The sequence below is a fragment of the Pseudomonas putida genome, assembly GCF_016406145.1.
Taxonomy (GTDB): Bacteria; Pseudomonadota; Gammaproteobacteria; order Pseudomonadales; family Pseudomonadaceae; genus Aquipseudomonas; species Aquipseudomonas putida_E.
In genome coordinates this window covers 3,886,499-4,347,871 of sequence record NZ_CP066306.1, presented here as the reverse complement: position 1 = coordinate 4,347,871, position 461,373 = coordinate 3,886,499, and the positions used below count along the sequence as shown (strand labels likewise).

The following is a 461,373-nucleotide window of genomic DNA, read 5'->3' as shown; positions in this document are numbered from 1 at the left end:
ATTTGTGCAACGGACAGAAACCAGGTCGCAACCCAGGCACGCTCAATGGTTTGGCAGGGCTGGCAGTATGTTTCGCAAGTAGACTACAAGGAATGGGCAAAATCTGAGTCAAAAATGTAGAAGCGCTGCCACTTCCCCCTTCCAGTCCCGTTTTTTGCCTTGTATTGCCAATGTAACCTTGCGTTACAATGCGGCGGCAAAACGCCACTCTCGTCCAGGCCCCTCGCCGTAATGAATACGCGCTGGACGATGACCCTTTTCTGACATGGATCGGTTGGATGCTCCCCGTCGTACCGGCTTCGCTCAACGCCCTCGGCTTGCAGGGTGAAACGCTGTTCAACGCCCGGCCGTTGAACCCGCCCAGTGCTGCCATTCTCTTGAACATCCCCAAACAGCCACGACCTCGGCGGCCAGCTTGCCTGCGTGCGCTTGTCGTTCTTTTACAAACAAACCAGGTCTCTGCCCCTCGCAGAGTGACCCACCGGAAATGGAGTGCTCCACTTGCGTAAGAAATTCGTCGCGTCCCTGTTGGCGGTCGCCATCGCTACGACAACAGCCTGTGCACAGCTCGGGATCAGCAAAGAGCAAGCGGGCACCGTCATCGGTGGCCTGGCCGGTGTAGCCATCGGTTCGACCATGGGCAGCGGCAACGGCAAGATTGCTGCGGCACTGATCGCTGGCGGTATTGGTGCCTATGTCGGTAATCGCATCGGCCACATGCTCGATGAGAAGGACCAGCAGGCGCTGGCGCTACGCACCCAGGAAGTGCTGAGCCAGTCGGCCACCGCCAGCGCTCAGCCGGTGACCTGGAAGTCCGATCACTCCGGTGCCACTGCGCAGATCACCCCAGGCAAGGAATACACCCAGACCAAGAAGGTCGAGGTGAAACGTGCGCCGAAGATCCAGGCGGTGCCCTCGATGAAGCTGATCAACGAACCCTACGTCACCATCAGCGACAACCTGAATGTGCGCGCCGCACCCAACACGACTGGCGAAAAAGTCGGCAGCCTGAAGAGCCACACCGAATTCACCGCAGTGGGTTCGACCGGTGACTGGATCCTGGTTGGACGCAAGGGTGTGACAGTCGGTTACGTACACAAGAACTACGTCGAGCCCAAGGCTCAAGCCATTGCCAAGCGCGCGGCCCCAGCCGTCAACCTGGACGATCTGGACGTCGCCGCGAACAAGGAAACCCAAGGCTTCGACCTTGATTCCATCCAGTCGCTCCCGACCGAGACGGTTGCCGCCGAGGCCGCTTGCCGCCCGGTCACCGTCAGCCTGAAGTCGCAAAGCGGCCAGACCGAGCAGGAGCAGAACACCTTCTGCAAACAAGCCAACGGCACCTGGGAACTGATCTGAGGAACTCCATGAAAAAGCACGCGCTCGCGCTGGCAGTGTTCGGCGCTTGTGGTCTGGTACCGCAGGCGTTCGCTCACGAGCTGGCCTTCTCGAAGAAAGAAAACATCAAGGTCGAAGTGCCTGGGGACGCCACCACCTGGTGCAAGCCCGAAGTTGAGTTGACCATCACGCGCCCGGCCTGGGATAACCAGGATTTGCTGTCGGGCCTGCTGACCAAGCTGCCGTTCGTGTTCGCCAAGGACTGCTCGACGGCCAAGGTGAGCTGGAAGGCAGTTGATGCCAAGGGTACCCTCTACGCCAGCGGTTCGGGCAATGCCTCGAACCTTGGCCTGGTAACCCTGGCCCCCGCGCCTGTCGCACCGGCACCGGCTGCACCTGCTGTGGCTCCAGTACCCGTTGCGGCGCCAGTGCCGGCCGAGGCCCCAGTGGCCGCTGCTACGCCGCCAGCACAAGCCCCTGAACCTGCACCTGCTGCCGTAGAAGCAACACCCGCGAAAGTAGAAGTCCCGCCGGCCCCTGCGCCAGCGCCAGCCCCGGCCGTTGCCGCAGAGCCCACGCCAGCTACCACCGCCCAAGCCCCCGTAGAAGCGCCTGCCGCGCCGGCTAGCCCTGTACCCAGCGGAGCCGTAGCCGCTGCCCCCACATCCGACTACGGCCGTGCCGTTGTCCTGCAGAACCAGAAACTGATGCAGGTCACGGACGGCACCGGCTGTAAATGGGTGCTCAGCACCTCGACCATCGGCGACGGCGATACCCTTTCGTTCGGCACCACCCCGGCCATGCCGTGCCCTGTGTCCGGTTTCGGCGAGGGCAGCTTCGAGAAAATCACCTGGAAGGCCGTCGGTACTTACCGTGGCGATAACTGGAACCGTGTCTACGTTCACCCGAGCGCGCTGATTTTCACGAAGAACCTTGAGGCTGCGGTAAAGGACAAGGCAGTTGCCTACCTCACCCCGCAAGCCGACCAGGCGGCGTTACTGGTCGGTGAAATACCGAGCCGGAAGATGAAGGTGTACCTGACGTTCACGCGTTCCAGTTATGGCGTGCTCAGGCCGTTCGGCAGCGACCCGTACTATCTGGCGGTAACGCCTGACGAGTCGTTCGCGCTGGACGCGGCGCAGTACAAGGAAGCCGCACTTGAGATCTTCAATCTCATCAAGACCACCTCGCCGACCACTACCGATGTGAACACCCTGTTCATCGTCAAAGACCTGTCGGCGATTTCGAACAACATCTGGGGCAATGATGCGCTGAAGATCACCCGCAACCGCATCGGCATCAACCGCCAAGGCCTGTTCTTCGATGTGCGCGAAGGTGCGAACTGGGCGGTTCAGCGTGAGCAGCAGCGTGTGCGTGAAGCACGTCAGCGCCAGCAGGAACTGGCCCGTGTCCACAGCCGTGTGCTGGAGCGTTACCAGCAGCTGCAAGAAGGCATGAGCGAGTTCAAGGGCCGAGAAACCGAAGCCCTCGCGCAGATGGCCGGTATCAAGGTGCGCTTCGGCTCGCCACTGGCGCTGCAGGACCCGTCGTCGTCGGCCAGCGTCATGCCAATGATGGTGCATGTCACCGGTAAGAAAGGTGACTTCTACACCATCGACTTCCCTAGCAAGGGCCGCCTCGTGGCGGAAGAGGAATACAGCGAAGGCTGGTACGTCACCCAGGTCGCCAACGCCACCCCGTACTTCCCGTTGGAAGATGGCCGGGCAGTCGCCACCTACCGTGCCTACAGCGTCGGCGAGCCAGAGGCCTGCAAGCAGGACCACTGTGCCGACCGCGTGTCGTTCGGTGCCGTGCTGGCCAAGGAATTCCCCAATGCGGACATCGACTTCAGCTGGACCCCAGAGGTCTCCCAAAAGTACGTGAACGACTGGAAGAACGCTTCCGCTCAGGTCCAGTGAGGCAAACACCATGATCAAACAGATGAACAAGAAGCAGCTGCTGATTGGCGGTGTTGCCGCTGCGGTGCTGGTGCTCGGCGGCGGCTTTGCGATGGTTTCGAGCTCCGGCAAGAAGGCCGCGCTGAGCTATTACGATGAGTTCAAGGAGCGCTACTTCCTTGAGGACGTGCTGTCCGAAGGCGAGGTCTCATACTCGGCCTTCTCCGGCAACTTGACCGTAGCCGACCCCGAGATCCGCATCGCCGTCGCGCAGACCAACGGGGCGATGAGTTTCCTGCGCAGCATCATGGGGTCATTCGACCCCAGGGCTGCAGGGGCCAGCGAAACGGGCCTGGCCAGCTGGGCCAAGTACCAGCTCAATGCCGTTTCCGGTCGCAATGTCGCGGGTGTCTACCTGAAGGCCGATGCCCTGAAAGTTGCCCGTGATGGCGACAGCAAGGCAGGTGAGATTCACATCCAGTTGCTCGGCCTGCAGATGGGTAACCCGTTCATCTCCCACAAGGACGCCGAGGTGGTGCTGGTCTCTGACGTGAACGACGAGATCCAGCCCCGCGCCGAGTTGTCGGCCAACGGTCGCGCCACCCAGTCGGACTTCTCCTGGGGCACCAACCTGGTCGTACGCCAGCCGGTGACCGGCGCGTTCCTGGTCAACAGCACCGGCACCTATGGCACTCAGGTCGACCTGGATTTCATCCTCAAGCGCTCCAGCGATGGTGAAGGCTCGATGAAATTCGTGGTGACCCACCGTAATGACGGCTCGAAGGTCGGCGAGATCGTACGCAAGGCCGATTTCGCCTCGTTGCCGGAGCTTGATGATGTGGAAGGCGGGCTGAAGAATGCGCTGAGCGGCTTCATTCTCGGTGCCTATCAGCCATACGCCGGCCAGGCGGCGCTGACAGAAGCCGTCAGCAGCTTTGCACGCGCGGCCAAGGTCGAGAATTACTCAGTCAGCTACAGTGGTTTCAAACCGCTGAAAGAGGCCTACGGTAGCTACCAGGAAACTGCGCCTAAAGCCAAGTTCGATGCCTTCTGCAAAGAGGTCGGGCTGTCACAGTGGTCGAGCGACTTTGGGGCGAAGGGCAAAAACCACAACGACTCGGAATGTGCCATCAGCCGCAAGCTGGTTGAGGAAGGCAGTTTCGAAGAAGCGTACACATTCAAGGAAGGCAAGAGCCTGTTTGCTGCGCTTTTCGTGAGCAGGGCGTACGAACTGGAAAGCGATTGAAACGGTGACGGCGCCCTGCAATGGGGCGCCAATAGGTGAAACAGGAAGGGTGGCTCAGGCCACCCTTTCTGTTGCATCTTTAATCAGCCTGCGCTGAACAGCAACTTCGCCTCGTCAAAACACTGTTCGGCAATCGCCGAGCGCGGCTCGCTGCGGCGCAGCAGCAGGCCGACGGGGCTGTGGATGCTGGCGTCGGTGATCGGGATGATGCGCATGTGCTCGCTCAGGTCTTCCAACCCGCAATCGAGCGGCATGATTGCGCAGCACACGCCGGTGTTGATGGCTTGAACCAACTGGAAGCTTGAGTCGCTTTCCAGCACGGCATTGGGTTCCAGGCTGCGGCTGCGAAAGCTCAGGTCGAGCGACTGACGGTAGTGCATCCCCTTGCTCAGCAAGCCCAGAGGGATTTCACCCAGTTCCTCCCAACGCAGGGTGTCGGCTTCGAACTGGAAGTGCCGGGTATCGTGCAGCAGGCCCATGGTGGTGGTGCCCAGTTCGATCACCTCGAAGAAGTTGGCGTTGACCTGGTCCAGATAGCAGATCCCCAGGTCGAGCTGGTTGCGGCTCAGGCCATCCATGATCTGCTCGGTGCTGTGCGAGCTGAGCTGAAACTGCAGCTCGGGGTATTTTTCGCGCAGCGGCAGCAGCAGCTGCATGGGGTTGAAACTGGCCAGCGGTACTGTGCCCAAGCGCAGGCTACCAACCACTTGGCCGCGGCAGCTGGCCGCCTCGGCCTGCAGGCCATCATGGGCGGCCAGCAGGGTGCGGGCCCAGGCCAGGATGCGCTCGCCGGCTTCGGTGAAGCCCTCGAAGCGCTGGCCGCGCTTGACCAGCACCAGGTCCAGTTCGTCTTCCAGGTTGCGCAGGCGCATGGACAAGGTCGGCTGGGTGATATGGCACAGCGCCGCGGCCTGGCCGAAGTGGCGGGTCTGGTCGAGGGCGATGAGGAACTTGAGCTGCTTGATGTCCATGGGAGTGCCTGGGGTCTGGTTGTGCTGACCTTAACCAAGTCAGCGATAGATGTCATTGATCAGGCGGTACGGCATATCGATTGGACGTGCTCTGCTCATGTCTCTAGCGTAACGACCATGCCATACAAGGAGCTTCACTGTGCGCGTTCAATCCGACGCGGTCTTCGTACCGCTCAATATCGCCGTATTGACGGTCAGCGACACCCGCACCTACGACAACGACACTTCGGGTGAACTGCTCGCCAGCCGCCCGGTGCAGATCGGCCATCGCCTGGTGGCGCGTGCGCTGCTCAAGGACGACCTGTACAAGATCCGCGCCCAGGTGGCCACCTGGATTGCCGATGACCAGGTACAGGTGGTGCTGATCACCGGCGGCACCGGTTTCACCGGCCGGGACAGCACACCGGAAGCGGTGGAGTGCCTGTTCGATCGGCGTATCGACGGTTTTGGCGAGCTGTTCCGGGCGTTGTCCATTCTTGATGTCGGTACCTCGACCGTGCAGAGCCGGGCGTTGGCCGGCATGGCCAATGGCACTCTGGTGTGCTGCCTGCCAGGTTCTACCGGTGCCTGCCGCACGGCGTGGGAAGGCATCCTGGTGGAGCAGCTGGATGCGCGGCACCAGCCTTGTAATTTTGTGAAGCACCTTAAGCCCATCGCGCCCTGCGAAACTCGCGGTTGATCAGTTCCGGCCCTATCGCCGGCAAGCCGGCTCCCACGGGTTGATCGCAGTCTTTGATTACTGTGGTGCACCCGTGGGAGCCGGCTTGCCGGCGATAGGGCCAGTCAGCTCAACACATGCTCCACCGGCTGCAACGCCGGTGGCAGCGGCTCCACGCCCAAGGCCCCCAGCACATCCCGCTCGACCGTGCGCACCATGGCATCGGTCGGCAGGTCGTTCTCGTCTCGTCCGAACGGGTCTTCCAGTTCATTGCCGATCGCATCCAGCCCAAAGAAGGTGTACCCCACAATGGTGGTAAACAGCGGTGCCAGCCAGCCCAGCGGCTCGGCCAGCGCGAACGGCAGCAACAGGCAAAAGATGTAGATGGTCCGGTGCAGTAGCAGGGTATAGGGGAAGGGCAGCGGTGTGCCCTTGATCCGCTCGCAGGTGGCCTGCACCTCTGACAGCCCGACCAGGCGTTGTTCCAACAGGCTGTAGCGCCAGTCGCTGATCTGCTGCTGCTCGGCCAGGCGTGAGCAGCGGGCGCCAACTTCCTGCAAGATACCGTCGCAGACATTGTGCGGGCGGATCGCAGCGGGGTTGGCCAGCCACGGCCGGGCGGCGGCGACATCATCCTCGTTGCGCAACCGGGCATTGAGCGCATGGGCAAAGCCGCACAGGCTGCGCAGCACCTCGGCGCGCAGCTCTTCATCGGTGATCACCACGCTCTCACGTACGAACGAGCGGGTCTCGATGATCATCTTCCCCCAGGCCTTGCGCCCCTCCCACCAACGGTCGTAACAGGCATTGTTGCGAAAACTCATGAAGATCGACAGCGACAGGCCAAGCAGCGTGAAGGGGGTAGCGCTGACGGGGTAGAAAAACGCCGGGAAGTGGCGTTCGACCAGCACGATCAGGGCGGCGAGCAAGGTCACCATCAGGCAGCGCAGGGCAATGCGTTTGACAATCGAACCCTTTAGGGTGAACAGCACACGCAACACATCGGGGCGAGAGTGAACGATCATGGAAGTCCAGAGACGGCCGGTCAGCCGCCGGTCATGTTCATGAAGCGCAGGATCTGCACATCGCCACCGACCTCGAAATGATGGCGGTAGGGCTTGAGGTGTAGCGAATCGCGGATGGCCTTTTCCAGCCGCTCGGCATCACCCGGGTGGGCACGCAGCACCTGTTTGAGGTCCATCGAATGCTCATTGCCCAGGCACAGCAACAGCCGGCCTTCGACGGTCAGCCGCACACGGTTGCAGGTGGCGCAGAAGTTGTGGCTGTGCGGGGAGATGAAGCCGACACGGGTGCTCGACGCTTCCGCCAGGCGCCAGTAACGCGCCGGGCCCTGGGACGATTCGGTCGATTCGATGAGGGTGAACTGCTCGGCCAGACGCGCGCGCACTTCGTCGCTGGAGCAGAACGACTCGCCGCGCTCATGCTCGCTGATCACGCCCAGCGGCATTTCTTCGATGAAGGTGATGTCCAGTTCGCGGTCGATGGCAAAGCGCACCAGGTCGACCAGCTCATCGTCGTTGCGCCCCTTGAGCACCACGCAGTTGAGTTTGATGCGCTGAAAACCAGCGCGGCGGGCCGCGTCGATGCCGGCGATCACCTGGGCCAGGTCGCCGGTGCGGGTCAGTTGCTTGAACCGTTCTGCATCAAGGCTGTCGAGGCTGATGTTCAGGCGTGACAGGCCGGCGTCGAACAGCGGCTGAGCCAGGCGGGGGAGCTGCGAGCCGTTGCTGGTCATGCACAGTTCTCGCAGGCCGGGCAGGGCGGCAATGCGCCCGCAGAGGTCGACGATGCCTTGGCGGACCAGCGGCTCGCCGCCAGTGAGGCGAATCTTGCGAGTGCCTAAGGCGACGAAGCGTTCGGCCACCTGGAACAGTTCCTCAAGGCTGAGGATCTGCTGGCGCGGCAGAAACTGCATGTCTTCAGCCATGCAGTAGACGCAACGGAAGTCGCAGCGGTCCGTGACCGACATCCGCAGGTAGTCGATTTTCCGGTTGAAGCCGTCGATCAGGGCCCGGCTGTTCTGTTCCACGTTCGCGCTCGGCAGGGGAGGAGTACTGGTTCCACGCTATAACCTGCGGTGTTCGCCGTCAAATTGCTTTGCCCGACTGCTTGATCAATCTCATCTATCACGGCTGCAGGGCCAGTACTCCAATGCCTTGATCGGATTGTCGCGTCTGCGTGATTACCCGCGAAGGGAACGGTGCCAACACCAACCCGTCATCGAAACGGCCTATCACCCCGTAAGACATTTCGATTGGACGGCCCCCTGTCTGCCTCCATAGGCTGAAAAACAAGCACCGGACGACACGATCCGCTGCACTTTTCGATGCCCGCGTGAGGATTGACCGCATGAGCCAGGACGAACATATCAGGGACTACAAGGGGCCGGCCGCCGGCTGGGGCGCGCTCAAGAGCGTGACCAAGAGCTGGCTGGGCAGTGACAACGCCTTCAAGAACCTGCGGGCCATGCTCAAGACCAACCAGAACGGCGGTTTCGACTGCCCCGGCTGCGCCTGGGGCGAGTCGCCGGAAAGCGACATGGTCAAGTTCTGCGAGAACGGCGCCAAGGCGGTCAACTGGGAGGCCACCGGCCGTTCGGTCGACCCCGCGTTTTTTGCCCGGTACAGCGTCAGCGCGCTGGCCGAGCAGACCGACTACTGGCTCGAATACCAGGGCCGTCTGACCCACCCGATGCGCTACGATGCGGGTACCGACCATTACGTCGAAACCTCCTGGGAAGAGGCCTTTACCCTGATCGCCCGGCACTTGCAGGCGCTCGATTCGCCCGATGAGGCTGAGTTCTACACCTCCGGCCGGGCGAGCAACGAAGCGGCATTCCTCTACCAGCTGTTCGTCCGCGCCTATGGCACCAACAATTTCCCTGACTGCTCGAACATGTGCCACGAGGCCAGTGGCGTGGGCATGTCGGCAACCCTCGGCGTAGGCAAGGGCACCGTGGTGTTCCACGACCTGGAACTGGCCGACGCGATCTTCGTCATCGGCCAGAACCCCGGCACCAATCACCCGCGCATGCTCGAGCCGCTGCGTGAAGCGGTCAAGCGCGGCGCCCAGGTGGTGTGCTTCAACCCGCTCAAAGAGCGTGGTCTGGAGCGCTTCCAGCACCCGCAGCACCCGTTCGAAATGCTCAGCAACGGCTCCGAGCCGACCAACACCGCCTACTTCCGCCCAGCCCTGGGCGGCGACATGGCGGCCATGCGCGGCATTGCCAAGTACCTGCTGCAGTGGGAGCGCGAAGCCCAGGCCAAGGGTGAACCAGCGGTATTCGACCATGACTTCATCGCCGCGCACACCAGCGGTATGGACGCCTACCTGGCGGCAGTGGATGCCACCTCGTGGGACCATATCGTCGAGCAGTCCGGCCTGACCCTGGCCGAGATCGAGCTGGCCGCGCGCATGTACCGCAAGGCCGAGCGGGTGATCATGTGCTGGGCGATGGGCGTCACCCAGCACCGTCACTCGGTGCCGACCGTGCAGGAGATCGTCAACCTGCAACTGTTGCGCGGCAACGTCGGCAAGCCCGGGGCGGGCCTGTCGCCGGTGCGTGGCCACAGCAATGTGCAAGGCGACCGCACCATGGGTATCGACGAGAAACCCAGGGCGGCGTTGCTCGATGCTTTGGAAAAACGCTTCCAGTTCCGCGTACCTCGCGCCCATGGGCACAACGCGGTGCTGGCGATCCAGGCCATGGAGCAACAGCGTGCCAAGGTGTTCATCGCGCTGGGTGGCAACTTCGCCCAGGCGACGCCGGACACTCCCCGTACCCACGCGGCCCTGCGCAACTGCGCGCTGACGGTGCAGATCTCCACCAAGCTCAACCGTTCGCACCTGGTCACTGGCCGCGATGCGCTGATCCTGCCCTGCCTGGGGCGCACCGAGATCGACCTGCAGGCCGGCGGGCCGCAGGGCGTGACCGTGGAGGACACCTTCAGCATGGTGCATATCTCCCATGGCCAACTGCGCCCGCGTTCACCCCACATGCGGTCCGAACCCTGGATCATTGCCGGCATGGCCAAGGCCACGCTTGGCAACAAGCCCATCGATTGGGAATACGCCGTTGCCGACTATGGCCGTATTCGCAGCATGATTGCCGATGTCATTCCCGGCTTTGCCAACTTCAACGAACGCCTGCTGCAGCCAGGCGGTTTCCACTTGGGCAACAGTGCTGGCGAGCGCAGCTGGCGCACGGCGACCGGCAAGGCGCGCTTCAGTGCCACCCCGTTGCCAGAGCATCTGGTCAATGCCCAGGTGCTCGCCCGTGGCGACAAGCCTGACCTGATCCTGCAGACGATGCGCTCGCATGATCAGTACAACACCACGCTGTATGGGTTAGATGATCGTTATCGGGGCGTGTTTGGCCTGCGAGAAGTGGTGTTCGTCAGCGAAGCGGATATCCGCCGCCTGGGCTTCGAGCCGGGTGAGCACGTAGACCTGGTGTCACTGTGGGAGGACGGTGTGGAGCGCCGAGTATCGGGCTTCCGTCTGGTGCCCTACGACATTCCCGATGGGCAGGCAGCTGCCTACTACCCGGAAACAAACCCGCTGGTGCCGTTGGAAAGTTACGGCGAGGGCACCTATACGCCGACGTCCAAATTCGTGGCGATTCGGCTTGAGAAGGCCAAGGCGGGGAACCGGATCGAAGCGGTGGCGGCGCAGTGATGCGGCGCTAAGGCTGGCAGCGATCAGGGCCTGTGTACCGGGAAAGCCGTGGTGTATTTCATCTGTTCCATGGCAAAGCTGGACGTGATGTTGGAGAGCCCATCGGTGCTGGTAATCAGCTTTTTGTAGAACCGGTCGTAGGCGGCGATATCCCCCACCACCACCCGCAGCATGTAATCCCAGTCCCCAGACATGCGATAGAACTCCATCACCTCCTCGAAGCCTTTCACCGTCTCGGCAAACTGCTCCAGCCAGGCGCTGTCATGGCGCTGGGTCTTGAGCTGGACGAACACCGTCAGGCCCAGGCCCAGGCGTTCGGGGTCGAGCAGGGCGACGCGGCCGAGGATGTAGCCATCCTCTTCCAGGCGTTTGACCCGCTTCCAGCAGGGGGTGGTGGACAGGTTGACGGCTTCGGCCAGGTCCTTGAGCGAGAGCGAGGCGTCGCGCTGAAGCAGGGTGAGGATGTGCTGGTCGAAGCTGTCCATGAGGATCCGCTGGCGGTCAGGAAAATATTCCCCAGATTACCCCAACGATAGAAAAAATTCCCGCAACCGCAGGCGTTGTGGCGGCAGGTGATTGTGCGATAGTTGCGCACTTACATCTGCCAATGGGCCCGACCATGTCCGACAAGCCGCGCAATTTCGCCACCCGTACCATCCACGCCGGTGAGCAGTTCAGTGTCGCCGACAACGCGATCTTCCCGCCTATCTACACCGCCAGTTCGTATATCAAGCGCAGCCTCGATGACAACCCCGAGTACGCCTACAGCCGCGTGGGCAACCCGACCCGGCATGCCTATGAAAGCTGTGTCGCGGCGCTTGAAGAGGGTGTTGGCGCGGTGGCCTGTGCCTCCGGTGTAAACGCCACCGCCACGGTGCTGGAGCTGCTCCCCAAGGACGCTCATGTGGTGGTGATGAACGGTGTCTACGGCGGCACCTTCCGCATTCTTGAAGACTACCGCGCACGCACCTCGGGCCTTACCACCACCTATGTCGACCTCAACGATATCGCGGCCGTAGCGGCGGCGATCAAACCCGAAACCCAGCTGATCTGGATCGAGTCGCCGACCAACCCGTTGCTGCACCTGGTCGACATCAAGGCGGTCTGCGACCTGGCACGGGCGCGTGGCATTCTCACCTGCATCGACAACACCTTCTGCTCGCCGTGGAACCAGCGGCCGATCACCCTCGGTGTGGACCTGGTGATGCATTCGGCCAGCAAATACATTGGCGGCCACTCCGACCTGACCGGCGGCGTGGTGGTGGCTGCCAATGACGCCTTGCTGGGGCGCCTGCGCAAGATCAGCATGGCCGTCGGGGCAATCCAGGGTCCGTTCGACTGTTACCTGGCTTTGCGTGGCCTGAAGACCCTCGACGTGCGCATGGAGCGTCAGTGTGCCAATGCCCTGCAGGTGGCACGCTTTCTGGAAAGCCATCCGCAGATCGAGCAGGTGTATTACCCGGGCCTGGAGAGCCACCCGCAGCACGCGCTGTGCAAACGCCAGATGCGCGCTGGCGGGGCGGTGGTGGCAATGAAGGTCAAGAACGGTGACCGGGCGGCGCTCAATCGCCTGGTGGAGGCATTGCAGATCTTTGTTCTGGCCGACTCGCTGGGCGGCGTGGAGAGCATGATCAACCACTCCTGGAGCATGTCGCACAACTCACTGAGCCCCGAGCAGAAGGGGGTGATGGGGATCAGTGAGAGCCTGTTGCGGCTGTCGATCGGGATCGAGGATTACCGGGATCTGATCGAAGACCTGGACGGGGCTTTGAACGCATCAGCTGCTGTGTAACGGCTGTTGGGCCTGTCGCCGGCAAGCGGGCTTGCCGGCGACAGGCCGATTGATTCAGCAAAAAGCCATCAGGATTTCGGCGGATGAATGATTCGCTCGATCTTGTCCTTGATCAGCAGGCGCTCCTTGCGCAGGCGGTTGACGGTATCGTCGTTGGTCCCATTGCCTTCGGCGGCCACCACCTCCTTGTCTTTGGCGTTGTATTCCTTGTGCAGGGCATGCAGCGTCTGGTCCTTGTCTATCAGTGCCTGGAATGCATCGGCGGTAACGTGCAAGTCAGCGAGCAGATCATGCGGAACTGGCATTTCTTCACCTCTGTCAGGGTTGTCAGTAAGGTCCTGACCTTTGAGGATAGCCGCCTTTGCGCGGGTAGGGGACTGGGGTAGGCTGTCGCTTCCCCCAACGCCTGGAACCTGTGCCATGCCTCACCTGAACCTGGAATACAGCGACAACTTGCGCGAGCTGAATGTCGAGGTACTGCTGCTGCGCCTGAACCACGCCCTGGTCGGCAGCGGCCAGTTTGCCGATGAGGCGGACATCAAAAGCCGCGCCCAGGCGTTCACCCATTACCGGGTGGGCACCGCGCCGGCCGAGCGGGCGTTTGCCCATGTGCGCCTGGCTATCCTCAGCGGGCGCCCGGCGGAGGTAAAGAAGCAATTGTCCGCCAGCTTGCTGGAGGTACTGCGTGAGGCCATACCGGAGCAGGCTGGCGTAGACCTGCAATTGTGCGTGGAAGTGCTGGATATCGACCGCGAGCCTTACGCCAAGCATCGCTTGCCAGGCTGACCGGTATCGCAAGCTTCCCGGCAGCCGGCGCAGATGTTCGTCAGGTTTCACCCGCAGGGCCCGCGCCGTATATACTGCGCGCCAATGTTTGTGGGAGAGCCTCGTGGCCATCGAAATACACTGGATCCGTGACGACCAGACCCTGGCCGAACTCTGCCAGAGGTGGCGCACATTGCCCTTTGTGGCGCTCGACACCGAATTCATGCGGGTCGACACCTTCTACCCGAAAGCCGGCCTGATCCAGATCGGTGACGGCGAGCGGGCTTATCTCATCGACCCGTTGCTGATCGTCGACTGGCAGCCGCTGGGCGAACTGCTAGAGGATGCCGGCGTGGTCAAGGTGCTGCATGCCTGCAGCGAAGACCTCGAAGTGCTGCTGCGCCTGACCGGCAAGCTGCCCCAGCCGCTGTTCGACACGCAGTTGGCCGCGGGCTACCTGAACCTGGGCTTCTCCATGGGCTATTCGCGCCTGGTCCAGGAAGTGCTGGGCCTTGAGCTACCCAAGGGTGAAACCCGCTCGGACTGGCTGCAGCGTCCGCTGTCGGACACCCAGGTCAGCTACGCCGCCGAAGATGCCGTGCACCTGGCCGAACTGTTTGCGGCCCTGCGCCCCCGGCTGTCCGACGACAAGTACGCGTGGGTGCTGGAAGACGGTGCCGAACTGGTGGCGGCGTTGCGCCGTGAGGTCGAGCCCGAGACCCTGTACCGCGATGTCAAGCTGGCCTGGAAGCTGGGCCGCCAGCAACTGGCGGTGCTCCGCGAGCTGTGCGCCTGGCGCGAGCGTGAAGCACGCAGCCGCGATGTGCCGCGCAACCGCATCCTCAAGGAACACTCGCTGTGGCCAATGGCCAAGAACCAGCCGGACAACCTGTCGGCCCTGGCCAAGATCGATGAAATGCACCCACGCACCATCCGCCAGGATGGCCCCTTCCTGATCGAGCTGATCAAGCGTGCTGCCAGCCTGCCGCCTGAGCAATGGCCGGCCACGTTGCCAGAACCACTGCCGATCGAAGCGGCCGGCATCCTCAAGCGCCTGCGCGCCATCGGCCAGGCCGAAGGCGAGCGCTTGGGCATTGCCCCGGAGCTGATGCTGCGCAAAAAGGCCCTGGAAGCCCTGCTCAAGAGCGGCTACCCCAATGGCCCCTATCAACTGCCCGATTCGCTGCGCGGCTGGCGCCGTGAGCGGATGGGCCAGGCCCTGCTGGACGACCTGGCGGGCGCCGGAGAAACCCGATGAAACGTATCTGCTCGATCTACAAGAGCCCCCGCAAGAACGAAATGTACCTCTATGTACTCAAGGCCGAGGGCCTGGAGCGCGTGCCCGAGGCGCTGCTGCCGTTCTTCGGCACGCCCGTGCATGCCTTCGACCTGGTGCTGAGCCCCGAGCGCAAGCTGGCCCGCGAGGACATCGTCAAGGTACTGGACAACCTCGAAAACCAGGGTTACCACCTGCAGATGCCGCCGGCCGAGGACGAGTACATCGAGCATTTGCCGGAAGAACTTCTGCGCCGAAACGACCCGGTCTGACCCGGCCACGATCCCTTCACATTCTCAGGTGGCCCGTATGCCGGGCCGCCTTCGTTGTCTGCCAAGGTTGTCACTTTGATGCGCGTTCTGATCGCTGAGCAGGATCATGCCAATTACGCCCGCCTGCTGGCTGAAGCGGCCCCGGACCTGGAGGTTCTGACCAGCGGCGATTCCGCCGAACTGGCCTTGCAGGCACCACAGTGCCCGGTCTGGCTGGGCCAGCCAGACCTGCTGGCAAGTCTGCTGCGCCAGGGCCACAAACCGGCCTGGATGCAATCGACCTGGGCCGGCATCACGCCCTTGCTGGCCGATGGCCTGCCGCGTGATTACCGCCTGACCCGTGCGGTCGGCATCTTTGGCCAGGTGATGGCCGAGTACATGCTCACCTATATGCTGGGGCACGAGCGCGAAGTGCTGTCTCGGCTGGTGAGCCAGGTGGAGCGCCGTTGGGACGACCGCCCGGGGCGCACGCTTGAAGGGCGCAAGGTGCTGATCGTGGGTACCGGCGATATCGGCCAACGCGTGGCCGAGTTCCTCTTGCCGTTTGGCGTGACCCTGTATGGCATCGCCAGCACGCCCCGCGAGCAGGCGCCGTTCGTCGAGGTCGCCGGGTTGGCTGATTTGCCAAGGATGGTCGGGCAGGCCGATTACGTGCTCAACCTGTTGCCGGATACACCGGCAACCCATGACCTTTATGACGCCGCGCTGTTCAAGTGCTTCCAGCCCAGTGCACTGTTCATCAATGCCGGGCGTGGGGTGGCGGTGGTCGATGCTGACCTGGTCGAGGCGCTGAAGCAGGGGGATCTGGCGGGCGCGGTGATCGATGTGTGCCGGCAGGAGCCGTTACCGCAGCGTCACCCGTTCTGGACGGCGTGGGGATTGTTGCTGACCGGGCACAGCTCGGCACCGACTTCGCCGGCGGCGATGGTACGGCTGTTTGTTGAGAACGTGCGGCAATACCAGGCAGGGCAAGGGTTGCGTGGCGAAGTGGATTTCGCGCGGGGCTATTGAGCTGCAGCCGGTCGGTACTGACAAGCGGTCTGGCATTGCCGAAGGCCAGGCTCTAGACTGGCGCCGCCATGGCGCCCAGCTACAACATTCAAGCTGCAAGCCACCAGAAAAAAGCCATACGCGCCGCAATTGCCTGGAGCTTCCAGCATGAAGCCTGGCGCAGGTCCAATGCAGGAAACCCGTGTGATGATCGCTGAAAGCGCGCCGTTCTGGCGGCGCAAGACCCTCGAACAACTCGACCCGCAAGAGTGGGAATCGCTGTGTGACGGCTGTGGCCTGTGCTGCCTGCAAAAGCTCGAGGACGAGGACGACAACAGCGTCTATTACACCCGTATTGCCTGCAAGCTGCTGGACATGAACACCTGCCAGTGCAGCGACTACCCCAACCGTTTCGCCCAGGTGCCTGATTGCATCCAGCTCACCCCTGGCAAGGCTGACCAGTTCAAGTGGCTGCCGAGCACCTGCGGGTATCGTCTGGTCAGCGAGGGCAAGGACCTGCCGGCTTGGCACCACTTGGTCTGCGGCGACCGCAGCCAGGTGCATGAACAGCGCATTTCCCAGTCGGGGCGTATGCTCAGGGAGCAGGATGTGGACGAAGACGACTGGGAAGACCACCTGATTTTTCGCGCCAGCTGAGCGGCATCCTCCGTCGCCTCTGGGAAACAAGGAGTTTCTGTATGCGTTGCCAGCTGTTGCTCCTGCTGGGCCTTGTGGCCAGCTCGCCTGTCTGGGCGAAGAAGGTCGACCTCGACTACCAGGTGCGGCTGTTGCCTGCCAATGGCCAGGCCGAAGTCCGCCTGACCCTGGCAGACGGCAATGCGGTGCGTAGCCTCGACTTTGACCTGGGCAAGCAGGGCGCTTATAGCGGTTTCCAGGCTGACGGCCAGTGGCAGGTGCAGGGGGAGCGCGGCGTGTGGCACCCGGCGGCGGGCAAGACCAGCCTCAGCTACCGGGTCAAGCTGGACGAGAAAGTACGCAGCGGCGCCTATTCCTCGCGCATTACCCCTCACTGGGCTTTGTTCCTGGGTGACCAGCTGGTGCCACCGGCACGCCTTGACCAGCAAGACGGCACCGAATTGGTGGCGCGCTTGTCGGTCGACCTGCCTGAGGGCTGGAAAAGCATCGAAACCTCCTGGCCGCGCATCGGCAAGGACAAGTTCCGTATCGACAATGTATCGCGCCTGTTCGATCGCCCGACTGGCTGGATGCTGGCCGGCGACCTTGGCAGCCGACGTGCGCGTCTGGGCGAGACCGAGGTGACGGTGGCGGCCCCGGTGGGGCAGGGCATGCGCCGCATGGACAATCTCACCCTGCTGACCTTCGTCTGGCCACACCTGCAGGCGGTATTCCCACGCAACCCGGCAAAGCTGCTGTTGGTGGGGGCACGTGATGGCATGTGGCGCGGAGCAATGGCAGCGCGGGGCTCGATGTACCTGCACAGCGCCCGGCCCATGGTCAGCGAGAGCGGTAACAGCCCTTTGCTGCGTGAACTGGTGCAGCTGTTTGCGCAGGTTCAAGTGAGTGCTGACAGCGACTGGCTTGGCCAGAGCCTCACCGATTATTACGCCAATGAGTTGCTGCGCCGGGCAGGGGGTGTGAGCGATGACCGCTACCAGGTGTGGCAGGCGCGTTTGCAGAAGCAGGGTGCCAAGGTCACCCAGCTGCGCGGCGAGCGGGCAAGCCCGGCCCAGGTTGCCCGTGGTGTTTTGCTGCTGCAGGCGCTGGACAAGGAGATCCGCATCCACACCCAGGCCAAGCGCTCGCTGGATGATGTGACCCAGGCGCTGATGCGCGTGCCGACGGTGAGCACCGAGGAGTTCGTGCAGATCAGTGAGAATGTGCTGGGGCGACGATCCGAGGTCTTGCAGAGCAAGGCGTTGCGTTAGCTTGCAGGCTGGCCCTGCTGGCGACAGGGCCATTAAAAACAACTGATCAACTACCCGTGAGCGGGTCTTTCCCCGTTACCGTCACCCCACGCGTCGCCGCCTCGGCACTGCGTTTGAGCGCCTCCAGCTCCGTCGCACTGCGTTCGATATCCGAGCGCAAACGGTGATATTCCTGTCGATGCTTCTGCCACCAGGCCTTGGTCGAGCAATGGCCACTGACCCCGCGCGCTACCGCAAGGCCACCGACAACCATCTGCAGCAGCCCGACCAGCCCGCCGTGGCGCATACCCTTGGTGAACATCAGCGCACCACCGGCCAGTGAACCGACCCGCTCCAGGCCCTGTACGTTGTGGTCCTGTGACGCCGTAGTGGAATGAATATCGAGCATGGCAAGCCCTCCATCTGAAGTGTAAGCAGCTGACCAGATGCTTGCTGCACACGTTCAGTCGGTTTGCCAAGTGGTCGCAATTGCCAATGTCGGGAGGGCGTTGCGCGTTGCCCGGCTACTTGAACTTGGGCCCCGAGCGGGTATTGAGCCCCTTGGCCAAACGGTCGTACAACACCACATTCACCGTCGCGGCGAGGTTCATGCAGCCTTCGGTAGGGATGTAGATGGTTTCTTCACACCACGCGCGCACGTTTGCATCTAGGCTGCCGTCTTCCGGCCCGAAGATGTAGATGGCGCGATCAGGGTGTGTGTATTCAGGCAGGGGCCGTGCACCTTCCACCAGTTCCACTGCAACAGGTGTGCAACCCAGCGGGATGATGCGCTGCAGGTCGTCGATGCCGATCAGCGGAATATCGTAGTGCACCCGCTTGGTGTCAGTGACGAAGTCGCGGGCGCGCTCGTAGCGCTTGCCGGTGTAGAACACCGAGTTGACGCCGTAGCAACCCGCTGCGCGCATCACCGAACCTACGTTCTCTGCAGATTTTGGGTTGAACAGGCCGATGCAACTGTACCGTTTGTTTGCCACGTGCCGGGGCCCTTCGCAAAAAAAGCGCGATTATACGGGCTCGCCGGCAGCAGCGGGGGCTGTATCGACAGTCAGTCCTTCTTCAGCAAGCCAGCCAGCCCGGCGAACGGGTTGTGCGTGGCCTTGGCAATGCTCGGGGTGCTGGTGGAGCCTTCGCTGAAGTACTGCTGGTCGGTATAGCGCGAGTGCTCGTTGTCGTGGCAGTACAGGCACAGCAGCTCCCAGTTGGAGCCGTCCTGGGGGTTGTTGTCGTGGTTGTGGTCACGGTGATGCACGGTCAGCTCGCTCAGGCGCTTGCCGGCGAACTCACGGGCGCAACGGCCGCACACGTGCGGGTACATTCTCAGGGCTTTGTCGCGGTAGCCCATCTCTTTGTCGCGCTTGGCGTCGGCGAGGATGCGGTCGAGGCGGGCGGTGGCGGCGGACGTGGATGCCGAACTCATGGTGTTTCCTTTGTTCTGATCAGGCAGGTAACGGTTATGCCAACGAGTCTAGCGCGCTTGCAGGGCAAGCGGACAGGCGAAAACGTGTATTAAGGCGTAGCCTGTAGGAATGTTCAGACAGGAGGTTGCTGATGTTTCATGCGATCCTCGCCGCGCTGCTGTTAGCCGGCCTGCCCTTGGCGCATGCCGCCGGCACGCCGCCGCGTATCACTACACCGGTGCCCGGGGCACCTGGCACGGCAACGCCCACGCCGTACCCTCAGATTACCCCGAGCACTGCACCCAAGGCCTACGACAGCCAGCCCGGCGCGCCGCTGCTGCCGCCCATGCCGGTGCCCGGGCCGCCGAAGGATCAGCCATTGCCTGGATTGCGTACGGAACCGGTCAAGCAGCCGGCGAATGATGACTAAAGCGCCAGGCGCTGGCCGTCCTGCATTCGCAGGCGTTTCGACAAGGCTACGGCCAGTGCGCGGATGATCCGCGCGGCGATGCGTGGGGCTTCGTTGAGCATCTTTTCCAACGAATCCTTGCCCAAGGTCAGCAGTAGGCAGTCGCTGGCGGCCATGCAGCTGGCCGAGCGGCGCTCGCCGTCGAGCACGGCCATTTCGCCGAAGGCGCGGCCGCTGCGCAGCGTGGCGATTTCTACCTGGGCGCCGTGGGCGTCGGTCTTGCGCACTGAAACCACACCCTGGTGCAGGATGCACATGAAGGTGCCGGCGTCGCCTTCGTTGAAGATGGTTTCGCCTTCGACCAGGGTGGCGAGGCTGAAGTAGCCTGCGGCGGTATGGAAGTCACCGGGCTGCAAGGTATCGAACAGGTCGCAGTCCATGAGCATGTCGCGGATTTCGGCGCTGAGATGGGTCTGGTCGGGCATGTGTCGTTCTTCTTGGCGGGTGTTGTCCGAAAGTTTTTGGGCGGCCCCGATCGTCGGCTTGCCGGCAATCAGGGCTATTGGCCCTGCCAACCTATGACAACGAAAAGCGCGTTTTACACCACGCCCAGCTCATTGAAGACGAACGCATATTCAAGTGCCACGTCTCGCAACCCCTGGTAGCGGCCACTCATACCGCCGTGCCCGGCCCCCATCTCGGTCTTGAGCAGTAGCAGGTTGCTGTCGGTCTTGCGCGTACGCAGTCGCGCCACCCACTTGGCGGCCTCCCAGTACTGCACGCGGCTGTCGTTGTAGCCAGCGACCACCAGCATGGCCGGGTAGGCCTGGGCGCTGACGTTTTCGTAGGGGGCGTAGGCCTTGATCCGCTCATACACCTGCGGCTCTTGCGGGTTGCCCCATTCGTCGTACTCGGTGACGGTCAATGGCAGCTCGGGGTCGAGCATGGTGTTGAGCACATCGACGAACGGCACTTCGGCGATGGCGCAGCGGAACAGATCCGGGCGCAGGTTGAGCACTGCGCCCATCAGCAGGCCACCGGCGCTGCCGCCACTGATGGCCAAGCGGTCGGAGGCTGTCACGCCTTGAGCGATCAGGTGCTCGGCGCAGGCGATGAAGTCGCTGAAGCTGTTGTGCTTGTGCTCCTGCTTGCCGGCGCGGTACCAGGCTTCCCCCAGCTCGCCGCCACCGCGCACATGGGCGATGGCAAAGGCCACACCGCGTTGCAGCAGGCTCAGGCGGGCGTGCGAGAACCACGGGTCGAGGCTCTCGCCGTAGGCACCGTAACCGTACAGGTAGAGGGGGACCGTCTTGCCCTGGTCTTGTTTGCGGCGCACCAGGCTGATCGGTACCTGGGTGCCGTCGGGGGCGGTGGCCCACAGGCGTTCGCTGACGTAGTCGTCGGCATCGAACTCGCCCAGCACCGGAGTTTGCTTGAGCACTGTCTGCGCGCCCGTAGCCAGGTCCAGCTGACGCACCTGGGCCGGGCGGTTGAGTGCCTCGTAGCGCAGGCGGATGCGCGTGCTGGCGAACTCCAGGCTGTCCTGCACGTACAGGCTATAGGCCGCGTCAGGCAACTCGACGCGGTAGGCCGGCGTGCCGTGCGGGCGCACTTCGATGATCGGCAGGCCACCTTCACGCAGGCTCAAGGTGAGGGCGCTGGCGTTGAGGCTAAGGCCTTCGAGCATGATGTCGTCGCGGTGCGGCACCAGCACCTGCCATTGCTCGCGGGTGGGCACCTGGTCTGCCGCTGCCTGGTACAGGGCGAAATTGATGCCGTCCTGGTTGCTGCGGATGAACCAGCGCCACTGACCATCGAGCTGGCCGTGGTCGGGGAAATACTCGTGGCCCTCGGCGCGCGGTGCCAGGCAGGTGAATGCCTCTTTTGGCGTTTCAGCGTCCAGCACCCAGGCTTCGCTGGTGGTCTTGCTGTTGAGCAGCAGGACCAGCTGGCGCTCGGAGCTGGCGCGGTAGCAATGCAGGAAAAAACGCCCGTCCGGCTCTTCGAAAACGGCCTGCGCGCCGGTTTCGCCCAACGTGTGACGGCGCAGCCGCCACGGGCGGTGGGTATCGTCCAGTTCGGCAAAGAACAGCGTCTGGCTGTCGTTGGCCCAGGTCAGGCTGCCGTCGCAGTCGTCGAAGGGCAGGGCGGTCAGGTTGCCGCTGGCCAGGTCCTTGACGTACAGGGTGTAGACCTCGTCGCCGCTGGTGTCGAGGCTGTAGGCCAGCAGGCGGTGATCGGGGCTGACGCTGAAGCCGCCAAGGGCCAGAAAGCCGCCGTTCGCCAGGGCGTTGGGGTCGAGCAGCAGCTGTTCCTGGCTTTCGTCCACCGTGTTGGCGTCATCCGCAGGCCGTGGGCAGCGATAGTGGCGCGGGTACTCATCGCCTGCCGTGGTGCGTGTGTAATACAGGTACGGGCCCCAGGGGGAGGGCAGCGACAGGTCGGTTTCCAGGATACGGCCCTTGATCTCTTCGAACAGCTGTTCACGCAGGGGCGCCTGGTCGGCCAGGCAGGCTTGCTGATAGGCGTTTTCGGCCTGGAGGTACTCGAGCACCTCAGGGGTGTCGCGCAGTTGCAACCAGGCGTAAGGGTCGGTGGCCTGGTCTTGGCGGGCGATGGGGGGCTGGAGCGCGTTGGGCATCGGGGATCTCTTGGCTGGGGGGCGCCTGCGCCCGGAAAAGTGTTTATCATAGGCAACTCTTTGCCTGGCTTGCACGATCACCATGACCGAGAACGACTATACCCTCGCCTGGGGCCTTTACGCTGTTGCTGCCCTGGGTTGTCTCTGGGTGGGCTTCAAACTCACTGGCTGGATGTGGCGCTGGCTGCGTGAGCCGCTGCGGGTGATCCTCGCGGTCCTGTTGTTGACGCCGACCGTCGTCGACCCGGGCAAGGATGCCATGGCCCCGGCCATCGCCATCACTGCACTGGACGTTGCCTTCAAGGTGGGCAACAACGCCTGGCGCGCGGTATCGGACTTTGCCATGTACGGCCTGATCGCCTTTGGCCTGTACTTGGCCTTCGTGCTGCTGCGCTGGCCGCTGGAAAAGCGTGCCCGCGAGCGTCGCGAGCAGCAGGAGGCCGCCGCCAAACGCCTGGCTGCCGAGGACGACCAAGTGGGCGTCGGGGCGCCGCTGGCCGCCGAACGCGGTGACCGTTACCGCAATGACCCGCCGCCTGCCGCACCTTCTGGTGGCCGGGTCGAGCCACGTCTGTAAGCGGAGGCATCACCATGTGCGAACTGCTGGGCATGAGCGCCAACGTCCCCACCGACATCGTCTTCAGCTTCACCGGCCTGATGCAGCGCGGCGGCCGTACCGGCCCGCACCGTGACGGCTGGGGCATCGGTTTCTACGAAGGCCGCGGCCTGCGGCTGTTTCAGGACCCGGCAGCGAGCAGCGAGTCGGAAGTCGCCAACCTGGTGCAGCGTTATCCGATCAAGAGCGAAGTGGTCATTGGCCACATCCGCCAGGCCAATGTCGGCCAGGTGTGCCTGTCCAATACGCACCCGTTCGTGCGCGAAATGTGGGGCCGTAACTGGTGCTTCGCCCACAACGGCCAGCTGGGTGCGTTCAAGGGTGAGGCGACCTTTTACCGGCCGGTGGGCGACACCGACAGCGAAGCAGCCTTTTGCGACTTGCTCAACCGTATTCGCGCGGCTTTCCCTGAGCCGGTCGCAGTGGAACAGCTGCTGCCGGTGCTGGTCGAAGCCTGTGCCGAGTATCGCGGCAAGGGCGTGTTCAACTGCCTGCTCAGCAATGGTGACTGGCTGTTCTGCTTCTGTTCGACCAAGCTGGTACACATTACCCGTCGCGCCCCCTTTGGCGCGGCGCGTTTGAAGGATGTCGACCTGATCGTCGACTTTCACACCCAAACCACCCCCAATGACGTGGTCACGGTGATTGCCACCGAGGCCTTGACCGAGAACGAGACCTGGCGGCGCTACGAACCCGGCCAATGGGGCCTGTGGCGGCACGGAGAGTGCGTTTCGCAAGGCCAGAGCTAAGGACGCTGCATGTTCAGAAGTTACCTGCGGTTGCTGCTGTTCACCTTCGGCCTGCTGGCCGGTATCCAGGTGCCTGGGCTGGTCAAGGACTACAGCCAGCGGGTCGAGGCGCACCTGTTCGAATCGCGCCAGGCACTCGATGGCTTCAAACAGACCGCCGAACGCTTCTTCAAGGGCGATTTGCAGGCGCTGGTGCGGCATTACCGCAGCAGTGACGATGTGGTGTTCAACAGCGATGCCAACAGCATAGAAAGCCTGCTGATCCGCAACCAGCTGCTCGAGAACGAGTGGCAGGCGCTGCAAGGCTCGTGGGTCAGCCGCACCTGGCACGTGCTGGTGCAGCCCGATCCGCAAATGCGTGAAGAGACGCTTAAGGGGTACAGCTATCAGATTCTGCTGGTGCCGGAGGCGATTGGCTGGGGCGTCGGTGCGGGGTTTGTGCTGGCGTTTGTCGTCGAAAGCCTGTTGCTGGGAATTGCCTGGGTCATTCTCGGTGGGCGGCGCAAGGCGGTGAAAGAGAGCTGGCGTTGATCAATGGCACTTCCAGAGTTACCGGATCAATTGCCTTTTTTGAGTGGAATCTGCAGCTAGCTATGGTACGAGCTGTCACTCTTTGCTCTATGGCGTCGTAGTAAAAGCAGCTGGTGAGCTTGCCCTGGGTGCGGTACACCTCGCGGTGCAGGTCGTCGCGCTCCATGTCGCTGATGACTTGGCCGTCCAGGTTCAACTGGTGCAGGTGACCTCTACAGTAGTACAGGTGGTTGACCTTGCGCCCATCACGCTTTAGGCCGCAGCCGCGGCGGCCTGACAACCAAAATCCACATGCTCTGCGACGCCTACGGGACACCGTTGCGCTTCCTTCTCTCTGGCGGTCAAGCCAGTGATATTAGCTACGCCCAGCCTCTGTTGGACTCAAAAAAAGCTCGGCAACATTTTTTTGTTGTACATGAATTTTAATTTGTTTTTTGAGGCCGCCACGCCGTCAAATTTAGCCGCCACTAATTTGAGTGTTTTTAGCAGCTCTGATTCAAAAAGAAAGCGATTATCATTACTCATGCGCTACCTATACTTTAGAATATTGAACACTGCATCATGAACAGCATCTTTACCTCCAAGCAGCTACCGCGCGCGCTTTTCGTATCAATTTTTAGCTTGGTAGTGGTTCCACCTGATGGCTTAATAAACCCACCTAACCCGTCGCGCAAAATTAAGATTTTAGATGTGCTATCAATATTCAACGTCATCCTCATCGACTAGAGATTTAATGAATTCACCAAAAGAATCCGACATGATTCTCTGGGCATTAATGTGATTAAGGTGCATGTCAATATCTGGCTGAAAGGTATCAACTGCAAAATAGATAATTCTGCCCGTCCCTGCTTCCATGCAGATGAAATTACCAGCCTCATCGCTCGCGAAAGGGACTAGCTGACAAGGAAGGACGTTTTTCTCCTGCATTAATTTATAACACCCGCCAATATATTTTGTTTCATTGACATTCGTTGCTCCGATGTTTGATATACTTTTAAAGTCATCCACTCTGATTGGCTCAAAGTTGTCATCAGAAATCCAAAATTCTCGCACGGGTAGGCCCCCGTTATAAGTGAGATACAGTAATTTAAAGTCCAGTGGAAGTTTGCAGAAGACTTGCGCCTCCAGCCCTTCAATGTCTGCTTCCGAAATCGGCAAGCCTGGGTTCAATAGCTTAAAGTCTTTCATTTTTACTGCTCAGCAAGTTGAAGATACTTTTTTTGTGGCGAACTTTAAGCCAGCCCTGATCTTGTGATATGGCCACTGCTTCGGGTGTTCCATATGCGCCTGAAGACAAGCCAAAGTGCTTCTCAAATTGAGCTGCAGACCCTGTGTGCGGTAGGGACGCTTCATGCGCTGAGTTTGCGATCAACTGCATAGTTCCCTTGCCTGTTGCAGGATCAAAGTCATCCAAATGGTGCCACGTATATTTACCAATCGACTTGACCTGCGCCCTTGTTAAACCAGCCTCTTTGAAAGCCTCAGTAAAGTCTCTACCTCTCGATCCTTGCAGTTGGATTGAAACGATATTCTTTTGGTTTCCTGATGTGGGGAAGAGATCAGGTGACCCTTCAAAATTGACGCTTTTGAAAGCTAGTCCCCACGGATCGACCCACATAACGGGGCTGGGTGCATACTGATAAAAGTTCATTCCGTCACCTAGACCTATGGGGTCTTGTGTAACAAAACGCCCCACTTCTGGGTCGTAGTACCTTAAGGTGTTGTAATGCAGCCCCGTCTCACTCTCAAAGTATTGCCCCTGGAATCTTAGGTTCTGCTCGATATCATGAACCTTAAGCTCCTCGATTGCACCCCATGAGCGATAGGTCGCCTGCCAAACTATCTCGCCCTCGCTATTGCTCAACTCCAAGGGCGTTCCAATCTGATCGGTATGGAAGTAGTAGACCGTGTGGGCCTCACCCTCTCCACCTGATCAACCCGCGCCAACGGCGCATAGCTCCCCGGTTTATACAGGTACAAAATGCTCTGCCCCGGCGTCTCCTCACGCAGCATCCTCAACCCTTGCCAAAGGAAATGCTTCTGCTCCGTCGCGCCTTGGATTTCAGCGGTTTTGGCCACTCGTCGGCCCAGGCTGTCATAGCGATAAGCGCCCGTACTTTCCAGCTTGCCGTCGACCACTGTCTCAGCACGCACCAGCCGGTTCTCGCAGTCATAGCTAAAGCTCTGCAGCTTGCTGTGCCCTGAGCTTTTCTCGATCAGGTTGCCCCATGGGTCGTAGCGGTACTCTTGGTTTTGCCAGCGCTTGATGCGGTTGTCCTTGACCTTCTCAAACTGCCGCGCGTTGAAGTCCAGCCGGTTTGCCGCCGGGTCATAGCGGAATTCTTCGCTGCCCACCAATGATCCGGTATCGCGGCTGTGCAACTGGCCGTTGGCTTCGTACTCGTACTTGATCTCTCCGCGCAGCTTGTCCAGCGTGCGTACCAATTCGCCCGCCGGGTCGTACTGGTAGCGACGGTGAATCGGGTTGTAGGCGTGCTCCACCAACAGTGAGGTGTTGATACCGGGGTTATGAACCTGCGAGAGCTTGTCAGCGGGCAATGTCGAAGCAAACTGCCACGCCTTGCGCCCCATGGCGTCGTAACCGAAACAACTGGTGAGCTTGCCCTGGGTGCGGTACACCTCGCGGTGCAGGTCGTCGCGCTCCATGTCGGTGGGTCGTACTCGTAGCCCAACATGCCGTTGGACGTGATCTCCCGCGTCAGCCGGCCGAGCATGCCGCAGGCATATTCCAGCGCTTCCACGGTGACCCCAAGCTGCTTGCCGGCACCCGTCGGGTAGCGATGAATGTGCAGCCTGGAGGGCCAAAGCCGGCTTAGCGCGAGTTAGATTCCCGCGCTTAGCGCCAAGTTGATGGGAAGAGTTCATACGCCGCAAAAATCGTTGCGGAGCGTTCCAGGTCCTCAAGCCTCAGTTCTTAAAGATGATAAGCAACGTTACAGCTCTTCAATGCTTGAGGAGCTAGTCGACCACCACCAAACTCTTTCATCTGTGCGCAGACTGGCTCACCACTTATCATTTAGGTTGAGCAGAATATTTCAACTCTGAAAAAGACAAAGCCTCTCCACATTCCTCTTAGAGGCGCTAAAGCGGCCAGCAGCACTATCACTACCTAAAGCAGCTGTATGAGGCAGCAATTCAGTCAATATACATTACCGTGCGATTGCGGCATACATCCTGCTTAGTTGCGCGGCATATTTTTTTGCTCCAGGAATTCTGACAGCCTTAAGATAGCTTTCAAGCCCGGTAGGGTTGAAGCTCAAAAAGTGCAGCTCAATCAGATAAATATTTAGAAAGTTCGGGTAGAATGGATGCACCTTTATAACTACATCATCCTCATCCTCTGGATTTCTACCCTCTTGCTCATCCGCACTGCCCCCTAGAGCCTGAAGTTTTGCACTTACATATTTCCGAGTCATCTCAGTGTCGGACGCAATAACATCCAAATCCGCAGGTTCTAAATTTGCGGCATTGAATTTATTGGCGTCGTGTTGGAGGATTACATCAGGAATTGCTCCTGTATTTATTGGCAGGCGTAAAGTTTTAGACACGCCCGCCAGCAAATTTACGTAGACATCAGCATCCACCCAATTACGAACGTTATCGGCACTTACCATACATCAAGCCCTCTTATGATCCGGATCAAATCACTTCCAGCATGCCTGAACGGGTCCACTACTTCGTGTTTCCATGGTGTCAGCGCATCCAGATTTTGAGGTGAGGCGTTTAAATGCCTCGTGTGCTGAACCGGACTTTTAAAGATCAAAAAGCTTTAGATCGAAGATCAGGCTAACACACCATATTTTGCAATATTCATACGCTCCAGAAATCCTGGAATGCATATTAGCGTCGCATCAATACCTACCCGACACTCGCACAAATCATCTAGCTTTTAAGACGCATAAGGTCAGTTATCAGTCTCGCATACTGCTTCGCCTTGGGCACTCTAGATACTTTCAAGTAATCCAGTAATTGCTCTTGCCCTTTGTTAGCAAGCATGTATTCAATAAGATTGGTCAATAGGAAGCCTTGAGAGTAGTTGCCGGCCGACAGAGTTTTGGCTTTCTCGTCACTTGGCGGCTCCGCCCCTCCAGGATATTCCTCGTCCTCCTCCCCCGAAAGCGCAGAAAGCTTATCAATGGAGTACTGGGCAATCTCTAAGCAACTGGCGCTGAGAAAGCTTAAAATCTCTTGCGCCCCTAGATTTGCCCTGGCCATTTTCGAAGAATCTAACTTCGCAAAAACTTCAGTGTAGCCAGACTCAACTTTAATATTGCGGGCCTGAACCAGCTCTTCAAGAGTTTTCTGATACTCAACCGAGCACACAACCTGCTCAGCGGCGCTTTTGTCTATGGTCACCATACATCTACTCCTTTGATAACTCTAATCAAGTCTGCGCCGACGTGTCTAAACTGATCTACGGTCTCATGCTCCCATGGCGTAAGCGCCAATATATTCGGTGACTCATGAACGCCATCACCACCTACCCTCTGAGGAATGGCATTGTGATGAAGCTCTAGACTATATTCCTTGATGGAGATCTTATCAGTCTTGCGAGAAATCACTTCAACCGTTATCCGGGGAGCCTTACCTTCCGCCATTCGAGCAAGGTTGGCAGGGGAGTATGTTTGTGTTGGTGCTTTTGCTTCTGCTTTCCAATAATTTTTTCGCGCAGTGCTCCAGCACTCCCAGCCCCTGGGATCAGTCCAGCCAGTTGGATTTGGAGCATAGCGGTAGAGGTTGAAACCTCCATCCAATCCTATTGGATCCTGAGAAATGAAACGGCCCAATTCAGGAGCATAGAATCGGAACGTATTGTAGTGTAGTCCCGTCTCTGAATCAGAGTACTGCCCTTGAAACCGCAAATGCTGTTCGACGTCATTGACGGCCAAATGCTCGATCGCACCCCATGAGCGATAGGTCGCCTGCCAAACGATCTCACCCTCGCTATTGCTCAACTCCAAGGGCGTTCCAATCTGATCGGTATGGAAGTAGTAGACCTTGTGGGCCTCACCCTCCACCTGATCAACCCGCGCCAACGGCGCATAGCTCCCCGGCTCGTAGAGATACAAAATGCTCTGCCCCGGCGTCTCCTCACGCAGCATCCTCAACCCTTGCCAGAGGAAATGCTTCTGCTCCGTCGCGCCTTGGATTTCAGCGGTTTTGGCCACTCGTCGGCCCAGGCTGTCATAGCGATAAGCGCCCGTACTTTCCAGCTTGCCGTCGACCACTGTCTCAGCACGCACCAGCCGGTTCTCGCAGTCATAGCTAAAGCTCTGCAGCTTGCTGTGCCCCGAGCTTTTCTCTATCAGGTTGCCCCATGGGTCGTAGCGGTACTCTTGGTTTTGCCAGCGCTTGATGCGGTTGTCCTTGACCTTCTCAAACTGCCGCGCGTTGAAGTCCAGCCGGTTTGCTGCCGGGTCATAGCGGAATTCTTCACTGCCTACCAACGACCCGGTATCGCGGCTGTGCAACTGGCCGTTGGCTTCGTACTCGTACTTGGTCTCACCGCGCAGCTTGTCCAGCGTGCGTACCAGTTCCCCCGCCGGATCGTACTGGTAGCGACGGTGAATCGGGTTGTAGGCGTGCTCCACCAACAGTGAGGTGTTGATACCGGGGTTATGAACCTGCGAGAGCTTGTCAGCGGGCAATGTCGAAGCAAACTGCCACGCCTTGCGCCCCATGGCGTCGTAACCGAAACAACTGGTGAGCTTGCCCTGGGTGCGGTACACCTCGCGGTGCAGGTCGTCGCGCTCCATGTCGCTGATGACTTGGCCGTCCAGGTTCAACTGGTGCAGGTGACCGCTACCGTAGTACAGGTGGTTGACCTTGCGCCCATCCGGCAGGGTCAGCGTGGTCAGGTTGCTGAGAGGGTCGTATTCATAACCCAGCGCACCTTGCGGTGTGAGTTCCTGGGTCAGGCGCCCCAGCAGGTCGTAGGTGTACTCCAGCTTTTCCTCGGCGATGCCGAGTTGCTTGCCGATACCGGTCGGACGGCGCTGAATGCTCACTAACCGGTCGACCTCGTCGTATGCATAATCCTGACGGGCATCACGGTTGAGTTTGGCCATCAGCCGGCCAATCGCATCGCGCTCGAACAGCGTATTGCGCTCCGGGCGCTCGCCATTCTCACCGTATCCAATCTCATCGAGCCGGATCAGATGGCCGCCTGCGTCATAGCTGAAGCGTCGGGTCAGGTTGTCGACCCGCACTTCTTCAATCAAGCGGTCCGAGGCATCGTAGGCAAAGCGATAGGCTGAGCTGTTCTCGTTGACCAGCGCCGTCAGGCGCAGAGCCTTGTCGTACTCATAGCGGATCCATTCGCCTTTGGCATCCTGACGGCTGCTCGGCAAGCCACGCGAGGTGCGCTGCAGGCGCGTGGTCTGGCCTTTACCGTCGGTGTGCGTCAGCACTTGGCCAAGGGTGTTGTAGGTGAAGGATTCTGCCGTGCCGTCCGGGTGATTGATGCGCAGCACTTCGCCATCAGGTTTGCGCTCCAGCGTGGTGGTGTTGTTCAGCGCGTCGGTGACGGCAATCAGGTGCTGGCGTTCGTCGTAGCGGTAATAGGTGCTCTTGCCCGAACAGTCCTCGAAGCGCTCGACCTGGGCGTAAGCGTTCCACCATAGATACCTGGACTTGAAGTTGGCATCGATGATCGTGTGCGGCAGACCGTCGTCGCTGTTGAGGTACTCGGTCTTGTTGCCAAGCGGGTCGATATCGGCGAGCAGGTTGCCTTTGTCGTCGTAGCGGGCTTTCCACACGCTGCCATTCGGGAAGCGGGTTTCAGTCACCAGTGGTGTGGCGCGGTAGTGCTTGTAGCTGATCTTGCGGCCAAGTGGGTCGGTTTCCTCGACCAGCCTGCCGAAGTCGTCGTACTTGAGCGCGAGGCGATTGCCATCCGGCAAGGCTAACCCGATGATGTTGCCGTATGTATCGAAGTCGATCGCGTAACGTTCGCCACCGAAATCCCGGCTGGCGATGACGCGGTTGTCTTCGTTGTAGTGAATCTCCAGCTCACGGCCAAGCACATCGGTTGCCCAACTGGTGCGTTGAGCGAAGTCGTAGCGCAAATGGAAGTGTTCGCCGTCGGTGGTCGAATGTTTGACCACCCGGGGTTGGCCATCGATGACTTGCCAGAGGTACTCGCTGATCAGGCCAAGGGCATTGGTGTGGTGGCACATCAGGCCGTCGGTGTAGGCAAACGTGCGGGTGGTATCGCCGTTGCGGTTGGTCACCTGGGCGAGCTGCCCCTTGTCGTCGTAGCGATAACGCACCAAGGTCTCGACGGCTGCGTCGGCAATGATGCGCTTGACCGAGGCCAGTCGGCCAAAGGGGGCCTCATAGTGCAGGTGCAGCCGTATGCCGCCTGGTGCGCTGATGTCGGTGAGGCAGCCGTCGGCGTTGTGGGTGAAGTGCAGGTAGTGGCCCAACGCGTTTTCCAGGCGCTGCAGGGGCACTTCCTGGTTGTCGTTGGGTACTTCGCCGAAGTAGAAAAACAGGTTGTCGAGCGTCTGCAGGATGTAATGGCCACCCAGGGTGCGCACCAGCGTCAACTGCTCGTGTGGGTTGTAGATGCGCTCGCCCGGCTCGACATCGGCGAAAGGAACACTGCGCCCTTGGTTGTCCTTGAGGTACACGAAGCACCCATTGCGGCGCAGGCTCTGCTCCCAGGGCAAGGTCCAGCCGCGCCCGAGCACGCTGCCGGTATCGAGGTCGCTGGCGTAGAAACGTGACCACTCGATGGGCATGAGGCCGGGGATGACGAAATCGGTTTCGTCGGCCAGTACCTTGCGCCCGCGGGTGAGGTCAACCGGGTTGCCGACAAAACCAGCGATGGCCCTTTCCACGGCAGGGCCAATCAGGTAGCGGCCTGCCAGGTAGCTGCCGGCGATGGTCAACCCAACCTGCAAGGCGCAGGGGCCTGCGGCCTTGAGGCCTGCTTGCAGGCCCATGGTCGCGACGTTGAACACTGAGCGGCCCATGGAGGCCACGACCATCAGCACATCGACGGTGACGCGCAGCTCGTCCGGCACTTCTTCACTGACCTTGAGGTAGCGCTGCGTGCCGCCGCCGATGAACACGTTGTTCGACCCGGCTGCGATGCTGGCGCCACAGGTCAGCTTGTCACCCTTGCGCGCCGCCGCGACGCCATTGATGAACACGTTGCTGGACCCCTCGGCAACCTGGACGGGGGCTGGGTGCTGCTCGCACACGGCGGTACTTTCGGTGACATGCGCAGCGTTGCGGCCGTTGATGAAAACGTTCGGGGAACAACCGGGCTGCTCGATCTGCCCTGTGGGTGAGCCAAAGGTCGAACCGAAATCCTCGCCCAGGCCGGGCAGGGCGCTGGCGCCCAGGCCAACGACCATGAGCAGCAGAAAACCACCCAGCCCGCCCGTACAGACCATGAACGATGCGGCTGCAACCAGCGCCAGTCCTGCAACCGCGCCGGCAAGGAACCCTGTGAGGGCTGAGGTGTGCTCGATGTCGTCGCCCCAGCGTGCTGCTTCGAACATGGCAACTACCCCCGGGCAACGGCTGGCGCGCTGGTGATGTTGGCCAGCATGGCATCGAAGGTGATCAACCAGTTGGCCAAGGGCTCTTGATCGGGGTCGACGACGGTGGTGAGCGTGAGCGCCTGCGCTTCCTGGCCAACACGTTCAGGCACCAGAATCATCACCGCTCGACAGTGGCGGGCCTCAGGGCCATTGGTGAAGCGGTAGTCGAGATTGATCGCGTCGTGCCCCGCCAAGGTGCAGGGGTGCTTGCGGATAAGGGTGAGTTCCGTATGGCGCTGACGCGCCTCTGCCAGATGCTGTTCAAGCAGATGGTCGAGTGTTTGCCCTTGTGCAACGCTTTGGCGTTTCGCAGCCAGGGTGACCTGGTGCGGCCCGAGTTGCAGCGTGGTTATGGACTCGTGGAGGTTCAGGCCTTGCGGCATGACCAGGCGCAACCCGGCAGCGTGCAGTTCGTTGTGATCGGCTACCAGCGGCAAAGGTTGGGCGAGCTCTGCAAGTGTTGCCGCTTGCAAGGCCGCTTCAGCGGCGGCCTGTCGTTCCGCTTCTTCCTTGGCGAGTGCTTGAGCGGCTTCGCGCCTTTGTGAGAGGCGGTCGTAGATGTTCCCTTTAATCATGGCCTACCGCCCTTGTTCGACGGTGCCGACACGGCCATGCGCAGTCTTGCAATACTCATATCAGACTTATCTCCCTGACAGTATGGCCAGCCCGTCAATGCGGTGCTCCGTGCTCTGGCCTTGAAACGGGGGAAAGTAAATACCTGGGGAGACTGGGCTGTCAACGCACGGGCACCCAGCAAAATCGCCGCTTTCATGGAAGTTGCGTGAGGTCGGATTGCCGCATTTGCTACGGTTCAAGCGATGTTGTGCCCATCACGATAGGGGAGGGGGGAGGGCGAAATTCAGAAGGGTCTGTAGGATGAATCACCGCACGTGATGCTGTTCAAACCAACACAATCCGCTGCCCACCCACATCGCGCGCATAGCGCTTCAGTACCTGCCGGCACACCCCGACTACCTCATCCACCAGCGTCACCCCGGTCTGCCAGGCCACCACCAGTTCCAGGCTCGGCGGCGGCTGCAAGCCTTCGAGCAGCACCAGTTCGCCCCGGCTCAGTTCGGCGTCCACCAGCGCGGGCGGCAGCGCACCAATGCCGAAGCCGTCGCGCAACAGCCGTGTGATCGCCGCCACCGAGTTCACGCAGTTGAGCCGCGGGGTTTCGGCCCCTGCGGCTTGCAACAGGCTTAGCACTTCCTGGTGCGGCCGTGAGTTCTTCGAGAACGTGACGATCCGCTCACGCCCAAGCTCGGCCAGCGAGGCGTAGTCGCGGTGTTGGGCTGAGCCGGCCGCCACCACCCAGCCCATCGGGTAGCGCGCCAGGTCCAGGCTGCGGATCGACTGTTCGCGCAGCAGGTCGGTTTGCAGGATCACGTCGAGAAAGCCTTTTTGCAGCTGTTCGCGCAAGTTCAATGCAGTATCAGCCACCAGCTCGATTTCCACCTGCGGGTAGCGTTCGCTCAGCTCGGCCACCAGCGCGCTCATCCAGGTGTGGATCACGGTGTCCATCACGCCAAGCCGGATGCGCCCGACCTTGGCCCGGTCGCTGTCCAGCGACTGTTTCATGGCCTTGGCGGTGTCGAGCATGCGCTCGGCATACTCCAGCACCTTGCTGCCCTCCGGGGTCAGGCTGACGCCGCGTGAATCGCGCAGCAGCAGCTTGACGCCCAGGTCGGCTTCCAGTGCCGCAATGCGGCTGGAGACCGACGCCTGGGTGGTGAAAAGTTTCTCGGCGGTGAGGCGGAAGCTCTTGAGCCGGGCGACCCAGACGAAAGTTTCGAGGAAGCGTAGGTTCATGATCAGTTTTTCTTGTTCCAGACCGGCGGTTTTTCTCGTTGGACTCGGGCGCTGCGGGCTCTGAACATGACGCACAGGCCGCGACGCCAGACGTCGCCCATAAAACAATACCAACAAGCCGAGGCAAGCATGAACCCAAGCGGCGTGCAGCAACAGGTGCAATCCCCACCTTCGACCGGGCCGTTCGCCTGGTACCGCGACATCGACTCCCAGCAACGGCGTACGTTCTGGAGCTGCAAGATCGGCTATGGCCTGGACGGCATGGACACGCAGATGCTCAGCTTTGTCATCCCCACGCTGATCATGCTGTGGGGCATCACCACGACCGAAGCCGGGCTGATCCACACCAGCACCCTGATTGCCTCGGCCATCGGCGGCTGGGTCGCCGGCATCCTCTCCGACCGCATTGGTCGCGTGCGCACCTTGCAACTGACGGTGCTGTGGTTCGCCTTTTTCACCTTCCTCTGCGGCTTCGCCCAGAACTACGAACAGTTGCTGCTCGCCCGGACCCTTATGGGCTTTGGCTTTGGCGGCGAATGGACCGCCGGCGCGGTGCTGATCGGTGAGGTGATCCGCGCCCAGGACCGTGGCAAGGCGGTGGGCATGGTGCAGTCCGGCTGGGCCATCGGCTGGGGCCTGACGGCGATCCTTTATGCGCTGCTGTTCTCCTGGCTACCGGCGGAGCAGGCGTGGCGCGCGCTGTTCCTGCTGGGGCTGGTACCGGCCATTTTCGTGATTTTCGTCCGGCGCCTGGTCAAAGACCCTGAGGTGTATCGCCAGGCCAAGGCAGTGGAGAGCGCCGAGGCGCCCTCGCAGTTCTACGAGATCTTCGCCCCCGGCATGCTCTGGACCACAATACGTGCGTCGCTGCTGACCACCGGTGCGCTGGGGGGCTACTACGCCATCACCTCGTGGCTGCCGACCTTCCTCAAGAACGAGCGCGGCTTGAGCGTGCTGGGTACCGGTGGCTACCTGGCCATGGTGATCGTCGGCTCCTACATCGGCTACGTCGTCAGCGCTTACCTGTCTGACATTCTGGGGCGCAAGAAGAACTTCATCCTGTTCGCTGTGGGCTCGTTCATCATCGTGCTGCTGTACACCCAGATGCCGGTCAGCGATGGCGTGATGCTGTGGCTGGGGTTCCCGCTGGGCTTTTTCGCCTCGGGCATCTTCAGCGGTATGGGGGCCTTCCTCACCGAGCTGTTCCCCACTCGCATCCGTGGCTCGGGGCAGGGGTTCTGCTACAACATCGGCAAGGTCATCGCCGCGATGTTCCCCTTGCTGATCGGCCTGCTTGGTCAGAAGGTGCCGCTGGGGCTGGGCATTGGCGGGTTCGCCGCGGTGTCGTACGGTGTGGTGATTCTGGCAGCCTTGAGCCTGCCGGAAACCCGCGGCAAACACCTCCAGGCGCGTTAAGGTAGGCACATGAACATCGACACGGGAGCACGCCAGGTGAAACGCCTACTACTCAATTGTGACATGGGTGAAAGCTTCGGCAGCTGGCGCATGGGCCTGGACGCCGAGGTAATGCCCTACATCGACTGCGCCAACATCGCCTGCGGCTACCATGCCGGCGACCCTGGCACCATGCGCCGTACCGTGGCCCTGGCCCTGCAGCATGGCGTGACCATCGGCGCCCACCCGGCGTACCCGGACCTGGTCGGCTTCGGCCGACGCTCCATGGCCTGCAGTACCGAGGAAATTCGCGATCTGCTGCACTATCAGATCGGTGCTCTTGACGGCATCTGCAAGGTCCAGGGTGGCCGAGTGGCCTACATCAAGCCTCACGGCGCGCTGTACAACGACATGATGGCCGACCCGCTCAAGCTGCGTGCCGTGCTCGAAGCCGTGGCGGCGTATGACGCCGGCTTGCCCTTGATGCTCATGGCCACTGCCGACGACAGCGCAGCACAAGCCTTGGGTGACGAGGTTGGCGTGCCGCTGTGGTTTGAAGCGTTCGCCGACCGCGCATATACCGCCAGCGGCCATTTGCTGTCGCGGCGCCTACCGGGTGCGGTTCATCACGATTCGGCCCTGGTGGTCGAGCAGGCCTTGCGCCTGGCCCGTGGTGAAACGCTGGTGGCCGACAATGGCAGCGCCTTGCGCCTGCACGCCAGTACCCTGTGCGTGCACGGTGACAATGACAGCTCGGTGGCGGCGGTGCGGCAGATCCGCCAGGCCCTCGATGCGCTGGGGCCGGCATGAAGCTGCGTATCGAAGTGGTTGCGATCGACAGCCTGATGGTGCGCCTGTTCGACCGGATCGACGAGGCCAACATGCCGTGGCTGCTCGCCGCGAGCCACCGTTTGAGTGCCGCCTTCGGTGAGCACCTGGTGGACCTGGTGCCGTCCTACACCACGCTGATGGTGCAGTTCGATATGCCGCCAGAGCAGGCGAGGGCGTTGATCGACCAGGCGCTGGAGGGGCTGCAGCCAGACGCGGGCACCAGCGGTCGCCGGCACGAGATTGCTGTGTGGTACGACGCCAGTGTCGGCCCTGAGCTGCCGCTGCTGGCCGCACGCAGCGGCTTGAGCGAGCAAGAGGTGATCCGCCTGCACAGCGAGCGCGAGTACCCGGTGTTCGCCCTTGGCTTCGCTCCGGGGTTCGGTTTCATGGGGCTGGTGGACGAACGCCTGGCATCCCCGCGGCTGAGCACTCCGCGCAAGCGCGTGGCGCCCGGCAGTGTCGGCATTGCCGAGCGCCAGACAGCGGCCTATCCCGCCGTGTCACCTGGCGGCTGGAACCTCATAGGGCGTACCCCGGTTCGCCTGTTCGACCGCGAGCGTGAAGGCTACAGCCTGCTGCAGCCGGGCGATCGGGTGCGCTTCGTGGCGGTGTCCCATGCCGAGTTCCTGGCATTGGGTGGTGACGACAGCCCGTTGGAGGCACAGGCATGACGCAACTGAAGATCGAAGCCAGCACCGCCTTGTGCCAGTTGCAGGATGCCGGGCGCTTTGGTGTGCGGCACCTGGGGGTGACCCAGGGCGGTGCGCTGGATTGGGTGGCGATGAATTGGGCCAACTGGCTGCTGGGCAACCCGTTGGGCGCGCCGGTGGTCGAGGTGGCGCTGGGCGGCTTCACGGTAGTGGCTGAGCAGGATTGCGTACTCGCCCTGGCCGGTGCCGACCTGGATGCTCGTGTCGATGACCAGCCGCTGGCCCCCTGGCGCAGCTTTGCCTTGGCCAAGGGCCAGCGGCTGACCTTGAAGCAACCGAAGCAGGGCGTACGTGCTTATCTTGCGGCGCCGGGCGGGTTTCAAGGTGAAGCCGTGCTGGGGAGCTGCGCTACTGTTGTGCGTGAAGAGCTGGGCGGTATCGATGGGCGAGGGGCCGCGCTGGGCAAAGGGCAATTGTTGGCGTTTGCCGGCACGCAGCCGGCCCTGCGCGAAGTGCCAGAGGTGCTGCGGCCCTGTTATCGGCAAAAGCCCGTGCTCGATCTGGTCATGGGCGCGCAGATCGGTGATTTCAGCGGTATGAGCCTGTTCGAGGCGTTCAACCGTGACTGGACGCTGGACAGCCGTGGCGACCGCATGGGCATTCGTTTGCTCGGGCCGCAGCTTGTTTATCAGGGCGCGCCGATGATTTCGGAGGGTATTGCGTTAGGGGCGGTACAGGTGCCCCCGGACGGGCAGCCGATCGTGCTGCTCAATGACCGGCAGACCATCGGTGGCTATCCGCGGCTGGGGGCGTTGACGCCGTTGGCGTTGGCGCAGCTGGCCCAGTGCATGCCGGGGGCGGCGGTGCGGTTCAGGGCGGTGGTGCAGGAAGAGGCTTGGCGGGAGCAGCAGGCTTGCCTTAACGGTTGGCGGTGACGCTACCGGCCCTATCGCCGGCAAGCCGGCTCCCGCAGGTACCCCACAAGGCTCAAATGCTGAGGTGTATCTGAGGGGCTTGCCGGCGATAGGGCCGGAACAGGCCAAACTACTTGGACAGATACCGCATCCCATCCTCCAACCCTTGCAAGGTCAGCGGATACATCTTGTCCTCGATCAGGTCACGCACCAGGTGTGTCGATGCCGTGTAATCCCAGGCCTGTTTCGGATACGGATTGATCCAGATGATCTTCTTGAATTTCTCCATGAAGCGCTGCATCCACACATACCCGGCCTCTTCGTTCCAGTGCTCCACACTGCCACCGGGCTGGGTGATCTCGTAGGGCGCCATGGCCGCGTCACCGACAAACACCACCTTGTAGTCATCGCCGTATTTGTGCAGCAGGTCGAATGTGGAGAAGCGCTCCGAAGTACGCCGCAGGTTGTTCTTCCACACCGATTCATAAACGAAGTTGTGGAAGTAGTAGTACTCCAGGTGCTTGAACTCGGTCTTGCAGGCCGAGAACAGCTCTTCGCAGACTTTGACATGGGCATCCATCGAGCCGCCGATGTCGAACAGCAACAGCAGCTTGACCGTGTTGCGCCGTTCGGGGCGCATCTGGATGTTCAGCAGCCCGGCGTCACGTGCGGTATGGTCAATGGTGCCGTCGATGTCCAGCTCTTCGGCGGCGCCTTCGCGGGCGAACTTGCGCAGCCGGCGTAGTGCCAGCTTGATGTTGCGCGTGCCCAGCTCGACCTGATCGTCGAGGTTCTTGTACTCGCGCTGGTCCCAGACCTTTACCGCCTTGCCCTGACGTTTGCCGGCGTCGCCCACGCGGATGCCTTCAGGGTTGAAACCGCCAGAGCCGAATGGGCTGGTACCGCCGGTGCCGATCCACTTGTTGCCACCGGCGTGGCGTTCTTTTTGCTCTTCCAGGCGTTTCTTGAACTCCTCGATCAGTTTGTCCAGGCCGCCCAGTGACTGGATCTGTGCACGTTCCTCATCCGTCAGCGAGCGCTCGAACTCCTTGCGCAGCCAGTCTTCGGGGATCAGCGCTTCGAGGTGCCGGTCGAGGTTTTCCAGGCCTTTGAAGTAGGCCGAGAAAGCCCGGTCGAACTTGTCGAAATGGCGCTCGTCCTTCACCAGGATGGCCCGTGCCAGGTAGTAGAACTCGTCCATGTCGGCGAACACCACGCGCTGTTGCAAGGCGTTGAGCAGGTCGAGCAGTTCGCGAACCGATACCGGCACCTTGGCCGCACGCATTTCGTTGAACAGGTTGAGCAGCATGGCCGGCTCCTGTCAGCGGTTGCCGCGCCGGCTCATGAAGGCCAGGCGTTCGAGCAGTTGAACGTCCTGCTCATTCTTCACCAGGGCGCCGGCCAGCGGCGGAATCGCCTTGGTCGGGTCGCGTTCGCGCAATACCGCTTCGCCGATGTTGTCGGCCATCAACAGCTTGAGCCAGTCGACCAGCTCGCTGGTGGAGGGCTTTTTCTTCAGGCCCGGCACCTTGCGCACGTCGAAGAACACGTCAAGCGCTTCGCTGACCAGCGATTGCTTGATGTTGGGGTAGTGCACATCGACGATCTGCTGCAGGGTGTCGCGGTCCGGGAAGGCGATGTAGTGGAAGAAGCAACGGCGCAGGAACGCGTCGGGCAGTTCTTTTTCATTGTTCGAGGTGATGATGATGATCGGGCGTTGCTTGGCCTTGATGGTCTCGTCGATTTCGTAGACGTAGAACTCCATCTTGTCGAGTTCCTGCAACAGGTCGTTGGGGAACTCGATGTCGGCCTTGTCGATCTCGTCGATCAGCAGGATTACCCGCTCCTCGGCCTCGAAGGCTTCCCAGAGCTTGCCCTTTTTCAGGTAGTTGCGCACATCGTGGACTTTTTCAGTGCCCAGCTGGGAGTCGCGCAGGCGGCTCACCGCATCGTACTCGTAGAGGCCCTGGTGGGCCTTGGTGGTGGATTTGATGTGCCAGGTGATCAGGCGGGCGCCGAAGGAGGCGGCCAGCTGTTCGGCAAGCATGGTCTTGCCGGTGCCTGGCTCACCCTTGACCAGCAGTGGGCGTTCGAGGGTGATGGCCGCGTTGACCGCCAGTTTCAGGTCGTCTGTGGCTACGTAGTCGCGGGTGCCTTCGAACTTCATCGGGAGTGTCCTCTGCGGGGGCCAGTACAGGTACGGCATGTCGTCATTTGTTGTCAGCGACTATACCCCGGCCCCAGGCGGCTGCAAACGCAGACCGGGTATTCAGTCCCTGAATGGCTCGTCACGCCTATTCAGTCGGAATCAGGCGCAGGCTGCTCATAGCGTGCATTGAACGCCTGGACAAACCCGTTGCGCAAAATTTGCAAAAACGCCTCGAAGGCGCTGATGTTCTGTTGGTGCACGCTGCCGCTGAGTTCCACGCGGGTGGCGAACTGGTTTTTCGGCTGGTTCTTCAGCACCGTTTCGCTGGCCCCGACCAGCGCTTCCCACACCGAGCGGAAAAAGCCCTTGTTCTTGTCCTCGATGTCCTGCTGCCAATTGAACACGTCAACGTCGCGCAGCAACGGCTTGATGTAGCCATTGAGCCGGCCGTTTTCCGCCTGGGCCTCGATCACCACATCGCCGTGCCCGGCATTGAAGTCGAACTTGCCATAGGCACTGGCGAAGTCGTTCAGCCTGCGCAGCTCCATGCCGGTTGCGCGCAGCCGGAATTCGAAATCATCGAAGTCGCTGAACGGGTCGAAGGTCGCGCGGCTCTCCACCCTGGCGTCGCCCAACAGCAGGGCCTTGGCTTCAAAACTGGCGTCGCGCCGGCCTTTTTCGTCACGTACGTTGGTCAGGTTGCGGATATTGGCGTCGAGCCGGGTGGCCTTGAGGTCGACCGGCGGCTTGGAGTTGAAGTTGTGAAAGGTCAGCGTGCCGTCATTGATGCGCACATCGTTGAGAGTGATAGGCAGCAGTTTTTCCAGTTGCTGGCGCCAATCTGTGCCTTGACCGGTCTGCGAGGCCTGTTTGTTGCCGCCATCGACGAAGTTGAGCACCGGGCGCACAAAGGTGACTTCGGCCACCACGGCATGGTCATACCACAGCGCGTGCCAGCTCACCGACAGGTCGATCAGTGGCGCATCGAGCAGCGGCACCGGGACTTTGCCGCTGGTCTTTACGATCTTCAGCCCGTTGATCTGGTAGGCCCCGCGCCACCAGGCCAGTTCCACGTCCGTGACCTGGCCACGGTACTCACCCATATCCGCCAGCTTGTCATTGAGGTAGTCGCGCACCAGGTAAGGCAGCGCCAGGTGCAGGGCCACCAACAGCACGACCAGGCTGGCCAGGCCGACCAGTGGCCAGCGATAACGGGCTTTCATCGCAGTGATCTCCAAGGCGGGTTGTGCGGTTGACCGCACGCCGCCCGCGCGAGTTCGAACGGGCTTTACGGGCCAACGGGGCAGGCTTACCCTTTAAGTCTTTCCCCGCCACTTCATGCCAAGGACCCTGCCATGAGCCGTATCTACGCAGACAACGCCCATTCCATCGGCAATACGCCGCTGGTGCAGATCAACCGCATCGCCCCGCGCGGTGTGACCATCCTGGCCAAGATCGAAGGGCGCAACCCTGGGTACTCGGTCAAGTGCCGCATCGGCGCGAGCATGGTCTGGGACGCCGAGGGCAGCGGCAAGCTCAAACCTGGCATGACCATCGTCGAGCCGACCTCGGGCAACACCGGCATTGGCCTGGCCTTCGTCGCCGCTGCCCGTGGCTACAAACTGGTCCTGACCATGCCGGCCTCGATGAGCCTGGAGCGTCGCAAGGTGCTGAAGGCCCTGGGCGCCGAGCTGGTATTGACCGAGCCGGCCAAGGGCATGAAAGGCGCGATCGAGAAGGCCAACGAGATCGTTGCCTCGGACCCGGCGCAGTACTTCCTGCCAGGCCAGTTCGACAATCCGGCCAACCCGGCCATTCATGAAAAGACCACCGGCCCGGAAATCTGGAACGACACCGACGGTGCGGTCGACGTGCTGGTGGCCGGTGTCGGCACCGGTGGCACCATTACCGGCGTGTCGCGCTATATCAAGCACACCCAGGGCAAGTCGATCCTCTCGGTGGCGGTCGAGCCTGTGGCCTCGCCGCTGATCAGCCAGACCCTGGCCGGTGAGGAGCTCAAGCCCAGCCCGCACAAGATCCAGGGCATCGGCGCCGGCTTTGTGCCGAAGAACCTTGACCTGTCGATTGTCGACCAGGTCGAGACCGTGACCGATGAAGAGGCCAAGGCGATGGCCATCCGCCTGATGCAGGAAGAGGGCATTCTTTGCGGCATTTCCTGCGGCGCGGCGATGGCGGCTGCGGTGCGGCTGGCGGAAAAGCCGGAGATGCAGGGCAAGACCATCGTCGTTATCCTGCCCGACTCCGGCGAGCGCTACCTGTCGAGCATGCTGTTCGCCGACATGTTCAGCGAGCAGGAGAATCAGCAGTAAGGGCAAGCTTCAAGCTTGCAGCTGCCCCTGCGCTCGGGTTTATTGCAAAATCTTCATGAGTGAGTTCCCGCCCTGGTTGTTTTTACCGGGGCGTGATGGGTTTATGATGGCAGGATGATTTTTCTGGGGGCAGGCAGCGCTGGCCTGCTCCCTTTCCAAGGAGTGTTGCATGACCTTTTCCTTTGTCGCCAAGGCAGGTGTCCTGCTGGTTTTTTTCGGCAGCGTGCTGTTCGTCCACTTGCGCGGCAAGGCGCGTCTGCCAGTACTGCGCCAGTTCGTCAACCATTCGGCGCTGTTCGCACCCTACAACAGCCTGATGTACTTTTTCTCCGGTGTTCCGTCCAAGCCGTACCTGGACCGCCAGCGCTTCCCTGAACTGGACGTGCTCAAGGACAACTGGCAGGTGATCCGCGAAGAGGCCATGCGCCTGTTCGACGAGGGTTACATCCGCGCCGCCGAAAAAGACAACGACGCAGGCTTCGGGTCGTTCTTCAAGAAGGGCTGGAAGCGTTTCTACCTGAAGTGGTACGACAAACCGCTGCCGTCGGCCGAGGCGCTGTGCCCGAAGACCGTCGAGCTGGTCAGCGCCATCCCCAACGTCAAAGGCGCGATGTTCGCCCTGCTGCCCGGCGGCAGCCATCTCAACCCGCACCGCGACCCCTTCGCCGGCTCGCTGCGCTATCACTTGGGGTTGTCTACGCCGAACTCCGACGACTGCCGCATCTACGTGGACGGCCAGGCCTACGCCTGGCGTGATGGCGAGGACGTGATGTTCGACGAGACCTACGTGCACTGGGTCAAGAACGAAACCGACGTCACCCGTGTGATCCTGTTCTGCGACATCGAACGCCCGCTCAGCAACCCGCTGATGGCCCGCATCAACCGCAAGGTAAGCGCCTTCCTGGGCCGCGCCACTGCACCGCAGAACACCGATGACGAGCGCGTGGGCGGGATCAACCAGGCGTATGCCTGGAGCAAGCGCTTCAGCAACAGGGTCAGCACCCGCGTGAAGCAGTTCAAGCGTGCCAACCCCAAGGCCTACCGCATCCTGCGGCCGGTGCTGGCGGTGGCTGTGGCGTACCTGCTGTATCGCTGGTTGTTCTGAAGTTTCGGTGCCTGCAGGGCCCTATCGCCGGCGACAGGGCCCAACAGGCATCACAGAAGCCAGCTATTGTCCTGGCCCTGATTCACCGCTATATTTCAGGGCAGTCACCTCCCCGAAGACCTGCTCATGCCTGCCATCCTGTCCACCGCAAGCTTTGCCATCGCGCCAGTCGCGGGCGGGGCCGTGCGTGGCAGCCAGCAGCCGGCCATGATCAGTCATTACCCACCACCTGTCAGTGGCGTTGTAGGCGGCGTAGCTCCGCCTCGCTGCGTGGTTGTGCCGGGCTGACCGGCCTTTAGCCGCATCCCGTCACACGCGCAACCTACTGAATACGGTCGGCGGCTTCCGTAACTGAAGTTCACGCCCACCGTTCGGCTTATCTGCCCGAATACAGGTGCATGCATGTCTGTCATTTCCAAAGCATCCGTGGCCTCGGCGGCCACTACCAGCCTGTTCGTCCTGCTGTGGAGCAGTGGCGCCATCGTCTCCAAACTTGGCCTGGCCCATGCCAGCCCGTTTGCTTTCCTGCTGCTGCGCTCAGCGCTGGCACTCGCCGGGTTGCTGCTGATCGGCCCGTTGCTGGGCCTGCGCTGGCCGCGCACACGTGGGACGATGTTGCGAGCCCTTGGCACCGGCTGCGTGTTGCTCGGTGCCTACCAGATCTTCTACCTGCTGGCGCTCAATACCCACGTGACCCCCGGCGTGATGGCCACGGTGATGGGAGTACAACCGATCCTCACTGTGGTGCTGATGGAGCGCCAGCGCTCCTGGCGCCGGCTCTTCGGTCTGGGCCTGGGGCTCGGCGGGCTGGTGATGGTGGTCTATCAGGGTATCAACCTCGGCGGAGTGTCGCTGGCCGGGATGCTGTTTGCCTTGCTGGCGCTGGGCAGCATGACCTTTGGCTCGATCCTGCAAAAACGCATCACCGACAACCCCATGGGCACGCTGGGCCTGCAGTATCTGGCGGGGTTTGCCATGTGTGCTGTGTTCGCGCCGCTGCAGCCGCTGCACGTTGCATGGAGCGGCAGTTTCATTGGTGCGCTGCTGTGGATGGGGCTGGTGGTTTCGCTGCTGGCGACCATGCTGCTGTACCGCCTGATCGCCAAAGGTAATCTGGTCAACGTCACCAGCCTGTTCTACCTGGTGCCGGCGGTGACTGCGGTGATGGACTTCCTGATATTTGGTAATCGCCTGGCACCGCTCAGCCTGCTGGGAATGGGGCTGATTGTGGTCGGTTTGCTGTTCGTGTTCAGCAAGCCTGCCAGGCGCATGGCCCAAGCATAGACCGTCAGCGAAACTCTTCGGGGATGGCGTGGCGCAGCACGCCTTCCTCGAAGTCCAGGGTGCCGGCTTCGCGCTGCGTCAGCAGGTAGTAGAGCAGGGTGTCGAGTGAGCGCGAAGGCGGGACTTCGACGGCCAGCATCCTGACCGCTTTTTCGACTTCGTTGGGGCAGCCGAAATCTTCGAGTGCCGCACGAACCTGTTCCAGATCACCGCCTGCCTTCACAAGAACGCGAAATACCGAAGCGCCGCCACTGTGCAGCAAGCCTTCGAACCAGGATTGCTCGCCCTCTTCGCTGATGCTGATGGTGTCGCCGGGTGCGATGCCGTAGGCATAGAAGGGGAGGCTGTCGACCTGGTAGCCAGCCGCGGTACGTTTTGCCCAGAGGCCTTCGACCGATGCGGGTGGGTAGCCTTGGGCATCCTGCTCCAGGCGCCAGAGCACGATCTTGTAGGCTGCGGTTTGCTCGGGGGGCATGGGGCGTTACGTGTCGTGAGGGCTGCTTATCGTAATGCCCTTTGGCGTTGTTGTCTGTACTGGCCCTATCGCCGGCAAGCCGGCTCCTACAGAGTGCTGTATCAGGCCTGAGCGCGGCGCGCGGGCTTGAGTACGAGCCACAGCGCGGCAGCGATCAGCAGGCCGCCATAGAGATGGCCCATCGACAGCGATTCGTCCAGCAGCCACGCGCCCCACAGCACACCGAAGACCGGAATCAAGAAGGTCACGGTACTGGCCTTGACCGGGCCAATCTCGGCCAGCAGGCGGAAGTACAGGATATAGGCGAAGGCCGTGCACACAAGGCCCAGGCCCAGCAGCGACAGCCACACCTGCCAGCCGCCCCAGCTGGCAGGCGGCTGGGTCAGCGCACTCCAGGCGAACAGTGGCGTCATCATCAGCGTGGCGCCGAGCATGCTGCCCAGCGCCGAGAGGCGGCTGTCCAGGCCGCTGATCCAGCGCCGCGCCAGAAAGCCTGCGAAGCCATAGCAGGTGGTTGCCGCCAGGCAGGCCAGGGCGCCTTGCAGCAGTGCCATGTCCAGCGCCACCGGGCCCGCGCCACTGAGAATGCCGACACCGAACAGTCCAAGGAAGATGCCGCACAACTTGGGCAGGGTCATGGTCTCGCGGAAGAACAGTGCGCCGATCAGCACCCCCATCAGCGGCGTGGTGGCGTTGAAGATCGCCGAATAGCCCGCTGGCAGTACCTGAGCTGCCACCGAATAGAAGGTGGCGGGGATCCCTGAGTTGATCATGCCCAGGACCAGGCAAGCGCCGAGTTTGCCCTCGAAATTCCAGCGTACGCGCGCTGCGGCGAGTATGGCGATCAGGCCGAGGCAGGCGATGGACACGCGAAAGAAGGCGGTGGGCACGGTGCCCAGCTCGGGGGCGATGATGCGCATGAACAGAAAGCTCGCCCCCCAGACGGCGGCAAGGGTCAGCAGGCGGGTCAGGGCGATGGGGCTCACGGTGGTCTCCGGGTACAGGGCAGGGCGCGAGTGTACGCGATGGCGCACGGGCGGTTCTTGTCCTTTCTTGCGGTGTAAGCCGGTAGAAGCTCCGCAAAGTTGCCCAGGCGACTAAGCTGTCTATCTCACCCCGCACCGAGGTGTCCTGCATGACCCAGCACTGGCCGGCCGGCGAAATCGCCCGGATGATCCTCGATGGCTTCGACGACTACCGCGAACACTTTCGCCGCATCACCCTGGGCGCCCGAGAGCGCTTCGAGCAGGCGCGCTGGCAGGACATCCAGCGCGCAGCGGCGGCGCGGATCAACCTCTATGAGCAGAAGGTCGGTGAGGTCAACGGCTGGTTGCGGGACGGGTTCGATGAGGAGGTGCTGCTGGAGGTCGAACAGTGGCCGTTGGTGAAAAGTGCCTATATACGCCTGATCGACCCGCGGCTGGACGATGAACTGGCGGAGACCTGGTACAATTCTTTGTTCTGCAGCCTGTTCAGCCATGATCAGATCAGCGATGGCTGCATGTTCATCCACACCACCCGGCCGTCGATACGCAGCCACGAGCGCGCTGCTCAGACCCGCACCTATATGCCCGATGGCAGCCTCAAGGGCCTGGTGCGGGCTATCTTCCGCGACTATGCGTTCGACTACGGTGACCTTGAGAGCGACCTGTCACGCCTTGAAGAGCAACTGCGTGACTGCCTGCCGGACTGGGTGTGCAAGGACCCGGCCCTGGCCGTGGAGCTGTTCGTGCCGGTGCTGTACCGCAACAAGGGCGCTTACCTGGTGGGCCGGCTGTACAACAGCGATGAGCAGTGGCCCCTGGTGATCCCGCTGCTGCACCGCGAGGGCCATGGCATCGAGGCGGATGCGCTGATCACCGATGAGGCCGAGGTCTCGATCATCTTCTCCTTCACCCGTTCGTATTTCATGGTCGACGTGCCGGTGCCGGCCGAGTTCGTCAATTTCCTCAAGCGCATACTGCCGGGCAAGCACATTGCCGAGCTGTACACCTCGATCGGGTTCTACAAGCACGGCAAGTCGGAGTTCTATCGTGCGCTGATCAACCACTTGGCCAGTACCGACGACCGTTTCATCATGGCACCCGGTGTGCGCGGCATGGTCATGAGTGTGTTCACCCTGCCGGGCTTCAATACCGTATTCAAGATCATCAAGGACCGCTTTTCGCCGTCCAAGACGGTCGACCGTGCCACGGTGATCGACAAGTACCGCCTGGTGAAGAGTGTCGACCGGGTTGGGCGAATGGCCGATACCCAGGAGTTCGCCGACTTTCGTTTCCCCCGGGGCAAGTTCGAGCCTGAGTGCCTGGCCGAGCTGCTGGAGGTGGCGCCGTCCACCGTGGCTGTGGAAGGCGATACGGTGCTGGTCCGCCATTGCTGGACCGAACGGCGCATGATCCCGCTCAATCTGTACCTGGAGCAGGCCAGCGAAGGCCAGGTACTCGAAGCGCTGGAGGATTATGGCCTGGCCATCAAGCAGCTGGCCGCAGCGAACATCTTTCCAGGCGACATGCTGCTGAAGAACTTCGGGGTTACCCGCCATGGTCGTGTGGTGTTCTACGACTATGACGAGATCAGCTACCTGACCGAGGTGAATTTTCGCCATATCCCACCGCCGCGCTACCCGGAGGACGAGATGTCGGGGGAGCCGTGGTATTCGATTGGGCCGCACGATGTATTCCCGGAGGAGTTCCCGCCGTTTCTGTTTGCCGATATGGGCCAGCGGCGTTTATTCAGCAGGCTGCATGGGGAGCTGTATGACGCGGATTACTGGAAGGGGCTGCAGGCATCTATCCGCGAAGGCAAGGTGATCGATGTGTTCCCGTATCGGCGCAAAGGGCGCTGAGGCGGGTTATCGGGCGGATACCGATTGACCTGCCTATCCCTTAAGACACTTGAGCTCACTGAAGTCGGTACGCACCTTGGCCAGGCGTTGCTGAAGATACTGCCGCTGGGCCGGGCTGTTCTGTTGCAGCAGGTCGATCAACAGGCTGCGTGTCTGCTGCTCGCTGTTCTCAAAGGCAGCGCGGTATTGCGCAGTCCACAGGCTTTCCTTGCGCTGCAGCAATTGCGCCAGGCGCGGTTCGAAGCTTGCGTCGCTGCGCTGGTTCATGGCCAGCATCAGCTGTTGTTGCCAGTGCGCACGGTTGGCGATCCACTGGCGGTTCTGGTCGCCCAGCGCCTGTGCCCAGGTTTGCACGCGCTGGCGTTGTGCTGCGGTGAGTTCCCCGAACCAGGGTGTCAGGCGTTTTTCCATACGCTCGGCGCGTCGGGCGACCTGTTTGGATAGGGGGGTATCGACGTATTTCTCTTGCCGTTCACTGATGTCTTCACGAAAAGCTTCGCCCATCTGCGCGACCTGGGCATCGCTCATGCCGCGCAGCAGCTCGGCGGCCGACGGGGTGATGGCTTCTGCAACGCGACCGATCGCCTGGCGGGCTTCGTTCATGCGCTGTTGCAGCGCCTGGTCGGTCACTTGCCCCTCGGCGACCATGCTGCGTACCCGGTCGAGCCAGTCGAGGTACCCAGGCAGTTCGGTCGTGCAATGCCAGGCCAGGTGCTGCTTGAGCCGTTCGTCGAGCAATGACCTCTGGTCACGGTTCATGGCCAGGTAGTCGTCCAGCGACCACGGGACCAGCCGGTCGAGGTTGCGGTAGGCCAGGTCTATACGGCTGCAGGCCACCAGTGCCAGCGCAAATGCCGTGGCGATGATCAGGGCTTTGGACAGGCGTAGAAACATGTGCTGATCCCTTGCAGATGGCTGGCCACACGGTAGACGCGAGTACTCCACGACGGTTCCGCCGAATCAGCGGTCGGGCGGCGCGCTGGCTTCAGGTGTAGAATAGCCGTCTTGTCTTGAGGAACATCGGAAATGGCTCTGCTTGGGCGTTACAACAGTTTGCAAATCGTGAAACACGTGGACTTCGGCCTCTACCTGGACGGCGGCCCCGACGGCGAGATCCTGCTGCCCGGGCGCTACATCCCGAAGAACGCCGAAACCGAGGTCGATGACTGGCTCAACGTGTTCCTCTACCTGGACAGCGAAGACCAGCTGATCGCCACCACCGAGAAGCCCAAGGTGCAGGTTGGCGAATTCGCCAGCCTCAAGGTCAAGGACATCAACGGTGCGGGCATCTTCCTCGACTGGGGTCTGTCCAAGGACCTGCTGATGCCGTACTCGGAAGAGGCGCGGCCGCTGAAGATCGGCGACTACTGCGTGGTGCATGTCTACCTCGACAAGCGCACCCGGCGCATCACCGCCACTTCACGCCTGGACCGCTATCTGGACCGCACCCCGGCCGATTACCAGGTCGGTCAGCCGGTCGAACTGCTGGTGGCGGGCGAGACGCCGATGGGCTTCAAGGCCATCATCAACAACCGCCATTGGGGCCTGATCCACAAGAATGAAATCTTCAAGTTCATGCGTTCGGGTATGCACGAGAAGGGTTTCATCAAGGAAGTGCGCCATGACGGCAAGATCGCGTTGAGCCTGCAACCGGTTGGCCAGGCGCTTGCGGACGGCTTGCATGAGCAGATCATGCAGCGCCTGGAGGCCGAAGGGGGCGTGTTGCCGGTGTGCGACAAGAGCGACCCAGAGGTGATCAGCCGCATGTTCAACGTCAGCAAGGGCAACTTCAAGAAGGCCATCGGTGCGTTGTTCAAACAGGGCCGGATCGTCATCCATGACGATCGCATCGAGCGGGCCTGAGGTCAGGCCTGCACGAATGTGCTGAAGTCGAGCTGCTCGCCGCCCGGGCGGGTGTCGCGCAGCAGCGAGTCACGGTCGGCGCTCAGCGCCAGGCTGATGGTCGAGCGGCGCTTGCCAGCATTGCGCACCTCCATCTGCTCCTGATGCGCCTTGAGGAAGTTGGTCGGGACCTTCAGGTGCTGCAGTTCGTCGCTTTCAGGGGTGTGCAGCAGCAGGTTGACCCAGTCGGGTTGGCCCTTGCGCAGCAGCGCCACCGGTACTTCGAACCACCACAGGTTGCGTTTGGGGTCGAGGATGGCGAACAGCGTGTTGGCACTGGTGAGCACCGGCTTGGCCAATGCTTCGTTGCGCCGGGCGATGGCGGCGGGTTTGTCGAGTTTCATGCAGGTTCCTGCGGTGTGACGCTATAAAGGGCTGCATTGTGAGGGGTGGCGGGTAGCGGAGCAAGGTTTGATGGCCTCATCGTCGGCGTGCCGGCGATGAGGCCAGCTACCCTAGCGGCGAAGCGGCTGGCTCAACTCGGAGGTCGCGCCGTCGGCCGTAGTCACAGTGGCGGTAAAGCTGCGCACCCCATCTGCATTCTCCAGCACCTGGGCAAACTGCGCCTGCCCCTTGGCATCGCTGTTCACCAGTACTTCCCCCAGGTACTGCTCAGCCTCAGTGCCTTGTGCCTGGGCATTGCCAAACACCTCGACCCGCAGCAGGCTCGATGCCGGCCCCTGCACTTCGCCGCGCAGCACATTGTCGTTCAGGGCCAACAGCCGTGGTGCCTGCTGGTTGTGGTTGGGCAGCGGCTGGCAGGGTTTGGGCTGGCCCTTGGCATCGCAGATCACTGCCTGGTCCTTTTTCGGCAGGTCTGCACCGACCCCGCGTGAACCTACGTACAGTGCATGGGCCTGGGCTGGCACGCCAAAAACGATGGCGCCCGTGCGCTGATCCGGTACGCAAGAGCCGCCAGCTTCGCAGCGGCGGATATCCAGGCTGTTGCCCCAGATCCGGTTACCGGTCAGGCGCGTGGTGGTGACCTCCGGCTCCGGGCGCAGCGCCACGCCGATGCGGTTGCCGTGGATCAGGTTGCCGTCGAGGATATTGCCTGGGCCGGTGACGCTGACGCCGATCGAGTTGCCGCTGAAGGTATTGGCCCCCAGATAGTTGCGCTTGCCCCAGTTGATCTGCAGGCCGTCGGAGTAGTTCTCGAAGCGGTTGCGTACCACGCTGTTGTCGTTGCCCAGCAGAATCTCGATGCCCTGGGACGGCTCCGGGTTGGCTGCAGTCGAACGGAACAGGTTGTCGGCCACCAGGTTGAACGCCGCGCCGCGAGTCAGCTCCAGGCCATCGCCATTGTCGATCAGCTGGTTGCGCAGCACCTTGTTGTTGATCGTGGTGGTGGCCGTGGGGTTACCGGCACCGTCATCGCCGGTCAGCATGATACCGGCACCGCCCTTGTTGGCGACGATGCGGTTGTCTTCGATAACGTTGTGGCTGGCGCGGTTGACCAGGATGCCGATGCAGAAGTTGCGCACTTCCAGGCCACTGAGGTGTACGCCCTGGGTGTCGCGCAGCACCAGCCCGGGGTTGGTCGTGGTGCGCACGTTGGTGCCGAACTGGCCGGGCAGGGCGCCGGGGCAGGTGCGTACTCCCTGGTCATTTATGTAGCCGGCGCCGTCGATGGCGACGTATTGGCCGTCGCGTGCCCAAGGCAGGCCGGTGATCTGCACCGGGCCTTTGATTTCAGGCAGGGCGCGGGTCGGCCGGATGACAAACGGGGCTTTGCCGACCGCGTCGATTTCGATGCGGTAGTGGCCGGGGTTCTGGTTGCTGGTTTCGATCGCCCAGCGCAGGGTCCCTGGCTGGCCGTCGTCGGTGTAGCGGTCGACCCGCAGAATTTCGGTGGCCGGTGCGCCAGCAAGCGCGGGCAGGGGCAGCAGCGGTAGCAAGGCTGCCAGCAGGGGCATCAAACGCATGGGTGCAGGGTTCCGTAAGCTGTTGTTTTTATAAGCATGCAGCCTCTATAGGGCTGCCGTTTGCCCGCGATTCTAGGGCAGCAGGGCGGCGTTGCGCAGACGTAGGTAGCCGATTCAGTGCGGTATTCGCCCGCATATTTACCGCTCGGCTTGAGATTGCAAAAATGTTTGAAACTCCTGAACTGGCCGCTGGGTCCACCTTTTGTCGACACGGATCACGTGTCTCCATTTGCAGGAGATTTGCCATGAGCGGCACTAAAGACAAAGTCAAAGGTATGGCCAACGAAGCAGTGGGCAACATCAAGCAAGGTGTTGGCAAAGTCACCGACAATGACAAGCTGCGCGCAGAAGGCAAGGCCCAGGAAATCAAGGGCGAAGGGCAGCAAATCAAGGGCGACGTCAAGGATGCTGTGAAAAAGCCTTGATCACGTTATGACTGCAGCCCCGTCGCCAGCAGACGGTGATGGGGCTGTTGATCAAGACTGCGAATTTTCTTCAAGTCCAGCAGGGAGCAGCACACCAGTCGCGTGGTCTATTAGACTTCCCTGATGTACTGATCAAGCGGCGAAAGGAGACGCTATGATTTTTCCCGACCTGGGTGGCTTGCCCCTTCACCGCATTCTGGTGCGCACCGTCAAGGAATTCCTTGACGACGAGATGTCCACCTACGCCTCTGCGCTTGCTTACCAGATGCTGTTTTCGTTGTTCCCGTTCCTGCTGTTCCTGATCGCACTGATCGGTTTTCTGCACCTGCCGGATTTCTTCTCGTGGCTGCGCATGCAATCGGAACTGGTATTGCCGCCCCAGGCGCTGGAACAGGTCAACCCCGTCATCGATCAGTTGCAGCAGTCCAAAGGTGGCCTGCTGTCGGTGGGTATCGTCATCGCGCTGTGGACTGCCTCTGCAGGCGTACGGCTGATGATGAGTGCCATGAATGCCGCCTATGACGTGCCCGAAGGGCGCCCGGTGTGGAAGCGCATCCCGTTGTCGATTATCTATACCGTCGGCATTGCCGGTATGTTGCTGGCGGCGGCAGCGTTGATGGTGCTGGGGCCTCAGGTGATGGAGTGGATCGCCGCGCAGATCGGCATGCAAGAAGTGATCGTCACGGTGTGGACGATCTTGCGTTGGCCGGCGATCATCATCCTGATGATGGTGGCGGTGGCGGTGATCTACTACGTGATGCCCGACGTGAAACAGAAGTTTCGCTTCATCACCCCAGGTTCAGTGCTGGCGGTGGTGGTCTGGATCATCGCTTCGCTGGCCTTCGCTTACTATGTGAAGACTTTCGCCGACTACAACGCCATGTATGGCAGTATCGGTGCGATCATCGTGTTGTTGTTGTATTTCTACATTTCTGCTGCCGTATTGTTGCTGGGCGCGGAGATGAACGCTGTGATCGAACATATGTCCGCTGAGGGCAAAGACCCTGGCGAAAAGGATTTCGAGGGCGATAAACCCAAGGAAACCCTGACCGTGCTCGGCCATGAACATCCGGTCGAGCCCCAGCCTACCGAGCCGAACCCGCGATGATCCGTGACATTCTGAAGATGGGCGACGAGCGTTTGCTGCGCGTCGCTGCACCCGTGCCAGAACACCTGATCGGCAGCGCCGAACTGCAGCAGTTGATCGACGACATGTTCGAGACCATGCGCCATGTCGGCGGTGTGGGGCTGGCCGCACCTCAGGTCGGCATCGACCTGCAACTGGTCATTTTCGGTTTTGAGCGCAGCGAGCGTTACCCGGATGCCGAGGCGGTGCCACAGACCATTCTCCTCAACCCGGTGATCACTCCGCTGTCCACCGAGATCGAGGAGGGGTGGGAAGGCTGCTTGTCTGTGCCTGGCCTGCGCGGGGTGGTGCCTCGCTACAAGCACATCAGCTATGAGGGCATCGACCCGCAGGGCAACCCGGTCAACCGGGTTGCCGACGGGTTTCATGCGCGCGTGGTACAGCATGAATGCGACCACCTGATCGGGCGGCTGTATCCTTCGCGGATTCAGGATTTCGCCAAGTTCGGTTACACCGAGGTACTGTTCCCTGGGCTGGACGCCAGCGACGACTGACCATGCACCATCGCCATCAGCCGTTTGCTGCGTTGGTAGCGTGCCAGGCGTGACCCCAGCGTTTCAGGCAACATGTTCGCCGGGGAGAAACCCAGACGTTGGTAAAAGGCTTCGAGGTCCGGGTGGCAGAACAGCCACGTTGGGCCACGACCTTCGGCCAGTGCTGCATTGACCAGGCGCGCGGCCACACCCTGGTTTCGCCACTCTGGGGCTACCAGCAGCCCGGTGAGCCACCGGCCACCGGCAACAGCGCTCAAGCTCAAACCAGCAACGATTACGCCGCTGCGCGCCACCCACAACTCACCGTCGCCGGCCGCACGCATGCGCGATCCCTGCTGTCGATAGAAGTGGTCTAGCAGCCGCCGTTCAAGGTCGGTTAATGGGGTGCAGAGGAGTGGAGTCATGGTATTCCGGTGGCAAACAGCTCTAGCCCAATGATTTCGGGCCATCAACCCGTTTCGCTTTGTCGCAGATTGTTGCAAAAGCTGCAAGGGTGAATGTCCGAGTTCGGGGTTCAACTATTCCAGGCCGGGAGTAGAATTTCACATATCCCCCCTGGCAGTACGACAAAGCGGGATCGGTACTTCGTGTCATCTTCGCAGTTGATGACAACTTCTCCGCGCCATTGACGGCATATGAAGTCAATCGATCAGCTTGATTGATTTAAAGGCCAAACATCCATGAAACCATTACTGATTCTTGCATTGGTCGGTATGTCCTCGTTCGCCCTTGCCGATGAGGCCAAACCCGTCTCCACCGAGCCTGTGGCCCAGCAGTACGACTATTCCATGAACCTTGACATCAAGCGGGTGATCAACCTGTCGACCATCCCCAATGTCTGTGAAGTGGTGCCTGCGACCATGACCTATGAAGACCATCAGGGCCAGGTGCACACCATTCAGTACCGCGCCATGGGCGAAGGTTGCCAGCAGGGTTGATGGTTCTGCGTTAGCGGCCTTTTCGCACCGGGCAGTAGCGAAGAGGCTGCTTACCTCACCCTCTGTTCATTGACCGGACAGGACCTGCCGTACTACCTCCAGCCCTCGTTTCAGTTCAGCCCGGCTGCCTGCCGCCGACAGGCTGATGCGTACGGCTTGCACCTCGCTTGCGCCAATGGCGAAGACACTCGCCGGGACGACTTCCACACCTTGCTCACGACACTGCTTTACCACCGCCTCAGCCCCCTGCGGCGTGCCCAGCCACGCGTGGGGTGAAGGCTGACCTGCGTTGTGTAGCCCATCACCCAGCAGCCTGCGTGCCAGGCGCCAGCGCTCGGCAAGTTCTGCTTTCTGCCAAGCCAGCCGCCGGGCGGCGGTACCGTCATCGATCCATTGGCAAGCGACATGCAAGCCCAATGGCGACACCGGCCAGTGGCTTGCCTGGGCATGCGGGTCGACCTGTGACAGCAACTTCGGGCTGGCCACGATCCACCCCAACCTCAAGCCTGCAGCCACGGTCTTGGACAGGCTGCTGATGTAGATCCCTTGATCGCCCAATAGCGGGTAGAGCGGCGGCCGGTCGCTGAGTGCGCCATACACATCATCCTCGATCACCAACAGCCCCAGGCGTTTGACTACCCCAGCGATTGCCTCGCGGCGAGCATCATCCATGCAGGCGCCCGTGGGGTTGTGCAGGGTGGGTGTGGTCACCAGCACGCGGGCACCGCTGGCGCGCGCTACCCGGTCCAGGTCATCGGGCCGCAGGCCTTGGTTGTCCAGTGCGACGCCATGCACGGGCAGACGCAGTTGCCGGCAGGCGGCCTTGATACCCGGAGCGGTCAGGGCTTCAAGCATGACGGGCTCACCCGCCTGGCAGAATGACTGCAGCACCAGTGCCAGCGCCTGCTGGGCTCCGCCGCACAGCAACAGCTGGTCGGCCGACAGGGCCAGGCCGCGATTGCCCAGCCAGTGGGCGCCGCGGATGCGCCCCAGCAGCAACTGTTCGGGGCCCAGGTAATGGTCGAGCAAGCCGTGGTTCTGACCTTCCAGCAGCCTGCGCAAGCTGTCGTGCAGATCATGATTGTGCGGATCGGCAACCGGTACATTGGTCGACAGGTCGATCAGCCGCGTTTGCCCTTCGCAGTGTTTCAGACGAAACAAGGTCGCTTCCTTGCTCCCCGCCAGCACATAGGTACCGCGGCCCACCTCACCCGCAACCAGGTGGCGAGCGGCGGCTTCACGGTAGGCCTGTTGGGTGGTGCTGGGGTTCAGGCCCAGTTTCCAGGCCAGGCGCCGTTGCGGCGGCAGGCGGTCACCGACCTTGAGTACGCCGCTCTCGATGGCGTTGCCTATAGCGTCGACCAGTGCCAGATACCGGGGTTGATCATCGTCGACGAGCTGCGGGATCCACACGAAATTGCTACCCATGCAATATAAGGTTGTACCCATACAATGCCCCGCGCTTAGGATCGGATCAACCACCTACCGAAAAGGGATGATCGCCATGTTCGACCTTGCCGCCCTGCGCGAAGCCGCCGATTTCGTTCACCAACATGTACCTGCCACGCCCCAGCACGCCTGGCCGTTGCTGGCTGAGCGGCTGGGTTGCGAGGTGTGGGTGAAGCACGAAAATCACGCACCCACCGGGGCCTTCAAGGTCCGGGGCGGTCTGGTCTATGTGCGCTCGCTGCTGGCGGGCGGCGATCCACCCCGCGGGCTGGTCACCGCAACCCGTGGCAACCACGGGCAAAGCATGGCCCTGGCGGCACGGCAGGCAGGCATTGCGTTGGTCATCGTAGTCCCTGAGGGCAACTCCACAGAGAAGAACGCCGCCATGCGCGCACTGGGTGCCGAGTTGGTCGAGTACGGTGTGGATTTCGATGTGGCCCGTGAGGAAGCCGCGCGGCTGGCTGAGGTGTTGGGGTATGCCATGGTGCCTTCGTTCCACCCGGAGTTGGTACGGGGCGTGGCCACTTATGGCCTGGAGCTGTTCGAGGCTGTGCGTGACCTTGACTGCGTTTACGTGCCGATCGGCATGGGTTCAGGTATTTGCGGGCTGATCCAGGCGCGTAACCTGCTGGGTTTGAGAACCCAGATCGTCGGTGTGGTGTCCAGCGCCGCCGATGCCTATGCCCAGAGCTTCGAGCAGGGCCATATCGTCACCACTGCCACTGCCGAAACCTTCGCCGATGGCATGGCTTGCCGGGTACCCCATCCGCAAGCCTTTGCCCTGGTGCGCGAGCACGCTGCGCGGATCGTGCGGGTCACCGACAGTGAAGTCGCCGAAGCCATGCGGGTTTACCACGAGGCCACGCACAACACTGCCGAAGGTGCAGGCGCCGCAGCGCTGGCGGCGTTGATGCAAGAGCGCGAACAGCAGGCCGGCAAGCGCGTGGCTGTGGTGTTGAGCGGAGCGAACGTGGACCGGGCGCGGTATGCGCGGATTCTGGGGGGTAATGAAAGATCCTGAATGAATATCTTGGAATAAGTGCTATCTTATTTTGATAGCATTTTCCCATGAATACTCGATACCGAAAAATTCTCGACGCTATCCTGAGGACGCCAGCAACGTCGTCACTAGCCTTTTCCGAGATTGAAACGCTGGTGCTGCACCTCGGGGGGCAGGTACTGGAGCGGCAAGGCTCCCGGGTCAAACTGGTGCTTGGCGGCCAGTGCTGGAGGTGCCATCGTCCCCATCCAGGCAAGGAGGCCAGGCGGTATCAGATTGAAGAGGCCCGCGAATTCTTGCTGCGGGCAGGAGTGAAATGATGAGTTGCATGCGCTACAAGGGCTATGCCGCCCGTATTGAATATGATGAGCGTGATGATATTTTCGTCGGCCGCGTGCTGGGGATCCGCGACATCATCAGTTTCCACGCAAGTTCTGTCCCGGAACTGCATGAGGCCTTCCGTCATGCGTTGGAGGACTACCTGGCCGATTGCGCGGAACAGGGCATCACTCCCGAAAAGCCGGCATCGGGGAAGGTCATGCTGCGTATCCGGCCCGAAATCCATGCCGCTGCCAGCGTTGCTGCCCGTGCGGCAGGCAAAAGCCTGAACCAGTGGGCCGATGAGGTGTTTGAACAGGCGGCGCTGGCCTGATCGAATACTTGTTCTTCCAATCCCGCAATCACTCATGGCAGGCTCTACGGCGCTCATTTACCCGCCATCGAGTATTCAATGCCTTTCTCCAACGGTTTCCTCCTCAGCCTGTCCCTGTGTCTTGATATCGGTGTGGCTAATATCGCCATGATCACCCTGGCCATGCAGCGCGGTTTCCTGCAAGGCTTCTGGCTCGGCCTGGGCACGTGTGTCGGTGACCTGGTGTACGCAATTGCAGCGCTGGCCGGCATGACCGTGTTGCTGCAGTTCGAGAGCGTGCGCTGGGCCTTGTGGCTGGGTGGTTCGGCGCTGCTGGTGTGGTTCGCGCTGAAGATGCTGCTGGCGGCCTGGCGTGGCGGGCATATGGAAGCGCGCAGCGAGGTGGTGGCGGAATCGGCCTGGCGCGAATTCATGCGCGGTATCTTCCTGGCCATGTCGTCGCCCACCGCCATTCTATGGTTCGCCGCCGTCGGTGGCGTGCTGATTTCCCGCTCCGGTGGCGGTAGCCTGCTGGAGGCCGGTTTGTTTCTCAGCGGCTTTTTCGCCGCAGGGCTGGTCTGGTGCCTGAGCCTTTGCGGCATCGCCAGCCATGGTGGGCGTTTGCTCGGTGACCGTTTGCTGACGTGGTCATACCTGCTCTCGGCAGCGATTTTCTGTTATTTCGCGGTGTACGTGATCGTTTCGGGCTATCGCGAATTCATACTGGCCAGCCCGGGCGCGTAGGCAGCTACAGGGTGCCGCCGCACCTATCAGTCTTTTTCCTCCCTGTTGTCGATTTCCCGCTCTCTCGTTCGACCAGTGTTGAAGGCGCCGAGTACCGGCGCCACCAGCACTTCGGAGAGCCCCTCATGATACTCAGGCCGAAAGCGAAATCCGTGAACTGATCGAACGCTGGATGCAAGCGGTGCGTGATCGTGACATCCCAGGTATCACCGCCCCCTATGCCGACGACATCGTCGCCTTCGATGCGATCAAGGAACTGCAGTTCAAGGGCAAGGCCGTGTACCAGGCACATTGGGAAATGTGCATGGGCTTTTGCACCGGCCCGATGACTTTCGAGTTGGCCGAACTCACGGTGTACGCCGATGGCGAGCTGGGCCTGGCCCATTGGCTCAACCGCTGCGGTCCGTCGGATGACGAAAGCCAGTGCGGTTTCATGCGTGTCACCGTTGGCTATCGCAAGACCGCTGGCCTGTGGCGGGTCATCCATGAACACTGGTCTGCGCCTTTCGACGTGGAAACCCAGAAAGCGCTGTTTGATCTCAAACCCTGATCAGCTATCGCCAAACGCACTTTGCCAATGCCGTGGAGATCACCATGAAATACCTGTGCCTGGTCTATTGTGACGAGGGGCTGCTGCACAGCCTGCCCGACAGCCCCGAAGACGCCGAATGCATGGCTTACGCCGAGTCGCTGCAGCGCTGTGGGCGCATGCTCGCGGCCGAGGCGCTGAAACCGGTGCAGACCGCCACCACGGTACGCATGCGCGGTGGCCGCATGAGCCTGACCGATGGCCCGTTCGCCGAGACCAAAGAGCAGCTTGCGGGTTTTTACCTGGTCGATGCCCGCGATCTCAACGAGGCATTGAACATTGCCAAAGGCATCCCGGCCGCACGGGTCGGCAGCGTTGAGGTAAGGCCCGTGCGCGAACTGCAACCCTGACCGCAATGGAGAACAACAAGAATGAGCCTTGCCCAACCTGCGCAAGCGCAACACGAGTTGGCCATCAGCCGCCTGATCGACGCCCCGCCCGCCAAGGTGTTCCGTGCCTGGACCGAACCCCATTGGCTGATGCAGTGGTGGGGGCCGCATGGCATGACCACGCCGGAATGTGAAATGCAGCTCTGGGTCGGCGGCCTGTTTCGCACCTTGATGCGCGCCCCCGACGGTACCGACTACCCCACCCAGGGTGTGTTCCTGGAGATCGCCGCGCCACGTCGGCTGGTGTTCACCGATGCGTTCGGGCCAGGCTGGGTGCCGTCTGCCAAGGCCTTCATGACCGCAGTGGTGACCTTTGACGAGGAACACGGCAAGACCCGTTATACCGCACGCGCCTGGCACTGGAGCGCTGCCGACTGCACGGCCCATGAAGAAATGGGTTTTCACCAGGGGTGGGGAGAAAGCCTGGACCGCCTGGTGGAGGTGGTGACCCAGCGGATGCCGGACTGATGGCAACGCTGGTGCAGGTACGCGCCGAGATCGAGGGGGTTTACCGCCGGGACTCGCGGCGTATCCTGGCGACGCTAATCCGCCTGCTGGGGGATTTCGACCTGGCAGAGGAGGCCATGCATGATGCCTTCTTCATTGCCGTCGAGCGCTGGCAGCGCGACGGTATCCCCCAAAATCCACGTGCATGGCTGGTGTCGACCGGCCGTTTCAAGGCCATTGACGCGGTGCGGCGCCGTGCGCGTTTCGACCGTTCGCAGGCTGACCTGATCATGCTCATCGAGGGCCAGGGGCAAGACCCCAGTGATGAGGAGTTGCTCGCCGACGATCGCCTGCGGCTGATCTTCACGTGCTGCCACCCGGCTCTGGCTGCCGATGCGCAGGTGCCTTTGACGTTGCGCGAAGTCTGTGACCTGACCACTGAGCAGATCGCCCGTGCCTTCCTGCAGAGCCCGGCGGCCATTGCCCAACGCATTGTGCGCGCCAAGGCCAAGATCCGCGACGCACGCATTCCTTATCAGGTGCCGGAGCTGCACGAATTGCCTGAGCGCCTGGAAAGCGTGTTGCGGGTGATTTACCTGGTGTTCAACGAGGGCTATTCGGCGTCTTCTGGTGAGGCTTTGGTACAGCAGGCGTTGAGTGACGAAGCGATTCGCCTCGGTCGCTTGCTGGTGCAGTTGTTACCGGACCCGGAGGCGGTCGGTTTGCTGGCGCTGATGTTGCTGCAGGCGTCACGCCAGCACGCGCGTAGCGATGCCCAAGGCAATCTGGTGCTGCTCGAGCAGCAGGATCGCAGCCTGTGGGACGGTGCGCAAATCAGCGAAGGTTGTGAATTGGTGCAGCTGGCGTTGCGCAGCCGCGCGTTCGGTGCCTATACGGTGCAGGCGGCGATTGCAGCGGTGCATGCGGAGGCGGCGAGCGCCAGTGAAACGGACTGGGCGCAGATTGTCGGCCTTTACGATGTGCTGCAGCGGCATTGGCCATCCGCAGTGGTTGCACTCAACCGAGCGGTGGCATTGGCCAAGCGGGATGGCCCGCAGGTCGGGTTGGCGCAGGTTGAAACAATTCTGGCGACTGGCGAGTTGCGCGACTATCACCTGGCGCATGCGGCAAGGGCGGAGCTGCATTACCAGTTGGGTCAGATAGAAGAGGCCCGTGCGGCCTGGCGCCAGGCGCTGGAGTTGACGCGTCAGGCGCCGGAACGGCGGCATATCGAGGGAAAGCTGCAGGCGTTGGAATGACCCGGCAGCACCGGCCCTGTCGCCGGTACTGCCTGAACCCATCAGCTTGCGACAAAATTGGGCGGCGATACCAGCTCTACCGTCTGCTGCTTGCGCGGCGCCAGGATCTCTGCCTCGCCCTCTACAACCAGCTCATCGTTCTGGTTGTACACGTTGGTGGCGATGCGCACTTTGAACTTGGGCAGCTTCTCGAGGATTTCCAGGCGCACGGTCAGGGTGTCGCCGATTTTCACCGGCTTCTGGAAGCTCATCTTCTGGCCCAGGTAGATGGTGCCGGGGCCGGGCAGGGTGCAGGCTACTGCCGCGCTGATCAGCGCGCCGCTGAACATGCCATGGGCAATGCGCTCACGGAACATGCTCTTGGCGGCGAATTCGGCATCCAGGTGCACCGGGTTGTGGTCACCGGACATCGCGGCGAACAGCTGGATGTCGCGTTCTTCCACAGACTTTTCGTAACTGGCCTTCTGGCCGACTTCTAGAGCTTCGTAAGGCGTGTTGGTGACCTGGGTCATTGGCGCTTCCTTGATGGGCGGACAAGGCCGTTATCATTCACTGCGGGCAGGGCGGCCAAGGGCCAGCGCCTGCTCCAGCCACGCGAGTATATCGGCGGTGACCTCGTCCCGATTGAGTTCATTGAGCACTTCGTGCCGCGCCTGGGGGTAGACGCGCAGTTGTACATGTCGATTGCCGGTCGCGCGCAGGGCGTCGGCCAGATGGGTGAGACGCTTGCCGGCACTCACCGGATCACATTCACCGCCAATCACCAGTAGCGGCAGGTTCGGATCGATCTGCGCGAGGTTCTTCGCCTGGCTGATCTGCGCCAGGCCGAGCAGCAAGTCTAACCACAACTGGTTGCTGCAGCGAAAACCGCACAGCGGGTCGCTGACGTATTTATCCACCTCTTCAGGGTTGCGGCTGAGCCAGTCGAAGGCGGTACGGGTGGGTTTGAACGATTTGTTGAACGAGCCGAACGACAGCCATTCGATCAGCGCACTCTTGCCCAGGGGCCCTTGGCGCCAGGCCTCCAGCCGGGCGATCAGGCGCGCCATGCGATACAGCGCCGGCGGCTGGAAATTGGAGCCACTGAGGATCGCCCCGTGCACGCTGCCACTGTGATGCATCAGGTAAGCCTGGGCGATATAGCTGCCCATGCTGTGGCCGAACAGGAACAGCGGTGTGCAGGGGAACTGCTGGCCGATGTGCTGCGTGAGCAGGGCCAGGTCGTTGACCACGGCATTCCAGCCATATTGCCGGGCGAACAGGCCGAGGCCGCCCAGCTCAGCTGTACGGCCGTGGCCGCGCAGGTCCGGAGCCAGCAGCGCATAGCCGGCAGCGCTCAGCGTTTGGCCCAGGTGCTGGTAGCGCCCGGCATGTTCGGCCATGCCATGCGCCAGCAGCACTACGGCCTTGACCGGCGTGGCCGGCAGCCATTGGTGCACGTACAGGCTGCAATGCTCGCTGGCCGGCAGCCAGAAGGCGTCGTAAGGCATGGCGGATCCTTTGCGCTGGGTACGAGCACAGTGTATGCGCAAGTGGCCGGATTGCAGGAAGGGCACAAATAAGATTCACAATGTTAATGGCGGCACTTGGCATATATGCCACCTCAGGCTTACCTGCTAACGTCGGTTGAACGCCTTTTTGCCATCAGGCAAAGGGATTACAGGCTAAGAGCGGGTTCAGGCAGAGGAACAATAATAAATGCAAGCCGACTTCTGGAATGACAAGCGCCCGGCGGGCGTGCCTTCCACCATCGATATCCATGCGTACACCTCGGTCGTCGAGGTTTTCGAGCGCTCCTGCAAGCGCTTCGCCGACCGCCCGGCGTTCAGCAACCTGGGCAAGACCCTGACCTATGGCGAACTCGACCGCCTTTCGGCGGCCTTTGCTGCCTGGCTGCAGCAGCATACCAACCTGGTGCCGGGTGACCGCATCGCCGTACAGATGCCCAACGTGCTGCAGTATCCCATTGCGGTGTTCGGCGCCCTGCGCGCCGGGCTGATCGTGGTCAACACCAACCCGCTTTACACCGAGCGTGAAATGCGCCACCAGTTCAAAGATGCCGGTGCCCGCGCCCTGGTGTACCTGAACATGTTCGGCAAGCGGGTCCAGGAGGTGCTGCCCGATACCGGCATCGAATACCTGATCGAGGCGAAGATGGGCGACCTGTTGCCCATGGCCAAGGGCTGGTTGATCAACACCGTGGTCGACAAGGTAAAGAAAATGGTCCCGGCCTATCATCTGCCGCAGGCCATCTCGTTCAAGCAGGCACTGCGCGAGGGCGCGGCGCTGAGCCACAAGCCGGTAACGCTGAGCCTCGACGACATCGCCGTGCTGCAGTACACCGGCGGCACCACGGGCCTGGCCAAGGGCGCCATGCTCACCCACGGCAACCTGGTGGCCAACATGCTGCAGGTGCTGGCGTGCTTTTCGCAGCATGGCCCGGACGGGCAGAAGCTGATCAAGGAAGGCCAGGAGGTGATGATCGCGCCGCTGCCGCTCTACCACATCTATGCCTTTACCGCGAACTGCATGTGCATGATGGTCACCGGCAACCATAATGTGTTGATCACCAACCCGCGCGATATCCCTGGCTTCATCAAGGAACTGGGCAAATGGCGGTTCACCGCACTGTTGGGGTTGAACACCCTGTTCGTGGCGCTGATGGATCACCCGGGCTTCAGGCAGCTGGATTTCTCGGCGCTCAAGGTGACCAACTCTGGCGGTACGGCACTGGTCAAGGCCACCGCCGAACGTTGGGAGAGCCTGACCGGCTGCCGCATTGTCGAGGGCTACGGCCTGACAGAGACTTCGCCAGTGGCCAGCACCAACCCTTATGGCGAGCTGGCACGCCTGGGTACCGTGGGCATACCGGTTGCAGACACCGCGTTCAAGGTGATCGATGATGAGGGCAATGAACTGCCGCTCGGTGAGCGGGGCGAGTTGTGCATAAAGGGCCCGCAGGTGATGAAGGGGTACTGGCAGCAACCCGAGGCTACGGCGCAGACCCTGGATGCCGATGGCTGGCTGAAAACCGGCGACATTGCAGTGATCGACCCGGACGGCTTCACGCGTATCGTCGACCGCAAGAAGGACATGATCATCGTCTCGGGCTTCAACGTGTACCCCAACGAAATCGAAGACGTGATCATGGGTCACCCGAAGGTGGCCAACTGCGCCGCCATCGGCGTGCCGGACGAGCGTTCGGGCGAGGCCGTCAAACTGTTCGTGGTGGCCCGTGAGGGCGGGCTCAGCGTCGATGAACTCAAGGCCTACTGCAAGGCCAACCTCACAGGTTACAAAGTGCCCAAGCACATCGTGCTGCGCGAGTCGTTGCCGATGACACCGGTGGGCAAGATCCTGCGTCGCGAACTGCGCGACATCGCGTAAGGGAGGGCGAGCTTCAAGCTTCAAGTTTCAAGCTGCAAGAGGGGGCGTGCGCCGCTCTAGCTTGCAGCTTGCCGCTTGAAACTTGGCGATCTAAGTCAAATACTCTAAAAATGACTTGTATTGTTCATTGAGTCATTTTTGTGACTATAAGGCCTGATTTGGCCTCTAGGCGACCCTTGGCAAAGCTGTTACTCTCGGCCCGCTTTCAGATGATTCGGTTTGCAACGAACCGCCATCTCATATCAATAATAAACGCATCGACGCGTAAATCGAACTTCGCTGTTGCTGAAGGAGTGGGCTTGCATGATCGACCATTTTTGGAAGGATAAATACCCAGCCGGGATTACGGCGGAAATCAATCCTGACGAATTTCCCAATATCCAGGCGGTACTCAAGCAATCCTGCCAGCGCTTTGCCGACAAACCGGCCTTTAGCAACCTGGGCAAGACCATCACCTACGGCGAGTTGTATGCCCTGTCGGGCGCTTTTGCGGCCTGGCTGCAGCAGCACACCGACCTCAAACCGGGTGATCGCATTGCCGTCCAGCTGCCGAATGTCCTGCAGTACCCGGTAGCGGTGTTCGGCGCCATGCGCGCCGGGCTGATCGTAGTCAACACCAACCCGCTGTACACCGCGCGTGAGATGGAACACCAGTTCAACGACTCCGGTGCCAAGGCCTTGGTATGCCTGGCCAACATGGCTCACTTGGCCGAGAAGGTTGTACCCAAGACCCAGGTCAGGCACGTCATCGTCACTGAAGTGGCGGACCTGTTGCCACCGCTCAAGCGCCTGCTGATCAACAGCGTGATCAAGTACGTGAAGAAGATGGTGCCGGCCTACAACCTGCCGAAGGCCGTGCGCTTCAACGATACCCTGGCGCTGGGCAAGGGCCAGCCGGTGGCCGAGGCCAACCCGCAAGCCAATGATGTGGCCGTGCTGCAGTACACCGGCGGCACCACAGGTGTGGCCAAGGGCGCAATGCTGACGCACCGCAACCTGGTGGCCAACATGCTGCAGTGCCGGGCGCTGATGGGTTCGAACCTGCAAGAAGGTTGCGAGATCCTCATCACGCCGCTGCCGCTGTACCACATCTATGCCTTTACCTTCCATTGCATGGCGATGATGCTGATCGGCAACCATAACGTGCTGATCAGCAACCCGCGTGACTTGCCGGCAATGGTCAAGGAGCTGGGCAAGTGGAAATTCAGCGGCTTCGTCGGCCTCAACACCCTGTTCGTTGCCCTGTGCAACAACGAGGCGTTCCGTGCGCTGGACTTCTCGGCATTGAAGATCACCTTGTCCGGTGGCATGGCGCTGCAACTGAGCGTGGCCGAGCGCTGGAAAGCCGTCACCGGTTGCGCCATCTGCGAAGGCTATGGCATGACCGAGACCAGCCCGGTAGCGGCGGTCAATCCGTCCGAAGCCAATCAGGTCGGCACCATCGGTATCCCGGTGCCCTCGACCCTGTGCAAGGTCATCGATGACAGTGGCAGCGAACTGCCATTGGGCGAGGTGGGCGAGCTGTGCGTCAAGGGGCCGCAGGTGATGAAAGGCTACTGGCAGCGTGAAGATGCCACCGCCGAGATCCTCGACAGTGACGGCTGGCTGAAGACCGGGGACATTGCCCTGATCCAGCCGGATGGCTACATGCGCATCGTTGACCGCAAGAAGGACATGATCCTGGTCTCGGGCTTCAATGTGTATCCCAACGAGCTGGAGGACGTACTGGCTGCCCTGCCGGGTGTGCTGCAGTGCGCTGCGATCGGGGTGCCGGACGAAAAGTCGGGCGAACTGATCAAGGTGTTCATTGTGGTCAAGCCGGGCATGACCGTCACCAAGGAGCAGGTGATGGAGCACATGCGTGCCAACGTCACCGGCTACAAGGTGCCGCGTTACATCGAGTTCCGCGATGCGCTGCCAACGACCAACGTGGGCAAGATCCTGCGCCGCGAGTTGCGTGATGAAGAGCTGAAAAAGCAGGGTTTGAAGAAGATCGCCTGATCGCTCACCATTGCCTGGCTATATTTGCAGCATGCTGAAAATCTGGGGCCGCTTTGCGGCCCTTTCGCGACACGAGGCCGCTCCTACAGGGGGAGCGCAATCAGCGCAGTTTTTCCAGCATCTGGTAGTACCACATCCCCGCCGCCAACAGCGGATTACCCAGCAGGTCCCCCATCGGCACCTTGATGTGCTTGCACCCGGCAAAGGTATCGAACTTCTCCAGTGTCCCGGTCAGCGCCTCGGCCATGATTTCGCCCATGATGTGGCTGGTGGCGATGCCGTGCCCCGAATAGCCCTGGCAGTACCAGACGTTGTCCGAAAGCTTGCCCAGCTGCGGTATGCGGTTGACCACGATACCCATCGCGCAGCTCCACTGGAACTCGATCGGCACCCCTTTGAGGGCCGGGAAGGTGCGCTCGATGCACGGGCGCAGTTCACCTGCGATATCACGTGAATCCTTGCCCGAATAGTTGGCGCCGCCGCCGAACAGCAGGCGTTTGTCGGCAGTGAGGCGGTAGTAGTCGAGGACGAAACGGCAGTCGTACACCGCCAGGTCCTGGGGGTTGATCTGTTCGGCCAGTTCACCCAGCGGCGCGGTGGTGACGATGCCACCCATGGCGGGGAAGATCTTGCCCTTGAGCTGACGCTTTTCCAGTTTGTGGTAAACGTCGCCGGCCAGCATCACCTGGCGTGCTTCGATTCGGCCTTGGGCAGTGACCACTGCAGGGCGCGGGCCGTGCACGATGTCCAGCACTTCGGAATTCTCGAAGATCAGCGCGCCCAGTGCATGGGCTGCACGCGCCTCGCCCAGGCACAGATTGAGCGGGTGCAGGTGCAGGTTGCGCAGGTTTTTCAGCGCACCCAGGTACAACGGGCTTTGCAGGTGCTCGGCAACCGCGTTGCGGTCGAGCATGTGCACCTGGTCACCCATGCCGCGGCGCTGCGCTTCGGCTTCGAAGGCGCGCAGCTCGTTGAGGTGTGACGGTTTCATCGCTGCATGCAGGTGGCCGCGCTTGAGGTCACAATCGATGCCATAGCGCTCGACCCGCTGCTCAATGATCTGGTGCCCGCGCCAGCGCAGGTGCCAGATAAAGTCATCCACTTCGCTGCCCAGGCGGTCGCGCATCTGCGTGCGCATGGCTTCGTCGCCCGAGAGGCTGCCGGTAACCTGGCCGCCGTTACGGCCGCTGGCGCCCCAGCCGATGCGGTTGGTTTCCACCACCGCCACCTTCAGGCCGCGCTCGGCCAGCTCCACGGCGGTGGCTACGCCGGTGAAACCGCCGCCGATAATGGCTACGTCGACCTGCACGGTGCCCTTGAGCTGCGGGTACTGCGTGTGGTCGTTGAGGGAGGCACTGTAGTAGGACGGCGCGCGCTGGGCCGGGCCGTTGTTCACTGCTGCGTTCATGGGTGTTCCTTATTTTGAATAGGGTGAGGCTCAGGCCTGGTGCAGGTACCAGCGCCAGTCCTGTTCGCTGACTTCGGCCATGAACTGGCGATACTCGGCGCGCTTGACCTTCAGGTACACCCCGAGAAAGTCCGCACCGAGTGCTTCGCGTGCCCACGCCGAACGCTCCAGTGCGTCGAGGGCAGTCAGCCAGTCGGTGGGCAGGTGCTCGGTGGCCTGGGCATAGCCGTTGCCTTCGACCGGAGTACCCGGGTCGAGTTGCTCGCGGATGCCGCGGTGGCTGGCAGCGAGAATCGCCGCAGCGGCCAGGTACGGGTTGGCGTCGGCGCCACAGATGCGGTGTTCGACATGGCGGCTGTTGGCCGGCCCGCCGGGCACGCGCAAGCTGACTGTGCGGTTGTCGACACCCCAGGTTGGCGCCAGCGGTGCATAGCTGTTGGCCTGGAAACGACGGAACGAGTTGGCGTTGGGGCAGAACAGCAGCAGCGAGTCGCGCAGGTGGCGCAGCATGCCGGCAACCGCTTGGCGTAGCAGCGGGGTGCCGGCCTTGTCTTCGCTGGCGAACAGGTTGTTGCCGGCGCTGTCGGCCAGGCTCAGGTGCATGTGCATGCCGGTGCCGGCCAGTTGCGCAAAGGGTTTGGCCATGAAGCACGCCTGCATGCCGTGGGCGTGCGCCACGCCTTTGACCAAGCGCTTGTAGCGCACGGCCTGGTCCATCGCTTCCAGGGCATCGCCATGCTCCAGGGTGATTTCCACCTGGCCGGGGGCGTACTCCGAAATCGCCGTGCGGGCCGGGATGCCCTGGGCTTTGCAGGCCGCGTAAAGGTCGGCGAGAAACGGCTCTATCTGCTCCAGCTCACGCAGGCCATACACCTGGGTGCTGCGCGGGCGGCCGCCGTCGTTGTCCAGAGCCGGTTGAGGACGGCCCTGGGCGTCACGCTGCTGGTCGAGCAGGAAGAACTCCAGCTCGCATGCCATTACCGGGTGGTAGCCATCGGCCTTGAGCGCGTCGATGGTGCGCAACAGCACATGGCGCGGGTCGGCGACACTGGCCGGCAGGCCTTCGCTGGGGTGCATGCTGACTTGCACGGCGGCGGTCGGCACGCGGCGCCACGGCAGGCGCACCAGGCTGCCCTCCATGGGGTAGGCGCGGCAGTCGATGTCGCCGACGTCCCAGACCAGCCCGGAGTTTTCCACGTCATCGCCGTTGAGGGTCAGGCCCAGGATGGTACTGGGCAGCGGGCGGCCGCTCTGGTAAACCGCCAGCAGCTCGTCGCGGTGCAGCAGCTTGCCGCGCGGCACGCCGTTGGCGTCGAGGATGAACAGTTCGAACAGCTCGATATCGGGGTTTTCGGCAAGGAAACGTCGGGCGTGTTCAACAGGTGCAAAGTGCATGAGGGATTCGCTCGTGTGCATACAGGACCGCAGCTTGGCGGCGGTCCGGCTGAGTCAATCGGCCGAAAGGTGGCCGGGCTTTGTCAGATGCGCGAGTGAAGTGTCCGGTGGGCGGGCGTGGCGGCAATGCCAGAGGGCCCAGAAGGCCAGGATCACATGGACCAGCGGATTTTCACCGGCGCAGATGCGGGCCTTCGGTAGCGAAGGGCGCGACAGCGGCGGGGCGATGGGCTGGAAGGGGATCATGCGTTGGATACTCACATGCAGCGTCAGGTTGATTAAAGCAGTGAATGGCAACCTTCACTCTGGTATCGGCTAAACATTCGCGGGGGGCGGTACAGACAGCAAAAAGCCGGCAAATCTGCGACAATCGCGCATCCTTTGAATGCCGATCATGCAAAAGCAGGCTCACCTGCATCACTAAAAAGCCCCATGACTGACCACGCCATCGACAAACTGCTGCAAAACCTCGACCACGCCATGATCGCCGACCGCCATCGCCTGCGCCGGCAACTGCATGAGCTGCGCAAGCGCCCCGACGAGGCCAAGCTCGCGCAGTGGGTGGAAAAGGTCCAGGCGTCTTGCGCCCAGGTGACCGCGCGCCAGCACAGTGTGCCGCGCATCCGCTACGACGACAGCTTGCCGATTGCCGCCAAGCGTGACGAGATCAAAAAGGCATTGGCCGAAAACCAGGTCCTGGTGATTGCCGGTGAGACCGGTTCGGGCAAGACCACCCAGCTACCCAAGATCTGCCTGGAGCTGGGCCGCGGCAGCCACGGCCTGATCGCCCACACCCAGCCACGGCGGATTGCGGCGCGCAGCGTTGCTGCCCGTGTGGCTGAAGAGCTTGGTACACCGCTGGGCGCCCTGGTCGGTTACCAGGTACGGTTCGAGGACCAGAGCGACGCCAACACCTTGGTCAAGCTGATGACCGACGGCATCTTGCTGGCCGAAACCCAACATGACCGCTTCCTCGAGCGCTACGACACGATCATCGTCGACGAGGCGCACGAGCGCAGCCTGAACATCGATTTCCTGCTCGGCTACCTCAAGACCCTGCTGCATCGCCGCCCGGACCTGAAGCTGATCATCACTTCGGCAACCATCGACCTGGAGCGCTTCTCCAAGCATTTCGATGGTGCGCCGATCATCGAGGTGTCCGGCCGTACCTATCCGGTGGACACTTGGTATCGCCCGCTGACCAGTGAACAGGACGAAGAAGGCAACCAGGTCGAGGACGACCTCACCGTCGACCAGGCGATCCTCGCCACCCTCGATGAGATCGCCCACCACGAGCGCAGCGAGGGCAAGGGCCCCGGCGACGTGCTGGTGTTCCTGCCGGGCGAGCGCGAGATTCGCGATGCCGCCGAGATCCTGCGTAAGGCCCAGTTGCGTCATACCGAGATCCTGCCGCTGTATGCGCGCCTGTCTCCGGCCGAGCAGCAGCGTATCTTCCAGTCGCACACTGGCCGCCGTGTGGTGCTGGCCACCAACGTGGCGGAAACCTCGCTGACCGTGCCAGGCATCCGCTATGTAATCGACACCGGTACCGCCCGCATCAGCCGCTACAGCTACCGGGCCAAGGTCCAGCGCTTGCCGATCGAAGCGGTATCCCAGGCCAGCGCCAACCAGCGTAAGGGCCGTTGCGGCCGTGTCGAGCCTGGCATTTGCATACGCCTTTACAGCGAAGAAGACTTCAACGGCCGGCCAGCCTTCACCGACCCCGAGATCCTGCGCACCAACCTGGCGGCGGTGATCCTGCAGATGCTGCACCTGCGGCTGGGCGCCATTGATGCCTTCCCGTTCATCGAGCCGCCGGATGGCAAGGCCATCAGCGACGGCTTCAACCTGCTGCAGGAGCTGTCGGCGGTCAACCGCGAGAACCAGCTGACGCCCCTGGGCCGTCAGCTGGCGCGCTTGCCGATCGACCCCCGGCTGGGCCGGATGCTGCTCGAAGGCGCCCGTCAGGGCAGCCTGCAGGAAGTGCTGATCGTCACCAGTGCATTGTCGGTGCAGGACCCGCGCGAGCGCCCGCCGGAGCGTCAGCAGGCGGCTGACCAGGCGCATGCGCAGTGGAAAGATGTGGATTCCGATTTTGCCGCACTGGTCAACCTGTGGCGTGGCTTCGAGGAGCAGCGCCAGGCGCTGACGGCCAACCCGCTACGCAACTGGTGCCGCAAGAATTTTCTCAACTATTTGCGCCTTCGCGAATGGCGCGACGCCCATCGTCAGTTGGCGCTGATCTGCCGTGACCTGCAACTGACGGTGAACAAAGATCCGTCCGACTACCAGAAGATGCACAAAGCCATCCTCAGCGGGCTGCTCAGCCAGATCGGCCACAAGACCGAAGACGGCGACTACCAGGGCGCGCGTCAGCGGCGTTTCTGGGTGCATCCGTCTTCAGGCATTGGCCGCAAGCGCCCGCAGTGGGTCATGGCCGCCGAGCTGGTGGAGACCACCAAGTTGTATGCGCGCATGGTGGCCAAGATCGAGCCCGACTGGATCGAGCCGCTGGCGACTCACCTGGTCAAGAAGAACCACTTCGAACCGCACTGGGAGAAGAAGCGCGGGCAGGTGGTGGCCTACGAGCAAATCACCCTGTACGGGCTGATCCTGGTCGGCCGCCGCCCAGTGCATTACGGTCCGATCGACCCGGTTACCTCGCGTGAGCTGTTCATACGCGAAGGGCTGGTTGGGGGCGAAATCCAGTCGCGAGCCAAGTGCCTGGCCGCCAACAAGCGCCTGCTTGAAGAGCTCGACGAGCTGGAAGCCAAGGCGCGTCGGCGCGACATTCTTGCCGATGAAGAAACCCTTTACGCCTTCTACGAAGCGCGCCTGCCAGCGGAGATCCACCAGACCGCGACCTTCGACAGCTGGTATCGCATGGGCAGCCAGAAGGATGCGAGCCTGCTTATCATGCGTGAGGAAGACGTGTTGGCCCGTGAGGCCAGCGAAGTCACTGCGGCGCAATACCCGGACAGCCTGCAGGTCGGCGAGCTGCGCCTGCCGCTGAGCTACCACTTCGAACCAGGCCACCCACGCGACGGCGTGACTGTAAGGGTGCCCGCGCCGCTGTTGCCAAGCCTGCCGGGCGAGCGCCTGGAGTGGCTGGTGCCGGGCTTGCTCGAAGCCAAGTGCGTGGCGCTGGTGCGCAACCTGCCCAAGGCCCTGCGCAAGAACTTCGTGCCGGTACCGGATTTCGTCAAGGCATCGCTGGCACGCATGACGTTCGGCCAGGGGGCCTTGCCTCAGGCCTTGGGGCAGGAGCTGTTGCGCATGACCGGTGCCCGTGTGTCCGATGAGGCCTGGGCAGAGTCGGTAGGCCTGGTCGAAGGGCATCTGCGCATGAATATCGAGGTGGTCGATGGCCAGGGCAAGTTCCTCGGCGAGGGCCGCGACCTGGCCGAGTTGACCGCACGCTTTGCTGCCGCCAGCCAGGCAGCGCTGGCGGTGCCGCGCGACGACAAGGGCGCGCAGCCGGTGCAGGCCAAGGCCTTCAGTGAAGTGAAGCAGACCGCCCAGCAGAAGATCGCCGGGCTGTCGATGACGGTGTACCCGGCATTGGTGGAAGAGAGCGGCAGCGTGCGCGAGGGGCGTTTCTCGACCCAGGCCGAAGCCGAGTTTCAGCATCGCCGTGCCTTGCAGCGCCTGTTGCTGCAACAGTTGGCAGAGCCTGCCAAGTTCCTGCGCGGCAAGCTCCCCGGGTTGACCGAACTGGGCTTGCTGTACCGCGAACTGGGCCGCGTCGAGGCGCTGGTGGAGGATATCCTGCTGGCCAGCCTCGACAGTTGCATCCTCGAAGGGGAGGCCACGCTACCGCGCGATGGCGCAGCATTGGCCGGGCTTGCCGAGCGCAAGCGCGGCAGCTGGGCCGAGCATGCCGAGCGCCTGGCCCGCCAGACGCTGGAAGTGCTCAAGCTGTGGCACAGCCTGCAGAAGCGTTTCAAAGGCAAGATCGACCTGAGCCAGGCGGTGGCGCTGAACGACATCAAGCAGCAGTTGGCCAACCTGGTGTATCCGGGCTTCGTGCGCGAGACGCCTTCGGCCTGGTTCAAGGAGCTGCCGCGCTACCTCAGGGCGGTGGAGTTGCGCCTGGAGAAGCTTGGCACCCAGGTGCAGAGGGACCGGGTGTGGAGTGGCGAGCTGACCAACCTCTGGGCCCAGTACAAGGCCCGTGCCGACAAGCACGCCCAAGAGGGCAAGCGCGACGAGCAGCTGACCTTGTACCGCTGGTTGCTGGAAGAATATCGGGTGTCGCTGTTTGCCCAGCAATTGGGCACGAAAGTACCGATTTCTGACAAGCGTCTGAGCAAACAGTGGTCTCAGGTGGAAGCCTAAACCCCGCAAGTTGTGGCAATATTGAGGCAATTTGGGGCCGCATTGCGGCCCCTTGCGGGTTCAACCTGCGCCATGAACTTGGTACTAAAGTGCTATTACTCCAGCCAGCGCCCTGTGGCGATGGCCTTTGACCAGAGGAACGATCGTGCATAACGTCGTGATCAGCGGCACCGGCCTGTATACCCCGGCCCAGAGCATTTCCAACGAAGAACTGGTGGAATCCTTCAACACCTGGTCGCAGCAGTTCAACCGCGACAACGCTGCCGCCATCGAGCGCGGCGAGGTCGAAGCTGCGCCGCTCTCCGACGCCGCCTTCATCGAGAAGGCCTCGGGCATCAAGAGCCGCTTCGTCATGGACAAGGCCGGCATTCTCGACCCGCAGCGCATGAAGCCGCGCCTGCCGGAGCGTTCCAATGACGAGCAGTCGATCCTTTGCGAGATGGGCGTGGCCGCTGCCCGTCAGGCGCTTGAGCGCGCCGGCCGCACACCTGCCGATGTCGACGGTGTGATCGTCGCCTGCTCCAACCTGCAGCGCCCGTACCCGGCCATCGCCATCGAAGTGCAGCAGGCGCTGGGCATCCAGGGCTTCGCCTTCGACATGAACGTGGCTTGCTCCTCGGCCACTTTCGGTATCCAGACCGCAGCCAACAGCGTGCAACTGGGCCAGGCCCGTGCGTTGCTGGTGGTCAGCCCGGAGATTTGCACCGGGCATCTGAACTTCCGTGACCGCGACAGCCATTTCATTTTTGGTGACGCCGCCACTGCCGTGCTGGTCGAGCGTGCCGACCAGGCCACCTCGGCACACCAGTTCGATATCCTCGGTACCAAGTTGCAGACCTCGTTCTCCAACAATATCCGCAACAATTTCGGCTTCCTCAACCGTGCTGCGGAAGAGGGCGTCGGTACGCGGGACAAGTTGTTCGTGCAGGAAGGCCGCAAGGTATTCAAGGAAGTCTGCCCGATGGTCGCCGAGCTGATCGGCAAGCACCTGGGCGAGAACGATCTGCAGCCCTCCGACGTCAAGCGCTTCTGGCTGCACCAGGCCAACCTGAGCATGAACCACCTGATCGTCAAGAAGCTGCTGGGGCGTGAAGTGGCTGAGGAAGATGCACCGGTCATTCTCGACCGTTATGCCAACACCAGCTCGGCAGGGTCGGTGATTGCCTTCCACCTCTACCAGGATGACCTGGCCAAGGGTTCGCTGGGCGTGTTGAGCTCGTTTGGTGCGGGTTATTCGATTGGTAGTGTGATCCTGCGTAAACGCTGACAGTTGGCACAGGCCCTGCGCCGGCTTGCCGGCGGTGGGGCCTGTGCGTTTCTCGCAGGCAAAAAAAGGCAGGAAATGCCGGATGGGGTCGGCATTTCCCGCCTTGAGTGAAGCTAAGGCGTTGCAGCTTAGAACTTGGCTTCCAGGTCCACCTGCAGCGTGTCGACATCGGCATCGCTGTTCGGCAACTGCGACAGGTCGGTCTTGGCCATCAGGTAAGCGGCGCCCAGCGAGAAGTTCTTGTCGATTTCATAACCGACCTTGAACTTGTGGCCGCGCGAGCCGGTGTAACCGTTGCCGAAGTCGGAGTCGGTGAACAGGCTGACCACGGCGTTGCGCTGAACATCGCGGTAGTTGTAATCCAGGCTCCAGGCGCCGACTTTGGTCTTCAGGCCAGCCAGCCAGGCCTGGTCTTCGCCATCGGTGCTTTCGGTGTTCTTCACGTACTGGCCATACGCCGACAACGGGATGGCGAGGCCGGTGAAGTCCAGCTGGCCGAAGCCTTCCACCAGGTTGAACTCGTTGGTGGTATTGCCGAACGACTGCAGGATGGTCGCTTCCTTGTCGTTGTCGTAGCCATAGATGCTCGCGCCGACAGTGAGCTTGAGCACATCGGCCGGGGCGAACTTGGCGCCCAACTGGCCGTGGTAGACCTGGGCGTCGTGCTTGTACTGCACGCCGTCGCCGTCCACGTTGTCCTTGAGCGTGTACTGGCCCGCGCTGGCGAAGACTTCGGCGCCGCCGAGGTCTGTCTTGTAGGTGGCGGCAACGCCTTCCGGGTTGATGTCGCCGTCCCAGATGATGTCACCCATGCTCACCCAAGGCTGTGCCATCTTGCCGCCGATCAGGTGCAGGTTCGGTACTGCGGTCGGGTGCCAGTCGAGGTAGGCCTGGTCGACCCACAGCGATTTTTTGTCGAAGTAGTTATCGAAACTCTGGTTGGTCGAACGGCGGTCTGCGCTGCTGCCGGTGGCGATGCGGATGCCTGCGTCGACTTGCGGGTTGATCTCGCTGTAGAAACCGACGCGGGCGCGAACGCGCTGGCGGTCCTGGTTGCCGCTGCTGCTGTTCGGGTCGTCGACGTTGACGTCCTCGTAGCGCAGACGTATGTCGCCTTTGACCTGGGTCTTGGCGGCCCATGCCACTTTCTGTTCGAAGGAGCTCATGCGTTCTGACTGAGCTTTCTGGTCGGCCTTTTCCTTGGTTTCTTTTGCCAGGTCACCTTGCAGTTCGTTGTACTGCGCCTGGTTGATCGAGCCATTGGCGCGGAGCATTTCGAGCAGCTTGGCGTCGACAGCCGCACTGGCCGGAGTACTCAGAGCCAGCATCATGCCGGTGAGGCTCACTCCGGTAAGTGTAGAAACAAGACGCATAAGGTTCTCCCTACTGAAAAATATTGGGGAGGCTCAGCGTCCACCCCCATGTTGGCATGTCTTCGGAAAGGGCCTGAATAGACAGGTTCTAGGGTTCCGGAAAACAGGCGCAAGTATTGCGGGGGCGAATGACAGAATAATGTCTATTTGGTGGCACTGCCGTTAAGTAATTGAGAATGAAAGGATCGGGCCGGCATTCGGCATTTGAGTGAGAGGCCGGTATTCCCTGATACTGATGCCCTCACTCCGCGAGTCGACATCGTGACCAGCCTCTACAGCCTTGCCCATCTGCGTGACCTGCCTGCCGCGACCTGGGACGCCCTGGTGCCTGCCGGCCAACCGTTCCTGCGCCATGCGTTCCTCAGCGCCATGGAGGACAGCGGCAGTGTCGTGCCAGCCACCGGATGGGCGGCGGAACACCTGGTGCTGGAGCGTGACGGGCAAGTGCGTGCGCTGTTGCCGGCGTACCGTAAGTGGCACTCGTACGGCGAGTACGTGTTCGATCATGGCTGGGCCGACGCCTGCGAGCGCGCCGGTATTGCCTATTACCCCAAGCTGCTCGGCGCCGTGCCGTTCAGCCCGGTCAGCGGGCCGCGCCTGCTCAGCCTTGACCCGGCCGATGGCCTGCTCATGCTCCAGGCATTGCCTGAGTATCTGGGCAAAGGCGGGCTATCCGGGGCTCACATCAACTTCACCGACCCAGGCCTGGATGCACAGATGGCCGGCCTGCCGGGCTGGATGGAGCGCCTGGGATGTCAGTTCCACTGGCGCAACCGTGGCTACCGCGACTTTCAGGACTTTCTCGACAGCTTGAGTTCGCGCAAGCGCAAACAGATGCGCAAGGAACGTGAGCAGGTTGCAGGGCAGGGCATCGACTTCCGTTGGTACCGTGGCGAGGAACTGGAGGAGGCCCAATGGGATTTCGTCTACCTCTGCTACGCCAATACCTACGCAGTGCGCAGGCGTACGCCCTATCTGACCCGCGAATTCTTTAGCCTGCTGGCGCAGCGCATGCCCGAGGCCCTAAGGGTCGTGATGGCGCGTCAAGGCGGTCGCGACGTCGCCATGGCCCTGAGCCTGGTGGGTGGCGACAGCCTGTTTGGGAGGTACTGGGGCTGCCTGGATGAGTTCGACCGGCTGCACTTCGAAACCTGCTTCTACCAAGGCATGGACTTTGCGATTGCCGAAGGCTTGCAGCGCTTCGATGCTGGGGCGCAGGGCGAGCACAAGCTGATTCGTGGCTTCGAGCCGGTGCTTACACGCTCCTGGCATTATCTGCTTCACCCAGGGCTGCGCCGGGCGGTGGACGATTTCCTGCAGCAGGAGCGCGCAGGGGTTATGGGCTATGCCGAAGAGGCGCGGGGGATGTTGCCTTATCGCCGGGATTGAGACCGGACAGGCCTCAATCCACCCCGACGAACCCGCCCGTCTGGTGATGCCACAGCCTGGCATACAAGCCTTGTTGCGCCAGCAGTTCACTGTGGCTGCCACTTTCGACGATATGCCCCTTGTCCAGCACCACCAGGCGGTCCATCCGCGCAATGGTGGAGAGGCGGTGGGCGATGGCGATCACCGTCTTGCCTTGCATCAGGGTTTCCAGGCTTTCCTGGATCGCCGCTTCGACCTCGGAGTCCAATGCTGACGTGGCCTCGTCCATGATCAGGATGGGCGCGTTCTTGAGCAGCACCCTGGCTATCGCGATGCGCTGGCGCTGACCACCGGAGAGCTTGACCCCACGCTCGCCCACGTGCGCGTCGAAGCCCGTGCGGCCCTGGGCATCCGACAACTGTGGAATGAATTCGTCGGCACGGGCCCGGCGCACCGCCTCGTGCAGCGCTTGCTCGCTGGCATCAGGGCGCCCGTACAACAGGTTGTCGCGGATCGAGCGATGCAGCAGTGAGGTGTCCTGGGTGATCATACCGATCTGCGCCCGCAGGCTGGCCTGGCTCACCTCGGCGATGTCCTGCCCGTCGATCAGGATACGCCCGCCCTGCACGTCGTAAAGGCGCAGCAGCAGGTTGACCAGGGTCGACTTGCCAGCGCCGGAGGGGCCGATCAGGCCGATCTTTTCGCCCGGGCGGATGTCCAGGTTCAGCCCGTCGATGACGTTGCGGGCCTTGCCGTAGTGGAAGTCGACGTTATCGAAACGCACCGCGCCACGGGTCACTTTCAGCGGCGCTGCTTTGGGCTTGTCGGTGACGGTGACAGGCTGGGCGATGGTCTGCAGGCCGTCCTGCACCATGCCGATGTTCTCGAAGATGCCGTTGACCACCCACATGATCCAGCCCGACATGTTGACGATACGGATCACCAGCCCGGTGGCCAGGGCGATGGCGCCGACGGTAATCAGCGACTGGCTCCACAGCCACAGGGCCAGGCCGGTGGTGGCGACCACCAGCAAACCGTTGAGGCTGGTGATGACCACGTCCATGCTGGTGATCACTCGCGACGCCAGCTGGGTCTTTTCGGTCTGCTCGCGGATCGCTTCGCGGGCGTACTGTTGCTCGTAATCGGTATGGGCGAACAGCTTGAGGGTGGCGATGTTGGTGTAGCCGTCGACGATGCGCCCCATCAGCTTGGAGCGGGCATCGGAGGAGATCACCGAGCGCTCCTTGACCCGCGGCACGAAGTAGAACAGCGCGGCGACATAGCTGGCAATCCAGACCAGTAATGGCAGCATCAGGCGCCAGTCAGCCTCGGCGAACAGCACCAGCGAGGTGATCGCATAGATCAGTACATGCCACAACGCATCCACCGCCTGTACTGCCGAGTCGCGCAGGGAGTTGCCAGTCTGCATGATGCGCTGGGCGATACGCCCGGCAAAGTCGCTCTGGAAGAAGTTAAGGCTCTGCTTGAGCACATACGTGTGGTTTTGCCAGCGGATCAGGCTGGTCATGCCCGGGTTGATGGTCTGGTGCACCAGCAGGTCATGCAGGCCAAAGAAGACCGGCCGTAGCAGCAGGATCACCACCAGCATCCAGATCAGCTCACCGCTGTGCTCGCTGAAGAAGTTGGCATTGGGCGTGCCCTGGGCCAGGTCGATGATGCGGCTCAGGTAGCTGAACATCGCCACCTCGATCAGCGAGGCAACCAGCCCGACCACCAGCAGGGCGAGAAAACTCGGCCACACCTGGCGAAGGTAGTAAAGGTAGAAGGGCCACACCTGGGTGGGCGGCGACTCGCTGGGCGCGTCGCGGAAAATGTCGATCAGTTGCTCGAAACGGCGGTACAGCATGGGTGACAACACTCCTGTTCAACCCGACCCTCAGGCGGTTTCACGTCCTTGTGAAGCCTGCAGTCAGTCGATGCGTTTGGCGGACTTGATGAACACCGGATCGGCCGGCACATCGCGCATGCCTTTCTTGACGGTAGTGGGCGAGTTGACGATCTGGTCGACCACCTCCATGCCCTTGGTCACTTTGCCGAACACCGCATAACCACGGTCACGGCCCGGGTTCAGGAAGTCGTTGTCGGCCACGTTGATGAAGAACTGGCTGGTGGCCGAGTTCGGGTCGGAGGTGCGTGCCATCGACAGGGTGCCACGGGTGTTCTGCAGACCGTTGCCGGCTTCGTTGCGGATCGGATCACGCGTCGGCTTTTGCACCATCTGCTCGGTGAACCCGCCGCCCTGGACCATGAAGCCCGGGATCACACGGTGAAAAATGGTGTTGTTGTAGAAACCGCTGTCGACGTATTCGAGGAAATTCTTGGTACTGACCGGCGCCTTCTCGGCATCGAGCTCGATTTCGACCTGGCCGAAGCTGGTGTCGAGCACTACGTGAGGGGCCTTGTCGGAGGCCATGACGGTGGTGGCAAAGGCGACCGAGCAGGCGGTGAGCAGAAGTTTTTTCAGCATGGGCTCAAAGATCCTTGAGAGGTGGAAGCGGCTGCGAGGAACTGCAGCAAAGTCTGGTTGAAGACTTCGGGTTGATCGAGAGGTGTAGCGTGCCGGGAATCATCGATGACTACCAGCCTTGCCTGCGGCATCAGGGCAACGTAGCGCTCTTTGAGTTGTACCGGGGTGTAATCGTGGTCGGCAGCGACCACCAGCGTGGGACAGTGTATCTGGCCGATACGTTCCTGCACGCCCCAGTCCACGATGGCGTCAAAACTCTTGAGGTAGGCGCGTTTGTCGTTGCGCGCCCAGCGTTGCGCCATCTTCTGGCGCAAGTCGGCTTGCTCCGGTTTGGGGAACAGGCGCTGGGCCAGGCCCTTGCCGACAGTCTCGACACTCAGGATGCGTGCCAGGCCCCAGCGCTTGGCCCACCAGACCCAGTCGTTGCGCGTGCGGCGCTTGACCTCGGGGGCGCTGTTGACGATGCATAGGCTGCGCAGCCACTGCGGATGGTCGACGGCGAATTGAAACCCGACCATGCCGCCCATCGACAGCCCCACGAAGTGCACCGGGCCGGTCTGCAGGTGTTCGAGCAGGGCCAGCAGGTCTTCGCTGAATGTGGCGATCTGGTAGCCATCATTGGGCTTGTCGGAGCGGCCGTGGCCCCGGATGTCCATGAGGATCACCCGGTAATGGCGGCTGAGCGCGGGTACCTGCAGCTCCCAGTCCTGGCTGCTGGAGCCCAGGCCGTGCAGCAGTACCAGGGGTTCACCCTGGCCGTATTCCTGATAATGCAGCGAGCATCCTTCATGTTCGAAATAGGCCATGGGCGCGGTTCTCTCAGGCTTGCGGGGGGGCTGCGAAGGGCACGTCCAGTGGCGCGGTGTCGAAATTGCGCAGCAGGTCGATGAGAATCTGCGTGGCCGGGCCCAAGGTCTTCTCTTTGCTCGAATAAAGGTAGAACAGTGGATGACGGCTGCCACCCTGGTCCAGTGGCAGCGGCTTGAGCACGCCTTCGCGCAGTTCACGATCGATCATGTGCCGCGGCAGCCAAGCAAAGCCCAGCCCGCTGCTGACGAAGGTAGTGGCGGTCCCCAGGCTGCCGACTGTCCAGCGCTGTTCAGCGCCGAGCCAGCCGACATCGCGGGGTTGGGCGCGGCCGGAGTCGCGGATTACCACTTGCAACTGGCTTTCCAGGTCCTGGAAAGTGATCTCCCGGCCCAGGCGGTGCAGGCTGTGCTCGGGGTGGGCGACGGCCACGAACTCCACGGCACTGAGTTCGGTGCCCAGATAGCCGCCAATGCTGTAGCTGCTGATGGCAAGGTCGGCGATACCTTCATGCATCACCTCCTCGACGCCGGACAGCACTTCCTCGCGCAGGCGCACCCGGCAACCGCGGCTCTGCGGCATGAACGCGGCCAGGGCACGTACCAGGCGCGCACTGGGGTAGGCGGCATCGACCACGACACGTACCTCGGCTTCCCAGCCTTGCTCCATGTGGTGAGCCAGGTCTTCAAGCTGGCTGGCCTGCTTGACCAGGTGCCGGGAGCGGCGCAGCAGCACGTTGCCCGCCTCGGTCAGCACGGCTTTGCGGCCATCGATGCGTAGCAGTGGCACGCCGAGCTGCTCTTGCATGCGCGCCACCGTGTAACTGACCGATGACTGCGAGCGGTGCAGAGCTTCGGCTGCCTGGGCAAACCCGCCGTGATCGACCACTGCCTGCAAGGTTCGCCACTGATCCAGGGTTACGCGCGGCGCTTTCATCTTTGGCTCCTGTTGACCTAAGCTGCGCTCTTTCAAGGAGAGCGCCCCATGAAGAAATGTTGTGCGGCAATACTGATGTGCCTGCCCCTCGGGGCCATGGCTTACCCCATCGACGTGGAGAAGGAACTGGCCGGGGTCAAGCTGGACTACACCGCCTACGACACCGCGTACGACATCGGAGCCATCACCCTGAACAACTATGGGCAAGTGCCGGCGGCCTGCAAGGTGACGTTCCGCAACGGCCCGGAGGCGCCACGGGTACGCCGGGTGAATGTGCCGGCGGGCAAAAGTGTGGATGTCACGGCCAAGTTCAACCGGCAGATCATCAAGCTACGCATCGCAGTGAACTGCAAAGCGGAATAAAACTGATTAATCGATAGATTGCACCCACTTTTTACGCTTTTTTATCGATAGGTCAAGCCTTAATCTCACCTCCATCGAATCGCAACCCATTTTGCCGATGGAGGCACCCATGTCCCGCGTACTGATCATCGAAAGCAGCGCCCGCCAGCAGGATTCCGTTTCCCGTCAACTGACCCGTGACTTCATCGAACACTGGCAAGCAGCGCACCCTGCCGACGAGATTACCGTGCGCGATCTGGCGGTGACCCCGGTGCCGCACCTGGACGGCAACCTGCTCGGTGGCTGGATGAAGCCTGAAGAGCAGCGCAATGCCGCTGAACTGGACGCCTTGGCCCGTTCCAACGAGCTGACAGATGAGCTGCTGGCGGCCGACGTGCTGGTGATGGCTGCACCAATGTACAACTTCACCATCCCCAGCACGCTCAAGGCCTGGCTTGACCACGTATTGCGTGCCGGCATCACCTTCAAGTACACCCCGACCGGCCCGCAAGGCCTGCTGACCGGCAAGCGCGCCATTGTCCTGACAGCCCGCGGCGGCATCCACGCCGGCGCCACCAGCGACCATCAGGAGCCGTACCTGCGCCAGGTGATGGCATTCATCGGTATTCACGATGTGAACTTCATCCATGCCGAAGGCCTGAACATGAGCGGTGACTTCCACGAGAAAGGCATCAACCAGGCCAAGGCCAAGCTGGCTGCGGTGGCCTGAGCGTCAACGAATTCCCAACCCTGACACCTTGTTTGCTCCTTTGGGTGTACCTGCCCGGCCTCGATGGCCGGGCTTTTTTGTGTGTGAATCACTCCCGCCCATGAAATGCGCAGCCCCCACATAGCGCATGGTTGAACACATCGGTCGCAACCCGCTAAGGTCGCGGCCTTGATTTACGAGAGGCAACCATGGGCTACCTGATAATCGTCGCGCTGATCCAGGCGTTTTCCTTCAGCCTGATCGGCGAGTACCTGGCCGGGCACGTCGACAGCTACTTTGCCGTGCTCGCACGCGTGGTGCTGGCGGGCCTGGTTTTCTTGCCGCTGACCCGCTGGCGCCAGGTCGAGCCGCGCTTCATGCGCTCGATGCTGCTGATCGGTGCGCTGCAGTACGGCATCACCTATGTCTGCCTGTACCTGAGTTTCCGCGTGCTGACCGTGCCGGAGGTGCTGCTGTTCACGATCCTTACGCCACTGCACGTGACCCTGATCGAGGATGCGCTGAACCGCCGTTTCAATCCTTGGGCCTTGCTCGCCGCCCTGGTGGCGGTTGCAGGTGCGGCGGTGATCCGCTTCGACAGCATCAGTGGCGACTTCTTCATCGGCTTCCTGCTGCTGCAGCTAGCCAACTTCACCTACGCTGCCGGCCAGGTGCTATACCGCCATCTGGTTGCCCGCCACCCCAGCGACCTGCCGCATTACAAGCGTTTCGGCTACTTCTACCTAGGGGCGTTGATCGTCGTGCTGCCGGCCTTCCTGCTGTTTGGCAACACCCAGCATTTGCCGAGCACCGACGTGCAATGGCTGGTGCTGCTGTTCCTCGGGCTGTGCCCGACGGCACTGGGCTTGTACTGGTGGAACAAGGGGGCCTGCATGGTGTCCGGCGCTACGCTGGCGGTGATGAACAACCTGCACGTGCCGGTGGGGCTGCTGCTCAACCTGCTGATCTGGAACCAGCACGAGCCATTGGGGCGCTTGCTCATCGGTGGCGCGATCATCCTGGGCTCCGTATGGCTGAGCCGCCTGGGCAGCCGCACGGAGGCACCGCTGGTGCGCAGGGCCTGACATGCACACCATCCTGGTCATCGTCGCGCCGATCTTTGCGTTGATCCTGGTCGGTTATCTTTGCCGCCGGACCAACAAGCTTGGCGACAAGGCAGCGGCCGAGATCAACAAGATGGTGGTCTGGCTGTGCCTGCCGGCCCTGCTGTTCAAGGTCACAGCCACCGCAACCTGGAGCGAGGTATGGCATCCAGGGTTCATCGTGGCCTTTGGCGCAGGGGCGCTGGCGATGTTCGTGGCCACGCTGGCCTGGCGGCTGTTCAGCGGCCACGGGCTGGTCGCGGCCAGTATCGACGGGCTCAGCGCGGGGTATGCCAACACCGGCTATATCGGCATCCCGTTGTGTTTGCTGCTGTTCGGTCAGGCCGGACTGCAGCCTGCGTTGATTTCTTCGTTGATCGTGGTCTGCCTGGTGTTCGCGATATCGCTGACGCTGATCGAAATTGGCCTACAGGAAGAGAAGCGGATCGGCCGCGCCATGTGGGTGGTGTGCAAGGCGCTGGCGAAGAACCCCTTGGTGATTTCGCCCGTGGCTGGGGCCGCTTGGGCAATGTCCGGGTTGGGGTTGGCGGAGCCGGTGATGCATTTTCTCGACATGCTGGCCTTGGCCACCACGCCGTGTGCATTGATTTCGCTGGGGGCGTTTCTGGCAGAGAAACGCAGCGGCGCTCAGGCCAGCCCATGGCCACTGGTTGCGATGAAGCTGGTAGGGCAGCCAGCGCTGACTTGGGTGTTGGCGTTCAAGGTATTCAGCCTGCCGAACATGTGGGCTGCGTCAGCGGTACTGCTGGCGGCGCTGCCGACGGGGACCGGGCCATTCATGCTGGCGGAGTATTACAACCGGGAAGCGGGGCTGATATCGCGGACGATACTGTTGTCGACAGTGGCTTCCTTAGTCACCTTGACCGGGTTGTTGTACCTGCTGGGTTATGCGGGGTGATTTGGGGCTGCTGCGCAGCCCTTTCGCGACACAAGGCCGCTCCTACGGACGAGCTCAATCATCGCGGACGATACTGTTGTCGACGGTGGCTTCCTTAGTCACCTTGACCGGGTTGTTGTACCTGCTGGGTTATGCGGGGTGATTTGGGGCTGCTGCGCAGCCCTTTCGCGACACAAGGCCGCTCCTACAGACGAGCTCAATCCCCGGTAGGAGCGGCCTTGTGTCGCGAAAGGGCCGCAAAGCGGCCCCCACAATCTCAAGCCTCGCTCATTTCTTCCAGGCGACGTGGCACAGGCTCTACCGAAACGCGCCCCGCCAGCCCCACGCGCATGTCATTGCCACTCGGCTGCTGATACAAGCTCAGCCCAAACTCCGGCAACACCGCCAGCAAGTAATCGAAGATATCGCCCTGGATCCGTTCGTACTCGGCCCACACGGTCGTGGTGGTGAAGCAGTAGATCTCCAGCGGCACCCCCTCGGCGCCGGTCTGCATCTGCCGGACCATGCAGGTCATGCCTTGGTGCACGTTGGGGTGGTTCCTCAGGTAAGCCAGGGCAAAGGCGCGGAAGGTGCCGATGTTGGTCAGCTGGCGGCGGTTGGCCGACAGCTCGGCCACCGGCCCCAGAGCTTCGTTCCATTCATGGAGCTCCTGGCGCTTGCCGGCCAGGTAGTCAGCGAGCAGGCGCACCCCGCTCAGGCGCTGTTCTTCTTCTCGGGTCAGAAAACGCACGCCCGCCGCATCGATGAACAGGCTGCGTTTGATCCGCCGGCCGCCCGATTGCTGCATGCCGCGGTAGTTGCGGAACGACTCGCTCATCAGCCGCCAGGTGGGGATCGAGACAATGGTCTTGTCGAAGTTCTGCACCTTAACCGTGTGCAGGGTGATATCGACCACATCGCCATCGGCGCCGACCTGGGGCATTTCGATCCAGTCGCCGACGTGCAGCATGTCGTTACTGGTGAGCTGCACGCTGGCGACGAACGACAACAGGGTGTCCTTGTACACCAACAGCAATACTGCCGACATCGCACCCAGGCCTGACAGCAGCAACAGGGGTGAACGGTCGATCAGGGTGGCGACGATGACGATGGAGGCGAAAATCCACAGCATCATCTTCGCCAGTTGCACATAGCCCTTGATCGAGCGGGTGCGGGCATGTTCGGTGCGGGCGTAGATGTCGAGCAGGCCATCGAGCAGGCACGACAGCGCCAGGGTCATGAACAGCAGGGTAAAGGCCAGCGCCATATTGCCAAGGAAGTGCTGGGCGGTATCGGACAGCTCCGGTACCAGTTTCAGCCCGAACTGGATGACCAGCGACGGTGTGGTCTGCGCCAGGCGGTGAAACACCTTGTTGTGGCGCAGGTCGTCGAGCCATTTGAGCGCAGGCTGGCGGGCCAGCAAGCGTGTGCCGTGCAGGATCAGAAAGCGCGCCAGGCGGCCGATTACCAGGGAAACCAGCAGCAGCACGGCCAGGCCGATGGCGGCGTGGAGCATGGGGTGTTGGTCAAGGGTGCCCCACAGGTCGAGGCTGTCGCGCCAGATTTTTTGCATATCCATGAGCTTGAGTACGGTCTTTGCTTGCGAAACGAAGCGCCATTAGAGCGCGGATGGCGACAAAGTTGCCAAAAGAAATTCGGCTCCGGCTGCAGAAAACGTTACCCTATGCAACTGAATTTCCCGCACTTGCCTGAGGTTACCTCCGTGTTCTCCCAATTCGCCCTGCATGAACGCCTGCTTAAAGCCGTGGCCGAGCTTAAATTTGTCGAGCCAACCCCGGTGCAGGCCGCGGCCATCCCCTTGGCCCTGCAAGGGCGTGATCTGCGTGTGACCGCGCAGACCGGCAGCGGCAAGACCGCGGCCTTCGTCCTGCCGCTGCTCAACCGCCTGGTCGACCTGAAAGGCGCGCGCGTCGAGATCCGCGCGCTGATCCTGCTGCCGACCCGCGAGCTGGCCCAGCAGACCCTCAAGCAAGTGCAGCTGTTCTCGCAGTTCACCTACATCAAGGCGGGCCTGGTCACCGGCGGTGAGGACTTCAAGGAACAGGCCGCCATGCTGCGCAAGGTGCCGGACGTGCTGATCGGCACCCCGGGCCGCCTGCTCGAGCAGCTCAATGCCGGCAACCTCGACCTGTCCCACGTGCAGGTGATGATCCTCGACGAAGCCGACCGCATGCTCGACATGGGCTTCGCCGAAGACATGGAGCGCCTGTGCAAGGAGTGTGAGAACCGCGAGCAAACCCTGCTGTTCTCGGCCACCACCGGCGGCGCGGCCCTGCGCGACATCATCGGCAAAGTGCTGAAAGACCCTGAGCACCTGATGCTCAACAGTGTTTCGCAGCTGGCGGAAGGCACCCGCCAGCAGGTCATCACCGCTGACCACGACCAGCACAAAGAGGCGATCGTGCAGTGGCTGCTGGCCAACGAAAAATTCGACAAGGCGATCATCTTCACCAACACCCGCGTGCTTGCCGACCGTATCTACGGTCACCTGGTCGCCAAAGACGTAAAAGCGTTCGTGTTGCACGGTGAGAAGGACCAGAAGGACCGCAAACTGGCCATCGAGCGGTTCAAGCAAGGCAGCTCCAAGGTACTGGTAGCCACCGACGTGGCGGCCCGTGGCCTGGACATCGACGGCCTCGACCTGGTGATCAACTTCGACATGCCGCGCAGCGGCGACGAGTATGTACACCGCATTGGCCGTACCGGCCGTGCCGGCGGCGAAGGCCTGGCGATTTCGTTGATCACCCACAATGACTGGAACCTGATGTCCAGCATCGAACGCTACCTCAAGCAGCAGTTCGAGCGCCGTGTGATCAAGGAAGTGAAGGGCACCTACAACGGGCCGAAGAAGGTCAAGGCGTCGGGCAAGGCTGCCGGCACCAAGAAGAAAAAGACCGAGAAGAAAACTGGCGACAAGAAGGCCGTGAAGCGCAAGCCTACCGCCAAGCCGAAGGCCAATGCACCGCTGACCAGCTCCGATGGCCTGGCACCGCTGAAAAAGCGCAAGCCTGCTGCTGAGTAATCAGTCAATGCTGGCCCTATCGCCGGCAAGCCGGCTCCCACAGGTACTCCATCAGCCTCAAGGGCGATGCAATCACTGTGGGAGCTGGCTTGCCGGCGATTGGGTCTTGATGTAATAGATCAATCCGCCTTCTTCTCCGCCTCCTTCAGCTCCTTGATCCGCTTGTCGATCAGCTGACACTTGTCGGGCAAGTCCTTGCTCGCCGTCCCCAGCTCCATCCCCTGGAGCTCATCGTTAATGTCCTTGGCTTTCTGCGGGTTCTGTTCGGTCAGCTGGCTCACCAGCCCGGCAAGTTCTTCACGTTTCTGGGTGGCCTCTTCCGGCGTGCAGGCCCAGGCGGGCAGGGCGCAGAACAGGGCGGTCGCACAGGCGATGCGCAGCAGCGGTTTCATCCTTTATACCTCCGGCGGTGGGGATGCCCGGTGGAGGCGCCTGCATGCCGGTAAGTTCCGCCTCCACGACCGGCGGAAGCCCCTGTGCACCGCTGGCCTGCACAGCATCGGCCCGATCTTCATCCCGGTGGCGGGCATCATGGCCGCCATCCCATACATCTCCAGCTTCATCAGCCAGTTCATTGGCCCGCTGTTCCTGGCCATGGGCGCCGATGCCGGCATCGCCGGACCGATCTTCATCGCCTCGGACCTGGGCGGTTACCAGCTGGCCCAGGCGCTGTCGCACAGCCCTGAAGGCTGGATTCTCGGCCTGATCACCGGTTTTCAGTGCGGTCCGACGGTGATCTTCGTCATCCCGGTGGGCCTGGCCATGCTCAACAAGGCCGACCACAAGTACATGGCGCTGGGCATCATGGCCGGTTTGCTGAGCATTCCGATCAGCATCGTACTGATTGCCATGGGCATGCAGGCCATGGGCCTTGGCGTGCGCCCGGACATCGCCACCGCAGGCGCGGCGACCCAGGCGCTGCACTTCACCCTGCCGACCTTGCTGCGCAACTTGTCGCCGCTGATCCTTTTCTGCGTGGCGCTGGCGGCGGCCCTGCGGTACTTCCCCAACCTGATGGTGAGCCTGTTCCTCAAGCTGGGGCAATTGATGTACGCGGCGGCGACGCTGGTACTGGTGGCGTCGATCGTCGAGTACTTCACCGGTGCATTCACTGCGCTGTTCGGCGGCTGGGGCTTTGCGCCGATCATCGCTGACAAGGACGACCAGTTCCGGGCGCTGGAAATTGCCGGTTACGTCGGCATCATGCTGTGCGGTGCGTTCCCGATGGTCTACCTGATCAAGCGCTTCCTGTCGCGGCCGATCGAAACGGTGGCCTCCAGGTTTGGCCTGTCGCCGGTGGGCGCTGCCGGCGTGCTCGCTGCTTCGGCGAACATCCTGGCAATGTTCCGCCTGGTGGGCGACATGCCGCCGAAAGACAAGGTGCTGGTGATCGCCTTCGCCGTGTGCGCAGCCTTCACCTTTGGTGACCACCTGGCCTATTCGGCCAACTTCCAGCCCACGCTCATTGGCCCGCTGATCATCGGCAAACTTGCCGGCGGCCTGCTGGGCATGCTCCTGGCCTACTGGCTGGCAGTGCCTAAAGCTGAGGAACTGGGCCGCCAGGAGCAACAGGCGGGGCTGTTGCCGGTCAGCGCACCGTTGCACTGACGGGGCCAGGCATCGTTCAATGCCGTCCGGCGCGTGCCGCAGGGCGGCATGCGTGCCCCTCTTTCCACCCGCACAGGCCGCAGCCATGAACAGCGACCACGCCAACCGCCTGGCCACGGTGATTCGCAGCATCGGCAGCGACGCACTGGGCCCGGCCATCGACACTGCGCTCAAGGGCGTGGTCGATTACGACATGAGCTGCGCTTACCTGTTTCGCTTCAACCAGCCGGCGCTGTTGGTGCACGATGGCTACAACCAGCGGGTGACCGAGCGTACGCTCAAGGCGTATCTGCGCGGGGGCTATTTGCTCGACCCGTTCTACGTCGCTTGCACCAACAATCACCCCACGGGGCTGTGGCGCATGAGCGAGCTGGCGCCGGACAGCTTCTTCGCCTCGGGCTTTTCCATCTCGCCCGACATCCACCCCTGTGTCTCGTCGCACCACGGCAGCTTGATCGAAGAAATCGGCTTCATCGTCCCTGTGCGCCCACGCACGGCGCTGGTGTTTTCCTTGATGCGCGGCTTGCACAAGGGGGCGTTCGAAACCGATGAAACCCAACGCCTCGCTGCGCTGACGCCGCTGATCGATGCCATTTTCAGCCAGCACCTGCACCTTGCTCATGCCGAAGACTTGGCCGACCCGCAGGACTCGGACAGCCAGTTGGAAGACGCCTTCGTCGATATCCTCCAGGGCCAGTTGACCGAAACCCAGCGGCATGTGGCCAAGCTGATTTTGCAGGGGCACAGCAGCCAGTCGATCTCGCGGGCGCTGGGGATTTCGGCAGGGACGGTCAAGGTGCACCGGCACAACATCTGGCAGCGGTTGGGGATTGCCGGGAATGCGGAGTTGTTTCGGTTGTTTATTGGCTATCTCACCAAGCAGCAATGATCTGAAGGCTATGGCCTGTAATGGATCTGTGCGGCTTTTCTATCTCGGCTGTAATCCCTTTCCGAAACTGGCGTTTAACCTCCTGGCCCCATTGATGCGCGAGTGACCTCGTCCTAGTCTCGCGATGAAAGAGGAGGTATCGTATGTACATCTGTAAATACAGGGCGCCCCATGATATTTGAGTGGGACGCAACGAAAAATCAAACCAATATCCGAAAGCACGGCATCGATTTCGCTGATGTTCCCGACATGTCCAACCATCCCATGTTGACCCGACGGGACGACAGCGCACAATACGCTGAGGAGCGCTGGGTAAGCTTGGGATGGCTCAATGCCTTGCTTGGGGTAGTCGTGTACACGGAGAGGCAGGGTGAGGTAATCCGCATCATTTCCGCACGTAAAGCCACCAGATGGGAGGCCAAGCACTATGACCAAAGCATCGAAAACTGATTGGAGCCGCCTGGCTCAAATGGACGATAAAGATATTGATACCTCGGATATCCCCGAGTTGGACCAGGCTTTCTTCCAGCAGGCTGAACTGCGTGTCCCGGCGAAGCAGGCAGTAACCATTCGCCTGGACGCTGATGTCCTCACCTGGTTCAAGGATCAGGGGGCGGGTTATCAGACGCGGATTAATCAGTTGCTGCGCCAGTACATGCAAGCCCAGCAGCGCCAGCGCTGAGATCTTTTGGAACGCACCAGACCCGCGACCGGTCCCAAGCTGTGTACCCCATGCGTCCACAGCAAGAGGCCATAGCCATGAGCATTACCTACGACTGGGACCTGATCGAGCGCTTGCTGCACGAAGTGCAGAACGGCGCCGGTCACAGCTTCACACCACGCCCCTATGCCGAGCAGCACGCTGCGGCTCTGGCCGCCGAGGGCCAGCCGGTGGGGGATGTGGACCATCTGAAAACCCGTGCCTGCGAGTACGAGAAGCTGCTATTCGAGCGCGGCTTCGTCGAGAGCCGGCCGCCAGAGGATGGCGGCAATGGAGAGAACTTCGTGCTCACCGAGCGCGGGTCGCGGCTGTTGAGCCTGATCGACAGCAGCATCCCGGGCTTCGAGCACCCGCGCCAGGTACTGGATGACCAGGAAGATGCGCTGGACGAAACCACCTTCGAGCACGTGTCTGCAAAAGCGCAGATCGCTTGAGGTCGTTTTGAGGCTGGCAAGGTCGGCCAAGGAAACCCGATAATCGGTGTTCTTTGAAAACTGCCGAGCCTTGCCCATGCCATCGATCACTCAGGAGGGCCGCCTATGAGCGCGGCCCGCAAGAGCCCCGACGCCTTTGCCTTTCAGGTCATGCTGGGGCTGTGCCTGATCTGGGGTTGCCAACAGGTACTGATCAAGTCTGCGGCGGTTGATATTGCACCGGTGATGCAGGCAGCACTGCGTAACGGCCTTGCGGCCGTGCTGGTCGGCTTGATGATCTGCTGGCGCGGTGGCTGGGGGCAGGTGGGGAGCACCTGGCGTGGCGGGTTGCTTGCCGGCGGTTTGTTTGGCCTGGAGTTCCTGTTCATCGCCGAGGGGCTGAAGCTGACATCGGCGGCGCACATGTCTGTGTTCCTCTATACCGCGCCGGTGTTCACGGCACTTGGGCTACATTTCATGCTGCCCAGCGAGCGGCTGCGCCTGCTGCAGTGGCTGGGCATTCTGTTGGCGTTCGGCGGAATTGCTACTGCGTTTGCCGGGGGCGTGTCGTTCGAAGAGATGGACGGGCGCATGCTGCTTGGCGATGCCTTCGGTGTGCTGGCCGGTTTGGCTTGGGGTGCGACCACCGTGGTGGTACGGGGTTCGCGCTTGTCCGAGGCACCTGCGACGTTGACCCTGTTCTACCAACTGGCAGTAGGTTTTGTCGGGTTAGTGCTGATCGCCCTGCTCAGCGGGCAGATCGACAAGGTCTCGTGGACGCCCTTGGCGGTCGGCAGCGTGCTGTTCCAGGGCATTGTGGTGTCGTTTGTCAGCTACCTGACGTGGTTCTGGTTGCTGCGTAAGTACTTGGCCTCGAATTTGGCGGTGTTTTCCTTCATTACCCCATTATTTGGGGTGACGTTTGGCGTGCTCTTGCTGGATGAACCGCTGAGTGTGAATTTTGTGCTTGGGGCCGTAATGGTTTTGCTCGGCGTGGTGCTGGTCAGTGCCGAGCCTTGGGTGAAGCAGCAATTGCGAAGGGTTGTGGGATAGGGGTTGCTGTTAATGGCCCTTCGCCGGCAAGCCGGCTCCCACAGGTACCCCACTAAACCTGAGGGCAGCGGGGCATCCGTGGGAGCCGGCTTGCCGGCGATAGGGCCGGTATTGATCAACCTTGATCCATCACGCAACCCGCCCTGCAATTTGGCAGTTCTGGTTGTTGCGTGTGCCGTTAAGAACCAATACCCCCGCCAGCCCCAACCCAGCCGCCGCCATTACCAGTGCCGGCTGCAGGCTCCCGCTGTAATGGTTGCTCAACGCCGCCAGCAACGGCCCGCTCAATTGCCCCAGCGCAAAGCACGCAGTCAGCAGCCCGGCATTGCGTTGCGTCGCATGCGGTGCCAGCTCCCGCGAGCGTTGCATCACCAACTGCATGCATGCCAGGAACGGCGTACCGCAGAGCACTACGCCCAAGGCGAGGCCAAGGCCACCACCCATCAGGCAGGCCAGTACGCCAAGGCCTTGCAGCCACAAGGTCGCGGTCAGCCAGGCCGAAGTGCGGCCGGCGCGTCGCACACTCACCAGCACCACGCCTAACGCCGCCGCCACACCAAACGCTGGCCAGAACAGGTCGGCCATCCAGTTGTCCTGGAACTGTTGGTTGGCCATTTGCGACAGGAACGTGGCCGGCAGGATGTAACCCACGCCATACAAGGCATACACCAGGCCAAGGCGGCCAATGCCAACGCTGCGCGTCGCCCCTTGCTGCGCCGTGCTCGGTACCACGGCGGGTGCCTGAGCGCGAGGCAGCCAAGGGCACACCGCCAGTAGCATGACCAGCGCGGCAACGGCATACAGCAGCCACAACGCTGCCGAGCTCAGCCCCAGCAAGTGAGCGACCAGCGCCAGCAGGCCGGTGACGGCGATGCCCAGGCCGGGCCCGGCGAACACCAGGGCGCCCAGGCGCGGACGGCTGTTGGCGTTGGCCAGTTGCTGGCTGAGGCTGGTGATCATCACCAGCACCCAGGCACTGGCAACACCCGTGCCGAAGCGCAGCAGCAGGTGGCTCCAGAACCCGTCCGCAGCCCAGGACGCCAGGGTCAGCACTACACAGAGCCACAGGCCGCCATGCAGGCGCAGCCTGACCTGGGCTGGCGTGCGGGCGAACATGGCGTCTGCCGCGCCAATGAAATAGCCCAGGTAGTTGGCCGCCGCGACCAGGCCTGCGGCGGTCAGGTCGAACTGGCCTTCGGCGATCAGTTGCGGCAGTTGCGGGGTGAGAGCGAAGCGGCCGATGCCCATGGCCATCATCAGGGCTACGGCGCTGGCCAGCAGTTGTACGAACGGCGACATGAGGACACTCCTGCGCGGATGTAAATGATGGATGGCAGGTTAGGGCGCTTTTGTTTTCAATAAAATTGAATAATGATGATCAAGTTGTTCTGTTTTGGAGAATGTCATGGAGTTCAGCCAGCTGCGCATCTTCCAGGCGGTCGCAGAGGAAGGTTCCATCACGCGCGCCGCCGAGCGCCTGCACCGGGTGCCGTCGAACCTGTCCACACGCTTGCGCCAGCTTGAAGAGCAACTGGGCGTAGAGCTTTTCTTGCGTGAACGCCAGCGCCTGCAGTTGTCCCCCGCTGGCAAGGTGCTGCTGGATTACGCCAACCGCCTGGCGGCGCTGCGTGACGAAGCCATGGCGGCGGTACAGGGTGGGCAGCCGGCCGGCGACTTCGTCCTGGGCACCATGTACAGCACGGCGGCCATTCACCTGCCAGCGCTGTTGGCGCGCTACCATCAGGCCTATCCGGCCGTTAACTTGCAGGTGCAGGCTGCCCCCAGTGGCGAGTTGCTCGAGGGGTTGCTCAGCCACCGCCTGGACGCCGCACTGGTGGACGGGCCTCCGAGCCTGGCGGGGCTCGATGGCGTGCCCTTTTGCGAAGAAGAACTGGTACTGATCACCAGCCCTGAACACCCAACAGTGCACAGCGCCAGGGATGTCGCGGGCAAGGCGGTGTTCACCTTCCGCCAGGGCTGCTCCTACCGGATGCGCCTGGAGGCCTGGTATGCCCATGCACATACGCCCACGGGGCGGGTAATGGAGATCGAGTCTTACCAGAGCATGCTGGCTTGTGTGATAGCCGGTGCGGGCGTCGCTTTGATGGCGCAATCTATGCTCGACAGCCTGCCGGGGCGTGACCGCGTTCAGGTCCATCGCCTGCAGGCGCCGTTCGATCAGGCGGTGACCTGGCTGATGTGGCGGCAGGGGATGCGAGGGGCGAATTTGCAGGCGTGGGTCGATTTGCAACAAAGCGAAACGATTAGCCAGCCGTCGGAATCCACCGTTTCCGCTTGATCCGCGTCAAACTTGCCCCTATCTGTAAGTATAAGGGCATGCGTAATACAGGACATCGGACTATGATCTGTATGAAACATCGCAGGATTGATTGACCGAGAGGCTGACCCGTCAAGGGGGCACTATGAAAAACCAAATGTTCAACTGGCTCCACGACTTGGCTGTCGCCCTGGGGCTGATACCACCACCCTTGCAGCCGGTGCCGATCCCGACTGATGAAGAGCAGCGCAGGCGCCAGGCGCGTCGTCGCTGAAACCGACAAGGCCGCGATATCAGTGATGATGGCGCGGCTTTTTTGTTGATCTTTTTCGGGGCATGCCTTGAATCTGCGGGCGCCCTTGAGATTGAGCGCTGCCCGCGCGGCACTCGAGCTCAAGGGCGCTGCTTAAAGCCTGTGGCACTTCAAGCAAGCGTAACCGCACCCACCGGTTTGCGCGACAGCAGGCTGACCAGCACGAAGCTCACCAGGCCAACCGCCAGGCTGTAGTAGATCGGCGTATTGGCGTCCAGCCCATCCTTGAACATGAACAACAGTGCCGTGGCAAAGCCTAGCGACATGCTGGCGATGGCCCCTGCAGTGGTCGCACGTTTCCAGAAGATTGCCCCGATCAGCGGGATCAGCATTCCGCCGACCAGCAGGTTGTAGGCCAGCGTCAGTGCGCTGATCACATCGTTCACCGCCAGGGCGATGCCCAGCACCACCAAACCGGTGAGCAGGGTGAACAGGCGGCTGACACCCAGGCTCGACTGCTTGCCGCCACGCAGTTTTGGCAACAGGTCTTCGGTAATGGTGGTCGAGGCAGCCAGCAGGCCGGCACTGGCGGTCGACATCATCGCTGCCAGGGCAGCGGCCATCAGCAGGCCACGGATACCATCAGGCAACTGGCTCTTGATCATCTCGGCGAACGCGTTGTTCGGGTTGGCCAAGTCCGGCATCAGCACATGCGCGGCCATGCCGATCAGGGCGCAGGCCAGGCCATATAGCACGCAGTACAGGCCTGCAGTCGTACCGGCACGTTGGCAGACCTTCTCGTCACGGGCGGTGAACACCCGCTGCCAGATGTCCTGACCGATCAGGATGCCGAAGAAGTAGATCAGGAAGTAGGTGATGATGGTGTCCCAGCCGATGGTGGTCCAGGCGAAGCTGGCCGCCGGCAGCTTGGCTACCAGGGTGTCCCAGCCACCGGCGTTGTACAGGCACACCGGCAGCAGGATGAACATCAGGCCCACGGTCTTGATCACGAACTGGACGATGTCGGTCAGGGTCAAAGACCACATGCCGCCGATGGTCGAATAGACCACCACCACGCCGCCGCCGAGCAGCAGCGACATCCAGAACGGCAAGTCCAGCAACACCTGCAGGACAGTCGCCATGGCCAGGGTCGAGGTGACGCCGATCATCAGCGCATACGCCAGCATGATTGCCGCACTGGCCTGGCGCGCCATGGGGTTGTAGCGACGCTCCAGCACCTGGGTCACGGTGAAGATCTTCAGGCGCAGCAGCGGTTTGGCGAGGAACAGGTTGAGGGCGATGATGCCCAGGCCCAGGGCTGCGCACAGCCAGAAGCCGGAGATGCCATGCACATAGCCAAGGCGTACGGTGCCTACGGTGGAGGCGCCGCCGAGCACGGTGGTGGCCATGGTACCCATGTACAAGGTCGGGCCCAGGTTGCGCCCTGCCACCAGGTAGTCTTCGTGGGTTTTTGCGCGCCGCATGCCATACCAGCCCAGCCCGAGCATACCGGCGGTATAGATCATTACAACAATGATGTCCAAGGCCATTGGGGGTCTCCCGATTATCTTTATTATGGCGAGATCGACCGCTCAGGCGGGTTCACGGCGCCTGGCGGTCTTGTCTTGTGTTGGCGGGCCTCTGTGGCCCTCCCTCATGGCTCCTGCCGGGGTGCAGCAAGTTTCAGCGGCGCACGACGCCCGGCAGCACGCAGAGCATTTCGAACAGCAGGTTGGCACCGAGCAGCGAGGTGTTGCCGGTGGTGTCGTAAGGCGGGGAGACTTCGACAAGGTCACAGCCGATCAGGTCCAGGCCGTGGCAGCCGCGAATGATCTCCATCGCCTGGATGGTGGTCAAGCCGCCGATTTCCGGGGTGCCGGTGCCCGGGGCCCAAGCCGGGTCGATACCGTCGATGTCGAACGACAGGTACACCGGGCCGCCGCCGACTTTTTCGCGCACTTCGGCCATCAGCGGTTCCAGCGATTTGTGCCAGCACTCTTCGGCCTGCACCACACGAAAGCCCTGGCGGCGGCTCCAGTTGAAGTCGTCGGCGGTGTAGCCCTGGGCGCGCAGGCCGATCTGGACCACGCGGTCGCAATCGAGCAGGCCCTCTTCTACCGCGCGGCGGAAGGTGGTGCCGTGGGCGATTTTTTCGCCGAACATGTGATCGTTGACGTCGGCGTGGGCGTCGATGTGCACCAGGCCGATCTTGCCGTGTTTCTTGTGCAGGGCGCGCAGGATCGGCAGGGTGATGGTGTGGTCGCCACCCAGCGTCATCGGGATGACATTGTGCTCGACGATCTCGTCGTAGGCTTCTTCGATGATGCGCACGGCGTCGAGCAGGTTGAAGGTATTGATCGCCACGTCACCGATGTCGGCCACCGACAGCGAGTCGAACGGGGCGGCACCGGTGGCCATGTTGTACGGGCGGATCATCACCGATTCGGCGCGGATCTGCCGTGGGCCGAAGCGGGTGCCGGAGCGCAGTGAGGTGCCGATGTCCAGCGGCACGCCGATGAACGCGGCGTCCAGACCTTCGGCGCTTTGCAGGTGGGGGAGACGGAGCATGGTGGCGATGCCGCCGAAACGCGGCATTTCGTTGCCGCCCAGTGGTTGATGGAGAACTTTGTCCACGGTGGGCCTCATCAGTCGGTCGATTGTTTTGTTTGTTCGAACCTGTGCCGCCGCGCGCCTTGAAATGTGGTTATGCCGGCGGGCAGGGACATTTCGGCCAAGTCTGCTCAAGGTAGTGCGTGGGAAAAATCGCTACCGGCAAATACTTACTTCAGGAATTTCTGAACTAAATGCCACCGCAGCGGTTAGACTGCGCGCAAATGACACCGCGGAACCGTTGCACCATGGCCTCGACCTTGCCCGACCTGAAACTGCTGCGCATCTTTGTCAGCGTGGTGCGCCACCAAGGCTTCGCCAATGCCCAGCGCGATCTCAACCTGTCGACCTCGGCCATCAGTACCTACATGAGCCAGCTCGAAGGTGCCCTGGGCATCGTGCTGTGCCACCGCGGGCGTGGCGGTTTCAGCCTGACCAGCAAGGGCGAGCTGTTCCATCAGGAGACCTTGCGCCTGCTGGCAGAGCTCGATGGCTTCGAGCAATACGCCGCAGCGCTCAAGGGTGAGCTGCGCGGTACGCTCAACCTCGGGGTGATTGACTCGACCGTGGGCGACCGCGCGCTGCCTTTGGCTGAAGCGATCGGAGCCTACAGCCAGGAGCACCCCGCAGTGCACCTGCACCTTTCGGTATCCAGCCCCTATGAGCTGCAGCTTGGCGTGCAGGACAACCGCCTGGACCTGGCTATCGGGGCGTTCTCCTCGCGCATGAGTGGCCTGGTTTACCAGCCGCTGTACCGCGAGCAGCATTGGTTGTACTGCAGCAGTCGCCACCCTTTGTTCGCCGAGCGGCGTATCCCCGAACCGGTGGTGACCCAGCAGCGCATGGTCGGGCGCGGTTACTGGAGCCAGGCGGAGTTGGCCCGGCATGGCTTCAAACACAGCGCGGCGACCGTCGAAAGCATGGAGGCGCAGCTCATTCTGATCCTGTCAGGTGCCTATATCGGCTACCTGCCCGAGCACTATGCCCAGGCCTGGGTCGACAAGGGCGACCTGCGCGTATTGTCTCCGGCCACTTTCGGCTATCAGGCGCCATTTTCGCTGATCATCCGCCGCGGGCGCAGCCGTGAACCCTTGATTCAGACCTTCCGCGACCTGCTCAAAAGCCAGCTCAATGTTGGCTGATGAACAGGAGGTTTTGGTCATTCCGTCGGGATGAATAAATTTCCTACAAACCTGACTACTACGCTGATGGCGTTCTGCTAAACCTCTACTTGCTTTGATGATTTTCCCCTTCATCTACACAAGCAAGGACCGCCCAGATGCGCATGAATTTGCCCGTCACTGAGCATGAAAGAACGTTTTCCAGCGACCAGCGGCTGATCTCTACCACCGACCTGAACAGCCGCATCACCTACTGCAACGACGCGTTCGTGGCCATCAGCGGGTTCACCTACGACGAGCTGGTGGGCCAGACCCACAACCTGGTGCGTCACCCCGACATGCCACCGGCGGTTTTCGGGCATATGTGGGACACCATCAAACAAGGCAAACCCTGGATGGGCGTGGTGAAGAATCGCGCCAAGAACGGTGACTTCTACTGGGTGAGTGCTTATGTCACCGCCATTTATGAAAACGGCCGCATCAGCGGCTACGAGTCGGTGCGTTCGGTGCCCAGCCGTGAGCAGATCCGCCGCGCAGAACGGCTGTATGCGCGTCTGCGCGCCGGTCGCCCGGCTGTACCCTGGGCCGCGCGGCTGGGGCGTGGCGTTGGCGATGGCTGGCCGCTGATCGGCGCAGGCCTGTTGTCGGCCGCCGGCTACCTCTGGTTACCGCCCTATGCAGCGCTGGGCGTGCTGATGGCCAGTATGCTGTTGGCCTGGTACCTGATTGAACAACGGCATAACCAGGCGATCCGCCGCACACTGGCCGAACATCCCAAGGCCTTCACCAGCCCGCTGGTAGCGCTGACGTACAGTGACAATCCGGGCCTGCACGGTCAGCTCGACCTGGCGATCATCAGCGAGGAAGCAAGGCTGCAAACTGCCCTGACACGCCTGGTGGACGCCGGCGTCGGCGTGAAGTCGCGGGCAGCCCAGTCAGCCGACCTGTCCGATGCCCAGGCGCAGATGCTCGATCGCCAGCGCAGTGAGACCGATCAGTCGGCCACCGCCATTGCGCAGATGGCGGCGACCATTCAGGAAGTGACGCATAACGTGCAAAGCACCGCGCATGCTGCGGGCGATGCCGATCAGTTGGCGCAGCAGGGCAGCGAACTGGCCCAGCAGAGCCTCAAGGCGATGGGCAGCATGAGTGAGGCGGTCAGCGACATCGGCCAGGCGGTCAATGCCTTGGCTCAGCAGACCCAGTCGATCGGCAGTGTGGTCGACACCATCACCTCGATTGCCGAACAGACCAATTTGCTGGCGCTCAATGCCGCGATCGAGGCGGCGCGGGCGGGTGAGCAGGGCAGGGGCTTTGCTGTGGTGGCCGATGAGGTGCGCTCGCTGGCGCAGCGCACGCGCACCTCGACCGAGGAGATCCACCAGATCATTGCCTCCCTGCGCGTTGGCGCCGAGCGGGCGGTAAGCACGGCCAGCCGCGGTGAGCAGATCTCGCGGGACAGCGTGCACAGTGTCGAGGCGGTGCAGTCGGCGCTGGCCGGGATTGCCCAGGCGGTCAGCCGCATCACCGGCATGAGCCAGCAGATGGCGACGGCGTCGGAGCAGCAGAGCCACGTGGCCGAAGACATCAACCAGCAGATCGTGCGCATCGCCCAGCTGTGTGACCAGACGGCAGGGCAGGCCAAGCAGGGGGCTGAAATCAGCCAGGACCTGGAGCGGATGGCCGAGTATCTGCACAGCCTGGCGGAGCGCTTCAACCGCTGATTTACCGCCTCTCCCACAAGGATGTGGGGCTTTTCCTCAGGGCTGTGGCACACTGCGCCCGGTAAGGAGAAGCCGATGTCCAGACCCCGCTGCGAGCGCTGCCTGCGCCCGCTCGATCACTGCCTTTGCCCACTGATCCCCTCGCTCGACAGCCGCACCCGCGTGGTCCTGCTGCAGCACCCCAGTGAAACCTCGCACGCCCTGAATACCGCACGCCTGGCTGCCCTTGGCCTGGTCAATGCCGAGTTGCGCGTCGGCGAGGTGTTTGAAGACCTGGGTGATTTGCTGGATGCACCTGAGTATCGGCCGGTGCTGTTGTTCCCAGGTGAGCAGGCCCAAGTGCTTGCAGCCTACGGCGATACAGACGACAGGTCACTGATGCTGATAGTCCCCGATGGCACCTGGCGCAAGGCTCGCAAGCTTTTGTACCTCAATCCGCTGCTCGAAGCGTTGCCCAGGGTGACGCTGGCGCAGGTGGCGCCCTCGCGCTACCGTGTACGCAAGGCGCCGGAGCCGGGAGCGGTGTCGACCATAGAGGCCGTGGTGCAGGCATTGAATGTGCTGGAGCAGCCGGCCTGTTTCGATGAGTTGCTGCGCCCGTTCGAAGTGTTGATCGAGGGGCAGATCAGGGCTATGGGGCCTGAGACGTTCCAAAGAAATCACGGTGAAGGCTGACACCTGCACTGTCAGTGCCGTTCTCTCCACACGATTGCAGGCGCTTCGTGTGCGCCCGCAGCCTCGTGCCATGGCGGCTGTGCGTGGGAGGCCTTCGGGTCTGCCGGGTTCCAAGTTCCCGGTTCGCCAACCTGCGTACAGCTGCCACCCTCGCGAATAACCCCGCGAACGGGCCCTGGCAAACCGTTCACCGCTCCCGCAACGCCTCGGTCCGTGCCTTGAGCACCGGCTTGAGCAGATAATCCAGCACACTCTTCTGCCCGGTGATGATATCTACCGTGGCGACCATCCCGGGGATGATCAGCAGCGGTTTGTTATCGCCTCCCAGGTGGTTCTTCTCGGTGCGCACCTGAATCAGGTAAAACGCATTGCCCTTGTCATCGGTCACGGTATCGGCACTGATCAACTCAAGCTTGGCCTTCATGCCGCCATAAATGGTGTAGTCATACGCGCTGAACTTCACCATCGCCGGCTGCCCCGGGTGCAGGAATGCCACGTCCTGTGGCCGCACCTTGGCCTCGATCAGCAGGTTGTCCTCGATCGGCACGATCTCCACCAGGTCGCTGCCCGGCTGCACCACGCCGCCAATTGTGTTGACTTTGAGCATCTTGACGATGCCATGCACCGGCGAAACCACGGTAGTGCGGTTGACCCGGTCGTCGATGGCGATGCTGGTGGCGGTGATCTTCGACAGCTCCGTGCGTTTGTCGTTGAGCTCCTTGGCGGCCTCGGAGCGGAAGCTGGCATCCGATTCCTGGATCTTGCTCCTGATCTCGGCCACGGCTGCCTCGGCGCGGGGGATGGCCAGGCTGGTGGCGTTGAGCTGGCCGCGAGCTTCCACGGTACGTTGCTTGAGGCGCAGGATTTCTACCGGTGAAATGGCACCCTTGCTCACCAGCGGCGCGGACATGTTTAGTTCCTGCTGCAGCAGGCCTACCGCCGAGCGGTACTGTTCGACCTTGGAACGGAACTCGGCCAGCTCTTGGGTTTTCTGTCGCAACTGCTCGTTGAGGGTCTGCTTTTCACTGGCCAGGCGGCGCTGGCGCGAGTCGTACAGCGACAGTTCGTCCTCGGCTACCTGGGGCGCCTTGGCGCGGACCTCCTCGGACAGCACAAAGGGCCGTCCTTCGGCTTCGGCGGACAGCCGCTCGACCTGTGCGGTCAGGGCATAGCGGTCGGCCTCGCTTTCACCTTTGTTGGACTTGAACCGCGTGTCGTCCAGGCGCAGCAGGGTGGCGCCTTTGTCCACCATCTGGCCTTCGCGCACGAAAATCTCGGTGACGATGCCGCCCTCCAGGTTCTGCACCACCTGCACCTTGCTCGAAGGGATCGCCTTGCCTTCGCCGACAGTCACCTCGTCGAGCACCGCCAGGCTTGCCCAGATCACTGCCGCCAGCAGTAGCGCCGCTGCCAGCCACACGGTCAGGCGTGACAGGCGCGGGGAGTCTTGCAGGGTGGCGCTGGCCAGTTCTGGCATGTAGTCGTGTTCGGTGCGCTTGTCAGCGCTGCTGTGGGTACTGCGCACGCTGTGGCCGATGGGCATGGAAACCTCCTAGAGAGCTGCGCCAATACGGCCCTTGCGCAGGGCATCGATAACCGCATCCTTTGGCCCGTCGGCGACGATCTTGCCGTTGTCCAGCACCAGCAGCCGGTCCACCAGGCTCAGCATCGAGGTGCGGTGGGTGACCAGCAGCAGGGTCTTGCCGGGCACCCAGTTCAGCAGTCGCTGGCGCAGTTGCTCTTCGCTGCTGTTGTCCATGTGGCTGGTAGGTTCGTCGAGGATCAGGATGGGCGGCTCCAGCAACAGCGCGCGGGCCAGCAGCACGGCCTGGCGCTGCCCGCCGGAAAGCAATTGGCCGCGTTCGCCCACCGGGCGGTCGAAACCCTGCGGGTGCTGGCGGGCCAGCTCGCTGACGCCGGTCAGTTCGGCCACTTCGAGCATGCGTGCATCGCTTACGTGGCGGGCACCGAGGGTCAGGTTGTCACGCAGGCTGCCGGCCAGCAGCGGCAGGTCATGGGCGACGTAGCCAAGCTGGCTGCGCAGGTCGGCGATGTCCAGTTGGCGCAGGTCGAGGTTGTCCAGCAATACCTGGCCTTCTTCCGGGTGATGAAAGCCCATCAGCAGGCGGCCCAGGGTGCTTTTGCCCGAGCCGCTGCGGCCGATGATGCCAATCCGCTCACCCGGCTTTATGGCCACGTTCACATCCTGCAGTGCCGGGCTGGTCTGTTCCGGGTAGCGGAAGCTGACATGGCTGAGGGTCAGGCCGCCCTTGAGGGTAGTGTGCTCCAGGGCTTGCTGTTCGGCCTGGCGTTCTTGCGGCAGGGCCATCAGGGCATCGGTGCTGCGCATCGTCAGTTGCGCTTGCTGATAGCGGGTGATCAGCCCTGCAATCTGGCCGAGCGGTGCCAAAACCCGGCTACCGAGCATGTAACTGGCTACCAGAGCGCCGACACTGAGGTTGCCAGCGATGATGCTGTATACCCCGGCGACGATGGTGGCCATGCCGCAGAATTGCTGGATGAACAGCGTGCCGTTGCTGGCCAGCGACGACAGGTTGCGGGCGTGGGCGTCGAGGCGGGCCATGGCGCCATTGGTGTGTTCCCACTGGTACTGGCGCTCGCTCTCGGCACCGCAGGCCTTGAGGGTTTCCAGGCCACCGAGGGTTTCGATCAGCAATGCCTGGCGTACCGCACCGAGGCTGAGGCTTTTTTGCACGGTGTCGCGCAGGCGTGCCTGGATGAACAGGGCAAAGCCCACCGCCAGCGGGAAGGCGATCAGCGGGATCAGTACCAGCCAGCCGCCCAGCAGGCCGATCACCAGTAGCATGAGGGCGACGAAGGGCAGGTCGATGATGCTGGTCAGGGTAACTGCGGTAAGGAATTCGCGCAGGCCCTGGAAGTCGTGGATGCTCTGGGCGAAGCCGCCGATGCTGGCAGGTTTGGCTTTCATGGCCATGCCGGTGATGCGTTCGAACAGAGCGGCGGAGAGGATCAGGTCGGTCTTCTTGCCTGCCTGGTCCAGCAGGTGGGCGCGGACCATGCGCAGCACCAGCTCGAAGGCGGTGCCTATGAACAGGCCGGCGACCAGTACCCACAAGGTTGAAAGTGCCTGGTTGGGTACCACGCGATCATAGGTCTGCATCACGAACAGCGGCACCATCAGGCCCAGCAGGTTGATCAGCAGGCTGGCCAGCAAAGCATCGCCGTACAGCCAGCGGGAATGGCGCAAGGTATCGCGGAACCAGGCCTCGACCCGCGGCAGCAGCGGCGAGCGGACTTCCTCCAGGGTATGACGGGGTCGTGCGAACAGGGCGTGACCTGCGTAGGCCTGTTCCAGCGCCTCGCGCGCTACCCATTGTTCGCCGCCCTCAGCCTCGCAGGGCAGGATCAGCGCCTGGCCATCTTCGCTCCAGCGCTGCAGCACCGCGCTGCGGCCGTCTTTGAGCAACAGCAGCACCGGCAGGTTGAGCGGCGAAATGGTCGCCAGCTCACGCTGCAGCACACGCCCTTGCAAGCCGGCACGCGCGGCAGCGCGTGGCAGCAAATCCGCCCCCAGGCGTTGTTGAAACAGTGGCAGCCCACTGCTCAGGCTGGCGCGGCTGGCCGGCCGACCGTGCAGGCGGCACAGAATCAGCAGGCCATCGAGCAGGGGGTCATCGACATCGGGGCGCGGTTGTGCGCTTTGCATACTGGTCACGATGAACTACTCCCGCCACGGTGTAAGGGGGTGAGGCGCGGTGCTGCGTGCCAGTTGGGTGCGACTGGCTCAACGCATGTCGGGCAACCTGGCCTCGGTGCGTACGTCGTTGTTGGCGATGGCCTCTGGCGGCAGTGAAATACGCTGTTTGCTCAGCAGCTCACCCATGGTCGCCAGCACGCGATACATCGAATACTCCTCGGTGTAACGCACCTCGGTGTAACGGCGGTTGGCGTTGTACAGCTCATTCTCGCTGTCCAGCACATCGAGCAGGGTGCGTTGGCCCAGGCCGAACTGGTCCTGATAGGCGGCGCGCACACGTTGCGTCGTTTCTGCGTACTCACGGGCGGTAGGGGTCTGTTTACGGGCGTTGTTCATCGCGTTCCAGGCCAGGCTGAGGTTTTCGGTCAGCTCGCGCAGCGCGTTGTTGCGGATGTCCAGTGCCTGGTTGATCTTGTGCGCGTCGGACTGCAGGCGGGCTTTGTCGCTGCCGCCGCGGAACAGGTTGTAGCTGAGTTCGACGCCGGCCTGCCAGTCGTTGTTGCTGTGGCCTTTTTCGCCACCGAGGTTGTTGTTGGCGCCGGTGGCCAGCACCGCGTCCAGGCGTGGGTAGAAGGGCGACTTGGCCACTTCGTACTGCTGCTCGGCGGCATTGACGTCGGCCTGTGCAGATTTCAGGTAGGGATTGTTCTGGCGCATGCCTTCGCGCGCCTCGTCCAGAGTGCCCGGCATTTCCACCTTGACCGATTGCGGGCCTTCCAGCTCATCCGGCAGGCGGCCGACCACGCTGTAGAAGTTGGCCTCGGCATCGGCCAGGTCGACCTCGGCGGTGTCCAGATTGTTTTCCGCCAGAGCCCGGCGTGCGCGGGATTGGTCAAGGTCGGCGGTGCTGCCTACGCCCCGCTCGCTACGCAGGCCTATCTGATCGCTGACGCGCAGGTGCGCCTGCAGGTTGTTCTTTGCCAGGGTCACCAACTCTCGGCGTTTCAGCACTTCCAGGTACACCTCGATGGCTCGCAGGGCGACATCTTGGGCGACGGCCTGAGTGTAGTAGGCGCGGGAGGTGGCCACCGCCTCGGTACGGCCCACTTCGTTGGCTGTGTTGAAACCATCGAAGATCATTTGCCGAAGACGCAGTTCGGACTGGGTGTAGTTCAGGGTTTCCTTGTTGTGGTTGCGGGTACCGTCAGCGTTCAGGCCGCGGGTGTTGAGGTTGTCCGAGCGCTGTCTGCCGTACCCGGCTACCAGGTCGACGGTTGGATAGTACCCACCACGGGCAAATTTCACGTCCTCGTCGGCTGACAACCTGCTGTTACGGTTGGAGCTTATTTCCGGGTGGTAGTCCACAGCGCTCTGGACAGCCTCGGTGAGCGACATCGCCTGAACGTTGGCGCACGCCATGGCCAACAGAATTGCACTGGTGATGGGGTTGAACACGCGCATGGGGTACTTCTCCCTGATCTCAAAATGGCCCTGCTATTCGCCAAAAAAATGACGATTTTTATAGTTCAAACCGTTTCATGTTTGTAACAACAGAGCTAAGAACATTTAGCGCGCGAGCTAAGAAGATTTTTTCATAAGCCCTATGCGAAAAAAAACTTATGCGGTCTATCGAAACCAAGACATTGTTTCAATCAAGTGATTTCGGAAGCCGCTGTAGCCTGCGAGTTTCCTGCATCGCACTGAGTTCCAGATTTTTTATAGCTAAGGACGTGGGGTAGGTAGGTAAAAGCGGAATTTGGCGACAAAAATTTGGCATCAGATGGTGGCAAATTTACATTATGACTATCGCCAAATCAGTGACCTTCGAGCACGATTCTCATGGTTGAGACATTCGGACGCGAAGCCGTTGACCTCCATCTGCCATGTTGTTGGCTGTGTAGCCAATCGGTTAGGGAGGCGTGCGCTCATGGCTAAGTTAGTCGGTGTGGTCAGTAAGGTGATGGGGCAAGTATTCGCCGTTGGCAGCGATGGCAGCCGGCGTCCTCTGATCGAGGGCGACCGCCTATATGCGGGCGAGCAGTTGCAAACGGGGCTCGCAGGCGCCGTGGCTGTACGCTTGGATAATGGCGCCGAGCTGACACTCGGCCGCGACAGCAGCCTGGCGATGACCCAAGAGCTCCTGGCTAACCAGGCAGCCCCTGTACAGACTCAGGACGTTGCGCCGAGCGAGGCGCAATTGAGCGATGTCGAGCGTATTCAGCGGGCGATTGCCGCCGGCGACGACCCTAGTGTCAACACCGAAGCCCCTGCCGCGGGAAATGGCGGCAACGGCGCGCCAGGCGCACTGGGCGGTGGCCACAGTTTTGTGTTGCTTACCGAAGTGGCGGATCGGGTTGATCCGGTGGTTGGTTTTCCCACTGCCGGTTTCAATGGCATTCCTGAATTGGCGAACCGCTATGTGGGTGGCCTGGACGGCAGTGGGCGCGACTCCTTGGGGGCTGGCAACGGTGGCGATGGTGGCCTGCCGCCCAATCCACCCATCCCGCCGGTCGACGAAGACCGTCCGGTAGAGCTCTCCGGGTTGAATGTGAGCCCCGCCGAGCTGATTTTGGATGAGGCCAATCTGCCCCTGGGGTCGGCCAGCAACCCCGCAACTCTGACTCAGCAAGGCAGCTTTACCGTGCTGGCACCTGACGGGGTGTACAACCTCAGTGTGGGTGGCATCAACGTGGTGACGGCTGGTGTGGTGACCGGTGTTGGTCAATCGATCACCACGGGCCTGGGCAACACCCTGACCATTACCGGGTATAACCCTGCAACGGGCGTGGTGAGCTACAGCTACACCCTGACCGGTGCCGAGCAGCACGTCGAGGGCGCGGGCAACAACTCACAGAGCGAACACTTGCCGGTACTGGTCAGCGACAGCGACGGCGATGTTGCCCAAGGGTCGCTGGACGTGGTCCTGCGTGACGATGTACCCCAAGCCGTGGATGACAGCAATGCGGTTGCCGCTACCGAACAGCAAACCGAACTGACCGGGAATGTACTGGGCAATGACGTACAGGGCGCCGACCGTGTGCCCGGTGGCCCGGTAATCGCCGGGACCTTCACCGGTACTTACGGCACCTTGGTGCTGGCCGCAGACGGTTCCTATACCTACACGCTGAACACCAGCGACCCGGACTTCATGAGCCTGGGCGGCGGTGGCCAGGGCGTGGAGAGTTTCACCTACACGATCAAGGACGCCGACGGCGACACCAGCAGCGCGACACTGACGCTGAACGTGACCAACCTCAACGACCCGGTGACGCTGGATGGGCTCGGCGTGCAGGGCGGCGAGCTGACGGTATCTGAAAGCAACCTGCAGGACGGCAGCGCACCCGATGCCGGCGCCCTGACCCAGCAGGGCACCTTCAAGATCACCGCACCAGACGGTTTGCAGAGCCTGAGCGTGGGTGGCATCAGTGTGGTCAGTGGTGGTGTGGCGGCAGGCTTCCCGCAGTCGATCGTCACACCTGAAGGCAACACCCTGACCGTGACCGGGTATGACCCGGCGACGGGTGTGGTGAGCTACAGCTACACCTTGGTGGACAACGAAAACCACCCCGGCGGGGAGGGCAGCATCAGCGAAGTGTTCCAGGTGATCGCCAAGGATGTCGATGGCAGTACTGCGACCGGCAGCCTGGATGTGACCATCCGTGACGATGTGCCCCAAGCCGTGGATGACAGCAATGCGGTTGCCGCTACCGAACAGCAAACCGAACTGACCGGGAATGTACTGGGCAATGACGTGCAGGGCGCCGACCGTGTGCCCGGTGGCCCGGTAATCGCCGGGACCTTCACCGGTACTTACGGCACCTTGGTGCTGGCCGCAGACGGTTCCTATACCTACACGCTGAACACCAGCGACCCGGACTTCATGAGCCTGGGCGGCGGTGGCCAGGGCGTGGAGAGTTTCACCTACACGATCAAGGACGCCGACGGCGACACCAGCAGCGCGACACTGACGCTGAACGTGACCAACCTCAACGACCCGGTGACGCTGGATGGGCTCGGCGTGCAGGGCGGCGAGCTGACGGTATCTGAAAGCAACCTGCAGGACGGCAGCGCACCCGATGCCGGCGCCCTGACCCAACAGGGCACCTTCAAGATCACCGCGCCAGACGGTCTGCAGAGCCTGAGCGTGGGTGGCATCAGTGTGGTCAGTGGTGGTGTGGCGGCGGGCTTCCCGCAGTCGATCGTCACACCTGAAGGCAACACCCTGACCGTGACCGGGTATGACCCGGCGACGGGTGTGGTGAGCTACAGCTACACCTTGGTGGACAACGAAAACCACCCCGGCGGGGAGGGCAGCATCAGCGAAGTGTTCCAGGTGATCGCCAAGGATGTCGATGGCAGTACTGCGACCGGCAGCCTGGATGTGAACATCCGTGACGATGTGCCCCAAGCCGTGGATGACAGCAATGCGGTTGCCGCCACCGAACAGCAAACCGAACTGACCGGGAATGTACTGGGCAATGACGTGCAGGGCGCCGACCGTGTGCCCGGTGGCCCGGTAATCGCCGGGACCTTCACCGGTACTTACGGCACCTTGGTGCTGGCCGCAGACGGTTCCTACACCTACACCCTGAACACCAGCGACCCGGACTTCATGAGCCTGGGCGGCGGTGGCCAGGGCGTGGAGAGTTTCACCTACACGATCAAGGACGCCGACGGCGACACCAGCAGCGCGACACTGACGCTGAACGTGACCAACCTCAACGACCCGGTGACGCTGGATGGGCTCGGCGTGCAGGGCGGCGAGCTGACGGTATCTGAAAGCAACCTGCAGGACGGCAGCGCACCCGATGCCGGCGCCCTGACCCAACAGGGCACCTTCAAGATCACCGCACCAGACGGTTTGCAGAGCCTGAGCGTGGGTGGCATCAGTGTGGTCAGTGGTGGTGTGGCGGCAGGCTTCCCGCAATCGATCGTCACGCCTGAAGGCAATACCCTGACCGTGACCGGGTATGACCCGGCGACGGGTGTGGTGAGCTACAGCTACACCTTGGTGGACAATGAAAACCACCCCGGCGGGGAGGGCAGCATCAGCGAAGTGTTCCAGGTGATCGCCAAGGATGTCGATGGCAGTACTGCGACTGGCAGCCTGGACGTGAATATCGTCGACGATCTACCTCAGGCTGATGACGATCAGGCTACCGTGGCTAAAGGCGGTGTGGTGTATGGCAACGTGATGTACAACGACGTGGTTGGCGCTGACATCCGTGGCGACGGCCAATATGTGGTCGGTGTGCGCGCCGGTAGCGATACCTCCACGTCGGCTATCGGCCAGCTCAACACCCAGGTCAATGGCCAGTACGGCTACCTGACCATCGATGCCCAGGGCAACGCCGAGTACCACTCCAACCCCAATGTCACCTCACCACGGGATGCCGTCGATACCTTCGTCTATACCATTCGCGACGCCGATGGCGACGAAAGCACCACTACCATCACCATCAACGTGCACAATTCGTTGATGGCTTGCGAAGATCGTGACATCACTGTTCACGAGAAAGCACTGGACCTGCAAAAGGACGGTAACGACCTGGCCGCCGGCAATGTCACCGGGAGCGACCCGGGTTCGAGCCAGGAAACCACATCCGGCACATTGGTCGGTTCAGCCAGCGGCGGGGTAGGTGCGCTCACCTACGCACTGGTCGGAAATGCCGTAGGCCAATACGGCCAGATTCAGCTCAATGCTGATGGCTCCTACACCTATACGCTGACCTCGCCAGCGAACTCCCCGACCCATGCCAACGACGGCGCCAACACCGTAACCGAAACCTTCACCTACCAGGTCCAGGACTCACTGGGTAATTCGACCACCAGCACCATCGTCATAACCATCGTCGACGACGTGCCTACAGCCAACAGCGATTTCGTCAGCGTGGCCAAGGGCGATGTGGTGTACGGCAATGTGATGTACAACGACGTGGTGGGCGCTGACATCCGCAGCGACGGCCAGTATGTGGTCGGCGTGCGTGCCGGTAGCGATACCTCCACGTCGGCTATCGGCCAGCTCAACACCCAGGTCAACGGCCAGTACGGCTACCTGACCATCGATGCCCAAGGCAACGCCGAGTACCACTCCAACCCCAACGTCACCTCGCCGCGGGATGCCGTCGATACCTTCGTCTATACCATTCGCGACGCCGATGGCGACGAAAGCACCACGACCATAACCATCAATGTGCATAGTTCGTTGATGACCTGCGCGGACCACGACGTCACGGTCTACGAGAAAGCTCTGGACCTGCACAAGGACGGTGGCGACCTGGCCGCCGGCACTGTGACTGGCAGTGACCCAGCATCGCACCAGGAAACGGCCTCTGGCACCCTGGCCGGCTCGACCAGTGGCGGGGTCGGCGCACTGACCTACACCTTGGTCGGCAATGCTGTCGGCCAGTACGGTCAGATCCTGCTGAACGCTGATGGCTCCTACACCTACACCCTGACCTCGCCAGCGAACTCGCCGACCCATGCCAACGACGGCGCCAATACCGTGACTGAAACCTTCACCTACCAGGTGCAGGATTCTCAGGGTAATTCGACCACCAGCACGATCGTCATCAGCATCGTCGACGATGTACCGACGGCTAACGCCGATTTCGTCAGTGTCGCCAAAGGTGATGTGGTCAGCGGCAATGTCATGTACAACGATGTGGTCGGTGCCGACACCCTGAGCGATGGCAAGTACGTGGTAGGCGTGCGCGCTGGCAACGATACCTCAAGCTCTGCGCTCGGCCAGCTCGACAGTCAGGTGCATGGCCAGTACGGCTATCTGATCATCGATGCCCAAGGCAATGCCGAGTACCACTCCAATCCCGATGCCGTAGCGCCGCGGGATGCGCTGGATACTTTCGTCTACACCGTTCGTGATGCCGACGGCGACGAGAGCACCACGACCATCACCATCAATGTGCACAACCCTTCACTGCAGCCATGTGGTGACGGGGGCGTCAAGGTCTACGAAAACGCGCTGGACCTGCATCGGGATGGCCACGACCTGGCTGCTGGAACTGTCACCGGCAGCCACCCCGAGTCGACCCGCGAGACCGCTTCCGGCAGCCTGGTCGGCCAGGTCGCAGGAGGCGTGGGGGCGTTGACCTACACCTTGGTCGGTGATGCCGTTGGCCAATACGGCCAGTTGCTCCTCAATGCTGATGGTTCATATACCTACACCCTTACCTCGCCGGCGAACTCGCCGAACCATGCCAACGACGGCGCCAATACCGTCACCGAATCCTTCACCTACCGGGTGCAGGACACGGTGGGCAACTGGACCACCAGCAGCGTCAGCATCACCATCGTCGATGACGTCCCGCAAGCCCATTGCGATTTCGTCAGCGTGGGCAAGGGCGACATCGTGCGCGGCAACGTGATGTATAACGATGTGGTGGGTGCCGATACCTCGAGTGACGGCGCCTATGTGATTGGCGTGCGCGCGGGGCATGACACCTCCACCTCTGCCAGCGGCCAGCTCGACAGCCATGTGTATGGGCAGTACGGCTACCTGACCCTCGATGCCAAGGGCAACGCCGAGTATCACTCCAACCCCAATGCCGTAGCGCCGCGGGATGCGCTCGACACCTTTGTTTACACCATTCGCGATGCCGACGGCGACGAAAGTACCGCTACCGTGACCATCAACGTACATGACCAGTCGCTTCAACCCTGTGGCGACGGTGGGGTCACGGTTTACGAAAAAGCGCTTGACCTGACCAAGGATGGCCACGACCTGGCGGCAGGGAGTGTCAACGGCAGTGAGTCTTGCTCGACTGCCGAAACGGCTGTCGGCAGCCTGGTCGGACAGGTCGGTGGCGGCGTCGGTGCTTTGACCTACAGCCTGATAGGCAATGGCATAGGCGAGTACGGTCAGATCCACCTGAACGCAGACGGCTCCTACACCTACACCCTGACTTCGCCAGCGAATTCGCCGACCCATGCCAACGATGGTGCCAATACCGTCGGTGAGTCGTTTACTTACAGGGTCGAGGATACGCAAGGTAACTGGACCACCAGCAGTGTCACCATCACTATCGTGGATGACGTGCCGCAGGCCCATTGCGATTTTGTAAGTGTCAGCAAAGGTGAGGAGGTGCGTGGCAATGTCCTGTCCAACGATGTGATCGGCGCTGACGTGCCGGGCGATTGCGGCTACGTGGTGGGCGTACGCGCTGGCGATGACACCTGCACCTCGGCTATAGGTCAGCTCGGCAGCCAGGTGGTTGGCCAGTATGGTTTCCTCATACTGGACGCCAGGGGGAATGCGGTTTACCACTCCGACCCGAGCGTCGTGGCACCGCGGGATGCTACCGACACCTTCGTCTACACCATTCGTGATGCTGATGGTGACGAAAGCACCGCGACCATCACGATCAACGTGCACGACAATTCGATAGCCGAATGTGGCGCCGGGTACGGTAGGGGGCAGGAGCAACGGGTTGTCGATCGCAGCGCGTTCACCCTCGATACCAGCAGCATGACCGCGGCGCTGGTGGTGCTCGGCTACCTGGGCGCGTCCGGCATGGTCAACGCCCAAGGCAATGCCGAAGAAGTGATCAATGTCACCCTGCGCAAAGGTGAAGCCCTGCAGCTGAATCACACGCCCGATGGCGGCGACCTGGCAATGCAGTGGAAGGATGCCGGTGGCAGCTACCAGGCCATCGCCTCAGGCGACAGCTTCACTGCCAGCCATGACGGGGTGTACAGCATTCACCTCAGCGACCCGTTGGGTGCAGGCAAAGGCAGCGAGAGCTACACACTTAACATGGTCCTCGACTACGCCAATGCGCAGGACGCGGCCCCGCTCACGGGCGCTGGCAGTGAGCACTTCACTGCTGGAGTCATCGACATTGCGTCGCTTGAAGCGCATGCCGCCGCTGCCCAGGGGGCGAGCGCTACGGCTGACTATGCTCAAGCCGAGGGCGCGGTCACCGTCGACCTCAGCCTTGAAGGGCCGCAGGACACAGGAGGTGCGGGCGTTGAAACCTTGAGTGGCATTTACAACCTGATCGGCTCGGACTTTGGCGACACCTTGATCGGCAACAGTGCCGACAACGTGCTCAACGGCGGTGCAGGCAATGATGTGCTCACAGGGGGAGGCGGCAATGACATTTTGACCGGTGGCAATGGCAGCGACACGTTCGTATGGCAGAAGAACGACAGCGGCCATGACACGCTCAACGATTTCACCCCAGGCAGCGACAAGCTCGACCTGTCGCAGCTGTTGCAGGGTGAACACGCCACGGCGGCGTCCCTGGATGACTACCTGCACTTCAAGGTCAGTGGCGCCGGGGCGACTGTGGTATCGACCATCGAAGTGAGCAGCGTGGCGGGGGCGGCGCCGACGCAGACGATCGACCTGGCCGGCGTTGACCTCGCGCAGCACTACGGTGTGACGGCAGGGGCGGGCGGGGTGATATCGGCGGGGCCGGATACGGCGACCATCATCAACGGGATGATCGATGATCATTCGTTGAAGGTGGACACGGTGTGAGCTGCGCGGCCTGCAAGTTTGCTTGAAGCTTGTGGCGCTATCTCCGGATTGCCGGCGATAGCGCCAGAGCCGGCTGCGCTGTTCAGCCTGGCCGGTGCAATGTCTTCTGCTTGAGGATGTACAGGCTCACAAGCACCGCACTGGTCAGCATGAATGCCCGTGCCCAGAACAGGGGCACCAGGTAGCAGGACAGGCCGATGCTCGCCCACATCAGGCCGATGGCGTATACCTTGCCCTTCAAGGGGATACCTTCACCGCTCAGGTAGTCGCGGATCCACGGCCCCAGTGTGGGGTGGTTGACCAGCCAGTGATGAAAGCGTGGCGAGCTGCGGGCGAAGCAGGCCGCCGCCAGCAGCAGAAAAGGGGTGGTGGGCAACACCGGCAGGAAGATCCCCAGCACCCCCAGCGCGACGCTGAGCCAGCCTATGGCCAGCAGCAGGTAGCGCACAGCCGACTCAGTGGTGGCGTGGCTTGAGCAGCGCAGGCTTCTCGTCAGGCGCGTGCAGCAGCAGGAACAACGCGCTCAGCGCCTCTGGGATCTGCACGATCATGTCGTCCTGCAGGTTGGCATTGCTGGCGATGTCGGCGAATTCCGGTTGTTCGTCGAACAGGCCCGAACCGACCATGATCGGCAGCAGCATCTCGCTGACTTCTTCTTCGGCGTTCTCGAACCAGGCCTCTTCACGCAGGAAAACGCCTTCCATGAAGCCGATGCACCAGCCGCGCAGGTCGGAATCGTCCGGCTCGTCGGTCAGGTCCAGGTCGCACGGCAGGTCGAATTCTTCATCGCTGGCCAGTTGACGGGCGATGTGGCCCTTCAGTGCCACCAGGGTAGCTTCGATCTCGGTGCGCTGGGCATCGCTGGCGTAATGGGGCTCTTCGGCGAACAGCGCGTCGATCCATTCACGCTCGGGGACGTCTTCCGAGCAGATCGACAGCGCGGTCAGGTAGCCGTGGGCGGCGACGTAGTCCAGCGCTTCTTCGTGCAGCTCGTCGGCGTCGAGGAAGGCTTGCAGGCGGGTCAGTTGCTCGGCGAAGGACATTACAGGGCTACCTTGGGGAATAAACGATAGTGAATTCTAGCACCTTGCGGCGATGGCGGGGCAAAGGGAACGTCTGTCACCGGGCATCCTGCACAGGCTGGCACTGGGGTATACTTCGCGGTTTTTCACCCAGGAGCGGGTTTCCCCGGCCTCTGGCAAAAGCCGCTTACGCATTTGGCGTGTGCGGAGCGGGTTTTTCGTCCAGCCTGTGTCCAGGATGGTACGGCGATTTGTGGAGTTGCACATGCTCGAACAGGCTCAGCGCGTTCTCAAGGATATCTTCGGTTACGACAGTTTCCGTGGGCGCCAGGCAGCAATCATCGAATGCGTGGCCAATGGCGGCGATGCCCTGGTGCTGATGCCCACCGGTGGCGGCAAGTCGCTGTGTTTTCAGGTACCGGGGCTGTTGCGCCCGGGCCTGACCGTGGTGGTGTCGCCGCTGATCGCGCTGATGGACGATCAGGTCGCTACTCTCGATGAACTCGGGGTCGCGGCTGCGGCCCTGAACTCTACCCTCAGTGCGGAACAACAGCGTGATCTCGCCGGGCGCCTGCGCCGCGGTGAAGTGAAGATGCTTTACCTGGCGCCTGAGCGCCTGGTGCAGCCGCGGATGCTGGATTTCCTTCGCGGTCTGGACGTTTCCCTGTTCGCCATCGACGAGGCCCACTGCGTTTCGCAATGGGGCCACGATTTCCGCCCGGAGTACTTGCAACTGGGCCAGTTGGCCGAGCTGTTCCCGCATGTGCCGCGCATCGCCCTGACCGCCACCGCCGACATGCGTACCCGCGAGGAAATCGTCCAGCGCCTGCACCTGCAGGGCGCCGAACGCTTCCTGTCGAGCTTCGATCGGCCAAATATCTTCTACCGCATCGTGCCCAAGGAGTCGCCGCGCAAGCAGTTGATGGCCTTCCTCGGCGAGCGCCGCGGCAACGCCGGTATCGTCTACTGCCTGTCACGCAAGAAGGTCGATGAGACCGCTGCCTACCTGTGCGACCAAGGCTTCCCGGCGTTGCCGTACCACGCCGGCCTGGCTGCTGAAACCCGTTCGGCCAACCAGCACCGCTTCCTCAACGAGGAAGGGCTGATCATGGTCGCCACCATCGCCTTCGGCATGGGCATCGACAAGCCCAACGTACGCTTCGTCGCCCACCTCGACCTGCCCAAGTCGCTCGAGGCCTATTACCAGGAGACGGGGCGTGCCGGCCGCGATGGCCTGCCGTCCGATGCCTGGATGGCCTACGGCCTGCAGGACATGGTGATGCTCAAACAGATGCTGCAGAACTCCGATGGGGACGAGCGCCACAAGCGCGTTGAGCAACACAAGCTCGACGCCATGCTTGCACTGTGCGAGGAAACCCGTTGTCGCCGCCAGGCGTTGCTGGCCTATTTCGATGAAGTACTCGAACAGCCCTGCGGGCATTGCGACAACTGCGTCGACCAGATCCAGACCTGGGATGCCACCGAGCCTGCGCGCCAGGCCCTGTCGGCGGTGTTCCGTACCGGCCAGCGTTACGGTGTCGGCCACCTGATCGATGTGCTGCTGGGCAAGGATACCGAGAAGGTGCGCAATTTCGGTCACGAGAAACTCTCGGTGTTTGGTGTTGGCAAGGCGATGGCCGAGGTTGAATGGCGTTCGCTGTTCCGCCAGTTGGTGGCGCGCGGCCTGGTCGACATCGATCTGGAAGGCTACGGTGGCCTGCGCCTGTCCGACAGCTGCAGGCCGCTGCTGCGCGGCGAAGTGACCTTACAGTTGCGTCGCGACCTCAAGCCGCAGACAGTGGCTAAAACGGCCTCCGGCGGCGGCAGCCCGGCCAGCCAGCTGGTGCGCGCCGAAGAGCGCGAACTGTGGGAAGCGCTGCGCACGTTGCGTCGCAAACTGGCCGAAGAGCACAGCGTGCCGCCTTATGTCATCTTCCCGGACTCCACGCTGCTGGAGATGCTGCGCAGCCAGCCGGCCAGCCTCAGCGACATGGCTCAGGTCAGCGGCGTGGGGGCGCGCAAGCTGGAGCGCTACGGCCAGGCCTTCCTCGAAGTGCTCAATGACGCCGGTGGCACCACCGAGGCGCCCAAGGTGGTACTCGATCTGCGCCACGAACTGGTCAGCCTGGCCCGTGCCGGCATGACCCCGGCGCAAATCGCCGGCCAGCTCAATTGCAGCGAAAAGAACGTCTACAGCCTGCTGGCCGAGGCTATTGGTCGCCAGGAACTGAGCCTGGACCAGGCACTGGACCTGCCTGAAGACTTGATGATGGAAGTGCAGGATGCCTTCCTTGATGGCGAAGGCGAGCTGCCACCTGTCTCGGCCATTGCTCCGCTGTTCGGCGCGCGCATACCCGAGGGTGTGCTGTACTGCGTGCGCGCTGCGCTGGCTGCGGAATTTGAGCTTTGACGATGGAAGACATTTCGGACATCCGCTGATCAATGTCATCCTTTTTGACGATTTTCAGGCGTTTGCGGGTAGGGCAGTCTTGCCTGATGGCCCGGGGCATGGTTAGCTGACTAATAATTAGTTCTAGTCAATGAGTTGTTTATGCCCCTGACCGACAACCAACACCGTTTCGGCATGCAGCTGGCCCAGATGTCCCGTGGCTGGCGTGCCGAACTGGATCGCCGCCTGGCCGGGCTCAACCTGTCCCAGGCGCGCTGGCTGGTGTTGCTGCACCTGGCTCGTTTTGAAGAAGCGCCGACCCAGCGCGAGCTGGCGCAAAGTGTAGGCGTTGAAGGCCCGACCTTGGCGCGTCTGCTAGACAGCCTGGAAAGCCAGGGCCTGGTTCGACGCCAGGCGGTGCTTGAGGACCGGCGGGCGAAGAAAATCCAGTTGTGTCCTCCGGCCAAGCCGCTGATCGAGCAGATCGAAACTATCGCCAATGCCTTGCGCCTGGAATTGTTCACCGGAGTTGATGAGGCTGACCTGGATGTGTGCATGCGGGTGCATGCGAAAATTTTGGCCAACCTGGAAAAATCCTGAGGCCCGGTTCGGGCTTAAAGCTCAGAATGTATTCCCCAGGTTCAAGTAGATTGCCTGCTCATCCGCACTGTTGGCTCCATAGCTGAGGCTCAACGGCCCGAGTGGCGTGTCTAGGCCCAGGAAGATACTGGCGGCATTGATGTAGCCACTGTCGAACTCGTTGTCGTTGTTCCACGCCCGTCCGCGCTCCAGTGACCCGCCTATGTAAAGCGGGAAGTCCAGCGGCAGATAGGAACGCGGCGTGAGGCGGCGGTAATAGACCATGCGCAGCAGGCTCACGTTCTGCCCTGATACCGAGTCCTGGCGGAACCCGGACAGTTGGCGCGCCCCGCCAAGCACAAAGCTCGACGTCACGACTTCGGTGTCGTCGAGCGTGCGTCCATACCCACCACCGAGCACCAGCGTGTTCGGCCCGCTGCTCAAAGCCTTGTCCAGATTGAACATCCACTGGCGATAGTCCGCGTCCGAGTCCAGCGATTTGTCGTATTTGCGCAGGGTCAGGCCTATATTCTCGCCACTGTGCGGGAAGTACACATTGTCGAGCGTGTCGAACGAGTATTTCAGCTCGTAGAAACCTTCGTTGAAACTGACCTTGGGCAGGTCCTGTTCACCAATGCGCACCTCGGCCTCGCCCCAGGCCTTGCCCGCACCCAGGCGCACTTCGCCATAGGTGCCGATCTGGCGGCCGACGTTGAGGCCGAAGCCATAGCGCTCGAGACGGTATTCGGCTACCGGATCGCTATCCAGGGTGGCTTCGATGTTCTGTGAGCCGAAGTCCAGATAAGGTGCGATGAAATAGCGTGAACCCACGTCAAGCGGCTGGTAGAACTCGCTGTAGAGCTCCTGCTTGTCACCGATCTGCGCGCGCGTCAGCCACTCGGCGCCCAACTGGTTGATACCATTGACCCGATAGCTGGCGCCCAGGTTGAAGGCGCTGTCCCCGCGCAGGTCGTCCGACAGGTTCAGGCCCAGGCGCAGGTAATCGGTGCCGCCGCGCTTGCCACGGGCGTTGATCACTAAAGTGTTGTCGTTGCCTTTATGGACCACGCGGTATTGCACACGGTCGAAGTAGTCCAGGCCATACAGGGTGCCCATGTCGGTTTGCAGGCGGTCGAGTTCCAGCGGCTCGCCGATCGGCTGGCGGATGTAATAGCGGATCACGTCATCGCTGACCTTGGAATCGTTCTCCACCTTGATGGCGGTGATCATCGGGGTGCGCTGGCGCGGTGAGCGTGCCATGGCCAGTTCGGCATCGCCTTCAGGCTGGCGCAGGGCAGCCAGGCGAGGGTCGAGCAGGCGGGTTGCACGGTAGCCGGCCTCGATCATGTCGCGCGCGCGGCCAAAGTCGGTGACGCCGAACGCGGCCAGCTGTGGCTGGATGAGGATGTCATCCCTATGCAAACTGGCCAGTTGTTCTTCGGAGTTGCGCCGGGTCATCAGGGTGATCGACTGGTTGAGTACATCCACCACCGTGGCCAGTTGCTTGCGGTCACGCAGCGGGGTGCCGATATCGACGACGATGGCCAGATCAACGCCCATGTCCCGGGCCACATCCACGGGTATGTTGTCGACCATGCCGCCATCCACCAGCAGGCGCCCATCAAGCTCGACCGGGGCGAAGACCGCCGGGATCGACATGCTGGCGCGGATCACTTGGGGTAGGTGGCCGCGGCGGAATACCACCTTCTCGCCGCTGGCGATGTCGGTTGCCACGGCGCGGAACGGTATCGGCAACTTGTCGAAATCGCGGGTATCGGCTGTGTGGGCCAGCTTGCTTTCCAGCAGCAGTGCGAGGTTCTGGCCCTGAATCACCCCCAGTGGCAGGCCGAGGCTGCCGTCGTCTCGAAAACTCAGCTTCTGCTTGACCAGAAAGTCACGGTCATCCTGCTTGCGCCGGAAAGGCACGTCCTTGCGCGGTGGAGCATCTGACAACGCCTGCTGCCAGTCGAGCGTGGTGGCGAGCTTTTCCAGCTCATCGATGCTGTAGCCGGATGCATACAGGCCGCCAACCACTGCGCCCATGCTGGTGCCGGCGATGGCGTCGATGCGCACGCCCTGTTCCTCCAGGGCCTTGAGTACGCCGATGTGGGCCAGGCCACGGGCGGCGCCCCCGGAGAGTACCAGGCCGACCTTGGGGCGTGCCGCCTCGGCGAGCACGGTGAATGAGCTGAGCGTCAGTAAAAGGCAGAACAGCAGGCGGCGCATCTTGAGTCTCAAACAGGGGGCTAAAGACCGCTAGTATAAGCGGCCCCCACCTGGAGAAAGCGCACCATGGCCGACAACAAGCCGGAAATCGTCATCACATATTGCACGCAGTGCCAATGGCTGCTGCGCGCCGCCTGGCTGGCCCAGGAACTGCTCAGTACCTTCGCCGACGACCTGGCCCGGGTGGCACTGGAGCCCGCTACCGGCGGCACCTTCCGCATCACCTGCAATGGCGTGCAGATCTGGGAGCGCAAGGCTGACGGTGGTTTCCCCGAGGCCAAGGTGCTCAAGCAGCGTGTGCGTGACCAGATCGACCCGCAGCGCGACCTTGGGCACACCGATCGCTGATCAGGTGCCCTCGACCACGGTACGTGGTCTGGGCGGCTGCTCGGCGCCGAGGCGGCTGGAAAGCACGATGGCGAAGATGATCAGTGCGCCGCCCAGCAGCATGCGCAGGGTTGGTGTTTCGGCGAATACCACCCAGGCAACAGCGATGCCGTAGACCGGTTCCATGGCGAAAACTACTGCGGCAGTGCGCGCCTTGATCACTGCCAGGCTGGCGACGAAAAGGCTGTGGGCGACGCCCGTGCAGAAAACCCCTAGCAGGGCGATCCACAGCCAATCCATGGGCTTCACCGCGCCCAGACCATGCACAGCAAACGGCAGCAGGCACAGGCCGACCACGAGGTTTTGCCACAGCGCTGCCTGAACGGCGGGCAAACGCCCCGAGCCTGCCCGGTTGGTCAGCGACAACAGCGAGAACAGCAGGCCGGAAAGCAGGGCCCACAGCAGTCCGCCCGTGGCTTCGCTTGCTAGGTCGAATGAGAGCGTCACCAGAACCAGGCCGATGCTCACCAGCAATACCAGCAGTGCTTCGTTGCGGCGGATGCGTTCGCGGAACAGCAGCCCCTCGAGTATCACGGTAAATGCCGGGAAACTGGCGAAGCCGAGGGTGGCGATAGCCACGCCACCGACTTTGACGGCGATGAAGAAGCTGACCCAGTGGCCGGCCAGCAGCACACCGCCCAGCAAGAGGCGCTGTACGTCCTGGCTGCGCAGGCGCTGCCAGCCTGGGCCGGAGAGGCTGGCGAACAGCGCCAGGGCGAACACGGCAAAGGCGGCACGGCCGAAGACGATGATGGCCGGGCTGGCGCTGGCGGCCAGTTTGCCAAACACGCCGGTCAGGCCGAAGAACAGTGCGCCGATGTGCAGGGCGCCCAGGGCTGTACGCTGGTTCATGGTGGTCCTTTGAAATCCGTCTGGTCAGGCCCGGCCTTTTTGTGCGTTTACCCGAAGGGGCCGGGACAGGCACAGTGTAAAGCTACCCACAGACGCGGTCTGTCGCCACCCTAGCGTTCTTTGTCGCCAGATTCTCGTCGCAATGCACTCGGCATGCGCCCGAACATGCGCAACATCGCCGCTGAAAACGCACTTTGCGAGCTGTATCCCACCTGCGCGGCGATCTCGCCCATTGGCAGCAATGTCTGGGTAACCAGCTTGCGCGCTTTGAGCAGGCGCCGCTGGCGAATGTAATCCATAGGTGTCATGCCGCACTCGGCAGTAAATCGTGCATGCAACCGCGCAGTGGACAACCCGGCGATTCTCGCCAGGTCGGCCACTTGCAGCGGGTAGGCTGCGTGCTGATCGATGTGACCGTCGAAGGCAGCATAAGGCAGGCGATGGGTGGGTGTGATGTTGGCTGTCGGCGCCGGGTTGAGGCAGGCCAGCAGCAACGCTGCCCCTTGGCGGGCGATCAGCGGATCGTCCATCGGGCTTGCCGCGAGCCAGTCCACCAGATGCTGCTGGTGAGCGTCCAGGCCCATCGCGGCGGAGCGGTCCAGCAGACGGCGGCTGGCGTTGGCATGCTTGCCGAGTTGCTCGTCCAGCCAATGATCGCTCGGTAAATCGAGCACCAGGCAGTGGCTACCGGCATCGCTGCCACAGGTGTGATGGGCACCGGCCGGCACCACGATCAGGCTTTGACGGTCGATCTTTGCCCCATGCCCTTGCACCTCGAAGTCCAGCCGGCCGCGCAGGCCGAATACCAGCTGTGGGTGGTCGTGGCTGTGGGCGATCACGTCGTCGCGGTAGTGGCGAAGGGAAAGGATCGGGCCGGCGGTCATGGTGAGTCCTCGCAGGGCAGAGCGCCATTGTGCCGTATTCCTGGCTGGCCAGCACCGATCACATCGCTGCCACCAGCCTGTCATGTGCGGATGCCAGTCTCCAGCAAACAGCGCCGGAGCCCGCCCATGATCCATGCCGAACTCTCTCGCCCGTCACGCAAGCAGCGCGTACGCACCCTGTGGATATCTGACGTGCATCTGGGCACCCGCGACTGTCAGGCCGAACACCTGTCGCGCTTTCTCAAAGGCTACCAGGCCGACCGTATCTATCTGGTCGGCGACATCATCGATGGCTGGAAGCTGCGCGGCGGTATCTACTGGCCGCAGGCCCACACCAACGTGATCCGCCGTTTGTTGACCATGAGCAAACGTGGCACCGAGGTGATCTACGTGACGGGCAACCATGATGAGTTCCTGCGGCGCTACTCCAGGCTGATTCTGGGCAACATCCAGTTAGTGGACGAGGCCGAGCATCTCACCGCTGATGGTCGTCGGCTGTTAGTGATCCATGGTGACCAGTTCGATGTGATTACCCGTTATCACCGCTGGCTGGCTTTTCTCGGTGACCGTGCCTACGAATTCACGCTGGTCCTCAACCGCTGGCTCAACCACTGGCGGGCCCGCTACGGTTATGGTTATTGGTCGCTTTCGGCCTACCTCAAACACAAGGTCAAAGGCGCGGTGAACTTCATCAGCGATTTCGAGGATGCCATTGCCCATGAGTGCACCCGTCGCGGCTTTCACGGGGTGGTGTGCGGGCATATCCACCATGCCGAAATCCGCAAGGTCGGGGATGTGGATTACCTCAACTGTGGCGATTGGGTGGAATCCTGCAGTGCGCTGATCGAGCATTGGGATGGCAGTATCGAGCTGTACCGGCTGGCCGACGCACAGCTACGGCAGGCAGAGGGCGTTGCGGGGTTGCGCGAACCTGCGTGATAGGCACCCGAGAAACTATAGGCTGATCCTGCCCAGCAGAATGTCGCGGAACATGGCGAAATCGCCAATCAGGCTGTACAGCGGATGCTTGAAGGTTGCCGGGCGGTTTTTTTCGAAAAAGAAGTGCCCGACCCAGGCAAACCCATATCCGAACAGCGGCACAGCCAGTAGCAGCAGCCATTTGCCGCTGCCGATCGTGTACGCCAGCAGGGCGATCACCAGGCTGGTACCGACAAAGTGCAGGCGCCGGCAGGTGGGGTTGCTGTGCTCCCCCAGGTAATAAGGGTAGAACTCGGCAAAACTGCGAAACTGCGCTGTGCTGTTCATGAGCAGTGCTCCAAGATTGACACTTTTTGACAGGATACACGGCGTGGAGCCTGAATCGAGTCTAGAGTCATTGGCGGAGCCTACCAGTGACAATAGGCGCCAAATGAGTATCCTTGAGGTTAACCGCATGAAGCGGTCAGGATAAGAAGCCTGTCATGAGTGAGAGAACCACGTCAGCCAGCTGGGCATCAGGGATTGTGAAGGCGCTCGAGCTGGAAGGGCTCGACTGTCCGGCCATGTTCGAGCAACTCGGCCTGGATTTCGCTGCCCTCGACGACCCCGATGCGCGGTTCCCTCAGGATTCCATGACCCGCCTTTGGCAACTGGCTGTAGAACTGTCGGGCAATGAAGCGATCGGCCTGAACATGGCGCGGGTGGTCAGGCCGGCTTCGTTCCATGTGGTGGGCTACGCCTTGATGTCCAGCCGCACCCTGGCCGAAGGTTTCGAGCGCCTGGTGCGCTACCAGCGCATCATCGCTGAAAGCTCCGACCTGAGCTTCCGCCTGGGGCCTGAGGGGTATTCGCTGATACTCACCGTACACGGTGATCACCTGCCACCGACACGGCACAGTGCAGAGGCTTCGCTGGCCTGTGCGCTGGCGCTGTGCAAGTGGCTAAGCGGGCGGCCCATCCAGCCGCGGCGGGTGCTGATCCAGGGGCCTCAACCCAAGAACGTCGAGCCCTACAAGGTGGCTTTCCATTCCCCGCTGGTGTTCGGTGCGCCGCACGACGCGCTGGTGTTCGAGCGCGCCGACATGGAAGCTGCGCTACCGACCGCCAATGAGGCCATGGCCATTCTGCACGACCGGTTTGCCGGGGAATATCTGGCACGCTTTTCTGAAAGCCGGGTGACCCACCGGGTGCGCCAGGTGCTTTGCCGCATTCTGCCTCAGGGCGAACCCAAGCGGGAAACCCTGGCCCAGGCGCTGCACCTGTCCCAGCGCACCCTGCAGCGCCGCCTGCAGGAAGAGGGCACCAGCTTTCAGGCTTTGCTGGACGACACCCGTCGTGAGCTGGCAGAGCAGTACCTCGCCCAGCCCGGCATGACCTTGCTGGAAACCGCCTACCTGTTGGGGTTCGCTGACCCGAGCAACTTCTACCGGGCCTTCCGCCGCTGGTTCGACGTCACCCCCAGCGAGTATCGCGCCCGTCTGGGTGCGGACCCCGAGGTGGTCAGTGACGCCAGAACGCCGGCATGCACAGCACCAGCACCGTGATGATCTCCAGGCGGCCGAGCAGCATGCCGCCAGCAAGAATCCACTTGGCCGCGTCCGGCAGCATGGCGTAGTTGCCTGCCGGGCCTATCACTTCACCCAGGCCCGGGCCAACGCCCGAAACGGTTGCGGCGGCGCCGGTCAGAGCGGTCATCCAGTCCACGCCCAGTAGCGACAGTAGCAACGCCATGACGCAGATGGTGATCGCGAAGAAGAACGAGAAGGTCAGGATCGAACGTACGATCTCTTCGTCCAGGCGATGGCCGTTGTATTTCTGTTTGATCACGGCGCGTGGGTGAATCAACTGGTTGAGGCTGGCCTTGAGCAGGATGTAGGCCACCTGGAAGCGGAAGATCTTGATACCGCCGGCGGTCGAACCAGAGCAGCCACCGACGAAGCCCAGGTAGAAGAACAGCATTAGCGAAAAATTGCCCCACAGGCTGTAGTCGCCCAGCGCGAAACCGGTGGTGGTGATCACCGAGGTCACGTTGAACGCCACGTGGCGCAAGGCATCGAGCCAGTGCAGGTTGGTAGTGGCCCAGTACCAGGTGCCCAATACCAGCCAGGTGACCACCAGCAAGCCAAGCAGCCCCTGGACCTGCTGGTCGCGAATCAGCGCCTTGCGGTTGCCGCGCAGGGTGGCTACGTACAAGGCGAATGGCAGGCTGCCAAGAATCATTACAACCACCGCGACCCAGTGCACGGCAGGGATGTCCCATTTGGCGAGGGACTGGTCGGAGGTCGAGAACCCCCCGGTGGAAATGGCTGACATGGCGTGGTTGATGGCGTCGAACGGCTTCATGCCGGCCCACCAGAAGGCCAGGGCGCCCAGCACCGAGAAGCAGACGTACACCCCGACGATCGACTTGGCGACCATGTGCGAGCGCGGCATGACCTTCTCCGAGCGGTCGGACGACTCGGTCTGGAACAGGCGCATGCCACCGATGCGCAGCAGCGGCAGGATCGCCACCGCCATGGCGATGAAGCCGATACCGCCGAGCCAGTGCAGCATCGAGCGCCACATCAGTATGCCCGGCGACATGGTGTCCAGCCCGCTGAGCACGGTGGCACCGGTGGCAGTGATGCCGGACATGCTTTCGAAGAAGGCGTCGGTGTAGCTGATGTGCTGGGTGAGCAGAAAGGGGAGGGCGGCGAACACGCCTACCACCAGCCAGCTGCTGACGGTCAGCAGGTACATGTCGCGCGGGCGCAGGTGCACATGCTCCGGGCGGCCCTGGACGATCAGAAGCAAGCCTGCGACGAAGGTGATCAGGCTTGACCAGAGGAACGATGGCATGTCGCCGGTACGTTCGAAGATCACCAGCGTCGCCATGGGTACGACCATGCTGACCGCCAGGGTGATCAGGAAGATGCCGATGATGAAACCAATGATCCTTAAGGTCGGCAACGCCATGTGATCTGCTCTGACTCTGAACGGAAGGGCGCCATTCTACCTATGGGTCTGGCAGCTGCAAGCTGCAAGCTACAAGCTAGAAAAAATGGCAGTGTGCACCGGGCGGCTTCTGCTTGCAGCTTGCAGCTTGGCGCTTGCAGCTTGAGAATGGCCGCACATTCAACTGCCAGGAGGGTAGCCGATGGAGGCTCTCGACGCATTGCTCAACCGTGTATCCGTGCCACGCCTGACTGAACCTGCGCCAAATGCCGCTCAGCGCGAGGCGCTGTTCCAGGCTGCGCTGCGCGCGCCTGATCACGGCCAGCTGCGGCCATGGCGCTTTCTGACCATCGAAGGCCAGGGCCGCGAGAAGCTCGGGGAACTGTTTGCCGAAGCGGTGCAGAACAAGGGCGATGCCACTCAGGCTGCGCTGGACAAGGCCCGCGCCATGCCGTTGCGTGCGCCGCTACTGATCGTGGTGATCGCCAAGCTGCAGGACCACTTCAAGGTGCCGATGTCGGAGCAGCGCCTGGCAGCAGGCTGTGCGGCGCATGGCATCCTGATAGCCGCACATGCCCAAGGTATCGGCGCAGTGTGGCGTACCGGCGACATGGCTTTCGATGCCCATGTGCACAAGGGCTTGGGGCTGGGCGAGAACGAGGAGTTGATCGGCTACCTGTATGTCGGCACGCCGATGGCCGAGCCGCGTACTGCGCCGGTCCTGCAAACCGCCGAGTTCGTCAGCGCCTGGGGCGAATGACGCCAGGGGCCGCTGTACGCCCCAATCGCCGGCAAGCCGGCTCCCACAAGTGTCGAAAAATGCTGAAACCTGTGGTGATTCTGTAGGAGCCGGCTTGCCGGCGATTGGGCTGCAGCGCAGCCCCCTCGAATTCAACTGCCAATCTCCACTGCCAGCGGCAAATCCAGCCGGGCGACAAATCCACCCTGTGGGTGGTTCTCCAGTACCAGACTCCCGCCATGGCGCTCTGCCGCCTTGCGCGCAATCGCCAGCCCCAGGCCATGCCCCGGTGCTTCCTGCCCGGGGGCACGGAAGAACGGCTCACCCAGCTGCGCCAGGTGCTCCGGCGACACCCCCGGCCCATGGTCACGCACGCTCACGACGATGCGCCCCTGCTCACGCCCGGCGCGTACCTCGATTGGCTGCCCCTGCGGATTGAAACGCAAGGCATTGCGCAGTAGGTTGTCAACGGCACGCTCGATCAGCGTCGGCCAGCCTTGCAAGGTCAAGCCCGGTTGCGCCTCCAGCCGAACGTCCTGCTCCGGTGCGCTTAGCTGTGCGTCCTTGCGCACGCTGCCCAGCAGGGCGTTGAGGTCGACCGTTTCGGCGTGAGACTGTTCGGCATCGACCCGGGCCAGCGTCAGAATTTCGCTGATCAGGTCTTCCAGCCGATCACATTCGCGGGTCAGACGCGGCCACAAGGCTTGGCGCTGCTCGGCTTCTGCCCGTTCGGCGAGCGCCAGGGCAATGCGCAGGCGCGCCAGCGGTGAGCGCAGTTCGTGGGAAACGTCGCGCAGCAACTGGCGCTGGCTGCCGATCAGGCTCTGCAAGCGGGCACCCATCTTGTTGAAGTCCTTGGCCAGCACGCCGAACTCATCGCGCCGTGCAGCCAGGCGCGCCAGGCTGTTTTGCTGGTAGCTGGCTTGGCCAAGATCGTGTACCGCACTGCGCAGGCGGCTCAGCGGGCGGGTGATGGACAGGGTCACCAGCAGGCTGAACAGGGTCAGTACCACCAAGGCTATGCCTAGGGCACTCAATGGCCAGAGCAGACTTTCGCGGTGCCAGGCGTCCAGTTCCGGGTGCGGAATACGGTAGATAAGCAGGTAGGTCTCACCGCTTTCAGGGCTGGTGTACTCCTCGGTCAGGCGACGCCACGGTAGGCGCCGCTCGTCATTGTGCTGGCGCGCCTCGAAGGCTGCGGCGCGGCGCGGGAAGGTGCCAGGTACCACGGCTTCGCCACTGTCGTCGAGCACCTGTACGTCGATCTTGAAACGCTGCTTGCGACGTTCGAGGAAATGCTGGGCCGACTCCAGGCCTTCGTGTTCATAGTGCTTGACCCAACGGCTGGCGAGCGTGCTGAGACCGGGGTGGCGGCTGAGTATCCAGGCATCCTGGTTGAGCATATGGCCCAGCAGGATCGACAGGCCTGCGACCAGGGTGATAGCCAGCCAGAAACTGGCCAGGATGCGCCAGAACAGAGAACGCAAGAGCACCTCCTAAACGGGAAAAGCCCGGCCCGCTTGTGGGCGGGCCGGGCATTGGTGGGACAGCTTACTGGGCCTTGCCGGCTTTTTCAGCTTTCCAGGCCTGGAATTCCTTCCATTCAGCCTTGCGTGCTTCACGCGCTTTTTGCAGTTCGTCGAACTTCTTCTGCTGCTCTGGCTTGAGCAGGGCGCGGACCTGGCTGTCGGTCTTGTCGTGGCTGGCCTTGAGTTCGTCCTTCATGGCCTTCTGGTCCGCTGCCGGCAGTTTGGCCAGGTAGCGTTCGGTAATGTCGCGGCGGTTTTTCATCTGCTCGCCCATCAGCTTGCCAATCTGCTGGCGCTGGTCGCGGCTCAGGTCTAACTGGGCGAAAGGCGCGTCACCGCGATGATGCGGGCCGTCGTGACGCGGGCCGCCTTCTGGCATGGCCATGGCCACGGTCGGCAGGGCAGCGGCGAACATCAGGGCGATCAAGGTCTTGCGCATGGTGTCTCTCCTGTCATGGGCCGGTGGTTACCGGATGAGCTCAGTCTAGGGAGATCAAGGTCAAGCGCAGTCAGCGAACGGTAAAGGCTGGGTAAAGAAAGCGCTGCGAGCTGCGAGCTGCGAGCTTCAAGCAAGAGCGCGCTTGGCTTTTTCTTGCCGCTGCTCCTGCCTACAGACTGTAGTAGTAGCCGCGGCTACGCAGTGCGACGATGCGCGGGCGGCCGTCGGCGTGCGGGCCGATCTTCTTGCGCAGGTTGCTGACGTGCATGTCCAGGCTGCGATCGTAAAGGGTCAGCTTGCGGCCCAGGCCGATCTGCGCAAGCTCCTGCTTGTCCAGCGGCTCGCCTGGCTGGCGCAGCAGAGCTTCGAGGATACGGCTTTCAGACAAGGTAAGGGTCATCTCGCGGCCATCGATGCTGACCACGCCGCGCACGGGGCTGAAGGCCAGGTCGCCGATCTCGACCTGTGTAGTGGTAGCTGTGGGGTGGCTGCGGCGCAGCACCGCGCGCAAGCGGGCGGTAAGCTCACGCGGGTCGCAGGGCTTGGCCAGGTAATCATCAGCGCCCAGTTCCAGGCCGAGAATGCGGTCCAGGGGCTCGCCGCGGGCCGATAACATCAGCACCGGCAGTTCTGCGTGGTCGCTGCGCAATTGTTTGAGCAGCTCAAGGCCGCTACCGTCAGGCAGCATCACGTCCAGTACCACAGCTGCCGGGGCATGCTCGGCCAGCGCCCGGCGCGCGCTTTGGCCATCATGGCAGGCACGGACGGCAAAACCTTCCTGGGTCAGCCAGCTGCCGAGCAGCTCGCAGAGTTCCTGGTCATCATCAATCAGTAACAGCTCGCTCATGACTCACTCAATTCAAATCGACGGCGTCTGACGCGCTCGCCAGTGGCAAAGATACCGCAGACGCCGACAATTTATCGATCAGGGCAAGACTTGCTTGAAAGGTTTTACGATGACCTGGTCGTAAACACCCGCTGCAATGTACGGGTCGGCATCGGCCCAGGCCTGGGCAGCGCTGAGGGAATCGAACTCAGCGACGATCAGGCTGCCGCTGAAACCGGCTTCGCCCGGGTCGTTGCTGTCGATGGCCGGGTGTGGGCCGGCCAGTACCACGCGGCCTTCGCTTTGCAGCTGCTTCAGGCGCTCGATATGCGCCGGGCGCGCGGCCAGGCGCTTTTCCAGGGAATTTTCGACGTCGCTGGCAATGATGGCGTAAAGCATGTCAATCCTTGGGTTTGGAGGTAGAAGGGTCGTCGTGCAGATGGCGCGACAGGTACACGCCCTGCGCCACCAGGAATATCACGGTCATGCCCAGGCTGCCGAAGACTTTGAAGTCGACCCAGAATTCCTGGAAGGTGAAGGCCACAAACAGGTTGGCCGCGCCACAGAACAGGAAAAATGCGATCCAGGCCAGGTTCAGTCGGGTCCAGATGGCATCGGGCAAGGTCAGGGCGTGGCCCATGATGCGCTTGATCAGCACCCGGTCCCCGATGAAGTGGCTGCCGGCAAAGCCCAGGGCGAACAGCCAGTTGACCACCGGTGCCTTCCACTTGAGGAAGGTTTCGCTATGGAAGGTGAGGGTCAGGCCGCCGAATACCAGGCAGGCGACCAGCGTCAGCCATTGGCCTTTCTCCAGCTTGCGCTGGCGCAGGAACAGCGCGCCATATACCACCAGCGAACTGATGATCAGCATTGCCGTGGCGCTGTAGATGCCGCCGAATTCGAAGCTGTGCCCGGCAACTTCCATGGGGCGAGGGTCGAGTTTGTAGACGATGAAGAACAGTAGCAGCGGGATGAAATCGATGAATTGTTTCACAATGGCAGCCAGAATCGGGATGTGGCGGCATAATAACAAACATCGAATCCAGCGGTAGCGCTCCTCTATGAATGTTGATCTGCACTGTCACAGCACGGCCTCCGACGGCGCCCTGGCGCCCGCGGTCCTGGTCGCCCGGGCCCAAGAGCACGGGGTGCAGACGTTGGCACTGACCGACCATGACACCCTTGAAGGCCTGCCCGAGGCCCGCCAGGCCTGCGTCGAACGAGGTATGCGCTGGGTCAGCGGGGTGGAACTTTCGTGCACGTGGGGGGGCGCGACCATCCATGTACTGGGGTATGACTTCCCGCTTGAAGCCCCGCCGCTGCTCGAAGCGATCGAATCCCTGCACCGTGGACGCTGGCTGCGCGCCGAGGAAATCGACAAACGGCTAGCGGCCAAGGGCATGCGAGGTACCCTTGAGGGTGCCCGCGCCGTGCAGCAGGAGTTGGGCGACAGCGGTAACGCGCCGGCACGGCCGCATTTTGCCGAGCACCTGGTGCGTGCAGGCCACGTCAAAGACCGTGGTGAAGCGTTTCGCAAGTGGTTGGGGGCCGGCAAGCTGGGTGACGTCAAGCTGCATTGGCCGACGCTTGAGGAAACCGTTGCAACATTGCGCCAGTCCAATGCCTGGGTGAGCCTGGCCCATCCGATGCACTACGATCTGACCCGCAGCAAGCGCAGGCGCCTGATTGCCGACTATATTCAGGCAGGTGGGCAGGCGCTTGAAGTGGTCAATGGGATGATGCCTGCCGAGCAGGTGGGCACGATGTCCATCCTCACTCGTGAGTTCGGCCTGCTGGCAAGCGCTGGCAGCGATTTCCACGGCCCCGGCACCTGGGGCGAGATCGGTGCCTACCGGCCATTGCCTGAGGATCTGCCACCTCTGTGGCGCCGATTCAGCCATGAACAACCTATGGCGATATGAACAGGAAGACTTCGTGAGCCAATTTTTCCAGATTCATCCGGAGAACCCCCAGCCGCGGCTGATTCGCCAGGCGGTGGAAATCATCCGCAAGGGCGGTGTGGTCGTCTATCCGACCGACTCGGCCTACGCACTGGGATGCCAGATCGGTGACAAGGCAGCGATCGAACGGGTTCGGCGTCTGCGCGGGTTGGACAAGACCCACAATTTCACCCTGATGTGCTGCGACATGTCGCAGCTGGGCCTTTACGCCAAGGTTGACACCGGCACCTTCCGTTTGCTCAAGGCCCACGTACCCGGCCCCTACACGTTCATCCTCAATGGCACCCGTGAGGTGCCGCGGCTGTTGCTGCACGAGAAGCGTCGCACCATAGGCCTGCGGGTTCCGGATCATGGCATCACCCTGGCCCTGCTGGCAGAGCTGGGTGAGCCGCTGATGAGCGTGAGCCTGATCCTGCCCGGTGATAGCGAGCCCATGACCGACCCCTATGAAATCCGCGAGCGCCTGGAACATCACGTGGACCTGGTCATTGACGGCGGTTTCGGCGACCTCAAGGCCTCGACCATCATCGACCTGTCCGGCGACGAGCCCGAAGTGATCCGCGAAGGCTGCGGCGACCCCTCGCCATTTCTGGTCAACGCGTGAGTCAGATGGAGATGCCCGAGGCTGCGGCCATCGAAGCCGAACTGCCTCAACAATTGCAGTTGGCCCTGGTTTACGGCGAAGCCCTGACCGAGATGCCGGTGGACCTGTACATTCCGCCGGACGCGCTGGAGGTCATCCTCGAGGCCTTCGAAGGCCCACTCGACCTGCTGCTTTACCTGATCCGCAAGCAGAACATCGACATTCTCGACATCCCCGTGGCGGAGATCACCCGCCAGTACATGGGGTACGTCGAGTTGATGAAAAGCGTGCGCCTGGAGTTGGCCGCCGAATACCTGGTGATGGCTGCCATGCTTGCCGAGATCAAGTCGCGCATGTTGCTGCCACGCTCCGCGGAGGTCGAGGAGGAGGAAGGCGACCCGCGTGCCGAACTGATCCGGCGCTTGCAGGAGTACGAGCGTTTCAAGGCTGCGGCCGAAGGCATCGATGAACTGCCGCGGGTTGGCCGTGACGTCGTGGTGCCGCGCCTTGAGGCGCCCCAGGCCAAGGTGCGCAAGCTGTTGCCCCAGGTCAGCCTGGAAGAGTTGCTGGTTTCCATGGCCGAGGTGATGCGCCGCAACGACCTGTTCGAAAGCCACCAGATCACCCGTGAGACGCTGTCTACCCGCGAGCGCATGAGCGAAGTGCTGGCGCGCCTCAAGGGCGGTGGCTTTATGCCTTTCGTCGAGCTGTTTACGGCTGAGGAAGGCAAGCTGGGGGTGGTGGTCACCTTCATGGCAATTCTTGAGTTGGTGAAGGAATCGCTGATCGAACTGGTGCAGAATGAGCCTTTCGCCGCGATCCATGTCCGGGTGCGTGCCGAGTCTGTCGAAGAACCTGATGAATCTGAATGAACCCCGCGACCTGGCGTCGCTGATCGAGGCGTTTCTGCTCGCCTCAGGCAAGCCGCAATCTCTTGAACGGCTGTACGAGCTGTTCGAGGAGGCCGAGCGCCCTGAGCCGAAGGTATTCAAGAAAGCCTTGGACGTGCTCGGCAAATCCTGCAGTGGTCGGGCCTTCGAACTCAAGGAAGTGGCCAGCGGCTATCGCCTGCAGATTCGCGACAATTTCGCGCCGTGGGTGGGCCGCCTGTGGGAAGAACGCCCGCAGCGCTATTCCCGTGCGCTGCTCGAAACCATGGCCTTGATCGCCTACCGCCAGCCCATCACCCGCGGCGAGATCGAGGACGTGCGGGGTGTTGCGGTCAACAGCAACATCATCAAGACCCTGATGGAGCGTGAATGGATCCGGGTGGTTGGCCACCGCGAGGTCCCTGGGCGGCCGGCGATGTTCGCCACCACCAAGGCGTTTCTCGATCATTTCAACCTCAAGAGCCTGGACGAGTTGCCGGCCTTGGCCGAGCTGCGCGAAATGGAGCCGGAGCCGTTGCTGGACCCAGATGATGCACCGGTGCCGGCGCATTTGCAGGCGTTGGCCGATGCCAGCCTGGCCGATGAGGAGGCGCTTGCCGAACCTAAGGAGGAGACGAGCTTTCGTAGCCTGCTGGTGGAGCTGGATGCGATGGAGGAGGGGCTCAAGACCGATTTCGATGATTTGCCAGAGGAAGAGGCGGCAGAGCCTGAGGTCTTGGTTGAGGACCACGGCAAGCTGCAGCCATGAGTCTTGTGCTCCGAGATTGCAGGCGCTGCGCGGTCTGGTGGGGCTTGCCGGCGATGAGGCCGGTCCTTTCAATACAAAACCACTGGGCAGAAAACCACTGCACCCTCTGAAAACCCTCTAAGCTCCAGTGCGTTCCCTTTTAGAACCGCGTATGATGCGCGACCTTTTGGCGCGTTCGTCGCCAGAATCTCTGTTTTCATTCCTACACCGGGAGGTGCCCAGATGAGTGAGCAAGACCTGCAAAATACCGAAATCACCCCGCCAGCCGGCGAAAAACTGCAGAAAGTGCTGGCGCGCATCGGCGTGGGCTCGCGCCGTGACGTCGAAGCCTGGATCAGCCAGGGCCGCATCAAGGTCAATGGCGTCGAGGCCACCCTCGGCCAGCGCGTCGACCTTCACGATGCCATCGCTGTCGACGGCAAGCTGATCAAGCGCGAAGAGGCCGCCGAGGCCACGCGCCGAGTGATCATGTATAACAAGCCCGATGGCGAGATCTGCACCCGTGACGACCCGGAAGGTCGCCCGACCGTGTTCGACCGCCTGCCGCGGCCGAAAGAAGGCCGCTGGATCAACATTGGCCGACTGGACATCAATACCACCGGTCTGCTGCTGTTCACCACCGACGGTGAACTGGCCAACCGCCTGATGCACCCGTCCTACGAGATGGACCGCGAATACGCGGTGCGTGTCCGTGGCGAAGTCGACGACGAGATGATCGAACGCCTGAAGGCGGGCGTGATGCTTGAAGACGGCCCGGCCAAGTTCACCGACATCCAGAAGGCCCCAGGTGGTGAAGGTTTCAACCACTGGTACCACTGCGTGGTGATGGAAGGTCGTAACCGTGAGGTGCGCCGCCTGTGGGAATCCCAGGGTATGGTGGTCAGCCGCCTCAAGCGCGTGCGTTTTGGCCCGGTGTTCCTCAACTCCGATCTGCCGATGGGTCGCTGGCGTGAAATGACCCAGGGTGAAATCGACATCCTGGCCGCTGAAGTGGGCCTGCAGCCGGTGGCGCTGCCTGCCATGAACCTCAAGGCCAAAGACAAGATGGAGCGCCTGCAGCGCAAGTCGACCCGGCCCATGGGGCGTAGCGAGCGCGTGCGCAGCCTGCGCCCGGCGCAGGAAGCCGCAGCTGCCGAGCGTCCGGCTCGCCAGCCGCGTGAAGAAGCGCCACGCAAAGGCAGCCGCGGCAGTGCGGTGGCTGAGCGTCCAAGCGAGATGCGCAAGCGCCCGGCCAAGACCGACGGTGACAAGCCGGCAGGGCGTGGTCGCGGCAAGCCGCGTGGCTGATCGGCTCAGGCCGTGATCAAAGAGCCAGCCTTCGGGCTGGCTTTTTTTCGTCTGCAGGTTTGTGCAGCCCGCACCGCGCGCCAAGATATTGAAGAAAAAGAATTTTTCGGACGACTGGCAAGTTTTCAAACCGCCATGTAAAGAAAACTGTACGAATTACCCCGGTTTCTCTTGCTGGGCACCTTCTCTGTAAACAGATCTTGCCGCTCCTGCGGTTCAACAGCCCCGCCTGTGCCGGTAGCCCTATTGCCCCAAACCCCCGTCCCACGCTGATATAGCGACCATTGCCGTGTGCAAAAGCCCGTCCAGAGAGCCGGGCATACAGAACAACAAATGGAGGCGCCATGTACGCCGATCACTCCGCCTTTCAGGGCTTCCTACCACAGGATCGCTGCGTTTTTTCCGAGGAAACGACGCAACGCGTTGACGCCTGCGCGCTTGCAGGGGTATACAGTGCGCCGCGTTTTACCTGTGACCCTCTTGCGTACCGCGCACTCTTGCTCACACCCGGCTGATCCGCTCCGGCGGCGGCTGTGTTCAAGAAACCAAGGTAACCACCTTGCCCATTCCGCTGCGCCACGAGCGCGGTGGGTCCGATTCCGTCACAGATAAAAACAATGCAGGTGACTTCGTTCATGAGTGAACACAACATGCATTCAGGCGAGCTCAAGCGGGGCCTGAAGAACCGCCACATCCAGTTGATCGCCCTTGGCGGCGCGATTGGTACCGGCCTGTTCCTTGGCTCGGCAGGCGTGATGAAATCCGCCGGCCCGTCGATGATCCTGGGCTACGCCATCTGCGGCTTCATCGCCTTCATGATCATGCGCCAGCTTGGTGAGATGATCGTCGAAGAGCCGGTGGCCGGTTCGTTCAGCCACTTTGCCCATAAGTACTGGGGCGGTTTTGCCGGTTTCATGTCGGGCTGGAACTGCTGGGTGCTGTACATCCTGGTGGGCATGTCGGAGCTGACGGCGGTCGGCAAGTACATTCACTACTGGTGGCCGGAGATCCCGACGTGGGTTACGGCAGCGGGCTTCTTCCTGCTGATCAACGTCATCAACCTCATGAACGTGAAGGTGTTCGGCGAAGCCGAGTTCTGGTTCGCCATCATCAAGGTCGCGGCCATCGTCGGCATGATCGGCCTGGGCGCCTACCTACTGACCAGCGGCAGCGGCGGCCCCGAGGCTTCGGTGACCAACCTGTGGGCTCATGGGGGCTTCTTCCCGCATGGTGTCAGCGGCCTGGTCATGGCGCTGGCGTTCATCATGTTCTCCTTCGGGGGCCTGGAAATGCTCGGCTTCACTGCAGCCGAAGCAGATAAGCCGAAAACCGTGATCCCCAAGGCCATCAACCAGGTCATCTACCGCATCCTGATCTTCTACATCGGTGCGCTGGTCGTGCTGTTGTCGCTGACCCCGTGGGACAGCCTGGTGGCCAGCATCGATGCTTCTGGCGGCAGCTACGGTAGCAGCCCGTTCGTTCAGGTGTTCTCGCTGTTGGGCAGCGACGTGGCCGCCCACCTGTTGAACTTCGTGGTCCTGACGGCGGCACTGTCGGTGTACAACAGTGGTACCTACTGCAATGCCCGCATGCTGCTTGGCATGGCCGAGCAAGGTGATGCCCCCGCAGCCCTGGCCAAAGTCGACAAGCGCGGCGTGCCGGTGCGTTCGATCCTGGTGTCGGCAGCCGTTACCCTGATTGCCGTGCTGCTCAACTACTTCATGCCGCATAATGCGCTGGAGCTGCTGATGTCGCTGGTAGTAGCGACCCTGGTGATCAACTGGGCAATGATCAGTTACTCGCACCTGAAATTCCGCCAGCACCTGGACCGCACCGGCCAGAAGCCGCTGTTCAAGGCCCTGTGGTACCCCTACGGCAACTACATCTGCCTGGCATTCGTGGTACTGATCCTGGGCATCATGCTGCAGATCCCGGGCATCCAGGTTTCGGTGTATGCCATTCCGGTCTGGGTGCTGATGATGTTCGTCTTCTATATCATCAAGTCCAAGCGTCGTGAGCTGGGCAATGGCGCAGCAGCCGGCACCGTTACCAAGTAAGCGCAGCGAGCGGTGAACGAAACCCGATGTCAGGTGGCTGGCATCGGGTTTTTTATGCGCCACCTCGCCGGCGACTGGGCCTGTAAAAGCAGGAAATTACTCAGATCTGCTCGAGCAACCATCCACGAAACGCCCGCAGCGAGGGCAACGCTTCGTTCCTTGGCGGATAGATCAAGTAATAGCTGCGCTGGCTGGCGAACGCCGTACCAGGGCTGAACAGTTCGCCCTTGGCCAGCTCCTCGTCCACCAGTATCCGCGGTACCAAGCCGATGCCGATGCCTGCCCGTACCGCCTGGATCAGGTGTGACGTCAGCTCGAAACTCGGCCCCAGGCGCATCGCCCGGTGCGGCAGGCCATGGTGTGAAAACCACTCGCCCCAGGCATGCGGATTGTTGGCAACGTTGAGCAGTACCTCAGCGCTGATACGTGCCGGGTCCCAACCCTGGGCGTCGACGTTGGCTTGCGGTGGGAGGATCACCACCAGTTCCTCGGCATGCAGCCGATGGCAGATCAGTCCGGGCAGGTCATGGCTAGCCACGCCGATAGCGGCATCGATCTCGCTGGTGTCGAAGTTGATCGCTTCGATCCGCGAGTGTATATGCACCAGCATGCCCGGGTGGGCGCTGTAGAAGGCATGCAGGCGCGGCAGCAGCCACTTGGAGCCGAAAGTGGGCAAGGTCGCCAGGCGCAGCGTACCGACCCCTGATTGGTAAGCCAGGGCCTGCAAGGTGGCACTGCGAATGCGGCCCAAGGCTTCGCTGAGCTCGCGCTGGTACAGCCGACCAACGTCGGTAAGTTGTACCTGGCGGCCTTCGCGGCGGAACAGGGTCAGCCCGAGTTGCTGTTCCAGCGCCTGCACCTGGCGGCTGACCGCGCTCTGGGTCAGGGACAGTTCGGCAGCTGCGCGGGTGTAGCTTTCATGCCGGGCGGCAGCCTCGAAAGCCAGCAGCAATGACATGGAGGGTGTCAGGTGGCGGTAATTCATTCATAAAAGTCATTGATAGCGGCAGGATTATCCGTTTGCCCCTGGGGCGAAACTACAGGAACATTGGCCTATTCGTCATCCTTGCATGGCTCAATCCATGCCAAGGCGACAGGATTCCCGTGAATTAGCTCATATCAAGAGGCCATCCTTCGATGATCGCCCAGCTGCCGACCACTGCGCCGACCGCCGCTTACCCAGAATTCCTCGAAGCCCTGCGCAACAGCGGCTTCCGTGGCCAGATCAGCGCCGATTACGGTACCCGTACCGTGCTTGCTACCGACAACTCCATCTACCAGCGCCTGCCCCAGGCGGCGGTGTTCCCGTTGGACGCCGACGATGTGGTGCGGGTTGCCGCGCTGATGGGCGAAGAACGCTTCCAGCAGGTCAAACTGACACCGCGCGGTGGCGGCACCGGCACCAATGGCCAATCGCTGACCGACGGTATCGTGGTCGACCTCTCGCGGCACATGAACACCATCCTCGAAATCAATGTCCAGGAGCGTTGGGTGCGGGTGCAGGCTGGCGTGGTCAAGGACCAGCTCAATGCCGCGCTCAAGCCGCACGGGCTGTTCTTTGCGCCTGAACTGTCCACCTCCAACCGCGCTACCGTTGGCGGTATGATCAACACCGACGCCAGCGGCCAAGGCAGTTGCACCTACGGCAAGACCCGCGATCATGTGTTGGAACTGCACAGCGTGCTGCTCGGTGGAGAGCGCCTGCACAGCCTGCCGATCGACGACGCTGCGCTGGAGCAGGCTTGTGCTGCGCCCGGGCGGGTGGGTGAGGTGTATCGGACTGCCCGCGAAATTCAGGAAACCCAGGCCGAGCTGATCGAAACCACCTTCCCCAAGCTCAACCGCTGCCTGACCGGCTACGACCTGGCGCACCTGCGCGACGAACAGGGCCGCTTCAACCTCAACAGTGTGCTGTGTGGCGCCGAGGGTTCGTTGGGTTATGTGGTCGAAGCCAAGCTCAACGTGCTGCCGATTCCTAAGTATGCGGTGCTGGTCAACGTCCGCTACACCAGCTTCATGGACGCGCTGCGCGATGCCAATGCGCTGATGGCGCACAAGCCGCTGTCGATCGAGACGGTAGACTCCAAGGTGCTGATGCTGGCGATGAAAGACATCGTCTGGCACAGCGTTGCCGAGTACTTCCCGGCCGACCCGGAGCGCCCCACCCTGGGTATCAACCTGGTGGAGTTCTGTGGCGATGAGCCGGCCGAGGTCAATGCTCGGGTTGAAGCCTTCATCGATCACCTGCAGCGCGACACCAGTGTCGAGCGCCTGGGCCATACCCTGGCCGAAGGGGCCGAGGCCGTGACTCGGGTCTACACCATGCGCAAGCGTTCGGTGGGGCTGTTGGGCAACGTCGAGGGCGAGGTGCGCCCACAACCTTTCGTTGAAGATACCGCAGTGCCGCCGGAGCAACTGGCCGACTACATTGCCGATTTCCGCGCGCTGCTCGACGGCTATGGCCTGGCCTACGGCATGTTTGGCCACGTCGACGCCGGCGTGCTGCATGTACGCCCGGCACTGGACATGAAAGACCCTGCCCAGGCAGCACTGGTCAAGCCGATTTCCGACGCCGTGGCGGCGTTGACCAAACGCTACGGCGGGCTGCTGTGGGGCGAGCATGGCAAGGGGCTGCGTTCGGAATATGTGCCGGAGTACTTCGGTGAGCTGTATCCGGCGTTGCAGCGACTCAAAGGTGCCTTCGACCCGCGCAACCAGCTCAACCCTGGCAAGATCTGCACCCCGCCGGACAGCGCCGAAGGGTTGACCAGGGTCGATGGCGTGACCTTGCGTGGCGACCTCGACCGTACCATTGACGAGCGTGTATGGCAGGACTTCGGCAGTGCCGTGCATTGCAATGGCAATGGCGCCTGCTACAACTACGACCCCAATGACGCCATGTGCCCCTCGTGGAAGGCTACCCGTGAGCGCCAGCATTCGCCCAAGGGGCGCGCCTCGTTGATGCGCGAATGGCTGCGCCTGCAGGGTGAGGCGAACATCGATGTGCTGGCTGCGGCGCGCAACAAGGTGTCCTGGCTCAAGGGGCTGCCAGCACGGCTGCGCAACAACCGTGCACGCAACCAGGGCCAGGAAGACTTTTCCCATGAGGTCTACGACGCCATGGCCGGCTGCCTGGCGTGCAAGTCATGTGCAGGGCAGTGCCCGATCAAGGTCAACGTGCCGGACTTCCGCTCGCGTTTCCTCGAGCTGTACCACGGCCGTTACCAGCGCCCGATGCGTGATTACCTGATCGGCTCGCTGGAGTTCACCATGCCCTACCTGGCCCATGCACCAGGGCTGTATAACGCGGTGATGGGGTCGAAGTGGGTCAGCAGGTTGCTGGCGGACAAGGTCGGCATGGTCGACAGCCCGCTGATCAGCCGCTTCAACTTCCAGTCCACCCTCACGCGTTGCCGGGTTGGCGTGGCCAGTGTGCCGGCGCTGCGCGAACTGACCCCGGCCCAGCGCGAGCGCAGCATCGTGCTGGTGCAGGATGCCTTCACCCGTTACTTCGAGACACCGCTGCTGGCCGCGTTCATCGAGCTGGCCAATCGCCTTGGCCACCGCGTGTTCCTGGCGCCTTACAGTGCCAATGGCAAGCCGCTGCACGTGCAGGGCTTTTTGGGGGCTTTTGCCAAGGCGGCAATCCGTAATGCCAACCAGCTCAAGGCCCTGGCCGACTGTGGTGTACCGCTGGTGGGCCTGGACCCTGCCATGACCCTGGTCTACCGCCAGGAGTACCAGAAGGTGCCGGGCCTGGAGGGCTGCCCGAAGGTGTTGCTGCCCCAGGAATGGCTGATGGATGTGCTGCCCGAACAGGCGCACGCCGCGCCCGGAAACTTCCGCCTGATGGCGCACTGCACCGAGAAGACCAACGTGCCGGCCAGTACCCGCCAATGGGAGCAGGTGTTCGCGCGCCTGGGCCTGAAGCTGGTGACCGAGGCCACGGGGTGTTGCGGCATGTCCGGTACCTACGGGCATGAGGCACGTAACCAGGAGACGTCGCGGACCATTTTCGAACAGTCCTGGGCAACCAAGCTGGAAAAGGAGGGTGAGGCCCTGGCTACCGGCTATTCGTGCCGTAGCCAGGTCAAGCGCATGACCGAGCGGCAGATGCGTCATCCGCTGGAAGTGGTGTTGCAGTACGCCCGCTGAAACAAGGCCGCTCCAAAGGTACGCTCAATTACCCGTAGGAGCGGCCTCGTGTCGCGAAAGGGGTGCGTAGCACCCCCCATGCGCTCAAATATGCCTGAAACGCCGCGCCTGACGGTACAGATACAGGCTCAACACCAGCCCGCAGCACGCCGCCGCCGCCGCAAACAGAAACATCGAAGCAAACCCGAACCCCGACGCCACCGCGCCCACCAGTGGCCCGGTAATGCCCAGTGACAGGTCGATGAACAGCGAGTATGCCCCCACCGCCGCCCCGCGGTTGGCTGCCGAAACCTGATTCACCGCTTCTACGCCCAGCGCCGGGAACACCAGCGAGAAGCCGAAGCCACTGAGCGCCGCTCCGGCCAAGGCGAGCTCTGCGCTGGGTGCCAGCCACAGCATCAGCAGGCCCAGTGTCTCGACCGACAAGCACACGATCGCCACCCTGAACCCGCCAATCCTGTTGATGAGATTGCCGAACAGCAGCCGCGCACAGATGAAGCTGGCACCGAACAGGCTCAGGGTCAGTGCTGCATTCGCCCAGCCACGGCTGGCGTAGTACAGGGTGATGAAGGTGGCGATGGTGCCAAAGCCGATCGAGCCCAAAGCCAGCCCCGAACCATGCGGGAACACTTTGCCCAGCACCCGCAGAAACGGCATACGCACGCCGCTGACAATCGGCGCAGCGCGTTTTGGCCATGCCAGCAGCAGGCCTACCGCGCATAGCCCGATAATGCTCACCCCCATGCTCCACAGCCCCAGGTGCTTGACCATAAGCACACCCAGTGGCGCACCGATGGCCAGCGCACCGTAGCTGGCGATCCCGTTCCAGGAAATGACTTTGGCGGTGTTTTCGGCGCCGACCCGGCCAATCCCCCAGCCTATCGAACCCGAGCCCACCAGGCTTTCTGCGCTGCCCAGCACCAGGCGTCCGACCAGCAGGCAGGCCAGGCTCAGCCAGGGCAGGTGGGTAAGGAATGCACAGGCGAGCATGAAAACACCACTCAGGCCGCAACCGGCGAGGCCATACATGACGGCCTTCTTGCTGCCCAGGTTGTCGATGATGCGGCTGGCTGTGGGGCGGCTGAGCAGCGTGGCGAGGTATTGCACACTGATCACCAGGCCGGCGACGACGGTGCTGAAGCCCAGATCGTTGTGCACGTAGCCAGGCAGCACGGCGAGGGGGATGCCGATGTTCAGGTAGCCGATAAAGGTGAACAGGACGATGGAGACGACTTGCAGGGTGACCGCAAGGGGGCGCGGTGAGTCGGGCATGGGGGCCTACGTGGCAGAAGTTCTGGACGGTGTGAAAACGTGATGACAGCGGTAGTCCGAAAGTCAGCCGTTTTCACACAGTCGGGGGGATGCGCGGTTATTCCTGGTCAGCGCTGGATTGATCGTCGCCATCCTCGACGGCAGGCGCCGGTTCGGAGTGAGCGGCAACGGTTTGCTCTTCGGGGTTCAGGCTTGGGAAGGGAAGATTCGGGATTTCGTGCATCTCGTCGTTCCTCGCAAGTGTGAGTGAAAAGGCTGCGCCAGGCGCGTTTGGAGCTTCGCAAAGCTGAGGCAGGATACACAAGTCTGGATGACAGTTTGTAATTTTTCCCGGTCGCTTGTCGGTTTTGCGGGCGGATACCGGACATTTTTCCGACAAGGCAAGGCCGCGGCGCGCACTACAAATGGCGCGCGCAGCGGCCTTGTCTAGCGTGTTACTTGCGCCCTTCAGCGGTCTCGGCAACCTTGTCAGTACGCGCGCACATGATGAAGTCGTTCCGGTGCAGGCCCTTGATGGAGTGGCTCCACCAGGTCACGGTGACCTTGCCCCATTCGGTCAGCAGGCCTGGGTGATGACCTTCGGCTTCAGCGATTTCGCCTACTGCGTTGGTAAATGCCAGGGCGTGCTTGAAGTTCTTGAACAGGAACACACGCTCCAGCTCCATATGACCGTCACGTACTTCGATGTTCCAGTCCGGAATCTCGCGGATGAGTTCGGCCAGTTCCTCGTCGGTGACTTTCGGCGCATCGGCGCGGCAGGCTTCGCAGTGGGCTTGGTTCAAGGCATTCATGAGGTGTTTTCCGATTCGAGTTGTTGTCGGCAAGGTCGCTCAGGCGGCGACCTTGGGTGGAAACTTCGGTGCATGCAGCCCCAGCTGCATGGCTTGCTGGACCATGCCCATGATGTCTTCGTGGGCCAGGTCGAACAGGCGCTTGAGGTTCGGTAGCACGAAATACAGGGGCTGCAGGATGTCGATACGGTAGGGGGTGCGCATGGCCTCGATCGGGTCGAAGGCTTGGTGCTCCGGCTCACCGGACAGACTGTAGACGGTTTCTTTTGGCGAAGAGAGGATGCCGCCGCCATAGATCTTGCAGCCTTGCGCGGTCTCCATCAGGCCGAACTCAATGGTCATCCAGTACAGCCGCGCCAGGTACACGCGCTGCTCCTTGGTCGCGGCCAGGCCCAACTTGCCGTAGGTGTGGGTGAATTCGGCGAACCAGGGGTTGGTCAACAGCGGGCAGTGGCCGAAGATCTCGTGAAAGATGTCGGGTTCCTGAAGGTAGTCCAGCTCTTGCGGGGTACGGATGAACGTGGCGACCGGGAAGCGTTTGCTGGCCAGCAGCTCGAAGAAGGTCTGGAAGGGGATCAGCGCCGGCACACGGGCAACCTGCCAGCCGGTGGTGGCGCCCAGCACTTTGTTGATCTCGCCCAGTTGCGGGATGCGGTCATGGGGCAGCTTGAGCTGATCGATGCCATCCAGGTACTCCTGGCATGCCCGGCCTTCGATGACCTTCAGCTGGCGGGTGATTAGCGTGTTCCACACCGCATGCTCTTGCTGCGGGTAGTCGATGAAGCCTTGCGCATCGGGCTCGCGTGCCACGTATTGCGTCTGTTTCATGTGGCTCTCCTGGTGAGGGCTTTTATTGTTATGTCCACGACATACCTAAGAAATATCCCTTCATCGGCCCGATTGCACGCGGTGTCAGAACCCCTGAACTGCAGTTTTCAGGTGTTTTTCGTAACGATAATTTTACAAACATAGCGGCATCGCGGAAAATTCGGTGTATCGAGCTGGCCTTTGCTGTGTTTTTGTCAGCTTTTCTTTACGATTTTTGTGCGGCCGGTTTAAAAACTTCGCCGCTTCGAGAGCTTTCATGCGTATCAAAGTGCATTGCCAGAACCGCATCGGCATCCTTCGGGACATCCTCAACCTGTTGGTGGAGTACGGAATCAACGTACTCCGTGGTGAAGTCGGCGGTGACCATGGCAATGCCATCTACCTGCATTGCCCGAACCTCATCAACCTGCAGTTCCAGGCTCTACGTCCGAAATTCGAGTCGATTGCCGGGGTCTTCGGGGTCAAGCGTGTCGGCTTGATGCCCAGCGAGCGACGGCACATGGAGCTCAACGCGCTGCTGGGGGCGCTGGATTTCCCGGTGCTGTCGGTCGACATGGGCGGCAGCATCGTCGCCGCCAACCGCACCGCCGCGCAGTTGCTGGGCGTGAGGGTCGACGAGGTGCCGGGCATCCCGTTGGCGCGCTATGTAGAGGACTTTGACCTGCCGGAACTGGTGCGGGCCAACAAATCTCGAATCAATGGCCTACGGGTCAAGGTCAAGGGTGATATTTTCCTGGCCGACATCGCACCTTTGCAGTCCGAGCATGACGACAGCGAGGCATTGGCTGGCGCGGTGTTGACCTTGCACCGTGCCGACCGCATCGGTGAGCGGATTTACAACGTACGCAAACAGGAGCTGCGCGGCTTCGACAGCATCTTCCAGAGCTCGCGGGTGATGGCGGCTGTGGTGCGTGAGGCGCGGCGCATGGCGCCGCTGGACGCGCCGCTGCTGATCGAAGGTGAGACAGGTACAGGCAAAGAGCTGTTGGCGCGTGCCTGCCACCTGGCCAGCCCGCGGGGGCAGGCGCCTTTGATGGCCCTCAATTGTGCCGGCCTGCCAGAGTCCATGGCGGAAACCGAGCTGTTCGGTTATGGCCCCGGCGCGTTCGAGGGGGCCCGCGCCGAAGGCAAACTGGGCCTTCTGGAGTTGACCGCTGGCGGAACACTGTTCCTCGATGGGGTGGGGGAGATGAGCCCGCGTCTGCAGGTGAAGTTGCTTCGCTTTCTGCAGGACGGCTGCTTCCGTCGCGTTGGCAGTGATGAAGAAGTTTACCTGGATGTACGGGTGATCTGCGCAACCCAGGTGGACCTTTCCGAATTGTGCGCTCGGGGCGAATTCCGCCAGGACCTGTACCATCGCCTCAATGTGTTGTCGTTGCACATACCGCCGTTGCGCGAGTGCATGGACGGCCTGGAAGGGTTGGTGCAGCACTTTCTCGATCAGGCCAGCCGGCAGATTGGTTGTGCCCTGCCGCGCCTGGCGCCTGCGGCGATGGACAAACTGGCGCACTACCATTGGCCGGGCAATGTCCGGCAACTGGAAAACGTATTGTTCCAGGCGGTATCGCTGTGCGAAGGCGGAATAGTGAAAGGCGAACATATCCGCTTGCCGGATTACGGCGTGCGGCAGCCCTTGGGTGAGTTTACCCTTGAAGGTGATCTTTCGCAGATTATCGGGCGCTTCGAAAAGGCTGTACTGGAAAGTCTGATCGGGGAGTATCCAAGTAGCCGGGCGCTGGGCAAGCGGCTGGGTGTTTCACATACAACCATTGCTAACAAGTTGCGGGATTATTCGCTGGGCAAATCGAATGAATGACTGAGTGGCGAGTGGATCAAACTCAAAACTGTTCATTGTGTAACTGTTGACGAATGGGCCCCGCAGGGCCCAAATCATTCATCAGCCGTTGGAGCAGCCGTTACCCATCACGCGGTATTCGAGAATGTGCTTCTGGCCCTTGGAATCCTCGTAAGTCATGCGGGCAGGCACGACTTCGCACACGTTTGGCACTTCGCTCATGGAGATGACACGGGCGATATCCAGGTGCTGCGAATAGCTGTACTGTTCAACCGGAATCTGCTCGGCATCCTTTGCTTCATCGGCCATCGCCGCGCTGCAAAGACTACCAAGTACCAATACCAGTAACGCTTTCATTTTCTATTTACCTGTCTAAGGTCGTGAGGGGGCACGCGGTGCTTGTGGCGCCGCGAATATAGCCAAGTTTTCAACTGTCGGATTAGATCGCGATTAACGAGTTGCCTTCGTGGGGGCTGTGACTGTTACCAGTTGTTAATCGCTTTGCCGTTGCTGGCGAGGTGAATCTTATGCCTCGGTAATTAAGGGAAACAGTGGGTGTTTTGATAAAGTTTTTTCGTCTTTTGACAGAAACTGTAACAATCCCCCCGGCAAAATCTTTCGCTTTCCCCTCTCGCCGGGCCGCCAGCTGCGGCCTAGAGCCTTTCCGGCCGCCCACAAGGTGCGCAGCACGTTGCGTTACTACCATCGTCGTATGGCTTTTGCCGCTCTGGTACAGTTACAAACGGTTCCATACAAAAACAACTATTACACCGAGGTAACACAGATGAGTGCGGCTCCACTGTATCCCGTTCGTCCCGAGGTTGCGGCCACTACCCTGACCGACGAGGCCACCTACAAGGCCATGTACCAGCAATCGGTGATCAACCCGGACGGCTTCTGGCGTGAGCAGGCCCAGCGCATTGACTGGATCAAGCCTTTCACCAAGGTCAAGCAGACTTCCTTCGACGATCATCATGTCGATATCAAGTGGTTTGCCGACGGCACTCTGAACGTCTCCTCCAACTGCCTGGACCGCCACCTCGAAGAGCGCGGCGACCAACTGGCAATCATCTGGGAAGGTGACGACCCTTCCGAACACCGCAACATCACCTACCGCGAACTGCACGAGCAGGTCTGCAAATTCGCCAACGCCCTGCGCGGGCAGGACGTGCACCGTGGGGATGTAGTGACTATCTACATGCCGATGATCCCTGAGGCCGTGGTGGCGATGCTGGCCTGTGCCCGCATCGGTGCGATTCACTCGGTGGTGTTTGGCGGCTTCTCGCCTGAAGCGCTGGCCGGGCGCATCATCGATTGCAAGTCCAAGGTGGTGATCACCGCCGACGAAGGTTTGCGCGGTGGTCGTCGTACTCCGCTCAAGGCCAACGTCGACCTGGCGCTGACCAACCCTGAAACCAGCAGCGTGCAGAAAATCATCGTATGCAAGCGCACCGGTGGTGACATTGCCTGGCACCAGCACCGAGACATCTGGTACGAAGACCTGATGAAGGTAGCTTCCAGCCATTGTGCGCCAAAGGAAATGGGTGCCGAGGAAGCGTTGTTCATTCTTTATACCTCCGGCTCCACCGGCAAGCCTAAGGGCGTGCTGCACACCACGGGGGGTTACCTGGTGTACGCCGCGCTGACCCACGAGCGCGTGTTCGACTACCGCCCCGGCGAGGTCTACTGGTGCACCGCTGACGTCGGTTGGGTCACCGGCCACAGCTACATTGTCTACGGGCCGCTGGCCAACGGTGCGACCACGCTGCTTTTCGAGGGCGTACCGAACTATCCGGACATTACCCGGGTATCGAAGATCGTCGACAAGCACAAGGTCAACATCCTCTACACCGCACCCACCGCGATTCGCGCCATGATGGCCGAAGGGCAGGCGGCCGTTGAGGGTGCCGACGGCTCGAGCCTGCGCCTGCTGGGTTCGGTCGGTGAGCCGATCAACCCTGAGGCCTGGAACTGGTACTACAAGACCGTTGGCAAGGAGCGTTGCCCGATCGTCGACACCTGGTGGCAGACCGAGACCGGCGGCATCCTGATCAGCCCGCTGCCGGGCGCCACGGGCCTCAAGCCGGGTTCTGCGACCCGTCCGTTCTTTGGTGTGGTGCCGGCGCTGGTGGACAACCTGGGCAACCTGATCGATGGTGCCGCCGAGGGCAACCTGGTGATCCTCGATTCCTGGCCGGGCCAGTCGCGGTCGCTGTACGGCGATCATGACCGCTTCGTCGATACCTACTTCAAGACTTTCCGCGGCATGTACTTCACCGGTGACGGTGCGCGCCGTGACGAGGATGGCTACTACTGGATCACGGGCCGGGTGGATGACGTGCTCAACGTTTCCGGCCACCGTATGGGTACCGCAGAGATCGAAAGCGCCATGGTCGCCCATGCCAAAGTGGCTGAAGCTGCGGTGGTGGGCGTGCCACACGATATCAAAGGGCAGGGCATCTATGTGTACGTGACCCTTAATGCCGGCGTGGAGCCCAGCGAGCAGCTACGCCTGGAGCTGAAGAACTGGGTGCGCAAGGAGATCGGCCCGATTGCCTCGCCAGATGTGATCCAGTGGGCGCCAGGGCTGCCGAAGACGCGCTCGGGCAAAATCATGCGACGTATCCTTCGCAAGATCGCCACGGCGGAATACGGCTCGCTAGGTGATATCTCCACCCTGGCCGACCCGGGCGTGGTGCAGCACTTGATTGATACCCACAAGGCAATGAACCTGGCGTCGGCCTGATGAAATGAGCGGGACTGCGGGGCAGTCCTGCTTCAAACGAAAACCCCGCACGGGCAACCGGCGGGGTTTTTGCTTTACTGTTACCCGACATTCATCGGTAACTCTTCTGTCACCGATTACGCACAGCTGCGGGGCGAGCGGGAACACTCATGACCCGTTTCGGTGCGTTTAAGGCGCCATTTTTTGCCGTGCAGCACGCTACACTTGCCGTCGTACAAGGCTTTGCCAATAATAGGCCCAGTAATTGCTAGTTCTAAAGGTTATTTTCCTTGCGCTCTTGCATATCTTGCAAAGGCTGTCAACCTCGCCCGCTGCCGTTTCAAGCGCTTCTGTAAGTAGTTGTCGCTTTGAAGAAATATCGACTACCGGGCTGTCGTTAAAATGCCACTCACTCGCTCGTGGTCTGCGACCTTGGTCGAACCCTGCGCGGCTCGCGTTGTACCCATTCGCATATCGGGCAGTTGTTACTCCTGCCTTGTAATGCCCCGTACCGATGGAGTTACCTGATGAAGAAGCTCGCACTGCTTGGCGCCCTGGCGCTTTCCGTGTTTTCCCTGGTGTCGCAGGCTGATGAAAAACCGTTGAAAATCGGTATCGAAGCGGCCTACCCACCCTTCGCCTTCAAGCAGCCCGACGGCAGCATCGCCGGTTTCGACTACGACATCGGCAACGCCCTGTGTGAAGAGATGAAAGCCAAGTGCACCTGGGTCGAGCAGGAGTTCGACGGCCTGATCCCGGCGCTGAAAGTGCGCAAGATCGACGCCATCCTGTCGTCCATGTCGATCACCGATGACCGCAAGAAATCGGTCGACTTCACCAAGCGCTACTACCTGACCCCTGCGCGCCTGGTGATGAAGGACGGCGCTACCGTCAGCGACAGCCTGGATGAACTCAAGGGCAAGAAGATCGGCGTGCAGCGCGGCTCGATCCACGACCGCTTCGCCAAGGAAGTGCTGGGCGCCAAAGGTGCCACCGTGGTTCCTTACGGCACCCAGAACGAAATCTACCTTGACGTGGCCGCTGGCCGCCTCGACGGCACCGTGGCTGATGCCACCCTGCTGGAAGACGGTTTCCTGAAAACCGACGCCGGCAAGGGCTTTGCCTTCGTTGGCCCTTCGTTCACCGACGCGAAATACTTCGGTGACGGTATCGGCATCGCCGTGCGCAAAGGTGATGATGCCAACCGCGAGCGTATCAACAAGGCCATCGACGCGATCCGTGCCAACGGCAAGTACAAGCAGATCCAGGACAAGTACTTCAACTTTGACATCTACGGTCCAGACTCGAACTAAGACGTCGAGTTTCACCTGTGCAATGGTGCAAACAGCAGAGGCTCTGAGGTTTGCACCATTTTTCATTCTTTAGGTCGAGGACCTCATCATGTTGAAAGGCTACGGGGCAGTCATCCTCGACGGGGCGTGGCTGACGCTGCAGCTCGCCCTGTCGTCGATGGCCCTGGCCATTGTGCTCGGCCTGATTGGCGTGGCGCTGCGCTTGTCGCCGGTGCGCTGGCTGGCCTGGTTGGGCGATATGTATTCCACGGTGATCCGGGGTATTCCGGACCTGGTGCTGATCCTGCTGATCTTCTACGGCGGGCAGGACATCATCAACCGTTTGGGGCCGCTGGTGGGCTATGACGACTACATCGACCTGAACCCGCTGGTCGCAGGCATCGGTACCCTGGGCTTCATCTTTGGCGCCTACCTGTCAGAAACCTTCCGCGGTGCGTTCCTGGGTATTCCCAAGGGCCAAGCCGAAGCTGGCGCGGCCTATGGCATGAGCAACCGGCAGGTATTCTTCCGTATTCAGGTACCGCAGATGATCCGCCTGGCGATCCCGGGCTTCACCAACAACTGGTTGGTACTGACCAAGGCGACGGCCCTGATTTCGGTGGTCGGCCTGCAGGACATGATGTTCAAGGCCAAGCAGGCGGCAGACGCCACCCGCGAACCCTTCACCTTCTTCCTGGCGGTGGCGGCGTTGTACCTGGTGCTGACCAGTGTCTCGCTGCTGGCACTGAAGTATCTCGAGAAGCGCTACTCGGTGGGCGTCAAGGTGGCTGAGCTATGATTTTCGATTACAACGTCATCTGGGAGGCCATGCCGCTGTACCTCGGCGGCCTGCTCACCACCCTCAAGCTGCTGGCGATATCGCTATTCTTCGGCCTGCTGGTGGCTGTTCCGCTGGGCTTGATGCGGGTGTCCAAGCAGCCGGTGGTCAACCTCACGGCCTGGCTGTACACCTACGTGATCCGCGGCACGCCGATGCTGGTGCAGCTGTTCCTGATCTACTACGGCCTGGCTCAGTTCGAGGCGGTGCGCGAAAGCATCTTCTGGCCATTGCTATCCAGCGCCACGTTTTGTGCGTGCCTGGCATTTGCCGTCAACACCAGTGCCTACACCGCTGAAATCATCGCCGGCAGCCTCAAGGCCACCCCGCACGGCGAGATCGAGGCGGCCAAGGCCATGGGTATGTCCCGCATGAAGATGTACCGTCGCATCCTGCTGCCGTCGGCCCTGCGCCGGGCGTTGCCGCAGTACAGCAACGAAGTGATCATGATGCTGCAGACCACCAGCCTGGCGTCGATCGTGACCCTGATCGACATCACCGGTGCCGCGCGTACGGTCAATGCCCAGTACTACCTGCCTTTCGAGGCCTACATCACGGCGGGCGTGTTCTATCTGTGCCTGACCTTCATCCTGGTGCGCCTGTTCAAGATGGCCGAACGCCGCTGGCTCGGCTACCTGGCGCCGCGCAAGCACTGAACGCTCTGTGAGAACCGACAGCATGTACAAACTAGAAGTCCAAGACCTGCACAAGCGCTACGGCAGCCATGAAGTGCTCAAGGGTGTGTCCCTGGCGGCCAAGGCAGGCGATGTGATCAGCATTATCGGCTCCAGCGGTTCGGGCAAGTCGACCTTCCTGCGCTGCATCAACCTGCTTGAGCAGCCGCACGCCGGCAAGATCCTGCTCAACAACGAAGAGCTGAAGCTGGTCGCCGGCAAGGACGGCGCGCTCAAGGCTGCCGACCCGCGCCAGCTGCAGCGCATGCGCTCACGGCTGTCGATGGTGTTCCAGCATTTCAACCTGTGGTCGCACATGACCGCGCTGGAAAACGTCATCGAGGCGCCGGTGCACGTGCTTGGCGTAAACAAGAAAGAAGCCCTGGAAAAAGCCGAACACTATCTGGCCAAGGTGGGCGTCGCCCATCGCAAGGATGCTTTCCCGGGGCATATGTCCGGCGGTGAGCAGCAGCGTGTGGCGATTGCCCGAGCGCTGGCGATGGAGCCTGAAGTGATGCTGTTCGACGAGCCGACTTCGGCGCTCGACCCCGAACTGGTCGGCGATGTGCTAAAGGTCATGCAGGCCCTGGCCCAGGAAGGCCGGACCATGGTGGTGGTGACCCATGAGATGGGCTTTGCCCGCGAAGTGTCCAACCAGTTGGTGTTCCTGCACAAAGGCCTGGTCGAAGAGACCGGCTGCCCGCGCGAAGTGCTGGCCAACCCGCAATCGGAGCGGCTCAAGCAGTTTCTCTCTGGCAGCCTGAAGTAAAGGCTGCACCTTCGCACCAGAATAGGGCATGCTGCGCAGCAGTGCGCAGTCTGCCTTGGCGCCACAGACTCGAACGACTTCAGGTTTCGGACCTTACCCTATGACCACCCAGCGAATCGGTTTTCTCATCTGGCCAAGCACCAAGCCCTTGACGTTGGCGCTGGCGGAGGAAGTATTGCTGGTGGCCCAGCGGGTACATCCTGATGTGGTTTACGAGCTGGCCTTTATGCAGGCCGAACCTGCGCAGGATGGCGCCTGGCGCCTGCCGGGCGAGCCCTGGAACGGGCGCCTGGAGGGTTGTCACAAGCTGTTCCTGCTCGCTGACGAGCTGCCCCAGGCGCTGGGGTCGGCGCTGTCCTCGGCCCTCAAGCAATTGGCCCGTAGCGGCTGCATTATTGGCGGGCTGTCTGCGGGTGTGTATCCGTTGGCCATGCTCGGCCTGCTCGATGGTTACCGCGCTGCGGTGCATTGGCGCTGGCAAGACGATTTTGCCGAGCGCTTTCCCAAGGTCATCGCCACCAGCCATCTGTTCGATTGGGACCGTGATCGCCTGACCGCTTGCGGCGGTATGGCGGTGACCGACTTGCTGCTGGCGGTGCTGGCGCGTGATCACGGGGCTGAGCTGGCTGGTGCGGTTTCCGAGGAGCTGGTGGTCGAGCGCATTCGTGAGGGGGGGGAGCGCCAGCGCATTCCGCTGCAGAACCGCCTCGGCTCCAGCCATCCGAAGCTGACCCAGGCGGTGCTGTTGATGGAAGCCAACATCGAAGAGCCGCTGACCACTGACGAAATCGCTCAGCATGTATGCGTGTCGCGCAGGCAACTGGAGCGTATCTTCAAGCAGTACCTCAATCGGGTGCCCAGCCAGTATTACCTGGAGTTGCGGCTGAACAAGGCGCGGCAGATGCTGATGCAGACCAGCAAATCGATCATCCAGATCGGCCTTTCCTGTGGCTTCTCCTCCGGCCCGCATTTCTCCAGTGCTTACCGCAATTTCTTTGGCGCCACGCCACGGGAAGACCGCAACCAGCGGCGTAACAGCAGCCCCTTCGAATTGAGTTCGGCGCCTGCCGAAAAGGGCTGAAAGCTTCCTTGCGCAGTGCGCTTCCATCGCCGGCAAGCCGGCTCCCACACTGATCGGGTTGCCGCCGGTACAGCCGGCGTATCTTCTTATGTGAACATCCGTTCACCCAGTCTCGCTCTGCCGTTACACTGCGCGATTGCGACAGTGTTTGTCGCATTGCCGAAAGCCTGGGTAAAACTGGGTTTTGCGCTGTAACAAGTTGTCGCTTGGCCGCAAGGACAGGCGCAGATCAGTCCTTACAATCCCCCCATCGCTCGCCACTTCCAGGCCAGCGTTCCTCTTCAGGAGACTCAGATGTCCGTTGAGCAAGCCCCGGTGCAACGTGCCGATTTCGACCAGGTCATGGTCCCCAACTATTCTCCGGCGGCCTTCATTCCTGTGCGAGGCGAGGGTTCCCGCGTCTGGGACCAGTCGGGTCGCGAACTCATCGACTTTGCCGGTGGCATTGCGGTAAACGCCCTGGGCCACTGCCACCCGGCACTGGTCAAGGCCCTGACCGAGCAGGCCAACACCCTCTGGCACGTTTCCAACGTCTTCACCAACGAGCCAGCACTGCGCCTGGCACACAAACTGGTCGATGCCACCTTTGCCGACCGGGCTTTTTTCTGCAACTCCGGCGCTGAGTCCAACGAGGCCGCTTTCAAGCTGGCCCGTCGTGTCGCCCATGACCGCTTCGGTCCCGACAAGCACGAAATCATCTCCGCCGTGAACAGCTTCCACGGTCGCACGCTGTTCACCGTCAGTGTCGGCGGCCAGCCGAAGTACTCTGACGGTTTCGGCCCGAAGATTACCGGTATCAGTCATGTGCCCTACAACGACCTGGAAGCGCTGAAGGCACAGATTTCCGACAAGACCTGCGCCGTGGTGATCGAGCCGATCCAGGGCGAGAGCGGTGTGGTCCCGGCCGACAAGGCGTACCTGGAAGGCGCCCGCAAGCTGTGTGACGAGCACAACGCCCTGCTGATCTTCGATGAAGTGCAGACGGGTGTGGGTCGTACCGGCTCGCTGTACGCCTATCAGCACTACGGCGTGACGCCAGACATCCTGACCAGCGCCAAGAGCCTGGGCGGTGGTTTCCCGATCGGTGCCATGCTCACCACCAGTGAGCTTGCCAAGCATCTGGCGGTCGGCACCCACGGCACTACCTATGGCGGTAACCCGTTGGGCTGCGCCGTTGCCTGCGCGGTGCTGGACGTGATCAACACCCCAGAAACCCTGGCCGGTATCAAAGCCAAGCACGAGCGCTTCAAGGTGCGCCTTGAGAAGATCGGCCAGCAGGCCGGCCTGTTCTCTCAGGTGCGTGGTGTCGGCCTGTTGATCGGCTGCGTGCTGACCGAAGCCTGGCAGGGCAAGGCCAAGGACATCCTCAATGCCGCCGAGAAGGAAGGCGTGATGGTGCTGCAGGCCGGCCCGGACGTGGTGCGCTTCGCGCCGAGCCTGGTGATCGAAGATGCCGATATCGATGAAGGCCTGGACCGCTTCGAGCGGGCTGTGGCCAAACTGACCCAGGCCTGATTCGCCGGGGGTCCCTTCGCCGGCCCCGAGCGGGCCGGCGATAGCAGAATTCCAGTGCGGGCGCGTGCTTGCAGTCTCAACACGCGCCCGCCGTTTTTCCGTGCCGCGAAAGCGGCCAGTTTTTCCAAAGGAGTGACACCATGCTGGTGATGCGCCCCGCGCAAATGGGTGATCTGAACGAAGTGCAGCGCATGGCTGCAGACAGCCCCGTTGGTGTCACTTCGCTGCCGGACGACGCTGCCCGTCTGGGCGACAAGATCGCCGCCTCGGAAACGTCGTTCGCTGCCGAAGTCAGTTTCAATGGCGAAGAAAGCTACTTCTTCGTGCTTGAGGACAGTGTCACCGGCAAGCTCGCCGGTTGCTCGGCAATCGTCGCCTCGGCAGGCTACTCCGAGCCGTTCTACAGTTTTCGTAACGAAACCTTCGTGCACGCCTCCCGCGAACTGAAGATCCACAACAAGATCCACGTCCTGTCACTGTGCCATGACCTCACCGGCAACAGCCTGCTGACCAGCTTCTATGTCCTGCCTGAACTGGTGAACAGTGGCTGGGCCGAGCTGAATTCGCGTGGCCGCTTGCTGTTCATGGCCTCGCACCCGGAGCGCTTTGCCGACTCGGTGGTCACCGAAATCGTCGGTTACAGCGACGAGCAAGGCGAGTCGCCGTTCTGGGATGCCATCGGGCGCAACTTCTTCGACCTCAACTATGCCCACGCCGAGCGCTTGTGCGGCCTGAAGAGCCGTACCTTCCTCGCCGAACTGATGCCGCACTACCCGATCTATGTACCCCTGCTGCCGGACGCTGCGCAGGAAGCCATGGGCCAGGTGCACCCGCGCGCGCAGATCACTTTCGACATCCTCATGCGTGAGGGCTTCGAGACCGAGCACTACATCGACATCTTCGATGGCGGCCCGACCTTGCATGCGCGTGCCTCGGGCATCCGCTCGATCGCCCAGAGCAGGGTGGTGCCGGTCAAGCTCGAGGAACTGCCGGCCAAGGGCGGGCGCCCGTACCTGGTGTGCAACGGCCAACTGCAGGATTACCGCGCGGTGCTGGTCGAACTGGACTGGGTGCCGGGCAAGCCTGTCAGCCTCAGTGCAGAGGCTGCCGAGGCGCTGGGTGTGGGCGAGGGCGCCAGCGTGCGCCTGGTCGCGGTCTGAGGTCTGGGAACAGAGAGTTTTGCGGTAGCTACAGTTGCCGCACAAGGAGATAGCATGATCGTTCGTCCTGTACGCAGCAGCGATTTACCTGCGCTGATCGAATTGGCACGCAGCACCGGTACCACCGGGCTGACCACCTTGCCGGCCAACGAGGAGCGCCTCGGGCATCGTGTCGGCTGGGCCGAGAAGAGCTTCCGTGGTGAAGCCGAGCGCGGTGACACCGACTACCTGTTCGTGCTGGAGAACGACGAAGGCCTGGTGGTCGGCATCAGTGCCATCGCCGGGGCCGTCGGCCTGCGCGAGCCCTGGTACAACTACCGGGTCGGCCTGACCGTCAGCGCCTCGCAGGAGCTGAACATCTATCGCGAAATCCCCACCCTGTTCCTGGCCAACGACCTGACCGGCAACTCCGAACTGTGTTCACTGTTCCTGCGTAGCGACCACCGCTCCGGGCTCAATGGCCGCTTGCTGTCGCGGGCGCGCATGCTGTTCATCGCCGAGTTCCCGGAACTGTTCGGCAACAAGATCATCGCCGAAATGCGTGGCATGTCTGACGAGCAGGGCCGTTCGCCGTTCTGGGAGAGCCTTGGGCGGCACTTTTTCAAGATGGAGTTCAGCCAGGCCGACTATCTCACTGGCGTGGGCAACAAGTCGTTCATTGCCGAGCTGATGCCCAAGTTCCCGTTGTACACCTGCTTCCTGTCGGAGGCTGCGCGCAGCGTCATCGGCCGTGTGCACACCGACACCGAGCCTGCGCTGGCCATGCTCAAGCAGGAAGGCTTCAGCTACCAGGGGTATGTCGACATCTTCGACGCTGGCCCGGCCATCGAGTGCGAAACCTCGAAGATTCGTGCCGTACGCGAGAGCCAGACCCTGGTGCTGGCCGTCGGTACGCCTGGCGATGACGCAACCCCTTACATCATCCACAACCGCAAGCGCGATGACTGCCGTATCACTGCCGCGCCCGCACGTCTGGCTGCGGGCACCCTGGTGGTCGACCCGCAAACCGCCAAGCGCCTGCGTATGGGCGCTGGCGACAATGTGCGCGCCGTGCCGCTGTCGGCAAGCCGGGAGGCCCAGTAAATGACCACGCATTACATCGCCGGCAGCTGGCAGGCCGGCCAGGGTGAAGCCCTGCAGTCGCTCAACCCGGTCACGCAAGCCGTTGTCTGGCAAGGGCAGGGCGCCGATGCCAGCCAGGTCGACGCTGCCGTGCTGGCCGCGCGTCAGGCTTTTCCGGCCTGGGCGCAACTGAGCCTGGAGGCGCGCATCGACGTGCTGGAAAAGTTTGCCGAACAGCTCAAGCAGCATTCCGAGGCACTGGCCTACTGCATTGGCGAGGAAACCGGCAAACCGCTGTGGGAATCGGCTACCGAAGTCACCAGCATGGTCAACAAGGTCGCGATCTCGATACAGAGCTACCGCGAGCGTACGGGCGAGAAAAGCGGCCCGCTAGCCGATGCTACCGCCGTACTGCGGCACAAGCCCCACGGGGTGGTGGCGGTGTTCGGCCCCTACAATTTCCCCGGCCACTTGCCCAATGGTCACATTGTCCCGGCGCTGCTGGCCGGTAACTGTGTGGTGTTCAAGCCCAGCGAACTGACCCCCAAGGTCGCCGAGCTGACAGTCAATTGCTGGATCGCCGCGGGCCTGCCGGCCGGTGTGCTCAACCTGGTGCAGGGCGCACGTGAAACGGGCGTGGCGCTGGCTGCCAACCCAGGTATCGATGGCTTGTTCTTCACTGGCTCAAGCCGTACCGGCAACCTGCTTCATCAGCAGTTTGCCGGCCGTCCGGACAAGATCCTCGCCCTGGAAATGGGCGGCAACAACCCGTTGGTGGTGGATGGGGTCAAGGACCTCGACGCGGCGGTATACACGATCATCCAGTCGGCGTTCATCTCCGCTGGGCAGCGCTGCACCTGTGCTCGCCGTCTGCTGGTGCCGCAGGGCGCATGGGGCGATGCGCTGGTCATACGGTTGGTCGAGGTGTGCAAAAGCATCACGGTCGGCGCTTTTGATCAGCAGCCGGCACCCTTCATGGGTTCGGTGATTTCGCTGCAGGCTGCGCGGGCGCTGGTCGCGGCGCAGTCTGAGCTGCTCGCCAAGGGCGCTACCCAGTTGCTGGAGATGACCCAGCCCCAGGCCGATGCCGCACTGCTGACCCCGGGCATCATCGATGTCACCGCCGTGGCGGACCGGCCCGACGAAGAGTTTTTCGGCCCGCTGCTGCAGGTGATTCGTTACGCCGACTTCGATGCTGCCATCGACGAGGCCAACAACACTCAGTACGGTCTGGCCGCCGGCCTGTTGTCCGACTCCCGTGCCCGCTACCAGTACTTCTGGCTGCGCAGCCGCGCCGGCATCGTCAACTGGAACAAGCAACTGACCGGTGCCGCCAGCAGCGCGCCGTTCGGGGGGATAGGCGCCAGTGGCAATCATCGCGCCAGCGCCTATTACGCCGCCGACTACTGCGCTTACCCCGTGGCTTCGCTGGAGACTGCCAGCCTTGCCCTGCCGGCGACCCTGACGCCGGGCGTCACCCTATAACAACAGGTCACGGAGCCTAGCCGATGAAATCCTATGAAGTGAATTTTGATGGCCTGGTGGGGCCTACCCACAATTACGGCGGCCTGTCCTACGGTAACGTTGCCTCGCAGAGCAACAGCCAGCAGGCCTCGAACCCGCGTGAAGCGGCGCGCCAAGGCCTGGCAAAGATGAAAGCGCTGGCCGACATGGGCTTCAAGCAGGGTGTGCTGGCGCCGCAGGAGCGCCCCGACGTAGCGGCTTTACGCCGCCTGGGCTTCAGCGGCAGCGATGCCGAAGTCATCCAGCGCGCGGCCAAAGAGGCCATGCCGTTGTTGGTCGCCAGCTGTTCGGCATCGAGCATGTGGGTGGCCAACGCGGCCACCGTCAGCCCTAGCGCCGACACCGCTGATGGCCGCGTGCATTTCACTGCGGCCAACCTCAACTGCAAGTACCACCGTAGCATCGAGCATCCGACCACCAGCCGTGTGCTGGCTGCCATGTTCAGCAATGAGCAGCACTTTGCCCATCACCCGGCGCTGCCTGCCGTGGCGCAGTTCGGCGACGAGGGCGCGGCCAACCATACGCGCTTCTGTCGCAGCTACGGCGAGGCGGGCGTTGAGTTTTTCGTCTACGGTCGCAGCGCGTTCGACAGCCGCTATCCCGCGCCGCAGAAGTATCCGGCGCGCCAGACCCTGGAAGCTTCACAGGCCGTAGCACGGCTTCATGGTCTGAGCGATGACGGTGTGGTCTACGCTCAACAGAATCCGTCAGTGATCGATCAGGGTGTATTCCACAACGATGTGATTTCGGTGGGCAATGGCGAGGTGCTGTTCTACCACGAAGATGCTTTCCTCGAGACTGACGCGGTGCTTGGCCAGCTGCAGGCTAAACTGGCCAGCAAGGGTGGCAACTTCCAGGCCATCCGTGTGCCACGGGCAGCGGTGGCGGTAGAGGATGCGGTGCGTTCCTACCTGTTCAACAGCCAGCTGCTCAGCCGCGACGACGGCTCGATGCTGCTGGTAGTGCCGGAAGAGTGCCGCAACAATGAGCGCGTCTGGGCTTACCTGCAGCAACTGACCAGCCAGGGTGGCGCGGTAAAGGAGGTCAAGGTATTTGACCTCAAGCAAAGCATGCAGAACGGCGGCGGCCCGGCGTGCCTGCGCTTGCGCGTGGCTTTGAAGGAATCGGAACTGGCGGCGGTCAATCCAGGCGTTATCATGACCGCCCCGCTGTACGACACACTGTTGCAGTGGGTCGACAAGCACTACCGCGACCGCCTGGGCGAAGCGGACCTTGCCGACCCGCAGTTGCTGGTTGAATGCCGTACGGCGCTGGATGAGTTGACCCAGATTCTGAAGTTGGGCTCGGTCTATCCGTTCCAACGCCAACCTTGAAGAGAGATTTTGTAATGACCGACGCCCTGCGCCTGATCCTTGAAGATGTAGACGGCACCCAGCTGGAAACCTCCTGCACCCGCTTCGCCGTTGTCTGGCAGGGCAAGGAAGTGTGGATTCAGCAAGACGGCCGTGGCCAATTGCTGATCGGTGTCGACGTCGATGAGAACGACACCGAGTACGCCAACCTGCTGCTGCGCCCGATGGCTACCAACCTGGTCAGCCTGCAGCTGGAGATGGAGCCGGCAGAAGCCGGTGAAGACGATGATCACGTCCATGGCCCTGACTGCGGCCACGACCACTAAGGAAGCGCCTATGCTCGCCCTTGGCAAATTGCTTGAGCTGACCCTGACCGATCACGAGCCGGCCGAGAAGACCCAAGTTACACCCAAGGGCGTGCGTTTACGCTGGCTGGGGGAGGGCGCACTTGAGGTGCGTCCGCCCGAAGGCGACGATTGCGGGTTGGACCTGCTGCTGTCGGCCGGTATCCATGGCAATGAAACAGCGCCGATCGAATTGCTCGAACGGCTGCTGCATGGCGTGGCCAATGGCAAGATCAAGCCGCGTTCGCGTGTGATGTTCCTGTTCGGCAACCCTGCGGCCATCCGCAAAGGCGAGCGCTTCATCGAGCAGGACATCAACCGCCTGTTCAATGGTCGTCATGAGCTTTCCAGTGGTTTCGAGGCATTGCGTGCCGCGGAACTTGAGCAGTTCGCCCGGGTGTTCTTCAGCAAGCCCGAGCGTGCTCGCCTTCATTACGACCTGCATACCGCTATTCGTGGCTCCAAGATCGAGCAGTTTGCCCTATACCCCTATAAAGAAGGGCGCAAGCATTCTCGTCGCGAGCTGGCTCGCCTGGCTGCTGCCGGCATGGAGGCGGTGCTGCTGCAGAGCAAGTCATCGATCACCTTCAGTGCCTTCACCTATGAGCAGCTAGATGCCGAGGCATTCACCCTGGAGCTGGGCAAGGCACGGCCGTTCGGGCAGAACGAGCAGGTCAACCTCGACAAGCTGGAGGAGCGCCTGATCCAGATCATCGAAGGCAACGAACCTGAGGCCGGAGACTCACTCGATGGTCTTAAACTGTTTAGTGTGGCTCGCGAGATCATAAAGCACAGTGAGGGCTTCCGCCTGCACCTGCCGGTGGATATCGAGAACTTCTCCGAGCTGAGCAAAGGTTATCTGCTGGCTGAGGACCTGGCCGAAATGCGCTGGGTGGTGGAGGAGGAGGGGGCGCGGATCATCTTTCCCAATCCCAAGGTCAAGAACGGGCTGCGCGCCGGCATTCTCATCGTCCCGGACTCGGGGCAGCGCCTGGACTGAGTTTGCGCATTCCCTTGCAGAAGCGGCTTTGTGTCGCGCAAGGGCGCTTCTACAAAGGCCAGTCGTCGCTGAATGCTGCCCATGAAAACCATTTAATTCACCGTCTGTTCCATTTTCCCTTCCCTTGAGCGGTAATAGGCTTGCCAGCGGCAAAAGCCTGCATTTAGCATCCGGTCATGTCATTTTCGTTTGCATGAGCCTGAAAAGCCGTCCAATCGACGCTTTGCATCGCATAAACACACTGCACCGAGATTGCAGGACCGATATAATGCGGCCCTTTGCCGTCGTTTCGTCGACGCGTTTGCCCCCAGGGGCCGCCGTTTCCGTGGAAGAACCTATGAAAAGCGCAGAAATCCGTGAAGCCTTCCTTCGCTTCTTCGAAGAGCAGGGCCATACCCGAGTCGCCTCCAGTTCGCTGATCCCGAACAACGACCCGACCCTGCTGTTCACCAACGCAGGCATGAACCAGTTCAAGGACTGCTTCCTCGGTGCCGAGAAGCGCGCCTACACCCGTGCGGTCAGCAGCCAGAAGTGCGTGCGCGCCGGCGGCAAGCATAACGACCTGGAAAACGTCGGTTACACCGCGCGTCACCACACCTTCTTCGAGATGCTGGGCAACTTCAGCTTCGGCGACTATTTCAAGCGCGATGCGATCACTTTCGCCTGGACCTTCCTGACTTCCGACAAGTGGCTGAACCTGCCCAAGGAAAAGCTCTGGGTCACCGTCTACGCCAGCGACGACGAAGCCTACGACATCTGGACCAAGGAAGTCGGCGTGCCGGCCGAGCGCATGGTGCGCATCGGTGACAACAAAGGCGCCCCTTACGCCTCCGACAACTTCTGGACCATGGGCGACACCGGCCCGTGTGGCCCTTGCACCGAGATCTTCTACGACCACGGTGCCGATATCTGGGGCGGCCCACCCGGTTCCCCTGAAGAAGACGGCGACCGCTACATCGAGATCTGGAACAACGTCTTCATGCAGTTCAACCGCACTGCCGATGGCGTGCTGCACCCGCTGCCAGCGCCGTCGGTGGATACCGGCATGGGCCTGGAGCGCATCAGTGCGGTCATGCAGCACGTGCACTCGAACTACGAGATCGACCTGTTCCAGAACCTGCTGAGCGCTGCGGCCAAGGCCATCGGCTGCAGCAACGACGGTCAGGCTTCGCTGAAAGTCGTGGCCGACCACATCCGCTCTTGCGGCTTCCTGATCGCAGACGGCGTGCTGCCCTCCAACGAAGGCCGTGGCTACGTGCTGCGCCGCATCATTCGTCGTGCCTGCCGTCACGGTAACAAGCTGGGCGCCAAGGGCAGCTTCTTCTACCAGATCGTCGCCGCCTTGGCTGCCGAGATGGGCGAGGCGTTCCCGGAGCTCAAGAGCCAGCAAGCGCACATCGAGCGCGTGCTCAAGGCCGAAGAAGAACAGTTCGCCAAGACCCTCGAGCAGGGCCTGCGCATCCTCGAGCAGGATCTGGCCCAGCTCAAGGGCGACGTAGTGCCGGGTGACGTGGTGTTCAAGCTGTACGACACCTACGGCTTCCCGATGGACCTGACCGCCGACATCGCCCGCGAGCGCGAGCTGACCATCGATGAAGCGGGCTTCGAGCGTGAAATGGATGCCCAGCGTGAGCGCGCCCGTTCCGCCAGTGCCTTCGGCATGGATTACAACAGCCTGGTCAAGGTCGACACCGCTACCGACTTCGTCGGCTACAACGCCACCGAAGGTCAGGGCAAGGTCATTGCCCTGTACAAGGACGGCCAGTCGGTCGACCAGTTGGGCGAGGGCGAGCAGGGCGTCGTGGTGCTGGACCGCACCCCGTTCTATGCCGAGTCCGGTGGCCAGGTTGGTGACACCGGCTACCTGCAGTCGGGCGCCGTACGCTTTGACGTGCAGGACACCACCAAGACCGGCGGCGCTTTCCTGCACCATGGCGTGGTCGCCAGCGGCGCGCTGGTGATCGGTTCTCCGGTCGAAGCCAAGGTCGATGCCGACGTGCAGCACGCCACCTCGCTGAACCACTCGGCCACGCACCTGCTGCACGAAGCGCTGCGTCAGGTACTGGGCGAGCACGTGCAGCAGAAGGGCTCGCTGGTCGACAGCCAGCGTCTGCGTTTCGACTTCAGCCACTTCGAGGCGGTGACGCCTGCGCAGATCAAGGCACTGGAAGACATCGTCAACCGCGAAGTGCGCAAGAACACCCCGGTGGAAACTGAAATCACCGATATCGAAACCGCCAAGCGCAAAGGCGCGATGGCCCTGTTTGGCGAGAAATACGGCGATACCGTGCGCGTGCTGAGCATGGGTGGCGATTTCTCCGTCGAGCTGTGCGGCGGGATCCACGCCAAGCGCACCGGCGATATCAGCCTGTTCAAGATCATCAGCGAAGGTGGCGTGGCCTCTGGCGTGCGCCGTATCGAAGCGGTTACCGGCGCTGCCGCGCTGGCTTACCTGAACGCTGCCGAAGAGCAGGTCAAGGAAGCCGCGCAGCTGATCAAGGGCAACCGTGACAACCTGATCGACAAGCTGTCGGCTGTGCTCGAGCGCAACCGTCAGCTGGAGAAGCAGCTGGAACAGCTGCAGGCCAAGGCCGCCAGCGCCGCAGGGGACGATCTCTCCAGTGCGGCTGTTGAGGTCAAGGGTGCCAAGGTCCTCGCCGCCCGCCTGGATGGGCAGGATGGCAAGGCCCTGCTGGCCCTGGTTGATCAGCTGAAGAACAAGCTCGGCCACGCAGTGATCCTGCTGGGCAGCGAGCATGAGGGCAAGGTCGTGCTGGTGGCCGGCGTGACCAAAGACCTCTCCAGCCAACTCAAGGCTGGTGACCTGATGAAACAAGCCGCTGCGGCAGTGGGCGGCAAGGGCGGTGGCCGTCCGGACATGGCTCAAGGCGGTGGCGTCGACGTCGCTGCACTGGACCAGGCCCTGGCGCTGGCCGTGCCGTTCGCAGAGCAGGGACTTTGAGATGGAGGGGCCGGTGGTCTAGTCATCGGCCCCTCCATGTTGGATGGTTTTTTTGAGGCCCTGTATGGGCTGAGGCACCATTGAAATGGCGTTGATCGTACAGAAATTTGGCGGCACCTCTGTCGGTTCCATCGAGCGGATCGAGCAGGTTGCCGACAAGGTCAAGAAACACCGTGAAGCGGGCGACGACCTGGTTGTTGTGCTGTCGGCCATGAGTGGCGAAACCAATCGCCTGATCGACCTGGCCAAGCAGATCACCGATCAGCCGGTTCCGCGTGAGCTGGACGTGATCGTGTCCACCGGCGAGCAGGTCACCATTGCCCTGCTGGCCATGGCCTTGATCAAGCGTGGCGTGCCGGCGGTGTCCTACACCGGCAACCAGGTGCGCATCCTCACCGACAGCGCGCACAACAAAGCACGCATCCTGCAGATCGACGACCAGAAGATTCGCGCCGACCTCAAGGAAGGGCGTGTGGTGGTTGTAGCCGGTTTCCAGGGGGTCGACGAGCACGGCAGCATCACTACCCTGGGCCGCGGCGGCTCCGATACCACTGGCGTGGCCCTGGCGGCCGCGCTCAAGGCTGACGAGTGCCAGATCTACACCGATGTCGATGGCGTCTACACCACTGACCCGCGCGTCGTGCCGCAGGCGCGCCGCCTGGAGAAGATCACCTTCGAAGAGATGCTGGAAATGGCCAGCCTCGGGTCCAAGGTGCTGCAGATCCGCTCGGTGGAATTCGCCGGCAAGTACAACGTTCCGCTGCGCGTGCTGCACAGCTTCAAGGAGGGTCCAGGTACCCTCATTACCATTGATGAAGAGGAATCCATGGAACAGCCGATCATTTCCGGTATCGCCTTCAACCGTGATGAAGCCAAGCTGACCATTCGCGGCGTACCGGACACTCCGGGCGTCGCTTTCAAGATCCTCGGCCCGATCAGCGCCTCGAACATCGAAGTGGACATGATCGTGCAGAACGTCTCGCACGATAACACCACCGACTTCACCTTTACCGTGCACCGCAACGAGTACGAGAAGGCCCACAACGTGCTGGAAAACACCGCACGTGAAATCGGTGCCCGCGAAGTGATCGGCGATACCAAGATTGCCAAGGTATCGATCGTCGGTGTTGGCATGCGTTCCCACGCAGGTGTTGCCAGCCGCATGTTCGAAGCCCTGGCCAAGGAGAGCATCAACATCCAGATGATCTCCACTTCCGAGATCAAGGTGTCGGTAGTCATCGAAGAGAAGTACCTGGAGCTGGCCGTGCGCGCGCTGCATACCGCGTTCGAGCTTGACGCTCCGGCCCGACAGGGCGAGTAAGGCGTTGCCTTGAGGGGCGCGGCTTGCCGCGCCCTTCGCGTTTCTGCTCGTCACGCAGGCCCTGTCCTGCCAGCGTGACGCGCTACGGGGCCCTGTGTCGTCGTCCACGACCAGGCCCGGTTGTTCCCAGACTGTTATCCCTGAATGTCTTGCGTAAGGAGAAAGCTATGTTGATTCTGACTCGTCGGTGCGCCGAGAGCCTGATCATTGGAGATGGCGAGATCACCGTGACGGTGCTCGGCGTCAAAGGAAACCAGGTGCGCATCGGCGTCAGCGCCCCCAAGGAAGTGGCCGTTCACCGCGAGGAAATCTACCTGCGGATCAAGAAAGAGAAGGATGAGGAGCCAAGCCTTTAATTTTTTTGAAGTTTTTTTCAAAAAAAGGGTTGCAAACGAGGAAGAGCCTGTTTAATATTCGCCTCGTGTTGCGGTGAGGTGGCCGAGTGGCCGAAGGCGCTCCCCTGCTAAGGGAGTATACCTCATAAGGGTATCGGGGGTTCGAATCCCCCCTTCACCGCCATTATTCGCTTAGGGCGCTGTAATCGGTAAGAACGCTAAGTCGTTGAAGTTAAACGAAAAAGTTCTTGCAAAAATGTTTCAGCGACCTATAATGCGCTGCAAGACACGGACTCATAGCTCAGCTGGATAGAGTACTCGGCTACGAACCGAGCGGTCGGAGGTTCGAATCCTCCTGAGTCCGCCACTTTTGAAGTGGCTTTGCTTACAAAGCTGCTTCAAGCAACCAGTGGTAATCTGGTCTAAAAATACCAATACGGACTCATAGCTCAGCTGGATAGAGTACTCGGCTACGAACCGAGCGGTCGGAGGTTCGAATCCTCCTGAGTCCGCCACTTTTGAAGTGGTTCTGCTTGCAAAGCGACTTCAGTAAGCCAGTGGTAATCTGGCCTAAAACTACCAACTACGGACTCATAGCTCAGCTGGATAGAGTACTCGGCTACGAACCGAGCGGTCGGAGGTTCGAATCCTCCTGAGTCCGCCACATATCAAGAAGCCCGCTCAATTGAGCGGGCTTTTTGTTTTCTGCCGTTCACTGATTTATCAGTGATGCCCGCTAGACTGAAAATAACCCGCCCGACACTTCTTTGCGCGCCGCATGTGTTTTTTCTTTGGCTCGTGCCGTCGCACACATGGCTTCGAGCGTTGTCATAGCTTTATCGCGCAAACGATTGTTCTGGCCAAAAATTTAAGCGATCTGACAGCTTAGGCAGTGTATGATTGCGCCCGTCAGCCCCGCCGGGGCTTGTGGAATACCACCATGGACTTACCCAGTAGTTACTTCTTAACAAGATTCTTACAGCCTGATCTGACCGATTGAATCCCCCGGCGTGCTCCGCTGCTGGGAGTGGAGTTCGCCTATGACTGAAGTAGAAGTAAAGAAAGCGCAAGAGAGCCTGCAGGATCGCCTGGCCCAGGTGGTCGAACTGTTGCAGCGCCAACGCGTGGTTGAGGACCTGACCCACCGTCAGGAAGGTCATCACCACGACCTGGTGGAAAACCTCGTCCACCGTCAAAACCTCGTCGAGTTGCAGCGCAAGCTCGACGACCTGCACCCTGCAGATATCGCCTATATCCTCGAAGCATTGCCCCTGGAAGACCGCCTGACGGTCTGGCAGCTGGTGCGCTCGGATCGTGACGGCGACATCTTGCTTGAAGTTTCCGACTCGGTTCGTCAATCGCTGATCGCCGACATGGACGATCACGAGATTCTCGCTGCGGCCAAGGAAATGGACGCCGATGAGCTGGCGGACCTGGCGGCGGAGCTGCCGCGTGATGTCGTTCACGAGCTGATGGAAAGCCTCGATGCCCAGCAGCGCGAGCGTGTGCGCTCGGCGTTGAGCTACGACGAGGAGCAGGTCGGTGCGCTGATGGACTTCGAGATGGTGACCATCCGTGAAGATGTCAGCCTGGAAGTGGTTCTGCGTTACCTGCGCCGCCTTAAAGAGCTGCCCAACCACACGGACAAACTGTTCGTAGTCGACTACGACGGCATCCTCAAGGGTGTGTTGCCGATCAAGCGTCTGTTGGTCAACGATCCGGACAAGAAGGTCGCGGAGGTCATGGCGATTGATCCGGTTTCCTTCCACCCTGACGAAGATGCCTACGATGCGGCGCAGGCTTTCGAGCGTTATGACCTGGTTTCGGCACCGGTGGTGGACAAGAGCGACCGCCTGATCGGCCGTTTGACCATCGATGAGATGGTCGACCTGATTCGTGAAGAGAGCGAGAGTGAAGTTCTCAACATGGCTGGTCTGCGTGAGGAGGAAGACATCTTCGCCTCAGTCTGGCGTTCATTGCGAAACCGTTGGGCCTGGCTGGCGATCAACCTGATAACCGCGTTTCTGGCCTCGCGTGTGATCGGCCTGTTCGAGGGTTCGATCGAGAAGCTCGTGGCACTGGCGGCGCTGATGCCGATCGTAGCGGGTATTGGCGGCAATTCAGGCAACCAGACCATTACCATGATCGTTCGCGCCATGGCGTTGGACCAAGTGTCGCCGGGTAATACCAGCCGTCTTATGCGCAAGGAGCTGGCGGTGTCGCTGCTCAATGGCCTGATCTGGGGTGGAGTGATCGGTGCTGTGGCGTTCTGGCTGTATGACAGCTGGTCGTTGGGGTTGGTGATGACTGCGGCCATGACCTTGAACCTGCTGCTGGCCGCGCTCATGGGGGTGTTGATCCCGATGACTCTGACGCGCCTGGGGCGCGACCCTGCCATGGGGTCCAGTGTGATGATCACTGCCGTTACCGACAGTGGTGGGTTCTTCATCTTCCTGGGGCTGGCTACGCTGTTCCTGCTTTGATATTGGGAAGTGCACGCCAGAGCGACCAAGGCCTGTGCGCAACCCAACAAAAAAGCCAGCTTACGCTGGCTTTTTTTTGTTCTCGCTACGCGCCTCAGGAGGCGTCGGCTGCCATTTCCACATCGTGAGCGATGAGGGCGACCAGCGCGTTCTGCTGTCGGTGGGACAGCTGGCGGAAGCGTTGCAACAACTCGCGCTCATGCAGCGACAGCTCGGGGCTGTCCAGGCGCATGCTCAGCTCGTCGCCCAGCGCACCTTCCTGGATAAGGCTCTGCTCCAGGCGTGCGATGATCTCGGAGTTCATGCTGCGGTGATGGTTGCGCGCTACCTCGGCAATGCGCTCACGCATTCCGTCTGGCAGGCGGACGACGAACTTGTCAGCGGTGCGGCTCGAATAAATAGCCTGTTTCATTGGGCGCATATAAATTAACCGGTTTTTGGTTCAGGGGAAGCGGTTCACAAATTGGCCGCACGGGATGCTGGTACGACCGTGGCGACGACAAAATGTTCAACCGCCTGGAAAATTTGGTGCTCATCTTGCCTCAAGGTCGCCGTTTCCTTGGCGTCAATTCTGTGACAAATAGTGATCCCGGTAAAGGCTTTTTGCCAGTACCAATTATCAGAAATGAGTACTGGTTGGAAAAGTTTTGCATTTCCAGGCTCGCCTTACCGTCAGCCCTTTGCCGTCAAAAACCCGTAAAACGCGGCAAAGGGTAGAGAAAACCCTTAAAATGCGCAGGTTTCCTTCCATAGAGCATAGTGGCTATGCAACATGACGCAAGCTCCCAAGGTAAAGCCTCAGGTGTCCTGATATATCTGATAGGACCCTCTGGTTCAGGAAAAGATTCCCTGATCGAGGCCGCTCGCGCGCAACTGGCTGGCGCAGGTGTGGAAATTGCCCGGCGAGTCATCACACGTTCTGCAGAGGCCACAGGTGAGGCGGCGCAAAGCGTCACGCCAGAGCGCTTCGAAGCGATGCGTGCGGCAGGCGAATTTGCCATGCATTGGCAAGCCAACGGTCTGGAGTATGGGATACCCAAGCAAGTGGACGTTTGGCTCGCGCAAGGGCGATCAGTGCTGGTCAATGGTTCCCGAGGCTATCTGGACGAGGCGCGTAGGCGCTATCCCGGTCTGCTTGCAGTGCGCCTGGAGGTTAAGCCGGAGGTGCTGCGCGCGCGCCTGCTTGCCAGAGGCAGGGAGGCACCGCAAGAGATCGATCAGCGCCTGGCGCGCAGTGCCAGGCTCCAGGCATGTCCCGATCCCAGCGTGCATGTGTTAGACAACTCCGGCTCCCTGGCCACGGCGGTCTGCACATTGATCGACCTGCTGCGTCAGCAGGGGGTGTCCGTTTGACAAGCATCGGAAAAACCCTACGTGCAAAAAGCCCGATAGATGCATGACAAACGGCTGCCCTCTGGTTAACATGCTCGCCGTCCAGCTGCGCAGCATTCGCTGCCGGTTCTTGTGTCTCAGTAGCTCAATTGGATAGAGCATCCCCCTCCTAAGGGGAAGGTTGGCAGTTCGAACCTGCCCTGGGACGCCATATTTTCTCTCGCTCCATTCGCCTACTTGCAGTTACCCGCCTTGCGGTAACCTGCACTCTGCGCTTCTGCTTCACTGCCAAATGCCACCTGATTTTTCTGAGCGACCTGGCTATACCCTGGGCAACCGCTGGCCAGGTGGTACACGTGACTGTTGCGGTTGCCAATGATCGCACCGCCAGTTGACGCACTCGCCAGGGTCGGCTTGCCGATATCCCTGGCAGCCGTTTTCGGGGTTGCCGAAGCTACCACGTCCATAGCCCCGGCAGGCTTGTAGCCCAGCGTCCATTTCCGCTCGCCGGTGACGAAGGGGTTCGAATGCCCCATGATCGCGGCGATTCGCTGATTGCGCTGCTTTTCCCACGCCGACACCGGGTGCTGCTTATCCCAGGCCATGAGCACCTGCTGCTGCTGTCGCGACATGCTCAATTTGTACCGGTCGAACATGTAGAACGTGGTACGCGCAACCAGGCCTTTCACTTCGTCACGCGGCTCGGCGGTTTTCTGCTGGAAGTCGACCTTGGTGGTGCACTGTCCATACTGGCGCGCAACGCCTGAAACCATGCCGTAGTTGAAATTGCTGCGGTCACCGTTCACTTCACCCACGGACGGATAGAGGTTGAACAGGTCTGCCTCCATGGCGCGGAAGGTCGGGTCTTCATTGACACAATGCTCGCGACCACCGTTCTGCCAGCATTTACGTTGGTGGCCAAAAGTCCAGGCCGGCACTATGTGCTCCCATTCGGTACGTTCGGCGCGGGTCTGTACTTTGCGGGTTTCGTAGCCGCAGGATTTGGCGTCGACCCGGCCACCGGACTTGCCGACCCAGGTCCATTTGCAGCCACAGTACAGTTCGCCCATTGGGCTGTTTGCCTGGTCGAGGAAGATTTTCTGCTTGGCGACAATCTTGGCTTCGGTAAACGTTGCGGGGGGATTGGCGAAGGCGGCAGGGATGACAGAGAGGGCGAGGGTAACGACGTACAGCAGTTTCTTCATGAGAAAGCATCATCGGATTTCGGGGGGCAGAATTATACGGCGTGCTGACGTCAATTGAGGAAATGTCCTATCACGTCGCCGTAGTGTGCCTATTGCGCGACGCTGATTGGGGTTTCTCGATTTGGGTCTACGCCTGTTGCATAATGTCCCGAAACCAACGGTCATGATTTGAAGAGCGCGGCCGATAACGGGGTTGCTGCACTACGCCCTTGTTGACCCTTCGAAGCGAATACCATGCTCCCCATCTATTTGAACCTAGGTTGCGCCGATCACCCTCGCCAAGGCTTTATCAATATCGATGTGGAGCCCACAGGGGCCGATCTGCAATGGACGCCGGGCCAGGCTTTGCCGTGGGAACAAGGCACGGTGCCAGGAATCTACAGTGCTCATCTTCTGGAGCGACTCGGGCGTAACCAAGGTATTCGCTTGCTGCACGAGTGCCGTCGAGTCCTGCAGCCTGGCGGGGTGATCCGTCTCGTCTGCTCCGACCTGAAGGCGTTGGTGGAAGACTATCTGAATAACCGCACACGCCCTGAGGCGCCAGGCATCGGTCGCGCCGAATGGCTGAACAGGGCCTTGCGCCAGCATGCCTGGACTTTCGACGCCGAGGAGCTGACGCGGATCTGCAAGATGGTCGGCCTGGAACCGGTAGCTATCACCGCAGAAGGCAACAGCAGCGATCCGCACCTGAGTGGGCTGGACGCCACGGTGCCGGGCCAGTTAGTGCTGGAATTTCGCAAGCCGCAGCGCCAATTGGCGGCCGATGCCCAGCCGCTGGTCAGCATCGTCATGCCGACCTACAAGACCGAACACCTCTACGACGCCTTGGGCAGCGCGCTGAACCAGACCTATCGCAACCTGGAAATCCTGGTGTGCGACGACTGCCCGACTGATGAGATCGAAAGGATCTGCGCCGACCTGAGTCAGGACGACCCGCGCGTTCGTTATGTGCGCAACCCAGATGCCGGAAAGGACATTGGCCGTCTAAACCATGTCCTTTGCCTGAAAGAGGCTCGCGGCGAATTCATCAAGTTTCTCAACGACGACGACCTGCTGGAACTCGAATGCGTGGAGCGGATGCTCGACAGCTTCCGCAGTTATCCAGACGTTACGCTTGTAACCTCCAAGCGCCAGCGCATCGACCAGTACGGCGAGCCGCTGGCCGATATCGCCGCAACCCAAGCCCCCGTGGCAGACGATGCGATGATCGAAGGCCTGTCGCTGGGCACCGCACTCATGCAGTCGCAGATCAATTTCGTTGGCGAGCCGAGCACGGTCATGTTCCGCCGGGCCGATATGCTGGAAATCACTCCGGACTTCATGTCGGTAGACGAACAACCCATCGCCTGGGCCTCCGACGTGGCGATTTTTCTCAACCTCGCACTGCGCGGCAACACCGTTTATCTGGTCCAGCCACTGAGTAGCTTCCGTATTCACGGCGAGCAATGCCAGGTGCTCTACGGCGCCGCCGCACAAGGTGAATCCCGACGCTGCTGGGCAATCATGCGCGACTTCTGGGCGCGGCATGAATTCGACAAGGCGCTCTGACATTGCGCAGTATGCCCACGCCTGAACAACACAAGGCCGGCCACCGCCGCCGGCCGCAGGAACACCGCTCATGAATGGTCGGCCCCCCGTTTTCGTGACCCAGCCCGCATTGCCCGAGCTGGAGGCTTTCATGCCATACCTGCGGGAAATTTGGGACAGCCGCATGCTGACCAATGGCGCAGCCATGCACCAGCGACTGGAAGCGGCGCTGTGCGCTTACCTGGGCGTGGAACACATTTCGCTATTCTGCAACGGTACCCAGGCGCTGATCACAGCGTTGCAGGCGGCCGGGCTCAGCGGTGAGGTGATCACCACGCCGTACTCCTTTGTTGCCACTGCTCATTCGCTGCTATGGAACAACCTGACGCCGGTGTTCGTCGATATCGACCCGCACACCCTGAACCTTGACCCGGCACGCATCGAAGCGGCCATTACCGACAAGACCACAGCCATACTGCCTGTACACTGCTATGGGCATCCCTGTGATGTCGAGGCGATAAGCGCGATTGCCGAGCGCCATGGCCTGCAGGTGATCTATGACGCGGCACATGCTTTCGGTGTTGAGGATGCAAACGGCAGCCTGTTACGCCACGGCGACCTCGTGACCCTGAGCTTCCACGCTACCAAGGTGTTCAGCACCTTCGAGGGCGGCGCTGTCATCTGTCGCGACGAGGCGACCAAGCGGCGCATCGACCAGTTGAAGAACTTTGGTCTGTCTCCCGACGGAAGCACCGTAGAACTGACCGGCACCAACGGCAAGCTCAGCGAAATTCACGCAGCCTTTGGCCTGTTGCAACTGGAGGGCGTGGATGAAGCGCTGGGGAAGCGGCGGCTGATCGACCAGCGTTATCGCGAAGGGCTTGCGGGGATTGCGGGTATTCGCTGTATCGAGGGGAGGGGCGAGGCAGTCGCCAATCATGCGTACTTTCCGATACTGGTAGGGCCTGAGTTTGCTCTTGGCCGTGATGTACTTTTCTCGCACCTCGCCGCCCACAACATTCATGGGCGGCGTTATTTCCAGCCCCTGATCAGTGGCCTGCCGATGTACCGCGGGTATCCATCGTCCAGCGCCGACAACCTGCCGGTAGCGCATCAGGTGGTGGAGCAGGTGATCTGCCTACCGATCTATCCTGACCTCGATTTCGGTACCGTGGACTTCATTATCGGGTTGATCGCCGGGGCCGGTGCATGACCAGGGTGGCGATCATGCAGCCGTACCTGTTTCCCTACATTGGCTACTGGCAGCTATTGAAGGCTGCAGATTGCTTCGTGGTCTACGATGACGTGAACTTCATCACGCGAGGATGGATCAATCGCAATCGCATCCTGATCAACGGCGCGCCAGGGCTGATCACGCTGCCGTTGTTGCAGGCCTCGCAAAACCGCAAGATCAACGAAATAGAAATTGCACCTGCTGCCCAGTGGCAACGACGCATGCTGCGCAGCGTGGAAATGGCCTATCGCAAGGCACCCTGTTTCGATCAGGTGTTTCCAGTGGTCGAGCGTATTCTGGCGCACGAAGACAACAACCTCGCGGGTTTTCTGAGTCATCAAATTCAGGTGTTGGCCAACTTCATGGGCCAAACGACGCGGCTCGTTACCAGCAGCCAGGTCTACGGCAACGCTCAACTTACGGCGCAGGCGCGGATTCTGGATATCTGCCGCCACGAAGGTGCGACCTGCTATATCAATGCCCAGGGCGGGCGTGCGCTCTATGAGCCGGACAGGTTCGCCGACGTCAATATCGATCTGCGTTTCATCGGTATGCGGGTACTTGCCTATCGCCAACGCTGCGAGGGTTTCACACCGTACCTGTCGATCATCGATGCCCTGATGGAGGTCGGCGCCGAGGGCATCGGGCCGCACTTGGCGGCCTACGATTACCTCTGAGGTTCAAGCCTGGCAGACTACATAGATACTCGCAGTGAGGTCCGGGTATTTCATGCCCATCTTGTAACAGCCTTCGAAGAACGCCTGGTCGATGATGCCGGCACGCAAGGCTGCATCGAACTGAAAGTTGGCCATCGGCTTGAACAGGATGCCGCCGCGCTGGGTCACTTGGAAGCCGGCCTGTAACGCCTCGTGCTCAAGTGTGTCGAGGCTGTAGGTGCAGCGGTGGCCGTGCTTGCGCTCGCCATCGGTAACAGCCGCATTGAAGTCGATCAGCCCCATGCCCACCGCGATCTGCCGTGACGCCGCATTGGCATTAGGCACTACGATGAACAGCCGGCCGCCCGGCGCCAGCCACTCGCGTATCCTCTTGAGCACCGGCTGCGGCTCGGTGAGATGTTCAAGCGTATGGATCAGGAAAATGTTGTCGAAGCGACGCTCCAGGGTAGTGTCTTCGAACCGACCCAGGATGAAGGTTGCGCGCGCATCGGCAACGTTCTTGCGGGCGACTTCGATCAGGTCGGTGGCCCCTTCAAGCACGGTCACGTCATCGAAGACCTGCAGCAACTTTTTGGTGAACTCGCCGTGATAGCATCCCATTTCCAGCGCATTTCCAGGGCGAAACTGCCCGTTGAGCGCCTTGAGCATGTAGTCGCGGTGGATGTAGTCGAAATCGTAGGCGTACAGGCGGTTTTCCGTGTCCTGGTACTCGGTGTTCAGGTCGCGTGACATGGTTAACCCTGGTTGGAGTGATACATGCGCCTGGCGGGTGGCTGATACCACTCGTCCAGCGTTGCGGGTACCCGCGCGTTATAGCCGATGACCTGGCGCATCATCGGGTCGAGGTTTGGCCCCAGGTCATAACCCAGGGCTCGCGGGTAGTCGAATTGCTGCTTGATGAACGGCTTGGAAAACATCGGCGTGACCGAGCGGCGCACTTGGTCGGTAACGTTGCTGCCGCCGGCATGCCAGACATTGGAATTGAACATCAGGATGCTGCCGGCCGGTGCGATAGCCTGTTCGGCGTGGGCCATGAAATAGTCGTCGGTCGGCTTGGCTTCGGCCTTGTGCGAACCGGAGAGCATCCAGGTCGCGCCATTGGCGGCGGTGAAGTCGTCGAGCATCACCAGCGTGTTCAGCAGCAACGGCATATCACCTGAAAAAGAACGTATATCCCGGTGAACGCGCTGGGCGTAAGACTGGCTGTCGCGGGTGTTGATTGCCCCGCCATACGAGTTGAGGATGAACTGCCCGCCGAAATAGCGCTCGATGAAGGCATAGATAGGGTAGGCCTTCAGGCAGTCGAGAAAACTGTCAAACTGGCCGATCAGGTGGTGCACGGTGTTACTGGTGTCCTGATCGATGCCGTTCTTGATCTGGTAGTCGCGGCAGATTGCATAGGCCTTGTGGATGTCTTCACGCATCTGCTCGACGATAGCGATCGGGATGGCGCTCTCGAAAATCACCCAGCCTTGCTCCGCCATGCGCCGGTCGAATACCTCGCTGGAAATCATGGGCGCTTCACCTGATCGTGACAATGCATTTGGAGGGGTACAGCTCGCACTTCTCCAGTGTGTATTCGGAAGGGGTGAAGACTTCTTTGAAGGCCAGCGCTTCGCCTGGTGCTTGAGCCCATGTCAGCTCGTCCATCAATAGCATGCTGCCGGAAACCAGGTGTGGCTTGATCGCCTTGAGCGCTGCCAGTGTTGGCTCGTACAGACCCATGTCGAAGTAGGCGAAGGCGACGATGGCCGAGCCGTTGTTCTTGAAGAATTCGGGCGCGGTCTGACAGACGTCCCCCGCAACCAGTTGATGTACCCCGCGCTTGTGTCCCAGCACGTTGTTGCCTTCGTGCACCTGCAACAGTTCGTTCAGGTAATCCTTGTAACTGGCTTTGGTGGAGTAGGAGTTCTCAACCCACACACCGCTTTCCTTGCAGTCTTTTTCACCCGGTGCGCAGTAACCTTCAAAGGTGTCGAAGCCGACGATCTGTCGCTGTTTGTTGAACGGTTCGTACATCGCCCTCAGATTCTCCAGCAGCACCAGGTTGTGGCCGTACCAGGTGCCAAACTCGCAGATCATCCCCGGGATATGCTTGAAGCGTTTGTACAGGTCGCTCAAGACGATGAACTTCACCAATACTGAGCTGCGGGTATACAGGCCGATATTGAAAAGCACGTCGTCGTCCGAGAGCGGGCTGTTCAGGTACATGTCGCGCAACTTGTCACGAAAGGCGTACTGCAAATCCGATGCAGTGGATTCGAGTTTGTAGACTTCGTTTTGAAGCTGTTCGTTATTCATCATCACTCCACTGGGCCAGGCCGAAGCCGCTGGTCCCGAAACGGTTGCCGTTGTACAGCATGTAGGTGCGCTCGCCGCTCTGGAAGATGAACGGGTAGCAGGTCATCAGCGAGTCCCAGCCTTCGGCTGACGGTGCGATACCCGCATCATCATGGCGGGTCCAGGTTCTGCCGTCGGGCGACTCTGCGTAGCGGATACGGTACGAGCCGGCGCCGTTGCGGTAGTCCTGCGATGCGCGGGAGCAGTACCACATCTTGAAAATCCCGTTTTCCTTGATGACGCAGGGGCGGGAAAAGGCTTCGGTCTCAAAGCGCGATTCAAGGCATTGCGGCGCGAAGCGGGTGAACTCGAATCCGTCTTTGGATTCGGCGTACTTGATCACGTACAACGGCTCGTATTTGCCGTCCACCTCCAGCCAGCGTGTACCGGACACATACCACATCTTCCACAGGCCTTGGTCGAACAGCACGGTGGGCGTCACGGCCAGGTAGGGCTCGGTTGCAGTGCGATCCATGATCGGGCCTTCGAACAGTTTTTCGAAGTGCAGCCCGTCGTCGTCAGAAACCGCGACGCCCATGGCATTGTGGTAGGGCACGGTCAGGCGCTGGTTCCACCCGCTGTAGTACAGGTAGGTACGGCCATCTTTTTTCAGAGCGTAGCTGGGCATCACGCCTTCATCATCGAAGGTGCCAGGAGCGCCGAAACCCAGGCAAGGTTCGCGGTGGCGGGCAACGACGGTGCGCGGGTCCTGCTTGTCCAGGTCTACCGCGTAGCACAGGCTTTTGCCTGCGCTGTTGCGGGTGGAGATGAATACCCGAATCACATCGTCCAGCACCAGCGCGGTGGGCACTTGGGCGTGGGAGCCGACCCAGTCTTTATCGGGGTCGAAGGTTCTACCGAGTTTTTTCCAGGCCATGCTCTACCTAAAAATCCAGTTCCTGACTGCTCTTTACCGCGCGCGCGGGTGCGCCGATGTAGAGCTGCCAGGGTTGAGTGTCTTTTGAAATCAGTGCACCCATGGCGACGCAGGTACCTGCGCCGATGGTGCAATTGTTGGTGATGGTCGCGTTGACGCCGAACCAGGCGTAGGGCTCGACCAGGCAATGCCCGGAGAGGACCACATGGGAAGTAAAGAACACATGGTCGCGGATCTCGCCATGGTGGCCGATGTGGTTGCCGCTCCACATCACCACATTGTTGCCGATGGTGGTGAAAGGTTGCAGTGTGTTGTCTTCGAGAATGAAGCAGTTTTCACCGATGACGTTGTCGTTCACCGTGGCCTTGGGGCTGACATAGCTAATGAAGTCGTAGCCCTTTTCCTTGCCCTGAATGTACACCGACTCACGTAGGCGGTTCATCTTGCGGCCGGTCATGGGTGCAAACAGCTTGTAGTGGGTGCTTGGGAAATAGTCCTGCAGGGTTTCGAAAGGCACCACCGGCAGCCCTTCGAACATTCTCGATTCTGGCAGGTAGCGTTCGTGCACGGTAAAGCCGACCACGTCCACTGCAGGGTCTTTTTTCAGGTAGTAGTGCGCCAGTTGGGCGGTGTCCAGCACTCCGAAAATGACAACTTTTGGCATCAGGGTATCCAGGGTGTTCGAGGATGAGTCAGGTCAACCGGAGCTGAGCGTACGCTGTGTATACTGCTGGCCACGATAGCACCTCCGCTTGCGTAACAAAAAAGGGCACCGGGCCGATGGGAAAGATTCTTGATCGAAATCAAATCCGCTTATATCGCGAGCAGGGTTATCTGGTTGCCGAGGGCATTTTCGACCCCCTTCATCTCGACGAAACCCTTGCCCACTTCAATCTGGCATTCGCCCAGCAGTTGGATCGCCTGGCCCTGCCTGTCGCCGGCGGCCCTACCCTTGAAGCCCTGCACCTGAACATGGCCGCACTGCTGGAGGCGAGCGTTCCTCTCTATCTGGCGACGCTGCGCATGTGCTCCAAGCTGTACGGCATCTACCGGCTGATGACCGCCGAGCGCCTGCGCGACGCGGCTGCCGACCTGGGCGTTTTAACCCCGTTGTTCCAGACCACGCCTGTGTTGCATCTGATGTCGAAAAAATTGGTTATCCCGGGAGGTTATCAGGGGTTCGACGTGCACCAGGACTGGACTTCAGTCCAGGGCAGCCTGGATACCATCACCACCTGGATCCCGTTCATGGACATCGACCCGCAGTTGTTCACCATGGAGGTGATGCCCGGCAGTCATTTGCTGGGCCTGCTTAGCGGCGACCAGGAACAGCATGTGTTGAGGGTCGACGAAAAGCACTTCAAGGAAGATGACTTCGTTCCTGTCTGTGTCGGCAAGGGTGGCGTTTGCTTGATGTCTAACTTCACCATTCATCGGTCTTCCCGTGAAGGGGATGAACGTTTGCGGATTTCCGTCAGTGGGCGTTATGAAAATGCCAGTGAGCCCACGTTCATCGAGCGTGAGTATCCGTTCACCCAACAAAAGACCATGCAGCGCGGGTTGATTACCGAGCACTTTCCGAGCTTGGAGCAGGTACGCGGTGTGTATGCCAGCGAAGGCAACCAATAGTCGACATTTGGGCTGCATCGGCAGCATGCGCGCTTAAAGTTTCCTGCCGGCATGCCGATCACTGAAGCACTGGATACAGGCAATGCACCTGTATCGCCATGGTTGGAGTTCCCGCCCTCAGCGGCTGGATGCGTCGCCTTGCGTCCGCTTCAATCCATGCACCGCTGCCAGTCGACGCAGATCGTGGTGGGCATTGGTCTCAATGAGGTCTTGAAGGGGCAAGTATGAATTTTTATGTCAATCAGGTGAAGAACAAGCCGGACTACCGGGGCTCGCTGTTCAGGGGGGACATCTTCCTGGAAACCGGCCTTGGCAATGCACATGAGCTGTGTGCATTGGCTCGGCAGAGCATCACCGCCGCCTTTGATGGCGAAACCGACCACCAGTCGCTGCACAAAATGATGCCGGTGGAGACCTTCGTAGAGCGCGTCACGGCGCTCAAGCGACAGTTTACCAATGGCCCGCAGGCCAAGGCGTTGATCCGCGATTTCATTCGCGAGATCGGGGCCGACCCCAAGGACTATATCTTCGACGTGCCTCGTGTGCGTGTAGTGCCTAACTACGAATACCTGCACGCAGGTGTGAGTTACGCATACAAGCCCCACCGCGATACCTGGTACGGCAGTGTGGAAAGCCAGGTGAATACCTGGATGCCGGTGTACAGCATCGAGCCCGAACAGACCATGATGATCAACCCGGCCTATTTCGAGCGGCCGGTGCGCAACAGCTCCGCCGATTGGAGCCTCAATGACTGGATCCATGTGCAACGGCACAAGGCTTCGCAGAACATCACCGAAGAAACCCGGGTGCACCCGGTGCCGCTGGAAGACATCGATACCAGCGCCGAACTGCGTGTGGCTGCCAACAGTGGCGAAATGCTGATTTTCTCTGGTGCCCATCTGCACGGCACCGTAGCCAACTTCACCGACAAGGTACGGTTCAGCGTGGACTTCCGCCTGATCCACCCGCAAGACCTGCTGCATAAGCGCGGTGCACCGAACGTCGACAACGGTTGTTCGGATGCGCAGGCCGGCTTCAAAGACTTTTTCAATGCCAGCGACTTTTCGCAATTCCAGGGAGTTAACCCATGACCAAGCGTCGTCTGACTGCTGCCGAGGTCGAGTACAACGAAAAGCGCGCCAGCGTGCTGAGCCGTGTCGATGCCCAATATGTGGCTGATGCGCCGTTCGTGTTTGCCAACCGTATCGCCGTGACCGCTGCGCTTTCGCGCATCGAGCTGTTCAAGATGGTGCAGGACATTCCGGGCGCTATCGTCGAGTGCGGCGTATACAAAGGCAACTCGTTGATGCTGTACATGCAGCTATCGATGATTCTGGAACCCTATGCAATCAACCGTTCGATCATCGGTTTCGATACCTTCGGCGGCTTTGCCAGCATCGATGCCGAGCAGGATCCAGCCGATATCAACGAAAGCATGTTCTCCGACACCGACGAGACCCTGATTCAAGACATGATCGAGGCCAACGACCTGATTCGCCCGGTCAATCGGATCCCGCGCTGCGAGATCGTCAAGGGTGACATTCTGGAAACCGTGCCTGCCTTTGTGAAGACCCGTCCTGACTTGGTAGTGGCTATGCTGATCCTCGATACGGACCTGTACTCGTCCACCAAGGTTGCGCTGGAGACTTTCCTGCCTTACATGCCTAAAGGCGCGATCGTGGTGCTGGACGAAGTCGCCTACCGCAACTTCCCTGGCGAGACTGCCGCGCTGCGTGACGTGCTGGATCTGAACAAGATCGAACTCAAGCGCCTGCCGTTCGATTCGTCGGTGGGCTACTTCCGCGTTTGACCTGATCATCGGCATGTCTGCAGGCCAATACAGCATCGCCGAATGAAAAAAAGCCCGCAGCGCCAAGGGCGTCGCGGGCAAAATCGGCCGCAGCCGCTTCAGTGTCAGATATGCAATGCGTGGCCCAGCGCGCGCAATGCCGCTTCCTGCACCGCTTCGCCCAGGGTCGGGTGAGCGTGGATAGTGCCCGCGATATCCTCCAGTCGCGCGCCCATCTCCAGTGACTGGGCAAACGCTGTGGACAGCTCTGAAACCGCCACGCCCACTGCCTGCCAACCCAGGATCACGTGATTGTCACGCCGCGCCACCACGCGCACGAAGCCGGTTTTCGACTCCAGGCTCATGGCGCGGCCATTGGCGGCGAAGGGGAACTGCGCGACGATGCAGTCCAGCCCTTGCTGGCTGGCCTGTTCCGGGGTCTTGCCGACCACAACGACTTCCGGGTCTGTAAAACACACTGCTGCAATTGCGCAGGGTTCGAACCGTCGTGCCTTGCCGGCAATGATTTCCGCGACCATTTCACCTTGCGCCATTGCGCGGTGTGCCAGCATCGGTTCGCCGGCCACGTCACCGATGGCCCAGACGTTGCGCATGCTGGTCTGACAGCGTTCGTCGATGGCGATGGCCGCACCGTTCATTTTCAGTTCGAGGCTTTCCAGGTTGAAGCCCTGCGTGCGCGGGCGGCGGCCAACGGCCACCAGCACCCGGTCGGCCTCCAGGCGCAGCTGTGCACCTTGAGCATCGCGGGCCAGCAAGCAACCGCTGTCGTAACCTTCGACGCTGTGCCCAAGGTGCACAGCGATGCCCAGCTTCTTCAGCGATTCGGCCACCGGCGCGGTCAGCTCGCTGTCGTAGGTCGGCAAGATGCGCTCACGCGCCTCCACCACGCTGACCTGCGCGCCCAGTTTGCGGTAGGCGATACCCAGTTCCAGGCCGATATAGCCGCCGCCAACCACCACCAGATGCTGGGGCAACGTTTGGGGGGCCAGGGCTTCGGTCGAAGAGATGATCGGCCCGCCCAGCGGCAGCATGGGCAGTTCGACGCTGTTCGAGCCGGTGGCCAGCAGCAGGTGTTCGCACTGTATGCGCTGGCCGTCGACGTCGACGTGCTTGCCATCGAGGATCTTCGCCCAGCCATGGATGACCTTGACCCCGTGTTTTTTCAGGAGTGCAGCGACGCCAGTGGTCAGTCGGTCAACGATGCCGTCCTTCCAGGCCACGCTGCGGCCGATGTCCAGGCGTGGCGTGGAGACGCTGATGCCAAGTTCGGACGGCTCGGTGTAGCGGGATGTCTGATGGAACTGCTCGGCCACATGGATCAGTGCCTTGGACGGGATGCAGCCGATGTTCAGGCAGGTGCCGCCCAGCGCCTGGCCTTCCACCAGCACGGTGGGGATGCCCAGTTGCCCGGCGCGGATGGCGGCCACGTAGCCGCCAGGGCCGCCGCCGATGATCAGCAGGGTGGTGTCGATAGTCTGTTGCATGCTCACTCCACGAACAGGCAGGCGGGTTGTTCAAGCAGGCCACGTACAGCCTGTATGAACAGCGCGGCATCCATGCCATCGACCACACGGTGGTCGAACGAGCTGGACAGGTTCATCATCTTGCGAATAACGATCTGGCCATCGATCACCATCGGCCGCTCGACGATACGGTTGACCCCGACGATCGCCACTTCCGGCGTGTTGACCACCGGCGTGCTGACGATGCCACCCAGGGCGCCGAGGCTGGTCAGGGTGATGGTGGAGCCGGACAGTTCCTCGCGGCTGGCCTTGTTGTTACGTGCGGCGCTCGCCAGTCGGGAAATCTCGCTGGCATTGCCCCACAGGCTGCCCGCTTCGGCGTGGCGCAGCACCGGTACCATCAGCCCGTTGTCGCCCTGTGTGGCGATCCCCACATGTACCGCGCCATGGCGGGTGATGACCTGGGCTTCGTCGTCGTAGGTCGCGTTGATCTGCGGGAAGTCGCGCAGTGCCACGACCAGGGCGCGGACCAGGAATGGCAGCAGGGTCAGTTTGCCGCGGCTATCGCCGTGCTTGCTGTTGAGCTGCTGGCGCAGGGCTTCGAGTGCAGTAACATCGATTTCCTCGACATAACTGAAGTGCGCCACACGGCGCTTGGCATCCTGCATGCGCTGGGCGATCTTGCGGCGCAGGCCGATCACTTGCACCTGTTCGCTGTCGGTGCGTTTCGCGTAGCCGCCCGGCGCCTGGCTCGCAGGGCTCTGCGGCTTGCTGATGAATGCATCCAGGTCTTCGTGCAGGATGCGCCCGGCCGGGCCGCTGCCATGCACGTAACGCAGTTCGATGCCGGCATCCAGGGCGCGCTTGCGCACGGCAGGCGAGGCCAGAGGTTTTTCGTCGGCCTGGCGCGCCACGATCGGCGCGGCGGTGTGCGCCGAGACAGCCGGGCTGGCTACCGGTTGCGGTTCGACACGCGGTTCTGCCTTGGCGGCTGCCGGGGCTTCTACCGGCTTGGCCTGCGGCACATCGACATGGTTGCCGCTGCCTTCCACTTCGATGCGGATCAGCTCGCTGCCGACCGCCATCACTTCACCCGGCTGGCCGCCCAGGGCCAGCACCTTGCCGCTGACCGGCGAAGGGATTTCCACGGTGGCCTTGTCAGTCATGACATCGGCCACCACCTGGTCTTCGGCGATCACATCGCCGACCTTGACGAACCATTCGACCAGCTCGACTTGCGCGATGCCTTCGCCAATGTCCGGCATCTTGATGACGTGCGTGCCCATTCAGACCTCCATGACCCGTTTCAATGCCGCGCCTACCCGCGAAGGGCCTGGGAAATACGCCCATTCCTGTGCGTGAGGGTAGGGCGTGTCCCAACCGGTGACGCGCTCGATGGGCGCTTCGAGGTGATGGAAGCAATGCTCCTGCACCAGCGCTACCAGTTCGGCGCCGAAGCCGCAGGTACGGGTGGCTTCATGCACCACCACGCAGCGGCCGGTCTTCTTCACCGACGCGACGATGGTGTCCAGGTCCAGCGGCCAGAGGCTGCGCAGGTCAATCACTTCGGCATCCACGCCGGTTTCCTCGGCGGCCACCTGGGCCACGTAGACCGTGGTGCCGTAGGTCAATACGGTGACGTCGTTGCCCGGGCGGGTGATGGCCGCTTTGTCCAGCGGCACGGTGTAGTAACCGTCCGGCACGGCACTTTGCGGGTGCTTGGACCACGGGGTCACCGGGCGGTCGTGGTGGCCGTCGAACGGGCCGTTGTACAGGCGCTTGGGCTCCAGGAAGATCACCGGGTCATCGCATTCGATCGAGGCGATCAGCAGGCCTTTGGCATCGTATGGGTTGGAGGGCATGACCGTGCGCAGGCCGCACACCTGAGTGAACATCGCTTCGGGGCTCTGGCTGTGGGTCTGGCCACCGTAGATGCCGCCACCGCAGGGCATGCGCAGGGTCAGTGGCGAGATGAATTCGCCGGCCGAGCGATAGCGCAGGCGCGCCATTTCCGAGACGATCTGGTCGGAGGCGGGGTAGAAGTAATCGGCGAACTGGATTTCCACCACCGGTCGCAGGCCATAGGCACCCATGCCCACGGCGGTGCCGACGATACCGCTCTCGGAGATCGGCGCGTCGAACACGCGCGACTTGCCGTACTTGGTCTGCAGGCCCTCGGTGCAGCGGAACACGCCGCCGAAGTAACCCACGTCCTGGCCGTAGATCACCACGTTGTCGTCGCGCTCAAGCATGACATCCATGGCCGAGCGCAGGGCCTGGATCATGGTCATGGTAGTGGTGGCCATGGCGGTTTCCGGTTTGATGCTGTTGTTGTGGTCGTTCATCTCAAACCCCCAGTTCCTGGCGCTGACGGCGCAGGTGATCGGGCATTTCCTTGTACACGTCCTCGAACATCGAGGCTGCACTCGGGATGTGGCCGTTGGCCAGGGTGCCGTATTGTTCGGCTTCCTTTTGCGCGGCGATGACGGCCGCTTCGAACTCGGCGGTGACGGCCTGGTGTTCTTCCTCGGACCAGTGGCCGATCTTGATCAGGTGCTGCTTCAGGCGGGCGATCGGGTCGCCCAGCGGGAAGTGGCTCCAGTCGTCGGCAGGGCGGTACTTGGACGGGTCGTCGGAGGTTGAGTGCGGGCCGGCGCGGTAGGTGACCCACTCGATCAGGCACGGGCCCAAGCCGCGGCGGGCGCGTTCGGCGGCCCAGCGCGAGGCGGCATATACAGCGACGAAATCGTTGCCGTCCACCCGCAGGGAGGCGATACCGCAACCCACGCCACGGCCGGCGAAGGTGGTCGATTCACCGCCGGCGATGGCCTGGAAGGTGGAGATCGCCCATTGGTTGTTGACCACGTTGAGGATCACCGGGGCGCGGTATACGTGGGCGAAGGTCAGCGCGGTGTGGAAGTCCGACTCGGCCGTGGCGCCATCGCCGATCCAGGCCGAGGCGATCTTGGTATCGCCCTTGATCGCCGAGGCCATGGCCCAGCCGACCGCCTGCACGAACTGCGTCGCCAGGTTGCCGCTGATGGTGAAGAAGCCGGCTTCGCGCACCGAATACATGATCGGCAGCTGGCGGCCTTTGAGCGGGTCGCGTTCGTTGGACAACAGCTGGCAGATCATTTCCACCAGAGACACGTCGCGGGCCATCAGGATGCTTTGCTGGCGGTAGGTGGGGAAGCACATGTCGGTGCGGTTCAGCGCCAGCGCCTGGGCGCTGCCGATGGCTTCTTCGCCCAGGCTCTGCATGTAGAAGGACATCTTCTTCTGGCGCTGGGCGACCACCATGCGGCTGTCGAAGATCCGCGTCTTGAGCATGGCGCGCATGCCTTGACGCAGTAGCTGCGGATCGATGTCTTCGGCCCATGGGCCAAGCGCATCGCCGTGCTCGTCGAGCACGCGGACCAGGCTGTTGGACAGGTCGGCAGTGTCGGCAGCATCGACATCGATGGGCGGTTTACGGACTTGACCCGCGTCGTTCAGGCGCAGGTAGGAAAAATCGGTCTGGCAGCCTGGCCGGCCGGTAGGCTCGGGCACATGCAAACGCAGGGGGGCGTACTCGTTCATGCTTTTTACGCTCGCTCGGATGTTGTTTTTGTGAGCTCTGAAGCGGCCGCCGCTGATCACCGGCTTGTGACTGGCAGGTCAGCGTCAATTACATAGTAGTGACACGCCGGGAGAATTTTTCTCTCAAGTTGATTGCCTTTAGCGAGCGGCGCAGATAAACATTCCGCATAAACACAAAAAACCGGTGATTTTGTCTCATGCGCAAACTCGATCGTACCGATATCGGCATTCTCAACAGCCTTCAGGACAACGCCCGCATCACCAACGCAGAACTTGCGCGGTCGGTGAACCTGTCGCCCACGCCCTGTTTCAACCGGGTCAAGGCCATGGAAGAGCTGGGTGTGATCCGCCAGCAGGTGACCTTGCTGTCGCCAGAGGTGCTGGGGCTGGATGTCAATGTGTTCATCCATGTCAGCCTGGAGAAGCAGGTAGAGCAAGCGCTGCACCGCTTCGAGGAAGAAATCGCCGAGCGGCCGGAGGTGATGGAGTGCTACCTGATGACTGGCGACCCCGACTATTTGTTACGGGTGCTGTTGCCGAGCATCCAGGCGCTGGAGCGGTTTCTCGATTACCTGACACGACTGCCGGGGGTGGCGAACATACGGTCGAGCTTTGCCTTGAAGCAGGTGCGGTATAAAACGGCGCTGCCATTGCCGTCCAATGGCATGACCCTGCGCGAGTGAGGGGGCAAGATCTGCGTCGTTGCGGATGCAGGTGCTTGATATTTTAAACACCCCCAGCCTATGTTGTTGCCAGCCCATAACAACAAGGACAAGCGTCATGACCACCGCAGCCCCGCGCTCGCTCGCCGAGCACCTCCAGGGCATCGACCAGATCGAATGTGTCACTCCCGACCTTAACGGTGTCCCTCGTGGCAAGGTCATGACTGCCGAAGGCTTCCTCGAAGGCAGGCGCCTGCAAATGGCACGTGGCGTCTTGTTGCAATGCATCATGGGGGGCTACCCGCCAGCGAAGTACTACGGCAGCGACGATGGTGATCTGGCCCTGGTGGCGGAGCCTGCGCAGATCCACCGCTTGCCCTGGAGCGAAGAGGGCCTGGCGCTGGCGATCTGCGATGCCAATGAGCTCGATGGCCGGCCGTCAGGGCTGTCCACCCGCGGGCTGCTCAAAGCGGTGATCGCCCGCTACGCCGCTTTGGGCCTGGCGCCGGTCGTTGCGACCGAGCTGGAGTTCTTCGTCTTTGCGCCCAACAGTGACCCTGTACAGCCATTTTCTCCGCCGTTGGGCAAGGACGGCCGTCGCGAGCTCGGCCACTCGGCATTCAGTGTCAGTTCCAACAACGGCCTGCGGCCGTTCTTTCAGGAGGTTTATCAGTGCATGGCGGCGCTGGGCCTGCCGCGCGACACCTTCATGCATGAAATGGGCGTCAGCCAGTTCGAAATCAACCTGCTGCACGGCGACCCCTTGCTGCTGGCCGACCAGACCTTCCTGTTCAAGCACCTGCTCAAGGAAGTCGCGCTCAAGCATGGCCTGACAGTGGTGTGCATGGCCAAGCCCCTGGCGCATACGCCGGGCAGCTCGATGCATATTCATCAGAGCCTGGTGGAGATCGCCACGGGGCGAAACGTGTTCAGCGATGACCAGGGGCGGCCGAGCCAGACCTTCCATCATTTCATAGGCGGCCTGCAGGCGTGCATGGCCGATTTCACTGCGCTGTTCGCGCCCAATGTCAACTCGTACCAGCGGCTGTGCCATCCCTATGCGTCGCCGAACAATGCCTGTTGGTCGGAGGACAACCGCGCTGCGGGGCTGCGTATTCCGGCCAGCGCCCCCGTAGCGCGGCGCGTCGAGAACCGCCTGCCGGGCGCTGATGCGAACCCCTACCTGGCCATTGCCGCCAGCCTGGCAGCCGGCCTGCACGGCATCGAGCAGCGCCTGGAGCCTGCACCGGCCATCCAGGGTGAGTTCGAGGTGCCTGAGCACCTGAGCCTGCCATGCACCCTGCATGCGGCGCTGGAGCGCCTGAAGGGCAGCGCCTTGGCCCGGGAACTGTTCGGGGCTGAGTTCATCGAAGGTTACGCTGCCACCAAGGCGCTCGAGTTGACTGATTTCTACAACGAGATCACGCCGTGGGAGCGGCGAGTGTTGGCGGCACAAGCCTGAGCGCGACACGAACGCTACTGCACGCGCCCCTGTTCTGCTATTTCGCAGGCAGGGGACTGCGCAGCGGCTGATTTGCTTTTATGCTTGCCAGCAAGCCAACGCCACCTGACCAGGGAGCCCGACGGGACGTATGCGAAACATCTGGAAGCCGTTTCAGTCGTTGTATTTCGCTGCCTTGATGATGCTTATCGGCTCGGGTCTGCTCAGTACTTACCTGGCACTGCGCCTGGCGGCCGATCATGTCGACAGCTTATGGGTCGGTGCCTTGATGGCGGCCAACTATTTCGGCCTGGCTGTTGGCGGCAAGGTTGGCCACCGACTGATCGGCCGGGTAGGGCACATCCGGGCCTATACCACCTGCGCCGGAATCGTCTGCGCGGCAGTGCTGGGCCATGGCATGACCAACTGGCTACCGGCCTGGGTCGGGCTGCGGATGCTCGTTGGCCTGGGCATGATGTGCCAGTACATGGTCATCGAAAGCTGGCTCAACGAGCAGGCCGACGCCAAGCACCGCGGCGCGGTGTTCGGCGGCTACATGATTGCCTCCTACCTGGGGCTGGTGCTCGGTCAGCTGATTCTGGTGGTGCACCCCGAACTTGGCCCTGAACTGCTGATGCTGGTCGCGATGTGCTTCGCCCTGTGCCTGGTACCGGTGGCGATGACCCGGCGCATTCACCCGGCGCCGCTACGCCCGGCACCGATGGAGCCGAAATTCTTCATCAAGCGCGTGCCGCAGTCGCTGAGCACTGTGCTCGGTTCTGGGTTGATCGTCGGCTCCTTCTACGGTCTGGCGCCGCTATATGCGTCCAGCCAGGGGCTTTCCACCGAGCAGATCGGCTTGTTCATGGGTAGCTGCATCTTTGCCGGGCTGCTGGTGCAGTGGCCGTTGGGCTGGTTGTCCGACCGTTATGACCGGGCCGTGCTGATCCGCAGCGTGGCTGTGGGCCTGGCGCTGGCGGCGGCGCCGCTGGCGATCCTGCCCAATGTGCCACTGGAGTTGCTGTTCGGCATCGGCTTTCTGATTTCGCTGCTGCAGTTCTGCCTTTATCCCCTGGCTGTCGCATTTTCCAATGACCACGTGGAAAGCGAGCGGCGTGTCTCCTTGACCGCCATGCTGCTGGTCACCTACGGCGTGGGTGCGTGCATCGGGCCGCTGGCGGCGGGGGTGCTGATGAAGGTGCTGGGCGCGCAGATGCTGTATGCCTTCTTCGTGTTCTTCGCGCTGGTGCTGGTGTGGCGGATTCGTCCGAAGGCGGTCACCGGGCTGCACCAGGTACAGGATGCACCGTTGGGGCACGTGGCTATGCCGGCGGCGGGTTCGCCATTGTCGGCCGCGCTCGACCCGCGTGTGGATGAACAGACCGTGCAGGAGGTAATGCAGGCGCCGGTGGCGGCTGAGGATACCGAGGCTGAAGAGAGGGCCGAGCCGGCTGATCCGGGCGAGGTCAGCAAGCCGGTTTGAGGCGGGGCCGGGGTAGGCAAAAACAAATTAGCTTTATTAGGGCCGCTGCGCAGCCCATCGCCGGCAAGCCGGCTCCTACAGGTACAGCGCAGACTTCAAGAGCTGCGCAGACCCTGTGGGAGCAACTGTCTTGCTCAACCTCTAAAAGCTGGCGCGATCCCTGTGGGAGCCGGCTTGCCGGCGATGGGCCGCAACAAGCGGCCCTGAATCGCGTGAAAGACTGGCATTAGTCTTGAGGTGGCGTTTGCGCGTTCGGCAGACGATCAATAATCGTCTTTATCGAACCGCCGCGCTTCGCGCTGCAGCTGGTACACGAAGCTCTCTATCTTGCGCTGCGCCTGGCCATTGAGGTTATGGAAACGCACGCCGGCAAAGGTGGTGTTGATCCGCTCTTCGTAATGCAGATGGCGCAGCTCGACCATGGTGTCCACCAGCCCCAGCGGGTTGCTGGCCTTGAAGCGCTCGTAAACCTGGCCCAGTTGCAGGCGCTCCTCGACATTGCCTTCAAAGCGTAGTTTGCAGCCCGTGGCGGAGATGTCCAGCAGCTTGCCGCGCAAAGCACCATTGCCCTTGAGGTGGGTGCCGTCGAGAATCACATCGACCAGCTGCGACAGCTTCAGCGCGGCGCGGAATGCATTGCGGCGCTGGTGGTAGGTCATTTCGTCCGGCAGGGCACCGCGATAGGATCGATGGCCATCGACCTCGGTGATCCTCAGTTCGTGGTTGCATTCCCACGCAATGCGTACGCCGTCGTGGAAACCTTCGACGCGGAATGGCTCGCCGTTCTCGATGAATTTCTCGCCATCGCGCGGGATCATCTCGTCCAGCGCCAAGGTATTGCTGTCACGGTCCACATGAACCACGTAGCTCTGAAAGCGCTGGCTGCGCTCATGGAAGGTAATGATCAAAGGATCATGGCTCTCCATCAATTGGCGCAGGTTGGCCGCAATCTCCAAAGGAGTGTTCAGCACCTTTGGCGGCTGCGGAGCATCGGTCTCATTGAACACGGGTTATCAATCTCCAGGCAAAAACGACACACGCAAGTAACGGCATTTTGCCAGTATGTTCCGTGCCTTGATAGAACTAATCACACTTGGCTGAGCGCCCGGGGCTTGGCCAATGGCGAGGTGGCGCCACGGCTGTCGTAGAGCGACGGAGAATCGCCGCCCATGAGGATTCTGATCTGGTTGGCCGTGACGTGCTGTTGTACCTGAACGATCCTGCCATTGGTCTCGTTGACCTTCTGACAGGTTTCCATCAACTCGGTCAGCACGTTGAGTTGTTGCATGATCACTTCACCGTTTGGCGACTGTGCAGCGACGGCCTGCACCCCGGCGCGGTCGGCGCTGAGGCCGAGGCTGGTGAGCAGGTTATGGCGGCGGATGCCTTGCTGCTCGAGCAGAACGATCAGCGACTGCTTGCGGGCCAGGATGCCCTCCAGCGGCGCCATATCGCGCCCGTGCAGGGCGACTGCCTCCTGCTGAAGCAGGTCGAGCAGTTCCTGGGTAGGGGCGATGTCGTCTTCGATCAGTTGCAGCAATGTGATGTCGTGCATGGCTAACTCTTGGCTTTTTTAGCGTCCGTGAAGTCAGCGCGCCGAACGGTCAGCGCTGGGCTTCGAAATCGAGCAGTTTGCTTGCGACCCGGCCGGCATCGACCTGGTAGCTGCCATCTGCGATCGCCTGTTTCAACTGTGCCACGCGGGCATTGTCGACAACGGGCTGGTCGCGCAGCTTGTCGCTGACCTTTTGCAACTGCTGGGCCTCTTGGCTGAGGTGTACCGCTTCTCCGCTGGCGCTTGCGCTTTTCGGCGCGTTGGTTTCGCCGGACTTGTCGGCGTTGCCGGGCGCGGCATTGCCGCGAACGCCGCCCGTGATGGACGGAGAGTTATTCAAACGACTGAAGTCGATGACCATGATCAGAAACCCCTGGGTATTTGGACGCTTGCCATGTTTTCGGCCATCCCGAAAGAAACTTTAGGCACAAATGCTTAGCCGCCTGTCGGCAAGCCCGCGAACCCGTTCTGACACAGTTTAGGAAAAGCGGTTGTACACCGCCAGCCCAATCTACATGGCGACCTCCACTTGGCCGGGGGCCGTGACACGGGCCTTCACTACCCGCTGCGAATTCAGGTTGCGCACCCGGATCTGTTCGCCCTGGCCACCCTTGCTTAGGGCCTCGCCGGGCATGCGTACGGCGAGGCTGCCGCTGCGGGCGATGATCACCACATGATCACCCTTGCGTATCACTTCGGCCTGCTCCAGGTGCTGCGGGGTCAGGACCTGGTCGATCACTGTGGGGCGCAGCATCTTCATGCCAACCGCCTGGTCGAGATCGGTGAGAAAGCCTTGGGTGAGGGTGCCAACGTCACGTTCGCGCAGGGCCACGTCACCTTCGGCAACGATATTCTGGCGCTTCAGCGGGCGGGTAACCACCACCACATCGCGGAACAGCCGCACTGTTGCCGGTACGAAGACGGTCCACGGCGCGGCGCCGTTGCAGCGTACACGTACCGTTACACGCCCCAGTGGCTGCGCCGGGCTTTCCAGCGAGGCGTCCAGTTGCTGGCTGCACAGGGGCATGCGCAGCCGTGGGTCGAGCGAGTTGACCTGTATCTCATAGCGGCCTGCCGTCTGGGTCGTGGCCAGGTAATCCTCTACGGTGAATTCAAGAAACCCTTGGGTGACACCGATAAGCTGTTCAGGCAAGGTAACCGCGTCCGCCAGCGTGCGAGCGCCGGGTGCCAGCAGGCACAGCGCAGCCAGCGAGCCGCTCAGCAGGTGCGTCAGTCGTCGGAAAATTGTCGTTTTCGTGTACATGACGCTCAAAAAAGCAAAGCCCGTGCCGACTCGCTGTAAGAGTGGCTACGAAATGGCAGAAAGAAAAAGGAGTCAGGCATGGCGGGGGTTATGGATTCAGTCAACCAGCGCACACAGCTGGTTGGGCAGAATCGCCTGGAATTGCTGCTGTTCCGCCTCAACGGCGCGCAGCTTTACGGCATCAACGTATTCAAGGTCCGCGAGGTGCTGCAATGCCCTGAGCTGACCGTGCTGCCCAAGTCCCATCCTGTGGTACGTGGTGTAGCCAACATTCGTGGGGCGACCATTCCGATTCTCGACCTGTCGATGGCCACCGGCTTGCCCGGGCTGAAGGAAGAGACTCGCAACAGCTTCGTGATCATCACCGAGTACAACACCAAGACCCAAGGTTTTCTGGTGCATTCGGTCGAGCGCATCGTCAACATGAACTGGGAAGAGATCCACCCGCCACCCAAGGGCACCGGCCGCGATCACTACCTGACTGCGGTCACCCGGGTGGACAACCGCATGGTTGAAATCATCGACGTGGAAAAGGTGCTGGCCGAGGTGGCGCCGTCGTCCGAGTCGGTGTCAGCCGGTGTGGTCGATGCCGATACGCAGGACAAGGCTGTACTGCTGCGTGTGCTGACCGTCGATGATTCGTCGGTGGCGCGCAAGCAGGTCAGCCGCTGCCTGCAGACGGTCGGTGTCGAGGTGGTGGCGCTCAATGATGGGCGCCAGGCCCTGGACTACCTGCGCAAGCTGGTGGACGAGGGCAAGCGGCCGGAAGAAGAGTTCCTGATGATGATTTCGGACATCGAGATGCCAGAGATGGACGGCTATACGCTGACGGCCGAGATCCGCAGTGACCCGCGCATGCAAAAACTGCATATCTGTCTGCATACTTCGTTGTCTGGGGTGTTCAACCAGGCGATGGTCAAGAAGGTCGGTGCCGATGACTTCCTGGCCAAGTTCAAGCCGGACGACCTGGCCCAGCGCGTGGTCGACCGGATCAAGGCAACGCATTGAAGTAGCCGGGAGGCGACTCCCGGTATCTGTGATTGAAAAGAGGCCGCAGTAGTGTCTACGGGTAATTTGGATTTCGAACAGTTCCGGGTATTCCTGGAGAAAGCCTGTGGCATCCTGCTGGGTGAGAACAAGCAGTACTTGGTCTCCAGCCGTCTGAACAAGCTGATGGAGCAGCAGGGCATCAAGAGCCTGGGTGAGCTGGTGCAGCGCATCCAGGCTCAGCCGCGTGGCGGCTTGCGCGAGCAGGTGGTGGATGCGATGACCACCAACGAAACCTTGTGGTTTCGCGATACCTACCCATTCGAAGTGCTGAAGAACAAGGTCATTCCCGAGTTCATCAAGAACAACCCCGGCCAGCGCCTGCGCATGTGGTCGGCGGCCTGCTCGTCGGGCCAGGAGCCGTACTCCATTTCGATGGCCATCGATGAGTTCGAGCGCAGCAACCTGGGCCAGTTGAAGATGGGTGCGCAGATCGTTGCCACCGACCTGTCCGGTTCGATGCTGAACAACTGCAAGACCGGCGAGTACGACAGCCTGGCGATCGCCCGTGGCCTGTCCCAGGAGCGCTTGCAGCGTTACTTCGACACCAAGGGGCCGGGGCGCTGGGCGGTGAAACCGGCCATTCGCAGCCGGGTCGAGTTCCGCTCGTTCAACCTGCTCGATAGCTATGCCGCGCTGGGCAAGTTCGACATCGTGTTTTGCCGGAATGTGTTGATCTATTTCTCGGCACAGGTGAAGAAAGACATCTTGCTGCGTATTCACAGCACACTGAAGCCGGGTGGGTATCTTTTCCTCGGTGCCTCCGAGGCGCTCAATGGTTTGCCGGACCATTACCAGATGGTGCAGTGCAGCCCGGGGATCATTTACCAGGCCAAGTGATGGGTTGCGGGCTGTTTTGGGAAGCCTGACATCGAGCGCCGCCAGCGCGGCGTTCGATCTCAAAAAACGCACTCTAAAAGCAGGCCTTTTGCACCCCGTCGCCACTCACGCCGCTTGACGTCAATTTTTTGTTTTGCCGCTTTTGCCGCCCGGCAATTGCCGCTTTCCCTTCTCCAGGCGGAAGCCTTTTGCCGCTTTTCTGGCATCGCGCCATCAGCCATCCCTGCTCCAGCCCAATGTTTCCGGCCTTTCAAAACATTGGCACAGCCCTTGCTATAGCTTGGCCAACGATATTCCGGTCAACCTTCGAAGGTTTCCCCGACATGAGCATCAGTTTCGACAAGGCGCTTGGCATCCATGAAAAGGCACTGGGCTTCCGCGCCCAGCGCGCCGAAGTGCTGGCCAACAACATCGCCAACGCTGACACGCCCAATTACAAGGCGCGTGACATGGACTTCTCTTCGGTGCTCGCCGCCGAAAGCCAGAAGCAGCAGAGCGGTGGTCGCTTTGCCATGGACCGTACCAACAGCCGCCACATCGAGGCCGAAGGCCTGGCAATGGCCGACGACACACTGCAGTACCGCACGCCGACGCAGCCGTCGATCGACCAGAACACCGTGGACGCCCAGATCGAGCAATCGAACTACACGGAAAACGCCATTGGCTTCCAGGCCAGCTTTACCCTGCTCAACAGTAAATTCAAAGGGCTGGTATCGGCCCTGCGCGGAGAATGACCATGTCCCTGTCCAGTGTTTTCAACATTGCCGGTAGCGGCATGAGTGCGCAGAACACCCGCCTCAACACCGTTGCTTCCAACATCGCCAACGCCGAGACCGTTTCGTCGAGCATCGACCAGACCTACCGCGCGCGGCACCCGGTGTTTGCCACCACCTTCCAGAATGCGCAGGCCGGCGGCAGCCAGTCGCTGTTCGAAGATCAGGGCGAGGCAGGGCAGGGTGTGCAGGTCAAGGGCATCATCGAAGACCAGAGCAACCTCGAAGCACGCTACGAGCCCAACCATCCGGCGGCGAACAAGGACGGTTACGTCTACTACCCGAACGTCAATGTGGTCGAGGAGATGGCTGACATGATCTCCGCCAGCCGGGCGTTCCAGACCAACGCCGAGCTGATGAACACCGCCAAGAACATGATGCAGAAAGTGCTGACCTTGGGTCAGTGATAAGGAATCCAGACCATGGCAGTCGATAGCACCAGCGGTGTGAACCTCAATGATGTCCTGACTGCGTCGGGCGTCGGTGGCACCGCCAAGAAAGCCACCGATACCGCGTCCAAGACCGGTACCGACGCGCTTGGCAAGGACGCGTTCCTGCAGTTGCTGGTTACCCAGATGCAGCACCAGAACCCGCTGGATCCGCAGGAAAATGGCGAGTTCGTGGCCCAGTTGGCGCAGTTCAGCAGCCTTGAAGGCATCACCTCCCTGAACGAATCGGTCAGCAGTATCACCAATGCCATGGCCTCGTCCCAGGCGCTGCAGGCCTCGTCACTGGTCGGCCGTTCGGTGGTAGTGCAGAACGACAAGGCGGTGGTCGATACCACCCAGAGCTTCAATGCGCAGTTCGTTGTGCCGCAGGCAATCAGTGAAGCGAAGATCACCATCAAGGACAAGGACGGCAACACCGTCAAGACCATCGAGTTGGGTGAGCAGGCAGCCGGTTATGCCGACTTCATCTGGGACGGCACCAACGACAGTGGCGAGAAGGTCGACCCGGGCACCTACAGCTTCACCGCCAGCACCACTGTGGATGGCCAGGCGGTGCAGATGAGCACGCTGCTGCCGGCGAAGGTGACCAGCGTCAGCTTCAATGCCACCGGCGAAATGGTGCTCAACCTTGCAGGCGTCGGCAAGGTCTCCCTCTCTGACGTACAAACCATCGGTATCTAAGGCCCGCTAGCGCGGCACAGGAGCGAATTCATGTCTTTCAATATCGGCCTTAGCGGTCTGTACGCAGCCAACAAACAGCTGGACGTTACCGGCAACAACATCGCCAACGTCAACACCACTGGCTTCAAATCCTCGCGTGCCGAGTTCGCCGACGTCTATGCCGGCGCCAATCGCCTGGGTGTGGGCAAGAACCAGGTCGGCAACGGCGTGCGTCTGGCGGCGATCTCGCAGCAGTTCTCCCAGGGTGACGTCAATAACACGGGTAACGTGCTGGACATGGGTATCCAGGGTCAGGGCTTTTTCGTCCTGTCCGACAACGGCTCGCGCGTCTACACTCGTGCCGGTGCTTTCCAGGCCGACAAGAACAACTTCGTGGTCACCTCTGATGGCCTGCGCCTGCAAGGCTACGCTGCCGATGCCAATGGCAAGATCCAGAAGGGTGTGCTGTCTGACCTGCAGATCGACACCTCGGCACTGCAGCCTAAGGCCACTTCGCTGATTGACCAAGGCATCAATCTGAATTCTTCGGCCACCGACATTCCGCTGGAAATCGATGATGGCACCGGTGCCATGGTGCCTAATCTGCCGTTCGACCCTACTGACGAGACGACCTACACCAAATCGTTCCCGACCAAGGTCTACGACAGCCAGGGTAACGAACACACCATGGAGCAGTTCTACCGCAAGACCGGTACGAACGAATGGACCATGTACACGTTGGTCGACGGTCGTAACCCGTTCGATCCTGCTTCCACCACGCCGCTGACCGGCACCATCAGTTTCAGCAGCGATGGGTCTGTCAGCGGCATGACTGCCGATAACACAGGGCACCCGGCGGGTGCATCGTTCACCGTGACCAACAACACCTTCACCATGACTGGTTGGGTGCCGGCAGTGGAAGATGCTGCGGGCAACTGGGCGTCCAATGGCGCTGCCGGCAACGCCGACGGCATGAAGCTGTCGATGAACAGCACCACGTCCTACAACACCGAGACCGCGCGCATGTCGCAGTCCCAGGATGGCTACGCCACCGGTATCCTGTCGAGCCTGAGCATCGACTCCACCGGTGTGCTGTTCGCCAGCTTCAGCAACCAGCAGTCGCGCGCCATTGGCCAGGTGGCGCTGGCCAGCTTCGCCAACGAGCAGGGCTTGCAGCAGATCGGCGGGACCCGCTGGACCGAAACCTTCTCTTCTGGCCTTCCCGGCATCGATGAGCCCAAGACCGGTACCCTGGGTAGCGTCGAGTCCAATGCGCTGGAGGCTTCGAACGTCAACCTGACCCAGGAGTTGGTCGAGCTGATCAAGGCGCAGAGCAATTACCAGGCGAACGCCAAGACCATCTCCACCGAAAGCACCATCATGCAGACCATCATTCAGATGACCTGATGGTCGCGGGTTAATGGTGTGAAGACGAACCCCTTTGTCGTGAAGGGGTTTGTCGTTTTTGCGGGAGTGTTTCATGAAAAGGTTGCTCGTCGCGTTGCTCGCTGCCTTCTGCCTGTATCAGGCGCAGGCCGGTACTGCGCCCTGGTGGCGCTGGGAAAGCCAGGTGGATGGGCGTCTGGTGTGCTCGCAATGGTCGCCGGGGGATGGCTGGAAGCGTTTTGCCGGGCCCTACAACAATGGCGGTTGCCGCGATCGGTGATTGCCTGCACCGGCCTCATCGCCGGCAAGCCGGCTCCCACAGGAATTGCGTTAACTTCTAGAAATTGGGTAAGACATTTGCCCCCACAATATCCGCAGCGCTGCAGAACCCTGTGGGAGCCGGCTTGCCGGCGATGAGGCCGGGGCAGACACCTGCTTTGCCGCTACCGGCAACCCGGCGCCGGATAACCGGCGTTCTCATGGTTGGCAGCTCCCCCAAAAGCCCGTATTTACGGGCTTTTCCATCATTTCAAAAAGTTGGTTCGGAACTTGCTTTAGTGCCTGCACAGCAACGGCGAGCGGCAAGCTATCGCCAGTGCAGCGGAGGATGACTGTGGACAAGATGCTTTACGTGGCCATGACCGGCGCCAGCCAGAACGCGCTGGCGCAGAAGGCCCATGCCAACAACCTGGCGAACATTTCCACCAATGGTTTCCAGCGTGACCTGGAGCAGGCGCGCTCGATGCCGGTGTTTGGTGACAGCTTTCCGTCGCGGGCGTTTGCCATGACCGAACGTCCTGCCACCGACTTCAGTGAAGGGCCCATGGTCGAGACCGGGCGTGACCTGGACGTGGCAGTGGCGGGGCAGGGCTTCATTGCCGTGCAGGCCCCCGATGGCAGCGAAGCCTACGTGCGTACCGGTAGCCTGAACATCGATGCCCTCGGCGTGCTGCGCGCCGGCAATGGCATGCCGGTGATCGGCAACGGCGGGCCGATCGCCATTCCGCCAGAGCAGAAGGTCGAAGTCGGCGCTGACGGCACCATCAGCATCCGCTCCATGGGTGAAGACCCGCGGGTGATGGCTGAAGTCGACCGCATCAAGCTGGTCAACCCGGACACCAAAGGCCTGACCAAGGGCCTGGACGGGCTGATCCACACCACCAGCGGCCAGCCGGCTGCTGCCGACGTCAACGTCAAGGTCGTGTCGGGCTTCCTGGAGGGCAGTAACGTCAATGCCGTCGAAGAAATGACGTCGGTGCTGGCGCTGTCTCGCCAATTCGAACTGCACGTGAAGATGATGAACGCGGCCAAGGAAGGCGACGAAGCCATGGCGCGTGTTTTGCAACTCGGCTAACCACACTTGAACGGGTGCCGTAAAACAGGCGCACGAGGAGAATACTGATGCTTCCGGCTCTTTGGGTCGCTAAAACCGGCCTGTCCGCCCAGGACACCAACCTGACGGTCATTTCCAACAACCTGGCCAACGTTTCGACCACGGGCTTCAAGCGTGACCGCGCCGAATTCCAGGACCTGCTGTACCAGATCAAACGCCAGCCAGGCGCGCAGTCCACCCAGGACAGCGAACTGCCGTCGGGCCTGCAGGTCGGTACCGGTGTACGCATCGTCGGCACCCAGAAAAACTTCCAGACCGGCAGCCTGCAGACCACCGAAAACCCGCTGGACATGGCGGTCAACGGCCGTGGTTTCTTCCAGGTGCTGCAGCCGGACGGTACGGTTTCGTACACCCGTGACGGTACCTTCCACCTGAACTCCGACGGCCAGATCGTCACCGCCAATGGTTTCGCGCTGGAGCCTGCGGTGGTCGTGCCGAACGACGCCCAGACCTTCACCGTCGGCCAGGACGGCACCGTGTCGATCACCACTGCTGGCAACCCGGCAGCGCAGGTGATCGGCAATATCCAGACCGCCGACTTCATCAACCCGGCCGGCCTGCAGGCAATCGGCGACAACCTGTTCCTGGAAACCGCTGCAAGTGGTGCCCCACAGGTCGGTACCCCAGGCCTGAACGGCTTCGGCACCACCCTGCAGCAGACCCTGGAAAACTCCAACGTCAGCACCGTGGAAGAGCTGGTGAACATGATCACCACTCAGCGCGCCTACGAGATGAACTCCAAGGTCATCTCCACCGCCGACCAGATGCTGTCGTTCGTCACCCAGCAGCTGTAAGCCCAAGTCCCTGTTACACCGTGAGGTAAGCGTCATGAATCGTCTGTTGTCCCTGTTCGCCCTGGGGGGGGCGGTGTTGCTGGCTGGTTGCGTCGCACCGACGGCCAAGCCCAACGACCCGTACTACGCGCCGGTTTTGCCGCGCACCCCTTTGCCGGCAGCGGCCAACAACGGTTCGATCTACCAGGCCGGCTTCGAGCAGAACCTGTACAGCGACCGCAAGGCGTTCCGCGTCGGTGACATCATCACCATCACGCTCAACGAACGCACCTCGGCCAGCAAGAATGCCGGTTCGCAGATCCAGAAGGACAGCAGCGCCAATATCGGCCTGACCTCGCTGTTCGGTGCCACGCCGAGCACCAACAACCCGTTCGGCAGCGGCGATCTGTCGCTGGAAGCGGGCTACAGCGGTGAGCGTGCCACCAAGGGCGACAGCAAGGCCACCCAAGGCAATACGCTGACGGGTTCTATCACCGTCACCGTCGCTGAAGTGCTGCCCAACGGCATCATCGCGGTGCGCGGCGAGAAGTGGATGACCCTGAACACCGGCGAAGAGCTGGTGCGCATTGCCGGCCTGATTCGCGCCGACGACATCGCCACCGACAACACAGTGCCGTCCACCCGTGTGGCCGACGCGCGCATCACCTATTCGGGTACCGGTTCCTTCGCCGACGCCAGCCAGCCTGGTTGGCTGGACCGTTTCTTCCTCAGCCCGCTTTGGCCCTTCTGAGTACGGATGAACATGTTCAACGTCAGGCAACTGATTGCCGCAACCTTGCTTCTGTCCTGTGCGTTCGGCGCCCATGCCGAGCGCCTGAAGGACATCGCCAGTATCTCGGGCGTGCGTTCCAACCAGTTGATCGGTTACGGCCTGGTGGTGGGGCTTAACGGCACGGGTGACCAGACCACCCAGACGCCATTTACCCTGCAGACGTTCAACAACATGCTGTCGCAGTTCGGCATCAAAGTGCCCGCCGGCTCCGGCAACGTGCAGCTGAAAAACGTCGCTGCGGTGTCGGTGCATGCCGACCTGCCGCCATTCGCCAAGCCGGGCCAGGTGGTGGACATTACCGTGTCCTCGATCGGCAACTCCAAGAGCCTGCGCGGCGGCAGCCTGCTGATGACCCCGCTCAAGGGTATCGACGGCAACGTTTATGCGGTCGCCCAGGGCAACCTGGTGGTCGGCGGCTTCGATGCCGAAGGCCGCGATGGCTCGAAGATCACCGTCAACGTTCCGTCGGCAGGTCGTATCCCTGGCGGCGCTTCGGTGGAGCGTGCAGTACCGAGCGGTTTCAACCAGGGCAATACCCTGACGCTGAACCTCAACCGGCCTGACTTCACTACCGCCAAACGTATCGTCGACAAGGTCAACGAACTGCTCGGCCCAGGCGTCGCCCAGGCCGTGGATGGCGGTTCGGTGCGCGTCAGTGCGCCGATGGACCCGACCCAGCGTGTGGACTACCTGTCGATCCTTGAAAACCTGGAGATCGACCCGGGCCAGGCCGTTGCCAAGGTCATCATCAATTCGCGTACCGGCACCATCGTGATCGGCCAGAACGTCAAGGTTTCGCCGGCGGCGGTGACCCACGGCAGCCTCACCGTGACCATCACCGAAGACCCGATCGTCAGCCAGCCGGGGCCGTTCTCCAATGGCGAGACGGCTGTGGTGCCTCGCTCGCGGGTCAACGCGCAACAGGAAGCAAAGCCGATGTTCAAGTTCGGCCCGGGCACCACGCTGGATGAAATCGTCCGTGCGGTGAACCAGGTCGGCGCAGCGCCCAGCGACCTGATGGCCATCCTCGAAGCCCTGAAACAGGCCGGCGCCTTGCAGGCCGACCTGATCGTGATCTGAGGACGCCACGCATGAACTCGAAAAGTCTGGTTTCCAGCGCGGCCGACAGCGGCGCCTACACCGACCTCAATCGCCTGAGCTCGCTCAAGCACGGTGATCGCGACAGCGACGCCAACGTGCGCAAGGTGGCCCAGGAGTTCGAGTCGCTGTTCATCAGCGAAATGCTCAAGGCCTCGCGCAAGGCCAGTGATGTACTGGCCGATGACAACCCGATGAACAGCGCGACGGTCAAGCAGTACCGCGACATGTACGACCAGCAGCTGGCTGTGAGCATGTCTCGCGAGGGCGGCGGTATCGGCCTGCAGGACGTGCTGGTGCGCCAGCTGTCGAAGAACAAGAGCGCGCCGGTCAACACCAGCCCGTTCCCGCGTATCGAGGGCAGTGCGCCGGCGCTGTGGGGCAACAAGGTGGCCGACCCGGTACATGCCGCGCAGTCTGCTGCCAGCCGCAACGACGTTGCCGCGCTCAATTCACGGCGCCTGGCGTTGCCGGGCAAGCTGACCGACCGCTTGCTGGCCGGTATCGTGCCCTCGGCGGTCAACCCGGCGGCAGCCACCAATACCGCCGCCGTGCCGGCCCGCGATGGGCAGCAGGTGGCGCAAAGCTTCGCCGTGCCCGAACGCGGCCTGCGCATCACCGGCCGTGCCGTGGCGCAGCCTCCTTTGGCGCCGAAGAAAGCGTTCGCCGACAGCGACGCATTCGTCGCCACCATGCTGCCGATGGCCGAACAAGCCGCCAAGCGTATCGGTGTCGACCCGCGTTACCTGGTGGCCCAGGCCGCCCTGGAAACCGGCTGGGGCAAGTCGGTCATGCGCAACAGCGATGGCAGCAGCAGCCACAACCTGTTCGGCATCAAGGCCACGGGCAATTGGGAAGGCGATTCGGCGCGGGCGATCACCAGCGAGTTCCGTGACGGCCAGTTCGTCAAGGAGACCGCAGCGTTCCGCTCCTACGATTCCTATCAGGACAGCTTCCACGACCTGGTGAGCCTGCTGCAGAACAATTCCCGCTATCAAGAAGCGGTGAAGGCGGCCGATAAGCCAGAACAGTTCGTGCAAGAGTTGCAAAAGGCCGGGTACGCCACCGACCCGAATTACGCCAGCAAGATCTCGCAGATCGCAAGACAGATGAAGTCGTACGAGAGCTATGCATCGCTCGGTACCACAACACCACTTTAAGGGTATGGAAACATGGCGAGTTTGATCAACATTGGCATGTCGGGATTGTCGGCCTCCCAGTCGGGTCTGCATACCACAGGCAACAACATCGCCAACGCCGATGTCGCCGGGTACTCCCGTCAGCAGAACATCCAGCGTGCCAAAGGCTCGCTCCAGGAAGGCCAGTTGTTCATGGGCACCGGTACGACGCTGGCGGATGTGCGCCGGGTGTACAACGCCTTCCTGGATGCACAGTTGCAGACCGCCACCTCGCTCAACAGTGACAGCACCGCCTACCTGAATCAGGTCACGCCGCTCAACAACTTGTTGTCTGACAGCAACACCGGTATCACTGGCGCGCTGACCAACTTCTTTTCCGCCTTGCAGAGCGCCGCCAACAAGCCGACCGAAGATGCTTCCCGCCAGCTGTTGTTAAGCAATGCCGATGCGTTGGCCAATCGTTTCAACAGCCTGTCTGCCCAGTTCAAGGAGCAGAACACCAACATCAATGGCAACCTGAGCTCGATGACCGCCCGGATCAACGAGCTGACCTCCAGTATCGCGCAGTACAACGAGCAGATTTCCAAGGTTTCTGCGATCAACGGCCAGCCCAACGACCTGCTCGATCAGCGCAACGAGGCCGTGCGGCAGCTCAATGAGTTGGTGGGCGTGCAAACCGTTGAGCGTGACGGCAATATCGACGTCTACCTGAAGAACGGCCAGTCGCTGGTACTGGGCAAGACCACCAACAAGATGAGCGCTGAACCAAGCGCCACCGACCCTACGCAGTTTGCGATCAAGCTCGATCGTGGCAGCACCACCATGGATATCACCAACAGCATCACCGGCGGTGAAATGGGTGGGCTGCTGCGCTACCGCAGTGAAACCCTGGCGCCGGCCATGAACGAGCTGGGTCGTATCGCGCTGGTGGTGTCGCAGCAGATCAACTCGCAGCTCGGCCAAGGTATCGACAAGAACGGTGAATTCGGCGCTGCTCTGTTTGGCGACATCAACAGCGACAAAGCCATGTCTGCGCGCAGTACTGCCAAGATTGGCAATGCTGGCGACGCCGCCCTGAATGTGGTCATTCGAGATACCGGCAAGCTGAGCACCAGTGACTATCAGGTGACGTTCGTTGGCCCGACCGCGGACAAGTTCCAGGTCAAGAAGCTGCCGGACGGCACGGACATGGGCACCTATAGCACCAACGACGACCCGGCACCGGTGATCGACGGTTTCAGCATCGATCTCAAGAGCGGTACCGCTGCAGTGGGGGACAGCTTCAAGATCACCCCGACCCGCAATGCCTCGGCAGAAATCGACGTGGTGCTCACCGACGCCAAACGGCTGGCCTTGGCCGCACCGCTGACCGCCACGTCCGGCAGCGGCAATTCCGGTACCGGGGTCATCACCCAGCCGGTCCTGACCTCGGTGCTGGACATCGCCGACCCTGCCCAGCGTCTGGAGCTGCAAACCGGGATAAAGTATTCCACCCCGGTGCGCCTGGTGTTCGGTGACGAAACCACCTCACCGCAAACCTACGAAGCCTTCGATGCCAGGGGCAACAGCATTGGCACCGGCACCTTCATTCCGGGGCAAAGCAATACTCTGAAGCTCGATGTGCCAATGATCGATGCCTCGGGCAACCCGATCAATGACGCCAGTGGCGTCCAGAAGTCATTCAGCTTCGAGATGGATGTAGCCGGCTCGCCCAAGAATGGCGACAGCTTTACCGTATCGTTGACCGGCGCAGGCTCCTCGGACAACCGCAATGCACTGTCCCTGCAGGAGCTGCAGACCAAACAGACGATGGACATCGGTTCGACCAAGGGCATCAGCATCACCGATGCCTACGGCAAACTGGTGGAAAGTGTGGGTGCCCAGGCCAAGCAGGGCCAGATGGATACCCAGGCAACCGGCGTCATTCTGACTCAGGCTGCCGGCGCCCGCGACTCGTTGTCCGGCGTGCAGCTCGATGAGGAAGCCAGCAACCTGATCAAGTACCAGCAGTACTACACGGCCTCGTCGCAGATCATCAAGACGGCGCAGGACATCTTCAACACCCTGATCGCTGCGCTTTAAGGAGTATTGATCCATGCGTATTTCCACGGCCCAGTTCTACCAGACCAGCGCGGCGAACTACCAGCGCAACTATTCCAACCTGATCAAGACCAACGAAGAGGCCAGTTCCTTCGTCAGGGTCAACACCGCTGCCGATGATCCGGTGGGGGCTGCACGTCTGCTGCAGCTGGGTAATCAGGCAGACATGCTGGCCCAGTACAAGACCAACGCGACAAACATCACCAACTCGCTGAACCAGACCGAGACCACGCTCAATTCGATCAACACGATCCTGACGCGGGTCAACGAGCTGGCAATCGAGTCGGGTAACGCCGGCTACACCGACACCGAACGCAAGGCCAAGGCAGCCGAGCTGGGGCAGTTGGAAGACCAGCTGTTGAGCCTCATGAACAGCCGTGATGAGAATGGCCAGTACCTGTTTGCCGGCTCCAGTACCGACACCGCGCCGTTCGTGCGCAACGCCGATGGTACCTACTCTTATCAGGGTGACCAGACCCAGCTGGAGCTGCAGGTCGGTGACATGCTCAAGATGGCCGGCAACAGCTCTGGCTATAGCGTGTTCGAGCAAGCCCTCAACACCAGTCGCACCGAAACCAGCCTGAGCTCCCCCGCGGTGGATGACGGCCGCGTGAAGCTGTCCAATGGGCAAGTGTCCGGCAGCGTCACGTACAACGATCGCTTCCGTAGTGGTCAGCCGTACACAGTCACCATGCTCAGCAGTACCGAGTTCAGCATCACCGACAGCTTGGGCAACGATGTGACCGCCGAGGCCACCCAGGGTGGTAAATTCGATCCCGATACCGTAGGCGGATCGATGATCAGCTTCCGTGGTGTGGACATGCGGCTGAACATCAACCTTCAGGACGGCGACGTTCCGGATGCAGCGGTGGCAGGTCATACCTTCACCCTGCAAAGCAAGCCCGATACCATCACTGCGACCCGTAGCCCGGGCAACCCGTCGAGTGCTCAGGTATCTTCGATCAGCATCACTGATCCGGCCCAGTACAAAGCCATGTTTCCCAATGGCGGTGCGGTCATCAAGTTCACCAGTGCCACGGACTTCGAACTCTATGCCCAGCCGCTGACCGCTGACAGCCGCCCGGTGGCCAGTGGTGCCATGACTGGCAACGTCGCCTCGGCTGCCGGTGTGGACTTCACCTTCACCAGCACGCCCGCGCAGCAGTCCGGTGACCAGTACGTGGTGAACGTCGACAACCACCAGACCCAGAACGTTCTGGACACCGTCGCCCAGTTGCGTACGGCGTTGAGCAAGCCGATCGACGGCGACAACGCCGCCTACCAGCAACTGCGTGCGGACCTGGATTCGGCCATCGCCAACATCCAGAGCGGTCAGGACGCGCTCAACACGGCAGTCACCGATATCGGTGCCCGTGGCAAGGCGCTGGAAATCCAGCAAAACACCAACGAGAGTCTGAGCATTGCCAACAGCACCACGCAGTCGTCGATCCGTGACTCGGACCCTGCCACAGTGCTTGTCCGCCTTACCCAGCAGCAGACCTTGCTCCAGGCTTCGCAGGCGGCTTTCGCACGCGTCAGCCAGCTGAGCCTGTTCAACGCCATCGGTTAAGTGCGCCTGTCGCCTTCACCGCTTACCCCTCGGGTACGCGGTGAAGGCGCATTGATTTCCCCGTAGTATCGACTGTTCTGAATTCCCTGCGGGCAGTCATCGGTCGAGAGATTTCCTCGTGAACCCAGCCCCTCTAGTCAGCCTCGTCATTCCCGCCTGCAACCCCCGTTACTTCCGTTCTGCTCTGGTCAGCGCCCTGGCTCAGGATTACGCAAACCTCGAAGTCATCGTCTGCGACGACAGCCCAGGTACGCAGATCGAGGCGGTGGTCGATGAGCTACGCAGTCTTGCACGTCATCCGCTGACTTACTTGCGTAACCCGCAACCGCTGGGGTTTGTCGGGAATCTGCAACACGGGCTAGAGCAGAGCCAGGGCGACTACATCAAGTTCCTCTGTGACGATGACCGCCTGATGGCCGATTGCGTGTCCAGCCAGGTGCGTCTGTTCCAGGCCCATGACGATGTAAGCCTGGTCGCGGCCAGGCGTCACTTGGTCGATGCTGAAGATCACATTCTGCCGCAGCGCCTGGAAACCAGCCCGGTCACCTTTGGCGACACACTGTTCAACGGTGACGACCTGCTGGATTTCTTCGAGACCCGCCAGCTCAACTTCATCGGCGGGCTGAGCAGCGTGCTGGTGCGTACCCGCGATCTGCGTGAATTGCTGCCTGCGCTGGCGCCGGGCTTTGTGGCAATGCTCGATTTCGTGTTGTTCGTGTGCCTGCTGCGTCGCGGGCATTTGGGCGTGACCGCCGGGGTGCACTGTGTCGAGCGGGTTCATCCCGACCAAATGCGTCGCCAGAGTGATGTGAAGGCTGCCGCTACCAGTGAATCACAACACCTGCGCGACATGTTCGCCGCTCGTACTGCAGCACGTGAGCCTTTCTCCGGTTGGGTGCGGGTGCAAATCCTCCAGGGCGACGAGGGCGATACCCCGCGTATCTGGGAGAACCTGTTCCTGATCCATACCCTGCGCTGCCTGCAGGCGATTCAGGAATCCCATGTCGGCAGCGACAGCGACAGTTTCTCCGAACTGTACGGGAAGTGGCTGGCTTGCAGGCAGGACCCGTTGGTACTCGCGCGGCTGATGCGTCTTAGCGAGCACTGGCCAATGCGTCCGCGTATCGTACCTGTGGTTATCGACAGCGAGGGCGATGCACAAGCTCTGCAAGTCACCCTGGACAGCATCGAGCGCCAGGCTTATGGCGCAGAGATGACGCTGGTACTGTCACGCTCACCGCTGCCAGGCGGTCCGCATGTGCGGCGGGTCAGCCAGCCTTTGCAGGCTGACTGGGCCGAACAACTGAACACGGCGCTTGGCCAGTTGGGCGGGGTGGACTGGATCTACCTGCTGCGTGCTGGCGACCGGCTCAATGCCTTCAGCCTGATGCTCCTGGCCGAGCGGGTCGTGTCGCGCCCGCAGATCGCCTGCTGCTATGGCGATGAGGGGGGAGTGCGGGATGAGGCGTCCGTGGAGCCGGTGTTCAAGCCCGACTTCAACCTCGATTTGATGCGCGGATACCCCTATACCGGTCGCATGCTGGCGTTCTCGCTTGACGCCTTGCGGGCATTGGGCGGTTTCGCGCCCGGATATCGCGAGCTGGCGCCCCATGAACTGCTCTGGCGGCTTGTGGAAAGCCGCGGCCCCCATGCCATCGAACACATTCCGGAAGTGCTGGCCGAGAGCGCGTTCAGCTACGCTGCCTGGCTGTCTTCGGAGGCAGTGGTAGCGGAAAATCCGAAACTGCTGGATGCCCACCTCAAGCGCTTGGGCGTGACCTACCGGCTGCAGAACAGCGGCGGGGCAATCAACCAGGTCCGCTACCTGCACGCCACCCAGCCACTGGTAAGCCTGGTGATCAGTGCCCAGGATCAGTTGCCGGCCCTCGAGCGCTGCCTGGAAAGCGTGCTTGAGAAGACTGCCTACGGTCACTACGAAGTGCTGATTGTCGACAATGCCAGTCAAGGTGGTGAGACCCACGCCTGGCTCACCGCCCTGCAACAGCTGGGCGAAGACAAGTTGCGGGTCCTGACGCTGGGCGAGCAGGCCAGCTTCGCCGCTGTGCAGAACCTTGCCGCGCAACACGCCCGGGGTGAATACCTGTTGATGTTGAGCCCGTTCGCTGTGGTCACCGAGCCAGACTGGCTCGACGCAATGCTCAGCCATGGCCAGCGCCCTGAAGTCGGAGCGGTCGGTGCCAAGCTCTGCAACGCTCATGGCCTGATCGTGCATGCGGGTGGCGTGCTGGGCCTGCGTGGCGCCGTGGGGTCACCGTTCGTGGGCGAGCCCATGGAGGCGGGCGGTTACATGCAGCGCTTGCAAGTGGCGCAGAATTATTCTGCTGTTGGCGCTGACTGCCTGTTGGTGCGCAAAGAGCTGTTCCTGTCGTTAGGCGGGCTCAATGAAAGCGTGTTCAGCCTGGCCTTTAGCGATATCGACCTGGGTCTGCGCCTGGGCGAAGCCGGGTACCTCGTGGTGTGGGCGCCGGATGCCCGGCTGGTACTGGACCCGCCAGCGCCGGCGGCGATCGATGCGCAGGCTGAAGCCGAGCGCCAGGCCCAGCTGGCGCAGCAGCATGATGCCTTCTTCAAGGCCTGGATGCCGGTGGTGGCGCGTGACCCCGCTTACAATATCAACCTGTCCCTGAACGGCTCCAGCTTCTGCCTGGATCCGGGCCTCAAGGCCGCCTGGACGCCCTTCGTCAGCCGTCCACTGCCCCATGTGCTGGCGTTGCCAATGAACAAGACTGCGGTCGGGCATTACCGGGTGATCCAGCCGCTGGTCGAGCTGGAGAAAGCTGGCTGGGTGACCCAGCAGCAGTACTTCGAGATACCGAGCAACGTCGAACTGGAACGCAGCTCGCCGGATGTGGCAATTCTGCAGGGGCGTTATACCGAAGGGTTCGTCAAGGAGATCGAGCGACTCAAGACCTTCTCCAAGGGCTTTTGCATCTACGAGCTGGACGACTACGTGATTGATGTGCCGAAGAAGAACGGGCACCTCAAGCACACGCCAAAAGATCTGGAAAAATCTCTGCGCCGAGGTATCGAACGCTGTGATCGGCTGGTGGTCTCGACCCAGGCGCTGGCGGATGCGCTGCATGACACCCATAGCGATATCCGGGTAATGCCGAACATGCTGGCCGAGCAGCTCTGGAGCGGTTTGCGTAGCCAGCGCCGCAGCGCGCGCAAGCCGCGGGTTGGTTGGGGTGGTGGCACCAGCCATACCGGCGACCTGGAAGTGATTGCCGAGGTGGTCAGGACCTTGGCGAACGAAGTTGAATGGGTGTTCTTCGGTATGTGTCCGCCGGCATTGCGGCCGTACATCAGCGAGTTCCATCCGCCGGTGCCCCTGGAGCTGTACCCGGCCAAGCTCGCCAGCCTGAATCTGGACCTGGCCTTGGCGCCGCTGGAGTACCACATCTTCAATGACTGCAAGAGCAACTTGCGCTTGCTGGAATATGGCGCGTGCGGGTACCCGGTGATCGTCACCGACACCCGTGCTTATGAAGGCTACTTGCCGTGCACGCGGATCAAGACCAACAGCACGGCCGAGTGGCTGGAGGCGATCCGCATGCACTTGGCGGACCCCGACGAAAGTTTCCGCCAGGGCGACCGTCTGAAGCAGGAAGTGCTGCGTGACTATGTGCTGCGCGAAGAGCACGTTCAGCATTGGTACAGCGGCTGGATGCCGGGCTGACCGCGGGGTGTATAAACGACACCAGTAAAGCGCCTTCTGGCGCGTTTCCTGCAAGCCCCCCGTCATATCGCCATAAATCGTGCAGCCACATGATTTATGGCCGGTGACGAACAAGAGGGGACCACATGAAGGCGGTAATTCTGGCGGGTGGACTGGGCACGCGTATCAGCGAAGAGTCTCACCTCAAGCCCAAACCCATGATCGAAATCGGTGGGAAGCCAATTCTCTGGCACATCATGAAGCAGTACTCGGCTCACGGCATCCACGATTTCGTGATCTGCCTGGGCTACAAGGGCTACGCGATCAAGGATTTCTTCGCCAACTACTTCCTGCACACCTCGGACGTCACCTTCGACATGCGCGAAAACCGCATGGACGTGCACCAGAACTATAGCGAGCCATGGCGCGTGACCTTGGTCGACACCGGTGAAGACACCATGACCGGTGGCCGCCTTCGCCGCGCCGCTCGCTACCTTGAGGGCGAAGATGCCTTCTGTTTCACATACGGCGATGGTGTTTCGGACCTGAACATCGGCGCCCTGGTGGATTTCCACCTGGCCCACGGCAAACTCGCCACCGTCACAGCGGTACAGCCTCCTGGCCGCTACGGCGCGCTGGCACGCGACGGCGACAGCGTCACTGGATTTGTCGAAAAGCCCCGTGGTGACGGTGGCTGGATCAACGGTGGCTTCTTCGTGCTTTCGCCCAAGGTACTCGACTACATCGCCGACGATCAGACCTCCTGGGAGTCGGAGCCGCTTGCCTGCCTGGCTGCTGAGTCGCAGTTGAACGCCTTTCAGCATGATGGCTTCTGGCATCCAATGGACACGCTGCGTGACAAGAACCATCTGGAACACCTCTGGCAAAGCGGGGAGGCCCCATGGAAGCAGTGGGCCTGAGTCCAGCGTTCTGGCAGGGCAAGCGTGTTCTGCTCACCGGTCACACGGGTTTCAAAGGCAGTTGGCTGGCGCTCTGGTTACGTGAGCTCGGGGCTCAGGTCACTGGCTTCGCGCTGGACCCTGGCACCGAACCAAGCCTGTTCGAGCTTGCCCAGGTCGGCAGCGATATTACCGACGTGCGCGGCGACCTGCGCGACCTCGGCGCGCTGCTAGAAGCTGTGGCCCAGGCCCAGCCGGAAATCGTCCTGCACCTGGCGGCTCAGCCACTGGTGCGCGAGGCCTACCGTGACCCGCTAGGCACCTATTCCAGCAACGTCATGGGCACCCTTAATCTGCTTGAAGCGGTACGCCAGGTTGGCGGGGTGCGTGCGTGCGTCCTGGTAACCACCGATAAGGTCTATGCCAACCAGGAATGGCCCTGGCCATACCGCGAGAACGAGGCCCTGGGCGGGCATGACCCGTACAGCAGCAGCAAGGCCTGCTGCGAGCTGCTGGCGCAGTCCTATGCCGCGTCATTCTTCCCGGCCGCCGAACACGCAGAACATGGCGTGGCACTGGCCACCGCGCGCGCCGGCAATGTACTGGGCGGCGGAGACTTTGCCGCAGAGCGGCTTGTCCCCGATGTGCTCAAGGCTTGGTCGGCCGGGGCGCCGGTCACCCTGCGCTACCCGCAGGCCGTGCGCCCCTGGCAGCACGCCCTGGAACCGCTGGCCGGCTACCTGCAACTGGCCGAGCGCCTGTACACCCAGGGGCCGGCCTGCGCCGGCGCGTGGAACTTCGGCCCGAGCGAAGGCGACATGTGCAGCGTCGGTGAGGTGGTCGACCGCCTGGCCCGGCAATGGCCGCAGGCACCAGGGTTACGTGTCGAGCCAAGCGAGTTGCACGAAGCAGGGTTGCTACGCCTGGACAGCTCTCGTGCCCGCCAGGTGCTGGGCTGGCGCACGCGCTGGTCGTTGCACGAATGCCTGCAGCACACGCTCGACTGGCACCTGGCGTGGCAGCGTGGCGATAACATGCGCGCCGTCACGCTGCACCAGCTGAACCTGTACACGGAGTTGCCGTGACTGATCTGCTGCTGCAAGCCTTGCCACTGGGTGGCCTGTTCAGTGTCCAGCACAAGCGTCATGGCGATGCCCGCGGGCAGTTCGCGCGGCTGTTCTGCGAATCCAGCCTGGGCGCCCTGGGTGCGCCGTTCCATGTGCGCCAGATCAATCACTCGCACACTCAGGGCTCAGGCAGCGTGCGCGGCCTGCACTATCAGACCGGCGACACCCCGGAGGCCAAGCTGATCACCTGCCTGCGCGGTGAGGTGTGGGACGTGGCAGTGGACCTTCGCGAAGGCTCGCCAACCTTCCTGCACTGGCACGCCGAGCACTTGCGAGCCGGCGATGGCCGCAGCCTGTTGATACCGGCCGGCTTTGCCCATGGTTTCCAGGTGCTGAGCGAGGATGCCGAGCTGCTTTACCTGCACAGTGCCGACTATGCGCCGGGCCGCGAAGGCGGGCTGTCGGTACTCGATCCGAAGTTGGCCATCCGTTGGCCGCTCGCTGTCAAGAATCTGTCGGCCCGGGATGCCGCTCATCCCTTGCTGGACCTGTCGTTTACCGGAGTGCGTCCATGAACTGCCGTGGCTGTGGTACCTGCCTGAGCCTGCCCCTGATCGACCTTGGCACTGCGCCGCCGTCCAACGCTTACCTGCGCGCTGACCAGCTGGCCGCAGCCGAGGCCTGGGTGCCGCTTAAAGTGGCGGTGTGTGAGCAGTGCTGGCTGGTGCAGACCGAGGATTACACCCGGGCCGAGACGCTGTTCGATGCCGACTATGCGTACTTCAGCTCCTATTCCAGTTCGTGGCTGGCCCATGCCCGCGACTATGTCGGGCAGATGGTCGAGCGTTTCGGCCTGAACGGCGAGAGCCGGGTGGTTGAAATCGCCGCCAACGACGGGTATCTGTTGCAGTATGTGGCAGAGCGCGGCATTCCCTGCCTAGGTGTCGAACCCACCCGAAGCACTGCACAGGCGGCCCGGGAGAAAGGGCTGCAGATTCGTGAAGTGTTCTTCGGCGAACAGGCCGCCCATGACCTGGCGAGTGAAGGTTGGTCGGCTGACCTGATGGCCGCCAACAACGTGCTCGCCCACGTGCCGGACATCAACGATTTTCTGCGCGGTTTCTCGACCCTGCTCAAAGCCGATGGTGTGGCCACTTTCGAGTTTCCGCACCTGCTGCGCCTGATGGCCGAGCAGCAGTTCGATACCCTTTACCATGAGCACTACTCCTACCTGTCGCTGACGGCGGTCAACACGCTTTGTGCCCGCAACGGCCTGGTGATCTTCGATGTCAGCGAACTGCCGACCCATGGCGGTTCGTTGCGGGTTTTCGTGCAGCGCGCCGATGGCCCGCGCACGCGCCAGGCCAGTGTCGACGATCTGCTTGGCATCGAGGCGCGGGTCGGTGTCAGCACGGCGGCGTTCTACAGTACCCTTGCACCGGCGGCGCAGCGGATCAAGCACCAGCTGCTGCGCTTCCTGTTGCAGGCCAAGGCCGAAGGCAAGCGAGTGGTCGGCTATGGTGCTGCAGCAAAGGGCAACACCCTGTTCAACTACGCAGGCGTGAAGCCCGACCTGCTGGCCTGGGTGGCCGACGCCAACCCGCACAAGCAGGGCAAGTTCCTGCCGGGCAGCCGAATTCCCGTGGTAGCCCCCGAGCGCCTGGCCATCGAGCGGCCGGATTATGTACTGGTGCTGCCGTGGAACCTGCTCAAGGAAGTCAGCGAACAGCAGGCGCAGATCCGCGAATGGGGCGGTCGGTTCGTCATCGCCGTGCCTGAGCTGACCGTCCTGTGATCGCGATGAAGGTGCTTGTCACCGGTGCCACAGGCTTTGTGGGCCGGCATCTGGTCGCCGCCTTACTGGCGCGCGGGTACCGGGTGCGTGCGCTGGCACGTCGGCTGGAGCCGGCTCAAGCCATGCCGTGGTTCGGCCAGGTCGATTTCGTCGCCGCCGATCTGCATGACCCGCAGCTGGACGTCAATCAGTTGTGCGACGGCATCGATGCGCTGGTGCACCTGGCCTGGCCAGGCCTGCCGAATTATCAAGGGCTGTTCCACCTGGAGCGCAACTTGATGGCTGACTATGCCTTCATCAAGCGTGCCGTCGCAGCTGGTGTCGGCCAGGTGCAGGTGGCCGGCACCTGTTTCGAATACGGCCTGCGCAATGGCGCGCTGGACGAAGCGCTGGACTGCCAGCCGGCCAACCCTTACGGGCTGGCCAAGCACAGCTTGCGCCTGTTCCTCGAAAGCCTGGCCCGCCAGCAACCGTTCAACCTGCAGTGGGTGCGCTTGTTCTACCTGTTTGGCGAGGGGCAAAACCCAGGCAGTCTGCTGGCAGCCTTGGACCGCGCAATCGACCAGGGGCAGCCGCATTTCGACATGTCCGGTGGCGAGCAACTGCGCGACTACCTTGCCATCGAAAGCGCCAGTACATATCTGGCCGACCTGCTCGGTCAGCGCGATTTCAGCGGCGTGGTCAATTGCTGCAGCGGCCAGCCGATATCGGTACGCAAGCTGGTGGAAGCCCGCATCGCCGAGCGCAACGCCACCCTTGCGCTGAACCTTGGTCATTACCCTTATCCGGCCCACGAACCCATGGCGTTCTGGGGCGATGCCCGCAAATTGCAGGCTCTGCTGGGAGCACGCCATGAAACATGAGTTGTATCGCGCCACCGGCCTGCCGGTGCTGCAGAACCGCACATTCGCCGATGCCCAGTCGGCCCGTACCTCAGCCTGCGCCGACATGCGTCTGGTGCAGGACAGCCGCACCGGGTTGGTCTACAACGACGCTTTCGATGCCGACAAGCTCAGCTACGACAGCGACTATCAGAACGAGCAGGCGCATTCGGCGCGCTTCCAGCGCCACCTGGACGATGTCGAAGGTGTCATCGCCCGCCACTTCAAGGGCCAGCGCCTGATCGAAGTGGGCTGTGGCAAAGGCTGGTTCCTCGAACTGCTGCGCGAGCGCGGTTATGCCGTCACCGGCATCGACCCGGCCTACGAGGGCGACAACCCGGACGTGGTCAAGGCGCCCTTCACCCGTGAGTTGAACCGCCAGGCCGAAGCTATCGTGTTGCGCCATGTCCTCGAGCACATTCAGGACCCGGTCACGTTCCTTGGCGCCATCGCCGATGCCAACGGCGGGGCAGGGCAGATCTACATCGAAGTGCCGTGCCTGGACTGGATCATCGAGCACAAAGCGTGGTTCGACCTGTTCTACGAGCATGTCAATTACTTCCGCCTGGCCGACCTGCGCCGCCTGTTCGGCAAGGTCGCCGAGGCCGGCCACCTGTTCGATGGCCAGTACCTGTACATCGTTGCCGACCTTGCCAGCCTGCGCACCACGCTCGAGCCCGTGCCGCCGCTGTCGTTGCCGGCCGATTTCAGTGCCAGCCTGCAGCATGCCGCACGTCTGGTGCGCCGCGATGCCGGACGTGGTTCGGCGATCTGGGGTGCCTCCTCCAAGGGCGTGATCTATTCGCTGTTCCTGCAGCGTGCCGGGGCTCCGGTGGACCAGGTTATCGACATCAATCCTGCCAAGCAGGGTCGCTACCTGCCGCTCAGTGGCGCGCGCGTGTCATCGCCGCAGGAGGCGATGCAAAGCCTGCCTGATGGCGCCCACCTGTTTGTGATGAATTCCAATTACCTCGAGGAAATCCGCCGCATGACCGATGGCCGTTTTGTCTATCACGCCGTCGACAATGCCGATTTCACCGACCAGCCAACCGAGTAAAGAACCATGACCGACACGCCGATCAAAGCCTTCGAAGCCGAGTGCAACGCGCAGATCGCCTCCCAGGGCGAAGACAAGGAGCTGCAGCAACTGTCTCGCGACTTCTTCAACAAGTCCGCCGAGCACAAGTACAGCTACCATTTTTCGTGGATGGGCCGGCCGATCATCCAGTTGCCCCAGGACATGATGGCGATGCAGGAGATCGTCTGGCAGGTCAAGCCTGACCTGATCATCGAGTGCGGCATCGCTCACGGCGGTTCAATCCTCTACTACGCCTCCCTGCTGGAGCTGCAGGGGCATGGCGAAGTGCTTGGCATCGACATCGACATCCGCCCGCACAACCGCCAGGCCATCGAGGCGCACCCGATGAGCAAACGCGTGCGCATGATCGAAGGCTCGAGCATCGATGCCGACATCGCCGGGCAGGTCAGGGCGCTCGCCGAGGGCAAGAAGGTCATCCTGGTACTCGACTCCAACCACACGCATGAACACGTGCTCAAGGAGCTGGAGCTTTATGCTCCGCTGGTAGCCGTGGGCAGTTACTGCGTGGTGATGGACACCGTGGTCGAGGACATGCCGGCAGACTTCTTCCCCGATCGCCCGTGGGGGCCTGGCGACAACCCTAAGACCGCAGTTTGGGAATACCTCAAGGGTAACGACAGCTTCGAAATCGACTATCAGCTGCAGAACAAGCTGCTGGTCACCGTGGCACCGGACGGCTACCTGCGCCGGGTTCGCTGAGACATTCAACAGAGTTCGATTTCTTCGGCGGCAACGCCAATGGTGGGTAAGACTATGCAAGGCAATTTCTCGGCAGACCAGGCAGCCACACTGCGCGAGCGGTTCACGCTGGTGTTGATGACGCACAACCGTCCTGCGTTCCTGCAGCGTACGCTGCAGTACTACAGCGGCTATCGGTGCTCGATTCTCGTGCTGGATTCCTCGAGCGAATCGGCCGAGGTGATGGCCGCGCAGTATCCCGGCGTCGAGTACCTGCACCTGCCACAGTTTTCCTACCAGGGCTTCCAGGCCAAGCTGGCCTATGGCGTGGGCCGGGTGAACACGCCGTTCATGGCCTTCGCCGCTGATGACGATTTCCTGCTGTACGACGGGCTGAACCAGTCGCTGGACTTCCTCGAGGCCAACCCCGATTACGGCCTGTGCCATGGCTACTGTCTGAACTACCTGGCCGAAGCCACCCAGGTGAAGTACTACCGGCGTAACAAGAAGGTCCGTGAGGACTACAACGCTCCGCGCGCTGAACAGCGCCTGCTGGACTACATGGGCGAGTTCATCCCGCCTTTCTTCGCTGTCACCCGCACTGCATTGCTGCGCCAGTGGTTTGAGCTGCTGCCCGAGGGCACGAGCTTCGAGTGGCAGGAAATCGGCCACGCGTACTTCCTGCTGACCAACGCCAAAGCGCGGATCCTGCCAATCCCCTACGCGGTACGCGAAACCAACTACGGTGTGTCCGAGCATCAGACCGAGGTCATTCATGTGCTGGCCTTCACCGACGCTAAGTCGGTGGCCGAGCGCGAACAGTTCGCCGACTTCCTTGCCGGCCTGCCGACCGCCATCGAGGACCTGGACCATGAGGCGCGGCGCCAGCTGGCCTTGGACAGCTTTGCAGTCACTGCTGAGGGGCTGTTCAAAGGCCGGGCGATGACCCTGGAGCTGATCTGGGAGTCAAGCTGGACCGACCCGCTGAACCCGCCGGTGCGTACCTTCCAGCCGTCCCAGTACGTGGAAATGCCGTTCTACAACCAGGCATTCTTCGATCAGCTTACGGCACTGGAGTTTCTGATCCATGCCATGCCGGCCGGGCGCCTGCAGCTACAGCAACTGGAGCCGCTGCTACTGCGCCAGGAACAGCTGCTGCTGGCACAGCCCAGCGACACCTCGGGCACCGTCCGTACCCGCTTGTGGGAGGCACTGCAGTGCAACGCGTTCAACCGTGAGGTGGTGCGGCACCTGGCCGGACACCTGCGTGACAGTGATGAGGTCGAGGAGAGCGAGGCGCTGTTCGCTTGGCTGGCACGGCTTGAAGGCGTGTTGAAGCAAAGTGGTCGCGAACTGCTTGGGAGCATGCATTCGGGTCGCCTGCTGGACTGGCTGGAGGCGCGCAAGCCGGACACCGCCGCGCTAGCGACCATCAACGAGCACCTGGCGCTGCATCAGGGTGGTCCGCAGTTCGGCATCCTGCTGTTGGACCTGGACAACAACATGGCCAAACTCCAGGACACGTTCGACAGCCTGCTGGGCGGCCTGAGCAAGGCGTTCCGGATCATGGTCTTCACCACAGGCGAGCCGCCTGTGGCCACTTCGCTGCAGAACACTCTGCATTTCATCAAGGTCAGCCGCGAAGACTACGTCGAGCGGATCAACCAGATCGCCCGTCAGACGGCCTGCGAATGGCTGTTGCTGGCTGAGGCGGGTGACCGTTTCACTGCCACCGGTCTTTTGCGCGCCAGCCTCGAGCTGCTGAACGCTCCCGATTGCCGCGCGGTCGCGGTAGACGAGATCCAGCAACAGGCCGATGGTGCCTGGCGTGAGCTGTTGCGCCCGGGGGTAAACCTGGACCTGCTGCAGGCCAATCCCGCGCTGATGGCACGCCATTGGCTGCTGCGTCGGGAGGTGCTGGTGGAGGCGGGTGGCTTCGACAAAGACTTTGCCGAGGCACTGGAGTTCGACCTGCTGCTGCGCCTGATCGAGCAGGGCGGCCTCAACGGACTGGCCCATCTCGACGAGCCGATGCTGATCACCCCGGCACCGCAGGCCAAAGATAGCGAGCATGCCCGCCAGGCCTTGATGCGACACTTGGCCGGCCGTGGCTACAAGGCCCAGGTCAGCACGCCGCTGCCTGGCACCTTGCGTATCGACTACAGGCATGTCGAGCGGCCGCTGGTGAGCATCCTGCTGCGCAGCCAGGACAATCTGGACGAACTGCAGCGCTGCCTGAAGAGCATCCTGCAGCGCACTCGCTATGCGCGCTACGAGGTACTGATCGCCGACAACGCCAGTCAGTCGCCGCAGTTGCTCGAATGGCTGGCGCAGCAGCAGGTTGGCAAGGTGCGCGTGCTGCAAAGTAGCGAACGCCTGAGCGCGGCGGCGCTGTGCAACGCTGCCAGCGCCGAGGCCAAGGGGCAATACCTGATATTGCTGGCGGCGGACGCCGAAGTGGTCAACGCCAACTGGATCGAGGCGTTGCTCAACCAGGCGCAGCGGCCGGAAGTCGGCGTGGTCGGCGGCAAGCTGCTCGCTACTGACGGCAAGCTTGCCCAGGCTGGCTTGTTGCTGGACGCCGAAGGCGCAGTTGCGCCAGCTTTTGCCGGTGAGGCCGCAAATGCCGTGGGTTACCTGAATCGGCTGGCGGTCGAGCAGAACTGCCCAGCTGTCTCGGCGAGCTGCCTGATGGTCCGTAGCGAAGTCTTCCGTGCTCTGGAGGGGCTGGACGAAACCACGTTCGCCCATGCCCATGGTGATGTCGACCTGTGCCTTAAAGCAGCCGCAGCCGGCCTGCTGACAGTCTGGACGCCACAGGTGCAGGTGATTCACCCCGGCGTGGTCGCCAAGGACGAGGCGGCGCTGGCGGCATTGCGCGCCAAATGGTCGGCGCAGTGGCAAGGTGCAGTCCAAGGCCAGGTGCTTGAACCCGGCAAGGCGGCGCTGGACTGGGCCGGGCTGGTCGCCTGACGCGACGGGCCGCGGCACTGGCCTGCATCTTGCTTCGAGCTGGCTCATAGGGGGCGCGAGTCAGAAATCTGTACGCTGTGCGCCCTGCCTGACAGTGCAACCGGGCGCCATCGTCAGCTGACGGCGCCACCCTAGGAACCAGGTATGTTCGACGACAAGTCCATTTTCATCTCCGGGGGGACCGGGTCGTTCGGGCGCCGCTTCATCGAGCGGTTGCTTGAGCGCTACCGCCCGCGGCGCGTCGTGGTGTTCTCCCGCGACGAGTTGAAACAGTATGAGATGCAGCAGCGTTTCAACGCGCCGTGCATGCGCTACTTCCTGGGCGATGTCCGTGATGCCGAGCGCGTGCGCCAGGCCATGCGCGGTATCGACTATGTGGTTCATGCCGCCGCGCTCAAGCATGTGCCCGCTGCCGAGTACAACCCCACCGAATGCATCCGCACCAACGTCAATGGTGCCGAGAACATCATCGCCGCCGCGATCGAGAATGGCGTGCAGAAGGTCGTCGCACTGTCCACCGACAAGGCGGCCAGCCCGATCAACCTGTATGGTGCGACCAAGCTGCTGTCCGACAAGCTGTTCGTGGCCGCCAACAATTTCGCCGGCCAACAGGACACCCGCTTTGCTGTAGTGCGCTATGGCAATGTGGCGGGCTCCCGGGGCTCGGTGGTGCCATTCTTCAAGCGCCTGATCGAGGAGGGCGCCCGCGAGCTACCCGTCACTGACCCACGCATGACGCGCTTCTGGATCACCCTCGACCATGGCGTACAGTTCGTGCTCGACAGCTTTGCCCGCATGCACGGGGGGGAGGTGTTCGTGCCCAAGATCCCGTCAATTCGCATCGTCGACCTGGCGCGCGGCATGGCCGGGCACTTGCCGCAGAACGTGGTCGGCATCCGCCCGGGGGAAAAGCTGCACGAACTGATGATCCCGCTGGACGATGCGCGGATGACCCTTGAGTTTGGTGATCATTTCACCATCGTTCCGTCGATCCGCTTCAACCATACGGATGTGGATTTTGCGGTCGATTGCGTGGGTGAAACCGGGCGCTGGGTTGCAGAGGATTTCGAGTACCGTTCCGATACCAATCCCGCCTTCCTCACCGTGGACCAGTTGGCAGACCTGCACGCAGGGTTGCCGGCATGATCCCCTATGGTCGGCAGAGCATCGATCAGGCGGATATCGCCGCGGTCGTCGAGGTGCTGCAGTCCGACTGGCTGACTCAGGGGCCACTGATCGAGCACTTCGAGCAGGCTATGGCCCAGCGTTGTGGCGCAACGCACGCGGTAGCTGTGTGCAACGCCACTGCGGGGCTTCACCTTGCCTGCCTCGCCGCCGGCCTGGGGAGCGGGGACTGGCTATGGACCAGCCCCATCAGTTTTGTCGCATCAGCCAACTGTGGGCGCTACTGCGGCGCCGCTGTCGATTTCGTCGACATCGACCCGCATACCTGGACTATCGACGCTCAAGCACTTGCGCTGAAACTCGAGCAGGCCGCCCGGGAGGGGCGCCTGCCCAAGGTAGTAGTCGCCGTGGCCTTTGCCGGGCAAAGCGCTGACATGCGTTCGATCGCGGCGCTGGCCCGGCAGTATGGCTTTACCCTTATCGAAGATGCTGCCCACGCAGTCGGCGCACGTTATGCGGGCAAGCCGGTCGGCTGTGGTGAGTATGCCGACATGACGGTGTTCAGCTTTCACCCGGTAAAGATCATCACCACGGCCGAGGGCGGCATGGTGCTTACCGCACGTGCGGATCTGGCCGTGCGTTTGCGCAGGCTGCGCAGTCACGGGATCAGCCGTGACCCGGGTCAAATGACCGAAGAAAGCCATGGTGCCTGGTACTACCAGCAACTTGAACTGGGCTTCAACTATCGCATCACCGACCTGCAAGCTGCCCTGGGGCTTTCTCAACTGACACGGCTGGATGCGTTCCTTGCCCGTCGCCGTGAGTTGGCGGCTCGCTACCAGCGCTTGCTGGCGAACCTGCCCGTGAGCGTCCAGGCACCTCAGCAGGACACTGAATCCGCCTGGCATCTGTTCGTGGTGCGCCTTGAGGGCGATCGTATCCTGGGTTCACACCGGGAGATTTTCGATGGTATGCGTGCTGCGGGAGTTGGGGTCAACCTTCATTACATTCCCATTCATCTGCAACCCTATTACCGCGACCAGGGCTTCAAGCCTGGCGATTTTCCGCAGGCTGAAAGTTACTATGCGCAAGCCCTGAGCCTGCCAATGTTTCCAGAGCTGACTGACGCTCAGCAAGATCACGTGATCGACAGCCTACGTAAGTTGCTGCAGTCGTCGGTGGGCTGCGTCCATGCCTGAGCGAATGGAAACCAGTGTCGCGATCATCCCGGCCCGGGGAGGCAGCAAGCGTATTCTGCGCAAGAACCTCAAGATGTTTGCCGGGCTGCCGATCATTGCCCACTCGATCCGCGTGGCACTTGCCAGTGGCTTGTTCGAACAGGTAGTGGTCAGCACCGACGACCCTGAAATAGAGGCGGTGGCACGGGAATACGGTGCACAGGTACCGTTCCGTCGGCCGGCGCACCTGGCTGACGATCATGCCACCACCCAAGCTGTGGTCAGCCACGCCCTGCAGGCACTGGCCAGCCAGGGCCAGGCCCTGACCCATGCCTGTTGCATCTACGCCACTGCGCCTTTCGTGCAGCAGCGTTACTTGCAGCAGGGGTTGGCGTTGTTGCGGCAACACCCTGAGCGCTCTTTCGCCTTTTCGGTGAGCAGCTTCGGTTTCCCGGTCCAGCGGGCGCTGTCGCTCGACGAGCAAGGTGCGCTGGTGCCTCTGTATCCTCAGTATCGTGAGACCCGGTCTCAGGACCTGGCGCCCGCCTATCAGGATGCCGGCCAGTTTTACTGGGGGCGGGTGCAGGCCTGGTTGCAGAACGAGGCCCTTCATTCCGAGCGGAGCTTGCCAGTAATCATCCCCCGGCATCTGGTTCAGGACATCGACACAGAGGAAGACTGGTTGCGCGCGCAATACTTGTACGCAGCGCTCAAGGCTGGCGGGGAGCTGGCGTCATGAAGGTGCTGGTACGTGCTGATGCCTCTTCATCCATTGGCGTCGGCCACACCGCTCGCTGCCTGACGCTTGGCAAAGCCCTCCGAGAACTCGGTGCGCAGGTAAGCTTTGCCTGTTGCCTGCTTGACGGTCATCGCCGGGCCGCCATCGAGCAGGAGGGCTTCGAGGTTTTTGCATGGCCGCAGCGCCAGGAAAAAACCGGCATCGAACCCTGGGCTGCGGATGTCGCGGCGCTGCGTGATGTGCTGCCGGCACAGGCTCGATTCGACTGGCTGGTCGTCGATCATTATGCCTTGGACGCCCGCTGGGAGCAGGCGGCCCGGTCATTCGCCCGGCGCATCGCGGTCATCGATGACCTGGCTGATCGTGATCATGCCGCCGACCTGCTGCTGGATCAGAATTTCAGCGCCTGCGAGGCGCTTTACGCGCCGCGACTGGCAACGCAGTGCCGGCGTTTGCTGGGGCCACGCTATGCGCTGGTGGGGCCGGCGTTTCAGGGGGCGGCGATTTCTCCGACCCTGCAGGCACGGCGGGTGCTGGTGAGTTTCGGTGGCTTCGATGTGGCTGGCATGCTGCCCAAGACCTTGCAGGCGCTGTCCGGGCTGGAAGGGTTGCAGGTCACCTGTATCGCCGGGCTCGGGCATCGCCAGGGTGAGCGGCTGGCCCAGTTGTGCGGCGCGCGGGCGGGTTGGGAGCTGCATGACTATGTCGACGATCTGCCAATGCGGATGGCTGCGGCAGACTTGTTCATCGGCGCCGGCGGCGGTACTACCTGGGAGCGCGCCGCGCTGGGCTTGCCGAGCCTGTGCGTGAGCGTGGCAGACAACCAGCGGGCCAATGCCCTGGCCATGGCTCGGGCGGGCATGCACCTTTACCTGGGTGAAGCCGGGCAGGTCCAGGTGCCTGCGCTGCGCCAGGCGATTGCCTTGTTGCTGAGCAATCAGGCCCTGCGCCAGAGCTTCGCCGAGCGCAGTCGGGCACTGGTCGATGGTCTGGGGGCGCAGCGGGTGGCGGTAGCCTTGCTGGGGGAGGGACTTGCGCTACGTCCGGCGCGTAGTGAAGACGCGCGGCTGTTGTTCGACGGGCGCAACGCGCCCGAGGTGCGGCGCCGCTCGCAGCAGGCGCGGGAGCTCGACTGGGCGGGCCACCAGGCTTGGCTCGCTGCTACGCTGGTTGATCGGCAGCGTTTGCTGCTGATCGCCGAGACAGGCGACGGGCCGGTGGGCTGTGTGCGCTACGACCGCTTGCCCGGGCAGCGGGCGAAGGTGTCGTTGTACCTCTTCGCGGGGCGTTGCGGGCTGGGTTGGGGCAGAGCGTTGCTCGCCCGTGGCGAGGCCTGCGTGCGTGAGTTCTGGCCGGACCTGCGGGCGATCGAGGCCCAGGTGCTGCCTGACAACCAGGCGTCATTGCAATTATTCGCGGGTGCCGGCTTCGCTCAGTCGCCGTGCTCGTTCGAGCGGGTATTCCAGGAGTAGCCCATGAACAGATTCAACATCGGGCACCGCTGTGTCGGCCCGGACCAGCCACCGCTGGTGATCGCGGAGATGAGTGGCAATCACAACCAGTCGCTGGCACGCGCGCTGGAGATCGTCGAAGCGGCTGCCGCCGCCGGCGCCCATGCGCTGAAGCTGCAGACTTACACTGCCGACACCATGACCTTGGACCTGGCGCATGGCGAGTTTTTCATCGCCGACCCGAACAGCCTCTGGTCTGGCTCATCGCTGTATGCACTGTACGAAAAGGCCCATACTCCCTGGGAGTGGCACCCAGCGATCTTCGAGCGCGCTCGTGAGCTGGGCATGCTGGTCTTCTCCACGCCGTTCGACGAAACGTCGGTGGATTTCCTCGAAAGCCTGGATGTGCCGGCCTACAAGATCGCCAGCTTCGAGAACACCGATCTGCCGCTGATACGCAAAGTGGCGGCCACTGGTAAGCCTATGATCATTTCCACCGGCATGGCCAGCCTCGCGGAGCTGGAACGTACCGTGCGGGTGGCGCGCGAAGGTGGGTGTCGCGACCTGGTGCTGCTCAAGTGCACCAGTACCTACCCGGCCAGCCCGCAGAACAGCAACGTACTGACTATCCCGCACATGCGCGAGCTCTTCGGCTGCCAGGTCGGGCTGTCGGATCACTCCATGGGGGTTGGGGTTGCGGTGGCGGCCGTAGCCCTGGGGGCCACGGTGGTGGAAAAGCACTTCACGCTTGACCGTGCCGATGGCGGCGTGGATGCAGCATTTTCCCTGGAGCCTCAGGAAATGGCCGCGCTGGTGCTGGAAACCGAGCGTGCCTGGCAGTCGTTGGGGCGGGTGCACTATGGCGCGACCCAGGCCGAGGAGGCCTCGCGGCGTTTTCGTCGGTCTCTGTATGTAGTGCGCGACATGGCTGCTGGCGAGGTCTTCGACCGTAGCAATGTGCGCGCCATCCGCCCAGGCTTGGGGTTGGCGCCAGGTCATCTCGATGCGGTGCTTGGCCGCAAGGCCAGGCAACCACTCAAGCGCGGTACGGCACTGGATTGGCAGTTGCTCGACTGAAGGCTGGCTCCAGACGAGGCTAGGTTTGCCCTGCATGGCACACTCGAAAGCGCTATGACGACGTGACGCGCCCAGGCAAAATATGCGATTGTCTTGAAATATTCGTGACCTATCGGTCAGAGCGGGCATCTCTTTCTGTAACCGTTAATGGGGCAGGTGTGCAATTGCCGCCTGCCATCCTGCCTGTCGCCACTCCACCTGGGCGGCAGATCCCGTTCTTCAGGCGCCGCTCGAGTCATCCGGGCGGTGGTATTGAGCTGTTATTTATTGGGAAGCCATGATGATCGGCATTAAAAGCATCGCGAGCTATGTGCCCGCTTCCGGCCTGGACAACTATGTACAAGGCGCGAAATTCGGCAAGGACGAAGAGTTCATGTTCGGCAAGATCGGCGCAAGCTTCCTGCCGCGCAAGGACGATGAGCAGGAGACTTCCGATCTGTGTGTCGAAGCGGTCAACAACCTGTTCGCCGCTAACCCGCAACTCAAGCGCGAGTCGATCGATGCGCTAATCGTCGTCACCCAGAACGGTGACGAGGAAGGCTTGCCTCACACCGCTGCCATCGTCCAGCACAAGCTCGGTCTGCCGACCCATGTCGCGGCCTTCGACATTTCCCTGGGCTGCTCCGGTTACGTCTATGGCATTTACGCGCTCAAAGGCTTCATGGAAGCCGCAGGCCTGAAGAATGGCCTGCTGGTAACGGCTGACCCGTACTCCAAGATCGTCAACACAGAAGACCGCAATACCACCATGTTGTTCGGCGACGCGGCCACTGCCACCTGGATGGGTGAGGGCGCTACCTGGCAGCTGGGCAAGGCGAAGTTCGGTACCGACGGTGCTGGTGCGCCGCACCTGAAGGTGACTGATGGCGAGTTCTTCATGAACGGTCGTCAGGTCTTCAATTTCGCTCTGATCAAGGTGCCGGCGCATCTGCATGAGCTGCTGCGCGAGTCAGGGCTGGAGAACAAGGATATCGACGCCTTCTGCATCCATCAGGGCAGTGCGGCGATCGTCGATGCCGTGGCACGGCGCTTCGAGGAAGACCCGGAAAAGTCCCAGGCCGACAAGTTCATCAAGGACATGCTGGAGACCGGTAATACCGTGTCATCGAGCGTTCCGCTGCTGTTGCAGAAGCACATGTTCGACAGTGCCTGGAAGCGCGTGGCCATTAGCGGCTTCGGTGTCGGCCTGTCGTGGGGCTCGGCGGTTCTCTACAAGGCTGAATAAGCGCTGCCAGTCGGGTACTCTTCGGTGTTTCGCAGGCAAGGGAAGCTCAACCCATGAGCGAGTGTTTCCAGCGTAATGCTGAAGTGCTGCAGGCCCGCTGGCCGGCGCTGTACGAGCGCCTGCAGGGCGAAGCTTGTGGCGCGCTCGAGGTCGAGCTGGTGGAGGGGCTTGGCTCTACCCTGAGCGTGTGTGGCATCCAGCTCACAAGTCGTCACGATCGTCTTGCCGAGGCTCGCCTGCAGGCCGCGAGTCTGCCTGAAGACAGTTCCACTCTTCATCTCTATGGCAGTGGGCTGGGTGACTTGCAGCGCGTGCTGCTGGAGCGGCCTGGGCTCGTTCGGCTGCAGGTGTACCTGCTCAATGGCGCACTGTTCCAGCTGGTGCTGCAACTGCTGGATCAGTCCGACTGGCTTGCCGACCCGCGCGTCGAACTGTCCTATGCCGGCGACAGCGCGGAAATCGCCTTGCCGTTCTTCGCCTTGCCTTCCGAGCGGGTGCTGGCCGACGACTTCAATGCCAAGGTGCGCGACCGTCTGATCAGTGAGGCCCACCTGGCAGACAACAATCGCGCTTTCGATGTCGCCGACCCGCGCTTGCAGAAGCTGCTCGAAGACAGTTTGCCGTTGCTGCGTCACGACCCTGATGTGGCCACGCTGTTCGGTAGCCAGGCCGGGCGTGACTGCTACGTGATTGCCACCGGGCCAACCTTGGCCGGGCACTTGCCTGCGTTGGCAAGGGTGCGCGCTCAGGCCGAGCGGCCACTGTTCATCTGCGTCGACACCGCTTATATCCCCCTGCTGCGCGCTGGAATCCAGCCCGACATCGTGGTCAGTGTCGACCATAAGATCCGCCTCCATCACTTGCCGCCGGAAGACTCGGCTGCGACCACCCTGGTCTACATGCCGATGCTGGACGTCGAGCTGCTCGGTAACTGGCGTGGGCCACGCTACACAGCCTATTCCGGCAGTGCGCTGTATGCACAGGTGCGCCAAGCAATACCGCGCGCCGAGTTGTTCGTTGGGGGAAGCGTGATTCACCCTGCTACGGACCTGGCGGTGAAGATGGGGGCCGCGCGCATTACGTTTTTCGGCGCTGATTTCGCCTTCCCGGGTGGCCGCACTCACACAGGCTGGGACGATGGCGTGCTCGGCCCTACGATTGCGGCGGCGCAGCACTGGGTGCTGGATGGCCATGGCCAGCGAGCACGTACCCAGCTTAACTTCCGCAGTTACCTGATCGAGCTTGAGCGTTTCATTGCACGCCATCCCCAGGTGCGGTTCCACAACACCAGTCGGGCCGGCGCACACATCGCCGGCACCACCTTCGATCCGGAGTTCTGTTCATGAGTGCTGCCGATCAAGAGCGTGCGGCCCGCGAATGCGCCGCGCTTTTGCGCCTCGGACGGGATGTGGAGGCGGGTCTGCGCATGCTCGAGCTGTTCGATGCGGTAGTGCCGCGCGTCGATCCTCGCGCGGGTGCGGTGGTCATGCAGGCCATGCTCGACGCGCAGCAACGCCAGGACTGGCTGGCGCTGGCCGACTACCTCGAATATGAACTGCTGCATTTGATCGAGCAGGCGGCTTCGCGCTGAAGTGTGACCTGCATCACGCTTCCTGGTCGGCCGAAGTGTCGCGGGGCAGGGCTGCACAGCCCGGTTTGCAAGGGGGTGGCGTGGTGATGGCATTTTTTTTTGGAAAAGCCCTAAAGCAACTTGCAAACCCGACGATAACCATTACGAAGGTTCTCTAGGCCACACCCGGCGGACGCCAGGGCCGGAAGCCGCAGTATCCATCCAACGAGGAATTCGTCATGGCTTTAACCGTAAACACCAACACCACTTCGCTGGGCGTGCAGAAGAACCTGAACAAAGCTTCCGACGCGCTGAGCACTTCGATGACTCGCCTGTCTTCCGGCCTGCGTATCAACAGCGCTAAAGACGATGCTGCTGGTCAGCAGATCGCCAACAAGCTGCAGACCATGGTTACCGGTACCACCGTTGCCATCAAGAACGCCAACGACGGTAACTCGATCACCCAGACCGCTGAAGGCGCGCTGTCGGAAATCACCAACATCCTGCAGCGTATGCGTGAACTGGCTCTGCAGGCACGTAACGACTCCAACGGCACCACTGAACGCGCTGCTCTGAACAAAGAATTCGCGGCCAAGTCCGACGAGATCACTCGTATCGCGACCTCCACCACCTTCGGTACCAGCAAGCAACTGCTGAACGGCACCGCTGGCACCATGGAGTTCCAGGTTGGCGCGATGACTGGTACCAGCCAGATCCTGAGCGTTTCGATGACTTCCTCGTTCGCTGCTTCGACCCTGGCTGTCGGCACCGGCACCCTGGCGATCTCGGGTACTTCGGACTCCGCCGTTCACACCTCCGTCGACGCCGCCATTACCGCGATCGACGCTGCTCTGCAGACCGTTGACACCAAGAAATCGGACCTGGGTGCTATCCAGAACCGCTTCCAGTCGACCATCAACAACCTGCAAAGCATGAACGAAAACTCGGCCGCCGCCATGGGCCGTGTTCAGGACACCGACTTCGCCGCAGAAACCGCTCAGCTGACCAAGCAGCAGACCCTGCAGCAAGCTTCGACCTCTGTTCTGGCTCAGGCTAACCAGCTGCCATCCGCCGTACTGAAACTGCTTCAGTAATAGCGCGATGAAGTTCAGCGAGGGAGTGCTCATGCGCTCTCTCGCTTTTTACTTTTTAAAGGTGATGTGCGATGGACATAAGCGTCAAGTCAAGCCCGTCGTATCCTGTGTCGTCGCTGGTTGGCAGCGTCGAGCACAATACTGCGGCTGACAAGGTTTCAGGTCAGCTGCGCAAGACATCGCAGGAAGACGCTCCCAAGAGCGAGGCCGAGTTACAATCGGCCGTCAAGGAAATACAAGATTTCGTCCAGTCGTTGCAGCGCAACCTGGAATTTTCGGTGGATGATTCCACCGGCAGGTGGGTCGTCAAGGTCGTTGCCCGCGACAGCGGTGAGGTGATCCGTCAGATCCCGTCGGAAACAGCGCTTGAGCTGGCCCGAAGCCTGCAAGATGTCAACAGTCTGCTCTTCGATGAGAAAGTCTGACAGCTGGCCGGTCATTTGAATTGTTGCACCGGCGCTGATGAGGCAACTCTGCGTTTGGGCGTTAACCAGAAAGGAGGATGTAATGGCAAGTCCAATTCTACCGAGTTTGGGGCTGGGTTCCGGTCTCGATACCTCGGCCATTGTGAAGGCCCTGGTTGATGCCGAAAAGACTCCCAAGCAGAGCCAGCTCGACCGCCGCACGTCGGCGAATACCGCATCGATTTCGGCGGTGGGTAGCCTCAAAAGTGCGTTGACCGCCTACAAGACGGCGCTGGAAAAGCTTAACGACAGTGCCAACCCTGCGTTTCTCGGGTCGACGGCAGCCTCCTCCAACGACAAGTACGTCAAGGCCACTGCAGGCAGTTCGGCAGTCAACGGCAGCTATTCGATTCAGGTTACCCAACTGGCCACGGCGTCGCGCGTGGCCAGTCAGCGCTTCACCGACAGCAGCTCGGTCGTTTCCGCCAGTGGTGGCACGCTGACCATCACCCAGAATAGTGTCGACTTCGATGTGACCATACCGGCCAACGCTACGCTGCAGCAGGCGCGTGATGCCATCAACGCCCAGGCGAGCGGCAAGGGCTTCACCGCCAACATCGTCAACGATGGTACCGGTTCGCGGTTGGTGTTGAGCTCTGAAACCATGGGCGAAGGTTCGGATATCTCTACTTCGGGGATCGCTGACCTGACCATCGACCCGGCAGCGCAGATGACCGATGCCGGTGGTGCTGGCCGTATCGGCGATCTCGCAAAGGATGCTGAGTTCGATATCGATGGCATGAAGCTCACCAGCAAATCGAACAAGGTCGATAACGCGATCAGTGGCATGACGTTCGAGCTGCTGTCCAAGACCGAAACGCTCAGCCCGGTGAGCGTCACCGTGACTGCTAATACTGACGGCCTGAAAAAGTCGGTGCAGTCATTCGTCGATGCCTATAACGCGTTGGTGAATACGATAAACAGTGTGAGCGTGTCGACCAAGGCTGCAGACGGCAGTTGGAACACTCCGGCTCTGTCGGGTGACCCGGCAGTGCGCAGCATGCTGACGGCCATGCGTAATGAGCTGGTGGTCTCCGGTACCGGTGGTTCGGGGCAATTGACGGTACTTTCGCAGTTGGGGATCAATACCGCTCAGAGTAGCGGCCTGCTGGAGTTCGACAGCACCAAGTTCACCAAGGCGATCAATGATCAGAAGCTCGGTGGCGAGGTGCAGAACCTGTTCAATGGTGACGGCGGCCTGCTCGATCGCATGGTCAAGACCATGGAGCCGTTCTCTGCGTCCGGTGGTGTGCTGGATGAGCGCAACAAGTCGCTTGAGGTTGCCAAGAAAAGCCTGAGCATGGAGCAGAGCTCTCTGGATGCCCGCATCAAGGACCTGGAGGCGTCGCTGACCAAGAAGTACAACACCATGGACACCCTGGTTGGGCAGCTCAATGCTCAGCGCGACAGCGTCGTTTCCATTTTTGAAGCAATGGCGGCACAACAGAAGAACTCCTGATCGGCCTGAGGCTTCATGGCAGGGCGCAGGCGTCACACTCTGTGGTGCCGCGCTCGTGCTACGATGTACGCACGGAAAACAAACGCCAAAAGCCCGACGAAGCGTGACGCTCGGTCGGGCTTTTTTGTATTCTCCCTAAAGTTTTTTGACGCCGCGCCGATAGCCCGGTCATACAGCAACCCCGTGGTGACGAGGTACCCCATGAATCCAATGTTAGCCCTTCGGCAGTACCAGAAGATTGGCGCCCAGGCGCAGACCTCCGAAGCGAGCCCGCATCGCTTGGTACAGATGCTTATGGAAGGTGGCCTGGACCGTATTGCCCAGGCCAGTGGCGCGATGCAGCGCAAGGACATCGCCGGCAAGGGCATCGCGATCGGCAAGGCTATTGGCATCATTGGCGGGCTGCGCGAAGGTCTGGATCGTGACAACATGACCGACGAGCTCAATCGTCTCGACGGCCTCTACCTGTACATGACTCGTCGTCTGAGTGAGGCCAATATCCAAAATGATCCGGCGATCCTGGATGAGGTCAGGGACTTGCTGAACACTGTCAAGGAAGGCTGGGACGCGATCGCTCCGCAGCCGATGGTTCCCTGAGCCGGGAGGTTTCATGAGCAAGGTGATCGAGGGTATCGAGCGGACTCGCAGCGAGTTGCTTGCCGCATTGGCCAGCCGTGACTGGGATGCGGTAGGTGAGCTTGACCTTAAGTGTCGTCTTTGTGTCGAGGACGTTCTGACTGAGGCGCTCAGCAATGAAGACGCGGTACGCTCGAGCCTTGAGGGCCTGCTAGCGGTCTACGGGCAGTTAATTGATGTTGCAAGTGGTGAACGTCAATCTATAGTCGATGAGATGACGCAAATCCGTCAGGCGAAAAGTGCCGCCAAGGTATACCATCTGTTCAGTTGACCACAGATGTCCTAAAAGCCATGCGCCATTAATTTGACTGCATACTTTTTTTTGACTTTACTAGTGGCTGTTTTCGAATTTCAGACGTCCGAACACTGACCATTCAGTCAGAATGATGTCGAGCACGCCTTCGGGCGCCGATATGACTAGGGAAGTTGCTATTGCATGTGGCGTGAAACCAAGATTCTCCTGATCGATGACGACAGCGCCCGCCGCCGCGATCTGGCAGTGGTTCTGAACTTCCTCGGCGAAGAAAACCTGCCCTGCTCCAGCCAGGATTGGCAGCAGGTGGTGGGGGCATTGTCTTCCAGCCGTGAAGTGCTCTGCGTGCTCATCGGAACCGTGGATGCTCCAGGCAATGTGCTTGGGTTGCTTAAGACAGTGGCCGGGTGGGATGAGTTCCTTCCGGTATTGCTGATCGGCGAAATTTCTTCTGCGGATTTCCCCGAAGAGCTCCGCCGTCGCGTGCTGGCCAACCTTGAGATGCCGCCCAGCTATAGCCAGCTGCTCGACTCCCTGCACCGTGCCCAGGTCTATCGCGAGATGTACGACCAGGCCCGTGAGCGTGGCCGTCAGCGCGAGCCCAACCTGTTCCGCAGCCTGGTGGGCACCAGCCGCGCCATCCAGCATGTTCGGCAGATGATGCAGCAGGTCGCCGATACCGACGCCAGCGTGCTCATTCTTGGTGAGTCCGGTACTGGCAAGGAGGTGGTCGCGCGCAACCTGCATTACCACTCCAAACGCCGCGAAGCGCCGTTCGTGCCGGTCAATTGCGGGGCGATCCCGGCCGAATTGCTGGAAAGCGAACTGTTCGGCCACGAGAAGGGTGCGTTCACGGGCGCCATCACCAGCCGTGCCGGGCGTTTCGAGCTGGCCAATGGCGGTACGCTGTTCCTTGACGAGATCGGCGACATGCCGCTGCCGATGCAGGTCAAGCTGTTGCGTGTGCTGCAGGAGCGTACCTTCGAGCGGGTGGGCAGCAACAAGACCCAGAGCATCGATGTGCGCATCATCGCCGCAACCCACAAGAACCTCGAGACCATGATCGAGGGTGGGACCTTCCGCGAAGACCTGTACTACCGCCTCAACGTGTTCCCGATCGAGATGGCGCCGTTGCGTGAGCGTGTGGAAGACATTCCGCTGCTGATGAACGAGCTGATTTCGCGCATGGAGCATGAGAAGCGCGGCTCGATACGCTTCAATTCTGCATCGATCATGTCGCTGTGCCGGCATGGCTGGCCGGGCAACGTCCGCGAGCTGGCCAACCTGGTCGAGCGCATGGCGATCATGCACCCGTACGGCGTGATTGGCGTGTCGGAGCTGCCGAAGAAATTCCGCTACATCGACGATGAAGACGAGCAGTTGGTCGACAGCCTGCGCAGCGACCTCGAAGAGCGCGTGGCGATCAACGGCCACGCGCCGAGCTTCGCCAACCATGCCATGCTGCCGCCTGAGGGCCTGGACCTGAAGGATTACCTGGGCAGCCTGGAGCAGGGGTTGATCCAGCAAGCGCTGGACGATGCCAACGGTATCGTGGCGCGGGCGGCTGAACGTTTGCGCATTCGGCGTACCACCTTGGTGGAGAAGATGCGCAAGTACGGCATGAGCCGCCAGGGCGGTGAGGAGCAGGCTGAAGATTGACTTCGCCTGTACCGCCACAATCGCCGGCAAGCCGGCTCCCACATGGATTGCGCCAACTTTTAGAAGTTGAGCAAGACAGTTGCTCCCACAGGTGCCCCGCAGCCTTTGAATGCTGCGGGGGGTCCCTGTGGCAGCCGGCTTGCCGGCGATAGGGCACGGCCAGGTAGCACAAACCCCTAGTCCCGGCACGGCTATTGCTACACCGCTGGCATCACACCGTTTTTATGACGGTCAGCCACGCGAGAGAGCACGATGCCCCAGGCCGCCCATGTTTCCCGAGTCCCTGATCCGCAGGGGCCTACCCCCGTCGAACAGGAGAGTCGACAGGGGCTTGAGCAGGCGTTTGCCCTGTTCGACCAGGTCTCCACCCAGCTCAACCAGTCCTACAGCATGCTCGAGGCCCGCGTCAGCGAGCTCAAAGGCGAGTTGGCGGTGGTCGGCGCCCAGCGCATGGCCGAGCTGAACGAGAAAGAGCGCCTGGCCAATCGCTTGCAGAACCTGCTGGCCCTGCTGCCCGGCGGGGTGATCGTCATCGATGACCAAGGCCTGGTGCGCGAAGCCAACCCGGCGGCCTGTGAGCTGTTGGGTGAGCCCTTGCTCGGCCAGTTGTGGCGCCAGGTGATCGCCCGCAGCTTCGCTCCGCGCAAGGATGACGGGCATGAGGTGTCATTGCGCGATGGCCGTCGTTTGTCCATTGCCACCCGTTCGCTGGATGCTGAGCCAGGCCAACTGGTGCTGCTCAATGACCTGACCGAAACCCGTCGTCTGCAAGACCAGTTGGCACGCCATGAGCGCCTGTCGTCGCTGGGGCGCATGGTCGCTTCGCTGGCCCATCAGATACGCACGCCGCTGTCGGCGGCCATGCTCTACGCCAGCCACCTGGCGGAAGACGAGCGTGAGCTTGCGCCGGAGACCCGCCGGCGTTTCGCCGGCAGCCTCAAGGAACGTCTGCACGAATTGGAGCACCAGGTGCGCGATATGCTGGTGTTCGCCCGCGGCGAGCTGCCACTGGGTGACCGGTTGAGCCCAAAGGGCCTGTTCCAGGCCTTGCAGCAAGCTGCCCAGCCCCATGTCCAGGGCCATGCCGTGCGTTGGCAATGCGACAGCCACCTGGGTGAGTTGCTGTGCAATCGCGACACCCTGGTCGGTGCCATGCTCAACCTGATAGAGAACGCCCTGCAGGCAAGCGTTGGCGCTGCGCGGCTCAAGGTGCACCTGTATCGGCGCGCACATACCCTGCACCTGTGCGTCAGTGATGCCGGCAGCGGCATCGAGGCCGACCTGTTGGGGCGCCTGGGTGAGCCGTTCCTGACCACCAAAGCTACCGGCACCGGGCTCGGCTTGGCTGTGGTCATGGCCGTGGTGCGGGCGCACCACGGCAAGTTGCAGTTGCGCTCCAGGGTAGGGCGTGGCACCTGCGTCAGGGTGGAGTTGCCGTTGATCGGCGAGCAGCCTGCGGAGGTCGCATGATGCTCATCAAGGTGCTGCTGGTCGAGGATGACCGTGCGTTGCGCCAAGCGCTTGGCGATACCCTTGAGATCGGCGGTTTTGCCTATCGTGCTGTCGGCAGCGCGGAAGAAGCGCTGGAGGCGGTGCAACGCGACGCCTATAGCCTGGTAATCAGTGACGTGAACATGCCGGGGATGGATGGGCATCAGTTGCTGGCGCACTTGCGCCGCCAGCACCCGCAACTGCCGGTGCTGCTGATGACCGCTCACGCTGCGGTGGAGCGCGCTGTCGAGGCGATGCGCCAGGGTGCTGTGGATTACCTGGTCAAACCCTTCGAGCCCAAGGCGCTGCTGAGCCTGGTCGAGCGCCATGCCGCCGGGCGCCTGAGTGCGGCTGAGGACGACGGGCCGGTGGCCTGCGAACCTGCCAGCCGCCAATTGCTGGAGCTTGCTGCACGTGTGGCCCGCAGCGATTCGACCGTACTCATCTCCGGTGAGTCGGGCACCGGCAAGGAAGTGCTTGCGCGGTACATCCACCAGCAGTCGCCGCGTGCAGCACAGCCATTTGTTGCGATCAACTGCGCGGCCATACCGGACAACATGCTCGAGGCGACTTTGTTCGGTCACGAGAAAGGAGCCTTCACCGGCGCCATTGCGGCGCAGGCCGGCAAATTCGAGCAGGCCGAGGGTGGCACCTTGCTGCTCGACGAGATTTCCGAAATGCCTCTGGGCCTGCAGGCCAAGCTGTTGCGTGTCTTGCAGGAGCGTGAGGTGGAGCGGGTAGGGGGGCGCAAGCCGATTGCCCTGGACATTCGTGTGCTGGCAACCAGCAATCGCGACATGGCAGGTGAAGTGGCGGCCGGGCGGTTCCGCGAAGACCTGTTCTATCGCCTGTCGGTGTTCCCGTTGGCCTGGCAGCCGCTGCGTGAGCGTGCCGGTGACATCCTGCCGCTGGCCGAACGCTTGCTGGCGCGGCATGTGGCGAAGATGAAGCATGCGCCCGTGCGTCTGTCGGCTGCGGCGCAGGCCTGCCTGCAGGCTCATGGCTGGCCAGGCAATGTGCGCGAACTGGACAACGCCTTGCAGCGGGCGCTGATCCTGCAGCAGGGCGGGGTGATCGAGGCGGCGGATTTTTGTCTGGCCGGCGCCATTCCCTTGTCGGCGGTTGCACCGGTCACAGCGTTGCCTGTGGCGGTCGAGCCGGCAGGGGAGGTCGGTGGCCTGGGCGATGACATGCGCCGCCATGAGTTCCAGATGATCATCGACACCTTGCGCGCCGAGCGCGGTCGCCGCAAGGAGGCTGCCGAGCGGCTTGGCATCAGCCCGCGCACCCTGCGCTACAAGCTCGCGCAAATGCGCGATGCCGGGCTCGACGTGGAAGCCAGCCTTTACGGGTGAGCTGCAAGCTGCAAGCAAGAGCACCGCAGCCTGGCTTGAAGCTTGAAGCTCCGCCGATTTCCAAGGCTGGCACTGTTGTTGCTTAGAGAGGCTATCCGCCGCATGAGTGTCAAAAAAATGCGGCCGCCGGAGAGAGAAGTTCATGAGCCAAGGTGTTGAATTCAATCGTCTGATGCTGGACATGCGTGCCATGCAGGCCGATGCCATGTCGCTGCCAAAAGCCACTGCCGCCCCCGAATTGGCAGAAGGCCAGAGCAGCTTCGCCGATATGCTTGGCCAGGCCATCGGCAAAGTGCACCAGACCCAGCAGGCGTCGACCCAGCTCGCCAATGCTTTCGAGATCGGCAAGAGCGGCGTCGACCTGACTGACGTGATGATCGCCTCGCAGAAAGCCAGCGTTTCCATGCAGGCGCTGACCCAGGTACGCAACAAGCTGGTCCAGGCGTACCAGGACATCATGCAGATGCCGGTTTGAGGACGGAAGTAAGTCATGGCTGAAGCAGTCGTCGATAACGCCCCCGCCAAAAGTGGCCCGCCAGCGTCCAAACCGCCGCTGTTCGGCATGGCGTTTCTGGAAAACATTTCGCAGATGCCCATGCTGCGTCAGGTCGGCCTGCTGGTCGGGTTGGCGGCGAGCGTGGCGATCGGCTTCGCCGTGGTGCTGTGGTCGCAGCAGCCGGACTACCGCCCGCTGTATGGCAGCCTGGCGGGTATGGACACCAAGCAGGTCATGGATACCCTGGCCGCTGCAGACATTCCCTACAATGTCGAGCCCAATTCCGGTGCTCTGCTGGTCAAGGCCGACGACCTCTCCCGTGCGCGCCTGAAACTGGCAGCTGCCGGCGTTGCGCCAAGCGACGGCAACGTCGGCTTCGAACTGCTCGACAAGGAGCAGGGCCTGGGTACCAGCCAGTTCATGGAAGCCACCCGTTACCGCCGCAGCCTGGAAGGCGAGTTGGCGCGTACGGTCTCCAGCCTGAACAACGTCAAAGCAGCGCGCGTGCACCTGGCGATCCCGAAAAGCTCGGTGTTCGTGCGCGATGAGCGCAAGCCAAGCGCCTCGGTCCTGGTCGAACTGTACCCGGGCCGTTCGCTGGAAGCCGGCCAGGTGATGGCGATCGTCAACCTGGTCGCCACCAGTGTGCCCGAGCTGGACAAGTCGCAGGTCACCGTGGTCGACCAGAAAGGCAACCTGCTCTCCGACCAGTTGCAGGACACGGCGTTGACCATGGCTGGCAAGCAGTTCGACTACAGCCGCCGCATGGAAGGCATGCTCACCCAGCGTGTGCATAACATCCTGCAACCGGTACTGGGCAACGATCGCTACAAGGCCGAGGTGTCGGCGGACCTTGACTTCAGTGCAGTGGAATCCACTTCCGAGCAATTCAACCCGGACCAGCCGGCGCTGCGCAGCGAGCAGTCGGTCAACGAGCAGCGCGCCAGCAGTTCGGGGCCGCAAGGTGTGCCTGGCGCGCTGAGCAACCAGCCGCCCGCAGGTGCAGCAGCGCCTGAAAACGCCACCGCCGCAGCCCCTGCTGCCGGTGCCATCCAGCCTGGCCAGCCGCTGGTGGATGCCAACGGCCAGCAGATCATGGACCCGGCCACCGGCCAGCCAATGCTCGCGCCATACCCTGCCGACAAGCGTCTGCAGACCACCAAGAACTTCGAGCTGGACCGCTCGATCAGCCACACCCGCCAGCAGCAGGGTCGCCTGACTCGTCTGTCGGTGGCGGTAGTGGTCGATGACCAGGTCAAGGTCGACGCTGCCGGCGAGACCACCCGTGCGCCGTGGGGCGCCGAAGACCTGGCGCGCTTCACCCGCCTGGTACAGGACGCCGTTGGCTTCGATGCCAGCCGTGGCGACAGCGTGACGGTGATCAACGTGCCGTTCGCCGCCGATCGCGGCGAAGAAATCGCCGACATCGCGTTCTATCAGCAGCCGTGGTTCTGGGACATCGTCAAGCAGGTGTTGGGCGTGGTGTTCATCCTGGTACTGGTGTTCGGCGTGCTGCGCCCGGTACTCAACAACATCACTGGCGGCGGCAAGCAGGCTGCTGCAACGGACAGCGACATGGAGCTGGGCGGCATGATCGGTCTGGATGGCGAACTGGCCAACGACCGCGTCAGCCTGGGTGGCCCGACAAGCATTCTGTTGCCAAGCCCGAGCGAGGGTTACGAGGCACAGCTCAACGCAATCAAAGGCCTGGTGGCCGAAGACCCGGGCCGTGTCGCCCAGGTCGTGAAAGAGTGGATCAACGCCGATGAGTGATAACCGAGCCGTTACCGCCAAGCTGAGCCGCACCGACAAGGCGGCAATCCTTTTGCTCTCGCTGGGTGAGACCGATGCCGCCCAGGTACTGCGGCACATGGGCCCCAAAGAAGTGCAGCGGGTCGGTGTGGCCATGGCTCAGATGGGCAACGTGCACCGCGAGCAGGTCCAGCAGGTGATGAGCGAGTTCGTCGAGATCGTCGGCGACCAGACCAGCCTGGGTGTAGGTTCCGACGGTTATATCCGCAAGATGCTCAACCAGGCCCTGGGCGAGGACAAGGCCAACGGCCTGATCGACCGCATCCTGCTGGGTGGCAACACCAGTGGCCTGGACAGCCTCAAGTGGATGGAGCCACGGGCGGTGGCGGATGTGATCCGTTTCGAGCACCCGCAGATCCAGGCCATCGTGGTCGCCTACCTCGACCCCGATCAGGCTGGCGAAGTGCTGAGCAACTTCGACCACAAGGTGCGCCTGGACATCATCCTGCGCGTGTCGTCGCTCAACACCGTTCAGCCTGCGGCGCTCAAGGAACTGAACCAGATTCTCGAGAAGCAGTTCTCGGGTAACTCCAATGCCGCACGCACTACCCTGGGTGGCATCAAGCGCGCCGCCGACATCATGAACTTCCTCGACAGCTCCGTGGAAGGTGCACTGATGGACTCGATCCGCGAGGTCGACAACGACCTGTCGGAGCAGATCGAAGACCTGATGTTCGTCTTCAACAACCTGGCCGATGTCGACGACCGCGGCATCCAGGCGCTGTTGCGCGAAGTATCGTCGGATGTACTGGTGGTGTCGCTCAAAGGTGCTGACGAGCGGGTCAAGGACAAGATTTTCAAAAACATGTCCAAGCGTGCTTCGGAACTGCTGCGCGACGACCTCGAGGCCAAGGGCCCGGTGCGCGTCAGCGACGTGGAAACGGCGCAGAAGGAAATCCTCACCATTGCCCGACGCATGGCCGAGGCCGGCGAGATCGTACTCGGCGGCAAGGGTGCCGAGGAAATGATTTAAGCGGCACGCCACAAGCTGCAAGCTACAAGGGAAAGCCAGACGCTGCACGGCCTGCTTCTTCTTGCAGCTAGCAGCTTGTAGCTTGCAGCTCATCCCGCTTTCAACACCAGGCATGCCAATGTCCAGCAAAGAAACTCACCCCAGCGACCTGATTCGTGCACGTGACCTGGAAGGCGTCGATGTATGGGCACTGCCCAGCTTCGACCCTGAGCCGGAACCGGAGCCGGAACCGGAACCCGAAATCATCGAGGAAGAGGTCGAGGAAGTGCCGCTGGAGGAAGTCCAGCCCCTGACCCTTGAAGAGCTCGAAGCGATCCGGCAGGAGGCCTACAACGAAGGTTTCGCCACCGGCGAGCGCGAGGGTTTTCACAGCACCCAGTTGAAGGTGCGACAGGAGGCTGAGGAGGCGCTCAATGCCCGGCTGGCTGACCTGGAACAACTGATGGCACACCTGCTCGAGCCTATTGCCGAGCAGGACACACAGATCGAGAAGACCCTCGTTCACCTGGTGGCGCACATGGCGCGCCAGGTGATCGGTCGCGAACTGCGCAGCGACTCCAGTCAGATCACCCAAGTACTGCGTGAAGCGTTGAAGCTGCTGCCCATGGGTGCGGACAATATCCGCATTCACCTCAATCCCCAGGATTTCGAGCTGGCCAAGGCCCTGCGCGAACGCCATGAGGAGAGTTGGAAGCTGCTTGAGGATGACGCCCTGTTGCCAGGGGGTTGCCGCATCGAAACCGCGCACAGCCGCATCGACGCAACCATGGAAACCCGTATCGAAAAGGCCGTGGCCCAGCTGTTCGACCAGTTGCACGACCAGTCCCTGCACCCGGCGGCGCCGGATGTATCGATCGAGCTGGGCGCCAACGATGCGCCTTGACCGCACCAGCTTCGGCAAGCGCCTGGGTGGTTACGCCGAGGCGATCAAGTTGCCCGTGCAGCCGGTGGTCGAAGGCCGTCTGCTGCGCATGGTCGGCCTTACTCTTGAGGCCGAGGGGTTGCGCGCCCCAGTGGGCGCGCGCTGCCTGGTGATCAATGACGACTCGTACCATCCGGTGCAGGTCGAGGCCGAAGTCATGGGCTTTGCGGGCAGCAAGATCTTCCTCATGCCGGTCGGCAGCATCGCCGGCATCGCGCCCGGGGCGCGGGTGGTGCCGCTGGACGACAGCGGCCGTTTGCCCATGGGCATGAGTATGCTTGGCCGTGTGCTCGATGGCGCCGGTCGCGCCCTGGACGGCAAGGGTGGTATGAAGGCCGAGGATTGGGTGCCGATGGACGGCCCGATCATCAACCCGCTCAACCGCGACCCGATCAGCCAGCCACTGGACGTGGGTATTCGCAGCATCAACGGCCTGCTCACCGTCGGCCGTGGCCAGCGCCTGGGCCTGTTCGCCGGTACCGGTGTCGGTAAATCGGTGTTGCTCGGCATGATGACTCGCTTCACCGAAGCCGAAATCATCGTGGTCGGCCTGATTGGCGAGCGTGGCCGCGAGGTGAAGGAGTTCATCGAGCATATTCTGGGTGAGGAGGGGCTCAAGAGATCGGTGGTGGTCGCGTCCCCGGCCGACGACGCGCCGTTGATGCGCTTGCGCGCGGCCATGTATTGCACGCGCATTGCCGAGTACTTCCGCGACAAAGGCAAGAACGTCCTGCTGCTGATGGATTCGCTGACCCGTTTTGCCCAGGCCCAGCGTGAAATTGCCTTGGCAATCGGCGAGCCGCCCGCTACCCGTGGTTATCCGCCATCAGTGTTCGCCAAGCTCCCCAAGCTGGTGGAGCGCGCCGGTAACGGTGAGCCGGGTGGTGGCTCGATCACGGCCTTCTATACCGTATTGTCCGAAGGTGACGACCAGCAGGATCCGATTGCCGACTCGGCGCGGGGCGTGCTCGATGGCCACTTCGTCTTGTCCCGGCGGCTGGCCGAGGAAGGCCATTACCCCGCTATCGACATCGAAGCCTCGATCAGCCGGGTAATGCCCCAGGTGGTCGATGCCAATCACCTGCGCCAGGCGCAAAAATTCAAGCAGCTGTGGTCACGCCTGTCGCAAAGCCGCGACCTGATCAGTGTTGGCGCCTATGTGGCAGGCGGCGATCCGGAAACCGACCTGGCCATTGCCCTGCAGCCAAAACTGGTGGACTTCCTGCGCCAAGGGCTGGACGAAAATGTCGGTATGGACCAGAGCCGACAGCAGTTGGGGGCGATCTTCACGCCTCCGGCGAACGGTTGATAGGCCATGAGTACGCCTAGCCGTGCCGCGCGCCTGGCACCAGTGGTGCAGATGGCCGAGGAGGCCGAACGCAAGGCAGCCCAGCGGCTGGGGCACTTTCAGCAGTTGGTGGCTCAGGCCCAGGCCAAGCTGGCCGAACTCGAGTCGTTTCGTGAGGGCTATCAGGCGCAATGGATCGACCGCGGTGGCCAGGGCGTCAATGGCAGCTGGCTGGTCAACTACCAGCGCTTTCTGGGGCAGCTTGAAACGGCCATGACCCAGCAGCGCCAAAGCCTGACATGGCACCAGAACAACCTGAAGAACGCCAGGGGCACCTGGCAGCAAGCCTATGCCCGGGTAGAGGGCCTGCGCAAACTGGTGCAGCGCTACCTGGAAGAGGCGCGGCGCGCCGAGGACAAGCGCGAGCAGCGTTTGCTGGATGAATTGTCACAGCGGTTGCCAAGGCAAGGCCACATCTAGCTTGCAGCTTGCAGCTCTGCCCCCCGCCTGCTAAACATTGAACTGTTGCATTCGCCATCATCGAAGGAATCGCTAGCATGGCAGTCGAGACTGATTTTTCGCAGGACGAGAAAAAGCTGACGATCAAGATCAAAGGCCGCTTCGATTTCGGTAAGCATCAGGAGTTTCGCGATGCCTACGAGCGCCAGCCCAAGCGCCCGGATTCGGTGGTGGTCGACCTCAAAGACACAACGTACCTGGACAGTTCGGCCCTCGGCATGTTGCTGCTGCTGCGCGATCACGCCGGTGGCGATGAATCGGATGTGCGCGTGGTACATGCCAGTTCAGATGTGCGCAAGATCCTTGCCATCTCCAATTTCGACAAACTGTTCGCTATCAGTTGAGCGTCATGACGCCGGCCGAACAGCCGTTGACCGTGCTGGTGGCCGAAGACGGGGCCACGGATAGGCTGTTGCTGGCCCAAATCGTCCGGCGCCAGGGGCATCACGTGTATACCGCCGAAAACGGCCAGCAGGCCGTCGAACTCTTCGCCGAAAAGCGCCCGCAACTGGTCCTGCTCGATGCCCTGATGCCGGTCATGGACGGCTTCGAAGCTGCGCGGCAGATCAAGGCACTGGCCGGCGAGGCCCTGGTACCGATCATCTTTCTTACCTCGCTCAACGAGGAAGAGGCCTTGGTGCGCTGCCTGGAGGCCGGTGGTGACGACTTCATGGCCAAGCCCTACAGTGCGGTGATCCTTGGTGCCAAGATCCGCGCCATGGACCGCCTGCGCAGGTTGCAGGCCACGGTGCTGGAGCAGCGTGACCTGATCACCCGGCATCACCATCACCTGCTCAACGAGCAGCGGGTGGCCAAGGCAGTGTTCGACAAGGTTGCCCATTCTGGCTGCATCACGGCGCCGAACATTCGGTACCTGCAGTCGCCTTACGCGTTATTCAACGGCGACTTGCTGCTGGCCGCGTTCACTCCATCCGGCGACATGCATGTACTGCTGGGTGACTTTACCGGGCATGGGCTACCCGCCGCAGTCGGTGCCATGCCCCTGGCAGAAGTGTTTTATGGCATGACTGCCAAGGGCTACGGCCTGGCGCAGATGCTGCGCGAGATGAACGCCAAGCTCAAGCGCATCCTGCCGGTAGACATGTTCTGTTGCGCGCAGCTCCTCAGCCTGAGCGTGCAGCGCGGCTCGGTGGAGGTCTGGAACGGTGGCATGCCGGATGGTTACCGGCTGTCGGCCGGCGGCGAGGTGCTTTCCATGCTGCGTTCGCGCCACCTTCCGCTGGGCATCCTGGCGCCGGAGCGCTTCGATGACAGTACCGAGGTGTTGCCGCTGGCGCCTGGGGAGCGGCTGCTACTGCTGTCCGATGGCGTTGTGGATACAGCCGACGAAGCGCAGACGCTGTTCGGCGTCGATCGCTTGCGCGCGGTGCTGGCGGCCAATCGTGAACCGGCGCGGCTTTTCGACGAGGTGATGGAGGCGCTGGAGCGCTTCGGCGGGCGTCCCAGAGATGACATCAGCCTGTGCGATATCCGCATGTTCACTGCGCAGGAGCGGGTGCCGGCCCCAACCATCTATTCTGATAGTGGGCGCTCCAGCCCGCTGGACTGGTCGCTGGGTTTCGAGTTGCGCGGTGAGAGCCTCAAGCGTTTCAACCCGGTGCCGTACCTTGTGCAGTTGCTGCAGGAAATTCACGGTTTGCGGCCCCGCACCGGCGCCCTGCACAGCGTGCTAAGCGAGCTGTATTCCAATGCGCTGGAGCACGGTGTGCTGGGCTTGGATTCACGGCTCAAGCGCGATGTGCATGGGTTTGCCGACTACTATCAGGAACGCACCCGCAGGCTCGGTGCGTTGACCGACGGCAGCGTGCGCATTGATCTGAAGGTGGAACCGATGGCCGCAGGCGGTCGTCTGATGATCGAAGTCCGTGACAGTGGTGCGGGGTTCGATGTGCAGCGGGTGCTGGCGCGTCCCTCCCGTGAGCACGGATTGAGTGGTCGAGGGTTGCACCTGGTACGGCGCCTTGGTAGTAGTGCCGGGTGGCGGGACGGTGGCCGTTGCGCATGGGTGCAGTTCGATTGGTGAGCTGTTTGGCGCTTGAGGCATAATTCTGCTTGATCAAGGAGTGAGCAAGTGACTGACATGCATATTGATCACAAGGTGCTCAGTGAGCTGCAGGAGGTCATGGAAGATGGCTACCTGCAACTGCTGGAAACCTTTCTGGAAGATTCCGGGCGGCGTCTTGATGAACTTCACGGCGCCAGGAGCGCTGATGAGCTTGGCGTGGCCGCGCATAGTTTCAAGGGCAGCAGCAGTAACATGGGTGCGGTCGGGCTGGCGCAGCTTTGCCATCAGCTGGAGGAACGGGTCAAACAGCGCTCGTTGTATGGCATAGAAGAACTGATCAACCGCATCGACCAGGAGTACCTGGAGGTGCAGCGTTTCTATCAGGGTGAGCGCAAGCGCGTTTCCGCAGGCTGATAGGCCAGTTGGCTCGACTTTTGCCTGTATGTGCCTGAACGATACCTTTGTTTCTGGCGCGGAGACCCTTCAATGCCTGTCGCACCTAATCCTTTGTTGCAAACCAGTACGCTCAGCAAGCCGTCGCGTGCGGGTTCCTCGCAGGCGGACAAGCCGCTGCAGGCGTCGGGCGGGCAGGGCGGCGGCTTCGATCAGGTCATGGCCAGGCAGGGCAATGACAAAGCGCCGGTACGCGATGACAAGGTTGCCCAGGCCAAGCCTCAAGACAAACCCGAAATCGCCCAAGGCGGCAAGAACGAGGCGGCCGACAAAACGGCGGTTGCCGATGACGGCAATAAATTGCCAGCTGACGATCAGACGCAAGCCAGTGCCGATAGCGCGCCAGGCAGTGACTCGACCTCGCTGGACGCCAGCCTGGTGGCGGGCCAGGTGACCGATGCGCAGCCGGGGGCGCAGTTGCTGCAAGCCCAGGCTGAAGCTGTGGCGCCGGTGCTTCAGGCAGCGGTTCAGTTACCGCAAGCCCCGATAACCGAAGAGCTGCCCGAGGATCCGGCAGCGCAGGCCTTCGACCCAGATGCCGACCCATTGGCTAACTTGCCGACCCTGCGCCTGGCTCTGGAGCAAACTGCCCAGGCCAAGGGCACGACCTCGGCCCACGCCGCCGATCCCTACCAGGCCGGCGCCGAGGATGGTCAGCCAGCCGTCAATCCCTTGGCGACCTTGATGGACAAGGTCGAGGCCGAGGCAGGGCAATCGGAGAGTGGGGACAAGGCCTTTGGTGCGTTGCTCGAAGATGGCCTCAAAGACACCAAGAGCGCCTCCAGCGACACCCGAATCGACGATTTCGCCAACCGCTTGGCGAGCCTGACCCAGGCTGCCACGGCCAAGACGGCCAATGCCGTGCCGGTGACCGGCAACCCGCTGCATCAGCCGTTGCCTATGAACCAGAACGCCTGGGCCGAAGGTTTGGTCAACCGCGTCATGTACCTGTCCAGCCAGAACCTGAAGTCGGCGGACATCCAGTTGGAGCCGGCCGAGCTTGGCCGCCTGGATATCCGCGTCAACGTGGCGGCCGACCAGGCCACCCAGGTGACCTTCATCAGCGGCCATGCGGGCGTGCGTGATGCGCTGGACAGCCAGGTGCATCGCCTGCGTGAATTGTTTGCCCAGCAGGGGCTGGCGCAGCCGGACGTCAACGTGGCTGACCAGTCGCGCGGGCAGCAACAGCAAGCGCAGCAGGACGGTTCACAGCTGTCCGGCGTTGCTGCACGGCGGGCGCAGAATGGCGGTGGTACCGAGCAAGGTGAGCTTGCTGATGCCTCACGGCCGGTCGAGCAGCAGGTGGTCGTTGGCGACAGTGCGGTCGATTTCTACGCGTGAGTTCGTGTTCTCTGTCATGGCCCCATCGCAGGTGATAGGGCCGGTACAGGCAAAAATTCCCAATCTGGCATAACACTTGCTCAAGCCACGTCATCCTCATTTGAAACCCCGATGGACGACGGATTATTGGCATGGCGAAGAGCGACGCAGTGAAAGACCCCGCCACTAAAGGCAAACTCAAGCTGATCCTGCTGTTGGTGCTGGCCCTTCTGCTGGCGGTCGGCCTGTCGGTCGGCGCGACCTGGTTCTTCATGCACAAGAGCGAGTCGGCACCCGCGGCCGATCCGGCAGCGGCCAACGTCAAACCGGCGGCAATCTACGAGCCCCTGGCGCCGGCCTTCGTGGTCAACTTCAACCAGAACGGCCGCCAGCGCTACATGCAGGTGAGTATCACCCTGCAGGGCCGCAACCAGGCCGACCTTGATGCCCTCAAGGTGCATATGCCGGTGATCCGCAACAACCTGGTGATGATGTTCTCCGGGCAGGGCTTCGACACCTTGGCGGCCAGTTCCGTGGGCCAGGAGATGCTGCGCCAGAAGGCCACCGCAGTGGTTCAGGAAGTGGCGCAAAAGGAAGTCGGCAAGCCGGTGGTAGACCAGCTGCTGTTCACCAATTTCGTATTGCAGTAGGAGTCCGCAATGGCCGTACAGGACCTGCTGTCCCAGGATGAGATCGACGCCCTGTTGCACGGCGTCGATGATGGGCTGGTACAGACCGAGAGCGCTGCCGAGCCCGGCAGCATCAAAAGTTACGACCTGACCAGCCAGGATCGGATCGTGCGGGGGCGCATGCCGACCCTCGAAATGATCAATGAACGTTTCGCCCGTTACACCCGTATCAGCATGTTCAACCTCCTGCGTCGCTCCGCCGACGTTGCGGTTGGGGGTGTGCAGGTGATGAAGTTCGGTGAGTACGTGCATTCGCTGTACGTGCCGACCAGCCTCAACCTGGTCAAGATCAAGCCGCTGCGCGGCACTTCGTTATTCATTCTGGACGCCAAGCTGGTGTTCAAGCTGGTGGACAACTTCTTCGGTGGTGACGGTCGTCACGCCAAGATCGAAGGCCGCGAGTTCACCCCCACTGAGCTGCGGGTGGTGCGCATGGTGCTGGACCAGTGCTTCATCGACCTCAAGGAAGCCTGGCAGGCGATCATGCCGGTCAACTTCGAGTACATGAACTCCGAAGTCAACCCGGCCATGGCCAACATCGTCGGGCCGAGCGAAGCGGTGGTGGTGTCGACCTTCCATATCGAACTGGACGGCGGCGGCGGCGACCTGCACGTGACCATGCCCTACTCGATGATCGAGCCGGTGCGCGAAATGCTCGATGCCGGTTTCCAGTCCGACCTGGACGACCAGGACGAGCGCTGGGTGAAGGCCCTGCGCGAAGACGTGCTGGACGTTTCCGTACCGCTCAGTGCCACGGTTGCCCGCCGCCAACTCAAATTGCGCGATGTGCTGCACATGCAACCGGGTGACGTGATCCCGGTCGAGCTGCCGGAGCACCTTGTGCTGCGTGCCAATGGCGTACCGTCGTTCAAGGCGCGCCTGGGTTCGCACAAGGGCAACCTGGCGCTGCAGATCATCGACCCGATCGAACGCCGCTGACGGCGTGCCGGTCGCTCACTACGAATTGAATGCCTGTCGAGGACATCATGGCTAACGAAAACGAGATCACCTCCCCGGAAGACCAGGCCCTGGCCGATGAATGGGCGGCGGCGCTGGAAGAAACCGGTGATGCCGGCCAGGCTGACATCGATGCGCTGCTCGGTGGCGACGGCGGTAGCGCCGGTGCCGGCCGGTTGCCGATGGAAGAGTTCGCAAGCTCGCCACGGCCGAAAGAAAACGTCAGCCTGGAAGGCCCGAACCTGGACGTGATCCTGGACATCCCGGTGAACATCTCCATGGAAGTGGGCAGCACCGAGATCAACATCCGCAACCTGCTGCAGCTCAACCAGGGCTCGGTGATCGAGCTCGACCGCCTGGCCGGTGAGCCGCTGGATGTGCTGGTCAACGGCACTTTGATCGCCCACGGCGAAGTGGTTGTGGTCAACGAGAAGTTCGGCATCCGCCTGACTGACGTGATCAGCCCCAGCGAACGTATCAAGAAGCTGCGCTGAGTGAAGGGCACGATACGGGCCGTCACGGCCCTTGCCGCGCTGTTTGCCAGCGAAGTGGTGATCGCCGCTGCCGCACCGGCCGTGGTGGCCACGCCGCCAGCCGCGGCGCCCGGCAGCCTGGGTGGGCAGCTGGCGCAAATGGTGCTGGGCTTGCTGCTGGTGGTGGGCCTGATCTTCTTCCTGGCTTGGTTGCTGCGCCGTATGCAGGGCGCGGCACCCAAGGGTGGCCAGGTGATCGAAGTGATCGGCAGCCGTGCCATCGGCCCGCGTGACCGGCTGTTGCTGGTGCAGGTCGGCAAAGAGCAGATCCTCATCGGCCATACCCCAGGCAGCATCGAGGCCTTGCATGTGCTGGCCGAGCCCGTGGAAGTGCCTGCCAGCGCCCGCCAGGCGACGCCGGAGTTTGCCCAGCGCCTTATGGAGCTGATGGGCAAGGATCATAAGGACAAGAAGTGATGAGCGGCGCGCTACGTACCCTGTCGGGCCTGTTGTTGATGCTGGCGCTGCTGTTGGCCGCGCCGCTGGCCTTGGCCGCCGACCCGCTGTCGATCCCGGCCATTACCTTGTCCAACGGCCCGGACGGGCAGCAGGAATACTCGGTCAGCCTGCAGATCCTGTTGATCATGACGGCGCTGAGTTTCATACCTGCGTTCGTCATCCTGATGACCAGCTTCACCCGAATCATCATCGTGTTCTCGATCCTGCGCCAGGCCCTGGGCTTGCAGCAGACACCGTCGAACCAGGTGCTGACCGGCATGGCGCTGTTCCTGACGATGTTCATCATGGCCCCGGTGTTCGACCGGGTGAACCAGGATGCACTGCAGCCGTACCTTAAGGAGCAGATGACCGCCCAGCAGGCGATCGACAAGGCCCAGGGGCCGCTCAAGGACTTCATGCTGGCGCAGACCCGGCAGAGCGACCTTGACCTGTTCATGCGCCTGTCCAAGCGCACCGATATCGCCGGGCCTGATCAGGTACCTTTGACCATCCTGGTGCCAGCGTTCGTCACCTCGGAGCTCAAGACGGCGTTCCAGATCGGTTTCATGATCTTCATTCCGTTCCTGATCATCGATATGGTGGTCGCCAGCGTGCTGATGGCCATGGGTATGATGATGCTGTCGCCGTTGATCATCTCGCTGCCGTTCAAGATCATGCTGTTCGTTCTGGTCGATGGCTGGGCGCTGATCATGGGCACCCTGGCCGGCAGTTTCGGCGGCGTCTGACGCCGTCAAGGAGAGCCTTGCATGACCCCTGAAGTTGCCGTCGACCTGTTCCGCGACGCCCTGTGGCTGACCACGCTGATGGTAGCCATCCTGGTGGTGCCGAGCCTGCTGGTCGGCCTGGTGGTGGCGATGTTCCAGGCCGCTACGCAGATCAACGAACAGACCCTGAGCTTCCTGCCGCGCCTGCTGGTGATGCTGGTGACACTGATCGTCGCCGGGCCGTGGCTTACGCAGAAGTTCATGGAATACATCACGGGCCTGTACACCAGCATCCCGCAGCTGATCGGTTGAGGCGGCCATGCTGGAGCTGACCGACGCACAGATCGGCACCTGGGTCGCCACCTTCATCCTGCCGCTGTTCCGGGTGACGGCGGTGCTGATGACCATGCCTATCTTCGGTACCCGCATGCTGCCGGCGCGCATTCGCCTGTACGCGGCAGTGGCCATTACCGTGGTGATCGTGCCGGCGTTACCGCCGTTGCCTGAATTCGACCCACTGAGTTTGCGTGGCTTGTTGTTGTGCGGTGAGCAGATCATCGTCGGAGCGTTGTTCGGTTTTTCGCTGCAGTTGCTGTTCCAGGCGTTCGTCATTGCCGGGCAGATCATCGCGATACAGATGGGTATGGCTTTCGCATCGATGGTCGACCCGGCCAACGGCGTCAACGTGGCGGTGGTCAGCCAGTTCATGACCATGCTGGTGAGCGTGCTGTTCCTGGTGATGAACGGCCATCTGGTCGTGTTTGAAGTGCTGACCGAAAGCTTTACCACCTTGCCGGTAGGCAACGCACTTGTGGTCAACCACTTTTGGGAGATGGCTGGGCGCCTTAGCTGGGTATTTGGTGCCGGCCTGCTACTTATCCTGCCGGCAATCGCCGCGCTACTGGTGGTGAACATTGCGTTTGGCGTGATGACCCGCGCCGCGCCGCAGTTGAACATCTTCTCTATCGGTTTCCCGCTGACACTGGTGCTGGGTATGGGCATCTTCTGGGTGGGCCTGGCCGATGTACTTTCCCACTACCAGGCATTGGCCAGCGAAGCGCTGCAATGGCTGCGTGAACTGGCGAGGGCGCGCTGAGCATGGCTGAGAGCGAGAGTGGTCAGGACAAGACAGAAGACCCCACCGACAAACGCAAGCGCGACGCGCGCGAAAAAGGTGAGATCGCCCGGTCCAAGGAGCTGAACACGGTGGCGGTGACCCTGGCGGGTGCCGGCGGTTTGCTGGCGTTTGGCGGGCACCTGGCCGAGACGCTGCTGGAAATGATGCGCCTCAACTTCAGCCTGACCCGTGAAGTGATCGTCGACGAGGGTGCCATGGGCGCCTTCTTGCTGGCCTCGGGCAAGATGGCGATCTGGGCAGTGCAGCCGGTGCTGATCTTGCTGTTCGTGGTGGCGTTCATTGCGCCGATTGCGCTGGGCGGTTTTCTGTTCTCCGGCAGCCTGCTGCAGCCAAAATTCAGCCGCATGAACCCGCTGGCGGGGATCAAGCGCATGTTCTCTATGAATGCCCTGACCGAGCTGCTCAAGGCCGTTGCCAAGTTCATCGTCATCCTGGTGGTGGCGTTGGTGGTGCTGGCCAACGACCGCCAGGCGTTGCTGGCGATCGCCAACGAGCCGCTGGACCAGGCGATCATCCATAGCGTCCAGGTGGTAGGGTGGAGTGCATTGTGGATGTCGGCGGGGCTGTTGCTGATTGCCGCAGCAGACGTGCCGTTCCAGCTTTGGCAGACGCACAAGAAGCTGAAGATGACCAAGCAGGAGGTCAAGGACGAGTACAAGGACAGCGAAGGCAAGCCTGAGGTCAAGCAACGGATTCGCCAGTTGCAGCGCGAGGTGTCGCAGCGGCGCATGATGGCTGCCGTACCCGATGCGGATGTGATCATCACCAACCCGACCCACTATGCCGTGGCGCTGCAGTATGACCCCGAGAAGGGTGGGGTGGCACCGCTGCTGCTGGCCAAGGGTACGGATTTCATTGCTTTGAAAATTCGCGAGATCGGGGTCGAGCACAAGGTGCAGATTCTCGAGTCGCCTGCGCTGGCGCGTGCGATCTACTACTCCACCGAAATCGAGCAGGAGATTCCCGCAGGGTTGTACCTCGCGGTGGCGCAGGTGCTGGCGTATGTGTTCCAGATCCGTCAGTACCGGTCCGGCAAGGGCAAGCGGCCGGAGCCGTTGAAGGAAGATTTGCCGATACCGCCGGATTTGCGGCGTGATAGCTGATGGCGGGGACTGTACGCCGTTGAGTTTTGAGGTTGTCGAGATCGAACGCCGCCTGCGCGGCGCTTAATCTCAACCACATGATTAATAGATTCCCACCTGAAAAGATCACCAACAACACCGCGGAGCCGACGGGACGAAGTTTTCTTGGCCTCAGGTCAGCAGTATTGGCTAGGTTCCAAGTTATTTAAGAGAAGTACCAATTTATCAAATTCGATGCCATGCTGCTGGCATGCCTTAGGAAAAAGACTGTGGCTTGTCAGTCCGGGGAGCGTGTTGAGTTCAATAAGGTATGGCTCGGTGTTGTGGATGATGAAGTCTGCCCGAAAGTAATCAAGCTCAAGTGCCTCGGCGATAGCAAAGCAATAGTTGTTGAGTTGTTGGTGGGTAGTCCTGTCCAAGGTGGTGAGGGTGGCAGTCGTCTTGCTGGATATGAATTTTGCTTCATAAGAGAAGAATTCACTTTCGAATGCAAGTGAATAGATAGGTAGCGTGGCTTTGTTGAAATAGCACACAGATAGCTCCGGCCCACTTATGAATTCTTCTACTAAAACTCCGGTGTGGAATTGTGCTGCTGCGTTGATCGCATCCTGGAGGTCTGTTTCGAGATCGCGGACCAGCGATACGCCGAAGCTACATCCCTCACGGTTCGGTTTGACAATGCAGGGTGTCCCTAGTTGCTCATTGATTTTCTCAACACAGAGGTCGTCACCCCTCCTCGAATAGAGATAGTTTGCGACATTGATTCCTAGACCCATTGCAATATGTTTTGTTAGAAGCTTGTTCATGCAAATTGCGCTGGTTTGTGGGGAGGGCCCATTATATGGGATGCCTTGCCCTTCTAAATATGCTTGTGCCATCCCGTTTTCGCCGAAGCCGCCATGAAGCGCCAAGAAGACTCTAGTAAATTTGGCAAGGTCTAAACGAAGCAATTCTCTATAGTCCGATATGGTGAAGATCTCATGGCGGATTTGAGAAATTTCTAACGATTGTGAGACAGCTTGGGAAGTTTGAAGAGAAACCTCCCGCTCCGAGGAGTCTCCGCCCGTTATAATTGCGATATACTCATTCATTTTATTTGTTCCTATTGTTTAGCTGGGTAAGCTGCAGCACTGTTTGTGAAAGCGACTCTGCGCCTTTTCGAACGGTTTTGATGTCCATGTCGCTGGTAAAGGAAAAGCGGATCGCGCTATTGGCTCTTATTGCGTCGTGCCCAATGCCAGTGATGACGTAAGAGGGGGCAAGATTGTTAGAGTTGCAGGCGGAGCCGGAAGAGATGCAGACGTTTCTCAAGCAGCTGATCAAGGTTTCTGAGCGGATCGCGGGAAGGGAAATATTCAAGATGTGAGGTGTTGATACGTTGTCTGGAGAGTTAATTACGTAAGAGATCTGATGCTTGTTTAGTGTTTCAAGGATTGCATCTCTCAGTTGTTTCGCTGCAGCCCATGAGGCAGGGTAATCCTTGCTCTTTAATCGGCGTGCCGCAGCACCGAATCCGGCGATCAGTTGAGTGGGAAGTGTTCCACTGCGGAGTGAAGATTGACCGCCGCCAAATGTTAGAGGGCGCAAACGAGACATACAAGATGAAGAAACATAGAGCGCACCTATGCCCTTGGGGCCTTCAATTTTATGGGCTGAAATCGAAGCGCAATCCACGCCAAGTTGTTTCACGTTTATAGGAAGTTTGCCGAGAGCTTGAGCGGCATCGATATGGAACAATGCATTTGATTTTTCTAATGCCTTTTTTATTTCTACAAGGTTTTGAAATGTACCTATTTCAGAGTTTACGTAGGATATGGAAAGTAGTGATGTATTGGTATCCAGCAGACTGTGTAGGTGGGGTAAATTGACACGGCCGTTTGAATCGACTTTCATTCGTCGTATTTCTACGTTGCGCTTTTCCAATTCTTCGGCGGCTAAAAGGCTGGATTTATGGTCAATGGGGCAGATGATTATATTGCTGTTTGAGTCGGGTGGGGCGCTCCCAAGAATCGCGATGTTATTGCTTTCTGTGGCGCCTGATGTGAAAATTATTTCAGCTGATGTGCAGCCTATTAGCTCAGAAATATGTGAAGCGCTTTCAAGGATGGCGCTCCGTGCAAGTCTGCCTAAAATGTGTGTGGAGGAGGGATTTCCGTAGTTAGATTTATTGAATTTGATCATTTCTTTTATGACATCATCGGCGCACGGAGTAGTGGCTGCTGCATCTAAATAGATTAATGAGTTCGATGGCATGACTGGTCTCTCAAGTTCTATAGGTGGCGATATGGATGCCTTTGCTATATATATAATCGGTCGTAAGCTCCCCACTACCTCCCAGATCTGCCACCAATACGCTTAACGGTTCGAAGTCGTAAAGTGAAAGGGCGATTTCGACGCCTTTTCTTATGGGGGCGTGGCATTCATTTGGGGCGAGAAGAATCAAAAGTCGAGCGCCTGCTCTGTAGGCTTCGGAAATCATCTCAGTTATTTCACCTGCGCAGCCAGTCATCCCGCAACTGACCAGCGGTAAAGAGGTACCAGAAGCGTCAGTGAATGAGATTTCGGACATGTCTGGTTGCTCTGGAATATATCGTTTCGCGAGTTTTCCTTGCTTTACCAGTCGTGAGGCCTCATTTTGAAAACGGTTCTTCAACCAGGTCTCAGGGAAGCAAAGTGCGTGTCTGCGGCTGCATGTAATATTTTGGGTGGTGACGATTGAGGAAGAGTTAAGATGCGCAAGGTAGCTTCTTGGAAGTTCCTTGAAGCTATTGTAAAATTCGGTCCTGTAGTCGCAAGCCGAATCGCCGCTTGGGACGTATTGCCAGTCGTTAATTAAAAGGAGCAGTTTCGCGTTTTTGTTGTTGCTCACTATATGGTGTTCTGCGAGCTCTATTGCTAATTTCCAAGAGTAGGTGGGAAATATGCCCACCCGTTGTTTGACTTGTGATTTCAATATGGGGTCTTGTATGTCTTCGAAAACGCCGGGCGCTAGTCGATCACTCTGCTTGTCATAAAATAGCATGAAGTGGCCGGCCATAATGTGAACGGAATCTGAGGGGGAGGCATTCATGAAGCTGAAAATGTTGTTTTTAAGCTCATCTTCGCTGAATGCGAAGTTTTCATGTGTTGTTATTTTGTGCATGACTTATCCTTGCAGGCGATGCTGCGGTTGGAATGACTAGTGGGTGAATGCGTTAGAAAGGTCGCGAATTAACTCATCTGGATCTTCAAGGCCGAGGTATATCCTTGCGCATTCACTGTTAATACCTAGTCGTTTTGCTGATGGCATGTTTTGAGTATCAATAATATTAATGATGCTTATTGCACCGCCCCATCCGTAGCCTATCTTTATTACGTTTAGGCGGTTTAGGCGAGATATCAGTTCGTCACGAGAGCATGAAAACTCAGCGGTGAGTAGGCTGTTGAATCCAGTGATCATGGAGTTTTGTAGGTGGAGCTCAGTGTTCTGGAGAATGGGATGTATCACTTGTTTTAAAAGGGGCATTGGCTGGAGGCTTCGAAGCACCTTGCGAGTTGTGCTCATTTGGAACGATAGGCGAGCGCCCAGTGTGCTAATTGATCGAATTGCTGCTGAGCAGGCTTGTGAGCTCACATGGTTGCCCATTAGTGCGGATGTGATTTTCAAGTTTAAATACAAATCTTTTCGCTTAGTTGTTAGTGCTCCGAGAGATATGCCCTCTATCGCCCCGTGGTATTTGCTCATTGATATCAAGCTGATATCCGCGCCGAGTGATAAGGGATGGTGAAATACTGATGCTGCCCATGTGTTGTCGGCGACAATTAACGCTGGATGATCGTGTCGTGATTTGACAATTGCTCGAATATCCATGACCTCATACATGAATGCGCCGGGGTTTTCAAAAATGATTAATTTTGTCTTTAGGGTTAATTTGTTCTTTAGAGTGGCGGCGTCGTTGGGTGTGAAGTATTCAATTTTTACGCCTATCTTTTCAAAGTAAGTCAGCAGCCACTGTGTGGAGTAAACGGTGGTGTCTCCAGCAAGTACGTGATCACCTGGTTTTACAAATGTTGATAGCAGTAGGTTGAAGGCGGATTGCCCGGAGGGTGTTAAGACTGCGAATTTGCCCTTTTCAATGTTGGCCACCCGCTGAGAGAGTTGGCGGGTCGTTGGAGTATCAACGCCGCCATAGTACAGGCCATTGAAAAGATCGTTGTCTGTATCTGCCAGGCTTTCCTCATTGATAGGTGGCAGCTGATCAAAGCTGTCAACTAAATAGCTGGTGCACTCCATAGCTGGCGTTTGTGTTGATTGGATTTCTCCTACAGGGAATAGGCCAACCTGTGCCAGTTTGCTAAGCGTCATCTCAGACATCGATTGCCTCGAACTCATTGAGGAGATGGATTATTTCTTTAACTTCGCTAGTCTGAGGTGGAGAGACATTGGGTAAAGGGTACTCGTGGGAGGCTTCACCGAATCTGTGGAAATATTCAAGCAGTTCACCTTCGGGAGTGCCCCAGCGTAAGTAATTTTCATTTTCGCTTTCGCGGCAACTCCGCAGGGGGTGCTGGACTGCCCAGTTTGCGCTTAGGGCAACAGGCTGTCCGGTCTCCCGCTTAAGCGCTATGAGACCATTCAGTAAACTTCGGCGGCTGGTATGCGCTTCACCCAAGCCAAACAGTAATGCGCACCCGCAATCGATGTGGTTTGCTGCCATAAAGTCCAGAGCTTGTATGAATCGGTCTTTCCACGTTCGTTTTTTGCCGTCAACGTCTTTGCTCATACCTCCAATTTCTTGTGGTTCAAGCGTTTCGAGCCCGATGAAGACATACCTCAGACCACATTTGGCTAGCCGTTGAATTAAGTCCTTTTTTCTAAGAATCTGATCAATCGTGAATTGGCCACCAAAAATGATTTCTAGCGGGTCTTTCTCAAGCAATTGACATAATTGAGTAATTGCGACTGGGCTGCCGCTAAGGAGTATCGAATCTTCGACGAATGCACTTGCTCCCTTGTTGGGATGATCTTGCTTTACTGCGCTAATTGTCTCTTTGAGTTGGTTGTACAGTCGTCGTGGGGCGCCTTGAATTTCTTGAATGTTTCCAACAATGCTCCGGCGTTCACTGCAGAAAGTGCAGTCATAGATGCACCCAGGACCAGTATCGCTAAAAATATGTGAGGTCATGCGTCCTTGGAAAACATCAAACGAAGCGGTAACCCCAAACGTACCGACTACCGAGGGCAGTTCGTCGTGCTGCAGGGGGTTGCCATCACTTACAAGTGTTTTATCGATACGCGGGAAGTCAGCGATCCATCGCCCTTCGGTTTTCGTATCCAGATTTTCTGCAATGAACGTCGTAGGGTTATGATTGGAGCGACTAAAAAGCTCTCCGATCTCTGCAATCAACTTTTCCGCTTCGCCGGAAATTATGACGTCGAAAAGTGGGGGGATCTCAAGCTCTCTAATAAGGCGCCCCGGCGAGGCTCGATGGTGTTTGACAACGGAAGGTGATCTTCTTCTTTCGTCAGAAAGGTAGATCGTTTCATTTATATGTCGCCCACCCAGTATGATGAGTGCTCTATCGCCGAGCATCTTTCTTGCGAGTTTTGCACATTTCACTGCACCAGGCATGCAGAGCGTCATGGCACCAATGAACAGAATATTGGGAAGAGATACTTGTATTAAGTTTTCGAGACGATGCATGTCATCCAGTGAGTACATGAGCAAAAAGTGTTCTCTCAGCTTTTTGTCAGGTCGCCCCCAATTGCTGTTTGCCCAAGCGCCTTTCCTTTCTTGCGCAAGGCTTGCCGCGCAGCGGCATGCGTTAAATAGGCTGACAGGGTCGGTGCTGTTCAAGGCCCTGCCTGATTTGTAGCCGCTGATGCATTCTGGTGCTGAGATCGCGATCGCTCTGATCTGGAGATCCGGCGCGGCGTTTAGGGACTCGCAAGAACGCTCGCCCAGGCTCCCCCCGTTGGTGATTTCTAAAGCCATGGTCTTCCTTTCCTGGATATCGGCAATAGCCGTTGTTATATTTGTTGGATATTGGATACAGTAGCCAAAATTTCCAGGCCGAGGTCTATCGAAATGAAACAAAATGTGATCGCATTGGTTTTTGGGGGGAGGAGCTCAGAGCACTCAGTGGCGCTCCGCTCCGCTTCTATGATTCACGCGGCGCTAATGGCCCTCGGTCACCGTGTGCACTGTGTGGGGATAGATCGTGAGGGGAGCTGGAGATATCAGGGGGAGCCGTGCCAGTTTCCAGGCGAGGTTGATCGGTCGGCGCCTTTGATTTCAATACGTCCAGGTCATCCCTCGCTCTCGTACACAACTCAAGGGAGCGACACGGTGGAGATTGCGATCGATCTGCTCTTTCCGGCACTGCATGGTCGGTGGGGGGAGGATGGGACGATTCAAGGATTGGCAGCGATGTGCGGTTTGCCTTGTGTGGGCTCCGGGGTGCTGGGTTCAGCAATGTCCATGGATAAGGATGTTACGAAGAGAATGCTCCAGTCTTCTGGGCTAGTTGTGGGGCCATGGAGGGCCATGAATTTCATGCGCCCCTGGGAAGAACTGGTCGAGTGCCTGGGTAGCAGCACGCTCTTCGTGAAGCCCGCTAATTCGGGGTCATCGATTGGTGTATCTAAGGTATCCAATGCCTTGGAGTATGCTGAGGCATTTGCTATTGCAGCATGTCAAGACGCAAAGGTGCTTGTGGAGGCTGAAATCTGTGGAAGAGAGATAGAGTGTGGTGTGCTCGAACTTGAGGAAGGCTTGATCGCCTCGGTGGTGGGTGAAATACTTAAAAAGGAAGGGCAGGCATATTACGATTATCAGGCGAAATATGATTCTAAAAGCGGAGCAGATATTCGTGTGCCAAGCTTATTGGCACCGGACATTGTCGAACGCATTCAGGATTTATCCGTTCAAGCATTCAGATGCCTTGAACTGAAGGGATACGCCAGGGTGGATTTTTTCTTGACAGAGGATGGTGCAATTATTCTCAATGAGGTCAATACGTTACCCGGATTTACAGGTTCCAGTATGTACCCGAAAATGTTTGAGTGCTCCGGCTATCCCCCTGAGAAGCTAGTAGGAGCGCTGGTGGAATATGCGCTCTCGTCAGCATCGAAGGACCGTTTTAAGGCGCGTCCTGTCGACGCCGTGTCTCCAGAAACGTAACGATTGAATCTCGTCCCTCGGCAAGGTGCTCGGCCAAATATTGCTTGGCGGCTTCGCGATCACCCTGAGCGCACGCTTTCACAATTCGTTTGTGATCCTGTTGCGATTTCTTGTGGTAGTCGAGATTTGTCAACAAAAAACGAAGATGGCGATCCACCGAGTCATGAAGGGACTTAATCAATGCAAGTAGCCTGGGGCGTTTGGCTTTTGAATAAAGAAGGTGATGAAACCTTTCATTTAGTTCGCTAAGCTGGTGCGGATCTGTTGCCTGCTCCATTGTAGACACGAGGTCATGCATCTGCGCCAGATCATTCGCTACAATATTGGAAAAACCAAAATCCAGGGCTGTGCATTCTGCCATGATCCGCATGTCATAGATCTCGACAATATCTTCAATCGTCATGATCGCTACAGATGCGCCTTTATGGACTTCATAGGTAACAAGCCCTTCGGCCTCCAATTGCCTTATGGCGTCCCTTACCGGCATTCGACTCAAACCGAATTTTGAGGCGAGCTCTTCTTGGCGCAAAGCCGTGCCTTCGGCTATTGCGCCAGAAAGTATGCCTTCCCGTAGCGACTCGACTACATAATCCATCGCGGTTTTATGGCGATGTTTGTCAGGAACGATAAAGCTATCGAGAGAGTTTGCCACCATGTTCTCCGGGTCAAGCGATGCAGTCAAAAACGCTGGCGAAGGTATCACAGACTCACTAGGGCTACCAATCGAGTCATTGACTGATGTTCAGTGCCTTATAGCTGTCATTTGCCCCTGCATGCGCATAGGAACCACGCGCTTTGGCATGTTCAAATCAGTGTGAGTTTTTGCAGCGGATCAGCCTCTCTGTGGTTTTCCGAGAGGTGAAGCTTTGGGTCACTGCCATTGAAGCGAGTGGGTAGGAGGTCTTGTTTCTCTTGTTGATTGCCCGCTGATGAGCCACCAGTCAACGCGATGGGGCCCGCCCGGTTCACGTTTCACGTGGGATCGGTCAAAGTTGGAAAGCTTCTTGCAAAGCCACGCCCAAGCGCCCCTTGGGCGTCAAAGTTTTGCTTGAAGAGGGCTCTCGGTGGATCGCAGTCAGTTAATCAACAACGCACGCCACAACCTGGCCGGCCTGGGCCGGGGCAACCTGGGTGTGCCGCTGTTGCTGCTGGTGATGTTGGCAATGATGATGTTGCCGATACCGCCGTTCCTGCTCGACGTGTTCTTCACCTTCAACATCGCGTTGTCGATCGTGGTCCTGCTGGTCTGCGTGTATGCCTTGCGGCCACTTGATTTTGCCGCCTTCCCCACCATTTTGCTGGTCGCGACGCTGCTGCGACTGGCGTTGAACGTCGCCTCCACGCGCGTGGTCATGCTCCATGGCCAGGAGGGTCATGGCGCTGCCGGTAAGGTGATCCAGGCCTTCGGTGAGGTGGTGATCGGCGGCAACTATGTGGTCGGTGCTGTGGTGTTTGCCATCCTCATGATCATCAACTTCGTGGTGGTGACCAAGGGTGCCGGGCGTATCTCTGAAGTGAGCGCGCGTTTCACCCTCGACGCCATGCCCGGCAAGCAGATGGCCATCGACGCCGACCTCAACGCCGGCCTCATTGACCAGGCCCAAGCCAAGGCGCGGCGCTCCGAGGTTGCCCAGGAGGCCGAGTTCTACGGTTCGATGGACGGTGCCAGCAAATTCGTGCGTGGTGACGCCATCGCCGGTTTGCTGATCCTGTTCATCAACCTCATCGGCGGCATGCTCATCGGCATGCTGCAGCACAACATGTCGTTCAGCGATGCCGGCAAGGTCTACGCCCTGCTGACCATTGGTGACGGTTTGGTGGCGCAATTGCCATCACTGTTGCTGTCCACCGCTGCCGCGATCATGGTGACCCGTGCCTCCGGTTCCGAGGACATGGGCAAGCTGATCAACCGGCAGATGTTCGATTCGCCCAAAGCGCTGGCGGTGTCGGCAGGCTTGATGATTGTCATGGGCCTGGTGCCGGGCATGCCGCACTTCGCTTTCATCAGCCTTGGCCTGTTGGCCGGCGGTGGTGCCTATCTGGTGTGGAAGAAGCAGCAGAAGGCCAAGGTCGCAGCGCAACAAGAGGTGCAGCGCCAGCAGGACCTGTTGCCGTCGCCGCAGCGGGCGATGGAAACCAAGGAGCTTGGCTGGGATGACGTGACGCCGATCGACATGATCGGCCTTGAGGTCGGCTACCGCCTGATCCCGCTGGTCGATCGCAACCAGGGTGGGCAACTGCTGGCCCGGATCAAGGGGGTGCGTAAAAAGCTCTCCCAGGACCTGGGCTTCCTCATGCCCACCGTGCACATCCGCGACAACCTCGACCTGCAGCCCAGCGCCTACCGCCTGACGCTGATGGGCGTGATTCTGGCCGAGGCCGAGATCTACCCGGACCGCGAGCTTGCCATCAACCCCGGCCAGGTGTTTGGCACCCTCAACGGCATCGCCGCCCGTGACCCGGCCTTCGGGCTGGAAGCGGTCTGGATCGATATTGGCCAGCGTGCCCAAGCGCAGTCGCTGGGCTACACCGTGGTCGATGCCAGTACCGTGGTTGCCACGCACCTCAACCAGATCCTGCAGAAGCATTGCCATGAACTGATCGGCCACGAGGAAGTGCAGCAACTGCTGCAGGTGCTGGCCAAGGCTTCGCCTAAACTTGCAGAAGAACTGGTGCCGGGTGTCATTTCCTTGTCGGGGCTGCTCAAGGTACTGCAGGCATTGCTCGCCGAGCAGGTGCCGGTGCGTGACATCCGTAGCATTGCCGAGGCCATCGCCAATAATGCTGGCAAGAGTCAAGATACCGCCGCGCTGGTGGCGGCAGTGCGCGTCGGATTGTGTCGCGCCATCGTGCAAAGCATTGTCGGCGTTGAGTCCGAGCTACCTGTGATCACCCTTGAGCCAAGGTTGGAACAGATTTTGCTCAATAGTCTGCAAAGGGCCGGGCAAGGTCAGGAAGATGGTGTTCTTCTGGAGCCGAGCATGGCCGAAAAGCTGCAGCGTTCGTTGATCGAAGCGGCCCAGCGTCAGGAGATGCAAGGCCAGCCGGCCATCCTTCTGGTTGCCGGCCCGATCCGTGCCATGCTGTCGCGCTTCGGCCGCCTGGCTGTACCGAATTTGCATGTTCTGGCGTATCAGGAAATACCGGATAACAAGCAAGTCACCATCGTTGCCACCGTGGGCCCCAACGGCTGAGGTAGTGGGTTATGCAAGTTAAGCGTTTTTTCGCCGCCGATATGCGCCAGGCCATGAAGCTGGTCCGTGATGAGCTGGGCTCCGACGCCGCCATCATTGGTAACCGGCGCATCGCTGGTGGTGTCGAACTGACGGCCGCGCTGGACTACAAACTGTCCGCGTTGGCCCCGCGCGTGCCCAATGCCGAGCTCGAGCAAGAGCTGCGCAAGACCCAGACGCGCATCGCCACTGCCCAGGCTGAGCTGGACAACCGCAGTGATGCCACTGAAGGCAGCCGCCAATTGTTCGCCGGGCAGTCGCTGACCGCTTCGCAGCCGTTGATCGAACCGCATGTGGATGTACCTGCCCCTGCAGCACCTGCTGCACCGGCACCGGTCGACCCGCGCCTGTTCGATGCCATGCGCTCTGAGCTGTCGGGCCTGCGCGAGCTGCTTGAAGTGCAGCTCGGCTCGCTGGCCTGGAGCCAGCTGCAAGGCAGCAAGCCGGCGCAGGCCAACCTCTGGCGCCGGCTGCAGCGCATTGGCCTGTCCGGGCCGATCGCCCGCGAGTTGCTTGACCTCACCGCCGAAATCGAGGAGCCGCGTCAGGCTTGGCGCATGCTGCTGGCCCACTTGGCACGCATGATCGAAGTGCCTGAGATCGAGCCGATCGAAGAAGGTGGTGTGATCGCCATGGTCGGCCCCGCCGGCATGGGCAAGACCACCACCCTGGCCAAGCTGGCGGCGCGCTATGTGCTCAAGTACGGCCCGCAGAACCTGGCCCTGGTCAGCATGGACAGTTTCCGCATTGGTGCCCAGGAGCAGCTCAAGACCCTGGGGCGCATTCTCAACGTGCCGGTGACTTATGTAGACCCCGGCCAGTCGCTGGCCCAGGCCTTGGAGCCGCTGCTGCGCAAGCGCGTGGTGCTGATCGATACCGCCGGCCTGCAGGCCAGCGACCCGGCCTTGCGCATGCAGCTGGAAAGCCTCGCCAGCCGCGGCATCGCCTCGAAGAATTACCTGGTGCTGGCCACCACCAGCCAGAAGCAGGTGCTGACGGCCGCCTATCACAGCTACAAACGCTGTGGGCTGGCCGGCTGCATTCTGACCAAACTCGATGAAACGGCGAGCCTCGGCGATGTGCTGAGCCTGGCCATCAGTCATGAACTGCCCGTTGCCTATCTTACCGATGGCCCGCGCATTCCTGACGACCTGCACTTGCCGCGGGCGCACCAGCTGGTTACCCGCGCGGTCAATGTGCAGTTGCAGGACGAGCCCAGCGAAGAGGCCATGGCCGACATGTTCGCTGATCTCTATCACAACCCAAGGAGAGCGGGTTGATGATCAAGCGTATGCAAAATACCTACACCAAGGGGGCCGCAGTGATGCCCCGCGTGTGGCTTGGGTCCAAGCGAGACAAGGTGAACAACGAACATGGGTAGCATGCATCCCGTACAGGTGATCGCCGTAACCGGTGGCAAAGGTGGCGTCGGCAAGACTAACGTTTCAGTGAACCTGTCCCTGGCGCTGGCCGAGCTCGGCCGCCGGGTCATGCTGCTGGACGCCGACCTGGGCCTTGCCAACGTCGACGTATTGCTGGGCCTGACCCCCAAACACACCCTGGCCGATGTCATTGAAGGGCGCTGTGAGCTGCGCGATGTGCTGTTGCAGGGGCCGGGCGGGGTGCGCATCGTGCCGGCGGCCTCTGGCACCCAGAGCATGGTGCACCTCGCCCCGGCCCAGCATGCCGGGCTGATCCAGGCCTTCAGCGAGATCGGCGACAACCTCGACGTGTTGGTGATCGACACCGCTGCGGGGATTGGTGACTCAGTAGTCAGCTTCGTCCGTGCAGCCCAGGAAGTGCTGCTGGTGGTGTGCGATGAACCCACCTCGATCACCGATGCCTACGCGCTGATCAAGCTGCTCAATCGCGACTATGGGATGAACCGTTTCCGCGTGCTGGCCAACATGGCGCAGAGCCCGCAGGAAGGGCGCAACCTGTTCGCCAAGTTGACCAAGGTCACCGACCGCTTCCTCGACGTTGCCCTGCAATACGTCGGCGCCGTGCCCTACGACGAGTGTGTGCGCAAGGCGGTGCAGAAGCAGCGGGCAGTCTACGAAGCCTTCCCTCGTTCCAAGTGTGCGCTGGCCTTCAAGGCTATTGCGCAGAAGGTCGACAGCTGGCCGTTGCCGGCCAACCCGCGCGGGCATCTGGAGTTCTTCGTCGAGCGCTTGGTGCAGCCCACCAGCGCAGGGCCGGTCCTATGAGTGCGAGCGGGTTCAAGATGTACAGCAAGGCGTCCAAGGACGCCCAGTACGATCTGGTTGAACGCTACGCGCCGCTGGTCAAGCGCATTGCCTACCACCTGCTGGCGCGCCTGCCTGCCAACGTGCAGGTGGAAGACCTGATCCAGGCCGGCATGATCGGCTTGCTTGAGGTGGCCAATAAATACGACGCCAGCAAGGGTGCCAGCTTTGAAACCTACGCCGGCATCCGCATCCGCGGCGCCATGCTCGACGAGGTGCGCAAAGGTGACTGGGCACCGCGTTCGGTGCACCGCAACACGCGCATGGTCAGCGATGCGATGCGCGCTGTGGAAGCAAGAACCGGCCGCGACGCTAAAGATCATGAAGTTGCGGCCGAACTCAAGTTGAGTCTCGATGATTACTACGGGATTTTGAACGATACCCTGGGTAGCCGCCTGTTCAGCTTTGACGACCTGTTACAGGACGGCGAGCACGAAGGGTTGCACGAGGAGGGCGCCAGTGGCCAGGTCGAGCCTTCACGCGACCTGGAAGACGAGCGCTTCCAGGCTGCCCTGACCGATGCCATTGCCAACCTGCCGGAGCGCGAGCGGCTGGTGCTGGCGCTGTACTACGACGAAGAGCTGAACCTCAAGGAAATCGGTGAGGTACTGGGGGTCAGCGAATCGCGTGTCAGCCAGCTGCACAGCCAGTGCGCCGCGCGTTTGCGCAGCCGTCTTGGGGAATGGCGGGCGCGTTGAGCCCGGGGTCGTTGCAGTCGTTTTCACGTTGTACCGAATTGATTGAATGCGCGCTCGGGGCCGAGCGCGTTTGAGACTGCTTGGAGGTCTAATTGAACAAAGACATGAAAATCCTCATCGTTGACGACTTTTCGACGATGCGGCGGATCATCAAGAACCTGTTGCGTGATCTGGGCTTCACCAATACCGAAGAAGCCGACGACGGCACCACGGCATTGCCGATGCTCGAAAGCGGCCATTACGACTTCCTGGTGACCGACTGGAACATGCCCGGCATGTCCGGCATCGACCTGCTGCGCAAGGTACGTGCCCACGACCGCCTGAAGGCCATGCCGGTACTGATGGTGACGGCCGAAGCCAAGCGCGACCAGATCATCGAAGCGGCTCAGGCCGGCGTGAATGGGTATGTGGTCAAGCCGTTCACCGCCCAGGTGCTCAAAGAAAAGATCGAGAAGATCTTCGAACGCGTCAACGGCTGAACAAAGTCAGGGGGCGCCATGGAATCAACACAAACGTCTTTGGGGGAGTTTGAGTCAACCCTGAAGAAGCATGCCCAGGAACTGGTCGAAAGCCTGGAACGGGGGCGGTTCGGCGAGGCGGTGCAGCTGATTCATCAGCTCAACCAGACCCGCGACCGCGGCTTGTATCAGGAAGTCGGCAAGCTCACCCGCGAGCTGCACAGTGCGATCGTCAGCTTCCAGATCGACCCGCGCATGCCGCAGGCCGAGGAAGTCTCGCAGATCACCGACGCCACCGAACGTTTGTCCTATGTGGTCAAGCTTACCGAAGGCGCCGCCAACCGCACCATGGACCTGGTGGAAGAGAGCACGCCCGTGCTCAACGACCTGGCCGCTGAGGCGCAGAATCTGAGTGTCGACTGGCAGCGCTTCATGCGCCGCGAAGTCGCTGCGCCGGAATTCCGCGATCTGGTCAAGCGTGTCGACAGTTTCCTGACGCACAGCGCTGAAGGTAACCGCAAGGTAGCTGGCCACCTCAATGACATTCTGCTGGCTCAGGACTATCAGGACCTGACCGGCCAAGTGATCAAGCGGGTGACCGCGCTGGTGACCGAAGTCGAAAGCAATCTGCTCAAACTCGTGCTGATGGCCAGTCAGGTCGACCGTTTTGCCGGTATCGAACATGACCACCAACAGCTGCGCGCTGAAAAAGATGAAGAAAAATATCCGGCTCGGGGTGAAGGTCCGCAGATTCATGCCGATAAGCGTGAAGACGTTGTGTCCGGTCAGGACGATGTCAAATGATGATCTGCTGTCCAGCCTGGGTTTTTAAGGAGCACGTTTAATGAGCTTCGGCGCCGATGAAGAAATCCTTCAGGATTTCCTGGTAGAAGCCGGCGAAATTCTTGAGCAACTGTCCGAGCAACTGGTCGAGCTGGAAAGCCGGCCCGATGATGCCGACCTGCTCAATGCGATCTTTCGCGGTTTCCACACTGTAAAAGGGGGCGCCGGCTTCCTCCAGCTCAATGAGCTGGTGGAGTGCTGCCATATCGCCGAGAACGTGTTCGACATCCTGCGCAAAGGTGAGCGCCGGGTCGACGCGGAACTGATGGACGTGGTGCTCGAAGCGCTGGATACGGTCAACAGCATGTTCGGCCAGGTGCGCGAGCGCAGTGAAGTGACCCCGGCTACGCCCGAATTGCTGGCGGCCTTGGCCCGCCTGGCCGAGCCGGGTAGCGCCGAAGCTGCTGCGCCGGTGGCCGAGGCTGCGCCTGCGCAGGCCGAGCCTGCCGCTGAGGCAGACATCACCGACACCGAATTCGAGCAGTTGCTCGATTCGCTCGATGCGGTCAAAGCCCAAGCAGCGGCTGCCGAACAGCAGCTGCAGGGCGAAACGTTGGCCGGCTCCGGTGACGAGATCACCGACGACGAATTCGAGTCGTTGCTTGACCAGTTGCACGGCAAGGGCCAGTTCTCGGCCGAAGTCGTTGCCACAGAGCCCGTGGCCGCTGCAGCCAGCGCGCCAGCCAGCGACGAAATCACCGACGAAGAGTTCGAGTCGCTGCTGGATCAGCTGCACGGCAAGGGCACGTTCCAGGCGGACGCGCTGCCTGCTGCCGTTGCTCCGGTGGCCAGCGAAGTACCAGCTGCAGGTAGCGGCGACGAAATCAGCGAGCACGAGTTCGAGGCATTGCTCGATCAGTTGCATGGCAAAGGCAAGTTCACCGGCGATGCCGTGACCGCTGAAGCGCCCGCCGCCGTTGCCACCCCTGTCGCAGCCAAGCCGCAAACCCAGCCTGTGGCCAAGCCGGCACCGGCACCTGCTGCTGCGGCCAAGCCTGCCGCGCCGGCCCGCGCGCCCGCTCCTGCTGCCGAAAAACACGCAGTAAGCGAAGCGGAAACCACCGTGCGCGTCGATACTGCGCGCCTGGACGAGATCATGAATATGGTCGGCGAGCTGGTACTGGTGCGTAACCGCCTGGTGCGCCTGGGCCTGAACAGCGGTGACGAGGCCATGTCCAAGGCCGTGTCGAACCTCGATGTGGTCACTGCCGACTTGCAGACTGCGGTGATGAAGACCCGCATGCAGCCGATCAAGAAGGTCTTCGGCCGCTTCCCGCGCCTGGTCCGTGACCTGGCCCGCCAGTTGAAGAAAGAGATCAACCTGGAACTGGTCGGTGAAGAGACCGACCTGGACAAGAACCTGGTCGAGGCATTGGCCGACCCGCTGGTGCACTTGGTGCGCAATGCGGTTGACCACGGTGTCGAAATGCCTGAAGAGCGTGAAGCCTCGGGCAAGGCGCGTACCGGCCGCGTGGTGCTGTCGGCCGAGCAGGAAGGCGACCACATCCTGCTGTCTATTTCCGACGACGGCAAAGGCATGGACCCTAACATTCTGCGCGCCAAGGCCGTGGAAAAGGGCTTGATGGACAAGGATGCCGCCGACCGTCTGAGCGAGTCGGACTGCTACAACCTGATCTTCGCTCCGGGCTTCTCGACCAAGACGGAAATCTCCGATGTGTCCGGCCGTGGTGTCGGTATGGATGTGGTCAAGACCAAGATTTCCCAGCTCAACGGCTCGATCAACATCTTCTCGGCCAAAGGCCAGGGTTCGAAGATCGTCATCAAGGTGCCGCTGACCCTGGCGATCATGCCGACCCTGATGGTGATGCTGGGCAACCAGGCGTTCGCCTTCCCGCTGGTCAACGTCAACGAGATTTTCCACCTGGACCTGTCGCGCACCAACGTGGTCGACGGCCAGGAGGTGGTGATCGTACGCGACAAGGCGCTGCCGCTGTTCTACCTCAAGCGCTGGCTGGTCCAGGGCCAGGTGCATGAGGAGCAGCGCGAGGGCCATGTGGTGATTCTGTCTGTGGGCACCCAGCGCATCGGCTTTGTGGTCGACCAACTGGTGGGCCAGGAAGAGGTAGTGATCAAGCCGCTGGGCAAGATGCTGCAGGGCACCCCGGGCATGTCCGGCGCCACCATCACCGGCGACGGTCGCATTGCGCTGATCCTCGACGTACCGAGCATGCTCAAGCGTTACGCGGCGCGGCGTATTTGATTTCGGTGGCGCGCCCTTGCGGGCCGCGCCACCTAATGGAGTGTTTATGGCAGTCAAGGTCCTGGTGGTGGATGATTCGGGTTTCTTCCGCCGCCGCGTCTCGGAAATCCTCTCGGCGGACCCGACGATCCAGGTCGTCGGTACCGCGACCAACGGCAGGGAAGCGATCGACCAGGCGCTGGCGCTCAAGCCCGATGTCATCACCATGGACTACGAAATGCCCATGATGGATGGCATCACCGCAGTGCGGCACATCATGCAGCGCTGCCCGACGCCGGTGTTGATGTTCTCCTCGCTGACCCATGAAGGCGCCCGGGTGACCCTCGACGCGCTGGATGCCGGTGCGGTGGATTACCTGCCGAAGAACTTCGAAGACATCTCGCGCAACCCGGAGAAGGTCAAGCAGATGCTGTGCGAGAAGGTTCACACCCTTTCGCGCAGCAACCGCCGTTTCGGTGGTTACGCAAACACCGCTGCGGCGGCTGCACCGGCACCTGCCAGCGTTGCGCACGCCCCCGCCAGCAGCCTGGCCAGCCCGGCGCAGCCGCGTAGCGTGGCGCCGGCCCGTACGGCACCGGCCCCAGCCCATTCGCCAGCGCCCAAACGCAAGCCCTACAAACTGGTGGCCATCGGTACTTCGACCGGCGGCCCGGTTGCCCTGCAGCGGGTGCTGACGCAACTGCCTGCCGCGTTCCCGGCACCTATCGTGCTCATCCAGCACATGCCGGCGGCATTTACCAAGGCCTTTGCCGAGCGCCTGGACAAACTGTGCAAGATCAGCGTCAAGGAAGCCGAGGACGGGGACTTGCTGCGCCCAGGCCTCGCCCTGTTGGCCCCCGGTGGCAAGCAGATGATGATCGATGGCCGGGGCACGGTGAAGATCCTGCCCGGTGACGAGCGCCTGAACTACAAGCCCTGCGTGGACATTACCTTCGGTTCGGCAGCCAAGTCTTACGGTGACAAGGTGCTGTCGGTGGTGCTTACCGGCATGGGTGCCGACGGCCGTGAGGGCGCGCGCCTGCTCAAGCAGGGCGGCAGCACCGTGTGGGCCCAGGATGAAGCCAGTTGCGTGATCTACGGCATGCCCATGGCCATCGTCAAAGCCAACCTGGCCGATGCGGTGTACAGCCTGGATGAGATCGGCAAGCACCTGGTCGAGGCGTGTGTCTGATGGATGTCCTTAGCCTGATCGGTCTGATCCTGGCCTTTGTCGCCATCGTCGGTGGCAACTTCCTCGAAGGGGGCCATGTCGGGGCGCTGCTCAATGGACCGGCAGCCCTGATCGTACTGGGCGGTACCCTGGCGGCGGCGCTTTTGCAGTCACCGTTGTCATCGTTCAAGCGTGCCTTGCAGATCTTGCGCTGGATCATCTTTCCGCCAAGGGTTGACCTGGCTGGCGGTATCGACCGGGTGGTGAACTGGAGCCTGACCGCACGCAAGGAAGGCCTGCTGGGCCTGGAAGGTGTGGCCGATGGCGAGCCCGACCCGTATGCCCGCAAGGGCTTGCAGCTGCTGGTTGACGGTGCCGAGCCCGAGGCCATCCGCAGCATCCTCGAAGTCGATTTTCTCACCCAGGAAGGCCGCGACATCCAGGCTGCCAAGGTGTTCGAAAGCATGGGCGGCTATGCGCCCACCATCGGCATCATCGGTGCGGTGATGGGCCTGATCCATGTGATGGGCAACCTGGCCGACCCGTCCCAGTTGGGCAACGGCATCGCTGTGGCGTTCGTTGCCACCATCTATGGCGTGGCCAGTGCCAACCTGATCCTGCTGCCGGTTGCGAGCAAGCTCAAGGCCATCGTCATGCGCCAGTCGCGCTACCGCGAAATGCTGCTCGAAGGCCTGTTGTCGATTGCCGAGGGTGAGAACCCGCGTTCGATCGAGTTGAAACTGCAAGGCTTCATGGAGTAACCCATGCGTCGCCGTCGCCATACCGAAGAACACGAAAATCATGAGCGCTGGCTGGTGTCGTACGCCGACTTCATTACCTTGCTGTTCGCTTTTTTCGTGGTCATGTACTCGATTTCCTCGATCAACGAGGGCAAGTACAAGGTCATTTCGCAAGCGCTGCTCGGGGTGTTCAACGACCCTGAGCGGAGCATGAAGCCAATCCCCATCGGCGATGAGCAACCGCTCAGCGTCAAGCCGGCCGAGCCGTTGATCAAGGACAGCGAGCAGACCGACGCAGGCCTTGCGCAGAACAGCGTCGACCCACTCAAAACCATCAGTGACGACGTACGCGATGCCTTCGGTGACCTGATCAAGTCCGACCAGATGACCATCCGCGGAAACGAGCTGTGGGTGGAAATCGAGCTGAATTCCTCGCTCCTGTTCGGCAGTGGCGATGCCATGCCCAGCGACAAGGCCTTCGACATCATCGAGAAGGTGGCGAACATTCTCAAGCCGTTCGCCAACCCGGTGCACGTCGAAGGCTTTACCGACAACCTGCCGATCCGTACCGCGCAATACCCGACCAACTGGGAGCTGTCTTCGGCGCGGGCGGCGAGCATCGTCCGCCTGCTGGCGATGGAGGGCGTCAACCCGGCGCGCATGGCCTCGGTGGGGTATGGCGAATATCAGCCTGTGGCAGGCAATGACACTGCTGAGGGCCGGGCGCGAAATCGCCGTGTGGTGCTGGTGATCTCCCGCAATCTTGAAGTACGCCGCAGCCTGACCGGCTCCGGCAGTGCCAAAGCCACACCGGACGCTGCCTTGCGCCGCGCTGGCACACAAAGTGCACCGGCAACCCCAGCAGCGATGGCGGGGCAGTGACTCGTCAATTCTCTGTCACCGTAAACCCTTTGCGGTCCGGAAAACCGGATAGCACAGGGGTCAGCGGCCTCCATGAATCAAGAGTTGTCCTATGAGAGTCTGGGCAGTAGCCAATCAGAAAGGCGGGGTCGGCAAGACCACCACCACTATCGCCCTGGCCGGTTTGCTGGCCGAGGCGGGCAAGCGCGTGGTCGTCGTCGACCTCGACCCGCATGGTTCGATGACCAGCTATTTCGGGCACAACCCCGATGCGTTGGAGCACAGCTGTTACGACCTGTTCCTGCACAAGGGCCAGGTGCCGGATGGCTTGCCCGGGCAACTGCTGCTGCCCACCAGCGACCAGCGTATCTCGCTGCTGCCGTCGAGTACCGCATTGGCGGTGCTGGAGCGTCAGTCGCCGGGGCAGAGTGGCCTGGGCCTGGTGATCGCCAAGAGTCTGGCGCAGCTGTGGCAGGACTTCGACTTCGCCCTGATCGACAGCCCGCCGCTGCTTGGGGTGCTGATGGTCAACGCGCTGGCCGCCAGCCAGCAACTGGTGATTCCGGTGCAGACCGAGTTCCTCGCGGTCAAGGGCCTGGAACGCATGATCGGCACGCTGGCCATGATCAACCGTTCGCGCAAGCAGGCCTTGCCGTACCAGATCGTGCCGACCCTGTTCGACCGTCGTACCCAGGCCTCGCTGGGTACGCTGAAAGTATTGCGTGATGCCTATGAACATCAGGTATGGCAGGGCTACATTCCGGTCGATACGCGCCTGCGCGATGCCAGCCGCAACGGCGTCACGCCGTCACAGTTCGATGGCAAGAGCCGCGGCGTGATCGCTTACCGGGCACTGCTCAAGCACCTGCTTACCTATAAGAATGCAGTACAGGTGGCTTCATGACGGTGAAGACCGGTACCCGGCCGCAACTGGCCCTGCAATCCTATCTGGATGGCCTGCTGCAGGAAGCCACCGAGGCTGAGGGTATTCTCGACCTGCCGCCTGCGAGTGACGAATTTGCCGCCGCCGTGCGCGAAGAACAGGCCCGAGATGCGCAGCCGCAGGTCCAAAGCCCTGCAGTCAGCGTCCCGGTAAGGCCTTTTGCCGAGCCGCAGGCGAAGGTGCTTGCGACCGTCTTGCCGGTCGAAGCGCCGGTGGTGACGGTGGTCGAGACGAAGGTGGTGGCCGAAGCCGCCATTCCTGTGCTGACCCAGGTTCAGTCGCCCGAGCCCGTCGCGCCGCTGGTTGAAGTCAACCTGCCCGCGCCGAGTGCGCCCGTGCCTCCGGCCACGGTCGATGGTCGCCCGGCCTGGGCGGCTGAGCCTTTCGAGTGCCTGCTGTTCGACGTCGCCGGGCTGACGCTGGCCGTGCCGCTGGTGTGCCTGGGCTCGATCTACAGCCTGGAGGGCCAGGAACTGACGCCGTTGTTCGGCCAGCCGGACTGGTTCCTTGGCATCCTTACCTGTCAGGCGGGCAACCTGAAGGTGCTGGACACTGCGCGCTGGGTCATGCCAGACCGCTACCGGGACGATTTCCGCCAGGGCCTGCACTACGTCATTTCCGTTCAGGGCTACGAATGGGGGCTGGCGGTGCATCAGGTCAGCCGTTCGCTGCGCCTGGACCCGTCCGAGATCAAATGGCGCAGCCAACGTGGCCAGCGACCGTGGCTGGCCGGCACGGTGATCGAACACATGTGTGCGCTGCTGGACGTCGCCGAACTGGCCGAGCTGATCGCCAGTGGCGCGGTCAAGCAGCTGCATGCCAAACACAAATAACTGCGAACACACCGCCATCGGCGGATTTTGAGGGCTAGGGGAATGAAAAAGTCGTCTGCACAAGGTTCGGAAGATCCGATTCTGCAATGGGTAACCTTCCGTCTGGACAACGAGTCCTACGGCATCAACGTCATGCAGGTGCAGGAAGTCCTGCGTTACACCGAAATCGCCCCGGTACCGGGTGCGCCTAGCTACGTGCTGGGTATCATCAACCTGCGCGGCAACGTTGTGACGGTGATCGATACCCGCCAGCGCTTCGGCCTGATGCCTACCGAGGTGACCGACAACACCCGTATCGTCATCATCGAGGCTGACAAGCAAGTGGTCGGCATCCTGGTCGATAGCGTGGCCGAGGTGGTCTACCTGCGTCAGTCGGAGATCGAGACTGCGCCGAACGTAGGTAACGAAGAGTCGGCCAAGTTCATCCAGGGTGTATGCAACAAGAATGGAGAACTGTTGATTCTGGTCGAGCTGGACAAGATGATGACCGAGGAAGAGTGGTCCGAGCTGGAGAACATCTGAGTTGATTTTCGAGGTTGCTGTCATCTTCCTGGCGCTGTTGTGGGCGCTGAGCCTGTGGTTCTTCCTCAACTACAGCAAGCGCCAGCGCGAGCTCGCCGCCCAGCAGGCTCTGGGCGATGCCGTGCGTGACCAGCGCATCAAGGACCTGGCCAAGCGCCTGGATGACTACCAGAACGGTACCGTGCGCATGGGGGAAGCCATCCATGAACTGCGCGCGGTGGTGGCTACCTTGCCCGACCGGCTGGAGCGGCTGGAGCAACGCGACCCGAGCAATGTCACCTTCAGCCAGGCAGCCAAACTGGTCGGGATGGGGGCGAGTGTGTCGGAGTTGACCGAAACCTGCGGATTGACGCAGGCCGAGGCCGAACTGATGAGCAAGTTGCATCGCAACGGGTGAGTTGAACAGGCGACCTGGGGCTGATTTCAGTCAGTTACGCAATTTGGGGCTGAAGGTGCCCCTCATGGCGGGTTCAGCGCCCGTGAGATCTAGCGCAGTTCGCGATGCACCGTGAGGGCGGCGCTCGATCTCACGGGCGATGTCAAACAGGTGCCCCTACGCTGGGCCTGACCCAAGAGCTGTATCCTCCTATCTTGGCTATTCGGTTAAGCGGGAGCATCTGCTTTTGCACGGCTTGAAGGTCGGAAAGATCCACGAAACGCCATGAATTGGTGCGGGGGAACGCGTACAGATTGACGATCTGGCGTATCACGCCGAGCTCAGGCAAGTGTCGATCGACCATATCGGTGAGCAGCCCGGGCCCAGTGAGGCGGCAAAGCGTCTGGGCGTAACGCGAGAACGCTTGCGGATCGGTTTCCTTGGAGGGTTTGCTGTCGTAAAAGCCCGGCTCTTCCAGAAAGCGCGCCTGCATTTCTTCACGGATCGCCCTCAGCGTCGGATTGCCTGGGTGGCTGCCTATCAGGCTGCTGTTGTACAGATTGTTCATGCCCATTTCTTCATTGGATACGGGGGGATGAAGCAGCAGGCCGTTTTTGCGGGTGGCGAGTTCTACGTCATCCAGCCGCTCTCCAGGTAGTCCTATGGGGACGCCGTCGATCACTGCGGGGTGCTCACCAGGTGCCAACAGGGTGTCGTCGATGTCCATGTACAGGCCACCTTCCTCTTCAAGCAGTGCAAAGCGCAATACATCGGCAGCCGAGGCATAGTTGCTGGCGACCCCGCCGTTGCCGTCGATCGCTGCCTGGTACTGGGCGTAGTTGCCGCTTTCCCTGAAACTGGCGTAGAACGGCTGGTCCTCAAGTGGCAGTACTTCCACTGCCGGGGCATGCTCTGCCAAGAGGCGCAGGTTCTCCTGGAAGACTGCGGGCTCGGCGTTGGTCAGGTAAAGACGCAGCGCATACTCAGAGCCCTGCAGGTTTCGGGTATTGCTGGCGATATTGTCGATCAACTCCTGCGGGATGACGTTGTTGCCAACCCACAGGTTCATGATCTGTTTCGGGATTGGCCTCAGGTCTTCGGTGTTCACTGCCGGCAGATCGATTGGCAGCGTCAGGTCCACGCCCAGCGCACGCAGGGTCGCCATGCGCATGTCATCCGTGACCTGGCGCGTTTGCACATCCACCTCGACCACGTTGCGCGAGCCCGATGTTGCGATGTAGTACCTTGGCTCGACCTCATTGAAATCGCTCATCAGGCAAAAGGCATCAGCCTCCATGTCGTAGAGCATGTCCGAGTGGTAGCCGCCGATCATCGCCGAAAGCAAGTCAGGCGAACCGTCGTAGCGGGGAGTCCTGACAATTGCGCCGGCAGTGGCGGTATCGGCGCCAGGCAGCGGCGCGATAGAGTCGGGGCTGTGGAAGTAATCAGCCACCTCTGCTATCGGCAGTTGAGGAGGCGTGACGGGGCTCAAAGGATAGCCCAGTTGCTCGTTGACCCTGCTGGGCATCACAAAGCCACTTTTCTTGAAGCTGAACAGTTCGGGGGCCTTGGCCACACCGGCAGTGATCAGCGGCGCAGCGTTGAGCAGCCCGAAGACCGACTCGCTAACGCCTTCGGCTTTCTCCTGTGCGTTCTTGCCCTGTATGGCCTGGTCCAGGCCCAGACCAAACTGGGCGATGCCGCCGAGGGCGAACAGCGGGGCGAGCTCTGGTACCACCAGGGCCAGGGGCGCCAATACGTTGATTGCCGAGTTCAGGTAGCCGCGCCACTTGGCCTTGGTCACTTCACTGTCGCTGGTGATGATGAAATGCGCATCCTGGTAGCTGCGCTGTTTCTGGCGTTTGGCCAGGGTCAGGAACACGTCGCCTTCGATCAGGGGGCTGTAGTCCTTCGCCTTGTAATTGATGTAGTCCCGCGGCGGCCAGATACCCTCTGCCGTAAATCCTGGGCGGTTGCTGTCCAGGTGATAGGGCTGCGGGTAGCTGCCCAGGCCGCACAGGGCCGTGTGAAGGCCGCTGTAGCTAAGGCCGTCTTCGCGATCGGCCAATGCGAAGTGGCTTTGCAGCGCGTCGCGTGTGTCGGGCGCACGGCACTGTTCGGCGAACCAGTCCATCAGTGCCTGTTTGTCGCTGAACTCATGCAGGGGTGAGGCGTTACCTGGAATGTAGAGTAAAACCAGGCCGCTGACGGCGTCGCGCAGGCACAGCAGGTCAGTGGCTGTATAACCGTACACATTCAGTAACCTGGCTCGTATCCTCGGTTTGCCGCTGCTCGTGCCGTCACCGGGCATCGCTGCAGGCGTGGCTTCCAGGCCGCTCGCCTGCCAGGCCAGCCGCCTGCCGGCGTCACTGAGGCTGCCTTCGGTTACCTGCTTGTTACAGGCAGCAATGAAGTTGATTTTTGCCCCGATACGGTATTTTTCCAGGTTGGCGTCCCAGTAGGTGTCGAGCATGGACTTGTAGTGCCCGTGGAAGTCCAGGCTCCAGATAAAGGACTGGAAGTCTTCGGCCGCCAACGGTACATGGGTGTTGGTGTTGTACTGCGTCGTGTCGCTTTGCCTGAAAAGCCCGTTGTAGACGCTGTACGGTGCGTGATAGTCAAGCAGCCCTTGCCCACGCAGACTGTCGGTGAGGGTCAGACCGTCTGGCAATTCACCGGCCCAAGGTTCGCCGATCGCCGCCCCCAGCCAGTTGTTGGCCGATTCTCCCTGCCAGTTCGAGAGCACCGCTTGGGTCAGGGTCATCTTCTGTGCGATTACCGCAACCCAGCCGTGCTCGGGGTTGAACTGGCAATGCAGGGTGACAGCATCGACGCGGTCCGGGTCCAGGTCCATGGAGCGTTCGCTGGCCCACTGGCGTATGGCATCGGCTGCCGCTCGGTCCGGGCGCGGAAAGTCGGCGAGGCTGTCGCGCACAAACTGCACGCCCTTGGCATTTACGTATTGGTTGGTCATGGAGGTCACTTTTTGCGGTGGGTAAGGAGGGCAAGGGTGACCTGCGCACAGGGGGCGGGGGGGCTAATTATTTAGCGTGTGGATTCGCGGCCGCCTCAGACGAAACTCAGGTGCACGGCGAGCTTGGCCGGCCACTGCTTCAGCAATGCCCGGCACTGTTGCTCGGGGTGGGGAAAGTCCATCAAGGTCTGGCGCACGCTGGTCAGGCTCTGGTACGCAATGGGGGCATCGGGTAACCCCTCGATCGACGAAAGGGCAAAGAGGGCGCACGCGACAAGCTGCGTCAGGTAACGTTACCGCCCGATGGCAGGCGCGCCTGCGTGGGAGTGATATCACGAGACTGCGCCGGCTCGTCAGCGAAGCCTGCAGGAACGCGGCCGCGCAATTGCCAGGCGAAGGCAATGATCTCGGCGATGGTCAGGTACAGCGCTTCGGGAATCTGTTCGCCCAGCTCCAGGCGGGCCAGCAGGCGCACCAGCTCGGCGTTCTCGTAGATCGGCACTTCATGTTCACGGGCCAGCGCCAGGATGGCCTCGGCCAGTTCATCGTCGCCTTTGGCACTCAGGGTGGGGGCTTGCTGGCCATCGTAGCTCAGGGCGATGGCCTGGCGCGGTTGCTTGCTGCTCATGCGGTTTCGTCCACCCAGCGTTGTTCCACACGTGTGCGCGGCCCTTGAGGCGGGATGCCGGGATGGCATTCGAGGTCGCCAACGTCCAACCCACGGGCCAGAAGGCGTTCACGCAGCGCGCCGAGCTGGCTGTCGATCAGCCGGGCGGTTTGTTCACGTTCAGCCCACAGCTGGCCGGACAGCCGGCCCTGGCTCAGTTGCGCCTGGACCTGCAGAGGGCCGAGCGGTGCCAGGTCGAAGGCCAGGTCGATGCGCCACAGCGCCTGCAGCGGGTCCTGATGTTCCCGCTCCCGGTCGGCTTGTTGCTGCGCGGTTTCCTCGCGCTGCAGCTTGACCTGAAGCGGGATGAAATCCAGGCCATGGCGCACGGGTATTTCGGTTTGCCAGGTAGTCTGCAGGTTGCCGTTTTCCAGACTGCCGGATTGTTGCAGGCTACTCAGGGCGTGGCTTTGCAGGCGCGAGATGGCAGCGGCGGCGAGGCGCAGCAGCTGTTGCAGGTCGCCTTCATGCTCCATGGCCTGCAGCAACCGGGAGGGCAGCGGAAACCCGCCTGGCTGTTGCTTCGGGCTGGCCCGCTCAAGCATGCCCAGGGCGCCGCGCGCCATGGTTGGCAAAGCCTGGGCCAGGGTGGTGGAGACGACGGCAGGACTTGCCGGTGCATACGCCGAGGCCTGAGCCACCAGCCTGATCAGATGGGCCTTCAGGTCGGTTGCCACGTGTGTGCTCTGGCCGCCAAGCAGTTTCGCTTCAAGGAATGCCCCGCTGTTGCTCAAGGCCTGGGCAAACGATTTGCCATCGCCCAGTTGGCGAGCGTCCGGCAGGCTGGCCAGCAGGCGCTCGGCGCTGGTGCGCAGTTCGCCGTTGCCGCTCGTGTCGCTGGCTATTCGCTGCAAAGCGTTGAGCAGGCCGGGCAAGGAGGCCTGGCGACCCTGTTGGGTGAGCAGCTGCTGGGCGATGTTCAATTGCTCCTGACGGCCGCTGAGCGGCACGAAGCGCAGCGACTGGTCGCCTTGCACCAGCGCGCTGAGCAGGCTGCCGACCGGCAACGGGCGCGGGCTGTCGATGGTCAGGACGGCGCCTGCCTGTGCGCTGTTGAGCAAGCTCACCAGCGCGCGGAAGCTGGTGGCGGCGCCAGGGCCAAGGGCGAGTGCCTGGTTGGTCAGGACCTTGCCTTGCAGGAGGGTGCCGACTGGCACCTTGCTGGTATCCAGTTGAGTGAGGAGGGTGACGTTGCTGGCGCTGGCCTGTTGCACCATTACCGCGAGTCGGTTGCTCTCTGGCTGGCTGACGGTGATCTGGCTGCCTTGGGGGATGGGTTGGCTGGTGGTGACCTGCAGCTGGTTCTGGTTGCCGTTGGCCTGGATCAGCTTGAGCACCATCTGAAACTCGCCACCTGACTGGCGCAGCGTCAGTACCTCGGCCTGGGCGGTCTCGCCAGGCTTGAGCAGCCCGGGTTGCGCCTGGGTCAGGTTCAGCAGCTCACCGGTCAGCGCCGCCTTGATCGCCTGCGGGTTGACGACGTTTTGTGCGCCGAGACTATTGATTTCAGTCATGATTGTATACAACCTGTCGAGCCCGCCCTCTTGGCAGCGGGGCAGCGCATGTAATAATGCCGGCCGTCCGCCACTGCCAGTATAACGGCAGCCAGGGGGGCGACTTGAGCCGTAAACTGGATAAGGCGAAACCGTGACCCTTCACCTCCAAGCCGTGGGCCTGGCCTGCGAGCGCGACTGGCGCCTGCTGTTCGAGCACCTGGATTTCGAGCTGCGGCCAGGCGACATGCTGCAGATCAGCGGCCCCAACGGCAGCGGAAAGACCAGCCTGCTGCGCCTGATGGCCGGGCTGATGCAGCCGACTGCCGGGCAGATCCTGCTGGGCGGCAAGCCGTTGGCCGAACAACGCCATGCGCTGGCTAGCATCCTGCTGTGGATCGGCCATGCTGCCGGCATCAAGGACTTGCTCAGCGCTGAAGAAAACCTGGCCTGGCTGTGTGCCTTGCACCAGCCTGCCACAGCCGAAGCGATCAGGACTGCTCTGGAAGCGGTCGGCTTGCGCGGTTTCGAAGATGTTCCCTGCCATACCCTGTCTGCCGGGCAGCAGCGCCGTGTAGCGCTTGCCCGGCTGTACTTGCACAGCCCGCCGTTGTGGATCCTCGATGAACCCTTCACCGCGCTGGACAAGCAAGGGGTCGCGCAGTTGGAGGCCCATCTGGCACGCCATTGCGAGCGCGGCGGCACGGTGGTGCTGACCACCCACCACACGCTTGACCAAAAGCCCTCCGGCTATCGCGAACTGAACCTGGGGCAATGGGCGGCATGAGCGTATTCATTCTGTTGTTGCGCCGTGAAGCGCGCTTGTTGTTCCGCCGCCCGGCGGAACTGGCCAACCCTTTGGTGTTCTTCGCTATCGTGGTGGCACTGTTCCCGCTGGCGGTTGGGCCGGAAAGTCAATTGTTGCAAACCTTGTCGCCCGGTTTGGTCTGGGTGGCGGCCCTGCTGGCAGTGCTGCTGTCGCTCGATGGCCTGTTTCGCAGCGATTTCGAAGACGGCTCGCTGGAGCAGTGGGTGTTGTCACCGCACCCTCTGCCAGTGCTGGTGCTGGCCAAGGTGCTGGCGCACTGGATCTTTTCCGGGCTGGCGCTGGTATTGTTGGCGCCACTGCTGGCACTGATGCTGGGGCTGCCCAGCCATTGTCTGCCGGTGCTACTGGGCTCGCTGTTGCTGGGTACGCCGGTACTGAGCCTGCTGGGTGCAGTAGGTGCTGCGCTGACGGTTGGCCTCAAGCGCGGCGGGTTGCTGCTGGCATTGCTGATTCTGCCGTTGTATATCCCTGTATTGATCCTGGGCAGTGGTGCGTTGCAGGCGGCGTTGCAGAATATGCCGGCGACCGGCCATCTGCTCTGGCTGGCCAGCCTTACTGCCCTGGCGGTGACACTGGCACCCTTTGCGATAGCGGCCGGCCTGAAGATCAGCGTCGGTGAATAACGAGTCCCGGGCTCTCAAGCCCGGCTAATACCCTGGATGTACCCTGATGAAAATTAGCTGGACGTGGTTCCACAAGCTTGGCTCCCCAAAATGGTTCTATGCCATCAGCGGCCGCATGCTGCCGTGGCTGACCGTATCGGCCATCCTGCTGCTGGTGACGGGGGTGATCTGGGGCCTGGCCTTTGCCCCCCAGGACTACCAGCAGGGCAACAGTTTCCGCATCATCTATATCCACGTGCCGGCGGCGATGCTCGCACAGTCGTGTTACGTGTTGCTGGCGGTGGCCGGTGTGGTGGGGCTCGTATGGAAGATGAAGCTGGCGGATGTCGCCCTGCAGTGCGCAGCGCCAATAGGCGCCTGGATGACAGCCGTGGCGCTGGTTACCGGGGCCATCTGGGGCAAGCCGACCTGGGGCAGCTGGTGGGTCTGGGATGCGCGGCTCACGTCGATGCTGATTCTGCTGTTCCTGTACTTCGGCATCATCGCCCTGGGCCAGGCAATCAGTAACCGTGACAGCGCAGCCAAGGCCTGCGCGGTACTGGCCATCGTCGGGGTGATCAATATCCCGATCATCAAGTATTCGGTGGAATGGTGGAACACGTTGCATCAGGGCGCCACCTTCACTCTGACCGAAAAACCGGCCATGCCCGCCGAGATGTGGCTGCCGCTGCTGTGCACGGTGCTGGGCTTCTACTGCTTCTTCGGCGCCGTGCTGTTGCTGCGCATGCGCCTTGAAGTACTCAAGCGCGAAGCGCGCGCCAGTTGGGTCAGGGAAGAAGTATTGAACAGCTTGGGCCGGAGGGCCGCGTGATGAGCTTTTCTTCATTCGGCGATTTCCTCGCCATGGGCCACCATGGCCTGTATGTCTGGTCGGCCTACGCCATCTGCATGGTAGTGCTGGCGGTCAATGTCGCCGCGCCATTGCTGGCCCGCCGTCGCTATCTGCAAGAAGAGGCGCGCCGTCTGCGCCGGGAGAACAACCAGTGAATCCGCAGCGCAAGAAACGCCTGTTCCTGATACTCGGCCTGCTGGCCGGGGTGGCGGTTGCCGTTGGCTTTGCCCTGAGCGCCTTGCAACAGAACATCAACCTGTTCTACACACCGACGCAGATCGCCAATGGCGAGGCACCACTGGACACCCGGATCCGCGCCGGCGGCATGGTCGAGAAGGGCTCGCTGCAGCGCTCGGGCGACTCCCTTGATGTACGTTTCGTGGTCACCGACTTCAACAAGTCGGTGCCAATCACCTACCGCGGCATCCTCCCCGATCTGTTCCGCGAAGGGCAGGGCATAGTCGCGCTGGGCAAGCTCAATGCCGAGGGTGTGGTGGTCGCCGATGAAGTGCTGGCCAAACACGATGAGAAATACATGCCGCCAGAAGTCACCAAGGCCCTGAAGGAAAGCGGCCAAGCCGCCAGCGGCGCGGAGGCCAAACCATGAATGCGGCGTTGGTGATCCCTGAACTTGGCCAATTGGCTATGATCCTGGCGATCTGTTTCGCCGTTGTGCAGGCGACCCTGCCGTTGCTCGGCGCCTGGCGCGGCGACAGTCTGTGGATGAGCCTGGCACGCCCGGCGGCCTGGGGCCAATTTGCCTTCCTGGCCTTTGCCTTCGCTTGCCTGACCCACGCCTTCATGACCGACAACTTCTCGGTTGCGTACGTGGCCAGCAACTCCAACAGCGCCTTGCCCTGGTACTACAAGTTCAGTGCCGTGTGGGGCGCGCATGAAGGCTCGTTGCTGCTGTGGGCGCTGATTCTCGGTGGCTGGACCTTCGCCGTGTCGGTCTTCTCGCGCCAGTTGCCGCAAGTGATGCTGGCGCGGGTGCTGGCGGTGATGGGCATGATCAGTGTGGGCTTCCTGAGCTTTTTGATCATCACCTCCAACCCGTTCCAACGTTTGCTGCCGCAAGTGCCGACCGATGGCCGTGACCTCAACCCGCTGCTGCAGGACTTTGGCCTGATCGTTCACCCGCCGATGCTATACATGGGCTATGTGGGCTTTTCGGTGGCCTTCGCCTTCGCCATCGCTGCGCTGCTGGGCGGGCGCCTGGATGCAGCGTGGGCGCGCTGGTCGCGGCCCTGGACCATCATTGCCTGGGCGTTCCTCGGCGTGGGCATCACCTTGGGCTCCTGGTGGGCCTATTACGAACTGGGCTGGGGCGGCTGGTGGTTCTGGGACCCGGTGGAAAACGCCTCTTTCATGCCCTGGCTGGTAGGCACGGCACTGATCCACTCGCTGGCGGTGACGGAAAAACGTGGCGTGTTCAAGAGCTGGACTGTGCTGCTGGCGATTGCCGCGTTCTCGCTTAGCCTGCTGGGGACGTTCCTTGTGCGCTCCGGCGTGCTGACCTCGGTGCATGCGTTCGCCTCCGACCCGTCACGTGGCGTGTTCATCCTGATCTTCCTGCTGTTCGTGGTCGGTGGTTCGCTGACCCTGTTCGCCCTGCGTGCCCCGGTGGTCAAAAGCCAGGTGGGCTTTTCCCTGTGGTCGCGCGAAACGCTGCTGCTGGCCAACAACCTGGTGCTGGTGGTGGCGGCTTCGATGATCCTGCTCGGCACCCTCTACCCGTTGGTACTCGATGCCCTGACCGGGGCCAAGCTGTCGGTAGGCCCGCCATATTTCGATGCCTTGTTCCTGCCGCTGATGGCACTGCTGATGGTGGTGCTCGGCATCGGTGTGGTGGTGCGCTGGAAGGACACTCCTGGCAAGTGGCTGGCGAGCATGATGACGCCGGTACTGATCGCGAGCGCAGTGCTGGCGCCAGTGGCCGGTTTCATCGTCGACGACTTCGACTGGCCGACCCTGACCGCCTTTGCACTGGCTGCCTGGGTGGTGCTCAGCGGGTTGCGCGACATTTTTGACAAAACCCGCCACAAGGGCTTGGCCAAAGGCGTGCGTGGCCTGACGCGCAGCTACTGGGGCATGCAGCTGGCGCACTTGGGGCTTGCGGTGTGCGCCCTTGGCGTGGTGCTGTCGAGCAACAACAGTGCCGAGCGTGACCTGCGCCTGGCCCCGGGTGAAAGCGTGGAGCTGGGTGGTTATCAGTTCCTGTTCCAAGGCGCCAAGCACTTCGAAGGGCCGAACTTCATTTCCGACAAGGGCACCGTCGTCGTCAGCCGCGATGGCCGTGAAGTGACCACGTTGCACCCCGAGAAGCGGCTCTATACGGTGCAGCAGTCGATGATGACCGAGGCCGGCATCGATGCCGGTTTCACCCGCGACCTGTACGTTGCCTTGGGCGAGCCGCTGGACAACGGCGCCTGGGCCGTGCGCGTGCACATCAAGCCTTACGTCCGCTGGATCTGGCTGGGCGGTCTTTTGACCGGCCTGGGCGGTTTGCTGGCGGCCCTCGACCGACGCTACCGCGTCAAGGTCAAGACCCGGGTGCGTGATGTCCTGGGCGTGTCTGGAGCAGCTGCATGAAGCGTTGGATCATGGTGGTGCCACTGGCGGTATTCCTGCTGTTGGCCGTTTTCCTCTACAAGGGCCTGTTCCTCAAGCCCGACGAGCTGCCCTCGGCAATGATCGGTAAGCCGTTCCCGGCGTTTTCCCTGGCCTCGACCCAAGGCGATCGCACCCTGACCCAGGCCGACCTGCAAGGCCGCCCGGCGTTGGTCAACGTATGGGCCACCTGGTGCCCGTCGTGCAAGGTCGAGCACCCTTACCTCAACCAGCTTGCCGGGCAGGGCGTGGTGATCTACGGCATCAACTACAAGGACGACAATGCTGCCGCCTTGAAGTGGCTGGCCGAGTTCCACAACCCGTACCAGCTGGATATTCGTGACGAGCAGGGTAGCCTGGGCCTGGACCTGGGCGTTTACGGCGCGCCGGAAACCTTCCTGATCGACGCCAAGGGCATCATCCGCTACAAGCATGTGGGCGTCGTCGATGCCACCGTGTGGCGCGAGCAACTGGCACCGCTGTATCAGGGCCTGGTCGACGAGGCCAAGCCATGAGGCGCTGGCTTGCGGCCGTAGTACTGGGTTTGTGTGTGGCCGGCATGGCCAGGGCGGCCATCGATACCTACCAGTTCCGCGACGACGCCGAGCGTGAGCGTTATCAGCAACTGACCAAGGAACTGCGCTGCCCCAAGTGCCAGAACCAGGACATCGCCGACTCCAACGCACCGATTGCCGCCGACTTGCGGCGCGAGATTTTCCGCATGCTTGGCGAAGGCAAGAGCAATCAGCAGATCGTCGACTTCATGGTCGACCGCTATGGCGACTTTGTGCGCTACAAGCCAGCCCTCACTGGGCGTACCTGGCTGCTCTGGTTCGGCCCGGGCATTCTGCTGGTCGGTGGCTTTGCGGTGCTGGTGGTGATTGTCCGCCGGCGCCGTGTGCCGGCTAGCCTGGGCTCGCACGAGCTGTCCGTCGAAGAACGCGAACGTCTCGCCAAACTGCTGGAAAAAGAACAGAACCATGACTGAATTCTGGCTTGGTGCGGGCCTGCTGCTGCTCGCCGCCCTCAGCTTTCTGCTGATCCCGACCCTGCGTGGCCGTCGCCAGCAGCAGGAAGAAGACCGTACTGCGCTGAACGTGGCGCTGTATCAGGAACGTGTCGCCGAACTGGCTGCCCAACAGGCCGCCGGTGTGCTGGATGACGCGCAACTGGCCAACGGCCGCGATGAGGCCGCCCGTGAACTGCTGGCGGACACCGAAGGCGCCGAAGCGCCTCGCCAGGGGCACCTGGGCAAGGTGCTGCCACTGCTGGCCGCAGTACTGGTGCCGGTGATGGCGCTTGGTCTGTATCTGCACTTTGGTGCTGCGGACAAAGTGGAGCTGACTCAGGAGTTCGCTGCCGCGCCCAAGTCGATGGAAGAGATGACAACGCGCCTGGAGCGCGCCGTCCAGGCCCAGCCGGACTCTGCCGAAGGCCTGTATTTCCTTGGCCGCGCCTACATGGCCGAACAGCGTCCGGCAGATGCCGCCAAGGCCTACGAGCGCGCCGTGGCCCTGGCCGGTCGCCAGCCGGAACTGTTGGGCCAGTGGGCCCAGGCCCTGTATTTCGCTGCCAACAAGCAGTGGAACGCACAGGTGCAGGCGCTGACCGACGAGGCGCTCAAGGCCGACCCGAATGAAGTGACCAGCCTTGGCCTGCGCGGCATTGCGGCCTTCGAAGGCGAGCGCTACCAGGAAGCCATCGACTACTGGAATCGCCTGCTGGCGCAACTGCCTGAAGGCGACACCTCGCGCGCGGCCTTGCAAGGCGGCATCGACCGTGCTGCAGAGCGCCTGGGCGGCAGCACCGGCAAGCCTGCGACCCCGGTGACAGCACGCCTGAAGGTGCGGGTCGAGCTGGCCCCGGCGCTCAAGGACAAGGTCAAGCCCGACGACACTGTGTTCATCTTCGCCCGTGCTACCAACGGCCCGCCCATGCCGCTGGCGGCCAAACGGGTGACCGTGGCCCAATTGCCGCTGGAGGTAGAATTGTCTGACGCCGATGCGATGATGCCGCAGATGAAACTGTCCGACTTTGCCGAAGTCCAACTGGTTGCAAGGGTATCGCGCGCTGGCCAGCCCACCCATGGTGAGTGGATCGGCCAAGGCGCACCGCTGCCCAGCAAGACCCAGGCCACCCAGCTCCTGACCATCGACAGCCCCGATCCGTAAGAGAACCCTGCCATGCGAAACGCCGTCCGCCTGACCCTGATCACCCTGGCCCTGGGTTTGTCTGCGTGTACGGTGCGCGAACCTTACGAACAGCCGGCCCCACCGATCGAAACGGTGCCGCCGCACAAGGGGCCGGTGGTCAAGCCACTGCCTGGCGGCCAGCCGTCCACGCAGCCGAGCAAACCGGCGGCGGCCCCCAAACCGATGCCGCGCACGTCCGCAAGCTTTGCACCACCACCAGGGGGCGCCAGCCATTGGGACCCGAAACTGGGTGTTTATGTGTTGGAGAAGAAGCCCAATACGTTCTATCGGCAGCGCACCTACTACCGCTATGACAATGGCTGGAGCTGGTCTCTGAGCCCGGATGGCCCGTGGCAGGAGACCGACAGCAGTGGTGTACCCGGCGGGCTGGGTCGGGCTTTCGCTCAGTAATTGTTTTGTCTTTTCTGGCCCTGTGGTCGGCAAGCCGGCAACAGGGCCGGTTGAGCCAACCGATACAGTACAGTTGACCCGCGATTTACAGATTGACTGTACCGCCCGCCGACTCCGCATAATGCCCCTTCGAATTTGAGCCGGAGGGGTGCATGAGCAAGACAGTCCTGGTGTTGGTGGAAACCGTCGATGATTACCTGCACCTGCTCGAACAGGCCGGCTACCGGCTGATCCGCGCACCTTCCGCGCCACTGCGTGCCGATGCCATCCAGCGCCATGGCACTGAAATCGATGCGGTGCTTACCCGCGGCCCGCTGGGCCTGACCGCTGCTGAAATCCAAGCGTTGCCCAGCTTGCAGATCATCTGCGTGATCGGCGCCGGTTACGAACACGTCGACCTGGCCGCCGCCGCTGCCCGTGGCATTACCGTCACCAATGGCGCGGGTGCCAATGCCGCCGCCGTGGCCGACCACACCTTGGCGATGCTGCTGGCGCTGCTGCGCGACATTCCCCGCGCCGATGCCGGTATCCGCCGAGGCGAGTGGAACCGGGTCATCAGCCCCTCGGTAAGTGGCAAGCGCCTCGGCATCCTCGGCCTGGGTGCGGTTGGGCTGGCTATCGCCAGGCGTGCCAGCCTCGGCTTCGACATGAACATCAGCTACCACAGCCGCACACCGCGCCAGGACGTGCCTTACACCTGGTACGACAGCCCGTTGCACCTGGCCGATGCCGTCGACATTCTGGTTGTGGCGACCCCGGGTGGCGCCAGTACGCACCATCTGGTCGATGCTCAGGTGCTCGAGGCTTTGGGCCCCGAGGGCTACCTGGTGAACATCGCCCGTGCCAGCGTGGTGGATACCAAGGCCCTGGTCGGCGCGCTGCAGCGCGGGCAACTTGCAGGTGCAGCACTTGATGTGTTCGATGACGAACCGGCCGTGCCCGATGCGCTGAAGGCCCTCGGCAATACGGTGCTCACCCCGCATGTAGCCGGTCAATCCCCTGAAGCGGCGCGCGACACGGTGGCCTTGGTCCTGCGCAATCTACAGGCCTTCTTTGCCGGCGAACCGGTACTCACACCAGTCCATCCGTAACGTTCGTTTTCGATTCCGCCCGGCGCTGCCCGGGCCACAAGGAGTGTTCGTATGCAACTCGAGATCTTTCAGGTCGATGCCTTTTCCGCCGAACCGTTCGGTGGCAACCCGGCAGCAGTTATTGCGCTTGAAAGTTGGCTGCCTGATGACGTGCTGCAACGTATCGCCGAAGAGAACAACCTCTCCGAAACCGCCTATTTCGTGCGCAATGGCGAAACCTTCGACCTGCGCTGGTTCACCCCGGCGGTTGAGGTCGACCTGTGCGGCCATGCCACCTTGGCGTCGGCCTATGTGCTGTTCGAGCAGTTAGGCGAGCAGGTAGAAGTACTGCGCTTCAACACCCGCAGCGGTGAATTGCGGGTTAGCCGAGGCGCTGACGGCTTGCTGGCCATGGACTTCCCGGCCAAGCAGCCAGTGGCCGTCGAGGCGCCCGCAGGTTTGCTGAAGGCGCTGGGGTTGAGCTGGGCGAGTGCGGTGTATCAGTCCGACGACTATGTAGTGATGATCGATGACGCGTCGCTTTTGGACCCGCTGCAGCCTGACTTCGTCGCCTTGTCGGCCTTCGATGTGCGTGGTATCGCCGTGACCGCTCCCGGGCGCGGATACGATTTCGTCACACGCTGGTTCGGCCCGCGAGTCGGTGTCAACGAAGACCCGGTCACAGGTTCTGCGCACACATCGCTTGCGCCGTTGTGGGCGCAGCGGTTGGGCAAGAGCATCCTGACCTGCGAGCAGGGCGGCGCGCGCAAGGGCCAGCTGCACTGTGAGGTGCCAGGCAATGGCCGAGTGATCATCAGCGGGCGGGCGGCGTTGTACCTGCGCGGTACTGCCTACATCTAGAAGTTTGTGTAGTCCACTGTAGGAGCGGCCTTGTGCCGCGATCAGGCCGCAACGCGGTCTCTCGAGTTACGCAATCATCATTAAACCAGGGGGCTGCTTTGCAGCCCATCGCGACACAAGGCCGCTCCTACCTGGCATCTATAATTGCTGGCCCAATCCTCGCAAATGGAGCACCCCATGGTCATGGAGAAACAAGGCGCTTGCCTGTGCGGCGCCACGAAGCTCACGGTCACCCTCGATAACACCCATGTCAGTGCCTGCCATTGCAGCATGTGCCGCAAGTGGACCGGTGGGCCGTTGCTGGTCGTGCACTGCAGCCAGCCGCCGGTCATCGAAGGGCGTTCGCCCGGCGTCTACGATTCATCCGACTGGGCCCAGCGCGGCTTTTGCGGGCGCTGCGGCACTCACCTGTATTACCGGCTCAAGGCCAACGATTTCTACGCAGTGCCAGTCGGCCTGCTGGACGGCGATGAGGCTTGGGATTTCGACCTGCAGATCTTCGTCGAGCAGAAACCTGCCTGGTACTGCTTTGCCAACCAGACTACCGAGCTGACGGGCCAGCAAGCGTTCGAGCAATTGGGTTAAGGGCACCTGCTTGCCAAACCCGTGCATTCCTGAGAAAAGAGCGGCCTTGAATTTCAGCGTTGGAGCATGGCCATGAGCAGCGAACTGCAAATCACCGACCTCGTCGAAGGCGACGGCAAGGCGGCCGTCAAAGGCGCCCTGATCACCACCCAGTACACCGGCTGGCTGGCCGATGGCAGCGAGTTCGACTCGTCCTGGTCGCGTGGCAAACCGTTCCAGTGCGTGATCGGCACGGGCCGCGTGATCAAGGGCTGGGACCAGGGCCTGATGGGCATGCGCGTGGGGGGCAAACGCAAGCTGCAAGTGCCTGCGCACCTGGGTTATGGAGAGCGCAGCGTAGGCGCGATCCCGCCAAATTCGGATCTGACGTTCGAGATCGAATTACTCGAAGTGTTGACGCGGGATGATTGAGGGCGGGGGACTGGTATCTAAGGGCAGGCATTAAACAATTCGGCAACACCTTTGCTTTAACATCAGCCCTGCCCAGGGAGGAACCAAACGCGTTGAGGGCACTCTGAACCCTACTCGTTGGCCAAGGATGGCATTCACTACAGGGTTGCCCTGCGGCTTGGGCCCCCGGGCAATGTGGCGAGTTGACCTGAAACTGCCTGCCACAAGAGTCATGCCTACATGAAGTTGCCACCGTTTCTTCGCCGTCGTCGCCTCCTGCTGCTGAGCCTCGCACTCGTCGCTGCGGCGGTGCCCTTGGCACTGGAAGTGGTCGAAAGCCGCGCGCAACCGGTCGACGGCACCCAGACCCTGGTGTTCCTGCGCCATGCCGAAAAACCCGGCGAAGGCTTGGGGCAGTTGAACTGTCAAGGCCTCAACCGTGCACTGGACCTGGCCACACTGCTGCCCGAGCGCTTCGGCAACGCCGATTTCGTCTTCGCAGCCAACCCGACACGAGAGGTCGAGGAAGGCAGCAGTGATCAGAGTTACAGCTACATCCGGCCACTGATGACCATCACCCCGAGTGCCATACGTCTGGGCCTGCCGGTGAATATCGATTACGGTGCGAACGACACCGATGAGCTCGCCGATGAATTGCTCAGCGGCAAGTACCGCAACGCCACCGTCTACACTGCCTGGTCCCATGGTTACCTGCCGGAGCTGATCAATACTGTCGCCGGCAAGGCGCTGGGTGAGGACCGGGTGATCACCGAAGACTGGCAGGGCGATGACTTCGACACCCTGTATGTTCTGACCTTGACCTGGCGCGACGGCAAGGCCAGCCTGCTCAGCCGCAACGTACGCCAGGGCCTGGATGGCGGTGCGCATAGCTGCCCGACCTGATCCGCTGTTACTGTCTTGGCAAGGAAGCTGAACCAGGGGTAATGCATGAAGCGGGACGTGACGGTCATTGGCGGTGGGGTGATCGGCCTGGCGACAGCCTATGCGCTGGTCCGTGAGGGCCTTTCGGTAGACCTCGTCGAGGCGCGTGACAGCCTGGCCTCTGCCACCAGTTTTGCCAACGGCGGGCAGCTGTCTTACCGCTACGTGGCGCCCTTGGCTGATGCCGGCGTGCCTTGGCAGGCGCTGGGCTGGATGCTGCAGGGCGATTCGCCGTTGCGTTTGCGGCTGCGCCTGGACCTGGCACAGTGGCGCTGGTTGATGGCGTTCATGCTGGCTTGCCGCAGCAACGTCAACCGCCGCAACGGTGCACAGCTGCTGGAGCTGGCCCTGCACAGTCAGGCCACCCTGGCGCGCTGGCGCGAGGACGATGGGCTGGCTGATTTTGCCTGGCGGCGCAACGGCAAAGTGGTTGCTTTTCGCAGTGAGTGGGCCTTCGCCCATGGGCGGGGCCACCTGCTCGACCCGGTCAATCAACAGGTACTCGATGGGGGCGAGCTGAGGGCGCTTGAGCCGGCATTGGCCGAGGCAGCGTTCATTGGCGGGGTACTGACGCCCGATGAGGAGGTTGCCGACTGCCACCGTTTCTGTGAACGCCTGGCCGAGCGCTTGCGTGCCTCCGGGCAGTGCCGTTTTCTGCTGGGCAGGACAGTGACGCGGTTGCACATGCATCAGGATCAGGTCGTGGCGCTGCAAGTGGGGGACGAGCAGGTCGATGTACAGCGCCTGGTGCTGTGCGCCGGTCATCGCAGTGCGGCGTTGGCGCTGCCGGGTTTGAAACTGCCGGTCTATCCGCTCAAAGGCTACAGCCTGACGGCGCCAATCGGCTCGACGCATCGTGCGCCTGAGGTCAGCATTACCGATTACGAGCGCAAGATCGTTTATGCGCGCCTTGACCGGCAACTGCGGGTGGCGGCGATGGTGGATATCGTCGGCTACGACGAATCGGTGGATGCGCGCCGGCTCCAAAGCATGCACCGGCTGGCGCTCGATACGTTGCCCAATGCGGCGGATTATACGCAGGCGGTGGAGTGGGCGGGTATGCGGCCGGCGACGCCTACAGGGGTGCCGATCATTGGCGGTACTGCTTACCGGAACCTATGGCTGAACCTGGGGCATGGGGCCTTGGGGTTCACCCTGGCCTGTGGCAGTGCGCAGCGCTTGGCCCGGATGATTGGGTGACTGGGCTGGCCCTATCGCCGGCAAGCCGGCTCCTACACAGTGGACTGCCCCAAGAAACTGGATTGGTGTCCAACTTCCTGGGGCAGTCCACAGGTGCAGCACCACCGAACCCTGTGGGAGCCGGCTTGCCGGCGATAGGGCCGGTGAAGACACCTGAGGCTTTACCGCCCGAACCGCATCGGCCAGCCCACCACTTTCTTCGCCCGCGGGGTGGCATAGGTGCGCACCTTGGACGTGCTCAGCCCCATCCGCACCAACGACTCGGCAATGGTCACCGCCGCGCTCACGCCATCGACCACCGGTACCCCGGTGCGCTGGCGAATCTGCTCGTCCAGCCCTGCCATGCCGCCACAGCCCAGGCAGATCACCTCGGCCTTGTCATCGCGCACCGCCCGTTCGGCCTGTTCGACGATGGCCTGGACTGCGCGCTGCGGGTCTGCCTCCAGTTCCAGCACCGCCAGGCCACTGGCGCGCACCGAGGCGCAGCGGTCGTACAGCCCGGAGAGCTTCAGGCGGTCTTCGATCAGTGGCACGGTACGGTCCAGGGTGGTAACCACTGAGTAGGCGTGGCCCAGGTACATCGCAGTGCTGGCGGCGGCGTCGGTGATGTCCACCACCGGTACGTTCAGCAGTTCCTGCAGACCTTCGCGGCCATGTTCGCCGTAACCTGCCTGGATCACGGCATCGTACGGGCCCTCGTAGGCCAGCACGCGGTCCATCACGGCGATGGCGGCCAGGTAGCTCTCGAAATTGCCCTCCACCGACTCGGCACCGAACCATGGAGTGAGGCCGATGATCTGCGTGCCGGGCGAGGCCACGCTGCGGGCCTGCTCGGCGATGGCCTCGGTGATGGCTTCGGTGGTGTTGACGTTGGCGATCAGAATACGCATGAACACTGCTCCTTGATCAGTGGCTGCTATGGTCGACGGCGATGCATTCGCCGCTGACATCAGCGTATTGGCGGTTGCGCGGGGCGATCAGCAGGTACAGCGCGGCGGCGATACCGGCACCGATCAGCCAGGAAAACGGCGCGATGGCATGGAAGTTGGGCACCAGCGCCAGGACGATGGCCAGCAGCGCGGCCGGCAGGAACGCGGCGACCGCACGCAGGTTGATGCCCTTGCTGTAGTGGTAGGCCCCGGCCGGGTGTTCGCTGTACAGCTCCGGCACGTTGATGCAGCCTTTGCGCAGCAGCCAGTAGTCGGCCATGATCACCCCGTACAGTGGGCCCAGCAGGGCGCCCAGGCCGGACAGGAAGTAGACGATCACCAGCGGGCTGTTGTAGAGGTTCCATGGCAGGATCAACACGGCCAGGGTGGCGCTGATCAACCCCGCGCGGCGAAAGTTCAGGTGCCGCGGCGCCAGGTTGCTCAGCACGAAGGCCGGGGCGACGAAGTTGGCCATGATGTTCACCGCCACGGTGACGATCAGGAAGGCCAGGCAACCGAGGACCAGGAAGGCAGTGTTGGGGATGCTGGCAACGATCTGGGTCGGGCTGTCGATTATCTGGCCGTTGATCTGGAACTGTGCGCCGCACAGCACCACGGTGATCATTGCGAAGACCAGGATGTTCACCGGCAGGCCCCAGAAGTTGCCTACGCGGATGGTCTTGCGGCACGGCGAGGAGCGGGCGAAGTCGCAGAAGTTGAGCACCAGTGTGCCGTAGATCGCCAACCACAGCGCGCCGCCGGCGAAGATGTTGCGCCACATCTCGTAACCGGTCAGCGGCTCGGCCACCGACCAGGCGATGCGCGCATCGGCCTTGAAGTACATGAACACCGCCAGGCTGGCCACGGTCAGCAAGATCACCGGGCCGGCGAATGCCTCGTAGCGGCGCACCATCTCCATGCCGTACGCCAGGATCACCAACTGCACCAGCCAGATCGCCACGAAGCACACCCAGCCCAGGCTCGACAGGCCGAGGATGCTGTCTTGGTCATGGCTGGCGAGTTGCGGCCACACGGCGGTGAGCAGCACCCTCAGCACCACAGACGCCAGATAGGTCTGGATGCCGAACCAGGCGATGGCAATCACTGCACGGATCAGCGCAGGGATCTGCGCGCCATGGATGCCGAAGGCGATGCGGCTGATCACCGGGAACGGCACGCCGGTCTTCTGCCCCATGTAGCCGGACAGGTTCATGAAGAAGTACACCAGCGCGGCGCCGATCGCCAATGACAAGAGTATCTGCCAGCCGCCCAGGCCCAGGGCGAACAAGCCCATGGCGAAGGAGTAGTTGGCAATGTTGTGCACATCGTTGGTCCACAGCGCGAAGATGCTGTAGCGCCCCCAGCGGCGGCCCTCTATGCGCGTCGGGGCAAGGTCGCGGTTATGCAGGCGCGGGCTCAGTTCAAGTTGTGGCGCATGGCCGGCCAGCGAGGAAGAGGGGTTGGTGCTGGCGACGGATAGTTCAGGGGCAAGGTCGAGGCTGGTACTCATTCCGGCAGGCTCCTGATGCACATGGACTGCGATGAGCGGGCATGCGCACGGGCTCGCCATCTCGTCAGTGCAGCGTTGGCATCACTGGGTTCTGGGCGCGGCGGCCGGGTAGGGGCGGCGTCGCGGGTTCTTGTGTATTTATGTTTTGTTTAACTTGTATACAAAACACGAACACACAAAAGCGAGTTCCATGCCAGGCGAAAACCGTACATGAAGTTGCCACTGTTTTGAAACTACCTATGTGACAGCTAACTAGATGAATTGAAGGAAATATAAGTTGACCAATTGAACAGATTTAATTTTTTATTCAGATAATTAGTTGATCATTTGGTCAGATTTAGTTGTGAAAAGCATGTAACGTATTGGGGCATTGCTAGCACTTATGCACACAAAAATGGCACCTAAGGTGACATTCGTGTGTACAGAGGCGGGTCAGGTTTTCCAGCCGCCTTAGTCCATAGGCGGCAAGCGCCGCTTTACCGGGCTCTTCTTGATGATCGCCGTGTTGGTGTCAGCTAGCACATTGATACGGTCAAGCAGGGCGTCGAGCTGCTCCATCGACCGCACATGCAGTCGAGCAATAAAGCAATCCTCGCCCGTTACCTTGTCGCACTCGGTGAACTCTGGAATCGCGACAATCTGCCGTTCTACCTCCTGCAACTGCCCCGGTAGCGGACGAATGCGCACGATGGCTTGCAATTGGTAACCAAAGCTGCGCGCATCTACATCCACGGTGTAACCCCGCAGCACGCCGCGCTCTTCCAGACGGCGCAGGCGCTCGCTGACGCTGGGGGCGGAAAGCCCAGTGATCTGCGCCAGCGCTTTCAGTGAGCGGCGGGAATCCTCCATCAGGGCGTTGATCAGGAGCTGGTCGATGGCATCGGTCATATGCGCCTCATAAGGGTAATCAGGGTTTTTGCCTTGATAGTAAAGGCTGATTTGCCATATTGCCTTAGTTATCAGCTGGATGGTCAACCATCAGCCTCTGCATACTGTCGTCATCGTCAAGGGAGGTGTTAGATGGACAGTTCGTTGCGCCGTGGCTCGCTGGAAATGGTCGCTGCCATGCTGATTTCCGGAACCATCGGCTGGTTCGTGCTGGTGTCCGGGCAGTCGGTGCTGGACGTGGTGTTCTGGCGTTGCGTGTTCGGTACTGGCACGTTGTTGGTGATCTGCGCGGCGTTCGGGTTCCTCAAGCCCGGTGTGATCACCCGCACGGCCTTCCTCTTGGCAATTGCCAGCGGCGTGGCCATCGTCGGCAACTGGGTGTTGCTGTTCGCTTCCTATTCGCGGGCGTCGATTGCCATCGGCACAGCGGTGTACAACGTCCAGCCGTTCCTGCTGGTGGGGCTAGCGGCAGTGTTTCTGGGCGAGAAGATCACTGTGGCCAAGGTCACCTGGCTGAGCGTGGCGTTCCTTGGCATGCTGGCCATCGTCAGCGCCCATGGCACAGGGCAGGGCAGCGGTGAAGAGTACCTGATGGGCATTGCGCTGGCGCTGGGGGCGGCGTTTCTGTATGCCACTGCCGCGTTGATCATCAAGCGCCTGAACGGCACGCCGCCGCACCTCATTGCCTTGATCCAGGTAGCGACCGGCGTAATGCTGCTGGCGCCGTGGGTCAAGCTGGGTGGGTTGCCTGGCGAGCCTTCGGCGTTGGCCAGCCTGGTGACCTTGGGCATGGTGCACACGGGGCTGATGTACGTGCTGCTGTACAGCGCCATCCAGCGCCTGCCCACGGCATTGACCGGTGCCCTTTCATTCATCTACCCGATTGCCGCGATCCTGGTCGACTGGGTGGCCTTCGGGCACCGCCTGGCGCCGCTGCAATGGCTCGGTGTCGCGCTGATCTTGCTGGCGGCGGCGGGCATGCAGCAAGGGTGGTGGTTCCGTTCGGCGCCGATCATTGCCAAAGGCTAGTGAGGACGCTGTATGACCTATCGTCGGCAAGCCGGTTGCCACAGATGAAGTGCAGCCTTCAGGAACGGCGCGGTAGTGGGCGCCGGCTTGCCGGCGATAGGGCGCGCAGCGGCCTCGCGGGGTAGAATGCTCTCTTTTATCTGCTTGCGACCCGCCATGACTTCGCCGATCCACACCCTCGAACAGCATCTGCTCACCGCCCTCGACCCCGCCCCGCAGGAAACTCGCCGCCTGTTCCATGGCCGCGGCCGTTGCTGGCCGGGGCTGGAGCAGGTCACCGTCGACTGGCTGCAGGGCGTGCTGTCGGTAGCGTTGTTCCGTGAGCCACCCGAAGGCCAGCTGGCAGAACTAGAGGCCATGCTGCGTCACTTCGCCGAGCGTCCACAGTGGGCCGGCCAAGCGATCCTCATCCAGCATCGTTATCTGCCGGACAGCCCGGGGCAGTGGCTGTGGGGCGAGCCGTGCCAGCAGCGCGAAGTGATCGAAGATGGCCTGACCTACCTGCTGGACCTTGGCGTGCGGCAGAACAACGGCCTGTTTCTCGACATGCGCTACGGCCGACGCTGGGTGCGTGAGCAGGCGGCGGGCAAGCGCGTGCTGAACCTGTTCGCCTACACCTGCGGCTTTTCGGTCGCGGCCATCGCCGGCGGCGCTGAGCAGGTGGTCAACCTGGACATGGCCAAGTCGGCGCTTTCACGTGGCCGAGACAACCACCGGCTCAATGGCCACGACGCGTCGCGAGTGGCGTACCTGGGGCATGAGCTGTTCAAGTCGTGGGGCAAGGTGCGCAAGTACGGACCCTACGATTTGATCATCATCGACCCGCCCACCTTCCAGAAAGGCAGTTTCGTGCTGACCCAGGATTACGCGAAGATCTTGCGGCGCTTGCCAGAGTTGCTGACCGAGGGTGGGACTGTGCTGGCGTGCGTGAATGATCCGGCGATCGGGCCGGAGTTTCTGATCGAGGGCATGGCTGAGCAGGCCCCGGCGTTGGCTTTTTTCGAGCGCTTGGACAACCCGCCGGAGTTTCCGGATGCCGATCCGGCGGGGGGGTTGAAGGCCTTGGTATTTCGCGGTAAGTCACCGGCCTGATGCTCTGGGACAGATTCACTGAGCGTCATGATGGCGCCCAGTGAGGGCAGAGCTCAATTACTGGCCGGTATAGATCTGGTCAAACACCCCACCATCGTTGAAGTGGGTCTTCTGCACGGTGCGCCAGTCACCGAAGGTTTTCTCCACCGACAGGAAGTCGACCTTCGGGAAGCGGTCGGTGTACTTGGCCAGTACGGTTGCATCACGTGGACGCAGGTAGTTCTGTGCCGCGATTTCCTGGGCTGCCGGCGACCATAGGTACTTGAGGTACTCCTCGGCCACGGCCTGGGTGCCCTTCTTCGCTACCACTTTGTCGACCACACTCACCGGTGGTTCGGCCTCGGCCGACACGCTCGGGTAGACCACTTCGAACTGGTCGCGGCCGAATTCGCGGGCGATCATTTCGGCTTCGTTCTCGAAGGTCACCAGCACATCGCCGATCTGGTTGGTCATGAAAGTCGTAGTCGCGGCACGGCCACCAGTATCGAGTACCGGTGCCTGCTTGAACAGCTTGCCGACGAAGTCCTTGGCCTTGTTTTCGTCACCACCTTGCTTGAGCACATAGCCCCAGGCCGACAGGTAGGTGTAGCGGCCGTTACCCGAGGTCTTCGGGTTGGGCACGATTACCTGCACGCCGTCCTTGAGCAGGTCGGGCCAGTCTTTCAGTGCCTTGGGGTTGCCCTTGCGCACGATGAACACAGTGGCTGAGGTGAACGGGGCGCTGTTGTTGGGCAGGCGTGTAACCCAATTGTCCGGCACCAGCTTGCCGATATCGGCCAGCGCATTGATGTCGGTGGCCATGTTCATGGTGATGACGTCGGCCGGCAGGCCGTCGATCACTGCACGCGCCTGCTTGCTCGAGCCACCGAAGGACATCTGCACATGGACCTTCTCGTTGTGCTCGGCTTCCCAGTGCTTCTGGAAGGCCGGGTTGTAGTCTTTGTAGAAGTCACGCATCACGTCGTAGGACACATTCAACAGGGTCGGGGCGGCGTGGGCCAAGTTGCCCAGCGCCAGGCCAGCAGCCAGCAGCGAGGCGGTGAATAGCTTTTTCACGAAGCATTCCTTGTTATGGTTCAGAGGGTTGGCAGTGTGCCAGTGACTATAGCCGTTCGCTTCGCGGCGATTAAAGACCGAATGGCTCTTTGCTTATGCGCGCGCCCAGGCGGGTGTTAGGTATCTAACCACTTTCAGCCATGGGCCATACCTAAGCTCGCGCCTCCCGAAGGAGGAGCGAGCCATGACTTACCAAACCGACCAGCAGCCCGATGGAATTGCCCTGGAACAGGCCTTCCAGGATCAATTGATTGCCGCACGCCTGCCACAGTGGCTGCGAGCAGCCCGCGCCGAACATTTGCCGGGCCTGAGTGAAGCGTTGCGCCAGAGCCTGGCCTTGCGTCAGCAACTCAGTGCAGTGCTTGCACGCCTGGAAGGTATCGACAGCTTCGCGAAAAGCCGTCTGGAGCAGGCCTTGGAAGGGCCCGATGGCGAGCCTTTCAACGTGCATCTCTGGTCCTTCATTGCCGGCCACCGTGAACCGGTGATCAACGCACAGCCTGTGGGCGTGCACCTTACCGAACTGGTGTATGACGACATGCCACTGCTGGAAGCCGCGCTGCGCAATTTCACTAAAGATCAAGCCGAGGAGGGCGGCCAGCCGCGGGGTAACCGGCTGACCAGTGCGCGTAAAGGCGCTGCCAAACCACCGTCGGCCGTGGCGTTTGCCAGGCTGTGTCGCAGCCTTGACCTGGGCGGTCAATATCAGGCTCACCTCAACAGCGTGCTGCTGGCGCCGACGGCCCAGGGCGCAAGCGTCGCGATGCTGTTGGGTGACGCCCAACGCCAGAAAATGCTGGTGGAGGCCTACAAGGCCAGGCATAGGGGTGTACTCGACGACGACGAACTGCAGATGATTGTGGGGTTATGCCGCGACGGCACGCCGCCGCGCCTGCAAGGCGATCCGGTGATGGCCAGGCAACTGAGCCTGGTGGGCTGTACCCTGGAGCAGATAGTGCTGCTGGACGTCATCGATGAGGGTTGGGTTCGCAACACCACCCGGCGTTTGCTGGCGTACGTGCCGGATGATCCCCATGGGCCGTGGTGTGTGTCCAGCAGCCTGCGGCATCTGGCCAATGACCTGGGGCGGCGGCTACGTACGCGTGACTATCAGCGGTTCTTCAGCCGCTTCGTGCGGCGTCGGGACAGCCAGGCATTTTTCTCTGTGATCATCCCGGCTTACGCTGATCTGGCGGATTGGGCCAACTACGACCTCGATGAGCACATGCAGGCCCTGCGCCTGCCATTGTTCGAAACCCTGGGCACGGCGCGTATCGCGCAGATCAAGGATGACGCGGCGATGATCGCCGCCCCAGTCGCCAGCATCGACCGGGCCGTGCAGCAGGCGCACGACCAACGCCTGGCCGCAGAGGGCTGGGCGCTGCTGAACCTGGCTGGCCTGTTCATTCCGGTGATCGGCACAGGTTTGCTGGCATTCACTGCATGGGGCTTGCTCAAGGAGGTGTTCCATGGCGTCGAGGCCTGGCATGAAGGCGACACCAGCGCGGCGCTCAATCACTTGACCCATGTCGCTACCGACCTTGCCGTGATGGGCGCCACTGCTGTCGGTGTGGGGGTGGCACTGCGTACCTGGCGGCGGTCGCAGAGGGTGGACAGCTTGCTGCCTGAGCAACTGGAAGACGGTAGTACCCGGCTGTGCCGTCCGGCATTGGCCGATTACCGCAGCGTGCCACCCCTGCAGGCGCAAGTGGATGAAGAGGGCGTGCATCGGCTCGATGGCCGCGCCTGGGTCGAGATGGATGGCCACTGCTACCCCGTGGTGCAGCATGGCGCACAGGGTGAGTGGCAACTACGCCCGCGTGACGGGTATGGCCCGCAGCTGCGCCACAACGGTGCGGGGGCGTGGCGCCTGTGGTTCGAGCAGCCGGCGCAGTGGGACGACCGCTATGGTTTGTTTCGCCGGCTTGGTGGACGCCTGCATGAGTTGGATGATGAACGGATCGAGCAGATTCTGATGATCCACGACCTGCACGCCGATCACCTGCGCGCCCTGCATGTCGAGGGCCAGGCCCCCGACGCTGTGCTGCTCGACAGCGCCGAACGCTTTTTGCTGGACCGGCGTATCAGCGTACTGATCGAGCGTCTGCGCGCCGGGCAGCCGTTGGGCGACGCTGCACTCTTGCAGCTAGCACGCGCATTGCCTGGTGGCCAGGGGCTGGGCGATCAGGCGTTGGCCGAGCTGGCCGCCGCTCGCCGTCGGTTGCTCTTCCAGCAGGCCTACGCCGCTACCCAGCCTCCATCGAGTGCAGAAACCGCAGTACTGCGTCGAGTCTTTCCAAGCCTGCACGAATCTGCGGCACGCGCTTTGTGGCGCACTGCTCACTTGGCAGACCGCGAGCGACTGGTCGACAGCGGGCGCGTGGCGTTGAGGCTTGCTGAGGCGGCGCGAGTGCATGTCCGGCGGATTCGTCAGGTCAGGGTGTTCGAAGCGTTCTACCTGGAGGTGGAGCAGCAGCTGGACCTTGCCCGGGTGGCGCTTGCCATGCTCAGGCACTTGCCAGCGGGTGGTGGCGTGCGCTGGGCCTTGTTCGATGGCGATGCCGGTGCCCCCTTGCTGGTCACCGGGGAAGGCGGCCCTGAATGTGCGATCCGCCATGAAGATGGCCAGTTTCGCCGCCTGGATGGCGCAGGCCAGCCGCTGGGCCAGGCTGGCGAGCTGTTCGAGGTCATGGCCTCTGCCTATGACGACCACCTGCGCGATACGTTGGGGGTCGGCGAGCCATTCGCCCACAACTTGCGCGTACTGCTCAGCCGCCAGGCCGTAGCGCATCGCGCCGAGGTCACTCAGCTGTTGGGTGAACAACCCTCGCGCGGCTGGTTTCGCCTGCCGCAGCGCCAGCTCGATGGTCGTCTGGGCTACCCGTTGAGCGGGCGGCGTGGAAGGCCTCCACAAGGGTTGTTTGCCTCAGTCCGCAATTTGTATCCAGGCTTCTCCGACGAGCAGATACTGGCCTGGATTGAAGGCCTGCGCACCTCAGGCAGCGATGTCCATGGGGAAATCACCCGCCTGGGCAACGAGCTTGCGGCGTTGCGCGAACGGCTGCAGCAGTGGGAGCGTCAGGCAACATCAAGGGGCCTGCGAGAAGAGCGCCGTTATTTCCGGCGTTGCCTGATCGACTGCTGGCAGCGGCGTATCACTGCGGGGGTGAACGATATCCAGGCGCCGCAGAGTTTCCGCTTTGCCATGTTCGCTGCCATGCCCGGCCAGTTACCTGAGCTGCCCACCCAAGTCAGGTTTTCCCATATTTTTGAACTGGCGTTGCTGGGGATGCAGCTAGAGGATATTCCTGTGGCATTCCTGGGCGCTTTTCCAGAGCTTCGCATCCTTGAGCTCAGTGGCAATCGCCTGAGCCGAGTGCCGGCGGCGATCGCGCAGATGCCCAGCCTGAACGAGCTGGACCTGTTCAACAACCGCATCGTGCTCGACCCGGAACAGGCGGGCATCCTGGCCCATTGCGAGTCCCTGGAGTACCTCAACCTGTCGTTCAACCCATTGGGTCGCGGTTTTTCTCTGCGCGCGCTGCCTCGGCTGCGACGGCTGTATTTGCGCAATACCGGCCAGACGGAGTTGCCGCCCGGGGTACTGCGTTGCCCCGACCTGCTGCAAGCCGACTTGCGCGACAACCGTATCGCCACATTGCCTGCAAGCTACTATCGGGCACCGGTATGGAGCCGGCGCATGCTCATGCTCTGGGGCAACCCGTTGAACGATCACGACCTTGAGGGCCTGCAGGCGTCGATGCCACACCTGGAAATGGAAGCGCAACCGGGGACCACTCTCTTGCGTCAGCGTTGGCTGGACAGCGCCAACGTGCTGGCACGTGACGAATTGTCGGCGTGCTGGGAGGCGCTGGAGATGGAGCCCGGTGGCGACGACTTCTTCCGGTTGCTGGGCCGCTTGCTGGACACCGCAGAGTTCAGGCAGAACGGCGAAGCACTGGCGGAGCGGGTGTTCATCATGCTGCAGGCCATGCAGGAGCACGCCAGCCTGCGAGAGATGTTGTTCCATCAGATCAACCAGCAACTCACTTGCCAGGACAGCGTGGCGTTGTGTTTCAGCAACCTGGAACTGAGCATGCTGGTCTGGCGTGCGCGTATCGAGGCCGGGAGTGGCGATCAGCAGGGTGCCTTGCTCCACCTGGGCCGACAACTCTGGCGGTTGGATGAGGTCGATCGCATCGTTGTGGAAGACATTCAAGCTCGCCGAGCCGCAGGCGCCGATCCGGATGAGATCGAAGTTGGCCTGGCCTATCGCGTGGCATTGCGTGACGCACTCGATCTGCCCGCCCAACCTGGCAGTATGCTGTTTACCGCAGTGGCCGGAGTGGGGCCTGAACGCGTTGAGGCGGCGCGAGCGCGGGTGCAGGCAAACGAGACAGATGAGCAGATTGCCGTTTCGCTGGCTCAGCGCGAATTCTGGCAGGAGCATCTGCAACGCACGCAGGCAGCACGCCTGGAGGCGGCCGATGCGCCATTCCACGCGCGCATGCAAGCATTGCTGGAGAGCGCCGAATCGGTACCCGAGGCCGAATACCTGGCCAGGGTCGGGGTAGTCCACGCCGAGCGCCAGGCAGCGCGCAGCGATGTGCTGGTGGCGCTGACACGCGAGGCGCTGGCGCAGGATCAGTCGCGCTTGCCGAACAGTGCCTGACCACAGCGCGAGCAGAATGCCGCGTCGTGGCCATGCGTGCCCTTGTGGCAGTTTGGGCAGTCATGCCGCAACTGTTCGCCACGCATGGCATTGGCCAGCTCGGCAGTGAAGATCCCGGTGGGCACGGCAATGATCGAGTAACCAGTGATCATCACCAGCGAAGACAGCACCTGCCCCAGCGGTGTTTTCGGCACAATATCGCCAAAGCCCACGGTCGTGAGCGTGACAATGGCCCAGTAGATGCCTTTGGGGATGCTGGTAAAACCGTGCTCCGGCCCCTCGATCACATACATCAAGGTGCCGAACACAGTGACCAGTGTCGACACGCTGAGCAGAAACACGATGATCTTCTGCTTGCTGCCGCGCAGTGCCGCCATCAGGTAATTGGCTTGGTTCAGGTACTGGCCGAGCTTGAGCACCCGGAAAATCCGCAGCATGCGGATTACCCGGATGATCAGCAGGTACTGCGCGTCGCTGTAGTACAGGGCGATGATCCCCGGCACGATCGCCAGCAGGTCGACCAGGCCGTAGAAGCTGAAGGCGTAGCGCATGGGCTTGGGCGAGCAGTAAAGGCGCGTGATGTACTCGGCGAGAAAGATCGCGGTGAAGCCCCACTCGATACCCGCCAACAGGCCTGCGTAGTTCTGGTGAATCTCGTCGATGCTGTCGAGGATCACCGTGACCAGGCTGGCCAGGATGATCAGCAGGAGGGTCTTGTCGAAGCGCCGGCCGGCGACGGTGTCGGTCTGGAAGACGATGACATAGAGCCGTTCGCGCAGGGATTGGGAGCTGGACATGCGAGGCCTCTTGCGATGGTGTGAGCATCAAGCCTAGAGGGTCTGCGTAAGTACATGCAATCTGAAGAAGAACTGAGCCAGCCTGGTAGAACTGCCAGGTGCGATTTTCGGGAGCGCGATGCAACATCAAGCACTCGTGCTGCTCAGCTTGGAGGTAGGGATGGACGTTGGAGTGAGTCGGGTTCGAAGGTTACCCGAAACTTTTGCATTTTCGGTCTATGGCTCATTGCATAGCGGAGCAAGGAGCAACCGATTGGGTTACAACGGCCAGCTACTTGATGGCGTAGTGCAAGGATATTTCCTGGGGAATGGGCGGCGGCTGTACGGCCCGGTTCTGATGCGTTTTTGCCCAGATGCATCAGCCAGCAGGTTGCGACAAAGGGGGAGGTCAAGCCGGGTACAGGCAGCAGCTTGAACACCGGTTGGAGCAGCAGGGCCAAGGCGATTGCCAACAACGTGACCCAAGGCTTTTCACCCTGTCGGCTGAACGCTAGGGCTGCCAGTGCGGCATTGAAGCCGAACAAGCCCAGCCATGCAGCATGCGCCTGGTCAACGAGCAGCGCCACACCGCCGCCAATGGCTGAACCGAGCACAGCCCACATCGCTGCATAGGGGTTGGCAATGAACATCCCGACAATGATCAGCAACCCGGCCAAGGGCTGGTAGTGACCGGCCCTGCAACAGGCTGAACTGGCAAAAGTGCTAGTTTCAGGCATGTGAGTGTTGGTCGCAGAATGGCGTCAGGCATGGGCGAGTGTGTGAGACGGTAATGAAAAGAGTAAATGAGCTACGGGACTTGGCATGGCGGGCGCTGTCATACACTGCTTATGGCTATTCGCAAAAAGGGCCGGGCGCTGCGTTGGGGTTCAACGGCGAGTTGAAGGACGAGGTACTGCAGGGCTATGCACTGGGCAATGGGCATCGGTTCTATTGCCCTGCACTTATGCGTTTTTTCAGCCCGGATGTGTTGAGCCCGTTCGGTAAGGGTGGGGTTAACACTTATTCCTATTGCCAAGGTGATCCGGTCAATCGTTCAGACCCGACTGGTGGAGCAGGCATTTTGAAACGCTGGCCGGGGCGGGTAAGGCAAGTGGCCGTGTTCACCCCTGTACAACCGATCAATGATCGAGTTTCCCCGGAGCTTAAAAAAGGTCCCGGCAAGTATCAGCTTGCGAGCACTGTTTCGAAGAAATTCGTGGAAATTAGCGATTCTGGCATTACCGGAGGCTTCAGTGCTGGGCCTGTGAAGGGGCGTCCAATAGGGAAATCGGTAGGTGTACAGTCACAAGGGCCAACTATCGATGAGCTTGGAGAGTATTGGAAAGACCATTGGCACAGGGAACACAGGCCGGGCACACAGCCAATGAGTCTGAGCCAGATGACTCCCAACCATCAGCGGGCCCAGAGCACTCAGATCGGCGATATCGAACGCTCCAGGGCGTTTATCAGGGCGCAGGTGCTGGCATCCCTTGGTCATTGGTGAGTGGCACGAAGGGGCTGACAGAGTTCTGCACATGCGGTGTTCTGGCTTTCAGTTATGTAGACGCCAGATATTGCGCCGCAATAGAAACTGCCAGAAGTGGTTGCCCGAATGCGTCAGCCAGCAGGCCAGTACGAACGGCGCTGTCAACCCGGCAATAGGCATCATGTTGAACAGCGGTTGTAACAACAAAGCCAGGGCGATGGCCAGCAGTGTCACCCAAGGTTTTTCACCTTGCCTGCTGAAGGCCAGTGCCGCCAGCGCGGCGTTGAAGCCATACAGGCCGAGCCATGCGGCCTGTGCCTGGTCGGCGAGCAGCGCCACACCGCCGCCGATGGCCGAGCCGATCACCGCCCACATTGCCGCATAAGGGTTGGCGATGAACATGCCGACGATGATCAGCAACCCGGCCAGGGGCTGGTCGAGCAGGAAGATCTGGCCTACGCCACGCGCCAGGGCATACAGCGGGTCGGCTTCGACGAAGCCGCTGGGCGAGGGGCTGGCGAAGAGCAGCACGGCCCAGCCCAGCAGCACAAACGGTGCGGTATAGGCGATCAGCAGCTTGCCGCCGCGCTTGCGCCACTGGTGGGTAATGATGCTGGACAGCCCGCCGGCAGCGATGATCAGCGGTGGCAATATGGCCGACCAGGGCAGCACGGCGCTGATCAGGATGCCGATCAACACGCCGTTGTAGCTGTACAGCCCGGCCTGACGGTCGGCGCGGTCGTAGCCGCGGGCCTGGGCGGTGAGCAGGCCGGCCAGGGCGCCGAGCAGGGCGCCGCCGACCAGGTTGGGCGCGGTCAGCAGAATGGCCAGCAGGCAGCACAGACCGCACAGGGGATTGCGCAGCAGCAGCACCTGGCTGAAGCCGTTGAGTAGCGCCGTGGCCCAGTCGGGGCACGGGTTGACGAAATTTTTGGTGTACATGGGCAGTCGGTAAGGTTGAGGGAGGAGCGGTGGGCCTCTTTGGGCCTCGGTTTTCCGCGTGTCTGTCGTTGTAGTGCCAGGGGAGGGCTTTGCCCTCCTTTCGCGACGCAAGGCCGCTCCTACAGGGTTTCGCGTTCGCCGGTAGGAGCGGCCTTGTGTCGCGAAAGGGGCGCAAAGCGCCCCCGGCAATCTCAGACCAAGGTCTCGATCCGCAGGCTGTTGGTCGAGCCCGGCTTGCCGAACGGCACACCGGCAGTGATCAGCAACGTATCACCACGGCTGGCCATGCCTTGCGCCTGGGCAATTTCCAGTGCGGTGGAGACCACCTCATCTACCTGGCGCAAACGGTCATTGACCACCGAGTGCACGCCCCAGGTCACGCTCAGGCGGCGGGCAGTGACCAGGTTCGGCGTCAGGTTGAGGATCGGCGCCCGTGGCCGCTCGCGTGCGGCGCGCAGGGTCGAGGCGCCCGACTCGCTGTAGTTGACCAGCACCGCCACCGGCAGGATGCCGCTGATGCGGCGGATCGCGCAGCTGATGGCGTCCGACACCGTAGCTTCAGCCTTGGGCCGGCCAACGTCGAGCTGGGCCTGGTAGTCAGGGCCGTTCTCCACCTGGCGGATGATCTTGCTCATCATCTGCACCGCTTCCAGTGGGTAATCACCCGAGGCGGTCTCGGCCGACAGCATCACCGCATCGGCACCTTCGGCCACGGCATTGGCCACGTCAGTGACTTCGGCGCGGGTCGGGGCTGGCGAGAAACGCATGGATTCGAGCATCTGCGTGGCCACCACCACCGGTTTACCCAGCTGACGGCAGGTGCCGATGATGCGTTTCTGGATTTGCGGCACGCTTTCGGCTGGCACTTCCACGCCAAGGTCACCGCGGGCCACCATGATCGCGTCTGCCAGTTCGGCGATGGCTTGCAGCTGTTCGACTGCCGATGGCTTCTCGATCTTGGCCATCAAGTAGGCGCGATCGCCAATCAGCTGGCGTGCTTCGACGATGTCCTCAGGGCGCTGCACGAACGACAGGGCCACCCAGTCCACGCCCAGTTCCAGGCCAAAGGCCAGGTCGCGGCGGTCCTTTTCAGTAAGCGGGGAGAGGTCGAGTACTGCCTGCGGTACGTTGACGCCCTTGCGATCGGACAGCTCGCCACCGTTCAGCACTTCAGTGTCGATGGCGTCGTTGTGCTTGGCGGTTACGCGCAGCCGCAGCTTGCCGTCGTCCAGCAACAGGTCCATGCCGGGCTCAAGGGCTGCGATGATTTCAGGGTGTGGCAGGTTGACCCGGCGGCTGTCGCCCGGGGTCTTGTCCAGGTCCAGGCGCAGGGCCTGGCCGCGTTGCAGCTGCACCTTGCCTTCCGCGAAGCGGCCCACGCGCAGCTTGGGCCCTTGCAAGTCCATGAGAATGCCCAGCGGGTAGTTCAGTTGCTGCTCGACCTCGCGGATCCACTGGTAGCGCAGGGCGTGGTCGGCGTGCTCGCCGTGGCTGAAGTTGAGGCGGAAGATGTTCACTCCGGCTTCTACCAGCTGGCGGATATCGTCGATGCCATTGATCGCAGGGCCGAGGGTGGCGAGGATTTTGACTTTTTTATCAGGCGTCATGATTGTGCAGTCTCAAGGATCAGGATGGCGCGGAAGTCGTTGACGTTGGTGCGGGTCGGTTCAGTGACGATCAGCGCATCGAGTGCGGCGAAATAGCCGTAGCCGTTGTTGTTGTCCAGCTCGTCACTGGCCGACAGGCCCAGTGCCTCGGCGCGGGCAAAGCTGTCTGGCGTCATGTAGGCGCCGGCGTTTTCTTCCGAGCCATCGATGCCATCGGTATCACCAGCCAGGGCGTACACGCCCGGCAGGCCCTTGAGGCTTTCGGTGAGGCTGAGCAAAAACTCCGCATTGCGCCCGCCACGGCCATTGCCGCGTACGGTGACAGTGGTTTCGCCGCCAGAAAGGATCACGCAAGGCGCCTTCAGCGGCTGCCCGTGCTGGACGATCTGCCGGGTGATACCGGCATGCACCTTGGCCACTTCGCGCGATTCACCCTCTAGGTCGCCGAGGATCAGCGGGCTGAAGCCGGCCTGGCGGGCTTGCACTGCAGCGGCTTCAAGCGATTGCTGGGGCTTGGCTATCAGCTGGAAGTGGCTGCGGGCCAGGGCCGGGTCATCGGCCTTGACGGTTTCTGAGGCGGGGTTGTTGAGCCAGTCGATGACGGCCTTGGGCGCTTCGATGTTGTAGCGCTTGAGGATCGCCAGGGCATCGGCCGAGGTGCTCGGGTCGGCCACGGTGGGGCCGGAGGCGATGACCGTAGCCAGATCGCCGGGCACATCGGAAATGGCATAGGTGTAGACAGTGGCGGGCCAGCAGGCTTTGGCCAGGCGGCCGCCCTTGATCGCCGAGAGGTGCTTGCGCACACAGTTCATCTCGCCGATGGTAGCGCCGGACTTGAGCAGTGCCTTGTTGATCTGTTGCTTGTCGGCCAGGGTCAGGCCTTCGGCTGGCAGCGCCAGCAGGGCCGAACCACCACCGGAGAGCAGGAAGATGACGCGGTCGTCTTCGTTCAGGTTGCTGACCAGTTCCAGCACACGTTTGGCCACGGCCAGACCAGCGGCGTCGGGGACCGGGTGGGCGGCTTCGACCACTTCGATCTTCTGGCAGTTGGCGCCATGACCGTAACGTGTGACCACCAGCCCGGACACTTCACCCTGCCAGCTCTTCTCGACCACTTCGGCCATGGCCGCTGCGGCTTTGCCGGCGCCGATGACGATGACCCGGCCGCTACGGTCGGCGGGCAGGTAGGGTTCGAGGACTTGACGGGGGTGGGCGGCAGCGATGGCTGTGTCGAACAGGTCGCGGAGAAGTTTTTGCGGATCGACCGACATGGCAGGCTCCCAATTATTGTTGTTCTGCAGAATCGAAAACGCCCCTGGAACTGCCTCCGTGCAGGCCGAACCAGGGGCGGTCCCCAGAGCTGCAAGCTTCAAGCTACAAGCCGCAAGTAAAAGCAGACCTGCTTTTGCTTGCCGCTCGAGGCTTACAGCTTGAAGCTTATTTCTCGCCGCGGATCGAGAAGTTGGCCATGTGCTCCAGGCCTTTGATCAGCGCCGAGTGGTCCCAGTTGCCGCCGCCCAGTGCCACGCAGGTGCTGAACACTTGCTGGGCGTTGGAGGTGTTGGGCAGGTTGATGCCCAGCTCCTTGGCGCCTTGCAGGGCCAGGTTCAGGTCTTTCTGGTGCAGGTTGATGCGGAAGCCTGGGTCGAAGGTACCTTTGATCATGCGCTCGGCATGCACTTCGAGGATCTTCGAGGAGGCGAAGCCGCCCATCAGCGCTTCACGCACCTTGGCAGGGTCTGCGCCGTTCTTGGCCGCGAACAGCAGGGCTTCACTGACGGCCTGGATGTTCAGGGCGACGATGATCTGGTTGGCGACCTTGGCGGTCTGGCCGTCACCGTTGCCGCCGACGCGGGTGATGTTCTTGCCCATGGCTTCGAACAGCGGCAGGGCGCGTTCGAAGGCGTTCGGGCAGCCACCGACCATGATGCTCAGGGTCGCGGCCTTGGCACCGACTTCACCACCGGACACTGGCGCGTCCAGATAGGCGGCGCCATTGGCCTTGATCTTCTCGGCAAAGACTTTGGTGGCGGTCGGGGAGATCGAGCTCATGTCGATCACCACCTTGTTCGGGCCTACACCTTCGGCGACGCCGTTTTCACCGAACAGAACGCTTTCGACCTGCGGGGTGTCCGGCACCATGACGATGATGAACTCGGCTTCCTGGGCAACCTCTTTCGGGTTGGCCAGCGCCACTGCGCCAGCGGCGATCAGGTCAGCCGGTGCGGCCTCGTGGTGGGTGGAAACGAAAATGCTGTGACCTGCTTTTTGCAGGTTCTGAGCCATGGGCTTGCCCATGATGCCGGTGCCGAGGAAACCGATTTTAGCCATGAGAAATTACCTCTTTTATATTTATGTGAGCAGGCGACCCGGCCCCCTGTAGGGGCGGCCTTGTGTCGCGAAGGGGCGCGCAGCGGCCCCTCGATCTCAGTTACGCAGGAAATCTGCCGGGGGTGCTTTGTAGCCCTTCGCGACACAAGGTCGCCCCTGCAGCAGGTTCTGCGAGCGTTCTTAGATTGCGTTGTGTGTCTTCAGCCAGCCCAGGCCTGCTTCGGTGGTGGTCAGCGGCTTGTACTCCGCGCCTACCCAACCCTGGTAACCGATGCGGTCCAGGTGTTCGAACAGGAAGCGGTAGTTGATTTCGCCGGTGCCCGGCTCGTTACGGCCCGGGTTGTCGGCCAGCTGGATGTGGTTGATCAGTTTCAGGTTGGCTTCCATGGTGCGAGCCAGGTCACCTTCCATGATCTGCATGTGGTAGATGTCGTACTGCAGGAACAGGTTGTCGCTGCCCACTTCGGCCTGGATTTCCAGGGCCTGCCGGGTAGTGTTCAGGTAGAAGCCCGGGATGTCGCGGGTGTTGATCATTTCCATGACCAGGCGAATGCCAGCGGCTTTGAGCTTGTCGGCGGCGAACTTCAGGTTGTCGACGAAAGTCTTGCGCACGTCGGCGCACTGCAGGCCTTGGGGGCGAATGCCGGCCAGGCAGTTGACCTGGGTGTTGCCCAGCACCTTGGCGTATTCGATGGCCTTGTCGACACCGGCGCGGAATTCTTCGACGCGGTCGGGATGGCAGGCGATTCCGCGCTCACCTTTGCCCCAATCACCGGCCGGCAGGTTGAAAAGCACCTGGGTCAGGCCGTGGGCGTCGAGCTGCTGCTTGATTTCGGCAGCGCTGAAGTCGTACGGGAAGAGGTATTCGACGCCGCTGAAACCAGCATCGGCGGCAGCCTTGAAGCGGGCCAGGAAGTCCTGTTCGGTGAACAGCATGGACAGGTTGGCAGCGAAGCGAGGCATGATGTGTCTCCTTGCGATGAAGGCCCCCGGCGCCCTCAGGTAGGGCGCAGCACGGGGGCGTCAGGCGATCAGTCCAGCATCGAGATGGCGGTTGGCGCGTCGTTGCCGACCAGAGCCAGGTCTTCGAACTCGTTGACCGCGTTGATCTCGGTGCCCATGGAAATGTTGGTCACACGCTCCAGAATCACTTCCACCACGACCGGTACTCGGAACTCTTCGGCCATCTTCTGTGCCTTGAGCAGTGCCGGGGCAATTTCACCCGGCTCGAAGACACGGATGGCCTTGCAGCCCAAGCCTTCGACCACGGCGACGTGATCGACACCGTAGGTGGCGGCGTCGGTGGAGTTGATGTTCTCGAACGCCAGTTGTACACAGTAATCCATGTCGAAGCCACGCTGCGCCTGACGGATCAGGCCCAGGTAGGCGTTGTTCACCAGCACGTGTACGTACGGCAGGTTGAACTGCGCGCCCACGGCCAGCTCTTCGATCATGAACTGGAAGTCGTAGTCACCCGACAGCGCCACAACCTTGCGTTTCGGGTCGGCCTTGACCACACCCAGTGCCGCCGGGATGGTCCAGCCGAGCGGGCCGGCCTGGCCACAGTTGATCCAGTGGCGTGGCTTGTATACGTGCAGGAACTGCGCGCCGGCGATTTGCGACAGGCCAATGGTGCTGACGTAGCAGGTGTCCTTGCCGAACACCTGGTTCATCTCTTCGTAAACGCGCTGCGGCTTGACCGGTACGTTGTCGAAGTGGGTCTTGCGCTGCAGGCTCGATTTACGCTGCTGGCAGTCTTCCAGCCAGGCTTTGCGGCACTGCAGCTTGCCGGCGGCTTTCCACTCGCGGGCCACTTCGATGAACACGTCCAGCGCCAGGCCTGCATCGGAAACGATACCCAGGTCAGGAGTGAACACGCGGCCGATCTGGGTAGGCTCGATGTCGACGTGAACGAATTTGCGGCCTTCGGTGTAAACGTCAACGGAACCGGTGTGACGGTTGGCCCAACGGTTACCGATACCGAACACCAGGTCGGACTTGAGCAGGGTGGCGTTGCCGTAGCGGTGCGAGGTCTGCAGGCCGACCATGCCGACCATCTGGGCGTGGTCGTCCGGGATGGTGCCCCAGCCCATCAGGGTCGGGATGACTGGCACGCCGGTCAGTTCGGCGAACTCCACCAGCTTGTCGCTGGCGTCGGCGTTGATGATGCCGCCACCGGCCACCAGCAGTGGGCGCTCGGCGTCGTTGAGCAGGGCCAGGGCTTTTTCAGCCTGCACGCGAGTGGCGCAGGGCTTGTTGACGGCCAGCGGCTCGTAGGCGTCGATGTCGAACTCGATTTCGGCCATCTGCACGTCGAACGGCAGGTCGATCAACACAGGGCCTGGGCGGCCGGTACGCATTTCGTAGAAGGCTTTCTGGAAGGCATAAGGCACTTGGCCTGGTTCCAGAACGGTGGTCGCCCACTTGGTGACGGGCTTGACGATGCTGGTGATGTCGACAGCCTGGAAGTCTTCCTTGTGCAGACGGGCACGTGGCGCCTGGCCAGTGATGCAGAGAATCGGGATGGAGTCGGCCGATGCGCTGTACAGGCCGGTGACCATGTCGGTGCCGGCGGGGCCGGAGGTGCCGATGCACACGCCGATGTTGCCTGGGTTGGCGCGGGTGTAACCCTCGGCCATGTGCGAGGCGCCTTCAACGTGACGAGCGAGGACGTGATCGATGCCACCGACTTTTTTCAGGGCCGAGTACAACGGGTTGATGGCAGCCCCTGGGATGCCGAACGCGGTATCTACACCTTCACGGCGCATGACCAGAACGGCTGCATCGATTGCTCTCATTTTGCTCATGGGTTGTGCCTCATCGATTTTGTAATTGTATACAACTTGCTTTGTGCCAGAGTGTATTCACGGCTGGCGGTTCAGGTCAATGGGTTTTCATCGGGGGAGGTTGCTTTCGTCCGAGCGCCCATGAAAACGGCGATTTGCGTCATCGCATACGATCGTTTCAATTTATTGTATACAAAAGTGATTGCAGTTGTGTTCTATTTGAATGATCGATTTTCAACTGCCCTCCGGGCTTCTCACAACAAGAAGAGGACCTTTCCATGAACGCTTTGAACCTGAAAGTCGCTGTCAGCCTGGTGAACGCAGCGCTGGCGGCGGGCCGCAAGATCAATGCTGCGCCGTTGACGGTGGTGGTGCTGGATGCCGGTGGGCATGTGCTGGCCCTGCAGCGCGAAGATGGCGCCAGCCTGATTCGCCCTGAGGTGGCCACGGGCAAGGCCTGGGGCGCGATTGCCCTGGGCAAGGGCTCGCGCTTGCTGGCGCTGGATGCGCAGCAGCGGCCGGCGTTTTTTGCTGCGTTGAATGGTGTGGGTGAGCGGCCGGTGGTGCCGGCGCCAGGTGGCGTGCTGATTCGCGATCAGGACGGCAAGGTGCTGGGTGCGGTAGGGATCAGCGGCGATACGTCGGATATCGACGAGCAGTGTGCAATCAGTGCGATCGAAGAGGCGGGGTTGACGGCGGATGCGGGTGTAGCTGCGTAAGGCTTTAAATTGCCGGGGCCGCGTTGCGGCCCTTTCGCGACACGAGGCCGCTCCTACAGAGGTTACCCAATCTCTTGTAGGAGCGGCCTTGTGTCGCGATAGGGCTGCAGAGCAGTCCCACTGGCCTTGTCAGGCCGCCTCGGGCTCACAGCCTTTGAGCACCAGCCGAATGATGGTTTCGGCTGCTGCTTCGTAATCACTGTCGGCCAGCTTGGCCTTGCCGGTGATCACCGAAATTTGCCAGTCGAAATCGGCATAGGTCTGAGTTGCCGCCCAGATGCTGAACATCAGGTGGTGCGCGTCGACCTTGGCAATCTGCCCGCGCTCGATCCAGCGCTCGATGCACTCGATGTTGTGGCGTGCCTGCTCGTTGAGCTGTTCCACCTGGTTGGGCGAGAGGTGCGGCGCACCGTGCATGATCTCGCTGGCGAACACCTTCGAGGCATGCGGCAGGTCGCGCGAAATGCGGATCTTCGAGCGGATGTACGAACTCAGCACTTCCTTGGGGTCGCCGTCGGCATTGAACGGCGTGGACGCCTGCATGATCGGCGCGATGATGCTCTCCAGGACCTCGCGGTAGAGGTTGTCCTTGGACTTGAAGTAGTAGTACACGTTCGGCTTGGGCAGGCCGGCCTTGGCCGCGATATCGCTGGTCTTGGTGGCGGCGAAGCCCTTGTCGGCGAATTCCTCGCTGGCCGCGCGCAGGATCAGTTCCTTGTTGCGCTCGCGAATGGTGCTCATGGTCAGGGATCTTCCTCGTGTCTGGCCACCTCTAAGAGGGATCGGGCATGGTAGCACCGGGCCCGAGGGGGGCTCAAGGCAGCGACTTTGGGCTAGACTCCGGCCCATTCATTTCACGGGAAACAGGCAGACATGGCAGGAAGCAGTTTACTGGTACTGATCGACGACATTGCTACGGTACTTGACGATGTCTCGTTGATGACCAAGGTTGCGGCGAAGAAAACCGCGGGTGTGCTGGGCGACGACCTGGCACTCAACGCCCAGCAGGTCACCGGTGTGCGCGCCGAGCGCGAGATCCCGGTGGTGTGGGCGGTGGCCAAGGGCTCGTTCGTCAACAAGGCGATCCTGGTGCCGGCGGCGCTGCTGATCAGCGCGTTCATCCCATGGGCGGTGACGCCGTTGCTGATGATTGGTGGCGCCTACCTGTGTTTCGAAGGCTTCGAAAAGCTGGCACACAAGTTCTTGCACAGCAAGGAGGAGGATGCTGCCGAGCACAGTGCGCGCAGCGAAGCCGTTGCCGATGCGAACGTCGACCTGGTGGCCTTCGAGAAGACCAAGATCAAGGGGGCGGTGCGCACCGACTTCATCCTTTCGGCAGAAATCATCGCCATCACCTTGGGCACTGTGGCCGATGCGCCGCTGACTCAGCAGATCGTCGTGCTGTCGGGCATTGCGATCGTCATGACCGTGGGTGTCTATGGGTTGGTGGGCGGTATCGTCAAGCTAGATGACCTGGGCTTGTGGATGACTCAGAAAGCCTCGAAAGCGGCCCAGGTGGTGGGCAACGGCATTCTACGGGCGGCGCCTTACATGATGAAGAGCCTGTCGGTGATCGGGACTGCGGCGATGTTCCTGGTAGGTGGCGGGATTCTGGTGCACGGTGTTGCGCCGCTGCATCATGCCATCGAGGCGTTCAGTGAAGGGCGGGGTGGGGCGCTTACTGGAGCGTTGCTCAATGGTGGGGTGGGGATTGTTGCGGGGGCCGTGGTGTTAGCGGTGGTCAGTGGATTTGGCAAGTTGTGGCGAGTGCTGCGCCCGGCTCGATGAAGGTGAATTGGGCCGCTTTGCGGCCCTTCGCGACACAAGGCCGCTCCTACGGCGATCATTGCAGGAGCGGCCTTGTGTCGCGATGGGGCTGCACAGCAGCCCCCAGGATCAGAAGTGAACCTTGACCAGGAAGCTTGCAGTGTTCTGATCGGTGGTGAACCCGTCGGAATCCTTGATCCCGTACTTGTTCTTCCAGTAGTCGTACTCAAAGCCCACATACAACTGCTTCTCACCCAGATGCAGCGCCTTGCCCAGGTCATATTTGACCTGCGGGTTGAAGTGCAGGTTGGCCTGGTAGGTACCGCGGCGGTTCTCGTCGTTGTCGACCACCCAGTCCATGAAACCGTCGATGAGGATGTCGGAGGAGCCCACAGGGATGGTGTACGACCACACCGGTGTGATCTGCCAGACGTTGTCACCGGCCCGGCTGCCGTCGGTGGTGCGCTGGTAGAAGTTCAGCTGGAAGTAGTCGAAGCCCGGGATGTCCAGGTCGAAGCCAGGGCCGATCAGGTAGGACTCGGTATCACCCTCGCCAAACTCATAGGTCATTGCCAGCAGCACGTCCTTGACCGGGCCGAAGGCGAGCTTCTGGTCGAAGATCTTGCCGAACGACAGACGCGGGCTGATTTCACCGTAGTAGGTGTTGTCGCCGTTACCCGAGTCCTTCTTGCCGTTGTAGAAGATCTTGTCGACGAAGATGAAGTTGTCGCCGTATTTCCAGCCATCGGCGTGCTCGAAGGTGACGGTTTGCTGGATCGCCGGGTTGACCTTGAAGTTCTTGCCCCACAGGTAGGTCAGGCTGTTGTTCTGCCACTGCAGCAGGTCATCGGCGTAGGTGGTGCCGCAGGCCAGCAGGCCGCCCGCGAGAATCAGGCTATTGATGGTACGCATTGCGAGTGTCGCTCCCTTGATTGGTCTGTTGTCAGCGCTCGGTATTGGCGCTTTTTTTGTCTTTTGAGTCAGCTTTTTTCGATTGGCCACAGTTGTTTGGCAAGAGCTGCGCCAACTTTCCGGATTGGCTACAACCTTCCTGCTCGACTCGTTCTGAACGGCTGAAAATGGGTATTTCCGGCTGGCAACACGTCGGCTAACCGCCCGAATTCATTGACTGAGCGGTCAGTAAACGCGGGCAGGATCCATCCTGCCCTGTTCGAGGGGGCGCGCAGATTACTGGCTTGCGCGCCTGGCCTCAAGTGCTCCGTCCTGGAGCAGCGTGTATCAAACTTGGGCGTTTGATCAGGTTTTCAGAAATGTACCTTGATCAGGGCGCTGGCGACACTCTGGTTACTCTCCAGATTGCCGCGGCTGTCGATGCCGTACTTGTCCTTCCAATAGCTGTACTCAAAGCCCACATACAGCTGTTTGGCGCCCAGGTTGAGCGCCTTGCCCAGGTCGTATTTGACCTGGGGGTTGAAGTGCAGGTTGGCGTGATAGGTACCGCGGCTGTTCTGGTCGTTGTCGGGAACCCAGTCCATGTAGCCGTCGATCAGAATGTCCGATCTGCCCACAGGAATGGTGTACGACCAACCGGGGGTGATCTGCCAGACGTCGTCGCCAGGGCGGCCGCCTTCGGTGTTGCGCAGGTAGAAATTGAGGGTGAAATAGTTGAAGCCGGGAATGTTCAGGTCGAAACCGGGGCCGATCAGGTAGGCCTCGTTGTCGCCTTCGCCACGCTCGTAGGTCATGGCCAGCAGCACGTCCTTGATCGGCCCGAAGGCGAGCTTCTGGTCAAAGATCTTGCCGAACGACAGTCGCGGGCTGAACTCACCGTAGTAGGTGGTCACGCCTTTGCTGGCATCGGGCTTGCCGTTGTAGAAAATCTTGTCGACGAACAGGAAGGTGTCGCCGTACTTCCATTTGTTGGCGTGCTCGAACGTGATGGTCTGCTGGATGTCTGGGTTGACCTTGAAGTCCTTGCCATACAGATAGGTCAGGCTTTCGCCGTGCCACAGCAGCCATTCGCCTGCATGCGAGGGGAGGGTGGCCAGCAGGCTGCTGCCCAGCAACAGGGTTGATGCGATGCGCTTCATGTTGTGATTCCCGGACTTATTGTTTTTGTTGGCGGATTTTTCGGCGCGCAGGCGCCCCGGGCGGCCCATTCCGGCGGGCCGACGGTGTGGCAGTTACAACGGATAGGCGCAGGGGCGACGCACGGCGCCGCCCCGCTTGGCTTAATGCTGGTGACAGGCGTCGTTGTGCGCCGCGCGGTCGGCACCACCGAGGATGTTGAACAGTACGTTCAACACCAAGGCACTGACCGTGGCCATGGCGATACCGCTGTGGGTGATGGGTTCCATCCACTGCGGCATCTGTGCGAAGAACTCCGGACGGACCACCGGGATCAGGCCGAAGCCGACGCTGACCGCAACCAGCAGCTGGTTGCGTCGGTCGCCGATGTCTGCCTCCTGAAGGATCTTGATCCCGGTGGCGGTGACCATGCCGAACATGGCAATGGACGCACCGCCCAGTACTGCAGGCGGGATCGAGGCGATCAGGTATGCCGCCTTGGGCAGCAGGCTGAGCAGGATCAGCAGCGCGCCGGCCACCACAGTGACATAACGGCAGCGTACCCCGGTCATCTGCACCAGGCCGATGTTCTGGGCGAACGAGGAGTGGGTGAAGGTGTTGAAGAACCCGGCGATGAACGACGCGCCAGCATCGCACAGCAGGCCCCGGCGCAGCATCCCTGGGGTGACTTCGCGATCGGTCACCTTGCCCAGGGCGAGGAACATGCCTGTGGACTCGACGAAGATGATCACCACCACAAGGCACATCGACAGGATCGGTGCCAGGCTGAAGGTCGGCATGCCGAAGTGCAGTGGCGTCACCACTTGCAGCCACGGTGCCTGGCCCAGGCCGGACAGGTCGACCATGCCGATGGAGCCGGCCAGGATGTAACCCAGGCCCATGCCTACCAGCACCGACACGTTGACCCAGAAACCGCGCATGAAGCGGTTGATCAGCAGGATCACGGCCAGCACCAGGCCTGCCACCATCAGGTAGATCGGCGAGCCGAAGGCTTCTGCCTCATGGCCGCCACCGGCCCAGTTGACGGCGACCGGGAACAGCGAGAGGCCGATAGAGGTGATCACGGTACCTGTGACCAGCGGCGGGAAGAAGCGTACGACCTTGGACATGAACGGCGCGATGAGCATGCCGAAGAACCCGGCGGCGATGGTCGCACCGAATATCCCCTGCAGGCCTACGCCAGGCATACCGGCCATGGCCACCATGCTGCCGACGGCAGCGAAACTGGCGCCCATCATCACCGGCATGCGGATCCCTACCGGGCCGATACCGAACGACTGGATGATGGTAGCTACGCCTGCGACCAGCAGGTCGGCGTTGATCAGGAAAGCGACTTCTTCACGGGACAATCCGGCTGCCTGGCCGATGATCAAAGGCACGGCAATCGCGCCTCCGTACATCAGCAGAACGTGTTGCAGGCCAACCAGGATCAGTTGGAACAGGGGCAGAGGTTCTCGCGGTGGCGCCACAGGAATGTACGCCTTGCGTGACTCGGACATGCAGCACCTCGAGTTTTGTTTTTATTCTCGGATCCAAGCGGCAAGCTCCAAGCGGCAAGTTTCAAGAAGAAACTTGGTGATCCGCGTTGGAGCCTGACGCTCGATGCTTGCTTGTTACCTACGACTTACAGCTTGAGGCTTGAAGCGTGCGGCTTCGATCAGTTGACCTGGGCGCCTTTGGCGATCCAGTCACCGACGAGCTTGCGTTCCTCGACGGTCATCTGGGTGATGTTGCCCAGCGGCATGATCTGGCTGGCGACCGCTTGCGCCTGAATGCGCGCGGCCTGAGCCTGGATCTGCTGCGGGGTGTCGAACACCACGCCGCCAGGGGCGGTGCTGAACAGCGGGCTGGTCGGCTTCGACGAGTGGCACACTGTGCAGCGTTCCTGGATGACGGTGTGGATCTTGTCGAAGGCACCGCCACCGGCCTGAGCCGTCGCCTGGGCTGGGGCTTGAGCCGGCGCGGCAGGAGCTTGGGCCGCCTTGGCAGCGTCCTCGGCGCGCTGTTCGGCAGCGGTCTTGCCACCCACTGCAGTTGCTGGCAGTGGCTGGTACTCGACCTTCGCCGCGGCCTGCTCAGGGTCAACGGCCATCGGTTTCGGGCCGGTGACGTAAGCCAGGCAGATCATCGCCAGGGCACCGGCCGGCAGGGTCCAGGCGTACTTGCTGCTGTCGTGGCGGGTGTTGAAGTAGTGGCGGATCAGTACCGCGGCTACGGCAATGCCGGCCAGGATCAGCCAGTTGTACTGGCTACCGTAGGTGCTCGGGAAGTGGTTGCTGATCATGATGAACAGCACCGGCAGGGTGAAGTAGTTGTTGTGACGCGAACGCAGCAGGCCTTTGGCCGGCAGGCGCGGGTCGGGGGTGGTGTTGTTCTCGATCGCTGCCACCAGCTGGCGCTGGGCCGGCATGATGATGCGGAACACGTTACCGACCATGATGGTGCCGATGATCGCGCCGGTGTGCAGGTACGCGCCACGGCCGCTGAACACCAGGCTGAAGCCCCAGCAAGCGGCGATGATCAGTACGAACAGCACGGCGCCAAGCAGCGCCGGGCGTTTGCCCAGTGGCGAATCGCAGAGCAGGTCGTAGATGAACCAGCCGGCCACCAGCGAACCGATACCGATGGCCACGCCCTCGGCACCGCTCAGGGTGCTGCCAGGGGCCAGCAGGTACAGGGTCGGGTTCCAGTAGAACACCACGCACAGCAGGGCGATACCGGACATCCAGGTGAAGTAGGCTTCCCATTTGAACCAGTGCAGGTTCTCGGGCATTTTCGGCGGCGCCAGCTTGTACTTCTCAAGGTGGTAGATACCACCGCCGTGGATGGCCCAAAGGTCACCCGACAGCCCGTCACGCGGATTGCTCCGGTTCAGGTTGTTTTCCAGCCAGACGAAGTAGAACGATGCACCGATCCAGGCCACGCCGGTGATCATGTGAACCCAGCGAATGCTCAGGTTCAGCCATTCGTGAAGGTGTGCTTCCACAGTATGTACCTCTGCCGATCACCGAACGATGATCGACCTTTTCTTATTGGTGGGGATTGAGGATCAGCATCTGTTCCTCGGTGAAGTAATGCTCATCGCAGTTGTTGCCGGAACCACTGCGATCAACCACCAGGAAATCATCCCGCTTTTCGATCGTAAGCACCGGGTGGTGCCAAACGCCGCGATGGTAATTGACGCCCTGCCTGCCATTACTGCGGAAGGCACGGACCAAGCCTGATACAGGTGCATCGCCAACGGGCGCGACCACGATCAGAAAGGGATTGCCGAGCAGCGGGATGAAAGCCTGGCTGCCCAGCGGATGGCGTTCCAGCATGCGCACGGTCAGCGGCATGTCCAGCGCGTCGGCGCGGAAGATGCTGATGATCGCTTTGTCTTCAGGCTCGGCGGTCTCGACCGTGGCGAGCTTGTGGAAGCGCATGGTCGAGCCGTTGTTGATCATGAAGTGGTCACTGCCATCGGTTTCGATCACGTCACCGAAGGGGGCGAAGGCTTCTTTGGTCAGGGGCTCGATCATCAGGGTGCGCATGCGGTTATCTCTTCTATGTTCGTTGTTCTGGATAAGGCTCTAACGTTGCCGCGCCGGTTACAGCTGCAGCAGACGGAACAGGGCGATCAGGTTGATCTGCGCCAGGGCTTCCTTGAATTCGGCATCGGTGTCGTTATGGATGCGTTTTTCGAAAGCGGCGAGGATCTGGTGCCGGTTGCTGCCCTTGACTGCCATGATGAACGGGAACTGGAACTTGGCCTTGTAGGCATCGTTCAGTTCGGTGAACCGGGCGAACTCTTCGGCGGTGCACTGGTGGATACCGGCTCCGGCCTGTTCGTTGGTGCTCGATTCGGTCAGCTCGCCCTGGATGGCGGCCTTGCCGGCCAGGTCCGGGTGAGCATTGATCAGCGCCAACTGGTCGGCGTGGTTGGCGCTGAGCAGGATGTCGCTCATGCGCTGGTGCAGCGCTTCGATCTCGTTCAGCTCGTCCAGCTGGCCCAGGTCGTAGGCTTTTTCGGCGACCCACGGCGAATGCTCGTAGATGTCGGCGAAGACCTTGACGAAGGTGTCACGGTCCAGGGTCGATGGCTTGAGGGTCTTGAAGGCGGTCATCAGGCGTTCTCTTTCTTGTACGGGTGGGTGGCGTGCCAGTGGCGGGCGATGTCCGCGCGACGGGCGAACCAGACCTGGTCATGGCTCTTGGCGTAGTCGACGAAACGCTTGAGCGCGGCCAGGCGTGCCGGGCGGCCGACCAGCCGGCAGTGCAGGCCGATGGAAAGCATCTTCGGCGCTTCGGCGCCTTCGGCGTACAGCACATCGAAGGCGTCCTTGAGATACTGGAAGAACTGCTCGCCGCAGTTGAAGCCCTGTACCTGGGTGAAGCGCATGTCATTGGTGTCCAGGGTATAGGGGATCACCAGGTGCGGCTTGCCGGTCGGGTTGTTCGGTTCCCAGTAGGGCAGGTCGTCATCGTAGGTATCGCTGTCGTAGAGGAAGCCACCTTCCTCCATGACCAGGCGGCGGGTATTGGGGCCGGTGCGGCCGGTGTACCAGCCTACCGGGCGCTCGCCGGTCAGTTCGGTGAGGATGCGGATGGCCTCGAGCATGTGCTCGCGCTCCTGGGCCTCATCCATGTTCTGGTAGTCGATCCAGCGGTAGCCGTGGCTGCAGATCTCGTGGCCGGCTTCGACCATGGCGCGGATCACGTCCGGGTGGCGCTGGGCGGCCATGGCCACGGCGAACACGGTCAGCGGCACACCGCTGTCCTTGAACAGCTTGAGCAGGCGCCATACGCCGGCACGGCTGCCATATTCGTACAGCGACTCCATGCTCATGTTGCGCTGGCCCTGCAGCGGCTGGGCAGCGACCATCTCGGACAGGAAAGCTTCAGACTCTTTGTCGCCGTGCAGGATGTTGCGCTCGCCACCCTCTTCGTAGTTCAGGACGAAAGACAGCGCGATGCGGGCATTGCCCGGCCATTGCGGGTGAGGAGGGTTGTTGCCGTAACCGATCAGGTCGCGAGGGTAGTCAGCGCTCACTGCAGTCTTCCTTCTTGTGCGTTAGTGCGGGGGGTGGGCGGGCCGCGTCGGGATGTCGCACCACCGGATGGGCTGATTGTATACAACTTCTGAAATCATTTGTAAGCCTGTTTTTCCGCATTTCTTCCCTTTTGTCGCCTGAGAATCTGTTGCAAGAAACCTGCCTGATTGGTCAGTTAATAAGATTGGCGTCGGCACTGCGCCTGTATTTGCGACTATTGGCCTGTGTGAGGGGGCCTCGACGGAAGGGCTCAAAAAATTGTGTACAATCTGTTGATGAAATGTCTTAATAACGGCATTCCCGCCCGTCGCAGGTTCATTGCCGTGCGGATGGCTGTGTATTTTTTGCCCACAGATTGAACAAGAGGCGACAAGCAATGGGACGTTTGACTACACACGTACTGGATGCAGCTCATGGTTGCCCGGGCAGCGCGATCAAGGTCGAGCTGTACCGTGTCGAAGGCCAGCAGCTTGAGCTGGTGAACACTGCCCTGACCAACAGCGATGGCCGCGTCGATGCGCCTCTGTTGCAGGGTGACGATTACCGTACTGGCGTTTACCAGCTGCAATTCAGTGCTGGCGCCTACTACCGTGCTCGCGGCGTACAGCTGCCGGAGCCGGCGTTTCTGGATGTTGTTGTGCTGCGCTTTGGCATCGACGAGAAGCAGGAGCACTACCATGTGCCGCTGCTGATCTCGCCGTATAGCTATTCGACCTATCGCGGGAGCTAGTTGGTCGCTAGAAGAATCTTCGTAGGTCCTTGGCCCGCTCTCACACTGGCGGGCTTTTTTTCGTCTGCTGTTTTGTTTTCCTCACTGGCCTCATCGCCGGCAAGCCGGCTCCCCCACAAGGTACGGCGTTGGCCATATCGAATGGTATCCAAGCGATTTCGCCACCTACCGGGGCTCTGACCTATTCAATTTCTACAACTGACGCCACTCCTGTAGGGGCCGGCTTGCCGGCGATGAGGGGGGCAAACAGCACAAAAAGGGCGCCGAAGCGCCCTGTTCTGGTGCAATTGTCAGCTCAGAGGAACACGAACTTGGCAATGAAGATCGCGCACAGCACCCACAGGCTCGCCGAGATCTCTTTGTACCTGCCGGTACCGGCCTTCAGCGCCACATAGGTGATGAAGCCCATGGCAATACCGTCTGCCACCGAGAAGGTCAGCGGCATCATGATCACCGTGACGATCGCCGGAATGCTGTCGGTGGCTTCATCCCAGTGGATGTGCGCCATGCTGCCCATCATAAGCATGGCCACGTAAATCAGTGCACCTGCAGTCGCGTAGGCTGGAATCATCCCGGCCAGCGGTGCAAAGAACATCGCCGCCACGAACAGCAGGCCAACCACCACTGCGGTCAAGCCAGTGCGGCCACCTGCGGCAACACCCGCGGCACTTTCCACATAGCTGGTTACCGGCGGCACGCCAACCACGGCACCGAACACGCTGGATGCGCTGTCCGCCTTCAATGCCTTCGACAGGCCTTCGATACGGCCGTCCGGCGCCACCAGGTTGGCCCGCTGGGCGACGCCCATCAAGGTGCCGGCGGTATCGAACATGTGCACGAAGAGGAACGCCAGCACCACGCTGATCATACTCACGTTGAACACGCCGGCCACGTCCATGGCCATCCAGGTGGGGGCCAGGCTCGGCGGCATCGACATCACCCCGCCAAACTTCACCAGGCCCAGACCCCAACCCGCCAGGGTGACGCCGATGATGCTGATCAGGATGGCGCCGAACACGCGTTTGTAGCTGAGGATGGCAATCGACAGGAAACACAGTGCCGCCAGCAGTGGGCCTGGTTCATGCATTGAGCCCAGCTTGATCAGCGTGGCCGGGCTGTCGACGATGATGCCTGCGGTCTTGAGGCCGATCAGTCCGAGAAACAATCCGACGCCGGCCCCCATGGCATGCCGCAGGCTTACCGGGATGCTGTTGAGCAGCCACTCGCGGACCTTGGAGAGGGTCAGGAACATGAACAGCACACCCGATACGAATACCGCGCCCAGCGCTGTCTCCCAGTTGTAGCCCATGGTCCCGACCACGGTGTAGGTGAAAAACGCGTTGAGGCCCATGCCCGGCGCCAGGCCCACCGGCCAGTTGGCGTACAGGCCCATCAGCAGGCAGCCCAGTGCTGCGGCAATGCAGGTGGCGACGAATGCTGCGCCGTGATCGATGCCGGCGTCAGCCATGATGTTGGGGTTGACGAAGATGATGTACGCCATGGTGATGAAGGTGGTCACCCCGGCGATCATTTCGGTTTTGACGGTACTGCCGTGTTGCTTGAGTTTGAAAATCCGCTCCAGCCAGCTCGTTTCGAGCGGCGGAGCGAGATCCAGCGTAGGTGCGTCGGATTTGCGGCTTTCCACAGCGGTACTCCTCAAGTCTTTCTTGTTGTTCTTGGAGCCAGTGACCTGCGCAATGCACTTGGTGGCTCCGCGAGGGATGGCAGACGTCTGACGCCGCTTTGTTGACTTACGGGTCAAGAAGTTGCCCGATGGATTATGCTTTTGTGTACAAAGAAAGCAAATAATGTTTTATCTTTTGTGCGCACAATATGCCGCGCATCGGCTATATAGCTAAAAGCCCACCTGCAGAAACGGCTCAGCCTGTGTACAATGCCGCCATACTTTCCTTCGTGCCTCGAGAGCCCATGAACGAACAGCTGCAACCTCTGAAGAAACCTGCACGTGCCGGCAAGGCTGGCCGCAGCGGTACCCAGGACGATATCGTCTATGCGCATATCTTCGAGGCGATCCTCGAGCAGCGACTCGCACCGGGCACCAAATTGAGCGAGGAAGCGCTGGGCGAGATATTCGGCGTCAGCCGTACCATCATCCGTCGTGCCTTGTCGCGCCTGGCCCACGAAAGCGTTGTGCTGCTGCGGCCCAACCGCGGTGCCGTGGTGGCCAGCCCGACGGTCGAAGAAGCGCGCCAGGTGTTCTTCTCGCGGCGCATGGTCGAACGCGCCATCACCGAACTGGCCGTACAGCACGCCACCCTCGAGCAGCTCAACGAACTGCGGCACATGGTGCGTGAGGAGCGTGACAGCTTCTCGCGGGGCGACCGTGGTGCCGGTATCCGCCTATCCGGTGAGTTTCACCTGAAGCTGGCCGAGGCGGCCGGCAATGCTCCGCTGGTCAGCTTCCAGCGCAGCCTGGTGTCGCAGACGTCGTTGATCATTGCCCAGTACGAAAGCGGCAACCGCTCGCACTGCTCTTACGACGAGCACATGCAACTGATCGATGCCATCGAGGCGCGTGATGCCGAGCAGGCGGTCAGCCTGATGATGCATCACATGGACCATATCGACAGCAAGCTCAACCTGGACGAGGAGAGTGCCTCGGACGACCTGCATGCGGTATTTTCGCACCTGCTGAAAAAACCCAAGGTTTCGCTCAAGGGTTGATCGTTTGCCCGGCTGAATGAGTGGCCATAAACCAAACGTCTGCTAGATTCTTGTGAGCAAACCTTCATCAAGTAGTTGGGCTTGCGCAGTCTCCTGCGTTCAACTACATGAGGAAAGGTTCATGTCGACGTCTTTGGGTGTGCGCATGGGAGCCGAGCTGATCGGCACCTTCTGGTTGGTACTCGGCGGCTGCGGCAGTGCGGTAATCGCAGCCAGCTCTCCCCTCGGCATCGGCGTTCTCGGTGTCGCCTTCGCTTTCGGTCTTACCGTGCTGACGATGGCATTCGCCATCGGCCACATCTCCGGTTGTCATCTGAACCCTGCCGTTTCCTTCGGGCTGGTAATAGGCGGGCGTTTTCCGGCCAAAGAGTTGCTGCCTTACGTCATCGCTCAGGTGATCGGTGCGATTTTCGCGGCAGCGGTGATCTACTTCATCGCCAGCGGCAAGGCCGGCTTCGAGCTGTCGGCGGGCCTGGCGTCCAACGGCTATGCCGACCACTCGCCCGGCGGTTACTCGCTGGGCGCAGGTTTTGTCAGTGAAGTGGTGATGACGGCGATGTTCCTGGTGGTGATCATGGGCGCAACCGACGCTCGAGCCCCGGCGGGTTTTGCACCCATCGCCATCGGCCTGGCCCTGACCCTGATCCACCTGATCTCGATCCCGGTGACCAATACCTCGGTCAACCCCGCGCGCAGCACGGGGCCGGCGCTGTTCGTCGGTGGCTGGGCCTTGCAGCAGCTGTGGCTGTTCTGGCTGGCGCCGCTGATCGGGGCAGCGATCGGCGGCGCACTTTACCGGTGCCTGGCGAAAGCGCCTTAGCGCTGGTGCACGCAGCGCCCGGCGGCGTAGGTTTCGCGCACGGTGCGATCGTCGCCCAGGGTAGTGAGCACGAACAGGGTTTCTTCGATGCTGCCTGACTGCTGGATACGGTAGTCAAGCAGCGGTGTGGCCTTGTAGTCGAGCACCACGAAGTCGGCGTCGTTGCCGGGGCGCAGGCTGCCGATCCGGTCATCCAGGCGCAGCGCACGGGCGCCGCCGAGGGTGGCCAGATACAGCGACTTGTAGGGGTGCAGGCGCGCGCCTTGCAGCTGCATCACCTTGTACGCCTCGTTCAGGGTATTGAGCAGCGAGAAGCTGGTGCCGGCGCCGACGTCGGTGCCCAGCCCTACGTTTACCTTGAAGCGTTCGGCCTGGGGCAGGTTAAACAGACCGCTGCCCAGGAACAGGTTCGAGGTCGGGCAGAAGGCGATCGCCGAGCCGGTTTCGGACAGGCGCTGGCATTCGTCGTCACACAGGTGCACACCGTGGGCGAAAACGGAGCGTTCTCCGAGCAGTTCGAAGTGGTCGTAGACGTCCAGGTAACCTTTCTGCTCAGGGAACAGTTCCTTGACCCAGTCGATTTCCTTGAGGTTCTCGGACAGGTGAGTGTGCATGTAGACGCCCGGGTGCTCCTTGAGCAACTGCCCGGCCAGCTTCAATTGCTGTGGGGTGCTGGTGGGGGCGAAGCGCGGGGTTACCGCGTAGTGCAGGCGGCCCTTGCCGTGCCAGCGCTCGATCAGCGCCTTGCTGTCGGTGTAGCTGGTTTCGGCGGTATCGGTCAGGTAGTCGGGGGCGTTGCGGTCCATCATCACCTTGCCGGCGATCATCCGCAGGTCCAGGCGCTCGGCCTCCTCGAACAGTGCATTGACCGACTGCGGGTGCACACTGCCGAACACCAGGGCAGTGGTGGTGCCGTTACGCAGCAGTTCCTTGAGGAAGATCTTCGCCACTTTGTCGGCGTGATCCTTGTCGGCGAACTGCTTTTCACAGGGGAAGGTATAGGTGTTGAGCCAGTCCAGCAGTTGCTCGCCGTAGGAACCGATCATGCCGGTCTGCGGGAAATGAATGTGGGTGTCGATAAAGCCCGGGGTAATAAGGGCGTCCTGGTAATGCACCACTTCGATGTCGGCATCCAGCGTCGGCAGCAGTTCGCTGGCATGCCCCAGGGCACTGATGCGACCCTCGTCGATCACCAGCAGGCCGTCCTCGTAGTACTCATGGGAGGCGTCCAGGCCCACCTCGGCCGGGTCGGCGATGCTGTGCAGGATGGCGGCACGGTAGGCTTTGCGGGTAACGGTCATAACTCACTCGTCAATTGGCTTGGCTGCGCCGGGAGGGCGGCAGCAACTGGGCGATGGGGCCCGCATTGACGCCAGCGTCATGCTGGCCAAAGCAGGCGTTGTAGGTGGCAATGATTTCGCCGGCGATGGACACGGCGATCTCGATCGGCAGCTTGCCCTTGACCTCAGCGATGCCCATCGGGCAGCGCATGCGCGCCATCACGGCTTCGTCAAAGCCGCGCTCGCGCAGGCGGTGCTCGAACTTGACCCGTTTGGTCTTCGAGCCGATCAGGCCGAACCAGGTGAAATCGTTGCGCTTGAGAATGGCGGCGGTCAGCTCCAGGTCGAGCTGATGATTGTGGGTCATGACGATGCAGTAGCAACCAGGTGGCAGCTCGGCCACTTCGTCGACCGGCTCCTCGCTGACCACCTTGGTCACCCCGTTGGGGATGAGCTCGGGGAATTCCTGTTCACGCGAATCGATCCAGCGCACCCGGCAGGGCAGGGCGGCGAGCAAGGGTACCAGAGCCCGGCCGACATGGCCCGCACCGAACACGGCGATTTGCGCCTGCACAGCGGTCATGGGCTCGAACAGCAGCACGGTGACGCCGCCACAGCACTGTCCGAGGCTGGCGCCGAGGCTGAAGCGCTCCAGATGCGGCGTGGTGCGGTGTTCTTCGAGCATTGCCCGGGCAATGTGCAGCGCCTTGAATTCCAGATGGCCGCCGCCGATGGTGTCATACAGGGCCGTGGCACTGACGACCATTTTCGAACCGGCGTTGCGCGGGGTCGAGCCGCGCTCCTCGATGATGGTCACCAGCACGCAGGGTTCGCCGCGGGCCTGGTGGTCGGCGAGGGCGTTGATCCATTGGTGCATGATTCAAAATCCTCTATGGGCGACTCGGTCCTCTGGTAGGAGCGGCCTTGTGTCGCGAAAGGGTCGCGCAGCGGCCCCAAGAATCTCCATTGCTGCATAGATCTTGGGGCCGCTGCGCAGCCCTTTCGCGACACAAGGCCGCTCCTACACAGGGCTGCGGCGTCAGTGAGTGGAGGTTTCCAGTTCTTGCAAGGCAGGCTGCGAAGCAGCTACTTCCTTGCGCATCTGCTCGCACCCCCACAGCACCCGCTCCGGTGTCGCCGGTGCGTCGATGTTCGGTTGCAGGCGGTAATCGGCAATGCTGGCCACGGCATCCTTGATCGCACACCAGGCAGCGATGCCGAGCATGAACGGTGGCTCGCCAACAGCCTTGGAGTGGAACACGGTGTCTTCCGGGTTCTTGCGGTTTTCCACCAGTTTCACCCGCAGGTCCAGCGGCATGTCGGCCACGGCCGGGATCTTGTAGCTGGCCGGGCCATTGGTCATCAGCTTGCCCTTGGTGTTCCACACCAACTCTTCGGTGGTCAGCCAACCCATGCCCTGGATGAAGCCGCCTTCCACCTGGCCAATGTCGATGGCCGGGTTCAGCGAATCGCCGACGTCGTGCAGAATGTCGGCGCGCAGCATCTTGTACTCGCCGGTCAGGGTATCGACGATCACTTCCACGCAGGCGGCGCCGAAGGCGAAGTAGTAGAACGGCCGGCCGCGTGCCTGGCTGCGATCGTAGAAGATCTTCGGCGTGCGATAAAAGCCGGTACTCGACAGCGACACCTGGGCGAAGTATGCCTGCTGTACCAGTTGTTCAAAACTGACGATCTGGTCGCGCACGCGCACATGGCCATTGCGGAACTCGACGTCTTCCTCTGTGACCTGATAATGCCGCGCGGCGAACTCGGTAAGGCGCTTTTTGAGAATCTCGGCGGCATTCTGCGCCGCTTTGCCGTTCAGGTCGGCGCCGCTGGATGCCGCAGTTGGCGAGGTGTTGGGCACCTTGTCGGTATTGGTGGCGGTGATCTGGATGCGGCTGAAGTCAACCTGGAAAATCTGTGCCACGACCTGGGCCACCTTGGTGTTCAGGCCCTGGCCCATCTCGGTGCCGCCGTGGTTCAGGTGGATGCTGCCATCGGTGTAGATATGGATCAGCGCACCGGCCTGGTTGAGGAAGGTGGCGGTGAACGAGATGCCGAACTTGACCGGGGTCAGCGCCAGGCCTTTCTTGAGGACCGGGCTGTTGGCGTTGAAGCGGCGTATCGATTCGCGGCGTTCTGCGTAGTCGCTGCTGGCTTCCAGCTCGCCCGTCATCTCCTCGAGCATGTTGTGCTCGACGGTCTGGTAATAGTGGGTGACGTTGCGCTCAGTCTTGCCGTAGTAGTTGGCCTTGCGCACTGCCAGCGGGTCACGGCCCAGGTGGCGGGCGATGTGGTCCATCACCTGCTCGATGGCAACCATGCCCTGCGGGCCGCCGAAGCCGCGGTAGGCGGTGTTGGAGGCGGTGTTGGTCTTGCAGCGGTGGCCGTGCACGGTGGCATCGCCCAGGTAGTAGGCGTTGTCGGAGTGGAACATGGCACGGTCTACGATCGAGCCGGAAAGGTCGGGCGAGTAGCCACAGTTGCCGGCCAGGTCCATGTTTATGCCGTGCAGGCGCCCCTGGTCATCGAAGCCGACGTCGTACTCGACATAGAAGGGGTGGCGCTTGCCGGTCATCATCATGTCTTCGACGCGCGGCAGGCGCATCTTGGTCGGCTGGCCGGTCAGGCGCGCGATAACGGCGCACAGGCAGGCCGGGCTGGCGGCCTGGGTTTCCTTGCCGCCGAAGCCGCCGCCCATGCGGCGCATGTCGAGCACCACCTTGTTCATCGGCACGTCGAGCACTTCGGCGACCAGCTTCTGCACTTCGGTAGGGTTTTGCGTGGAGCAGAAGACGATCATGCCGCCGTCTTCGGTGGGCATCACCGAGGAAATCTGCGTCTCCAGGTAGAAATGCTCCTGGCCGCCGATATGCAGGGTGCCCTGCAGGCGGTGCGGGGCGCTGGCCAGGGCAGTGGCCGAATCACCGCGCTGGTGTGTGTGGCTGTCGAGTACGAAGTGCTTCTTGCGCAATGCCTCGACCACGTCCAGTACCGGCTCCAGGTCTTCGTATTCGATGATCGCCGCCATTGCTGCACGGCGCGCGGTGTCCAGATCGCGCGCGGCCACGGCGAGTACCGGCTGGCCAAAGAACTCGACCTTGTCGATGGCCAGCAGCGGGTCACCCGCCGCCACCGGGCCGATGTCCTTCAGGCCAGGGATGTCCTCGTGGGTGATGGCGATGCGCACCCCTTCGAAGGCATAGCAAGGTGTGGTATCGATGCGCAGGATGCGTGCGTGGGCACGGTCGGCGGTGCGCGCATAGACGTGCAACTGGTTGGGAAATTCGAGGCGGTCGTCGATGTACACCGCTTCACCTGCCACGTGCTTGTCGGCGCTGTCGTGCTTGACGCTGCGGCCGACCCCGGTGGTCAGGTCCTGGCTGAACAGTTCGGCCATCTCGGCCTGGCTCTTGACGGCGTGATGGTTAGACATAGTCGGTCACCCGGGTTTCGATGTGCGGCGTTTGCTGTTCGATGAAGTACTTGCGCAGCAGGTTCTGCGCGGTCAGCAGGCGGTATTCCTTGCTGGCGCGGAAGTCGCTGAGCGGGGTGAAGTCCTCGGCCAGGGCCTGGCAGGCGCGCTCCAGGCTCGCCTGGTTCCAAGGCTTGCCGCGCAGGGCTGCTTCACAGGCGCGGGCACGTTTGGGGATTGCGGCCATGCCACCGAAGGCAATGCGCACCCCGCTGACCACGCCGTCTTCGATGCTCAGGTTGAAGGCGCCGCACACGGCCGAGATATCGTCATCCAGGCGCTTGGAGACTTTATAGGCGCGGAAGGCCCAGTCATTGCTGGCACGCGGTACGATGATCTTCTCGATGAATTCGCTGTCCTGGCGGGCAGTGATGCGGTAGTCGATGAAGTAGTCCTCCAGCGGCATCGTGCGCTGGCGGTCGCCCTGGCGCAGCACGATCTGTGCATCGAGGGCGATCAGCAAGGGAGGTGAGTCGCCAATCGGTGAGGCGTTGCCGATGTTGCCGCCCAGGGTGCCCTGATTGCGGATCTGCAGCGATGCAAAGCGGTGCAGCAGGTCGCCGAAATCGGGGTATTCCTCGTTGAGCGCGCCATAGCAATCGGTGAGCGGCGTGGCGGCGCCGATTTCCAGGTGGCTGGCGGTCTTGTCGATGCGTTTGAGTTCGGCCACGTGGCCGACATAGATCATGACCGGCAAAGTCTTGTGGAATTGGGTGACTTCCAGCGCCAGGTCCGTGCCGCCTGCCAGCAAGCGCGCTTCGGGGTGCGAGCTGTACAGGTCGGCGAGGTCGGCCACGGTCAGCGGCACCAGGCAGCGCTTGTCGCCGCTGTTGAGCTCGCCGGTCTGGGTTGGTGTGATGGCTTTCAGGCGGCTGATGGTCTGCGCTTTTTGCGCGTCGAACTGATCGCGGCAGGGTTGGCGGCAGCTCTGTTCGGCAGCATCGAGAATCGGCCGGTAGCCGGTGCAGCGGCACAGGTTGCCCGCCAGCGCCTCCTGGGCCTGATGCAGGTCGTGGCCCTGGCTGTTTTTCTGCAGGGCGAACAACGACATGACGAAGCCTGGGGTACAGAAGCCGCATTGCGAACCGTGGCAGTCGGCCATGGCTTGCTGCACGCTATGCAATTCGCCTTGGTGCTTGAGGCCCTCGACGCTGATCAGTTGCTTGCCGTGCAGCGACGAAACGAAGGTCAGGCAGGAGTTGAGGCTGCGGTAGCGCAGAGTGTCCTGGCCTTGATCATCCTGGGTCAGCTCGCCGACCACCACGGTACAGGCGCCGCAGTCGCCACTGGCGCAGCCTTCTTTGGTGCCGGGTTTGCCCAAGTGCTCACGCAGGTACTGCAGCACCGTCATGTTCGGGCCCAGGGCGTGCTCGCTGCGCAGCTCCTGGTTGACGAGAAACTGGATCACGGGGATGGCCTCGCAATGGTTTTATTGTTGTTGAGCGGACAATAAGCAGAGCTGACACGCTGGTCAATAATTTTCTGACTTAAGGGTCAAGAAATTCTCCGCACGGTCGTCTGGCCGCCCAGCCTGCCCATATACAAAGCATAGATCGGGCCGCCTTGACCGTTGTCTGGCGGCTCAAATAAAGGCAGTCGCCCCTCTGCGCGACTGCTGGCCAAGTGCGCTACAATCGCTCACTTGTGCCCAGTTCAATGATTTTGAAGGAAAACCATGACGTTCAAGGCGCCGGACAGCCTCTCCGAGCAGATTGCCGACTACCTGGCCGAACGCATCATCCGCGGCGAGCTCGAGCCGGGTGAGCGCATCCAGGAGCAGAAGGTCACCCAGGCGTTGAATGTCAGCCGCGGCTCGGTGCGTGAAGCGTTGTTGATCCTCGAACGTCGTCATCTGGTTGCGATCCTGCCGCGCCGCGGCGCCCATGTGACCAGGCTCGACGAGCGCAGCGTGCGCAGCCTGTGCGCCCTCATGGGCGAGTTCTACATTCTGCTGGGCAATGCAGTTGCGCAGAAATGGCGCACCGACGCAGACCTGCGCCCGTTCCTGGACATCCAGCAGCGCCTGCAGCAGGCCCGTGAACAAGGTGACATCAAGGCCTTCGTCGCCGACAGTTTTGCCGTGATGCGCGCCGCCTATCCGTTTGCCGACAATCCATACCTGCAGGAAACCGTCGAAAACCTGCAGCCCGCCATGAGCCGAGCCTATTATCTGGCTCTCGATCAGCGCCAAGCCAACATGCTCGATTACCTTGACCTGTTCGCCCACCTGCTTGACGCCGTGGTCGCCCGTGATCTGCCGCGCATCCGCGAGGTACTCACCGCCTATTGCCAGCGTAGTTGCGAGCTGGTGCTGGCGGCGCTGGCCCGAGGCTGACCGATGCGCCTGAAGTGCATCCGCCTGGCCGGGTTCAAGTCGTTCGTCGACCCGACCACTGTCAACTTCCCCAGCAACATGGCGGCCGTGGTCGGCCCCAATGGCTGCGGCAAGTCCAACATCATCGATGCGGTGCGCTGGGTGATGGGCGAAAGCTCGGCGAAGAACCTGCGTGGCGAGTCGATGACCGATGTCATCTTCAACGGCTCCACCAGCCGCAAACCGGTCAGCCAGGCCAGCATCGAGCTGATCTTCGACAACAGCGAGACCACGCTGCTGGGCGAATATGCTGCCTATGCGGAAATCTCCATCCGCCGCAAGGTCACCCGTGACGGGCAGAATACCTACTACCTGAACGGTACCAAATGCCGCCGCCGCGACATCACCGACATCTTCCTCGGCACTGGTCTGGGGCCGCGCAGCTACTCGATCATCGAACAGGGCATGATCTCCAAGCTGATCGAGGCCAAGCCCGAGGAGCTGCGCAACTTCATCGAAGAGGCGGCGGGCATCTCCAAGTACAAGGAGCGCCGCCGCGAGACCGAAAGCCGTATCCGACGCACCCAGGAGAACCTGGCGCGCCTGACCGACCTGCGCGATGAGCTGGAGCGCCAGCTCGAACGCCTGCACCGCCAGGCGCAGGCCGCTGAGAAATACCGTGAGTACAAGGCCCAGGAACGGCAGCTCAAAGCACGCTTGGCGGCGCTGCGCTGGCGTGACCTGGATGAACGCGTACGCCAGCGCGAGTCGGTGATTGGCGATCAGGATGTGGCCCATGAGGCGCTGGTTGCCGAACAGCGCAATGCCGATGCGAGCATCGAGCGGCTGCGTGACGGCCATCACGAACTGTCCGAGCGCTTCAACCAGGTGCAGGGGCGCTTCTATTCGGTGGCCGGTGACATTGCCCGGGTCGAGCAGAGCATTCAGCACGGTCAGCAGCGCCTGCGCCAATTGCAGGATGACCTGAAGGAAGCTGAGCGCACGCGCCAGGAAACCGAGTCGCACCTGGGGCATGACCGCACCCTGCTGGCGACTCTCGGTGAAGAGCTGGCGATGCTCGAACCGGAGCAGGAAATGACCTTGGCCGCAGCCCAAGAGGCTGCCGCCACCCTCGAAGAGGCCGAGTTGGGCATGCACGGCTGGCAGGAGCAGTGGGACAGCTTCAACACCCGCTCCGCCGAGCCGCGGCGCCAGGCCGAGGTGCAGCAGTCGCGCCTGCAGCAACTTGAAGCCAGCCTGGAGCGCATGGCCGAGCGCCAGCGCAAGTTGGGCGAGGAGCGCGACCAGTTGGGCGCTGACCCGCAGGACGGCGCCATGCTGGAGCTGTCCGAGCAGTTGGCTGCCAGCGAGATGCTGCTTGAAGAGCTGCAGCTGTCCGAAGAGCAGGTGGTCGAGCGCCTGGAGGGCGTACGTGCGCAATTGCAGCAGGCGACCCAGGCTCAGCAGCAACAGCAAGGCGACTTGCAGCGCCTGGGGGGCCGTCTGGCATCCCTGGAGGCACTGCAACAGGCCGCGCTCGAGCCCGGGGTCGGTGCTGCCGAGTGGCTGCGCGGGCAAGGCCTGGAGCAGCGGCCGCGCCTGGCACAAGGGCTGCGTGTGGAGCCGGGTTGGGAGCTGGCGGTGGAAACCGTGTTGGGCGCTGACCTGCAGGCCGTGCTGGTGGAGGACTTCAGCGGCCTGGATTTTGCCGAGCTGGAGCAAGGAGAGCTGCGTCTGTTGGTGGCGGGGCAGGAAGGTCCACGCCGGCCCGGCAGCTTGCTCGACAAAGTTGAGGGGCACACCGACCTGGCCCCTTGGCTGGCCCAGGTCCGGCCGGTTGAAGACCTGGCTCAAGCCCTCGCTGAACGCGCCGGGCTTGGCGAAGGCCAGAGCCTGGTCAGCCGCGATGGTTACTGGGTTGGTCGGCATTTTCTGCGCGTCAGCCGGGGGGGCGAATCCCAGGGTGGGGTGCTGGCACGGGGTCAGGAAATCGAGCGCCTCGGCCAGGAGCAGCTGGAGCTGGAAGCTACGCTGGAGCAGATGGAGCAACAGCTGCAAGCCTTGCGTGAGCAGCAATTGGGCCTGGAGGAGCAGCGCGAGCAGCTACGCCGTCGCACCCAGGAAGAGAGCCGCCAGCATGGCGAGCTCAAGGCCAGCCTTTCGGCAGGGCGTGCCCGTGCCGAACAGGTCGAGCTGCGTCGGCGCCGGCTGCAGGAAGAATTGAGCGAACTTCAGGAGCAGCGCGCTCTGGAGCATGAGCAACTGGGCGAAGCGCGGCTGGTGCTGCAGGAGGCCCTGGACCTGATGGCCCAGGACACCGAGCAACGCGAACAGTTGATGGCCCGCCGCGATACCCTGCGCGAGGGCCTTGACCGGATCCGGCAGGAAGCTCGCCAGCACAAGGATCACGCCCACCAGTTGGCTGTGCGCCTGGGATCACTGCGCGCACAGCACGACTCGACCCGCCAGGCACTGGAACGTCTGGAGCTGCAGGCGGCACGCCTGAGCGAGCGGCAGGAGCAGCTGAGCCTTAACCTGGAGGAGGGTGAGGCGCCGCTGGAAGAGCTGCGCCTGAAGCTGGAAGAACTGTTGGAGCGGCGCATGAGCGTCGACGAGGAAATGCGCCAGGCCCGCCTGCACATGGACGAAGCCGATCGCGCCCTGCGCGACGCCGAAAAGCGCCGCACCCAGGCCGAGCAGCAGGCACAGTTGCTGCGTGGCCAGCTTGAGCAGATGCGCCTGGAGTGCCAGGGGCTGGATGTGCGGCGCAAGACCTTGCAGGAGCAATTGCTGGCCGACGGCTACGATCTGCAGGGTGTGCTTGCCACTGTCGAGGCTGAGGCCAGCGAGCAGGGCACCGAACAGGAGCTGGAGCAGATCGACGCCCGTATTCAGCGCCTGGGCGCGATCAACCTGGCCGCGATCGAGGAGTACGAACAACAGTCCGAGCGCAAGCGCTACCTTGATGCCCAGGACGCCGATCTGGTCGAGGCGCTGGAGACGCTGGAAAGCGTCATCCGCAAGATCGACAAGGAAACCCGCAATCGCTTCAAGGATACCTTTGATCAGATAAATGCCGGATTACAGGCACTTTTCCCAAAAGTTTTCGGTGGTGGCAGCGCTTATCTGGAACTGACGGGCGAAGATCTACTCGATACAGGGGTGACGATCATGGCGCGCCCACCGGGCAAGAAGAACAGCACCATCCATTTGCTGTCCGGCGGCGAGAAGGCACTGACCGCATTGGCGCTTGTGTTTGCCATCTTCAAGTTGAACCCCGCACCGTTCTGCATGCTCGACGAGGTCGATGCGCCGCTGGACGATGCCAACGTCGGCCGGTATGCCCGGTTGGTCAAGGAGATGAGTGAAAGCGTGCAGTTCATCTACATCACGCATAACAAGATTGCCATGGAGATGGCGGATCAATTGATGGGGGTGACCATGCACGAGCCTGGGTGTTCACGTCTTGTTGCAGTGGATGTGGAGGAGGCACTGGCCATGGTCGACGCCTGATTAGCGAAGAGAAGGCGGATTGTGCAGGTAAATGCCCCCGCCATGTGCGACAGACGGTGTAAAGTTGTCTTTGGTCGTGCTAGCTTAATGTCACTCGTTTTTTGCGTGGGTAAAACGCCTGTCAGAACATAGAGTTGGCGCCACGTGTTAAAGGGCTTTGAAGCCTTTGTTTTCAAGCATATTTTTATAGAGGCACGGGATTACATGGAAATCGGTCTGCGCGAGTGGCTGATCCTCATCGGCATCATTGTCATCGCCGGTATTCTTTTCGACGGCTGGCGCCGTATGCGCGGCGGAAAAGGCAAGTTGAAATTCCGTCTGGATCGCAGTTATTCCAACCTCCCGGACGAGGAAGGCAGCGCTGAGGTGCTGGGCCCGTCGCGGGTGCTCGATACCCAGAAGGAGCCGGAGCTGGACGAAAGCGACCTGCCGTCGCTCAGTGCGCCGGCGCGTGAGCGCGAGCGCGAGCAGAAACCGGCTAAAGCCACCAAGCGTGGCAAACGTGCCGCTGAAATGCAGCCGCAGGGTGATCTGGACCTGGTGGCCGAACCGCGCGAGCCCGACCTGTTCGCCGATGCCGATGACGATTTTGCTGGCGACAACAACCGCAACAGTGGTTTTGCTGCTGCGGGCAGTGCTGCCAAGGAGCTGCCGCCGGTCGAAGAGGTGCTGGTGATCAGCGTGATCTCGCGCGACGAAGGTGGCTTCAAGGGCCCGGCGCTGCTGCAGAATATTCTTGAAAGCGGTTTGCGCTTCGGTGAAATGGACATTTTCCACCGTCACGAAAGCATGGCCGGTCACGGCGAAGTCCTGTTCTCCATGGCCAATGCGGTCAAGCCCGGCATTTTCGACCTGGACGACATCGATCACTTCAGCACCCGTGCGGTGAGCTTCTTCCTCGGGCTGCCAGGGCCACGCCACCCGAAACAGGCCTTCGATGTGATGGTCGCTGCGGCGCGCAAGCTGGCCCACGAGCTCAATGGCGAGCTCAAGGATGATCAGCGCAGCGTGCTCACCGCCCAGACCATCGAGCATTACCGCCAGCGCATCGTCGAGTTCGAGCGCCGCGCGCTGACCCAGAAACGCTGATGTCATTGAGCTAGCAGACCATGCCCTGGTCTTGCTCGCTTCGTTTCAAGCGCAAGAGCAGCCTGGAGCTAATGCCAGTCAGTTAGCGTTATCAGGGCTGCTACGCAGCCCATCGCCGGCAAGCCGGCTCCCACAGATACCATGCAGTTCTTGAGGTCTGAGCTGTGCCTGTGGGAGCTGGCTTGCCGGCGATGGGCCGCAAAGCGGCCCCGAATCGTTTAACTGACTGGCATTGAGCCTAGGGCTGCTCTTTTGCTTTGCAAGAGAACCTGAAGAATGAACGCCGAATCCCGAATCCACGCACTGCGCGCCGAACTCGACCAGCACAACTACCGCTACTACGTACTCGACGAGCCCAGCGTGCCGGATGCCGAGTACGACCGCCTGTTCAACGAGCTCAAGGCCCTCGAAGCCGAACACCCGCACCTGGTCACGCCCGACTCGCCCACTCAGCGCGTCGGCGGTGCCGCCTTGGCCGCGTTCAGCCAGGTGCGCCACGAAGTACCCATGCTCAGCCTGGGTAACGCCTTCGAGGAAGCCGACCTGCGTGAATTCGGCCGCCGCGTAGTGGACGGCCTCGACCAGCCAGGCGCGGTCGACTACAGCTGCGAGCCCAAGCTCGATGGCCTGGCGGTCAGCCTGCTTTATCGCGATGGTCAGCTGGTCCAGGGCGCGACCCGGGGTGACGGCACCACCGGCGAAGACATCAGCGCCAATGTACGTACCGTGCGCAACATCCCGCTCAAGCTGCAGGGCAAAGGTTGGCCCGCTGTGCTCGAAGTGCGGGGTGAAGTGTTCATGAGCAAGGCGGGTTTCGACCGCCTTAATGCCGCACAGGCCGAAGCCGGGGGCAAGACCTTCGCCAACCCGCGCAACGCAGCTGCCGGTAGCCTGCGCCAGTTGGACTCGAAGATCACCGCCAGCCGCCCGCTGGAATTCTGCTGCTATGGCGTTGGCCAGGTCTCGGCAAGCATTGGTGAAAGCCATATCGGTATCCTCGAGCAGCTCAAGGCATGGGGCTTGCCGATCAGTCGCGAGCTCAGGCATGCGGCTGGTATCGAGGAGTGCCTGGCTTACTACCGCGATATCGGCGAGCGGCGCAACAGCCTGCCGTACGAAATCGATGGGGTAGTGTTCAAGGTCAACAGCCTGGCCTCCCAGCGCGAGCTGGGCTTTCGCGCCCGCGAGCCACGTTGGGCCATCGCCCATAAGTTCCCGGCCATGGAAGAGCTCACCGAGGTGCTGGATGTCGAATTCCAGGTCGGGCGTACCGGTGCGGTCACGCCGGTTGCGCGGCTCAAGCCGGTCAAGGTGGCTGGCGTGACCGTGTCCAACGCCACCCTGCACAACATGGACGAGATTGCCCGCCTGGGCCTGCGCATCGGCGATACGGTGATCATCCGCCGTGCCGGTGACGTGATCCCGCAAGTCATGCAGGTGGTGCTTGAGCGCCGTCCTGAAGACGCCCGCCCGGTGCAGGTGCCAAGCGCGTGCCCGGTGTGTGGCTCCCAGGTCGAGCGTACCCAGCTGGTCAAGCGCAGCAAAGGCAAGGAAACCACCAGCGAAGGCGCGGTGTACCGCTGTGTCGGCCGCTTGGCCTGTGGTGCCCAGCTCAAGCAGGCGATCATTCACTATGTTTCGCGGCGGGCCATGGATATCGACGGCCTGGGCGAGAAGAGCGTTGAGCAGTTGGTGGACGAAGGCCTGATCGGTTCGCCGGCGGACCTCTACAAGCTGCAATTCGACCAGATCGTCGGGCTGGAGGGGTTTGCCGAAGTCTCCAGCAAGAAACTGCTGGATGCCATCGAGGCCAGCAAGCGCCCGAGCCTGGCGCGCTTCATCTATGCCTTGGGCATCCCGGATGTGGGCGAGGAGACCGCCAAGGTGCTGGCCCGCTCGCTGGGCAGCCTGGCACGGGTGCAGCAGGCGTTGCCGCAGGTGCTGACGTACCTGCCGGACATTGGTCTGGAAGTGGCCTACGAGATCCACAACTTCTTTGAAGACGAACACAACTGCAAGGTCATTGAGCAGTTGCTCGGTTGCGGCATGCAATTGCAGGACGAAGGTGAGCTGGCTGCCGAATTCGCTGCCAGCACTACCCTGGCCGGGATGATCGCCAAGCTCGACATCGCTTCGGTCGGGCCCACGGGCGCGGAAAAGCTGGTCGCCAAGCTGGACAGCCTGGACAAGATCATCGCGGCCGACGGCATCGACCTGCGTCAGGCGCTGGCAGCGAAACAGGCCGAAGCCGTGCGCGAATTTTTCAAGGACGAGGCCAACCAGAAACTGGCCCGAGACATCGAGGCTCAGTTGCTGGCGTTCGGCATGCACTGGAACAGCGAAAAGAAGGTCGCCGAGGGCTTGCCCCTGGCTGGCCAGACCTGGGTGCTGACCGGCACGTTGGAGCGCATGAGCCGCGACATCGCCAAAGAGAAGCTGGAAAGCCTGGGGGCCAAGGTGGCCGGTTCGGTGTCGGGCAAGACACACTGCGTGGTCGCTGGCCCTGGTGCCGGTTCCAAGTTGGCCAAGGCCAGTGAGCTGGGGGTCAAGGTGCTGGATGAGGATGCGTTCGTCGTGTTCCTGGACGAGCAGGGCATTGCCATCTGATTGTACTGGCCCCCTCGATCTGGACAAGTCATTGAGAAATGATGACTTTTTCTCCGGTTAAAGGTTGTAACTTCGCCCCAGACCGGTACAATGGCGCGGCTCGCTGCTTGGCGAGCCGCGTAGTGGTGGCCCCATCGGTCCCCCCGCATTGATTACCCGTTAACCTGGTCAGGCCCGGAAGGGAGCAGCCATAGCGGGAACATCGAGTGCCGGGGTGTGGCTGGTGGGGCCGCCTCCATTACGCAAGTCCTTAATTCTAAAGGACTTTTCTCTCTCAAAATTTCGAAGTGGACCAGTGCCGTAGTACACCGAAGTGGTGCACTGTAAGCGGCATGTTAGCTTGCTCCTGTCTTTTCTCCAATCACCACCCTTTCCTAATCTCCCGTACCGGCATTTGCAGAGGCACTTTGCTGGCTGCTAGCCATGGAGGCCAGTACTATCGCCTGAACCTTCTGGTGAGGTAGGAAGATGAGCAACGGTGAGAAGATGACCTGGCAGCAGTTCGCAGACGAGTATCAGCCTCCTTCAGAGGCCGCTTGGATCAATGTTTTCGCTATCAGATGCTTCAGGGATACTGGCGACGGCGACTACATTGCTGCACGGCTCGCCTTGAGAGCTGGCCTGCCAAGCCAGGCAATCTGGTCAGGATTGCAGGCGATCGAGAAGTATCTTAAGTGTATTTTGCTTCTTGGTAGGGTTAGCTCGAAGGGGGTTGGGCACAAGATCGCTGAAGGCTTAAGGTTGGTAAACGACCGTTTGAAGTACAGCATTGTTCTGCCCGACAAAGAACAGGCTATTTTCAATCATCTTGCAGAGTCCGAAGGTGATCGATACCTAGTGGCGTCCCTCTACCTTTGCCACCACGAATTAACTGACCTAGACGCATTGGTGTGGCGGCTCCGCCAATACTGCGCTGTGCTTGATGTTGAGCATTATAACGACCCTCCATCCCAAGAGGTGTTGTCAAGGAGTCTGGAGAGGATCAGCGAGCAATTAGAAGGACAGCCCGAGGGGGGATATCTTGAACAAGGTTTCCTCGAAAAGGTTTTGTCGAATGCGAATCACTCTGCTCATGACGGCCTCGTGTGGCGTAACGCTATGTTTGGCGGTAACCAGCCATTTAGCAGCTCTTACGGCGCTTTCAATTTTATGGCTACAAACTCGCCGTTGTTTTTGAACCCGCAGATTGTGAAAGCAGTGGATGAGCTGGTCTACCTGCCTAAGGGGGCTCGAAAAGTATTCGAGCAGCTAGCGCTAGAGAGGGCTGGGGAGCTTCAACCCAACAGCTCTAATAAGTCTTGATGGCAGATTGACATTTCTTGTTGCCAAGAGAGTCGGCAAACAGGTATAAGGAAGATGCTGGGCGTACCGTCCAGGTGCTCTTTAAACATGGTTAATTCTCTGGGCTTGCAGTTGGTGGTTGGGAAACCAACCAGCTTTGATGTTCGTCAAAGCTTCCTCTCCGCAACGACCCGTTCCTCCCGTCGCACCTGTGCGCTGACGTGAAGTCCTGCTGTCCTAAGGTTTCGTCTATCGTTCGCACTGAGCGGTATTGCGGCCTTAAGCGTTGGCTTTAAGCTTCGCTAGTCGTTGATGGTTGCAATGTGAGGTGACGTGGAGCAGTACGTGGCGGCGGCGGCTTATCGATCTTGACTTATCAAGATCGCTAAGCAGAACTGTGGTTTGTTGCGGTGTCTTGGTAGTTCCATTCGGCCCGGAATGCTTTGGCGGCGGCAATTCCCACCACCAGGAGCTACAACCATGTTGCGTTTAAAGAAAGCGGCAAGTCCTCGGACTGAGCTGCGAAAGCACAATAACCAAGACACCCGCGTTACAGTCGATAGCAAGGATTCAAAGAAGGAAAGAGGGACAGGCAGTCGTTTCAAGCGCTTCCGAGAGGCAGTGGAAGCTTTTGCGATTCGCCAGATACTTCTGGAATTCTGGGAAAACAGGCTTGAGTACTGGGAGCTTGTTTGCGAGTTTGTGAACAAAGTCCTTGAGGCAGTAGGCTCATGACGCAACAAATCACATCATTCGAATTCTGAAGGGCCGGTCTATGTATCGGCCCTTCATCGTTTTAAGGGTGGGAAATGAAAGCTCCGCTATATCCGCACAAGCCAATCCACAGCATTCGAGCTTTAGCGCTGGCGCTTGGTGAGAGCGAAGCGCTGTTAGAACGGCTTGCCGCTCGTGCGGACCGAATGTACCGCCATGTCCCCCAAGAGAAGAAGGTCAAGCCTGGTCAGCCACCCGAGACGCGTGATACCTACGACGCCCATGAGCCGCTGAAGCGAATCCAGCGAAAGCTCGTTGATCGAGTGCTGTCTAAAGCGATATTCCCGACCTATCTGCACGGGGGTATAAGAGACTGTAAGTCCCCACGGAGCATCCACAGTAACGCTGCTGTACATGCGGGGGCGCGATTTGTCATCCTTCAAGACATTCGTAATTTCTACCCTTCCATATCTAAGAGCCATGTTCATGCCATGTTCCGGGGGTTGTTCGGGTTCGGAGCTGGCGTTGCGGAACTGTTGTCATCTCTATGTACCCGTTCTGGAAGCACGCCTCAAGGCGCCAGTACGAGTGGCTACATCGCAAATTTAGTATTCTGGGATGTGGAACCGAAGGTGGTTAGCGATCTTTCGGGTAAAGGGTTTCAGTACTCCCGATTCGCCGATGACATTACTATCTCCTGTACGCGTGAGCCGGAAGCGGATGAGCTTACCGGTATTGTCTCAGCAATCACTGGTATGTTGGCTTCCAAGGGGTGTCATCAGAAGCGGAGCAAGCTCCATGTGCGGATACGTGGGCAGGCTCTTAAGTCGGAAGGCACTACTTTCCAGCCGATTACGGTTACCGGTCTGAGCATTTTCAATGCTTCCCCAGGACTCACGAAGTCGGAACGGAAACGTATACGCTCTGCCGTAAGGGAGCTTGAGCTGTCTAGCGAGACGACCTCTAATTGGGTCGAGCTTGAACCAATGTATCACCGTGCCATGGGCCGTGTGGGACGGCTTCTGGCCTGCGCACATCCAGATGGAGAGTCGCTCAAGGTAAGGCTCAACTTGATTAAACGGTCTTATGAGAAGCCCTTACTTGAGCGCTATCAGCAGGAAATCGTCGAGCAATCTGCGCGGGAAATTAATAATGTCTCCTGTGCTCGGACGTTACCTTCTCAGCCAACTGAACCGGTTGACTCCCCGCCTTGGGAGTAACACTCGAATGCTTGAGTGCCGATCCGACTCATTCGACAGAATCTAGCGGACTATGGGCCGGTGTTAAGAGCCCTTTCCGTGGTAGAAGTGGGTTTGCCTCCAGAAGTCTGAAATATCCACTTCTTCGATGACTGCCCGTAGTGCTGCCTGGCATTCTCAGCAGTAGTGGTGCGGTCCGCCTAATGGTAGCCTTATGCCTTTACCCAAGGAGATGGCTATGCGTGGTCTGGGAATTGCAGTACTAGTGCTAGCTCTGTTCGCGTTAGTCGGAGCGCTTTCAATGGACGTTACTGTTTCAAGTGGGACGGGGCGGGTGAACAACATCGGCCTGATCGCTGAGCAGCAGAATTACATCACCATTGGTGGGCTGATGCTGCTAGTCGGAGCCGTGATGGTCATCGCAGGCAGGCGGCGTGAAGCAGCGGTTGGGGTGAGCGGTGACAGCCGGGCCTGCCCGATGTGTGCAGAGACGATTAAAGTAGCAGCGGTGAAGTGTAAACACTGCGGATCGGATCTATCAGCCTCTCCTACCGCCATCATCGATCAGGCAGCAGCACTTGGCAGTGATGTAGACAAGGTCGATACCCCAATATGGATCGCCAGGGCTGTCATTCTCGCTGTCTTCATCGGAATCATTCTTTTCTCCTTGATAAGGCACGGCTGACCCTGGGCTACCTCTGGCTCGGTGCTTAACGCCCGCGCCGATTGGCATCCAGCCCCCAGCGGCAAATTCTCAAATATCATAGGCAAAGAAAAGCCGCCCGAGGGCGGCTTTGAGCTTACGGGTTGTTCTTTCTGGCTTACTGACTTACGGCCTTACGTATAGCGTTTGTCCCAGGCAACCTAAAGGTGCGCGAGCAGCGTTGCAAAGGCCTTCTCGGTCACGTATGCGGTTACTCAGGTGGCGGTATACACGCCATACCTTTGATGTGGTGCGAGTCGGGCAAGCTGTAATGTCAAACTGGTATCAACCCTCGGTTCTCTGTACAGTTTGGCTTTCCAACGATTCGAGGTGGCTCATGGCGTGTCCAGTTTGTAAGAAGCAGACCTTTTTTAACGAGGGCGGCGTAAAGCAATGCACCAAATGCAAAGCTACAGGTTGGGCTTGGAATGATCCGGTTGAGCCGGGGCAGGGCATGGGTAAAAAGTGCCCAAATTGTGCTAAGCAGACCTTACACGCGATTGCCGGAGTAGTCTCTTTCACAATTCGTCGTTGCTCGACTTGCAGCTACTGCTTGGTCGCTGAGGAAGGCTAACCACCATGGGTATATACGGTGTAGGCGAGTATCTTGAGCGGGCTAAGGGCTTCATAGCTCTCGGAGATGAGAACTCGTTGCGGCATGCGTGCCTGGAATTGCGGTTCTGCCTAGAACGCATCGTTTACCAGAAGCTTGGTCAAATCGGAGACAAGCTACCGCTGGCGGTTTACCGGACTTGGCAGCCGCCCAAGGCGCTTAAGCTGCTTCTGAGCTTCGAGCCGCGTGCAGATCAAGACGTATCTATCAGCATTTGTAAGAACACAGCAGATGGCAAGCCGTCGGGAGATTGGCTCGACCTTGGTGACTATAAGATGTTTTCCGTCAAATGGCTTAACAAGCACTACAACAAGCTTGGGAAGTTTTTGCACGAGACTTCTTTGCCCGAGAATGACAATCCGCCCGAGTTGAAGGTGTCGATGATCGAGGCGATAGTGGATGAAATCGAGCGAGTAGCTACCGCCAATGTCATTGTAACGATGAACTCTATAACTGTTGTGCAGTGCTCTCTATGTGATGGCGACATGTACGTCAGTAGTTCTCAGATCGAAGATGATGCCGAAGTCGAGTGCTACAAAGACGAGTGCAGAGCCCGGCACCATATCAAAAAACTGGAAGGAAATGCCTTCACACTTGAGCGGGCAGGTCTCTACTCTGTGCCGTGCAAAGGTTGCGGCCAGCACTTACCGATGGAAACCATTGAGCACGGCGAGGTAAAGGCGTGTGTAGCGTGTGGCCTTGAGCATTTTTTCCGGTGGAGCTATGGCACCAGGCCTGCGCCCGTGGTTGATGCTCAAGCGGGTATAGGTAAACACGAAGGGAAAGGACACGATTGCGCTTAGGCTATTACCGCTATGTTCTACATGGACCTTCGTCCACAGCCAAATATCGCCAGTGAATCAGAGCGGGAATATCGTTAGGGGATTGGTCGAAGACGGCTAAGTGTGGGTCAGTGCTTAATGCTTCAGGTTGTCCTACAGCGAGCCCCATAGCACGATTTTGAAATATCTAGGCGCGGGTGAGCTCACTCCTGTACGTCGCTGGAATTGCTTCCTATGAGCTTGCGAGGCTATCCGCCATTAGTGTTAAAGGACAACTGAAGGCGAGTCATCAGGCGGGATACCGTCATGGGTTGAAATGCACTACCCCGTGCTGTAGTCACGCCTTTTGAGTTGAGGCAATGGGCAATGGCAGCAAACGAAGTGCAACCATCGTACAAGCACGCCTTGATGTGGTGAGCGATAGCATCAGCACGATTGTCTGCATTCACCTGCTTTGCCTTTACAGCGGCACCGTTGCCTACTGCCCACGCCTCCACACGCCCTGCGTCACGGCGGGCAATTTTTTCCTTAGCTTCTGCATCGCCATTGGCGGCGAGCTTCTTCAGTTCGGCCAAGCCAGCCTTTGTACGGGCACGGATCTTCAGTAGCTCCTCCTCGGCCAGTAGCGACTTGATGTTTCGCAGCAAGCCACTGCTATGAACGTCCTCGGCCTCAATGAACTTGTACTTCTTCTGCAAGGTGACGAAGTGAGCGTGATCCCGAGTGAGACGGTCAATACGATGCACTACAACCGGGCAATCCAGACCTTTCGCCATTGCGAGAGCGAGGCGGCATTGAGGGCGGTCCTGAGGATCGACGGCACCTGATACCCCCTCATCAGTGAACTGAGCGACAATCTCCCACCCGTGCGTCTCGGCTGCGATCTTGATGGCTGCAAACTGGCCACCTACCGACAAACACTGATCGTCTGTACTCATCCTTGCGTAGGCCACTACCTGCATCGCTTGCTCGGCTCATCAACTGGTGTGTGGCTATTTTAACATATTGCTGATGACCGTCTACGATATGTTAAGTCCGTTGTCGCGTGCTATATGCTGGGCGGAAGAAGGCTGGCGGCAGGATTCGGAGTAGCCTCCTGCTGCCTGTGATTTGCCCTTTGGAGTCATAGGTGTATGGGAGTCGTCTCGTATGACAATTCCCGATTGCCTTGTGAGAGTGCTGCGTGATGGCGTGGAGTGCTACCAGACGTGTCTAGGTAATTGATAGTGGGCTCCTCCACTTCTCTTATAGGCGTGGGGCCTTCATCGGCAGCGTTGCTAGCCCGGACTGGTCGGTCTGATCCGGCACCACCTATCCCTCGGCGCTCGGTCGAGAGATGCTCTCGGGGTTTATTAGGTGAGCCGCTGGCTTGGTAACTACAGGTCCAGTGGTCGATAAAGAGGCATAGCCCAATAAGCCTATAGATTGTAAGTGATTAGTTGCTCAAGGGGCTCCGGCTTAGCCCTTCTTGCCTCAATCCCAGTATCTACGGGAGGAGCCTTCAGATTTCTGGTAGCGGGGGGGCTTGCCACGCAGACCGATTTATAGATCATTAATAGATAAATCGAGCCGGCTTTGGCGAATGGCTGCTATCGACCCAGAGCGGACGTCCGGGCGAATACCTCAGAATTGTCGCCAAGACTATTTATGTGGCAAAAGTAAGCACTCTTTCCTCTTGAGTTTCCACTATGAACGCATTGACTTGTTCTTGCGGATGTGGGGAAAGCTCTGGGTATTCAAATGCAAGGTATTCGATGACCTCATCTTCTTCCCAAGGGCCGAGCGAAGCCATGTAATCAGGGTACTGATCCTGAATTTCTCTCCATGATTGGTAAGGATGCTTGGAGAGCAATACGATTGTTTGGGTGTAGATAATATGAATCTGCACGAATCTATTTCCGTATGTTGATGTCTTGGACACCGCCAGGCGAGTTTAAACCCTTTTCAGGATTGCCTGCCTGTCGGCGGATTCTGGCTGAAGCAAAGTGCAGGGCTGGCCGTCCGCTTCTGGCCGTTAGGAGCCTATCCCGACGGGCTGCTTTGGGTCGAGAGCGGTCGTACGCGAGAGGCAATGATTAGCTCTTGGTAAAACTCACTGATGCGCCGCAGGTAGTTGCAAAGGTGCCCGTAGTGTCGCTCAGCCACGATTGGGGCAGCTCACATCCCTTCGAACAAAGCGGAGATGCTCACGCCCAGAGCGTCAGCCAGCACCTTGATGGCATTGATGGACGGATTCGCTCCTCCCGTCTCGATGCGGGACATGTAGGTCCTAGCGAAGCCACACCGATCAGCGAATGCCTCCTGGCTCATGCCCATAGCCACGCGCAGCTCCCTGATGCGGGTGCCGAACTGGTGCTGAAGCGCTGGAGAGGGAGGTGGTGCAGGCATTCCTCATGGTCAGCGGATGTGATCTAATCGGACACACACTAATCGTGACATTCGTTGAGGGGCCAGCCCTCGCGGGTGCAAAAGGATCGAGACGATGGCCCAGGTTACTTCAATTTTCCCTGCATCCCAGGGCTCCGTGTTCTTCACGCCTGAAGCTATGAGGTGCGCCCTTGAACTGGTGCTTTCACACCGTTCTTGTGGTGCCATCCTGCTTGCTCTTTGGTCGAACGTGGGGGAGGGCGGGGTAGTGCGGGTGTCACAGGCTGCTATCGCCCATCAGTGCGACGTTACCCTCCGTAAGCTCTCGAAGGAACTCACTCACCTTGTCGAAGGCGGCTGGATCGAACTGGTAAATGTCAGTATCGAGCCGGGCGGTCCGCTTGAGTGCGTCATTAGCCCTCTTGTTCTTCAGATGATGAAGCCCGAAGAGCGGGTTTAAGTGTGCCGTAGGAGCTGAGCAGGGCTAGCACATTAGGCTGCTGGCCGTTGTCTCATTAGATTAGGGGTGGGTGGTGACGCACCACACCGTCATACATGGTTAGAGCTCCCCGAATACCTGCAGGATAATAGTTATATAGATGGGGGCAGAGGTGAGAGCCCCCGATCAACTTTGGTTCGACTGTAGAGTTAAATGTAACGTACCGTTACTAGATAGTGTTGTACACGATGCTTACAGAATTAGAAGCAAGATGAAGAGCGGGGAGGGCAGTGCAGCCCCACTCTCCCCCCCCCCCCCCCCCGTGCTACCTTGAGTTGTGATCTTGCCTCACGGCACGCTTGCAATCAGGGGGGGGCAGGGCAGAAAGCCCCCCGGAGCTTTTGATTTGAGCTGTACCGATACATGGTGACGTTCCGTCACGTTGTAGTAAGCTCTACAGTTCTTAGCAAGGTTGAAAGCAAGATCAAGAGCGGGGAGGGGCTTGTTTGCCCCTTTCTCTCCCCTTGCTGAATAGAGGGATATCTGTTCCTGGGGCACGACCTATCCTGCTGTGGCGTCTACGCCACTAATGGGGGAATGGTCTGGCGTCTATATTGCGGAATTAGTTAGATAATCCTTATATATCTGTCGCTAATTACCCTCGACTGACCCCTCTCTATAATTTGCTCGGGTGGCGGCTTGCTTCCATTGCTTGGCCGTGTTCTTAGATATGCCGAGCGCTTTGGCGATGGTCTTAACCGGAACCTCAGCCTTGATCATCATCAGTGCCTGCTGCTTCATCGGGTGTTCATTGCTAGGGACTTTTGTAGGGGCTGCCTGCGGCGGCGACCAGAACGTGTCGAAATCGACTTGTAAGTCGATGGATTGAAGAATCTGCGGGTGCCGTTCAAGGTACAGGGCTATGCCTCGTAAAGCTGTTCTCGCAGCTTCAATTACCCGTTGTAGTTGTCGAGTACTCATTGGTCGAAGCTCATGGTTGAGCAAGCAATTTGCTGCTGCCGCTATTGAGATGACGGAGAGTCGCAGCACCGACATTACGTCCGGAAGAGAGGCACTATGTTTTCCGGCTATTACACCAGGTCCCGTGTAGATCGCTCCGAATACGATATCATCTAGCCAGGGGGTGGGTCGCTCCTCAAATTTGAGAATGCAAAGTGCAGGAGCTAATGGGTTATCTGTCAGCTGTGGCTTTGGTCCGCGAGTGGAACTAGTTCTGACCTCTGAAGTTTGTTCATGATGACATAGCTCGATCACTGGTGCGAGTTCAGTTGGATGGGAGTGGGTATCCGAAGTCTCCAAGGGGGAAACGCTGCAGTCATCCTCTATGAGCCAGTTTTCACCGAGTCTTGCTGGTGTGCCAATGGTGTAATAAATCGGCTCAGGACTATATGTGGAGGTGGTGTATACGCCGTAATATTCACCGGTGACTACATCGTAGACATGGCTGTTGACTGTTCTGGTGTGGGCTTGTGCTAACTTGCTGCGTTGCGACTCAAGGGTTTTGCTGTCGTGTGCTTGGGGTGTAGTGTAAGATTTTATTTTTGGTACTTCCATGTGTTCGACGTAGTTGTTTGCCTAATGGTTGTCTAGCCGAATTGCGGGGGAGGTGGGGCTCAAAAGCTCAGGGTGGACTTGGCTAGCTTCGCGACGCCAGCCAGGTCGTGTATTCACCAAGGTGCCTAGAATGAGCTTGGTGTGTGTCGTGCTCGGTGTTGCTTAGTGCTGGTGCGCGCTGCCTTTTTGTTAAGCAGCCTGTTTATTTTGTGACCATCCTTCCTCGCTAAGCAGCTTACCGATATAGATTTCACCTTTTCCGGTTACCATGGTCTTATTGGACCGATGAATGCCGTTGGCGGTAATGTGTACCCGGCCTACAACTACGAAGCATCCTGAGTCAATGTGTCGTTGGTACGGTGAGTTGCATTTGTCCGCCATCAAGACCTTGAGCTCTCGTAACAGCTTGAAGAGCTTGTTGCGACCGATGCCAAATTTCTTACCGACTTCACTAATCGTCTGCAAGTTTGAAGAATCTGCTACCGCGTCATGATACTTAATCTTCGGTGCGTCCAGTTCTACCTTGTGGATTAACTGTTCGTAATTGCCAGCTAGGGACTGAGCTTGTTGAATGATCGTGTCTAAATAATGAGTCGGGTTATCCAGAAGATGCCGGGCGGCATTCTGGTGGACAGCCACACCACTTGTCGCGAGGCGGTCATATGCCTGGATTACCTCAATGTGGAAGTTGGTGCTAATCCACATCGCGTAAGCGTAGACAAGTTCCTTGGTAACATATGTGCCGCTCACGCCTTGGCCTTTGCGAATGCTTACTGGTTTAGTAGCCCAATTCTGGGCTTCTAATTCCGATACCAAGTCATCCGCTTGTGCGGTGGCAAGCCACTTTGAGGGGCGTTGGTGCCCCAGGCCGCCAGCGGCTTTGTGAACGTCATTTAGGCAATAGCGCCCCTCTTCGTCTTGTCTTATGGTGAAGTCTCCGAGCAAGACGGTTTTGGGTTGGTGATCTTTGATGCTAATTACGTTGTGCTTCATTTAGTGTAGTCCTTTACGGATTTCAGGCAATAGGTGGCCGTCGCTCGAAATTGAGAGCTGGTACTGGGTGCGGACCTATTGATAAAAGTTTGGTAGTGCTTAATAAAGGGGTTGGCGCTAAGTTAGTTCATTGCTTGATTCCTTCGTTGGGTATGGGGCTGGGCAATAGGGTGCCGTAACGTAAACTCTAAGTCTCGTCGGATTTATAGTGTGTGTGGCGAGTGGGCGGACTGGCCCTATGCTCAGGGAAGTATTGGGGGCTCTCTATTGGGTCATATAGTTGTCTCTAATGTTGGGGGTGAGGGCGATTACGGGCACGGAATTATCTTGCGATCATGGCATGGTAGTTACTCGAATAATTGAAACTAGGGCTGATGCGGTTGAGATGGTTAAATCCCGGGCACGACGAAACCTCCGTGCTAACCATTCATCGTTCCGACGAATCTGCAGGGAGGTTGATGTTGCGTTCGGCCAATGCGGGCCTGATTTGTCACCGGTTACTTGGTGATGGGCGCATCTTAGGGGTACTCGTCCTGTACGTCAACCCCTTGGTGTAAATTTTTCAGCTTTCACAGCCGTTGCTGTGGCTCCGCCACCAAGGTGGCCAGTCCGGCGGCGGTTTACTGCTATATAGCAGCCGCAGCCTCTCTCCGCTATCCGGCTACCTAGGGCCTGGTGGAAGTCCATGTGTCGTCACGCACCGCAATTTGTCGAAGCGCATCGAACATCGCCTTCAGTGGGCTCCTACTGCCGTAGATGCTGAACGTCACTGCTCCATCTTCGTGCCCGGCTATCCGCTTGATGAGCGAGTCCTGCACCCCAGCATCACGCAGGTCATCAATGAGCGTGTGGCGAAAGCTGTGGAAGGTCTTGCGTGGATCGGTGATGCCCAGCTTCGTCTTGTACCGACCGAACCACTTGGATGGGGCATGGCCTAGTTTCCCCCGCACCGCTTCCAGTTCAGGGAACAGGCGATCAGCGCCGCTGGCTTTCACTGACTCGACATGCTGAAGCAGACCTAAGTCCAACAGGGCAGGGTGCAGAGGGAGCATCCGACGACTGCTGGCGTTCTTCAGCTTCTGGTCTTCATGGCTGTCATCAATGCGAATGCAATGAATCCCTTGTTGCTCGATGAAATCATCAATTCGTAGCTGGCACAGCTCTTCTAGGCGTGCTCCAGTGGCTCGCCCAAGCAGTGGCAGCCAGTATCGCCACGGGTGCTTGCGTGCCTCTTTCCGCAGTGCGTGACAGTTAAGCAGAGCGACTAAATCATGGCGGTCAAACGACAGTCGTGCCTCTTTGGCAGATCCTGTCATCACCTTCATCCCGGCCAAGGGATTCTCGGTGACGTACCCGTTCGCCTTGCACCAGTTCATGAAGGCAGTGAGCTTCCGCAGCCGGTTGTTCACTGTGACAGCAGTGATGGTCTTGTAGGTGCTGCCTGACTCGACCACCTGCTTCAGGGTCTTACCCTTGAACTCGGGACGTAGGTTGAAATACTGGGGGCAGCGGCTAAGGCGTTCCTTTAGTAGGCGAGCTTGCTGAGTGTCGAAGGCTAACGCGGGCATATCACCCATCAGCTCGAACAGGTCAGCTAGGGAACGCTCTACGTCATCGGTGCTGCCCCTCCGCCATGTGCCACCACGTTTCCCTTCTTCTATATACAGCTTGGAGAGGGTGGCTAGGGTAGGGCCTTCGCGGCTCGGCTTCTGTGTGGCTGCTGGAATGGCTCGTGGTGCTATTGCAACGGCTGGTTGGGGTGCAATTACTCGCCATTGCTCGCACAACGCACGCAGCGTCTCAGGAGCTGTTAACGGGTGTTCGCTCAGGTGGCTGTTTACCTGCTGAGCTAAGGACGAGGCGAGGAACAGGGCTGCCTGACGCTCACGTACACGCAGAGAAATGCGAAGGGTGTGCCGGTTTGGAAACAGGTGCTTTGGCAGTCGAAGGTTGAGGTAGTAAACGGACTGGCGGCGGACGATATAAGCCATGGGGGACACCAGAGTGGACCAGTAAAGTGGACCAATTGAGTGGAACAATTCTGGTCACACCCCAAGCTCTGAGAGACCGTGCTGATGTCTGCACGGGTAGAGCGTCTGCTACCCCAACAGCCTGAAACCCTTGCCCCATAAGGCCCGCATTGATTACCGAGCATGCTTGCATGCGTACCTGGTCAGGCCCGGAAGGGAGCAGCCATAGCGGGAACATCGAGTGCCGGGGTGTGGCTGGTGGGGCCGCCTCCATTTCTGGGGTTCAAAAACCTCAGCCTGTCACGATACGGCCTTTCCTCTGGCCCGTTTTCCCCGCAGCGCCCCTGCTGCTGACAGCTTCATCAAGCGCTGAAATTTCGGACAGGCCAGGTGGTTTTCCTCTGGACACTGCGCTGCATGCCGTAGCCCCTTGCCAAGTGCCTGCAAGCGTTTGACCTGTGCATCGATTTCGTCAGTCTTGGCTATCAGCATCTGCCGATCGACCTGCTGGTCCATCAGCATCGCTCCCACTTCATCCAGAGAAAAACCAGCGGCCTGTCCCAGGGCGATCAGTGCCAGCCTGTCCGCAACATCGGCGGCGAACTGGCGCCGCTGGCCACGCCCGGCAAGTGACTCGAGCAGGCCTTTCTTTTCGTAGTAACGCAGTGTCGACGCAGGGACGCCTGTGCGTTTGGCGACATCGGCAATGTCCATTGAGGGGCCTTGACTTGAAGTTGACTTCAACTTCTATGCTGCGTGGCAGGTTGCTTAATGTCAATTTCAGAGGGCTGAATCAATGACGCTTGCCATGCTACAAGCTGCTTTGCTGATCGGGGTCGGTGCTACCGTGATCATGGACCTGTGGGGGATCTTGCTGCGGCGCTTGGGTATCGCCACGCTGAACTTCGCCATGGTGGGGCGTTGGGTAGGGCATCTGCTGCGGGGGCGCGTACGGCATCAGGCAATTGCCAGGGCCGAACCGGTGGCGAACGAGCTGATCTGGGGGTGGTTGATCCATTATGGGATTGGCGTGTTGTTTGCGGTAGTGCTGGTAGCAGTGGCCGGCGAGGGCTGGTTGCGCGCGCCGACGGTGTGGCCTGCATTGGCGTGGGGTGTGGTGACGGTGGCGGCGCCGCTGTGCTTCATGCAGCCATTGACGGGGGCAGGGTTCTTTGCCACCAGGACGCCGAAGCCTTGGCGTAATTGTCTGAAGAGTTTGGTTACGCACTTGGTATTTGGGTTTGGGTTGTACTTGAGTGCCGGTTTTATTTCAGCTCTTTGAAGAAAGTGCAGGGGATTACAGGTGTCCCAGGATCGTGCGCCAGTTACTGCGCGTAGGTGAACCATGCAGGGTGCAATTTCGGCCCCGCTCCGCTAGCATTAGCGATCTTCCGCTCGATCAGGCTACGATGGTTTTTCGATGAGTTATCAGGTTCTTGCACGTAAATGGCGTCCGCGCTCGTTCCGCGAAATGGTCGGCCAGGCCCATGTGCTCAAGGCCTTGATCAATGCCTTGGACAATCAGCGCCTGCACCACGCCTACCTGTTCACCGGTACCCGGGGCGTGGGCAAGACGACCATCGCCCGTATTATCGCCAAGTGCCTGAACTGCGAAACCGGCATCACCTCCACGCCATGTGGCACCTGTTCGGTGTGCCGTGAAATCGACGAAGGCCGCTTCGTCGACCTGATCGAGATCGACGCCGCCAGCCGTACCAAGGTCGAGGACACCCGCGAACTGCTCGACAACGTGCAGTACGCTCCCAGCCGCGGGCGCTTCAAGGTCTACCTGATCGACGAAGTGCACATGCTGTCCACGCACTCGTTCAACGCCTTGCTCAAGACGCTGGAAGAGCCACCGCCCTACGTCAAGTTCATCCTTGCCACCACCGACCCGCAAAAGCTGCCGGCCACCATCCTTTCGCGCTGTCTGCAGTTCTCGCTGAAGAACATGAGCCCGGAGCGGGTGGTCGAACACCTGAGCCACGTCCTGGAGGCCGAGAACGTTCCGTTCGAGCCTGATGCCCTGTGGTTGCTTGGCCGCGCTGCCGATGGTTCGATGCGTGACGCCATGAGCCTCACCGACCAGGCGATCGCGTTCGGCGAGGGCAGGGTGTTGGCCGCCGATGTGCGGGCCATGCTCGGCAGCCTCGATCACGGCCAGGTCTATGGTGTGCTGCAGGCGCTGCTGGAAGGGGATGCGCGGGCGTTGCTGGAGGCGGTGCGCAACCTCGCCGAGCAGGGGCCGGACTGGAGTGGCGTGCTGGCCGAAATGCTCAATGTGTTGCACCGGGTCGCCATCGCCCAAGCGCTGCCCGAGGCGGTGGACAATGGTCAGGGTGATCGCGACCGAGTGCTGGCGCTGGCGTCGGCCTTGCCTGCCGAAGATGTGCAGTTCTATTACCAGATGGGCCTGATTGGTCGACGCGACCTGCCCTTGGCACCCGACCCGCGGGGCGGTTTCGAAATGGTCCTGCTGCGGATGCTGGCGTTCCGACCGGCCGATAGCGACGATGCGCCGAAACCGGTACTAAAGCCGGTGGGGATCAGCCAGGCCACAGCTGATCCTGCAACCCCCGTGGCAGCGCCTGCGGTGGTCCCCGAGGCGTCTGTCGCTGCCGACGCAGTACCCGCTGCAGTAGTTGCGGCCCCGCAAGCCGAGCCTGCGGCTGTCGTCGAGGCAATGTCGGCTGTGCCACCACAACCTGAGCCCAAGGCCGAGCTGGCCGAGCCCGAGCCGGCACCGGAAGAGGAAGTCATCGACCTGCCCTGGGAGGAGCCTGCTGCCAAGCCTGCCCCGGTTGCCGTTAAGCCGGAGCCCGCGCCTGCGCCGGCTGCCGCGCCCCAGCCCCCAGTCGCCGAGCCGCAAGATGCCCAGCCGGCCTACGACGAGCCGCCATTCGATCCGTCTGCCTACGCCTCGGCGGGCATGGAGCGTGATGACGAGCCGCCGATGGATGAAGATTACTATGGCGGCGAAAGTGACCCGGTGGGCTTCAGCTATCTGGACGAACTGGTCGAGCACGTTCAGGAAGAGGCCCCCATCGCTGCGCCTGAGCCGCTGCCGGCCGCCAAGCCCGCCACCGGCCTGGCCCTGCAATGGCTGGAATTATTCCCACAGTTGCCTGTGTCCGGGATGACAGGCAACATCGCCGCAAACTGTACGCTGATCGCTGCAGACGGTGACGACTGGCTGCTGCACCTTGACCCGGGTCAGGGTGCCTTGTTCAACGCCACCCAGCAACGGCGCTTGAATGACGCGCTCAACCAGCACCTGGGGCGCACGCTGAACCTGCGCATCGAGCTTATCCTGCCCGAGCAGGAAACCCCGGCCCAGGCAGCCTCGCGCAAGCGTGCCGAGCGCCAGCAGGACGCCGTGGCGTCGATCGAGCAGGATCCGTTGATCCAGCAGATGATCAAGCAGTTCGGCGCCACCGTGCGACAGGATACTATTGAACCTGTAGAAGCCCTGGTCAGTCAGGGTCAGTAACGGATAACCATGCGGCCGGCCTGTGGCGGGCTGCATCACACGACCCAATCGAGGTATACCCCCATGATGAAAGGTGGCATGGCCGGCCTGATGAAGCAGGCCCAGCAGATGCAGGAAAAGATGGCCAAGATGCAGGAAGAGCTGGCCAACGCCGAAGTGACCGGCCAATCCGGCGGTGGCTTGGTCAGCGTGGTGATGACCGGTCGTCATGACGTCAAGCGCGTCAGCATCGATCAAAGCCTGATGTCGACTGAAGAAGACGACAAGGAAGTGCTCGAAGACCTGATTGCTGCTGCACTGAACGATGCCGTACGCAAGGTCGAGCAGAGCAGCCAGGAAAAAATGGGTGGCATGACTGCAGGCATGCAGCTGCCGCCGGGCTTCAAGATGCCGTTCTAAGGCATTTGCAGTTGAAAAGCCGCCACTGGGTTCCAGGGCGGCTTTTTTTGTGGTGTTGTTTACAGGTCGTTGCTGATGCTGCCTGGTGTATGCCTGGATGTTCTGGCGGCCTTTGGATCGAGCGCCGCTTGTGATAGGTGAGATTTGACGCTGTCAGGCTGCGCCGGTATAAACCGCCTCTCATAGAATTATCAGGCCTTTCCCATGAGCTTCAGCCCCCTTATCCGCCAACTGATCGACGCCCTGCGCACGCTGCCGGGCGTCGGCCAGAAAACCGCCCAGCGCATGGCCCTGCAGTTGCTGGAACGCGACCGCAGCGGTGGTGTGCGCCTGGCCCAGGCACTTAGCCTGGCCATGGAAGGGGTTGGCCATTGCCGCCAGTGTCGCACCTTGACCGAGCAGGAGTTGTGCCCGCAATGCGCTGATACGCGCCGCGACGATACCCAGCTGTGCGTGGTGGAGGGGCCGATGGATGTGTATGCGGTGGAGCAGACCGGCTATCGCGGTCGCTACTTCGTACTCAAGGGGCATCTGTCGCCGCTTGATGGCCTGGGGCCTGATGCTATCGGCGTGCCGCAGTTGATGGCGCGGATCGAGGAGCAGGGCAGCTTTACCGAGGTGATCCTGGCCACCAACCCGACTGTGGAAGGGGAGGCGACAGCACATTACATCGCGCAGTTGCTGGCCGAGAAGGGGCTGGTAGCCTCGCGGATTGCCCATGGCGTGCCGCTGGGCGGCGAGCTGGAGCTGGTCGACGGCGGCACCCTGGCACATGCCTTTGCGGGGCGTAAGCCGATTTCCCTTTGATTTGAATTGCTGGGGCCGCTGTGCGGCCCTTTCGCGACATAAGGCCGTACGCGGTCCCCTGTGGAGCGGCCTTGTGTCGCGAAAGGGGTGCAAAGCACCCCAAGAATCACTCAGTACTCGCTCAGCGAAAACTCGGTCAGGCAGAAGGTCGGCACACCCGCCGCCTGCAGCCGGCGCGAACCGTCCAGCTCAGGCAGGTCGATGATCGCCGCCGCCTCGAACACCTGTGCACCGGTGCGGCGCACTAGGTTGGCTGCGGCCAGCAGTGTGCCGCCGGTGGCGATCAGGTCATCGAAGATCAGCACCGAATCGCCTTCGCACAGGCTGTCGGCATGCACTTCCAGGAAGGCTTCACCGTACTCGGTCTGATACCCCTCAGACAGTACGTCAGCCGGCAGTTTGCCTTGCTTGCGGAACAGGATCAGCGGCTTGTTCAACTGGTGGGCGATGATCGAGCCGATCAGAAAGCCACGGGCATCCATGGCGCCGATGTGGCTGAACTCCGCCTCGACATAACGTTCGATGAACTGGTCGGCGACATAACGCAGCCCGCGTGGCGACTGGAACAGCGGGGTGATGTCGCGGAAGATCACACCCGGCTTGGGGAAGTCCACTACCGGGCGGATCAGGGCTTTGAGGTCGAAGGCTTCGCTGTGCATTGTTGCAGGTATCCTGAAAAACGAATGCGCCAGTATACCTTTTTCAAGCAGGCTTTCAGGCCTCCATCGCACCACCGGCCAGCGCACACAGCTGGATCGGGTCGAGGATGTGCACTTCCTTGCCCTCGGCGCGCAGCAGGCCGTTCTGCTGGAAGCGGGTGAACACCCGCGACACGGTTTCAACGGCCAGGCCCAGGTAATTGCCGATTTCGTTGCGCGACATGCTCAGGCGGAACTGGTTGGCCGAATAGCCGCGGGCGCGGAAGCGTGCCGACAGGTTGACCAGGAAGGTGGCAATGCGCTCATCGGCAGTCTTTTTCGACAGCAACAGCATCATTTGCTGATCGTCACGGATCTCGCGGCTCATCACCCGCATCAACTGGCGGCGCAGCTGGGGTAGTTGCACCGACAGTTCATCAAGGCGCTCGAACGGGATTTCGCACACCGAGGTGGTTTCCTGCGCCTGGGCCGAGACCGGGTAGGCTTCAGTGTCCATTCCGGACAGGCCCACCAGTTCGCTGGGCAGGTGGAAGCCGGTGATCTGCTCCTCGCCGCTGTCGCTCAGGCTGAACGTCTTGAGGGCGCCGGAACGTACGGCGTAAACCGAGCCGAAATTGTCACCCTGGCGGAACAGGAACTCGCCCTTTTTCAGCGGGCGTCCGCGTTTGACGATTTCATCCAGTGCATCCATGTCTTCCAGGTTGAGCGAAAGAGGCAGGCACAGGGGGGCCAGGCTGCAATCCTTGCAATGGGCCTGGCCGTGGGCGCGCAGTTTGACTGGCTCGGACATTTGAATCGATCCTTGTGGGAAAGCACACATAAGTCGTAAGGGTAACCTACGGCATAGGGTGTAGGCCAGTGTGCGCGAGGATGATGCGCCTTGGCCGAACCCCAGCTGCATCATGCCGGGGGTCCGTTCTTGCCCATAGTGTGCTCGGCAAGCGGGCTTGTCCACACGGTCAACGACTCGCTTGGCTAGATCACTCGTGAAAATCGCTGACGGTCGTGCATCGCCAGATACGCGTCGAACACCATGCATACCGAGCGGACCAGCAGGCGCCCGGCCGGCAGGATGCGTATGCCCTTTTCGTCGAGGTGGATCAGGCCGTCCCTTTGCATGTTCAGCAGCGCTGGCCAAAGATCGTTGAAATAGCCCCGAAAATCGATGGTGAACGCGCTTTCGATCGGCTCGAAGTCGAGCTCGAAGTGGCAGATCAGTTGCTGGATCACTGCCCGTCGCAGGCGGTCATCGTGATTGCACAGCAGGCCGCGCTGGGTTGCCAGCTGGGAGCCGGAAAGCGCGTCCTGATAAGTGTTGAGGTCGCTGCTGTTCTGGCAGTACAGGTCGCCGATCTGGCTGATTGCCGAAACCCCCAGGCCGATCAGGTCGCAGTGGCCGTGGGTGGTGTAGCCCTGGAAGTTGCGCTGCAGGGTGCCTTCTTCCTGGGCGACGGCCAGCTCGTCGTCGGGCAGGGCGAAGTGGTCCATGCCGATGTAGCGATAGCCGGCGGTAGTGAGCTGTTCGATGGTGGCCCGGAGCATCTCCAGCTTGGCTGCCGGGGCCGGCAGGTCGTTGCTGTCGATACGCCGTTGCGGCATGAAGCGCTCAGGCAGGTGGGCGTAATTGAAGACCGAGAGGCGGTCGGGCTGCAGGCGGATCACTTCCTCGACGGTGCGGGCGAAACCTTCCGGGGTCTGCTTGGGCAGGCCGTAGATCAGGTCCAGGTTGACCGAGCGGAACTGCAAGGTGCGCGCCGCCTCGATCAGGGTGCGGGTCTGTTCCAGGCTCTGCAGGCGGTTGATCGCGCGCTGCACCGCAGGGTCCAGGTCCTGCACACCGAGGCTCACGCGGTTGAAGCCCAGTTCGCGCAACAGGCCCATGGTCGACCAGTCGGCCTCGCGCGGGTCCAGTTCGATGCCGTAGTCGCCGGAATCATCGTCCAGCAGGTTGAAGTGCTGGCGCAGGGTGGCCATCAGCTGGCGCAGCTCCACATGGCTGAGGAAGGTCGGCGTGCCGCCGCCCAAATGCAGCTGTTCAACACGCTGTTTAGGGTCCAGGTGGCAGGCGATCAGCTGGATTTCCTGCTCCAGGCGCTGCAGGTAGGGTGCGGCTCGGGCACGGTCCTTGGTGATGACCTTGTTGCAGGCGCAGTAGTAGCAGATGTTGGCGCAGAACGGCACGTGTACGTACACAGACAACGGGCGCACGGCCCGGCGGCTTTCGCGCAGGGCGTGGAGCAGGTCGAACGAGCCGACTCCGCTGTGCAGCTGCACCGCAGTCGGGTAGGAGGTGTAGCGCGGGCCGGCCAGATCGTAGCGGCGGATCAGGTCGGCATCCCAGCGTAGATCTTCGAGCATGTGGGCGGTCCCCGGAATGAGCAGCAGTGCCCCGGAGTCTATGGCCGTCTGTAGGAATCTGTGTTGATTTGTATCAAGAGCTACGGGGGGCGCTGCCCAGCAGCCCTGTCAGTGCCCCATCAGCCAATGCTGGTGCGGCCCGGGCAGTGTCCACAGGCCGAACAGGATGACCAGCAGTCCTCCTGCCATACGCACGCTACGCCGCCGCAACAGGCTGTTGACCCGCTCCGCCGCCAGCCCTGTGGCCAGCAGCACAGGCCAGGTACCCAGCCCGAACGCCAGCATCAGCGTCGCACTGTACCCCGCATTGCCCTGGCTGGCTGCCCACAGCAGGGTGCTGTAAACCAGCCCGCATGGCAGCCAGCCCCACAGCGCGCCAAGCAGCAGGGCCCGGGGCAGGCTGGAGACCGGCAACAGGCGCGTGGCCACTGGCTGGATATGCCGCCAAAGCCCCCTGCCCAGTGCTTCGATGCGCGTCAGCCCGCTCCACCAGCCGGCCAGGTACAGGCCCATGGCGATCAGCAGCAACGCTGCCACCACCCGCAGTGCCAGGGCGGCAGGGCTGCTGGCTACGGCCCAGCCGGCCAGGCCCAGCAGCAGGCCGGCGCAGGCGTAGCTGAGGACCCGCCCAAGGTTGTACGCCAGCAGCAGGCGCAGGCGCCGGCCGCGTTGCTCCGGCGGGATCGCCAGGGTGAGTGCGCCCATAAGGCCGCCGCACATGCCCAGGCAGTGGCCGCCGCCGAGCAGGCCGAGGACCAGCGCGGAGCCGAGCAGGGGAAGCAGGTCAGGCACGGGGTGGTTGGTCCTTGTCTTGCGGCTCGGCGGGCTCTTGTTTGACGGCAGCCTGGTGGCGTGGGTCCTGGTCGTCGAACAGGATGCTGTGGGCAGGGCTTTCAAGATCGTCGTACTGGCCGCTGTCGACCGCCCAGAAAAAGATGTACACGGCGACGCCGACAAGCAGCAGGGCGGCCGGGATCATGACATAGAGGGCTGGCATGGGCGGCTCCTGATCAGGCAATGGCAGGTTGTGGGGCGCTGGCTGTGGCCGCCACGCCAGGCAGCCGGGTCAGGCGCAGGGCATTGAGGACCACGATCAGCGAGCTGACCGACATGCCGACGGCGGCCCACACCGGGGTGATCCAGCCGAGCGCGGCAAACGGCAGCATGAGGCCATTATACAGCGTCGCCCAAAGCAGGTTCTCGAGGATGTTGCGGCGGGTGCGGCGGGCCAGGTCGAAGGCATGTACCAGCGCTTGCAGACGGTTGCTCAACAGCACTGCATCGGCACTGGTCTTGGCAAGATCGGTGGCACTGCCCATGGCAATGCTGATATCGGCGGCGGCCAGCACCGGCACGTCGTTCACCCCGTCACCCAGCATCAGAACCTTGCGCCCGGAGGTCTGCAGAGCCTTGAGCCGGTCCAGCTTGTCGTCCGGGCGCAGGCCGCCAATGGCCTGGTCGATACCCAGCTGAGCGGCCACTTCAGCGACCATGGGCGAGCTGTCGCCCGATAGCAGCAGGGTGCGCCAGCCGCGCGCCTTGCAGGCCGCCAGCAGAGCAGGGGCGTCCTCGCGCAGGCGATCGTCCAGGCCGAACCAGGCCAGCGGGCCTTGGCGATCCCCTAGCAGCAGCCATTGACCACGAGGCTCCGGGACAGTCGGGATTTCGGCGCCGCTGAGGGCGCAAACGAACGTGGGCTGACCGATGCGCAGGCGCTGCCCGCCGGCCAGCCCTTCCAGGCCCAGCCCGGGTACCGTTTGCACATCGTCCGCAGGCTCGGCATTGCGGCCGAAGGCGCGGGCGATGGGGTGCTCGGAGCGGTTTTCCAGGGCTGCGGCAAGGGCCAGGCAGCGGTCGGCGGCCACTGCGCCCAGCGGGCGAATGCTGCGCAGCGTCAGGCGGCCCTCGGTGAGCGTGCCGGTTTTGTCGAAAATGACCGTGTCGATCTGGTTGAGGCCTTCCAGGACATGACCTCGGGTGACCAGCAGGCCGAGCTTGTGCAGCGTACCGGTGGCGGCGGTCAGTGCTGTAGGGGTGGCGAGCGAGAGCGCGCATGGGCAGGTGGCTACCAGCATGGCCAGGACAATCCAGAACGCTCGTGTGGGGTCCAGGTGCCACCACCACAGGCCTATGACGATAGCGGCCACCAGCGTGAACAGCAGGAACCACTGCGATGCACGGTCGGCTATTTGCGCCAGGCGTGGCTTTTCCGTCTGCGCGCGTTCCAGCAGGCGGACGATGGCCGACAGTCGCGACTCCTGGCCAAGGGCTTCGATTTCTACGTTCAGCGTGCTTTCGACATTCAAGGTGCCGCCGGTGACCCGGTCGCCGACCCGCCGCGGTTGCGGCAGGTATTCACCGGTCAGCAGCGACTCGTCGACGCTGGAGCGGCCTTCGACAATGCGCCCGTCAGCCGGTATCACTGCGCCGGGCAGCACCTGCACGGTGTCGCCGCGTTGCAGTTCGCTGAGCAGGATGCGCTCGCTGCGGCCAAGGCTGTCCAGGCGCAGGCAAGAGGCCGGTAGCAGGTTGACCAGTTGCGCGGTCGCCGCCGCGGTGCGCTCGCGGGCGCGGCGTTCAAGGTAGCGGCCGGTGAGCAGAAACAGTGCGAACATGCCCACGGTGTCGAAATACAGCTCGCCACTGCCGGTGACGGCCGTCCATATCCCGGCACCGAAGGCCAGGGCGATGGCCAGCGATACCGACACGTCCATGGTCAGGTGGCGGGTGCGCAGGTCGCGTGCGGCTCCTTTGAAGAAGGGCGCGCAGCTGTAGAACACGATCGGGATGGTGAGAAACAGCGCCACCCAGCGCAGGATGGTGTGCAGCTCGGGCGACAGGTCGATGTTGAATTCCGGCCAGGTGGCCATGGTCGCCATCATCGCCTGGAACCACAGCAGCCCGGCCACGCCCAGCCTGCGCAGGGCGCTGCGGTTTTCGCGGGCCAGTTGCTCGGCGGCCTGGTCGGGCTGGTAGGGATGGGCGGCGTAGCCGATCTGGCGCAGCTCGGCCAACAATCGCGAGAGCGGCAGGCGTTGGTCTTCCCAACTGAGCAGCAGGCGATGGTTGGACAGGTTAAGACGTGCGTCGGCCACGCCGGGCAGGTTGCGCAAATGCTTTTCGATCAACCAGCCGCAGGCGGCGCAGCTGATGCCTTCGACCAGCAGGGTGGTTTCGGCCAGGTCGCCTTGGTGACGGACGAAGGTCTGTTGCACGTCACTGCGGTCGTACAGGGCCAGTTCGTCCTGCAACTGCTTGGGCAGGGCCTCGGGGTTGGCGCTGTTGTCGCTGCGGTGCCGGTAGTAGTGCTCCAGGCCACCGGCGACGATCGACTCGGCCACTGCCTGGCAGCCGGGACAGCAGAAGTGCCGGGGCTGGCCGAGGACCACGGCGGTGAAGCGGCTGCCGGCGGGGACGGGCAGGGCGCAGTGGTAGCAGGGGGTGGGCTGGGTCATCACATCATTGCCTTACATATATCGGCTGGCCGGCGCGTTCCCCGGTAGGAGCGGCCTTGTGTCGCGAAAGGGGCGCTCCTACAAGTGTTCAGCGCCCTGGATGGCTTCATCGCCCAACTGCAAGGTCACACCATGCGCCACTTTTTCCTCCTCGAACAAGCGCCACACCTGGCCGCTTTCGCTACCCAGCAGCTCGACAAAGCGGCGCCCGTCGACCTTGTCTTCCAGTTGCCCCACATAGCGCCCTGCCTCGACCCGGCTCAGCAGCACCTTGCGATCCTTTTCTGGCTGGGTGGGTGAAATCAGGTTCAGCTCCAGGCTCTGCGGGTTGCTGCTGCCGGCCAGGCGCAGGTCCACTTCGCCTGTCAGCTCGTCCAGGTGCACGCTGGCCTTCAAGCCCAGGTTCTGCGCCAGCAATTCACGGTCCAGCGAGCGGTTGATGCCTTTGCCAGCCTCGTAGTAGTTGTCGTTGACCAGGTTGTCGGGGTTGTTCACGGCGATGCTGACCATGGTCAGGCTCAGGCACACCGAGGTGGTGAGGATGCCGATGATGATCCAGGGCCAGAGGTGCTTGTACCAAGGGCTGGTGGCGGTGGCGGCAGGCATGGTTCGCGTTCTCTCTCAGCGGATCTGTGGGCCGATGAAGCGGCTCTTGGCTTCGACCTCGGCAGCGCTGTCATCGGCGCTCTTGAGGGTGAAGGTGATTTCGTTGGTGGTCGAGGGCAGTTTCTCGGGGGCGACCGACAACTGCACCGGCAGGCTGACGATATCGCCGGCGGCCACGCGGATTTCCCGCTGGCCTTCGAGCCGCAGATCAGGCAGACCAGCGGCGTCCAGCACGTAGATGTGGTCACGCTGGTCCTTGTTCATGACCTTGAGGCTGTACACGTTCTCGATCCGCCCCTGGGCGTTCTCGCGGTACAGCACGCGGTCCTTGCTAACGTCGAAGCCCACCAGCGAGCGGGTGGCGAAGGCGGTGGCCAGGGCGCCGATCATCACCAGCAGTACCAGTGCGTAGCCGATCAGCCTTGGGCGCAGCATGTGGGTCTTTTGCCCCGACAGGTTGTGCTCGGTGGTGTAGCTGATCAGGCCTTTGGGGTAGTTCATCTTGTCCATGATGCTGTCGCACGCGTCGATGCAGGCGGCGCAGCCGATGCACTCGATCTGCAGCCCGTCGCGGATGTCGATGCCGGTGGGGCAGACCTGTACGCACATGGTGCAGTCGATGCAGTCGCCCAGACCCTGGGCCTTGTAGTCCGCGTCCTTCTTGCGCGGGCCGCGGGTTTCACCGCGGCGCGGGTCGTAGGAGACGATCAAGGTGTCCTTGTCGAACATCACGCTCTGGAAACGTGCGTAGGGGCACATGTACACGCACACCTGCTCGCGCAGCCAGCCGGCGTTACCGTAGGTGGCCAAGGTGAAGAAGCCGACCCAGAAGTAGGCCCAGCCATCGGCCTGGCCTGTGAAGAATTCGATGACCAGTTCGCGAATCGGCGAGAAGTAGCCGACGAAGGTCATGCCGGTGACGAAGCCGATCAGCAGCCACAGGCTGTGCTTGGTGAACTTGCGCAGGAACTTGTTGGCGCTCATCGGGGCCCGGTCAAGCTTCATGCGCTGATTGCGGTCGCCTTCGGTGACCTTCTCGCACCACATGAAGATCCACGTCCACACGCTTTGCGGGCAGGTGTAGCCGCACCACACGCGGCCGGCATACACGGTAACGAAGAACAGGCCGAAGGCGGCGACGATGAGGATGCCCGAGAGCAGGATGAAGTCTTGCGGCCAGATGGTGGTGCCGAAGATGTAGAACTTGCGTTCGGGCAGGTTCCACCATACCGCCTGATGGCCGCCCCAGTTCAGCCAGACAGTGCCGAAGTACAAAAGGAACAGCGCTGCCCCGCCGACCATCCGCAATCTGCGGAACAGGCCGGTGAAGGCGCGGGTGTAGATTTTCTCGCGAGAGGCGTAGAGGTCGACGGAATCCTTCCCTTTGCTGGCAGGCGGGGTAACGTCATGTACCGGAATTTGCTTGCTCATCATCAAGTCCCACGGCAGTGGAGAAATGCCGCGGCCAGTGCGTGCCGGCCGCAGTCTCGCGCGTTCTGCTAACGCTGCGACCCATGATACGCCGCTGATGGCACGCCGGGGTCGCCATGCGACCTTTAGTCGCGTTGGTTTCGTGGTGTTAGTCGTGTTAAGGCGGGTGTCAATTGATCCAGGTCAGCTAGCGCTGAATCTACCGGCCCTTTCGCCGGCAAGCCGGCTCCCACAAGGTGCGGGAACCGGCTTGCCGGCGATAGGGCCGGTGCAGGCATCACTCGGCCTTTTCAGACTCCTGCTCCTGATGCGACAGGCTGTACACATAAGCCGCCAGCAGGTGCACTTTGTCATTGCCCTGCAGTTGCTCCTGCGCCGGCATCTGCCCCTGGCGACCATAACGGATGGTCTGTTGCAACTGAGCGAAGCTCGAACCGTAGATGAACGCCTGCGGGTGAGTCAGGTTCGGTGCGCCCATGGCGGGTGTGCCCTTGCCTTCAGGGCCATGGCACGCCACGCAGTTGGCGGCGAAGATCTTCTGCCCGTTCTCGACATCGGCCTTGGCGCCTTCGGGCAGGCTACGGCCATCGAGCTTGCTGATGACGAAGGCCGAAACGTCGGCCACACCTTGTTCACCAATCACTTCCGACCACGCCGGCATCACGCCATGGCGGCCACCCATGATGCTGGCCTTGATGGTTTCCGGCTCGCCGCCCCAGCGCCAGTCGTTGTCGGTGAGGTTGGGGAAACCGTAGGCGCCCTTGGCGTCGGAGCCGTGGCACACCGAGCAGTTGGATGCGAACAGCCGCGCACCCATCTTCAGTGCTTGCGGCTGCTTGGCCACTTCTTCGATAGGCATGGCCGCGTACTTGGCGAAGATCGGCCCGAAGCGGGCATCGGCCTTGGCCATTTCCTTTTCCCACTCGTGCACGCCGGTCCAACCGGGCTGACCGTTGGTGAACTCGGTCTGCTTGTCGTTATCCAGGTACGAATACCCGGGCAGCACGCCTTTCCAGTTGCCCAGGCCCGGGTACAGCACCAGGTAGCCGAGGGCGAAAATGATGGTGCCGACGAACAGCCAGAACCACCATTTGGGCAGCGGGTTGTCATATTCCTCGATGCCATCGAAGGCATGCCCGACGGTTTCGTCGGTGACCTCTTCGCGCTGGCCCTTGCGGGTCGACAGCAGTAGCCAGGTCAACGCGAAGATGGTGCCCAGGGTCAGGACGGTGACGTACAGACTCCAGAAGGTTGTCATTGTTGTTTGCTCCCAGAAGCTTTTGCTTGCGCTTGCTCGACGTGCGTTTTGGCCTCGGGGTCATCGGCGAACGGCAGTTGGGTTGCCTCGTCGAACTCCTGCTTGCGCCGTGGGTTGAACACCCACAGCGCCAGGCCCACGAAGGCCACCATCACCACGACGGTGCCCAGGCCGCGAATCATCCCGATATCCATCAGCGTCACCGTTTGCTTTTGATGATGGTGCCAAGACCCTGCAGGTACGCGACCAGTGCGTCCATTTCGGTCTTGCCCTTGACCGCGTCGCGGGCACCGGCGATGTCGGCATCGGTGTACGGCGTGCCCAGGGTACGCAGCACTTCCAGCTTCTTCGCGGTGTCTTTGCCGTCGAGTGTGTTCTCCACCAGCCACGGGTAGGCCGGCATCTTCGACTCCGGCACGACGTTGCGCGGGTTGTACAGGTGCGCGCGGTGCCAGTCATCGGAGTAGCGGCCGCCGACGCGGGCCAGGTCCGGGCCGGTGCGCTTGGAGCCCCACAGGAACGGGTGATCCCACACGCTTTCACCGGCCACCGAGTAGTGGCCGTAGCGCTCGGTTTCAGCGCGGAACGGGCGGATCATCTGCGAGTGGCAGCCCACGCAACCTTCGCGGATGTAGATGTCACGGCCTTCGACTTCCAGCGCGGTGCGCGGCTTCATGCCTTCGACGGGTTTGTTGGTGACGTCCTGGAAGAACAGCGGGACGATCTGGGTGAGGCCACCGACGCTCACGGCGATGACCATGAAGAAGGCCAGCAGGCCGATGTTCTTCTCGACAGCTTCATGCTTCATCAGTGGGCTCCCACAACAACGATCTTGGCGGCTTCATCCGCTTCTGCCGGGTTGGCGGCGCGTACGGTGCGCAACACGTTGTAAGCCATCAGCAGCATGCCGGAGGCGAAGAACGCACCGCCCAGGGCGCGGACGATGTAGCCCGGGTGGCTGGCCTGCAGGGCTTCGACGAAGGAGTAGGTCAGCGTGCCGTCATCGTTGATGGCGCGCCACATCAGGCCTTGGGTGATGCCGTTGACCCACATCGAGGCGATGTACAGTACGGTGCCGATGGTCGCCAGCCAGAAGTGCGCGTTGATCAGGCCCACGCTGTGCATCTGATCGCGGCCATACAGGCGCGGGATCATGTGGTACACGGCGCCGATCGAGATCATCGCCACCCAGCCGAGCGCGCCAGCGTGTACGTGGCCGATGGTCCAGTCGGTGTAGTGCGACAGCGAGTTCACGGTCTTGATGGCCATCATCGGGCCTTCGAAGGTGGACATGCCGTAGAACGCCAGCGATACCACGAGGAAGCGCAGGATCGGGTCGGTGCGCAGTTTGTGCCAGGCACCGGACAGGGTCATCATGCCGTTGATCATGCCGCCCCAGCTCGGCGCCAGGAGGATGATCGACATCACCATGCCCAGCGATTGCGCCCAGTCGGGCAGCGCGGTGTAGTGCAGGTGGTGCGGGCCTGCCCAGATGTACAGGGTGATCAGTGCCCAGAAGTGGACGATCGACAGGCGATACGAGTAGATCGGCCGCTCGGCCTGCTTGGGCACGAAGTAGTACATCATCCCCAGAAAGCCCGTGGTGAGGAAGAAGCCCACGGCGTTGTGGCCGTACCACCACTGGATCATCGCGTCGGTGGCGCCGGAGTAGGCCGAGTAGGACTTGAACAGGCTTACTGGCAGCGAGATGTGGTTGACGATGTGCAGCATCGCGGTAACCACGATGAAGGCGCCGTAGAACCAGTTGCCGACGTAGATGTGCTTGGTCTTGCGCTTGACGATGGTGCCGAAGAACACCAGCCCGTAGGTGACCCAGACGATGGCCAGCAGGATCGCCAGTGGCCACTCGAGCTCGGCGTATTCCTTGGTGGTGGTGTAGCCCATCGGCAAGGTGATCAGCGCACCGACGATGACGGCCTGCCAACCCCAGAAGGTGAAGGCAGCCATGCTGTCGGAGATCAGCCGGGTCTGGCAGGTTCGCTGCACCACGTAGTAGCTGGTGCCGAACAACGCACAGCCGCCGAAGGCGAAGATGACCAGGTTGGTATGCAAGGGGCGCAGGCGGCCGAAGCTGGTCCAGGGCAGGTCCAGGTTCAGTTGCGGCCACACCAGCTGCGAGGCGATGAAAACGCCCAGGCCCATGCCAAGGATCCCCCAGACCACCGTCATGATGGCGAACTGGCGGACGACCTTATAGTTATAAGCAGTCGGACTGATTGCTGTGCTCATTCTAAGGTTCCACGGTTTTGGTGTTCTTGTTGGTTGAAAAATCGGCGCCAGTATCGATAACCGCCAGGGTTATGGCAACGCAAGGAGCCCTGCGCCGACCCGTGTCCGGGCCCTGTTGCCGGTGTCCCGCGGCAATAGGGTCTGGGCGATTGTACACAAATAAATATTTGTAATGTGTACCGTTTTTCACCTTTTTCTGATCGATCGGTCAAGCTTTTTTTCCAGACGGCGTCAGGCGATGCACCGCGTCTGCTTCGCTGGATTGACAGCGAAGGCCACTGTGGCAACAAGCTTAGTTCTGTTCGGAGGGGGTGCAAGGCGGGGCTAGGGGCGGGGAGGTGCCGGGGGCGCTTTGCGGCCCAATCGCCGGCAAGCCGGCGAATGGGCTGCAGAGCAACCCCGGGTTGTTACTTGGCAGTCACGGTTTCAGTCATGTCACCCTGCGAAAGGCTGTACACATAAGCCGCCAGCAAATGCACCTTGTCATTGCCCTGAATTTCCACCTGGGCCGGCATTTGCCCCTGGCGGCCATAGCGGATGGTCTGCTGCAGTTGGGCAAAGCTCGAACCGTAGATGAACGCCTGCGGATGGTTCAGGTTAGGTGCGCCCATGGCTGGGGTGCCATTGCCCTCGGGCCCGTGGCAGGCCACGCAGTTGCCGGCGAAGATCTCCTTGCCCTTGGCCACATCAGCCTTGGCGCCTTCCGGCAGGCTGCGGCCATCAAGGTTCGTCAGCACGTAGGCGGCCACATCCGCCACGCCCTGTTCGCCGATCACCTCAGCCCAGGCCGGCATCACGCCGTGGCGGCCATTCATGATCGACGCCTTGATGGTTTCGGGCTCGCCGCCCCAGCGCCAGTCATTGTCGGTCAGGTTGGGGAAACCATAGGCGCCTTTGGCGTCCGAGCCGTGACATACCGAGCAGTTGGAGGCGAACAGGCGGCCGCCCATCTTCAATGCCTGCGGGTCCTTGGCCACTTCCTCGACTGGCATGGCTGCATACTTGGCGAAGATCGGGCCGAATCTGGCGTCGGCCTTGTCCATTTCCTTCTGCCATTCGTTCACGCCGGTCCAACCATTCTCGTAGCCGGGCAGGATGCCCTTCCAGTTGCCCAGGCCCGGGTAGAGAATCAGGTAGCCGACTGCGAACACCAGGGTGCCGACGAACAGCCAGAACCACCACTTGGGCAGCGGATTGTCATACTCCTCGATGCCGTCGAAGCTGTGCCCCATGGTCTGGTCGGTGGTATTGCTGCTCTGGCCCTTGCGGGTCGACAGCAGCAGCCAGGTCAGCCCGATCAGGCTGCCGATGGTCAGTACGCAGATGTACGTACTCCAGAAGGTAGTCATTGGGGATTACTCCTCATGCCAGTGTCCTGCCCGGCAGGGGGCAGGCGGTCGTCGACGAAAGGCAGCAGGCGCGCTTCGGCGAAATCATGGTCGCGACGGCGGTTGAAAACCCACAGCGAAAGGCCGATGAAGGCAATCATCACCACCAGGGTGCCCACGCCGCGGATCATGCCGATATCCATTTCCATCGCACTCACCTCTTGTTCTTGATCGCGGTGCCGAGCACCTGCAAGTAGGCGACCAGGGCGTCCATCTCGGTCTTGCCCTTGACCGCATCACGCGCACCGGCAATGTCCTGGTCGGTGTACGGCACCCCCAGGGTGCGCAGGGTGCGCATCTTGGTGTCGGTGTGGCTGTTGTCGACCTGCTGGGCGACGAGCCATGGGTAGGACGGCATCTTCGACTCCGGCACCACGTTGCGCGGGTTGTACAGGTGCGCGCGGTGCCAGTCGTCTGAGTAGCGCCCGCCGACCCGGGCCAGGTCCGGGCCGGTGCGTTTGGAGCCCCACAGGAACGGGTGGTCCCACACACTTTCACCGGCCACCGAGTAGTGGCCGTAGCGTTCTGTCTCGGCGCGGAACGGGCGGATCATCTGCGAGTGGCAGCCCACGCAACCTTCGCGGATATAGATATCGCGGCCTTCAAGCTGCAGCGCGGTGTAAGGCTTCATGCCTTCGACCGGCTTGTTGGTGACGTCCTGGAAGAACAGCGGGACGATCTGGGTCAGGCCGCCGATGCTGACGGCGAACACCATCAACAGGGCCAGCAGGCCGACGTTTTTTTCGATGACTTCATGTTTCATCAGGCAGGTCTCCTCAGGCCAGCTGGGCGTTGGCAGGGGCGGCCTCGGTGGCTGGTGCACGTACGGTGCGCCAAGTGTTCCAGGCCATCAGGAACATGCCACTGAGGAAGATCGCGCCACCGACGAAACGCACGATGAAGCCCGGGTGGCTGGCCACCAGGGTTTCCACGAACGAGTAGGTGAGCGTGCCGTCGCTGTTCACCGCGCGCCACATCAGGCCTTGGGCGATGCCGTTGACCCACATCGAGGCGATGTACAGCACGGTGCCGATGGTCGCCAGCCAGAAGTGCGCGTTGATCAGGCCGATGCTGTACATGCGTGCCTTGCCGAACACTTGTGGAATGGTGTGGTACAGCGCGCCGATGGAGATCATCGCTACCCAGCCGAGGGCTCCGGCATGCACGTGGCCGATGGTCCAGTCGGTGTAGTGGGACAGGGCGTTGACCGTCTTGATGGCCATCATCGGGCCTTCGAAGGTGGACATGCCGTAGAACGCCAGTGACACCACGAGAAAGCGCAGGATCGGGTCGCTGCGCAGTTTGTGCCAGGCACCTGACAGGGTCATCATGCCGTTGATCATGCCGCCCCAGCTGGGGGCCAGCAGGATCAGCGACATCACCATGCCCAGCGACTGCGCCCAGTCGGGCAACGCGGTGTAGTGCAGGTGGTGGGGACCGGCCCAGATGTACAGGGTGATCAGCGCCCAGAAGTGGACGATCGACAGGCGATAGGAGTACACCGGGCGTTCGGCCTGCTTGGGCACGTAGTAGTACATCATCCCCAGGAAGCCAGCAGTGAGGAAGAAGCCCACGGCGTTGTGGCCGTACCACCACTGCACCATGGCGTCGGTGGCCCCGGCGTAGACCGAGTACGACTTGGTCAGGCTGACCGGCAGTTCCAGGTTGTTGATGATGTGCAACATGGCTACGGTCAGGATGAAGGCACCGAAGAACCAGTTGCCGACATAGATATGCTTGGTGGTGCGCTTGATCAAAGTGCCGAAGAACACGATGGCGTAGCAGACCCAGACGATGGTGATCAGGATGTCGATCGGCCATTCCAGCTCGGCGTATTCCTTGGAACTGGTGTAACCCAGCGGCAAGGTAATGGCCGCCAGCAGGATGACCAGTTGCCAACCCCAGAAGGTGAACGCGGCCAGCCCTGGTGCGAAGAGGGTGGTCTGGCAGGTGCGTTGCACCGAATAATAGGAGGTGGCGAACAGAGCGCAGCCGCCGAACGCGAAGATCACCGCATTGGTATGCAGTGGGCGCAGGCGGCCGAAGCTGGTCCAGGGGAGGTCGAAGTTAAGGGAAGGCCAGGCGAGCTGGGCGGCGATGAAGACGCCGAGCCCCATCCCGACGATTCCCCACACCACCGTCATGATGGCGAATTGGCGGACCACCTTGTAGTTATAGGCGGTACTGCTGGTTGTGTTCATGTATGGGTTCCCATCCACGGTTATTGGCAGGCTTTACAGCGAGGCAAGCATGATTAATGGGCAACGTGCCGGTATTGACGGGGATCAATGGGCGAAGATCGGAAATGTCCCAGGCTTGCACTGCAACCCGGCGCAGAATCAGCAAGATGGCAGTGCTGCGGCGTGCCTGATCCTGGCCCATGGCGCTGGCGCGCCGATGGACAGCGGGTTCATGGATGAAATGGCGCAGAGGCTGGCGGCGCTTGGCGTAGGGGTGGTTCGCTTCGAGTTTCCCTACATGGCCGAGCGCAGGGCAGGGGGTGGCAAGCGGCCACCCAACCCACAGAAGGTGTTGCTCGAATGCTGGCGCGAGGTGTACCGGCAGGTGCGACCTTTGGTCACGGGCAAGCTGGCGATTGGCGGCAAGTCAATGGGCGGGCGCATGGCCAGCCTGCTGGCCGACGAGTTGGGTGCTGACGCGCTGGTGTGCCTGGGCTATCCGTTCTATGCCGTGGGCAAACCGGAAAAACCACGGGTCGAGCATTTGGCGGGCTTGCAGACGCCTGCTTTGATCGTGCAGGGCGAGCGGGATGCGCTGGGTAATCGTGAAGCCGTGCAGGGGTATGCGTTGTCACCGTCGATCGAGGTGAGCTGGCTGGTGGCAGGCGATCATGATCTGAAACCGCTGAAGGCTTCGGGGTTCAGCCATGAGCAGCATTTGCAGGCGGCGGCTGAGAAGGTTGCGGGGTTCCTCAGAGGCTGACTACCTGTAGGAGCGGCCTTGCCGGGGCGCCGGACCGGTCGGAAAGGGCTGCGAAGCAGACCCAGCAATTGTTGTTGCGCTGCTGAATCCTGGGGCCGCTTCGCAGCCCTTTCGCGACACAAGGCCGCTCCTACAAGCGACCGTGTGTGCAGCAACAGATCAGTCGCGATACTCGCACAGGTAGGCGGTATCCACCGCCACTTTCAGCTGGAACTTGCTGTCGGCGGCCACATTGAACTTGTCGCCGGCGTTGAAGGTTTCCCAGTTGTCGCTGCCCGGCAGCTTGACGGTCAGCGCACCGGAAACCACATGCATGATTTCGCGCTTGGCGGTGCCGAACTCGTATTCGCCCGGTGCCATGACGCCGACGGTGGCCGGGCCTTCAGTGCCTTCGAAGGCGATCGACTTGACGGTACCATCGAAGTACTCGTTGACCTTGAACATGGGGCGACTCCTGAAAAAGAGGGGATGAAAAAGGGCTGGCCAGTATGCCCAAGCCCATCCGCCCCGTCATCTGCTTTCAGGCGGCCCAGAGCTCAAATGCCCGGCAGGCTCAAGGGCAATAGCCGCGCGGTATTGCGGGCATCCTCCAGCGCCCGGTGCTGTTGCCCGCAAAAATGCATACCGGCCAGTTGCAGGGCACCGTTGAGGCCCGTCGGGCGCTGCAGATGACGAGCCTTGGCGAAGCGCTGCTTGAGGTTGATATGCGGCAGGTTGCGCAACAGGCTGTCGAGTTCATGTTGCTGCCATTCCTGCAGCAATTGCTGGCGGTCGTAATCACCCCAGCTGACCCAGGCCTGCAATTGCCCGCGATGGTGCCCCAACCAACGTTCGAAACGCGCCCATACCTCGGGAAATGGCGCTGCGCTATCCACATTGGCCTGGCTGATGTGCGTCAGTTCGCGGCAGAACGGCGTCAGTTGCGGCCGCCGCCTGGGCCGCACGAAGCGCTGGAAGTGGTCCACTTCGCGGCCTTCACGGGTCACCAGGCTGGCGCCGATTTCAATGATTTCCATCTCCGTCACCGGCCAGCCACCGTCGTCGGTGGTGGCTTCCAGGTCGATCACCAACCAGTGGCCCATACCAGGCTCCCTCGCCATACATGCCAAAGCAGCGTAGCCAATGTCCGGCGTCACGGCATCCCCTGGCAAAATGCCCTCACTTTGGCATAACCAGCAGTTGTGCCTTGCCAGGAAAACGCCTAGCTTAGGCGCATCCAGGTATGAACCGTGATGAGTGTCCGTCTTGACTCCAGCGCCCGGCCGGAAGGCTTTGACCACCCTGTTGATGCTGGCCGCAGTATGGCTGGCGGCTCCGGTCTGGGCTGCCGATGCCATCGAGGTAAAGATCGGTGCTGCGCATTTCCCGCCTTATACGGTTCGCCCCGAGCAGGGGGCTGACACCGGGCTGCTGCCGCAACTGGTCGAAGCGTTGAACCGTCTGCAGCAAGATTATCGTTTCGTGCTGGTGCCCACATCGATTCAGCGGCGCTTTGGCGATTTCCAGCAAGGCCGCACCGATATGGCCATCTTCGAAAACCCGCAGTGGGGCTGGCAACGGATACCGCATCAGGCGGTGGACATGGGCCTGGAAGATGCCGAGGTGTTCGTGGCCAAACAGGCCGATGGCCGGGACCAGCACTATTTCGATGATCTCGCCGGCAAGCGCCTGGCGCTGTTCAACGGCTACCACTATGCATTCGCCCGTTTCAACCCGGACCCCAACTACCTGCGCAAGACCTACAACGCCACGCTGACCTATTCGCACGACAGCAACCTGCTGATGGTCCAGGCTGGCCGAGCCGACATCGCGCTGGTAACGCGCTCTTACCTCAGTGATTTCCTGGCGCGCAACCCGGCCAGTCACAGCCGGTTGATCGCCTCCACGCGCATCGACCAGGTCTACCATCACTATGCTTTGCTGCGCCCCGGCGCGCCTATCAGCGATGCGCAATTGGCCGCGCTGCTGCGCCACCTGCGTGATACCGGCGAACTGGCCCGCATCTTCCAGCCTTACCGGATCACCGTCGAAGCCCCCCATGACTAAATTCCCCGATTGCAGTGACGTTTTCAGAAGTGAGCCTTTCTTTCATTTTCTGTGAGCCCTGACCATGCCGTTCGATGCCGCTTCTCAGCCCTTGTCACAGCCTCGCTGGCGCAGCCTGAGCGCTGAAGAGGGCGATTGCTGGTTGAGCCTGACCCTGGAGGGTCGCCCGCTGATCCAGGTGCGCCTGGCGCCAGCTGCTACCCTGGCGGTGCATATTGAACGCCTATGCCCCGAACGCCCACAGCAGGCCCTGTGGGCCGCCTGTTACTGGTTGTTGTCGCGGGATCCAGCCTGTCAGCGCCTTGCCTGGCACCTGCCCCAGCCTGTACCTGAGACCCTCGCCAGCGGCCTGTTGCTCAGCACGGAACAGCCAGGCGTGTACCTGTGCGAGCGCGCTATGTTCTGGCAGTTGCCACAGCCTTGGCTTGGCCAGTTGGTCAGCGGCGCATACCCACAACAGATGCAGATCAGCAATGGCAAGCGCCACCCGCGCCGCGCACCCAAGCCCCATGGCGAGGTGTATCGGCGCTTCGATGCGCGCCTGGGGAGTTGGGTGTCGCTGCGCACCCTGGAGATCGACCAGGACCTGGAGCGCTTCAATCGCTGGCAAAACAACCCGCGTGTGGAGCAGTTCTGGCAGGAGGGCGGGTCGCTGGAGCAGCACCGGGAATACCTGGCCAAGCTGGAAGCCGACCCGCACACCGTGACCTTGATCGGCTGTTTCGACGATCAGCCATTTGCCTACTTCGAGGCTTATTGGGCCAAGGAAGACCGCATCGCGCCGTTCTATCAAGCTGACGACTACGACCGCGGCATCCACATGCTGGTGGGTGAGCAGGCGCATCGCGGTCCGCACAAGGTCGCCAGCTGGCTGTCGGCGCTGGTGCATTACCTGTTTCTGGATGACCCTCGCACCCAGCGGGTGGTGGCCGAGCCCCGTGCCGACAATGGCAAGATGATCGGCTACATGCACGACCAGTGCTTCCATTGCGACAAGGAGTTCGATTTTCCGCACAAGCGCGCAGCGTTGATGATTCTGGGGCGGGAGCGGTTTTTCGATCGTTGCAGGCTGGCTTAGGGGGCTTCGAGCTTCGAGCTTCGAGCTTCAAGCTTCAAGCTGCAAGAGAGGAGCGCGTCGCCGCTGATCCATCTTGTAGCTTGAAGCTTGCAGCTGCTTCAGACCTGCCGGCTGGCGGTCTTGCGGCAATGTACCAGCGCATCACGGATCATGAAGTTGACCAGCGTGGGCGACACACCCAGCTCCTTGGCGATGTCTTTCTGCGGCACGCCGTGCAGGCGGTACATCTCGAAAGCGTAACGGGTGCGCTGGGGTAGCTCGTTGAGCGCCTCGGCAATGTGCTCGAGGGCCGCCAGGTTGATGTGCGTGGCTTCGGGCGAGGCATTCTGGATGACCACGTTCAAGCCTTCCTCTTCGCTGCCTGAATACTTCAGCTCCATCGCCTGTTTGCGGTAATGGTCGATGGCCAGGTTGCGCACGATCTGGAACAGGTAGCTGAGCTGGGCCTTGAACGACGAGGTGATCTGGGGGGCGGCGCCGAGCCGGAAGAAAGCGTCCTGCACCACGTCTTCGGCCCGTGAGCGGCAGCCGGTAATGCGGGCTGCGATCTTGACCAGGATACTGCGGTTGTCGACGAATGCCTGGAGTAATGGTGAATCGCACTTACTTGTGGATAGTTGTTCCGCCATGGAAATCACCTTGTCACAGAGGGGAATAGGAGCACCCCACATGGGGAAGCTTCCTACGACGTGCGACAAATTATTCAGAATGATAATGATTGTCAAATACGAAAGTTAATGAGTATCTGTTAGTTTAAGTTCTAAGCAGGCGATCGTGATGCGCGTCACTTTCCGTGCGCCTGGTCACTGCGACATCCCGGTAATTTCTTGCGCTGCCCATCCGTTCCCCTGTGTACATCCGGCCGCCGGACGCTGCCCGCCGAACCACGCGGGGCAGCCGGCCCGACTTACCCAGACACTGGCAGGAACACCCCATGATGGACGCCTTCGAACTCCCGCTCTCGCTGGTCCAGGCCCTGGCGCAACGTGCTGCGCACACCCCTGACCGCATCGCCTTGCGCTTTTTGGCCGATGCCCCCGGCGAGCAGGCGGTGCTCAGCTATCGGGACCTGGACATGCGTGCGCGCACCATCGCAGCAGCCTTGCAGGCCCGCGCCGCGTTCGGTGACCGCGCCGTGCTGCTGTTCCCCAGCGGGCCGGACTATGTGGCGGCGTTCTTCGGCTGCCTGTATGCCGGTGTCATCGCTGTGCCGGCCTACCCGCCGGAGTCTTCGCGCCAGCATCACCAGGAGCGCCTGCTGTCGATCATCGATGACGCCGAGCCCCGCCTGCTGCTGACCGTCGCAGCGCTGCACGACAGCCTGCAGGGCCTGCAAGCACTCGCCGCAGACAGCGCCCCTGAGCTGCTGACGGTGGATGGCCTGGACCCGGCCCTGGCTAATGACTGGCGCGAACCGGCGCTGGCCGGCGACGACATCGCCTTCCTCCAGTACACCTCCGGCTCCACCGCGCTGCCCAAGGGCGTGCAGGTCAGCCACGGCAACCTGGTGGCCAACGAGCAGTTGATCCGCCATGGGTTTGGCATCGACCTCAACCCCGACGATGTGATCGTCAGCTGGTTGCCGCTGTACCACGACATGGGCCTGATCGGCGGGCTGCTGCAGCCCATCTTCAGTGGCGTACCGTGTGTGTTGATGTCGCCAGGTTACTTCCTCGCGCGGCCGCAGCGCTGGCTGCAGGCGATCAGCGAATACGGCGGGACCATCAGCGGCGGGCCGGACTTTGCCTACCGCCTGTGCAGCGAGCGGGTCAGTGAGGCGGCCCTGGCCAGCCTCGACCTGAGCCGCTGGCGTGTGGCCTATTCCGGCTCCGAGCCGATCCGCCAGGACAGCCTGGACACCTTCGCCGAGAAGTTCGCCCCCTGCGGTTTCACGCCCAGCAGTTTCTTTGCCAGCTATGGCCTGGCCGAGGCCACCTTGTTCGTCAGCGGCAGCCGCCGTGGCCAAGGCATCGGCGCGCTGGAACTCGATGCCGACGCCTTTGCCGCCAACCGCGCAGAAGCCGGCAAGGGCAGCGTGCTGATGAGCTGCGGCTACCCGCAGCCAGGCCATGCGGTACGTATCGTCGAGCCGCAGTGCCTGGACGTGCTGAGTGACAATCGGGTTGGCGAAATCTGGGCCGCTGGCCCCAGCATCGCTTCGGGCTACTGGCGCAACCCTGAGGCCAGCGCGCGGACCTTTGTCGAAATGGACGGCCAGAGGTGGCTGCGTACCGGTGACCTGGGCTTCATGCGTGAAGGTGAAGTGTTCGTCACCGGGCGCCTGAAAGACATGCTGATCGTCCGTGGCCAGAACCTCTATCCGCAGGACCTGGAAAAAACCCTGGAACGTGAAGTCGATGTGCTGCGCAAGGGCCGTGTAGCGGTATTTGCCGTGGACGACCAGGGTGAAGAGGGGATCGGTGTAGCGGTGGAAATCAGCCGTAATGTGCAGAAAGCGTCCACCCCCGAGGCGCTGATCAAGACGCTGCGCCAGGTCGTCGCCGACGCCTGCCGCCAGGCGCCTGCCGTGGTCCTGCTGCTCAACCCGGGGGCATTGCCCAAGACCTCCAGCGGCAAGCTGCAGAGATCGGCCTGCCGCCTGCGCATGGACGATGGCAGCCTGGACTGCTATGCCCGCTTCCCGACGCCCGTCGAAACCGGTGAAACTGCCGCTGCCGGCGACGGCCTGCAAGCACACATCGCGGCCCTCTGGTGCGAGGTGCTCAAGGCCGAATCAGTCGCCGCCGATGATCACTTCCTGCTGCTGGGCGGCAACTCCATCGCTGCCACTCAGGTGACTGCGCGTCTGGCCGATGAGCTGGGAATCGCGCTGGGCCTGCGCACGCTGTTCGAAGCACCGACCCTGGCGCAGTACAGCGCTGCCGTGGCGGCAATCCTTGCCCAGGGTGGTGGCGAAAAGGCGACCATTGCCCGCCTTGACCGTGGGCAGGCCCTGCCGCAGTCGTTGGCGCAAAACCGCCTTTGGCTGCTGTGGCAGCTGGCGCCGCAGTCGGCGGCCTACAACATACCTGCCGGCCTGCACCTGCGCGGCGAGCTGGACGAAGCTGCGCTGGATGCCGCATTCCAGGCGCTGGTGGCGCGCCACGAATCGTTGCGCACCGTGTTCAGCGAAGAACACGGCCAGGCGCTGCAGCGCATCTTGCCCCGGCAGGCGTTCACCCTGCGGCACCTGGACCTGCAAGGGCTGCCAGCCACCGACGTGGCCGAGCGCCGTGAAGCCGAAGCACAGCTACCGTTCGACCTGGGCCAGGGCCCGTTGCTGCGCGTGACCTTGGTGCGGCTGGGTGACGAAGACCATCAGCTGTGGGTGACCTTGCACCACATCGTCGCCGATGGCTGGTCGCTGAACATCTTGCTCGACGAATTCGCCAAACTGTATGCCGCCCGCTGCCAGGGCTTTGAGGCTGCGCTGGCGCCTTTACCACTGGGTTACGCCGACTATGGCAACTGGCAGCGCCAATGGTTGGCCCAAGGCGAAAGCGCGCACCAGCTTGAATACTGGAAAGCCCGGCTGGGTGATGCGCTGCCGGTGCTCGACCTGCACCCGGACCAGCCGCGTTCCAGCCAGCAGGCAAACCGCGCCGCACGCTTGAGTGTAAAAGTACCGGCCAAGCTGAGCGAAGCACTCAAGGGCCTGGCCCGCGAACATCAGGCCAGCTTGTTCATGGTGCTGCTGGCAGCCTGGCAGGGCCTGCTGCACCGCTACACCGGCCAGCACGACATCCGTGTCGGCGTGCCCAATGCCAACCGCCCGCGCCAGGAAACCCAGGGCATGGTCGGTTTCTTCATCAACACCCAGGTGCTGCGAGCGCAGCTCGATGGCCGCCTGCCGTTCACGCAACTGCTGGCTCAGGTACGCCAAGCGAGCCTCGATGCCCAGGCCCACCAGGACCTGCCGTTCGAGCAACTGCTCGAAGCGTTGCCCGACGCCCGTGAGCAGGGCCTGTTCCAGGTCATGTTCAACCACCAGCAGCGCGACCTATCGGCCTTGCGCCGCCTGCCGGGCTTGCTGGCAGAAGAGCTGCCATGGCATAGCCGCGAAGCCAAGTTCGACCTGCAGCTGCACAGCGAGGAAGACCACTTGGGCCGCCTGAGCCTGGCCTTCGACTACGCCGCCGAGCTGTTCGCCGAAGATACCGTCACCCGCCTGGCCCAGCACCTGCTGGCGCTGCTCGAGCAAGTGTGCGCGGACCCGCAACTGGCCCTGGGCGAAGTCGCTTTGCTGGATGAGCAAGGCTGCCACCAATTGCTGGCCTGGGGCCAGGCGCCGGCGCCGGCACCGCAGCGCCTGGTGGTCGAGCAACTCAATGAACAGGCGCGCCAGACCCCTGAGCGCAGGGCGCTGGTATGGGAAGGCGGCAGCCTGGATTACGCCGAGCTGCACCAACAAGCCAACCGCCTGGCCCATTACCTGCGCGACAAAGGCGTCGGCCCCGACTGCTGCGTGGCCATCGCTGTGGAGCGCTCGCCGCAGCTGCTGGTCGGTCTGCTGGCGATCCTCAAGGCAGGCGGTGCCTATGTGCCGCTTGATGTCGACTACCCGGCCGAACGCCTGGCCTACATGCTGCGCGATTGCCAGGCCAGCCTGCTGCTGAGCAACAGCGGTAGGCTGGCCACCTTGCCGCAAGTCGACGGCGTCAGCGCTATTGCCCTTGACCAGTTGCACCTGGACAGCTGGCCAAGCCACGCGCCAGGCCTGCACCTGCACGGCGACAACCTGGCCTATGTGATCTACACCTCCGGTTCCACCGGCCAGCCCAAAGGCGTGGGCAATACCCATGCAGCCTTGGCCGAACGCCTGCAGTGGATGCAGGCCACCTATGCGCTGGATGCTGGCGATGTGCTGATGCAGAAGGCGCCGATCAGCTTCGACGTGTCGGTCTGGGAGTGCTTCTGGCCGCTGATCACCGGCTGCAAGCTGGTGCTAGCCGGCCCCGGCGAGCACCGTGACCCGCAGCGCATCGCCGCGCTGGTGCAGCAGCACGGGGTCACCACGCTGCACTTCGTGCCGCCTTTGCTGCAGGTGTTCGTGCAAGAGCCGCTGGCCGCTGGCTGCACCAGCTTGCGCCGGCTGTTCTGCGGTGGCGAGGCGTTGTCGGCGAGCTTGCGCGACCGCGTGCTGCAACGGCTGCCGCAGGTCCAACTGCACAACCGCTATGGCCCGACCGAAACCGCCATCAACGTCACCCATTGGCACTGCCGTGCTGAAGACGGCGAACGCTCGCCCATTGGCCGGCCGTTGGGCAACGTGGTGTGCCGTGTGCTCGATGGCGAACTGCAACTGGCCGCACCGGGCGTGCCAGGCGAGCTGTACCTGGGAGGTGCGGGTCTTGCCCGCGGCTACCTGGGCCGTCCTGGCCTGACCGCCGAACGGTTCGTGCCGCAGGCCGATGGCAATGGCGAGCGCCTGTACCGCAGTGGCGACCGTGCCCGCTGGCAGGTACAGGCCCAGGCACTGGAATACCTCGGCCGCCTGGATCAACAGGTGAAAGTGCGAGGTTTTCGCGTCGAGCCCGAAGAAGTCCAAGCCTGCCTGCTTGCTCAGCCGGGTGTCGAGCAAGCGCTGGTGCTGATCCATAAGGACGCCGTGGGCGCGCAGCTGGTCGGCTACTACAGCGGCCCGGGGCAAGCTGAGGCATTGCTCGCCAGCCTGGCCGAACGCCTGCCTGCCTACATGGTGCCAGCGCAACTGATCGCGCTTGAACACATGCCGCTGGGCCCTAGCGGCAAGGTCGATCGCAAGGCGTTGCCGGCACCGGTCTGGCAGCAGCGCGAACATGTAGCGCCGCAGACAGCGTTACAGCAGCAGGTCGCGGCCATCTGGTGCGAGGTGCTGAGCCTGCCGCGCATCGGCCTGCACGACGATTTCTTCGCCCTTGGCGGGCACTCGCTGCTGGCCACCCAGATCGTCTCGCGCACCCGCCAGGCCTGCGATGTCGAGCTGCCCTTGAAGGTGCTGTTCGAAGCCAGCGAGCTGGGCGCCTTCTGCGCCGAGATCGCCCGCATCCGCGAAGCCGGCGAACGCAACCTGCAGGGCGAGATCACCCGCGTCGACCGCCGTCAGGCTGTGCCGCTGTCGTATTCGCAACAACGCATGTGGTTCCTCTGGCAGATGGAGCCGGACAGCCCGGCCTACAACGTCGGCGGCATGGCGCGCCTGCGTGGCACGCTGCATGTGGATGCGTTCGAGCGCGCGCTGCAGGCGTTGATCGTGCGCCATGAAACCTTGCGCACCACGTTCCCCGCCATTGACGGTGTGCCGTACCAGTGCGTGGCCGCCGACGGCGCCGTACAGCTGGACTGGCAGGACTTCAGCACCTTGCCGGCAGCCATCCGCGAGCAGCGCCTGCAGCAACTGGCCGACGCCCAGGCGCACCAGCCGTTCGACTTGGAACGTGGCCCGCTGTTGCGCGCCTGCTTGGTCAAGGCCGCGGAGCGCGAGCACTATTTCGTGCTCACGCTGCACCATATCGTCACCGAAGGCTGGGCCATGGACATCTTCGCCCGCGAACTGGGCGAGCTGTACGAAGCGTTCGTCGATGAGCGCGAGTCGCCACTGACGCCGTTGCCGGTGCAGTATCTGGACTACAGCGTCTGGCAGCGGCAGTGGCTGGAAAGCGGCGAAGGGGCGCGCCAACTGGCCTACTGGAAAGCCCGCCTGGGCGATGAGCACCCGGTCCTGGCCCTGCCGGCTGACCGGCCACGCCCGGCCGTGCAGACCCACCGTGGCGAGCTGTACCGCTTTGAGCTGGACCCGGCGCTGGTTGCCCGCGTGCATGCCTTCAACAGCCAGCGCGGGCTGACCTTGTTCATGACCATGACCGCCACCCTGGCCGCCTTGCTGCACCGCTACAGCGGCCAGCGCGACCTGCGCATCGGTGCGCCGGTGGCCAACCGTATCCGCCCCGAAAGCGAAGGGCTGATCGGCGCCTTCCTCAACACCCAGGTGCTGCGCTGCGAGGTGGACGGGCAGATGACCGCCGCCGCCTTGCTCAACCAGGTGCGCCAGGCCGCCATCGAAGGCCAGTCCCACCAGGACCTGCCGTTCGAGCAGCTGGTAGAAGCTTTGCAGCCACCGCGCAGCAGCGCCTACAACCCGCTGTTCCAGGTAATGTGCAACGTGCAGCGCTGGGCCTTCCAGCAAAGCCGTGAGCTGGCAGGCATGCAGGTGGATTACCTGGTCAACGATGCCAGCGCCACCAAGTTTGATCTGTACCTGGAGGTGACCGACCTAGATGGCCGTCTCGGTTGCTGCCTGACCTACAGTCGCGACCTGTTCGATGAACCGCGGATCGCGCGCATGGCCGAGCATTGGCAACAGTTGCTGGTCGGCCTGCTGGACAACCCGCAACAGCGCCTGTGCGAGCTGCCGATGCTGGCCGGGGCCGAACAGCAGGTATTGCTCGACCAGTTGCAGGGTGAGCATGATCCCGCCCCTGACCAGACCCTTCACGGCCTGTTCGCCGCCCAGGCTGCACGCACGCCACAAGCCGGCGCGCTGACCTTCGGCGGCCGGCACCTGAGCTATGCCGAGCTCGACCAGCAGGCCAACCGCCTGGCCCGTGCCCTGCGCGAGCGGGGTGTCGGCCCGCAGGTGCGCGTGGGCCTGGCGCTGGAGCGTTCGCTGGAGATGGTCGTCGGCCTGCTGGCGATCCTCAAGGCCGGTGGCGCTTACGTGCCGCTCGACCCGGAATACCCGCTCGACCGCCTGCGCTACATGATCGAGGACAGCCGTATCGGCCTGCTGCTGAGCCAGCGTGCGCTGCTCGAAACCCTTGGCGAACTGCCCGACGGCGTAGCGCGCTGGAGCCTGGAGGACGACGCCGCAGGTTTGTCCGCCTACAGCGATGCGCCCTTGGACAACCTCAACCTGCCGCAGCACCAGGCCTATCTGATCTACACCTCGGGCTCCACCGGCAAACCCAAGGGTGTGGTCGTCAGCCACGGTGAAATCGCCATGCATTGCCAGGCGGTGATCAAGGCCTTCGGCATGCGCAGCGACGACTGCGAACTGCACTTCTATTCGATCAACTTCGACGCGGCCAGCGAGCGCCTGCTGGTGCCGCTGCTGTGCGGCGCCCGCGTGGTGCTGCGTGCCCAAGGGCAATGGGGCGCAGAGGACATCTGCCAACTGGTGCGCGAGCAAAAGGTCAGCATTCTCGGTTTCACCCCAAGCTATGGCAGTCAGCTGGCCCAGTACCTTGCCGGGCAGGGCGAGCAAATGCCGGTACGCCTGGTGATCACCGGTGGCGAGGCACTGACCGGCGAGCACCTGACGCGTATCCGCCAGGCATTCGCCCCCCAGCAGTTCTTCAACGCCTACGGCCCGACCGAGACGGTGGTCATGCCCCTGGCTTGTCTTGCCCCTGACACCTTGCCCACCGATGCCGGCAGCGTGCCGATCGGCCGGGTGATCGGTGCCCGCAGTGCCTATATCCTCGATGATGACCTGGCGTTGCTGCCACAAGGCGGCATCGGCGAGTTGTACATCGGCGGGGTAGGGCTTGCCCAGGGCTATCACGACCGCCCTGGCTTGAGCGCCGAGCGTTTTGTCGCCGACCCGTTCAGCCATGACGGTGGGCGCCTGTACCGCACCGGTGACCTGGTGCGCCTGCGCGCCGACGGCCTGGTTGAGTATGTCGGGCGTGCCGACCAGCAGGTGAAGATCCGCGGCTTCCGTATCGAGCTTGGCGAAATCGAGAGCTGTCTGCAGGCGCATGCCGATATCGAAGAGGCTGTGGTGCTGGCTCACGACTTGCCCGGCGGCAAACAGCTGGTCGGCTACCTGGTGTGCAAGCAAGCCAGCGCTGACAGTGAGGTCCAGGCCCGGTTGCGCGAAGCGGTCAGGGCGCACGCCCGCCAGCACCTGCCCGATTACATGGTGCCGGCGCACCTGGTGCTGCTGGGCAGCCTGCCGCTGATGGGCAACGGCAAGCTGGACCGCCGTGCCTTGCCGCTGCCAGACCTGGAACAGGCCCGCGAACAGTACCTGGCACCTGCGAACGCGCTTGAGGAGCAACTGGCGCAGATCTGGCGCGAGGTGCTCAACGTCTCCCGCGTGGGCGTGCAGGACAACTTCTTTGAACTGGGCGGTGATTCGATCCTGTCCATCCAGGTGGTCAGCCGGGCCCGTCAGCTGGGCCTGCAGTTCACCCCGCGCGACCTGTTCCAGCACCAGACCATCCAGACACTGGCCGCCGTGGTCAGCCGCAGCGAGGTAGCGAACAGCATCGAACAGGGCCAGCGCCAGGGCCGCAGCGGCCTGACGCCGATCCAGCACTGGTTCTTCGACAGTGAGGTGGCCCAACCGCAACACTGGAACCAGGCCGTCTTGCTTCAGGCGCGCGTGCCGCTGGACAGCGCCCTGCTGGAGCGGGCCCTGGCCACCCTGGTGGCACACCACGACAGCCTGCGCCTGCGGTTTACCCAGGCAGATGGCCGCTGGCAGGGCGAATACGCCGCATCGCCTGGCGAGCAATTGCTATGGACTGCCACGGTGGCCGATTTCAATGCCTGTCAGGCGCTGTACACCGACGTACAGCGCAGCCTGGACCTGGCTCAGGGGCCGTTGCTGCGGGCCTTGCTGGTCAGCGACGGGCAGGGCGCCCAGCGGCTGTTGCTGGCGATCCATCACCTTGTGGTCGATGGAGTGTCCTGGCGCGTGCTGCTCGAAGACCTGCAGGCGCTGTACCGTGGTCAGCCGCTGGCGGCCAAGACCCACGCCATGGCCGACTGGGCTGCGCGCCTGGCAAGCTACGCCGGCAGCGATTCGCTGCGCGATGAGCTCGGCTGGTGGCAAGACCGGCTGGGGGATGTGCGCCATGAACTGCCATGTGATCACCCGCAGGGCGGCAACCTGCAGCGGCATGCCGATACCCTGGCCATCGCCCTGGATGTGGAGCAGACCCGTCAGTTGTTGCAACAGGCCCCCGCGGCGTACCACACCCAGGTCAACGACCTGCTTCTGACTGCCCTGGCGCGCACGCTTTGCCGCTGGACCGGTGACGACGAGGTGCTGGTGCAGCTAGAAGGCCATGGCCGTGACGGGCTGTTCGAAGACATGGACCTGACCCGCAGCGTGGGCTGGTTCACCAGTGCCTACCCGCTACGCCTGAACCCTCAGGCGGGTGAGGACGACAGCGCCCGCGCCACCTCGATCAAACGCATCAAGGAACAGCTGCGCGAGGTGCCGCACAAAGGCCAGGGTTACGGCGTGCTGCGTTACCTGGCTGATGAGGCCGGGCGCGAGAGCATGGCCGCGCTGCCGCAAGCACGCATCACCTTCAACTACCTCGGCCAGTTCGACCAGCAGTTCGAAAGTGCGGCGCTGTTCCAGCCGCTGGATGCCCCTGCAGGCCTGGCCCACGACCTCGACGCGCCACTGCCGAACTGGCTGAGCGTCGACGGCCAGGTCTATGGCGGTGCCTTGCAGTTGCGCTGGACTTATAGTCGCGAGCGTTTCGACGAGCAGACCATTGCGCGCCTGGCCGAGGCTTATCGCCACGAACTGCTGGCCGTGGTCGGCCACTGCCTGGCCCAGGGTACGGGCAGCTTCACGCCCTCGGACTTCCCACTGGCGCACCTGACCCAGGAACAGATCGACGCGCTGCCGGTTCCGGCTGCCGAAATCGAAGACGTCTACCCGCTGACCCCAATGCAGGAGGGGCTGCTGCTGCATACGCTGCTGGAGCCGGGTACCGGCATCTACTACATGCAGGACCGTTACCGCATCAACAGCGCCCTCGACCCGCAGCGCTTCGCCCAGGCCTGGCAGGCGGTGGTGGCGCGCCACGAGGCACTGCGGGCATCGTTCAGCTGGAATGCCGGCGAAGCGATGCTGCAGATCATCCACAAAGCGGGTAACACCCCTGTCGACTACCAGGACTGGCGCGGCCTCGACGACACGGCCCAGGAACAACGCCTGCAAGCACTGCACAAGCAAGAGCGCGAGGCCGGCTTCGACCTGCTGCGCCAGGCGCCGTTCCACCTGCGGCTGGTGCGGGTGGACGATGAGCGTTACTGGTTCATGATGAGCAACCACCACATCCTCATCGATGCCTGGTGCCGCTCGTTGTTGATGAACGACTTCTTCGAGCTCTACCAGGCCCTCGGCGAAGGCCGCCAGGCCCAGCTGCCGGTGCCGCCACGCTACCGCGACTACATCGGCTGGCTGCAACGCCAGGACCTGGACGAAGCACGACGCTGGTGGCAGGCCAACCTGGCCGGCTTCGAGCGCGCCACGGCGATCCCAAGCGACCGCCCCCTGCGTCATGATCATGCCGGTGACGGCATGCTGGTCGGTGACTGTTACACCCGCCTGGAGGTAAGTGATGGCGTGCGCCTGCGCGAACTGGCCCAGGCTCACCAACTGACCATCAACACCTTTGCTCAGGCGGCTTGGGCCCTTGTGCTTGCACGCTACAGCGGCGAGCGCGACGTGGCCTTTGGCGTGACCGTTGCCGGGCGGCCGGTGAGCATGCCGCAGATGCAGCGCACCGTCGGCCTGTTCATCAACAGCATCGCCCTGCGTGTGCAATTACCCGAACCGGGCCAGCGGTGCAGCGTGCGGCAGTGGCTGCAAGGCCTGCTGGAGCGCAACATGGAGCTGCGCGAATACGAATACCTGCCGTTGGTGACGATCCAGGAGTGCAGCGAACTGCCCAAAGGCCAGCCGCTGTTCAACAGCTTGTTCGTGTTCGAGAACGCCCCGGTGGAGACCGCGGTGCTCGACCATGCCCAGCACCTCAACGCCAGCTCGGACTCGGGCCGTACTCACACCAACTTCCCGTTGACGGCGGTGTGCTACCCGGGCGACGACCTTGGTCTGCACCTGTCGTTCGACCAGCGCTACTTCGACCATTCAACCGTCGAGCGCCTGCTGGCCGAGTTCAAGCGCCTGTTACTGGCGTTGGTGCAAGGTTTCGACGGGCAGGTCAGCGAGCTGCCGTTGCTGGGTGAGGCAGAGGAACGCTTCCTGCTTCAGGCGTGCAACCACACCGAACGGGCCTATGCCTTGGAGCAGAGCTACGTCGCGCAGTTCGAGGCACAGGTTGCTGCACACCCCGGGCGCACGGTGGCCCGTTGCATGGAGGCGAGCTATGACTATGCCGGCTTGAACCTGGCAGCCAACCGCCTGGGCCATGCGCTGGTCGCTGCGGGTGCAGGCATCGATCAGCCGGTCGCGCTGCTGGCCGAGCGGGGCCTGCCACTGCTGGGCATGATCGTCGGCAGCTTCAAGGCAGGTGCCGGTTACCTGCCGTTGGACCCTGGCCTGCCGTCGGCGCGCTTGCAGCGTATCGTCGAGCTCAGCCGCACGCCGGTGCTGGTGTGCAGCGCAGCCTGTGCCGAGCAGGCGCGCCTGTTGCTGGGCGAACTGGCCGGCGTGGCGCGGCCGCGGCTGTTGATATGGGAAGAGGTGCAATCGAGCAACATCGCCAGCCACAACCCGGGTATCCACAGCGGGCCGGACAACCTCGCCTACGTGATCTACACCTCAGGCTCCACTGGCCTGCCCAAAGGCGTGATGGTCGAGCAGCGCGGCATGCTCAACAACCAGCTGAGCAAGGTGCCGTACCTGGCGCTGAGCGAGCATGATGTGATTGCCCAGACCGCCTCGCAGAGCTTCGATATCTCGGTCTGGCAGTTCCTTGCCGCGCCATTGTTCGGCGCCAGGGTCGAGATTGTGCCAAACGCCATCGCCCACGATCCGCAGGGCCTGCTGACGCATGTTCAGGCCACCGGCATCACGGTGCTGGAGAGCGTGCCCTCGCTGATCCAGGGCATGCTGGCCAACGATCATCAGGCGCTGGGTGGCCTGCGCTGGATGCTGCCGACCGGCGAAGCCATGCCGCCGGAGCTGGCCGCGCAATGGCTGCAGCGCTACCCGGGCATCGGCCTGGTCAACGCCTACGGCCCGGCGGAGTGCTCCGATGACGTGGCGTTCTTCCGCGTCGACCTGGCCTCGACCCGTGGCAGCTACCTGCCGATCGGCACGCCAACCGACAACAACCGCCTGTACCTGTACGGCGAGGACCAGGCCCTGGTGCCGCTGGGCGCGGTGGGCGAGCTTTGCGTAGCCGGTACCGGCGTGGGCCGGGGCTATGTCGGCGACCCGGAGCGTACCGCTCTGGCCTTCATCCCGCACCCGCACGGTGCGCCGGGCGAGCGCCTGTACCGCACTGGTGACTTGGCACGGCAGCGCCCGGATGGCGTGTTCGAATATGTCGGTCGTATCGACCACCAGGTGAAGATCCGCGGTTACCGGATCGAACTGGGTGAAATCGAAGCCCGCCTGCACGAGCAGGCCGAAATCCGCGACGCCGCCGTGGGTGTACAGGACGGTGTCAACGGCAAGCACCTGGTCGGATACCTGGTGGCTCATCAGGGCGTCACCGCCGATGCCGCGCTGCTTGAGCAGGTCAAGCAACGCCTGCGTGCTGATTTGCCGGAATACATGGTGCCGCTGCACTGGGGCTGGTTCGACAGCCTGCCGCACAACGCCAACGGCAAGCTCGACCGCAAGGCTTTGCCGGCCATCGACATCGGCGGCCAGCATGGCCAGGCCTACTTGGCGCCACGCGACGAGCTGGAAGAGGTGCTCGCCCGTATCTGGGCCGACGTGCTGAAGGCCGAGCGGGTAGGGGTGCACGACAACTTCTTCGAGCTGGGCGGGCATTCGCTTCTGGCAACGCAGATTGCCTCGCGGGTGCAGAAACAGTTGCAGCTGAACGTCCCGCTGCGGGCGATGTTCGAGTGCAGTACGGTTGAGGAGTTGGCGGAGTATGTGCGTGGGCTGCAGGGCACTGCGCTGGATGAGGACAAAGTCGACCGGCTCAGTGACCTTATGGCCGAGCTCGAAGGGATGTAGGAAAGCGGGGGCGCTGGGCGCCCATTTCGCCGGCAAGCCGGCCCACAGGTACAACACGGCTCATGGGCGCAGTGGAATATCTGTGGGAACCGGCTTGCCGGCGATGAGGCCGATGCAGCCGGCTGATAATTCAGCGCTTGCCGAGAATTTTCCCCAACAACTCCGGCCGCGGTGCCCCTTGCTGGCTCTGCAGGTTGCCCTGCTCATCCTGATAGAAGATCGCCGGGGTGGCCTGCAGGCCCATTTCTTCCATCAAGGCCAGGTTCGCCGCCAGTTTCTGCTGCACCGCCTCTGGCACCTTGTCCAGCGCTTTCAGCGTACTGGCCTTGCCTGCTTTCTCATGCTGTTCGAGCGCTTTGGCCGGGTCCTTGGCGGCCAGCAGTGCCGCCGATTTGCCTGGGCTGTCCTCGCGGATGATGCCGACCATGATATGGCGCAGCTGTACCTTGCCCGACTCCACCCATGGCCGTGCCTGCTGCCAGAACATGTTGCAGTACGGCAGTTCGGGTCGCTGAACAGATATACCTTGCGCGGTGCATCGGCTTTGCCGTCAGCGATCCAGCTGGTTTTTTCCAGCTTTGCCCAAATGGCCTTGGACATGGGCCCGTACACCAGCTTTTCCAGGGGGGCGGCACTGAGGTCCTGGCCCTGTTCGTCAAACAGGCTGCCGACCAGTACATGCTTGCCATCGGGTGTGAGGTACAGGGCGATGCCGTTGTTCTGGTACTCGGCGGCGTAACCGCGCAGGCCATCGGGTGCATCGAAGCTGCCTTTGATCACGGCGCCCTTGGCTTGCAGTTGCTCGATTGCCTTGGGCAGCGTTTCGGCATGCGCCAGCGGGGCGGTCAGCAGGGCCAGGGACAGGGGCAGCAGTGCAGTCAGTCGCATGTCATTTTCCTTGTGCGGCAGGGGCGGGCGCAGCGGCCCGTTCGAAAGGTTCCAGGGCACGGTGCAGGCTGGCCCGGGACAGCTCGCCCAGGTGGCTGCCGATCAGCCGCCCGTTGGCGTCGTAGAACAGGGTGGTGGGCAGGGCCATCGAACCTACCCGCTGGGCCAGAATGCCGGTGCCGTCGAACAGCACATGGGTCAGGCTCAGGCCAGTGGTGGCGAGGAAGGTGCTGACGTTTTCCGGCGTCTCGCCCTGGTTGACGAACAGGAAAGTCACGTGAGGGTACTCACCCTGGGCGTGTTGCAGCACCGGCATTTCCCGGCGGCACGGCGGGCACCAGGTCGCCCATATGTTGATCACCAGCGGCTTGCCGCGATAGCTGTGCAGTGCAACCGATTGCCCGCTGGCATTGCGCAGGCTCAGCTCTGGCAGCTCGGTGCCCTTGCTGTACAGATGGCTGCCAAGGCTGGCCAGCCCCCAGAACAGCGCGCCACTGAACAGCGCCCAGCCCAGCGGGCGGCGCAGCCCGGGGTGGCGCCAGGCTTGCCAGAGGCTGGCGAGCACGACACCGATCAGCCCCGACCAGAGCAGAAAGCCACCATCGCGGATGTCGATCACCTGCACCAGGTCATCGCGGTACATCGGCCAGTAGGCCAGCACGAAGCCCAGGCGAGCGCACAGCAGGCCGATCAGGAACAGGTTGAACAGCGCCGACTCCGGGCTTTCGCCGCCTCGCCGGGCGACCCACCAGCCGACCAGGCTGGCGATGCCCAGAGCGGCGAGCATCAACAGATGATTGAGGGCCATGGTCAGGGGCCCCAGGGTTACCGTCAGCATCAACCTTGGCTCCTGGTCTGGGCCCAATGTTGCAGGAATCCGGCCGCATCCACCTCGCCGGTGATGCGCCGTGCGCGGCGTTCTTCGCCTTCCGGGCCGAGCCAGATGATGCTGGGTGGGCCGGGTACCTGGTAGCGTTGCAGCAGCGCGCGGCTGGCGGGGGCATCGGCGGTCACGTCCAGGCGCAGCAGGTGCACGCCGGCCAGGCTGGCTTGCACATCGTCACGGGCAAACACCTTTTTTTCCATGACTTTGCACGATACGCACCAGTCGGCGTAGTAATCGACCATCACCCATTGGCCACGGGCTTTGGCCGCATCGAGCTCACGTTGCAGGTCCTCCGGGCGGCTGACGGTGACAAACGCATCTTCGGCGTGCTGAGTGGCCGAAGGTGCGGGGCCGCCGGCAAACGGGCGCAACGGCTGCCAGAGGTCATCGCCACCGGCGGCAGCGCCTATCAGCAGCAGGCCGCCCCACAATGCACCCAGCAGCGGTACGGCGCGCAAGGCAGGCAAGCGCTGCAGGGCCGGCCACGCGGCCCAGCCCAGTGCAATCAGCCATGCACCGCTCAAGGCCAGCAGCAGCGGAGCGGCCAGCAGGCTGCGTACGGTGTACAGGGCCATGGCCAGGAACACGAAGCCGAACACACCCTTTACCCGCTCCATCCAGGCGCCCGGGCGCGGCAGGTAGCGGTTGCCCAAGGTCACCAGCAACAGCAGTGGCACACCCATGCCCAGGCCAAGGCTGAACAGCACCAGCGCGCCTTGCAGCACATCGCCACTCTGCGCGATGTAAAGCAGGGCGCCGGCCAGCGGGGCGGTCATGCACGGCCCGAGCAGCAGGCCGGACAGTGCCCCCAATAGCGCCGCACCGTAGAGGTTGCCGCCCCGGGTGCTCTGCCCGGCACGGTCCAGGCGATCACGCAGGGCGGCTGGCAATTGCAATTCGAAAGCGCCAAACATCGGCAGGGCAAGTATCACGAACAGCGCCGCCAGGCTGCCGAGCAGCCAAGGCTGCTGCAGCCAGGCTTGCAGGCTGGCGCCAAGCAGCGCAGCGACCACGCCGAGCCCTGCATACACCAGCGCCATGCTCAGCACGTAGACCCCGGCCAGCACCCAGCCACGTCGTGCACTGGCGCCGTTGCCCATGACCAGGCCGGCGAGGATCGGCAGCATGGGCAGCGAGCAAGGGGTGAACGCCAGCAGCAGGCCGAGGCCGAAGAATGCCAGCAGGCTCCAGCCAAGGCTGGCGCTTTGCAGGCCGCTGGCCAGGGCTTGGTCGCTTGCCTGGTCAGTGGCAGGCGCGGCGCTGCCGCCCAGGTCGATGACAGTGGTTTGCGGCGGGTAGCACAGGCCGGCGTCGGCGCAGCCCTGCCAGCCCAGGCGCAACTGGCCTTGGGCGTTGGCGGGCAGCAGCAGTTCGAGTTGGTCGCGGTACACCGCGCTGTCGCCGAAGAATTCATCGTGATGGTTGAGGGCCGGCGGCAGTTGCGGGTGCTGCTCGACGGGCAGGCCGTCGAATTTCAGGCGCTTCTGGTAGAGGTAGTAACCCTGTTTGATCTGGAAATAAAGGCGCATCTGGCCGTCGGCCTGGCGGTCGTGGGTCAGGACGAACGCCTGGTTCACCGGCAGGAAGTCGGGTTTGACGTCGAACGGGTTGGCCTGCAGCGGGCCGGCCATAAGGAATGTGAGGAAGAGCAGGAGGACGCGCATGTCTTCGCCTTGGCAGATTTGAACGGGGCCATGCTGGCTTGAGTCGATTAACCCAAGGTTAACCTGTGGCCACGTTCGTGCGAGCTGAGCGTGGACATACCGCGACATACTGTCTGCTTGACTTTGCCAAAACCTACTTGAGTGCTGTAAAGTTGACGTGAAAGTCAGTTTTTGTGGGCGCCCTGTGTCGGCGCTCACCTCCTTCCGCGTTTCCAGCACAAGAATCAAAAGATGGGCAGGCAGCGGCCTGCCCAGAGGATCAAGCATGTCCAACCGTGATATTTCCCGGCGCTCCTTCCTGCAAGGTGGCCTGATCGCCGGTGTCGGCGTGAGCATGGCGCCGCTCGGCAGCCAGGCCTTCGCTGCACTGATGGAAGATCGTGTCACCACGTCGCCGCAAAAGTGGATGAACCACGACGGCAAGGCGCGTTTCCGTAACGACGCGTTGTCCAAGGTGTGCGGCAACAAAGTCTTTGCCCGCGACATCCGCGCCAAGGACATGCCCGGCTGGCCCGAGCAGCAAGGGCACGCCATGTTGCTCAAGACCACCAAAGCCGACCGTATCTACGCCGGTTACGACCTTGAGTGGCTCGGCGCCGGGTTGCAGCCAGACCGCATCGTCACGGCCGCTGACCTGGAAAAGGACGGCATCGCCTGGCCCGAAGCTCATTCGCCCGACCCGCTGTTGCCACCTGGCAAGGTGCCGATGTTCATTGGCCACCCGGTGGCGATCCTGATCTGGAACGACTTCGAGCGCTTCCGCCAGGCCAAGCGCAAGCTGCAGTTCAACGACAAGGCGATCCGCTACGGGGCCCAGGCCCCGCTGTATCAGCGCGACCCTTATGGCAGCTTCCGCTTCGTCCGCGTTGGTGGGGCCACGCCGTTCGACGACGATGAGTTCTCCAGCCTGAAGAACGCCATGCTGTTCCCCACCATTCTCAACCGTAAGCCGGTGTGGTCCAAGCAGCCCAACCAGCACGGCGACCTCACCGAGCAGGGCCTGTTCTACGCCAAACGCATCGGCGAGCAACTGGACAACCCACCCGAAGACTGGCTGGTGTTCGATGAGCGCTACAAGACGCCTTCCATCGAACCGGCGGCGCTTGAGCCCGACAACGGCAATGGCTGGTACGACGCCGGCACCGGCACGCTGCACTTCGTGGTCGCCACCCAGTGCCCGTTCGAAGTGGCGCAGGACTGCGTGCACATGATCAAGCCGTCGCGCTTCGCCCTCAAACACCTCAACATGCACCCGGGTTACACCGTGGGTTATGGCTCCAAAGACAACAACATCTTCGTGTTTTACGCTGCGGTTGCCGCGCTGTATGGCGCCGGTGTGCCGGTCCGCCTGGCCAACGACCGCTATGAGCAGTTCCAGAGCGGCATCAAGCGTCATGCCTTCGACATCCGCTATCAACTGGCCGTGGACAAGAAGGACAACAGCTTCAGGATCTTCCGCGCCGACATGAGCTGTGACGGCGGCGGCCGGATCAACTACAGCCCGTCGGTGGCCGCAGTCGGGGCCACGGCGGCGCAGTCGATCTACTACATGCCGCAGAACGACCTGTCCGTCACCGCCTACCACTCGCGGGGCGTCGAGGCAGGGTCCATGCGTGGCTACGGTACCCTGCAGACCATGGCGGCCACCGAAATGATGGTCGACGAGGTCGCCCAACGCCTGGGTGTCGATGCCATCGACCTGCGTCGGGCCAATGCGCTGAAGTCAGGCATGAAGAACACCCAGGGCGCAGTGCCCGCCGGCGCTTTGCGCCTGCACGAGATCCTCGACAAGGCTGCTGCCCACGACTGGTGGCGCAACCGTGACGCGCGCAAGCGACAGGTGGACGCCAAGGACCCGGACCACTGGTACGGCGTGGGCTTTGCCATTTGCCAGAAGGATTTCGGCACCGGTTCCGAAGCGCCGATGGCCAGCGTCGAGTTCACTGCCGATGGCCGCATCAGCCTGCGCCACATCGGCACCGAACTGGGCACCGGCATGTCCACTTCCCAGGCCCTGGTGGTCAGCGACTTCCTCGGCCGCTCGGCCGACGAGGTGAAGACCGCAGTGACCGAGTGGCCTGAACTGCAACTGGCCACCAGCGGCAACCCTTACCTGATCAGCCAGGCCGAGCAGGATGCGGCGCTGCGCAACCCGCGCTGGGTCGGCAAACTGGCATCGCCATCGTCGGCGACCAACTCGGCGTTCTATTTCAGCCACGCCACCCGGGAAGCGGCGCGCGTGCTGTTCAATCATGGCCTCTGGCCGGCGGCCATGGCCCTGTGGCGCCAAGGCCCGTTCGGCGGTCAGGCCAACCCCTTGGTGGTGCGCCGCGAGAACGCGGTATGGGTCAATGGTGAGCTGACCGGCAACGGGCTGGCGCCCATTCCCTTCGCCGAGCTTGCGAAGAAAGCCCACGAAATGGGCCTGGTCACCGGCGTCAGCGTTCACGGTTTCAACCGTTGGAGCTGGGCAGAAGCCGACTTCGTCATCGACGGCGTGCGCGAGCGTTTCCCGCTCGATGCCGTGGCCGTTAAATACGGTGAGGGTGCACCGAACGCCAAGAAAGCGCAGATGAGCAGCAACGGCTACCACTTGCTCGACCGGCAGAACGCCGCCTACCCGGCCACCCAGTTGAACAACGCCATGGTCACTTACTACAGCCCGGTGGCCACTATCGTCGAAGTGAAAGTGAACAAGGGCACCCATGAAGTCCAGGTGCTCAACCATCACAGCTGGGTCGAGTGCGGCCGGGTGTTGGTACCGGAGCTGGTCAAGGGCCAGCTCGAAGGCGGCATCGCCATGGGCATTGGCCATGCGCTGACCGAAGAGATGCCACTGCATGAGGGTGGCCCGGGGGAGGGCGACTGGAACTTCAACCGCTATCGCCTGCCGCATGCCAAGGACGTGGCCGTCTGGAAGCAGACGTCCGAGATCCTCCCACCGTTGTCGCCCACCGACCCGTCCAAGGGTATTGCCGAGGTGGTGATGATCCCGGTGGTCGGTGCCATCGGCAACGCCGTGGCCCATGCCATTGGCAAGCGTGTTCGCGATCTTCCGATTACTCCAGCCCGCATCAAGGAGGCCCTCAATGGCTAACCGTCCGCTTCAACTGACCCTCAATGGTCAACCTGTCGGTCCGGTCGAGGTCCCCGACGACCTGGCGATGATCGATTACCTACACGAACACCAGAACCTCACCGGCTCGCGCCTGGGCTGCGGCCAGGGTATCTGCCATGCCTGCGTGGTGATCGTCGACAACCCCGATGGCACCAGTGAAGAAGTGCGCACCTGCATCACCGGTGCCCACTACTTCGCCGGCAAGAAGGTCCGTACCATCGAGAGCCATGCCAAGCAGGACGAGGCCGGCAACTTCACGCTGAACCCGATCCAGCAGAAGTTCGTCGACCTGTTCGCCTTCCAGTGCAGCTACTGTGCACCCGGCTTCGTCAACGCGGCGACCGTGCTGGTGGAAAATGCCCAGCGCCAGCCGGTGAAGAAGAGCGAACTTGAAGACCGCATCGAAGAGAGCCTGGGGCATCACATTTGCCGCTGCACCGGCTACGTACGCTATTACGATGCTACCCGCACGGTCCTCAACGACCTCGGCCTGGTCAAGGAGGGTTGAGCATGGCGTTCGTTCGTTCCGGTCTCACGCTGGCGCTGGGCCTTGCCGTCGCAATGGTTGCCCAGGCAGATGACCAGGCGCTGGTCAAACGTGGGGAATACCTGGCTCGCGCAGCCGACTGCATGGCCTGCCACACCGCCGAAGGCGGCGCGCCGTATGCCGGCGGCCTGCCGATCCACTCGCCGTTCGGGACCATCTATGGCACCAACATCACCCCGGACAAACAGTACGGCATCGGCAACTACACGGCCGACGAATTCTTTGCGGCCGTCACCGAGGGCAAGCGCAAGGACGGCGCCAACCTGTACCCGGCCATGCCCTACACCTCGTACCACCTGATCTCCCGGGAAGACTCGGACGCGATACTTGCATACCTGATGACCGTGCCGCCGATCAATCGCCCGGCACCGCAGACCAAGCTCAGCTTCCCGTTCAACGTGCGCATGGGCCTGTCGGGCTGGAACATGCTGTACGGCAAGAGCGTGCAGTTGCAGCCCACCGACGGCAAGAGCCCGGCATGGCAGCGCGGGCAGTACATGGTCGAAGTCATGGGCCACTGCGGCGAGTGCCATACCCCGCGTAACCCGATTGGTGCGCTGCAGCAGGATCAGCGCCTGACCGGCGGGCTGCTCAATGGTTACCTGGCACCGAGCCTGCTGGCCAAGGACCTGGCCGAGCGTGGCTGGACCCAGCCCGACCTCACCACCTTCCTGAAGCACGGCATCAGTGCCCAGGGCAGCATGTTCAACGAGATGTACCCGGTGGTGCACCATAGCACCCAGCACCTCAAGGACGCCGACCTGGCCGCCATGGCCACCTACCTGTTGGGTGAACAGCCACCGCCTGCCAAGGTCATACAGGAAGTCCCCCTGGACCAGCTCAGCGACAGCGCCAAGCGCGGCCGACAGCAGTACCTCAACGTCTGCGCCGGCTGCCACGGTGTGGACGGCGAAGGCAAGCCGCATATCGCGGTGGCCATGCAGGGCAACACGGTGCTGCGTCAGGGGGACTCGCGCAACCTGGTCAAGGCCATCCTCGACGGTATCCGTGAGCAGCAATTCACAGGCTTCGAACGCATGCAGCCAATGCCAGGCTTTGCCGACAAACTCAGTGATGAGCAGGTCACGGATATGGTCAACTACCTGCGTCAGGCCTGGGGCGGATTGCCGGGTGATTTGAGCGTACAGCAGCTAGCTGAGCTGAAGGCGGAGTAATACGTGCAACATCTTGATCTGCAGGTCGTACACCAGGCGATGCAGTGGTCGGGCAACGGCCAGCGGGTCTGGTTGTGCACGGTGCTTGCCACTTACGGGTCGGCGCCTCGCGCGCCGGGCTCGCTGCTGGCGGTGAACGAGGCAGGGCACTGGGTGGGCTCGCTGTCGGGCGGCTGCGTCGAGGAAGACTTCCTTGAGCGCGTGGCCCTTGGCGAGTTTCCCGAGCCGGTGGCGATCGTGCGTTATGGCGATGACAGCGACCGGCGTTCGAGCATTCGCCTGCCGTGTGGCGGGGTGCTGGAAGTGCTGGTGGAAAATCTGCCGGCCGATTGCGAAGTGCAGGCGCATCTGCGCGCCTTGGCTAGTGCGTTGCAGGGCCAGCGGCGGCTCTTGCGCGAGGTTAGCCTGCCTGACGGCACGCGTCGGCTCAGCGACGACTCGTGCCAGGGCCCAAGGGTCGAACGTGATAGCACCCGTGTGTGCCTGCGTGTGGGCGCTGCCCAGCGGCTGCTGTTGGCGGGGTATTCCAGCGTTGCGCATTATTGCGCCGAGTTCGGCAAAGGGCTGGGTTTTGAAGTCATCCTCTGCGACCCGCGTGACGAGGTGCTCGAAGGCGTGGTGCTGGACGGCGTCGAAGTGCGTCGCGAGTTGCCGTCAGAATTCATCGCCAACGGTGGTTGCCATGCCGACACGGCAGTGGTTGCATTGACCCATGATCCCAAAATCGATGACTTGGCCATGCTTGAAGCAGTACGTACCGAGGCGTTTTACATTGGCGTCATGGGCTCCAAGGCCACCTCCGACAAGCGTCGCGAACGCCTGCAGCGCATCGGTGGCCTGGACAGCGGCGAGCTGGCGCGCATCCACGCACCGATCGGCCTAAACCTGGGCAGCAAGACCCCGGCAGAGATCGCCCTGGCAGTGCTGGCCGATATTCTGCGCATGCGTAACGACATCGAGCGGGCGGCGCTGTGAGTATCGTTGCGCTGGTGCTGGCGGCGGGCAGCAGCGTGCGTTTCGGTGGCGACAAGCGCCGGGCGACGTTGGGCGACGGGCGCAGCTTGCTGGTGCATAGCGTAGAGGGGGCTTGCTTGGTGTTCAGCGATGTTCGCGTGGTACTGCGCGATGGCGAGCGGGGCGAGGACCTGGGCTTGCCGGGCGCATGCCGGATCATTTCCAGCCCGGATGCCGGGTTGGGGATGGGGCATAGCCTGGCGGCCGGGGCTGCGTCGTTGATCGATAGTGAGGCACAGGCGGTGGCGGTTCTGTTGGGCGATATGCCCTGGATCGCTCAGGCAACGTTGGGCCAGCTTGCCGCGGTTGCCGATTTATCCAAGATCGTTTTGCCAGAACATGACGGACAACAGGGGCACCCGGTGTTGTTCGGGCGCGATTTCTGGCCGGCGCTTTCACGCCTGACGGGTGATGAAGGGGCGCGTTCTGTGGTGAAGGCACACCCGGCGAGTTGCATCAGGCTTCAGGTGCAGGACGCCGGGGTGTTGCAGGATGTGGACCGGCCCGAATCTGTTAACCGCTGAGCGCGGTCGTTCTGCCTATTCATTTTCTTCTTCCTCTTCGTCGAGTTCATACGGCTGAAGGTCAGCCAGTTGCGCGAGCAGAATCAAATGCACTTCGGCATCGAGTCGTTGAAGGTTTCCCGGTTCGGCAGAACCTCCCAGCATCAGGGCAGGCACGAACCCATACATCTCGCCAGCCTCCAAATCGCCCAACGCTTTTCTGGCCTCGTCGAAAAGCCCCAGGCCGATGTTTTCGGTCATGGCCCGCATGAGCAAGCTCTGGATTTTGTTGTCCCGTTCTTCGCTGTTGGCGCTTGGCGCACTCAAGAAGTACCGGGAATGGTAGGCCGCAATGGTCAGGAGCGAGCCGGTGTTTTCACCCCACAGGTACAACTCGCCGAAAGCGCTGCGGGCAATGAGGTGGTAGGTGTCGTGGGTGGTGCCACCCAGCCAGGCATCGACTACGGATTCGTATTCACGCGGGTTTACCAGCCAGAAAAGGCCACTGCCGTAGCCGCACCAGCCGTGTTCTTTCCAGTAGTCGAGGAGTTGGTTGGGGAGTTTGTCTTTGTAATGATCGAGGGCCGAGGGCGGTACGGGCTGGTAGCCGATAGTGTCGCCGAAGGCGTCGAGGAAGCGACTATAAACTGTGTCCATTGTATTAGTCCTTTAGGTCGAGTTAGAGGTTTGAAAAACTGAAGGGTTCGAGCTGGCAGATCTCAGAGAGTATTAGCAAATGCTCGACAGCTTTAACTTTTTCGAGGTGGGCAATATCGCAAGGTCCGCCCATTGCTAAGGCGGGAACGAATCCATACATCTCATTGTGGTTTAATTCTCCTAGTTTTTTCTTCGCAGGCTTGAACATGCCGTCGAAATCGACAGATGCCTTTTCTTTGCTGAGGAAAAAGTTCTGGACCTCTCTGTCCATGTCATCTGCCCTTAACTCATATTCGCTAGCCCTGTAGCGCGAGATGTGAGGCAAGATTTTTACGGAGAAACCTGTGGTTTCTCCAAATAAATAAAGGTCGCCAAACGCGCCGCGAGCGATAAGATGATATTTATCTCTATTTTCTAATGGGGAGCCTTCAATGAATGAGGCGGTCACACCTTCATACTCCTGTGGATTGACAGTCCAAAATATTCCGTCACCATATCCACACCAGCCATGCTCCTTCCAATGTTTCAGTAATGTGTCGGGTAGTATTCCTCTATATCGCTCTATGCTTGAAGGGGGCACTGCCTGTCGGAATGCAGGTCCACCGACTTGTTCAATGAATAGCGAGTAAACTTCATCCACGGCGTAGTCCTCGGGGCTCAGCACTTATGCAGTCGTATGTTGAGCAAGCTTGTGCCTGCTCCTGATTTTGACGCTGTCTCAGCGGCGGATTTCATGCTCTCAATTTTGCTTCTCCATTGTGGGCCTATCGTTGAATTAACTTGCTTGTCCCCGAAGTCAGAAATGGCATCTCGCCCACCGGCTATTAAGTCAGGGTTATGCAGGGCAGCTAAGGATGACATGGTTTCCTTCGCTTGCTTGACTGAGAGCTTTCTTGCTTCCAAGGGACTCATGGTTTTCAAAAGGTCTCTCTGAATTCTCTCCTGCAACTCAGCGTAGAGTTCTTTCCTTGCAATTTTTGCGAGGTGGGGATTTCGCTTGGCTGGATTAGCGAGGTTTTCGAGAAACTCCTCAACCGTCAGCCGATTCAACCCGTCCTGCTGTCCCTTCAACTGACGCTCAAACTCGCCATGCTTGGATGTCGGCAATTTGTCCGCCTTGAAACATGCCACCGTATGCAGCGGCATGCTACCGGGCTTGCCTGTGGAAGGCTCCTTGTCTTTCCCAGAACGAATCGGAGGCTCAAGGTCGTGATTACCCATCGCCCCCTTACGCCGCTCCGGCAACTGCAAATCCGGCCGCTTCTTCAGCCCCTCTTCATGCTTGAGCATCCATTGCCCAAGCCGCCCCCCCTTGCTGCTGGCCGCCATCTCCTGCGCCAGCACCCGGGCATCGCCCCGGCCACGTGTGAGGTAAGAAACGATCGCCCCCAATAACAGAACCACCACTTCCACATGGCCCAACGCAATGTGATGGGCCGCCCTGGAAATTGCATGCGGATCGTCCCGCCCGAAGGGGTTGAGGTCTTCGTCCCGTGTGCCCTCCCAGGCGATGCGGATGCCATTGATGTAGTACTCGCCGATCCGGGGCAAACCGTCTATGAAGAACTCGGCAATGGAGGCAAGTCCCAGTGCGCCCAGGATCCAGCCACTGACCTTGAGGCCCATCGCCGCGCCAGCGCCGGCCAGGGGAATGGCCCCTGCACCGGCGCCGAACGCCCCGATCCCGGCGCCAATCGCGCCGCCGGTTAACGTGCTGCCGACGACGATCATCGCCATCTGCCTGACGACGATCAGCAGTTCGTCAATGATGCTGGCGATGTCCAGGTCGGCGAAGCGCTGGCGCAGCATGCGCGCGGCCTGCCATTCGGCCTGGTTGAAGGCAGACTGCACCGCCCTGAGTCGGCGTAGGTTGAGTGACAGTGAAGCCACTGGCTGGTTGTGGTGGGTGCGGAAATGGGCGCCTCCCTGATAGCCCACTTTATCGATGATCCGCGACTCGATCTCGTGCCATGACGGCACCAGGTGGCTCAGAAACATGTGTGTCTCCCTGACAACGCTGTGCAGGGGGAAATCACATCATGGGTTGGAGGTGATCATTTCCGTAAACCTTGTAGGAAATGTCTATATCGTCTGCGAAAGGATATGATCATGGTGCAAAATGATCGATGCCCATGTCTGAGGCCGGGGACTTGGATGCCATGCCCACCATGGCCGAAAAAAGGCCCATAATCCCCAGTTAATCCCTTCATAGTGCAATGCCAGCCATACCACTCCGGGAGCCCCCACCATGCACGTTCTGCTCTGCGAGGACGACGACCTGATCGCCAGCGGCATCTGCGCCGGCCTCACCGCCCAAGGCCTGACCGTCGACCGCGTAGCCAACGCCGGTGCCGCCCGGGCCATGCTCCAGGCGGCGCAGTTCGATGTGATGATCCTCGACCTTGGCCTGCCCGATGAAGACGGCCTCAAGCTGTTGCGCCGCTTGCGTCAGCAGGGTATCGATCTGCCGGTGCTGGTGCTCACCGCGCGCGATGCGGTCACCGACCGGGTCGACGGCCTGCAGGCCGGTGCCGACGACTACCTGCTCAAGCCCTTCGACCTGCGCGAGCTGGCCGCGCGTCTGCACACCTTGCTGCGCCGGGTTGCCGGGCGGGCGGTGAACGTGATCGAGCATGGCCCGCTGCGCTACGACCCCAGTAGCTGCGAAGCGACCCTGGCCGGTCAGCCGGTCGACCTGTCGCGGCGTGAGCAGGCCTTGCTCCAGGCGCTGCTGCAGAACCCGGGCCGGGTGCTGTCCAGTGAACAGCTCAAGGACTGCGTGTACGGCTTCAGCGACGAAGTCGAAAGCAACGCCCTCAACGTGCATATCCATCACTTGCGCCGCAAGCTTGGCAACAGCATCGTCGAGACCGTGCGCGGCCTGGGCTACCGCCTTGGCCCGGCGCAGGCGCCAGAGGAAGCCGCATCATGAGCCTGCGGGTACGCCTGAGCCTGATTCTGGGCAGCGCGTTCATCATCATTTGGGTGCTCGCTGCTGCCTGGATGCTGCGCGACCTGCGCCAGCAGATGATGTTCTCCCTCGACCAGCGCCTGGTGGCTTCGGCGCGCATGGTTGCCGGGCTTATCGATCAGTTGCCCAAGCCGCTGACCGCAAAGGGCGAGGAGGCGCATTTTTCCGCCGACCAGTTCACCGTGCCAGACGGCATGGCCTGTCAGGTGAGCTCGCTACGCGGCGAGATTCTTGCCAGCAACCACAAGCATGACGGCGGCATGGACGATGAACAAAGCGGCTTCCGCGACCAGACCATCGACGGTGCACTGTGGCGAACCTTCACCTACAACCATGGCGATGTGCGCATCACCACTGCCGACCGTCACATGGAGCGCGAGGCACTTAACCAGTCGATCCTGCTGGCAGCTTCGGCACCGGTGCTGATGGCCTTGCTCGGCAGCCTGGGGCTGGTGTGGATCGGCCTTGGCAAAGGCCTGGAGCCGCTCAATCGCATGCGTGACGCCTTGCGCAGGCGGCGTGCCGACAGCGTTGAGCCGTTGCAGGTGGCGGGCTTGCCCAGTGAGTTGCAACCCTTGCTCGACACACAGAACCAGCTGTTTCTGCGCATCGCCCAGACCCTCGAGCGCGAACGGCGGCTGACCGACGACGCCGCGCATGAACTGCGCAGCCCGCTGACGGCGATCAAGACCCACCTGCAGGTGGCCCGCATGACCGACGGCGCAGTGCGCGAACAGGCGCTGGAGCATGCGGAACAGGGTACCGACCGCATGCACCGGACCCTGGAACAGCTGCTTCTGCTGGCGCGGGTCGAAGGCAGCCTGTCGTTCGAAGATGGCGTGCAGTGCAGCGCCGAACAGGTCGCCCGGCAGGCCGTGCAGGATGCCGGTGGGGGTGACAACCGGCGCATCGTTCTGCGCCTGCCCGAGCAGGCCACGCAGATCTACCTCGGCATGCCGGCACCGCTGGCGGTGGCGGCGCTGCGCAATCTGCTGGACAACGCCCTGCGTCATGGCGGTGACACTGAAGTGGAACTGGAGGTGCAGATGGCCGATGGGCAGATTGGTTTCATGGTGCGTGACCATGGGCCTGGTATTGCCGCTGATGACCTGCAGCACTTGACCGAGCGCTTCTGGCGCAACGGCCAGAGCGGTGGCTGCGGGCTGGGGTTGGCGATTGTCCAGGCGATCGTGCAGCGCTGTGCCGGCAGCTTGCGCTTCGACAGCCAGAGCGATGGCTTGCGGGTGGTGCTGCAAGTGCCGGCGCGCTCGGGGGCTTGATCTTCGCAGCCTGTACCGGCCCCATCGCCTGCTTGCCGGCGATGGGGCCGGTACAGACCCCAAAAAATCCCATAACAAGCGCTAAATCCTCCCCCCAGCCAAGCGTTTTCCAAGCGACAACTACCCGCACATTCGCTTGCTTGCGAGGATTTACCCATGTCGACTGCTTCCAGCCTTGCCCAGGTCCCGCCGGCCAGTGCGCCGCAACCGCTGTACGAGTTCACCGAGTCGCCCCTGCTGCAACGCCAGCAGCAACAGGAATCCAACGCCCGCAGCTATCCGCGGCGCATCCCGCTGGCGCTCAAGCGCGCCCGTGGCATCCATGTCGAAGATGTCGAGGGCAGGCAGTTCATCGACTGCCTGGCGGGCGCCGGCACCTTGGCCCTGGGCCACAATCACCCGGTGGTGATCGAGGCCATTCAGCGTGTACTGGCCGATGAAATACCCCTGCACACACTCGACCTGACCACGCCGGTCAAGGACCGCTTCGTTCAGGACCTGTTCGGCATCCTGCCCGAAGCATTGCGCCGTGAGGCCAAGGTGCAGTTCTGTGGCCCGACCGGGACCGACGCCGTGGAGGCGGCGCTCAAGCTGGTGCGCAGCGCCACCGGGCGCAGCACCGTGCTGGCCTTCCAGGGCGCCTACCATGGCATGAGTCAGGGCGCCCTGAGCCTGATGGGCAGCCATGGCCCCAAGCAGCCGCTGGGCGCGTTGCTGGGCAACGGGGTGCAGTTCATGCCGTACCCCTACGATTACCGATGCCCGTTCGGCCTGGGTGGCGAAGCCGGGGTCAAGGCCAACCTGCATTACCTGGAAAACCTGCTGCTCGACCCTGAAAGCGGCGTGCCGCTGCCCGCTGCCGTGATCCTGGAGGTGGTGCAGGGCGAAGGCGGGGTGATTCCTGCCGATGTCGAATGGCTCAAGGGGGTGCGCCGCATCACCGAGCAAGCCGGTGTTGCACTGATCGTCGATGAGATTCAGAGCGGTTTTGCCCGTACCGGGCGGATGTTCGCCTTCGAACATGCTGGCATCGTGCCGGATGTGGTCACCCTGTCCAAAGCCATTGGTGGCAGCCTGCCGTTGGCGGTGGTGGTGTACCGCGACTGGCTCGACACCTGGAAGCCGGGCGCCCATGCCGGCACCTTCCGTGGCAACCAGATGGCCATGGCGGCGGGTTCGGCGGTGATCAACTACCTGGTCGAGCATCGGCTGGCCGAGCATGCCGAGGCCATGGGCCAGCGCCTGCGTGATCACCTGCAGCGGCTGCAACGCGACTATCCGCAGTTGGGCGATATCCGTGGGCGTGGCCTGATGCTCGGGGTCGAACTGGTCGATGTGCAAGGCCGGCGCGACGTGCTGGGCCACCCGCCGGCCAATCGCGAACTGGCACCCAAGGTGCAGCGCGAATGCCTCAAGCGCGGGCTCATTCTGGAGTTGGGTGGGCGCCACGGTGCGGTGGTGCGCTTCCTGCCGCCGCTGATCATCAGTGCGCAGCAGATCGATGACGTGGCGCAGCGCTTTGCCGAGGCACTGGCTGCGGCGGTCTGACCTCACGAGGGGGCGCGTTGCGCCCCATTTCTCGGCAAGCCCGCTCTCACGGGAGTTGGCGCGACATGCCTGCCGCTTACTGTGCCGCTTACCAGCCGCGCCCGGAGTTGACCCAGAAATTCACCGACAGCGATGTCGACACCGACTCCACTTGGTGGAACCAGCCTTCCGGCAGGAACAACAGGTCGCCGGCTTGCAGCAGCACCCGCAGGAAAGTCACCCCGCGCGCGTCAGGGAAGCGCTGGTAATCCGGTGCATCCGGGTTGAAGTCGCACCCGTCCAGGCCGCCCTTGGGTGAGGTCGACCAGGTGCCGAGTGCCGGGCGATGGTGCGGCGCTGCCAGGATGAACGACTTGTCCCCCCAAACCTGGGCGAACAGGTTGTCGGCATCGTCGCGGTGCAAAGGGGTGAGGGTGCCTTTGGGGCCGATCCAGATGCGCGGTGCGATGTACAGCGAGCGCTCGAAGTAGGGCGGGTACTGGATCAGCTCAAGCAACTGCGCAGGCACGATGTTGTTGCCCATGTAAGCCGGTGGCTCGCCGTTGCTGGTGCGTGGCTGCGGGTTGTCCAGCGAGTTGATGAAATCTGCCATGGAGGTGGAGCGAAAGTCGCGCTCGGTGGAGAAGGTCTTCTTCACATAGTCGCCATGGCGGGTGATGCCCTGCAGTTCGGCGAAGTGCTCCAGCGAAGCCTGGCGGTCGAGGTTGAACAGCTTCCACTCACGCAGGGCGTCACTGATCACCACCGGTGTGCCGTACGGCAGGAAGTCGCGCTGGAAACGCTCGGCATCCAGCTGCGCGGCCGGGATTCTTTCTACCTCGGTCAGCTGTGGCAGGCTTGCCGACACACGTTCGCTGTAGCGCGGTGGCGTGACATGGCGCTGGTTCATGTCGGTCTTCTGCGCCGTCACCCCCTTGCGCGCCAGGTCGATGATTTGCGGAAGCAAAGTGGCCAGGCCCAGGTTGCCGCCGATTTTCAGCCGGCCGCCAGCAAACAGCTCTTCGACGTTGGCGCTGCCGGCCATGATGCCCAGCAGGTCTTGCTGGGTGACCTCGATGGTGACATCCGGCGTGGCATGCCGACCGGCCTCGGTGCGCGGCTGGGTACCAGCTTCGCACCAGTAGGCCTGCTGCGGGCCGAAGATGAATTGGAAGGTGCCTTCGACGCCGACGGCACCGGCATTGGCGAACAGCTTGCTCAGCAAAGGTTGCAGTTCCACGGCGCAGCCTCTTCGTGGGGGGGAGGGGTGTGAGAACGGAACGAAGGGCGGGCTGCGAAATTTAGCGCGCTGCCCGGCGCTGGCCAGGGGGTTGGCGGTGTTAATTTTTTGCAGGTTGTATCCGTTTCGTAGGGATAGCCGGGCACTGCCCGTGGTACCCCACTCGTACGGAAAGCAAGCTGATGAATCCCGAAAAGTCCCTGCAACTGGCCCGCCGTTTCATTGAATTGCCGCTGGAAAAGCGCCGCCTGTTCCTTGAAACCCTGGCCAGAGAGGGCATCGACTTTTCCCAGTTCCCTATTCCGGCCGGGGTGGGGGCTGACGACCGTCTTGCACCCTCGTTCGCCCAGCAACGCATGTGGGTGCTTTGGCAGCTGGATCCGCACAGCGGTGCCTATAACCTGCCAGGTGCGGTCCGCCTCAAGGGAGCACTTGACGAGGCCGCCTTGCAACAGGCGTTCAGCCACCTGCTCGAACGCCACCAGAGCCTGAGCTGTGTGTTCCAGCAGCAGGCCGATGAGCGCCTGTGCCAGGTGCACCGCCCGGCCGCGCCGCAGATCCAGCGCCTGGACCTTCGCGAGCTGGCCGAAGACGCCCGCCAGGCACGGGTGCAAGCCGAGGTCGAGGCCGAGTCGCTGTGCCCCTTCGACCTGGAGCATGGCCCGTTGCTGCGCATCCGCCTGCTGCGGCTGGCTGAGCAGGACCACGTGCTGCTGCTCACTTTGCACCACATCGTCGCTGACGGTTGGTCGATGAATGTGCTGATCGACGAATTCAGCCGCTGCTATGACGCCTGCGCCGCTGGCACACAGCCGCAACTGCCGGCGCTGCCGATCCAGTATGTCGATTACGCCCTGTGGCAGCGGCGCTGGCTTGAAGCCGGCGAACTCGAACGCCAGCTGGCCTACTGGCAAGCCACGCTGGGTGAAGAGCAGCCGGTGCTGGAGTTGCCGCTCGACCGCCCACGCCCAGCCGCGCCAAGTTTCAAAGGCAGCCGCCAGGAGCTGGTGGTGGACACGGCGCTTGCTCAGCAACTGCGCAGTTTTGCGGCGCAGCACAACCTGACGCTGTTCATGGTCCTGCTCGGTGCTTTCGGCGTGCTGCTGCAGCGTTACACCGGCCAGTGCGACCTGCGCATCGGTAGCCCGGTGGCCAACCGCAACCGCGCAGAAGTCGAGGGGCTGATCGGCCTGTTCGTCAACACCCAGGTATTGCGCCTGCAGCCGGATGGCCAAGCTGACGCACTGGCCTATTTGCAGGCCGTGCGGCAAACCGTGCTGGGCGCCCAGGCCCATCAGGACCTGCCCTTCGAGCGCCTGGTCGATGCGTTGAAGGTGGAGCGCAACCTGAGCCACGCGCCGTTGTTCCAGGTGATGTACAACCACCAGCCGCAGGTGGCCGACCTGGCTGCGGTCACGCTGGGCTCTGGCCTGGAGCTGTCCGCACTGGAGTGGCGCAGCCGCACCACCCAGTTTGATCTGAGCCTGGACACGTACGAGCAGGGAGGCGTGCTGCGCGCTGCGTTCACTTACGCGACCGACCTGTTCGACGCGGCGACCATCGAACGCATGGCGGGCCACTGGCTCACCGTGCTGCGTGAGTTGGTGGCTGACCCTGCACGCCCGCTTTGGCAACTGCCCATGCTCGACCCGGCCACCCGCCAACGGGTGCTGCAGGACTGGAACGCCACGGCTGCCAGCTACCCGCTGCAGTATGGCGTGCATGAGCTGATCGAGGCCCAGGCGCAACGCACCCCGCACGCGCCGGCACTGCTGTTCGCCGACAGCCTGCTCAGCTACGCCGAGCTCGATGCCCAGGCCAATCGCCTGGCCCATTACCTGCGTGGTCAAGGTGTGGGCAGCGACAGCCTGGTCGGGGTCGCGGCTCAGCGCAGCATCGAGATGGTCGTCGCCTTGCTGGCGATCCTCAAGGCCGGTGGCGCCTATGTTCCCTTGGACCCGGAGTACCCTGAGGAGCGCCTGGCCTACATGATCGAGGACAGCGGCATTGGCCTCCTGCTGACCCAGCAGGCGCTGCTCGACAGCCTGCCGCTGCCGCACGGTGTGCAGTGCGTGGCGCTCGACACCCTGGTGCTGGACACGATGCCGGACAGCACCCCGGGTCTCAAGGTCGAGCCGACGCAGTTGGCCTATGTCATTTATACCTCCGGCTCCACGGGGCGCCCGAAGGGCGCGGGTAACAGCCACCAGGCGCTGACCAACCGCCTGTGCTGGATGCAGCAAGCCTATGGCCTGGACGCCAGCGATACGGTGCTGCAGAAAACCCCGTTCAGCTTCGACGTGTCGGTGTGGGAGTTCTTCTGGCCGTTGATGACCGGCGCCCGCCTGGCCATCGCGGCGCCGGGCGAGCACCGCGATCCGCAACGCCTGATCCGCGCCATTGAGCACTACCGGGTGACCACGCTGCACTTCGTGCCTTCGATGCTGCAGGCCTTCATCCATGAGCCCGGTGTGCACGCCTGCAGCACCCTGTCGCGCATCGTCTGCAGTGGCGAAGCGCTGCCGGTAGATGCCCAGCGCCAGGTGTTCGCGCGTTTGCCTGCAGCGGCGCTTTACAACCTTTATGGCCCCACCGAGGCTGCCATCGATGTCACCCACTGGACCTGCGTCGAAGAGGGCAAGGACAGCGTGCCTATCGGCCAGCCGATCGCTAATATCCGCACCTATGTGCTCGACGCCGGCCTTGAGCCCGTCGCTGTCGGTGTGGCCGGTGAGTTGTACTTGGGCGGGGTGGGCCTGGCGCGCGGCTACCACCGGCGCCCAGGGCTGACGGCCGAGCGCTTCGTCGCCGACCCGTTCGGCACCGGCGAGCGCCTGTACCGTACCGGTGACCGTGTGCGCCAGCGTGCCGACGGTGTGATCGAGTACCTGGGGCGTTTCGATCACCAGGTGAAAATCCGTGGTTTGCGCATCGAGTTGGGTGAGATCGAGGCGCGTCTGGCCGAGCATGCGCTGGTACGCGAGTGCGTGGTGCTGGCCCTCGATGGTCGCCGGTTGGTGGCTTACCTGGTGCTCAATGCAACGCCTGAGGGCTGGCAAGGGCAGCTCAAGGACTGGCTGTTGCAAAGCCTGCCCGAATTCATGGTGCCCAGCCAGCTGGTGCCACTGGACGGCCTGCCGCTGACACCCAACGGCAAGCTCGATCGCAAGGCCCTGCCACAGCCCGAGGCCGGGGCACAGGGTACCCATGTTGCGCCTCAGAGCGCGGCCGAACGCCAGCTGGCAAAGGTCTGGTGCGAAGTGCTGGGCGCCGCGCAGGTGGGCCTGGACGACAACTTCTTCGAGCTTGGTGGCGACTCGATCATTGCTATCCAGGTCGTCAGCCGCGCCCGTCAGGCCGGGCTGGCGCTCAGTCCGCGTGACCTGTTCCAGCACCAGACGCTGCGCGCCCTGGCCCAGGCTGCGGGCAGCGTGGACAGCTGCCAGGCCGACCAGCGCCCGGCTGAGGGCGAGGCACGCCTGACCCCGGTGCAGCTGCAGTTTTTCGACACGCCCATGCCGGTGCGCCAGCACTGGAACCAGGCCGTGCTGCTGGTGCCCCGTGAGCCGCTGCAAGCGGCGCAGCTGCAGCAGGCCCTGGCTCAGGTGGTGGCGCAGCACGACGCCTTGCGCCTGCGCTTCATCCAGGCTGATGGCCAATGGCAGCAGCAACACGCGCCGGCCTCCGCTGGCGTGCCGCAGCTCTGGCACCGCCAGGCAGACAGCGAGCAAGCGCTGGCTGCATTGTGCGATGAGGCCCAGCGCAGCCTGCGGCTCGATCAGGGGCCATTGCTGGCGGCGATGCTGGTGGCCATGGCCGACGGCAGTCAGCGCCTGCTGCTGGTGATCCACCATCTAGTGGTCGACGGCGTTTCCTGGCGCATCCTGCTCGAAGACCTGCAACGTGCCTGCCTGGGCCAGCCGCTGCCTGCCCGGACCAGCAGCTACCAGGCTTGGGCCGAGCGCCTGGCCGGGCATGCCGACGCCTGTGCGGGGCAGCTCGATTACTGGCTGGCACTTGGTGAGGCCGGGGCGCAGGCCCTGCCACGTGACCGTGCGGTAACTCAGACGCGCGTGGCGGATGAGCGCAAGGTACGGGTCAGTTTCCCGCCGGCCTTTACCCAGGCCCTGCTGCAACAGGCGCCGAGTGCCTACCGTACGCAGGTCAACGACCTGCTGCTGGCGGCCCTTGCCCGTGCCCTGTGCAACTGGAGCGGCAATCAGCAGGTGCTGGTGCAGCTCGAAGGGCATGGCCGTGAGGAGCTGTTCGAGGATATCGACCTGACCCGTACTGTGGGCTGGTTCACCAGCCTGTATCCGGTCGCCTTGCGCCCGCAAGCACAGCCCGGTGCCTGCATCGCGGCCATCAAGGAACAACTGCGCGCCGTACCACAGCGAGGCCTGGGCTATGGGGTGCTGCGTTATCTGGGCACACCGGCGCAACGCGAGCAACTGGCGCGCCAGGCGCAACCGCGGGTGACGTTCAACTACCTCGGCCAGTTCGACAGCCAGTTCGAGAAGGGCGCGCTGTGGCAGCCCGACCCTCAAGGTGCCGGGCAGGGGCAGGATGGCGACGCGCCGCTGGCCAACTGGCTGAGCGTGGAGGGGCAGGTCTACCAGGGCGAGCTGGGCATCAGTTTCGGCTACAGCCAGGCGATGTACGACGAGGCCACCATCGATGCCCTGGCCAGCGATTTCGCCAGCCAGCTGCGCGCGTTGGTCGATCACTGCCTGCAACCGGGGGTTGCCAGTGCCACGCCGTCGGACTTCCCGCTGAGCAACCTGGACAGCACCGGGCTTGCCGCCCTGGCAGTGGACCTGGCCCAGGTCGAGGACATCCTGCCGCTGTCTCCCTTGCAACAGGGCCTGCTGTTCCACTGCCTGCATGCGGCCGCAGCCGGCGACTACATCAACCAGTTGCGCCTGGATATCGACCAGCTCGACCCGCAACGCTTCCAGGCCGCCTGGCAGGCGGCGCTGGACACCCATGCGGGGCTGCGTGCCAGCTTTCACTGGCCGGTCGACGTGCAACAACCCGTGCAGGTGATCCGCCGCCAGTTGCAGCTGCCGTTCAGCCAGCTCGACTGGCGCGACCAGACCGCGTCGGCCGACCACCTGCAAATCCTGGCCGAGCAGCAGCGCCTGGCCATGGCCGCGACTGATCAGGCGCCCTTGCTGGGCATCACCCTGGTGCGCCTGGGCGAACAGCGCTGGCACATGATCTACACCCATCACCACCTGCTGCTCGATGGCTGGAGCCATGCCCGGTTGCTGGCTGAAGTGATGCAACGCTACCGTGGCCAGCCACCCCGCCAGGCACCTGTGCATCCTCGTACCTACCTGGCCTGGCTGGCCACGCGTGACCGCCAGCAGGACCAGTCGTTCTGGCAGGCGCAGCTGCAGGGCATGCAGGCGCCAACACTGCTCGCCAGCCAGCGCCGCAGCGTTGAAGCGGCCAGCTACGGCCTGTGGCAGCAACGCCTTGGCAGCGCTGCATCGGCGCAGATCAAGGCGGCGGCGCGGGCGCGCAAGGTTACCGTCAATACACTGGTGCAGGCGGCCTGGCTCTTGCTGCTACAACGGCACTGCCGTCAAGACACCGTCTGCGTCGGTGTTTCGGTATCGGGGCGGCCTTCTCAGTTGCCGGGCATCGAGGCGCAACTGGGGCTGTTCATCAACACCGTGCCGTTGGTTGCCGCCCCGCGCCTTGAGCAGCGCCTGGACGACTGGCTGCAACAGCTGCAGGCCAGCAACCTGGCACTACGCGAGCACGAATACACGCCACTGGCCGACATCCAGCGCTGGGCGGGCAGGGCTGGCGAGGCACTGTTCGACACCTTGCTGGCGTTCGAGAACTACCCCGTGGCCGAGGTGCTGCAAGGTGGCGGTGACGGGCCGCGCTTCGGTGTACCGGACAGCCACGAGCAACCCCACTACGCCTTGACCCTGTCAGTGGGCATGGGTGAGCAGTTGCAGGTCGACTATCGCTTGCGCCACGACGCTTTCAGCCTGGCCGACGTGCAGCGCCTGGCCGACCAGTTTGGCCACCTGTTGCAGGCGATCGCTGGCGCTGGCAACCCATGCCTGGCTGAGCTGAGCCTGCTGGATGCCGCCAGCCATAAGCGTTGCCAAGGTCAATGGCAGGCCGCTGAAGGTACTGTTCCGGCCCTGGGCGTACACCAGCTGATCGAGGCCCAGGCGGCGAGCAACCCGCGGGCCGTGGCGGTGGTTGCCGACGACGGCACGTTGGATTACGGCCAGCTCAACGGCTTGGCCAACGCCTGGGCGCAACAGTTGATCGCGCGGGGTGTCGGCCCCGAGGACCTGGTAGGGCTGTGCAGCGAGCGAGGCCTGGCGATGATTGTCGGCCTGCTGGCGATCCTCAAGGCCGGTGCCGGCTACGTGCCGCTGGACTCGCAATACCCGCGTCAGCGTCTGCAGGACATGCTCGACGACAGCGCCGTCAGGCTGGTGCTGGGCACCCGTACTGCCGCGCAGCCACTGGCGCTGGCAGGCACGGCCGACTGGTTGTGGCTGGACCAGCCCCTGGCGCCGCAGGACGATAACCCAGCGCCGCGAGCCTGCGCCGACAACCTGTTGGGGTTGATCTACACCTCCGGCTCCACCGGTCGCCCCAAGGGTGTAGCCCTGACCCATGGCGCCATCGCCGCGCACATCGCGACCATGGTCGGCCAGTACCAGGTGACGGCGCAGGACCGCTTCGTGCACTTCGCTTCGATCAACTTCGACTGGGGCACTGAGCAGTGGTTGTTGCCGTTGAGCCAGGGCGCCTGCTGCATCGTGCGTGGCGATGACATCTGGACCGCGGCCCAGGCATTCGAGGTGATCGAGCGCGAGCGCGCCAGCGTGGTCTACTTCCCCACCCAGTACGCCTGTCAGCTGGCCGAGTGGGCGCATCAGCAGGGCCGGGCACTGCCGGTGCGCTGCATGAACGTGGCCGGGGAGGCGCTGTCGCGTGAAGGCTTCGAGCGAATCCAGGCCCACTTGCAGCCGCAGCGTATCGTCAACGGCTACGGCCCCACCGAAACGGTGATTACCCCGCTGCTGTGGCAGGCCGACGGGTCTACCCGCATCGACACCGGCTATGCACCGATCGGAACGCCGGTGCCGGGGCGTACCGCTTACCTGCTCGATACAGCCTTGCAACTGCTCGACACCGGCACTGACGGCGAGCTGTATATCGGTGGACCCTGCCTGGCACGTGGTTACTTTGGCCAGGCGGCGCTGACCGCTGAACGTTTCGTGCCCGACCCCTACGACACGGTCGGCGGGGCCCGCCTGTACCGCAGTGGTGACCTGGTGCGGCAGCAGGCCAATGGCGAGCTGGTGTTCATCGGCCGCCTGGACCACCAGGTGAAAATCCGCGGTTTCCGCGTCGAGCCCGGTGAAGTCGAAGCCTGCCTGTTGGCCCTGCCTGAGGTGCGCGAGGCCGTGGTGATGCCGGGCGGTCAAGGTGCAGACCTGCACCTGGCCGCCTGGCTGGTGCCGGTCGACGGTTCGCAGGCCGATGCCGCGTTGCGTCAGCGCATCCTCGACGCGCTGCGCGCCGTGCTGCCGCCCTACATGGTGCCGTCACGCCTGCAACTGCTCGACAGTTTGCCGCTGAACCCCAACGGCAAGGTCGACCGCAAGGCATTGCCGTCGATCGAGGTCGACACCTCTGAAGAAGCGTTCAGTGCGCCCCTGGATGCGCTCGAACGCGAGGTCGCCCAGGCCTGGGCCAGTGTGCTGGGCAGGCACGAAGTGGGCCGTTTCGAGCACTTCTTCGAGGCTGGTGGCCACTCACTGCTGGCCACGCAGGTGGTGGCGCGGCTGCACCGCGACGGCCACACCGGGGTCGGTGTACGCGACCTGTTCAGCGCCCCGCGCTTGTGTGATTTCGCTCAGCGCCTGCGCCAGGCGCAGCCGGTAAGCGATGCCGGCCCGCAACTGCGCGCACTGGGCGCCAAGGCCAGCGCACCGCTGTCGCTGGCCCAGCGCCGTTTGTGGATTGCCGAGCAGTTTGCCCAGGGTAGCGGGGCGTACGGCATGCCGCTGGGCCTGCGCCTGGACGGGCCGTTGCAGCCCGAATGCCTGAAGCAGGCATTACAGGTGCTGGTGCAGCGCCACGAAGTGCTACGCAGCGCGGTGGCCTGTGACGACGAAGGTGAGCCGCTGCTGGTGATCCAGGCGGCGGTCGACCTGGACCTGCCAGTGGACGACCTGAGCCTTTTGGCTGCCGCCGAGCAACAGCTGCGCGTGCTTGAAGCGCAACTGGCCAACGTGCGTCAGCCGGTGCCCATGGACCAGGCGCCGATGCTGCGTGCACGCCTGCTGCGCCTGTCCGGCGACGCCCATGTGCTGCTGCTCAACATGCACCACATCATTTCCGATGGTTGGTCGATGGCGCTGATGGTCAACGAACTGATCGCCAGCTACAGCGCCCTTGCCCGTGGCCAGGCGCCCGTGCTGGCGCCGCTGGTGCTGCAGTACTCCGACTATGCGCTATGGCAGGCCGAGCGCGAGCGTGCCGGGCTGCTGCAGGCCCCGGCGCAGTGGTGGCGCAAGGCGTTGCACGGTAGCAGCGGGCGCTTGCCGTTGCCCACTGACTTGCCGCGCCCGGCCCAGGCGTCCCAGGCGGGGGAGAACCTCTATCACGAGCTGCCGCCGACTACGGTCGTGGCGGTACGCGAACGGGCCGCGCAATTGGGCGTGACCCCCTACATGCTGCTGCTGGCGGCGTTCCAGCTGCTGATGCATCGCGCCAGCGGCCAGCACGATCTACTGCTCGGGGCTGATGTCGCCGGCCGCGAACACCCCGACCTTGAGGCGCTGATCGGCTTCTTCGTCAATGTCCTGCCACTGCGCTCGCAACTGGACGAACAACTGGACTTCGCCGCGTGGCTGGCGCGCACCCGCACCACCTTGCTCGATGCCAGCGAGCAGCAGGCACTGCCGTTCGACCTGATCGTCGAGGCTGCTGGCGCGCCGCGCCACCCAGGCATGAACCCGCTGGTGCAGGTGCTGTTCGTGATGAACGACATGCCGGTGGCGCATGGCGGCCTGGCCGACCTGAGTGTGCAGGTGCTGCCGCAGGCGGGCGGCTATTCGAAATTCGACATGGCGCTGTTCATCGACCCGGTCGCGGACGGCTGGCGCGTCACCTGGCAGTACGCCACGGAGCTGTTCAAGGCAGAACGGGTCCAGGCACTGCTGCGTGGCTGGCTGGACATCCTGGGCCAGGTGCTGGGCAACCCACACATCCAACTGAGAGAGATCACTATGGCGGTTCACAGTGAAATCGTGGCGGCGCCTGCCGCTGCCGGCGGGCAACCCAAAAAGGACAAGCTGGGCAGTTTCCTCAGGCGCGGCGCCGGCACGCCAACCCGGCCGGCCAGCGCAGTGCGCGAGGCTGCGATGGTACCGGGGCAGGCCTTTCCGTTGCTGATCGAACCGGTCGATCCCGGTGTGAGCCTGACCGACTGGGTGGTGAAGCACCGTGCCGAGATCGAACGCAAACTGGTGGCTCATGGCGGCATTCTGTTCCGCGGTTTCGGCTTGCAGACCCCGCTGGACTTCGAGGCCTTCGCCGAGGCTGTTCAGCCTGGGCTGTACGGCCAGTACGGTGACCTGCCTAAGAAGGAAGGCGGCAAGAACACCTACCGCTCCACGCCGTATCCGGAGCAGAAGATGATCCTCTTCCACAACGAAAGTGCCCACCAGGACCGCTGGCCGCGCAAACAGCTGTTCTTCTGTGAACTGCCTTCGCCGGTTGGCGGTGCCACCCCGGTGGTCGATTGCCGGCAGATGTATCAGCGCCTGCCCGCGCCCCTGCGCCAGCGTTTCGAGGACAAGGGCCTGCTCTACGTACGTACTTTCACCGACAAGCTGGACGTGTCCTGGCAGCATTTTTTCAAGACCGACTCGCGTGCGGATGTCGAGCGCCGTTGCCAGGCGTCGGGTATCCAGTGGCGCTGGCTGGACAACGACGAACTGCAAATCCGCACGCCTTGCCCGGCGGTGATCGAGCACCCGGTCAGCGGTGAAAAGAGTTTCTTCAACCAGGTGCAGCTGCACCACGTGTTCTGCCTGGATGCCGACGTGCGCGAGGACTTGTTGGCGCTGTATGGCCTGGAGCGCATGCCGCGTCAGGTGTACTACGGCGATGGCAGCCCGATCGAAGACGCCGACATGGCGTTGATCGGTGAGCTGTACGAGGCGTGCGCGGTGCGTTTCGACTGGCAGGCCGGTGATGTGATCCTGCTCGACAACATGCTGGCCGCACACGCCCGCGACCCGTTCCAGGGGCCACGCAAGATCGTCGTCGCCATGGGCGACATGATGCAACGTGCCGACCTTGAAACCCTCACCTTGAACCGCACAGGAGTGCAAGCATGAACATCACCGTCGAATCGAGCGGCCTGCCGTTGTTGCCCATGCAGGTGCTCGAGCTGACTGCACTGCCTGGCCGCTGGCAGGACGCGGCGCACTGCATTACCTTGCAGCTCGACAGCGTGCCGGCGCCCGCCGCACTGCGGGCTGCCCTGCAGCTGTGGCAGGGCCAGCACGACGCGCTGCGCCTGCGTATCGGCCAAGCCGCAGGTTATCGCGGCCTGCGTCAGTTTTTTCAGCGCGAGGCGGCAGGGGTGGACCTGACGTGGCTGGCGGCGGGCGATACCGCCGGCCGCCAGGCCTGGTTCGAGCGTGAGGTGGATGTGCAGGCCGAGGCGGGCGTCGCCGTGCTGGTGTGCGAGCAGGCCGAGGGGCGCTGCCAGTTGGTGCTTGGTGTGCTCGCTGCGCTGGTTGACGCTGCCAGCCTGCCGGCCCTGGCTGCAAGCCTTGCGGCGATCTGCCAGGGCGCACTGGAAACAGCCGAAGACGGCGATTTCGAACAGTACCTGCAGTGGCGCAGCGAGGTGGTGGTGGATGAAGACGCCAGTACTGCGCGCAGCTACTGGACCGCGCTGAACGGCAAGCCCGCAAGCGCCCAGCAACTGCCCTGGCGCCTCCCCCAAGGCAGCCCGCGCGGTGAGCGCGCGCAGGCCCGCGCGGCAATTGACCCGGCCGTTGTGCAGCACCTGGCCGGCCTTGGCCTGCCCTTGGACATGGTGTTGCAGGCAGCCTGGTGGCTGCTACTGGCGCGGCTCGATGGTCAGCCTGCGCAGGTGGTGAACTGGTGCCACGACAGCCGTGGCGACTACGCCTATTTCGCCGACAGCGCAGGGGTGTATCACAAGCAGCTGCCGGTGCTTGTCGACTACCAGGCCGAGCAGCCACTGCGTACCTGGCTGCACGGCCTGGCCGCGCAGTTGGAGCAGCATGCAGTTTGGCAGGAATACTTCACCCCCGAGCAGACGCCCGCGCTGGAGCCTGCCGCCATCGGTTTCCGTCTGATCCCCGCCTGCCCGCCGCTGGCCGGAGGTTGGCAGGTAGTGGGCATGGACGCGCCGATGGTGGGCCCCGACCTGCTGCTGCAGGTCGACAGCGACCGCGCAGCGCCACAGGCGCTGTTGCAGTACTGGGCCTCGTGGCATAGCCCGGCACTGGCGCAACTCCTGCTCGAGCAGTACGTAACGCTGCTGGCAAGCATCGCTCAGACACCAGACGCGGCCTTGGCCAGCCTGGGGCTTGTCGGTGAGCAACAGCGTCGCCTGGTGCTTGAGCGTAACGCCCAGGCTGCACTGCCAGCGGTCACCGAACTGCTGCCGGAACGGGTCGCCCGCTGGCTGCGCGAACAGCCCCAGGCGCTGGCGATCATTGATCAAGGGCAGGGGTGGAGCTGGCAGCAGCTCGACCAGCTGGCCACTGCGGTGGCCGCCCACCTGCAGGCCCAGGGCGTTGGCAGCGCCAGCGTTGTCGGCCTGGCCCTGCCGCGCTCGGTGCACTGGCTGGCGGCGGTGCTGGCCTGCTGGAAGTGCGGGGCTGCGTACCTGCCGCTGGACCCGCTCTGGCCCGCAGCGCGACGCGAGCAGGTCAGCCGCCTCGCCGGCGCGCAGTTGCAGATCGATGCCACGCTGTTCGAGCAGCTGACGGACACCTCTGCGCCGTTCGAGGCGCAAGCGCTCACGGCCAATACGGCGGCCTATGTGCTGTTTACCTCGGGTTCGACCGGTGAGCCCAAGGGGGTGGTCATCGAACACGGGCAACTGGCCGGGTACCTGCAGGCCGCTGAGCAGGCCTTGGAGCTCTCGGCCTGCAGGCACTTTGCGTTCAGCGCCACGGTGGCGGCGGACTTGGGTCATACCAGCCTGTTCGGCGCCTTGCAGGTTGGCGCCACCTTGCACGTTGCCAGCGACGCAGTGATGCAGGACCCGGCGGCCTTTGCCGCATTCGTGCGCGACGAAGGTATCGATTGCCTGAAGATCGTGCCGTCGCACCTGGCGGCGCTGCTCGACAGCGCGCAGCCCAGCCTGCCAGCAACCCTGGTACTGGGCGGCGAAGCGCCGAGTGCGCAGTTGCTGGCGCGCATCGCACGGCTGGCGCCTCAGGCTCGGGTGTTCAACCACTATGGCCCGACCGAGGCCACCGTCGGCGTGCTGGTCCAGCCACTGCGGGCCGAGGCGCCGATGGCGAGCCTGGGCCAGGTGCTGGCCGGCAACCGCGTTTACTTGCTGACGCCTGCAGGGCAACTGGCGGGCGTGGGTGAGCTGGGTGAACTGCATGTGGCCGGGCGCCAGCTGTGCCGGGGCTATCTGGGGGGCGAGCAGGGGGCGTCGCGCTTTATCGACAACCCATTGCAAGCCGGCGAGCGCCTGTACCGCAGCGGTGACTTGGCCCGTTACCAGGCCGATGGCAGCATCCTGCTGCAGGGGCGGCAGGATCACCAGGTGAAGATTCGCGGGTTCCGTGTCGAGTTGGCCGAAGTAGAAGCGCGCCTGCTGGAGATCGACGGGGTCGCGCAGGGGGCGGTGCTGGCGATCGAAACCCAGCCCGGGCAACTGGAACTGCTGGCTTGCTACGCCGTGCACGGCGAAGCCGAAGGGCTCGATGAAGCCTCGCTGCGTGCGCGGCTTGCCGAGTGCCTGCCAGCGGCCATGGTGCCGACGCAGCTGCGTTGCCTGCCGAGCCTGCCGCGCCTGGCCAACGGCAAACTCGACCGTCGCGCGCTGCTGCAGCTGCCGCAGCAGCAGGGTGGCCAGCAGGATGCACCACAGGATGCATTGCAGACGTTGCTGGCCCAGCGCATGGCGCAGTTGCTCGGGCGCGACAGCATCGGTATCCACACCGACTTCTTCGCTGCCGGCGGCCATTCGCTGCTGATCATCAAGCTGGTGGCAGGGATTCGTAAGTTGTTGAACTGTGAAGTGGCGCCGGCGCTGGTCTTCGAGCACCCCACAGTGGCGGGGCTGGCCGAGGCGTTGCAGGCCAACGAGGCAAACCGCGGGCATTTGCTCAAGATTGCCCAGGCGCGCCTGCAACTGGAGCGCATGAGCCCTGAGGAAAAGGAGCAGATGCTGGCCAAGGCGAAGAACCTTACGGCATAGCTAAGACAGCGTTTGATAGGGCTGCTACGCAGCCCATCGCCGGCAAGCCGGCTCCCACAGGTACAGGGTAGGCCTCAAGAACCGCGCTGTACCTGTAGGAGCCGGCTTGCCGGCGATGGGCCGCAAAGCGGCCCCAAATCTATTGACCGACTGGCATTAGCCTTCGGGTTTTTCATGAGTGCGAGCTTAGGCAGCCCCGAGCCATCGACAAATTGAACGCAAATGAAAAAAGTTATCAGTTTTTTTCACGTTCGTGCGTCTTACCTGTAAGCCGCTGAAAACGCGTCGCTCGAACGCGTAAGGGCCTTATAGAAACGGTACGTCGAGACCGTCACCTACACACTCATAGAACAGTCGGAGTCAGTTGCGCACATGAAGTCCAAACGTATGCGAAACAAGGGGGCAGCCTTGGCCGCCGGGCCATCGAAGTGGAGCCTGCGGGCTTCGGCGCTGGTGCTGAGCCTGGCCATGGCCCATGCCCATGCCCAGCCGGTTGCGGTGGACATCGCAGCCCAGCCATTGGACCAGGCACTGATCGCCCTTGGCCAGCAGACCGGCCTGCAGATGGTCTACTCGCCCGACCTGGTCAGCGGCAAGCGTGCACCCAAGGTCAGCGGCACCATGGAGCCGGACCAGGCCCTGTCGCAACTGCTGGAGGGCGCAGGCCTTACCTACCGCATCGAGAACAATTCGGTCCTGTTGATCAGCACCGACACCAGTGATATCGGCGCCGGTGCTCTGGTTATCGGCGAAACCACCATCATGGGCCAGGGTATGGGCCAGGCTACCGAGAACACCGGCTCCTACACGCCGGGCCTGACCAGTGTCGGCTCGAAAAGCCCGACCTCGTTGAAGGAAACCCCGCAATCGGTATCGGTGATCACCCGCCAGGTCATCGAAGACCGCCAGTTCACCGACATCAACGATGCGATGAAGGCCGTGCCGGGTGTGACCGTGCAGAGCAACACCTTCCGTATCCAGGACTTCTATTCGCGCGGCTTCCCGATCCAGAACATCCAGCTCGACGGTGCCGCCCCCATGGCGTTGGGCACCACCGCCGGCAGCTTTTACGCGTCGAACATTTACGACATCGCCGAGTTCGACCATGTCGAAGTGCTGCGTGGCGCCAGCGCGCTGTTTGGCGGCACCGGTGACCCGGGCGGTATCATCAACCTGGTGCGCAAGCGCCCGCTGGACTTCTACCAGCTCAAGTTCACCGCCTCGGCGGGCAGCTGGGACAACTACCGCAGCGAGCTGGACGTGACCGGCCCGCTGGGCTTCGATGGCAAGCTGCGTGGCCGTATGGTGGTGGCCTACCAGGACCGCCAGTACTTCGTCGACAACCGTGCCACCGACAAGCCGTTCTTCTATGGCGTGCTTGAGGCCGATGTCACCGACGACACCATGCTCACTGCAGGCTTGCGTTTCAACAAGGTCCACGAGACCGGCACCGCCTCGGCCGTGCCACGCTACAGCAACGGTGCAGACCTTGGCCTGCCGCGCCATACCGGCCTGTCTACCACTTGGGCGTACGCGGACGGCTTTTCCCGCGAGTATTTCGCCAAGGTCGACCATCGCCTGAACGATGACTGGAAGCTCAACCTCAGCTTCACCAACATCTACGACACCATCACCACCAACAACGCCACCACGCTGGGCTCTGTAAACCCGGTCACCGGCACTGGCGTGACCCGCTACGGCACCTACAACACCCAGTGGAGCGAGCAGAACCTCTGGGACGTCAACGTCTCCGGCGACTTCAGCATGTTCGGCCTCGACCACCGCCTGGTGGTGGGTGGCGACTATCAAGAGATCGACAGCCGCTGGCGCGGCACTGGCCGCTTCACCACTGCCGGCGGCCCGGTCAATGTATTCGACCCCGATTCCACCCCATGGGATGATCCAGGCGCCCGGCCGGTCATCAGCCGCGACTACAAACCCAACAGCCAGACCCAATACGGCTTGTACTCGAGCCTGCGCCTGCAACTGGCCGAGCCGTTGCACCTGATCGTCGGTGCCCGTGCACAGCGCTACAAGTTCGACCAGACCTACCAGACGGCAGACGCCACCGGGTCGACCTGGACCCAGCAGTCGCGGGTGGACATGCGCGAACCGACCAAGGTCACCCCGTTTGGCGGCATCGTCTATGACCTGACGGACGAATGGGCGGCCTATGCCAGCTACGCCGAGATCTTCAAGCCACAGCAGAACCTGCTGGCCGGGCCTGCGACTTCCGGCAGCACCCTCGACCCGATGACCGGCAAAACCTACGAGACCGGCATCAAGGGCGAGCTGTTTGGCGGTGCGGTCAACACCAGCATTGCGCTGTACTACACCAAGCGTGAAGACCAGGCGGTGCAGGACCCGAACTACCCGTTGAGCCAGGTGGCATTCGGCGGTAATTGCTGTTACGTCAATGGTGGGGAAACCATCAGCAAGGGCATCGACATGGAAATCTCCGGCGAAATCTTGCCGGAATGGATGATGATGGCCAGCTACACCCTCAACATCAACAAGAACCGCGACACGGGCTCTGCGCTGAGCACCGTCACGCCCAAGCACATGGCCAAGCTGTTCACCACCTACCGCCTGCCGGGTGTGTTGAACGACTTCCGCGTCGGGGGTGGCGTGGACATCCAGAGTGCGACCAAGGTCAGCGGCACTGCAGCGACTTACGACAGCCTGGGCAACGTAGTGCAGTCCAGTGTGCCTTTCGAATACCAGCAGAGCGGTTATGCGATCTGGAACGCGATGGTCGACTACCGTATCGACGAGCACTGGAACGTGACCCTCAACGGCAACAACCTGTTCGACAAGAAGTACTACCAGACCGTCGGTACCTCGACCTACGGCAACTACTATGGCGATCCCCGCAACTTCATGCTGACGGTACGGGCGACGTACTGATTTCAGTTAGCGTAATCAGGGCTGCTGCGCAGCCCATCGCCGGCAAGCCGGCTCCCACAGGTACTGCGCAGACCTCAAGAACTGCGCGTTCCCTGTGGGCCGGCTTGCCGGCGATGGGCCGCAAAGCGGCCCCAGATTCGCATCAGGCCAGCACCTGCTCCAACCAGCATCCTGCCGCGGCATACACCTCGCCAGTCGCTCCGGTGATTCCCGACATGCGCAGAAAATCGTGGGTCAGTCCCGCTTCTATGCGCAGGGTGGTCGGTGTGCCGCTCGCCTCAAGCTTGCGCGCATAGTCCAGGCCTTCATCGAACAACGGGTCGTACTGGGCCAGGTTCACATACGCCGGCGCCATGGCCGGCAGCGCCGGGTGCAGCAGAGGCGAGGCGCGCCAGTCATTGTGCGCCTGGGCGGCGCCCAGGTAATGGTCATAGAACCAGTCCAGTGTGCCGCTCTCCAGCAGATAACCCTCGGCATACCGCTGGTGCGAGGCGCGCCGGGTATTGCTCTCGGTCACCGGGTAGAACAGCAACTGTGCTTTCACTGCCATGGCCTGCGGGTGTTGCGCGGCTTCGATCGCCAGAACCGTGGCCAGGGTTGCACCCGCGCTGTCGCCGGCCAGCACCAGCGCGCTCGGCAGGCCCAGTTCGGTGGCGCTGTGCTGCAGCCAGCTGGCGGCGTCCTGGCAATCGTGCAGGGCCGTCGGGAACGGCTGCTCCGGCGCCAGCCGGTAGTGCGCAGCGAACACCGCATAGTCACCCAGGCAGGCCAGGCGCCGGCACACGCAGTCATGCGAGTCCAGGCTGCCGACCACATAGCCACCGCCATGCAGGTAGAGCAGGGTGGCCTTGGGCGTGACGCCCGGGCGCACGTAGAGGCGGGCGGGCAACTGCGCACCATCGCGGCAACTGAACTGCAGGGCGCGCACCTCGACGTGGGCGGGAGGGTCGGGGTCGAGCAGGCGCGAGGCGTTTTCGAATTCCGCCCGCGCCTGGGCGATGCCCAATTGATGCATGGGCTGGCTCTTGCCCGTCAGACGGCCGAGTTCGGCCAGTTCCAGGAACGCTTCCAGATCGCAATCCAGGGACATTCGGGTTTCCTTCACATTGTTGGATAAGGGCCCGGCCGCGCAGGGCGGCCGGGCACAGGCTCACAGGGTTGGTGCGGCCACCGGCTGCAGGCGGTGAAGCACGGTTTCGAGCAGTGCACCATGGCTGACGATGGCGTAGTGATCTGCGGCCAGGCGCTGGCTGGAGTGGATCGCGTGGTGCGCTTCGAAGGCCTGGCAGACGCCCGGTTCGCTGCTCTGTGCCCACCAGCAGTCCAGGCTGGCGCGTACCGCAGGCAGGGCGTGCACTTGCAGCGACAGGGCCTTGAGGGTCATGGCGACGGTAAACGTACGCGCCAGCTCCTCGCTGCTTTGCAGGTCGTCCATGGCCTCTGTGCCCAGGCTCCGCTCGATCAGTGCCTGCAGCTGCGTGGCATCGGCATTGGCCGCTACCGGGAACAGCGGCAGGCTGTCGGCCGGGCGGCCACTGACCACGGCGAGGAAAGCGCGCAGGTCGCCGCCGCAGTCTTCGTCCAGGGCCGCACCTGGCTCACCCGGTACATACGGGTCAACCAGACCAAGCAGGTCGATCTGCTGGCCCTGGCTCTCCAGCTCGCGGGCCACCAGTAGCGCCAGGGTGCCACCCAGCGACCAGCCCAGCAGGCGGTAGGGGCCTTGGGGCTGCTTCTGGCGGATGTACTGGGCGTAGTCGATGGCCATGGCTTCGAGCGACTCGTCTTGCCACTGGCGGTCGAGCAGCATGCGGTTCTGCAGGCCATAGACACTGCAAACGCCGTCCAGCTGCTGAGCCAGTGCGCGGTAGTCGAACACCGTGCCGAAGCCCGCATGCATGCAGAACAGCGGTGCCTGGCGTTCGACCTTGCGGTTGAGCAGCAGCAGTGGGTCGAGTGCCGTTTGCTCGCGCGCCTCGGCCGGGCACAGTTCGGCGATGGTCGGGCGGGCGATCAGGTCGCGCAGCTTCAGGTTCAGGCCCAGTTGCGGTTGGTTGCGCAAGCGCGAGAGCACCTTGAGCACACTCAGTGAATCGCCCCCCAGTTCGAAGAAATGATCACTCACCCCAACCTGCTCCAGGCCCAACACATCGGCCCATATCGCCGCCAGCGCACGCTGGCGGTCATCCGCCGGTGCCTGGTACTGGCGTTCGCACATGAGAGGCTCGGGCAGTGCGCGGCGATCGACCTTGCCATTGGGGGTCAGCGGCAAGGCATCGAGCACCATCAGTTGCGCCGGTACCATGTAGTCCGGCAGTACCTGGCGCAGGTACTCGAGCATCGGGGTGACAGCCCGCTCGCCGTCGCCACGTACCACGTAACCGACCAGCTGCTTACCGTTCGCACCCTCGCGCGCCACCACCACGGCATCGAGCACGTTGGCGATATCGCGCAGGCGCGCCTCGATCTCACCCAGTTCGATGCGAAAACCGCGGACCTTCACCTGATTGTCCAAACGCCCGAGGTAGTCGAACACCCCGTCCGGGCGCTGGCGTACCAGGTCGCCGGTGCGGTACAGGCGCCCGCCAGTGGCGCTGAACGGGTCGGCGACGAAGCGCTCGGCACTCAGCCCCGGGCGGCGGTGATAGCCACGGGCAAGGCCCTCGCCACCGATGTACAGCTCGCCGGCCAGGCCTGCCGGCAGCGGGTTGAGGCAATCATCCAGTACATACAGCGTGCGCTTGCCCACGGCCACGCCAATGGGGGCATACACCGCTTCGCAGCGCGCCGTCACCGGCACCTTCCACAGCAGCGGGGTGACCACGGTTTCGGTAGGGCCGTAGCCGTTGGTGAGGTACTGCGGTTTGAGTACCTGCTTGACCTGCTCGAAGTTGGCATCGGCCACTGCATCGCCGCCGAAGCAATAGATGCGCACGGGGGGCGGGGCTGGTTGGGCCTGGCCATATTCGGCCAGTTGCTGCAGGTAGGCCGGCGGGAAGCAGGCGATGCTGATGGCCTCGGCATGCAGCACGTCCCAGGTCTGCTGCGGGGTCCACAGGGTGTTGCCACGCAACACCAGCAAGCCCCCGCTGATCAGGGTCGACAGCCAGCGCTCCTGGGCACCGTCGAAGGCGAACGACATGAACAGCAGTTCGCGGGTCGACGGGCCCATTTCATAGCGTTCGATGATCGCCTGGCAGTGCATGCGCAGCGGGCCTCGGGCCACGGCCACGCCCTTGGGGTTACCGGTGGAGCCGGAGGTGTAGATCATGTAGCTGAGCTGATCGTCCAGCGTCTGCTGTTGCGGCGCGTGACGCTGCGCGGACAGCTCGCACCGGTCCAGGTCCAGGCGGCGCTCCGGGGCGATGCCCAGGCGCTCGCCGATAACGCTGTCGGTCAGCAACAGGGCCACGTCGGCGTCGCCGATGATCCACTGCAGGCGTTCGGCGGGGTAATCGATGTCCAGCGGCACATAGGCCGCGCCAGCCTTCATCACCGCGTAGAAGGCAACGATAGTGCGCACCGAGCGGTCCAGGGCGATGCCCACCCGGTCCTCGCGCCCGATACCGCGTTCGAGCAGGGTCCAGGCCAGGCGGTTGGCCTGCTCTTCCAATTGGCCGTAGGTCAGTTGCACCCCGTCGCAGCGCACTGCCACCTGGTCTGCACGCTCCTGGGCATGACGGCCGATCAGGCTGGCCAGGTCATGCTGTGCTGTATCGCAGGGCTGTGCGTGTGGCTGCACGACGGTGTCGAGCAGGCCGAGCGTGCCGACTGCCGCTTCGGGGTGGCTCAGCAGGCGTTCGAGCAAGGCTTCGAAGTGGCTGCGGATGGCCTCCACCTGCTGCGCCTGGAAATGATCCAGGCGGTAGAGGAACTCGATACGCACGCGGGTATTGAGGTGCACCGCCAAGTCCATCGGGTAGTTGGTGACGTCGCGCAGTTGCGCTTCGCCGAAACGCAGGCCGGCGGCACCGGCCGATTGCAGGCGTTCATCGATGGGGTAGTTCTCGAACACGATGATGCTGTCGAACAGCGCCTGGCCGTTGCTCTGGGCCCAGCGCTGGATGTCCACCAGCGGCGTGTGCTCATGGTCGCGTACTTCCAGGTTGCAGGTCTGCAACTGTTGCAACCAGTCCTGCACCGGTTGTGCCGGGTGCGGGGCCTGGATGATCGGCAAGGTGTTGATGAACAGCCCCAGCAGGCTGTCGGCACCCGGGAGGCTGGCCGGGCGACCGGACACGGTGGCGCCGAAGCACACGGTCTGTTGGCCGGTGTAACGTTGCAACAGCAGCACCCAGGCAGCCTGCACCAGGGTGTTGGGGGTAACGCGCAGGCGCTGGGCCTGCTCGCGCAGCCAGTTGGTGCGCTGCTCGTCCCAGTGCAGGTAGAGCGCGCCGTGGCCTTCCTGGCCGCTGCGGCTGCCGGCTGCACCGGCCAGCTGGGTGGGCGCCTGCAGCTCGGCCAGGCGTGGCCGCCAGAAGGCTTCGCTGGCCTGTTGCGCCGGCGCCTGCAGCCAGCGGATGTAGTCGCTGTAGCGGCCTTGCTGAGCCGGCAACGGCTGGCCGGCGTAGCACTGGAACAGTTCACCGAGCAGGCGTGACTGGCTCCAGCCATCCATGAGGATGTGGTGGCTGGTCAGGATCAGTTGGTGGCGCTCGTCATCCAGGCGCACCAGCAACAGGCGCAGCAGGGGCGGGGCGAGCAGGTCGAACGGGCGGCGGCGCTCGGCTTCGGCGGCGGCGGTCAGGCGCGCCGGCTCGACGGCCTGGCCACGCCAGTCCAGCTCCCGGGCGTCGAGCTGGCCCTGGCGCAGCACCACCTGCAGTGGCTCGCTCAGCTGCGGCGCCTGCCAGAAGGCACTGCGCAGCATCTCGTGGCGCTCCACCAACCGGCCCCAGGCGGCGATGAAACGCGGCGTCTCCAGGCCTTGGACCTCGACGCTGGTCTGGTTGATGTAGAAGTCCCCGGCACCGGCATCCTGGGTGTGGAACAGCATGCCCTGCTGCACGGTGGACAGCGGGTAGATGTCCTCGACCTGGTCGCAGGCGAAGGGCAACAGGGCCAGTTGGTCCTGGCTCAGGCGGGCCAGCGGCACGTCCGAAGGGGTCAGGCCCCGGCGTACGCCCTGGCCGCACAGGGCCACGACCTCGCGCAACTCGGCAGCGTAGTCATCGGCCAGGCGCTGCAGTTGAGCCGGCTCGAACATCCGCTGGCTGAAGCTCCAGTTCAACCGCAGCTCGCCGTCGAACACCTGGCCATTGAGTGCCAGCCAGTTCTGCAGCGGTGCATCGGCGCTGTGTTCGCGGCCTTTGTCTGCCGGGATCGGCCGCATCAGCGTGGCGGCATCGTCGTTGCCACTGTCGAACTGGCCCAGGTAGTTGAAGGTGATACGCGCAGCGGGCAGCGCGGCCAGGGCCTCACGTATTGCCGGGCTGGCGAAGCTGCGCAGGGCACCGAAGAAAGCACCTTTGCCCGGCAGGGCGCGCAAGTGTTCCTTGGTCAGCATGATCGCTTCGGCCAGCGAGCTGCCGGCGCTGATGCGGGCCGGGTAGAGGCTGGTCAGCCAGCCGACGCTGCGGGTCAGGTCGGCCTCGAAGTCGGCGAAGGCTTCGCGGCCATGGCCTTCGAGTTCCACCAGATGGTCTCCGGCGCCGGTCCAGCGTTGCAGCACGCGGGCGAGGGCGGCCAGCAGCAGGTCGTTGATCTGCGTGCGGTAGGCGGCCGGGCAATCCTTGAGCAGGCGCGTGGTGGTCGCGGCATCCAGATGGGTGGTGACGCTGCGGCTGTCGCACAGGCGCAGCGTAGCGTCGGCATCGATCACCGGCAGCGTGCTGTCGATATCGGCGCACTGGCGTTGCCAGAAGGCGGCTTCCTGCTCCCCGGCCGGGCTCTGTGCGTGCGCTTGCAGGCGCAGGGCCCAGTCCTGTACCGACAGGGTACGCGGTGGCAGCGCGCAGGCCTGTCCGGCAGCCGCCTGGGAATAGGCACTTTGGAGGTCTTCAAGCAGGATGCGCCAGGACACACCGTCAACGGCCAGGTGGTGGATCACCAGCAGCAGGCGCTGCTCACCGTCGACCACCCCCTGCACTGCGCGCAGCAACGGGCCTTGGGCCAGGTCGAGGCTGCCCTGAGCGCGGTCGCACAGGCCCTGCCAGCTGTCGCCCTGGCTTGGCTCGAACAGCCAGAGCACGTCGTCGTCTGGCACGTGCGGGGCGAAGCGTGCCTGCCACTCGCCTTGCACCTGGCTAAAGCGCAGGCGCAAGGCATCGTGGGTGGCCAGCAGCGCAGCGAGTGCCTGGCGCACATGGGCCGGGGCCAGCGCCTGGTTGGCCTTGAGCATCACCGACTGGTTCCAGCGCTGCGCCTGTGGCACGGCCTGGGCGAAGAACTGCTGTTGCATCGGCAGTAGCAGGCTGCGACCGCTGGCCGGCAGGTATGCGGCCTCGGCCGGTTCGGCCTGGGTCAGGGTGACTTGGGCCAGAGTGCGCACGGTCTGGTGGCTGAACAGCTCTTTGGGGGTGAAGTGCAGGCCGTCGCGTCGAGCCTGGCTCACCAGTTGGATGGACACGATCGAGTCGCCGCCCAGCTCGAAGAAGTTGTCATCAATGCCCACGTGCTCACGCTTGAGCACCCGCTGCCAGACCTGCACCAGGCGTGCCTGCAGTTCATCTTCGGCGGCGCTGTAGCTGGCCTGGGCCTGCGCCAGCCCCGGGGCGGGCAGGGCCTTGCGGTCGAGTTTGCCATTGGGGCTCAGCGGCATGCGCTGCAGGAACAACCACTGGTTGGGCACCATGTAGTCGGGCAGGTGGGCCAGCAGTGCCTGGCTCAGTTGCTCGCGCTCCGGCAGCGGTGTGCCGGCCTTGGCCACCAGGTAGGCGACCAGCTGGTTGTCCACGGCCAGCACGGCGGCCTCGTGGATGGTGGGTTGTTCCATCAGGCGCGCTTCGATCTCGCCGAGTTCGATGCGCAGGCCGCGAATTTTCACCTGGTGGTCGATGCGCCCGCAGTACTCGATCACGCCGTCAGCGCGGTAGCGCGCCAGGTCGCCGGTGCGGTACATGCGCGCGCCAGGCTGGAACGGGCAGGCAACGAAACGCTCGGCGGTCAGTGCCGGGCGTTGGTGATAACCGCGGGCAAGGCCCACGCCGCCCAGGTACAGCTCACCGATGACGCCCGCAGGTTGCGGCTGCAGGCCGGCATCGAGGATCCAGCAGGCCAGGTTGGCGATCGGTTTACCAATCGGCACGCCGGTCTTGCCCTCGTCACGGCAGGTCCAGTGGGTGACGTCGATGGCCGCTTCGGTGGGGCCGTACAGGTTGTACAGGCGGGCCTGCGGCAGTTGCGCGAACACTTGCTGCTGCGCCTCCACCGGCAGCGCTTCGCCACTGCAGACGATGCGCTGCAGGCTGCTGCAGCGGGCAACCTGGTCGTCGAGCAGGAAGGCCTGCAGCATCGAGGGCACAAAGTGCAGGGTGGTGACCTGATGCTGGACGATCAGTTGTACCAGGCGCGCGGGGTCGCGATGGTCACCCGGCGCGGCGATGGCCAGGCGGGCGCCGGTGATCAACGGCCAGAAGAACTCCCACACCGACACGTCGAAGCTGAAGGGGGTCTTCTGCAGCACTGTGTCGCTGGCATCCAGGCCGTAGGCCGCCTGCATCCACTGCAGGCGGTTGGCCAGGGCCTGGTGGCTGTTACCCGCGCCTTTCGGCCGGCCGGTGGAACCGGAGGTGTAGATGACGTAGGCCAGTTGCTCGGGCGCGCACGGCAGTTGCGGATCGTGCTCGGGCTGCGCGGCCAGCGCCTGGTCGAGCAGGAGCACGGGCAGCCGGGGCGGCAGCGGTAGGCGATCGCGCAGGTGCGACTGGGTCAGCAGCAGGCTGATGCCACTGTCTTCGACCATGTACCTCAGGCGCTCGGCGGGGTATTCAGGGTCCAGCGGCACGTAGGCGCCGCCGGCCTTGAGGATGGCCAGCAAGCCAACCACCAGTTCCAGGCTGCGCTCGGCGGCGATGCCGACCGGGGTGTCCTGGCGCACACCTTGGGCGATCAGGGCGTGGGCCAGCCGGTTGGCCTGACGGTTGAGCTGGGCGTAGCTCAGCGGGGTGTCGCCGAACAGCAGTGCGGTGGCATCGGGTGTGCGGCGTGCCTGGGCTTCGACCAAGGCATGGATCGACGGCGTGGCAGGGTAGGCGTGGGTGGTGGCGTTCCACTGGGTGAGCAAGCGCTGGCGTTCTTCATCGGCCAGCAGTGTCACCTCGCCAAGCGCCTGCTGCGGGGCATGCACCACTTGCGCCAGCAGGCGCAGCCAGTGGTCACCCAGGCGTTGGATGGACGTATGGTCGAACAGGGCTGTGGCGTAGGTCAGGCTCGCACTCAGGCCCTGGGCGTCCTCAAAGGTATTGAGGGTCAGGTCCAGCTGCGCGGTCTCGCCTGCCAGTGGCAGCGGCTCGATGGCCAGGCCGTGGCCGAGGGCCGTTTCGTTCGGCTGGGGCGCGCCGACCTGATGGTTGAACATGACCTGGAACAACGGGTTGTGGCTGAGGTTGCGCTCCGGCTGCAAGGCCTCGACCAGTTGCTCGAAAGGCAGGTCCTGGTGGGCCTGGGCCTGCAAGGTGGTGGTTTTGACCTGGTCGAGCAGTTGCTCGAAGGACAGGGTTGGCTGGCACTGGCCATCGATGACCAAGGTGTTGACGAAGAAGCCGATCAGGTCTTCGGCCTCGACCCGGTTACGGTTGGCGCTGGGCACGCCGACGCGGATGTCCTGCTGGCGGGTATAGCGGTGCAGCACGGCCATGAACGAGGCCAGCAGCACCATGAACGGTGTGGCCTGGCGTGCCTGGGCCAGCTGGCGCACGGCCAGGGACAGGGCCGGCGGGATGGCCAGCGGCAGGCGCGCACCGTCGAATCGCTGCACGCTCGGGCGTGGCCGGTCCAACGGCAGTTCCAGCACCGGCACTGCGCTGCCCAGACGCTGGCGCCAGTAGTCGAGCTGGCGTTCCTGCTCGCCGGCTTCCATCCAGTGGCGTTGCCAGATGGCGTAGTCGGCGTACTGCAGCTGCGGTTCTGGCAACTGGCTGGTCAGGCCCTGGCTGAAGCGGGCATAGCAGTGGGTCAGCTCCTTGACCATCACCTGCATCGAGCGGCCGTCGCTGATGATGTGGTGCTGCACCAGCAGCAGCACATGGTCATCGATGCCCAGTTGCAGCAACTCGGCACGCAGTAATGGGCCGCAAGCCAGGTCGAAAGGTTCACGTACCCGCGCCTGGATATGGGCCTGTACGGCCTGCTCATCGAGCGTGGTGAGCGTCAGTGCCAGCGCGACGGTGCTGTCGACCTGCTGCGCGACGCCTTGTTCGTCTTCGACGAAACGCGTGCGCAGGCTGTCATGGCGGCGCACCAGCGCCTCAAGGCTGGCCTGCAGCGCAGCCACGTTCAGTGCGCCGCGCAGGCGCAGGGCGCAGGGGATGTGATAGGCGCTGGCCTGGCGGTCGAACTGCCAGAGGAACCATTGGCGTTGCTGGGCGAACGACAACGGCAGGCGGTCGAACGCTTCACGTACCTGAGGGATCGGCAGGCTGGCCACCGACAGGCCTTCCTCGCGCATCTTCAACAGGTACTGCCGGCGCTTTTCCAGCGGCAGCAGGACAAAGCGCTTGGCAATTCTCGAAGCGGCAGTGCTGTCCATCAGTGTTCCTCCATTTCGTCGAGCCAGGCTTCGAGGGTGTCGAGCTTGTTTTCATCGACCGCAGTTGTAGTGGTGTCCAGGTGAAGCGCCAGGGCTTGAAGGGTCGGGTGCTGGAACAGGGCCTGTGGGGTCAGCTCGCGGCCCAGCTCCAGCTGGATGCGCGAAACGACGTTGATCACCAGCAGCGAATGACCCCCCAGCTCGAAGAAGTCGTCGTCCAGGCCCACGGCCTGCACGCCGAGCACCTGTTGCCAGATGCCGGCCAACTGCTCCTGCAACGGTGTGTGGGGGGAGCGGAAGGTGCGTTGGGCGTTGCTGTCGGCCGGTGCCGGCAGGGCACTGCGGTCGAGCTTGCCGTTGACGGTCAGGGGCAGCTGTTCGAGCCACATGCAATGGGCCGGCACCATGTAGTCGGGGAGCTGCGCCTTGAGCGCGGCGCGCAGGGCGCCGGTGTCGCCGCCCTGGCCTTCATGTGCCACCAGGTAGGCGAGCAGGCGGGTGCCGGCGGGCCCCTGGTCGGCAATCACCACTGCCTGCGCCACCGCCGGCTGCGCCAGCAGGCTGGCCTCGACTTCGCCCAGCTCAATACGGAAGCCGCGGACCTTCACCTGTTGGTCGATGCGCCCGATGTATTCGAGGGTGCCGTCGCCACGGCGGCGCGCCAGGTCGCCGGTGCGGTAAAGGCGGCTGCCGGGCTGGGTGGAGAACGGGTTGGCGATGAAACGCGTGGCGCTCAGCCCGGCGCGGTTGAGGTAGCCTCGGGCAAGGCCCGCCTGGCCGATGTACAGCTCGCCGACGCAGCCCGCCGGAACCGGCTCGAGTTCGCCGTCGAGCAGGTAGCCGCTGAGGTCGTCGATCAATTCGCCGATCGGGCTCACCGTGCGGCTCAGGTCATCCAGGCCAATCGGTCGATAGGTGACGTGCACAGTGGTTTCGGTGATGCCGTACATGTTCACCAGTTGTGGCCGCTGTGCGCCGAAGCGCTCGAACCAGGGGCGCAGTGCAGCCACGTCGAGCGCTTCGCCGCCGAAGATCACAAGGCGCAGGGCAAGGTCTGCCGAGGTGGCGCTGCACGCGGCCTGGGTCAGTGGTTTGAATGCCGATGGTGTCTGGTTGAGTACGCTCACACGCTCGTCCACCAGCAGTTGCAGGAAGCCCTGCGGGTCGCGGCTCAGGGTCTGCGGCACGATCACCAGGCGGCCTCCATGCAGGAGCGCACCGAAGATCTCCCACACCGAAAAGTCGAAGGCAAAGGAGTGGAACAGGGTCCAGACGTCATTGTGGTCGAAGCGGAACCAGCGATCGCAGGCGCTGAACAGCCTCAGGACATTGTGCTGGCTGAGCAGCGTGCCTTTGGGCAGGCCGGTGGAGCCGGAGGTGTAGATGATGTAGGCGAGGTTGTCGACGCTGCTGCGCGGCGCGGGATTGTCCACCGGCTGGTCGTCGTAGCCGGCCTCCAGGTTCAGGCGCAGCAGCCCGTCGTACTCTGGCAGTTCGGCGAGCAGGCCGGGCTGGTCGAGTAGCACCTTGATGCCGCTGTCGCGGACCACGAAAGCCAGGCGCTCTGCCGGGTGCGCGGGGTCGAGCGGCACGTAGGCGCCGCCGGCCTTGAGGATGGCCAGCAAGCCGACGATCATCGCGAAGCCGCGCTCTGCCACCAGGCCCACCGGCACCTCGGCGCCCACGCCCGCCGCGATCAGGCGGTGTGCCAGGCGGTTGGCGCGCTGGTTGAGCTCGGCGTAGCTCAAGGCCTGACCCTGATAGCGCAGGGCAACGGCCTGCGGCTGCCGTTGTGCCTGGGCTTCGATGCGTGCGGCCAGCGCTTGCGTTTGTGGGTGGGCGACCGGCGCGCCGTTCCAGGCGTCCTGGACCTGCAAGCGTTCAGCCGGGTCCATCAGGGCCAGTCGTGCGAGCGGCAGCCTTGGCTGGGCCAAGGCCTGTTCGAGCAGGTTCAGCCAGTGCCTGGCCAGACGTTGCAGGGTGCTGGCGTCGAACAGCGTGCGGTCGTAGGTAAAACTGGCGCTGAGGCCCTGTTCACCCTGGGCCGTGCTTAGCGCCAGGTCGAACTGGGCCTCCTGCGGCTGGCTGTCCAGTGCCTCCAGGCGCAGCGCACCCAGTGGCGCGGCATCGGCCGCCTGGTGGTGGTTGTACAGCACCTGGAACAAGCCCTGTTGCGGGCCGCGCTGGGGCAGCAGGGCTTCGAGCAGTTGCTCGTAGGGCAGGTCCTGGTGGTCCTGGGCTTCGACCATGGCCTGGCGGGTCTGCGCCAGCAGCCCGGCAAACGACAGGTCGGCGGTGCACTCGGCGCGCAGCACCAGCGTGTTGACGAAGAAGCCGATCAATTGCTCGGTTTCCAGGCGGTTACGGTTGGCCACCGGTACACCGATGCGGATGTCCGGCTGGCCGGTGTAGCGGTGCAGCAGGGCCTGCCAGGCAGCCAGCAGCACCATCGGAACTGTCGCCTGGTGCGCGCTGGCAAAGCGTTGCACGGTTTCGCCCAGTGCCGTGGGCAATACCAGATGCAAGCGTGCTGCCGGGCGCTTGGCGTTGTCGCGACGGGGGTGATCGCAGGGCAGCTCGAGCACCGGTTGCTCGCCGGCCAGGCGTGTGCGCCAGTAGGCCAACTGGCGCTCGCGCTCGCCGTCATCCAGCCAGCGACGCTGCCAGGCAGCGAAGTCGGCGTATTGCAGTGCCAGTGCGGGCAAGGCTAGGCCTTGATAGAGCGCGCACAGCTCGCGGACCATCACCTGCATCGACCAGGCGTCGGAGACGATGTGGTGCTGCACCAGCACCAGCACGTGGTCGTCGGCCGCCAGGCGCGCCAGGCCTACGCGCAGCAGCGGGCCGCTGGCCAGGTCGAAGGGCTGGCCGAGCTGGCCTGCGATGAAGGCTTGGCACTGGCTTTCTTCAAGTGGCTGGCCCTGCAGGTTCAGCGACCAGGGGGCGAGGATGTGCTGGCGCGGCCTTTCGCCTTCGAGGGTGAAGCAGGTGCGCAGCGCTTCATGGCGGGCGATCAGCTGGTCGAAGGCTCGGCTCAGGGCGGTGACATCCAGCGGGCCGCGCAGGCGCAACACGCTGGGAATGTGATAGGCACTGCTCTCTGGGGCCAGCTTCCACAGCAGCCACTGGCGCTCCTGGGCGTAAGACAGCGGCAGTTGGTCGCGCGCGGTCTGCACCGGCAGGGCCAGCGGCGTAGCCTTTTGCAGCTGCGCCAGGGCCTGGCAGAAGTCGCCCAGGCGCGGCTGGTCGAACAGCAGGCGCAGGGGGAAGTTAAGCGCCAGCTCATGGCGCAGGCGCGAGACTGCTCGCGCCACCAGCAGCGAATGCCCGCCCAAGGCGAAGAAATCATCACCCAGCCCGACGCGTTCGGCCTTCAGCAGCTCGGCCCAGGTGGCCGCAACCTGGCGTTGCAGGTCAGTGGTCGGCGCCAGGTATCGAGCCTGCACCGGGCTTTCGTCGACCACCGGCAGGGCCTTGCGGTCGAGCTTGCCGTTAGGTGTCAGCGGCATGGCCTGCAACAGGTGCAGGCGTGCTGGCAGCATGTAGCCCGGCAGTTGCTCACGTAGCGGCGCCAGGCAGTGTGCGGTGAATGCCTGGATGTCGGCGGGCCTGCTGGCGGGTACTACATAGGCGACCAGTTGCGCGCCATCGACGCCGTCGCGGGCGACCACTGCGGCTTCGCGCACCGCGTCCAGGGTGAGCAGGGCCGATTCGATCTCACCCAGCTCGATGCGAAAGCCACGGATCTTCACCTGATGATCGACCCGGCCAAGGAAGTCCAGGCTACCGCTGGCGTGGCGGCGCGCCAGGTCGCCGGTGCGGTACAGGCGCTCGCCGGGCTTGCCATAGGGGTGCGGCACGAAGCGTTCGGCGGTCAGGCCGGGGCGCTGGTGGTAACCCTGGGCCAGGCCGTCGCCGCCGATGTACAGGTCGGCCGCTACACCCGGCGGGCTGGGCAGCAGGTTGCCGTCGAGCAGTAACAGGCCGGTGCGCTCGATCGGCTGGCCCAGTTCGGGGCGGGCGCTGGCGCGGGCCAGTGCGTGGCGTGCCGACCAGATGGTGGTCTCGGTCGGGCCGTACAGGTTCCACAACGCGGCGCAACGGGCCAGCAGCCTTACCGCCAGGTCATCGCCGAGCGCCTCCCCGCCGCATAGCGCGGTCAGTGCAGGCAGGCGTTGGTCGGGGTCATTGTCGAGCAGCATGCGCCATGTCGACGGGGTGGCCTGCAGCACGTCGATGTGCTCGCTGATCAGCAGGTCGAGGATTGCCGCCGGGTCCTGCACGGTGTGCTTGTCGGCCAGCACCATGCACGCCCCGGTGCACAGCGGCAGGTACAGCTCCAGGCCGAAGATGTCGAAGGAGCAGGTGGTGATGCTCAGCAGGCGCTGGCCCGGGTGCAGGCCGGGGGCCTTGGCCATGGCCGCGACGAAGTTGGACAGTGCCCCATGGGGCACCATCACGCCCTTGGGGTTGCCAGTGGAGCCGGAGGTATAGAGCACGTAGGCCAGTTGCTGCGGTGGGCAGTCCAGGGCCAGGGCCGGTTCGGGCTGGTGCGCGGTCTGCAGGTCGAAATCATCGAGCAGCAGTACCTGCTGGCCTGGCGTTGGCAGGGCAGCCAGCACCGAAGCCTGGCTCAGCAGCAGGGGGGCGCCGCAATCTTCAAGCATGTAGGCCAGGCGTTCGGCGGGGAACTGGGGGTCCAGCGGCACATACGCCGCGCCGGCCTTGAGGGTGGCCAGCAAGGCGACGATCAGCGGCGCGCCGCGCTCCAGGGCCACCGCCACTCGCTCGCCCGGGCGGATGCCGGCGGCTTGCAGCCGGCGGGCGAGGTGCTCGGCGGCGTTGTCGAGGGCGCGGTAGCTCAGGCGCGTGTCACCGGCTACCAGCGCAACGGCCTCGCCGTGGCTGCGCGCCAGGCGTGCGAACTGCTGGTGCACGGCCAGGCCGTCGAGGGCATCGCCAGCGGGGCCCTGTGCGGCCGCCAGCCACTGTTCACGCTGCAAGGCAGGTTGCGCATGAAGCTCACCGATTGCGCACTCGGGGTGGTCGAGCATGGCCTGGAGGATAGCCAGCCAGTCCTCGCCCAGCCGCTCAGCGGTGGCTGCCTCGAACAGCGCGGTATCGTAGTCGAGGCTGATGCCGAGCTGCTCGCGACCCGCCTGAACGTTGAGGCTGAGGTCGAACTTGGCGGCAGTCGGCGCACTGGGCAAGGGCTCGATGTGCAAACCTGCGAAACCGGCCGGGGGCTGCTCGGCATTGTCGCTGGTCCAGTTGAACAGGCAGTGGAACAGTACGCCGTTGGTGCCTTGGCGTTGTTCAGCAAGCGCTTGCTCAAGCGGATAGTCGGCATGTTCCAGGCACGCCAGGGCGTGCTTGCGCACCTGCTCAAGCAGGCCGGCCACGGACTGGCGCGGGTCCAGGCGTGCCCGGTGGATCTGGCTGTTGACGAAAAAGCCGATCAGGTCCTGTACCTGTTCCTGGGTGCGCCCGGCATTGGGCACACCAACGATGAAATCCTCCTGCCGGGCATGGCGGCCAAGTACCAGTTGCCAAGCGGCCAGCAGCACCATGAACGGCGTCAGGCCATTGGCCCGGCAGGCTGCCTGCAGCTGGCTGAACAGCGCGGCGGGCAACGCCAGGGTGCAGGTCCCGGCAGCGGTGGCTGGGCGGCTGTCGCGCGGGTGATCGGTGGGCAGTTCCAGCCGTTGCAGGCCACCTTGCAGGTACTGGCGCCAATAGCTGGCGGCGCGTTCGTGGGCCGGGCTGGCCTGGTAGACGCCGCGCTGCCAGTGGGCGAAGTCCAGGTACTGCACCGCTGGGCGAGGCAGCTGACAGTCACTGCCGGCGCAGGCGTTGGCGTAGGCCTGCGAGAGGTCGCGCAGCAGCACCGGATTGGACCAGGCATCACTGACGATGTGGTGGCTGGTCAGGGCCAGCACATGGCGTTGAGCGCCCAGCTGGTACAGGCAGGCGCGCAGCAGTGGGGCCTGGGTGAGGTCGAACGGGGTGGCGGCTTCGGTGTGCAGCGCCTCGCGCAGCACGTGCTGTGGTTGGCTGCGCAGGTCGACGCAGCGCAGGTTCAGCCGCGCTGCGCGATCGACCTGCTGGCGTGGCTGGCCCTGCACCTCGTTGATGCGGGTACGCAGGATGTCGTGACGGTCGATGACCCGGTCCAGTGCCTGTTGCAGGTCTTGCGCCTGCAGCGGGCCCTGGAGCAAAAAGGCGCGCGGCTGGTTGTAGGTGGCGGCATCGGGGTCGAGCTGATCGAGCAGCCACAGCTGTTCCTGGGCGAACGACAGCGGCGCGTGGTCGGCGCCGTGGGCAACGATGCCGGCAGGGGCAGCGGCGGTTTCGTCGAGCTCGCAGAGCAGGGCCAGCAGCGCGTCATCGGTGGATTGGTTCTGGGGTGTCATCTCGGTCTCGCCATCACTGGAGAATTAAGCGTACTGAGAGAGACGAAGGGGCAGGTGGGTGATTTAGGCAGGTGGCGAAACAGCTGCACCCGGCGCGCGTGGGGCGCGCCGGGTGGGGCTCAGGCGAGGGCGGGTGCGTGTTCGACGACGACTTTGCCGGCCTGCAGCCGCACCAGTTGGTCGGCGATGTCGAAGTAGCGGTCATCGTGGGAAATGACAATGATGGTCTTGCCCAGGCGCTTGAGGTCGGGCAGCAGCTCAGTGTAGAAAATCCGCCGGAAGGTCGGGTCCTGGTCGGCGGCCCATTCATCGAACACCAGCACCGGGCGCTCTTCCAGCCAAGCGTTGATCAGCGCCAGGCGCTTGCGCTGGCCGGTGGACAGGTCGGTGGTGCTGAACGCACCGTCCTTGACGCTGACCTTGTGGGCGATTTCCAGGCGCTCCAGGTAGCGGTTGGCGTCTTCGGGGATGTGCGTGTCCCCCTGCACCACATCATCGAACAGGTAGTAGTCGGCGAACACTGTGGTGAACAATTGCCGGTAGTCGTCGCGAACCTGTGCGTCGACGGCCTGGCCGTTGAGCAGGATCTGCCCCTGTTGCGGCGGGTACAGGCCCAGCAGCAGCTTGATCAGGGTGGTCTTGCCACAGCCGTTTTCACCGACCACAAAGACGATGTCGCCCTGGGCGATGCGCAGGTTCACCGGCCCTACCTGGAACGGTTGGGCGCCGGGGCTGGCCTGATAGGCGTAGCTCACCTCGCGCAATTCCAGGCTGTCGACCACGACAGGCTGGTTGCCGTGGTCCTCCAGCAGCAGGTGCGGTTCAGGCGAAGAAAACTGCTCGGAAAGCTCGGCGATACGGCGAAAGGCGATTTGCGCGCGGCTGACCACCGGCAAGGTGCCGATCAGGTGTTCCAGCGGGCCTTTCATGTACAGCAGCACCAGCACGAAGCCGCTGATGGCCTTGGGGTCGGCGCTTGGCCAGAGGAACTGCAGGGTCAGGCCCAGGCCGATGACCACGAAGAACAGCATGGAGCCGAAGCTCTTGGCAATGACGAACGTGTTGATCGAGCGGACCTGGGTGGCGCAGATCGCGTCGGCGGTGTCCTGGATGCCCTGGCGGAACATACGCTGGCGCCGCGGGCGGTGGATGCGCAGCTCCTTGGCCCCCTCGGCGATGGCGTGGTAGTGCTTCTGCAGCCGGTCTTCTGCGTCGCGCGCCGCCATGAAGCCTTTGATGCCACGGCCTCGGGCGATGTACTGGACGACACTGCCGATACCGATTGCCAGCAGCATCATCAGGAACATCGGCAATGACAGGGTGGCCAGGTAACCCAGGCAGCCAAGGGTTACGGTCAGCGAGATCGCCAGGGGCGCAAAGGCAAAGGCGAAGTCGCTGATGGTATCGACGTCATGGGTCAGCACCGGGATCAGGCGGTGGCTGCGGAAACGTTCGATCTGCTCGATCGGGGCTGACAGTACCTTTTCGCCCAGGGCTTTGCGCAGTTTGGCGATGATGTGCTGGCCGACGTAGTTGGTGCCGATGTCGGAGCAGATCGAGCTGGCCAGGGCCAGCGCACACAGCCCGGCGAAGCCGAGGATCACGCTGTTGCTCAGGCCACCGTCGGCGTGCAGGCCACTGTTGATGGTGGCCAGCAGAGCGGTAACGCTAAGGCCGCCGACCATGCCCATGACGACCGACAGGGAGACGATCGGCCAGAACGGTTTGAGCAGGGTGAACAGCTCGCTCAGTGCCCCGCGGGTTTTGGAGGTCATGTTGAATTCCTGGATCAGAGGCAAAAGTACATCGTTATGACGAGTGGCCCGTGGGGCAATTTAACCGCGTACCGTCACAGGTCGCGGACCACCCGCACACCCAGCCAGTCACCCAGGCGGCCCGGGAAATTGGTGTTGCGGTTGCCGGAGCGGGAGAAGATCGGCGCCTCGCCCCAGTCATTGCCACGGATACTTACCACCTTGCAGCTGTCCTTGGCCCGGCTGGCCTGGCCCCAGGCACTGCCGTCGGCAGGGGCGCCTTCATAGCTGTTGTGGTAGCAGTCTGCGACCCATTCGTAGACATTGCCGTGCATGTCGTACACGCCAAAGGCGTTGGCCGGGTAACTGCCCACGGGCGAGCTATAGCTGTAGCCATCCTTGGGGCCATAGACGTTGGCGTGCTGGCTGATTTCCAGGGTGCTGTCCGGGTCGATCGGGAAGGGGAACATACCGGTGCTGCCGCCGCGTGCGGCATATTCGCGTTGGGCCTCGCTGACCATGCGGTAATGCTTGCCGGTCTTTTTCGACAGCCAGGCCACGTAGTCCTGCACATCGTGGTAGCTCATGCACACTGCCGGTTGCTGCGGGCCCTGTTTGTAACTGGGCTTGCTGGCGGTGCAGCGGCGGCCAGGGCGATCGTCGCCGTCGGCGATGCGCGTGCCCGTGGCCTCGAGGTAGCCGTCCCATTGCTCGGCGGTCACCTGGAAGCGGCTGATGGCGAAGGGCTTGGCGAAGGTCACCGCATGCTGCGGACCTTCGTCATCCTGGCGTCCCATTTCGTCGGCCGGGGTGCCCATGTTGAAGGTGCCGGCGGGCAGCACCACCATCTCCGGGCAGAGCTTGTCGCAGTCACGGAACACCGTGCCTGGGGTATTGGCGGCTTGTGCTGCCAGGGCCGGCAGGCTGCAGGCGGCCAGCAGGCCGGCCAGGGTCAGGCGATGCAGGGAAGCGGTCATGGGGATGCCTTGTCAGAGTTGTTGGGTAATCAGGGCCATGGCCCGGTCGATCTGCTGCTCGTCATTGAGCAGGCTGGGGGCCAGGCGGATCACCGGGCCGACATCGCGATACACCGCATCGCACATCACCTTGTTGGCGGTGAGGTGGGCGGCGACGGCGTCGGCGTCGCGGTCCTTGATGCGGAAAAACGTGAAACCGGCCGAGTAGCGTTCGCTGCGCGGTGTCACCAGCTGGACCTGACGGTGCTCGGCGAGGCGCGCCTTGAGCAGGCTGTTGAGCTGGTGGATGCGCTGTTGCACGTCGGCCTTGCCCAGCGCAAGGTGCAGTTTGAAGGCCTCGTTGGTGGCCCAGCGGTGTTCGAAGGCGTGGTAGCCGCCAGGGGTCATGATGGTGGCGAAGTCTTCATCGCGGGAGAACGTGGCGATGGTCGGGGTGAGGTGCTCCATGCCGGTGGAGGCCGCGCAGATGATGCCCGTACCGCGCGGGCCGAACATCCACTTGTGGGTGCCGGCGATGAAGTAGTCGCAGTTGAAGTCGGCAAAACGCAAGTTTTCCACACCGAAGCCGTGCACGCCGTCGACCACATAGAGGATGCGCTCGGTTTCACTGCGGTTGCGGTTGTGCTGGCGCACCAGCGCGCCGATCTCACCTACCGGCAGCTTGACGCCACTGCCGGAATGCACCCAGGTCATGCCCAGCACGCGGGTGTGTGGCTGGATGGCTTTGTCCAGGGTGCTCAGTACCTGGTCGGTGGAGACTGTCCATGGGTCGTCGAACAGGCGGATCTTGCGGGTCAGGGTGCCCTGGCGCTGGGCGCGGAAGGCCAGCGCCTTGTGGGTGGAGTAATGTTCGTGCTCGGTGACCAGGATCTCCTGGTGGGCGCCGACCTTCAGGCCGCCATAGATCATCGCCAGGCCTTCGGTGGTGCTGCCGGTCAGGGCCACCTGGCGCGGTTTGACTTCAAGGTAGCGTCCGGCCCACTCGCGCACTTCATCCTCGCGCTGCCATTCGTACTGGCTTTCCCAGTCCATCAGGGCAGCGGGGTTGCGGTCCAGCGCGGCACGGTGGCGGTCGATCGCTGCCTGTACCGGGCGCGGGTGGGCGGTCACCAGGAAGTTGGCGAAGTGCGCGACCTGTGGGTCGAGCGGGAACAGCGTGCGCAGGTTGCGCCATTTGTCGGGGCCGCTCAGTGGTGTGCTGGCGCCAGCCAGGGCCTGGGGCAGCAGTGGCAGGCTCGCGGCCAGCAGGCCGGCCTGTTTCAGGAAGCTACGGCGGTTGCTCATGGTAGGCAGGGCTCGGCTCAACGGTTGGCGACAGGCTGGGCAGCGTTCTGGACTTGCTCCCAGGCGCGCAGGAAATTGCCCGCCCAGAGCTTTGCAATGTCTGTTTCGCTGTAGCCGCGGGTCAGCAGTTCGGCGGTGACGTTGCTAATTTCGCTGACGTCCTTCCAGCCCTCCAGGCCGCCACCATCGTTGAAGTCCGAGGCGATGCCGACGTGGTCGATACCCACCTTTTTCACGGTGTAGTCGATGGCGTCGACATACTGTTTCAAGGTTGCTTTGGGTTCGTCTTCAAGGATGGCGTACAGCGAGCTTGCATACTCGCCGAAGCGTGCCTCGGGCCAGATGGCGATCACCGCGTCGCCCGGCATCAGGGCATTGGTCAGGCCTTGCAATGGTTGCAAGTCGAAGCGCGCACGCAGGGCATCGAGCTTGTCCACCACCGGCTGGGTCAACGGCTTTAGGTACTGACCGAAGCCGACCACCTGAATCACGCCGCCGCTCTGCTTGATCAGTTGCATCTCCTTGTCGGAGAGGTTGCGCGGGATATCCACCATCGCCCGCGGTGCCGAGTGCGAAGCGACGATTGGCGCGCGCGTCAGGCGAGCGACATCTTCGAGTGCCAAGGTGGACATCTGTGAAACGTCGATGATCACCCCCAGGTCGTTCAGGCGTTTCACTGCCTGCTCGCCCAGCGGTGACAGGCCGCCAAGGGCGTCGGCGGTGTCGTTGAAGAACGGCAGCGGCCTCGAAGAATCGGCCCAATCGTTGTTGCCGACGTAGCTGAAGCCGAACATGCGCATGCCACGTGCTGCCCACAGGTCGAGCTGCGACAGGTCGTGGCCCAGTGGGTAGGCATTGAGCATGCTGATGAAGATGGCGAACTTGCCTTCGCCGTTGAGGCGCCGGAAGTCGTCAGGGGTGTAAGCGATACCGACCTGGTTGGGGAAGTCGCGGACCATGCCGGTGATGATCTTGTAGCGCCCTTCCTGTTCTTGCCGGGCGGCATCGACGAAGCCGGGGGTTGGGCGGTGCGGGGCGTTCGGGCCGTTCCAGATTTCCGGCCAGCCGAACACGGTCAGGGCGGCACCAGAGAGGCGGCCGCGGTTGGCCTTGGCCAGGTCGAACTGGCCCGGGCCATCCTTGTCCACTTCGTGCCCCTCGCTGCCCATGCTCAATGGCACGGTGATATGGCTGTCGAACGAGAGCATGTGCTCGTGCAGCTCCTCAGCCTGCTGCACGATCTTCAGCGGGTAGCCTGCGTGCAGGTGCCGCCAGTAGAAGTAGCCAGCGGCACTTGCCAGGGCAACGGTCAGGGCCAGGGGCAGGCCGATGTACAGGGCTTTGCGGGAACGGGTCTTGGTCATTGCCATCTCGTTGCGCGGTGATCGGGGCGGCTGCCGGCTCAGGGTTTGCTGCGCGGGCAGGGCTTGGGTATCAGGTGGACGAACAACGGCGGGGCAAATTTATCGTTGGCTGCGCCACAGGCCGTCCGCCCGCGGCGGTAAATTTTGCCTACTGCACAACGTTCTAGCCTTGGACGGGCCGTGCTCCATGGCCGCAATGAATGCTCAGGTAGTGCAATGACGATTTCTCGACGCGGGTTCATCGCCGGTGTGGCATTGACAGGCGTGGTGGTGCCCGGTGCGCTGTATGTGCGGCACGTGCAGCGCCAGCAGTTCGACGAGCAGTTTCCTGAAACTCCGGGCGAAGCCGTTGTCGAACTTGCCGATGCGCCCCTGCAGCAGTTGGGCGACACCTTGCGCGGGTGCTGGCGCTGGACAGCGCAGGGCAGGGACGCAGGGCTGCACGGTTTGCCTGATGGGGAGCTGGAGCTGTTGCTGGACGTTGCCCACAGTGGGCGTGGCCTGCGTGGTTACTTGGACACGCCCGAGCGCCTGCGTGGTCCGCAAGAGCCGCGCTATCGCGTGATGGGCGACCTGCTGGGGGGCAAACCAGGGACACTGCGCTGGCGGCTGTTTTCGACGCAGCCGGGCCAGGAGCAGGCGAACTATGAGTGCCAGGTGGTCCTAGACGAGGCTTGGGGCGGGTTCGGCAACGCCGGTCAGGCGACACTCAATGGCCGCATCCTGCCGCTGGACCGCGCACTGACGCTGCCCGAGCAGGACAACCGGTTTCTTGCGCTCAAGCGGCCTTTCCCCGAGGCCCGCGAACGGGCGCCCTTGGCACCGGCCTTGCTGGCGAGGCTGATCGCGCCGGAGCATCGGTTGTTCCACCAGCTCTGGCATGCCTCGCGCGACAAGTGGCACAAGCTGGACGAGGACAAACAGGCAGCGCTGCGCGGCCTGGGCTGGCAGCCAGGGCCGCGGGGCCATGAGCGCGATGCGCGGGGCCGGCACAAGGACCGCAACGGCTCGGGCGTGGATTTTTTCTTCATGCACCGGCACATGCTGGGTGCGGCTCGGGCCCATCAGGATTTACCCTCCTGGAAGCGTTTTCCTCTGCCGCAACCTGAGCTTGAGCGCGACCGCATCGGCTTCGCCCGCTATTTCGACAATCATGATGGCAATGCCTTGCCGCCTACCTGGCTGGCTTCGGGCGATGCCGCGTACACCCAATGGGTGCGCGATATAAAGACGCCCGATACGTTCCACGCCAACTTCCAGGTCTGGGAGTCGAAGTACACCGACCCGCACTACCTGAGCACGCTTACGCTGGGGCAGTTCGGTTCGGAAATGGAGCTGGGTTTGCACGACTGGCTGCACATGCGCTGGGCTTCAGTGCCTCGCGACCCTTCCAGTGGCCTGCCAGTGCCGTTCGCTCGCAAACCGGAGGATTTTGCCGCGCGTTGGTTCCAGGCCGAGAACGACTTCCTCGGCGACCCGTTTTCATCCCATGTAAACCCGGTGTTCTGGCACTTCCACGGCTGGATCGACGACCGTATCGAGGATTGGTTCCGTGCCCATGAGCGGGTCCACCCGGGCCAGGTCAGGCGCCTGGAAGTCAATGGTGTGCCGTGGTTTGCGCCTGGGCGCTGGGTCGAAGTGGCCGACCCGTGGCTGGGGCCAGACACCCACGGTTGCTCGACGGTAACGGGGCTGCGGCCTGGGCGCAGTGTGGAGATGGACCCGGAGACCATGAAGCTGGCGTTGCGCATCATCTTTGGCGACGATGACCTGTTCGCCAAGCTGCGGCCGAAAGTCCCGCAACGCCCTTGGTACGCGCGCAATCTGAAGCTGGCTCAGCGCTGAACACACTGGCCGCAAGCCGTGCGCGGCCTTTTCAGTGCGGTACCTGCCAGCCGCCCCCAAGCGCCTTGTACAGCGCCACGCTGCCCTGCAGGCGGGCCAGGCGCAACTGCGCTTGCTGGTCCTGGGCCAGGTAAAGCGTGCGCTGGGTCTCCAGCACGGTCAGCAGGGTCTCGGCGCCAGCACCATAGCGCTGTTGTGCCAGGTCGAAGGCGTGGCGTGCCTGCAACACTTCCTCGTCCTGCCACAGCCGTTGACGCTCCACACCCTCAATGGCGTTAAGGGCTTTTTCAACATCGGCAAAGCCGGCGAGGATGCTGCCTCGATAGTTTTCCAGCAGTTCGTCCTGCTCGGCTTCGGCCAGCTCGCGTGAGGCGCGCAGCCGACCGTTGTTGAAGATGGGCGCGACCAGGCCGGCGGTGAGTGTGTAGTAGGAACTGTCGAGCACCTCGGCAAAGGTGTTCGCGCCCGTGCCAAGGTTGGCGCCAAGCGTCAGCTTCGGCAGCATGGCCGCCCTGGCCACCTGCACATTGGCGTTGGCGGCGGCCAGGCGCGCTTCGGCAGCGGCGATGTCCGGGCGGCGAGTCAGCAGCTCGCTGGGGACGCCGCTGCCGATTGCCGGCCACTGCAGGGTGGTGATCGGCTGGCGGCTGACCGGCAAGGCCTGCACCGGGTCACCGAGCAAGGTGGCAAGGGTGATGCGGCTGTCTTGCCGCTTTTGCTCGAGCAGCGGCACCTGGCGCTCCTGAGCCGCCACCAGGCTGCGCTGCTGGGCCAGTTCAAGGCGGGTGGCGGACCCTGCACGCTGGCGGGTTTCGACCAGGTTGAGCACCTCACGTGCATTGCGCAGGTTAAGGCGTGCGATGCGCAGCTGTTCTTCCAGGGCGATGCCTTGCAGGTAGCTGTCGGCAACCGCACTGACCAGGGTCAGCTCCACTGTCTGGCGGTCGAACCGGCTGGCGTCGAGGCCGTGCAGCGCGCTCGCCCGAGCCGCGCGCAGGCCGCCCCAGAAGTCGAGTTCGTAGCTGGCGGTAAGTTGCAGGCCGAAGGCTGTGTAGGTGGGTTCGCTGCTATTGACGTCCAGCTGGTCAGACCCTTCGCCGTGCAGCAGGCGTTGGCGGCTGCCATCGAGGCCCCCTTGCACCTCTGGCAGCAACGGCGCGCCAGCGATCACGGCGCGTGCCTGGGCCTGACGTACGCGGGCCGCGGCAGCGGCGAGGTCATGGGCGTTGTGTTGCGCGCGCTTGACCAGTTGGTCCAGCTCGCTGCTGGCGAACGCCTGCCACCACAGCACCGATGGCAGCTCGATGGCGGGCGCAGCTGCCTCGCCTTGCCAGTGTTGCGGTGCGGTGATGCCGCTTGAGGGCGCAGGGGGTGTATTGCAGGCGGTGAGGCCCAGGCACAGGGTCAACAGGCTGATGCGGCTTGGCAATGTCATGGATTATTCGCTGGTAAGGGCTTTGACCGGATCGAGTCGGGCTGCCTTGCGTGCTGGCATGAAACCGAACACCACGCCGGTGATGACGGCGCAACCGAAGGCGCCGAGGATGGCGGGCAGGGTGAAGGCCACGGCGACTTCGGCGAGTATCAGCGCGCCTGCGACCAGCAGCGCCAGCAGGATGCCGGTCAACCCGCCGACCATCGACAGCATGACCGCCTCGCTGAGGAACTGGCGCAGGATATCGCGCTGGCGTGCGCCGGTGGCCATGCGGATACCGATTTCACGGGTGCGCTCGCGCACGGTCATGAGCATGATGTTCATCACGCCGATACCGCCGACCAGCAATGAGATCGCAGCGATCGCCCCGAGCATCAGCGACAGGCTGTTTTGTGTGCGTGCCTCGGCCTGGATCAGTGCCGCATCGTTGGTCAGCTCGAAATCGTCCTTGCCTTGATGGCGCTTGCGCATCAGGCGGTGGATCGCTGTTTCTGTCTCGGCGACTCGGGCCGAGTCGGCTGCGGCGATGATCACGTATTCCGGGTCGTGGCTGCCGAACAGGCGCATGGAAGCGGCGGAATAAGGCACCACGATGCGCTCATCGCTCTTCTGGTCACCCGAACTTGCGCCCTTGCCGGCGAGCAGGCCGACGACCTGGAACGGCACGTTGCCGATCAGCAGGTACTGGCCCAGCGCGTCGGTGCCGGGTGCCAGCAGTTTGTCGCGGACTTTCTGGCCGATGACCGCCACGGCAGCGCCACTGCGTTCGTCGGCTTCGCTGAAAAAGCTGCCCTGCACGACCGGCCAGTTGAGGATGGCGGGGAATTCGACGTTGTTGCCGCCAACGTAGAACCTCTGGTTGTTGTTGCCGTGGCGCACCATCAGGTCGCCGCCGATGACCGGCATGACGCGCCGAACCTGGGGCAGTTCGGCGATGGCGGCGACGTCATCGAGGGTGACGATGCCGCCTGGCTCGCGCAGCGTCGGCGGGCGACCGTTGAGGTAGAGGATGTTGGAGCCGAACGCGGCCATCTGTGCCATGACCTGGCGTTTGCTGCCTTCGCCCACGGCCAGCATGACCACGACCGAAGCCACGCCAATGACGATGCCAAGCAATGTCAGGGCAGTGCGGAACCGGTTGATCCACATGACCCGCCACGCTGCCTGCAAGGCCTCGAGCAGCTCGCCTTTCCATGCGCCACGCACGGTCGCGCCGCGGTCCAGGCGCTGGCGCAGGTCATCGGCCTGCAGGCCTTGTTGTGCAGCAGCGGGAGGCTGGTCGCAGGCCGAGTCGCTAATTATCAGCCCGTCGCGGATTTCCACCACCCGGCGTGCCCGCGCCGCCACCTCGCGGTCGTGGGTGATCAGGATGATCACATGGCCCTGGCTGGCCAGCTCGTCCAGCAGGGCCATGACCTCGGTACCGCTGTGGCTGTCCAGGGCGCCGGTCGGCTCGTCGGCAAGGATGATATGGCCGCCATTCATCAGCGCGCGGGCAATCGACACGCGTTGCTGCTGGCCCCCGGACAATTGATGCGGACGGTTGCCGGTACGGCTGGCCAGGCCAAGGCGCTCAAGCAGGGCGGCGGCGCGGGCGTGGCGCGCGGCGGGCGGGGTGCCGGCGTAGATGGCCGGCATCTCGACGTTTTCCTGGGCTGAGCCTGAAGGGATCAGGTGGTAGCCCTGGAACACGAAACCAAAGGCTTCGCGGCGCAGCCAGGCCAGTTCGTCACTGCCCAGCTGGGCCACGTCCCTGCCGGTGAACAGGTAGTGGCCCGAGGTGGGGCGGTCGAGGCAGCCGAGGATGTTCATCAGCGTCGATTTGCCCGAACCGGACGCACCGACGATGGCGATGAACTCGCCGGGGTGGATGCTCAGGCTGATGCCGCGCAGTACGTCGACCTTGGGGGTGTCGATACCACCGTAGGATTTGCGGATGTCGTGCAGCTCGATCAGGGGAACGGCCATTCAACCTCCGCTGGCCAGGGGCGCACCGATGACCAGGCGCTCGCCTTCGCTGAGGCCATCGAGCACTTGCGCCCGCAGCCGGTCGCTGAGGCCGATGCGCACTGTGCGTTGTTCGAGCTTGCCATCCTGGCCCAGTACCTGGGCCAGGCGCAGGTCATCGGCCTCGGTGTCGTCCAGTGCTGCCAGCGGCGCTGTGAGTACCTGGCTGGCCTGGCCGGCGACGAAGAACACCTGGGTGGTCATGTCGGCCATCAGCGCTCCATCGGGGTTGTCGACGTCGAGCAGCACCGTGTACTGCACCACCTGGCTGCCTGTCGTACCGGCGATCGCGCTGGCAGGGCCGCCGCCGCCCTGGCTGGTGTGCGCCAGCGGCTTGGGCGGGATTGGCAGGATCTGCCGCACGGTGCTGTTCCAGCGGCGTTTGCCGCCGGCCAGGGTGGTGAAATAGGCGGTCATTCCAGGTTTGACTTTGCCGATATCGGCTTCGGACACCTGGGCCCATACGGTCATCGGCGAAAGCTTGGCGATTCGCAGAATCAGAGGCGTCTGCTGCTGGGCGTTGAGGGTCTGGCCTTCACGGGCATCCACCGCTACCACGGTACCGTCCATCGGCGCGTAGATGCGTGTATAGCCAAGCTCAGCCTCGTCGCTGCGCAGGTTGGCCTGGGCCTGACGGATCTGCGCCTGGATCATGTCGATGCGGGCCTGGGTGACCTTGAGCTGGGCGTCGGCCGCCTGCAGGTCTTCCTCGCGTGTGGCGCCTGCACCAGCCAGTTCGCGCTGGCGCCGATACTGCTGTGTGGCCAGCAGGTACTGGGCGCGCTGCTCGGCCAGTTGCGCCTTGAGGTTGTCGATCGAGAACCGCCCGGCGTCCAGCCTGGCCTGCTGGGTAGAGGGGTCGATCTCTACCAGCAACTGCCCCGTGTGCACCTGATCGCCAGCCTCCACGTGCAGCTTGCGGATCTGCCCGGAGGCCTGGGCGCCTACATCCACATACCGTCGTGGCTGCAGGGTACCCAGGGCGGTGACGCTGCTTTCGATGTCCGCGCGGGCGACCGCGACGGTACTTATGGGCAAGGTGCCCATAGGGAGCGTCTTCCAGGCCAGCAGGCTGCCGAGGGCCAGCAGGCCGAGACTGCCAGCCAGCAGGTTGCGGCGGGTGTTGGATATGCGTCTCATGCGGACTTCCAGCCAAAGGGTGGCCACACGCAGCCAGGTCAAGGTGCGCACGGAGGTGCCAGTTAAACGAAGGCGGGCGAGGCGGATTTAGATGGGCTGGCGCAGGGGGAGGAGAGTTGCTGAGAATCATTATAATTTGTAAGATCCCACGCTGATATCACATGACCCTGTCCGAGCCTGTCAGGACGTACCCCAGGTGCCGTCGTGGAACATTACTATCGCGAATTGGTGAGCTTCCTTTCCGCGCGCCTGGGCAGCCGCCAGGCCGCCGAAGATGTGGCTCACGATGCCTATCTGCGGGTGCTCGAACGCACCGGTACGCAGCAGATCGAGCACCCGCGCGCGTTCCTTTACCGCACGGCGCTGAACCTTGTGATCGACCGTCATCGCCGCCACCTGCTGCGCCAGTCCGAACCGCTGGAAGTGCTGGACCTGGACGAGCGCTGGCACAGCCCGGCACCCACCCAGAACATGCAACTGGATCAGCGCCTGGCGCTGATGCAGAAGGCACTCGATGAATTGAGCCAGCCCTGCCGTGACAGCTTCCTGTTGCGCAAGCTCGAAGGCCTGTCGCATCAGCAGATCGCCGAGCACCTGGGCATCTCGCGCAGCCTGGTGGAAAAGCACATCGTCAACGCCATGAAGCACTGCCGCGTGCGCATGCGCCAGTGGGAATCCTGAAAACCGGTGGTGTGCCGGTGAAAATTCTGTGTGCTGGCAACTTGATTTCTAACTGTTTCAAGACAACTATCTAGATTGACCCCGCCAGGCCCCGCCCTGGTGGTTGCCTGTTACTGGCGCAGTTTGGTCAGGGAGCGTGTCCCTATTCACCTGACTGCCCAGGTCCGACAATGACCAACAAGACCCTGCGCATCCTGATCGCCGACGAGCACCCGTCCCAGCGCTTGCAGCTGGAGAGGCTGCTCAATGGCCTGGGCTATTACCGGATTGCCCCGGTGGACTCCTTCGACGAGCTGCAGCGCCTGGTGCACTGCGCGCTGCAGCCGTTCAACCTGCTGGTGGGCAATATCGAACTGGCCAGCCATGCAGGTGTCGACCTGGCGCGCTTTTGTCGGGTGAGCACGCAGATTCAGCATGCGTTGCTGTATCACTCGCGGCATCTGAGGGTCCCGAGTGTGCCGCAGACCGAGCGCCAGGCGGTCAATGTGAGCCTGCCGCAGGTGCCGGACAACGAGGCCCTTGAGTCCTTCATGGCGCTCATCGATGCGCCAGTTGTGGTCGGCAAGCTGGCCTTGCCGTCCGAGCTTTCCAGCAGTGGGCCGCCGGCCTACCCGCGCAGGAACTTCGCTCACACTGTCTTCAGCCGATAGCTGCAGCGGGCAAGGCAGCGGGTATTTGTTATCCTCTTGCCCTTTGCCGATCTGCGGACCTGTGCCATGACTGCCATCGATACCGCTCGCCCGCCCCGGTTCAGCCGTGGCGACCACCGGACCCTGGGCCTGGCGGCGCTGGGCGGCGCGCTGGAAATCTATGATTTCATCATCTTCGTGTTCTTCGCCCTGACCCTCAGCCAGCTGTTCTTCCCGCCCGAAATGCCTGAGTGGCTGCGCCTGCTGCAAAGCTTCGGGATTTTCGTCACCGGCTACCTGGCGCGGCCGCTCGGCGGCATCGTCATGGCGCACTTCGCCGATCACCTGGGCCGCAAACGGGTATTCAGCCTGAGCATCCTGATGATGGCACTGCCGTGCCTGCTGATCGGGGTGATGCCGACCTATGCCGAGATTGGTTACGCGGCGCCGCTGATCTTGCTGGCGTTGCGCATTCTGCAGGGCGCTGCGGTCGGTGGTGAGGTGCCCAGTGCCTGGACATTCGTTGCCGAACACGCACCGCAAGGGCGGCGGGGTTACGCTCTGGGCTTCCTGCAGGCCGGGTTGACCTTTGGCTATTTGCTGGGGGCACTGACCGCGACACTGTTGGCTCAGGTATTTACCGCCCAGGAAATTCTCGATTACGCCTGGCGTTACCCGTTCCTGCTTGGCGGGGTATTTGGTGTGATCGGCGTGTGGTTGCGCCGTTGGCTGAGTGAAACACCGGTGTTTCTGGCCTTGCGCGAGCGCAAGGAGCAGCCGGTGAAGTTCCCGCTGCGACGGGTGCTGGGCGAGCATCGTGGGGCGTTGGTCCCGGCTGCGCTGCTGACCTGCGTGCTGACCTCGGCGGTGGTGGTGCTGGTGGTGATCACACCGACGGTAATGCAGCAGCGCTTCGGCATGACCGCCGCGCACACTTTCGCCCTGAGCAGCGTAGGCATCGTCTTTCTCAATATCGGTTGTGTGCTGGCCGGGCTGCTGGTCGATCGCCTGGGCGCCTGGCGGGCGCTGATGATCTACAGCGTGCTGCTGCCGCTGGGTATCGGTGCCTTGTATGCGAGCCTGGTGGGGCAGTGGGGCATGACGTGGCTGGCTTACGCGTTGGCTGGGCTGTGCTGTGGTGTGGTGGGGGTGGTGCCGTCGGTCATGGTCGGGCTGTTCCCGGCGCAGATCCGGGTGTCGGGCATTTCCTTTACCTACAACGTGGCTTATGCCTTGTGGGCCAGTACCACGCCGCTGGCGTTGATAGCGTTGATGCCGTGGAGCCCGTGGGTCTGTGTGGGCTTTTGTCTGATCATGGGCGCGGTGGGGCTGCTCACGGCCCTGTACTTTGGGCGTCGGGAGCCTTTGGCGGTCGCGGCGGAGCCAATGCCGATCATGTGCGGTGACAAATGAACGGGTAACGCCTGGCAGGCAGTGAGGCAGACTTCCGGGTGGGGGCTATTGGAATTACCTATTAGCCAAATTTAACCTGGAAGGTTAATTTCTCATGGAAAAGAGAACGCCTCATTGTTCGCTGGAGCGGATCAGGGCCTTGGTCAGCGCTGGGCGCATCAGCCCGACAACCGCCTCTTTGCGGGGCGCCCAGGCACTGGGGATGGATTACCCGGACATGCTCGAGATAATCAACGGTCTGGAGCGCAGAGACTTTCACAAAAGCATGACATGTCACGGTGATTACCGCGTATGGCAGGACGTTTATCGCCCCCTTACGGGCAAGGGATACGTGTACCTGAAACTGTCTGTGGTGGATGACCTGCTCATCGTGTCTTTCAAGGAGTTGTAATCATGAAGTGTCCAGTTTGTGGGGGGGCGGAGCTTGCACCTGATACCCGGGACATGCCCTATCGATACAAAGGTGAAGCGACCGTTATCCCAAATGTCAGTGGCGGATACTGTACAGCCTGTGGGGAGGCGGTTCTCAGCCATGATGAAGCGATGCGCATCAGTACTTTGATGTCCGCATTCAATCGCCAAGTCAATGCCGCGGCAGTGGACCCCGACTTCATTGTCGCTGTGCGCAAGAAATTCGACCTCGACCAGCGTGAAGCCGGCGAAATCTTTGGCGGTGGGGTCAATGCGTTCTCTCGCTACGAAAATGGGAAAACCAGGCCGCCGGTTGCTCTGGTCAAACTGTTCAAGCTGCTCGACCGTCATCCGGAGCTGTTCGAGGAAGTCCGTACGGCCTGAAGCGGCCCTGAACGAGAAAGCCCCCGGGCCGTGAGGCCAGGGGGCTTTTTCTTGCTGCAAGGGCCGGGCTACATGTTCGGGTAGTTCGGCCCGCCAGCGCCTTCAGGGGTAACCCAGGTGATGTTCTGGGCCGGGTCCTTGATGTCGCAGGTCTTGCAGTGCACGCAGTTCTGCGCGTTGATCTGGAAGCGCTTGCTGCCGTCTTCCTGGCTGACCACTTCGTACACGCCTGCCGGGCAGTAACGCTGAGCTGGCTCGTCGTACAGCGGCAGGTTGCTGGCGATCGGGATGCTCGGGTCGGTCAGCTTCAGGTGGCAGGGTTGTTCCTCTTCGTGGTTGGTGCTGGAGAGGAACACCGAGCTGAGCTTGTCGAAGCTGAGCTTGCCGTCTGGTTTTGGGTAGTCGATCTTTTTCGAGTCGGCCGCAAGCTTGAGGCAGGCGTAGTCCGGCTTGGTGTCGTGCAGGGTGAAAGGCAGCTTGCCACCGAACCAGTTCTGGTCGATGTAGTTGAACGCACCACCGAGGATCGGGCCGAACTTGTGCAGCGCCGGGCCGAAGTTGCGGCTGGCGAACAGCTCTTCATGCAGCCAGCTGGCTTTGAAGGCGTCGACATAGGTAGTGAGCGCATCGCCGCCTTCGCTACCAGCGATCAGCGCATCGGCCACCGCTTCGGCTGCGAGCATGCCGGACTTCATGGCGGTGTGGCTGCCTTTGATCTTGGCGAAGTTCAGTGTGCCCAGGTCGCAACCGATCAGGGCGCCACCGTTGAACACCATCTTGGGCAGCGAGTTCAGGCCGCCCTTGCAGATGGCGCGGGCGCCGTAACTGATGCGTTTGCCGCCTTCGAGGTACTGCTTCATCACTGGGTGATGCTTGAGGCGCTGGAATTCGTCGAAAGGCGACAGGTAAGCATTGCTGTAGGACAGGTCGACGATCAGGCCGACCACCACCTGGTTGTTTTCCAGGTGATAAAGGAACGAGCCGCCGGTGTTTTCAGCGCTCATCACGTCCAGCGGCCAGCCGGCGGTGTGTACCACCAGGCCTTGTTCGTGCTTGGCCGGGTCGATTTCCCAGATTTCTTTCAGGCCGATGCCGTAGTGCTGGACGTCGGACTCGCTGTCGAGGTTGAAGCGCTTGATCAGTTGCTTGCCGATATGGCCGCGGCAACCTTCGGCGAACAGGGTGTACTTGGCGCGCAGTTCCATGCCCGGGGTGTACAGGCCGTCCTTCGGGTTACCCTCGCGGTCGACACCGAGGTCACCGGTGACGATGCCGCGGACCACGCCGTTTTCATCGAACAGCGCTTCCTGGGCGGCGAAGCCCGGGTAGATTTCCACGCCCAGATTCTCGGCCTGCTGGGCCAGCCAGCGGCACAGGTTGCCCAGCGAAATGATGTAGTTGCCTTGGTTGTGCATGGTCTTGGGCACGAACAGGTCAGGGACCTTGGTCGAGTTGCCGGCGTCCTTGAGCACGTAGATGTCGTCGCGCTTGACCTCGGTGTTGAGCGGCGCGCCGAGTGCTTTCCAGTCGGGGAACAGCTCGTTCAGGGCGCGGGGCTCAAACACTGCGCCGGAGAGGATGTGGGCGCCGACTTCGGAGCCTTTCTCGACCACGCAGACGCTGATCTCGCTACCGGCTTCGGCGGCCTTCTGCTTCAGGCGGCAGGCGGCTGACAGGCCTGCCGGGCCAGCGCCGACGATGACCACGTCGAATTCCATGTATTCGCGTTCCACTGGTTCTCTCCTACTCATCAAGGCTCGTGCTGTTGCTTTGTCTTATGGGTGTGGCGTGATCATGCGCGCCGCGCTTCACGGAAGCGGAGCTGTAGCGGCACAGAGGATGGACTACACCGTTTTGTCTTGGCCGCGCATTATATCTACACCACTTGGCGGGTCCAATACAAACGTTTGTTTGAATTTGCCGCAGGCCAGTAAAATCAAAGGAGCGCGGCTGGAGGGTGACCGATTTGCCGTATTGACCGGATTGGGTGTTGCGGTCAAGATACGAGCGGTTTTACGTTCGCCGTAGGCTTATCGCCGGGCGCAGGTACACCTCTAAAGACCAGGTGTGGGGTAAGGCTTTCGGGCCAGAACACGGTTTGTAGTGGAGTTTACACGCCACCACAGGAAATGACCCGCGAGTATTTGCCGCAAGAGTCTCAACAGGACTGATCGGTCACCGTGAAGATTGCACCTCGCGCATCGTTTTCAGAGGTGCCCTTGTACCCACGCGCATCGCAGGGCTTAGCCCCAGGCGACTATCTATTCACCGGAGAGTAACGAGGAATCCATGAAGGTTCTTGTAGCTGTCAAACGAGTGGTCGACTACAACGTCAAGGTTCGCGTCAAAGCGGACAACTCCGGCGTCGACCTTGCAAACGTCAAGATGTCCATGAACCCCTTCTGCGAAATCGCCGTGGAAGAAGCCGTGCGCCTGAAAGAGAAGGGCGTGGCAAGCGAGATCGTCGTGGTCTCCGTCGGCCCGACCACTGCCCAGGAGCAGCTGCGTACTGCCCTGGCCCTGGGTGCCGATCGTGCCATCCTGGTCGAAGCTGCTGACGAACTGAACTCCCTGGCCGTGGCCAAGGCGCTCAAAGCAGTAGTCGATAAAGAACAGCCGCAGCTGGTGATCCTTGGCAAGCAGGCCATCGACAGCGACAACAACCAGACTGGCCAGATGCTCGCGGCGCTGACTGGCTACGCCCAAGGCACCTTCGCCTCCAAGGTTGAAGTGGCTGGCGACAAGCTGAACGTCACCCGTGAAATCGACGGCGGCCTGCAGACCGTAGCGCTGAACCTGCCAGCGATCGTCACCACCGACCTGCGCCTGAACGAGCCGCGCTATGCGTCGCTGCCGAACATCATGAAGGCCAAGAAGAAGCCGCTGGAGACCTTGACTCCAGACGCGCTGGGCGTATCGCTCGCCTCCACCAACAAGACCTTGAAAGTCGAAGCGCCAGCTGCTCGCAGCGCGGGTATCAAGGTCAAGTCGGTGGCCGAACTGGTCGAGAAGCTGAAGAACGAAGCGAAGGTAATCTAAATGACTATCCTGGTTGTCGCTGAATACGAGAACGGTGCCGTAGCTCCGTCCACCCTGAACACTGTCGCCGCAGCCGCCAAGATCGGTGGTGATGTGCACGTGCTGGTCGCTGGCCAGAACGTCGGTGG

General features: G+C 62.1%; 386 protein-coding genes, 5 tRNA genes, 2 other RNA genes and 6 pseudogenes (1 of these 399 running past the window's edge). 242 read left to right on the top strand and 157 right to left on the bottom strand.

Features of this window, described 5'->3' with window-relative positions:
* Positions 1 to 501: 501 nt before the first annotated feature.
* The 3 genes from JET17_RS19870 to JET17_RS19860 are packed head-to-tail and all read left to right on the top strand — an operon-like array spanning position 502 to position 4,482.
* Positions 502 to 1,359: an SH3 domain-containing protein gene (locus JET17_RS19870; protein ID WP_012315735.1), complete on the top strand. Its 858-nt coding sequence runs from the start codon at positions 502 to 504 to the stop codon at positions 1,357 to 1,359.
* A gap of 8 nt (positions 1,360 to 1,367) precedes the next feature.
* Positions 1,368 to 3,257 (top strand): hypothetical protein, encoded by a 1,890-nt coding sequence (locus JET17_RS19865; RefSeq protein ID WP_012315734.1) that lies wholly within the window; start codon positions 1,368 to 1,370, stop codon positions 3,255 to 3,257.
* Between the two features lie 10 nt (positions 3,258 to 3,267).
* Positions 3,268 to 4,482: a hypothetical protein gene (locus JET17_RS19860; RefSeq protein WP_012315733.1), complete on the top strand. Its 1,215-nt coding sequence runs from the start codon at positions 3,268 to 3,270 to the stop codon at positions 4,480 to 4,482.
* Positions 4,483 to 4,565: 83 nt separating this feature from the next.
* Here JET17_RS19860 and JET17_RS19855 read toward each other — a convergent pair whose 3' ends face one another.
* Positions 4,566 to 5,453 carry a LysR family transcriptional regulator gene (locus JET17_RS19855; protein ID WP_012315732.1) on the bottom strand — a complete coding sequence of 296 codons (888 nt, stop codon included), beginning with the start codon at positions 5,451 to 5,453 and terminating at the stop codon, positions 4,566 to 4,568.
* A 139-nt stretch (positions 5,454 to 5,592) separates the two neighbouring features.
* Here JET17_RS19855 and moaB point away from each other — a divergent pair, with 139 nt between their 5' ends.
* Entirely contained in the window at positions 5,593 to 6,132 is a 540-nt protein-coding gene (moaB, locus tag JET17_RS19850; RefSeq protein ID WP_012315731.1) for a molybdenum cofactor biosynthesis protein B, read from the top strand.
* Between the two features lie 104 nt (positions 6,133 to 6,236).
* Here the strand turns inward: moaB and JET17_RS19845 are convergent, their stop codons facing one another.
* Both JET17_RS19845 and moaA read right to left on the bottom strand, forming a co-directional pair.
* Positions 6,237 to 7,136: a bestrophin family protein gene (locus JET17_RS19845; protein ID WP_012315730.1), complete on the bottom strand. Its 900-nt coding sequence runs from the start codon at positions 7,134 to 7,136 to the stop codon at positions 6,237 to 6,239.
* Between the two features lie 20 nt (positions 7,137 to 7,156).
* Positions 7,157 to 8,161, bottom strand: a complete 1,005-nt coding sequence (moaA, locus tag JET17_RS19840; protein ID WP_012315729.1) for a GTP 3',8-cyclase MoaA — start codon at positions 8,159 to 8,161, stop codon at positions 7,157 to 7,159.
* 320 nt (positions 8,162 to 8,481) lie between these two features.
* Here moaA and JET17_RS19835 point away from each other — a divergent pair, with 320 nt between their 5' ends.
* Positions 8,482 to 10,809 carry an FdhF/YdeP family oxidoreductase gene (locus tag JET17_RS19835; protein WP_012315728.1) on the top strand — a complete coding sequence of 776 codons (2,328 nt, stop codon included), beginning with the start codon at positions 8,482 to 8,484 and terminating at the stop codon, positions 10,807 to 10,809.
* Between the two features lie 23 nt (positions 10,810 to 10,832).
* On the opposite strand, the gene JET17_RS19830 is transcribed toward JET17_RS19835, so the two are convergent.
* A complete protein-coding gene (locus JET17_RS19830) occupies positions 10,833 to 11,294 on the bottom strand; it encodes an Lrp/AsnC family transcriptional regulator (RefSeq protein WP_012315727.1) in 462 nt (153 codons plus the stop codon).
* A 122-nt stretch (positions 11,295 to 11,416) separates the two neighbouring features.
* On the opposite strand from JET17_RS19830, the gene JET17_RS19825 reads away from it, so the two are divergent.
* Positions 11,417 to 12,601 carry a trans-sulfuration enzyme family protein gene (locus JET17_RS19825; protein WP_042111663.1) on the top strand — a complete coding sequence of 395 codons (1,185 nt, stop codon included), beginning with the start codon at positions 11,417 to 11,419 and terminating at the stop codon, positions 12,599 to 12,601.
* Between the two features lie 68 nt (positions 12,602 to 12,669).
* On the opposite strand, the gene JET17_RS19820 is transcribed toward JET17_RS19825, so the two are convergent.
* The gene (locus JET17_RS19820) at positions 12,670 to 12,906 is read right to left on the bottom strand and encodes a YdcH family protein (protein ID WP_012315725.1); all 237 of its coding nucleotides are present in this window, start codon (positions 12,904 to 12,906) and stop codon (positions 12,670 to 12,672) included.
* Positions 12,907 to 13,021: 115 nt separating this feature from the next.
* On the opposite strand from JET17_RS19820, the gene JET17_RS19815 reads away from it, so the two are divergent.
* The 6 genes from JET17_RS19815 (at position 13,022) to JET17_RS19790 (ending at position 17,811) form a co-directional block, all read left to right on the top strand.
* The gene (locus JET17_RS19815; RefSeq protein ID WP_012315724.1) at positions 13,022 to 13,387 is read left to right on the top strand and encodes a 5-carboxymethyl-2-hydroxymuconate Delta-isomerase; all 366 of its coding nucleotides are present in this window, start codon (positions 13,022 to 13,024) and stop codon (positions 13,385 to 13,387) included.
* A 103-nt stretch (positions 13,388 to 13,490) separates the two neighbouring features.
* Positions 13,491 to 14,624: a ribonuclease D gene (gene rnd / locus JET17_RS19810; RefSeq protein ID WP_012315723.1), complete on the top strand. Its 1,134-nt coding sequence runs from the start codon at positions 13,491 to 13,493 to the stop codon at positions 14,622 to 14,624.
* Positions 14,621 to 14,914, top strand: a complete 294-nt coding sequence (locus JET17_RS19805) for a YcgL domain-containing protein (RefSeq protein ID WP_012315722.1) — start codon at positions 14,621 to 14,623, stop codon at positions 14,912 to 14,914. The genes rnd and JET17_RS19805 overlap by 4 nt, the downstream gene beginning before the upstream one ends.
* A 78-nt stretch (positions 14,915 to 14,992) precedes the next feature.
* Positions 14,993 to 15,925 carry a D-2-hydroxyacid dehydrogenase gene (locus JET17_RS19800; RefSeq protein WP_012315721.1) on the top strand — a complete coding sequence of 311 codons (933 nt, stop codon included), beginning with the start codon at positions 14,993 to 14,995 and terminating at the stop codon, positions 15,923 to 15,925.
* A 186-nt stretch (positions 15,926 to 16,111) separates the two neighbouring features.
* The gene (locus JET17_RS19795; RefSeq protein ID WP_042112095.1) at positions 16,112 to 16,561 is read left to right on the top strand and encodes a YcgN family cysteine cluster protein; all 450 of its coding nucleotides are present in this window, start codon (positions 16,112 to 16,114) and stop codon (positions 16,559 to 16,561) included.
* 41 nt (positions 16,562 to 16,602) lie between these two features.
* Positions 16,603 to 17,811: a hypothetical protein gene (locus JET17_RS19790; RefSeq protein ID WP_012315719.1), complete on the top strand. Its 1,209-nt coding sequence runs from the start codon at positions 16,603 to 16,605 to the stop codon at positions 17,809 to 17,811.
* Positions 17,812 to 17,857: 46 nt separating this feature from the next.
* On the opposite strand, the gene JET17_RS19785 is transcribed toward JET17_RS19790, so the two are convergent.
* From JET17_RS19785 to JET17_RS19775, 3 genes are all read right to left on the bottom strand, one after another.
* Entirely contained in the window at positions 17,858 to 18,199 is a 342-nt protein-coding gene (locus tag JET17_RS19785) for a DUF2892 domain-containing protein (RefSeq protein ID WP_012315718.1), read from the bottom strand.
* 115 nt (positions 18,200 to 18,314) lie between these two features.
* A complete protein-coding gene (locus tag JET17_RS19780; RefSeq protein ID WP_039602101.1) occupies positions 18,315 to 18,785 on the bottom strand; it encodes an RNA methyltransferase in 471 nt (156 codons plus the stop codon).
* A gap of 71 nt (positions 18,786 to 18,856) precedes the next feature.
* Positions 18,857 to 19,228, bottom strand: a complete 372-nt coding sequence (locus JET17_RS19775; protein ID WP_012315716.1) for a YajD family HNH nuclease — start codon at positions 19,226 to 19,228, stop codon at positions 18,857 to 18,859.
* Positions 19,229 to 19,359: 131 nt separating this feature from the next.
* Here JET17_RS19775 and JET17_RS19770 point away from each other — a divergent pair, with 131 nt between their 5' ends.
* Positions 19,360 to 19,638, top strand: coding sequence for a hypothetical protein (locus tag JET17_RS19770; RefSeq protein ID WP_012315715.1), 279 nt, complete (start codon positions 19,360 to 19,362; stop codon positions 19,636 to 19,638).
* Here the strand turns inward: JET17_RS19770 and JET17_RS19765 are convergent.
* Together JET17_RS19765 and JET17_RS19760 are read right to left on the bottom strand one after the other, a co-directional pair.
* The gene (locus JET17_RS19765) at positions 19,635 to 20,102 is read right to left on the bottom strand and encodes a cyclic nucleotide-binding domain-containing protein (protein WP_012315714.1); all 468 of its coding nucleotides are present in this window, start codon (positions 20,100 to 20,102) and stop codon (positions 19,635 to 19,637) included. The two genes, JET17_RS19770 and JET17_RS19765, sit on opposite strands and share 4 nt — an antisense overlap.
* Positions 20,103 to 20,215: 113 nt before the next feature.
* Positions 20,216 to 22,258 carry a S9 family peptidase gene (locus tag JET17_RS19760; protein ID WP_012315713.1) on the bottom strand — a complete coding sequence of 681 codons (2,043 nt, stop codon included), beginning with the start codon at positions 22,256 to 22,258 and terminating at the stop codon, positions 20,216 to 20,218.
* Positions 22,259 to 22,340: 82 nt separating this feature from the next.
* Between JET17_RS19760 and JET17_RS19755 the strand changes: the two genes are divergently transcribed.
* The 4 genes and pseudogenes from JET17_RS19755 to JET17_RS19740 all read left to right on the top strand — a co-directional run.
* Entirely contained in the window at positions 22,341 to 22,835 is a 495-nt protein-coding gene (locus JET17_RS19755; protein WP_012315712.1) for a hypothetical protein, read from the top strand.
* 14 nt (positions 22,836 to 22,849) lie between these two features.
* Entirely contained in the window at positions 22,850 to 23,623 is a 774-nt protein-coding gene (locus JET17_RS19750; protein ID WP_012315711.1) for a class II glutamine amidotransferase, read from the top strand.
* Positions 23,624 to 23,632: 9 nt separating this feature from the next.
* On the top strand, positions 23,633 to 24,154 hold the full coding sequence (locus JET17_RS19745) for a DUF2937 family protein (protein WP_012315710.1): 522 nt from the start codon (positions 23,633 to 23,635) through the stop codon (positions 24,152 to 24,154).
* A 246-nt stretch (positions 24,155 to 24,400) separates the two neighbouring features.
* A pseudogene (locus JET17_RS19740) lies at positions 24,401 to 24,535 on the top strand (IS5/IS1182 family transposase); the annotation flags it as partial.
* A 315-nt stretch (positions 24,536 to 24,850) separates the two neighbouring features.
* Here the strand turns inward: JET17_RS19740 and JET17_RS19735 are convergent.
* From JET17_RS19735 to JET17_RS19700, 7 genes and pseudogenes are all read right to left on the bottom strand, one after another.
* On the bottom strand, positions 24,851 to 25,342 hold the full coding sequence (locus JET17_RS19735; protein ID WP_042111660.1) for an SMI1/KNR4 family protein: 492 nt from the start codon (positions 25,340 to 25,342) through the stop codon (positions 24,851 to 24,853).
* Positions 25,329 to 26,967, bottom strand: a pseudogene (locus tag JET17_RS27375) (RHS repeat-associated core domain-containing protein); the annotation flags it as partial. The pseudogene JET17_RS27375 and the gene JET17_RS19735, both read right to left, overlap by 14 nt.
* A gap of 357 nt (positions 26,968 to 27,324) precedes the next feature.
* The gene (locus JET17_RS19720; RefSeq protein ID WP_012315706.1) at positions 27,325 to 27,789 is read right to left on the bottom strand and encodes a hypothetical protein; all 465 of its coding nucleotides are present in this window, start codon (positions 27,787 to 27,789) and stop codon (positions 27,325 to 27,327) included.
* 268 nt (positions 27,790 to 28,057) lie between these two features.
* Positions 28,058 to 28,534, bottom strand: coding sequence for a hypothetical protein (locus JET17_RS19715; protein ID WP_042111659.1), 477 nt, complete (start codon positions 28,532 to 28,534; stop codon positions 28,058 to 28,060).
* On the bottom strand, positions 28,528 to 32,688 hold the full coding sequence (locus tag JET17_RS19710; protein WP_012315705.1) for an RHS repeat-associated core domain-containing protein: 4,161 nt from the start codon (positions 32,686 to 32,688) through the stop codon (positions 28,528 to 28,530). Before JET17_RS19710 ends, JET17_RS19715 begins: the two co-directional genes overlap by 7 nt.
* A gap of 5 nt (positions 32,689 to 32,693) precedes the next feature.
* Positions 32,694 to 33,305 (bottom strand): DcrB-related protein, encoded by a 612-nt coding sequence (locus JET17_RS19705; RefSeq protein ID WP_012315704.1) that lies wholly within the window; start codon positions 33,303 to 33,305, stop codon positions 32,694 to 32,696.
* A gap of 325 nt (positions 33,306 to 33,630) precedes the next feature.
* Positions 33,631 to 34,542: a LysR family transcriptional regulator gene (locus JET17_RS19700; RefSeq protein ID WP_012315703.1), complete on the bottom strand. Its 912-nt coding sequence runs from the start codon at positions 34,540 to 34,542 to the stop codon at positions 33,631 to 33,633.
* Between the two features lie 129 nt (positions 34,543 to 34,671).
* On the opposite strand from JET17_RS19700, the gene JET17_RS19695 reads away from it, so the two are divergent.
* From JET17_RS19695 to JET17_RS19680, 4 genes are read left to right on the top strand one after another with little or no spacing between them, the layout of a single operon-like run.
* The gene (locus JET17_RS19695) at positions 34,672 to 35,958 is read left to right on the top strand and encodes an MFS transporter (protein WP_012315702.1); all 1,287 of its coding nucleotides are present in this window, start codon (positions 34,672 to 34,674) and stop codon (positions 35,956 to 35,958) included.
* Positions 35,959 to 35,967: 9 nt separating this feature from the next.
* Positions 35,968 to 36,747, top strand: coding sequence for a 5-oxoprolinase subunit PxpA (locus JET17_RS19690; RefSeq protein ID WP_012315701.1), 780 nt, complete (start codon positions 35,968 to 35,970; stop codon positions 36,745 to 36,747).
* Positions 36,744 to 37,439 carry a 5-oxoprolinase subunit PxpB gene (pxpB, locus tag JET17_RS19685; RefSeq protein ID WP_012315700.1) on the top strand — a complete coding sequence of 232 codons (696 nt, stop codon included), beginning with the start codon at positions 36,744 to 36,746 and terminating at the stop codon, positions 37,437 to 37,439. The genes JET17_RS19690 and pxpB overlap by 4 nt, the downstream gene beginning before the upstream one ends.
* The gene (locus JET17_RS19680) at positions 37,436 to 38,353 is read left to right on the top strand and encodes a biotin-dependent carboxyltransferase family protein (RefSeq protein WP_012315699.1); all 918 of its coding nucleotides are present in this window, start codon (positions 37,436 to 37,438) and stop codon (positions 38,351 to 38,353) included. Before pxpB ends, JET17_RS19680 begins: the two co-directional genes overlap by 4 nt.
* Positions 38,354 to 38,462: 109 nt before the next feature.
* On the opposite strand, the gene JET17_RS19675 is transcribed toward JET17_RS19680, so the two are convergent.
* From JET17_RS19675 to JET17_RS19665, 3 genes are all read right to left on the bottom strand, one after another.
* Positions 38,463 to 39,641 (bottom strand): vWA domain-containing protein, encoded by a 1,179-nt coding sequence (locus JET17_RS19675; protein ID WP_012315698.1) that lies wholly within the window; start codon positions 39,639 to 39,641, stop codon positions 38,463 to 38,465.
* A gap of 12 nt (positions 39,642 to 39,653) precedes the next feature.
* Positions 39,654 to 40,499, bottom strand: a complete 846-nt coding sequence (locus JET17_RS19670; protein ID WP_012315697.1) for an AAA family ATPase — start codon at positions 40,497 to 40,499, stop codon at positions 39,654 to 39,656.
* A 131-nt stretch (positions 40,500 to 40,630) separates the two neighbouring features.
* Positions 40,631 to 41,704: a DUF748 domain-containing protein gene (locus tag JET17_RS19665; protein ID WP_012315696.1), complete on the bottom strand. Its 1,074-nt coding sequence runs from the start codon at positions 41,702 to 41,704 to the stop codon at positions 40,631 to 40,633.
* Positions 41,705 to 41,836: 132 nt separating this feature from the next.
* Here JET17_RS19665 and cysK point away from each other — a divergent pair, with 132 nt between their 5' ends.
* The 4 genes from cysK (at position 41,837) to JET17_RS19645 (ending at position 45,200) form a co-directional block, all read left to right on the top strand.
* Positions 41,837 to 42,811, top strand: a complete 975-nt coding sequence (gene cysK, locus JET17_RS19660; protein ID WP_012315695.1) for a cysteine synthase A — start codon at positions 41,837 to 41,839, stop codon at positions 42,809 to 42,811.
* Between the two features lie 169 nt (positions 42,812 to 42,980).
* Positions 42,981 to 43,916 carry an aspartyl/asparaginyl beta-hydroxylase domain-containing protein gene (locus tag JET17_RS19655; protein ID WP_012315694.1) on the top strand — a complete coding sequence of 312 codons (936 nt, stop codon included), beginning with the start codon at positions 42,981 to 42,983 and terminating at the stop codon, positions 43,914 to 43,916.
* A 126-nt stretch (positions 43,917 to 44,042) separates the two neighbouring features.
* Positions 44,043 to 44,204, top strand: a complete 162-nt coding sequence (locus JET17_RS19650) for a hypothetical protein (RefSeq protein WP_174142309.1) — start codon at positions 44,043 to 44,045, stop codon at positions 44,202 to 44,204.
* A 114-nt stretch (positions 44,205 to 44,318) separates the two neighbouring features.
* Positions 44,319 to 45,200 (top strand): DMT family transporter, encoded by an 882-nt coding sequence (locus JET17_RS19645; protein ID WP_012315693.1) that lies wholly within the window; start codon positions 44,319 to 44,321, stop codon positions 45,198 to 45,200.
* A gap of 4 nt (positions 45,201 to 45,204) precedes the next feature.
* On the opposite strand, the gene JET17_RS19640 is transcribed toward JET17_RS19645, so the two are convergent.
* Both JET17_RS19640 and JET17_RS19635 read right to left on the bottom strand, forming a co-directional pair.
* Positions 45,205 to 45,675 (bottom strand): DUF4265 domain-containing protein, encoded by a 471-nt coding sequence (locus JET17_RS19640; RefSeq protein WP_012315692.1) that lies wholly within the window; start codon positions 45,673 to 45,675, stop codon positions 45,205 to 45,207.
* A 101-nt stretch (positions 45,676 to 45,776) separates the two neighbouring features.
* Positions 45,777 to 46,661: a DMT family transporter gene (locus tag JET17_RS19635; protein ID WP_042112090.1), complete on the bottom strand. Its 885-nt coding sequence runs from the start codon at positions 46,659 to 46,661 to the stop codon at positions 45,777 to 45,779.
* A gap of 149 nt (positions 46,662 to 46,810) precedes the next feature.
* Between JET17_RS19635 and aceK the strand changes: the two genes are divergently transcribed.
* The gene (gene aceK, locus JET17_RS19630; protein ID WP_012315690.1) at positions 46,811 to 48,520 is read left to right on the top strand and encodes a bifunctional isocitrate dehydrogenase kinase/phosphatase; all 1,710 of its coding nucleotides are present in this window, start codon (positions 46,811 to 46,813) and stop codon (positions 48,518 to 48,520) included.
* 33 nt (positions 48,521 to 48,553) lie between these two features.
* Here the strand turns inward: aceK and JET17_RS19625 are convergent, their stop codons facing one another.
* Entirely contained in the window at positions 48,554 to 49,414 is an 861-nt protein-coding gene (locus JET17_RS19625) for a DUF6279 family lipoprotein (RefSeq protein WP_012315689.1), read from the bottom strand.
* A gap of 132 nt (positions 49,415 to 49,546) precedes the next feature.
* Here JET17_RS19625 and JET17_RS19620 point away from each other — a divergent pair, with 132 nt between their 5' ends.
* Positions 49,547 to 50,383: a S1 RNA-binding domain-containing protein gene (locus tag JET17_RS19620; protein WP_012315688.1), complete on the top strand. Its 837-nt coding sequence runs from the start codon at positions 49,547 to 49,549 to the stop codon at positions 50,381 to 50,383.
* A gap of 2 nt (positions 50,384 to 50,385) precedes the next feature.
* On the opposite strand, the gene JET17_RS19615 is transcribed toward JET17_RS19620, so the two are convergent.
* Both JET17_RS19615 and JET17_RS19610 read right to left on the bottom strand, forming a co-directional pair.
* On the bottom strand, positions 50,386 to 50,766 hold the full coding sequence (locus JET17_RS19615; RefSeq protein WP_012315687.1) for a hypothetical protein: 381 nt from the start codon (positions 50,764 to 50,766) through the stop codon (positions 50,386 to 50,388).
* Positions 50,767 to 50,877: 111 nt separating this feature from the next.
* Positions 50,878 to 52,347 carry a right-handed parallel beta-helix repeat-containing protein gene (locus tag JET17_RS19610; protein ID WP_012315686.1) on the bottom strand — a complete coding sequence of 490 codons (1,470 nt, stop codon included), beginning with the start codon at positions 52,345 to 52,347 and terminating at the stop codon, positions 50,878 to 50,880.
* Between the two features lie 245 nt (positions 52,348 to 52,592).
* Between JET17_RS19610 and JET17_RS19605 the strand changes: the two genes are divergently transcribed.
* The 3 genes from JET17_RS19605 to def all read left to right on the top strand — a co-directional run bounded on the left by JET17_RS19605 (position 52,593) and on the right by def (position 54,413).
* On the top strand, positions 52,593 to 52,772 hold the full coding sequence (locus JET17_RS19605) for a CsbD family protein (RefSeq protein WP_012315685.1): 180 nt from the start codon (positions 52,593 to 52,595) through the stop codon (positions 52,770 to 52,772).
* 154 nt (positions 52,773 to 52,926) lie between these two features.
* The gene (locus JET17_RS19600) at positions 52,927 to 53,880 is read left to right on the top strand and encodes a YihY/virulence factor BrkB family protein (protein WP_012315684.1); all 954 of its coding nucleotides are present in this window, start codon (positions 52,927 to 52,929) and stop codon (positions 53,878 to 53,880) included.
* Entirely contained in the window at positions 53,877 to 54,413 is a 537-nt protein-coding gene (gene def, locus JET17_RS19595; RefSeq protein WP_012315683.1) for a peptide deformylase, read from the top strand. Before JET17_RS19600 ends, def begins: the two co-directional genes overlap by 4 nt.
* On the opposite strand, the gene JET17_RS19590 is transcribed toward def, so the two are convergent.
* A complete protein-coding gene (locus tag JET17_RS19590; protein ID WP_012315682.1) occupies positions 54,368 to 54,817 on the bottom strand; it encodes a GNAT family N-acetyltransferase in 450 nt (149 codons plus the stop codon). The two genes, def and JET17_RS19590, sit on opposite strands and share 46 nt — an antisense overlap.
* A 276-nt stretch (positions 54,818 to 55,093) precedes the next feature.
* Between JET17_RS19590 and JET17_RS19585 the strand changes: the two genes are divergently transcribed.
* Complete coding sequence (locus tag JET17_RS19585) at positions 55,094 to 55,351, top strand: DUF2790 domain-containing protein (protein ID WP_008098787.1); 258 nt, start codon at positions 55,094 to 55,096, stop codon at positions 55,349 to 55,351.
* A 66-nt stretch (positions 55,352 to 55,417) separates the two neighbouring features.
* Here JET17_RS19585 and JET17_RS19580 read toward each other — a convergent pair whose 3' ends face one another.
* Entirely contained in the window at positions 55,418 to 56,779 is a 1,362-nt protein-coding gene (locus JET17_RS19580; RefSeq protein ID WP_012315681.1) for a PLP-dependent aminotransferase family protein, read from the bottom strand.
* 76 nt (positions 56,780 to 56,855) lie between these two features.
* On the opposite strand from JET17_RS19580, the gene JET17_RS19575 reads away from it, so the two are divergent.
* From JET17_RS19575 to JET17_RS19545, 7 genes are all read left to right on the top strand, one after another.
* Positions 56,856 to 57,821 (top strand): threonine dehydratase, encoded by a 966-nt coding sequence (locus JET17_RS19575; protein ID WP_012315680.1) that lies wholly within the window; start codon positions 56,856 to 56,858, stop codon positions 57,819 to 57,821.
* A 298-nt stretch (positions 57,822 to 58,119) separates the two neighbouring features.
* On the top strand, positions 58,120 to 58,452 hold the full coding sequence (locus JET17_RS19570) for a type II toxin-antitoxin system HicB family antitoxin (protein ID WP_039603657.1): 333 nt from the start codon (positions 58,120 to 58,122) through the stop codon (positions 58,450 to 58,452).
* A gap of 78 nt (positions 58,453 to 58,530) precedes the next feature.
* Positions 58,531 to 59,175, top strand: coding sequence for a LysE family translocator (locus tag JET17_RS19565; RefSeq protein WP_012315677.1), 645 nt, complete (start codon positions 58,531 to 58,533; stop codon positions 59,173 to 59,175).
* A gap of 148 nt (positions 59,176 to 59,323) precedes the next feature.
* Complete coding sequence (locus JET17_RS19560; RefSeq protein ID WP_269821437.1) at positions 59,324 to 59,725, top strand: YybH family protein; 402 nt, start codon at positions 59,324 to 59,326, stop codon at positions 59,723 to 59,725.
* Positions 59,726 to 59,769: 44 nt separating this feature from the next.
* A complete protein-coding gene (locus JET17_RS19555; protein ID WP_012315675.1) occupies positions 59,770 to 60,114 on the top strand; it encodes a YciI family protein in 345 nt (114 codons plus the stop codon).
* Positions 60,115 to 60,135: 21 nt separating this feature from the next.
* Positions 60,136 to 60,621 (top strand): SRPBCC family protein, encoded by a 486-nt coding sequence (locus tag JET17_RS19550; RefSeq protein ID WP_012315674.1) that lies wholly within the window; start codon positions 60,136 to 60,138, stop codon positions 60,619 to 60,621.
* Positions 60,621 to 61,859: an RNA polymerase sigma factor gene (locus tag JET17_RS19545; protein WP_012315673.1), complete on the top strand. Its 1,239-nt coding sequence runs from the start codon at positions 60,621 to 60,623 to the stop codon at positions 61,857 to 61,859. The genes JET17_RS19550 and JET17_RS19545 overlap by 1 nt, the downstream gene beginning before the upstream one ends.
* Positions 61,860 to 61,900: 41 nt before the next feature.
* On the opposite strand, the gene JET17_RS19540 is transcribed toward JET17_RS19545, so the two are convergent.
* Both JET17_RS19540 and JET17_RS19535 read right to left on the bottom strand, forming a co-directional pair.
* Positions 61,901 to 62,371: a MaoC family dehydratase gene (locus JET17_RS19540; RefSeq protein ID WP_012315672.1), complete on the bottom strand. Its 471-nt coding sequence runs from the start codon at positions 62,369 to 62,371 to the stop codon at positions 61,901 to 61,903.
* Positions 62,372 to 62,404: 33 nt separating this feature from the next.
* On the bottom strand, positions 62,405 to 63,349 hold the full coding sequence (locus JET17_RS19535) for an alpha/beta hydrolase (RefSeq protein ID WP_012315671.1): 945 nt from the start codon (positions 63,347 to 63,349) through the stop codon (positions 62,405 to 62,407).
* A gap of 208 nt (positions 63,350 to 63,557) precedes the next feature.
* Between JET17_RS19535 and fadD2 the strand changes: the two genes are divergently transcribed.
* Together fadD2 and fadD1 are read left to right on the top strand one after the other, a co-directional pair.
* Positions 63,558 to 65,246, top strand: coding sequence for a long-chain-fatty-acid--CoA ligase FadD2 (fadD2, locus tag JET17_RS19530; RefSeq protein WP_012315670.1), 1,689 nt, complete (start codon positions 63,558 to 63,560; stop codon positions 65,244 to 65,246).
* A 303-nt stretch (positions 65,247 to 65,549) separates the two neighbouring features.
* Positions 65,550 to 67,247 (top strand): long-chain-fatty-acid--CoA ligase FadD1, encoded by a 1,698-nt coding sequence (fadD1, locus tag JET17_RS19525; protein WP_012315669.1) that lies wholly within the window; start codon positions 65,550 to 65,552, stop codon positions 67,245 to 67,247.
* A 100-nt stretch (positions 67,248 to 67,347) separates the two neighbouring features.
* Here the strand turns inward: fadD1 and JET17_RS19520 are convergent, their stop codons facing one another.
* The 3 genes from JET17_RS19520 to JET17_RS27370 are packed head-to-tail and all read right to left on the bottom strand — an operon-like array spanning position 67,348 to position 70,296.
* Positions 67,348 to 68,655 (bottom strand): NAD(P)/FAD-dependent oxidoreductase, encoded by a 1,308-nt coding sequence (locus tag JET17_RS19520; RefSeq protein WP_012315668.1) that lies wholly within the window; start codon positions 68,653 to 68,655, stop codon positions 67,348 to 67,350.
* Positions 68,656 to 68,685: 30 nt separating this feature from the next.
* Positions 68,686 to 70,050: a glutamine synthetase family protein gene (locus JET17_RS19515; RefSeq protein ID WP_012315667.1), complete on the bottom strand. Its 1,365-nt coding sequence runs from the start codon at positions 70,048 to 70,050 to the stop codon at positions 68,686 to 68,688.
* 54 nt (positions 70,051 to 70,104) lie between these two features.
* Positions 70,105 to 70,296: a hypothetical protein gene (locus JET17_RS27370; RefSeq protein WP_012315666.1), complete on the bottom strand. Its 192-nt coding sequence runs from the start codon at positions 70,294 to 70,296 to the stop codon at positions 70,105 to 70,107.
* A gap of 186 nt (positions 70,297 to 70,482) precedes the next feature.
* On the opposite strand from JET17_RS27370, the gene hrpA reads away from it, so the two are divergent.
* Positions 70,483 to 74,388, top strand: a complete 3,906-nt coding sequence (gene hrpA / locus JET17_RS19510) for an ATP-dependent RNA helicase HrpA (protein ID WP_012315665.1) — start codon at positions 70,483 to 70,485, stop codon at positions 74,386 to 74,388.
* Between the two features lie 145 nt (positions 74,389 to 74,533).
* On the top strand, positions 74,534 to 75,655 hold the full coding sequence (locus JET17_RS19505) for a beta-ketoacyl-ACP synthase III (RefSeq protein ID WP_012315664.1): 1,122 nt from the start codon (positions 74,534 to 74,536) through the stop codon (positions 75,653 to 75,655).
* Between the two features lie 128 nt (positions 75,656 to 75,783).
* Here JET17_RS19505 and JET17_RS19500 read toward each other — a convergent pair whose 3' ends face one another.
* Positions 75,784 to 77,028 (bottom strand): putative porin, encoded by a 1,245-nt coding sequence (locus JET17_RS19500; RefSeq protein WP_012315663.1) that lies wholly within the window; start codon positions 77,026 to 77,028, stop codon positions 75,784 to 75,786.
* Positions 77,029 to 77,289: 261 nt separating this feature from the next.
* Between JET17_RS19500 and JET17_RS19495 the strand changes: the two genes are divergently transcribed.
* Positions 77,290 to 78,417: a GNAT family N-acetyltransferase gene (locus JET17_RS19495; protein ID WP_012315662.1), complete on the top strand. Its 1,128-nt coding sequence runs from the start codon at positions 77,290 to 77,292 to the stop codon at positions 78,415 to 78,417.
* Positions 78,418 to 78,430: 13 nt separating this feature from the next.
* Here JET17_RS19495 and JET17_RS19490 read toward each other — a convergent pair whose 3' ends face one another.
* The 4 genes from JET17_RS19490 to JET17_RS19475 form a co-directional block, all read right to left on the bottom strand.
* Positions 78,431 to 80,263, bottom strand: coding sequence for an ABC transporter ATP-binding protein (locus JET17_RS19490; RefSeq protein WP_012315661.1), 1,833 nt, complete (start codon positions 80,261 to 80,263; stop codon positions 78,431 to 78,433).
* Between the two features lie 63 nt (positions 80,264 to 80,326).
* Positions 80,327 to 80,884, bottom strand: coding sequence for a peptidylprolyl isomerase A (locus tag JET17_RS19485; protein ID WP_012315660.1), 558 nt, complete (start codon positions 80,882 to 80,884; stop codon positions 80,327 to 80,329).
* Positions 80,878 to 81,690 carry an alpha/beta fold hydrolase gene (locus JET17_RS19480; RefSeq protein ID WP_012315659.1) on the bottom strand — a complete coding sequence of 271 codons (813 nt, stop codon included), beginning with the start codon at positions 81,688 to 81,690 and terminating at the stop codon, positions 80,878 to 80,880. The genes JET17_RS19485 and JET17_RS19480 overlap by 7 nt, the downstream gene beginning before the upstream one ends.
* Before the next feature lie 13 nt (positions 81,691 to 81,703).
* Positions 81,704 to 82,627: a LysR family transcriptional regulator gene (locus tag JET17_RS19475; RefSeq protein ID WP_012315658.1), complete on the bottom strand. Its 924-nt coding sequence runs from the start codon at positions 82,625 to 82,627 to the stop codon at positions 81,704 to 81,706.
* Between the two features lie 48 nt (positions 82,628 to 82,675).
* Between JET17_RS19475 and JET17_RS19470 the strand changes: the two genes are divergently transcribed.
* The 4 genes from JET17_RS19470 to JET17_RS19455 all read left to right on the top strand — a co-directional run bounded on the left by JET17_RS19470 (position 82,676) and on the right by JET17_RS19455 (position 85,700).
* Positions 82,676 to 82,990 (top strand): hypothetical protein, encoded by a 315-nt coding sequence (locus JET17_RS19470; RefSeq protein WP_012315657.1) that lies wholly within the window; start codon positions 82,676 to 82,678, stop codon positions 82,988 to 82,990.
* A 109-nt stretch (positions 82,991 to 83,099) separates the two neighbouring features.
* Positions 83,100 to 83,699 carry an FMN-dependent NADH-azoreductase gene (locus JET17_RS19465; RefSeq protein ID WP_012315656.1) on the top strand — a complete coding sequence of 200 codons (600 nt, stop codon included), beginning with the start codon at positions 83,100 to 83,102 and terminating at the stop codon, positions 83,697 to 83,699.
* A 188-nt stretch (positions 83,700 to 83,887) separates the two neighbouring features.
* Positions 83,888 to 84,763: a carboxylate/amino acid/amine transporter gene (locus JET17_RS19460; RefSeq protein WP_012315655.1), complete on the top strand. Its 876-nt coding sequence runs from the start codon at positions 83,888 to 83,890 to the stop codon at positions 84,761 to 84,763.
* 1 nt (position 84,764) lies between these two features.
* Positions 84,765 to 85,700, top strand: a complete 936-nt coding sequence (locus JET17_RS19455; protein WP_012315654.1) for an AEC family transporter — start codon at positions 84,765 to 84,767, stop codon at positions 85,698 to 85,700.
* Positions 85,701 to 85,956: 256 nt separating this feature from the next.
* Here JET17_RS19455 and JET17_RS19450 read toward each other — a convergent pair whose 3' ends face one another.
* Positions 85,957 to 87,258 (bottom strand): mechanosensitive ion channel family protein, encoded by a 1,302-nt coding sequence (locus tag JET17_RS19450; RefSeq protein ID WP_012315653.1) that lies wholly within the window; start codon positions 87,256 to 87,258, stop codon positions 85,957 to 85,959.
* Positions 87,259 to 87,363: 105 nt separating this feature from the next.
* On the opposite strand from JET17_RS19450, the gene JET17_RS19445 reads away from it, so the two are divergent.
* Positions 87,364 to 88,722 carry a DEAD/DEAH box helicase gene (locus tag JET17_RS19445; RefSeq protein WP_012315652.1) on the top strand — a complete coding sequence of 453 codons (1,359 nt, stop codon included), beginning with the start codon at positions 87,364 to 87,366 and terminating at the stop codon, positions 88,720 to 88,722.
* A 119-nt stretch (positions 88,723 to 88,841) separates the two neighbouring features.
* On the opposite strand, the gene JET17_RS19440 is transcribed toward JET17_RS19445, so the two are convergent.
* On the bottom strand, positions 88,842 to 89,114 hold the full coding sequence (locus tag JET17_RS19440) for a hypothetical protein (RefSeq protein ID WP_012315651.1): 273 nt from the start codon (positions 89,112 to 89,114) through the stop codon (positions 88,842 to 88,844).
* Here JET17_RS19440 and JET17_RS19435 point away from each other — a divergent pair.
* The 6 genes from JET17_RS19435 to JET17_RS19410 all read left to right on the top strand — a co-directional run bounded on the left by JET17_RS19435 (position 89,095) and on the right by JET17_RS19410 (position 93,406).
* The gene (locus JET17_RS19435; protein WP_080516519.1) at positions 89,095 to 90,330 is read left to right on the top strand and encodes an ethanolamine utilization protein EutH; all 1,236 of its coding nucleotides are present in this window, start codon (positions 89,095 to 89,097) and stop codon (positions 90,328 to 90,330) included. The two genes, JET17_RS19440 and JET17_RS19435, sit on opposite strands and share 20 nt — an antisense overlap.
* Before the next feature lie 85 nt (positions 90,331 to 90,415).
* Positions 90,416 to 91,219, top strand: a complete 804-nt coding sequence (locus tag JET17_RS19430) for a helix-turn-helix transcriptional regulator (protein WP_012315650.1) — start codon at positions 90,416 to 90,418, stop codon at positions 91,217 to 91,219.
* A 171-nt stretch (positions 91,220 to 91,390) separates the two neighbouring features.
* Positions 91,391 to 91,669 carry a BrnT family toxin gene (locus JET17_RS19425; protein ID WP_012315649.1) on the top strand — a complete coding sequence of 93 codons (279 nt, stop codon included), beginning with the start codon at positions 91,391 to 91,393 and terminating at the stop codon, positions 91,667 to 91,669.
* Complete coding sequence (locus JET17_RS19420) at positions 91,647 to 91,901, top strand: BrnA antitoxin family protein (protein ID WP_012315648.1); 255 nt, start codon at positions 91,647 to 91,649, stop codon at positions 91,899 to 91,901. The genes JET17_RS19425 and JET17_RS19420 overlap by 23 nt, the downstream gene beginning before the upstream one ends.
* 77 nt (positions 91,902 to 91,978) lie before the next feature.
* On the top strand, positions 91,979 to 92,374 hold the full coding sequence (locus tag JET17_RS19415; RefSeq protein WP_012315647.1) for a transcriptional regulator: 396 nt from the start codon (positions 91,979 to 91,981) through the stop codon (positions 92,372 to 92,374).
* A 105-nt stretch (positions 92,375 to 92,479) separates the two neighbouring features.
* On the top strand, positions 92,480 to 93,406 hold the full coding sequence (locus JET17_RS19410; RefSeq protein WP_012315646.1) for a DMT family transporter: 927 nt from the start codon (positions 92,480 to 92,482) through the stop codon (positions 93,404 to 93,406).
* 129 nt (positions 93,407 to 93,535) lie between these two features.
* On the opposite strand, the gene JET17_RS19405 is transcribed toward JET17_RS19410, so the two are convergent.
* A complete protein-coding gene (locus JET17_RS19405) occupies positions 93,536 to 94,705 on the bottom strand; it encodes an MFS transporter (RefSeq protein ID WP_012315645.1) in 1,170 nt (389 codons plus the stop codon).
* A 106-nt stretch (positions 94,706 to 94,811) separates the two neighbouring features.
* Between JET17_RS19405 and ptrR the strand changes: the two genes are divergently transcribed.
* Together ptrR and JET17_RS27590 are read left to right on the top strand one after the other, a co-directional pair.
* Positions 94,812 to 95,705, top strand: coding sequence for a putrescine utilization regulator PtrR (ptrR, locus tag JET17_RS19400; RefSeq protein ID WP_012315644.1), 894 nt, complete (start codon positions 94,812 to 94,814; stop codon positions 95,703 to 95,705).
* Positions 95,706 to 95,829: 124 nt separating this feature from the next.
* Positions 95,830 to 95,958 (top strand): PA1414 family protein, encoded by a 129-nt coding sequence (locus JET17_RS27590; RefSeq protein ID WP_012315643.1) that lies wholly within the window; start codon positions 95,830 to 95,832, stop codon positions 95,956 to 95,958.
* A 149-nt stretch (positions 95,959 to 96,107) separates the two neighbouring features.
* On the opposite strand, the gene JET17_RS19395 is transcribed toward JET17_RS27590, so the two are convergent.
* Complete coding sequence (locus tag JET17_RS19395) at positions 96,108 to 97,487, bottom strand: sodium:solute symporter (protein WP_012315642.1); 1,380 nt, start codon at positions 97,485 to 97,487, stop codon at positions 96,108 to 96,110.
* A gap of 133 nt (positions 97,488 to 97,620) precedes the next feature.
* Positions 97,621 to 98,571: an agmatinase gene (speB, locus tag JET17_RS19390; RefSeq protein ID WP_012315641.1), complete on the bottom strand. Its 951-nt coding sequence runs from the start codon at positions 98,569 to 98,571 to the stop codon at positions 97,621 to 97,623.
* 224 nt (positions 98,572 to 98,795) lie between these two features.
* Between speB and JET17_RS19385 the strand changes: the two genes are divergently transcribed.
* The 3 genes from JET17_RS19385 (at position 98,796) to JET17_RS19375 (ending at position 102,067) form a co-directional block, all read left to right on the top strand.
* The gene (locus tag JET17_RS19385) at positions 98,796 to 99,689 is read left to right on the top strand and encodes a LysR family transcriptional regulator (protein WP_012315640.1); all 894 of its coding nucleotides are present in this window, start codon (positions 98,796 to 98,798) and stop codon (positions 99,687 to 99,689) included.
* Between the two features lie 137 nt (positions 99,690 to 99,826).
* A complete protein-coding gene (locus JET17_RS19380) occupies positions 99,827 to 101,392 on the top strand; it encodes a methyl-accepting chemotaxis protein (protein WP_012315639.1) in 1,566 nt (521 codons plus the stop codon).
* 75 nt (positions 101,393 to 101,467) lie between these two features.
* Positions 101,468 to 102,067 carry a tRNA-uridine aminocarboxypropyltransferase gene (locus JET17_RS19375; protein WP_012315638.1) on the top strand — a complete coding sequence of 200 codons (600 nt, stop codon included), beginning with the start codon at positions 101,468 to 101,470 and terminating at the stop codon, positions 102,065 to 102,067.
* A 187-nt stretch (positions 102,068 to 102,254) separates the two neighbouring features.
* Here the strand turns inward: JET17_RS19375 and JET17_RS19370 are convergent, their stop codons facing one another.
* From JET17_RS19370 to JET17_RS19360, 3 genes are all read right to left on the bottom strand, one after another.
* Positions 102,255 to 103,610 (bottom strand): HlyD family type I secretion periplasmic adaptor subunit, encoded by a 1,356-nt coding sequence (locus JET17_RS19370; RefSeq protein ID WP_012315637.1) that lies wholly within the window; start codon positions 103,608 to 103,610, stop codon positions 102,255 to 102,257.
* Between the two features lie 9 nt (positions 103,611 to 103,619).
* Positions 103,620 to 105,755 carry a type I secretion system permease/ATPase gene (locus JET17_RS19365; RefSeq protein ID WP_012315636.1) on the bottom strand — a complete coding sequence of 712 codons (2,136 nt, stop codon included), beginning with the start codon at positions 105,753 to 105,755 and terminating at the stop codon, positions 103,620 to 103,622.
* Between the two features lie 78 nt (positions 105,756 to 105,833).
* Positions 105,834 to 107,207, bottom strand: a complete 1,374-nt coding sequence (locus JET17_RS19360) for a TolC family outer membrane protein (protein WP_012315635.1) — start codon at positions 107,205 to 107,207, stop codon at positions 105,834 to 105,836.
* 466 nt (positions 107,208 to 107,673) lie between these two features.
* Between JET17_RS19360 and JET17_RS19355 the strand changes: the two genes are divergently transcribed.
* Positions 107,674 to 115,248 carry a retention module-containing protein gene (locus JET17_RS19355; protein ID WP_012315634.1) on the top strand — a complete coding sequence of 2,525 codons (7,575 nt, stop codon included), beginning with the start codon at positions 107,674 to 107,676 and terminating at the stop codon, positions 115,246 to 115,248.
* Between the two features lie 82 nt (positions 115,249 to 115,330).
* Here the strand turns inward: JET17_RS19355 and JET17_RS19350 are convergent, their stop codons facing one another.
* Both JET17_RS19350 and JET17_RS19345 read right to left on the bottom strand, forming a co-directional pair.
* Positions 115,331 to 115,696 carry a YbaN family protein gene (locus tag JET17_RS19350; protein ID WP_012315633.1) on the bottom strand — a complete coding sequence of 122 codons (366 nt, stop codon included), beginning with the start codon at positions 115,694 to 115,696 and terminating at the stop codon, positions 115,331 to 115,333.
* 7 nt (positions 115,697 to 115,703) lie between these two features.
* Positions 115,704 to 116,291, bottom strand: a complete 588-nt coding sequence (locus JET17_RS19345; RefSeq protein WP_012315632.1) for a YecA family protein — start codon at positions 116,289 to 116,291, stop codon at positions 115,704 to 115,706.
* Between the two features lie 244 nt (positions 116,292 to 116,535).
* Here JET17_RS19345 and recQ point away from each other — a divergent pair, with 244 nt between their 5' ends.
* Together recQ and JET17_RS19335 are read left to right on the top strand one after the other, a co-directional pair.
* Complete coding sequence (recQ, locus tag JET17_RS19340; protein WP_012315631.1) at positions 116,536 to 118,680, top strand: DNA helicase RecQ; 2,145 nt, start codon at positions 116,536 to 116,538, stop codon at positions 118,678 to 118,680.
* A 141-nt stretch (positions 118,681 to 118,821) separates the two neighbouring features.
* Positions 118,822 to 119,259 carry a MarR family transcriptional regulator gene (locus JET17_RS19335; protein WP_012315630.1) on the top strand — a complete coding sequence of 146 codons (438 nt, stop codon included), beginning with the start codon at positions 118,822 to 118,824 and terminating at the stop codon, positions 119,257 to 119,259.
* Between the two features lie 21 nt (positions 119,260 to 119,280).
* Here the strand turns inward: JET17_RS19335 and JET17_RS19330 are convergent, their stop codons facing one another.
* Entirely contained in the window at positions 119,281 to 121,464 is a 2,184-nt protein-coding gene (locus JET17_RS19330) for a patatin-like phospholipase family protein (protein ID WP_012315629.1), read from the bottom strand.
* A gap of 66 nt (positions 121,465 to 121,530) precedes the next feature.
* Between JET17_RS19330 and JET17_RS19325 the strand changes: the two genes are divergently transcribed.
* Positions 121,531 to 121,812 carry a SelT/SelW/SelH family protein gene (locus JET17_RS19325; protein ID WP_012315628.1) on the top strand — a complete coding sequence of 94 codons (282 nt, stop codon included), beginning with the start codon at positions 121,531 to 121,533 and terminating at the stop codon, positions 121,810 to 121,812.
* Here JET17_RS19325 and JET17_RS19320 read toward each other — a convergent pair whose 3' ends face one another.
* Both JET17_RS19320 and JET17_RS19315 read right to left on the bottom strand, forming a co-directional pair.
* Positions 121,813 to 122,703, bottom strand: coding sequence for a DMT family transporter (locus JET17_RS19320; protein ID WP_012315627.1), 891 nt, complete (start codon positions 122,701 to 122,703; stop codon positions 121,813 to 121,815).
* Between the two features lie 110 nt (positions 122,704 to 122,813).
* Positions 122,814 to 123,587: a helix-turn-helix transcriptional regulator gene (locus JET17_RS19315; RefSeq protein ID WP_012315626.1), complete on the bottom strand. Its 774-nt coding sequence runs from the start codon at positions 123,585 to 123,587 to the stop codon at positions 122,814 to 122,816.
* Between the two features lie 126 nt (positions 123,588 to 123,713).
* Between JET17_RS19315 and JET17_RS19310 the strand changes: the two genes are divergently transcribed.
* Positions 123,714 to 124,526 carry a UDP-2,3-diacylglucosamine diphosphatase gene (locus tag JET17_RS19310; RefSeq protein ID WP_012315625.1) on the top strand — a complete coding sequence of 271 codons (813 nt, stop codon included), beginning with the start codon at positions 123,714 to 123,716 and terminating at the stop codon, positions 124,524 to 124,526.
* A gap of 15 nt (positions 124,527 to 124,541) precedes the next feature.
* Here the strand turns inward: JET17_RS19310 and JET17_RS19305 are convergent, their stop codons facing one another.
* Positions 124,542 to 124,853: a DUF962 domain-containing protein gene (locus JET17_RS19305; RefSeq protein WP_008091834.1), complete on the bottom strand. Its 312-nt coding sequence runs from the start codon at positions 124,851 to 124,853 to the stop codon at positions 124,542 to 124,544.
* 155 nt (positions 124,854 to 125,008) lie between these two features.
* On the opposite strand from JET17_RS19305, the gene JET17_RS19300 reads away from it, so the two are divergent.
* Positions 125,009 to 126,070 carry an AraC family transcriptional regulator gene (locus tag JET17_RS19300; protein WP_012315624.1) on the top strand — a complete coding sequence of 354 codons (1,062 nt, stop codon included), beginning with the start codon at positions 125,009 to 125,011 and terminating at the stop codon, positions 126,068 to 126,070.
* On the opposite strand, the gene JET17_RS19295 is transcribed toward JET17_RS19300, so the two are convergent.
* Complete coding sequence (locus JET17_RS19295; RefSeq protein WP_012315623.1) at positions 126,027 to 127,481, bottom strand: TrkH family potassium uptake protein; 1,455 nt, start codon at positions 127,479 to 127,481, stop codon at positions 126,027 to 126,029. The genes JET17_RS19300 and JET17_RS19295 overlap by 44 nt on opposite strands.
* 181 nt (positions 127,482 to 127,662) lie before the next feature.
* On the opposite strand from JET17_RS19295, the gene JET17_RS19290 reads away from it, so the two are divergent.
* Entirely contained in the window at positions 127,663 to 128,220 is a 558-nt protein-coding gene (locus JET17_RS19290) for an NAD(P)H nitroreductase (RefSeq protein ID WP_012315622.1), read from the top strand.
* Positions 128,221 to 128,351: 131 nt separating this feature from the next.
* On the opposite strand, the gene JET17_RS19285 is transcribed toward JET17_RS19290, so the two are convergent.
* The 5 genes from JET17_RS19285 to JET17_RS19265 all read right to left on the bottom strand — a co-directional run bounded on the left by JET17_RS19285 (position 128,352) and on the right by JET17_RS19265 (position 131,987).
* Positions 128,352 to 129,692, bottom strand: coding sequence for a sensor histidine kinase (locus JET17_RS19285; RefSeq protein ID WP_012315621.1), 1,341 nt, complete (start codon positions 129,690 to 129,692; stop codon positions 128,352 to 128,354).
* Positions 129,693 to 129,750: 58 nt separating this feature from the next.
* Positions 129,751 to 130,167: a Spy/CpxP family protein refolding chaperone gene (locus JET17_RS19280; protein WP_012315620.1), complete on the bottom strand. Its 417-nt coding sequence runs from the start codon at positions 130,165 to 130,167 to the stop codon at positions 129,751 to 129,753.
* Positions 130,168 to 130,336: 169 nt separating this feature from the next.
* A complete protein-coding gene (locus tag JET17_RS19275; protein ID WP_012315619.1) occupies positions 130,337 to 131,014 on the bottom strand; it encodes a response regulator transcription factor in 678 nt (225 codons plus the stop codon).
* A gap of 78 nt (positions 131,015 to 131,092) precedes the next feature.
* The gene (locus JET17_RS19270) at positions 131,093 to 131,392 is read right to left on the bottom strand and encodes a YciI family protein (RefSeq protein WP_012315618.1); all 300 of its coding nucleotides are present in this window, start codon (positions 131,390 to 131,392) and stop codon (positions 131,093 to 131,095) included.
* A gap of 1 nt (position 131,393) precedes the next feature.
* Complete coding sequence (locus JET17_RS19265) at positions 131,394 to 131,987, bottom strand: septation protein A (RefSeq protein WP_042111648.1); 594 nt, start codon at positions 131,985 to 131,987, stop codon at positions 131,394 to 131,396.
* Positions 131,988 to 132,054: 67 nt separating this feature from the next.
* Here JET17_RS19265 and JET17_RS19260 point away from each other — a divergent pair, with 67 nt between their 5' ends.
* From JET17_RS19260 to JET17_RS19235, 6 genes are all read left to right on the top strand, one after another.
* Positions 132,055 to 132,915, top strand: a complete 861-nt coding sequence (locus tag JET17_RS19260) for a PHP domain-containing protein (RefSeq protein WP_012315616.1) — start codon at positions 132,055 to 132,057, stop codon at positions 132,913 to 132,915.
* A 13-nt stretch (positions 132,916 to 132,928) separates the two neighbouring features.
* Complete coding sequence (locus JET17_RS19255) at positions 132,929 to 133,558, top strand: L-threonylcarbamoyladenylate synthase (RefSeq protein ID WP_042111646.1); 630 nt, start codon at positions 132,929 to 132,931, stop codon at positions 133,556 to 133,558.
* A 125-nt stretch (positions 133,559 to 133,683) separates the two neighbouring features.
* Positions 133,684 to 134,409 (top strand): segregation and condensation protein A, encoded by a 726-nt coding sequence (locus tag JET17_RS19250; protein ID WP_190273343.1) that lies wholly within the window; start codon positions 133,684 to 133,686, stop codon positions 134,407 to 134,409.
* Positions 134,396 to 135,175: an SMC-Scp complex subunit ScpB gene (gene scpB, locus JET17_RS19245; RefSeq protein ID WP_012315613.1), complete on the top strand. Its 780-nt coding sequence runs from the start codon at positions 134,396 to 134,398 to the stop codon at positions 135,173 to 135,175. Before JET17_RS19250 ends, scpB begins: the two co-directional genes overlap by 14 nt.
* 222 nt (positions 135,176 to 135,397) lie before the next feature.
* Positions 135,398 to 136,462 (top strand): 23S rRNA pseudouridine(2605) synthase RluB, encoded by a 1,065-nt coding sequence (rluB, locus tag JET17_RS19240; protein WP_012315612.1) that lies wholly within the window; start codon positions 135,398 to 135,400, stop codon positions 136,460 to 136,462.
* A 635-nt stretch (positions 136,463 to 137,097) separates the two neighbouring features.
* On the top strand, positions 137,098 to 138,519 hold the full coding sequence (locus JET17_RS19235) for an amino acid permease (protein WP_012315611.1): 1,422 nt from the start codon (positions 137,098 to 137,100) through the stop codon (positions 138,517 to 138,519).
* Between the two features lie 100 nt (positions 138,520 to 138,619).
* On the opposite strand, the gene JET17_RS19230 is transcribed toward JET17_RS19235, so the two are convergent.
* On the bottom strand, positions 138,620 to 139,504 hold the full coding sequence (locus JET17_RS19230) for a LysR substrate-binding domain-containing protein (RefSeq protein ID WP_012315610.1): 885 nt from the start codon (positions 139,502 to 139,504) through the stop codon (positions 138,620 to 138,622).
* Positions 139,505 to 139,656: 152 nt separating this feature from the next.
* Here JET17_RS19230 and JET17_RS19225 point away from each other — a divergent pair, with 152 nt between their 5' ends.
* On the top strand, positions 139,657 to 142,674 hold the full coding sequence (locus JET17_RS19225) for an FAD-binding and (Fe-S)-binding domain-containing protein (RefSeq protein WP_012315609.1): 3,018 nt from the start codon (positions 139,657 to 139,659) through the stop codon (positions 142,672 to 142,674).
* Between the two features lie 84 nt (positions 142,675 to 142,758).
* On the opposite strand, the gene JET17_RS19220 is transcribed toward JET17_RS19225, so the two are convergent.
* From JET17_RS19220 to phhA, 4 genes are all read right to left on the bottom strand, one after another.
* A complete protein-coding gene (locus JET17_RS19220) occupies positions 142,759 to 143,946 on the bottom strand; it encodes an MFS transporter (RefSeq protein WP_012315608.1) in 1,188 nt (395 codons plus the stop codon).
* 97 nt (positions 143,947 to 144,043) lie between these two features.
* Entirely contained in the window at positions 144,044 to 144,169 is a 126-nt protein-coding gene (locus JET17_RS27535; protein WP_256345817.1) for a hypothetical protein, read from the bottom strand.
* A 211-nt stretch (positions 144,170 to 144,380) separates the two neighbouring features.
* Positions 144,381 to 144,737 (bottom strand): 4a-hydroxytetrahydrobiopterin dehydratase, encoded by a 357-nt coding sequence (locus JET17_RS19215; protein WP_003254532.1) that lies wholly within the window; start codon positions 144,735 to 144,737, stop codon positions 144,381 to 144,383.
* Positions 144,738 to 144,776: 39 nt separating this feature from the next.
* Positions 144,777 to 145,565, bottom strand: coding sequence for a phenylalanine 4-monooxygenase (phhA, locus tag JET17_RS19210; RefSeq protein WP_012315607.1), 789 nt, complete (start codon positions 145,563 to 145,565; stop codon positions 144,777 to 144,779).
* 256 nt (positions 145,566 to 145,821) lie between these two features.
* Between phhA and JET17_RS19205 the strand changes: the two genes are divergently transcribed.
* Complete coding sequence (locus JET17_RS19205; RefSeq protein ID WP_012315606.1) at positions 145,822 to 147,381, top strand: sigma-54-dependent phenylalanine hydroxylase transcriptional regulator PhhR; 1,560 nt, start codon at positions 145,822 to 145,824, stop codon at positions 147,379 to 147,381.
* Between the two features lie 81 nt (positions 147,382 to 147,462).
* Here JET17_RS19205 and JET17_RS19200 read toward each other — a convergent pair whose 3' ends face one another.
* On the bottom strand, positions 147,463 to 147,717 hold the full coding sequence (locus JET17_RS19200) for a DUF2790 domain-containing protein (RefSeq protein ID WP_012315605.1): 255 nt from the start codon (positions 147,715 to 147,717) through the stop codon (positions 147,463 to 147,465).
* A gap of 427 nt (positions 147,718 to 148,144) precedes the next feature.
* Between JET17_RS19200 and acs the strand changes: the two genes are divergently transcribed.
* The 21 genes from acs (at position 148,145) to mgtE (ending at position 169,758) form a co-directional block, all read left to right on the top strand.
* A complete protein-coding gene (acs, locus tag JET17_RS19195; protein ID WP_012315604.1) occupies positions 148,145 to 150,106 on the top strand; it encodes an acetate--CoA ligase in 1,962 nt (653 codons plus the stop codon).
* 506 nt (positions 150,107 to 150,612) lie between these two features.
* Positions 150,613 to 151,398, top strand: coding sequence for an ABC transporter substrate-binding protein (locus JET17_RS19190; protein WP_012315603.1), 786 nt, complete (start codon positions 150,613 to 150,615; stop codon positions 151,396 to 151,398).
* 88 nt (positions 151,399 to 151,486) lie between these two features.
* Positions 151,487 to 152,176 carry an ABC transporter permease gene (locus JET17_RS19185; protein ID WP_012315602.1) on the top strand — a complete coding sequence of 230 codons (690 nt, stop codon included), beginning with the start codon at positions 151,487 to 151,489 and terminating at the stop codon, positions 152,174 to 152,176.
* On the top strand, positions 152,173 to 152,871 hold the full coding sequence (locus tag JET17_RS19180) for an ABC transporter permease (protein WP_012315601.1): 699 nt from the start codon (positions 152,173 to 152,175) through the stop codon (positions 152,869 to 152,871). The genes JET17_RS19185 and JET17_RS19180 overlap by 4 nt, the downstream gene beginning before the upstream one ends.
* Before the next feature lie 22 nt (positions 152,872 to 152,893).
* Positions 152,894 to 153,658, top strand: a complete 765-nt coding sequence (gene aotP / locus JET17_RS19175; RefSeq protein WP_012315600.1) for an arginine/ornithine transport ATP-binding protein AotP — start codon at positions 152,894 to 152,896, stop codon at positions 153,656 to 153,658.
* A 100-nt stretch (positions 153,659 to 153,758) separates the two neighbouring features.
* Complete coding sequence (argR, locus tag JET17_RS19170) at positions 153,759 to 154,739, top strand: transcriptional regulator ArgR (protein WP_012315599.1); 981 nt, start codon at positions 153,759 to 153,761, stop codon at positions 154,737 to 154,739.
* Positions 154,740 to 155,033: 294 nt separating this feature from the next.
* The gene (locus JET17_RS19165) at positions 155,034 to 156,254 is read left to right on the top strand and encodes an aspartate aminotransferase family protein (RefSeq protein ID WP_012315598.1); all 1,221 of its coding nucleotides are present in this window, start codon (positions 155,034 to 155,036) and stop codon (positions 156,252 to 156,254) included.
* A 140-nt stretch (positions 156,255 to 156,394) separates the two neighbouring features.
* A complete protein-coding gene (gene aruF / locus JET17_RS19160; RefSeq protein WP_012315597.1) occupies positions 156,395 to 157,414 on the top strand; it encodes an arginine/ornithine succinyltransferase subunit alpha in 1,020 nt (339 codons plus the stop codon).
* 54 nt (positions 157,415 to 157,468) lie between these two features.
* A complete protein-coding gene (gene astA / locus JET17_RS19155; protein WP_012315596.1) occupies positions 157,469 to 158,497 on the top strand; it encodes an arginine N-succinyltransferase in 1,029 nt (342 codons plus the stop codon).
* The gene (astD, locus tag JET17_RS19150) at positions 158,498 to 159,961 is read left to right on the top strand and encodes a succinylglutamate-semialdehyde dehydrogenase (protein ID WP_012315595.1); all 1,464 of its coding nucleotides are present in this window, start codon (positions 158,498 to 158,500) and stop codon (positions 159,959 to 159,961) included.
* Between the two features lie 23 nt (positions 159,962 to 159,984).
* The gene (astB, locus tag JET17_RS19145; protein ID WP_012315594.1) at positions 159,985 to 161,334 is read left to right on the top strand and encodes an N-succinylarginine dihydrolase; all 1,350 of its coding nucleotides are present in this window, start codon (positions 159,985 to 159,987) and stop codon (positions 161,332 to 161,334) included.
* A gap of 14 nt (positions 161,335 to 161,348) precedes the next feature.
* On the top strand, positions 161,349 to 161,639 hold the full coding sequence (locus JET17_RS19140; protein ID WP_012315593.1) for a hypothetical protein: 291 nt from the start codon (positions 161,349 to 161,351) through the stop codon (positions 161,637 to 161,639).
* Positions 161,640 to 161,649: 10 nt separating this feature from the next.
* On the top strand, positions 161,650 to 162,657 hold the full coding sequence (astE, locus tag JET17_RS19135; RefSeq protein ID WP_012315592.1) for a succinylglutamate desuccinylase: 1,008 nt from the start codon (positions 161,650 to 161,652) through the stop codon (positions 162,655 to 162,657).
* 337 nt (positions 162,658 to 162,994) lie between these two features.
* Positions 162,995 to 165,619 (top strand): alanine--tRNA ligase, encoded by a 2,625-nt coding sequence (alaS, locus tag JET17_RS19130; RefSeq protein ID WP_042111640.1) that lies wholly within the window; start codon positions 162,995 to 162,997, stop codon positions 165,617 to 165,619.
* 85 nt (positions 165,620 to 165,704) lie between these two features.
* Entirely contained in the window at positions 165,705 to 166,940 is a 1,236-nt protein-coding gene (locus tag JET17_RS19125; protein ID WP_012315590.1) for an aspartate kinase, read from the top strand.
* Between the two features lie 167 nt (positions 166,941 to 167,107).
* A complete protein-coding gene (gene csrA / locus JET17_RS19120) occupies positions 167,108 to 167,296 on the top strand; it encodes a carbon storage regulator CsrA (protein WP_003254503.1) in 189 nt (62 codons plus the stop codon).
* Positions 167,297 to 167,368: 72 nt separating this feature from the next.
* Positions 167,369 to 167,459 (top strand) — tRNA-Ser (locus tag JET17_RS19115).
* Positions 167,460 to 167,565: 106 nt separating this feature from the next.
* Positions 167,566 to 167,642: transfer RNA gene (locus JET17_RS19110), tRNA-Arg, on the top strand.
* A 71-nt stretch (positions 167,643 to 167,713) separates the two neighbouring features.
* Positions 167,714 to 167,790, top strand: a tRNA-Arg gene (locus tag JET17_RS19105).
* 72 nt (positions 167,791 to 167,862) lie between these two features.
* Positions 167,863 to 167,939: transfer RNA gene (locus tag JET17_RS19100), tRNA-Arg, on the top strand.
* A gap of 376 nt (positions 167,940 to 168,315) precedes the next feature.
* On the top strand, positions 168,316 to 169,758 hold the full coding sequence (mgtE, locus tag JET17_RS19095) for a magnesium transporter (protein WP_012315589.1): 1,443 nt from the start codon (positions 168,316 to 168,318) through the stop codon (positions 169,756 to 169,758).
* A 94-nt stretch (positions 169,759 to 169,852) separates the two neighbouring features.
* Here mgtE and JET17_RS19090 read toward each other — a convergent pair whose 3' ends face one another.
* Positions 169,853 to 170,179: an Arc family DNA-binding protein gene (locus tag JET17_RS19090; protein WP_003254499.1), complete on the bottom strand. Its 327-nt coding sequence runs from the start codon at positions 170,177 to 170,179 to the stop codon at positions 169,853 to 169,855.
* A gap of 344 nt (positions 170,180 to 170,523) precedes the next feature.
* On the opposite strand from JET17_RS19090, the gene phnN reads away from it, so the two are divergent.
* Both phnN and JET17_RS19080 read left to right on the top strand, forming a co-directional pair.
* Positions 170,524 to 171,111: a phosphonate metabolism protein/1,5-bisphosphokinase (PRPP-forming) PhnN gene (phnN, locus tag JET17_RS19085; RefSeq protein ID WP_012315588.1), complete on the top strand. Its 588-nt coding sequence runs from the start codon at positions 170,524 to 170,526 to the stop codon at positions 171,109 to 171,111.
* Between the two features lie 113 nt (positions 171,112 to 171,224).
* Positions 171,225 to 171,301, top strand: a tRNA-Arg gene (locus tag JET17_RS19080).
* A 22-nt stretch (positions 171,302 to 171,323) separates the two neighbouring features.
* Here the strand turns inward: JET17_RS19080 and JET17_RS19075 are convergent.
* Positions 171,324 to 172,295 carry an endonuclease gene (locus JET17_RS19075; protein WP_012315587.1) on the bottom strand — a complete coding sequence of 324 codons (972 nt, stop codon included), beginning with the start codon at positions 172,293 to 172,295 and terminating at the stop codon, positions 171,324 to 171,326.
* A gap of 234 nt (positions 172,296 to 172,529) precedes the next feature.
* Between JET17_RS19075 and JET17_RS19070 the strand changes: the two genes are divergently transcribed.
* From JET17_RS19070 to JET17_RS19060, 3 genes are all read left to right on the top strand, one after another.
* Complete coding sequence (locus tag JET17_RS19070; protein WP_080516488.1) at positions 172,530 to 173,843, top strand: glycosyltransferase; 1,314 nt, start codon at positions 172,530 to 172,532, stop codon at positions 173,841 to 173,843.
* Between the two features lie 70 nt (positions 173,844 to 173,913).
* Positions 173,914 to 175,035 carry a DegT/DnrJ/EryC1/StrS family aminotransferase gene (locus tag JET17_RS19065; protein ID WP_012315585.1) on the top strand — a complete coding sequence of 374 codons (1,122 nt, stop codon included), beginning with the start codon at positions 173,914 to 173,916 and terminating at the stop codon, positions 175,033 to 175,035.
* Positions 175,036 to 175,049: 14 nt separating this feature from the next.
* Positions 175,050 to 175,733, top strand: coding sequence for a WbqC family protein (locus tag JET17_RS19060; protein WP_233100409.1), 684 nt, complete (start codon positions 175,050 to 175,052; stop codon positions 175,731 to 175,733).
* A 3-nt stretch (positions 175,734 to 175,736) separates the two neighbouring features.
* Here the strand turns inward: JET17_RS19060 and JET17_RS19055 are convergent, their stop codons facing one another.
* From JET17_RS19055 to JET17_RS19035, 5 genes are read right to left on the bottom strand one after another with little or no spacing between them, the layout of a single operon-like run.
* The gene (locus JET17_RS19055; RefSeq protein ID WP_012315583.1) at positions 175,737 to 176,465 is read right to left on the bottom strand and encodes a class I SAM-dependent methyltransferase; all 729 of its coding nucleotides are present in this window, start codon (positions 176,463 to 176,465) and stop codon (positions 175,737 to 175,739) included.
* A 2-nt stretch (positions 176,466 to 176,467) separates the two neighbouring features.
* Positions 176,468 to 177,247, bottom strand: coding sequence for a phytanoyl-CoA dioxygenase family protein (locus JET17_RS19050; protein ID WP_012315582.1), 780 nt, complete (start codon positions 177,245 to 177,247; stop codon positions 176,468 to 176,470).
* A 7-nt stretch (positions 177,248 to 177,254) separates the two neighbouring features.
* Positions 177,255 to 178,034 carry a class I SAM-dependent methyltransferase gene (locus tag JET17_RS19045; RefSeq protein WP_012315581.1) on the bottom strand — a complete coding sequence of 260 codons (780 nt, stop codon included), beginning with the start codon at positions 178,032 to 178,034 and terminating at the stop codon, positions 177,255 to 177,257.
* Positions 178,027 to 178,950: a hypothetical protein gene (locus tag JET17_RS19040; RefSeq protein WP_012315580.1), complete on the bottom strand. Its 924-nt coding sequence runs from the start codon at positions 178,948 to 178,950 to the stop codon at positions 178,027 to 178,029. The genes JET17_RS19045 and JET17_RS19040 overlap by 8 nt, the downstream gene beginning before the upstream one ends.
* 7 nt (positions 178,951 to 178,957) lie before the next feature.
* Complete coding sequence (locus JET17_RS19035) at positions 178,958 to 179,614, bottom strand: acetyltransferase (RefSeq protein ID WP_012315579.1); 657 nt, start codon at positions 179,612 to 179,614, stop codon at positions 178,958 to 178,960.
* 116 nt (positions 179,615 to 179,730) lie between these two features.
* On the opposite strand from JET17_RS19035, the gene JET17_RS19030 reads away from it, so the two are divergent.
* The 3 genes from JET17_RS19030 (at position 179,731) to JET17_RS19020 (ending at position 182,389) form a co-directional block, all read left to right on the top strand.
* Positions 179,731 to 180,579: a phytanoyl-CoA dioxygenase family protein gene (locus JET17_RS19030; protein WP_012315578.1), complete on the top strand. Its 849-nt coding sequence runs from the start codon at positions 179,731 to 179,733 to the stop codon at positions 180,577 to 180,579.
* 224 nt (positions 180,580 to 180,803) lie between these two features.
* Positions 180,804 to 181,670, top strand: a complete 867-nt coding sequence (locus JET17_RS19025; RefSeq protein ID WP_012315577.1) for a hypothetical protein — start codon at positions 180,804 to 180,806, stop codon at positions 181,668 to 181,670.
* On the top strand, positions 181,667 to 182,389 hold the full coding sequence (locus JET17_RS19020; protein ID WP_012315576.1) for a TylF/MycF/NovP-related O-methyltransferase: 723 nt from the start codon (positions 181,667 to 181,669) through the stop codon (positions 182,387 to 182,389). Before JET17_RS19025 ends, JET17_RS19020 begins: the two co-directional genes overlap by 4 nt.
* Before the next feature lie 104 nt (positions 182,390 to 182,493).
* Here JET17_RS19020 and lpdA read toward each other — a convergent pair whose 3' ends face one another.
* From lpdA to JET17_RS19000, 4 genes are read right to left on the bottom strand one after another with little or no spacing between them, the layout of a single operon-like run.
* Positions 182,494 to 183,873, bottom strand: a complete 1,380-nt coding sequence (gene lpdA / locus JET17_RS19015; protein WP_012315575.1) for a dihydrolipoyl dehydrogenase — start codon at positions 183,871 to 183,873, stop codon at positions 182,494 to 182,496.
* 2 nt (positions 183,874 to 183,875) lie between these two features.
* A complete protein-coding gene (locus JET17_RS19010; protein WP_012315574.1) occupies positions 183,876 to 185,138 on the bottom strand; it encodes a dihydrolipoamide acetyltransferase family protein in 1,263 nt (420 codons plus the stop codon).
* Positions 185,139 to 186,197: an alpha-ketoacid dehydrogenase subunit beta gene (locus JET17_RS19005; protein ID WP_012315573.1), complete on the bottom strand. Its 1,059-nt coding sequence runs from the start codon at positions 186,195 to 186,197 to the stop codon at positions 185,139 to 185,141. It lies immediately after the preceding gene.
* Position 186,198: 1 nt separating this feature from the next.
* Positions 186,199 to 187,431, bottom strand: coding sequence for a 3-methyl-2-oxobutanoate dehydrogenase (2-methylpropanoyl-transferring) subunit alpha (locus JET17_RS19000; RefSeq protein WP_012315572.1), 1,233 nt, complete (start codon positions 187,429 to 187,431; stop codon positions 186,199 to 186,201).
* Between the two features lie 197 nt (positions 187,432 to 187,628).
* On the opposite strand from JET17_RS19000, the gene bkdR reads away from it, so the two are divergent.
* The 3 genes from bkdR (at position 187,629) to JET17_RS18985 (ending at position 191,017) form a co-directional block, all read left to right on the top strand.
* Positions 187,629 to 188,114, top strand: coding sequence for a Bkd operon transcriptional regulator BkdR (bkdR, locus tag JET17_RS18995; RefSeq protein ID WP_012315571.1), 486 nt, complete (start codon positions 187,629 to 187,631; stop codon positions 188,112 to 188,114).
* A gap of 199 nt (positions 188,115 to 188,313) precedes the next feature.
* Positions 188,314 to 189,555, top strand: coding sequence for a glutamine synthetase family protein (locus tag JET17_RS18990; protein WP_190273342.1), 1,242 nt, complete (start codon positions 188,314 to 188,316; stop codon positions 189,553 to 189,555).
* A 130-nt stretch (positions 189,556 to 189,685) separates the two neighbouring features.
* Positions 189,686 to 191,017 (top strand): MFS transporter, encoded by a 1,332-nt coding sequence (locus tag JET17_RS18985; protein WP_012315569.1) that lies wholly within the window; start codon positions 189,686 to 189,688, stop codon positions 191,015 to 191,017.
* 263 nt (positions 191,018 to 191,280) lie between these two features.
* On the opposite strand, the gene JET17_RS18980 is transcribed toward JET17_RS18985, so the two are convergent.
* The 4 genes from JET17_RS18980 to flgA all read right to left on the bottom strand — a co-directional run bounded on the left by JET17_RS18980 (position 191,281) and on the right by flgA (position 193,836).
* Positions 191,281 to 192,024, bottom strand: coding sequence for a flagellar brake protein (locus tag JET17_RS18980; protein ID WP_012315568.1), 744 nt, complete (start codon positions 192,022 to 192,024; stop codon positions 191,281 to 191,283).
* Positions 192,025 to 192,104: 80 nt separating this feature from the next.
* A complete protein-coding gene (locus tag JET17_RS18975) occupies positions 192,105 to 192,572 on the bottom strand; it encodes a flagella synthesis protein FlgN (protein ID WP_012315567.1) in 468 nt (155 codons plus the stop codon).
* A gap of 49 nt (positions 192,573 to 192,621) precedes the next feature.
* Positions 192,622 to 192,933 (bottom strand): flagellar biosynthesis anti-sigma factor FlgM, encoded by a 312-nt coding sequence (gene flgM, locus JET17_RS18970; RefSeq protein ID WP_012315566.1) that lies wholly within the window; start codon positions 192,931 to 192,933, stop codon positions 192,622 to 192,624.
* 150 nt (positions 192,934 to 193,083) lie between these two features.
* Complete coding sequence (flgA, locus tag JET17_RS18965) at positions 193,084 to 193,836, bottom strand: flagellar basal body P-ring formation chaperone FlgA (protein WP_012315565.1); 753 nt, start codon at positions 193,834 to 193,836, stop codon at positions 193,084 to 193,086.
* Between the two features lie 78 nt (positions 193,837 to 193,914).
* Between flgA and JET17_RS18960 the strand changes: the two genes are divergently transcribed.
* Together JET17_RS18960 and cheR are read left to right on the top strand one after the other, a co-directional pair.
* Positions 193,915 to 194,844: a chemotaxis protein CheV gene (locus JET17_RS18960; RefSeq protein ID WP_012315564.1), complete on the top strand. Its 930-nt coding sequence runs from the start codon at positions 193,915 to 193,917 to the stop codon at positions 194,842 to 194,844.
* Positions 194,845 to 194,895: 51 nt separating this feature from the next.
* The gene (gene cheR / locus JET17_RS18955; protein WP_012315563.1) at positions 194,896 to 195,723 is read left to right on the top strand and encodes a protein-glutamate O-methyltransferase CheR; all 828 of its coding nucleotides are present in this window, start codon (positions 194,896 to 194,898) and stop codon (positions 195,721 to 195,723) included.
* Between the two features lie 59 nt (positions 195,724 to 195,782).
* Here cheR and JET17_RS18950 read toward each other — a convergent pair whose 3' ends face one another.
* Entirely contained in the window at positions 195,783 to 195,944 is a 162-nt protein-coding gene (locus JET17_RS18950; RefSeq protein WP_190273313.1) for a hypothetical protein, read from the bottom strand.
* Positions 195,945 to 196,046: 102 nt separating this feature from the next.
* On the opposite strand from JET17_RS18950, the gene flgB reads away from it, so the two are divergent.
* The 55 genes from flgB (at position 196,047) to flhB (ending at position 253,096) form a co-directional block, all read left to right on the top strand.
* Positions 196,047 to 196,457: a flagellar basal body rod protein FlgB gene (gene flgB / locus JET17_RS18945; protein ID WP_012315562.1), complete on the top strand. Its 411-nt coding sequence runs from the start codon at positions 196,047 to 196,049 to the stop codon at positions 196,455 to 196,457.
* Between the two features lie 2 nt (positions 196,458 to 196,459).
* Entirely contained in the window at positions 196,460 to 196,903 is a 444-nt protein-coding gene (gene flgC, locus JET17_RS18940; protein WP_012315561.1) for a flagellar basal body rod protein FlgC, read from the top strand.
* A 15-nt stretch (positions 196,904 to 196,918) separates the two neighbouring features.
* Positions 196,919 to 197,626: a flagellar hook assembly protein FlgD gene (gene flgD, locus JET17_RS18935; RefSeq protein ID WP_012315560.1), complete on the top strand. Its 708-nt coding sequence runs from the start codon at positions 196,919 to 196,921 to the stop codon at positions 197,624 to 197,626.
* Positions 197,627 to 197,656: 30 nt separating this feature from the next.
* Positions 197,657 to 199,012, top strand: a complete 1,356-nt coding sequence (gene flgE, locus JET17_RS18930) for a flagellar hook protein FlgE (RefSeq protein ID WP_012315559.1) — start codon at positions 197,657 to 197,659, stop codon at positions 199,010 to 199,012.
* Between the two features lie 73 nt (positions 199,013 to 199,085).
* On the top strand, positions 199,086 to 199,271 hold the full coding sequence (locus tag JET17_RS18925) for a hypothetical protein (protein WP_012315558.1): 186 nt from the start codon (positions 199,086 to 199,088) through the stop codon (positions 199,269 to 199,271).
* Between the two features lie 333 nt (positions 199,272 to 199,604).
* On the top strand, positions 199,605 to 200,345 hold the full coding sequence (gene flgF, locus JET17_RS18920) for a flagellar basal-body rod protein FlgF (protein WP_042111635.1): 741 nt from the start codon (positions 199,605 to 199,607) through the stop codon (positions 200,343 to 200,345).
* 47 nt (positions 200,346 to 200,392) lie between these two features.
* Positions 200,393 to 201,178 carry a flagellar basal-body rod protein FlgG gene (gene flgG / locus JET17_RS18915; RefSeq protein WP_012315556.1) on the top strand — a complete coding sequence of 262 codons (786 nt, stop codon included), beginning with the start codon at positions 200,393 to 200,395 and terminating at the stop codon, positions 201,176 to 201,178.
* Between the two features lie 34 nt (positions 201,179 to 201,212).
* Complete coding sequence (flgH, locus tag JET17_RS18910; RefSeq protein ID WP_012315555.1) at positions 201,213 to 201,908, top strand: flagellar basal body L-ring protein FlgH; 696 nt, start codon at positions 201,213 to 201,215, stop codon at positions 201,906 to 201,908.
* 12 nt (positions 201,909 to 201,920) lie between these two features.
* Entirely contained in the window at positions 201,921 to 203,030 is a 1,110-nt protein-coding gene (locus tag JET17_RS18905; RefSeq protein ID WP_012315554.1) for a flagellar basal body P-ring protein FlgI, read from the top strand.
* Positions 203,031 to 203,041: 11 nt separating this feature from the next.
* Positions 203,042 to 204,208, top strand: coding sequence for a flagellar assembly peptidoglycan hydrolase FlgJ (gene flgJ / locus JET17_RS18900; RefSeq protein ID WP_012315553.1), 1,167 nt, complete (start codon positions 203,042 to 203,044; stop codon positions 204,206 to 204,208).
* A gap of 12 nt (positions 204,209 to 204,220) precedes the next feature.
* Positions 204,221 to 206,269, top strand: coding sequence for a flagellar hook-associated protein FlgK (flgK, locus tag JET17_RS18895; RefSeq protein WP_012315552.1), 2,049 nt, complete (start codon positions 204,221 to 204,223; stop codon positions 206,267 to 206,269).
* 13 nt (positions 206,270 to 206,282) lie between these two features.
* The gene (locus JET17_RS18890; protein WP_012315551.1) at positions 206,283 to 207,857 is read left to right on the top strand and encodes a flagellar hook-associated protein 3; all 1,575 of its coding nucleotides are present in this window, start codon (positions 206,283 to 206,285) and stop codon (positions 207,855 to 207,857) included.
* A 118-nt stretch (positions 207,858 to 207,975) separates the two neighbouring features.
* Complete coding sequence (locus JET17_RS18885; protein ID WP_012315550.1) at positions 207,976 to 211,557, top strand: glycosyltransferase; 3,582 nt, start codon at positions 207,976 to 207,978, stop codon at positions 211,555 to 211,557.
* A 125-nt stretch (positions 211,558 to 211,682) separates the two neighbouring features.
* The gene (gene rfbF, locus JET17_RS18880; RefSeq protein ID WP_012315549.1) at positions 211,683 to 212,456 is read left to right on the top strand and encodes a glucose-1-phosphate cytidylyltransferase; all 774 of its coding nucleotides are present in this window, start codon (positions 211,683 to 211,685) and stop codon (positions 212,454 to 212,456) included.
* A complete protein-coding gene (gene rfbG / locus JET17_RS18875; protein ID WP_012315548.1) occupies positions 212,438 to 213,520 on the top strand; it encodes a CDP-glucose 4,6-dehydratase in 1,083 nt (360 codons plus the stop codon). Before rfbF ends, rfbG begins: the two co-directional genes overlap by 19 nt.
* Positions 213,517 to 214,077 (top strand): dTDP-4-dehydrorhamnose 3,5-epimerase family protein, encoded by a 561-nt coding sequence (locus JET17_RS18870; protein WP_012315547.1) that lies wholly within the window; start codon positions 213,517 to 213,519, stop codon positions 214,075 to 214,077. The genes rfbG and JET17_RS18870 overlap by 4 nt, the downstream gene beginning before the upstream one ends.
* A complete protein-coding gene (locus JET17_RS18865) occupies positions 214,074 to 215,297 on the top strand; it encodes a class I SAM-dependent methyltransferase (RefSeq protein ID WP_012315546.1) in 1,224 nt (407 codons plus the stop codon). The genes JET17_RS18870 and JET17_RS18865 overlap by 4 nt, the downstream gene beginning before the upstream one ends.
* 5 nt (positions 215,298 to 215,302) lie before the next feature.
* Positions 215,303 to 216,160: an NAD-dependent epimerase/dehydratase family protein gene (locus tag JET17_RS18860; RefSeq protein ID WP_012315545.1), complete on the top strand. Its 858-nt coding sequence runs from the start codon at positions 215,303 to 215,305 to the stop codon at positions 216,158 to 216,160.
* Positions 216,150 to 217,235, top strand: a complete 1,086-nt coding sequence (locus JET17_RS18855; protein WP_012315544.1) for a class I SAM-dependent methyltransferase — start codon at positions 216,150 to 216,152, stop codon at positions 217,233 to 217,235. Before JET17_RS18860 ends, JET17_RS18855 begins: the two co-directional genes overlap by 11 nt.
* 6 nt (positions 217,236 to 217,241) lie before the next feature.
* Positions 217,242 to 217,976 (top strand): cephalosporin hydroxylase family protein, encoded by a 735-nt coding sequence (locus JET17_RS18850; protein ID WP_012315543.1) that lies wholly within the window; start codon positions 217,242 to 217,244, stop codon positions 217,974 to 217,976.
* A 54-nt stretch (positions 217,977 to 218,030) separates the two neighbouring features.
* Positions 218,031 to 220,928 carry a TIGR00180 family glycosyltransferase gene (locus tag JET17_RS18845; protein WP_012315542.1) on the top strand — a complete coding sequence of 966 codons (2,898 nt, stop codon included), beginning with the start codon at positions 218,031 to 218,033 and terminating at the stop codon, positions 220,926 to 220,928.
* A gap of 144 nt (positions 220,929 to 221,072) precedes the next feature.
* Positions 221,073 to 222,074, top strand: coding sequence for a UDP-N-acetylglucosamine 4,6-dehydratase (inverting) (pseB, locus tag JET17_RS18840; protein WP_012315541.1), 1,002 nt, complete (start codon positions 221,073 to 221,075; stop codon positions 222,072 to 222,074).
* Positions 222,071 to 223,252 carry a UDP-4-amino-4,6-dideoxy-N-acetyl-beta-L-altrosamine transaminase gene (pseC, locus tag JET17_RS18835; RefSeq protein ID WP_012315540.1) on the top strand — a complete coding sequence of 394 codons (1,182 nt, stop codon included), beginning with the start codon at positions 222,071 to 222,073 and terminating at the stop codon, positions 223,250 to 223,252. The genes pseB and pseC overlap by 4 nt, the downstream gene beginning before the upstream one ends.
* The gene (gene pseF / locus JET17_RS18830; RefSeq protein WP_012315539.1) at positions 223,245 to 223,970 is read left to right on the top strand and encodes a pseudaminic acid cytidylyltransferase; all 726 of its coding nucleotides are present in this window, start codon (positions 223,245 to 223,247) and stop codon (positions 223,968 to 223,970) included. Before pseC ends, pseF begins: the two co-directional genes overlap by 8 nt.
* Entirely contained in the window at positions 223,967 to 225,442 is a 1,476-nt protein-coding gene (pseG, locus tag JET17_RS18825; RefSeq protein WP_012315538.1) for a UDP-2,4-diacetamido-2,4,6-trideoxy-beta-L-altropyranose hydrolase, read from the top strand. Before pseF ends, pseG begins: the two co-directional genes overlap by 4 nt.
* 3 nt (positions 225,443 to 225,445) lie before the next feature.
* A complete protein-coding gene (gene pseI / locus JET17_RS18820; protein ID WP_012315537.1) occupies positions 225,446 to 226,498 on the top strand; it encodes a pseudaminic acid synthase in 1,053 nt (350 codons plus the stop codon).
* 280 nt (positions 226,499 to 226,778) lie between these two features.
* The gene (locus JET17_RS18815) at positions 226,779 to 227,723 is read left to right on the top strand and encodes a ketoacyl-ACP synthase III (RefSeq protein ID WP_039603212.1); all 945 of its coding nucleotides are present in this window, start codon (positions 226,779 to 226,781) and stop codon (positions 227,721 to 227,723) included.
* A gap of 53 nt (positions 227,724 to 227,776) precedes the next feature.
* Positions 227,777 to 229,069 (top strand): motility associated factor glycosyltransferase family protein, encoded by a 1,293-nt coding sequence (locus JET17_RS18810; RefSeq protein ID WP_012315535.1) that lies wholly within the window; start codon positions 227,777 to 227,779, stop codon positions 229,067 to 229,069.
* Complete coding sequence (locus tag JET17_RS18805; protein ID WP_012315534.1) at positions 229,066 to 229,314, top strand: hypothetical protein; 249 nt, start codon at positions 229,066 to 229,068, stop codon at positions 229,312 to 229,314. The genes JET17_RS18810 and JET17_RS18805 overlap by 4 nt, the downstream gene beginning before the upstream one ends.
* 218 nt (positions 229,315 to 229,532) lie before the next feature.
* Positions 229,533 to 230,387: a flagellin domain-containing protein gene (locus JET17_RS18800; protein WP_012315533.1), complete on the top strand. Its 855-nt coding sequence runs from the start codon at positions 229,533 to 229,535 to the stop codon at positions 230,385 to 230,387.
* Between the two features lie 71 nt (positions 230,388 to 230,458).
* A complete protein-coding gene (locus tag JET17_RS18795; protein ID WP_012315532.1) occupies positions 230,459 to 230,812 on the top strand; it encodes a flagellar protein FlaG in 354 nt (117 codons plus the stop codon).
* An 82-nt stretch (positions 230,813 to 230,894) separates the two neighbouring features.
* The gene (gene fliD, locus JET17_RS18790; RefSeq protein WP_012315531.1) at positions 230,895 to 232,310 is read left to right on the top strand and encodes a flagellar filament capping protein FliD; all 1,416 of its coding nucleotides are present in this window, start codon (positions 230,895 to 230,897) and stop codon (positions 232,308 to 232,310) included.
* A gap of 201 nt (positions 232,311 to 232,511) precedes the next feature.
* A complete protein-coding gene (fliS, locus tag JET17_RS18785; RefSeq protein ID WP_012315530.1) occupies positions 232,512 to 232,907 on the top strand; it encodes a flagellar export chaperone FliS in 396 nt (131 codons plus the stop codon).
* A gap of 13 nt (positions 232,908 to 232,920) precedes the next feature.
* On the top strand, positions 232,921 to 233,217 hold the full coding sequence (locus JET17_RS18780; RefSeq protein ID WP_012315529.1) for a flagellar protein FliT: 297 nt from the start codon (positions 232,921 to 232,923) through the stop codon (positions 233,215 to 233,217).
* 165 nt (positions 233,218 to 233,382) lie between these two features.
* Positions 233,383 to 234,858: a transcriptional regulator FleQ gene (fleQ, locus tag JET17_RS18775; protein ID WP_012315528.1), complete on the top strand. Its 1,476-nt coding sequence runs from the start codon at positions 233,383 to 233,385 to the stop codon at positions 234,856 to 234,858.
* A gap of 252 nt (positions 234,859 to 235,110) precedes the next feature.
* Positions 235,111 to 236,328, top strand: a complete 1,218-nt coding sequence (locus JET17_RS18770) for a sensor histidine kinase (RefSeq protein ID WP_012315527.1) — start codon at positions 235,111 to 235,113, stop codon at positions 236,326 to 236,328.
* Positions 236,328 to 237,704, top strand: coding sequence for a sigma-54-dependent transcriptional regulator (locus JET17_RS18765; protein WP_012315526.1), 1,377 nt, complete (start codon positions 236,328 to 236,330; stop codon positions 237,702 to 237,704). Before JET17_RS18770 ends, JET17_RS18765 begins: the two co-directional genes overlap by 1 nt.
* Before the next feature lie 142 nt (positions 237,705 to 237,846).
* Positions 237,847 to 238,179, top strand: coding sequence for a flagellar hook-basal body complex protein FliE (gene fliE, locus JET17_RS18760; RefSeq protein ID WP_012315525.1), 333 nt, complete (start codon positions 237,847 to 237,849; stop codon positions 238,177 to 238,179).
* Between the two features lie 15 nt (positions 238,180 to 238,194).
* Positions 238,195 to 239,973, top strand: coding sequence for a flagellar basal-body MS-ring/collar protein FliF (gene fliF, locus JET17_RS18755; protein ID WP_012315524.1), 1,779 nt, complete (start codon positions 238,195 to 238,197; stop codon positions 239,971 to 239,973).
* The gene (gene fliG / locus JET17_RS18750) at positions 239,966 to 240,985 is read left to right on the top strand and encodes a flagellar motor switch protein FliG (RefSeq protein ID WP_012315523.1); all 1,020 of its coding nucleotides are present in this window, start codon (positions 239,966 to 239,968) and stop codon (positions 240,983 to 240,985) included. Before fliF ends, fliG begins: the two co-directional genes overlap by 8 nt.
* 118 nt (positions 240,986 to 241,103) lie before the next feature.
* The gene (gene fliH, locus JET17_RS18745; RefSeq protein WP_012315522.1) at positions 241,104 to 241,868 is read left to right on the top strand and encodes a flagellar assembly protein FliH; all 765 of its coding nucleotides are present in this window, start codon (positions 241,104 to 241,106) and stop codon (positions 241,866 to 241,868) included.
* Positions 241,858 to 243,216 (top strand): flagellar protein export ATPase FliI, encoded by a 1,359-nt coding sequence (gene fliI / locus JET17_RS18740; protein ID WP_012315521.1) that lies wholly within the window; start codon positions 241,858 to 241,860, stop codon positions 243,214 to 243,216. Before fliH ends, fliI begins: the two co-directional genes overlap by 11 nt.
* Before the next feature lie 6 nt (positions 243,217 to 243,222).
* Complete coding sequence (gene fliJ / locus JET17_RS18735; RefSeq protein ID WP_012315520.1) at positions 243,223 to 243,675, top strand: flagellar export protein FliJ; 453 nt, start codon at positions 243,223 to 243,225, stop codon at positions 243,673 to 243,675.
* A gap of 77 nt (positions 243,676 to 243,752) precedes the next feature.
* Positions 243,753 to 244,058: an STAS domain-containing protein gene (locus JET17_RS18730; protein ID WP_012315519.1), complete on the top strand. Its 306-nt coding sequence runs from the start codon at positions 243,753 to 243,755 to the stop codon at positions 244,056 to 244,058.
* Between the two features lie 5 nt (positions 244,059 to 244,063).
* Positions 244,064 to 245,758, top strand: a complete 1,695-nt coding sequence (locus JET17_RS18725; protein ID WP_012315518.1) for a fused response regulator/phosphatase — start codon at positions 244,064 to 244,066, stop codon at positions 245,756 to 245,758.
* A gap of 48 nt (positions 245,759 to 245,806) precedes the next feature.
* Complete coding sequence (locus JET17_RS18720; RefSeq protein WP_042111631.1) at positions 245,807 to 246,154, top strand: Hpt domain-containing protein; 348 nt, start codon at positions 245,807 to 245,809, stop codon at positions 246,152 to 246,154.
* Positions 246,155 to 246,226: 72 nt separating this feature from the next.
* Complete coding sequence (locus JET17_RS18715; protein ID WP_012315516.1) at positions 246,227 to 247,534, top strand: flagellar hook-length control protein FliK; 1,308 nt, start codon at positions 246,227 to 246,229, stop codon at positions 247,532 to 247,534.
* Positions 247,535 to 247,665: 131 nt separating this feature from the next.
* Entirely contained in the window at positions 247,666 to 248,163 is a 498-nt protein-coding gene (gene fliL, locus JET17_RS18710; protein WP_012315515.1) for a flagellar basal body-associated protein FliL, read from the top strand.
* A 9-nt stretch (positions 248,164 to 248,172) separates the two neighbouring features.
* Positions 248,173 to 249,141: a flagellar motor switch protein FliM gene (gene fliM, locus JET17_RS18705; RefSeq protein WP_012315514.1), complete on the top strand. Its 969-nt coding sequence runs from the start codon at positions 248,173 to 248,175 to the stop codon at positions 249,139 to 249,141.
* Between the two features lie 47 nt (positions 249,142 to 249,188).
* Positions 249,189 to 249,653 (top strand): flagellar motor switch protein FliN, encoded by a 465-nt coding sequence (fliN, locus tag JET17_RS18700; RefSeq protein WP_012315513.1) that lies wholly within the window; start codon positions 249,189 to 249,191, stop codon positions 249,651 to 249,653.
* Positions 249,654 to 250,109 (top strand): flagellar biosynthetic protein FliO, encoded by a 456-nt coding sequence (gene fliO / locus JET17_RS18695; protein ID WP_012315512.1) that lies wholly within the window; start codon positions 249,654 to 249,656, stop codon positions 250,107 to 250,109.
* Positions 250,109 to 250,876 (top strand): flagellar type III secretion system pore protein FliP, encoded by a 768-nt coding sequence (fliP, locus tag JET17_RS18690; protein ID WP_012315511.1) that lies wholly within the window; start codon positions 250,109 to 250,111, stop codon positions 250,874 to 250,876. The genes fliO and fliP overlap by 1 nt, the downstream gene beginning before the upstream one ends.
* A 21-nt stretch (positions 250,877 to 250,897) precedes the next feature.
* On the top strand, positions 250,898 to 251,167 hold the full coding sequence (fliQ, locus tag JET17_RS18685; protein ID WP_012315510.1) for a flagellar biosynthesis protein FliQ: 270 nt from the start codon (positions 250,898 to 250,900) through the stop codon (positions 251,165 to 251,167).
* Positions 251,168 to 251,174: 7 nt separating this feature from the next.
* Positions 251,175 to 251,951 carry a flagellar biosynthetic protein FliR gene (fliR, locus tag JET17_RS18680; protein ID WP_012315509.1) on the top strand — a complete coding sequence of 259 codons (777 nt, stop codon included), beginning with the start codon at positions 251,175 to 251,177 and terminating at the stop codon, positions 251,949 to 251,951.
* A gap of 2 nt (positions 251,952 to 251,953) precedes the next feature.
* The gene (gene flhB / locus JET17_RS18675) at positions 251,954 to 253,096 is read left to right on the top strand and encodes a flagellar biosynthesis protein FlhB (protein ID WP_012315508.1); all 1,143 of its coding nucleotides are present in this window, start codon (positions 251,954 to 251,956) and stop codon (positions 253,094 to 253,096) included.
* Between the two features lie 155 nt (positions 253,097 to 253,251).
* Here flhB and JET17_RS18670 read toward each other — a convergent pair whose 3' ends face one another.
* The 5 genes from JET17_RS18670 to JET17_RS18650 are packed head-to-tail and all read right to left on the bottom strand — an operon-like array spanning position 253,252 to position 259,050.
* On the bottom strand, positions 253,252 to 254,166 hold the full coding sequence (locus JET17_RS18670) for a D-alanine--D-alanine ligase family protein (protein ID WP_012315507.1): 915 nt from the start codon (positions 254,164 to 254,166) through the stop codon (positions 253,252 to 253,254).
* 1 nt (position 254,167) lies between these two features.
* Positions 254,168 to 255,328 carry a cysteine desulfurase family protein gene (locus JET17_RS18665; protein ID WP_012315506.1) on the bottom strand — a complete coding sequence of 387 codons (1,161 nt, stop codon included), beginning with the start codon at positions 255,326 to 255,328 and terminating at the stop codon, positions 254,168 to 254,170.
* A gap of 10 nt (positions 255,329 to 255,338) precedes the next feature.
* The gene (locus JET17_RS18660; RefSeq protein WP_012315505.1) at positions 255,339 to 256,217 is read right to left on the bottom strand and encodes an LPD16 domain-containing protein; all 879 of its coding nucleotides are present in this window, start codon (positions 256,215 to 256,217) and stop codon (positions 255,339 to 255,341) included.
* A 36-nt stretch (positions 256,218 to 256,253) separates the two neighbouring features.
* Entirely contained in the window at positions 256,254 to 257,420 is a 1,167-nt protein-coding gene (locus JET17_RS18655) for a PLP-dependent transferase (RefSeq protein WP_042112082.1), read from the bottom strand.
* 1 nt (position 257,421) lies between these two features.
* Complete coding sequence (locus tag JET17_RS18650) at positions 257,422 to 259,050, bottom strand: B12-binding domain/radical SAM domain-containing protein (RefSeq protein WP_012315503.1); 1,629 nt, start codon at positions 259,048 to 259,050, stop codon at positions 257,422 to 257,424.
* Positions 259,051 to 259,143: 93 nt separating this feature from the next.
* On the opposite strand from JET17_RS18650, the gene JET17_RS18645 reads away from it, so the two are divergent.
* Positions 259,144 to 260,238, top strand: coding sequence for a D-alanine--D-alanine ligase family protein (locus tag JET17_RS18645; protein WP_012315502.1), 1,095 nt, complete (start codon positions 259,144 to 259,146; stop codon positions 260,236 to 260,238).
* Here the strand turns inward: JET17_RS18645 and JET17_RS18640 are convergent.
* Positions 260,198 to 260,893: a GntR family transcriptional regulator gene (locus tag JET17_RS18640; protein ID WP_042111626.1), complete on the bottom strand. Its 696-nt coding sequence runs from the start codon at positions 260,891 to 260,893 to the stop codon at positions 260,198 to 260,200. The genes JET17_RS18645 and JET17_RS18640 overlap by 41 nt on opposite strands.
* Positions 260,894 to 261,302: 409 nt before the next feature.
* Between JET17_RS18640 and flhA the strand changes: the two genes are divergently transcribed.
* From flhA to JET17_RS18570, 14 genes and pseudogenes are all read left to right on the top strand, one after another.
* A complete protein-coding gene (flhA, locus tag JET17_RS18635) occupies positions 261,303 to 263,432 on the top strand; it encodes a flagellar biosynthesis protein FlhA (RefSeq protein WP_012315500.1) in 2,130 nt (709 codons plus the stop codon).
* 11 nt (positions 263,433 to 263,443) lie between these two features.
* Positions 263,444 to 264,751 (top strand): flagellar biosynthesis protein FlhF, encoded by a 1,308-nt coding sequence (flhF, locus tag JET17_RS18630; protein WP_012315499.1) that lies wholly within the window; start codon positions 263,444 to 263,446, stop codon positions 264,749 to 264,751.
* 93 nt (positions 264,752 to 264,844) lie between these two features.
* The gene (gene fleN / locus JET17_RS18625; protein WP_011534890.1) at positions 264,845 to 265,678 is read left to right on the top strand and encodes a flagellar synthesis regulator FleN; all 834 of its coding nucleotides are present in this window, start codon (positions 264,845 to 264,847) and stop codon (positions 265,676 to 265,678) included.
* A complete protein-coding gene (fliA, locus tag JET17_RS18620; RefSeq protein WP_012315498.1) occupies positions 265,675 to 266,415 on the top strand; it encodes an RNA polymerase sigma factor FliA in 741 nt (246 codons plus the stop codon). The genes fleN and fliA overlap by 4 nt, the downstream gene beginning before the upstream one ends.
* 104 nt (positions 266,416 to 266,519) lie before the next feature.
* The gene (locus JET17_RS18615; RefSeq protein ID WP_085984883.1) at positions 266,520 to 266,894 is read left to right on the top strand and encodes a chemotaxis response regulator CheY; all 375 of its coding nucleotides are present in this window, start codon (positions 266,520 to 266,522) and stop codon (positions 266,892 to 266,894) included.
* A gap of 18 nt (positions 266,895 to 266,912) precedes the next feature.
* Positions 266,913 to 267,705 (top strand): annotated as a pseudogene (locus JET17_RS18610) (protein phosphatase CheZ).
* A gap of 12 nt (positions 267,706 to 267,717) precedes the next feature.
* On the top strand, positions 267,718 to 269,937 hold the full coding sequence (locus JET17_RS18605; protein ID WP_012315495.1) for a chemotaxis protein CheA: 2,220 nt from the start codon (positions 267,718 to 267,720) through the stop codon (positions 269,935 to 269,937).
* A 46-nt stretch (positions 269,938 to 269,983) separates the two neighbouring features.
* Positions 269,984 to 271,108 (top strand): protein-glutamate methylesterase/protein-glutamine glutaminase, encoded by a 1,125-nt coding sequence (locus JET17_RS18600; RefSeq protein ID WP_012315494.1) that lies wholly within the window; start codon positions 269,984 to 269,986, stop codon positions 271,106 to 271,108.
* Positions 271,108 to 271,848: a flagellar motor protein gene (locus tag JET17_RS18595; protein WP_012315493.1), complete on the top strand. Its 741-nt coding sequence runs from the start codon at positions 271,108 to 271,110 to the stop codon at positions 271,846 to 271,848. Before JET17_RS18600 ends, JET17_RS18595 begins: the two co-directional genes overlap by 1 nt.
* A 3-nt stretch (positions 271,849 to 271,851) precedes the next feature.
* Entirely contained in the window at positions 271,852 to 272,709 is an 858-nt protein-coding gene (motD, locus tag JET17_RS18590) for a flagellar motor protein MotD (RefSeq protein WP_012315492.1), read from the top strand.
* Positions 272,710 to 272,800: 91 nt separating this feature from the next.
* A complete protein-coding gene (locus JET17_RS18585; protein ID WP_012315491.1) occupies positions 272,801 to 273,592 on the top strand; it encodes a ParA family protein in 792 nt (263 codons plus the stop codon).
* Positions 273,589 to 274,464 (top strand): CheW domain-containing protein, encoded by an 876-nt coding sequence (locus JET17_RS18580; RefSeq protein WP_012315490.1) that lies wholly within the window; start codon positions 273,589 to 273,591, stop codon positions 274,462 to 274,464. Before JET17_RS18585 ends, JET17_RS18580 begins: the two co-directional genes overlap by 4 nt.
* A 42-nt stretch (positions 274,465 to 274,506) precedes the next feature.
* Complete coding sequence (locus tag JET17_RS18575; RefSeq protein ID WP_003254393.1) at positions 274,507 to 274,986, top strand: chemotaxis protein CheW; 480 nt, start codon at positions 274,507 to 274,509, stop codon at positions 274,984 to 274,986.
* A gap of 1 nt (position 274,987) precedes the next feature.
* Positions 274,988 to 275,383 carry a DUF2802 domain-containing protein gene (locus tag JET17_RS18570; protein WP_012315489.1) on the top strand — a complete coding sequence of 132 codons (396 nt, stop codon included), beginning with the start codon at positions 274,988 to 274,990 and terminating at the stop codon, positions 275,381 to 275,383.
* Between the two features lie 142 nt (positions 275,384 to 275,525).
* Here JET17_RS18570 and JET17_RS18565 read toward each other — a convergent pair whose 3' ends face one another.
* From JET17_RS18565 to JET17_RS18555, 3 genes are all read right to left on the bottom strand, one after another.
* The gene (locus tag JET17_RS18565) at positions 275,526 to 278,336 is read right to left on the bottom strand and encodes a dermonecrotic toxin domain-containing protein (protein ID WP_012315488.1); all 2,811 of its coding nucleotides are present in this window, start codon (positions 278,334 to 278,336) and stop codon (positions 275,526 to 275,528) included.
* 283 nt (positions 278,337 to 278,619) lie between these two features.
* Positions 278,620 to 278,964, bottom strand: a complete 345-nt coding sequence (locus JET17_RS18560) for an EscU/YscU/HrcU family type III secretion system export apparatus switch protein (RefSeq protein WP_012315487.1) — start codon at positions 278,962 to 278,964, stop codon at positions 278,620 to 278,622.
* The gene (locus JET17_RS18555) at positions 278,961 to 280,517 is read right to left on the bottom strand and encodes a flagellar hook-length control protein FliK (RefSeq protein ID WP_012315486.1); all 1,557 of its coding nucleotides are present in this window, start codon (positions 280,515 to 280,517) and stop codon (positions 278,961 to 278,963) included. Before JET17_RS18555 ends, JET17_RS18560 begins: the two co-directional genes overlap by 4 nt.
* A 133-nt stretch (positions 280,518 to 280,650) precedes the next feature.
* Between JET17_RS18555 and ccmA the strand changes: the two genes are divergently transcribed.
* The 16 genes from ccmA (at position 280,651) to JET17_RS18475 (ending at position 293,041) form a co-directional block, all read left to right on the top strand.
* Entirely contained in the window at positions 280,651 to 281,283 is a 633-nt protein-coding gene (gene ccmA, locus JET17_RS18550; RefSeq protein ID WP_012315485.1) for a cytochrome c biogenesis heme-transporting ATPase CcmA, read from the top strand.
* Positions 281,280 to 281,948, top strand: a complete 669-nt coding sequence (gene ccmB / locus JET17_RS18545; protein ID WP_012315484.1) for a heme exporter protein CcmB — start codon at positions 281,280 to 281,282, stop codon at positions 281,946 to 281,948. The genes ccmA and ccmB overlap by 4 nt, the downstream gene beginning before the upstream one ends.
* A gap of 46 nt (positions 281,949 to 281,994) precedes the next feature.
* Positions 281,995 to 282,759 carry a heme ABC transporter permease gene (locus JET17_RS18540; RefSeq protein WP_012315483.1) on the top strand — a complete coding sequence of 255 codons (765 nt, stop codon included), beginning with the start codon at positions 281,995 to 281,997 and terminating at the stop codon, positions 282,757 to 282,759.
* Positions 282,759 to 282,935: a heme exporter protein CcmD gene (gene ccmD, locus JET17_RS18535; RefSeq protein ID WP_012315482.1), complete on the top strand. Its 177-nt coding sequence runs from the start codon at positions 282,759 to 282,761 to the stop codon at positions 282,933 to 282,935. The genes JET17_RS18540 and ccmD overlap by 1 nt, the downstream gene beginning before the upstream one ends.
* Positions 282,932 to 283,387: a cytochrome c maturation protein CcmE gene (gene ccmE / locus JET17_RS18530; protein WP_012315481.1), complete on the top strand. Its 456-nt coding sequence runs from the start codon at positions 282,932 to 282,934 to the stop codon at positions 283,385 to 283,387. The genes ccmD and ccmE overlap by 4 nt, the downstream gene beginning before the upstream one ends.
* An 11-nt stretch (positions 283,388 to 283,398) precedes the next feature.
* A complete protein-coding gene (locus JET17_RS18525) occupies positions 283,399 to 285,372 on the top strand; it encodes a heme lyase CcmF/NrfE family subunit (RefSeq protein WP_190273341.1) in 1,974 nt (657 codons plus the stop codon).
* Positions 285,369 to 285,905, top strand: coding sequence for a DsbE family thiol:disulfide interchange protein (locus JET17_RS18520; protein ID WP_012315479.1), 537 nt, complete (start codon positions 285,369 to 285,371; stop codon positions 285,903 to 285,905). The genes JET17_RS18525 and JET17_RS18520 overlap by 4 nt, the downstream gene beginning before the upstream one ends.
* On the top strand, positions 285,902 to 286,378 hold the full coding sequence (locus JET17_RS18515; RefSeq protein ID WP_012315478.1) for a cytochrome c-type biogenesis protein: 477 nt from the start codon (positions 285,902 to 285,904) through the stop codon (positions 286,376 to 286,378). The genes JET17_RS18520 and JET17_RS18515 overlap by 4 nt, the downstream gene beginning before the upstream one ends.
* Positions 286,371 to 287,561, top strand: a complete 1,191-nt coding sequence (ccmI, locus tag JET17_RS18510) for a c-type cytochrome biogenesis protein CcmI (protein ID WP_012315477.1) — start codon at positions 286,371 to 286,373, stop codon at positions 287,559 to 287,561. Before JET17_RS18515 ends, ccmI begins: the two co-directional genes overlap by 8 nt.
* 12 nt (positions 287,562 to 287,573) lie before the next feature.
* Positions 287,574 to 287,993 (top strand): hypothetical protein, encoded by a 420-nt coding sequence (locus JET17_RS18505; RefSeq protein WP_012315476.1) that lies wholly within the window; start codon positions 287,574 to 287,576, stop codon positions 287,991 to 287,993.
* A gap of 152 nt (positions 287,994 to 288,145) precedes the next feature.
* Positions 288,146 to 289,084, top strand: a complete 939-nt coding sequence (locus JET17_RS18500) for a 2-hydroxyacid dehydrogenase (protein ID WP_012315475.1) — start codon at positions 288,146 to 288,148, stop codon at positions 289,082 to 289,084.
* Positions 289,085 to 289,135: 51 nt separating this feature from the next.
* Positions 289,136 to 289,924 (top strand): PhzF family phenazine biosynthesis protein, encoded by a 789-nt coding sequence (locus tag JET17_RS18495; protein WP_012315474.1) that lies wholly within the window; start codon positions 289,136 to 289,138, stop codon positions 289,922 to 289,924.
* Positions 289,925 to 290,101: 177 nt separating this feature from the next.
* A complete protein-coding gene (locus tag JET17_RS18490; protein WP_012315473.1) occupies positions 290,102 to 290,509 on the top strand; it encodes a GFA family protein in 408 nt (135 codons plus the stop codon).
* A 72-nt stretch (positions 290,510 to 290,581) separates the two neighbouring features.
* Entirely contained in the window at positions 290,582 to 290,920 is a 339-nt protein-coding gene (locus tag JET17_RS18485) for an FKBP-type peptidyl-prolyl cis-trans isomerase (protein WP_012315472.1), read from the top strand.
* A gap of 219 nt (positions 290,921 to 291,139) precedes the next feature.
* Positions 291,140 to 291,802, top strand: coding sequence for a hypothetical protein (locus tag JET17_RS18480; RefSeq protein ID WP_012315471.1), 663 nt, complete (start codon positions 291,140 to 291,142; stop codon positions 291,800 to 291,802).
* A gap of 45 nt (positions 291,803 to 291,847) precedes the next feature.
* Positions 291,848 to 293,041, top strand: coding sequence for a D-amino acid dehydrogenase (locus JET17_RS18475; protein ID WP_012315470.1), 1,194 nt, complete (start codon positions 291,848 to 291,850; stop codon positions 293,039 to 293,041).
* A gap of 161 nt (positions 293,042 to 293,202) precedes the next feature.
* Here the strand turns inward: JET17_RS18475 and JET17_RS18470 are convergent, their stop codons facing one another.
* The 3 genes from JET17_RS18470 to JET17_RS18460 form a co-directional block, all read right to left on the bottom strand.
* Positions 293,203 to 293,931, bottom strand: coding sequence for an aspartate/glutamate racemase family protein (locus JET17_RS18470; protein WP_012315469.1), 729 nt, complete (start codon positions 293,929 to 293,931; stop codon positions 293,203 to 293,205).
* A gap of 16 nt (positions 293,932 to 293,947) precedes the next feature.
* Complete coding sequence (locus JET17_RS18465; RefSeq protein WP_012315468.1) at positions 293,948 to 295,480, bottom strand: NCS1 family nucleobase:cation symporter-1; 1,533 nt, start codon at positions 295,478 to 295,480, stop codon at positions 293,948 to 293,950.
* 450 nt (positions 295,481 to 295,930) lie between these two features.
* On the bottom strand, positions 295,931 to 296,368 hold the full coding sequence (locus JET17_RS18460; protein ID WP_012315467.1) for an Lrp/AsnC family transcriptional regulator: 438 nt from the start codon (positions 296,366 to 296,368) through the stop codon (positions 295,931 to 295,933).
* Between the two features lie 132 nt (positions 296,369 to 296,500).
* On the opposite strand from JET17_RS18460, the gene JET17_RS18455 reads away from it, so the two are divergent.
* Positions 296,501 to 297,397, top strand: a complete 897-nt coding sequence (locus tag JET17_RS18455; protein ID WP_012315466.1) for a DMT family transporter — start codon at positions 296,501 to 296,503, stop codon at positions 297,395 to 297,397.
* 156 nt (positions 297,398 to 297,553) lie between these two features.
* Positions 297,554 to 298,489, top strand: a complete 936-nt coding sequence (locus tag JET17_RS18450) for a class I SAM-dependent methyltransferase (protein ID WP_085984882.1) — start codon at positions 297,554 to 297,556, stop codon at positions 298,487 to 298,489.
* A 57-nt stretch (positions 298,490 to 298,546) separates the two neighbouring features.
* Here JET17_RS18450 and JET17_RS18445 read toward each other — a convergent pair whose 3' ends face one another.
* Positions 298,547 to 299,545, bottom strand: coding sequence for a sulfate ABC transporter substrate-binding protein (locus JET17_RS18445; RefSeq protein ID WP_012315464.1), 999 nt, complete (start codon positions 299,543 to 299,545; stop codon positions 298,547 to 298,549).
* Positions 299,546 to 299,729: 184 nt separating this feature from the next.
* Here JET17_RS18445 and JET17_RS18440 point away from each other — a divergent pair, with 184 nt between their 5' ends.
* Complete coding sequence (locus JET17_RS18440; RefSeq protein WP_012315463.1) at positions 299,730 to 304,217, top strand: NEL-type E3 ubiquitin ligase domain-containing protein; 4,488 nt, start codon at positions 299,730 to 299,732, stop codon at positions 304,215 to 304,217.
* Here the strand turns inward: JET17_RS18440 and JET17_RS18435 are convergent.
* Positions 304,190 to 305,014 carry an ion transporter gene (locus tag JET17_RS18435; RefSeq protein WP_012315462.1) on the bottom strand — a complete coding sequence of 275 codons (825 nt, stop codon included), beginning with the start codon at positions 305,012 to 305,014 and terminating at the stop codon, positions 304,190 to 304,192. The two genes, JET17_RS18440 and JET17_RS18435, sit on opposite strands and share 28 nt — an antisense overlap.
* A gap of 305 nt (positions 305,015 to 305,319) precedes the next feature.
* Positions 305,320 to 305,676 (bottom strand): annotated as a pseudogene (locus JET17_RS18430) (urea transporter); the annotation flags it as partial.
* 107 nt (positions 305,677 to 305,783) lie between these two features.
* Here JET17_RS18430 and JET17_RS27360 point away from each other — a divergent pair.
* Positions 305,784 to 306,077 (top strand): annotated as a pseudogene (locus tag JET17_RS27360) (RHS repeat-associated core domain-containing protein); the annotation flags it as partial.
* 468 nt (positions 306,078 to 306,545) lie between these two features.
* Here JET17_RS27360 and JET17_RS18420 read toward each other — a convergent pair.
* The 6 genes from JET17_RS18420 to gcl all read right to left on the bottom strand — a co-directional run bounded on the left by JET17_RS18420 (position 306,546) and on the right by gcl (position 314,166).
* A complete protein-coding gene (locus tag JET17_RS18420) occupies positions 306,546 to 307,421 on the bottom strand; it encodes an urea transporter (protein ID WP_012315459.1) in 876 nt (291 codons plus the stop codon).
* Positions 307,422 to 307,612: 191 nt separating this feature from the next.
* Positions 307,613 to 309,028 (bottom strand): pyruvate kinase, encoded by a 1,416-nt coding sequence (pyk, locus tag JET17_RS18415; RefSeq protein ID WP_012315458.1) that lies wholly within the window; start codon positions 309,026 to 309,028, stop codon positions 307,613 to 307,615.
* Positions 309,025 to 310,299 carry a glycerate kinase type-2 family protein gene (locus JET17_RS18410; RefSeq protein WP_012315457.1) on the bottom strand — a complete coding sequence of 425 codons (1,275 nt, stop codon included), beginning with the start codon at positions 310,297 to 310,299 and terminating at the stop codon, positions 309,025 to 309,027. Before JET17_RS18410 ends, pyk begins: the two co-directional genes overlap by 4 nt.
* 166 nt (positions 310,300 to 310,465) lie before the next feature.
* On the bottom strand, positions 310,466 to 311,359 hold the full coding sequence (locus JET17_RS18405; RefSeq protein WP_012315456.1) for a 2-hydroxy-3-oxopropionate reductase: 894 nt from the start codon (positions 311,357 to 311,359) through the stop codon (positions 310,466 to 310,468).
* Between the two features lie 180 nt (positions 311,360 to 311,539).
* Positions 311,540 to 312,322, bottom strand: coding sequence for a hydroxypyruvate isomerase (gene hyi, locus JET17_RS18400; RefSeq protein WP_012315455.1), 783 nt, complete (start codon positions 312,320 to 312,322; stop codon positions 311,540 to 311,542).
* Positions 312,323 to 312,390: 68 nt separating this feature from the next.
* Entirely contained in the window at positions 312,391 to 314,166 is a 1,776-nt protein-coding gene (gene gcl / locus JET17_RS18395; RefSeq protein ID WP_012315454.1) for a glyoxylate carboligase, read from the bottom strand.
* A gap of 257 nt (positions 314,167 to 314,423) precedes the next feature.
* Here gcl and JET17_RS18390 point away from each other — a divergent pair, with 257 nt between their 5' ends.
* On the top strand, positions 314,424 to 314,864 hold the full coding sequence (locus tag JET17_RS18390; RefSeq protein ID WP_012315453.1) for a GlcG/HbpS family heme-binding protein: 441 nt from the start codon (positions 314,424 to 314,426) through the stop codon (positions 314,862 to 314,864).
* 129 nt (positions 314,865 to 314,993) lie between these two features.
* Here JET17_RS18390 and JET17_RS18385 read toward each other — a convergent pair whose 3' ends face one another.
* On the bottom strand, positions 314,994 to 315,605 hold the full coding sequence (locus JET17_RS18385; protein WP_012315452.1) for a TetR/AcrR family transcriptional regulator: 612 nt from the start codon (positions 315,603 to 315,605) through the stop codon (positions 314,994 to 314,996).
* A gap of 132 nt (positions 315,606 to 315,737) precedes the next feature.
* Between JET17_RS18385 and JET17_RS18380 the strand changes: the two genes are divergently transcribed.
* On the top strand, positions 315,738 to 316,652 hold the full coding sequence (locus JET17_RS18380; RefSeq protein WP_012315451.1) for a DUF808 domain-containing protein: 915 nt from the start codon (positions 315,738 to 315,740) through the stop codon (positions 316,650 to 316,652).
* Between the two features lie 108 nt (positions 316,653 to 316,760).
* On the opposite strand, the gene JET17_RS18375 is transcribed toward JET17_RS18380, so the two are convergent.
* The 7 genes from JET17_RS18375 to puuE form a co-directional block, all read right to left on the bottom strand.
* Complete coding sequence (locus tag JET17_RS18375) at positions 316,761 to 317,543, bottom strand: outer membrane protein OmpK (RefSeq protein ID WP_012315450.1); 783 nt, start codon at positions 317,541 to 317,543, stop codon at positions 316,761 to 316,763.
* Positions 317,544 to 317,896: 353 nt separating this feature from the next.
* On the bottom strand, positions 317,897 to 318,682 hold the full coding sequence (locus JET17_RS18370; RefSeq protein WP_012315449.1) for an outer membrane protein OmpK: 786 nt from the start codon (positions 318,680 to 318,682) through the stop codon (positions 317,897 to 317,899).
* 141 nt (positions 318,683 to 318,823) lie between these two features.
* Positions 318,824 to 320,179: a nucleobase:cation symporter-2 family protein gene (locus tag JET17_RS18365; RefSeq protein WP_012315448.1), complete on the bottom strand. Its 1,356-nt coding sequence runs from the start codon at positions 320,177 to 320,179 to the stop codon at positions 318,824 to 318,826.
* A 158-nt stretch (positions 320,180 to 320,337) separates the two neighbouring features.
* Entirely contained in the window at positions 320,338 to 321,666 is a 1,329-nt protein-coding gene (locus JET17_RS18360) for a urate hydroxylase PuuD (protein WP_012315447.1), read from the bottom strand.
* Between the two features lie 43 nt (positions 321,667 to 321,709).
* The gene (locus JET17_RS18355; RefSeq protein WP_012315446.1) at positions 321,710 to 322,213 is read right to left on the bottom strand and encodes an ureidoglycolate lyase; all 504 of its coding nucleotides are present in this window, start codon (positions 322,211 to 322,213) and stop codon (positions 321,710 to 321,712) included.
* Between the two features lie 57 nt (positions 322,214 to 322,270).
* A complete protein-coding gene (gene uraD, locus JET17_RS18350; protein ID WP_012315445.1) occupies positions 322,271 to 322,786 on the bottom strand; it encodes a 2-oxo-4-hydroxy-4-carboxy-5-ureidoimidazoline decarboxylase in 516 nt (171 codons plus the stop codon).
* Positions 322,786 to 323,712, bottom strand: coding sequence for an allantoinase PuuE (gene puuE / locus JET17_RS18345; protein WP_012315444.1), 927 nt, complete (start codon positions 323,710 to 323,712; stop codon positions 322,786 to 322,788). Before puuE ends, uraD begins: the two co-directional genes overlap by 1 nt.
* A 377-nt stretch (positions 323,713 to 324,089) precedes the next feature.
* On the opposite strand from puuE, the gene uraH reads away from it, so the two are divergent.
* Positions 324,090 to 324,443: a hydroxyisourate hydrolase gene (uraH, locus tag JET17_RS18340; RefSeq protein WP_012315443.1), complete on the top strand. Its 354-nt coding sequence runs from the start codon at positions 324,090 to 324,092 to the stop codon at positions 324,441 to 324,443.
* A 295-nt stretch (positions 324,444 to 324,738) separates the two neighbouring features.
* Here the strand turns inward: uraH and JET17_RS18335 are convergent, their stop codons facing one another.
* Complete coding sequence (locus JET17_RS18335; RefSeq protein ID WP_012315442.1) at positions 324,739 to 326,088, bottom strand: NCS2 family permease; 1,350 nt, start codon at positions 326,086 to 326,088, stop codon at positions 324,739 to 324,741.
* A 284-nt stretch (positions 326,089 to 326,372) separates the two neighbouring features.
* On the opposite strand from JET17_RS18335, the gene JET17_RS18330 reads away from it, so the two are divergent.
* Both JET17_RS18330 and aqpZ read left to right on the top strand, forming a co-directional pair.
* Positions 326,373 to 327,128 carry a GntR family transcriptional regulator gene (locus JET17_RS18330; protein WP_012315441.1) on the top strand — a complete coding sequence of 252 codons (756 nt, stop codon included), beginning with the start codon at positions 326,373 to 326,375 and terminating at the stop codon, positions 327,126 to 327,128.
* A gap of 121 nt (positions 327,129 to 327,249) precedes the next feature.
* Entirely contained in the window at positions 327,250 to 327,948 is a 699-nt protein-coding gene (gene aqpZ, locus JET17_RS18325; RefSeq protein WP_012315440.1) for an aquaporin Z, read from the top strand.
* On the opposite strand, the gene guaD is transcribed toward aqpZ, so the two are convergent.
* The 4 genes from guaD to xdhA form a co-directional block, all read right to left on the bottom strand.
* Positions 327,945 to 329,249: a guanine deaminase gene (guaD, locus tag JET17_RS18320; RefSeq protein WP_012315439.1), complete on the bottom strand. Its 1,305-nt coding sequence runs from the start codon at positions 329,247 to 329,249 to the stop codon at positions 327,945 to 327,947. The genes aqpZ and guaD overlap by 4 nt on opposite strands.
* A 10-nt stretch (positions 329,250 to 329,259) precedes the next feature.
* Positions 329,260 to 330,105: a xanthine dehydrogenase accessory protein XdhC gene (gene xdhC, locus JET17_RS18315; protein ID WP_012315438.1), complete on the bottom strand. Its 846-nt coding sequence runs from the start codon at positions 330,103 to 330,105 to the stop codon at positions 329,260 to 329,262.
* 162 nt (positions 330,106 to 330,267) lie between these two features.
* A complete protein-coding gene (xdhB, locus tag JET17_RS18310; protein WP_012315437.1) occupies positions 330,268 to 332,667 on the bottom strand; it encodes a xanthine dehydrogenase molybdopterin binding subunit in 2,400 nt (799 codons plus the stop codon).
* Positions 332,660 to 334,114, bottom strand: a complete 1,455-nt coding sequence (xdhA, locus tag JET17_RS18305; RefSeq protein ID WP_012315436.1) for a xanthine dehydrogenase small subunit — start codon at positions 334,112 to 334,114, stop codon at positions 332,660 to 332,662. The genes xdhB and xdhA overlap by 8 nt, the downstream gene beginning before the upstream one ends.
* Positions 334,115 to 334,381: 267 nt before the next feature.
* On the opposite strand from xdhA, the gene JET17_RS18300 reads away from it, so the two are divergent.
* From JET17_RS18300 to JET17_RS18255, 10 genes are all read left to right on the top strand, one after another.
* A complete protein-coding gene (locus JET17_RS18300) occupies positions 334,382 to 335,041 on the top strand; it encodes a GntR family transcriptional regulator (protein ID WP_012315435.1) in 660 nt (219 codons plus the stop codon).
* A gap of 3 nt (positions 335,042 to 335,044) precedes the next feature.
* Complete coding sequence (gene smc / locus JET17_RS18295) at positions 335,045 to 338,533, top strand: chromosome segregation protein SMC (protein ID WP_012315434.1); 3,489 nt, start codon at positions 335,045 to 335,047, stop codon at positions 338,531 to 338,533.
* A 204-nt stretch (positions 338,534 to 338,737) separates the two neighbouring features.
* Positions 338,738 to 339,622 (top strand): cell division protein ZipA, encoded by an 885-nt coding sequence (gene zipA / locus JET17_RS18290; protein WP_012315433.1) that lies wholly within the window; start codon positions 338,738 to 338,740, stop codon positions 339,620 to 339,622.
* Positions 339,623 to 339,898: 276 nt separating this feature from the next.
* Entirely contained in the window at positions 339,899 to 342,229 is a 2,331-nt protein-coding gene (gene ligA, locus JET17_RS18285; protein WP_012315432.1) for an NAD-dependent DNA ligase LigA, read from the top strand.
* A gap of 132 nt (positions 342,230 to 342,361) precedes the next feature.
* Positions 342,362 to 342,458, top strand: an RNA gene (gene ffs, locus JET17_RS18280) — signal recognition particle sRNA small type.
* A 239-nt stretch (positions 342,459 to 342,697) separates the two neighbouring features.
* Positions 342,698 to 343,531: a hypothetical protein gene (locus JET17_RS18275; protein ID WP_012315431.1), complete on the top strand. Its 834-nt coding sequence runs from the start codon at positions 342,698 to 342,700 to the stop codon at positions 343,529 to 343,531.
* Between the two features lie 459 nt (positions 343,532 to 343,990).
* Positions 343,991 to 344,245 (top strand): hypothetical protein, encoded by a 255-nt coding sequence (locus JET17_RS18270; protein WP_042111612.1) that lies wholly within the window; start codon positions 343,991 to 343,993, stop codon positions 344,243 to 344,245.
* Positions 344,246 to 344,319: 74 nt separating this feature from the next.
* Positions 344,320 to 345,444 carry a reverse transcriptase family protein gene (locus tag JET17_RS18265; protein ID WP_012315430.1) on the top strand — a complete coding sequence of 375 codons (1,125 nt, stop codon included), beginning with the start codon at positions 344,320 to 344,322 and terminating at the stop codon, positions 345,442 to 345,444.
* Positions 345,445 to 345,661: 217 nt separating this feature from the next.
* Positions 345,662 to 346,108 carry a hypothetical protein gene (locus JET17_RS18260; protein ID WP_042111611.1) on the top strand — a complete coding sequence of 149 codons (447 nt, stop codon included), beginning with the start codon at positions 345,662 to 345,664 and terminating at the stop codon, positions 346,106 to 346,108.
* A gap of 597 nt (positions 346,109 to 346,705) precedes the next feature.
* The gene (locus JET17_RS18255) at positions 346,706 to 347,542 is read left to right on the top strand and encodes a hypothetical protein (RefSeq protein WP_052293027.1); all 837 of its coding nucleotides are present in this window, start codon (positions 346,706 to 346,708) and stop codon (positions 347,540 to 347,542) included.
* 227 nt (positions 347,543 to 347,769) lie between these two features.
* On the opposite strand, the gene JET17_RS18250 is transcribed toward JET17_RS18255, so the two are convergent.
* The 3 genes from JET17_RS18250 to JET17_RS18240 all read right to left on the bottom strand — a co-directional run bounded on the left by JET17_RS18250 (position 347,770) and on the right by JET17_RS18240 (position 349,909).
* Entirely contained in the window at positions 347,770 to 348,483 is a 714-nt protein-coding gene (locus JET17_RS18250; protein WP_012315427.1) for a recombinase family protein, read from the bottom strand.
* Between the two features lie 683 nt (positions 348,484 to 349,166).
* A complete protein-coding gene (locus JET17_RS18245; RefSeq protein WP_012315426.1) occupies positions 349,167 to 349,409 on the bottom strand; it encodes a hypothetical protein in 243 nt (80 codons plus the stop codon).
* Positions 349,410 to 349,678: 269 nt separating this feature from the next.
* Positions 349,679 to 349,909, bottom strand: a complete 231-nt coding sequence (locus JET17_RS18240; RefSeq protein WP_012315425.1) for a helix-turn-helix domain-containing protein — start codon at positions 349,907 to 349,909, stop codon at positions 349,679 to 349,681.
* Positions 349,910 to 350,003: 94 nt separating this feature from the next.
* Here JET17_RS18240 and JET17_RS18235 point away from each other — a divergent pair, with 94 nt between their 5' ends.
* Positions 350,004 to 350,348 carry a helix-turn-helix transcriptional regulator gene (locus JET17_RS18235; protein ID WP_042111609.1) on the top strand — a complete coding sequence of 115 codons (345 nt, stop codon included), beginning with the start codon at positions 350,004 to 350,006 and terminating at the stop codon, positions 350,346 to 350,348.
* Between the two features lie 630 nt (positions 350,349 to 350,978).
* Here JET17_RS18235 and JET17_RS18230 read toward each other — a convergent pair.
* The 3 genes from JET17_RS18230 to JET17_RS18220 all read right to left on the bottom strand — a co-directional run bounded on the left by JET17_RS18230 (position 350,979) and on the right by JET17_RS18220 (position 354,886).
* Entirely contained in the window at positions 350,979 to 351,902 is a 924-nt protein-coding gene (locus tag JET17_RS18230; RefSeq protein WP_012315424.1) for a helix-turn-helix domain-containing protein, read from the bottom strand.
* Between the two features lie 189 nt (positions 351,903 to 352,091).
* A complete protein-coding gene (locus JET17_RS18225; protein ID WP_052293026.1) occupies positions 352,092 to 352,895 on the bottom strand; it encodes a phage antirepressor KilAC domain-containing protein in 804 nt (267 codons plus the stop codon).
* A 665-nt stretch (positions 352,896 to 353,560) separates the two neighbouring features.
* A complete protein-coding gene (locus tag JET17_RS18220; RefSeq protein ID WP_012315422.1) occupies positions 353,561 to 354,886 on the bottom strand; it encodes a site-specific integrase in 1,326 nt (441 codons plus the stop codon).
* Positions 354,887 to 355,033: 147 nt separating this feature from the next.
* On the opposite strand from JET17_RS18220, the gene ffs (JET17_RS18215) reads away from it, so the two are divergent.
* Positions 355,034 to 355,129, top strand: an RNA gene (gene ffs / locus JET17_RS18215) — signal recognition particle sRNA small type.
* A gap of 36 nt (positions 355,130 to 355,165) precedes the next feature.
* On the opposite strand, the gene JET17_RS18210 is transcribed toward ffs (JET17_RS18215), so the two are convergent.
* The gene (locus tag JET17_RS18210) at positions 355,166 to 355,579 is read right to left on the bottom strand and encodes a helix-turn-helix domain-containing protein (protein WP_012315421.1); all 414 of its coding nucleotides are present in this window, start codon (positions 355,577 to 355,579) and stop codon (positions 355,166 to 355,168) included.
* Positions 355,580 to 355,661: 82 nt separating this feature from the next.
* Here JET17_RS18210 and JET17_RS18205 point away from each other — a divergent pair, with 82 nt between their 5' ends.
* The 4 genes from JET17_RS18205 (at position 355,662) to recR (ending at position 359,561) form a co-directional block, all read left to right on the top strand.
* The gene (locus JET17_RS18205; protein ID WP_012315420.1) at positions 355,662 to 356,147 is read left to right on the top strand and encodes a DUF2938 domain-containing protein; all 486 of its coding nucleotides are present in this window, start codon (positions 355,662 to 355,664) and stop codon (positions 356,145 to 356,147) included.
* A gap of 138 nt (positions 356,148 to 356,285) precedes the next feature.
* The gene (gene dnaX / locus JET17_RS18200) at positions 356,286 to 358,355 is read left to right on the top strand and encodes a DNA polymerase III subunit gamma/tau (protein WP_012315419.1); all 2,070 of its coding nucleotides are present in this window, start codon (positions 356,286 to 356,288) and stop codon (positions 358,353 to 358,355) included.
* Positions 358,356 to 358,418: 63 nt separating this feature from the next.
* On the top strand, positions 358,419 to 358,754 hold the full coding sequence (locus JET17_RS18195; RefSeq protein WP_012315418.1) for a YbaB/EbfC family nucleoid-associated protein: 336 nt from the start codon (positions 358,419 to 358,421) through the stop codon (positions 358,752 to 358,754).
* A gap of 204 nt (positions 358,755 to 358,958) precedes the next feature.
* Positions 358,959 to 359,561, top strand: coding sequence for a recombination mediator RecR (recR, locus tag JET17_RS18190; protein WP_012315417.1), 603 nt, complete (start codon positions 358,959 to 358,961; stop codon positions 359,559 to 359,561).
* Positions 359,562 to 359,671: 110 nt separating this feature from the next.
* Here recR and JET17_RS18185 read toward each other — a convergent pair whose 3' ends face one another.
* The 16 genes from JET17_RS18185 to ccoN (JET17_RS18110) all read right to left on the bottom strand — a co-directional run bounded on the left by JET17_RS18185 (position 359,672) and on the right by ccoN (JET17_RS18110) (position 375,167).
* The gene (locus JET17_RS18185) at positions 359,672 to 360,220 is read right to left on the bottom strand and encodes an adenine phosphoribosyltransferase (protein ID WP_003254303.1); all 549 of its coding nucleotides are present in this window, start codon (positions 360,218 to 360,220) and stop codon (positions 359,672 to 359,674) included.
* Positions 360,221 to 360,275: 55 nt separating this feature from the next.
* On the bottom strand, positions 360,276 to 361,010 hold the full coding sequence (fnrA, locus tag JET17_RS18180; RefSeq protein ID WP_012315416.1) for a Crp/Fnr family transcriptional regulator FnrA: 735 nt from the start codon (positions 361,008 to 361,010) through the stop codon (positions 360,276 to 360,278).
* A 185-nt stretch (positions 361,011 to 361,195) separates the two neighbouring features.
* The gene (gene hemN, locus JET17_RS18175) at positions 361,196 to 362,578 is read right to left on the bottom strand and encodes an oxygen-independent coproporphyrinogen III oxidase (protein WP_012315415.1); all 1,383 of its coding nucleotides are present in this window, start codon (positions 362,576 to 362,578) and stop codon (positions 361,196 to 361,198) included.
* Between the two features lie 108 nt (positions 362,579 to 362,686).
* Positions 362,687 to 363,370, bottom strand: a complete 684-nt coding sequence (locus JET17_RS18170) for a sulfite exporter TauE/SafE family protein (RefSeq protein WP_012315414.1) — start codon at positions 363,368 to 363,370, stop codon at positions 362,687 to 362,689.
* Complete coding sequence (ccoS, locus tag JET17_RS18165) at positions 363,363 to 363,575, bottom strand: cbb3-type cytochrome oxidase assembly protein CcoS (RefSeq protein WP_012315413.1); 213 nt, start codon at positions 363,573 to 363,575, stop codon at positions 363,363 to 363,365. The genes JET17_RS18170 and ccoS overlap by 8 nt, the downstream gene beginning before the upstream one ends.
* Before the next feature lie 13 nt (positions 363,576 to 363,588).
* Positions 363,589 to 366,033, bottom strand: coding sequence for a heavy metal translocating P-type ATPase (locus tag JET17_RS18160; RefSeq protein ID WP_012315412.1), 2,445 nt, complete (start codon positions 366,031 to 366,033; stop codon positions 363,589 to 363,591).
* Positions 366,034 to 366,111: 78 nt separating this feature from the next.
* Entirely contained in the window at positions 366,112 to 366,639 is a 528-nt protein-coding gene (locus tag JET17_RS18155; RefSeq protein ID WP_012315411.1) for a FixH family protein, read from the bottom strand.
* A 15-nt stretch (positions 366,640 to 366,654) separates the two neighbouring features.
* Entirely contained in the window at positions 366,655 to 368,070 is a 1,416-nt protein-coding gene (gene ccoG / locus JET17_RS18150) for a cytochrome c oxidase accessory protein CcoG (protein ID WP_042111606.1), read from the bottom strand.
* Positions 368,071 to 368,347: 277 nt separating this feature from the next.
* Positions 368,348 to 369,328 (bottom strand): cytochrome-c oxidase, cbb3-type subunit III, encoded by a 981-nt coding sequence (gene ccoP, locus JET17_RS18145; protein ID WP_012315409.1) that lies wholly within the window; start codon positions 369,326 to 369,328, stop codon positions 368,348 to 368,350.
* Positions 369,325 to 369,522: a CcoQ/FixQ family Cbb3-type cytochrome c oxidase assembly chaperone gene (locus JET17_RS18140; RefSeq protein ID WP_012315408.1), complete on the bottom strand. Its 198-nt coding sequence runs from the start codon at positions 369,520 to 369,522 to the stop codon at positions 369,325 to 369,327. Before JET17_RS18140 ends, ccoP (JET17_RS18145) begins: the two co-directional genes overlap by 4 nt.
* Positions 369,523 to 369,527: 5 nt before the next feature.
* A complete protein-coding gene (gene ccoO / locus JET17_RS18135; RefSeq protein ID WP_012315407.1) occupies positions 369,528 to 370,136 on the bottom strand; it encodes a cytochrome-c oxidase, cbb3-type subunit II in 609 nt (202 codons plus the stop codon).
* Positions 370,136 to 371,578 (bottom strand): cytochrome-c oxidase, cbb3-type subunit I, encoded by a 1,443-nt coding sequence (gene ccoN / locus JET17_RS18130; RefSeq protein WP_012315406.1) that lies wholly within the window; start codon positions 371,576 to 371,578, stop codon positions 370,136 to 370,138. Before ccoN (JET17_RS18130) ends, ccoO (JET17_RS18135) begins: the two co-directional genes overlap by 1 nt.
* Before the next feature lie 407 nt (positions 371,579 to 371,985).
* Positions 371,986 to 372,927 (bottom strand): cytochrome-c oxidase, cbb3-type subunit III, encoded by a 942-nt coding sequence (ccoP, locus tag JET17_RS18125; RefSeq protein WP_012315405.1) that lies wholly within the window; start codon positions 372,925 to 372,927, stop codon positions 371,986 to 371,988.
* A complete protein-coding gene (locus JET17_RS18120; RefSeq protein ID WP_012315404.1) occupies positions 372,924 to 373,115 on the bottom strand; it encodes a cbb3-type cytochrome oxidase subunit 3 in 192 nt (63 codons plus the stop codon). The genes ccoP (JET17_RS18125) and JET17_RS18120 overlap by 4 nt, the downstream gene beginning before the upstream one ends.
* Positions 373,116 to 373,120: 5 nt before the next feature.
* The gene (gene ccoO / locus JET17_RS18115; RefSeq protein WP_012315403.1) at positions 373,121 to 373,729 is read right to left on the bottom strand and encodes a cytochrome-c oxidase, cbb3-type subunit II; all 609 of its coding nucleotides are present in this window, start codon (positions 373,727 to 373,729) and stop codon (positions 373,121 to 373,123) included.
* A 13-nt stretch (positions 373,730 to 373,742) separates the two neighbouring features.
* Complete coding sequence (gene ccoN / locus JET17_RS18110; protein WP_012315402.1) at positions 373,743 to 375,167, bottom strand: cytochrome-c oxidase, cbb3-type subunit I; 1,425 nt, start codon at positions 375,165 to 375,167, stop codon at positions 373,743 to 373,745.
* A gap of 49 nt (positions 375,168 to 375,216) precedes the next feature.
* Here ccoN (JET17_RS18110) and JET17_RS18105 point away from each other — a divergent pair, with 49 nt between their 5' ends.
* A complete protein-coding gene (locus JET17_RS18105) occupies positions 375,217 to 375,909 on the top strand; it encodes an alpha/beta family hydrolase (RefSeq protein WP_012315401.1) in 693 nt (230 codons plus the stop codon).
* Between the two features lie 159 nt (positions 375,910 to 376,068).
* Here JET17_RS18105 and JET17_RS18100 read toward each other — a convergent pair whose 3' ends face one another.
* Complete coding sequence (locus JET17_RS18100; RefSeq protein ID WP_012315400.1) at positions 376,069 to 376,353, bottom strand: pyrimidine/purine nucleoside phosphorylase; 285 nt, start codon at positions 376,351 to 376,353, stop codon at positions 376,069 to 376,071.
* A 92-nt stretch (positions 376,354 to 376,445) separates the two neighbouring features.
* On the bottom strand, positions 376,446 to 376,991 hold the full coding sequence (locus JET17_RS18095) for an exonuclease domain-containing protein (RefSeq protein ID WP_012315399.1): 546 nt from the start codon (positions 376,989 to 376,991) through the stop codon (positions 376,446 to 376,448).
* Between the two features lie 163 nt (positions 376,992 to 377,154).
* Here JET17_RS18095 and JET17_RS18090 point away from each other — a divergent pair, with 163 nt between their 5' ends.
* Both JET17_RS18090 and JET17_RS18085 read left to right on the top strand, forming a co-directional pair.
* On the top strand, positions 377,155 to 377,955 hold the full coding sequence (locus JET17_RS18090; protein ID WP_042111604.1) for a substrate-binding periplasmic protein: 801 nt from the start codon (positions 377,155 to 377,157) through the stop codon (positions 377,953 to 377,955).
* Positions 377,956 to 378,019: 64 nt separating this feature from the next.
* Entirely contained in the window at positions 378,020 to 379,033 is a 1,014-nt protein-coding gene (locus tag JET17_RS18085) for a GNAT family N-acetyltransferase (protein ID WP_012315397.1), read from the top strand.
* Positions 379,034 to 379,131: 98 nt separating this feature from the next.
* Here JET17_RS18085 and JET17_RS18080 read toward each other — a convergent pair whose 3' ends face one another.
* On the bottom strand, positions 379,132 to 379,662 hold the full coding sequence (locus JET17_RS18080) for an RNA polymerase factor sigma-70 (RefSeq protein WP_012315396.1): 531 nt from the start codon (positions 379,660 to 379,662) through the stop codon (positions 379,132 to 379,134).
* Positions 379,663 to 379,967: 305 nt separating this feature from the next.
* Here JET17_RS18080 and JET17_RS18075 point away from each other — a divergent pair, with 305 nt between their 5' ends.
* A complete protein-coding gene (locus JET17_RS18075) occupies positions 379,968 to 392,921 on the top strand; it encodes a non-ribosomal peptide synthetase (protein WP_012315395.1) in 12,954 nt (4,317 codons plus the stop codon).
* 130 nt (positions 392,922 to 393,051) lie between these two features.
* Here the strand turns inward: JET17_RS18075 and dsbG are convergent.
* The 3 genes and pseudogenes from dsbG to dsbD form a co-directional block, all read right to left on the bottom strand.
* Positions 393,052 to 393,809 (bottom strand): annotated as a pseudogene (dsbG, locus tag JET17_RS18070) (thiol:disulfide interchange protein DsbG).
* A 1-nt stretch (position 393,810) separates the two neighbouring features.
* Positions 393,811 to 394,647 carry a TlpA family protein disulfide reductase gene (locus JET17_RS18065; protein ID WP_012315394.1) on the bottom strand — a complete coding sequence of 279 codons (837 nt, stop codon included), beginning with the start codon at positions 394,645 to 394,647 and terminating at the stop codon, positions 393,811 to 393,813.
* Positions 394,647 to 396,359: a protein-disulfide reductase DsbD gene (gene dsbD / locus JET17_RS18060; RefSeq protein ID WP_012315393.1), complete on the bottom strand. Its 1,713-nt coding sequence runs from the start codon at positions 396,357 to 396,359 to the stop codon at positions 394,647 to 394,649. The genes JET17_RS18065 and dsbD overlap by 1 nt, the downstream gene beginning before the upstream one ends.
* A 265-nt stretch (positions 396,360 to 396,624) precedes the next feature.
* On the opposite strand from dsbD, the gene JET17_RS18055 reads away from it, so the two are divergent.
* From JET17_RS18055 to JET17_RS18035, 5 genes are read left to right on the top strand one after another with little or no spacing between them, the layout of a single operon-like run.
* A complete protein-coding gene (locus JET17_RS18055; protein WP_012315392.1) occupies positions 396,625 to 399,456 on the top strand; it encodes a xanthine dehydrogenase family protein molybdopterin-binding subunit in 2,832 nt (943 codons plus the stop codon).
* Positions 399,449 to 399,985, top strand: a complete 537-nt coding sequence (locus tag JET17_RS18050) for a (2Fe-2S)-binding protein (protein ID WP_012315391.1) — start codon at positions 399,449 to 399,451, stop codon at positions 399,983 to 399,985. The genes JET17_RS18055 and JET17_RS18050 overlap by 8 nt, the downstream gene beginning before the upstream one ends.
* Positions 399,986 to 399,987: 2 nt before the next feature.
* Positions 399,988 to 401,199 (top strand): cytochrome c, encoded by a 1,212-nt coding sequence (locus JET17_RS18045; RefSeq protein ID WP_012315390.1) that lies wholly within the window; start codon positions 399,988 to 399,990, stop codon positions 401,197 to 401,199.
* 3 nt (positions 401,200 to 401,202) lie between these two features.
* Positions 401,203 to 402,174: an XdhC family protein gene (locus tag JET17_RS18040; RefSeq protein ID WP_012315389.1), complete on the top strand. Its 972-nt coding sequence runs from the start codon at positions 401,203 to 401,205 to the stop codon at positions 402,172 to 402,174.
* Positions 402,171 to 402,737, top strand: coding sequence for a nucleotidyltransferase family protein (locus JET17_RS18035; protein ID WP_012315388.1), 567 nt, complete (start codon positions 402,171 to 402,173; stop codon positions 402,735 to 402,737). Before JET17_RS18040 ends, JET17_RS18035 begins: the two co-directional genes overlap by 4 nt.
* Positions 402,738 to 402,752: 15 nt before the next feature.
* Here the strand turns inward: JET17_RS18035 and JET17_RS18030 are convergent, their stop codons facing one another.
* From JET17_RS18030 to JET17_RS18020, 3 genes are read right to left on the bottom strand one after another with little or no spacing between them, the layout of a single operon-like run.
* Positions 402,753 to 403,373, bottom strand: coding sequence for a GAD-like domain-containing protein (locus tag JET17_RS18030; protein ID WP_012315387.1), 621 nt, complete (start codon positions 403,371 to 403,373; stop codon positions 402,753 to 402,755).
* 22 nt (positions 403,374 to 403,395) lie between these two features.
* Complete coding sequence (locus tag JET17_RS18025; protein WP_012315386.1) at positions 403,396 to 404,013, bottom strand: GAD-like domain-containing protein; 618 nt, start codon at positions 404,011 to 404,013, stop codon at positions 403,396 to 403,398.
* A 17-nt stretch (positions 404,014 to 404,030) separates the two neighbouring features.
* Positions 404,031 to 405,371 carry a DUF6861 domain-containing protein gene (locus JET17_RS18020; RefSeq protein ID WP_012315385.1) on the bottom strand — a complete coding sequence of 447 codons (1,341 nt, stop codon included), beginning with the start codon at positions 405,369 to 405,371 and terminating at the stop codon, positions 404,031 to 404,033.
* A 250-nt stretch (positions 405,372 to 405,621) separates the two neighbouring features.
* Here JET17_RS18020 and JET17_RS18015 point away from each other — a divergent pair, with 250 nt between their 5' ends.
* The 3 genes from JET17_RS18015 (at position 405,622) to JET17_RS18005 (ending at position 409,172) form a co-directional block, all read left to right on the top strand.
* Positions 405,622 to 406,305 (top strand): response regulator transcription factor, encoded by a 684-nt coding sequence (locus JET17_RS18015; RefSeq protein ID WP_012315384.1) that lies wholly within the window; start codon positions 405,622 to 405,624, stop codon positions 406,303 to 406,305.
* Positions 406,302 to 407,624, top strand: a complete 1,323-nt coding sequence (locus JET17_RS18010; protein ID WP_012315383.1) for an ATP-binding protein — start codon at positions 406,302 to 406,304, stop codon at positions 407,622 to 407,624. The genes JET17_RS18015 and JET17_RS18010 overlap by 4 nt, the downstream gene beginning before the upstream one ends.
* A 156-nt stretch (positions 407,625 to 407,780) precedes the next feature.
* On the top strand, positions 407,781 to 409,172 hold the full coding sequence (locus JET17_RS18005) for an aspartate aminotransferase family protein (RefSeq protein ID WP_012315382.1): 1,392 nt from the start codon (positions 407,781 to 407,783) through the stop codon (positions 409,170 to 409,172).
* Positions 409,173 to 409,260: 88 nt separating this feature from the next.
* Here JET17_RS18005 and JET17_RS18000 read toward each other — a convergent pair whose 3' ends face one another.
* Positions 409,261 to 410,391, bottom strand: coding sequence for a cupin-like domain-containing protein (locus tag JET17_RS18000; protein ID WP_012315381.1), 1,131 nt, complete (start codon positions 410,389 to 410,391; stop codon positions 409,261 to 409,263).
* A gap of 182 nt (positions 410,392 to 410,573) precedes the next feature.
* Between JET17_RS18000 and JET17_RS17995 the strand changes: the two genes are divergently transcribed.
* From JET17_RS17995 to JET17_RS17985, 3 genes are all read left to right on the top strand, one after another.
* Complete coding sequence (locus tag JET17_RS17995; protein ID WP_012315380.1) at positions 410,574 to 420,788, top strand: non-ribosomal peptide synthetase; 10,215 nt, start codon at positions 410,574 to 410,576, stop codon at positions 420,786 to 420,788.
* Positions 420,785 to 423,874: an amino acid adenylation domain-containing protein gene (locus JET17_RS17990; RefSeq protein ID WP_012315379.1), complete on the top strand. Its 3,090-nt coding sequence runs from the start codon at positions 420,785 to 420,787 to the stop codon at positions 423,872 to 423,874. Before JET17_RS17995 ends, JET17_RS17990 begins: the two co-directional genes overlap by 4 nt.
* A gap of 372 nt (positions 423,875 to 424,246) precedes the next feature.
* Positions 424,247 to 426,781 carry a TonB-dependent siderophore receptor gene (locus JET17_RS17985; protein ID WP_012315378.1) on the top strand — a complete coding sequence of 845 codons (2,535 nt, stop codon included), beginning with the start codon at positions 424,247 to 424,249 and terminating at the stop codon, positions 426,779 to 426,781.
* Between the two features lie 142 nt (positions 426,782 to 426,923).
* Here JET17_RS17985 and JET17_RS17980 read toward each other — a convergent pair whose 3' ends face one another.
* The 7 genes from JET17_RS17980 to pvdM all read right to left on the bottom strand — a co-directional run bounded on the left by JET17_RS17980 (position 426,924) and on the right by pvdM (position 448,261).
* Positions 426,924 to 427,871: an alpha/beta hydrolase gene (locus tag JET17_RS17980; RefSeq protein WP_012315377.1), complete on the bottom strand. Its 948-nt coding sequence runs from the start codon at positions 427,869 to 427,871 to the stop codon at positions 426,924 to 426,926.
* A gap of 60 nt (positions 427,872 to 427,931) precedes the next feature.
* Positions 427,932 to 436,469 (bottom strand): non-ribosomal peptide synthetase, encoded by an 8,538-nt coding sequence (locus JET17_RS17975; protein WP_012315376.1) that lies wholly within the window; start codon positions 436,467 to 436,469, stop codon positions 427,932 to 427,934.
* A complete protein-coding gene (locus JET17_RS17970; RefSeq protein ID WP_012315375.1) occupies positions 436,469 to 442,882 on the bottom strand; it encodes a non-ribosomal peptide synthetase in 6,414 nt (2,137 codons plus the stop codon). The genes JET17_RS17975 and JET17_RS17970 overlap by 1 nt, the downstream gene beginning before the upstream one ends.
* A gap of 119 nt (positions 442,883 to 443,001) precedes the next feature.
* Positions 443,002 to 444,657 carry a cyclic peptide export ABC transporter gene (locus JET17_RS17965; protein ID WP_012315374.1) on the bottom strand — a complete coding sequence of 552 codons (1,656 nt, stop codon included), beginning with the start codon at positions 444,655 to 444,657 and terminating at the stop codon, positions 443,002 to 443,004.
* Positions 444,658 to 444,731: 74 nt separating this feature from the next.
* Positions 444,732 to 445,613, bottom strand: a complete 882-nt coding sequence (locus tag JET17_RS17960) for a formylglycine-generating enzyme family protein (RefSeq protein ID WP_012315373.1) — start codon at positions 445,611 to 445,613, stop codon at positions 444,732 to 444,734.
* A 12-nt stretch (positions 445,614 to 445,625) separates the two neighbouring features.
* The gene (locus JET17_RS17955) at positions 445,626 to 446,897 is read right to left on the bottom strand and encodes an aminotransferase class V-fold PLP-dependent enzyme (RefSeq protein ID WP_012315372.1); all 1,272 of its coding nucleotides are present in this window, start codon (positions 446,895 to 446,897) and stop codon (positions 445,626 to 445,628) included.
* A 17-nt stretch (positions 446,898 to 446,914) separates the two neighbouring features.
* A complete protein-coding gene (gene pvdM, locus JET17_RS17950) occupies positions 446,915 to 448,261 on the bottom strand; it encodes a pyoverdine-tailoring dipeptidase-like protein PvdM (RefSeq protein ID WP_042111600.1) in 1,347 nt (448 codons plus the stop codon).
* Positions 448,262 to 448,477: 216 nt separating this feature from the next.
* Between pvdM and JET17_RS17945 the strand changes: the two genes are divergently transcribed.
* The gene (locus JET17_RS17945; RefSeq protein WP_012315370.1) at positions 448,478 to 450,106 is read left to right on the top strand and encodes a hypothetical protein; all 1,629 of its coding nucleotides are present in this window, start codon (positions 448,478 to 448,480) and stop codon (positions 450,104 to 450,106) included.
* Positions 450,107 to 450,137: 31 nt separating this feature from the next.
* Here the strand turns inward: JET17_RS17945 and JET17_RS17940 are convergent, their stop codons facing one another.
* The 3 genes from JET17_RS17940 to JET17_RS17930 are packed head-to-tail and all read right to left on the bottom strand — an operon-like array spanning position 450,138 to position 454,688.
* Complete coding sequence (locus JET17_RS17940) at positions 450,138 to 451,541, bottom strand: efflux transporter outer membrane subunit (protein WP_012315369.1); 1,404 nt, start codon at positions 451,539 to 451,541, stop codon at positions 450,138 to 450,140.
* A gap of 3 nt (positions 451,542 to 451,544) precedes the next feature.
* Complete coding sequence (locus tag JET17_RS17935) at positions 451,545 to 453,509, bottom strand: MacB family efflux pump subunit (protein ID WP_012315368.1); 1,965 nt, start codon at positions 453,507 to 453,509, stop codon at positions 451,545 to 451,547.
* The gene (locus tag JET17_RS17930; protein WP_042112070.1) at positions 453,510 to 454,688 is read right to left on the bottom strand and encodes an efflux RND transporter periplasmic adaptor subunit; all 1,179 of its coding nucleotides are present in this window, start codon (positions 454,686 to 454,688) and stop codon (positions 453,510 to 453,512) included.
* A gap of 204 nt (positions 454,689 to 454,892) precedes the next feature.
* Here JET17_RS17930 and JET17_RS17925 point away from each other — a divergent pair, with 204 nt between their 5' ends.
* From JET17_RS17925 to JET17_RS17905, 5 genes are all read left to right on the top strand, one after another.
* Positions 454,893 to 455,369, top strand: coding sequence for a sigma-70 family RNA polymerase sigma factor (locus tag JET17_RS17925; protein WP_012315366.1), 477 nt, complete (start codon positions 454,893 to 454,895; stop codon positions 455,367 to 455,369).
* Between the two features lie 170 nt (positions 455,370 to 455,539).
* A complete protein-coding gene (locus JET17_RS17920) occupies positions 455,540 to 456,019 on the top strand; it encodes a response regulator (protein ID WP_012315365.1) in 480 nt (159 codons plus the stop codon).
* 66 nt (positions 456,020 to 456,085) lie between these two features.
* Positions 456,086 to 457,411 carry an MFS transporter gene (locus JET17_RS17915; RefSeq protein WP_012315364.1) on the top strand — a complete coding sequence of 442 codons (1,326 nt, stop codon included), beginning with the start codon at positions 456,086 to 456,088 and terminating at the stop codon, positions 457,409 to 457,411.
* 94 nt (positions 457,412 to 457,505) lie between these two features.
* The gene (locus JET17_RS17910) at positions 457,506 to 457,802 is read left to right on the top strand and encodes a type II toxin-antitoxin system MqsR family toxin (RefSeq protein ID WP_012315363.1); all 297 of its coding nucleotides are present in this window, start codon (positions 457,506 to 457,508) and stop codon (positions 457,800 to 457,802) included.
* Between the two features lie 2 nt (positions 457,803 to 457,804).
* Positions 457,805 to 458,206 (top strand): type II toxin-antitoxin system MqsA family antitoxin, encoded by a 402-nt coding sequence (locus tag JET17_RS17905; RefSeq protein WP_012315362.1) that lies wholly within the window; start codon positions 457,805 to 457,807, stop codon positions 458,204 to 458,206.
* Between the two features lie 68 nt (positions 458,207 to 458,274).
* Here the strand turns inward: JET17_RS17905 and JET17_RS17900 are convergent, their stop codons facing one another.
* The gene (locus tag JET17_RS17900) at positions 458,275 to 459,957 is read right to left on the bottom strand and encodes an electron transfer flavoprotein-ubiquinone oxidoreductase (protein ID WP_080516487.1); all 1,683 of its coding nucleotides are present in this window, start codon (positions 459,955 to 459,957) and stop codon (positions 458,275 to 458,277) included.
* Between the two features lie 538 nt (positions 459,958 to 460,495).
* Here JET17_RS17900 and JET17_RS17895 point away from each other — a divergent pair.
* Positions 460,496 to 461,245 carry an electron transfer flavoprotein subunit beta/FixA family protein gene (locus JET17_RS17895; RefSeq protein WP_012315360.1) on the top strand — a complete coding sequence of 250 codons (750 nt, stop codon included), beginning with the start codon at positions 460,496 to 460,498 and terminating at the stop codon, positions 461,243 to 461,245.
* Positions 461,246 to 461,373: the start of an electron transfer flavoprotein subunit alpha/FixB family protein gene (locus tag JET17_RS17890; RefSeq protein WP_012315359.1), read on the top strand. Its footprint extends 802 nt past the window's final position; the window shows 128 of its 930 coding nt (coding positions 1–128); the start codon lies at positions 461,246 to 461,248; the stop codon falls past the right edge of the window. It begins immediately after the preceding gene.

Coding starts and splice junctions, on each gene's coding strand:
- JET17_RS19865 (WP_012315734.1), top strand. CDS start 1,368: ATGAAAAAGCACGCGCTCGCGCTGGCAGTGTTCGGCGCTTGTGGTCTG.
- JET17_RS19860 (WP_012315733.1), top strand. CDS start 3,268: ATGATCAAACAGATGAACAAGAAGCAGCTGCTGATTGGCGGTGTTGCC.
- JET17_RS19855 (WP_012315732.1), bottom strand. CDS start 5,453: ATGGACATCAAGCAGCTCAAGTTCCTCATCGCCCTCGACCAGACCCGC.
- JET17_RS19845 (WP_012315730.1), bottom strand. CDS start 7,136: ATGATCGTTCACTCTCGCCCCGATGTGTTGCGTGTGCTGTTCACCCTA.
- JET17_RS19835 (WP_012315728.1), top strand. CDS start 8,482: ATGAGCCAGGACGAACATATCAGGGACTACAAGGGGCCGGCCGCCGGC.
- JET17_RS19830 (WP_012315727.1), bottom strand. CDS start 11,294: ATGGACAGCTTCGACCAGCACATCCTCACCCTGCTTCAGCGCGACGCC.
- JET17_RS19825 (WP_042111663.1), top strand. CDS start 11,417: ATGGGCCCGACCATGTCCGACAAGCCGCGCAATTTCGCCACCCGTACC.
- JET17_RS19820 (WP_012315725.1), bottom strand. CDS start 12,906: ATGCCAGTTCCGCATGATCTGCTCGCTGACTTGCACGTTACCGCCGAT.
- JET17_RS19815 (WP_012315724.1), top strand. CDS start 13,022: ATGCCTCACCTGAACCTGGAATACAGCGACAACTTGCGCGAGCTGAAT.
- JET17_RS19805 (WP_012315722.1), top strand. CDS start 14,621: ATGAAACGTATCTGCTCGATCTACAAGAGCCCCCGCAAGAACGAAATG.
- JET17_RS19800 (WP_012315721.1), top strand. CDS start 14,993: ATGCGCGTTCTGATCGCTGAGCAGGATCATGCCAATTACGCCCGCCTG.
- JET17_RS19795 (WP_042112095.1), top strand. CDS start 16,112: ATGATCGCTGAAAGCGCGCCGTTCTGGCGGCGCAAGACCCTCGAACAA.
- JET17_RS19790 (WP_012315719.1), top strand. CDS start 16,603: ATGCGTTGCCAGCTGTTGCTCCTGCTGGGCCTTGTGGCCAGCTCGCCT.
- JET17_RS19785 (WP_012315718.1), bottom strand. CDS start 18,199: ATGCTCGATATTCATTCCACTACGGCGTCACAGGACCACAACGTACAG.
- JET17_RS19775 (WP_012315716.1), bottom strand. CDS start 19,228: ATGAGTTCGGCATCCACGTCCGCCGCCACCGCCCGCCTCGACCGCATC.
- JET17_RS19770 (WP_012315715.1), top strand. CDS start 19,360: ATGTTTCATGCGATCCTCGCCGCGCTGCTGTTAGCCGGCCTGCCCTTG.
- JET17_RS19765 (WP_012315714.1), bottom strand. CDS start 20,102: ATGCCCGACCAGACCCATCTCAGCGCCGAAATCCGCGACATGCTCATG.
- JET17_RS19760 (WP_012315713.1), bottom strand. CDS start 22,258: ATGCCCAACGCGCTCCAGCCCCCCATCGCCCGCCAAGACCAGGCCACC.
- JET17_RS19755 (WP_012315712.1), top strand. CDS start 22,341: ATGACCGAGAACGACTATACCCTCGCCTGGGGCCTTTACGCTGTTGCT.
- JET17_RS19750 (WP_012315711.1), top strand. CDS start 22,850: ATGTGCGAACTGCTGGGCATGAGCGCCAACGTCCCCACCGACATCGTC.
- JET17_RS19745 (WP_012315710.1), top strand. CDS start 23,633: ATGTTCAGAAGTTACCTGCGGTTGCTGCTGTTCACCTTCGGCCTGCTG.
- JET17_RS19735 (WP_042111660.1), bottom strand. CDS start 25,342: ATGAAAGACTTTAAGCTATTGAACCCAGGCTTGCCGATTTCGGAAGCA.
- JET17_RS19720 (WP_012315706.1), bottom strand. CDS start 27,789: ATGGTAAGTGCCGATAACGTTCGTAATTGGGTGGATGCTGATGTCTAC.
- JET17_RS19715 (WP_042111659.1), bottom strand. CDS start 28,534: ATGGTGACCATAGACAAAAGCGCCGCTGAGCAGGTTGTGTGCTCGGTT.
- JET17_RS19710 (WP_012315705.1), bottom strand. CDS start 32,688: ATGTTCGAAGCAGCACGCTGGGGCGACGACATCGAGCACACCTCAGCC.
- JET17_RS19705 (WP_012315704.1), bottom strand. CDS start 33,305: ATGATTAAAGGGAACATCTACGACCGCCTCTCACAAAGGCGCGAAGCC.
- JET17_RS19700 (WP_012315703.1), bottom strand. CDS start 34,542: ATGAACCTACGCTTCCTCGAAACTTTCGTCTGGGTCGCCCGGCTCAAG.
- JET17_RS19695 (WP_012315702.1), top strand. CDS start 34,672: ATGAACCCAAGCGGCGTGCAGCAACAGGTGCAATCCCCACCTTCGACC.
- JET17_RS19690 (WP_012315701.1), top strand. CDS start 35,968: ATGAACATCGACACGGGAGCACGCCAGGTGAAACGCCTACTACTCAAT.
- pxpB (WP_012315700.1), top strand. CDS start 36,744: ATGAAGCTGCGTATCGAAGTGGTTGCGATCGACAGCCTGATGGTGCGC.
- JET17_RS19680 (WP_012315699.1), top strand. CDS start 37,436: ATGACGCAACTGAAGATCGAAGCCAGCACCGCCTTGTGCCAGTTGCAG.
- JET17_RS19675 (WP_012315698.1), bottom strand. CDS start 39,641: ATGCTGCTCAACCTGTTCAACGAAATGCGTGCGGCCAAGGTGCCGGTA.
- JET17_RS19670 (WP_012315697.1), bottom strand. CDS start 40,499: ATGAAGTTCGAAGGCACCCGCGACTACGTAGCCACAGACGACCTGAAA.
- JET17_RS19665 (WP_012315696.1), bottom strand. CDS start 41,704: ATGAAAGCCCGTTATCGCTGGCCACTGGTCGGCCTGGCCAGCCTGGTC.
- cysK (WP_012315695.1), top strand. CDS start 41,837: ATGAGCCGTATCTACGCAGACAACGCCCATTCCATCGGCAATACGCCG.
- JET17_RS19655 (WP_012315694.1), top strand. CDS start 42,981: ATGACCTTTTCCTTTGTCGCCAAGGCAGGTGTCCTGCTGGTTTTTTTC.
- JET17_RS19650 (WP_174142309.1), top strand. CDS start 44,043: ATGCCTGCCATCCTGTCCACCGCAAGCTTTGCCATCGCGCCAGTCGCG.
- JET17_RS19645 (WP_012315693.1), top strand. CDS start 44,319: ATGTCTGTCATTTCCAAAGCATCCGTGGCCTCGGCGGCCACTACCAGC.
- JET17_RS19640 (WP_012315692.1), bottom strand. CDS start 45,675: ATGCCCCCCGAGCAAACCGCAGCCTACAAGATCGTGCTCTGGCGCCTG.
- aceK (WP_012315690.1), top strand. CDS start 46,811: ATGACCCAGCACTGGCCGGCCGGCGAAATCGCCCGGATGATCCTCGAT.
- JET17_RS19625 (WP_012315689.1), bottom strand. CDS start 49,414: ATGTTTCTACGCCTGTCCAAAGCCCTGATCATCGCCACGGCATTTGCG.
- JET17_RS19620 (WP_012315688.1), top strand. CDS start 49,547: ATGGCTCTGCTTGGGCGTTACAACAGTTTGCAAATCGTGAAACACGTG.
- JET17_RS19615 (WP_012315687.1), bottom strand. CDS start 50,766: ATGAAACTCGACAAACCCGCCGCCATCGCCCGGCGCAACGAAGCATTG.
- JET17_RS19610 (WP_012315686.1), bottom strand. CDS start 52,347: ATGCGTTTGATGCCCCTGCTGGCAGCCTTGCTACCGCTGCTGCCCCTG.
- JET17_RS19605 (WP_012315685.1), top strand. CDS start 52,593: ATGAGCGGCACTAAAGACAAAGTCAAAGGTATGGCCAACGAAGCAGTG.
- JET17_RS19600 (WP_012315684.1), top strand. CDS start 52,927: ATGATTTTTCCCGACCTGGGTGGCTTGCCCCTTCACCGCATTCTGGTG.
- def (WP_012315683.1), top strand. CDS start 53,877: ATGATCCGTGACATTCTGAAGATGGGCGACGAGCGTTTGCTGCGCGTC.
- JET17_RS19590 (WP_012315682.1), bottom strand. CDS start 54,817: ATGACTCCACTCCTCTGCACCCCATTAACCGACCTTGAACGGCGGCTG.
- JET17_RS19585 (WP_008098787.1), top strand. CDS start 55,094: ATGAAACCATTACTGATTCTTGCATTGGTCGGTATGTCCTCGTTCGCC.
- JET17_RS19580 (WP_012315681.1), bottom strand. CDS start 56,779: ATGGGTAGCAATTTCGTGTGGATCCCGCAGCTCGTCGACGATGATCAA.
- JET17_RS19575 (WP_012315680.1), top strand. CDS start 56,856: ATGTTCGACCTTGCCGCCCTGCGCGAAGCCGCCGATTTCGTTCACCAA.
- JET17_RS19570 (WP_039603657.1), top strand. CDS start 58,120: ATGAGTTGCATGCGCTACAAGGGCTATGCCGCCCGTATTGAATATGAT.
- JET17_RS19565 (WP_012315677.1), top strand. CDS start 58,531: ATGCCTTTCTCCAACGGTTTCCTCCTCAGCCTGTCCCTGTGTCTTGAT.
- JET17_RS19555 (WP_012315675.1), top strand. CDS start 59,770: ATGAAATACCTGTGCCTGGTCTATTGTGACGAGGGGCTGCTGCACAGC.
- JET17_RS19550 (WP_012315674.1), top strand. CDS start 60,136: ATGAGCCTTGCCCAACCTGCGCAAGCGCAACACGAGTTGGCCATCAGC.
- JET17_RS19545 (WP_012315673.1), top strand. CDS start 60,621: ATGGCAACGCTGGTGCAGGTACGCGCCGAGATCGAGGGGGTTTACCGC.
- JET17_RS19540 (WP_012315672.1), bottom strand. CDS start 62,371: ATGACCCAGGTCACCAACACGCCTTACGAAGCTCTAGAAGTCGGCCAG.
- JET17_RS19535 (WP_012315671.1), bottom strand. CDS start 63,349: ATGCCTTACGACGCCTTCTGGCTGCCGGCCAGCGAGCATTGCAGCCTG.
- fadD2 (WP_012315670.1), top strand. CDS start 63,558: ATGCAAGCCGACTTCTGGAATGACAAGCGCCCGGCGGGCGTGCCTTCC.
- fadD1 (WP_012315669.1), top strand. CDS start 65,550: ATGATCGACCATTTTTGGAAGGATAAATACCCAGCCGGGATTACGGCG.
- JET17_RS19520 (WP_012315668.1), bottom strand. CDS start 68,655: ATGAACGCAGCAGTGAACAACGGCCCGGCCCAGCGCGCGCCGTCCTAC.
- JET17_RS19515 (WP_012315667.1), bottom strand. CDS start 70,050: ATGCACTTTGCACCTGTTGAACACGCCCGACGTTTCCTTGCCGAAAAC.
- JET17_RS27370 (WP_012315666.1), bottom strand. CDS start 70,296: ATGATCCCCTTCCAGCCCATCGCCCCGCCGCTGTCGCGCCCTTCGCTA.
- hrpA (WP_012315665.1), top strand. CDS start 70,483: ATGACTGACCACGCCATCGACAAACTGCTGCAAAACCTCGACCACGCC.
- JET17_RS19500 (WP_012315663.1), bottom strand. CDS start 77,028: ATGCGTCTTGTTTCTACACTTACCGGAGTGAGCCTCACCGGCATGATG.
- JET17_RS19490 (WP_012315661.1), bottom strand. CDS start 80,263: ATGCTGTACCGCCGTTTCGAGCAACTGATCGACATTTTCCGCGACGCG.
- JET17_RS19485 (WP_012315660.1), bottom strand. CDS start 80,884: ATGCTGAAAAAACTTCTGCTCACCGCCTGCTCGGTCGCCTTTGCCACC.
- JET17_RS19480 (WP_012315659.1), bottom strand. CDS start 81,690: ATGGCCTATTTCGAACATGAAGGATGCTCGCTGCATTATCAGGAATAC.
- JET17_RS19475 (WP_012315658.1), bottom strand. CDS start 82,627: ATGAAAGCGCCGCGCGTAACCCTGGATCAGTGGCGAACCTTGCAGGCA.
- JET17_RS19470 (WP_012315657.1), top strand. CDS start 82,676: ATGAAGAAATGTTGTGCGGCAATACTGATGTGCCTGCCCCTCGGGGCC.
- JET17_RS19465 (WP_012315656.1), top strand. CDS start 83,100: ATGTCCCGCGTACTGATCATCGAAAGCAGCGCCCGCCAGCAGGATTCC.
- JET17_RS19460 (WP_012315655.1), top strand. CDS start 83,888: ATGGGCTACCTGATAATCGTCGCGCTGATCCAGGCGTTTTCCTTCAGC.
- JET17_RS19455 (WP_012315654.1), top strand. CDS start 84,765: ATGCACACCATCCTGGTCATCGTCGCGCCGATCTTTGCGTTGATCCTG.
- JET17_RS19450 (WP_012315653.1), bottom strand. CDS start 87,258: ATGGATATGCAAAAAATCTGGCGCGACAGCCTCGACCTGTGGGGCACC.
- JET17_RS19445 (WP_012315652.1), top strand. CDS start 87,364: ATGCAACTGAATTTCCCGCACTTGCCTGAGGTTACCTCCGTGTTCTCC.
- JET17_RS19435 (WP_080516519.1), top strand. CDS start 89,095: ATGCGCAGCAGCGGTTTCATCCTTTATACCTCCGGCGGTGGGGATGCC.
- JET17_RS19440 (WP_012315651.1), bottom strand. CDS start 89,114: ATGAAACCGCTGCTGCGCATCGCCTGTGCGACCGCCCTGTTCTGCGCC.
- JET17_RS19430 (WP_012315650.1), top strand. CDS start 90,416: ATGAACAGCGACCACGCCAACCGCCTGGCCACGGTGATTCGCAGCATC.
- JET17_RS19425 (WP_012315649.1), top strand. CDS start 91,391: ATGATATTTGAGTGGGACGCAACGAAAAATCAAACCAATATCCGAAAG.
- JET17_RS19420 (WP_012315648.1), top strand. CDS start 91,647: ATGACCAAAGCATCGAAAACTGATTGGAGCCGCCTGGCTCAAATGGAC.
- JET17_RS19415 (WP_012315647.1), top strand. CDS start 91,979: ATGAGCATTACCTACGACTGGGACCTGATCGAGCGCTTGCTGCACGAA.
- JET17_RS19410 (WP_012315646.1), top strand. CDS start 92,480: ATGAGCGCGGCCCGCAAGAGCCCCGACGCCTTTGCCTTTCAGGTCATG.
- JET17_RS19405 (WP_012315645.1), bottom strand. CDS start 94,705: ATGTCGCCGTTCGTACAACTGCTGGCCAGCGCCGTAGCCCTGATGATG.
- ptrR (WP_012315644.1), top strand. CDS start 94,812: ATGGAGTTCAGCCAGCTGCGCATCTTCCAGGCGGTCGCAGAGGAAGGT.
- JET17_RS27590 (WP_012315643.1), top strand. CDS start 95,830: ATGAAAAACCAAATGTTCAACTGGCTCCACGACTTGGCTGTCGCCCTG.
- JET17_RS19395 (WP_012315642.1), bottom strand. CDS start 97,487: ATGGCCTTGGACATCATTGTTGTAATGATCTATACCGCCGGTATGCTC.
- JET17_RS19385 (WP_012315640.1), top strand. CDS start 98,796: ATGGCCTCGACCTTGCCCGACCTGAAACTGCTGCGCATCTTTGTCAGC.
- JET17_RS19380 (WP_012315639.1), top strand. CDS start 99,827: ATGCGCATGAATTTGCCCGTCACTGAGCATGAAAGAACGTTTTCCAGC.
- JET17_RS19375 (WP_012315638.1), top strand. CDS start 101,468: ATGTCCAGACCCCGCTGCGAGCGCTGCCTGCGCCCGCTCGATCACTGC.
- JET17_RS19370 (WP_012315637.1), bottom strand. CDS start 103,610: ATGCCCATCGGCCACAGCGTGCGCAGTACCCACAGCAGCGCTGACAAG.
- JET17_RS19365 (WP_012315636.1), bottom strand. CDS start 105,755: ATGCAAAGCGCACAACCGCGCCCCGATGTCGATGACCCCCTGCTCGAT.
- JET17_RS19360 (WP_012315635.1), bottom strand. CDS start 107,207: ATGCGCGTGTTCAACCCCATCACCAGTGCAATTCTGTTGGCCATGGCG.
- JET17_RS19355 (WP_012315634.1), top strand. CDS start 107,674: ATGGCTAAGTTAGTCGGTGTGGTCAGTAAGGTGATGGGGCAAGTATTC.
- JET17_RS19345 (WP_012315632.1), bottom strand. CDS start 116,291: ATGTCCTTCGCCGAGCAACTGACCCGCCTGCAAGCCTTCCTCGACGCC.
- recQ (WP_012315631.1), top strand. CDS start 116,536: ATGCTCGAACAGGCTCAGCGCGTTCTCAAGGATATCTTCGGTTACGAC.
- JET17_RS19335 (WP_012315630.1), top strand. CDS start 118,822: ATGCCCCTGACCGACAACCAACACCGTTTCGGCATGCAGCTGGCCCAG.
- JET17_RS19330 (WP_012315629.1), bottom strand. CDS start 121,464: ATGCGCCGCCTGCTGTTCTGCCTTTTACTGACGCTCAGCTCATTCACC.
- JET17_RS19325 (WP_012315628.1), top strand. CDS start 121,531: ATGGCCGACAACAAGCCGGAAATCGTCATCACATATTGCACGCAGTGC.
- JET17_RS19320 (WP_012315627.1), bottom strand. CDS start 122,703: ATGAACCAGCGTACAGCCCTGGGCGCCCTGCACATCGGCGCACTGTTC.
- JET17_RS19315 (WP_012315626.1), bottom strand. CDS start 123,587: ATGACCGCCGGCCCGATCCTTTCCCTTCGCCACTACCGCGACGACGTG.
- JET17_RS19310 (WP_012315625.1), top strand. CDS start 123,714: ATGATCCATGCCGAACTCTCTCGCCCGTCACGCAAGCAGCGCGTACGC.
- JET17_RS19305 (WP_008091834.1), bottom strand. CDS start 124,853: ATGAACAGCACAGCGCAGTTTCGCAGTTTTGCCGAGTTCTACCCTTAT.
- JET17_RS19300 (WP_012315624.1), top strand. CDS start 125,009: ATGAGTGAGAGAACCACGTCAGCCAGCTGGGCATCAGGGATTGTGAAG.
- JET17_RS19295 (WP_012315623.1), bottom strand. CDS start 127,481: ATGGCGTTGCCGACCTTAAGGATCATTGGTTTCATCATCGGCATCTTC.
- JET17_RS19290 (WP_012315622.1), top strand. CDS start 127,663: ATGGAGGCTCTCGACGCATTGCTCAACCGTGTATCCGTGCCACGCCTG.
- JET17_RS19280 (WP_012315620.1), bottom strand. CDS start 130,167: ATGCGCAAGACCTTGATCGCCCTGATGTTCGCCGCTGCCCTGCCGACC.
- JET17_RS19275 (WP_012315619.1), bottom strand. CDS start 131,014: ATGAGCGAGCTGTTACTGATTGATGATGACCAGGAACTCTGCGAGCTG.
- JET17_RS19270 (WP_012315618.1), bottom strand. CDS start 131,392: ATGCTTTACGCCATCATTGCCAGCGACGTCGAAAATTCCCTGGAAAAG.
- JET17_RS19260 (WP_012315616.1), top strand. CDS start 132,055: ATGAATGTTGATCTGCACTGTCACAGCACGGCCTCCGACGGCGCCCTG.
- scpB (WP_012315613.1), top strand. CDS start 134,396: ATGAATCTGAATGAACCCCGCGACCTGGCGTCGCTGATCGAGGCGTTT.
- rluB (WP_012315612.1), top strand. CDS start 135,398: ATGAGTGAGCAAGACCTGCAAAATACCGAAATCACCCCGCCAGCCGGC.
- JET17_RS19235 (WP_012315611.1), top strand. CDS start 137,098: ATGAGTGAACACAACATGCATTCAGGCGAGCTCAAGCGGGGCCTGAAG.
- JET17_RS19230 (WP_012315610.1), bottom strand. CDS start 139,504: ATGAATTACCGCCACCTGACACCCTCCATGTCATTGCTGCTGGCTTTC.
- JET17_RS19225 (WP_012315609.1), top strand. CDS start 139,657: ATGATCGCCCAGCTGCCGACCACTGCGCCGACCGCCGCTTACCCAGAA.
- JET17_RS19220 (WP_012315608.1), bottom strand. CDS start 143,946: ATGCCCGACTCACCGCGCCCCCTTGCGGTCACCCTGCAAGTCGTCTCC.
- JET17_RS27535 (WP_256345817.1), bottom strand. CDS start 144,169: ATGCACGAAATCCCGAATCTTCCCTTCCCAAGCCTGAACCCCGAAGAG.
- JET17_RS19215 (WP_003254532.1), bottom strand. CDS start 144,737: ATGAATGCCTTGAACCAAGCCCACTGCGAAGCCTGCCGCGCCGATGCG.
- phhA (WP_012315607.1), bottom strand. CDS start 145,565: ATGAAACAGACGCAATACGTGGCACGCGAGCCCGATGCGCAAGGCTTC.
- JET17_RS19205 (WP_012315606.1), top strand. CDS start 145,822: ATGCGTATCAAAGTGCATTGCCAGAACCGCATCGGCATCCTTCGGGAC.
- JET17_RS19200 (WP_012315605.1), bottom strand. CDS start 147,717: ATGAAAGCGTTACTGGTATTGGTACTTGGTAGTCTTTGCAGCGCGGCG.
- acs (WP_012315604.1), top strand. CDS start 148,145: ATGAGTGCGGCTCCACTGTATCCCGTTCGTCCCGAGGTTGCGGCCACT.
- JET17_RS19190 (WP_012315603.1), top strand. CDS start 150,613: ATGAAGAAGCTCGCACTGCTTGGCGCCCTGGCGCTTTCCGTGTTTTCC.
- JET17_RS19185 (WP_012315602.1), top strand. CDS start 151,487: ATGTTGAAAGGCTACGGGGCAGTCATCCTCGACGGGGCGTGGCTGACG.
- JET17_RS19180 (WP_012315601.1), top strand. CDS start 152,173: ATGATTTTCGATTACAACGTCATCTGGGAGGCCATGCCGCTGTACCTC.
- aotP (WP_012315600.1), top strand. CDS start 152,894: ATGTACAAACTAGAAGTCCAAGACCTGCACAAGCGCTACGGCAGCCAT.
- argR (WP_012315599.1), top strand. CDS start 153,759: ATGACCACCCAGCGAATCGGTTTTCTCATCTGGCCAAGCACCAAGCCC.
- JET17_RS19165 (WP_012315598.1), top strand. CDS start 155,034: ATGTCCGTTGAGCAAGCCCCGGTGCAACGTGCCGATTTCGACCAGGTC.
- aruF (WP_012315597.1), top strand. CDS start 156,395: ATGCTGGTGATGCGCCCCGCGCAAATGGGTGATCTGAACGAAGTGCAG.
- astA (WP_012315596.1), top strand. CDS start 157,469: ATGATCGTTCGTCCTGTACGCAGCAGCGATTTACCTGCGCTGATCGAA.
- astD (WP_012315595.1), top strand. CDS start 158,498: ATGACCACGCATTACATCGCCGGCAGCTGGCAGGCCGGCCAGGGTGAA.
- astB (WP_012315594.1), top strand. CDS start 159,985: ATGAAATCCTATGAAGTGAATTTTGATGGCCTGGTGGGGCCTACCCAC.
- JET17_RS19140 (WP_012315593.1), top strand. CDS start 161,349: ATGACCGACGCCCTGCGCCTGATCCTTGAAGATGTAGACGGCACCCAG.
- astE (WP_012315592.1), top strand. CDS start 161,650: ATGCTCGCCCTTGGCAAATTGCTTGAGCTGACCCTGACCGATCACGAG.
- alaS (WP_042111640.1), top strand. CDS start 162,995: ATGAAAAGCGCAGAAATCCGTGAAGCCTTCCTTCGCTTCTTCGAAGAG.
- JET17_RS19125 (WP_012315590.1), top strand. CDS start 165,705: ATGGCGTTGATCGTACAGAAATTTGGCGGCACCTCTGTCGGTTCCATC.
- csrA (WP_003254503.1), top strand. CDS start 167,108: ATGTTGATTCTGACTCGTCGGTGCGCCGAGAGCCTGATCATTGGAGAT.
- mgtE (WP_012315589.1), top strand. CDS start 168,316: ATGACTGAAGTAGAAGTAAAGAAAGCGCAAGAGAGCCTGCAGGATCGC.
- JET17_RS19090 (WP_003254499.1), bottom strand. CDS start 170,179: ATGCGCCCAATGAAACAGGCTATTTATTCGAGCCGCACCGCTGACAAG.
- phnN (WP_012315588.1), top strand. CDS start 170,524: ATGCAACATGACGCAAGCTCCCAAGGTAAAGCCTCAGGTGTCCTGATA.
- JET17_RS19075 (WP_012315587.1), bottom strand. CDS start 172,295: ATGAAGAAACTGCTGTACGTCGTTACCCTCGCCCTCTCTGTCATCCCT.
- JET17_RS19070 (WP_080516488.1), top strand. CDS start 172,530: ATGCTCCCCATCTATTTGAACCTAGGTTGCGCCGATCACCCTCGCCAA.
- JET17_RS19065 (WP_012315585.1), top strand. CDS start 173,914: ATGAATGGTCGGCCCCCCGTTTTCGTGACCCAGCCCGCATTGCCCGAG.
- JET17_RS19060 (WP_233100409.1), top strand. CDS start 175,050: ATGCAGCCGTACCTGTTTCCCTACATTGGCTACTGGCAGCTATTGAAG.
- JET17_RS19055 (WP_012315583.1), bottom strand. CDS start 176,465: ATGTCACGCGACCTGAACACCGAGTACCAGGACACGGAAAACCGCCTG.
- JET17_RS19050 (WP_012315582.1), bottom strand. CDS start 177,247: ATGATTTCCAGCGAGGTATTCGACCGGCGCATGGCGGAGCAAGGCTGG.
- JET17_RS19045 (WP_012315581.1), bottom strand. CDS start 178,034: ATGAATAACGAACAGCTTCAAAACGAAGTCTACAAACTCGAATCCACT.
- JET17_RS19040 (WP_012315580.1), bottom strand. CDS start 178,950: ATGGCCTGGAAAAAACTCGGTAGAACCTTCGACCCCGATAAAGACTGG.
- JET17_RS19035 (WP_012315579.1), bottom strand. CDS start 179,614: ATGCCAAAAGTTGTCATTTTCGGAGTGCTGGACACCGCCCAACTGGCG.
- JET17_RS19030 (WP_012315578.1), top strand. CDS start 179,731: ATGGGAAAGATTCTTGATCGAAATCAAATCCGCTTATATCGCGAGCAG.
- JET17_RS19025 (WP_012315577.1), top strand. CDS start 180,804: ATGAATTTTTATGTCAATCAGGTGAAGAACAAGCCGGACTACCGGGGC.
- JET17_RS19020 (WP_012315576.1), top strand. CDS start 181,667: ATGACCAAGCGTCGTCTGACTGCTGCCGAGGTCGAGTACAACGAAAAG.
- lpdA (WP_012315575.1), bottom strand. CDS start 183,873: ATGCAACAGACTATCGACACCACCCTGCTGATCATCGGCGGCGGCCCT.
- JET17_RS19010 (WP_012315574.1), bottom strand. CDS start 185,138: ATGGGCACGCACGTCATCAAGATGCCGGACATTGGCGAAGGCATCGCG.
- JET17_RS19005 (WP_012315573.1), bottom strand. CDS start 186,197: ATGAACGACCACAACAACAGCATCAAACCGGAAACCGCCATGGCCACC.
- JET17_RS19000 (WP_012315572.1), bottom strand. CDS start 187,431: ATGAACGAGTACGCCCCCCTGCGTTTGCATGTGCCCGAGCCTACCGGC.
- bkdR (WP_012315571.1), top strand. CDS start 187,629: ATGCGCAAACTCGATCGTACCGATATCGGCATTCTCAACAGCCTTCAG.
- JET17_RS18990 (WP_190273342.1), top strand. CDS start 188,314: ATGACTGCCGAAGGCTTCCTCGAAGGCAGGCGCCTGCAAATGGCACGT.
- JET17_RS18985 (WP_012315569.1), top strand. CDS start 189,686: ATGCGAAACATCTGGAAGCCGTTTCAGTCGTTGTATTTCGCTGCCTTG.
- JET17_RS18975 (WP_012315567.1), bottom strand. CDS start 192,572: ATGCACGACATCACATTGCTGCAACTGATCGAAGACGACATCGCCCCT.
- flgM (WP_012315566.1), bottom strand. CDS start 192,933: ATGGTCATCGACTTCAGTCGTTTGAATAACTCTCCGTCCATCACGGGC.
- flgA (WP_012315565.1), bottom strand. CDS start 193,836: ATGTACACGAAAACGACAATTTTCCGACGACTGACGCACCTGCTGAGC.
- JET17_RS18960 (WP_012315564.1), top strand. CDS start 193,915: ATGGCGGGGGTTATGGATTCAGTCAACCAGCGCACACAGCTGGTTGGG.
- JET17_RS18950 (WP_190273313.1), bottom strand. CDS start 195,944: ATGGCTGATGGCGCGATGCCAGAAAAGCGGCAAAAGGCTTCCGCCTGG.
- flgB (WP_012315562.1), top strand. CDS start 196,047: ATGAGCATCAGTTTCGACAAGGCGCTTGGCATCCATGAAAAGGCACTG.
- flgC (WP_012315561.1), top strand. CDS start 196,460: ATGTCCCTGTCCAGTGTTTTCAACATTGCCGGTAGCGGCATGAGTGCG.
- flgD (WP_012315560.1), top strand. CDS start 196,919: ATGGCAGTCGATAGCACCAGCGGTGTGAACCTCAATGATGTCCTGACT.
- flgE (WP_012315559.1), top strand. CDS start 197,657: ATGTCTTTCAATATCGGCCTTAGCGGTCTGTACGCAGCCAACAAACAG.
- JET17_RS18925 (WP_012315558.1), top strand. CDS start 199,086: ATGAAAAGGTTGCTCGTCGCGTTGCTCGCTGCCTTCTGCCTGTATCAG.
- flgG (WP_012315556.1), top strand. CDS start 200,393: ATGCTTCCGGCTCTTTGGGTCGCTAAAACCGGCCTGTCCGCCCAGGAC.
- flgH (WP_012315555.1), top strand. CDS start 201,213: ATGAATCGTCTGTTGTCCCTGTTCGCCCTGGGGGGGGCGGTGTTGCTG.
- JET17_RS18905 (WP_012315554.1), top strand. CDS start 201,921: ATGTTCAACGTCAGGCAACTGATTGCCGCAACCTTGCTTCTGTCCTGT.
- flgJ (WP_012315553.1), top strand. CDS start 203,042: ATGAACTCGAAAAGTCTGGTTTCCAGCGCGGCCGACAGCGGCGCCTAC.
- flgK (WP_012315552.1), top strand. CDS start 204,221: ATGGCGAGTTTGATCAACATTGGCATGTCGGGATTGTCGGCCTCCCAG.
- JET17_RS18890 (WP_012315551.1), top strand. CDS start 206,283: ATGCGTATTTCCACGGCCCAGTTCTACCAGACCAGCGCGGCGAACTAC.
- rfbF (WP_012315549.1), top strand. CDS start 211,683: ATGAAGGCGGTAATTCTGGCGGGTGGACTGGGCACGCGTATCAGCGAA.
- rfbG (WP_012315548.1), top strand. CDS start 212,438: ATGGAAGCAGTGGGCCTGAGTCCAGCGTTCTGGCAGGGCAAGCGTGTT.
- JET17_RS18865 (WP_012315546.1), top strand. CDS start 214,074: ATGAACTGCCGTGGCTGTGGTACCTGCCTGAGCCTGCCCCTGATCGAC.
- JET17_RS18860 (WP_012315545.1), top strand. CDS start 215,303: ATGAAGGTGCTTGTCACCGGTGCCACAGGCTTTGTGGGCCGGCATCTG.
- JET17_RS18855 (WP_012315544.1), top strand. CDS start 216,150: ATGAAACATGAGTTGTATCGCGCCACCGGCCTGCCGGTGCTGCAGAAC.
- JET17_RS18850 (WP_012315543.1), top strand. CDS start 217,242: ATGACCGACACGCCGATCAAAGCCTTCGAAGCCGAGTGCAACGCGCAG.
- JET17_RS18845 (WP_012315542.1), top strand. CDS start 218,031: ATGCAAGGCAATTTCTCGGCAGACCAGGCAGCCACACTGCGCGAGCGG.
- pseB (WP_012315541.1), top strand. CDS start 221,073: ATGTTCGACGACAAGTCCATTTTCATCTCCGGGGGGACCGGGTCGTTC.
- pseC (WP_012315540.1), top strand. CDS start 222,071: ATGATCCCCTATGGTCGGCAGAGCATCGATCAGGCGGATATCGCCGCG.
- pseF (WP_012315539.1), top strand. CDS start 223,245: ATGCCTGAGCGAATGGAAACCAGTGTCGCGATCATCCCGGCCCGGGGA.
- pseG (WP_012315538.1), top strand. CDS start 223,967: ATGAAGGTGCTGGTACGTGCTGATGCCTCTTCATCCATTGGCGTCGGC.
- pseI (WP_012315537.1), top strand. CDS start 225,446: ATGAACAGATTCAACATCGGGCACCGCTGTGTCGGCCCGGACCAGCCA.
- JET17_RS18815 (WP_039603212.1), top strand. CDS start 226,779: ATGATCGGCATTAAAAGCATCGCGAGCTATGTGCCCGCTTCCGGCCTG.
- JET17_RS18810 (WP_012315535.1), top strand. CDS start 227,777: ATGAGCGAGTGTTTCCAGCGTAATGCTGAAGTGCTGCAGGCCCGCTGG.
- JET17_RS18805 (WP_012315534.1), top strand. CDS start 229,066: ATGAGTGCTGCCGATCAAGAGCGTGCGGCCCGCGAATGCGCCGCGCTT.
- JET17_RS18800 (WP_012315533.1), top strand. CDS start 229,533: ATGGCTTTAACCGTAAACACCAACACCACTTCGCTGGGCGTGCAGAAG.
- JET17_RS18795 (WP_012315532.1), top strand. CDS start 230,459: ATGGACATAAGCGTCAAGTCAAGCCCGTCGTATCCTGTGTCGTCGCTG.
- fliD (WP_012315531.1), top strand. CDS start 230,895: ATGGCAAGTCCAATTCTACCGAGTTTGGGGCTGGGTTCCGGTCTCGAT.
- fliS (WP_012315530.1), top strand. CDS start 232,512: ATGAATCCAATGTTAGCCCTTCGGCAGTACCAGAAGATTGGCGCCCAG.
- JET17_RS18780 (WP_012315529.1), top strand. CDS start 232,921: ATGAGCAAGGTGATCGAGGGTATCGAGCGGACTCGCAGCGAGTTGCTT.
- fleQ (WP_012315528.1), top strand. CDS start 233,383: ATGTGGCGTGAAACCAAGATTCTCCTGATCGATGACGACAGCGCCCGC.
- JET17_RS18770 (WP_012315527.1), top strand. CDS start 235,111: ATGCCCCAGGCCGCCCATGTTTCCCGAGTCCCTGATCCGCAGGGGCCT.
- JET17_RS18765 (WP_012315526.1), top strand. CDS start 236,328: ATGCTCATCAAGGTGCTGCTGGTCGAGGATGACCGTGCGTTGCGCCAA.
- fliE (WP_012315525.1), top strand. CDS start 237,847: ATGAGCCAAGGTGTTGAATTCAATCGTCTGATGCTGGACATGCGTGCC.
- fliF (WP_012315524.1), top strand. CDS start 238,195: ATGGCTGAAGCAGTCGTCGATAACGCCCCCGCCAAAAGTGGCCCGCCA.
- fliG (WP_012315523.1), top strand. CDS start 239,966: ATGAGTGATAACCGAGCCGTTACCGCCAAGCTGAGCCGCACCGACAAG.
- fliH (WP_012315522.1), top strand. CDS start 241,104: ATGTCCAGCAAAGAAACTCACCCCAGCGACCTGATTCGTGCACGTGAC.
- fliI (WP_012315521.1), top strand. CDS start 241,858: ATGCGCCTTGACCGCACCAGCTTCGGCAAGCGCCTGGGTGGTTACGCC.
- fliJ (WP_012315520.1), top strand. CDS start 243,223: ATGAGTACGCCTAGCCGTGCCGCGCGCCTGGCACCAGTGGTGCAGATG.
- JET17_RS18730 (WP_012315519.1), top strand. CDS start 243,753: ATGGCAGTCGAGACTGATTTTTCGCAGGACGAGAAAAAGCTGACGATC.
- JET17_RS18725 (WP_012315518.1), top strand. CDS start 244,064: ATGACGCCGGCCGAACAGCCGTTGACCGTGCTGGTGGCCGAAGACGGG.
- JET17_RS18715 (WP_012315516.1), top strand. CDS start 246,227: ATGCCTGTCGCACCTAATCCTTTGTTGCAAACCAGTACGCTCAGCAAG.
- fliL (WP_012315515.1), top strand. CDS start 247,666: ATGGCGAAGAGCGACGCAGTGAAAGACCCCGCCACTAAAGGCAAACTC.
- fliM (WP_012315514.1), top strand. CDS start 248,173: ATGGCCGTACAGGACCTGCTGTCCCAGGATGAGATCGACGCCCTGTTG.
- fliN (WP_012315513.1), top strand. CDS start 249,189: ATGGCTAACGAAAACGAGATCACCTCCCCGGAAGACCAGGCCCTGGCC.
- fliP (WP_012315511.1), top strand. CDS start 250,109: ATGAGCGGCGCGCTACGTACCCTGTCGGGCCTGTTGTTGATGCTGGCG.
- fliQ (WP_012315510.1), top strand. CDS start 250,898: ATGACCCCTGAAGTTGCCGTCGACCTGTTCCGCGACGCCCTGTGGCTG.
- fliR (WP_012315509.1), top strand. CDS start 251,175: ATGCTGGAGCTGACCGACGCACAGATCGGCACCTGGGTCGCCACCTTC.
- flhB (WP_012315508.1), top strand. CDS start 251,954: ATGGCTGAGAGCGAGAGTGGTCAGGACAAGACAGAAGACCCCACCGAC.
- JET17_RS18670 (WP_012315507.1), bottom strand. CDS start 254,166: ATGAATGAGTATATCGCAATTATAACGGGCGGAGACTCCTCGGAGCGG.
- JET17_RS18665 (WP_012315506.1), bottom strand. CDS start 255,328: ATGCCATCGAACTCATTAATCTATTTAGATGCAGCAGCCACTACTCCG.
- JET17_RS18660 (WP_012315505.1), bottom strand. CDS start 256,217: ATGCACAAAATAACAACACATGAAAACTTCGCATTCAGCGAAGATGAG.
- JET17_RS18655 (WP_042112082.1), bottom strand. CDS start 257,420: ATGACGCTTAGCAAACTGGCACAGGTTGGCCTATTCCCTGTAGGAGAA.
- JET17_RS18650 (WP_012315503.1), bottom strand. CDS start 259,050: ATGGCTTTAGAAATCACCAACGGGGGGAGCCTGGGCGAGCGTTCTTGC.
- JET17_RS18645 (WP_012315502.1), top strand. CDS start 259,144: ATGAAACAAAATGTGATCGCATTGGTTTTTGGGGGGAGGAGCTCAGAG.
- JET17_RS18640 (WP_042111626.1), bottom strand. CDS start 260,893: ATGGTGGCAAACTCTCTCGATAGCTTTATCGTTCCTGACAAACATCGC.
- flhF (WP_012315499.1), top strand. CDS start 263,444: ATGCAAGTTAAGCGTTTTTTCGCCGCCGATATGCGCCAGGCCATGAAG.
- fleN (WP_011534890.1), top strand. CDS start 264,845: ATGGGTAGCATGCATCCCGTACAGGTGATCGCCGTAACCGGTGGCAAA.
- fliA (WP_012315498.1), top strand. CDS start 265,675: ATGAGTGCGAGCGGGTTCAAGATGTACAGCAAGGCGTCCAAGGACGCC.
- JET17_RS18615 (WP_085984883.1), top strand. CDS start 266,520: ATGAAAATCCTCATCGTTGACGACTTTTCGACGATGCGGCGGATCATC.
- JET17_RS18605 (WP_012315495.1), top strand. CDS start 267,718: ATGAGCTTCGGCGCCGATGAAGAAATCCTTCAGGATTTCCTGGTAGAA.
- JET17_RS18600 (WP_012315494.1), top strand. CDS start 269,984: ATGGCAGTCAAGGTCCTGGTGGTGGATGATTCGGGTTTCTTCCGCCGC.
- JET17_RS18595 (WP_012315493.1), top strand. CDS start 271,108: ATGGATGTCCTTAGCCTGATCGGTCTGATCCTGGCCTTTGTCGCCATC.
- motD (WP_012315492.1), top strand. CDS start 271,852: ATGCGTCGCCGTCGCCATACCGAAGAACACGAAAATCATGAGCGCTGG.
- JET17_RS18585 (WP_012315491.1), top strand. CDS start 272,801: ATGAGAGTCTGGGCAGTAGCCAATCAGAAAGGCGGGGTCGGCAAGACC.
- JET17_RS18580 (WP_012315490.1), top strand. CDS start 273,589: ATGACGGTGAAGACCGGTACCCGGCCGCAACTGGCCCTGCAATCCTAT.
- JET17_RS18575 (WP_003254393.1), top strand. CDS start 274,507: ATGAAAAAGTCGTCTGCACAAGGTTCGGAAGATCCGATTCTGCAATGG.
- JET17_RS18565 (WP_012315488.1), bottom strand. CDS start 278,336: ATGACCAACCAATACGTAAATGCCAAGGGCGTGCAGTTTGTGCGCGAC.
- JET17_RS18560 (WP_012315487.1), bottom strand. CDS start 278,964: ATGAGCAGCAAGCAACCGCGCCAGGCCATCGCCCTGAGCTACGATGGC.
- JET17_RS18555 (WP_012315486.1), bottom strand. CDS start 280,517: ATGACTGAAATCAATAGTCTCGGCGCACAAAACGTCGTCAACCCGCAG.
- ccmB (WP_012315484.1), top strand. CDS start 281,280: ATGAGCGTATTCATTCTGTTGTTGCGCCGTGAAGCGCGCTTGTTGTTC.
- JET17_RS18540 (WP_012315483.1), top strand. CDS start 281,995: ATGAAAATTAGCTGGACGTGGTTCCACAAGCTTGGCTCCCCAAAATGG.
- ccmD (WP_012315482.1), top strand. CDS start 282,759: ATGAGCTTTTCTTCATTCGGCGATTTCCTCGCCATGGGCCACCATGGC.
- JET17_RS18520 (WP_012315479.1), top strand. CDS start 285,369: ATGAAGCGTTGGATCATGGTGGTGCCACTGGCGGTATTCCTGCTGTTG.
- JET17_RS18515 (WP_012315478.1), top strand. CDS start 285,902: ATGAGGCGCTGGCTTGCGGCCGTAGTACTGGGTTTGTGTGTGGCCGGC.
- ccmI (WP_012315477.1), top strand. CDS start 286,371: ATGACTGAATTCTGGCTTGGTGCGGGCCTGCTGCTGCTCGCCGCCCTC.
- JET17_RS18505 (WP_012315476.1), top strand. CDS start 287,574: ATGCGAAACGCCGTCCGCCTGACCCTGATCACCCTGGCCCTGGGTTTG.
- JET17_RS18500 (WP_012315475.1), top strand. CDS start 288,146: ATGAGCAAGACAGTCCTGGTGTTGGTGGAAACCGTCGATGATTACCTG.
- JET17_RS18495 (WP_012315474.1), top strand. CDS start 289,136: ATGCAACTCGAGATCTTTCAGGTCGATGCCTTTTCCGCCGAACCGTTC.
- JET17_RS18490 (WP_012315473.1), top strand. CDS start 290,102: ATGGTCATGGAGAAACAAGGCGCTTGCCTGTGCGGCGCCACGAAGCTC.
- JET17_RS18485 (WP_012315472.1), top strand. CDS start 290,582: ATGAGCAGCGAACTGCAAATCACCGACCTCGTCGAAGGCGACGGCAAG.
- JET17_RS18480 (WP_012315471.1), top strand. CDS start 291,140: ATGAAGTTGCCACCGTTTCTTCGCCGTCGTCGCCTCCTGCTGCTGAGC.
- JET17_RS18475 (WP_012315470.1), top strand. CDS start 291,848: ATGAAGCGGGACGTGACGGTCATTGGCGGTGGGGTGATCGGCCTGGCG.
- JET17_RS18470 (WP_012315469.1), bottom strand. CDS start 293,931: ATGCGTATTCTGATCGCCAACGTCAACACCACCGAAGCCATCACCGAG.
- JET17_RS18465 (WP_012315468.1), bottom strand. CDS start 295,480: ATGAGTACCAGCCTCGACCTTGCCCCTGAACTATCCGTCGCCAGCACC.
- JET17_RS18460 (WP_012315467.1), bottom strand. CDS start 296,368: ATGACCGATGCCATCGACCAGCTCCTGATCAACGCCCTGATGGAGGAT.
- JET17_RS18455 (WP_012315466.1), top strand. CDS start 296,501: ATGGACAGTTCGTTGCGCCGTGGCTCGCTGGAAATGGTCGCTGCCATG.
- JET17_RS18450 (WP_085984882.1), top strand. CDS start 297,554: ATGACTTCGCCGATCCACACCCTCGAACAGCATCTGCTCACCGCCCTC.
- JET17_RS18440 (WP_012315463.1), top strand. CDS start 299,730: ATGACTTACCAAACCGACCAGCAGCCCGATGGAATTGCCCTGGAACAG.
- JET17_RS18435 (WP_012315462.1), bottom strand. CDS start 305,014: ATGTCCAGCTCCCAATCCCTGCGCGAACGGCTCTATGTCATCGTCTTC.
- JET17_RS18420 (WP_012315459.1), bottom strand. CDS start 307,421: ATGTACACCAAAAATTTCGTCAACCCGTGCCCCGACTGGGCCACGGCG.
- pyk (WP_012315458.1), bottom strand. CDS start 309,028: ATGACGCCTGATAAAAAAGTCAAAATCCTCGCCACCCTCGGCCCTGCG.
- JET17_RS18410 (WP_012315457.1), bottom strand. CDS start 310,299: ATGTCGGTCGATCCGCAAAAACTTCTCCGCGACCTGTTCGACACAGCC.
- JET17_RS18405 (WP_012315456.1), bottom strand. CDS start 311,359: ATGGCTAAAATCGGTTTCCTCGGCACCGGCATCATGGGCAAGCCCATG.
- hyi (WP_012315455.1), bottom strand. CDS start 312,322: ATGCCTCGCTTCGCTGCCAACCTGTCCATGCTGTTCACCGAACAGGAC.
- gcl (WP_012315454.1), bottom strand. CDS start 314,166: ATGAGCAAAATGAGAGCAATCGATGCAGCCGTTCTGGTCATGCGCCGT.
- JET17_RS18390 (WP_012315453.1), top strand. CDS start 314,424: ATGAACGCTTTGAACCTGAAAGTCGCTGTCAGCCTGGTGAACGCAGCG.
- JET17_RS18385 (WP_012315452.1), bottom strand. CDS start 315,605: ATGAGCACCATTCGCGAGCGCAACAAGGAACTGATCCTGCGCGCGGCC.
- JET17_RS18380 (WP_012315451.1), top strand. CDS start 315,738: ATGGCAGGAAGCAGTTTACTGGTACTGATCGACGACATTGCTACGGTA.
- JET17_RS18375 (WP_012315450.1), bottom strand. CDS start 317,543: ATGCGTACCATCAATAGCCTGATTCTCGCGGGCGGCCTGCTGGCCTGC.
- JET17_RS18370 (WP_012315449.1), bottom strand. CDS start 318,682: ATGAAGCGCATCGCATCAACCCTGTTGCTGGGCAGCAGCCTGCTGGCC.
- JET17_RS18365 (WP_012315448.1), bottom strand. CDS start 320,179: ATGTCCGAGTCACGCAAGGCGTACATTCCTGTGGCGCCACCGCGAGAA.
- JET17_RS18355 (WP_012315446.1), bottom strand. CDS start 322,213: ATGCGCACCCTGATGATCGAGCCCCTGACCAAAGAAGCCTTCGCCCCC.
- uraD (WP_012315445.1), bottom strand. CDS start 322,786: ATGACCGCCTTCAAGACCCTCAAGCCATCGACCCTGGACCGTGACACC.
- uraH (WP_012315443.1), top strand. CDS start 324,090: ATGGGACGTTTGACTACACACGTACTGGATGCAGCTCATGGTTGCCCG.
- JET17_RS18330 (WP_012315441.1), top strand. CDS start 326,373: ATGAACGAACAGCTGCAACCTCTGAAGAAACCTGCACGTGCCGGCAAG.
- aqpZ (WP_012315440.1), top strand. CDS start 327,250: ATGTCGACGTCTTTGGGTGTGCGCATGGGAGCCGAGCTGATCGGCACC.
- guaD (WP_012315439.1), bottom strand. CDS start 329,249: ATGACCGTTACCCGCAAAGCCTACCGTGCCGCCATCCTGCACAGCATC.
- xdhC (WP_012315438.1), bottom strand. CDS start 330,105: ATGCACCAATGGATCAACGCCCTCGCCGACCACCAGGCCCGCGGCGAA.
- xdhB (WP_012315437.1), bottom strand. CDS start 332,667: ATGTCTAACCATCACGCCGTCAAGAGCCAGGCCGAGATGGCCGAACTG.
- JET17_RS18300 (WP_012315435.1), top strand. CDS start 334,382: ATGACGTTCAAGGCGCCGGACAGCCTCTCCGAGCAGATTGCCGACTAC.
- smc (WP_012315434.1), top strand. CDS start 335,045: ATGCGCCTGAAGTGCATCCGCCTGGCCGGGTTCAAGTCGTTCGTCGAC.
- zipA (WP_012315433.1), top strand. CDS start 338,738: ATGGAAATCGGTCTGCGCGAGTGGCTGATCCTCATCGGCATCATTGTC.
- ligA (WP_012315432.1), top strand. CDS start 339,899: ATGAACGCCGAATCCCGAATCCACGCACTGCGCGCCGAACTCGACCAG.
- JET17_RS18275 (WP_012315431.1), top strand. CDS start 342,698: ATGAGCAACGGTGAGAAGATGACCTGGCAGCAGTTCGCAGACGAGTAT.
- JET17_RS18270 (WP_042111612.1), top strand. CDS start 343,991: ATGTTGCGTTTAAAGAAAGCGGCAAGTCCTCGGACTGAGCTGCGAAAG.
- JET17_RS18265 (WP_012315430.1), top strand. CDS start 344,320: ATGAAAGCTCCGCTATATCCGCACAAGCCAATCCACAGCATTCGAGCT.
- JET17_RS18260 (WP_042111611.1), top strand. CDS start 345,662: ATGCGTGGTCTGGGAATTGCAGTACTAGTGCTAGCTCTGTTCGCGTTA.
- JET17_RS18255 (WP_052293027.1), top strand. CDS start 346,706: ATGGGTATATACGGTGTAGGCGAGTATCTTGAGCGGGCTAAGGGCTTC.
- JET17_RS18250 (WP_012315427.1), bottom strand. CDS start 348,483: ATGCAGGTAGTGGCCTACGCAAGGATGAGTACAGACGATCAGTGTTTG.
- JET17_RS18240 (WP_012315425.1), bottom strand. CDS start 349,909: ATGCCTGCACCACCTCCCTCTCCAGCGCTTCAGCACCAGTTCGGCACC.
- JET17_RS18235 (WP_042111609.1), top strand. CDS start 350,004: ATGGCCCAGGTTACTTCAATTTTCCCTGCATCCCAGGGCTCCGTGTTC.
- JET17_RS18230 (WP_012315424.1), bottom strand. CDS start 351,902: ATGGAAGTACCAAAAATAAAATCTTACACTACACCCCAAGCACACGAC.
- JET17_RS18225 (WP_052293026.1), bottom strand. CDS start 352,895: ATGAAGCACAACGTAATTAGCATCAAAGATCACCAACCCAAAACCGTC.
- JET17_RS18220 (WP_012315422.1), bottom strand. CDS start 354,886: ATGGCTTATATCGTCCGCCGCCAGTCCGTTTACTACCTCAACCTTCGA.
- JET17_RS18210 (WP_012315421.1), bottom strand. CDS start 355,579: ATGGACATTGCCGATGTCGCCAAACGCACAGGCGTCCCTGCGTCGACA.
- JET17_RS18205 (WP_012315420.1), top strand. CDS start 355,662: ATGACGCTTGCCATGCTACAAGCTGCTTTGCTGATCGGGGTCGGTGCT.
- dnaX (WP_012315419.1), top strand. CDS start 356,286: ATGAGTTATCAGGTTCTTGCACGTAAATGGCGTCCGCGCTCGTTCCGC.
- JET17_RS18195 (WP_012315418.1), top strand. CDS start 358,419: ATGATGAAAGGTGGCATGGCCGGCCTGATGAAGCAGGCCCAGCAGATG.
- recR (WP_012315417.1), top strand. CDS start 358,959: ATGAGCTTCAGCCCCCTTATCCGCCAACTGATCGACGCCCTGCGCACG.
- JET17_RS18185 (WP_003254303.1), bottom strand. CDS start 360,220: ATGCACAGCGAAGCCTTCGACCTCAAAGCCCTGATCCGCCCGGTAGTG.
- fnrA (WP_012315416.1), bottom strand. CDS start 361,010: ATGTCCGAGCCAGTCAAACTGCGCGCCCACGGCCAGGCCCATTGCAAG.
- hemN (WP_012315415.1), bottom strand. CDS start 362,578: ATGCTCGAAGATCTACGCTGGGATGCCGACCTGATCCGCCGCTACGAT.
- ccoS (WP_012315413.1), bottom strand. CDS start 363,575: ATGCCAGCCCTCTATGTCATGATCCCGGCCGCCCTGCTGCTTGTCGGC.
- JET17_RS18160 (WP_012315412.1), bottom strand. CDS start 366,033: ATGACCCAGCCCACCCCCTGCTACCACTGCGCCCTGCCCGTCCCCGCC.
- JET17_RS18155 (WP_012315411.1), bottom strand. CDS start 366,639: ATGCCTGCCGCCACCGCCACCAGCCCTTGGTACAAGCACCTCTGGCCC.
- ccoG (WP_042111606.1), bottom strand. CDS start 368,070: ATGAGCAAGCAAATTCCGGTACATGACGTTACCCCGCCTGCCAGCAAA.
- ccoP (WP_012315409.1), bottom strand. CDS start 369,328: ATGACAACCTTCTGGAGTCTGTACGTCACCGTCCTGACCCTGGGCACC.
- JET17_RS18140 (WP_012315408.1), bottom strand. CDS start 369,522: ATGGATATCGGGATGATTCGCGGCCTGGGCACCGTCGTGGTGATGGTG.
- ccoO (WP_012315407.1), bottom strand. CDS start 370,136: ATGAAGCATGAAGCTGTCGAGAAGAACATCGGCCTGCTGGCCTTCTTC.
- ccoN (WP_012315406.1), bottom strand. CDS start 371,578: ATGAGCACAGCAATCAGTCCGACTGCTTATAACTATAAGGTCGTCCGC.
- ccoP (WP_012315405.1), bottom strand. CDS start 372,927: ATGACTACCTTCTGGAGTACGTACATCTGCGTACTGACCATCGGCAGC.
- JET17_RS18120 (WP_012315404.1), bottom strand. CDS start 373,115: ATGGAAATGGATATCGGCATGATCCGCGGCGTGGGCACCCTGGTGGTG.
- ccoO (WP_012315403.1), bottom strand. CDS start 373,729: ATGAAACATGAAGTCATCGAAAAAAACGTCGGCCTGCTGGCCCTGTTG.
- ccoN (WP_012315402.1), bottom strand. CDS start 375,167: ATGAACACAACCAGCAGTACCGCCTATAACTACAAGGTGGTCCGCCAA.
- JET17_RS18105 (WP_012315401.1), top strand. CDS start 375,217: ATGATTAATGGGCAACGTGCCGGTATTGACGGGGATCAATGGGCGAAG.
- JET17_RS18100 (WP_012315400.1), bottom strand. CDS start 376,353: ATGTTCAAGGTCAACGAGTACTTCGATGGTACCGTCAAGTCGATCGCC.
- JET17_RS18095 (WP_012315399.1), bottom strand. CDS start 376,991: ATGGGCCACTGGTTGGTGATCGACCTGGAAGCCACCACCGACGACGGT.
- JET17_RS18085 (WP_012315397.1), top strand. CDS start 378,020: ATGCCGTTCGATGCCGCTTCTCAGCCCTTGTCACAGCCTCGCTGGCGC.
- JET17_RS18080 (WP_012315396.1), bottom strand. CDS start 379,662: ATGGCGGAACAACTATCCACAAGTAAGTGCGATTCACCATTACTCCAG.
- JET17_RS18075 (WP_012315395.1), top strand. CDS start 379,968: ATGATGGACGCCTTCGAACTCCCGCTCTCGCTGGTCCAGGCCCTGGCG.
- JET17_RS18065 (WP_012315394.1), bottom strand. CDS start 394,647: ATGCTGACGGTAACCCTGGGGCCCCTGACCATGGCCCTCAATCATCTG.
- dsbD (WP_012315393.1), bottom strand. CDS start 396,359: ATGCGCGTCCTCCTGCTCTTCCTCACATTCCTTATGGCCGGCCCGCTG.
- JET17_RS18055 (WP_012315392.1), top strand. CDS start 396,625: ATGTCCAACCGTGATATTTCCCGGCGCTCCTTCCTGCAAGGTGGCCTG.
- JET17_RS18050 (WP_012315391.1), top strand. CDS start 399,449: ATGGCTAACCGTCCGCTTCAACTGACCCTCAATGGTCAACCTGTCGGT.
- JET17_RS18045 (WP_012315390.1), top strand. CDS start 399,988: ATGGCGTTCGTTCGTTCCGGTCTCACGCTGGCGCTGGGCCTTGCCGTC.
- JET17_RS18030 (WP_012315387.1), bottom strand. CDS start 403,373: ATGGACACAGTTTATAGTCGCTTCCTCGACGCCTTCGGCGACACTATC.
- JET17_RS18020 (WP_012315385.1), bottom strand. CDS start 405,371: ATGTTTCTGAGCCACCTGGTGCCGTCATGGCACGAGATCGAGTCGCGG.
- JET17_RS18015 (WP_012315384.1), top strand. CDS start 405,622: ATGCACGTTCTGCTCTGCGAGGACGACGACCTGATCGCCAGCGGCATC.
- JET17_RS18010 (WP_012315383.1), top strand. CDS start 406,302: ATGAGCCTGCGGGTACGCCTGAGCCTGATTCTGGGCAGCGCGTTCATC.
- JET17_RS18005 (WP_012315382.1), top strand. CDS start 407,781: ATGTCGACTGCTTCCAGCCTTGCCCAGGTCCCGCCGGCCAGTGCGCCG.
- JET17_RS17995 (WP_012315380.1), top strand. CDS start 410,574: ATGAATCCCGAAAAGTCCCTGCAACTGGCCCGCCGTTTCATTGAATTG.
- JET17_RS17990 (WP_012315379.1), top strand. CDS start 420,785: ATGAACATCACCGTCGAATCGAGCGGCCTGCCGTTGTTGCCCATGCAG.
- JET17_RS17985 (WP_012315378.1), top strand. CDS start 424,247: ATGAAGTCCAAACGTATGCGAAACAAGGGGGCAGCCTTGGCCGCCGGG.
- JET17_RS17980 (WP_012315377.1), bottom strand. CDS start 427,871: ATGTCCCTGGATTGCGATCTGGAAGCGTTCCTGGAACTGGCCGAACTC.
- JET17_RS17975 (WP_012315376.1), bottom strand. CDS start 436,469: ATGGACAGCACTGCCGCTTCGAGAATTGCCAAGCGCTTTGTCCTGCTG.
- JET17_RS17970 (WP_012315375.1), bottom strand. CDS start 442,882: ATGACACCCCAGAACCAATCCACCGATGACGCGCTGCTGGCCCTGCTC.
- JET17_RS17965 (WP_012315374.1), bottom strand. CDS start 444,657: ATGACCTCCAAAACCCGCGGGGCACTGAGCGAGCTGTTCACCCTGCTC.
- JET17_RS17960 (WP_012315373.1), bottom strand. CDS start 445,613: ATGACCGCTTCCCTGCATCGCCTGACCCTGGCCGGCCTGCTGGCCGCC.
- JET17_RS17955 (WP_012315372.1), bottom strand. CDS start 446,897: ATGAGCAACCGCCGTAGCTTCCTGAAACAGGCCGGCCTGCTGGCCGCG.
- pvdM (WP_042111600.1), bottom strand. CDS start 448,261: ATGACCAAGACCCGTTCCCGCAAAGCCCTGTACATCGGCCTGCCCCTG.
- JET17_RS17945 (WP_012315370.1), top strand. CDS start 448,478: ATGACGATTTCTCGACGCGGGTTCATCGCCGGTGTGGCATTGACAGGC.
- JET17_RS17940 (WP_012315369.1), bottom strand. CDS start 451,541: ATGACATTGCCAAGCCGCATCAGCCTGTTGACCCTGTGCCTGGGCCTC.
- JET17_RS17935 (WP_012315368.1), bottom strand. CDS start 453,509: ATGGCCGTTCCCCTGATCGAGCTGCACGACATCCGCAAATCCTACGGT.
- JET17_RS17930 (WP_042112070.1), bottom strand. CDS start 454,688: ATGAGACGCATATCCAACACCCGCCGCAACCTGCTGGCTGGCAGTCTC.
- JET17_RS17920 (WP_012315365.1), top strand. CDS start 455,540: ATGACCAACAAGACCCTGCGCATCCTGATCGCCGACGAGCACCCGTCC.
- JET17_RS17915 (WP_012315364.1), top strand. CDS start 456,086: ATGACTGCCATCGATACCGCTCGCCCGCCCCGGTTCAGCCGTGGCGAC.
- JET17_RS17910 (WP_012315363.1), top strand. CDS start 457,506: ATGGAAAAGAGAACGCCTCATTGTTCGCTGGAGCGGATCAGGGCCTTG.
- JET17_RS17905 (WP_012315362.1), top strand. CDS start 457,805: ATGAAGTGTCCAGTTTGTGGGGGGGCGGAGCTTGCACCTGATACCCGG.
- JET17_RS17900 (WP_080516487.1), bottom strand. CDS start 459,957: ATGAGTAGGAGAGAACCAGTGGAACGCGAATACATGGAATTCGACGTG.
- JET17_RS17895 (WP_012315360.1), top strand. CDS start 460,496: ATGAAGGTTCTTGTAGCTGTCAAACGAGTGGTCGACTACAACGTCAAG.